Origin of the sequence: Qipengyuania sp. RANM35 (genome assembly GCF_041021145.2) — a bacterium.
Lineage (GTDB): Bacteria > Pseudomonadota > Alphaproteobacteria > Sphingomonadales > Sphingomonadaceae > Qipengyuania > Qipengyuania soli.
Map to the genome: position 1 here is coordinate 1810734 of NZ_CM196433.1, position 455527 is coordinate 2266260.

The 455527-nt window shown below is 62.8% G+C and carries 436 protein-coding genes, 11 tRNA genes, 3 rRNA genes and 2 pseudogenes (2 of these 452 only partly in view); 190 read left to right on the forward strand and 262 right to left on the reverse strand.

All coding sequences use genetic code 11. The annotated features are described in order from the left end of the window. Positions 1–80, reverse strand: a tRNA-Ser gene (locus RAM60_RS09060) (it extends 10 nt beyond the left edge of the window). A gap of 162 nt (positions 81–242) precedes the next feature. Here RAM60_RS09060 and hspQ point away from each other — a divergent pair. Beyond that, the gene (gene hspQ / locus RAM60_RS09065) at positions 243–623 is read left to right on the forward strand and encodes a heat shock protein HspQ (protein ID WP_369027039.1); all 381 of its coding nucleotides are present in this window, start codon (positions 243–245) and stop codon (positions 621–623) included. A 9-nt stretch (positions 624–632) separates the two neighbouring features. On the opposite strand, the gene RAM60_RS09070 is transcribed toward hspQ, so the two are convergent. Next, entirely contained in the window at positions 633–1532 is a 900-nt protein-coding gene (locus tag RAM60_RS09070; RefSeq protein WP_369027038.1) for an ABC transporter permease, read from the reverse strand. Positions 1533–1603: 71 nt separating this feature from the next. Between RAM60_RS09070 and RAM60_RS09075 the strand changes: the two genes are divergently transcribed. Further along, a complete protein-coding gene (locus tag RAM60_RS09075) occupies positions 1604–2287 on the forward strand; it encodes a GcrA family cell cycle regulator (RefSeq protein ID WP_369027037.1) in 684 nt (227 codons plus the stop codon). A gap of 68 nt (positions 2288–2355) precedes the next feature. Then, positions 2356–2883 (forward strand): DUF1993 domain-containing protein, encoded by a 528-nt coding sequence (locus tag RAM60_RS09080; RefSeq protein ID WP_369027036.1) that lies wholly within the window; start codon positions 2356–2358, stop codon positions 2881–2883. Here the strand turns inward: RAM60_RS09080 and RAM60_RS09085 are convergent. From RAM60_RS09085 to RAM60_RS09110, 6 genes are all read right to left on the reverse strand, one after another. Then, entirely contained in the window at positions 2880–3560 is a 681-nt protein-coding gene (locus RAM60_RS09085) for a spermidine synthase family protein (RefSeq protein WP_369027035.1), read from the reverse strand. The two genes, RAM60_RS09080 and RAM60_RS09085, sit on opposite strands and share 4 nt — an antisense overlap. A 67-nt stretch (positions 3561–3627) precedes the next feature. Continuing rightward, a complete protein-coding gene (gene pnp / locus RAM60_RS09090) occupies positions 3628–5904 on the reverse strand; it encodes a polyribonucleotide nucleotidyltransferase (protein WP_369027034.1) in 2277 nt (758 codons plus the stop codon). A 230-nt stretch (positions 5905–6134) separates the two neighbouring features. Then, a complete protein-coding gene (gene rpsO, locus RAM60_RS09095; protein ID WP_200981071.1) occupies positions 6135–6404 on the reverse strand; it encodes a 30S ribosomal protein S15 in 270 nt (89 codons plus the stop codon). A gap of 5 nt (positions 6405–6409) precedes the next feature. Continuing rightward, positions 6410–7330: a tRNA pseudouridine(55) synthase TruB gene (gene truB, locus RAM60_RS09100; RefSeq protein WP_369027033.1), complete on the reverse strand. Its 921-nt coding sequence runs from the start codon at positions 7328–7330 to the stop codon at positions 6410–6412. Beyond that, a complete protein-coding gene (locus RAM60_RS09105) occupies positions 7327–8010 on the reverse strand; it encodes a site-2 protease family protein (protein WP_200981073.1) in 684 nt (227 codons plus the stop codon). Before RAM60_RS09105 ends, truB begins: the two co-directional genes overlap by 4 nt. Positions 8011–8035: 25 nt before the next feature. Next, complete coding sequence (locus RAM60_RS09110) at positions 8036–8611, reverse strand: thymidine kinase (protein ID WP_200981074.1); 576 nt, start codon at positions 8609–8611, stop codon at positions 8036–8038. A 125-nt stretch (positions 8612–8736) separates the two neighbouring features. Here RAM60_RS09110 and RAM60_RS09115 point away from each other — a divergent pair, with 125 nt between their 5' ends. After that, complete coding sequence (locus RAM60_RS09115; RefSeq protein ID WP_510639634.1) at positions 8737–9291, forward strand: YceI family protein; 555 nt, start codon at positions 8737–8739, stop codon at positions 9289–9291. On the opposite strand, the gene RAM60_RS09120 is transcribed toward RAM60_RS09115, so the two are convergent. The 11 genes from RAM60_RS09120 to pspF form a co-directional block, all read right to left on the reverse strand. Then, on the reverse strand, positions 9266–9787 hold the full coding sequence (locus RAM60_RS09120; protein WP_369027031.1) for a GNAT family N-acetyltransferase: 522 nt from the start codon (positions 9785–9787) through the stop codon (positions 9266–9268). The two genes, RAM60_RS09115 and RAM60_RS09120, sit on opposite strands and share 26 nt — an antisense overlap. A gap of 2 nt (positions 9788–9789) precedes the next feature. Next, positions 9790–10629: an enoyl-CoA hydratase gene (locus RAM60_RS09125; protein ID WP_369027030.1), complete on the reverse strand. Its 840-nt coding sequence runs from the start codon at positions 10627–10629 to the stop codon at positions 9790–9792. A 36-nt stretch (positions 10630–10665) separates the two neighbouring features. Next, positions 10666–11067: a 30S ribosome-binding factor RbfA gene (rbfA, locus tag RAM60_RS09130; protein WP_200981078.1), complete on the reverse strand. Its 402-nt coding sequence runs from the start codon at positions 11065–11067 to the stop codon at positions 10666–10668. Next, a complete protein-coding gene (locus RAM60_RS09135) occupies positions 11067–11624 on the reverse strand; it encodes a DUF1697 domain-containing protein (RefSeq protein WP_369027029.1) in 558 nt (185 codons plus the stop codon). The genes rbfA and RAM60_RS09135 overlap by 1 nt, the downstream gene beginning before the upstream one ends. Then, a complete protein-coding gene (locus RAM60_RS09140) occupies positions 11624–12040 on the reverse strand; it encodes a PaaI family thioesterase (RefSeq protein WP_343072233.1) in 417 nt (138 codons plus the stop codon). The genes RAM60_RS09135 and RAM60_RS09140 overlap by 1 nt, the downstream gene beginning before the upstream one ends. Then, complete coding sequence (gene infB / locus RAM60_RS09145) at positions 12037–14532, reverse strand: translation initiation factor IF-2 (RefSeq protein WP_369027028.1); 2496 nt, start codon at positions 14530–14532, stop codon at positions 12037–12039. The genes RAM60_RS09140 and infB overlap by 4 nt, the downstream gene beginning before the upstream one ends. A 36-nt stretch (positions 14533–14568) precedes the next feature. Beyond that, positions 14569–15282 (reverse strand): DUF448 domain-containing protein, encoded by a 714-nt coding sequence (locus tag RAM60_RS09150; protein WP_369027027.1) that lies wholly within the window; start codon positions 15280–15282, stop codon positions 14569–14571. Continuing rightward, the gene (gene nusA / locus RAM60_RS09155) at positions 15263–16909 is read right to left on the reverse strand and encodes a transcription termination factor NusA (protein ID WP_369027026.1); all 1647 of its coding nucleotides are present in this window, start codon (positions 16907–16909) and stop codon (positions 15263–15265) included. Before nusA ends, RAM60_RS09150 begins: the two co-directional genes overlap by 20 nt. After that, the gene (gene rimP, locus RAM60_RS09160) at positions 16909–17484 is read right to left on the reverse strand and encodes a ribosome maturation protein RimP (protein WP_369027025.1); all 576 of its coding nucleotides are present in this window, start codon (positions 17482–17484) and stop codon (positions 16909–16911) included. Before rimP ends, nusA begins: the two co-directional genes overlap by 1 nt. Before the next feature lie 189 nt (positions 17485–17673). Then, on the reverse strand, positions 17674–18504 hold the full coding sequence (locus tag RAM60_RS09165; RefSeq protein WP_369027024.1) for a hypothetical protein: 831 nt from the start codon (positions 18502–18504) through the stop codon (positions 17674–17676). A 110-nt stretch (positions 18505–18614) separates the two neighbouring features. Then, a complete protein-coding gene (gene pspF / locus RAM60_RS09170) occupies positions 18615–19637 on the reverse strand; it encodes a phage shock protein operon transcriptional activator (RefSeq protein ID WP_369027023.1) in 1023 nt (340 codons plus the stop codon). A gap of 180 nt (positions 19638–19817) precedes the next feature. On the opposite strand from pspF, the gene RAM60_RS09175 reads away from it, so the two are divergent. The 13 genes from RAM60_RS09175 to RAM60_RS09235 are packed head-to-tail and all read left to right on the forward strand — an operon-like array spanning position 19818 to position 24386. After that, positions 19818–19970, forward strand: a complete 153-nt coding sequence (locus tag RAM60_RS09175) for a hypothetical protein (RefSeq protein ID WP_200981086.1) — start codon at positions 19818–19820, stop codon at positions 19968–19970. Between the two features lie 2 nt (positions 19971–19972). Next, a complete protein-coding gene (gene pspA, locus RAM60_RS09180; RefSeq protein ID WP_425504521.1) occupies positions 19973–20863 on the forward strand; it encodes a phage shock protein PspA in 891 nt (296 codons plus the stop codon). 3 nt (positions 20864–20866) lie between these two features. After that, positions 20867–21175 (forward strand): envelope stress response membrane protein PspB, encoded by a 309-nt coding sequence (pspB, locus tag RAM60_RS09185; protein WP_281388102.1) that lies wholly within the window; start codon positions 20867–20869, stop codon positions 21173–21175. Then, entirely contained in the window at positions 21172–21549 is a 378-nt protein-coding gene (gene pspC, locus RAM60_RS09190) for an envelope stress response membrane protein PspC (RefSeq protein ID WP_200981087.1), read from the forward strand. The genes pspB and pspC overlap by 4 nt, the downstream gene beginning before the upstream one ends. 34 nt (positions 21550–21583) lie before the next feature. Then, the gene (locus tag RAM60_RS09195) at positions 21584–21883 is read left to right on the forward strand and encodes a hypothetical protein (protein WP_200981088.1); all 300 of its coding nucleotides are present in this window, start codon (positions 21584–21586) and stop codon (positions 21881–21883) included. Then, entirely contained in the window at positions 21883–22230 is a 348-nt protein-coding gene (locus tag RAM60_RS09200; protein ID WP_369027021.1) for a hypothetical protein, read from the forward strand. The genes RAM60_RS09195 and RAM60_RS09200 overlap by 1 nt, the downstream gene beginning before the upstream one ends. Before the next feature lie 32 nt (positions 22231–22262). After that, positions 22263–22550 carry a hypothetical protein gene (locus tag RAM60_RS09205; protein ID WP_369027353.1) on the forward strand — a complete coding sequence of 96 codons (288 nt, stop codon included), beginning with the start codon at positions 22263–22265 and terminating at the stop codon, positions 22548–22550. Further along, the gene (locus tag RAM60_RS09210) at positions 22550–22864 is read left to right on the forward strand and encodes a hypothetical protein (RefSeq protein ID WP_200981091.1); all 315 of its coding nucleotides are present in this window, start codon (positions 22550–22552) and stop codon (positions 22862–22864) included. Before RAM60_RS09205 ends, RAM60_RS09210 begins: the two co-directional genes overlap by 1 nt. Beyond that, entirely contained in the window at positions 22861–23136 is a 276-nt protein-coding gene (locus RAM60_RS09215; protein ID WP_200981092.1) for a hypothetical protein, read from the forward strand. The genes RAM60_RS09210 and RAM60_RS09215 overlap by 4 nt, the downstream gene beginning before the upstream one ends. A gap of 32 nt (positions 23137–23168) precedes the next feature. Then, a complete protein-coding gene (locus tag RAM60_RS09220) occupies positions 23169–23405 on the forward strand; it encodes a hypothetical protein (RefSeq protein ID WP_200981093.1) in 237 nt (78 codons plus the stop codon). Further along, positions 23402–23578, forward strand: coding sequence for a hypothetical protein (locus tag RAM60_RS09225; protein WP_200981094.1), 177 nt, complete (start codon positions 23402–23404; stop codon positions 23576–23578). Before RAM60_RS09220 ends, RAM60_RS09225 begins: the two co-directional genes overlap by 4 nt. Positions 23579–23626: 48 nt before the next feature. Then, positions 23627–24034 carry a SufE family protein gene (locus tag RAM60_RS09230; RefSeq protein WP_369027019.1) on the forward strand — a complete coding sequence of 136 codons (408 nt, stop codon included), beginning with the start codon at positions 23627–23629 and terminating at the stop codon, positions 24032–24034. 1 nt (position 24035) lies between these two features. Continuing rightward, positions 24036–24386 carry a YbaN family protein gene (locus RAM60_RS09235; protein ID WP_200981096.1) on the forward strand — a complete coding sequence of 117 codons (351 nt, stop codon included), beginning with the start codon at positions 24036–24038 and terminating at the stop codon, positions 24384–24386. A gap of 13 nt (positions 24387–24399) precedes the next feature. Here the strand turns inward: RAM60_RS09235 and RAM60_RS09240 are convergent, their stop codons facing one another. The 3 genes from RAM60_RS09240 to RAM60_RS09250 all read right to left on the reverse strand — a co-directional run bounded on the left by RAM60_RS09240 (position 24400) and on the right by RAM60_RS09250 (position 26508). Beyond that, on the reverse strand, positions 24400–25494 hold the full coding sequence (locus tag RAM60_RS09240) for a DUF3500 domain-containing protein (protein WP_369027018.1): 1095 nt from the start codon (positions 25492–25494) through the stop codon (positions 24400–24402). A gap of 75 nt (positions 25495–25569) precedes the next feature. Further along, positions 25570–26088, reverse strand: coding sequence for a sterol desaturase family protein (locus tag RAM60_RS09245; protein ID WP_369027017.1), 519 nt, complete (start codon positions 26086–26088; stop codon positions 25570–25572). An 18-nt stretch (positions 26089–26106) separates the two neighbouring features. Beyond that, complete coding sequence (locus tag RAM60_RS09250; RefSeq protein ID WP_369027016.1) at positions 26107–26508, reverse strand: acyl-CoA thioesterase; 402 nt, start codon at positions 26506–26508, stop codon at positions 26107–26109. 89 nt (positions 26509–26597) lie between these two features. Here RAM60_RS09250 and leuC point away from each other — a divergent pair, with 89 nt between their 5' ends. The 9 genes from leuC (at position 26598) to RAM60_RS09295 (ending at position 32787) form a co-directional block, all read left to right on the forward strand. Then, complete coding sequence (gene leuC, locus RAM60_RS09255; protein ID WP_369027015.1) at positions 26598–28055, forward strand: 3-isopropylmalate dehydratase large subunit; 1458 nt, start codon at positions 26598–26600, stop codon at positions 28053–28055. A 7-nt stretch (positions 28056–28062) separates the two neighbouring features. Next, positions 28063–28221 (forward strand): isopropylmalate isomerase, encoded by a 159-nt coding sequence (locus RAM60_RS09260; protein WP_200981101.1) that lies wholly within the window; start codon positions 28063–28065, stop codon positions 28219–28221. 26 nt (positions 28222–28247) lie between these two features. Continuing rightward, positions 28248–29084: an N-acyl homoserine lactonase family protein gene (locus tag RAM60_RS09265; RefSeq protein ID WP_369027014.1), complete on the forward strand. Its 837-nt coding sequence runs from the start codon at positions 28248–28250 to the stop codon at positions 29082–29084. After that, on the forward strand, positions 29084–29695 hold the full coding sequence (gene leuD / locus RAM60_RS09270; RefSeq protein ID WP_369027013.1) for a 3-isopropylmalate dehydratase small subunit: 612 nt from the start codon (positions 29084–29086) through the stop codon (positions 29693–29695). The genes RAM60_RS09265 and leuD overlap by 1 nt, the downstream gene beginning before the upstream one ends. Further along, positions 29692–30690 carry an NADPH:quinone oxidoreductase family protein gene (locus tag RAM60_RS09275; protein ID WP_369027012.1) on the forward strand — a complete coding sequence of 333 codons (999 nt, stop codon included), beginning with the start codon at positions 29692–29694 and terminating at the stop codon, positions 30688–30690. Before leuD ends, RAM60_RS09275 begins: the two co-directional genes overlap by 4 nt. A 93-nt stretch (positions 30691–30783) precedes the next feature. After that, positions 30784–31110 (forward strand): DUF1476 domain-containing protein, encoded by a 327-nt coding sequence (locus RAM60_RS09280; RefSeq protein ID WP_200981105.1) that lies wholly within the window; start codon positions 30784–30786, stop codon positions 31108–31110. A gap of 4 nt (positions 31111–31114) precedes the next feature. Continuing rightward, positions 31115–31348: a BolA/IbaG family iron-sulfur metabolism protein gene (locus RAM60_RS09285; protein ID WP_200981106.1), complete on the forward strand. Its 234-nt coding sequence runs from the start codon at positions 31115–31117 to the stop codon at positions 31346–31348. Positions 31349–31388: 40 nt separating this feature from the next. Then, a complete protein-coding gene (gene grxD / locus RAM60_RS09290; RefSeq protein ID WP_200981107.1) occupies positions 31389–31721 on the forward strand; it encodes a Grx4 family monothiol glutaredoxin in 333 nt (110 codons plus the stop codon). A 283-nt stretch (positions 31722–32004) separates the two neighbouring features. Continuing rightward, the gene (locus tag RAM60_RS09295) at positions 32005–32787 is read left to right on the forward strand and encodes an NUDIX hydrolase (RefSeq protein ID WP_369027011.1); all 783 of its coding nucleotides are present in this window, start codon (positions 32005–32007) and stop codon (positions 32785–32787) included. Between the two features lie 23 nt (positions 32788–32810). On the opposite strand, the gene RAM60_RS09300 is transcribed toward RAM60_RS09295, so the two are convergent. Beyond that, positions 32811–32887 (reverse strand) — tRNA-Arg (locus RAM60_RS09300). A gap of 61 nt (positions 32888–32948) precedes the next feature. Here RAM60_RS09300 and RAM60_RS09305 point away from each other — a divergent pair. Further along, complete coding sequence (locus tag RAM60_RS09305; protein ID WP_200981109.1) at positions 32949–33689, forward strand: queuosine precursor transporter; 741 nt, start codon at positions 32949–32951, stop codon at positions 33687–33689. 75 nt (positions 33690–33764) lie between these two features. Here RAM60_RS09305 and RAM60_RS09310 read toward each other — a convergent pair whose 3' ends face one another. The 10 genes from RAM60_RS09310 to RAM60_RS09355 form a co-directional block, all read right to left on the reverse strand. Continuing rightward, positions 33765–36617, reverse strand: coding sequence for a TonB-dependent receptor (locus RAM60_RS09310; protein WP_369027010.1), 2853 nt, complete (start codon positions 36615–36617; stop codon positions 33765–33767). A 245-nt stretch (positions 36618–36862) separates the two neighbouring features. Continuing rightward, entirely contained in the window at positions 36863–37888 is a 1026-nt protein-coding gene (gene virB11, locus RAM60_RS09315; RefSeq protein WP_200981111.1) for a P-type DNA transfer ATPase VirB11, read from the reverse strand. Between the two features lie 13 nt (positions 37889–37901). Further along, entirely contained in the window at positions 37902–39017 is a 1116-nt protein-coding gene (locus tag RAM60_RS09320; RefSeq protein WP_510640405.1) for a TrbI/VirB10 family protein, read from the reverse strand. Between the two features lie 11 nt (positions 39018–39028). Continuing rightward, positions 39029–39808 carry a TrbG/VirB9 family P-type conjugative transfer protein gene (locus RAM60_RS09325; RefSeq protein WP_369027008.1) on the reverse strand — a complete coding sequence of 260 codons (780 nt, stop codon included), beginning with the start codon at positions 39806–39808 and terminating at the stop codon, positions 39029–39031. Next, a complete protein-coding gene (locus tag RAM60_RS09330; RefSeq protein WP_369027007.1) occupies positions 39808–40977 on the reverse strand; it encodes a TrbL/VirB6 family protein in 1170 nt (389 codons plus the stop codon). Before RAM60_RS09330 ends, RAM60_RS09325 begins: the two co-directional genes overlap by 1 nt. Next, on the reverse strand, positions 40974–43403 hold the full coding sequence (locus tag RAM60_RS09335) for a VirB4 family type IV secretion/conjugal transfer ATPase (RefSeq protein WP_369027006.1): 2430 nt from the start codon (positions 43401–43403) through the stop codon (positions 40974–40976). Before RAM60_RS09335 ends, RAM60_RS09330 begins: the two co-directional genes overlap by 4 nt. An 18-nt stretch (positions 43404–43421) precedes the next feature. Beyond that, a complete protein-coding gene (locus RAM60_RS09340) occupies positions 43422–43706 on the reverse strand; it encodes a VirB3 family type IV secretion system protein (RefSeq protein ID WP_369027005.1) in 285 nt (94 codons plus the stop codon). A 2-nt stretch (positions 43707–43708) separates the two neighbouring features. Further along, positions 43709–44011: a TrbC/VirB2 family protein gene (locus tag RAM60_RS09345; RefSeq protein WP_200981116.1), complete on the reverse strand. Its 303-nt coding sequence runs from the start codon at positions 44009–44011 to the stop codon at positions 43709–43711. 6 nt (positions 44012–44017) lie between these two features. Continuing rightward, positions 44018–44647 (reverse strand): lytic transglycosylase domain-containing protein, encoded by a 630-nt coding sequence (locus RAM60_RS09350; protein ID WP_369027004.1) that lies wholly within the window; start codon positions 44645–44647, stop codon positions 44018–44020. Between the two features lie 166 nt (positions 44648–44813). Next, positions 44814–45197, reverse strand: coding sequence for a hypothetical protein (locus RAM60_RS09355; protein WP_200981117.1), 384 nt, complete (start codon positions 45195–45197; stop codon positions 44814–44816). 269 nt (positions 45198–45466) lie between these two features. Between RAM60_RS09355 and RAM60_RS09360 the strand changes: the two genes are divergently transcribed. From RAM60_RS09360 to RAM60_RS09370, 3 genes are all read left to right on the forward strand, one after another. Then, positions 45467–47035, forward strand: coding sequence for a beta-helix domain-containing protein (locus tag RAM60_RS09360; RefSeq protein ID WP_369027003.1), 1569 nt, complete (start codon positions 45467–45469; stop codon positions 47033–47035). Positions 47036–47153: 118 nt separating this feature from the next. Further along, positions 47154–49904 carry a TonB-dependent receptor domain-containing protein gene (locus RAM60_RS09365; RefSeq protein WP_369027002.1) on the forward strand — a complete coding sequence of 917 codons (2751 nt, stop codon included), beginning with the start codon at positions 47154–47156 and terminating at the stop codon, positions 49902–49904. A gap of 182 nt (positions 49905–50086) precedes the next feature. Next, on the forward strand, positions 50087–51868 hold the full coding sequence (locus RAM60_RS09370) for a tetratricopeptide repeat protein (protein ID WP_369027001.1): 1782 nt from the start codon (positions 50087–50089) through the stop codon (positions 51866–51868). Positions 51869–51952: 84 nt separating this feature from the next. Here the strand turns inward: RAM60_RS09370 and RAM60_RS09375 are convergent, their stop codons facing one another. The 7 genes from RAM60_RS09375 to RAM60_RS09405 form a co-directional block, all read right to left on the reverse strand. After that, positions 51953–52627, reverse strand: coding sequence for a response regulator transcription factor (locus RAM60_RS09375; RefSeq protein ID WP_425504491.1), 675 nt, complete (start codon positions 52625–52627; stop codon positions 51953–51955). A 104-nt stretch (positions 52628–52731) separates the two neighbouring features. Next, positions 52732–53754 carry an aldo/keto reductase gene (locus tag RAM60_RS09380; protein WP_369027000.1) on the reverse strand — a complete coding sequence of 341 codons (1023 nt, stop codon included), beginning with the start codon at positions 53752–53754 and terminating at the stop codon, positions 52732–52734. Positions 53755–53764: 10 nt separating this feature from the next. Then, positions 53765–54502 carry an SDR family NAD(P)-dependent oxidoreductase gene (locus tag RAM60_RS09385; protein ID WP_369026999.1) on the reverse strand — a complete coding sequence of 246 codons (738 nt, stop codon included), beginning with the start codon at positions 54500–54502 and terminating at the stop codon, positions 53765–53767. Positions 54503–54513: 11 nt separating this feature from the next. Then, positions 54514–55656, reverse strand: coding sequence for an acyl-CoA dehydrogenase family protein (locus RAM60_RS09390; protein ID WP_200981123.1), 1143 nt, complete (start codon positions 55654–55656; stop codon positions 54514–54516). A gap of 14 nt (positions 55657–55670) precedes the next feature. Continuing rightward, the gene (locus tag RAM60_RS09395) at positions 55671–56774 is read right to left on the reverse strand and encodes an NAD(P)H-dependent flavin oxidoreductase (protein WP_369026998.1); all 1104 of its coding nucleotides are present in this window, start codon (positions 56772–56774) and stop codon (positions 55671–55673) included. Next, positions 56704–57294, reverse strand: coding sequence for a flavin reductase family protein (locus RAM60_RS09400; RefSeq protein WP_369026997.1), 591 nt, complete (start codon positions 57292–57294; stop codon positions 56704–56706). The genes RAM60_RS09395 and RAM60_RS09400 overlap by 71 nt, the downstream gene beginning before the upstream one ends. 39 nt (positions 57295–57333) lie before the next feature. Beyond that, entirely contained in the window at positions 57334–58842 is a 1509-nt protein-coding gene (locus tag RAM60_RS09405; protein WP_369026996.1) for a tryptophan halogenase family protein, read from the reverse strand. 156 nt (positions 58843–58998) lie between these two features. Between RAM60_RS09405 and RAM60_RS09410 the strand changes: the two genes are divergently transcribed. From RAM60_RS09410 to RAM60_RS09445, 8 genes are all read left to right on the forward strand, one after another. Next, positions 58999–62337 (forward strand): TonB-dependent receptor, encoded by a 3339-nt coding sequence (locus RAM60_RS09410; RefSeq protein WP_369026995.1) that lies wholly within the window; start codon positions 58999–59001, stop codon positions 62335–62337. Positions 62338–62530: 193 nt separating this feature from the next. Continuing rightward, a complete protein-coding gene (locus tag RAM60_RS09415) occupies positions 62531–63583 on the forward strand; it encodes a LacI family DNA-binding transcriptional regulator (protein ID WP_369026994.1) in 1053 nt (350 codons plus the stop codon). Positions 63584–63714: 131 nt separating this feature from the next. After that, positions 63715–66165 (forward strand): glycoside hydrolase family 3 protein, encoded by a 2451-nt coding sequence (locus tag RAM60_RS09420; RefSeq protein ID WP_369026993.1) that lies wholly within the window; start codon positions 63715–63717, stop codon positions 66163–66165. 24 nt (positions 66166–66189) lie between these two features. Beyond that, positions 66190–67482, forward strand: a complete 1293-nt coding sequence (locus RAM60_RS09425) for a sugar MFS transporter (RefSeq protein WP_369026992.1) — start codon at positions 66190–66192, stop codon at positions 67480–67482. A gap of 82 nt (positions 67483–67564) precedes the next feature. Further along, positions 67565–68299 carry a 3'(2'),5'-bisphosphate nucleotidase CysQ gene (locus RAM60_RS09430; RefSeq protein ID WP_369026991.1) on the forward strand — a complete coding sequence of 245 codons (735 nt, stop codon included), beginning with the start codon at positions 67565–67567 and terminating at the stop codon, positions 68297–68299. 91 nt (positions 68300–68390) lie between these two features. After that, positions 68391–69602, forward strand: a complete 1212-nt coding sequence (locus RAM60_RS09435; protein ID WP_369026990.1) for an acyl-CoA dehydrogenase family protein — start codon at positions 68391–68393, stop codon at positions 69600–69602. A gap of 18 nt (positions 69603–69620) precedes the next feature. After that, positions 69621–70691, forward strand: a complete 1071-nt coding sequence (locus RAM60_RS09440; protein ID WP_369026989.1) for an acyl-CoA dehydrogenase family protein — start codon at positions 69621–69623, stop codon at positions 70689–70691. Continuing rightward, the gene (locus tag RAM60_RS09445; RefSeq protein ID WP_369026988.1) at positions 70688–71992 is read left to right on the forward strand and encodes an MFS transporter; all 1305 of its coding nucleotides are present in this window, start codon (positions 70688–70690) and stop codon (positions 71990–71992) included. Before RAM60_RS09440 ends, RAM60_RS09445 begins: the two co-directional genes overlap by 4 nt. Here the strand turns inward: RAM60_RS09445 and RAM60_RS09450 are convergent. Further along, the gene (locus RAM60_RS09450) at positions 71984–73210 is read right to left on the reverse strand and encodes a TetR/AcrR family transcriptional regulator (RefSeq protein ID WP_369026987.1); all 1227 of its coding nucleotides are present in this window, start codon (positions 73208–73210) and stop codon (positions 71984–71986) included. The genes RAM60_RS09445 and RAM60_RS09450 overlap by 9 nt on opposite strands. Next, entirely contained in the window at positions 73207–74943 is a 1737-nt protein-coding gene (locus RAM60_RS09455) for a class I adenylate-forming enzyme family protein (protein ID WP_369026986.1), read from the reverse strand. The genes RAM60_RS09450 and RAM60_RS09455 overlap by 4 nt, the downstream gene beginning before the upstream one ends. Before the next feature lie 178 nt (positions 74944–75121). On the opposite strand from RAM60_RS09455, the gene RAM60_RS09460 reads away from it, so the two are divergent. The 4 genes from RAM60_RS09460 to RAM60_RS09475 all read left to right on the forward strand — a co-directional run bounded on the left by RAM60_RS09460 (position 75122) and on the right by RAM60_RS09475 (position 82354). After that, complete coding sequence (locus RAM60_RS09460; protein ID WP_369026985.1) at positions 75122–76357, forward strand: serine hydrolase domain-containing protein; 1236 nt, start codon at positions 75122–75124, stop codon at positions 76355–76357. Between the two features lie 10 nt (positions 76358–76367). After that, positions 76368–78401 (forward strand): 3-hydroxyacyl-CoA dehydrogenase NAD-binding domain-containing protein, encoded by a 2034-nt coding sequence (locus tag RAM60_RS09465; protein ID WP_369026984.1) that lies wholly within the window; start codon positions 76368–76370, stop codon positions 78399–78401. A 161-nt stretch (positions 78402–78562) separates the two neighbouring features. After that, on the forward strand, positions 78563–81511 hold the full coding sequence (locus RAM60_RS09470) for a TonB-dependent receptor (protein ID WP_369026983.1): 2949 nt from the start codon (positions 78563–78565) through the stop codon (positions 81509–81511). Positions 81512–81589: 78 nt separating this feature from the next. Beyond that, entirely contained in the window at positions 81590–82354 is a 765-nt protein-coding gene (locus tag RAM60_RS09475; RefSeq protein ID WP_369026982.1) for an SDR family NAD(P)-dependent oxidoreductase, read from the forward strand. On the opposite strand, the gene RAM60_RS09480 is transcribed toward RAM60_RS09475, so the two are convergent. From RAM60_RS09480 to RAM60_RS09495, 4 genes are all read right to left on the reverse strand, one after another. Next, entirely contained in the window at positions 82351–83568 is a 1218-nt protein-coding gene (locus RAM60_RS09480; RefSeq protein WP_369026981.1) for a M14 family metallopeptidase, read from the reverse strand. The two genes, RAM60_RS09475 and RAM60_RS09480, sit on opposite strands and share 4 nt — an antisense overlap. Further along, a complete protein-coding gene (locus tag RAM60_RS09485; protein ID WP_369026980.1) occupies positions 83543–86581 on the reverse strand; it encodes a TonB-dependent receptor domain-containing protein in 3039 nt (1012 codons plus the stop codon). Before RAM60_RS09485 ends, RAM60_RS09480 begins: the two co-directional genes overlap by 26 nt. Continuing rightward, complete coding sequence (locus RAM60_RS09490; RefSeq protein ID WP_369027352.1) at positions 86578–87330, reverse strand: alpha/beta hydrolase; 753 nt, start codon at positions 87328–87330, stop codon at positions 86578–86580. The genes RAM60_RS09485 and RAM60_RS09490 overlap by 4 nt, the downstream gene beginning before the upstream one ends. 209 nt (positions 87331–87539) lie before the next feature. Further along, positions 87540–88892 carry a dicarboxylate/amino acid:cation symporter gene (locus RAM60_RS09495; protein ID WP_369027351.1) on the reverse strand — a complete coding sequence of 451 codons (1353 nt, stop codon included), beginning with the start codon at positions 88890–88892 and terminating at the stop codon, positions 87540–87542. Between the two features lie 349 nt (positions 88893–89241). Here RAM60_RS09495 and RAM60_RS09500 point away from each other — a divergent pair, with 349 nt between their 5' ends. Both RAM60_RS09500 and RAM60_RS09505 read left to right on the forward strand, forming a co-directional pair. Beyond that, positions 89242–90810, forward strand: a complete 1569-nt coding sequence (locus RAM60_RS09500) for a sensor histidine kinase (RefSeq protein ID WP_369026979.1) — start codon at positions 89242–89244, stop codon at positions 90808–90810. Beyond that, positions 90807–92117 (forward strand): sigma-54-dependent transcriptional regulator, encoded by a 1311-nt coding sequence (locus RAM60_RS09505; RefSeq protein ID WP_369026978.1) that lies wholly within the window; start codon positions 90807–90809, stop codon positions 92115–92117. The genes RAM60_RS09500 and RAM60_RS09505 overlap by 4 nt, the downstream gene beginning before the upstream one ends. Positions 92118–92184: 67 nt before the next feature. Here RAM60_RS09505 and RAM60_RS09510 read toward each other — a convergent pair whose 3' ends face one another. From RAM60_RS09510 to RAM60_RS09545, 8 genes are all read right to left on the reverse strand, one after another. After that, positions 92185–93327, reverse strand: coding sequence for a DSD1 family PLP-dependent enzyme (locus tag RAM60_RS09510; RefSeq protein ID WP_369026977.1), 1143 nt, complete (start codon positions 93325–93327; stop codon positions 92185–92187). After that, on the reverse strand, positions 93327–94553 hold the full coding sequence (locus RAM60_RS09515; RefSeq protein ID WP_510639659.1) for an FAD-linked oxidoreductase, L-gulonolactone oxidase family: 1227 nt from the start codon (positions 94551–94553) through the stop codon (positions 93327–93329). Before RAM60_RS09515 ends, RAM60_RS09510 begins: the two co-directional genes overlap by 1 nt. A gap of 404 nt (positions 94554–94957) precedes the next feature. Beyond that, positions 94958–95034 (reverse strand) — tRNA-Met (locus RAM60_RS09520). A gap of 113 nt (positions 95035–95147) precedes the next feature. Beyond that, positions 95148–95262 (reverse strand): 5S ribosomal RNA (rrf, locus tag RAM60_RS09525). A gap of 108 nt (positions 95263–95370) precedes the next feature. Then, a 23S ribosomal RNA gene (locus tag RAM60_RS09530) occupies positions 95371–98160 on the reverse strand. A 261-nt stretch (positions 98161–98421) separates the two neighbouring features. Next, positions 98422–98497, reverse strand: a tRNA-Ala gene (locus tag RAM60_RS09535). 15 nt (positions 98498–98512) lie between these two features. Then, positions 98513–98589, reverse strand: a tRNA-Ile gene (locus RAM60_RS09540). Between the two features lie 178 nt (positions 98590–98767). Beyond that, a 16S ribosomal RNA gene (locus RAM60_RS09545) occupies positions 98768–100253 on the reverse strand. Together the 16S, 23S and 5S rRNA genes with 3 tRNA genes alongside form the textbook arrangement of a ribosomal RNA operon. A 704-nt stretch (positions 100254–100957) precedes the next feature. On the opposite strand from RAM60_RS09545, the gene RAM60_RS09550 reads away from it, so the two are divergent. The 6 genes from RAM60_RS09550 to RAM60_RS09575 all read left to right on the forward strand — a co-directional run bounded on the left by RAM60_RS09550 (position 100958) and on the right by RAM60_RS09575 (position 108303). Next, positions 100958–101986 (forward strand): glycosyltransferase family A protein, encoded by a 1029-nt coding sequence (locus RAM60_RS09550; protein WP_369026975.1) that lies wholly within the window; start codon positions 100958–100960, stop codon positions 101984–101986. Then, positions 101983–103440 carry a lipopolysaccharide biosynthesis protein gene (locus tag RAM60_RS09555; RefSeq protein WP_369026974.1) on the forward strand — a complete coding sequence of 486 codons (1458 nt, stop codon included), beginning with the start codon at positions 101983–101985 and terminating at the stop codon, positions 103438–103440. Before RAM60_RS09550 ends, RAM60_RS09555 begins: the two co-directional genes overlap by 4 nt. A gap of 102 nt (positions 103441–103542) precedes the next feature. Beyond that, positions 103543–104481 (forward strand): retroviral-like aspartic protease family protein, encoded by a 939-nt coding sequence (locus RAM60_RS09560; RefSeq protein WP_369026973.1) that lies wholly within the window; start codon positions 103543–103545, stop codon positions 104479–104481. Positions 104482–104532: 51 nt separating this feature from the next. Further along, positions 104533–106350: an ABCB family ABC transporter ATP-binding protein/permease gene (locus RAM60_RS09565; RefSeq protein ID WP_369026972.1), complete on the forward strand. Its 1818-nt coding sequence runs from the start codon at positions 104533–104535 to the stop codon at positions 106348–106350. After that, positions 106347–107405 (forward strand): AraC family transcriptional regulator, encoded by a 1059-nt coding sequence (locus tag RAM60_RS09570; protein WP_369026971.1) that lies wholly within the window; start codon positions 106347–106349, stop codon positions 107403–107405. The genes RAM60_RS09565 and RAM60_RS09570 overlap by 4 nt, the downstream gene beginning before the upstream one ends. Before the next feature lie 82 nt (positions 107406–107487). Further along, on the forward strand, positions 107488–108303 hold the full coding sequence (locus RAM60_RS09575; protein WP_369026970.1) for a sterol desaturase family protein: 816 nt from the start codon (positions 107488–107490) through the stop codon (positions 108301–108303). Here the strand turns inward: RAM60_RS09575 and RAM60_RS09580 are convergent. The 4 genes from RAM60_RS09580 to RAM60_RS09595 are packed head-to-tail and all read right to left on the reverse strand — an operon-like array spanning position 108300 to position 111105. Continuing rightward, entirely contained in the window at positions 108300–108707 is a 408-nt protein-coding gene (locus tag RAM60_RS09580) for an ACT domain-containing protein (protein WP_369026969.1), read from the reverse strand. The two genes, RAM60_RS09575 and RAM60_RS09580, sit on opposite strands and share 4 nt — an antisense overlap. Beyond that, positions 108707–110008, reverse strand: a complete 1302-nt coding sequence (hslU, locus tag RAM60_RS09585) for an ATP-dependent protease ATPase subunit HslU (protein WP_369026968.1) — start codon at positions 110006–110008, stop codon at positions 108707–108709. Before hslU ends, RAM60_RS09580 begins: the two co-directional genes overlap by 1 nt. A gap of 14 nt (positions 110009–110022) precedes the next feature. Beyond that, the gene (gene hslV / locus RAM60_RS09590) at positions 110023–110583 is read right to left on the reverse strand and encodes an ATP-dependent protease subunit HslV (protein WP_200981187.1); all 561 of its coding nucleotides are present in this window, start codon (positions 110581–110583) and stop codon (positions 110023–110025) included. A 48-nt stretch (positions 110584–110631) separates the two neighbouring features. Further along, positions 110632–111105, reverse strand: a complete 474-nt coding sequence (locus RAM60_RS09595) for an outer membrane protein assembly factor BamE (protein ID WP_200981188.1) — start codon at positions 111103–111105, stop codon at positions 110632–110634. Positions 111106–111261: 156 nt separating this feature from the next. On the opposite strand from RAM60_RS09595, the gene RAM60_RS09600 reads away from it, so the two are divergent. The 3 genes from RAM60_RS09600 (at position 111262) to RAM60_RS09610 (ending at position 113192) form a co-directional block, all read left to right on the forward strand. Then, the gene (locus RAM60_RS09600; protein WP_369026967.1) at positions 111262–111777 is read left to right on the forward strand and encodes a ubiquinol-cytochrome C chaperone family protein; all 516 of its coding nucleotides are present in this window, start codon (positions 111262–111264) and stop codon (positions 111775–111777) included. Then, the gene (locus RAM60_RS09605) at positions 111774–112301 is read left to right on the forward strand and encodes a YceD family protein (protein ID WP_369026966.1); all 528 of its coding nucleotides are present in this window, start codon (positions 111774–111776) and stop codon (positions 112299–112301) included. Before RAM60_RS09600 ends, RAM60_RS09605 begins: the two co-directional genes overlap by 4 nt. A 66-nt stretch (positions 112302–112367) precedes the next feature. Then, positions 112368–113192: a hypothetical protein gene (locus RAM60_RS09610; protein WP_369026965.1), complete on the forward strand. Its 825-nt coding sequence runs from the start codon at positions 112368–112370 to the stop codon at positions 113190–113192. Between the two features lie 7 nt (positions 113193–113199). Here RAM60_RS09610 and ssb read toward each other — a convergent pair whose 3' ends face one another. The 5 genes from ssb to RAM60_RS09635 form a co-directional block, all read right to left on the reverse strand. Further along, positions 113200–113730: a single-stranded DNA-binding protein gene (gene ssb, locus RAM60_RS09615; RefSeq protein WP_369026964.1), complete on the reverse strand. Its 531-nt coding sequence runs from the start codon at positions 113728–113730 to the stop codon at positions 113200–113202. Between the two features lie 16 nt (positions 113731–113746). Next, on the reverse strand, positions 113747–115594 hold the full coding sequence (feoB, locus tag RAM60_RS09620; RefSeq protein WP_369026963.1) for a ferrous iron transporter B: 1848 nt from the start codon (positions 115592–115594) through the stop codon (positions 113747–113749). Then, positions 115591–115830 (reverse strand): FeoA family protein, encoded by a 240-nt coding sequence (locus RAM60_RS09625; RefSeq protein ID WP_369026962.1) that lies wholly within the window; start codon positions 115828–115830, stop codon positions 115591–115593. Before RAM60_RS09625 ends, feoB begins: the two co-directional genes overlap by 4 nt. Positions 115831–115951: 121 nt before the next feature. Continuing rightward, the gene (locus tag RAM60_RS09630; protein WP_369026961.1) at positions 115952–116611 is read right to left on the reverse strand and encodes a COQ9 family protein; all 660 of its coding nucleotides are present in this window, start codon (positions 116609–116611) and stop codon (positions 115952–115954) included. A gap of 2 nt (positions 116612–116613) precedes the next feature. After that, positions 116614–117219: an ankyrin repeat domain-containing protein gene (locus RAM60_RS09635; RefSeq protein WP_200981196.1), complete on the reverse strand. Its 606-nt coding sequence runs from the start codon at positions 117217–117219 to the stop codon at positions 116614–116616. A 71-nt stretch (positions 117220–117290) separates the two neighbouring features. On the opposite strand from RAM60_RS09635, the gene RAM60_RS09640 reads away from it, so the two are divergent. From RAM60_RS09640 to RAM60_RS09665, 6 genes are read left to right on the forward strand one after another with little or no spacing between them, the layout of a single operon-like run. Beyond that, on the forward strand, positions 117291–117905 hold the full coding sequence (locus RAM60_RS09640) for an SCO family protein (RefSeq protein ID WP_510639666.1): 615 nt from the start codon (positions 117291–117293) through the stop codon (positions 117903–117905). After that, positions 117893–118387 carry a YcgN family cysteine cluster protein gene (locus tag RAM60_RS09645; protein ID WP_369026959.1) on the forward strand — a complete coding sequence of 165 codons (495 nt, stop codon included), beginning with the start codon at positions 117893–117895 and terminating at the stop codon, positions 118385–118387. The genes RAM60_RS09640 and RAM60_RS09645 overlap by 13 nt, the downstream gene beginning before the upstream one ends. Then, positions 118384–119106 carry a M48 family metallopeptidase gene (locus RAM60_RS09650; protein WP_369026958.1) on the forward strand — a complete coding sequence of 241 codons (723 nt, stop codon included), beginning with the start codon at positions 118384–118386 and terminating at the stop codon, positions 119104–119106. The genes RAM60_RS09645 and RAM60_RS09650 overlap by 4 nt, the downstream gene beginning before the upstream one ends. A 50-nt stretch (positions 119107–119156) precedes the next feature. Next, the gene (locus RAM60_RS09655) at positions 119157–119606 is read left to right on the forward strand and encodes a hypothetical protein (RefSeq protein ID WP_510639668.1); all 450 of its coding nucleotides are present in this window, start codon (positions 119157–119159) and stop codon (positions 119604–119606) included. Then, entirely contained in the window at positions 119587–120561 is a 975-nt protein-coding gene (gene ribD / locus RAM60_RS09660; RefSeq protein ID WP_369026956.1) for a bifunctional diaminohydroxyphosphoribosylaminopyrimidine deaminase/5-amino-6-(5-phosphoribosylamino)uracil reductase RibD, read from the forward strand. Before RAM60_RS09655 ends, ribD begins: the two co-directional genes overlap by 20 nt. A 17-nt stretch (positions 120562–120578) precedes the next feature. Then, a complete protein-coding gene (locus RAM60_RS09665) occupies positions 120579–121196 on the forward strand; it encodes a riboflavin synthase (protein ID WP_369026955.1) in 618 nt (205 codons plus the stop codon). Here the strand turns inward: RAM60_RS09665 and RAM60_RS09670 are convergent. The 5 genes from RAM60_RS09670 to RAM60_RS09690 all read right to left on the reverse strand — a co-directional run bounded on the left by RAM60_RS09670 (position 121193) and on the right by RAM60_RS09690 (position 126571). Next, positions 121193–123217 carry a TIR domain-containing protein gene (locus RAM60_RS09670; RefSeq protein ID WP_369026954.1) on the reverse strand — a complete coding sequence of 675 codons (2025 nt, stop codon included), beginning with the start codon at positions 123215–123217 and terminating at the stop codon, positions 121193–121195. The genes RAM60_RS09665 and RAM60_RS09670 overlap by 4 nt on opposite strands. A 36-nt stretch (positions 123218–123253) precedes the next feature. Then, complete coding sequence (locus RAM60_RS09675) at positions 123254–123709, reverse strand: hypothetical protein (protein WP_200981204.1); 456 nt, start codon at positions 123707–123709, stop codon at positions 123254–123256. A gap of 243 nt (positions 123710–123952) precedes the next feature. Then, positions 123953–124498 carry a GNAT family N-acetyltransferase gene (locus RAM60_RS09680; protein WP_369026953.1) on the reverse strand — a complete coding sequence of 182 codons (546 nt, stop codon included), beginning with the start codon at positions 124496–124498 and terminating at the stop codon, positions 123953–123955. Between the two features lie 6 nt (positions 124499–124504). Continuing rightward, positions 124505–125686 carry an amino acid aminotransferase gene (locus RAM60_RS09685; protein WP_369026952.1) on the reverse strand — a complete coding sequence of 394 codons (1182 nt, stop codon included), beginning with the start codon at positions 125684–125686 and terminating at the stop codon, positions 124505–124507. 108 nt (positions 125687–125794) lie between these two features. Beyond that, on the reverse strand, positions 125795–126571 hold the full coding sequence (locus RAM60_RS09690) for a DUF1134 domain-containing protein (RefSeq protein ID WP_369026951.1): 777 nt from the start codon (positions 126569–126571) through the stop codon (positions 125795–125797). Positions 126572–126789: 218 nt separating this feature from the next. On the opposite strand from RAM60_RS09690, the gene RAM60_RS09695 reads away from it, so the two are divergent. After that, positions 126790–126880 (forward strand) — tRNA-Ser (locus tag RAM60_RS09695). A 237-nt stretch (positions 126881–127117) separates the two neighbouring features. On the opposite strand, the gene RAM60_RS09700 is transcribed toward RAM60_RS09695, so the two are convergent. The 3 genes from RAM60_RS09700 to RAM60_RS09710 are packed head-to-tail and all read right to left on the reverse strand — an operon-like array spanning position 127118 to position 129437. Beyond that, a complete protein-coding gene (locus RAM60_RS09700; RefSeq protein WP_369026950.1) occupies positions 127118–128782 on the reverse strand; it encodes a recombinase family protein in 1665 nt (554 codons plus the stop codon). Continuing rightward, entirely contained in the window at positions 128779–129195 is a 417-nt protein-coding gene (locus RAM60_RS09705; protein WP_369026949.1) for a DUF2924 domain-containing protein, read from the reverse strand. The genes RAM60_RS09700 and RAM60_RS09705 overlap by 4 nt, the downstream gene beginning before the upstream one ends. Positions 129196–129197: 2 nt before the next feature. After that, complete coding sequence (locus RAM60_RS09710; protein WP_369026948.1) at positions 129198–129437, reverse strand: DUF3489 domain-containing protein; 240 nt, start codon at positions 129435–129437, stop codon at positions 129198–129200. Between the two features lie 427 nt (positions 129438–129864). Between RAM60_RS09710 and RAM60_RS09715 the strand changes: the two genes are divergently transcribed. Continuing rightward, positions 129865–131412: a tryptophan halogenase family protein gene (locus tag RAM60_RS09715; RefSeq protein WP_369026947.1), complete on the forward strand. Its 1548-nt coding sequence runs from the start codon at positions 129865–129867 to the stop codon at positions 131410–131412. Positions 131413–131510: 98 nt separating this feature from the next. Here the strand turns inward: RAM60_RS09715 and RAM60_RS09720 are convergent, their stop codons facing one another. Then, a complete protein-coding gene (locus RAM60_RS09720) occupies positions 131511–133982 on the reverse strand; it encodes a TonB-dependent siderophore receptor (RefSeq protein ID WP_369026946.1) in 2472 nt (823 codons plus the stop codon). 182 nt (positions 133983–134164) lie between these two features. On the opposite strand from RAM60_RS09720, the gene RAM60_RS09725 reads away from it, so the two are divergent. After that, the gene (locus tag RAM60_RS09725; protein ID WP_369026945.1) at positions 134165–135178 is read left to right on the forward strand and encodes a LacI family DNA-binding transcriptional regulator; all 1014 of its coding nucleotides are present in this window, start codon (positions 134165–134167) and stop codon (positions 135176–135178) included. Here the strand turns inward: RAM60_RS09725 and RAM60_RS09730 are convergent. From RAM60_RS09730 to RAM60_RS09775, 10 genes are all read right to left on the reverse strand, one after another. Next, entirely contained in the window at positions 135175–136047 is an 873-nt protein-coding gene (locus RAM60_RS09730) for an ROK family protein (protein ID WP_369026944.1), read from the reverse strand. The genes RAM60_RS09725 and RAM60_RS09730 overlap by 4 nt on opposite strands. Then, a complete protein-coding gene (locus RAM60_RS09735) occupies positions 136044–137126 on the reverse strand; it encodes a glycoside hydrolase family 68 protein (protein WP_369026943.1) in 1083 nt (360 codons plus the stop codon). The genes RAM60_RS09730 and RAM60_RS09735 overlap by 4 nt, the downstream gene beginning before the upstream one ends. Continuing rightward, positions 137029–138633, reverse strand: coding sequence for an MFS transporter (locus tag RAM60_RS09740; protein WP_369026942.1), 1605 nt, complete (start codon positions 138631–138633; stop codon positions 137029–137031). The genes RAM60_RS09735 and RAM60_RS09740 overlap by 98 nt, the downstream gene beginning before the upstream one ends. A gap of 424 nt (positions 138634–139057) precedes the next feature. Next, positions 139058–139684 carry a DUF305 domain-containing protein gene (locus tag RAM60_RS09745; protein WP_369026941.1) on the reverse strand — a complete coding sequence of 209 codons (627 nt, stop codon included), beginning with the start codon at positions 139682–139684 and terminating at the stop codon, positions 139058–139060. Further along, the gene (locus tag RAM60_RS09750) at positions 139685–139915 is read right to left on the reverse strand and encodes an ion channel (RefSeq protein WP_510639673.1); all 231 of its coding nucleotides are present in this window, start codon (positions 139913–139915) and stop codon (positions 139685–139687) included. 182 nt (positions 139916–140097) lie between these two features. Continuing rightward, positions 140098–142464: a heavy metal translocating P-type ATPase gene (locus RAM60_RS09755; protein ID WP_369026939.1), complete on the reverse strand. Its 2367-nt coding sequence runs from the start codon at positions 142462–142464 to the stop codon at positions 140098–140100. Positions 142465–142503: 39 nt separating this feature from the next. Then, a complete protein-coding gene (locus tag RAM60_RS09760; protein WP_369026938.1) occupies positions 142504–142968 on the reverse strand; it encodes a DUF411 domain-containing protein in 465 nt (154 codons plus the stop codon). Next, a complete protein-coding gene (locus tag RAM60_RS09765; protein ID WP_369026937.1) occupies positions 142968–143339 on the reverse strand; it encodes a hypothetical protein in 372 nt (123 codons plus the stop codon). Before RAM60_RS09765 ends, RAM60_RS09760 begins: the two co-directional genes overlap by 1 nt. An 11-nt stretch (positions 143340–143350) precedes the next feature. Next, positions 143351–143980 carry a DUF2231 domain-containing protein gene (locus RAM60_RS09770; protein WP_510639676.1) on the reverse strand — a complete coding sequence of 210 codons (630 nt, stop codon included), beginning with the start codon at positions 143978–143980 and terminating at the stop codon, positions 143351–143353. Beyond that, positions 143977–144252 (reverse strand): metal-sensitive transcriptional regulator, encoded by a 276-nt coding sequence (locus RAM60_RS09775; protein ID WP_039388532.1) that lies wholly within the window; start codon positions 144250–144252, stop codon positions 143977–143979. Before RAM60_RS09775 ends, RAM60_RS09770 begins: the two co-directional genes overlap by 4 nt. Positions 144253–144345: 93 nt before the next feature. Between RAM60_RS09775 and RAM60_RS09780 the strand changes: the two genes are divergently transcribed. The 5 genes from RAM60_RS09780 to RAM60_RS09800 all read left to right on the forward strand — a co-directional run bounded on the left by RAM60_RS09780 (position 144346) and on the right by RAM60_RS09800 (position 149204). Then, positions 144346–146163 carry a copper resistance system multicopper oxidase gene (locus RAM60_RS09780; protein ID WP_369026936.1) on the forward strand — a complete coding sequence of 606 codons (1818 nt, stop codon included), beginning with the start codon at positions 144346–144348 and terminating at the stop codon, positions 146161–146163. Then, positions 146163–147314: a copper resistance protein B gene (locus tag RAM60_RS09785; protein ID WP_369026935.1), complete on the forward strand. Its 1152-nt coding sequence runs from the start codon at positions 146163–146165 to the stop codon at positions 147312–147314. The genes RAM60_RS09780 and RAM60_RS09785 overlap by 1 nt, the downstream gene beginning before the upstream one ends. Before the next feature lie 13 nt (positions 147315–147327). After that, a complete protein-coding gene (locus RAM60_RS09790) occupies positions 147328–147843 on the forward strand; it encodes a YybH family protein (RefSeq protein WP_369026934.1) in 516 nt (171 codons plus the stop codon). Between the two features lie 19 nt (positions 147844–147862). Beyond that, positions 147863–148591 (forward strand): PepSY domain-containing protein, encoded by a 729-nt coding sequence (locus tag RAM60_RS09795; protein ID WP_369026933.1) that lies wholly within the window; start codon positions 147863–147865, stop codon positions 148589–148591. Positions 148592–148892: 301 nt separating this feature from the next. Then, positions 148893–149204 (forward strand): DUF7668 domain-containing protein, encoded by a 312-nt coding sequence (locus RAM60_RS09800; RefSeq protein ID WP_510639678.1) that lies wholly within the window; start codon positions 148893–148895, stop codon positions 149202–149204. A 149-nt stretch (positions 149205–149353) separates the two neighbouring features. On the opposite strand, the gene RAM60_RS09805 is transcribed toward RAM60_RS09800, so the two are convergent. Then, positions 149354–150010, reverse strand: a complete 657-nt coding sequence (locus RAM60_RS09805; protein WP_369026931.1) for a hypothetical protein — start codon at positions 150008–150010, stop codon at positions 149354–149356. A gap of 206 nt (positions 150011–150216) precedes the next feature. Then, complete coding sequence (locus tag RAM60_RS09810; RefSeq protein WP_369026930.1) at positions 150217–151098, reverse strand: amidohydrolase family protein; 882 nt, start codon at positions 151096–151098, stop codon at positions 150217–150219. A 696-nt stretch (positions 151099–151794) separates the two neighbouring features. Here RAM60_RS09810 and RAM60_RS09815 point away from each other — a divergent pair. Next, complete coding sequence (locus RAM60_RS09815) at positions 151795–152232, forward strand: hypothetical protein (RefSeq protein WP_510639679.1); 438 nt, start codon at positions 151795–151797, stop codon at positions 152230–152232. A gap of 830 nt (positions 152233–153062) precedes the next feature. Here the strand turns inward: RAM60_RS09815 and RAM60_RS09820 are convergent. The 4 genes from RAM60_RS09820 to RAM60_RS09835 all read right to left on the reverse strand — a co-directional run bounded on the left by RAM60_RS09820 (position 153063) and on the right by RAM60_RS09835 (position 155532). After that, positions 153063–153590: a winged helix DNA-binding protein gene (locus RAM60_RS09820; RefSeq protein WP_369026928.1), complete on the reverse strand. Its 528-nt coding sequence runs from the start codon at positions 153588–153590 to the stop codon at positions 153063–153065. Beyond that, a complete protein-coding gene (locus RAM60_RS09825) occupies positions 153587–154159 on the reverse strand; it encodes a JAB domain-containing protein (protein WP_369026927.1) in 573 nt (190 codons plus the stop codon). Before RAM60_RS09825 ends, RAM60_RS09820 begins: the two co-directional genes overlap by 4 nt. Before the next feature lie 475 nt (positions 154160–154634). Continuing rightward, positions 154635–154976, reverse strand: coding sequence for a hypothetical protein (locus RAM60_RS09830; protein ID WP_369026926.1), 342 nt, complete (start codon positions 154974–154976; stop codon positions 154635–154637). Positions 154977–155013: 37 nt separating this feature from the next. Further along, positions 155014–155532 carry a helix-turn-helix domain-containing protein gene (locus RAM60_RS09835; protein WP_369026925.1) on the reverse strand — a complete coding sequence of 173 codons (519 nt, stop codon included), beginning with the start codon at positions 155530–155532 and terminating at the stop codon, positions 155014–155016. Between the two features lie 766 nt (positions 155533–156298). Here RAM60_RS09835 and RAM60_RS09840 point away from each other — a divergent pair. From RAM60_RS09840 to RAM60_RS09850, 3 genes are all read left to right on the forward strand, one after another. Further along, a complete protein-coding gene (locus tag RAM60_RS09840) occupies positions 156299–156829 on the forward strand; it encodes a PilZ domain-containing protein (RefSeq protein ID WP_510640407.1) in 531 nt (176 codons plus the stop codon). 282 nt (positions 156830–157111) lie between these two features. Next, complete coding sequence (locus RAM60_RS09845) at positions 157112–157807, forward strand: response regulator transcription factor (protein ID WP_369026923.1); 696 nt, start codon at positions 157112–157114, stop codon at positions 157805–157807. 234 nt (positions 157808–158041) lie between these two features. Next, positions 158042–159274, forward strand: a complete 1233-nt coding sequence (locus RAM60_RS09850; protein WP_369026922.1) for an MFS transporter — start codon at positions 158042–158044, stop codon at positions 159272–159274. 207 nt (positions 159275–159481) lie between these two features. Here the strand turns inward: RAM60_RS09850 and RAM60_RS09855 are convergent, their stop codons facing one another. From RAM60_RS09855 to RAM60_RS09870, 4 genes are read right to left on the reverse strand one after another with little or no spacing between them, the layout of a single operon-like run. Beyond that, a complete protein-coding gene (locus RAM60_RS09855; protein ID WP_369026921.1) occupies positions 159482–159934 on the reverse strand; it encodes a hypothetical protein in 453 nt (150 codons plus the stop codon). Beyond that, positions 159934–160770, reverse strand: coding sequence for an FAD:protein FMN transferase (locus tag RAM60_RS09860; protein WP_369026920.1), 837 nt, complete (start codon positions 160768–160770; stop codon positions 159934–159936). Before RAM60_RS09860 ends, RAM60_RS09855 begins: the two co-directional genes overlap by 1 nt. Then, complete coding sequence (locus RAM60_RS09865; RefSeq protein ID WP_369026919.1) at positions 160760–161311, reverse strand: FMN-binding protein; 552 nt, start codon at positions 161309–161311, stop codon at positions 160760–160762. The genes RAM60_RS09860 and RAM60_RS09865 overlap by 11 nt, the downstream gene beginning before the upstream one ends. 15 nt (positions 161312–161326) lie before the next feature. Further along, a complete protein-coding gene (locus tag RAM60_RS09870; protein WP_369026918.1) occupies positions 161327–162217 on the reverse strand; it encodes a DUF6662 family protein in 891 nt (296 codons plus the stop codon). A gap of 407 nt (positions 162218–162624) precedes the next feature. Between RAM60_RS09870 and RAM60_RS09875 the strand changes: the two genes are divergently transcribed. Continuing rightward, complete coding sequence (locus tag RAM60_RS09875) at positions 162625–163092, forward strand: ferritin-like domain-containing protein (RefSeq protein WP_369026917.1); 468 nt, start codon at positions 162625–162627, stop codon at positions 163090–163092. 303 nt (positions 163093–163395) lie between these two features. Here the strand turns inward: RAM60_RS09875 and RAM60_RS09880 are convergent, their stop codons facing one another. The 9 genes from RAM60_RS09880 to RAM60_RS09920 all read right to left on the reverse strand — a co-directional run bounded on the left by RAM60_RS09880 (position 163396) and on the right by RAM60_RS09920 (position 173607). Next, positions 163396–164238, reverse strand: coding sequence for a DUF5681 domain-containing protein (locus RAM60_RS09880; protein ID WP_369026916.1), 843 nt, complete (start codon positions 164236–164238; stop codon positions 163396–163398). Next, positions 164235–165566: a site-specific DNA-methyltransferase gene (locus RAM60_RS09885; protein ID WP_369026915.1), complete on the reverse strand. Its 1332-nt coding sequence runs from the start codon at positions 165564–165566 to the stop codon at positions 164235–164237. The genes RAM60_RS09880 and RAM60_RS09885 overlap by 4 nt, the downstream gene beginning before the upstream one ends. 365 nt (positions 165567–165931) lie before the next feature. Continuing rightward, positions 165932–166531, reverse strand: a complete 600-nt coding sequence (locus RAM60_RS09890; protein ID WP_369026914.1) for a 3,4-dihydroxy-2-butanone-4-phosphate synthase — start codon at positions 166529–166531, stop codon at positions 165932–165934. Further along, on the reverse strand, positions 166528–167100 hold the full coding sequence (locus RAM60_RS09895) for an NADPH-dependent FMN reductase (RefSeq protein WP_369026913.1): 573 nt from the start codon (positions 167098–167100) through the stop codon (positions 166528–166530). Before RAM60_RS09895 ends, RAM60_RS09890 begins: the two co-directional genes overlap by 4 nt. Continuing rightward, positions 167097–168596 (reverse strand): glycerol-3-phosphate dehydrogenase, encoded by a 1500-nt coding sequence (gene glpD / locus RAM60_RS09900; RefSeq protein WP_369026912.1) that lies wholly within the window; start codon positions 168594–168596, stop codon positions 167097–167099. Before glpD ends, RAM60_RS09895 begins: the two co-directional genes overlap by 4 nt. 1 nt (position 168597) lies before the next feature. Continuing rightward, on the reverse strand, positions 168598–169683 hold the full coding sequence (locus RAM60_RS09905) for an LLM class flavin-dependent oxidoreductase (RefSeq protein ID WP_369026911.1): 1086 nt from the start codon (positions 169681–169683) through the stop codon (positions 168598–168600). Then, positions 169680–170594, reverse strand: coding sequence for an aldo/keto reductase (locus tag RAM60_RS09910; protein ID WP_369026910.1), 915 nt, complete (start codon positions 170592–170594; stop codon positions 169680–169682). The genes RAM60_RS09905 and RAM60_RS09910 overlap by 4 nt, the downstream gene beginning before the upstream one ends. After that, the gene (locus RAM60_RS09915) at positions 170591–171601 is read right to left on the reverse strand and encodes a LacI family DNA-binding transcriptional regulator (RefSeq protein WP_369026909.1); all 1011 of its coding nucleotides are present in this window, start codon (positions 171599–171601) and stop codon (positions 170591–170593) included. Before RAM60_RS09915 ends, RAM60_RS09910 begins: the two co-directional genes overlap by 4 nt. Next, on the reverse strand, positions 171598–173607 hold the full coding sequence (locus RAM60_RS09920; RefSeq protein ID WP_369026908.1) for an alpha-glucosidase: 2010 nt from the start codon (positions 173605–173607) through the stop codon (positions 171598–171600). Before RAM60_RS09920 ends, RAM60_RS09915 begins: the two co-directional genes overlap by 4 nt. 175 nt (positions 173608–173782) lie before the next feature. Here RAM60_RS09920 and RAM60_RS09925 point away from each other — a divergent pair, with 175 nt between their 5' ends. Together RAM60_RS09925 and RAM60_RS09930 are read left to right on the forward strand one after the other, a co-directional pair. Beyond that, complete coding sequence (locus RAM60_RS09925) at positions 173783–176125, forward strand: TonB-dependent receptor (RefSeq protein ID WP_369026906.1); 2343 nt, start codon at positions 173783–173785, stop codon at positions 176123–176125. A gap of 169 nt (positions 176126–176294) precedes the next feature. Beyond that, on the forward strand, positions 176295–177533 hold the full coding sequence (locus RAM60_RS09930) for an MFS transporter (RefSeq protein ID WP_369026905.1): 1239 nt from the start codon (positions 176295–176297) through the stop codon (positions 177531–177533). A gap of 82 nt (positions 177534–177615) precedes the next feature. Here RAM60_RS09930 and RAM60_RS09935 read toward each other — a convergent pair whose 3' ends face one another. Next, positions 177616–179037 (reverse strand): aldehyde dehydrogenase family protein, encoded by a 1422-nt coding sequence (locus RAM60_RS09935; RefSeq protein WP_369026904.1) that lies wholly within the window; start codon positions 179035–179037, stop codon positions 177616–177618. Positions 179038–179162: 125 nt separating this feature from the next. Between RAM60_RS09935 and RAM60_RS09940 the strand changes: the two genes are divergently transcribed. The 4 genes from RAM60_RS09940 (at position 179163) to cysN (ending at position 183963) form a co-directional block, all read left to right on the forward strand. Further along, positions 179163–180299: an acyl-CoA dehydrogenase family protein gene (locus RAM60_RS09940; protein ID WP_369026903.1), complete on the forward strand. Its 1137-nt coding sequence runs from the start codon at positions 179163–179165 to the stop codon at positions 180297–180299. Then, entirely contained in the window at positions 180296–181036 is a 741-nt protein-coding gene (locus RAM60_RS09945) for an acyl-CoA dehydrogenase family protein (protein ID WP_369026902.1), read from the forward strand. Before RAM60_RS09940 ends, RAM60_RS09945 begins: the two co-directional genes overlap by 4 nt. A 96-nt stretch (positions 181037–181132) precedes the next feature. After that, a complete protein-coding gene (gene cysD, locus RAM60_RS09950; RefSeq protein WP_510639683.1) occupies positions 181133–182053 on the forward strand; it encodes a sulfate adenylyltransferase subunit CysD in 921 nt (306 codons plus the stop codon). Continuing rightward, a complete protein-coding gene (cysN, locus tag RAM60_RS09955; RefSeq protein WP_369026901.1) occupies positions 182053–183963 on the forward strand; it encodes a sulfate adenylyltransferase subunit CysN in 1911 nt (636 codons plus the stop codon). Before cysD ends, cysN begins: the two co-directional genes overlap by 1 nt. A 15-nt stretch (positions 183964–183978) precedes the next feature. Here the strand turns inward: cysN and RAM60_RS09960 are convergent, their stop codons facing one another. The 4 genes from RAM60_RS09960 to RAM60_RS09975 form a co-directional block, all read right to left on the reverse strand. After that, positions 183979–184401: a hypothetical protein gene (locus tag RAM60_RS09960; protein ID WP_369026900.1), complete on the reverse strand. Its 423-nt coding sequence runs from the start codon at positions 184399–184401 to the stop codon at positions 183979–183981. A gap of 75 nt (positions 184402–184476) precedes the next feature. Beyond that, positions 184477–185733, reverse strand: coding sequence for an acyl-CoA dehydrogenase family protein (locus tag RAM60_RS09965; RefSeq protein ID WP_369026899.1), 1257 nt, complete (start codon positions 185731–185733; stop codon positions 184477–184479). Positions 185734–185749: 16 nt separating this feature from the next. Beyond that, positions 185750–186871 carry an acyl-CoA dehydrogenase family protein gene (locus RAM60_RS09970; RefSeq protein ID WP_369026898.1) on the reverse strand — a complete coding sequence of 374 codons (1122 nt, stop codon included), beginning with the start codon at positions 186869–186871 and terminating at the stop codon, positions 185750–185752. Positions 186872–186890: 19 nt separating this feature from the next. Next, complete coding sequence (locus RAM60_RS09975; RefSeq protein WP_369026897.1) at positions 186891–188621, reverse strand: N-acyl-D-amino-acid deacylase family protein; 1731 nt, start codon at positions 188619–188621, stop codon at positions 186891–186893. 200 nt (positions 188622–188821) lie between these two features. Between RAM60_RS09975 and RAM60_RS09980 the strand changes: the two genes are divergently transcribed. Next, the gene (locus RAM60_RS09980; RefSeq protein WP_369026896.1) at positions 188822–189634 is read left to right on the forward strand and encodes an enoyl-CoA hydratase/isomerase family protein; all 813 of its coding nucleotides are present in this window, start codon (positions 188822–188824) and stop codon (positions 189632–189634) included. Positions 189635–189969: 335 nt separating this feature from the next. Here RAM60_RS09980 and RAM60_RS09985 read toward each other — a convergent pair whose 3' ends face one another. Beyond that, positions 189970–193911, reverse strand: coding sequence for an autotransporter outer membrane beta-barrel domain-containing protein (locus tag RAM60_RS09985; RefSeq protein WP_369026895.1), 3942 nt, complete (start codon positions 193909–193911; stop codon positions 189970–189972). A 7-nt stretch (positions 193912–193918) separates the two neighbouring features. On the opposite strand from RAM60_RS09985, the gene RAM60_RS09990 reads away from it, so the two are divergent. Further along, positions 193919–194059: a hypothetical protein gene (locus RAM60_RS09990; protein WP_369026894.1), complete on the forward strand. Its 141-nt coding sequence runs from the start codon at positions 193919–193921 to the stop codon at positions 194057–194059. Positions 194060–194125: 66 nt separating this feature from the next. On the opposite strand, the gene RAM60_RS09995 is transcribed toward RAM60_RS09990, so the two are convergent. Further along, entirely contained in the window at positions 194126–194809 is a 684-nt protein-coding gene (locus RAM60_RS09995) for a hypothetical protein (protein WP_510639684.1), read from the reverse strand. A 157-nt stretch (positions 194810–194966) separates the two neighbouring features. Here RAM60_RS09995 and RAM60_RS10000 point away from each other — a divergent pair, with 157 nt between their 5' ends. Then, complete coding sequence (locus RAM60_RS10000) at positions 194967–195905, forward strand: LCCL domain-containing protein (protein WP_369026892.1); 939 nt, start codon at positions 194967–194969, stop codon at positions 195903–195905. Between the two features lie 11 nt (positions 195906–195916). Continuing rightward, positions 195917–196402, forward strand: coding sequence for a hypothetical protein (locus RAM60_RS10005; protein WP_369026891.1), 486 nt, complete (start codon positions 195917–195919; stop codon positions 196400–196402). Positions 196403–196405: 3 nt separating this feature from the next. Here RAM60_RS10005 and RAM60_RS10010 read toward each other — a convergent pair whose 3' ends face one another. The 3 genes from RAM60_RS10010 to RAM60_RS10020 all read right to left on the reverse strand — a co-directional run bounded on the left by RAM60_RS10010 (position 196406) and on the right by RAM60_RS10020 (position 200599). Beyond that, positions 196406–198877 (reverse strand): protein kinase domain-containing protein, encoded by a 2472-nt coding sequence (locus RAM60_RS10010; RefSeq protein WP_369026889.1) that lies wholly within the window; start codon positions 198875–198877, stop codon positions 196406–196408. A gap of 81 nt (positions 198878–198958) precedes the next feature. Next, complete coding sequence (locus RAM60_RS10015) at positions 198959–199507, reverse strand: ECF-type sigma factor (protein ID WP_369026888.1); 549 nt, start codon at positions 199505–199507, stop codon at positions 198959–198961. 627 nt (positions 199508–200134) lie between these two features. After that, on the reverse strand, positions 200135–200599 hold the full coding sequence (locus RAM60_RS10020; RefSeq protein WP_369026887.1) for a hypothetical protein: 465 nt from the start codon (positions 200597–200599) through the stop codon (positions 200135–200137). Between the two features lie 140 nt (positions 200600–200739). On the opposite strand from RAM60_RS10020, the gene RAM60_RS10025 reads away from it, so the two are divergent. Genes RAM60_RS10025 through RAM60_RS10045 form a run of 5 tightly spaced genes read left to right on the forward strand, consistent with a single transcriptional unit; the run spans position 200740 to position 205855 of the window. Then, entirely contained in the window at positions 200740–202245 is a 1506-nt protein-coding gene (locus tag RAM60_RS10025) for a hypothetical protein (protein WP_369026886.1), read from the forward strand. A gap of 54 nt (positions 202246–202299) precedes the next feature. After that, a complete protein-coding gene (locus RAM60_RS10030; protein WP_369026885.1) occupies positions 202300–202686 on the forward strand; it encodes a hypothetical protein in 387 nt (128 codons plus the stop codon). Further along, positions 202686–203111: a hypothetical protein gene (locus tag RAM60_RS10035; RefSeq protein ID WP_369026884.1), complete on the forward strand. Its 426-nt coding sequence runs from the start codon at positions 202686–202688 to the stop codon at positions 203109–203111. Before RAM60_RS10030 ends, RAM60_RS10035 begins: the two co-directional genes overlap by 1 nt. Positions 203112–203134: 23 nt before the next feature. Next, entirely contained in the window at positions 203135–204475 is a 1341-nt protein-coding gene (locus RAM60_RS10040) for a serine hydrolase domain-containing protein (protein ID WP_510639687.1), read from the forward strand. A gap of 3 nt (positions 204476–204478) precedes the next feature. Then, positions 204479–205855: a mechanosensitive ion channel family protein gene (locus RAM60_RS10045; RefSeq protein WP_369026882.1), complete on the forward strand. Its 1377-nt coding sequence runs from the start codon at positions 204479–204481 to the stop codon at positions 205853–205855. A 127-nt stretch (positions 205856–205982) separates the two neighbouring features. Here the strand turns inward: RAM60_RS10045 and RAM60_RS10050 are convergent. Together RAM60_RS10050 and RAM60_RS10055 are read right to left on the reverse strand one after the other, a co-directional pair. After that, positions 205983–206058: transfer RNA gene (locus RAM60_RS10050), tRNA-Thr, on the reverse strand. Between the two features lie 58 nt (positions 206059–206116). Then, positions 206117–206190: transfer RNA gene (locus tag RAM60_RS10055), tRNA-Cys, on the reverse strand. A 122-nt stretch (positions 206191–206312) separates the two neighbouring features. Here RAM60_RS10055 and RAM60_RS10060 point away from each other — a divergent pair. Continuing rightward, positions 206313–207092, forward strand: a complete 780-nt coding sequence (locus tag RAM60_RS10060) for an acyl-CoA thioesterase (protein WP_369026881.1) — start codon at positions 206313–206315, stop codon at positions 207090–207092. A gap of 238 nt (positions 207093–207330) precedes the next feature. Beyond that, positions 207331–207762 carry a hypothetical protein gene (locus tag RAM60_RS10065; protein WP_369026880.1) on the forward strand — a complete coding sequence of 144 codons (432 nt, stop codon included), beginning with the start codon at positions 207331–207333 and terminating at the stop codon, positions 207760–207762. Positions 207763–207774: 12 nt separating this feature from the next. Here the strand turns inward: RAM60_RS10065 and RAM60_RS10070 are convergent, their stop codons facing one another. The 3 genes from RAM60_RS10070 to RAM60_RS10080 all read right to left on the reverse strand — a co-directional run bounded on the left by RAM60_RS10070 (position 207775) and on the right by RAM60_RS10080 (position 210609). Further along, complete coding sequence (locus tag RAM60_RS10070; protein WP_369026879.1) at positions 207775–208575, reverse strand: crotonase/enoyl-CoA hydratase family protein; 801 nt, start codon at positions 208573–208575, stop codon at positions 207775–207777. After that, on the reverse strand, positions 208547–209098 hold the full coding sequence (locus RAM60_RS10075; protein ID WP_510639688.1) for a winged helix-turn-helix domain-containing protein: 552 nt from the start codon (positions 209096–209098) through the stop codon (positions 208547–208549). The genes RAM60_RS10070 and RAM60_RS10075 overlap by 29 nt, the downstream gene beginning before the upstream one ends. A 326-nt stretch (positions 209099–209424) precedes the next feature. Next, positions 209425–210609, reverse strand: a complete 1185-nt coding sequence (locus RAM60_RS10080) for an LL-diaminopimelate aminotransferase (RefSeq protein ID WP_369026877.1) — start codon at positions 210607–210609, stop codon at positions 209425–209427. A gap of 134 nt (positions 210610–210743) precedes the next feature. Between RAM60_RS10080 and RAM60_RS10085 the strand changes: the two genes are divergently transcribed. The 7 genes from RAM60_RS10085 to RAM60_RS10115 all read left to right on the forward strand — a co-directional run bounded on the left by RAM60_RS10085 (position 210744) and on the right by RAM60_RS10115 (position 217366). Then, on the forward strand, positions 210744–212603 hold the full coding sequence (locus RAM60_RS10085; RefSeq protein ID WP_369026876.1) for a PHA/PHB synthase family protein: 1860 nt from the start codon (positions 210744–210746) through the stop codon (positions 212601–212603). 107 nt (positions 212604–212710) lie between these two features. Further along, the gene (locus tag RAM60_RS10090) at positions 212711–213535 is read left to right on the forward strand and encodes a phasin family protein (RefSeq protein ID WP_369026874.1); all 825 of its coding nucleotides are present in this window, start codon (positions 212711–212713) and stop codon (positions 213533–213535) included. A gap of 210 nt (positions 213536–213745) precedes the next feature. Continuing rightward, positions 213746–214105, forward strand: a complete 360-nt coding sequence (clpS, locus tag RAM60_RS10095; RefSeq protein WP_510639690.1) for an ATP-dependent Clp protease adapter ClpS — start codon at positions 213746–213748, stop codon at positions 214103–214105. A gap of 95 nt (positions 214106–214200) precedes the next feature. Further along, a complete protein-coding gene (locus RAM60_RS10100; RefSeq protein WP_369026873.1) occupies positions 214201–215412 on the forward strand; it encodes an LptF/LptG family permease in 1212 nt (403 codons plus the stop codon). A 6-nt stretch (positions 215413–215418) separates the two neighbouring features. Then, entirely contained in the window at positions 215419–216516 is a 1098-nt protein-coding gene (gene lptG / locus RAM60_RS10105; RefSeq protein WP_200981256.1) for an LPS export ABC transporter permease LptG, read from the forward strand. After that, positions 216513–217031: a GNAT family N-acetyltransferase gene (locus RAM60_RS10110; protein ID WP_369026872.1), complete on the forward strand. Its 519-nt coding sequence runs from the start codon at positions 216513–216515 to the stop codon at positions 217029–217031. Before lptG ends, RAM60_RS10110 begins: the two co-directional genes overlap by 4 nt. A 62-nt stretch (positions 217032–217093) precedes the next feature. Further along, a complete protein-coding gene (locus RAM60_RS10115; protein ID WP_369026871.1) occupies positions 217094–217366 on the forward strand; it encodes a hypothetical protein in 273 nt (90 codons plus the stop codon). A gap of 95 nt (positions 217367–217461) precedes the next feature. Here the strand turns inward: RAM60_RS10115 and RAM60_RS10120 are convergent, their stop codons facing one another. Next, complete coding sequence (locus RAM60_RS10120; protein ID WP_369026870.1) at positions 217462–218556, reverse strand: fatty acid desaturase family protein; 1095 nt, start codon at positions 218554–218556, stop codon at positions 217462–217464. 164 nt (positions 218557–218720) lie between these two features. Here RAM60_RS10120 and RAM60_RS10125 point away from each other — a divergent pair, with 164 nt between their 5' ends. After that, complete coding sequence (locus RAM60_RS10125) at positions 218721–219878, forward strand: N-acetyltransferase (protein WP_369026869.1); 1158 nt, start codon at positions 218721–218723, stop codon at positions 219876–219878. Between the two features lie 127 nt (positions 219879–220005). Further along, positions 220006–220437, forward strand: a complete 432-nt coding sequence (locus RAM60_RS10130; protein ID WP_369026868.1) for a response regulator — start codon at positions 220006–220008, stop codon at positions 220435–220437. 258 nt (positions 220438–220695) lie between these two features. Here RAM60_RS10130 and RAM60_RS10135 read toward each other — a convergent pair whose 3' ends face one another. After that, a complete protein-coding gene (locus RAM60_RS10135) occupies positions 220696–221442 on the reverse strand; it encodes a Crp/Fnr family transcriptional regulator (RefSeq protein WP_200981262.1) in 747 nt (248 codons plus the stop codon). 137 nt (positions 221443–221579) lie between these two features. On the opposite strand from RAM60_RS10135, the gene RAM60_RS10140 reads away from it, so the two are divergent. Continuing rightward, positions 221580–222371 (forward strand): response regulator, encoded by a 792-nt coding sequence (locus RAM60_RS10140; protein ID WP_200981263.1) that lies wholly within the window; start codon positions 221580–221582, stop codon positions 222369–222371. 58 nt (positions 222372–222429) lie between these two features. On the opposite strand, the gene RAM60_RS10145 is transcribed toward RAM60_RS10140, so the two are convergent. Continuing rightward, complete coding sequence (locus RAM60_RS10145; RefSeq protein WP_369026867.1) at positions 222430–224031, reverse strand: CHASE domain-containing protein; 1602 nt, start codon at positions 224029–224031, stop codon at positions 222430–222432. Between the two features lie 283 nt (positions 224032–224314). Between RAM60_RS10145 and RAM60_RS10150 the strand changes: the two genes are divergently transcribed. Genes RAM60_RS10150 through RAM60_RS10160 form a run of 3 tightly spaced genes read left to right on the forward strand, consistent with a single transcriptional unit; the run spans position 224315 to position 226319 of the window. Then, positions 224315–224491: a NepR family anti-sigma factor gene (locus RAM60_RS10150; RefSeq protein ID WP_200981265.1), complete on the forward strand. Its 177-nt coding sequence runs from the start codon at positions 224315–224317 to the stop codon at positions 224489–224491. Beyond that, a complete protein-coding gene (locus tag RAM60_RS10155; protein WP_369026866.1) occupies positions 224491–225099 on the forward strand; it encodes a sigma-70 family RNA polymerase sigma factor in 609 nt (202 codons plus the stop codon). The genes RAM60_RS10150 and RAM60_RS10155 overlap by 1 nt, the downstream gene beginning before the upstream one ends. A gap of 59 nt (positions 225100–225158) precedes the next feature. After that, entirely contained in the window at positions 225159–226319 is a 1161-nt protein-coding gene (locus RAM60_RS10160; RefSeq protein WP_369026865.1) for an AI-2E family transporter, read from the forward strand. A gap of 57 nt (positions 226320–226376) precedes the next feature. Here the strand turns inward: RAM60_RS10160 and RAM60_RS10165 are convergent, their stop codons facing one another. Then, positions 226377–226988, reverse strand: a complete 612-nt coding sequence (locus tag RAM60_RS10165) for a superoxide dismutase (protein ID WP_200981268.1) — start codon at positions 226986–226988, stop codon at positions 226377–226379. Between the two features lie 62 nt (positions 226989–227050). Further along, positions 227051–228322: a dicarboxylate/amino acid:cation symporter gene (locus RAM60_RS10170; protein WP_369026864.1), complete on the reverse strand. Its 1272-nt coding sequence runs from the start codon at positions 228320–228322 to the stop codon at positions 227051–227053. 116 nt (positions 228323–228438) lie between these two features. Between RAM60_RS10170 and glmM the strand changes: the two genes are divergently transcribed. Genes glmM through thiD form a run of 3 tightly spaced genes read left to right on the forward strand, consistent with a single transcriptional unit; the run spans position 228439 to position 230808 of the window. Further along, positions 228439–229776: a phosphoglucosamine mutase gene (glmM, locus tag RAM60_RS10175; protein ID WP_369026863.1), complete on the forward strand. Its 1338-nt coding sequence runs from the start codon at positions 228439–228441 to the stop codon at positions 229774–229776. Further along, complete coding sequence (locus RAM60_RS10180; protein ID WP_369026862.1) at positions 229776–230000, forward strand: DUF1272 domain-containing protein; 225 nt, start codon at positions 229776–229778, stop codon at positions 229998–230000. The genes glmM and RAM60_RS10180 overlap by 1 nt, the downstream gene beginning before the upstream one ends. A gap of 7 nt (positions 230001–230007) precedes the next feature. Continuing rightward, positions 230008–230808: a bifunctional hydroxymethylpyrimidine kinase/phosphomethylpyrimidine kinase gene (gene thiD, locus RAM60_RS10185; RefSeq protein ID WP_369026861.1), complete on the forward strand. Its 801-nt coding sequence runs from the start codon at positions 230008–230010 to the stop codon at positions 230806–230808. Here the strand turns inward: thiD and RAM60_RS10190 are convergent. Together RAM60_RS10190 and RAM60_RS10195 are read right to left on the reverse strand one after the other, a co-directional pair. Continuing rightward, positions 230805–231692 carry an LOG family protein gene (locus RAM60_RS10190; protein WP_200981273.1) on the reverse strand — a complete coding sequence of 296 codons (888 nt, stop codon included), beginning with the start codon at positions 231690–231692 and terminating at the stop codon, positions 230805–230807. The two genes, thiD and RAM60_RS10190, sit on opposite strands and share 4 nt — an antisense overlap. Before the next feature lie 52 nt (positions 231693–231744). Continuing rightward, positions 231745–231820 (reverse strand) — tRNA-Trp (locus RAM60_RS10195). Between the two features lie 83 nt (positions 231821–231903). Here RAM60_RS10195 and aat point away from each other — a divergent pair. After that, the gene (aat, locus tag RAM60_RS10200; RefSeq protein WP_369026860.1) at positions 231904–232623 is read left to right on the forward strand and encodes a leucyl/phenylalanyl-tRNA--protein transferase; all 720 of its coding nucleotides are present in this window, start codon (positions 231904–231906) and stop codon (positions 232621–232623) included. A 35-nt stretch (positions 232624–232658) separates the two neighbouring features. Here aat and RAM60_RS10205 read toward each other — a convergent pair. The 4 genes and pseudogenes from RAM60_RS10205 to RAM60_RS10220 all read right to left on the reverse strand — a co-directional run. After that, a pseudogene (locus RAM60_RS10205) lies at positions 232659–233060 on the reverse strand (DUF2155 domain-containing protein); the annotation flags it as partial. A 2-nt stretch (positions 233061–233062) separates the two neighbouring features. After that, positions 233063–233461 carry an NADH:ubiquinone oxidoreductase subunit NDUFA12 gene (locus RAM60_RS10210; protein WP_200981275.1) on the reverse strand — a complete coding sequence of 133 codons (399 nt, stop codon included), beginning with the start codon at positions 233459–233461 and terminating at the stop codon, positions 233063–233065. Positions 233462–233509: 48 nt separating this feature from the next. Continuing rightward, the gene (locus tag RAM60_RS10215) at positions 233510–234025 is read right to left on the reverse strand and encodes a DUF192 domain-containing protein (RefSeq protein WP_369026859.1); all 516 of its coding nucleotides are present in this window, start codon (positions 234023–234025) and stop codon (positions 233510–233512) included. Then, positions 233995–234393, reverse strand: a complete 399-nt coding sequence (locus RAM60_RS10220; protein WP_425504494.1) for a RecX family transcriptional regulator — start codon at positions 234391–234393, stop codon at positions 233995–233997. Before RAM60_RS10220 ends, RAM60_RS10215 begins: the two co-directional genes overlap by 31 nt. A 314-nt stretch (positions 234394–234707) precedes the next feature. Here RAM60_RS10220 and RAM60_RS10225 point away from each other — a divergent pair, with 314 nt between their 5' ends. Both RAM60_RS10225 and RAM60_RS10230 read left to right on the forward strand, forming a co-directional pair. Next, positions 234708–236441 (forward strand): fatty acyl-AMP ligase, encoded by a 1734-nt coding sequence (locus RAM60_RS10225; RefSeq protein WP_369026857.1) that lies wholly within the window; start codon positions 234708–234710, stop codon positions 236439–236441. Positions 236442–236598: 157 nt separating this feature from the next. Then, a complete protein-coding gene (locus tag RAM60_RS10230; RefSeq protein ID WP_369026856.1) occupies positions 236599–236973 on the forward strand; it encodes a response regulator in 375 nt (124 codons plus the stop codon). Between the two features lie 8 nt (positions 236974–236981). On the opposite strand, the gene RAM60_RS10235 is transcribed toward RAM60_RS10230, so the two are convergent. Then, on the reverse strand, positions 236982–238001 hold the full coding sequence (locus tag RAM60_RS10235; RefSeq protein WP_369026855.1) for a PAS domain-containing protein: 1020 nt from the start codon (positions 237999–238001) through the stop codon (positions 236982–236984). Positions 238002–238205: 204 nt separating this feature from the next. Between RAM60_RS10235 and RAM60_RS10240 the strand changes: the two genes are divergently transcribed. The 5 genes from RAM60_RS10240 to RAM60_RS10260 all read left to right on the forward strand — a co-directional run bounded on the left by RAM60_RS10240 (position 238206) and on the right by RAM60_RS10260 (position 243759). Then, entirely contained in the window at positions 238206–239414 is a 1209-nt protein-coding gene (locus RAM60_RS10240) for a toxic anion resistance protein (protein WP_369026854.1), read from the forward strand. A gap of 10 nt (positions 239415–239424) precedes the next feature. After that, positions 239425–240183, forward strand: coding sequence for a hypothetical protein (locus RAM60_RS10245; protein ID WP_369026853.1), 759 nt, complete (start codon positions 239425–239427; stop codon positions 240181–240183). After that, complete coding sequence (locus RAM60_RS10250; RefSeq protein ID WP_200981283.1) at positions 240183–240494, forward strand: polyhydroxyalkanoic acid system family protein; 312 nt, start codon at positions 240183–240185, stop codon at positions 240492–240494. The genes RAM60_RS10245 and RAM60_RS10250 overlap by 1 nt, the downstream gene beginning before the upstream one ends. A 185-nt stretch (positions 240495–240679) precedes the next feature. Continuing rightward, positions 240680–241192: a biliverdin-producing heme oxygenase gene (locus RAM60_RS10255; protein WP_510639696.1), complete on the forward strand. Its 513-nt coding sequence runs from the start codon at positions 240680–240682 to the stop codon at positions 241190–241192. Continuing rightward, positions 241189–243759, forward strand: coding sequence for an HWE histidine kinase domain-containing protein (locus tag RAM60_RS10260; RefSeq protein WP_369026851.1), 2571 nt, complete (start codon positions 241189–241191; stop codon positions 243757–243759). The genes RAM60_RS10255 and RAM60_RS10260 overlap by 4 nt, the downstream gene beginning before the upstream one ends. Here RAM60_RS10260 and RAM60_RS10265 read toward each other — a convergent pair. Beyond that, positions 243756–244376 carry a TonB family protein gene (locus RAM60_RS10265; protein ID WP_369026850.1) on the reverse strand — a complete coding sequence of 207 codons (621 nt, stop codon included), beginning with the start codon at positions 244374–244376 and terminating at the stop codon, positions 243756–243758. The two genes, RAM60_RS10260 and RAM60_RS10265, sit on opposite strands and share 4 nt — an antisense overlap. Positions 244377–244550: 174 nt before the next feature. Between RAM60_RS10265 and RAM60_RS10270 the strand changes: the two genes are divergently transcribed. Beyond that, on the forward strand, positions 244551–247337 hold the full coding sequence (locus tag RAM60_RS10270; protein WP_369026849.1) for an MASE1 domain-containing protein: 2787 nt from the start codon (positions 244551–244553) through the stop codon (positions 247335–247337). Between the two features lie 89 nt (positions 247338–247426). Here RAM60_RS10270 and RAM60_RS10275 read toward each other — a convergent pair whose 3' ends face one another. The 3 genes from RAM60_RS10275 to RAM60_RS10285 form a co-directional block, all read right to left on the reverse strand. Then, a complete protein-coding gene (locus RAM60_RS10275; RefSeq protein ID WP_369026848.1) occupies positions 247427–249907 on the reverse strand; it encodes a TonB-dependent receptor in 2481 nt (826 codons plus the stop codon). A gap of 254 nt (positions 249908–250161) precedes the next feature. After that, positions 250162–251103 (reverse strand): isopenicillin N synthase family dioxygenase, encoded by a 942-nt coding sequence (locus tag RAM60_RS10280; RefSeq protein ID WP_369026847.1) that lies wholly within the window; start codon positions 251101–251103, stop codon positions 250162–250164. 13 nt (positions 251104–251116) lie between these two features. Further along, on the reverse strand, positions 251117–252445 hold the full coding sequence (locus tag RAM60_RS10285; RefSeq protein ID WP_369026846.1) for a NupC/NupG family nucleoside CNT transporter: 1329 nt from the start codon (positions 252443–252445) through the stop codon (positions 251117–251119). 129 nt (positions 252446–252574) lie between these two features. On the opposite strand from RAM60_RS10285, the gene RAM60_RS10290 reads away from it, so the two are divergent. Continuing rightward, a complete protein-coding gene (locus RAM60_RS10290; protein ID WP_369026845.1) occupies positions 252575–253252 on the forward strand; it encodes a queuosine precursor transporter in 678 nt (225 codons plus the stop codon). Here RAM60_RS10290 and RAM60_RS10295 read toward each other — a convergent pair. Together RAM60_RS10295 and RAM60_RS10300 are read right to left on the reverse strand one after the other, a co-directional pair. Further along, a complete protein-coding gene (locus RAM60_RS10295) occupies positions 253249–254223 on the reverse strand; it encodes a radical SAM protein (protein ID WP_369026843.1) in 975 nt (324 codons plus the stop codon). The genes RAM60_RS10290 and RAM60_RS10295 overlap by 4 nt on opposite strands. Next, positions 254223–255641, reverse strand: coding sequence for a dihydrolipoyl dehydrogenase family protein (locus tag RAM60_RS10300; RefSeq protein ID WP_369026841.1), 1419 nt, complete (start codon positions 255639–255641; stop codon positions 254223–254225). The genes RAM60_RS10295 and RAM60_RS10300 overlap by 1 nt, the downstream gene beginning before the upstream one ends. Before the next feature lie 4 nt (positions 255642–255645). Here RAM60_RS10300 and RAM60_RS10305 point away from each other — a divergent pair, with 4 nt between their 5' ends. After that, the gene (locus RAM60_RS10305) at positions 255646–256728 is read left to right on the forward strand and encodes an SDR family oxidoreductase (protein ID WP_369027346.1); all 1083 of its coding nucleotides are present in this window, start codon (positions 255646–255648) and stop codon (positions 256726–256728) included. On the opposite strand, the gene RAM60_RS10310 is transcribed toward RAM60_RS10305, so the two are convergent. From RAM60_RS10310 to RAM60_RS10340, 7 genes are all read right to left on the reverse strand, one after another. Further along, the gene (locus tag RAM60_RS10310; RefSeq protein ID WP_369026840.1) at positions 256725–257447 is read right to left on the reverse strand and encodes a glycosyltransferase; all 723 of its coding nucleotides are present in this window, start codon (positions 257445–257447) and stop codon (positions 256725–256727) included. The two genes, RAM60_RS10305 and RAM60_RS10310, sit on opposite strands and share 4 nt — an antisense overlap. Then, positions 257444–258019, reverse strand: coding sequence for a TIGR04282 family arsenosugar biosynthesis glycosyltransferase (locus tag RAM60_RS10315; protein ID WP_369026839.1), 576 nt, complete (start codon positions 258017–258019; stop codon positions 257444–257446). Before RAM60_RS10315 ends, RAM60_RS10310 begins: the two co-directional genes overlap by 4 nt. Positions 258020–258025: 6 nt before the next feature. Continuing rightward, entirely contained in the window at positions 258026–258403 is a 378-nt protein-coding gene (locus RAM60_RS10320) for a hypothetical protein (protein ID WP_369026838.1), read from the reverse strand. A gap of 73 nt (positions 258404–258476) precedes the next feature. Then, positions 258477–259814: an HlyD family type I secretion periplasmic adaptor subunit gene (locus RAM60_RS10325; protein WP_369026837.1), complete on the reverse strand. Its 1338-nt coding sequence runs from the start codon at positions 259812–259814 to the stop codon at positions 258477–258479. Then, on the reverse strand, positions 259814–261571 hold the full coding sequence (locus tag RAM60_RS10330) for a type I secretion system permease/ATPase (RefSeq protein ID WP_369026836.1): 1758 nt from the start codon (positions 261569–261571) through the stop codon (positions 259814–259816). The genes RAM60_RS10325 and RAM60_RS10330 overlap by 1 nt, the downstream gene beginning before the upstream one ends. Next, positions 261571–262959, reverse strand: a complete 1389-nt coding sequence (locus RAM60_RS10335) for a TolC family protein (RefSeq protein ID WP_369026835.1) — start codon at positions 262957–262959, stop codon at positions 261571–261573. The genes RAM60_RS10330 and RAM60_RS10335 overlap by 1 nt, the downstream gene beginning before the upstream one ends. A 100-nt stretch (positions 262960–263059) precedes the next feature. Beyond that, positions 263060–263135: transfer RNA gene (locus tag RAM60_RS10340), tRNA-Lys, on the reverse strand. Between the two features lie 124 nt (positions 263136–263259). On the opposite strand from RAM60_RS10340, the gene RAM60_RS10345 reads away from it, so the two are divergent. Then, entirely contained in the window at positions 263260–263823 is a 564-nt protein-coding gene (locus RAM60_RS10345; protein WP_369026834.1) for an LbetaH domain-containing protein, read from the forward strand. Here RAM60_RS10345 and folK read toward each other — a convergent pair. Further along, the gene (gene folK / locus RAM60_RS10350; RefSeq protein WP_369026833.1) at positions 263789–264274 is read right to left on the reverse strand and encodes a 2-amino-4-hydroxy-6-hydroxymethyldihydropteridine diphosphokinase; all 486 of its coding nucleotides are present in this window, start codon (positions 264272–264274) and stop codon (positions 263789–263791) included. The genes RAM60_RS10345 and folK overlap by 35 nt on opposite strands. Positions 264275–264329: 55 nt before the next feature. On the opposite strand from folK, the gene RAM60_RS10355 reads away from it, so the two are divergent. Further along, the gene (locus RAM60_RS10355) at positions 264330–265745 is read left to right on the forward strand and encodes a M20/M25/M40 family metallo-hydrolase (protein ID WP_369026832.1); all 1416 of its coding nucleotides are present in this window, start codon (positions 264330–264332) and stop codon (positions 265743–265745) included. Here RAM60_RS10355 and RAM60_RS10360 read toward each other — a convergent pair. The 4 genes from RAM60_RS10360 to RAM60_RS10375 form a co-directional block, all read right to left on the reverse strand. After that, positions 265742–266164 carry a hypothetical protein gene (locus RAM60_RS10360; protein WP_369026831.1) on the reverse strand — a complete coding sequence of 141 codons (423 nt, stop codon included), beginning with the start codon at positions 266162–266164 and terminating at the stop codon, positions 265742–265744. The genes RAM60_RS10355 and RAM60_RS10360 overlap by 4 nt on opposite strands. A gap of 4 nt (positions 266165–266168) precedes the next feature. Continuing rightward, positions 266169–267032, reverse strand: a complete 864-nt coding sequence (gene aguB, locus RAM60_RS10365; protein WP_369026830.1) for an N-carbamoylputrescine amidase — start codon at positions 267030–267032, stop codon at positions 266169–266171. A gap of 10 nt (positions 267033–267042) precedes the next feature. Further along, positions 267043–267801: an SIMPL domain-containing protein gene (locus RAM60_RS10370; protein ID WP_369026829.1), complete on the reverse strand. Its 759-nt coding sequence runs from the start codon at positions 267799–267801 to the stop codon at positions 267043–267045. A gap of 68 nt (positions 267802–267869) precedes the next feature. Continuing rightward, on the reverse strand, positions 267870–268703 hold the full coding sequence (locus RAM60_RS10375) for a class I SAM-dependent methyltransferase (RefSeq protein WP_369026828.1): 834 nt from the start codon (positions 268701–268703) through the stop codon (positions 267870–267872). Between the two features lie 106 nt (positions 268704–268809). On the opposite strand from RAM60_RS10375, the gene msrA reads away from it, so the two are divergent. The 3 genes from msrA to RAM60_RS10390 all read left to right on the forward strand — a co-directional run bounded on the left by msrA (position 268810) and on the right by RAM60_RS10390 (position 271124). Next, complete coding sequence (gene msrA / locus RAM60_RS10380) at positions 268810–269346, forward strand: peptide-methionine (S)-S-oxide reductase MsrA (RefSeq protein WP_369027345.1); 537 nt, start codon at positions 268810–268812, stop codon at positions 269344–269346. 46 nt (positions 269347–269392) lie between these two features. Continuing rightward, a complete protein-coding gene (locus RAM60_RS10385) occupies positions 269393–270223 on the forward strand; it encodes a hypothetical protein (RefSeq protein ID WP_369026827.1) in 831 nt (276 codons plus the stop codon). 76 nt (positions 270224–270299) lie between these two features. Continuing rightward, positions 270300–271124, forward strand: coding sequence for a hypothetical protein (locus RAM60_RS10390; protein ID WP_369026826.1), 825 nt, complete (start codon positions 270300–270302; stop codon positions 271122–271124). Between the two features lie 12 nt (positions 271125–271136). Here the strand turns inward: RAM60_RS10390 and RAM60_RS10395 are convergent, their stop codons facing one another. Continuing rightward, positions 271137–271874, reverse strand: a complete 738-nt coding sequence (locus RAM60_RS10395; RefSeq protein WP_369026825.1) for a hypothetical protein — start codon at positions 271872–271874, stop codon at positions 271137–271139. A gap of 64 nt (positions 271875–271938) precedes the next feature. Beyond that, a complete protein-coding gene (locus RAM60_RS10400; protein ID WP_369026824.1) occupies positions 271939–273171 on the reverse strand; it encodes an RsmB/NOP family class I SAM-dependent RNA methyltransferase in 1233 nt (410 codons plus the stop codon). Here RAM60_RS10400 and RAM60_RS10405 point away from each other — a divergent pair. Continuing rightward, complete coding sequence (locus tag RAM60_RS10405; RefSeq protein ID WP_510639702.1) at positions 273171–273386, forward strand: DUF1674 domain-containing protein; 216 nt, start codon at positions 273171–273173, stop codon at positions 273384–273386. The genes RAM60_RS10400 and RAM60_RS10405 overlap by 1 nt on opposite strands. 117 nt (positions 273387–273503) lie before the next feature. On the opposite strand, the gene RAM60_RS10410 is transcribed toward RAM60_RS10405, so the two are convergent. From RAM60_RS10410 to RAM60_RS10425, 4 genes are read right to left on the reverse strand one after another with little or no spacing between them, the layout of a single operon-like run. Further along, positions 273504–274895: a cytochrome P450 gene (locus tag RAM60_RS10410; RefSeq protein WP_369026823.1), complete on the reverse strand. Its 1392-nt coding sequence runs from the start codon at positions 274893–274895 to the stop codon at positions 273504–273506. Between the two features lie 39 nt (positions 274896–274934). After that, on the reverse strand, positions 274935–275963 hold the full coding sequence (hemH, locus tag RAM60_RS10415) for a ferrochelatase (protein ID WP_369026822.1): 1029 nt from the start codon (positions 275961–275963) through the stop codon (positions 274935–274937). Positions 275964–275973: 10 nt separating this feature from the next. Then, a complete protein-coding gene (locus RAM60_RS10420) occupies positions 275974–278277 on the reverse strand; it encodes a xanthine dehydrogenase family protein molybdopterin-binding subunit (protein WP_369026821.1) in 2304 nt (767 codons plus the stop codon). After that, positions 278256–279218 carry an Mrp/NBP35 family ATP-binding protein gene (locus RAM60_RS10425; RefSeq protein WP_369026820.1) on the reverse strand — a complete coding sequence of 321 codons (963 nt, stop codon included), beginning with the start codon at positions 279216–279218 and terminating at the stop codon, positions 278256–278258. The genes RAM60_RS10420 and RAM60_RS10425 overlap by 22 nt, the downstream gene beginning before the upstream one ends. Before the next feature lie 117 nt (positions 279219–279335). On the opposite strand from RAM60_RS10425, the gene hflK reads away from it, so the two are divergent. The 3 genes from hflK (at position 279336) to RAM60_RS10440 (ending at position 282987) form a co-directional block, all read left to right on the forward strand. Continuing rightward, a complete protein-coding gene (hflK, locus tag RAM60_RS10430; RefSeq protein ID WP_200981314.1) occupies positions 279336–280460 on the forward strand; it encodes a protease modulator HflK in 1125 nt (374 codons plus the stop codon). Position 280461: 1 nt separating this feature from the next. After that, a complete protein-coding gene (gene hflC, locus RAM60_RS10435) occupies positions 280462–281307 on the forward strand; it encodes a protease modulator HflC (RefSeq protein ID WP_200981315.1) in 846 nt (281 codons plus the stop codon). Positions 281308–281457: 150 nt separating this feature from the next. Further along, on the forward strand, positions 281458–282987 hold the full coding sequence (locus tag RAM60_RS10440) for a Do family serine endopeptidase (protein ID WP_369027344.1): 1530 nt from the start codon (positions 281458–281460) through the stop codon (positions 282985–282987). 80 nt (positions 282988–283067) lie between these two features. Here RAM60_RS10440 and RAM60_RS10445 read toward each other — a convergent pair whose 3' ends face one another. Continuing rightward, positions 283068–285224 carry a transglycosylase domain-containing protein gene (locus RAM60_RS10445; RefSeq protein ID WP_510639705.1) on the reverse strand — a complete coding sequence of 719 codons (2157 nt, stop codon included), beginning with the start codon at positions 285222–285224 and terminating at the stop codon, positions 283068–283070. 98 nt (positions 285225–285322) lie between these two features. Continuing rightward, the gene (gene msrB / locus RAM60_RS10450; RefSeq protein ID WP_369026819.1) at positions 285323–285736 is read right to left on the reverse strand and encodes a peptide-methionine (R)-S-oxide reductase MsrB; all 414 of its coding nucleotides are present in this window, start codon (positions 285734–285736) and stop codon (positions 285323–285325) included. A 211-nt stretch (positions 285737–285947) separates the two neighbouring features. Between msrB and rpsT the strand changes: the two genes are divergently transcribed. The 5 genes from rpsT (at position 285948) to RAM60_RS10475 (ending at position 289575) form a co-directional block, all read left to right on the forward strand. Further along, complete coding sequence (gene rpsT, locus RAM60_RS10455; protein WP_200981318.1) at positions 285948–286208, forward strand: 30S ribosomal protein S20; 261 nt, start codon at positions 285948–285950, stop codon at positions 286206–286208. Positions 286209–286736: 528 nt separating this feature from the next. Continuing rightward, entirely contained in the window at positions 286737–288149 is a 1413-nt protein-coding gene (gene dnaA / locus RAM60_RS10460; RefSeq protein WP_510639707.1) for a chromosomal replication initiator protein DnaA, read from the forward strand. A gap of 5 nt (positions 288150–288154) precedes the next feature. Then, the gene (locus RAM60_RS10465) at positions 288155–288334 is read left to right on the forward strand and encodes a KOW motif-containing protein (RefSeq protein WP_369026818.1); all 180 of its coding nucleotides are present in this window, start codon (positions 288155–288157) and stop codon (positions 288332–288334) included. Positions 288335–288376: 42 nt separating this feature from the next. Beyond that, on the forward strand, positions 288377–288805 hold the full coding sequence (locus tag RAM60_RS10470; protein WP_369026817.1) for a DUF983 domain-containing protein: 429 nt from the start codon (positions 288377–288379) through the stop codon (positions 288803–288805). Continuing rightward, positions 288802–289575: a HesA/MoeB/ThiF family protein gene (locus RAM60_RS10475; RefSeq protein ID WP_369026816.1), complete on the forward strand. Its 774-nt coding sequence runs from the start codon at positions 288802–288804 to the stop codon at positions 289573–289575. Before RAM60_RS10470 ends, RAM60_RS10475 begins: the two co-directional genes overlap by 4 nt. Here RAM60_RS10475 and RAM60_RS10480 read toward each other — a convergent pair. After that, positions 289564–290265, reverse strand: coding sequence for an NAD-dependent deacylase (locus tag RAM60_RS10480; RefSeq protein ID WP_369026815.1), 702 nt, complete (start codon positions 290263–290265; stop codon positions 289564–289566). The genes RAM60_RS10475 and RAM60_RS10480 overlap by 12 nt on opposite strands. 34 nt (positions 290266–290299) lie before the next feature. Between RAM60_RS10480 and dapB the strand changes: the two genes are divergently transcribed. From dapB to RAM60_RS10505, 5 genes are all read left to right on the forward strand, one after another. Then, entirely contained in the window at positions 290300–291028 is a 729-nt protein-coding gene (gene dapB, locus RAM60_RS10485; protein ID WP_200984287.1) for a 4-hydroxy-tetrahydrodipicolinate reductase, read from the forward strand. A gap of 24 nt (positions 291029–291052) precedes the next feature. Beyond that, positions 291053–291916, forward strand: a complete 864-nt coding sequence (locus tag RAM60_RS10490) for an ion transporter (protein ID WP_369026814.1) — start codon at positions 291053–291055, stop codon at positions 291914–291916. 55 nt (positions 291917–291971) lie between these two features. After that, the gene (gene nth / locus RAM60_RS10495) at positions 291972–292640 is read left to right on the forward strand and encodes an endonuclease III (RefSeq protein ID WP_369026813.1); all 669 of its coding nucleotides are present in this window, start codon (positions 291972–291974) and stop codon (positions 292638–292640) included. Between the two features lie 46 nt (positions 292641–292686). After that, the gene (locus RAM60_RS10500; RefSeq protein WP_369026812.1) at positions 292687–293454 is read left to right on the forward strand and encodes a DUF2189 domain-containing protein; all 768 of its coding nucleotides are present in this window, start codon (positions 292687–292689) and stop codon (positions 293452–293454) included. A gap of 67 nt (positions 293455–293521) precedes the next feature. Beyond that, complete coding sequence (locus RAM60_RS10505) at positions 293522–293935, forward strand: hypothetical protein (protein ID WP_369026811.1); 414 nt, start codon at positions 293522–293524, stop codon at positions 293933–293935. Positions 293936–293957: 22 nt separating this feature from the next. On the opposite strand, the gene RAM60_RS10510 is transcribed toward RAM60_RS10505, so the two are convergent. The 3 genes from RAM60_RS10510 to dapE are packed head-to-tail and all read right to left on the reverse strand — an operon-like array spanning position 293958 to position 297725. Then, positions 293958–295283, reverse strand: a complete 1326-nt coding sequence (locus RAM60_RS10510) for a dicarboxylate/amino acid:cation symporter (protein WP_369026810.1) — start codon at positions 295281–295283, stop codon at positions 293958–293960. A gap of 42 nt (positions 295284–295325) precedes the next feature. Beyond that, entirely contained in the window at positions 295326–296564 is a 1239-nt protein-coding gene (locus RAM60_RS10515) for a dicarboxylate/amino acid:cation symporter (RefSeq protein ID WP_369026809.1), read from the reverse strand. Between the two features lie 24 nt (positions 296565–296588). Continuing rightward, on the reverse strand, positions 296589–297725 hold the full coding sequence (gene dapE / locus RAM60_RS10520) for a succinyl-diaminopimelate desuccinylase (protein WP_369026808.1): 1137 nt from the start codon (positions 297723–297725) through the stop codon (positions 296589–296591). Between the two features lie 29 nt (positions 297726–297754). Here dapE and RAM60_RS10525 point away from each other — a divergent pair, with 29 nt between their 5' ends. Next, on the forward strand, positions 297755–298219 hold the full coding sequence (locus RAM60_RS10525) for a cupin domain-containing protein (RefSeq protein WP_369026807.1): 465 nt from the start codon (positions 297755–297757) through the stop codon (positions 298217–298219). Here the strand turns inward: RAM60_RS10525 and RAM60_RS10530 are convergent. After that, positions 298216–299109, reverse strand: a complete 894-nt coding sequence (locus RAM60_RS10530) for a S1/P1 nuclease (protein WP_369026806.1) — start codon at positions 299107–299109, stop codon at positions 298216–298218. The two genes, RAM60_RS10525 and RAM60_RS10530, sit on opposite strands and share 4 nt — an antisense overlap. Beyond that, complete coding sequence (locus RAM60_RS10535) at positions 299076–299735, reverse strand: glutathione S-transferase family protein (protein ID WP_200981332.1); 660 nt, start codon at positions 299733–299735, stop codon at positions 299076–299078. Before RAM60_RS10535 ends, RAM60_RS10530 begins: the two co-directional genes overlap by 34 nt. 105 nt (positions 299736–299840) lie before the next feature. On the opposite strand from RAM60_RS10535, the gene RAM60_RS10540 reads away from it, so the two are divergent. Further along, a complete protein-coding gene (locus tag RAM60_RS10540) occupies positions 299841–300260 on the forward strand; it encodes a VOC family protein (RefSeq protein WP_369026805.1) in 420 nt (139 codons plus the stop codon). Positions 300261–300403: 143 nt separating this feature from the next. Here RAM60_RS10540 and RAM60_RS10545 read toward each other — a convergent pair whose 3' ends face one another. The 8 genes from RAM60_RS10545 to RAM60_RS10580 form a co-directional block, all read right to left on the reverse strand. Next, entirely contained in the window at positions 300404–301234 is an 831-nt protein-coding gene (locus RAM60_RS10545; protein WP_369026804.1) for a 23S rRNA (adenine(2030)-N(6))-methyltransferase RlmJ, read from the reverse strand. 37 nt (positions 301235–301271) lie between these two features. Next, positions 301272–301820 carry a pseudouridine synthase gene (locus RAM60_RS10550; protein ID WP_369026803.1) on the reverse strand — a complete coding sequence of 183 codons (549 nt, stop codon included), beginning with the start codon at positions 301818–301820 and terminating at the stop codon, positions 301272–301274. 34 nt (positions 301821–301854) lie between these two features. Next, the gene (yihA, locus tag RAM60_RS10555) at positions 301855–302499 is read right to left on the reverse strand and encodes a ribosome biogenesis GTP-binding protein YihA/YsxC (RefSeq protein ID WP_200981336.1); all 645 of its coding nucleotides are present in this window, start codon (positions 302497–302499) and stop codon (positions 301855–301857) included. Next, the gene (gene yidC / locus RAM60_RS10560; RefSeq protein WP_369026802.1) at positions 302499–304274 is read right to left on the reverse strand and encodes a membrane protein insertase YidC; all 1776 of its coding nucleotides are present in this window, start codon (positions 304272–304274) and stop codon (positions 302499–302501) included. Before yidC ends, yihA begins: the two co-directional genes overlap by 1 nt. Before the next feature lie 70 nt (positions 304275–304344). Continuing rightward, positions 304345–304554, reverse strand: a complete 210-nt coding sequence (gene yidD, locus RAM60_RS10565) for a membrane protein insertion efficiency factor YidD (RefSeq protein WP_369026801.1) — start codon at positions 304552–304554, stop codon at positions 304345–304347. After that, positions 304551–304934: a ribonuclease P protein component gene (gene rnpA, locus RAM60_RS10570; RefSeq protein ID WP_369026800.1), complete on the reverse strand. Its 384-nt coding sequence runs from the start codon at positions 304932–304934 to the stop codon at positions 304551–304553. Before rnpA ends, yidD begins: the two co-directional genes overlap by 4 nt. Before the next feature lie 86 nt (positions 304935–305020). Beyond that, positions 305021–305155 (reverse strand): 50S ribosomal protein L34, encoded by a 135-nt coding sequence (gene rpmH / locus RAM60_RS10575; RefSeq protein ID WP_200981340.1) that lies wholly within the window; start codon positions 305153–305155, stop codon positions 305021–305023. Between the two features lie 119 nt (positions 305156–305274). Further along, positions 305275–306144 carry an alpha/beta hydrolase gene (locus RAM60_RS10580; RefSeq protein WP_369026799.1) on the reverse strand — a complete coding sequence of 290 codons (870 nt, stop codon included), beginning with the start codon at positions 306142–306144 and terminating at the stop codon, positions 305275–305277. 159 nt (positions 306145–306303) lie between these two features. On the opposite strand from RAM60_RS10580, the gene RAM60_RS10585 reads away from it, so the two are divergent. Next, positions 306304–307812, forward strand: a complete 1509-nt coding sequence (locus RAM60_RS10585) for a YifB family Mg chelatase-like AAA ATPase (RefSeq protein ID WP_369027341.1) — start codon at positions 306304–306306, stop codon at positions 307810–307812. Positions 307813–307814: 2 nt separating this feature from the next. On the opposite strand, the gene RAM60_RS10590 is transcribed toward RAM60_RS10585, so the two are convergent. Further along, positions 307815–308165: a hypothetical protein gene (locus RAM60_RS10590; RefSeq protein WP_369026798.1), complete on the reverse strand. Its 351-nt coding sequence runs from the start codon at positions 308163–308165 to the stop codon at positions 307815–307817. Between the two features lie 189 nt (positions 308166–308354). Here RAM60_RS10590 and RAM60_RS10595 point away from each other — a divergent pair, with 189 nt between their 5' ends. Next, positions 308355–309143, forward strand: a complete 789-nt coding sequence (locus RAM60_RS10595) for an NADH-quinone oxidoreductase subunit E (protein ID WP_510639713.1) — start codon at positions 308355–308357, stop codon at positions 309141–309143. Here RAM60_RS10595 and RAM60_RS10600 read toward each other — a convergent pair whose 3' ends face one another. Further along, positions 309144–309698: a winged helix-turn-helix transcriptional regulator gene (locus tag RAM60_RS10600; protein WP_369026796.1), complete on the reverse strand. Its 555-nt coding sequence runs from the start codon at positions 309696–309698 to the stop codon at positions 309144–309146. A gap of 187 nt (positions 309699–309885) precedes the next feature. Here RAM60_RS10600 and RAM60_RS10605 point away from each other — a divergent pair, with 187 nt between their 5' ends. After that, the gene (locus tag RAM60_RS10605) at positions 309886–310230 is read left to right on the forward strand and encodes a DUF8200 family protein (RefSeq protein ID WP_369026795.1); all 345 of its coding nucleotides are present in this window, start codon (positions 309886–309888) and stop codon (positions 310228–310230) included. Between the two features lie 92 nt (positions 310231–310322). On the opposite strand, the gene RAM60_RS10610 is transcribed toward RAM60_RS10605, so the two are convergent. The 3 genes from RAM60_RS10610 to galE form a co-directional block, all read right to left on the reverse strand. Continuing rightward, positions 310323–310928 carry an HAD family hydrolase gene (locus tag RAM60_RS10610; RefSeq protein ID WP_369026794.1) on the reverse strand — a complete coding sequence of 202 codons (606 nt, stop codon included), beginning with the start codon at positions 310926–310928 and terminating at the stop codon, positions 310323–310325. Positions 310929–311018: 90 nt separating this feature from the next. After that, positions 311019–311144 carry a type B 50S ribosomal protein L36 gene (gene ykgO, locus RAM60_RS10615; RefSeq protein ID WP_029941846.1) on the reverse strand — a complete coding sequence of 42 codons (126 nt, stop codon included), beginning with the start codon at positions 311142–311144 and terminating at the stop codon, positions 311019–311021. Between the two features lie 89 nt (positions 311145–311233). Continuing rightward, the gene (gene galE / locus RAM60_RS10620; RefSeq protein ID WP_369026793.1) at positions 311234–312247 is read right to left on the reverse strand and encodes a UDP-glucose 4-epimerase GalE; all 1014 of its coding nucleotides are present in this window, start codon (positions 312245–312247) and stop codon (positions 311234–311236) included. 135 nt (positions 312248–312382) lie between these two features. On the opposite strand from galE, the gene RAM60_RS10625 reads away from it, so the two are divergent. Beyond that, positions 312383–312988, forward strand: coding sequence for a DUF4136 domain-containing protein (locus RAM60_RS10625; RefSeq protein ID WP_369026792.1), 606 nt, complete (start codon positions 312383–312385; stop codon positions 312986–312988). Beyond that, entirely contained in the window at positions 312985–314124 is a 1140-nt protein-coding gene (locus RAM60_RS10630) for a M14 family metallopeptidase (RefSeq protein WP_369026791.1), read from the forward strand. Before RAM60_RS10625 ends, RAM60_RS10630 begins: the two co-directional genes overlap by 4 nt. 34 nt (positions 314125–314158) lie before the next feature. On the opposite strand, the gene RAM60_RS10635 is transcribed toward RAM60_RS10630, so the two are convergent. The 5 genes from RAM60_RS10635 to RAM60_RS10655 all read right to left on the reverse strand — a co-directional run bounded on the left by RAM60_RS10635 (position 314159) and on the right by RAM60_RS10655 (position 317100). After that, a complete protein-coding gene (locus tag RAM60_RS10635; RefSeq protein WP_200981349.1) occupies positions 314159–314332 on the reverse strand; it encodes a hypothetical protein in 174 nt (57 codons plus the stop codon). A 76-nt stretch (positions 314333–314408) separates the two neighbouring features. Then, positions 314409–315428 carry a S66 peptidase family protein gene (locus tag RAM60_RS10640; protein WP_369026790.1) on the reverse strand — a complete coding sequence of 340 codons (1020 nt, stop codon included), beginning with the start codon at positions 315426–315428 and terminating at the stop codon, positions 314409–314411. Further along, positions 315425–315829, reverse strand: coding sequence for a cytidine deaminase (gene cdd, locus RAM60_RS10645; protein WP_369026789.1), 405 nt, complete (start codon positions 315827–315829; stop codon positions 315425–315427). Before cdd ends, RAM60_RS10640 begins: the two co-directional genes overlap by 4 nt. A gap of 22 nt (positions 315830–315851) precedes the next feature. Beyond that, positions 315852–316583: a glycoside hydrolase family 25 protein gene (locus tag RAM60_RS10650; protein WP_369026788.1), complete on the reverse strand. Its 732-nt coding sequence runs from the start codon at positions 316581–316583 to the stop codon at positions 315852–315854. A gap of 13 nt (positions 316584–316596) precedes the next feature. Next, a complete protein-coding gene (locus RAM60_RS10655; protein WP_369026787.1) occupies positions 316597–317100 on the reverse strand; it encodes a UPF0262 family protein in 504 nt (167 codons plus the stop codon). 128 nt (positions 317101–317228) lie between these two features. On the opposite strand from RAM60_RS10655, the gene RAM60_RS10660 reads away from it, so the two are divergent. Then, positions 317229–318749: a replicative DNA helicase gene (locus RAM60_RS10660; protein ID WP_200981354.1), complete on the forward strand. Its 1521-nt coding sequence runs from the start codon at positions 317229–317231 to the stop codon at positions 318747–318749. Between the two features lies 1 nt (position 318750). Here the strand turns inward: RAM60_RS10660 and RAM60_RS10665 are convergent, their stop codons facing one another. Beyond that, complete coding sequence (locus tag RAM60_RS10665; protein WP_510639720.1) at positions 318751–319950, reverse strand: phospholipase D-like domain-containing protein; 1200 nt, start codon at positions 319948–319950, stop codon at positions 318751–318753. 98 nt (positions 319951–320048) lie between these two features. Here RAM60_RS10665 and rpoZ point away from each other — a divergent pair, with 98 nt between their 5' ends. Continuing rightward, on the forward strand, positions 320049–320393 hold the full coding sequence (gene rpoZ / locus RAM60_RS10670) for a DNA-directed RNA polymerase subunit omega (protein ID WP_200981356.1): 345 nt from the start codon (positions 320049–320051) through the stop codon (positions 320391–320393). A gap of 68 nt (positions 320394–320461) precedes the next feature. Here the strand turns inward: rpoZ and RAM60_RS10675 are convergent, their stop codons facing one another. Further along, complete coding sequence (locus tag RAM60_RS10675) at positions 320462–321253, reverse strand: sterol desaturase family protein (protein WP_369026785.1); 792 nt, start codon at positions 321251–321253, stop codon at positions 320462–320464. Between the two features lie 94 nt (positions 321254–321347). Here RAM60_RS10675 and RAM60_RS10680 point away from each other — a divergent pair, with 94 nt between their 5' ends. After that, positions 321348–322433 (forward strand): DUF3667 domain-containing protein, encoded by a 1086-nt coding sequence (locus tag RAM60_RS10680; RefSeq protein WP_369026784.1) that lies wholly within the window; start codon positions 321348–321350, stop codon positions 322431–322433. Between the two features lie 58 nt (positions 322434–322491). Here the strand turns inward: RAM60_RS10680 and ftsH are convergent, their stop codons facing one another. The 13 genes from ftsH to RAM60_RS10745 all read right to left on the reverse strand — a co-directional run bounded on the left by ftsH (position 322492) and on the right by RAM60_RS10745 (position 338440). Continuing rightward, complete coding sequence (ftsH, locus tag RAM60_RS10685) at positions 322492–324444, reverse strand: ATP-dependent zinc metalloprotease FtsH (protein ID WP_200981359.1); 1953 nt, start codon at positions 324442–324444, stop codon at positions 322492–322494. A gap of 81 nt (positions 324445–324525) precedes the next feature. Further along, positions 324526–325497 (reverse strand): HupE/UreJ family protein, encoded by a 972-nt coding sequence (locus tag RAM60_RS10690; RefSeq protein WP_369026783.1) that lies wholly within the window; start codon positions 325495–325497, stop codon positions 324526–324528. Next, positions 325497–326282 carry a peptidylprolyl isomerase gene (locus tag RAM60_RS10695; RefSeq protein ID WP_369026782.1) on the reverse strand — a complete coding sequence of 262 codons (786 nt, stop codon included), beginning with the start codon at positions 326280–326282 and terminating at the stop codon, positions 325497–325499. Before RAM60_RS10695 ends, RAM60_RS10690 begins: the two co-directional genes overlap by 1 nt. Beyond that, positions 326279–328216 carry a DUF3604 domain-containing protein gene (locus tag RAM60_RS10700; RefSeq protein WP_369026781.1) on the reverse strand — a complete coding sequence of 646 codons (1938 nt, stop codon included), beginning with the start codon at positions 328214–328216 and terminating at the stop codon, positions 326279–326281. Before RAM60_RS10700 ends, RAM60_RS10695 begins: the two co-directional genes overlap by 4 nt. A 54-nt stretch (positions 328217–328270) precedes the next feature. Continuing rightward, positions 328271–328888, reverse strand: coding sequence for an exopolysaccharide biosynthesis protein (locus RAM60_RS10705; protein ID WP_369026779.1), 618 nt, complete (start codon positions 328886–328888; stop codon positions 328271–328273). 52 nt (positions 328889–328940) lie between these two features. Next, a complete protein-coding gene (locus RAM60_RS10710; RefSeq protein WP_200981363.1) occupies positions 328941–329390 on the reverse strand; it encodes a MaoC family dehydratase in 450 nt (149 codons plus the stop codon). After that, on the reverse strand, positions 329390–330805 hold the full coding sequence (locus tag RAM60_RS10715; protein ID WP_369026778.1) for an aldehyde dehydrogenase family protein: 1416 nt from the start codon (positions 330803–330805) through the stop codon (positions 329390–329392). Before RAM60_RS10715 ends, RAM60_RS10710 begins: the two co-directional genes overlap by 1 nt. A 26-nt stretch (positions 330806–330831) precedes the next feature. Then, positions 330832–331920 (reverse strand): CaiB/BaiF CoA transferase family protein, encoded by a 1089-nt coding sequence (locus tag RAM60_RS10720; RefSeq protein ID WP_369026777.1) that lies wholly within the window; start codon positions 331918–331920, stop codon positions 330832–330834. A 79-nt stretch (positions 331921–331999) separates the two neighbouring features. Beyond that, complete coding sequence (locus tag RAM60_RS10725) at positions 332000–332869, reverse strand: HpcH/HpaI aldolase/citrate lyase family protein (protein ID WP_369026776.1); 870 nt, start codon at positions 332867–332869, stop codon at positions 332000–332002. 71 nt (positions 332870–332940) lie between these two features. Then, complete coding sequence (locus RAM60_RS10730) at positions 332941–334206, reverse strand: Xaa-Pro dipeptidase (RefSeq protein ID WP_369026775.1); 1266 nt, start codon at positions 334204–334206, stop codon at positions 332941–332943. Continuing rightward, positions 334203–335600, reverse strand: a complete 1398-nt coding sequence (locus tag RAM60_RS10735; protein WP_369026774.1) for a M20/M25/M40 family metallo-hydrolase — start codon at positions 335598–335600, stop codon at positions 334203–334205. Before RAM60_RS10735 ends, RAM60_RS10730 begins: the two co-directional genes overlap by 4 nt. 54 nt (positions 335601–335654) lie before the next feature. Beyond that, positions 335655–337277 carry a phytoene desaturase family protein gene (locus tag RAM60_RS10740; RefSeq protein WP_369026773.1) on the reverse strand — a complete coding sequence of 541 codons (1623 nt, stop codon included), beginning with the start codon at positions 337275–337277 and terminating at the stop codon, positions 335655–335657. After that, positions 337274–338440, reverse strand: a complete 1167-nt coding sequence (locus RAM60_RS10745) for an aromatic ring-hydroxylating oxygenase subunit alpha (protein WP_369026772.1) — start codon at positions 338438–338440, stop codon at positions 337274–337276. Before RAM60_RS10745 ends, RAM60_RS10740 begins: the two co-directional genes overlap by 4 nt. 39 nt (positions 338441–338479) lie before the next feature. On the opposite strand from RAM60_RS10745, the gene RAM60_RS10750 reads away from it, so the two are divergent. Then, on the forward strand, positions 338480–339076 hold the full coding sequence (locus RAM60_RS10750) for a TetR family transcriptional regulator C-terminal domain-containing protein (protein WP_369026771.1): 597 nt from the start codon (positions 338480–338482) through the stop codon (positions 339074–339076). Positions 339077–339133: 57 nt separating this feature from the next. Here the strand turns inward: RAM60_RS10750 and RAM60_RS10755 are convergent, their stop codons facing one another. Both RAM60_RS10755 and RAM60_RS10760 read right to left on the reverse strand, forming a co-directional pair. Continuing rightward, the gene (locus tag RAM60_RS10755; RefSeq protein WP_369026770.1) at positions 339134–341530 is read right to left on the reverse strand and encodes a TonB-dependent receptor; all 2397 of its coding nucleotides are present in this window, start codon (positions 341528–341530) and stop codon (positions 339134–339136) included. Positions 341531–341684: 154 nt separating this feature from the next. Further along, on the reverse strand, positions 341685–343463 hold the full coding sequence (locus RAM60_RS10760) for a tetratricopeptide repeat-containing sulfotransferase family protein (RefSeq protein WP_369026769.1): 1779 nt from the start codon (positions 343461–343463) through the stop codon (positions 341685–341687). 91 nt (positions 343464–343554) lie between these two features. Between RAM60_RS10760 and moaC the strand changes: the two genes are divergently transcribed. Beyond that, the gene (gene moaC / locus RAM60_RS10765) at positions 343555–344034 is read left to right on the forward strand and encodes a cyclic pyranopterin monophosphate synthase MoaC (protein WP_369026768.1); all 480 of its coding nucleotides are present in this window, start codon (positions 343555–343557) and stop codon (positions 344032–344034) included. Here moaC and RAM60_RS10770 read toward each other — a convergent pair. The 3 genes from RAM60_RS10770 to RAM60_RS10780 form a co-directional block, all read right to left on the reverse strand. Beyond that, positions 344031–345167, reverse strand: a complete 1137-nt coding sequence (locus RAM60_RS10770; RefSeq protein WP_369026767.1) for a trans-sulfuration enzyme family protein — start codon at positions 345165–345167, stop codon at positions 344031–344033. The genes moaC and RAM60_RS10770 overlap by 4 nt on opposite strands. A gap of 80 nt (positions 345168–345247) precedes the next feature. After that, entirely contained in the window at positions 345248–346513 is a 1266-nt protein-coding gene (locus RAM60_RS10775; protein ID WP_369026766.1) for a TolC family protein, read from the reverse strand. Beyond that, the gene (locus RAM60_RS10780; RefSeq protein ID WP_369026765.1) at positions 346513–347793 is read right to left on the reverse strand and encodes an NAD(P)/FAD-dependent oxidoreductase; all 1281 of its coding nucleotides are present in this window, start codon (positions 347791–347793) and stop codon (positions 346513–346515) included. The genes RAM60_RS10775 and RAM60_RS10780 overlap by 1 nt, the downstream gene beginning before the upstream one ends. A 120-nt stretch (positions 347794–347913) precedes the next feature. On the opposite strand from RAM60_RS10780, the gene RAM60_RS10785 reads away from it, so the two are divergent. The 4 genes from RAM60_RS10785 to trxC are packed head-to-tail and all read left to right on the forward strand — an operon-like array spanning position 347914 to position 352938. After that, entirely contained in the window at positions 347914–348207 is a 294-nt protein-coding gene (locus RAM60_RS10785) for a rhodanese-like domain-containing protein (RefSeq protein WP_369026763.1), read from the forward strand. After that, positions 348207–349247: an efflux RND transporter periplasmic adaptor subunit gene (locus RAM60_RS10790; RefSeq protein ID WP_369026762.1), complete on the forward strand. Its 1041-nt coding sequence runs from the start codon at positions 348207–348209 to the stop codon at positions 349245–349247. Before RAM60_RS10785 ends, RAM60_RS10790 begins: the two co-directional genes overlap by 1 nt. After that, positions 349244–352504 carry an efflux RND transporter permease subunit gene (locus RAM60_RS10795; RefSeq protein WP_369026760.1) on the forward strand — a complete coding sequence of 1087 codons (3261 nt, stop codon included), beginning with the start codon at positions 349244–349246 and terminating at the stop codon, positions 352502–352504. Before RAM60_RS10790 ends, RAM60_RS10795 begins: the two co-directional genes overlap by 4 nt. Continuing rightward, complete coding sequence (gene trxC, locus RAM60_RS10800; protein WP_369026759.1) at positions 352501–352938, forward strand: thioredoxin TrxC; 438 nt, start codon at positions 352501–352503, stop codon at positions 352936–352938. Before RAM60_RS10795 ends, trxC begins: the two co-directional genes overlap by 4 nt. Here trxC and RAM60_RS10805 read toward each other — a convergent pair. The 10 genes from RAM60_RS10805 to dsrE2 form a co-directional block, all read right to left on the reverse strand. Beyond that, complete coding sequence (locus RAM60_RS10805) at positions 352935–353294, reverse strand: ArsR/SmtB family transcription factor (RefSeq protein ID WP_200981382.1); 360 nt, start codon at positions 353292–353294, stop codon at positions 352935–352937. The two genes, trxC and RAM60_RS10805, sit on opposite strands and share 4 nt — an antisense overlap. Positions 353295–353299: 5 nt before the next feature. Then, positions 353300–353938 carry a peroxiredoxin gene (locus tag RAM60_RS10810; RefSeq protein WP_369026757.1) on the reverse strand — a complete coding sequence of 213 codons (639 nt, stop codon included), beginning with the start codon at positions 353936–353938 and terminating at the stop codon, positions 353300–353302. 138 nt (positions 353939–354076) lie between these two features. Then, on the reverse strand, positions 354077–354685 hold the full coding sequence (mobA, locus tag RAM60_RS10815; RefSeq protein ID WP_369026756.1) for a molybdenum cofactor guanylyltransferase: 609 nt from the start codon (positions 354683–354685) through the stop codon (positions 354077–354079). After that, positions 354682–355788, reverse strand: a complete 1107-nt coding sequence (locus tag RAM60_RS10820) for an Mrp/NBP35 family ATP-binding protein (protein ID WP_369026754.1) — start codon at positions 355786–355788, stop codon at positions 354682–354684. Before RAM60_RS10820 ends, mobA begins: the two co-directional genes overlap by 4 nt. Before the next feature lies 1 nt (position 355789). Next, entirely contained in the window at positions 355790–356746 is a 957-nt protein-coding gene (locus tag RAM60_RS10825; protein ID WP_369026753.1) for a dimethyl sulfoxide reductase anchor subunit family protein, read from the reverse strand. Between the two features lies 1 nt (position 356747). Further along, a complete protein-coding gene (locus tag RAM60_RS10830) occupies positions 356748–357494 on the reverse strand; it encodes a 4Fe-4S dicluster domain-containing protein (protein WP_200981387.1) in 747 nt (248 codons plus the stop codon). Next, a complete protein-coding gene (locus tag RAM60_RS10835; protein WP_369026752.1) occupies positions 357491–360460 on the reverse strand; it encodes a molybdopterin oxidoreductase family protein in 2970 nt (989 codons plus the stop codon). Before RAM60_RS10835 ends, RAM60_RS10830 begins: the two co-directional genes overlap by 4 nt. Before the next feature lie 172 nt (positions 360461–360632). After that, entirely contained in the window at positions 360633–361925 is a 1293-nt protein-coding gene (locus tag RAM60_RS10840; RefSeq protein ID WP_369026751.1) for an OmpP1/FadL family transporter, read from the reverse strand. A gap of 80 nt (positions 361926–362005) precedes the next feature. Beyond that, positions 362006–362233, reverse strand: coding sequence for a sulfurtransferase TusA family protein (locus tag RAM60_RS10845; protein WP_200981390.1), 228 nt, complete (start codon positions 362231–362233; stop codon positions 362006–362008). A 15-nt stretch (positions 362234–362248) separates the two neighbouring features. Then, a complete protein-coding gene (gene dsrE2 / locus RAM60_RS10850) occupies positions 362249–362758 on the reverse strand; it encodes a sulfur carrier protein DsrE2 (RefSeq protein WP_246449709.1) in 510 nt (169 codons plus the stop codon). A 178-nt stretch (positions 362759–362936) separates the two neighbouring features. Between dsrE2 and RAM60_RS10855 the strand changes: the two genes are divergently transcribed. The 16 genes and pseudogenes from RAM60_RS10855 (at position 362937) to RAM60_RS10930 (ending at position 375715) form a co-directional block, all read left to right on the forward strand. After that, a complete protein-coding gene (locus RAM60_RS10855) occupies positions 362937–364034 on the forward strand; it encodes an arginase family protein (protein ID WP_369026750.1) in 1098 nt (365 codons plus the stop codon). Between the two features lie 84 nt (positions 364035–364118). Beyond that, complete coding sequence (locus RAM60_RS10860) at positions 364119–365147, forward strand: radical SAM protein (protein WP_369027340.1); 1029 nt, start codon at positions 364119–364121, stop codon at positions 365145–365147. Positions 365148–365172: 25 nt separating this feature from the next. After that, positions 365173–366465 (forward strand): radical SAM protein, encoded by a 1293-nt coding sequence (locus RAM60_RS10865; RefSeq protein WP_369026749.1) that lies wholly within the window; start codon positions 365173–365175, stop codon positions 366463–366465. Next, positions 366465–367526 (forward strand): lipoate--protein ligase family protein, encoded by a 1062-nt coding sequence (locus RAM60_RS10870; protein ID WP_369026748.1) that lies wholly within the window; start codon positions 366465–366467, stop codon positions 367524–367526. Before RAM60_RS10865 ends, RAM60_RS10870 begins: the two co-directional genes overlap by 1 nt. After that, positions 367523–368221, forward strand: coding sequence for a hypothetical protein (locus tag RAM60_RS10875; RefSeq protein WP_369026747.1), 699 nt, complete (start codon positions 367523–367525; stop codon positions 368219–368221). The genes RAM60_RS10870 and RAM60_RS10875 overlap by 4 nt, the downstream gene beginning before the upstream one ends. Positions 368222–368316: 95 nt before the next feature. After that, complete coding sequence (locus RAM60_RS10880; RefSeq protein WP_200981396.1) at positions 368317–368697, forward strand: DsrE family protein; 381 nt, start codon at positions 368317–368319, stop codon at positions 368695–368697. 10 nt (positions 368698–368707) lie between these two features. Further along, a complete protein-coding gene (locus tag RAM60_RS10885; RefSeq protein WP_200981397.1) occupies positions 368708–369472 on the forward strand; it encodes a 4Fe-4S dicluster domain-containing protein in 765 nt (254 codons plus the stop codon). Positions 369473–370194: 722 nt separating this feature from the next. Further along, positions 370195–370872, forward strand: a complete 678-nt coding sequence (locus RAM60_RS10890) for a heterodisulfide reductase-related iron-sulfur binding cluster (protein ID WP_281388138.1) — start codon at positions 370195–370197, stop codon at positions 370870–370872. After that, a pseudogene (locus RAM60_RS10895) lies at positions 370788–371009 on the forward strand (FAD-dependent oxidoreductase); the annotation flags it as partial. The gene RAM60_RS10890 and the pseudogene RAM60_RS10895, both read left to right, overlap by 85 nt. A gap of 48 nt (positions 371010–371057) precedes the next feature. After that, a complete protein-coding gene (locus RAM60_RS10900; protein WP_510640408.1) occupies positions 371058–371918 on the forward strand; it encodes an FAD-dependent oxidoreductase in 861 nt (286 codons plus the stop codon). A gap of 4 nt (positions 371919–371922) precedes the next feature. Next, a complete protein-coding gene (locus RAM60_RS10905; protein ID WP_369026746.1) occupies positions 371923–372789 on the forward strand; it encodes a hypothetical protein in 867 nt (288 codons plus the stop codon). 1 nt (position 372790) lies between these two features. Next, entirely contained in the window at positions 372791–373531 is a 741-nt protein-coding gene (locus RAM60_RS10910; protein ID WP_369026745.1) for a 4Fe-4S dicluster domain-containing protein, read from the forward strand. A gap of 9 nt (positions 373532–373540) precedes the next feature. Next, complete coding sequence (locus RAM60_RS10915; protein WP_369026744.1) at positions 373541–374479, forward strand: CoB--CoM heterodisulfide reductase iron-sulfur subunit B family protein; 939 nt, start codon at positions 373541–373543, stop codon at positions 374477–374479. Positions 374480–374481: 2 nt separating this feature from the next. Beyond that, a complete protein-coding gene (locus RAM60_RS10920; RefSeq protein ID WP_369026743.1) occupies positions 374482–374922 on the forward strand; it encodes a hypothetical protein in 441 nt (146 codons plus the stop codon). A 1-nt stretch (position 374923) separates the two neighbouring features. Next, entirely contained in the window at positions 374924–375361 is a 438-nt protein-coding gene (locus tag RAM60_RS10925) for a glycine cleavage system protein H (protein WP_200981404.1), read from the forward strand. A gap of 24 nt (positions 375362–375385) precedes the next feature. Beyond that, positions 375386–375715, forward strand: coding sequence for an ArsR/SmtB family transcription factor (locus tag RAM60_RS10930; RefSeq protein WP_246449712.1), 330 nt, complete (start codon positions 375386–375388; stop codon positions 375713–375715). A 12-nt stretch (positions 375716–375727) separates the two neighbouring features. Here RAM60_RS10930 and RAM60_RS10935 read toward each other — a convergent pair whose 3' ends face one another. The 5 genes from RAM60_RS10935 to RAM60_RS10955 all read right to left on the reverse strand — a co-directional run bounded on the left by RAM60_RS10935 (position 375728) and on the right by RAM60_RS10955 (position 379534). Continuing rightward, positions 375728–376066, reverse strand: a complete 339-nt coding sequence (locus RAM60_RS10935) for a hypothetical protein (RefSeq protein WP_369026742.1) — start codon at positions 376064–376066, stop codon at positions 375728–375730. Further along, positions 376063–377880, reverse strand: a complete 1818-nt coding sequence (locus RAM60_RS10940; RefSeq protein ID WP_369026741.1) for a SulP family inorganic anion transporter — start codon at positions 377878–377880, stop codon at positions 376063–376065. The genes RAM60_RS10935 and RAM60_RS10940 overlap by 4 nt, the downstream gene beginning before the upstream one ends. A 16-nt stretch (positions 377881–377896) precedes the next feature. Further along, a complete protein-coding gene (locus tag RAM60_RS10945; protein ID WP_369026740.1) occupies positions 377897–378304 on the reverse strand; it encodes a protein tyrosine phosphatase family protein in 408 nt (135 codons plus the stop codon). A 69-nt stretch (positions 378305–378373) separates the two neighbouring features. Then, positions 378374–378574: a YgaP family membrane protein gene (locus tag RAM60_RS10950; protein WP_200981408.1), complete on the reverse strand. Its 201-nt coding sequence runs from the start codon at positions 378572–378574 to the stop codon at positions 378374–378376. Between the two features lie 24 nt (positions 378575–378598). Then, a complete protein-coding gene (locus RAM60_RS10955) occupies positions 378599–379534 on the reverse strand; it encodes an MBL fold metallo-hydrolase (RefSeq protein WP_510639734.1) in 936 nt (311 codons plus the stop codon). A gap of 119 nt (positions 379535–379653) precedes the next feature. Here RAM60_RS10955 and moaA point away from each other — a divergent pair, with 119 nt between their 5' ends. Together moaA and RAM60_RS10965 are read left to right on the forward strand one after the other, a co-directional pair. Then, the gene (moaA, locus tag RAM60_RS10960) at positions 379654–380691 is read left to right on the forward strand and encodes a GTP 3',8-cyclase MoaA (protein WP_369026738.1); all 1038 of its coding nucleotides are present in this window, start codon (positions 379654–379656) and stop codon (positions 380689–380691) included. A 10-nt stretch (positions 380692–380701) separates the two neighbouring features. Then, on the forward strand, positions 380702–381886 hold the full coding sequence (locus RAM60_RS10965) for a molybdopterin molybdotransferase MoeA (protein WP_369026737.1): 1185 nt from the start codon (positions 380702–380704) through the stop codon (positions 381884–381886). Here RAM60_RS10965 and speB read toward each other — a convergent pair. The 9 genes from speB to RAM60_RS11010 form a co-directional block, all read right to left on the reverse strand. Continuing rightward, positions 381883–382836 carry an agmatinase gene (gene speB, locus RAM60_RS10970; RefSeq protein ID WP_369026736.1) on the reverse strand — a complete coding sequence of 318 codons (954 nt, stop codon included), beginning with the start codon at positions 382834–382836 and terminating at the stop codon, positions 381883–381885. The two genes, RAM60_RS10965 and speB, sit on opposite strands and share 4 nt — an antisense overlap. 4 nt (positions 382837–382840) lie before the next feature. After that, positions 382841–384283 (reverse strand): NADP-dependent succinate-semialdehyde dehydrogenase, encoded by a 1443-nt coding sequence (gabD, locus tag RAM60_RS10975; RefSeq protein WP_369026735.1) that lies wholly within the window; start codon positions 384281–384283, stop codon positions 382841–382843. An 8-nt stretch (positions 384284–384291) separates the two neighbouring features. Next, positions 384292–385668, reverse strand: a complete 1377-nt coding sequence (locus tag RAM60_RS10980) for an aspartate aminotransferase family protein (protein ID WP_200981413.1) — start codon at positions 385666–385668, stop codon at positions 384292–384294. 141 nt (positions 385669–385809) lie between these two features. Then, positions 385810–386541, reverse strand: coding sequence for a gamma-glutamyl-gamma-aminobutyrate hydrolase family protein (locus tag RAM60_RS10985; RefSeq protein ID WP_369026734.1), 732 nt, complete (start codon positions 386539–386541; stop codon positions 385810–385812). A 4-nt stretch (positions 386542–386545) separates the two neighbouring features. Next, positions 386546–387976 (reverse strand): gamma-aminobutyraldehyde dehydrogenase, encoded by a 1431-nt coding sequence (locus tag RAM60_RS10990; protein ID WP_369026733.1) that lies wholly within the window; start codon positions 387974–387976, stop codon positions 386546–386548. A gap of 19 nt (positions 387977–387995) precedes the next feature. Then, positions 387996–389123, reverse strand: coding sequence for an ABC transporter ATP-binding protein (locus RAM60_RS10995; protein ID WP_369026732.1), 1128 nt, complete (start codon positions 389121–389123; stop codon positions 387996–387998). A gap of 1 nt (position 389124) precedes the next feature. Then, a complete protein-coding gene (locus tag RAM60_RS11000; RefSeq protein ID WP_369026731.1) occupies positions 389125–389964 on the reverse strand; it encodes an ABC transporter permease in 840 nt (279 codons plus the stop codon). Then, positions 389964–390872, reverse strand: coding sequence for an ABC transporter permease (locus tag RAM60_RS11005; protein WP_369026730.1), 909 nt, complete (start codon positions 390870–390872; stop codon positions 389964–389966). Before RAM60_RS11005 ends, RAM60_RS11000 begins: the two co-directional genes overlap by 1 nt. A gap of 83 nt (positions 390873–390955) precedes the next feature. Beyond that, positions 390956–392062 carry an ABC transporter substrate-binding protein gene (locus RAM60_RS11010; RefSeq protein ID WP_369026729.1) on the reverse strand — a complete coding sequence of 369 codons (1107 nt, stop codon included), beginning with the start codon at positions 392060–392062 and terminating at the stop codon, positions 390956–390958. A 141-nt stretch (positions 392063–392203) separates the two neighbouring features. On the opposite strand from RAM60_RS11010, the gene RAM60_RS11015 reads away from it, so the two are divergent. Further along, positions 392204–393100, forward strand: coding sequence for a LysR family transcriptional regulator (locus RAM60_RS11015; protein WP_200981420.1), 897 nt, complete (start codon positions 392204–392206; stop codon positions 393098–393100). A 22-nt stretch (positions 393101–393122) separates the two neighbouring features. On the opposite strand, the gene RAM60_RS11020 is transcribed toward RAM60_RS11015, so the two are convergent. From RAM60_RS11020 to RAM60_RS11045, 6 genes are all read right to left on the reverse strand, one after another. Continuing rightward, on the reverse strand, positions 393123–393632 hold the full coding sequence (locus RAM60_RS11020) for a YybH family protein (protein WP_369026728.1): 510 nt from the start codon (positions 393630–393632) through the stop codon (positions 393123–393125). 111 nt (positions 393633–393743) lie between these two features. Further along, complete coding sequence (locus RAM60_RS11025) at positions 393744–395144, reverse strand: glutamine synthetase family protein (RefSeq protein WP_369026727.1); 1401 nt, start codon at positions 395142–395144, stop codon at positions 393744–393746. Next, a complete protein-coding gene (locus tag RAM60_RS11030) occupies positions 395141–396487 on the reverse strand; it encodes an aspartate aminotransferase family protein (RefSeq protein WP_369026726.1) in 1347 nt (448 codons plus the stop codon). Before RAM60_RS11030 ends, RAM60_RS11025 begins: the two co-directional genes overlap by 4 nt. Further along, entirely contained in the window at positions 396484–397755 is a 1272-nt protein-coding gene (locus tag RAM60_RS11035; protein WP_369026725.1) for an NAD(P)/FAD-dependent oxidoreductase, read from the reverse strand. The genes RAM60_RS11030 and RAM60_RS11035 overlap by 4 nt, the downstream gene beginning before the upstream one ends. 2 nt (positions 397756–397757) lie before the next feature. Beyond that, positions 397758–399107 (reverse strand): glutamine synthetase family protein, encoded by a 1350-nt coding sequence (locus RAM60_RS11040; RefSeq protein WP_369026724.1) that lies wholly within the window; start codon positions 399105–399107, stop codon positions 397758–397760. A 60-nt stretch (positions 399108–399167) separates the two neighbouring features. Continuing rightward, positions 399168–399872, reverse strand: a complete 705-nt coding sequence (locus RAM60_RS11045; protein WP_369026723.1) for a TorF family putative porin — start codon at positions 399870–399872, stop codon at positions 399168–399170. Positions 399873–400074: 202 nt separating this feature from the next. Here RAM60_RS11045 and aptA point away from each other — a divergent pair, with 202 nt between their 5' ends. Next, the gene (gene aptA / locus RAM60_RS11050) at positions 400075–401415 is read left to right on the forward strand and encodes an omega-aminotransferase AptA (RefSeq protein WP_369026722.1); all 1341 of its coding nucleotides are present in this window, start codon (positions 400075–400077) and stop codon (positions 401413–401415) included. Between the two features lie 73 nt (positions 401416–401488). Then, entirely contained in the window at positions 401489–402691 is a 1203-nt protein-coding gene (locus RAM60_RS11055) for an MFS transporter (protein WP_369026721.1), read from the forward strand. A gap of 45 nt (positions 402692–402736) precedes the next feature. On the opposite strand, the gene RAM60_RS11060 is transcribed toward RAM60_RS11055, so the two are convergent. After that, positions 402737–402823, reverse strand: a tRNA-Leu gene (locus RAM60_RS11060). 171 nt (positions 402824–402994) lie between these two features. On the opposite strand from RAM60_RS11060, the gene RAM60_RS11065 reads away from it, so the two are divergent. Next, positions 402995–403945 (forward strand): complex I NDUFA9 subunit family protein, encoded by a 951-nt coding sequence (locus RAM60_RS11065; protein WP_369026720.1) that lies wholly within the window; start codon positions 402995–402997, stop codon positions 403943–403945. A 111-nt stretch (positions 403946–404056) separates the two neighbouring features. On the opposite strand, the gene RAM60_RS11070 is transcribed toward RAM60_RS11065, so the two are convergent. The 4 genes from RAM60_RS11070 to RAM60_RS11085 all read right to left on the reverse strand — a co-directional run bounded on the left by RAM60_RS11070 (position 404057) and on the right by RAM60_RS11085 (position 408788). Continuing rightward, complete coding sequence (locus RAM60_RS11070; protein WP_369026719.1) at positions 404057–405715, reverse strand: YadA C-terminal domain-containing protein; 1659 nt, start codon at positions 405713–405715, stop codon at positions 404057–404059. A gap of 650 nt (positions 405716–406365) precedes the next feature. Beyond that, a complete protein-coding gene (locus tag RAM60_RS11075) occupies positions 406366–406833 on the reverse strand; it encodes an NfeD family protein (RefSeq protein WP_369026717.1) in 468 nt (155 codons plus the stop codon). Positions 406834–406838: 5 nt separating this feature from the next. Beyond that, positions 406839–407855 carry an SPFH domain-containing protein gene (locus RAM60_RS11080; protein ID WP_200981431.1) on the reverse strand — a complete coding sequence of 339 codons (1017 nt, stop codon included), beginning with the start codon at positions 407853–407855 and terminating at the stop codon, positions 406839–406841. Positions 407856–407927: 72 nt separating this feature from the next. Further along, complete coding sequence (locus tag RAM60_RS11085; protein WP_369026716.1) at positions 407928–408788, reverse strand: dienelactone hydrolase family protein; 861 nt, start codon at positions 408786–408788, stop codon at positions 407928–407930. A gap of 128 nt (positions 408789–408916) precedes the next feature. Between RAM60_RS11085 and RAM60_RS11090 the strand changes: the two genes are divergently transcribed. Together RAM60_RS11090 and RAM60_RS11095 are read left to right on the forward strand one after the other, a co-directional pair. Further along, on the forward strand, positions 408917–411022 hold the full coding sequence (locus RAM60_RS11090; RefSeq protein ID WP_369026714.1) for a PQQ-dependent dehydrogenase, methanol/ethanol family: 2106 nt from the start codon (positions 408917–408919) through the stop codon (positions 411020–411022). Then, the gene (locus RAM60_RS11095; protein WP_369026713.1) at positions 411019–411480 is read left to right on the forward strand and encodes a protein tyrosine phosphatase family protein; all 462 of its coding nucleotides are present in this window, start codon (positions 411019–411021) and stop codon (positions 411478–411480) included. Before RAM60_RS11090 ends, RAM60_RS11095 begins: the two co-directional genes overlap by 4 nt. On the opposite strand, the gene purU is transcribed toward RAM60_RS11095, so the two are convergent. The 6 genes from purU to RAM60_RS11125 form a co-directional block, all read right to left on the reverse strand. Continuing rightward, complete coding sequence (gene purU / locus RAM60_RS11100; protein WP_369026712.1) at positions 411470–412324, reverse strand: formyltetrahydrofolate deformylase; 855 nt, start codon at positions 412322–412324, stop codon at positions 411470–411472. The genes RAM60_RS11095 and purU overlap by 11 nt on opposite strands. 68 nt (positions 412325–412392) lie before the next feature. After that, entirely contained in the window at positions 412393–412710 is a 318-nt protein-coding gene (locus RAM60_RS11105) for a hypothetical protein (RefSeq protein ID WP_369026711.1), read from the reverse strand. A 1-nt stretch (position 412711) separates the two neighbouring features. Continuing rightward, a complete protein-coding gene (locus RAM60_RS11110) occupies positions 412712–413722 on the reverse strand; it encodes an NAD(P)H-dependent flavin oxidoreductase (protein WP_369026710.1) in 1011 nt (336 codons plus the stop codon). Between the two features lie 39 nt (positions 413723–413761). Then, entirely contained in the window at positions 413762–414934 is a 1173-nt protein-coding gene (gene purT / locus RAM60_RS11115) for a formate-dependent phosphoribosylglycinamide formyltransferase (RefSeq protein WP_369026709.1), read from the reverse strand. 3 nt (positions 414935–414937) lie between these two features. Further along, the gene (locus RAM60_RS11120; RefSeq protein ID WP_369026708.1) at positions 414938–415237 is read right to left on the reverse strand and encodes a hypothetical protein; all 300 of its coding nucleotides are present in this window, start codon (positions 415235–415237) and stop codon (positions 414938–414940) included. Continuing rightward, the gene (locus RAM60_RS11125; protein ID WP_246449726.1) at positions 415234–416514 is read right to left on the reverse strand and encodes an aspartate kinase; all 1281 of its coding nucleotides are present in this window, start codon (positions 416512–416514) and stop codon (positions 415234–415236) included. Before RAM60_RS11125 ends, RAM60_RS11120 begins: the two co-directional genes overlap by 4 nt. Before the next feature lie 53 nt (positions 416515–416567). Here RAM60_RS11125 and ubiG point away from each other — a divergent pair, with 53 nt between their 5' ends. Then, entirely contained in the window at positions 416568–417329 is a 762-nt protein-coding gene (ubiG, locus tag RAM60_RS11130) for a bifunctional 2-polyprenyl-6-hydroxyphenol methylase/3-demethylubiquinol 3-O-methyltransferase UbiG (RefSeq protein WP_369026707.1), read from the forward strand. On the opposite strand, the gene RAM60_RS11135 is transcribed toward ubiG, so the two are convergent. Further along, the gene (locus RAM60_RS11135) at positions 417326–417817 is read right to left on the reverse strand and encodes a nucleoside deaminase (RefSeq protein ID WP_369026706.1); all 492 of its coding nucleotides are present in this window, start codon (positions 417815–417817) and stop codon (positions 417326–417328) included. The genes ubiG and RAM60_RS11135 overlap by 4 nt on opposite strands. 25 nt (positions 417818–417842) lie before the next feature. Beyond that, on the reverse strand, positions 417843–418898 hold the full coding sequence (locus RAM60_RS11140; RefSeq protein WP_369026705.1) for a glycerophosphodiester phosphodiesterase: 1056 nt from the start codon (positions 418896–418898) through the stop codon (positions 417843–417845). Here RAM60_RS11140 and RAM60_RS11145 point away from each other — a divergent pair. Then, positions 418897–419064 carry a hypothetical protein gene (locus RAM60_RS11145; RefSeq protein WP_200981441.1) on the forward strand — a complete coding sequence of 56 codons (168 nt, stop codon included), beginning with the start codon at positions 418897–418899 and terminating at the stop codon, positions 419062–419064. The two genes, RAM60_RS11140 and RAM60_RS11145, sit on opposite strands and share 2 nt — an antisense overlap. On the opposite strand, the gene RAM60_RS11150 is transcribed toward RAM60_RS11145, so the two are convergent. The 4 genes from RAM60_RS11150 to RAM60_RS11165 are packed head-to-tail and all read right to left on the reverse strand — an operon-like array spanning position 419058 to position 421276. Next, the gene (locus RAM60_RS11150) at positions 419058–420041 is read right to left on the reverse strand and encodes an AAA family ATPase (protein WP_369026704.1); all 984 of its coding nucleotides are present in this window, start codon (positions 420039–420041) and stop codon (positions 419058–419060) included. The two genes, RAM60_RS11145 and RAM60_RS11150, sit on opposite strands and share 7 nt — an antisense overlap. Then, entirely contained in the window at positions 420038–420610 is a 573-nt protein-coding gene (gene pnuC, locus RAM60_RS11155; RefSeq protein ID WP_369026703.1) for a nicotinamide riboside transporter PnuC, read from the reverse strand. The genes RAM60_RS11150 and pnuC overlap by 4 nt, the downstream gene beginning before the upstream one ends. Before the next feature lie 10 nt (positions 420611–420620). Then, entirely contained in the window at positions 420621–420968 is a 348-nt protein-coding gene (locus RAM60_RS11160; protein ID WP_369026702.1) for an ArsC family reductase, read from the reverse strand. Further along, on the reverse strand, positions 420965–421276 hold the full coding sequence (locus RAM60_RS11165; RefSeq protein ID WP_369027338.1) for an antibiotic biosynthesis monooxygenase family protein: 312 nt from the start codon (positions 421274–421276) through the stop codon (positions 420965–420967). The genes RAM60_RS11160 and RAM60_RS11165 overlap by 4 nt, the downstream gene beginning before the upstream one ends. Positions 421277–421582: 306 nt before the next feature. Between RAM60_RS11165 and RAM60_RS11170 the strand changes: the two genes are divergently transcribed. Then, a complete protein-coding gene (locus RAM60_RS11170; RefSeq protein WP_369026701.1) occupies positions 421583–422614 on the forward strand; it encodes a hypothetical protein in 1032 nt (343 codons plus the stop codon). Here RAM60_RS11170 and ruvC read toward each other — a convergent pair. From ruvC to RAM60_RS11185, 3 genes are read right to left on the reverse strand one after another with little or no spacing between them, the layout of a single operon-like run. Then, on the reverse strand, positions 422611–423078 hold the full coding sequence (ruvC, locus tag RAM60_RS11175) for a crossover junction endodeoxyribonuclease RuvC (RefSeq protein ID WP_369026700.1): 468 nt from the start codon (positions 423076–423078) through the stop codon (positions 422611–422613). The two genes, RAM60_RS11170 and ruvC, sit on opposite strands and share 4 nt — an antisense overlap. Then, on the reverse strand, positions 423075–423425 hold the full coding sequence (locus RAM60_RS11180; protein ID WP_369026699.1) for a DUF3147 family protein: 351 nt from the start codon (positions 423423–423425) through the stop codon (positions 423075–423077). Before RAM60_RS11180 ends, ruvC begins: the two co-directional genes overlap by 4 nt. After that, positions 423425–424168: a YebC/PmpR family DNA-binding transcriptional regulator gene (locus RAM60_RS11185; protein ID WP_200981447.1), complete on the reverse strand. Its 744-nt coding sequence runs from the start codon at positions 424166–424168 to the stop codon at positions 423425–423427. The genes RAM60_RS11180 and RAM60_RS11185 overlap by 1 nt, the downstream gene beginning before the upstream one ends. Positions 424169–424238: 70 nt before the next feature. Between RAM60_RS11185 and RAM60_RS11190 the strand changes: the two genes are divergently transcribed. After that, positions 424239–425000 carry a CPBP family glutamic-type intramembrane protease gene (locus RAM60_RS11190; protein WP_369026698.1) on the forward strand — a complete coding sequence of 254 codons (762 nt, stop codon included), beginning with the start codon at positions 424239–424241 and terminating at the stop codon, positions 424998–425000. On the opposite strand, the gene RAM60_RS11195 is transcribed toward RAM60_RS11190, so the two are convergent. The 3 genes from RAM60_RS11195 to RAM60_RS11205 all read right to left on the reverse strand — a co-directional run bounded on the left by RAM60_RS11195 (position 425001) and on the right by RAM60_RS11205 (position 426016). Then, complete coding sequence (locus tag RAM60_RS11195; protein WP_246449731.1) at positions 425001–425348, reverse strand: YbjQ family protein; 348 nt, start codon at positions 425346–425348, stop codon at positions 425001–425003. A 27-nt stretch (positions 425349–425375) separates the two neighbouring features. After that, a complete protein-coding gene (locus RAM60_RS11200) occupies positions 425376–425612 on the reverse strand; it encodes a DUF2312 domain-containing protein (protein ID WP_200981449.1) in 237 nt (78 codons plus the stop codon). A gap of 92 nt (positions 425613–425704) precedes the next feature. Continuing rightward, positions 425705–426016, reverse strand: a complete 312-nt coding sequence (locus RAM60_RS11205) for a DUF1244 domain-containing protein (protein WP_369026697.1) — start codon at positions 426014–426016, stop codon at positions 425705–425707. A 49-nt stretch (positions 426017–426065) separates the two neighbouring features. Here RAM60_RS11205 and pyk point away from each other — a divergent pair, with 49 nt between their 5' ends. Then, complete coding sequence (gene pyk, locus RAM60_RS11210; RefSeq protein ID WP_369026696.1) at positions 426066–427535, forward strand: pyruvate kinase; 1470 nt, start codon at positions 426066–426068, stop codon at positions 427533–427535. 5 nt (positions 427536–427540) lie between these two features. After that, positions 427541–428197, forward strand: a complete 657-nt coding sequence (locus RAM60_RS11215; protein ID WP_369026695.1) for a hypothetical protein — start codon at positions 427541–427543, stop codon at positions 428195–428197. A 16-nt stretch (positions 428198–428213) separates the two neighbouring features. Here the strand turns inward: RAM60_RS11215 and RAM60_RS11220 are convergent, their stop codons facing one another. The 6 genes from RAM60_RS11220 to rpoB all read right to left on the reverse strand — a co-directional run bounded on the left by RAM60_RS11220 (position 428214) and on the right by rpoB (position 442479). Next, on the reverse strand, positions 428214–429512 hold the full coding sequence (locus tag RAM60_RS11220) for an NADH:flavin oxidoreductase/NADH oxidase family protein (RefSeq protein WP_369026694.1): 1299 nt from the start codon (positions 429510–429512) through the stop codon (positions 428214–428216). Between the two features lie 11 nt (positions 429513–429523). Beyond that, positions 429524–430873: a glutamate--tRNA ligase gene (gene gltX, locus RAM60_RS11225; RefSeq protein WP_369026693.1), complete on the reverse strand. Its 1350-nt coding sequence runs from the start codon at positions 430871–430873 to the stop codon at positions 429524–429526. Positions 430874–430900: 27 nt separating this feature from the next. Then, positions 430901–431383 carry a hypothetical protein gene (locus RAM60_RS11230; RefSeq protein ID WP_369026692.1) on the reverse strand — a complete coding sequence of 161 codons (483 nt, stop codon included), beginning with the start codon at positions 431381–431383 and terminating at the stop codon, positions 430901–430903. Next, positions 431380–433716, reverse strand: coding sequence for a putative bifunctional diguanylate cyclase/phosphodiesterase (locus RAM60_RS11235; RefSeq protein WP_369026691.1), 2337 nt, complete (start codon positions 433714–433716; stop codon positions 431380–431382). Before RAM60_RS11235 ends, RAM60_RS11230 begins: the two co-directional genes overlap by 4 nt. Positions 433717–433894: 178 nt before the next feature. Continuing rightward, positions 433895–438220: a DNA-directed RNA polymerase subunit beta' gene (gene rpoC, locus RAM60_RS11240; protein ID WP_369026690.1), complete on the reverse strand. Its 4326-nt coding sequence runs from the start codon at positions 438218–438220 to the stop codon at positions 433895–433897. A 65-nt stretch (positions 438221–438285) separates the two neighbouring features. Then, positions 438286–442479: a DNA-directed RNA polymerase subunit beta gene (gene rpoB, locus RAM60_RS11245; RefSeq protein WP_369026689.1), complete on the reverse strand. Its 4194-nt coding sequence runs from the start codon at positions 442477–442479 to the stop codon at positions 438286–438288. Positions 442480–442815: 336 nt separating this feature from the next. Between rpoB and RAM60_RS11250 the strand changes: the two genes are divergently transcribed. Both RAM60_RS11250 and RAM60_RS11255 read left to right on the forward strand, forming a co-directional pair. Beyond that, complete coding sequence (locus RAM60_RS11250) at positions 442816–443877, forward strand: metallophosphoesterase (protein WP_369026688.1); 1062 nt, start codon at positions 442816–442818, stop codon at positions 443875–443877. Further along, on the forward strand, positions 443877–444914 hold the full coding sequence (locus RAM60_RS11255) for a hypothetical protein (RefSeq protein WP_369026687.1): 1038 nt from the start codon (positions 443877–443879) through the stop codon (positions 444912–444914). The genes RAM60_RS11250 and RAM60_RS11255 overlap by 1 nt, the downstream gene beginning before the upstream one ends. On the opposite strand, the gene RAM60_RS11260 is transcribed toward RAM60_RS11255, so the two are convergent. Next, positions 444911–445576, reverse strand: coding sequence for a DUF4956 domain-containing protein (locus RAM60_RS11260; protein ID WP_369026686.1), 666 nt, complete (start codon positions 445574–445576; stop codon positions 444911–444913). The genes RAM60_RS11255 and RAM60_RS11260 overlap by 4 nt on opposite strands. 156 nt (positions 445577–445732) lie before the next feature. Between RAM60_RS11260 and RAM60_RS11265 the strand changes: the two genes are divergently transcribed. The 7 genes from RAM60_RS11265 to RAM60_RS11295 all read left to right on the forward strand — a co-directional run bounded on the left by RAM60_RS11265 (position 445733) and on the right by RAM60_RS11295 (position 450556). After that, entirely contained in the window at positions 445733–446239 is a 507-nt protein-coding gene (locus RAM60_RS11265; protein ID WP_369026685.1) for a DUF2975 domain-containing protein, read from the forward strand. Beyond that, on the forward strand, positions 446239–446469 hold the full coding sequence (locus RAM60_RS11270; RefSeq protein WP_369026684.1) for a helix-turn-helix domain-containing protein: 231 nt from the start codon (positions 446239–446241) through the stop codon (positions 446467–446469). Before RAM60_RS11265 ends, RAM60_RS11270 begins: the two co-directional genes overlap by 1 nt. Beyond that, positions 446466–447233, forward strand: a complete 768-nt coding sequence (locus RAM60_RS11275) for a hypothetical protein (RefSeq protein ID WP_369026683.1) — start codon at positions 446466–446468, stop codon at positions 447231–447233. The genes RAM60_RS11270 and RAM60_RS11275 overlap by 4 nt, the downstream gene beginning before the upstream one ends. 122 nt (positions 447234–447355) lie before the next feature. Continuing rightward, positions 447356–447595, forward strand: coding sequence for a hypothetical protein (locus tag RAM60_RS11280; RefSeq protein WP_369026682.1), 240 nt, complete (start codon positions 447356–447358; stop codon positions 447593–447595). A gap of 390 nt (positions 447596–447985) precedes the next feature. Next, positions 447986–448501 carry a 50S ribosomal protein L10 gene (gene rplJ, locus RAM60_RS11285; RefSeq protein ID WP_200981465.1) on the forward strand — a complete coding sequence of 172 codons (516 nt, stop codon included), beginning with the start codon at positions 447986–447988 and terminating at the stop codon, positions 448499–448501. An 80-nt stretch (positions 448502–448581) separates the two neighbouring features. Continuing rightward, positions 448582–448959 carry a 50S ribosomal protein L7/L12 gene (gene rplL, locus RAM60_RS11290; RefSeq protein ID WP_200981466.1) on the forward strand — a complete coding sequence of 126 codons (378 nt, stop codon included), beginning with the start codon at positions 448582–448584 and terminating at the stop codon, positions 448957–448959. A 610-nt stretch (positions 448960–449569) separates the two neighbouring features. Continuing rightward, positions 449570–450556, forward strand: a complete 987-nt coding sequence (locus RAM60_RS11295; protein ID WP_369026681.1) for a transglutaminase-like cysteine peptidase — start codon at positions 449570–449572, stop codon at positions 450554–450556. A 3-nt stretch (positions 450557–450559) separates the two neighbouring features. Here the strand turns inward: RAM60_RS11295 and RAM60_RS11300 are convergent, their stop codons facing one another. The 4 genes in view from RAM60_RS11300 to RAM60_RS11315 are tightly spaced (at most 19 nt apart) and all read right to left on the reverse strand, a layout consistent with a single transcriptional unit that may run on beyond the window. Further along, the gene (locus tag RAM60_RS11300; protein WP_369026680.1) at positions 450560–451828 is read right to left on the reverse strand and encodes an HlyD family type I secretion periplasmic adaptor subunit; all 1269 of its coding nucleotides are present in this window, start codon (positions 451826–451828) and stop codon (positions 450560–450562) included. Further along, positions 451825–452835 carry a cell wall hydrolase gene (locus tag RAM60_RS11305; protein ID WP_369027337.1) on the reverse strand — a complete coding sequence of 337 codons (1011 nt, stop codon included), beginning with the start codon at positions 452833–452835 and terminating at the stop codon, positions 451825–451827. The genes RAM60_RS11300 and RAM60_RS11305 overlap by 4 nt, the downstream gene beginning before the upstream one ends. 2 nt (positions 452836–452837) lie before the next feature. Beyond that, on the reverse strand, positions 452838–454979 hold the full coding sequence (locus RAM60_RS11310) for an ABC transporter transmembrane domain-containing protein (protein ID WP_369026679.1): 2142 nt from the start codon (positions 454977–454979) through the stop codon (positions 452838–452840). Between the two features lie 19 nt (positions 454980–454998). After that, a protein-coding gene (locus tag RAM60_RS11315) for a TolC family protein (RefSeq protein WP_200981469.1) crosses the window boundary here: on the reverse strand, positions 454999–455527 show its 3' portion. 875 nt of this gene lie beyond the right edge of the window; only the last 529 of its 1404 coding nucleotides appear in the window; the start codon falls outside the window, past its right edge — the gene reads right to left on this strand; the stop codon is at positions 454999–455001.

Sequence of the window (455527 nt, forward strand, 5' to 3'; positions counted from 1 at the left end):
GGAGGGATTCGAACCCTCGATACGGTTGCCCGTATACCGCATTTCGAGTGCGGCGCATTCGACCACTCTGCCACCTCTCCGCTCAAGTAGGGTGCGCTTGCGGGCCGTGGCCCCGGTCGAAGCGAGGGCGCCGATTAGCCGAGCCCCCTGCCCTTGCCAAGCCCTTTTGCATGCGAAATCGGGGGATGGCCGAAAGGTCACGGCTTGTTTCCTTGCCGCAGCGCACCATATTCTACCCAATCATGGAAAGAGCCCTGTTTTTCTCCGCCCAGGCGGGTCGCACCATCGAGGCGCCGCGCCGCGTAAAGTCACGCTTTGCGATTGGCGACGTCGTCAAACACAAGGTGTTCGATTTCCGCGGGGTCATCTTCGATATCGACCCGGTCTTCGCCAACAGCGAAGAATGGTACAACTCGATCCCGGAGGATATCCGGCCGGATCGAAACCAGCCGTTCTACCACCTCCTCGCCGAGAGCGACGACAACACTTATGTCGCCTACGTCAGCCAGCAGAACCTGCTCAACGACTCGCTTGGCGGTCCGGTCGAACATCCGGACGTCCATGCCTATTTCCAGCAGTTCGAGAACGGGCGCTATCGCATGCGCCGCAGCCTGACGCACTGAACTCGGGCGTCAGCTCTTTATCTTCCAGCCCGACTTCAACAGGCGGTAGGCGATCGCTGCCAGCAGGGCGTTGAATGCCAGAAGGCCAAGGGCCGCCCAGGCAACATGCGTGGCATCACCGATGTCGCTCTGGCCAAGGAAGCCATAGCGGAAGCCGGAAATGACGTAGAAGAACGGGTTCGCGCGGCTGATCACTTGGAAGACGCCGTGGAGGTTCTCGATTACGTAGAATGTGCCCGAGAGCATCGAAAGCGGCGCGATGACGAAATTTGTCACGGCCGCGTTGTGGTCGAATTTCTCCGCCCAGATCGACGCCATGAGGCCGAGAATCGCCAGCATGCCGGCGCCCATCAACCCGAACCAGGCGACCGCCCACGGGTGCGCCATCGCCAGGCTCACGCCGGGATAGAGCAACATGGCGAGCGCCACCACGAAGCCGACTGCAAGCGAGCGGGTCACCGCCGCACCGACGATGCCGGTCATCAGTTCGCCTTCGGAGAGCGGGGGCATCAGAAGGTCGATGATCGTCCCCTGGATCTTGCCCGAGAGCAGCGAAAAGGAAGAATTGGCGAAGCCGTTCTGCATCATTGCCATGGCAATCAGGCCAGGCGCGACGAATGTCGGGAAGTTCACTCCCAGCACTTCGCGATCGCCGCGTCCCAGCGCGACAGAGAAAATCACAAGAAACAGCAGCGTGGTGACCGCCGGAGCCCAGATTGTCTGCGTCTGGACCTTGAGAAAACGGCGGACCTCCTTAATATAGAGGCTCCACAGGCCGATCCGGTTGATCCCATTGATCACCGGACGTCCCCGCGGCGGAAATCGCCCTCCCCCTCCGGCATCCACCTCAGTGAACGAGGCGTCCGGTCGTTCGCCGCTTGGCGGCAGGGTCGGGGCTTGATCGGCCATGGAGGCGCGACTACGGCCAAGCGCTCCGGCTGGCAAGCCGCGGCGTCACGAATCGAGATACAGGATTGCTGATGAGCTGGACCGACGAACGGATCGCAACACTCAAGAAGATGTGGGAGAGCGGGTCGACCGCCAGCCAGATCGCCGACGAACTCGGCGGGGTCAGCCGCAATGCGGTGATCGGCAAGGCGCACCGGCTGGGCCTCAAGTCGCGCCCTTCGCCGGTGAAGGCAAACGAGACGAAGGCGGCCAAGCCCAAGCCCGCCGCCAAACCGGTGGCCAAGGCGCCTGCGGCAAAGCCCGCGCCGCGGCCCTCGGCTGCCTCTGCCGCTGCACCGGCCAAACCGGTCGCGAAGCAGCCCGCGCGCGCGGATGCCGCGGTTCCCTCACAGCCGCTCCCAAACAAGACCCCTGACCTGCCGAAAATCGTTTCGGTCGGACCGGGCGGCTTCCTGCGCCAGGGTCCGGGCGACCAGCAGGCCCCGATCCCGCCCGCACCGCCGCGGCGACTGGTTCCGGCCAAGCCCGACCCGTCGATTGCCGACAAGACCAGCCTGCTCGACCTCAGTGACAAGGTCTGCCGCTGGCCGATGGGCCATCCGGGCGAACCTGATTTCCACTTCTGCGGTGAACAGGTGAACCCTGGCTTCCCCTATTGTGTCGAACATTGCGGCCGTGCCTACCAGGCACAGCTCCCGCGTGGCGCACGCCGTCCACCTCCGCCGCTGCCCTTCGGCGGACCGCGGGTTCGCTAAATCGATTTCGAGAAAGCCCGGCGGTCGCGAGATTGCCGGGCTTTTTCTTGCCCCCAAAGGAGAGAGACATGGCCCTGAGTTTGTACGAAGCCTTCGTTCCCAACTGCCAGCAGGCGATCGGCGCACTGCCCGGCATGATCGACAAGGGCGAGGCCTTCGCCAAGGACAATGGCATCTCCGAAGAAGAGATGATGGGTTGTCGCCTGATCGACGACATGTGGAACTTGCCGTGGCACATCCGCAGCTGCTGGGTGCATTCGGCCTACGTCATCAGCCTCTTGCCGACTGGCGAATTCTCGCCCGATTTCACCGAGTTGCCGCAAAGCTGGGATGCAATGCGGGCGATGGTCAAGAAGACACTCGACGAATTGGCAGCGGTGACACCGGAACAGCTCGAGACCGTGGCGGACTCAACCATCGGCTTTGTGCTCGGCGGCAAAAGGCTCATGGACTTCACCGGCCAGAACTTCCTGATGAGCTTCAGCCAGCCGAACGTCTATTTCCACGCGACGACATTCTACGACATCCTGCGCATGAAAGGCGTGCCCCTGGGCAAGCGCGACTTCATGGGCATGCCGCGGATCAAGGTCGGCTAGCCCTTCCTGGCAAACCAGATAGTGTGGCGCGGTCCCTTGTTGTTGGGCCGCGCGCGCACTTCGCGCACTTCGACGTCGAAGCCGCTCTCCTTGAGACGGACAGTGAACTTGTGGTCTGGGGCAGCCGACCAAACGGCAAGGATGCCGCCGGGACGCAGTGCGTCGCGTGCCTTGCCCAGCCCGGTTTTGCTGTAGATGCGATAGTTGGCATCGCGCACGATGCCATCGGGGCCGTTATCGACGTCGAGCAGAATGGCGTCGTACTTTTCGGTCGTGCCGTCGTTCGCGTCGTCGATCAGGGCGGCGACATCGCAGATTACCACTTCGCCGCGAGGATCATCGAGCGTGTCGCCGGTGAGATGCGCCAGCGGCCCCCTCGCCCACTCGAGAATCTCGGGCACGATCTCGGCCACCGTCACCGAACCGCCCTCGGGCAGCTTGTCGAGTGCGGCGCGGAAGGTGAAGCCCATGCCATAACCGCCGATGAGGACGCGCGGCTTTTTGGTCTCGAGCTCCGCCAGGGTGAGGATCGCGAGCTGCTCCTCGGAAAACTGCATACGCGTGCCCATCAGCTCGTCACGGCCGAGCATGATGATGAAGTCGCGTCCATGGCTGATCAGGGTCAGCGTCTCCCCATCGGGAATCTGGGCAGTGGCGAGGGTCTCGCGCGGAAGCATCTGCAATCTCCAAAGAAAAGGGGCCGCAGGCGAACCCGCGGCCCCTCTCTATAACCTCAGAAGGGGCTTAGTCCTTCAGGAAGTCGGGAACGTGGGCTTCGCCACCGCTGTCGCGGTCACGACGGGGGCCACGGTCACCGCGGTCGCCACGGGGCCCGCGACCACCACGACGGTCGCCGCCACGGTCGCCACGAGGACCACGATCGCCACGGGGCTCACGGGGTTCGCGCGGGGGACGGGTGTCCTCCAGCTCTTCGCCGGTTTCCTGGTCGACGACGCGCATCGACAGGCGAACCTTGCCACGGTTGTCGATCTCAAGGACCTTGACCTTAACTTCCTGGCCTTCCGACACGACGTCGGTCGGCTTCTCGACGCGCTCGTTCTTCATTTCGCTGACGTGGACGAGGCCGTCCTTGCCGCCCATGAAGTTCACGAAGGCACCGAAGTCGACGATGTTGACGACCTTGCCGTTGTAGATCTTGCCGACTTCCGGCTCTTCCACGATGCCCTGGATCCAGGCCTTGGCAGCCTCGATCTGCGACAGGTCGGACGAGCTGATCTTGATCAGGCCTTCGTCGTCGATGTCGACCTTGGCGCCGGTCTCGGCGACGATCTCGCGGATCACCTTGCCGCCGGTACCGATGACGTCGCGAATCTTCGACTTGTCGATCTGCATCGTTTCGATGCGCGGTGCGTGAGCCGAAAGCTCGGTACGAGCCGAACCAAGGGCCTTGGTCATTTCGCCGAGGATGTGCGCGCGGCCACCCTTCGCCTGCTCCAGAGCAGCCTGGAAGATCTCGCGCGTGATGCCCGCGACCTTGATGTCCATCTGCATCGTGGTGATGCCTTCGCTGGTCCCGGCCACCTTGAAGTCCATGTCGCCCAGGTGATCTTCGTCACCCAGGATGTCGGACAGCACGGTGAAGTCGTCGCCTTCGAGGATCAGGCCCATCGCGATGCCGGAGACCGGACGGGTGATCGGAACGCCTGCATCCATCATCGACAGCGCGCCACCGCAGACGGTGGCCATCGAGGAAGAACCGTTGGACTCGGTGATGTCCGAGACCACGCGGATGGTGTAGGGGAAGTCTTCCTTGCTCGGCAGAACAGCCTGCAGCGCACGCCAGGCAAGCTTGCCGTGGCCCGTGTCGCGACGCGAAGGAGCGCCGAAACGGCCCACTTCACCGACCGAATAGGGCGGGAAGTTGTAGTGCAGCATGAAGTTCGAGTAGCTCAGGCCTTCGAGGCCGTCGATCATCTGCTCGGAATCCTTGGTGCCCAGCGTGGTGGTGCAGATCGACTGCGTTTCACCGCGGGTGAACAGGGCCGAACCGTGGGTACGCGGGAGGAAGCCGACCATGGCTTCGATCGGGCGGACCTGATCGACCTTGCGGCCGTCGATGCGAGTGCCGTCCTTGAGGATCGCACCGCGCACGATATCGGCTTCGACCTTCTTCATGGTCTTGATGGCGACCATCTGGGTCTGGGCGTCTTCGCCGGCGAAAGCTTCCTTGGCCTTGTCGCGAGCCGCATTGAGGGCGGCCGAGCGGGCCGACTTGTCGGTCAGCTTGTAGGCAGCGGCAACGTCGTCACCGATGAGCTTCTTGAGCTGGTCCTTGATCGCCGAATTGTCGTTGACCGCGACTTCCCAAGGTTCCTTGGCAGCCTTCTCGGCCAGGTCGACGATCAGGTTGACGACCTTCTTGCACTCTTCGTGCGCGAAGATGACCGCGCCGAGCATGACCTCTTCCGAAAGCTCCTTGGCTTCGGATTCAACCATCATCACGGCATTGCCGGTGGCGGCAACGACGAGATCGAGTTCGCCTTCGGCGATTGCGACGTCCTGCTTCGGGTTCAGCGTGTATTCGCCGTCCTTGTAGCCAACGCGGCAGGCGCCGATCGGGCCCATGAAGGGCACACCCGAGATCGTCAGGGCAGCCGAGGCGGCGATCATCGCCAGCACATCGGGTTCGCACTCGCCGTCGAACGACAGGACCTGTGCAATGACGTTGATTTCGTTGTAGAAACCTTCGGGGAACAGCGGGCGGACCGGACGGTCGATAAGGCGGGAAACCAGCGTTTCCTTTTCCGTCGCGCCGCGCTCACGCTTGAAGAAGCCACCGGGGATGCGGCCCGAGGCAAAGAACTTTTCCTGATAGTGAACGGTGAGCGGGAAGAAGTCCTGCCCTTCCTTCACGTTCTTGGCGGCGGTCACGGCGCACAGCACCACGGTTTCGCCATAGGTGGCCAGAACAGCGCCGTCGGCCTGACGGGCAATGCGGCCGGTTTCGAGGGTGAGGGTTTTTCCGCCCCACTCCATCGATACGGTTTTCGTGTCGAACATTGATTTTCCTTTTCGAACCCACGCGCCACATTGCGTCGTGGGGCCTGCAGTGCCGGGTATGCCGTCCCGGTCCGGTGCGGGGCTATCTGCGCCCCTTGGTCCGCTCCCAGCCGGATTGCACGGGAGCGGATTTGTGGTCGGATCGCGAACCCGAAAACCGGGTCCACTTTTCGTGCGATCCTCCCGGATAGACGAAGGGGCGGCCTTGTGAGCCGCCCCTCCGGAAACTCTTACTTGCGAAGACCCAGCTTCGCGATCAGCGCATTGTACCGCTCAACATCCTTCTTCTTCAGGTATGCGAGCAGGTTGCGGCGCTTGTTGACCATCATCAGGAGGCCACGGCGCGAGTGGTTGTCCTTGTGGTGATCCTTGAAGTGGCCCGTGAGGTTACGGATGCGTTCGGTGAGGATCGCGACCTGGACTTCCGGCGAACCGGTGTCGCCCTTGGCGACGGCGTTGTCCTTGATGATCTCTTGTTTCTTTTCGGCGGTAACCGACATTCAATTCACTCCGCGACATCTGGGATATTGAAGCCCCGCACGACCTTGGCCGAGCCACCGCTGAGTTCCATCAACGCCACCGGGGTCTGGCCCAGCCTCGCAAGATAGAGCCCGTCGGTATGGGGCAGTTCCGACAATACCCGGCCCTGGCGGACCGCCTGCGCGCTGTCGGGATCGAGTTGCAAGGCCGGGATGTCGTCCAGCCCCGCCTCGAGCGGCAGGAGTAGGTATTCAATCGGCGCGCCCTTAGCGACTTCCTCCAGTTTGTCCAGCGGAATCGCCCCATTTTCGAGGAAGGGACCGGCCTTTATGCGCCTGAGATAGGTGACGTGTCCGAGGCTTCCAACCGCATGTGCGATATCCCGTGCCAGCGAACGGATGTACGTGCCCTTCGAGACATGGGCGCGCAGGGTCGTCTCGCCGGGGGTGGAGTCGTCGACGACATCGAGCGCATGGATCGTGACCGGCCGCAATTTCATCTCCACCTCCTCGCCAGCCCGCGCGCGGTCATAGGCACGTTTCCCATCGATCTTGATCGCCGAATAGACCGGCGGCGCCTGCTCGATAGGCCCCGTGAACTGCGAGAGGATGGCCACAACTTCGGCAGGAGACGGCAGTTTTTCCGACCGCCCGACGACTTCGCCCTCGGTGTCGAGCGTGTCGGTCTCCTCGCCGAAGCGGATCGTGAAGTCGTAGATCTTGTCGGAATCGAGCATCCGCCCGGCCAGCTTGGTCGCCTCTCCCAACGCGATCGGCAGGACGCCCTCGGCCAGCGGATCGAGCGTACCGCCGTGGCCGACCTTGGACTTTGCGTAGCCGCCCTGTCGCAAGACGCGCTTGACCATGCCGACGGCCTGTGTCGAGCCAAGCCCGCGCGGCTTGTCGAGGATCAGCCAGCCGTGGGGTGCAGGTTTCGCGTCGCTCATCCGCGGATGGCGTTGGCGATGCCGTCGGCAAGACCGAAGAACCGTTCGACGATCCACTGCACCGGCGGCAAGACCACGTGCTCGATAATCCCACTATTCGGAAAAGCCCAAGTGGCGGCGATCAGGACGATGATCAGCAGCATGCCCAGTTGCTGCAGCTTCTGCCATTGCACGGCCATGCTGCGAGGCAGCAGCCCGCCCACGATGTGCGACCCGTCGAACGGCGGGAGCGGCAACAGGTTGAAGAACGCGAGGAAGGCGTTGATCATGATGAAGCTGGCGAATGCGGTCATCGCCCAGTCGGGCAGGTCCGAGCCGCTGACGCCCCATGCTACGCCGGTGATTACGGCCCCGATGAAGGCCAGCAGGATATTCGTCGCGGGCCCCGCTGCGGCCACAACCATCATTCCGTAACGCGGGTTGTTGAGGCGCCGCGCATTGACCGGCACAGGCTTGGCCCAGCCGAAAACCGGCCCGCCGAACAGTGCCAGCGCACCGGGTACCAGCAGCGTGCCAACCGGGTCGACATGACGGAGCGGGTTCAGCGACAAGCGCCGCTGTTCCTTGGCAGTCGGGTCGCCAAGCGCGAGAGCGGTCCAGCCGTGCGCGACCTCGTGGAAGACTATGGCAATGATCAGGCACGGAATGAGGATCAGTGCCATGAGGATGGTATCGGTCATGTGGCGCTAGATAGGGTGCCGAGGGCTAACCCGCCAGCGCTTCCACGAAATGCTTGCGGCATAGGGCTACGTATCGGTCGTTACCGCCGATTTCAGTCTGCTCGCCGGCCTTCACAGCCTTGCCATCGGCATCGACGCGCAGGTTCATCGTCGCCTTCCGTCCGCAGTGGCACACGCCTTTCAGTTCAACGAGCTTGTCCGCAATTCCCAGCAGCGCCGCCGAACCGGGAAAAAGCTCGCCCTGGAAATCGGTTCTCAGGCCATAACACACAACGGGGATCCCTGCCTCGTCCGATAGCCGTGCAAGCTGCCAGACTTGCGCCTTGGTAAGGAATTGCGCCTCATCCACCAGCACGCAGTCGATAGGCTGGACTCTGTTTGCGGCGGCAACCTCCGCCCATAGGTCGGTTTCCGGAACGTAGCGGTGAGAATCCGCCTCCAGCCCAATGCGACTGCGGACCATTCCCTCGCTTCTGGTATCGAGCTTCGCAGTCCAGAGCATGGTTCGCATCCCACGCTCGCGATAGTTGAAATCCGCCTGCAACAGGGTCGAAGATTTACCGGCATTCATGCTGGCGTAGTAGAAGTAGAGCTTGGCCATGAGCATGAGCCTAGCGGCCAGCGCAAAGCTTCGGGAGGGTGACGTGATCGGCAATCCCAAGGTTTGACGCGCCGCTGAAAAAGGCCGACAATCGCTTCGGGGCACGGAGAGAGAAAATGCGCTTAATGCCGGTCGCAGCCCTCGCCCTCGCTTGCCTCGCCGCAGCTCCTGCAACGCAGCGTTATTCGCTGCAGAGCGATGCCAGCGATGTCTCTGCAAAGGTCGCGTTCTTCGGCCTCGCCAGCAAGACAGCCAAGTTTCCCAAGGTCAGCGGCACCGCCCTGCTGCCCGCAGGCGATCCGGCGGATATGTCGCTCGAAGTAACGCTCGACGCTCGTGCGCTCGAGGCTCCAGACAAGGTGACCCTTTCGCGCCTCCGGGGGCCGAAGTTCTTCTGGGTAGAGAAGTACCCGACCGTGCAGTTCAGCGGCAAGGGCATGGCGATGAAGGACGAACGCAATGGACGCGTGTCCGGCAATCTCACCGCGCGCGGGCTCACCAAGCCGGTGACACTGGACGTCGCATTCGATACACCGCCCTCGAAAGCCGGGGCCGGCGAAGCGCTTGCGCTGACGGCAACGACCACCATCGACCGCCGTGATTTCGGCATGACCTCCTATTCGCTGATTGTCGGCCGCAAGGTCGACATCAGGATCAGGACGCGGATGACACCGGGCTGAGCTTTGCGAGGTCAAGCAGCCAGGTCTCGCTGACTTCTGGCCTGCCGAATTCCTCCTGGGTTTCCGAAGCGATGATCCGATACCCCTCGGCGGCGTAGATGCGGCGTGCGCTTTCGAGCACGGCATGGGTCCACAGCACGATCCGATTGTAGCCAGACTCGCGCGCGAACCTTGTGCACTCGGCAACCAGCGCATTGCCGATACCCAGCCCCCTCGCCTCGGGTTCGACATAAAGGAGACGCAACCGCGCGGTTTCCGGTTCGCCGGGCTCCTTCACCATGAAGACCGATCCCAGGATGCGCCCGTCACGCTCGGCGACCCAGCATTGCTCTTTCGCAGGATCGAACTCGCGCAGGAAGCGCGCAGCGATGTCGAGAATGATCGCCTCGAGCCTCGTCCCCCAACCATTCTCCTGTTCGTAGAGGATCGCCTGCCGCGCAGCGATGATGCCCATGTCGCCGGTACGGAAGGGCCGCATAACCCAGTCGCCTGCCAAGCTCAGCCCTCCCCCTTGGCTTCACGCCGGATCGTTTCGGCCCCGCTGGGGTGGACGGGCATTCCATGGACCAGCCGCGCATTCGCATGGCCGACCTGCTGCCAGCCCATCGCCGCCTGCAAGGCGGTGGAATAGCCTTGCGCGTCGAGGCTCTGGTTGCAGGCCAGCTTGGCAAGCCGCAGGCCGATGAGCGGGCGGCGCGCAATACGAGCAGCCATGTCGAGCGTGAAATCCTCAAGCCTCGCGCGCTGGACCACGTGGTTGACCATGCCGAGTTGGCGGCACTCCTCCGCCGTCATCTCACCGCCGACGAAAAGTAACTCGCGCGCCTTGCGGTGGCCGAGCTCCCAGACGTGGGCGAAGTATTCGACCCCGTTGACGCCGAAGGCCACGGTAGGGTCGGAAAAGCGCGCATCGTCGCTGGCGATGATGATGTCGAAGGGCCAGACCAGCATCAACCCGCCGGCCATGCACTTGCCCTGGACCTGAACGACCACGGGCTTCGGCAGGTCGCGCCAGCGACGGCACAGGCCGAGGTACATCTCGTGCTCCGAAGCCATCTGCCCGGCCTGCCCGGCGTCGTCGAAACCGCTCCACAGGGTTACCGGATCATGATCCGACAGCGAGGAATCGTCGCGCAGGTCGTGGCCGGACGAAAAGTGGTCTCCCTCAGCAGCAAGCACGATACAGCGCACACCATCGTCGCGCGCAGCCTGCGCCAGCGCATGGTCGAGCTGGTAGAGCATCGCCTTGTCTTGCGCATTCGCCTTGTCGGGCCGGGCAAGCGTGATCCGGGCCACGCCATCGCGCGGCCGGTCGCAGGCAATCCGAGAATAGTCCATCCGCCCCTCCCCGCTTCTTGCGGGAAGGCTAGCAGATCATTCCTCTTCGTCGAGGTCCCGCGTGACCTTGGGATCGGACAATAGCCGTTCGATCCGGTCGGCCTCGTCGAAGCTTTCGTCGGGCTGGAAATTCAGCTTGGGGGCGAACTTCAGGCCGAGGCGCTGGGCGACTTCCTTCTGGAAGAAAGCCGTATTGGTCCGCAGCGCCTTGAGAACCACCGCCTCGTCCTTGCCGAGAAGCGGCTTCACATAGGCTTTCGCATTGCGCAGGTCCGGCGTCATGCGAACCTCAGTCACCGAGATATGATGCGCGCGCAGGATATCGTCGTGCGCCTCGCCGCGGGCCAGCAGTTCGGACAGAATGTGGCGCACCCGCTCGCCCACCTTGAGGACGCGGACCGATTGCTGTTCGGGGGTGGAGTGCTGGTGACGGGCCATCAGGCGGGTTCTTCCATCTTTGCGAGTATGCGTTTGAGCGAGGTCATGTTGCGTGCGCTGCCCTTGCACCCCAGTCGTCGCTCGAGAAGCTTGTTCGACAGGTCCGATACACCCACTCCGTGCACATAGTCGAGGAAGAGCACGCGATTGCTGCCAAGGGCCAGCCGCTCGCTGCCTTTCGTCCGGTGCTCCTCGATTAATGCGTCGACCGCCGACGGGTCGGGCTGCTGACTAAGGAAGATGGAATGGACCATCTTGTCCGAACCGTGTTGCGGACCGGTACCGTGAAAGGGATTGTCGAGGATCGCGGACCGGATTTCGTCCGCGCTGCGGACCATGGCGCAGGATTTGAACCCGAAGCGTTGCTGGACCACGCTTTCGAGACGCATTTCCAACATTGCGGGATCGTGCAGGTCAGGCAGGATCACATTGCCGCTGGCGGCGACGGTCGAGACGTCTTCGAACCCGGCATCGTTCAGTGCGGCGACGAGATCGACCATCTTGATCCGGTTTCCGCCGACATTGATGCTGCCGAGGAAAGCTACCACGCGCCCCATCAGCGCGGCTCGACGACCGGCCTTGGTGTGGGGATAGCGGTGCTGGTCGACCTGGCGAGCAGGTTGCCCGCCTCGTCGAAAAGTTCGCCTTCGAGGAAAATGACCTTGCGACCGCGCCGGACGACGCGGCCCTTGCCGACGATCGGGCCCTTGAGGACCGGCTTCAGCAGGCTCATCGAAATCTCTAGATTGAGCGGTGCTTCTTCCTGGTCGGTCGCCCAGACATGCGCCCAGCCCATCACCTCGTCGAGAAAGCCCGCGACGAGGCCGCCCTGCACGGACCCGCGCGGGGTGATAAAGCTGTCAGGGGCGTGGAAGCGCAAGGTAATTTCCTCGCGCTCCCTGTCGAAGCTGACGAACTGCACGCCCATCAGTTCGGCATGGGCGTGCCCCAGGGCGTGCTCGGTCGCGCTCAAAGGGTGCGCTCACGCTCCTCGACCTCGAAGACTTCGAGCTGGTCGCCCGGCTGGATGTCGTTCGTGTCGGCGAGGACCACACCACATTCGAGGCCCGCGCGAACTTCGTCGACGTCGTCCTTGAAGCGGCGCAGCGAGGCGATGGTCGTCGCCGAGACGATGACGTCGTCGCGCGTGAGACGGGCATGGAGGCCCTTGCGGATGACGCCTTCCTCGACCAGCAGGCCGGCGGCCTTGTCGCGCTTGCCCGAACGGAAGACTTCCTTGACCTGGGCGCGGCCGACCACGTGCTCGATCCGCTCGGGACCCAGCTCGCCTGCCATCTCCTTCGCGATTTCCTCGGTCAGGTGATAGATGACATCGTAGTACTTCATCTCGACGCCGTCGCGCTTCACCAGCTCGCGAGCCTTGGCGTTGGGACGGACGTTGAAGCCGATGATCGGGGCCTTGGAAGCCGAAGCGAGAGTAACGTCGCTTTCGGTAATCGCACCGACACCGGCGTGCAGCACACGCACCTTGATCTCGTCGTTCGAGAGGTTGTGGAGCGCAGTCACGATCGCCTCGACCGAACCCTGGACGTCGGCCTTCACCACGACCGGGAATTCGATCACGTTGGATGCGAGGTTATTGAACATCGTGTCGAAGCTGGTCGGGGCGAGCGCCGTGCGCTTTTCGGTCGCCTTTTCCTGGCGATAGGCAGCGACTTCGCGTGCACGCTGCTCGTTCTCGACGACGGTCAGCTGGTCACCGGCGCGCGGCACGCCGCCGAGGCCGAGGACCTCGACCGGCATGGAGGGGCCAGCTTCCTTGATCTGCTTGCCCTTGTCGTCGATGATCGCACGCACGCGACCGCTCTCGGTGCCGACGACGAAGGTGTCGCCACGCTTCAGCGTACCACGGGTGATCAGCACGGTAGCAACCGGTCCGCGGCCCTTGTCGAGCTGCGCCTCGATCACGGTCGCCTCGGCCATGCGGTCGGGGCGAGCTTTGAGTTCCAGCAGCTCGGCCTGCAGGGCAATCTTCTCGAGCAGTTCGTCGAGCCCGGTCTTGGCCTTGGCCGAGATCTCCACGTCCTGCACATCGCCCGACATCGATTCCACGATGACCTCGTGCTCGAGCAGGCGGGTGCGGATGTTGTTCGGATCGGCTTCCGGCTTGTCCATCTTGTTGATGGCCACGATCATCGGGACGCCAGCAGCCTTGGTATGATTGATGGCCTCGATCGTCTGCGGCATGATGCCGTCGTCTGCGGCCACCACAAGCACCACGATATCGGTCACGTTGGCACCGCGCTGGCGCATTTCGGTAAACGCGGCGTGGCCCGGCGTGTCGAGGAAGGTGATGGTGTCACCGCCCTTGGTCTTAACCTGGTAGCTTCCGATGTGTTGGGTAATGCCACCAGCCTCGCCCTTGACCACGTTCGCACCGCGAAGAGCGTCGAGCAGCGAGGTCTTGCCGTGGTCGACGTGGCCCATGATGGTCACGACCGGCGGACGCGGCTTCAGCGTTTCTTCCGGATCCTGGTCCTCGGTCGTGTCGATGTCGACGTCGGCTTCGGAAACCTTCTGGATGTTGTGGCCGAACTGCTCGACGAGCAGCTCTGCAGTGTCCTGATCGATGGTCTGGTTAACGGTGACCATCATGTCGAGGTTGAAGAGCTCCTTCACCAGGTCAGCGCCCTTCTCGCCCATGCGCTTGGCCAGCTCGCCGACGGTGATCGCCTCCGGGACGACAACGTCGCGAACCTGCTTTTCGCGCGCCTTCTGAGGACCGCCCTGCATACGGCGTTCCTTCTCACGTGCGCGCTTGAGCGCGGCGAGCGAACGGGCACGACGACCTTCGTCCTCGTTGAGGGCACGATTGACGGTCAGCTTGCCCGAACGACGCTTGTCGGCGCGCTCGTCCGACTCCGGAGCGGGGCGCTTTTCGTCCTTCTTCTTCTTTTCGGGCTTCTTGGGTTCCGGCCGGGCGACCGGCGTGAAGCGGCGCGGTGCGGGCGTGGGAGTGCCGTCTTCGGAGACTTCCTGCTCGCCTTCGGGCTCCTCTGCCGGCGCGGCCTTGGCCTCTTCGGCAGCGCGCTTGGCGGCTTCTTCCTCAGCCTTGCGATTTTCCTCTGCGCGCTTCTTCTCGTCTTCGGCAGCAAGGCGAGCTTCTTCGGCTTCGCGAGCGGTCTGCTCGGCGAGGGTCGCGAGGCGAGCTTCTTCGGCTTCGCGCTGGAGGCGAGCGACGCGCTCCTGCGGCGTTTCACCCGAAGGAGCGGCCTTCTTCGGGGCAGGCTTTGCAGCTGCCGGAGGCGGCGGGGGCGGCGGAGGCGGCGGAGGCGGCGGGGGCGCGACCTCACCGGGCTTGCCGACCAGGCGACGGCGCTGCTTCACCTCGACCACCACCTTGTTGGTGCGGCCGTGGCTGAAGGTCTGCTTGACCTCGCCAGCATCCACCGACCTCTTGAGGCCGAGGGGCTTGCGGGCAGGTTTGTTTTCGTCGTCGCTCATTATCGCTCGTTTCTCTTCTTCGTATCGTTCAAATCGTCATTCGGCGCGCGCGATTGCGCGCCCATCTGCGGCGGGCAGGTCCTGCCCGAGAAAATGCATGAGGCGCGTCAAGGGCTTGAGCACCCGATCAGCCGCGGCATCATCGGCAAGCGCCAGATGGACGACATTGTCGCGGCCCAATGCCACAGACAAAGCGTTCCGGTCCAGAGGCAGTTCGAGCCCCCGCTCGCCCGAACCTTCGGTCTCGCGCCCGACGCGCCAGGCCTGGTCGAGCTTCTTGCGTCCGTCCTCGCTCGCGTCACTAGCATGGCACAGCAAAGCCAGAGCGCCGCCACGGGCATGTTCGGCAATCCGCTGGGTCCCCAAGATAAGGTGGCCAACGCGCATTTCGAGACCAAGGCGGTCAAGAAACACGCGGGTCAGCGCATCCTCGACCAGCTGGGGTAGGTTCTCCGGGATGTCGAGCTCGCCCGTCTTGAAGGCACGCGACAGTCCGCCCTTGAGCTTGCCGCTGGCAATCGCCTGCTCCAGCCCGGCACGGTCAACACCGATCCACGCGCCGCGTCCGGGTGCCTTCTCCTGCGCATCGGGCAGCACGAGGCCATCCGGCGAGACCGCCAGCCGGACGAGTATCTCGCGCGGGGCAGTCTCTCCCGAGATGACGCAGCGCCGTTCGGGCTCGGAAGCAGTCCGTGCCCGTGGTGTGTCAGCGATGTCCGGCGTCAGGCGCTCATTGGGTGGAGTCCGCATCGGCGGCCTCCTGGGTGTCAGGCCCGGAGACGTCTTCGTCTTCGAACCAGTGCGCACGGGCTGCCATGATGATCTCGTTGCCCTGCTCTTCGCTCAGGCCATATTCGCCGAGAACGCCGCCCTTGTCCTGCTCGCGCACCGAGGGACGCCGCATCGGCGGGCCATCGGTGTTGTTGCGACGACGCGGGGCTTCGCGCTTCTTGGCGATGAGTTCGTCGGTCGCCAGGTCGGCAAGATCGTCGAGGGTCTTGATGCCTGCCTTGCCCAGGGTGACCAGCATGGCCTCCGTAAGATGCGGCAGTTCGGCGAGGTCATCCTCGACACCAAGTTCGCGGCGGGCCTCGCGATGCGCGGCCTCCTGGCGCTCAATGGCTTCGAGCGCACGGCTCTGGAGTTCCTGCGCCAGTTCCTCGTCGAAACCTTCGATGCCGGCCAGTTCGTCGAGTTCGACATAGGCGACCTCTTCCAGCTCGGCGAAGCCTTCGGCGACGAGCAGCTGAGAAAGCGTTTCGTCGACATCGAGCTCTTCCTCGAACATCTTGGAGCGCTCGGCGAATTCCTTCTGGCGCTTCTCCGAGGCTTCTTCCTCGGTCATGATGTCGATCTGGTTGGCAGTGAGCTGGCTCGCGAGGCGCACGTTCTGGCCGCGACGGCCGATGGCGAGCGACAGCTGGTCGTCGGGAACGACGACTTCGATGCGACCATCTTCCTCGTCGAGGACGACGCGGCTGACGGTGGCGGGCTGGAGCGCGTTGACGATGAAGGTCGCCTGATCTTCCGACCAGGGGATGATGTCGATCTTCTCGCCCTGCAGTTCCTGAACGACGGCCTGGACGCGGCTGCCCTTCATGCCGACGCAGGCGCCGACCGGGTCGATGCTGCTGTCGTGGCTGATGACGCCGATCTTGGCACGGCTGCCCGGGTCGCGGGCGGCTGCCTTGATCTCGATGATGCCGTCGTAAATTTCGGGCACTTCCTGCGCGAACAGCTTCTTCATGAAGTCGGGGTGTGCGCGGCTGAGGAAGATCTGCGGGCCACGGTTGTTGCGCTCGACCTTGGTGATCAGCGCGCGAACACGCTCGCCGGTCCGGGCGGCTTCGCGCGGGATCTGCTGGTCGCGGCGAATGACGCCTTCGGCGCGGCCGAGGTTGACGATCACGTGGCCGAATTCGACCGACTTGATCACGCCGGTGATGACTTCGCCCGCGCGGTCCTTGAATTCCTCGTACTGGCGCTCGCGTTCGGCATCGCGGACCTTCTGGAAGATCACCTGCTTGGCCGACTGCGCGTCGATGCGGCCGAGATCGACCGGGGGCAGCGGGTCGACGATGAAGTCACCCAGCTTGGCATCCTTGTCGAGCTTGGCAGCCTGCTTGAGGTCGACCTGCTTGAAGTAGTCCTCGACGTCCTCGACGACCTCGACGACGCGCCACAGGCGCAGGTCACCGGTCTGCGGGTCCAGCTTGGCGCGAATGTCGTTCTCGGCACCGTAGCGGGCGCGCGCGGCCTTCTGGATCGCCTCTTCCATCGCCTCGATGACGATGGACTTGTCGATCATCTTTTCCGACGCGACCGAATTGGCGATCGCGAGGAGTTCGGCCTTGTTGGCGGAAATGGCACTGGCCATCAGTCGTCTGCCTCTTCTTCAGTTTCGACGAAATCGTCGGCACCGCTCGTGTCGAGCGGCTGGGTGGCGGCGATCAGCGCGTCGGTCAAGACGAGCTGGGCCGAATGGATCATTTCGCGGGGGACGGACACTTTGCCCGCCTTGCGATCGGTGATGGTGACGGTGTCGCCCCCAGGACCATTGGCGATGCCCTCAAGGGTCCCGCGCAAGTTGCGCTGGCCATCCCAGGACTTGTCCATCGCAATCTTGGTCTCGTGCCCTGCCCAGTTGGCGAAATCCTTCGCGCGGGTCAGCGGACGGTCGATGCCGGGGCTCGAAACTTCGAGGTGGTAGGCGCCTTCGATCAGCATCTCACCCGCTTCCTCGAGCGCGTCGATCCGGTCGGAGACGCGGCGCGAGAGTGCGGCACACTGGTCGATGATCAGCTGGCCCGTCGCCGGGTCCTCGGCCATGATCTGGAGCGCCTGCCCGCCATCGCCGGCTTCGGACGGCATCATTTTCACGCGCACGAGGTCGAAACCCAGCGCATTGGCTTCGGGCTCGATCACTTCGGTCAGGCGTGCGATATCGCTCATTCGATCTCCGGTCGGGTCGACATTGCAGCAACGGGGTTTGGTGCCGGCCCCTTGCGGCGCCAGCCCCTCCTTTGTCGCGACAATGTCGGGATGGCGGTCAGATAGGCGCGAGTCCCCGAATTTGCAACCGCAAAAGGAAAGGGGCCCGGTTCGCACCGGCCCCCTCGTTTTCCAAAGTCGAAGTTCGGCCTAATCGCGTGCTGCCGGCACCTTAACGTGCGGAGCCCACGTGACATGGGTAATGACAGTGTAGCCGTTGAAATTGCGCACGAACTCGTTGGGCCGCCCTGCCGCATCCTTGCCGATGGCTTTCCCCCACTGGGCAGGACTATCGCCAGGCTCGATACCAAGGGGCTTGCCCTTGCCGCCGCCTTTGCCCGGACCACCGCTGCTTCCGCCACTCGACGAAGTCGAACCACCACCTTCGGAGTGACTATAGATCAGTGCGAGTTGATCGTAGTCATGCTTGTCAGGGTGTTCGTTACCGCTCGGATTGCTGGTGTATTCCATGCACGACGTCGTCAGATCGGTGGAGAAATCCTCGTTCTGGTGGCCGAGGCCGTAATCGTGGCCGATCTCCTGACAGGTCACGAGCTGCTTCCAGGTTTCCGTGTTGTACTGCGGATAAGAGAAATAGGTGTCGTTCAGCTTGGTCGAGCCGGCGACAATGTGGCCGCCCGAAAGACTGATCGAGGCAATACCCAGCCAGCCCGTCTGGCCATATGCCGAATTGCATACCTGGATTGTCCCCGAAGCCATGGGGCAGCGCTTGGCGTTTGCCGTACCGGCTGACGTGCCGCTCTCGATATGTGCGGAGCTGTTCCAGTCACCCATGGCGATGGCAACACGCGCAGGCCAGGACCCGACCGTGTTGTCGACCACGTCGGGCCGCGCAACGCCATCGGTCGTCGACCAGTGGTAGTTGCTCCACGAATGGTTAGCGAGGCTCGGCCCTGCAAAAACTGCGGCAACCGCTGCAGTTGCGGTCCCGGCGGCGATAAACAACTTGTTCGGTTTCATCCCAGACCCTCCATATGAGACGGCCGGATCATGCTCGGATTGGCCAACGATAGCAAGTTGCCTGTTCCGTAAGGGAAAGTCCCGTTTCGGGACATCCAAAACGGCAGATCTCATTCGCCGTCGGTCAGGCCATGTTTCTTGATGCAGTGACGCAGCTGGTCATAGCTGAGTCCGAGAGCCTTGGCGGTCTGGCGCTGGTTCCAGCGATGCTTACCCAATGCGTGCTCGACGATTGCGCGCTCATGTGCATCGACTGCCGTCCGCAGGTCATCGATGGCCTCGAAATCGGTCGACGGGACGCTGGCCCTGGGAACGGGTGAAGCGGCGCCCTGCGCAGCCGCAGGCGCATTGACCGGCTTCCATGGGCTTTCGAACGGATCGAACTGGACATGTCCGATCGGCTGTTCCCAGTCGTCCCAGCGATAGACCGCGCGTTCAACGACATTGCGCAATTCGCGGACGTTACCGGGCCAGTCATGTTTTTCCATCTGGTCCGCGACATGAGCGGCAAAACCCGGCCAGCCTTCCCAACCCAACTCCGCCGCCATCCTGCGTCCGAAGTAATCGGCAAGCACTTCGACATCGCCTTCGCGAACGCGCAATGGTGGCAGGGTAATGACCTCGAAGCTCAGCCGGTCGAGCAGGTCGGCACGAAATTCGCCTCGTGCGGCCTTGGCGGGCAGGTCTTCGTTTGTCGCCGCCACGATGCGGACATCGACCCGTATCGGCCTGCTCGATCCAATGCGCGTGACTTCGCCATATTCGACGGCACGCAACAATCGTTCCTGGGCTCCCATGGAAAGAGTGCCCAGTTCGTCGAGAAACAAAGTGCCCTTGTCGGCTTCCTCGAACCTCCCGGCGCGCTGTCTGGTAGCACCGGTGAAGGCCCCCGCCTCATGCCCGAACAGCTCGGCCTCGATCAGCGTTTCGGGCAGCGCGGCGCAGTTCAATGTGACGAGCGGTTCGTCCCAACGGGTAGACAAGCGATGCAGGCGTTCAGCGATCAGTTCCTTGCCGGTGCCACGCTCTCCGATAACCAGAACCGGGCGGCGCATCGGAGCCGCGCGACTGGCGCGCTCCACCGCGTCGAAGAACTCGGCCGACTGCCCGATAAACTGACCTTCCCGATCCATGCCCAAGAGATAGTGAAAATTACCAAGGGTTGGCAATCGGAACCAATATGCTGTTTGTCGAATAATTTCCGGAGTGGCGGAATTGCGTTGTTTTGAGAGTTTGGCACGCCCTTTGCTGAATATCCCACAACAGCAAATTCGCCCTCCGGTTCATCGGCGGGCATCAGGGAGGACCCCAAGATGTACAACCGCAGCTTCTTCCGCAGCCAGCTCGGACAAGCCGCAATTGCCAGCATCGCCGCGATGATCACTTTCGCGGTTCTGAGCTCGCAGATCGCCGTGACCGCGCCGAACCCGGCGCTGGCCGCCTACGAACAGGTCGAGATCGCATGACCCTGCCTCCCGACCATGATCCCCTTGGGCCGGAGCGCCGCTCCCCCGACAGTCCCCGCGGCTTTGATGCCGATGGCGCTTCGGCCCGCCCCCGCTTGTCGCGGATCGAGGAAGAGGTAGAACGGTTGCGCCGCTCGCCGACTCCGACCCGCGACGGTGGGCGCAGCGCAGGATCGGACTTTTTCTCCAGTGGAGCACCTTTGATGGGCATTTTCAGCCGTACCCGCGATATCATCGCCGCCAACTTCAACGACATGCTCGACAAGGCGGACGACCCCCAGAAGATGATCCGCATGATCATCCTCGAAATGGAGGAGACGCTGGTCGAGGTCCGCGCCAGTGCCGCTCGCACGATCGCCGACCAGAAGGAAATGCACCGCCACACGGTCAAGCTCGACAAGCTCCAGGCCGACTGGTCGGAGAAGGCCCAGCTGGCCCTTTCGAAGGACCGCGAGGACCTGGCCCGCGCCGCCCTGGTCGAGCGCAAGAAGGCTGCCGACATGTCGGAACAGCTGAAGCAGGAAATCGCCGTGCTCGACGATGCACTGCGCGCCTATGAGCAGGACATCCAGAAGCTGCAGAACCGCCTGCGCGAAGCCCGCAGCCGCCAGACGGCGATCGCTGCCCGCCTCGAAAGCGCCGAGAACCGCGTCAAGCTGCGCAGCCTGATGACCAACGAGCGCGTGGACGAGGCGCTAAGCCGCTTCGACCAGCTCGAACGCCGCGTCGACTACGCCGAAGGCCGTGCCGACGCCCTCAAGATTGCCGATGGCAGTGGCCAGCCGAGCCTCGCGGACGAAATCGCCGCGCTCGAAGGCCAGGATGCGATCGACGACGAACTCGAACAGATGAAAAAGGCGCTCGGAATGGGCAGCGCCGACAAGGAGGACTGACCCGTGAGCGATTTTCCGAGCGAAATCATTATCGTCCCGATACTCTTTATCGCGCTGCCGTGGCTCATCATGCACTACGTCACGAAGTGGAAATCTGCAGCGACCATTACCACCGACGACGAAGTGCTGCTCGAGGAACTCTACAACCTCGCCAAGCGCCTTGATGATCGCATGGACACGGTCGAGCGCCTGGTCGCCAGCGACAACCCCGAGTTCCGTCCGGCGCGCCTCGTCCATGACAGCGAAGCCGACAACCAGCAGCTGCGCGAACTCGAGCAGATGATGGCCGAGAAGAAAGGAGCCATGAAGTGAACAGCCCCCGCACCACGCTTTATCGCGACAAGCAGAATGCAAAGCTCATGGGCGTTTGCTCGGGCATCGCGGACTACACCGGGGTCAATGTCTTCTGGATCCGCCTTGGGCTAATCGGCCTGACCTTCATGTCCGGTGGTTCGACAATTCCCTTCTACTTCCTGTCCGGCCTGTTGCTGAGCAAGAAGCCGCCGCACCTCTACGTCGACCATGACGAGAGCAAGTACTGGCAGCGCGTGCGCCAGAACCCGAAGCGCACCGCCCGGGAAATACGCGGCAAGATGAAGGACGTCGATCGCCGCCTGGCCGAAGTCGAAACCTTCTACGTCAGCAGCAACCCGCGACTGACCGCCGAAATCGAACGCCTGCGCTGAGCGACATCGCACAGCGCCTGGGGAGGACTGAGAAATGGGTGAACTGATACCGATCGTGGCACTGATGATCCCGATCGTCGCGATCTGGGCCAAGCACCAGCAGAAAATCGCCGAGATGAACGTCAACAGCACGGCCGAAGCCACTGCCGAAAAGGCGGCGCAGTATTCGAGCCGTGTCAGCGAACTCGAAGACCGCGTCCGTGTCCTTGAACGCATCGTGACCGACCGCGGCTATGACATCGCCACGCAGATCGAGGCCCTGCGCGACCAGCGCCGGGTGGACGAACAGGACGCTGGCGTGCCGCTGTCCATGTCGCGCCGGGAAAACGTGTGATGGACTTCGGCGGACCCTTTTTCGTCCTTTCCATCATCGCGATCAGCACCTTCGGCTGGCTTGCGAACAATTGGATCCGAGCGCGTCACGGCTATTCGCTGGAAGACGAGTGGGGCGGCAAGACCGAGCGCAAGGACAGCGACGAGGCCAAGCAACTTCGCGCGGAGAACGGCGAATTGCGTGCCCTGCTGGGCAAGGTCGACAAGCGCATGCAGGTGCTCGAACGCATCGTCACAGACAAGGGCTACTCGGTTGCGGCCGAGATCGAGGCTCTGCGCGACGAGCGCAGCAATGCCGACAGTGACGCGGGCGTACCGCTGGATGTCGCGCGCAAGGAGAAGGTGTGATGGATCTCGCCACCCTCGAAATCCTTGCCCCGATGTTCGTCGGAGGAAGCCTGATTATGTCGGTAGCCTGGGTGGCGAACACCTGGATCCGGGTGAAGAACGGCTACCCCCTGGAGAACAGCTGGGGGAAAGCGATCTATCCCAAGACCACCGAGTCCGAGGAACGGGTCCGCCTGCTGACACAGGAGAATGCCCAGCTGCGGGCGGAACTCGGATCGCTCAAGGACCGGCTCGGCAATGTCGAACGCATTGTCACCGACAGCGGCTACCAGCTGACCCACGAAATCGATCGCCTGCGCGAACGTGAGGGAGTGAACTGATGGACCCCGACCTGCAGCTCATTTTCAGCTTCATCATCGTCATTACGGCCATGTCTTTCGGACTCGGTTACGTGATCATGAAGCGCGAACATGCGCACAAGGAGCGCAAGCTCGAACTTGAAGTGCGCAAGGAAGAGGCCAAGGCAGCCCAGTCGCTGCAGGCCAATGCAGACTATCGCAAGTTCGAGGAGCGTCTGCGCGTGCTCGAACGCATCGCGACCGACGGCAATCACATGCTCGCCTCGCAGATCGAGGAACTGCGCTCGCTCGACGCAATCGAGGACCGCAACGGCGGACGGGAGAAGGCACTGTGAGCTTCTGGACGGCAGTGGTCATCATGGTGGCGATCATCTCGTTCACCGAGATGGTGAAGTCGCGCCATCGCTCGCGCGCCGGGATCACCCGCGACCACCTGGGAAGCGAGACGATCGGCAGCAACTACGAGGCCCAGCGCGAGATCGAGGACCTGCGCGAACGCATCAAGGTGCTCGAACGGATCGCGACGGAAGGCAACACGCTCGACGCGCGCGAAACACAAAGGATTTCGGCCGAGATCGAGGCCCTGCGCGACAAGCAGGCGGATTGAGGCTCGAAGAGGTTCAAGGAGGACATGAGGATATGTTCGAACCAGTTTTCATCATCGCCGCAGCTTCGCTGATCGGCCTGGTCGTGGTGGCGGGCGCCCTGCTCCGCGCATGGGCAGGCTGGCTGGAACTCAAGCGCAGCGAACTCGATCGTGATGGCACTCCCGCCCGCGAGGAAGGCTCGCCCATGGGCGCCGCGCGTATCGAGATCGCGGACCTGAAGGAGCGCATCCGCAAGCTCGAAGCGATTGCCAGCGGGGTCGACCTGTGAGCGCCGCGAGGACCGATGCTGCGCGGGCGGGCATCGGGCTCGGCAGCGCGATCGCAGTGGCCATCAGCTGGAGCCTGCATCAGTCGATCATCTGGGCCATCATCCAGGGCTTCTTCGGCTGGTTCTACGTTATATATTACGCCTTCACCCGCCCCGGCGGCCTGTCGGGCTGACGCTTGCCCGATTTACCTTGCTCCGCGCGGGCGCTAGAGGCGGCGCCCATGCGCAGCCTTTCCGACATTGTTGAAGAATACGACTTTCTCGACGGCGATGAACGCTATCGCCTGTTGATCGAACTCGGCCGCGAGCTCGAAGCGATGCCCGACGCGCTCAAGACCGATGCCACGCTGGTGCGCGGATGCAGCGCGGCGGTCTGGGTCTATCCGACCGGCGATGCCGGGAAACTTCATTTCCTTGCCGACAGCAATGCCGCGATCACCAAGGGCATCGTCGCGCTGGTCATTGCCGCGGTCCAGGATCGCCCCGCAGCCGAAGTGGCCGATCTGGACATCACCGGCGCGCTCGAACCATTCGACCTCAAGAACCAGCTGTCGAGCAACCGGACGCAAGGTGTCCCGAACATGATTGCGCTGGTCAAGGAACACGCCGCACGGATTGCGGCCGGCTAGGATGAAGCGCCCGATCTATAGCGCATTGGGCATCATCAGCGTCGGGCTTGGCGCGATCGGCGCTTTCCTGCCCATCATGCCGACCGTCCCGTTCCTGCTCCTGGCGGTCTACTTCTTCGCTCGCAGTAATCCCGAGTGGGAACAGAAAATCCTCGATCACCCCCACTGGGGGCCACAGGTCCTTGACTGGCGCGAACGCCGCGCGATCAGCCGCAGGGCCAAGACCATGGCCATCGGGGCGATGACAACCGGCGTAGTCTTCACCTGGTACACGCTGGGCGCTCCCTGGTATTATATCTCACTGGCGGTGCTCGTGATCTGCGGCAGCTGGATCGCCACGCGCAACGAGTAGGCCCAGGTAAGGATCAGGGGTGCGGCGCCTCGGTGTAGTGCCGCCGCAACCAGTCCTCGCCATAGTCATTGCGTGGATCGCGCACGATCGCATGTACATGGTTGGAAGGCGAACCGTCCGGCTGGCCCTCGCGAGTGTACTCGATCAGAATCGAGGGGCTGGCGATGCGGTACATGAACCGTTTGCCTCGGTCGTCGGGCGATCCCCACCAAGCGAGGCGGATGTTGGCAGGACCATCGGCACGAACCGCCGCCAGCTGGGCCTTGGCAGCATCGTTATTGGCGAAACCCACGAAGTCCGCGATCAGCTCCATCAGGCGCTCGCGTTGGTCTGGCGTCATGTGATCTGCCGACAGTCCCAGCGCAGCCCGAGGCGCATCCTTGGCACCCTTGCCGGTGAAGATGTCGGCGGTCACTTCCGGACCGACCAGAGCGGTTGCACGCTGGACTGCGTCCAGCGAGGCAAACAGCGCGAACCCGTCGACCATTTCGTGATCAAGCACACGCCAACCTGCGTAGGGTCCGCTCTGAACGATCTGCGGGTTGGAACCGAGGAAGAGCGGCGTGAATGCGATGCGACCGTCGACCACGGTGAAGCTGGCAGCAAAATGGTGTCCATTGATCATCCACCCCCAACGCGCCGACGCCGGTTCGCCGAAAAACCTTAGCCAGTAATTGCCGGAACCGCGCGATTGCATGACCGCTTCCGCCTGGGCGCGCCGGTCCTCGGGCACTTCACCCTTGGCGAGCCGCTCGCTCTCTATCCCCCGGAGCAAATCGTCGATCCACATGATCGTGGTCGCCTCGGCGTAGCCCTGCCCGCTCATGGCAGCCGCCATCAGGTTGTGGAAGGCGATCCTCTGGCGGTCGTCGAGTGCGGACAGCGGCAGGCCGGTGCGCGGATACATTGAGGAGGGAAGATTGCTCCAGTCGGTGCGCGCGGCCTCGTCGTCTAGCGTGGTCACGAGCAGCTTGCGCTGGTCATCGTCGAGAGTGGCGAGAAAGGCGGTGGCCGCATCACCCATGGCATGATGCGCGGTGTGTTGTACCACCTTGTCGTCGGTCAGGCCGGGATGCGCGAGCGCGCATGTGGCGGCGAATCCCGCCACGCCCAACGTCAATACAAGTCTGCATGATGAGGTCATTGACGTCCCTCCCCAAGGGAAACGCGACCTTCGCGAGAGCTAGATCATCCCGCTTTCACGCACAACGGCAATCCCCGCCTCGCGCTGGCGCTTGAGTTCAGCCTTCAGCTTGGCCGGGTCACGGGCGAAGACGAAGCCGAAGCTCACCCCGCCTTCCTTGCCGATGGTCGCATGGTGCAGCTTGTGCGCCTGGACCAGCCGCTTGGCGTAGCCCTTCTTCGGGACCCAGCGGAAATAGCGCTGGTGGACCAGCCCGTCGTGAACGAGCGTGTAGATGATGCCGTAGAACAGGATGCCCAGACCGATCCACGTGCCTGGCCACCATGCGTCAGCACCCATGATCATCGGGCTGCCGACGGCGAACATGGAGATGCTCATCGCTGCACCGACGATCGCATAGAGGTCGTTCTTCTCGAGCAGCTTGTCGTGCGGCTCGTGATGGTCGCGGTGCCAGCCCCAGCCGAAGCCGTGCATGATGTACTTGTGCGAGCCCCACGCGACCCATTCCATCGCGAAGACGGTGGCAATGACGATGATGGCGGGCAGAACGGCGTCCATGACGCAACCGGGTATAGGCTATTCGCGGCCCGGGAAAAAGAACCGAGCCACTTCCTCGCTGATCCGTGCCGGACGCAGGGTCTCGGCATCTATGCAGCACCAGCGCGACTTGACCTCGGCCAGCACCTCGCCACCGCGCTCGATCACGGTCGAATAAAACGCGCTCGCACCCTGGATCTTTTCGAGCACCGTGTTGGCGATCACGTCGTCATCCAGGAAGGCCGGACGGCGATAGGTGATCTCGTGCTTGATCGCGACCCAGGCGCGCTCGGCGACAGCCTGTGGCGGGGCGAGCTTGCGCCAATGTGCCAGCACCGCGTCCTGCACCCAGTTCAGGTAGCGCGCGTTGTTCACGTGCCCCATGAAATCGATGTCGGAGGGAATCACTTTGATCGGAAAGGCGAAAGGCTTTGCTGACATTCATGTCAATAAAGCAGAGAAAGGTTAAGTTTGGAAGACTCTGGATTTGCCTTTTTGCGCGAGCGCAAATCGTGGCCCAACCTGCCCGCATGGCCAGCAAACCGCGCACGCTTTACGAGAAGATCTGGGATTCGCACGTGGTCGAGAGGCGCGACGATGGCACCTGCCTTGTCTACATCGACCGGCATCTCGTCCACGAAGTCACCAGCCCGCAGGCATTCGACGCCCTGCGCGCCGCGGGCCGCAAGGTGCGCCGCCCCGACCTGACGCTGGCGGTGCCCGACCACAACCTTCCGACCACGCCGCGCCTCGCGACCGACGGCTCGCGCCTGCCGATCGCCGATCCGCAGAGCGCTGAACAGCTCGCCGCGCTCGAACGCAACGCCCCCGCATTTGGCATCGAGTATATCGATGCGACCGCGCCCGAACAGGGAATCGTCCACGTCGTCGGCCCGGAACAGGGCTTCTCCCTTCCCGGCGCGACCATCGTCTGCGGCGACAGCCACACCGCCGCGCATGGCGGCATCGGCGCGCTCGCCTTCGGTATCGGCACCAGCGAGGTCGAGCACGTTCTCGCCACGCAAACGCTGCAATTGCGCCAGTCGAAAAGCATGGAGGTGCGCGTCGAGGGCGATCTCGGCCCCGGCGTCACGCCCAAGGATCTGATCCTCCACATCATCGGCGTCATCGGCACCGCGGGCGGTACCGGTCACGTCATCGAATACCGCGGCAAGGTATTCGAGGAGATGAGCGTCGAGGGCCGCTTGACCGTGTGCAACATGAGCATCGAAGGCGGTGCGCGCGCCGGCCTGATCGCGCCGGATGAGACCGTTTTCGCCTACCTCCGCGGCCGCCCCTATGCGCCGAAGGGCGAGGCCTGGGACCGCGCGGTTACGTGGTGGAAGACGCTGCACACAGACGACGGAGCGCAATTCGACAAGTCCGTCGTCATCGATGCAAGCACGGTGGAGCCGACGGTCAGCTGGGGCACCAGCCCCGAGGATGTCGTCGCCGTCGGCGGCAGTGTCCCCGCACCCGAGAGTTTTGCCAGCCCTTCGAAGCAGGACGCTGCACGCAAGAGCCTCGACTACATGGGTCTCGAACCGGGCACTCCGATCGAGGATATCGAGGTCCAGAACATCTTTATCGGCAGTTGCACCAACAGCCGGATCGAGGACCTGCGCTCTGCTGCCGAAGTGCTGCGCGGTCGGCGCAAGGCACCCAATGTGCGCTGGGCGATTGCCGTGCCCGGATCGGGCCTCGTCAAGCGACAGGCGGAGGAAGAGGGGCTCGACCGCATCTTCACCGAGGCCGGTTTCGAATGGCGCGAACCGGGATGTTCGGCCTGCCTTGCGATGAACCCCGACAAGGTTCCGCCGGGCGAACGCTGTGCATCGACCAGCAACCGCAACTTCGTCGGGCGGCAGGGCCCAGGCGCGCGGACCCATCTTGTCAGCCCGGCGATGGCCGCTGCGGCTGCTGTCACCGGGCGGCTCACCGATGTGCGCAAGCTCGCCCCTTGCAATGCGAAGAGCACGCCAGCATGAGGGTCGCATGACCAAGAAACTCACCGGCAAGGCCGCCATCGCGGGCGCCATCGGTTCCGCCGCTGTCGCCGCCGCTCTGCTCTACGCGAACAAACGCAAGGAAAAGAAGAAGGGACCGACCCAGCCCGGGCCGATACCTTCGGGGGAAAATCCCGAAACCGACTGAGGTTTCATGCCGCAGGGGAGAGACGCATGAGAAAATCGAGCGTGATCGCAGCCGGCTTGCTGGCCTGCACCGCCCTGCCCGCCTCGGCCAAGGATGTACCCGACATCGAAATGTGGCGGCTCGACTGCGGGAAGATCGAGCTGAGCGACGCGGGCCCCTTCTCCGACACGCATCTCTACGATGGCGAGAAGCGGACGCTGACGGACAGTTGCTACGTCATCCGCAATGGCAATCGCTACCTGCTCTGGGACACAGGCTTTCCCGCCGCCCTCAAGGGCAACAGCATGACCAATTGGGTCTTCACGGTAAGCCTGTCGGCGACCATTCCCGAGCAATTGGCGCGCGTCGGCATCAAGTCCAGCGACATCACATTCGTCGGTGTCAGCCATTATCATGACGACCATATCGGACAGGTGCAGGACTTCCCCGCTGCCGAATTGCTGATCGGCGCTGCCGATGCCGAGGCGATCACTTCGGGCAAGATGGATGCGACACGCGCACAGTTCGCCCCATTCCTCGGCGAAGGAGCGACAGGCAAGGTCCGGCGGATCGTGGCCGATCATGACGTCTTCGGCGACGGATCGGTGACCATCGTCGCGATGCCCGGCCACACTCCGGGCCACAAGTCGCTGGTGGTGAAGCTGCCCCGGTCGGGGCCGGTCATGCTGACCGGCGACCTCTACCATTTCGAAGAGCAGATCACGAACCGCGGAGTACCGCAGTTCAATACCGACCGCGCCGATACGCTCGCATCGTTCGAGCGCTTCAACCAGATGGCCGACAATCTTAATGCCACGATCGTCATCCAGCACGATCCGCGGCACCTCGTCCGCCTGCCAGAATTCCCGGAGTCAGCGAAGTAATGAAACCCGTCTCGACCGTCGAAGGCCGCGCCATCCCGCTCGGCCTCAAGAACATCGACACCGACGTGATCATCCCCGCGCACTGGCTCAAGACGGTCAGCCGTGAGGGGCTCGGCAGGGGTGCGTTCGAGAGCATCCGTCAGACACCCGGCAATCCCTTCGACGTGGAGGATTTCGCCGGCGCGCCGATCCTCATCGCGGGCGACAATTTCGGCTGCGGATCGAGCCGCGAACACGCCGCATGGGCCATGCTCGACCTTGGGATCACCGCAGTGATCGCGCCGAGCTTTTCGGACATCTTTTCGGGCAACGCCTTCAAGAACGGCATCCTCACGGTTGCCCTTCCGCAGGAACAGGTCGACCGCCTGCTTGAAGTTGCACAGGATCAACCGATCAGCATCGATCTTGAGAACCAGGTCGTCACCACGCCCTTCCAGGACCGGTTCACCTTCGAGATCGACCCGTTCCGCAAGCGGTGCCTAATCGAAGGCCTCGACGAGATCGGCCTGACGCTTGCCAGCGAGGGCGCAATCACGACACACGAAGAGACGCGCGGCCAGGCCCTGCCCTGGCTCGACAACCCCCAGAAGAGTGAGAGAGAAGCAGCATGAAGGCAGTCCTGTCGAAGGAAACCGGTGGCCCAGAAACCCTCGTCGTCGAGGACATTGCCGAACCCACCCCCGGCAAGGGCGAGGTGCTGGTCAAGGTCGCCGCCTGCGCGATCAACTTCCCCGACACGCTGATCATCCGCGACATGTACCAGTTCAAGCCGCCGCGTCCCTTCGCGCCGGGCGGCGAGATCTCGGGCACGATCGAGGCGCTGGGCGAAGGCGTGACCGGCTGGCAGGTCGGCGACAAGGTCATGTGCGGCGTCGGCAATGGCGGCCTGCAGGAGAAGGTTGCGGTCGCCGCGGCACGCCTGTTCAAGGTACCTGAAGGCGTCGACCTGGTGAAAGCCAGCGCGCTGCTGATGACCTACGGCACCAACATCCACGGTCTCAAGGATCGCGGCGACATCAAGGAAGGCGACACCGTCCTCGTGCTCGGCGCAGCGGGCGGCGTTGGTCTCTCGGCGGTCGAACTCGCCAAGGCCTGGGGCTGCCGCGTGGTTGCCGCCGTCTCGACCGAGGAAAAGGGCGAAGTCGCGAAGCAGCACGGCGCGGACGCAGTCGTGATCTACCCGCGCGCGCCGTTCGACAAGGATACGTCGAAAGATCTCGCCAACGCCTTCAAGGAGGCTGTCGGCCCCAATGGCGCTGACATCGTCTACGACATCGTCGGCGGCGACTATTCCGAACCCGCCCTGCGCGCAATCGCATGGGAAGGTCGCTTCCTGGTGGTCGGCTTCCCAGCCGGCATCGCGAAGATGCCGCTCAACCTCACCCTCCTCAAGAGTTGCGACATTCGCGGCGTCTTCTGGGGCGCGTTCACGGCCCGCGAGCCGGAGCGCAACCAGAAGAACATCGAGGAACTGTTCGACCTGTGGAAGGCCGGCAAGATCGACCCGCTCGTCAGCGAAACCTATCCGATCGAGCGCGCGCACGAAGCCATCGCCAAGCTCGAGAACCGCGGGGCGATCGGGAAACTCGTGGTGGTGATGGAATAACGCCCTTGCGGCGGTGAACGAACAAGCGCCCTTGCGGGCTTGGGGGGCCGCGCCTATTCCGGCCCCCGACATTCCCATCCCGAGAGGACAATCATGACCGATTTCAAGGATCGCGAGCGCGGCGAGGAAGCCAAGTTCGCCTTCGACGAGGAAAACGCCTTCAAGATCGCCGCACGCCGCAATCGCCTGGTCGGCGAATGGGCCGCAAGTCTGATGGGTCTCACCGAAGAAGAGACCGACGCCTACAAGAAGGCTGTCGTCCAGGCCGATTTCGAGGAAGCCGGTGACGAGGACGTCATCCGCAAGCTCCTCGGCGACCTGACCGCTGCCGACTGCGATGTCAGCGAGGAAGACATTCGCTCCAAACTGGAAGAGTGCGCCGTCGAGGCCCGCCGCCAGTTTATGACGGACCAGCGCTGAACCCATGCCGATGGCCGCAGCCGATATCGTCGCGCTGATCGAAACTGCGCTTCCCGGCGCGGTGGTCGAGATGCGCGACCTTGCGGGCGACAACGACCATTGGGCAGCCAAGGTCACCGCGCCGCAATTCGCGGGCAAGAGCCGCGTCCAGCAGCACAAGCTGGTTTATGACGCGCTGGGCGGACGCATGGGCGGCGAACTGCACGCCTTGCAACTGACCACCCAAGCCCCCACCTGATCTCTCGCAACGCAATTTCTTGACGAAGGACGGACCTCTTATGTCCGATACTAACCAGCGCATCGCCGATATCGTCGGCAGCAACGACGTGGTCCTGTTCATGAAGGGCACCCCGCTGTTCCCGCAGTGCGGCTTTTCCAGTCGGGCCGTGGCTATTCTCGACCATTGCGGCGTCGCCTATGACAGCGTCGACGTCCTGCAGGACATGGAAATCCGCCAAGGCATCAAGAGCTTTTCCGACTGGCCGACCATTCCCCAGCTCTACATCAAGGGCGAATTCGTCGGCGGCAGCGACATCATGATGGAAATGTTCGAAGCCGGCGAACTCCAGCAGATGATGGCTGACAAGCAGGTTGCAAAGGCCGAAGGCTGACGCCGCGCCAAAACTGAAACGGGAAAGGCCCGCCTGGTGGGACAACCAGGCGGGCCTTTTTGTACTCAAAGGGGCGCTGCCAAAACCAGGGACAGGCGCGCCCCGAGGAAGACTTCTTAGGGACACCGGCTAATATGCAGGCGCCGTGCCAAACTCTGCGAAGCACGGGCTAGCGGGCGATGCAGTGGTTAACGCCCGCTTCACGCCAAAGCTTCATGTAAAAAATCCCGACATGCCTCCGGTTTGCCTTGGCAAGCCGCCGCCCTCGGGTAACAAGTGAAGAATGAGCGACACCGTCAACACCTCGCCTGATGGCATTCCAGCCGCCACTGTCGTCATCTTTCGCAAGGGCGAGGTCGATGGGCCGCCGGAAATCCTCATGACCATCCGCTCGCGCAACATGGTCTTCGCCGGCGGCATGGCGGTCTTCCCCGGCGGCCGTGTCGATCCGGCCGATTTCGAGCTCGGCGCCATGATCGGCGGACCGCTCGACCCCGACGAGGCCGCGCACCAGGTTGCGGTGGTGCGCGAGACGCTTGAGGAAACCGGGCTGGCCATCGGGCTCAAGGGCGACATCGATGCCGCCAAGGCACGCGCCGCGCGCGAGTTCCTGCAACAGACCGGCCAGCTTGCTCCCGTCCTCGACCATTTCGGCTGGGAACTCGATCTCGACCAGCTCACGCCTTTCGCCCGCTGGTTTCCCAAGAACGAACGCATTCCCCGCGTCTACGATACACGCTTTTACCTTGCCGATCTCGGCACCGGGGCGGTCGAGATCGAAGCCGATTTGTCGGAGAACACACATCTCTTCTGGACGACCGCGCAGGGTGCACTCGACGCCGCCGAGCGGGAGGAGATCAAGGTCATCTTCCCGACCCGCCGCAACCTCGAGCGACTGGCGCTCTTCGGGAGCTTCGAGGAAGCCAGGGCCCAGGCCGAGGCGATCCCTGTGCGTACCATCACGCCCTTCATCGGAGAGACCGACGGGAAGTCGTGGCTGCATATCGGCGAGGAGCATGGCTATCCCGTCACCGGCGAACCGCTGGAGTCGGTAGCGCGGGGCTGACTTACCGCGCGCTTGGGGGGAATTGGCGCGCCCGGCAGGACTCGAACCTGCAACTCCAAGCTTAGAAGGCTCGTGCTCTATCCAGTTGAACTACGGGCGCGCGCTGCGGCTGCCATAACGCCGCTTTCGCGCGGGGCCAATCGGCTCTAATCACCTTTGCCATGGAAAACAGCCCCACGCCCCGCCCCGCCTCGGAAGCTCCGCGGTTCCGCTATTACGACCTCGTCATGGCGGCATTCGTCACGATCCTGCTGCTGTCGAACCTCATCGGGGCATCCAAGCCAAGCTACGTCAACCTGCCGGGCATCGGTGAATGGTCGTTCGGCGCGGGCGTATTGTTCTTCCCGGTGAGCTACATCATCGGCGACGTGCTGACCGAGGTTTACGGCTATGCCCGCGCGCGGCGGGTGATCTGGGCCGGTTTCGCGGCACTCGCCTTCATGGCCTTCATGGCGTGGGTGGTGGTCAAGCTGCCGCCGGCAGCGGGGTGGCCGGGGCAGGAGTCTTACGAGTTCGTGTTCGGCAACAGCTGGCGCATCGTGCTTGCCTCGATGACCGCCTTCTGGGTCGGCGAGTTCGCCAACAGCTTCGTGCTCGCCAAGATGAAGGTGTGGAGCCAGGGGCGCCACCTGTGGATGCGCACTATCGGTTCGACGATCGTGGGCCAGGGTCTCGACAGCCTGATCTTCTATCCGCTCGCCTTCTATGGGCTGGCCGGCTGGCCAATCGAGCAGCTGTGGCAGGTCGTCCTGTCGCAATGGGTCATCAAGACCGCATGGGAAGCGCTGCTGACGCCGGTTACCTATGCCGTAGTGGGCGGACTGAAGAAGGCCGAAGGCGTGGAGGTGTTCGATACCGACACCGACTTCTCGCCCTTCGCCAGCACCGACACGCGCGACTGAGTTTCTCACGTATCGAGGACATAGAAAAAGGGGCGACCCGCAGGCCGCCCCTCCTCCCCCTTTGTCCGGGTCAGATCAGAACTTCGCACCCACCGCGATGCCGTAGCGACGCGGGTCGAGAGTGAAGACGTTGGTGAACAGGCCCGACGATGCGTCAGTGACGTAGAGACCGGTTACCGAGTCATCGTTGAAGATGTTCTGGACGAAGCCGCGGACGAACCAGCGGTCATCCGAACCGTTTAGCTGGATCGAGGCGTTCGCCTGGAAGAACGGTTCGATGCGGTTGACGCGGCCGTTGAAGACGTTGCCATACTGCTCGCCGGTGAAGGCGACGTCCACGCGCGGTACCAGGGTCATGCCATTATCGAAGTGGGCCGTGTACTGGACGCCGGCCGAAGCCTTCATCTCCGGAGCCTGCGGCAGCTTGTTGCCCTTCAGGTTGACTTCGACACCCGGGCTCAGCACCTGGATACCGCCGAAGGCCGCACCAATTGCTGCAGCCTGTGCGGTCAGCACGTTGCAGATGCTGAAGGCCCCTGCAGACGCGATGTTGCCGTCCGCAGCGAACTCTTCGACACCCTGGAGGCCAAGTGCCGGGTTAACGGCATTGACGAAGGCATCCGGACCACCCGGAGCACCACCGGTGACTGCGCAGAGTGCGCCGTTGGTGATGTCCTTGATGATCACTGCATTTGCATCGCCGCCACCCGGATCACGCGGGTTGGAGAAGTACTGATCCCCTGCAACCTCGGCGTTGAGGTAGCTGAAGTTCATGTTCACCAGCCAGTCCGGCGAAGGCGCCATGATGCTTTCGAGCTCGATACCCCAGACCTTGGCATCGATCTGGTCGTTGACCGAGGTACGGGCGATAATGCGGCTTAGCTGGAGACCGGTGTAGTCGTAGTAGAAAGCGGTAGCGTTGAGCTGGAAAGCGCCGTTGGCAAAGGTATTCTTGATACCGATTTCGTAGGCATTGATGTTTTCCGGACCGAAGCTTTCGCTAACGGCGAACACCGGCGACAGCGGCGGGTTGATACCGCCCGACTTGTAGCCACGCGAGTACGACGCATAGATGAGGCTGTCCGGCGAGATCTTCCAGTCGATCACGAAGCGACCGGTGATTTCGTCGAAGCCGACCTTGCGCGACTGCAGGAGCTGGTTACCCGCGAGACCCGGGTCGGCGTCGAAGCTCCCGACATACGGCGAATCGAACGGATCGCCATTGTTGCTGTACGGATTGAGGAAGGAGGCAAGCGTAGTGCGTGCATCCAGACTCTTCTTGTCGTTGTTGTAACGCAGACCAGCAGTGATCTTGATGCTGTCCGACAGATCGAAGTAGGCCTCGCCGAAGATGCCGTAGCTCTTCAGCTCGAAGTTCTTGGTATTGTTGCGATAGTACGACGTCGCGAGGTAGCTCGGCGGAAGACCGCGGCCCAGCGAAGTGAACGAACCAAGGACACTGGTGATATAGTCGATCGCGAAAGCATTGACGTAATAGTCGGTGTCATAGGCCTTGGCATTGGCGTAGATGCCGCCGAGGAGGAAGTTGAACGGTCCGTCGAAATCCGACGAAATGATCGCTTCCACCGACCACGACTTGCCATTGGACGACGAGCGGTCAAACTGCGTTCCGCTTGGCGTACAAATCCTGGCCCCTTCGAAAGCACCCAAACCATCGTCACGCGTATCCGATACGCACAGATTGGAGCCGTCGAACAAAGCGTCCACGATTGGCTGGAAGTAAGACGCCACCGTCGCACCGACAGCCAGGGGGTTGGCAAAGGTGTTCAGCGTGGCGAAGGCAGTCGCTGCCTGCGGGATTACGCCGACGCCGTTGTTGTAGTCCTGCCGCGAGTTAACGGAGGTTTCCTGGTAAACACCGGTAAGGCCGAGGTTGATGGAGCCGAGGCCCTGTTCGAGATGCGCCTGAACCTGCAATTCATCAGCGAAATATTCCGGCGTGAACTGCGTATTGACCTGGCGATAGCTGGCCGGTTCGACGAAATTCGCATAAGCATCCGGGCCATACAGGCTGTTGAGGCCGAAGCTGCCCGGAATGCCGTTGATTGCCAGAAATTCCGACGATCCCAAAGTACCGGTAAAGGTCGAGTTCGAGTTGGTCTTGTCGAAGTCGCGCCGGTTGTTGAGACAGCCGAGAATGCCGGTTTCGTCGCGTTGGCATAGCTGCTTCTGGATGCGCATGCGATTGTCGTCTTCACGGAAATAATATCCCATGAGATCGAAAGTCGTGTCCGGACCCGGTTCGAAACGCAGCGAGCCGCGCACAGCATACATCTCGCGACCGTCGATATCTTCGTTGTTGAACAGGTTGGTCGTGTAGCCGTCACGCTTCAGGTAGAAGCCGGCGACCCGGGCAGCGATGGTATCGCCGACAGGAACGTTGACCATCCCCTTGGCCTTGATGCCATTGTAGTTGCCGTATTCGAACTCGCCGGAAGCGCCGAATTCGCCGAGTTCAGGCTTGTGGGTGACGACGTTGACAACGCCCGAGGTTGCGTTGCGGCCGAACAGGGTGCCCTGGGGACCACGCAGAACTTCGACGCGTTCAAGGTCGAAATACTCGGTTTCGAACAGGCGCGTGCCGAACAGAGGGGAGCCATTTGCGTGGATAGCGGTGGCGCTATCGCAAGAGGTACCGACGCAAAGGTCGCCGATGCCGCGGATAGTGAAGGAGGAGCTGGTGAAGTTGCTCTTCGTGAACGAGACGTTCGGCAGGGTCAGCTGAAGGTCGCTGGCGTTTTCGATCTGCTGCGCTTCGAGAGCGGCAGAGTCGAACGCGCTAACGGCGATCGGAACTTCCTGCAGGCTCTGGTTCTGACGCTGAGCGGTAACGATGATGACGTTTTGATTGACGGTGGGCGTATCTTCATCGCCACCGGTATCCTGAGCATAAGCAGGGAACGACATTGCGCTCGCGCAAATCCCCGCAAGCAAGGCAGCCCTCACTCTCATAAACCCTCTCCTCTCCACTGGCCGTCTGTGCAGCCTAGGGGACGAAAGCTATCATACATTCGTATGCACGCAAGTGTGTGCGCAGGATAATTGCGCGAAACCCCTATAGTTTTTTGCGAGTGTTATCCAAAGTCCCCACTTGGAAACCTGCCTGACGTTACGGCATGGCCGCACGCAGTCCCGGAAACGGGGACGATGGTTCAGACCAGGGAACTGCTCAACGCGATCTGGGAAATGCCGCGTTTGCCGTTTCCGTCGCGCCCCAACTGCACAAGAACGTCGATGACGCTTGCCGCATAAGCGATTGTATCGCTGCGGGTGAGACCGATTCCGGTCTGCATGACCATGAGCGAAAGCTGCTCGAGCGCGCCGCGCAGGCTGTTGGCGTGGATGGTCGAGAAACTGCCCGGGTGGCCGGTATTGATGGCGCGCAGGAAGCTGACGCTTTCCGCGCCGCGCAGCTCGCCCAGCACGATACGATCGGGCCGCAGGCGCAGGGCCGCCTGCAACAGTTCGTTGGCCGTGACCTTGGCCTCGCCCAGCTCGCCCTTCACCGCGACCAGACCGACGCCGTTTTCGCCCGGCAGCTTCAATTCTGGCGTATCCTCGACCAGCACGACGCGCTCGTGCCGCGGGATCTCTCCCAGCATGGCGTTGAGGAAGGTGGTCTTGCCGGTGCTGGTACCGCCGGAAACGAGGATGGTGCGGCGCTGGCGGATCGCCTCGCGCAGGAAAGCGACAGGCTGGGCCTGCGGATCGGGCATGTCGCCCTGCTGCAGCGGCGCCAGCGGGCCGGTGTCATAGGCGTCGAGCGGCAGGTCGAGGCGGCGATGGCGACGGATCGCCATGGCCCAGTGCTTGCGCGCGGCAGGCGGTCCGCAGAACTGGACGCGCGCGCCGTCGGGCAGCGTGGCGCCGAGCAGCGGGTGTTCGCGGTTGATACCCTGGTGGCTGACCCGCGCGACCTGTTCGGCGAGGCGCTGGACCAGCCGGTCGTCGATCTCGGGCCGCAGGACTTTTTGCATTCCCGGATGTGCCGCATCCTCGACCCATACCTCACCCGGCCGGTTGACCAGGATTTCGGTGACCGTGTCGCGCTCCAGCCATTCGCGGAAAGGCGCGAGATAGGCGTCGAGATAAACGCTACGCTCCCCATGGAGGTCGACCGGCGGCGCGTCGTCGTCCGGATGCTCGTCCGGGAGGAAGGGATGGATATCTGCGCTCACGCGGTGTCGCGCCTCAGCTGACCGAGGAGAAGTCGAGATCGCGCGCGGTGAAGATGCGGATCGGCTCACCCTGGCGGACGCGCACGGTCGGGCTGCGTTGCCCGTCTTGCTGTGCCGCGGTCGAGGCCGCCGACTGGCTGGCACCGCCGACAAGGACGCCGCCCGCCCCGCCGCTGATGACGGAACCGAGGCCGCCGACGACCGACAGCAACATGGCCGAACCGAAGCGCTTGAAGAAGCCGGCGCCCGAAACCTTGCCTTCGAGGCCGGTCGTGCCGTCGAACCCGATAGCGGGCGAGGCAAGGTTCACCGACGCGCCATCCGGGCGGATCAGGCGGGTCCAGATGACATAGGCGCGGCGCTGGCCGTTCTGCATGCCCGACTGGTACTGGCCGATCAGGCGGCTCGAACGCGGGACAAGCACCTTCGTACCGTCGAAACTGCGCACGTCCTGGCTCACTACCGCGCGGACGAAGCCCGGTACGTTGGTGTCGATCGCGGTTTCGAGGATCGCGGGAATCAGCGTGCCCTGGGTGACCGTGGTCGAGGGATTGACCATGGCGCGGGCCTGCGCGGGCGCGCCGCCCACTCCGCCGACGCGGCTGGCAAAGTCGCTGGCCGAATTGCCGGTGGCGGCCACTGCCTCACCGCCCGCAGCGGGCTGGGCCAGGGCAACGGTCGCAGGACCATTGGTGGAATCGAAGACGACCGTCGGGCTCGCATAGCGATTGGCCATCGGCTGCGGCTGCGCGGCATAGACAGCCTGCGGAGCCGGGTCCGGGAGGACTGCGGGCGGCGCCTGCGGAACCGGAACCTGGCCGACCTGGGTGATCGCCTCTGCGGGGACCATGGGGACGGTTTCGACCGGCTGCTGGACCTGCTGACCGCCGACACCCTGCGGCGGGGCGACACGGGCGGCATTCATGCTCCACAGCGTCACCGCGCCAAGGCCGGCCACGATCGCGATGCCCGCGACGAGGCCCATGGCATCCGACTTGCCGCCCGGACGCGCGACCGCCGGGAAGGCGTTGCGCTGGGCAAGGTCGATCACCTCGGCATCGGCCTCGTCACGCGGGTCGATATCGTTGGCGACTTGGGTCTGGCCCGACTTCTTTTCGAGCAGGCGCATGGCGAGACGCATCAGTTACCTCCTCGTGAGGCGAGCGCGGCAGACCCGCGCGATTGGGACGGCGCGGCAGCCCGCTCCGGCCCGGTGTTGACGAGCAGTGCGCGATCCTTGCCGGACCGCAGCACGATGGTCCGCGGAACGCCATCGACCACGATGGTATCGCCGCGCACGGTGAAGTTGACGGGGCCTTCGACCCCGTCGGAATTGGTGACGAGGATCGCGGGCACTTCCTTGCCTTCCGGCCAGGTCAGGAAGGTCGCAGTGCCGTCGTCGAAGGTATTTTCCGGCAGCAGGCCGGGATCGCCCGAGGCATTCCAGGCAAAGTTGAGGTCCGACGGGTCGACCGTCATGATCTGCTGGGCAGGTGCATCGGGCTGGCTTGCCGGCGCATTGGCCGCGAGCTGTTCCTTGGGCTTTTCGGGCTCCGGCGGATAGTTGAAGCGCAGCACGTAGAGCGGCTTCGCGGTCGGACTGGCGATCAGGTCGAACAGGTAGGTGTGCTTGTTGGTGATGACCGTCATGTTGGTCGCAGCACGCGCTTCCAGCGGCTTCACGAACAGGATGTTGGCGCGCTTGTTCGGCGTCACCTGCCATGCCTGGCTGTCACCGATGGCGACGTTCTCGATCGACTCGTCCTCGCCGAACACGATCGAGGCCTGCACGGCCACCTTCCCGTCGACGCGCACGATGCGCATGTCGTCGTACATCACCTCGACGAGGCGGGGGTCCTTGGCCAGCGCCGGCGTCGCCAGCAGCCCAAGGGCGAGCGCGGATATGATCGCGCGGTTCATCAGCGTTTCTCCACAGTACGGTCGAGGGCCTTGGGCGGGGCGGGCTTGAAGCGGCTGCCGATCCCCATTGCCCGCGACGGGCCCGAATTGAGCGGTGTCACCTGACCGCTGCCTGAAGCGGTGGCGAAAACCTTGGTGGTGCGCGTCGTCGAACCGCCCGCGCCGTCATTGGCGGCGGCGGCGGTCGGGATGGCGGATACGTCGATCCGGCGCGCGGCGGAACTGGCCTGGTTGGCGGCCTGGGCCTGGGCCAGCGCGGCGGAAGGGGCCGCGGTGGCCACGGCCGGGGCCGAAGAGCCGGACTTCTCTTCCTTGCTCGATGTGAGGCCGAAGACGGTCCATCCCGACACCATGGCACCGGCAACCTTGAGCACCAGCACCATCAGCGCGACATGCACCGCGCCGACCATGAAGAAGCCCATCGCCGCCTGCGGGTTCACCTGCCCCGGCGTGGCGGTCAGCTGGCCGAGGATCGGCACGGCCAGTTCGAGCATCACGCTGCCGCCGAGTACCGCGAAAAGCGGCGCCAGAGCACACATGACGAGGCCCTTCACCCAGCCGGTGAACAGGCCGCGCGTGCCGTTGAACAGCGCCATCACGACGAAGATCGGACCCAGCGCGACCAGCACGCCCAGGGCGATCTTGGTCGTTACCAGCAGGCCGACGGTGCCGAGCATGAACAGCATGGCACCGAGCCACATCATCCCTTCGGGCGAGAAGGCGGAAAACTCCTCGTTCCCCCCGCTCGCTTCCTGGATCGCGAGGAAGACGACGTCGATCTTCTGCGCGAAGACCTGCGTCGCGCTGCCGCGCGTTCCGGTGAGGATGCCCGCGAGGTAGTCGGGCGTGCCGATGGCGAGGTTCCACACGAAGCTCTGGTAGGCGAGCCAGCTGGTCGCGAACATCAGCACGATGCCCAGCGTCGCCATGCGCGGCACCAGCGAACGGACGCCGACATTGGTGCGGCCGGTCAGCAACGCGAAGCCGAACATTGCGACATAGAGCGTGAGGACGATGGTCAGCACCGTGCCGAGCTGACCGCCGGGGGCGAACAGGCGACCGAAGGCGGCGGCCGAAGCCTCGCCCGCGACGCAATCCACGCCCTTCAGCGCGGCAGCGACGCCGTTGCCGACCTCCTGGGCCGCCTGCTGGCAGTTGGCGCTGGTCATTCTGCGGCAAGGCCGAGGGTTTCGACCCCCGCCTCCTCGATGTCGTTCGCCCCGCCCGGCCATGCGGTGCCGGTAAGCGCGGGGAACCAGTCGGCAGGCGCATCGCCCAGCGCATCGCGCAGCAGGTCGAGGCGGCGCACCGTGCTCTCGCGGCCCGACAGCAGCGTCAGGACCTCGGGCGCACCCGAGAGATCGAGGCGCACCACGACGCTCGCATCGGGCTGGCGGACGAGGAAGCAGCGGCTGTGCGCAGGCAGCGTGCGGATCAGCGCAAGCTCGTGCTCGGTGAGGCCGAAGCCATCGCAGTAATCCTCAGGGCGCGCGCGGGAGTTGGGCATGAAGACCATGGTCGCAGTCTGCTCGACCAGCGCGGTCGAGATGCGGCTTTCCAGCGCGTCACGGGCGCTCTGCGTCGCGAAGCCGACCAGCGCATTGCGCTTTCTCAGCGTCTTGAGCCAGTCGCGGATGCGTGCGGCGAAGACCTCGTCGTCCAGTGCCTTCCAGCCTTCGTCGATCAGGATCATCGTCGGCTTGCCGTCGAGACGCTCCTCGATGCGGTGGAAGAGGTACATCATCGTCGGCGTGCGCAGGCGCGGGTTCTCGAGCAGCGCGGTCATGTCGAAGCCGAGCACGCGCGCGGTCAGGTCGAGCCGGTCCTCGGCATTGTCGAACATCCACGCATGCTCGCCCTCACCGATCCACGCGCCGAGGCGGTCGGACAAATCGCCCGGCTGCGGGCGGCGGCTACCGGACAGGAGTTCGCGGAAATTGCGCAGGCGGCGCAGCGACGGGTCGTTGGCATAGGCCGCGTCGACCGCACCCGCGATGGTCTGCTCTTCCTCGGGACCGTTGGCCTTGAGCAGCACGCCCAGCCAGTCGCGCAGGAAGGCGCGGTTGGTCGGGGTGTCGGGCAGCGCGAGCGGGTTGAAGCCGGTCGGCTCGCCCGCGCGGATGCTGTCATAGCGCCCACCGATGCCGCGCACGAACAGCTCGGCGCCGCGATCCTTGTCGAACAGGATGGTGCGGGGGCTGAACTTCTGCGCCTGCGCGGCGAGGAAGTTCATCACCACGGTCTTGCCCGAGCCCGAGGGTCCGATGACCGAGAAATTGCCCAGGTCGCCGTGGTGGAAGTTGAAGAAGAACGGGGTCGCGCTGGTGGTTTCAAGCAGCGTCACCGCCTCGCCCCAATGGTTGCCCTGCGCCTGGCCGAGCGCGAAGCCGTGGAGCGAACCGAAGCTCGCCATGTTGGCGCTGGAAATCAGCGCGCGGCGGACGAGGTAGCCCTCGTTGCCGGGGAACTGGCCCCAGAAGGCGGGTTCGAGATTGGTGTCCTCGCGCACCGCGATCGCGCCGGTATCGGCGAGCGCGGCGGCGCATGCGGCCATGGCATCGTCGAGCCGGCCGAGGTCGCGTTCCTTGACCATTACGGTCAGGTGGTGGTCGCCGAAACCGACGGCCCCGTTACCCAGCGCATCGCGCGCGGCCATCATGTCGGCACGTTCTGCAGCAGCTTCCTCGTCGGCGGACTTGAGACGGCGGATCGCAAGATCCATCCGCTCGCGCGCGGTCTGGCGCTCGGTCGGGGCGTAGCTTTCGCTCACCACCATTTCGAACGGCAGGCGCAGCAGGCTGTCGAGCAGGCCGGGCGAGGTCGCTTCGGGATAATCCTTGAGGCCGAGGATGGCGGCGAAATCGGGCGAGCCCGAACCGCGCAGCTCGATCGCGTCGAGGCCGAAGCTGACCCGGCGATAGGGCAGCATGTGGCCCACATCGACATCGTCGGCGGGCTTGCGCACCGGACGCATCTCGCCATTGTAGAGCGCCGAGAGCAGTTCGAGCATTTCCGAATTGGTATTGCCCTGCGGTCCGACATAGTCGGTCAGCGGCGTGGCGCCATAGGCCTGCAGCGCGGCGACCAGCCCTTGCGAGGCGGCGCGCAAGGAGCGCAGGTCCTTGGGATCAGCCTCCAGCTGCGGGCGGCCCTTCTTCTTCCAGCCCTTGCTGACACGCTCGACCAGGCCCGCCTTGCCGCGTGCGGGACGACGAATCAGGGTAATGAACTGGTCGTTGACGAAGAGCTGGCCAGAGCCCAGCCGCTCGCGCCAGCGCGCGTCGATGTGGCGGCTGATGGGATCGGGGAACTGAGATTCCAGCTCCACCGAAACGCGGCGACGGATGACGTGGTGGTAGAGCACGAAACGCGCGTCGAGCGTGGAGCGCAGCACCACCTCGCGCGTCGCCGCGTGGGCGTTCAGCGCCTCGCTGTCCTCGGTCTCGAACAACAGCCCGGGGACCTGGATCGCGGTCATCACCGACCCGTCGCGCAGCAGCAGCGTGCTCTCGTCGACCAGGCGCGCATAGGGCAGCCGGTCGCCCGCGCGCGCTTCTTTCGCGCTCCAGGCCGCTGCTCCCTTCCACTTGCTCATTACAAAGACCCTTCCCGCTCAGGCTGCATAGGAATTGCACCCCCAGCGCTTGTAGTTCGCGACGCGCGGGCACTTCGAAACCTTGGTGATCCAGAGGTCGAAGATGCGCGGTTCGCGCAGGCAGGCGAAATAGCCGATGCCATGCATCACACCGGCCGCCAGCAAGGCGAGCCAGCTGCCGGTGATCAGGAATATCTCGGTCGTCACCATCCCGTTGATGATGAAATAGTTATATGTCACCCCCGCGAACATCTGCGGGCGGGTGAGTGCACGGTGGACGGGATGGCGGACGAGGTTCGTCATGGTCAGCCCGCCGCGACGCCCTGGATACCGGCGACGATCGAGGCTGCACCGAACAGGATGAAGACGCCGATGATCACGGTCGCGCCGAAGCGCCAGTTGAGGCGGCCGGTCAGCATCATGAAGCCGACGGCGGCGACCGCCATCACTGCAACCGCGGTGGCGACATTGCCCAGCAGCGTGCCCTGCAACCAGCCGAGCGCGGCAACGATCGGGCCCGAACCGGCGGGATCGGCGGCCTGCGCGAAAGCGGCAGACGGGGTTGCAAGCAGGGCCATCACGGCCGGAATCGAAATCGAACGCTTCAAGTGAATTTACTCCCGTGAGTGGTCGGCAAGGCGGCCCATGATCGAGGCCACGTAAAGCTGTGTTTCGCGGATGCGCGGAATGCCGCCGGCCTTTTCGACACGGCCGGGTCCGGCATTGTAGGCGGCGAGCGCCTTTTCGAGATCGCCGTCGAACCGGTCGAGCTGTTCGCGCAGATAGCGCGCCCCGCCTTCCAGGTTGGCGAAAGGATCGTCTGCATTGACGCCGAGGTCGCGCGCCGTGCCTGGCATGAGCTGGGCAAGTCCGCGTGCGCCCACCGGCGAGACGGCCGAAGCGCGCCAGCGGCTCTCCTGCCAGACCAGCGCCTCGATCAGTGTCGGGCTGAGGTCGAAGCGGGCAGAAAGTTCGGCGACCTTGGCCTGGTAGGCAGCGGGAACCATGCGCGACTGGATCGCCGGGTCGGCAACCGCGAAGTCGGGGACGAAGACGTCTGCCGGTACCTCGCCAAAGGCCTCGGATTCGATAGCTGTCATGTCGACGTGCGTCGTCGCGGGGCTCCCGCCGGCTATCCAGCGTGCTCCGTCAGCATCTATCTCCATGACATCCGCCTTTGCAGGAAAGGCGGCCAGCGTTGCACAGGACAGACCCATAGCGAACGCCAAGCGTGCGAGAATCATTGCACCCTCCGTCCGGTCCCGTTGGCCATACTACATGACAAGCGAGTGACAGGAAGCTGAATATGCCGGAAATCCGCATTTACGGGGAATCCGGGCGAATACGAAAAAGCCCGCGTTTCCAGATAGAAACGCGGGCCATCGGTGAACCCTCGGCAAATAATCAGGTTTAGCGCATGGAGAGCGCGTAATAGGTGGCGAAATCACCGCTATCGAGCATGGCCAGCGCGCGGCGGGCCAGATGGCGCGAATCCCTGAATTCGCCGTTGGCGGTTTCGAGTTCCACGCTGTTGCTGGCCGTCGCAGCCGCCTCGAAATCGGCTCGTGCTTCATCGTAGCGACCCAGCCGGGCGAGCGCGATGCCGTGGTTGATGAGGCGGGCAGGATCGTCCTGGGCCAGTTCCTTGCAATTCTCGATCGCATCGACAGCCTCATGGTCGCGGCCTGCGACGAGCTGCTCGAAACCGACGTCATAGGTCGTTTCCGGAGCGACGACTGCGTCGACCGGACCCTGTGCCATCAGCGCCATCGCCAGTGTTGCAACGATTGCCATCAGAACTCTCCCTTTGTTCGTTGAGGAGAGGAATATCGGTCGCCACCAGCAACTGCAACAAAACCGTAACATTGTCATATTTCTGAAACGTGGGGCCTCGTCGAACGGGTCAAGCGGGCATTTTTGCAGCTTGCCGGGGAATCCTGTTGAAACTGCAACATAACGGTCACGAACCGACAAAAACTGTCACGAACGGAGCCTAGCGGGCGAGTCGCGATCAACGAATTCGCGCTTCCGATTCACCCGGTTTTTTGAGGGGACCGTTACCCGTGACCAATCTTCATCGTTCGCTCGTTCTTGGCTGCAGCGCACTGGCCCTTGCCAGCTGTGGCGCCGACGAAATCGTTTCGCCGGGCACCGGCGGCAACATCACCATCAACAACCCGCCGGCCACGCCAACCCCCACGCCGACCCCGACGCCGACTTCGGCCCTGGTGACCCCGGCAGCCGGTTGTCCGACCATCTCGGACCCGCAGGGCCTGACCGATGGTGGCACTATTTCCGGTCCGACTGGCGAATACCGCATCTGCACCATGCCCGCGCGTTTCAACGCCAGCTCGACCCTGCCCTACATCAAGGGCGTACTTTATCGCATGAACGGCCGCGTCGACGTGGGCACCGATGGTGGCCCTACCGCCACTGCGGCCGACACCAAGGTCAAGCTGACGATCGAGCCGGGCGCAATCATCTACGCCTCGGGTTCGAGCTTCCTCAACGTCAACCGCGGCAACACGATCGCGGCTAATGGCACTGCCAGCCGTCCGATCATCTTCACCAGCCGCGACAACGTGCAGGGTCTCAACACCAGCAACTCGTCGGGCCAGTGGGGCGGCGTCGTCCTCTCGGGCCGCGCTCCGGTCACCGATTGTATCGCCCCGGGCGCGACGCCGGGCACCACGGCCTGCGAACGCCAGGTCGAAGGCGCGGCGCAGCCGGCCCTGTTCGGCGGCGCGACGGCGAACGACAACTCGGGCAGCATGTCCTATGTCCAGATCCGCTACTCGGGCTTCGTCCTTTCGGGCGACAGCGAGCTCCAGTCGCTGACCACCGGCGGCGTCGGATCGGGCACCACCCTGCACCACATCATGAGCTACAACAGCTCGGATGACGGCGTCGAATTCTTCGGCGGCCAGTTCAACGTTGCCAACCTCATCGTGGTCGGCGCGGAAGACGACGGTCTCGACACCGACACCGGCGTGAAGACCAACATGCAGTTCGTCCTCGTGGTCCAGCGTCCGAACACCGGCGACACGATGATCGAGGCAGACTCGACCAACGCCCTCGAAGAAAACACGCCGCGCCAGAACACGCGCATCTCGAACGCGACCTTCATCGCCAACAGCGGCGTGAAGGACCAGGCAATCCGCCTGCGCGGTTCGACCGACTATCGCATCATGAACTCGATCATTGTCGACAAGTCGGGTGCAACCCCGTGCCTGCGCGTCGATGGCACCAACACGCTGAGCCGTGCGGCCGATGCCGGCCTCGACGAGGCCGGTCCGGTCCAGTTCGACAGCTTCGTGATGGATTGCGCGACCGACTTCCGCGACAGCTCGGGCGGCGTCACCGCCGCGGCGATCCAGACCCGCTATGAAGCCGGCACCAACAACAATGCCAACTTCACCAACACGCTGACCATGACCTACCTCAACGGCGCCAACGAAACCGCCGTTCCGGTGTTCGATCCCACCTCGCTCTCCAGCTTCTTCGTGCTCCCGACCTCGATCGGTGCCGTCTACGCCGGCAACGCGACCTGGGTCGAAGGTTGGACCTGCAACTCGCCCACCGCCGGCTTCGGCTCGGTGACCGAGTGCACCACCCTGCCGGTCTACTCCTGACCTGCATGAAGGCTGCGGGGCGCGCTCCACGGACGCGTCCCGCAGCCTCATTCCATTTTAAGCGGGCCTAGCGCCCGACCCGAGTTTCACAGACCTGATCATGAGGGGGTCTTTCGACATGTCGACCGGCAAGCGGCTCTCCGCGCTGCTCCTGTTCACCACCGCGCTTTGCGCTCCCGGCATCGCCTTTGCACAGGACGCCGCACCCGACACCGGCGCCGAAGGCGTTCCGCCCGAGGAAGACGCCGCGACCGACGCCGCGCTTGCGGACCAGGCCGAAGGTGTCGAGGACACCGCGCAGGACGAGGAAGCCTACGAGCAGCCTGAAGTCTCGGTCCCGGGCGGCGCCATCGTCGTCACCGGCCGCCGCCGGCAGGACATCACCCGCGCCTCGACGCAGGTCGTCTCGGTACTCGACACCGCCGCCATCGCGCGGACCGGTGAAGGCGACATCGCCGGCGCGCTGACCCGCGTCACCGGCCTGTCCACCGTCGGCAACGGCCTCGTCTACGTCCGCGGTCTCGGCGATCGCTACTCGCTGGCGCTGCTCAACGGCCTGCCGCTACCCTCGCCCGAGCCGCTCAGCCGCGTGGTCCCGCTCGACATCTTCCCGACCAGCATCGTGGCCTCGAGCCTCGTGCAGAAGACCTATTCGGCAAACTTCCCGGGCGAGTTCGGCGGCGGCGTGATCAACCTCACGACCCGCGCGGTGCCCGACGAGGCTTTCGTCAAGATCAGCGCCGGCATCAGCGGCGACGGCGAGACGACCTTCGGCCCCGGCTACACCTATTTCGGTTCGGACTACGACTGGTTCGGCTTCGACGACGGCAGCCGCGACGTGCGCCCTGCCCTCCAGAGTTTCCTCGACAGCGGCCTCAACATCGAGGACCCCGATGTCGACAAGCAGGCGATCCTCAAGGAACTGGGCGATCCCAACCTCGTCCTCTTGCAGAAGATCAGCGACCTGCCGGTCAACTTCTCCGGCGGCATCACTGCCGGCACCGCGTTCGACGTGTTCGGCGACGGCCGCCTGGGGGTCATCGCCACCGCCTCGATCAGCAACAAGTGGCGCAACCGCTACATCACGCAGCAGACCGCCGCGAGCACCGACCTGTCGCTCGACACCGATGCGCGCGATTTCGTCACCGACAACCGCGTGCTGGTCAACGCCATGCTCGGCTTCGGTCTCGAGGTCGGCGAGCACCGCTTCCGCCTGACCAACCTCTACATCCGCGACTCGCTCAAGCAGGCCTCGCTCGAACAGAGCGAGGACTTCCAGAACGGCGATACCGACCTGACGCAGAACACCGCATGGTACGAGCGCCAGCTGATCGACACGCAGTTCACCGGCGAAATGAAGTTCGGCGACCTCTCGGTCGACCTGCGCGGCGGCTATGCCCAGACGCAGCGCGAGGCGCCTTACGAGTGGACCTTCCGCTACTCGCGCTCGAACAATGCCGCCGATCCCTATGGCGACCTGTTCCTCAATACGCTCGATCCGCAGCGCGGCGGCGCGATCGTCGCCTTCTCGGACCTGACCGAAGACCTCTATTACGGCGGTCTTGACCTCAGCTACCAGGCGACCGACTGGCTCGGCGTCACGGTCGGCGGTGCCTATACCGACACCAGCCGCCTTTCCGAACGCCGCGAGTTCGACATTCGCGCTACCGGTGCCTATCCCGACGTCTTCGGCGCTTTCCGCCCCGATGCACTCCTCGGTGGTGCACTGATCGACCTCGGCTTCGATCCTTCAGCACAGCAGGCTGCCGGCCTCGGACCGTTCAGCTACACGATCTTCGACACCACCGGTTCGGACCCCGCGTTCGAGGCGGGGCTGGAGATCAAGGCCGGTTACGTGAAGGCGCAGGTCGCGCCGATCGAAGGGCTCTCGCTCGACGTCGGCGTGCGTTACGAGGACGCGACGCAGGAAGTCGTCCCGCTCGGCCTCGACGGCAACCCCAGCGGTTCGTCGAACAACACGCTGCTGGCCAACGACTACTGGCTGCCCGCGGCGACCCTCACCTGGGAAATCGCCGACAGCCTGCAGGCGCGTTTCAACGCGTCGAAGACCATCGCCCGTCCGCAGTTCCGCGAGCTGATCTTCCAGACCTATTACGATCCGGAAACCAACCGCCGCTTCAACGGCAACCCGCTGCTGGTCGATAGCCGCCTGACCAATTACGAGGCACGCCTCGAATACTACTGGGGTTCGGGCAGCCGCGTCAGCCTTGCCGGGTTCTACAAGGACATCAGCAAGCCGATCGAGGTCTTCTCGAGCTTCTCGGACAACGAGCAGGCCTCGGGCTTCGCCAACGCCCCTGCCGCACAGCTCTACGGCACCGAGTTCGAGATGCAGTGGAACAAGGACCTGTTCGACCTTGGTGACTGGTGGGAGAGCAAGCGCTTCGTCGCCGTGCTCAACTACACCTACACCCAGTCGAAGCTGAAGGTGACGGCGAACGACACTGCTTTCGTCTTCCCCTCGGCCCCGCAGCCGGCGACGAACTACTTCCGCGACGGCGTGCCGCTCACGGGACAGTCGGATCACCTGGTCAACGTCCAGCTGGGCATCGAGGATCTCGACAAGGTCAGCCAGGCAACCTTCCTCGTCAGCTATGCGAGCAAGCGCGTGACCAGCCGCGGCACCTCGGGCCTGCCGGACATCCTCGAGGATCCGGGCCTGCGCCTCGACTTCGTCTACCGCCAGGGCGTCGAACTTTTCGGGACCGATGTGGAACTGAAGTTCGAAGCCCGCAACCTCACCGGTCGCGACCACTTCGAATACCAGGACAACGGCGACAACCGGATCGAGATCAACAGCTACGACGTCGGCCGCAGCGTCAGCGCATCGGTTTCGATCGAGTTCTGATCCCACCAGGCTTCATGAGAGAAGGGCCGTCCGCAAGGGCGGCCCTTCGTTGTTACGCTTTCCCTTGCACGTAGTCCTGCTGTTTGATCCGCCCCAAATCTGCTGCGGAAGAATCTGGATTCGAACGCCACCGCATGGTAGGATTTTGGCCTGGTCGCCTTCTGCGTTGAGGGAGACTCGCGATGCAGCACACCTCCAGACTTTTCGCCGTCTTGCTTGCCACTCTTGCCTCTGGCGGAGCGTCGGCGACAATTGCGGAGACCGCACTATCACGGGAGGCTTTCGCCGCCCTCGATCCCACCGCGCCCGGCAGGAACGCCTGCAGGGCTGGAAACGGATCCAGTGAGGTTCTCGATGCGCGGCTTCGCCTGGCCCAATCGCTGGCCGAAGAGCGTGGTTTTGGCACCGCATCGATAGGATTGTATTCGGGGATCGGCCGCTCGGATTTTCCCGCCTCGAAGATGGACCCACAGGCCCGACGCTATTTCGATCAGGGCCTCGCCTTTGCTTATGGCTTCAATCACGAAGCCGCCATCCGTTCGTTCAAACGTGCCCAGGAGCTGGCTCCGGATTGCGCGGAATGCTGGTGGGGCGAAGCCATGGCAAACGGTCCCAATATCAATGCCGCTATGAGCGATGCGCAAAACTCCTCTGCCCTCGCCGCCCTCGCCAGGGCTCAGCAACTGTCTGCCTCGTCCAACGACTTCACGAAGGCTCTGATTGAGGCGCAGGCGGTGCGATATTCGGCGGCCCCCGATGCCGATCGCGGCGCACTCGACCGGGGGTATGCGCAAGCCATGCTGCGGATTGCCGCAAATTACCCAGAAAGCGACGACCTCGCCGTACTTGCTGCGGAAGCGGCGATGAATACCAGCCCTTGGAACTACTGGAGCGACGAAGGCCAGCCCGTCCAGTTCATCGCCGAAGCGGTCGGACTGATCGAAAAGGTCATGGCACGCAATCCGAAGCATCCCCAGGCATCGCATCTGTACATCCACCTGCTTGAACTGCCACAGCCGGCAAAGGCGGAGGCAGCTGCAGATAGATTGCGGGCGAACAGTCCGAAGGCGCTCGGTCACCTGGTGCACATGCCGGCCCACATCTATTACCGCCTCGGCCGATACCAGGATTCAATAGAGGCCAACATCAAGGCAGCCGCAGCGGACGAAGCTTACCTTCGCGAAGTCGGCGACGATGGCCTCGTGCGCTTCGGATACTATCCACACAACGTGCACTTCTTGCTGACCTCGGCCCAGGCCATGGGCGACGTTCCGACGGTCGTGAACCAGACCGCAAAGCTTCAAAGCATTCTCGATGTCGAGACAGGGCGAGAGCTCTATTGGGTCCAGGCGATCTACGCCGCGCCATATTTCGCCTTTGCGCAATATTCCTCGCCGGAAGCGGTGATCGCTCTCACGCGCAAGCCGCATCCACTCGAATACGTCGAGGCCATGCGCCATTATGCTCGTGCAGTTGCTATCGCGCTCAAGCCCGGGCTCGGCGATTTCACTGCAGAGCTCGATGCCATGCAGCAACTGGCGCGTTCAGACAGCGCGAAGACGATGGAAGCAAACGGCTTTCCCGCTCCGCTGATCATCGACCTCGCGATGGAAGTGGCGAAAGGGCGAAAGGCACTCGCACAATCGCAATTCGAACAAGCGATCGCGCATTTCTCCAAGGCTCGAGAAATGCAGAAGCAAATCCCCTACAATGAGCCTCCGTTCTGGTATTATCCGGTCGATCAGTCGCTCGGCGCAGCATTCTACAAGGCGGGCCGCTTTGCCGAGGCGAAGAGCGCCTTCCGTGCTGCGCTCTTCGACGCCCCCAACAGCGCCCTGGCTCTCTATGGCCTCGCCCAGACCGAAGGAAAACTTCGAAACCGTCTGGAACAGATGGCGGCAGAACGGGCCTTCAGATCAGTGTGGCGAGGCGATACCGACTGGCCCGATCTAGGTCGGATTTGACCAATCGAGGCGCGCCCCTTCCCCCTCTAACGCCGGGCCTCAATGGCAGGGGCCACGAGGTTCTGACGAATCAAGTCGCGCTCCTCAATGCGAGTCGTAGACGTATCCCAGCGACCGCACCGTGCGCACGCGGTCGCCCGCGCCCATCGCCCTTAGCGCCCTGCGCAGGCGGCCGATCCACACGTCGACCGTGCGCTCGTCGATCGGCGGCTCCTGCTTGCCGAGGGCGGCGATGAGGTCGGCGCGGGTCAGCACGCGGTCGGGGTTCTGGGCGAAGAAGCGCAGCAGGCGGAATTCGTTGGGCCTCAAATCCAGCGCCCGCCCCGCCCAGCGCGCCTGGAGCGCGGCAGCGTCGATGGTGAGTTCGCCCAGCTCGAGGATTTCCGAAACGCTCGTCTGCGCCCCGCCCCATTGCAGCGCCATCACGCGGTCGAGCACGGCAGTGCGGTCGATGGGGCCAAGGATGTAGTCGTCCGCCCCGGCCTTCAATGCCCGACGCTTGTCCTCGGCATCGTCCTCGTCGAGCACGATGGTGATATGCGCCTCTGCAGTGCGCTTGTCGGCACGCAGGCGGCGACACATCTCGAGGCCGGAGAGGTCCTCCATCACCCAGTCGACGAAGGCACAGACCGGCCCTTCGACCAGCCGGTGCGGACCGTCGGGGTACAGCCGCGCAAAGGCATAGCGCGTCTCGCCATGCATGAAGTCGGTGATCTCTTCACCGAGGCGGTCAGTCAGGAAAATGTTTATGGCTTGCACGCGGTTCGTATCCCACCCTGTCGGGTGAGCGATGGCGCAGTCATGTGACTCGTTTGTGACCCGTTTGCCCGGATTGTAACACTCGGGCCGAATTGGGCGATTTTCTATTCGTGGACGCGGCTGAGCGTCCAGTTGCGCGGTGCTGTCGAGGCGATGCCTACCGGGTTCTTCGGCACATATGGCGCCTCGAGCCTCGCGACTTCCTCGTCCGTCAGGCCGAGGTCCATGGCGGCGACTGCGGCAGCGATATGCCCTTCCTTGGTCGCGCCGATGATCGGGGCGGTGATGCCCTTGGCGAAATGCCACGCCAGCCCCACCGTTGCGCGCGATACCCCGCGTTCCGCAGCGATCGCACCGACCGCATCGATGATGGCGCGATCGGCATCTTCCTGCTGGCGATAGAGCAGCTTGCCGAAGCCGTCGGTCTCGCTGCGCACCGTCGTCTCGTCCCAGCCCCGCGCGAGCTTGCCGCGGGCGAGTGGGCTCCACGGGATCAGGCCTACGCCCTGGTCATGGCAGAGGGGGATCATCTCGCGCTCTTCCTCGCGATAGAGCAGGTTGACGTGGTTCTGCATCGATATGAAGCGGGTCCAGCCGTTCGCGCGTGCGACCTCCTGTGCCTTGGCGAATTGCCATGCGGCCATCGACGACGCGCCGATGTAGCGCGCCTTGCCCGCCTTCACGATGTCGTGCAGCGCCTCCATCGTTTCCTCGATCGGCGTCGCATCGTCCCAGCGGTGGATCTGGAACAGGTCGACGTAGTCCATCTCCAGCCTCGCAAGGCTGTCGTCGATCGCCTGGAACAGGCTCTTGCGGGAATTGCCGCCGGTGTTCGGCGCCTGCCGCCAGGGGAGGAAGGCCTTGGTCGCCAGCACGATCTCGTCACGCCTGGCGAACTCGGGGAGGAGCTTGCCCATGACCTCTTCCGATGCGCCCATCGAATACATGTTGGCGGTGTCGAAGAAGTTGATCCCGGCCTCGACCGCCTCGCGGATGAAGGGGCGCGACTGCCCCTCGTCGAGCACCCAGTCGCCGTGCCAGCCACGCGTAGTGTCGCCATAGCTCATGCAGCCGAGGCACAGGCGCGAGACCTTGAGGCCGCTGGGGCCTAGATTGACGTATTCCATCAGTCTTCTCCTAAGAGAGCGTCATGCCACCATCAACGCGGATGGTCTGGCCGACGACGTAATCCGCCAGCGGCGAAGCGAGGAACAGCGCCGCGCCCGCCATGTCCGCCGGCGTGCCCATGCGCCCCGCCGGGATGCGCGCCACCGCACCGGCGGCACGCTGCTCGTTCTCGGTCGTGACTTTGGTGAGCTTGGTCGGGACGAGGCCCGGGGCGATGCCGTTGACACGGATGCCCTCGCCCGCCCACGCCTGCGCAAGGCTGCCCACCAGGCTGACCGCGCCCGCCTTGCTCGCAGCATAGGCGGGGTTGCCGATCATGGCATGATAAGCCCCGACCGAACTGACGATGATCAGCGAACCGCCATTCTCGGCCAGCTTGGGGCGCACGGCACGGGAACAATCCATCAGCGAGTTGAGGTTGACCTCCATGACCGCGTCCCAACCCGCCCGCTCGAATTCCTCGCGGCGATAGCGGACGGTGCCCTGGCACAGCACGACCACATCCAGGGTTTCGGGCAGGGCGAGCTTTTCGAATGCGCCAGGCTGCGAAACGTCCACATTATGGAAGACAAGGTCTACAAGATCGCTACCTTCATCTACACTGTAGTCGTTCGCTGAAGCGCGCGTTCCGGTGACGTGAACCTTGGCGCCGTGTTGGCGAAAGCCGTGGGCGATCCCATTGCCGATGCCGCTCGTGCCCCCGACAACGAGGACGGTCTTGCCGGAATAGTCGAGCGGATCGGACAATCGGATTCTCCTCAGATCGAGCGGCTGATCACTTCCTTCATGATCTCATTCGTACCGCCGAAAATGCGCGTCACGCGCGCGTCGCGCCACAGGCGGGCGATGGCGTATTCGTTCATGTAGCCCGCCCCGCCATGCAGCTGGAGCGCCTTGTCGCACGCCTCCCACTGGAGGTCGGTGTGCCACAGCTTGGCCGCGCTCGCCTCGTCGGTGGTGAGCTCGCCTGCGAGGTGCTTCTTGATCGCCCAGTCTAAGTGCGCCCAGCCGACCTGGAGCTTCGCCTTGAGATCGGCGAGGACGAACTTGGTGTTCTGGAATTCGAACACCGTCTTGCCGAACGCCTTGCGATCCTTGGTGAACTTCACCGCCTCGTCGAAGGCGCGCTGCGCGGCGGCCTGCGCGCCCACGGCGATGCCGAGGCGTTCCTGAGGCAGTTCCTCCATCAGGTGGATGAAGCCCCGTCCTTCACCGCCGAGGATGTTGGTCATCGGGACGCGGCACTCGTTGAAGAACAGTTCCGAGGTATCGGCCGAATGCTGCCCGATCTTGTCGAGGTTGCGCCCGCGCTCGAAGCCAGGCGTGTCGGCATCAACCAGCACCAGCGTCGTGCCCTTGGCGCCCTGTGTCGGGTCGGTCTTGGCGACGACGATGATGACGTCGGCGTTCTGGCCATTGGTGATGTAGGTCTTCGACCCGTTCACCACCAAGTGGTTGCCGTCCTTCACCGCCGTGGTGCGAATGCCCTGCAAGTCACTGCCCGCGCCCGGCTCGGTCATGGCGATGGCCGAGATGACGTCGCCCGAGACCATGCCCGGAAGATATTTCGCGCGCTGCTCGTCGGTGCCGAGGCGCTCGATGTAATTGGCGGTGATGTCGTTCTGCAGCGTGAAGCCGGCCGAACTGCCGAGGTAGGAGAGCTCCTCGCACAGGACGCAGTTGAAGCCGAAATCGAGGCCAAGGCCGCCGTTCTCTTCCTTGACGGTGGGGCACAGCATCCCCGCCTCGCCCAACGCCTTCCACGCCGAGCGCGGCACGATGCCGTCGGCTTCGTGCTGGTCGAGATAGGGTGTCATGTGTTCGGCAAAGACCTTGCGCACGGTGTCGCGGAAGGCCTCGTGATCCTCGTTGTAGGCGAAGCGCTGGCTGGTATCGAGCATGGTCAGGTCAGTCCTCAGTTCAGGAGACCGGTGAGGCGGCCGCGGATGATTTCCTCGGCTTCGCTTATGATCCGGTCGATCAGTTCCTTGCAGGTGGGAATGTCATGGATGAGGCCGGCAACCATGCCGCAGGACCAGGCGCCTGCGTCCATGTCGCCTTCCATCATGATACGGGGATAGACGCCTGCGACCTCCTCGATGATATCCTCGAACTTGAGGTTGGGGCCGAGGGCTCGTTCCTTTTCGAGCAGGCGTTCGACCGCGGCATTGGTCATGACGCGCTCGGTATTGCGCAGCGGGCGCATGACGAGGCGGGTGTCGAGTTCGGAAGCGGCGACGATCGCCTTCTTCACGTTCTCGTGCACCGGCGCTTCCTTGGTGGCGATGAAGCGGGTGCCCATGTTCATCCCGTCCGCACCCATGGCGAGGCTGGCGACGAGGCTGCGGGCATCGGCCATGCCGCCACTGGCGACGAAGGGAATTTCGAGTTCATCCGCCGCGCGGGGCAGCAGGATCATGTTCGGGATATCGTCCTCTCCCGGATGGCCGCCACATTCGAAACCGTCCACGCTTACGGCATCGCAGCCGATCGACTGCGCCTTCAGCGAGTGGCGGACACTGGTGCACTTGTGGATCACCTTGACCCCTGCATCCTTGAAATAGGGCAGCACCTGCGCCGGGTTGTTGCCTGCCGTCTCGACCGCCTTGACCCCGCTTTCGATGATCACGCGCACCAGCCCCGGATAGTCGGGCGCATTGACGGTCGGCAGGAATGTCAGGTTCACGCCGAAGGGCTTGTCGGTCATGTCCTTGCAGCGCGCGATCTCGTTGGCGAGCTTTTCGGGGGTGCCCTGGGTGAGGCCGGTGATGATGCCGAGGCCGCCGGCATTGGACACTGCGGCCGCCATCTCGGCAAAGCCGACATAATGCATGCCGCCCTGGATGATGGGATGCTCGATGCCGAAAAGTTCGGTGATGCGGGTCTTCATGGCAGCCTCTCTCCCTTGGTTGCGTTTCGCAACCGGTATCGAGAGGCTTGAAGAGAGTCTAGCGCTTCGCGACCTGTTCGAGCGCGGCGAGCAGCTCGGCGCCGCTCGCCGTAAGGGAAAGCCTGTCATCGATCCGTTCGGCAAGGCCTTCGCGTTCCAGATCTTCGCCGGTTGGCGCTCGCATAACGCGGCCATAGCGTCCGCCATGGTAGATCAGCGGTTCGGCGTCCCGGCGGTCGAAATCGACCACCTCGCCAAGAAATATGGCGTGGTCCCCGCCCTCGTATTCGAAGCGCGCGCGGCAGCCAAAGCGCGCGGCATAGCCCTCGATCAGCGGAGCCCCCTCTGCACCATCGGCAACGTCGAGACTTTCGAACTTGTCGGCGCCCGCCCGCGCAAAACGGTCGGACATGGCCTGCTGGTCTGCAGCCAGCACATGGACTGCCCAGCTCTCGGCATCTCGGAAGACAGGCAGGGTCCCGGACTTGAGCGACAAGCTCCACAGAACCATCGGCGGATCGAGGCTGACCGAATTGAAGCTGTTGGCCGTAAGTCCGAACGGTTTTCCTTCCGCATCGCGCGCGGTCACGATCGTCACACCGGTGACGAAACTGCCCAGGGCATCGCGAAAGGAGGTGGCATCGAACATTGCCGCCTCGCTAGGTGAGCAAGACTACCGCGGCAAGGGTCAAGCAGCGGCTGGCGCGGGGCAATAGCGCGAAACGTATTGCCCGTGGCCCGGCATCCGATCGACCAGCCAGCGGATGGACTTTTCCATCTCGTCCATTTCCTTGGCAACGCCGTTGGCGACACCTTCCGCCATCGGACTGGTGCCACCCATGGAAATGCCCTGCCCCATCATCACCGCCGCCCAGCTGGTGGTGGTGAACAGCTCGTCCTCTTCGCGGAAGATCTGCCCGTTCGACTTGAAGACCTCGATCTTCTCGGTGAGCGTATCGGGTACAGCCATGGTGCGGCAGTAGTTCCAGAACTCGGAGTCGTCGCGCCTCGTCGCCTTGTAGTGGAGGATGAGGAAGTCGCGGATCCTCTCGTATTCCTTTGTGGCGAGGCGGTTGTAGGTGCTCCTCTGCGCCTCCGTTATGCCTTCAAGCGAAAGGATCGCGATCAGCTTGTTCACCCCGGTGTTGATGAGGTGGATGGAAGTCGATTCCAGCGGCTCCATGAAACCCGACGCAAGGCCGAGCGCAACCACGTTCCGGTTCCAGAACTTCTTCCGCCGTCCCGTCACGAAGCGGAGGAAATTGGGGTCGGCCGTCGGCTTTCCGGCCATGTTCCGGACCAGTATGTCGTGCGCCTCGTCGGCCTCCATGTACTGGCTGCAATAGACGTGGCCGTTGCCGTTACGATGCTGCAGCGGGACCTGCCACTGCCAGCCGGCCGAGTGCGCAGTCGCCTTGGTGAAGGGCGGCGGCGGCGATCCATCGTCACGATTGCAGGGCAGCGCCACTGCGCGGTCGCACGGAAGGTAATGCGTCCAGTCCTCGTAACCCGTCCCGAGGGCCTGTTCGATGAGGACGCCGCGAAAGCCGGTGCAGTCGATGAAGAGATCGCCCTCAATCGTTTCCCCGCTGTGTAGCGTAAAGCCGGTGACGTCGCCGCTCTCGGGATCGAGCGCGACATCCTGCACCTTGCCTTCCTTACGCACCACACCGCGCATCTCGGCATATTTGCGCAGGAAGCGCGCATAGGCGGTGGCGTCGATGTGGTAGGCGTAATTCATCGGCGGCAGGTCGTCGCGATTGTAGTCCTCGGTCCGCGAGAACTTGCCGAAATAGGCCGCCATGGTTTCGAGATTGAAGGCCTGCAGCGGTCGCCTGTCGCCGCGCTGGCGCATCGTGTGCCAGACCTGGTGGAAGTTGATGCCGCCCAGCTCGTATCCGTAATTGCCGAAAGGGTGGAGATAGCTTTCGCCGACCTGGCCCCAGTTGGAGAACTGGATTCCCAGTTTGAATGTCGCCTGGGTGGCCGCCATCATCTCCCGTTCGTCGATCTCGAGCGCACGCTGGAATTCGACGAAAGGCGGAATCGTCGCCTCGCCGACGCCGACCGTCCCGATTTCCTCCGATTCGACGAGCTTGATATCGACATTGCGCCCGTCCCGGATCCGCGACAGCGCTGCGGCCGCCATCCATCCGGCAGTCCCTCCGCCGAGTATGACAATACGTTCAATAGTCATGCATCTCTCCATGGCACCGATCGCCATATGTTGCCAGTCGGCAACGGTCGTTGTGAACGTTCATATTCGGTCTTGTGAACGCTCACAACCCTCGGTATGTAACAATCAAGGCACAGGATTCGTCCTGATGTTGCGTCTTGGGACCAGGGAGGAAACATGTCTCGGAAAGCTCTTGGAGTTGCCGCGCGCTCGCGCCGCATCGCCGCACTCACCACTGCATCGGGCCTTGCGCTAGTCGCGGCCCAGCCCGCGTTTGCCCAACAGGCGGACGATACGGATGAGGAAACCACGACCGAGGCGCCGGCTGATGGCAATGTGATCGTCGTCAGCGGCTATCGCCAGTCGCTGCTGACTGCGCAGAGCATCAAGGAAAAGGCCGACACGGTCGTCGACGTCATCACGGCAGAAGACATCGGCGCTCTTCCCGACCGTTCGGTCGCCGAAACGCTGCAACGCGTTCCGGGCGTCAACATCGGTCGCTTCGAGAAGACGTCCGACCCGACGCGTTTCTCGGTCGAAGGCACGGGCGTGATCATCCGCGGCCTTCCCTACACCCGTTCCGAACTCAACGGTCGCGACATTTTCTCCGCAAACGGCGGCCGCGTCCTGAGCTTCGAAGACGTCTCGCCCGAACTGGTCGGCCGCGTCGAAGTCTACAAGAACAGCACGGCGGATATGATCGAAGGTCATATCGCGGGCATGGTGAACCTCGTCACCCGCAAGCCGCTCGACAACCCCGGCTTCCACGTCGCAGGTTCGGTCGAAGCCAACTATGGTGACCTGCGCGAAAAGTGGTCGCCGACCTTCAACATCCTCGGTTCGGACACGTTCGAGACCGGCGCCGGTACCTTCGGCCTCCAATTCAGCTACTCGAACTCGAAGCTCAAGAGCCGCACCGATGCTACGCAGGTGATCGATTCGTGCTATCGCCCGGCCGACCTCAGCGGGGGTTGCTATCGCGTCTATCCGATCAACTCGGGCGGCTTCAACGACGAGCCCAACTTCACGCCGGACGAGTTCCCGCCGGCAAACTCGGTTCTGGTCCCGCAGTACGCGGGCGTCCGCTCGACCACGCTCGACCGCGATCGCGAGGCATTCTCGGGCGTCGCCCAGTTCGAAACGCTGGATGGCGGTCTGAAGATGACCCTCGAATACCTGCGTTCGAAGACGAGCTTCTTCACCGAAGAATTCGCTCTGATCGGCCGCATCGACGACGGCGTGTCCACCAACACCCCTCGTCCCGGTACCGAGTACCAGTTCGACAGCAACGGCCACTTCCAGAGCGGCATCCTGACCCAGAACGTCGGCAACGCCTATGCAACGCCGTTCGGTCTCGGCGGCATCCCGATGGATTCGCTGCGCTTCCTGCGTGACACCGATTCTGTCACTCAGGACATCTCGCTCGACACGGAAATGGAATTCACCGACCGCTTCCGCGGCAAGGTCGAGATGCAGTACGTCAACTCGAAGCTCAACCGCGACTCCGTCTTTGGCGCGATGAGCACCTGGGCCGACATCGGCATCGACCTCACCGGCGATACGCCGGAGGTCCAGTTCCTCGCTCCGGTCGGCGCGCCCGCAGATTATTTCTCGAGCGGGTACTACACCTACTACTGGTTCGGCCTCGACAGCCGCGAGAAGAACAATGGCGAGCTGTTCAGCCTCGCGGGCGATTTCGAATACGACGTCAGCGACGACGGCTTCTTCCGCAAGGCGGCCTTCGGTGCCCGTTGGGCCGCCCGCGACCGCGTCAACCGCAACACCAACTTCAGCACTTGGGGCAACCTTTCGGCTCCCTGGGCCGGTCGCGGCGGATGCTTGCCCTGGGGTGAAGGCCCGGGCTGCTTCTCGGGCCCCGGTCCCTATGTGCCCGATTGGTCGGGCTTCACTCCGGGCCGCTTCTACACCGGTCTGCCTGGCCAGGAATTCGCCATCGCCGGCGGCGCGTTCACCGACGAGTTCCCGAACTATTCGCAGCTGCGTTCGCCGTTCGGCGACAACTTCCAGCGCGGCCAGGCGGCGACCCCGATCCAGGATGGTGCAGCCTACTTCTACGGCGGCGACGATTTCCTGCAGGATTACCTCGATGGCGTGACGGACCAGGAGTGGGAGCAAATCACCAACTTCGCCCTGTCGCCCGAGCGTTTCAACCTGGGTGTCAATGGCCGTACCCGCACGCTGCTCGACGGCACGACCGTCCAGTGCGATCCGTTCTGCCCGGCCGAAATCTCCGATGTGACCGAAATTACTTCGGCGGCCTATGCTCGTCTCGACTACGGTCTCGACATGGACAACGGCTGGTCGATCGCGGGTAACATCGGCCTGCGTTATGTCCGGACCAAGGTCGGTAACAACTCGCTGCTCGCCTTCCCCGACCCCGGCCAGTTCGACTCGATCGCGAACGGCGGCAACGGCGATGGCGTCGTGCAGGTATCGGAAATCGATGCCCTGTGTGCATCGCCGCTCCCGCCGGGACAGCAGCGCCTGTATTGCGGCCTCACCGGGGCACGTCAGGCCGAGTTCGCTTCGCTGCATACGGGCGAACTGATCCGCGACACCCGCGATATCAAGTTCGACCACTGGCTCCCGGCCTTCAACATCCGTCTCGACACCGGCAAGGGCCTGGTGCTTCGCGGCGCCGTGTCGAAGGGCATCTCGCGTCCGGACCTGAACCTGTTCAACGCCGGTGGCGTGCTGGGCTTCAGTGGTCGCGTGGATAGCGGTCCGCTGCTCTCCGTCTCGACCGGTAACCGCGGCCTGCGACCGATCGAGTCGTGGAACTACGATGTGAGCGCGGAATGGTATTTCTCCGCCGTCGGCTCGCTTACCGCAGCATTCTTCGTCAAGGACATCACCGGGATCATCCAGACCGGTACCGGCCTGGTGAACTACACCTCGCCGAGCGGCCTGTCGCAGGACGTGATCATCTCGGGTCCGGCGAACGACCTGTCGGGCACGCTGAAGGGTGTCGAGCTGGCCTACCAGCAGACCTACGACTTCCTGCCGGGCCTGCTGAGCGGTCTGGGCGCACAGCTGTCGTATACCTATGTCGATGCTTCGGACTTCATCACTCCGAACATCTCCAGCATCGGTTCGCCTTCGGTGAACTCGAGTGGCGGCCCGCTGAACGGCGGTGCCTTCGTGGGAGAAACGCCGAACTCGGGTACTTCGAAGCACACCGTCAACGCGACTGTGTTCTACGAAAAGGGTCCGATCTCGGCTCGCGCCGCCTACAACTGGCGCAGTGCCTTCCTGGTGACGCCACGCGATGACCTCTTCCCGTTCTCGCCGACATTCCAGGAAGCCGGCGGCCAGCTGGATGCCTCGCTGTTCTATAGCGTCAACGAGAACATCAAGCTCGGCGTCCAGGGCGTGAACCTGCTCGACGAGGTGACCAAGCTGTCGACCCTGGTCGATTACAACGGCACTAGGGTGCTCAGCGCCGCGTTCCGCAACGACCGTCGCTATACCTTCATCGCACGCTTCTCCTTCTAAAAGAGCTGCGAGAGGGATCGAAAGAATGCGGGCCCCGTCATCTTGGCGGGGCCCGCTTTTCATTGGAACAACTGGCGTCGACAGTTCCGGTCCTTGGTGGTGCCGCGTTGATTTCGCTTTGCCCCTTGGCCAAGATGTGTATCTCGCAACTGCGAAATAAGGGCCGACACTTGGCTAGGGGGGTTTGATTTCGATGGCACGGCGTCGCCAGGCGGTCACCATCAAGCACGTAGCAGCCGATGCAGGCGTGTCCCTGCAGACGGTAAGCCGCGTCATCAACAACGAACCCAACGTCCGCCCCGAGATGAAAGAGCGGGTGCAGGCCAGCATCGACAAGCTTGGCTATGTCCCGTCGATCGCCGCCCAACGGATGAGCGGGTCGCGATCATACCTAATCCTCGCCATCAATGACCGCGAGCGCACCATCGCCGACTGGCAATCCCGTCAGGGAACCGACTGGGTCGACCAGATGCTGCTGGGCGGAATGCTGACCTGTGCCGAGCGCGGCTATCGCATGTTGGTGGAGTTGATCGACACCCATTCCGACCATGTCGAACGCGAGCTCGGCGCGGCCATCGCGGCGCTTCAACCGGACGGCGTGATCGTTACTCCGCCCCACTCGGAGAACCCGCTCATCACCGGCTTGCTCGCGAAGAAGCACATCCCCTTCGCGCGGATCGGCTCCAAGGAACCGGGACACGGAATAGCCTTGACCATGGGTGATGAACACCTGGCAAAACTCGCGACCGAGCACCTCGCCGGTCTCGGTCACAGGCGTATCGGGTTCATCGCTGGATCCGAGGAATACAGCCTCGCGGATTGGCGTATCGACGGTTGGCGCGAAGCGATGGAGAATGCCGGACTGGAACACGAAGGACTCTGCCAGCGGGGCGACTTCGGGTTCGAGAGCGGGGTTCGCGCGGCCCGTGCACTCCTGGACCTGCCCGATCCGCCGACAGCCATTATCGCCAGCAGCGACCAGATGACCCTGGCGGCGCTCGAGGTTGCCAAGGAACGCGGCTTGACCGTCCCCGACGACCTATCGTTGATCAGCTTCGACAACACGCCGCTTGTCCGCTTCACCAGCCCGCCCCTGACCGCACTCGACCAGCCCATCGCGGCCACCGCTGCACGCGCAGTGGAGTTGCTGATCGACGAAGGTCGGGACTATGTTTCGGACACTCCGGTCGTCATCGAAGGCGACCTTGTCATCCGCGGATCGACTGCTGCGCCGAAACGCGGGTAGATCCCGGCGGTCTTCCGTCCCAAATCGCTGAGCAATCACGCAATCTCGCCGCTTGACCTCGGCGCTTTCGCATGTCACCTCTCTTTGAGAACGTTCCCAACGGTGAATCGGGAGCGCGGAGGGGAAGTGTGATGAAGGTTTGGCTGTTGGCATCTGCGGCAGGTCTGGCAGTGGCCGGATGCAGTCCGGTTCCGACCACCATTGCGAGTGCCCCGCCCCCTGCGGAAAACCACACTCCGGTCGCCTATGCGGCCAATTGGCCAGAGGCGCGCAGCCCCGCCGCGATCACCGACGCAGCTACCGAGACGGCCATCGACGCATTGATCGCGAAGATGACGCTGGCACAGAAGGTCGGACAGGTCATCCAGGCCGACATCTCAGCGATCCAGCCGCACGATTTGCGGAAATACCCGCTTGGTTCGATACTCGCGGGCGGCAACAGCGGTCCGAACGGCAACGATCGGGCTTCGGCTGCGGAATGGGACGCGCTAGTCCGCGCATTTCGCAAGGTTTCGATGGAGCCGCGTACGGACGGCGTGGCGATCCCGATCCTGTTCGGCGTCGACGCAGTCCACGGTCACAACAATATCCCCGGCGCGACGGTCTTCCCCCACAATGTCGGCCTTGGCGCCACGCACGATCCCGAACTGATCGGCCGCATCGGTGCGGTAACCGCTGCCGAAATCGCCGGTTCGGGCATCGAATGGACATTCGCTCCCACCCTCGCCGTGCCGCAGGACGGGCGCTGGGGGCGTGCCTATGAAGGCTACAGCTCGAATCCGGCCATCGTCGCGGCATACAGTGCGGAGATGGTCCGCAACCTCCAGGGACCGCTGGCCGCGGGCAAGCCGCTGGCTGACGACAAGGTTGCCGCGACAGCCAAGCACTTCCTCGCCGACGGGGGGACCGAAAAGGGCCAGGACCAGGGCGACGCGCGGATTTCGGAAGAGGAACTCGTTCGCATTCACAATGCCGGCTATCCTCCGGCAATCGATGCCGGCACGCTGACAGTCATGGCCAGCTTCTCGAGCTGGAATGGCGCCAAGCACCACGGCAACAAGTCCCTGCTGACCGACGCACTCAAGGGCCGGATGGGGTTTGAGGGCCTCGTTGTGGGTGACTGGAACGCGCACGGCCAGGTACCGGGGTGCGAACCGACGGACTGCCCGCAGGCGCTCGAAGCCGGCCTCGATCTTTACATGGCACCCGACAGCTGGAAGGGCCTGTACGAGAACACGCTGAAGCGCGCCGAGGCGGGCGAGATCCCGATGGATCGGCTCGAGGACGCCATCCGCCGCATCCTGCGCGTCAAGTTCAAGCTCGGCCTGATGGACGGCCAGCCCGACACCCGCGGCAATCTGTCGGTCATCGGTTCGCCTGCGCACCTCGCCGTTGCCCGTGAAGCAGTGGCAAAATCGCTGGTCCTGCTGAAGAACGAAGGTTCTGCGCTTCCGGTCAAGCCAGGCGCCAAGGTACTGGTTACCGGCCCTGGTGCCGATGACATGGCCATGCAGTCGGGTGGGTGGACCATCGGCTGGCAGGGCACCGACGTCACCAAGGCGGATTTTCCCAACGGACAAACCATCTGGGAAGGCCTTTCGCAGGCGGTCAGGGACGCTGGCGGACAAGCTGCGCTGTCGAAGGACGGGAGCTATTCGCAAAAGCCGGACGTCGCCATCGTCGTCTTCGGCGAGACTCCCTATGCCGAATTCCAGGGCGATCGCCCGCATCTCGACTTCACCGGCGAAGGCCTCGCCACGATCGAGGCGCTGAAGGCCAAGGGTATTCCGGTGGTCTCGGTCTTCCTCTCCGGACGCCCCCTGTTCGTCGGCCCGGAGATGGACGCATCAGACGCCTTCGTCGCCGCGTGGCTTCCCGGATCGCAGGCCGGTAGCGGCATAGCGGAAGTGCTCGTCGCCGATAGGAATGGCCGCACCAAGCGCGATTTCACTGGCACGCTATCCTTTGCCTGGCCCGCCGGATGCGAGCCCGGGGCAGAAACACTATTCCCGCTCGGCTTCGGCGGCTCCTACACCGCCAAGCCCACCGTCCCCGCGCTTGCCACCACTTGCTCTCTCTCCGGTGGTTCTCGCGGGGACGGTTTCGCTGTCTACGATCGCGGGTTGCAGTCGGGCATCTGGGCATTCACTGGCGATACGGGTCTCGTGAACCTTGTCGGCTCGGGACCGGGTTTCAAGGCGACAGCCTTCGACATCGCGGCCCAGGAAGACGCCCGCCGCCTGACCTGGACGGCTCCGGCATCGCTGCAACTGCGTTGGGATGCACAGGAATTGCCCCAGACCGCCGCACTCACGATGCGCGTCTCGGTCGCCAAGGCACCTGCCTCAGCAATCACGCTGAAGGCGCTGGGCGACAAGGCCAAGGGACCGCTCGACCTCACACCGACCATGAAACTGGTCGAGGGCAAGGGTATGCGCGATGTCGAGATTCCGCTGGCCTGCATCGCCGACGGCGCGATATCCGGTGTCGAAATCGCCAGCGCAGGCGCATTCGTATTCGAACTGGAAACGATCGGCGTCGTGCCGCAGGCTGCGCAAATGGACTGCACCGGACCGTTCTAAGGCCGGGCTTGGGAGGATAATAACATGGCAATTGCACCAGGGGTCGCGACCAGCACCGATTCCAACCCGATCGAGGACGAGGGCGCGCAGATCAACGCGCCCGGCCTCAACTATTTCGTCTTCGCGCTGTTCTTCATCTTCGGCGGTATCACCTCGCTCAATGACGTCATCCTGCCTAAGCTGAAGGAGCTCTTCACGCTCAACTACACGCAGGCGATGCTTATCCAGTTCTGCTTCTTCACCGCCTATCTGGTGATCGGCATCCCGGGTGCACAGCTGGTCAAGCGGATCGGCTACATGCGTGGCGCAGTGGTCGGCTTGCTGACCATGATGGCCGGCTGCCTGCTATTCATCCCGGCAAGCCAGACCGCGACCTACGGCCTTTTCCTCTTTGCCCTGTTCGTGCTCGCCAGCGGCGTGGTCGTGGTGCAGGTCGTCACCAACCCGCTGATCAGCCTGCTCGGACCGCAGAAGACGGTGCACAGCCGCCTGACCTTCGCGCAGGCGTTCAACAGCCTCGGCACAACCATCTTCCCGCGCGTCGGCTCGACCCTGATCCTCGGCGGACTCGCTGGCGTGACTGCGGCCGAGCTCTCGGGCGCCGAGCTCGATGCCTATCGCACCGCCGAAAGCCAGGCGATCGTCAACACCTACATCGGCCTCGCCATTGCGCTCGCCGTAATCGCTGCAGTGGTCTGGAGCTTCCGCAATCGCCTGCAGGGCGAGAAGCATGAGCAGAGCTCGCTCTCCGGCGGCTTCGCCCTGCTGAAGCGTCCGCGCTTCGGTTACGGCGCACTCTGCATCTTCCTCTACGTCGGTGCGGAAGTCGCCATTGGCTCGCTCATCGTGAACTACCTCATGCAGGAAGGGGTGATGGGCCTCGAAGAGCAGGCCGCAGGCAAGATGATCGCCTACTACTGGGGCGGCGCACTCGTCGGGCGCCTCATCGGTTCGGGCCTGCTGCGTGTCTTCAGCCCCGGCCTGATCCTTGCGACGGTGGCGGCTGGCGCAATCACGCTCCTCGCCATTTCGACCAACACCACCGGCGCGACTTCGGGCTACTGCCTGTTGGCGATCGGCCTGATGAACTCGATCATGTTCCCGACCATCTTCTCGCTCGCCTGCGAGAAGCTGGGAACCAAGGCTGCCGACGGTTCGGGCATCATCAACATCGCCATCTTCGGTGGTGCAGTGATTCCGCTGTTCACCGGCATGCTGGCCGATGCCAGCGGCAGCCTGGCCACGGCCATGATCCTGCCGGCCATCTGCTATGCCATCATCGCAGGTTTCGGTATCTTCGCCCGCAATCCCGCTTAATTCCAGGCTGGCGAAAATTCGGGGGTTCGCAAGGCGGCTTCAGCCTGCCATGCGGACCCCCGATGCTTTTGCTGGACTCACGATGACCGACGCCGAACTCGCTGCGCACCTGGCAGAGGTGGCAGGCCGCATCCTCATCGAGGTGCGTGCCAGCGGGATGTTCCACGGCAAGGCGCTGGGCCGGGCGGGCGACCAGACGGCCAACGAGTTCCTCTGCCATGCCCTGCGCGAACAGCGCCCCGAGGACGGTCTGCTCTCGGAAGAGAGCAAGGACACCGAGGAGCGCCTGTCGTGCAGTCGCGTGTGGATTGTCGATCCGGTCGACGGCACGAGGGAGTACGGTGAGGAACGGACCGACTGGGCGGTCCATGTCGCGCTCTGCGTCGATGGCAAGCCCGAGGTCGGGGCCGTCGCCCTGCCAGGCCTTGATTGCGTCCTGCGCAGCGACACACGTGGCACATTGCCCCCGGCAGCCGAACACCCGCGAATGGTCGTCAGCCGCACACGTCCGGCCAGGGAAGCGCTCGCGGTCGCAGAAGCAATCGGAGGCCAGATCGTCGAGATGGGCTCGGCCGGGGCCAAGGCGATGGCGGTTGTGCGCGGTGAGGCTGAAATATACCTCCACACTGGTGGCCAGTACGAATGGGACAGCGCCGCGCCGGTTGCCGTCGCCCTCGCCCACGGTCTCCACGCCAGCCGCGTCGATGGCAGCCCGCTGGTCTACAATCAGGCCGACACCTACATGCCGGACTTGCTCATCTGCCGTCCCGAATGGGCCGAGCGAGTCCTTGCCGAGGTGGCCAAACTGGACGCTTGAGGACGCTTCCGAAGCCGCCCTTCCCTAGCGTATTTCAGTCCCTCCAAAAATTGCGGTATGGGAGTCGCCGCAAAGAGGAGAGACCTGAGCCATGGCCACCCAGCTCGAAGCCGAAACCCGGAGCGACAATGATGCATTCCGCGAGGAAGTGCGCCAGTTCATCGCCGACAATTTCCCCGCCGAACTGAAGGGCAAGGCGAACGCGCTTGCCGGTGTCGACGGCCCCACCGACGAAAATGCCGCGCAGAAAGCATGGCGCGAGGCGATGGGTGCCAAGGGATGGGGCACGCCCACCTGGCCCAAGGAATATGGCGGGGGCGGCCTCGACAAGAAGCAGGCGCGTATCATCGACGAGGAACTCGCGCGTGCGGGTGCCTACAACCCCATCGGCGGCATGGGCGTGATGATGTTCGGTCCCACCCTGCTCGAATACGGCAACGAGGCGCAGAAGCGCGAGCACATCCCGCCGATCTGTCGCGGCGAGATCCGCTGGTGCCAGGGCTATTCGGAACCCAATGCCGGGTCCGACCTCGCCAACCTGCAGACCTTCGCCGAGGACAAAGGCGACCACTATCTCGTCAACGGCCAGAAGACCTGGACCAGCGGCGGCCAGTGGGCGGACAAATGCTTCGCGATCGTCCGTACCGACAAGAGCGACAAGCACCACGGCATCAGCTTCATGCTGATCGACATGGACTCGCCGGGCGTGGAAGTCCGTCCGATCCAGATGATCAGCGGCATGAGCCCGTTCTGCGAGACCTTCTTCACCGACGTGAAGGTGCCGAAGGAGAACCTCGTCGGCGAGGAAGGACAGGGCTGGACCATCGGCAAGCGCCTGCTTCAGCACGAGCGCACGAATATCTCGGGTGGCGGACGCCTTGCCGGGATGATGGGTGCGAGCCTTGGCGACATTGCCAAGAAGTATTGCGCCACCGACGCCGACGGCGAACTGGAGGACAAGGTGTTGCGCGACAAGATCGCCGACTTCGAAATCCGCTGGAACAGCTTCCTCCTCACCGCGCGCCGCGCGATGGAGGAAAGCAAGGCAGCCGGCGGGGTCTCCGAGATCAGCTCGGTGCTCAAGAAGGTCGGCACCAAGCTCAGCCAGGAACGCAGCGAGCTGCTGATCGACATTCGCGGCCTGCAAGGTCTTGGTTGGGAAGGCGACGGCTTCTCGACCGGCGAGCTCGAAACGGTCCGCGCCTGGCTCTTCGGCAAGGCGACGACGATCTACGGCGGCTCGACCGAAATCCAGAACAACATCATCGCCAAGCGCGTGCTCGGCATGCTCGACCACCAGTAAGAGAGGGGAGCACGGACAATGGCAGTTCTCAACGAAGAACAGGAAATGCTGCGCGACATGGCGCGCGAATGGGCCGTCAACGAAAGCCCGGTTACCGAATTCCGCAAGGTCCGCGCCAGTGGCGCCCCGGAAGCCTTCGATCGCAACGCATGGTCGACGATGGGCCAGATGGGCTGGACCGGGGTGATCATCCCCGAAGAGCACGGCGGTTCGGACTTCGGCTTCATGTCGGCCGGCCTCGTGATCGAGGAACTCGGCAAGACGCTGACCGCCAGCCCGCTGCTGATGAGCACGATCGCGGCGACCGCGATCGTCCTTGGCGGCAATGACGAGCAGAAAGCCAAGTGGCTGCCCCGGCTTGCCAGCGGCGAGGCGATTGCAACGCTCGCGGTCGACGAGGGCGCTACGCACGATCCGGCGAAGATCGAGACCGCCGTTTCGGGCGGCAAGATCAGCGGCACCAAGGCTTTCGTGCACGAGGCCCACGGCGCCGACCTCTTCGTGGTCGCGGCGAAGGACGGGCTCTACCTTGTCGAAAAGGGCGATGGCGTTTCGTTGACGACGCGCAAGCTCACCGACCAGCGCAGCCACGCCGACGTGACCTTCGCCGGTGCGACGGCCGACAAGCTCGCTGGAGGCGGCGACAACCTGCTCGACGACGTCCTTGATCGCGCTCGCGTACTCACTGCGGCGGAAATGCTCGGCATGGCACAACAGGTCTTCGACGTGACGCTCGACTACCTGAAGCAGCGCGTCCAGTTCAACCAGGTGCTCGCCAGCTTCCAGGCGCTGCAGCATCGCATGGCCGACCTCTTCGCCGACCTTGCGCAGATGCGCAGCGCGGTCGAAGCGGGCCTGCAGGCAGTCGACAGCGGCTTTGGTGTGGCCCGCGCGGCGACCATCGCCAAGGCCGAGGCCAACCGGGTCCTGCACACCATGAGCAACCAGGGCATCCAGCTGCACGGCGGCATCGGCATGACCGACGAATACGACGTCGGCTTCTATCTGAAGCGCGCTCGCGTGCTCGAGGCGAGCTTCGGCTCGACCAGCTGGCTCAAGGACCGCTTCGCGACGCTGGGCGGCTATTGAGCGACGCGCTCGCCCCCGCGGGCGAGGAACTTGAGGCGCTCTCCGGTGGCGATGCCGCCTGGGAGCGCCATCATCGTTACGTGGAGAAGCACCTCAGGCGGAACTATTCCGCCACGCTGACGCACGGCGTCTTCGGCATGACGGGCTTTCGCCTGATCTATGCTCCCACGATCATACCTGCCTATCTCTATCTTTTGACCGGAAGCCCCGCAGCGGTTGGGCTGGGAACCGCCCTACTCCAGCTTGGCGGAACGATTTCGCCGATCCTGTCGGGCGCTCGGGTGGAGAGCCGCAGCCGCATCCTGCCCTATGCCATCGGGGTGGGTTCGCTCATGCGGGTGATGATCCTCGTGCTGGCGATTGCCGCCTGGACGCTTCAGGGAACGACGCTGCTGGCCGTCACCCTGCTTTCATTCCTGCTGCTTGGCTTCTTCTCGGGCGCGCAGCGCGTGGCCTTCCAGATGCTCATGGCGAAGGTCATCCCGATCGCGCGGCGCGGCCGCCTGCAGGGAATCCGCAACATGATCGGCGGGCTGATTGCCGCAGGTCTCGCCTGGCTCGCCGGCCACTATTTCATCGAGCAGCGCTGGCTCGGCAACGGATACGCCACCACCTTCCTGCTCGCCTTCCTGCTGACTTCGGTCGGGCTGGTCGCGTTAAAGTTCGGCATTCGCGAACCCGATGCTCCTCGCCTGCGCCCGGTAATGCCCTTGCGCGAAAGGCTGGGGCAGTTCGGGGAACTCCTCACACACAAGGGCTTTCGCGGTTTCCTCGTCGCACATGCCCTCGCCGCTATCGCGCGGGTCGGCCTGCCTTTCTGGACGCTCTATGTCGGCGACCGCCTCGGCCTCAGCGGTGCGCTGATCGGATCGCTTTCGCTGGCCTTCCTGGCTGCGGACACACTCTCGAACCTTGCCTGGGGCGCGCTGGGCGACCGCTATGGCTTCCGCATCGTCTACGTAGGAGCGTTGATTGCAAGTATAACCGGCATGATGTTGCTGGTGCTCGGCGACGGCTGGATCCTTCATGGGGCGTTCGTCATGCTCGGCATCGGTTTCTCCGGCTGGATGATGGCGGCGATAACCCTGGTGCTCGAGTTCGGTGAGCACGAAGACGTGCCGATGCGGCTCGCCCTGCTCACCACGGTCGAAGGGGGTGTTTCGTCAATCGGGCCGGTCCTTGCCGGCCTCGCGATCGCGGCGATGGGCTATGCTCCGCTGATCGTGGCAGCTTCGGCATCGCTCGTCGCTTCACTGGCGATCATGCTGCTGCGCGTGAAGGAGCCGCGCGAGCTAGCGTGAAGGCGCGAGCATCCCTTCCGACAAAGCCGACAAGTATGTCCTGATCGCGACTTCGGGTTCACCGAAACGTTCCGCCCAGTGCCGCGCCTCATACGCCGAGTTCACCGTCGACATGATCACCTGACCTGCCACCAATGGATCGATTGGCCTGACCGAACCGTCGGCGATGCCGTCGATGAGCATACCGGCAAAGCGGCGTGCCAGCCGGTTCGAGCGGGTCACCACATCCACCTTGTGATCTGCGTCGAGCGCCTGCAGCGCGGTTGTCCGTAACAGTGGTGTAGGGTCGAAGAACTGCAGGTCGACCAGCTCCGCCAGCACGCTTGAAAGTCTGGTCCAGTAATCGGTTCCGATCCCCAGACCCCCGATCTGTACGGCGGACATGCGATCGTAGCTCTTCTGGAAGCAGGCGAGGACTAGGTCATCCTTGGCATCGTGGTGGTGGTAAAAGCTGCCCTTCGTGACGTTAAGGCTTTCGGCGATGCGATTGACCGAGGCCCCGCGATAGCCCAGCTTGTTGATCATCACTGTCGCTGCCCGCAGGAAGGCTTCGTTCTGGCCGGCATCGGCATCGTCGTGCGTGCGCCAGTTGCCGATGAGTTGCTGCGGTTCGAACCTGCCTTTTTCGGCAGGAAGGCCGTTTGCAAGGATATCAAAGAAGCGTGATTCAATCCGCTTGAAGTCGAGCACCGAGTAGCGCAGCGACCAGATCGGCCACCACATTACGGCCTCCAGCAGTATGTGCGCGCGTGCAGAGAAAAGGGCGCGCTCGTCGCTGTCGCGCCATGCGCCGAAGAAACGGCGGACGATGTCCACCACGCGCAGGTAATGCGCCATCAGCGGTTCCTGCACATCTGCATCGAGCGTGCGGATTTCCGACAACGCGGTCGTCAGCCCCCTCTCGCCCGCCCGAATGCGCTTTCGCAAGGCGACGTGCGAGGCGATGAAATGCTTTAGGCGCGACGACGGGTCCGGCTGCGCCAGCGCGTCGTTCGCCATCTGCTCCATCAATGAAAGCGTCTGTTCGTAAACAGCAACGACCAATCCTTCCTTGCGCGGGAAGTAATAGGTGACGCTGGTGGCATTCAGACCGATGGCCTTGGCAACTTCCGCAAGTGTGGTTGCCTGCACCCCCACTTCGTTGATCTGCACGGCGGCCGCATGAATTATCGCCTCGCGTTTTTCACCGAACTTCCGGGTTGCTGCGGGTTTACTCATGGGAAGAAGGACCCCAGATCCTTCTTGAGGATCTTGCCGTTTGCGTTTCGCGGAAGCGTGTCCTCGACGAAGGCGATTTTCACCGGCACCTTGAACCTTGCCAGTCGCTCGGCGACCCAGGCGCGCAGTTCCTCCTCGCTTGCCGAGGTACCGGGTGCGAGGTGAACGACAGCCGCCGGTTCCTCTCCCAAAGTCGGATGGGGTATGCCGATAAGCGCCGCATCGGTGACGGCCGGGTGATCGTAGAGCACGTTCTCGACCTCGGAGGAGTAGATATTCTCACCCCCGCGGATGATCATGTCCTTGGCCCGGTCGACGATGTAGCAGAAGCCCTCCTCGTCCAGCCGCGCGAGGTCGCCGGTGCGGACCCAGCCGTCGATGAATGTTTCGGCCGTCGCTTCGGGACGGTTCCAGTATCCCTTCACGATCATCGGGCCTCGCGCCCAGAGTTCGCCCACTTCGCCGACGGGCATTTCGGTCGAGCCGTCCTCGGACATGATCTTGAGGTCGGCCACGGCGACCGGCGGGCCGCAACTCGTCGGGCGATTGAAATAGTCCTCGGAATTGTTGCCGGTGACCGTCGCCATGGTCTCGGTCATACCCCAGCCATTGCCGGGCAGCGCACCGAAGGTCTCGTAGATCTTGCGTACCAGTTCGGGGGCCGAAGGCGCGCCGCCGTAGGATATCGCCTCGAGGCTCGAGAGGTCGTAATTCTTGCGTTCGGGATGTTCGATCAGCTGCCAGGCGATCGTCGGAACCCCGCCGGTCGAGTTGATCTTCTCGCGCTCGATGAGCTGGAATGCCTTAACCGGGTCCCACTTGTGCATGAAAACCATGGTGTGGCCGGCTGCGATCGAGCCCATCAGGCCAGCCGAGCATGCGGTGACGTGGAACAGGGGGATAACCGTCAGGCCCACTCTCTGGACCGGTGCGGGCGGTTCCTCGCCGCGGCGTAGCGCTGCCACTGCAATGCTCCAGCCGCTGGAGAGGATATTGGTAGCGAGATTGCGATGGGTCCCCAGCGCTCCCTTGGGCTGCCCGGTGGTGCCGCTGGTGTAAAAGATCGTGACCTCGTCGTCGGGCGCGATATCGACATCCGGCAGTTCTGCTTCGGTCAATGCAGAGTAGTCGTTGGGCCTGCCGATGACGTCCTCGAGCCTCTCCGTCCCCTCAGGGGCCGTGGTTGCGCGAGATACGAAGGTGATTTCGAGGTCCGGAAGCTCGCTTTTATGCGGGGCGATACGCTCCCACCGCTCTTCATCGCAGACAAGGAGCTTCGCGCCCGAATTTGCCAGGCCAAAAGCGAGCTCCGGCCCCGTCCACCAGGCATTGAGGGGCACGCAGATCGCCCCGATGACCGCAGCGGCAAAGAAAGCCACGGGCCATTCGGGCAGGTTGCGCATGGCAAGTGCAACCCGGTCGCCCTTCGCCACACCCCGGGACTGGAATTCAGCGGCGAGCCTGGCGACAGCGCGGAACCACGCGTCGTAGGTTACGCGTTCATCCTCGTAGATCGTGAACAGTCTCTCGCCATGCGCCCGGCCCGCCATGGCGATGACGCGCAGGTTGGCAGGGGCATTCTTCCATACGCGCGTTGGCACGCCGCGAATGTCGATCGTTTCCATTTCGAAGCGTGCGCCGGGGGCGGTTAGCCGGGCATGGCATTCATCGCGGGTCATGGCCGGCCAGCCTTCGGGCGGCGTCCAGCCGATCGCGCGTGCGAGGTCGTTCATCAATAATCCTCTTTGGCCGCCGTCTGCGCGGCGACTCCCTCTCCAATGCTCGGTCTAACCTTCAACCGGCATTCTGCGCAAGCGGGCTTCGAAGGTAAGGTATGAGGGTGGCAAGAACAGATGAAATCGCTATTCGTGCAAAACCGAAGCATAGGTATGCGCGGAGAGGGAGATACTGATGTTCGAGCTGGCAGGTGCGGAAACGCTGGGATTCGACGGTGCACGACTGGCGCGAATCCCCGAATTCCTGGCCAGCACCTATATCGAATCGGGTCGCCTGCCCAATGCCCAGCTGGTCGTGGCGCGCAATGGAGTTCCGGTGCACTACACCCGCCTTGGTACCATGGGCGACGACAAGCGCGAACTTCGCGATGACGCGCTGTTCCGCATCGCGAGCATGACCAAGCCGATTACTTCGGTCGCCTTCATGCAGTTGGTCGAACAGTGCAAGGTGGCCCTGGAAGAGCCGGTGACGCGCGTGTTTCCTGAATTCGCCGACCTCAAGATCTATGCAGGTGGCGGCGGCTCCATCCCCTTCGCTCCGGGTGCGCCGGCCCACCCGATCCGCTTCGTCGACCTCCTGACCCACATGTCGGGCCTCACCTACGGACTGCAGAACCGCAACAACATCGATGCGGTCTACCGCGAGATCAATTTCGACTTCGCCCGCGATCACCTCGACAGCGACGGCTTCATCGACAAGCTGTCGAAGCTGCCGCTCGAGTTCGCCCCCGGACAGGGATGGAACTACTCGGTTTCGACCGACGTGCTGGGCATTGCTGTCGAGCGCATCAGCGGGATGCGCCTGGGCGAGTATTTCGAAAAGAACATCTTCGCACCACTTGGCATGAACGACACGCGCTTCGGTGTGAATTCGGACGACATCGAGCGTCTCGTCGATGCCTATGCCTACCGCCCGGGCCAGTCGCCTCGCATGATCAGCGCGGGCGCCACCAGCAAGCTGGTCAATCCCGCAACTTTCGACAGCGGCGGCGGCGGCCTCATCGGCACGATCGCCGACTATCACCGCTTCTCGGCCATGCTCCTGAACGGTGGCGAGCTCGACGGCGCACGAATTCTCAGCCCCAAGACCGTGCGCCTGATGCGCACCAACCACCTGCCGAACAATGCCGACCTTACCGAGATGTCGAGCAGCCTGTTCTCCGAAGCGAACAATGCCGGGACCGGCTTCGGACTCGGTTTCGCCATGGTGATCGACCCGGCGAAGACGCTGATGCCGTCCAGCATGGGCGAGTTCTATTGGGGCGGTGCCTATTCGACCGCCTTCTTCGTCGATCCTGTCGAGCGTATCACGATGGTTTTCATGACGCAGGTCTACCCCTCGTCCACCTATCCCATCCGCCGTCAGCTCAAGACGCTGATCTATTCCGCCCTCACCGACAGCTACGCCTGAGGAGAACGCAATGACCTCGCCCATCCGCACCGAACGCCACGACGATGTGCTTGTCGTCATTTCCGACAATCCGCCGGTAAACGCACTGGGCCAGGCGGTGCGCGCCGGGCTCAAGGATGCCATCGGCGAGGCACTTGCCGACGACAGCATCAAGGCCGTCGTCATTCGCTGCGACGGGCAGACCTTCTTCGCGGGCGCCGACATCACCGAATTCGGCAAGCCGCCGGTCGGACCGAACCTTCCCGAAACGCTCGACGCGATGGAAGCCAGCGACAAGCCTGTGGTCGCTGCGATTCACGGCACCGCGCTTGGCGGCGGGTGCGAGGTTGCCCTCGCCTGCCATTACCGCGTCGCCGTGCCCTCCGCGAAAATGGGTCTCCCCGAAGTCAAGCTTGGCCTTATTCCCGGCGCGGCAGGAACCCAGCGCCTGCCGCGGCTAGTCGGCGCCGAGGCTGCTCTGCCGATGGTCGTCGGCGGCAATCCCATCTCGGCGAAGAAGGCCAAGGAGATAGGCCTGCTCGACGAAATCGTTGGGGAAGGCACGCTGGAATCCGACGCGATCGCGTTCGCACGGTCGAAGATCGGCCAGCCGGTCCCGCGCGCCTCGGAAGGTACGGCCAATGAAGACGGTGTCCGCGACCCCGACCTGTTCGACCGCTTCCGCGCCTCGCAGGCCCGCCAGATCCGCGGCTTCGACGCGCCCAATGCCGCGATCGAGGCGGTCAAGGCCGCGGGGCAGCTGCCCTACGCCGATGGGGTAAAGAAGGAACGCGAGCTGTTCATGAAGCTCATGACCGGCACGCAGAGCGCGGCAATGCGTCATTATTTCTTCGCCGAGCGTGCCGCCAACAAGATCGACGATGTGCCCAGGGACACGCCGCTGATCCCGATCAGGAAGGTCGGCGTCATCGGGGCCGGCACCATGGGTGGCGGCATATCGATGAATTTCCTTTCCGCAGGTATCCCGGTGACGATCCTCGAAATGGCCCAGGATGCGCTTGAGCGCGGCACCGGGACAATGCGCAGGAACTATGAGAACACCGCCAAGCGCGGGCGCATGACCACCGAACAGGTCGAAAACGCCATGGGCCTGCTGACACCGACGCTTTCCTACGACGATCTTGCCGATTGCGACCTCGTGATCGAGGCGGTCTACGAGAACATGGACGTCAAGAAGCAGGTCTTCGCCAAGCTCGACGAAGTGGTGAAGCAGGGCGCCATCCTGGCGTCGAACACCAGCTACCTCGACGTCGACGAGATCGCCACCGCAACCAAGCGGCCGGGCTACGTGCTCGGCATGCACTTTTTCTCGCCCGCCAATGTCATGAAGCTGCTGGAGGTCGTGCGCGGCAAGGAGACCCGGCACGATGTCCTGGCGACGGTGATGAAGCTTGCCAAGACCATCGGCAAGGTCGCCGCCGTGTCGGGCGTCTGCCCCGGCTTTATCGGCAACCGCATGCTCTCGAAGCGCCAGGAACAGGCTAATGCGTTGATCATGGAAGGCGCCAACTATTGGGACGTCGACGACGTGCTGCTGGAATTCGGCTTTCCGATGGGTCCGTTCCAGATGGGCGATCTCGCCGGCATCGATATCGGCTGGCACCGTGATCCGACCAAGGTCACCACAATCCGCGAGGCACTCTGCGCGGCGGGCCGCTTCGGCCAGAAGAACGGCAAGGGATTCTACGACTATGACGAGTCCCGCAACCGGACCCCGTCGGACGAGGTGAAGGCGATCATCGCCGATTTCGCCACCAAGGAAGGCAAGGCGCAGCGCGAGATCAGCAAGGATGAAATCCGGGAACGACTGCTCTACCCCATGGTCAACGAAGGCGCGAAAATCCTTGAGGAAGGAATGGCCCAGCGTTCGAGCGACATCGATGTCGTCTGGATCAACGGCTACGGCTGGCCCCTTTACACGGGCGGCCCGATGCACTGGGCCGAAACCATCGGCCTCGATACAGTCGTCGCCGGTCTGGAAAAGTACGGCCTGCCGGTCAGCGATTATCTGAAAGGCAGGGCCGAAGGCGGGGGCAAGTTCTAGAACTTGCCCCAAGTGCGACATTTTCGAAACGACGGTACGGCAATCGACGTTTTGAAGGGTACATTTATCCGTTATCCCTTGACATAAAACAAGGACACCAGTTCAATTTCGACGAGAGGGTATGTGCTCAGAAGGGCAAGCCCGGAGGAGAGGAGATACTGATGAGGAAGTTTGGATTGCGTCACACCTGCGCCATCGGTGCGCTGGCCGTTTCCACGCTGCTGGCGTCGCCGGCCTTTGCACAGGACCAGGGCGGAGAAGACGAGGATACCGCAGCCACCGAAGACCGCATCGTCGTCACCGGTTCCTATATCCGCGGCACACCCGAAGATGCTGCTCTTCCGGTTGACGTGCTGTCCAACGAAGAGCTCCAGAACAAGGGCATCTCCTCGCCGCTCGAACTGATCAAGGAATTGCCGTCGGTAGGCTCCGTCCTCGGCGATACCAACCAGTTCTCGACCGCTGCACAGGGGTTCCAGGGCAATGGCTCGATCAACCTTCGCGGCCTTGGCGCAACGCGCACCCTCGTCCTCGTCAACGGCAAGCGTACGATCCAGGCTCCGGGCGACGGTTTCAGCGACACGAACTTCATTCCGATGTTCGCCCTGCAGCAGGTCGAAATCCTCAAGGACGGCGCAGCAGCCACCTATGGCTCCGACGCGATTGCCGGTGTTGCCAACTTCATCACCCGCAAGAACTTCGACGGTGTGGAAGTTGCCGGTGACTGGACCTTCATCGACGGTTCCGACGGCAACTATAACATCAGCGCGCTGGTCGGTAAGAACTTCGGCGATGTGAACCTGCTCGTCGGTGCCGGCTGGCAGCACAGGTCCGAACTCTCGACCACGGCTCGTTCCTATACCAGCCAGCCGTATGACCAGAACGCGTCCGGCTATTCGGCACTTGCCACCCCGGGCCTGTTTGCCGTGACGTATATCGGTTCTACCGGCGTCAACACGATCCTCTCGCAGGACAAGGGCTGTAACGAGCTCGGCGGCTTCAACACCCCGCCGGTCTGTCGCTTCACCTATATTCCGTTCGACAACATCACCGAAGACGAGGACCGCTACCAGGTCTACGCGCAGGCCGATGCGGACCTGTCCGACAAGGCGCGCTGGCATGCTAGCGCCCTCTGGGCCAAGACCGATCTCGAGAGCCTGAACTATTCGCCGGCTTTCCCGCCGACGCAGGGTCCGAACGGTTCCGGCTTCGTCAGTGCCTTCACGACCTCGGTCAACAACCCGGCGGTAGCCGCATTCCTGACGCAGCAGGGCCTGCCGCAGTCGGGTGGTGCCAATGGCACGCTCTTCCGCGTGACCAACGTCTACTACCGCCCGTTCGGCTTCATCGGCAATCCGCGTGATGAAGAACGCGGCGCTGGCCAGGGTCTTGCAAAGAACAACGCATGGCGCGTCAACACCGGTTTCGAATTCGACATCGGCGACAACCTGGTGCTCGACCTCGACGGCACCTACTGGCGCTCGGCCCGTACGGCCTATGCCCCGGGCATCATCGGTTCGCGCCTGCAGGCCGCGCTCAACGGTTTCGGCGGTGCAGATTGTACCGGCACCACCGCAGGGGCCAACGGCTGCCAGTGGTTCAACCCGTTCGTCCTTGCCGGACCTTCGAACCCGACGCTGGATATCGCCAACCCCTACTACCAGCCCGGTTTCGAGAACGATCCCGACCTGGTCGCATGGCTGCAGGTTCCGAACGGCACCTTCCAGCGTGAAGAACAGTGGATTGCCGATGCCGTCCTTTCTGGTGGCACGGGCTTCGAACTGCCCGGCGGTGAAGTCGCCTTCGCAGTCGGTGCCCAGTACCGTAAGAACAACTTCATCAGCCGTCCGCTCGACGACACGTCGAACCTCAACATCAACCCCTGCTTCCGTGAAGGCGATACGAGCTGCGTCGGCACACCGACTGAAGGCGTGGGTCCGTTCATCTTCCTCGGCGGCACCCGCCCGACGAAGCTGGACCAGAGTGTCTACGCACTCTTCACCGAGTTGCAGTTGCCCATTCTCGACAATCTCGAGCTGACTGCAGCCATCCGCTACGAAGATTACGGCGATCCCATCGGCTCGACGATCAATCCGAAGGCGGCTGTCCGTTTCGAGGCAACCGACTGGCTGACGCTGCGCGGCTCGATCGGCACCACCTTCCGCGGCCCTCTGGCCAGCAACGTCGATCCGAACTTCGTGACGGCGCTGCAGGGACTGACCGCGACCGGCGGCAACTACAAGTCGGTCGACATTTACGGTAATCCCGATCTCAAGCCGGAGACCGCGCTTACCTACAACCTCGGCTTTATCGTCAACACCGGTGGGCTGACCTTCAGCGCCGACTTCTGGACCTATGACTTCAAGGACCAGATCGTCATTACCCCGGCCGATGCCATTGCCAGCTACGTAGGCAACGGACAGACCAGCGGTACCGCAGCGGTCGATTGTTCGAGCGAACTGGTCGACCTGATCACCTTCTCGGGCAACGCCTGTACCCAGGGGACGACTACGGGGCTCGATATCGCTCGCGTTCGCACCCAGTACGTCAATGGTCCGGACGTGAAGGTTCGTGGCATCGACTTTGCTGCCAATTACGACATAGATGCCGGCTTCGGCGTCATCTCGATCGGCGGCAACGCGACCTGGAACATCGAGTACACGACCGACGACTTCTTCGTGAACGACATCCTCGTCACACCGTCATACGACGCCGTCGGTTTCGGCAACTACTTCCGCGACCCTGGCACGCTGCCGGAATGGCGTGGCAACGGTTACGTCAACCTCAACACCAGCGGGCTGAACCTGCGCTACTCGGTGAACTATATCGACAGCGTGTTCGACGAACGCTGCAAGGCCGACCCCTGCTTCGCCATCTCCGGTGTCCCGGCTGGCAGCAACTACGGCAAGAACAGCGGGAGCTATACGCAGCATGACCTGGTGGCGAACTACACGCTCCCCATCACCTTCGCTGAAGTGCAGCTGACCGCAGCGGTCCTCAACATCTTCGATGAAGAGCCGGCTCAGGCTTACCTGCCGCTCGGCTACAACCCCTTCATCGGTAACGGGATCGGACGCAACTATCGCATCGGCCTTCGCACGAAGTTCTGATCGACGCGATCCAGGTAAGAAAGGGCCCGGAGTTCACGCTTCGGGCCCTTTTCCTTTGCCCTCAATAGGAGAAGCACGATGTCATCATTCGATCTCACAGGCAAAATCGCCGTTGTCACCGGGTCGAGCCGCGGTATCGGCCGCGCAATCGCCGAAGGTCTCGCCGCACAGGGCGCGCGGGTCGTCATCTCGAGCCGCAAGCAGGACGCCTGCGAAGAAGTGGCCGCTGCAATCAATTCGGTTCATGGTGATGGCACTGCTGTCGCCATTGCTGCCAGTATCTCGGAGAAAGCCCAGCTCGAGGACCTTTTCGCACAGACGAAGGCAGCACTCGGGCCGGTCGATATCCTCGTCTGCAATGCCGCCAGCAATCCCTACTATGGTTCGATGGACGGAATTGCCGACGAACAGTTCCGCAAGATCCTCGACAACAATGTCATCTCGAACCACTGGCTCATCCAGCTTGCCCTGCCCGACATGCGCACCAAGGGAGACGGCGCGATCGTAGTGATCAGTTCGATCGGCGGGCTGCGCGCATCGACGACCATTGGGGCCTACTGCATATCGAAGGCGGCCGACTTCCAACTGGTTCGCAATTACGCCGCAGAGAACGGGAAGCATGGCATCCGCGTCAACGGGATCGCCCCCGGCCTGGTGAAGACCGATTTCGCCAAGGCCCTGTGGGATAATCCGGAGGCCCTGGCGGCGACTGAGCGGGCGCTCGCGATGCGCCGCATCGGGGAACCCGATGATATTGCGGGCGCTGCGGTCTACCTTGCGTCGCCAGCAGCCCGCTGGACTACCGGCCAGACCATCGTGGTCGACGGTGGAGCGACGATCTAGCGCGCGGCCGCGAGTTCCTCGAGAGCTGGAACCAGCCCTCGAGCGAGCTCTCTCGCCGCCTGGGACGTAGCAGTGCTGTCGGTCTCGTCGCCGACTTCATACGTGTAGGCCGGAATGTCGTAGGTCTCATGGAACCAGTTTTTCGATGTTCCAGAGCCCGGATTGGCGTTCCTTCGCTCGATGGTGAACGGGTAGCCTGCGATGCTTTCCGTTCGTGACCCGAGCCATGCTGAGAGGAAACGCTCCTCTGCGGCATCGGTCTCGTCCTCGCCCTGGACGTAGAACAGGTTTTCCCTGGTTGAATGGAAGTCGACCATCAGCACCGGGCTGCGGCCTTCGCCAAGTCCGTTCAGCAGATCGCCTACCGAACGGGTTTCGGGCTGGGTAAAATCTCCCCAATCGCGATTGAGGTCACGCCCCCCCAGATTTGCCCGCCAATGCCCCCGCGCAACACCATCCGGATTGAGCAACGGGATGACGATGAACTGGAAACGCGCTCCATCGATACTTCCGTTCGCGAAAAGACTGCCGATCTCCTCGACGAAGGCCTCCATTGCAACGGCGCCACTGACCTCGGGAGGATGGGCTCGCCCGAGGAGCAGGACTACGCGGGCGGCGTTTTCATCGCCCAGACGGATCGCCTCTACTGGCCGACCATCGCGACTAAGACCGATAGCCTCGCTGTGCGCCACTCCGGTGGCGGCGAGCCTGGACGCAAGGCCGGCATACCGGGATGAAGTGAAAAGCTCCTGGCCGCTTACGGTACCGACACCGGCGGGCAGTTCGAAGGTGGCGCTCTTCCCATCGGCAGAAACCGCGGGCTCAATCACCACGGAACCCTCCGAACTTGCGACCTTTGGGCGATAGCGGTGCTTGCCTTCAAGGTAATCCAGCCGGACCGTCACCGGGTCGCCTGCCTTCGCTTCGTAGCGGAAGGCATACCAGGGACTGGGATTGATCGGGGGGGCGTGTTCGGGGCTCACCAGTACCGCGAAGGATCGCTCTCCTTCGATTACGCAGCGCGATTGCGATGCTCCCTCGAAATCGAAAGCAATCGTAACCGATGCGGTTGCGCAGGCATCGCGCGCCACCGGCAGTCCCTCGGGAGCAACAAGCGATGGCGCGCAACCGCCGATGGCAAGAGCGAGCGCTACCCCCAGCAGCGCCCGCCCTGCCCTGTCGTCCCGATCAGAACTCCTTGCGCAATTCGACATGGAATACCCGTCCGCGTGCACTGTGCAGTTCGCTGTAATAGCCGAACTGCTCATCTGCCAGCGGCGGATCCTTGTCGAAGAGATTGTTGATCGCGAACCGCAGCCTCGTTCCATCGAGGGGCGTGTCGTTCTTGATCGAATAGGAGATCGAAAGGTTGAACGTGATCTGGTCGTCGACGCGGTAGAAGTTGCCGTTCGGATCGTCGGTATCGAGCAGCACGTCACGCGTCACACTCGTATCCCAGACTTCACCGACATAGTTGGCGAAGAGACCCACATCGACTGGGCCCCTGTCCCAGTTGATCGAACCGCTGAAGCGCCACTTCGGACGACCCTCGATCTCGAGCAGTTCGCCGAGACCGCCAACCGTAACGTCTGCCGGCAAGCTGCCATCTGCGATGCCGGCAAGGAGCTCCTGGCTGTCGGGGCCTGCCGACTGCACGAAGCTTTCCAGCCGCGCGGCATTGAAACGCAGACGGAACTTGCCGAGACCGAAGTCCGGCACGCGGTAGAAGAGACCGAAGTCCCATCCCTTCGAAACGCGGCTGTCGAGGTTGAGATAGGGGTCGAGAACGCGGATGATCTCGCCGGCCGGGGCAAGGCTGGTCCCGTTGAACAGCGCGACGTCCTCGGCCGTCGGCGTTTCGCGGATGACATTGGGATTGGTGCTGCCATTGAGGCGGCGCAAGAGATCGAGCGCGATCGCATTGTCGTCGCCAAAGGTACCGACCAGTCCACGTTGCTCGACACGCCAGTAATCGGCAGTGAGAGTCAGGCCGGGAAGGAAACCCGGCTCGAGCACGACACCGAGATTGATGCTCTCGCTATCTTCGGGAACGAGGTTTTCGGTGCCCGAACGGAAGCTGACCGTGCTGGCGCCCGGGCATGCACCAAGGTTCGTCAGCGTCCCCTTCTCGACCTGCGCCTGGCAGAAGACGAGATCGTCGCGCGTATTGACGCGCGTAGTGCCCTCGTCGTTCACCTGCACGAGGTTCGGCGCACGGAACCCTTCCGACCATGCGCCGCGGAAAGTGACCCCGGGCACGGTAGTCCACGATGCCGCAATACGCGGGACCATCGCGGTTTCCTTGATGTCGGTGAACCGCTCGATGCGACCGGCCACCTGGACGTTAAGTTCCTCGACCAGCGGAATGTTCATGTCTGGTCCGACCAGCGGAACGAACACCTCGGCATAGGCCGAATAGACATTGCGCTTGCCGCTGGTGTCCGGCGACGGACTGGTACCCACGACGTCGCTGCCGATGAACTCGCCCGTGATGCTGTCGGTAAAGGTAATGGTGCCGTCGAGACGCGGATCGCGATCGTCGTAGAACGTCTCGCGACGCCATTCGACGCCTGCGGCAACGCCGAGATTGCCGCCGGGCAGCGAGAACAGGTCATCGCGGCTGACCTTGAAGTCCGCAAGGGCAAGGCTAGTGCCGCCCTTGCGGAAGACGTCGATACGCATCGAGTCCATGGTCGCCTGCGAGTTGGGCGTGCAATCGCCTTCACCCGGATCGCCCAGGCAACCGCCGTTGAAGGGATTGTAGGCGTCCGGTGTGGTGCGATTGATCGCCGCCTGGGCCAACGTCATGGACACACGGTTACGCGCAAGGTCGACTACGTCCGCCTCCGAGTAGAGGAAGCCGGTGTCAAAGTCCCACGACCCGAAATTCCCGCGGAACCCGCCGACGAGGCGAAAGACATCCTTGTCCACCGTGACATCACGACTGCCGATATCGACGAAACGATAACGCTCGAGGTCGATGTCGGCCCCGCCCGCGGCGATGGTAATACGGGGATCGGTAAGGCGATTGGGGCTGCCGACCGGGCCGAAGGGGTTCCAGTAGGCATTCCGCGAAATGCGAAACGGCGTGGCGCCCAGGATGGCGGAGGCCTCGTTGTTGCGCCGGCTTTCCGAGCGGTAGTAGCTGCCCTCGAAATAGGCTTCGATGTTATCGGTGAGGTCGTAGCTCAGCAGCGCCATCGCGTTGTAGCGCTTCTTTTCGCTGATCAGCGTGCCATCATAATTCTGGTTGTAGCGTACGTCGGACGTGGGCGTCGTCCCGTTGCGGGCGCAAATGCCATTGCCGAAATCGAGCCTGCAATTGGGGAAGTAATCGGGTTGCAGGTAGAAATCGTCGTCCCCAATCGGAGTGCGGCTGGACGGTGCCTGGATATCGAACTGACCGAACGGGCCGAACGTGTTGCGATTGTTGAACGAGGCGTCGCCTTCGAAGTCGGTGCCCACCACCAGGGGTAGGCGGTTCTCGTCCGCAGCGTAATACCGTTCCGAGGTCGGCATGCCGTTTTCGTAGAAATAGCCGCCATAGACGGTGATATTGCCCCGACCGCCGCCGAAATCGAACCCATAGCCACCGCTCAGCCGATAGCTGTAGAGGCTGGTGCCGTCGGACATGCGGTAGTCGCCCTCGACAAAACCACCGGTCATGTCGCCCTTGAGCACGGTGTTGACCACACCCGCGACCGCGTCGGCACCATAAATGGCGGATGCACCATCGCGGAGGACCTCGATCCGCCTCACGCTACCGGGCGCGATCTCATTGGTGTCGGAGCTGACGACAGGCACGAGCAACTCGGTCTGGAAGCCCGGGTGCAGTGTCATGCGCCGCCCGTTGATGAGGAGGAGCGTGTTTCCGGTCCCCAGATCACGCAGGTTGATCGAGCCGACGTCGCCGCGTGCGCTGTTCTGGGTGGTTGCGTTCTGCTCGTTGAAGGCCACCGTACCCGCCTGCGGGATGGCCCGGAACAGCTCGTCACCCGATGACGCGCCGGTGTTCGCGATCGCTTCTTCGTCGAGTACGGTCACGGGCAGGACGTCGTTTATCTGCGCGCCCTGGATGCGCGTGCCGGTAACGAGGATCGTGGGTTCTTCCGTTTCATCCGCTGCCGCTGCCGGTGCCGGCACTTCCTGCGCACTGGCGATCGTTGCCGATGCCAGCAGGCTGGTGCCCGACAACAGGACGAGTTTCCTCATGGTCGCGATGTTCATTGTTCTTCCTCCCGAACATTCTTTCTCAGTTGCGTTTCAAGCCACGCGGCGAACAGTTCGGGCCACTGGCTCAATGTCTGATCCGGCGTTCCCAGGCCCCAACCGTGACCTCCCTCGCCGAAGATATGAAGTTCCGCTGGCGCCCCCTTGGCGCGCAATGCCTGGAACAGGGAAATGCCGTGTGCGGGCGGCGTGATCGGGTCGTCGGCCGCCGAAAAAATGATGGTCGGCGGCGCATCCTTGGTCGCGTAGGTATCGAGCGACCAGGCGTCTTCGGCCTCGCGCGTCGGCTTCTCGCCGATGATCTCCTTGCGTGTCCGCGTGGTGTCGAACGGCTTGCGAAGCGAGACGACAGGAAAAAGCAGGGCGGCAAAGTCCGGACGTGCGCTTGCCTGCTCGAATCGATCAGCTCCAGAATATAGCGCGCGCGAAGGCTGGAGGGCGGTGAAGCCTGCGAGGTGACCTCCAGCGGAAAAGCCCATGATACCGATCGCGTCGGGTCGAATGCCGAAGTCCGCGGCGCGCGCGCGGATGATCTTCATTGCGCGCTGGGCATCCGCAAACGGGGCCGATGCTTCCCAGCCGTCGTTGGGAAGGCGGTAAAGGAGCTCGAACACTGTGTAGCCGCGGTTCTGCAGCCAGAGCGCGATCGGCGTGCTTTCCTTCCACAATTGGATGCGGAAATAGCCTCCACCGCCACAAACGAGCACGGCTCGGCCGTTGGAATGGTTCGGACGGTAAACTCTCATCCGTGGGGTCGAAATGTTGGAGACCGCACCGTATCCGGCACCCTCACCACCGATCTTCTCGGGTCCCCTCACCTGACCCCGCCCCGGAGGCGAGCCGGGCCAGAGAGGGATGTCCTCGACTTCGTGCGCGAAGATGCGGGCGGGGGTCAGAGCTACCCCCGCCACGCACCCTGCGACGGTGACGCCAGAGAGGAATTGGCGCCTTCCGATCACGCGAGCCCCCCGAGCTTGGCGTCGATCGCTTCGCTATGCGGTCCGCTCCGCTCGTGCCTTTCGATATCCTGTTCCGGGAGAGGCATCGGATTGCCGGCCAAGGCCGCGACGAGTCTTTCGCGATCCAGCGCGTTTTCCCAGCGCGCGACGACAATGGTGGCCACTGCGTTTCCGATGAAATTCGTGAGGGCCCGACACTCGCTCATGAAGCGGTCGATGCCGAGGATGAGGGCCATGCCCGCCACCGGAACCGAGGGCACGACCGAAAGGGTAGCGGCGAGGATGACAAAACCAGCGCCTGTCACACCGGCCGCTCCCTTCGAACTGATCATCGCGACGAGAACCAGTGCGACCTGTTCGCCCAGCGACAGGTCGATGCCCACCGCCTGCGCAATGAACAGCGCTGCAAGAGTCATGTAGATGTTCGTGCCGTCGAGATTGAAGGAATACCCCGTGGGCACCACCAAACCGACCACCGTCTTCCGACAACCGGCAATCTCCATCTTCTCCATCAGGCTCGGCAATGCCGCTTCCGACGACGAGGTACCCAGAACGAGCAGCAGCTCTTCGCGCAGATATTTGATCAGTGCGAAAATGGAGAAGCCTGTCGCCCACGCCATGGTGCCCAGCACGACGAGTACGAAGACAAGCGAAGTCAGGTAGAAAGTGCCCACGAGCGCGGCGAGGCTTGCAAGCGAGCCGATGCCGAACTCGCCGATGGTGAACGCAATGGCACCGAAGGCCCCGATCGGCGCCAGCTTCATGAGCATGTGCACCAGCTTGAAGATGACCTGGCTGAACGAGCCCAGCACGTCGTACACCAGGTCGCTGTGCGGGCGCGTCGCGGCGATGGCAACGCCGCTGAGTATGGCGACCAGGAGCACCTGGAGGATCGACCCGCTGGTGACGGCGCTGAAAAAGGTCGTGGGTATGATGCCGAGCAGAAAGCCCGAGATCGTCGTCTCCTCGGCCGTGCTCGCGTAGTTCGCGACGGCCTCCGTATCGAGCGTTGCGGGATCGATGTTCAGTCCTGCGCCCGGCTGCACCACGTTCGCAACGACAAGGCCCACGATCAGCGCGAGGGTCGAGAAAAACAGGAAATAGGCGAACGCCTTCCACGCAACGCTGCCGACCGAGGACATGTCCTTCATGCCCGCGATGCCGGTTGCGACGGTGACGAAAATGACGGGCGCGATGATCATCTTCACGAGATTGATGAAAGCATCACCAAGCGGTTTCAGGGATGCGCCGAACTCCGGGAAGAAATGCCCAGCAAGCGCGCCGACGATGATCGCCGCAACGACCTGGGCATAGAGACGCTTGTAAATTGGCGTGCGACCTTGCGGCATTTGCGCAGCTGCCGCTGCACCGTGGCTTGCGACCAAGTTTCCCTCCCTGTGTTCGCGTCTGGGCGCGTTCTCGGGAAGATTGTGCAATGCTGGCAGAGGAATCGGCAACCTTGCCGAGGCCGAACTATCATCAACGTATTTTCAGATACTTATGCTGACCAATCGAGCTGTCTGTGCGGAAAACCGCACATGACGATTGCTAATTGTGCGGATTTCCGCACATTGCATATCCATGGGGGGCAAGACGAAACTCATCCAGGTCACGCGTTGGGCGGCACTCTTGGCCGGAGTCGCGACTGTCATTTGGGGTGGCCTCTGGGTCACGGACTCGGCGATGCGGAGCCGGGCTGTGGGCGAAGAAGCGAACGCGGCGCGCAACGAAGCCGCGATCCTTGCTGCCAGCCTCAACAGCGAACTCGATAAATTCAGCCTGCTGCCTATGGCTCTTACGAGAGACCCGCAGGTGAAGGCCCTCGTGGAAGGCGACCTTGGCGAGGCGGCATCGCTCAACCGAAGGCTGGAAACCCTGGCGACCCAGTCCGATGCCGCAGCAATCTATGTCATGGAGCGCGACGGACGTACGCTTGCCGCGAGCAATTGGAATCTTCCGACCAGCTTCGTAGGTTCCAACTACGCGTTCCGCGACTATTTCAAGCGGGCGATCGAACGCGGGTCGGCGACCCAATTCGCCTTGGGCACCGTGAGCCGAAAGCCGGGTCTCTATATCGCCAGCCGCATCGGTCCGGCCGGAAAACCCTCGGGCATTGTCGCCGTTAAGGTCGAATTCGATGCCACGGAAGACAGTTGGCGGCGCACGACACGCGGCGTCTACGTGACCGACGCCGATGGCGTCGTCCTTCTTGCAAGCGATCCGTCTTGGCGGTTCCATATCCTTCCCGGTAATGAGGCCAAGGAACGCGACCTCGATCTCGATCTCAAGCAATTCGGGCTGAGCAAGCTACCAGCTCTGGAAATCGACCGGCGCGACCGCGGCGGGGAGATTGTCCAAGTCCCCCTGGTCGAAGCACAGCAGACAATTTCTCCCGCGGGTTGGGACCTCCACCTTTTCGTCGACCCAAGCCCACGCATCGCTGCGGCCGTGGCGACCGGGAGATTGGCCTTCGTCCTTGCACTGGCTGCGCTTGGTGCCCTTGCCATTGCCGCCTTGCTTGTCCGGCGTCGTCACCGGACGAGGGAGGCGGCAGTGGTCGCAGAAAGGACGGCCATCCTGCGCGACCAGCTCTCGCAAGCGAACCGGCTGGCGACGCTGGGTCAGATATCCGCCGGTGTGAACCATGAGATCGGGCAGCCCGTTGCAGCGCTCCGCCTTTTCGCCGAAACCGGAGAAAAGCTCGTCACCTCCGGTCGCTCTGAAGAGGCTGCGGCAAACTTTCGCGAGATTACCCGGCTTGCTGACCGGATTGGGCGGATTACGGGCGAGTTGCGAAGATTCAGCCGGCGGAATCCCGCCGAGCCGCGCGTCGCTGCGATCCGCGAGATCATCGAAGGGGCTTTGCTGCTGCTACATGATCGCATTGTTTCGCGTGAGGCGGGAATATTGCTCCCCCCTGCGGAACTTCTTGACGTCGAAGTGGCCGCCGAACACGTCCGGCTGGAGCAGGTCCTGGTCAACCTGCTCCAGAATGCACTCGATGCGAGCGGCCCCGAGGCACGGGTATCTATCGAACTCACTATTGCCGAGCGTGATGTGCGCCTCCACGTCCTGGATGAAGGCAGTGGGATCGACGAGCGGCAGAAGGAAAAGCTCTTCCACCCCTTTGCTACGACGAAACAAGATGGTCTTGGCTTGGGCCTGGTCATTTCGCGCGACATCATGCGTGATCTCGGCGGAGACCTGATTTTTGCTCCGCGCGCCAACAGAACCTGCTTCACCATGATCATACCGAGGTCGCTGTGACAGACCTGCTGATACAGGTGCTCCTGGTGGAGGATGATGACGCGCTGCGCGCAAGCGCCACTCAGGCACTCGAGCTCGAAGGGTTTGCGGTTGTCGCCTTCGCGGAAGCGGAAACACCGTTGCGATTGCTCACTCCTGACTTTCCCGGCGTGGTCGTCAGCGACGTCAGGCTTCCCAAGCTTGATGGGCTTGAGTTCTTTCAACGACTGCGGGCGATCGATTCCGGACTGCAAGTCATCTTCACGACGGCGCACGGCGACATCGAGATGGCCGTCGGCGCCATGCGCGACGGTGCTGCAGACTTTTTTACCAAGCCTTACTCGATCGCCCGTCTTGCCCATGCGGTCAGGCAGGCGCTGCGACAGCGTGCCCTGGTCCTCGAGAACCGCAAGTTGCGTGCCCAGCTGGACGGAGAAACCAGCAGGGCGACTTCGGTGCAATCCGCTGCAGCACGGCGGCTTGAAGCAATCACGGATGAAGTGGCACGAACCGACGCGGACCTTTTGCTGCGGGGTGGTCCCGGGTCAGGCAAGAGCCATAGAGCCCGGCAAATCCATGAACGAAGCGCCCGTTCTGGGCGCGCCTTCGTAACCGTCGACCCCGGCTTGTTCGCTAACGCCGAGGCAGACTTGCTGCTATATGGTCGAGACCCCTCTGTGGCGCTTTCGCGATCGGGGATGATTGAACGTGCCAACGGGGGCACCCTTGTCTTGGAAGACATCGACCAGATCCCGTTCGCCGCGCAGGCACGTCTCGCCGGCCTCGTCGACAATCGAAGTTTTCTGGCCCTGGGCGCGGCCAATCCGCGCAGTGTCGACCTTCGCATTATCGCTACGGCCCGTGACGGATCAGTATTGGCGGGCAACCCTCTCGCGGAAAGGCTGACGGGCATCACCATCGCATTGCCCTCCCTTGGCGAAATGCGAGAAGATATCCCATCCACGTTTCGCCGCTTTGTCTCGGAATTCGAACGTGAGTTCGAGCGCGAAGCCGAAGCGGTGACAGAAGCGGAGTGGCATCACCTGCTGACACACTCGTGGCCTGGCAATTTTCGCGAACTGCGCATGTACGCGCAAAACCTCGTACTCGGTCTGACTCGAATGGCGGACACCGGGGAAGCGCAAGCAACGGGCTCCAGCCTCCGGGACATGCTAGCCGCCTTTGAAAGGACGGTTCTCGAGGATGCCCTCGCAAAAACCGGAGGCAACGTTGGTGAAGTGCAACGTGCGCTCTCGATCCCGCGCAAAACGCTTTACGACAAACTAGGAAAGCACGGCATCCTGCCCGCCGCGTTTCGCGACAACTGAGCACGCAAAGAATCAACGGAAACGACCAAACCCCGCCGAGACAGCGGAGTCTGATCGGGCTCGAAGACTAGCGCGCCCGTCCGCGCGCGCTGACCGGCCAGATGTCGACGAGCGTGTCGCCTTGGACCACGTGGTAGTGGTCGTAGAGATTCACGGTCGGGTCGCAGTGGGGCACCACCAGGCTGACAGGATCCCCCGGGCGAAGGCGAGTGCCGATATCCGGGCCCACCAGCGCGCCATGTTCGTCGCCCATGAAGGCGAAGACCGTATCGGGCGACGCACCCTTGCCGACCCGCGGCGATCCGCCGTCGGTCGACAGCGACTTGAAGCCGGAATCGATCGTGACCAGGGCGCTGTGATTGGCGCTGACCACGCGCGCGTCGACCGCAAGCGAGGTCTCGAAGGGAGCCTTCCCGCTGCCGTCGAGGTCGCAGTCGAGATACTGCGTATCCATGAAGACATAGGATCCGGTCTGGAGTTCGGTGAACACCCCCAGCGCAAGGTCGATGGCGTGGGTACCGGTGCCGGAACCGGTGACGATCTCGGGCGGAAAGCCAGCTTCGGACAGCGCACCCAAGACGCCTTGGAGGTAACTCGTGCGCTCCTCGATGGCGGCCCGGCGGGCAGGAAAATCCTCGATATGCTGCTGCATGCCACAATAGAACTGCACGCCGCGCAGGCGCAGCCGCCCGCAATCGGCGATCGTTCGCGCCAATTCGACGGCCGCTTCGACCGATGCGACGCCGGTGCGGCGAATACCGGGATCGATATCGATCACCACATCGAGACTCGCATCGCTGCGGGCCAGTGCCTCGTCGATAGCCCAGGCGACCTGCGGGTGGTCGACTGTCGCCATCAGTCCTTCTGAGTGGATGGCAAGGTTCGCCAGACGTTCGATTGCGGCAGGCGCAGCCACGGGTGAGGTGATCAGCACGCCTGCCACCCCCGCGTCGACCATCACCTCGGCCTCGCCGATCTTGGCGCAGCACACCCCCACCGCGCCGGCGGCAATCTGCCGGTGCGCGATGTCGACGCTCTTGTGCGTCTTGGCATGCGGGCGCAGCGCCACTCCCTTGTCCGTCGCCTTTGCCTGCATCGCGGCGATGTTGCGCTCGAGCAGGTCGAGATCGAGCACCAGCACAGGCGTGTTGAGCGCGGCCCGCGATCCCTGCTGGCCTATCAGGTGCTCATGCAGTTCGCGGTCGTCCATCAGCCGAACAATTCTTCGAGGTGCGGGTTGAGAAACTTGCCGTCAGGATCGACCGTCCGGCGCACCTCGCGGTAGCGCTCTGCCATGGGATAGAGCGCACCGACTTCGTCACGCCTCAGCGTATGGCGCTTTGCCCAGTGCGGCCTTCCTCCATGGGCGCGGAAGATTGCCTCTGCATCCGCAAACAGATTGCGCCATGGCATCTTGGCATACTGGTGCATCGATATCGCCGCGACCGGACCCGCATTCATCGGGCTCATCCAGATGTCATCGGCAGCGACGATGCGAAACTCGAAGGGGAATGAAACCGGCAGCCGCTTCTTGCGGATCCAGATGACAACTTCTTCCAGCGTTTCCAGCCCGACCGCCTGGGGCATCTCGTACTCCATTTCCTCGAAGGGAATTGTGCGGTCGGAAGGAAAGATCGTGTGCGCGGGTCCTCTGCGCCGCCCGTTCATGTTCGATCGCATGATCAGGCGTTGCAGGGTGGGCACAAGCGGGGGAACAATCGCGCCGATGTTGAGCAGGCGACGGAAACTGTCCTCTTCCATGTCCGTCGTCGTCGGCGGCGGGTCGCAGGGATCACATGGCTCCAGCGTCTTGAGGATGACCGTGTCGGCATGCGGAAAGAGCCAGAACTCGACATGGCGCAGTTCGGTTGCCAGCTCGAAATACTTCTCGCGCACCTCGCCCCAAGGTAGCTTCTCGATCCGTTCGGCCAGGTGATAGGCTGGGACCACGTCGCACTCGATTTCCGTCGCAATGCCGAACATCCCCAGCGATAGGCGCTGGGCTTCGAACAGGTCACTCTCTGTATTCGCATCGCACCAGGTTACGGTGCCGTCCGCCCTGACAAGACGGAAGCCGCGGGCAAATGTGGCGAGATTGCCCAGTTCCCTGCCCGTTCCGTGGGTTCCAGTTGCCATCGCACCGGCAAGCGACTGCGGATTGACGTCGCCCTGGTTTGCCAGCGCCAGCCCATCGTTCCAGAGCTCCTGCGTCAGGCGCTTGATGCTCCAGCCTGCGGGGATCCGGGCGGTCTTCCTGTCGGAGGCGATGGTCAGGCGAGATTCCAGCTGGGCGAGGCTGACGATGACGTCGTCACTGGCGCAAAGCGGCATGAATGAATGTCCCGCACCGGTGGGCCTGACGGTTCGCGCCGTCCGCACCAGCGCGCCGAGCTCTTCCTCGGTCCGTGGGAAGTGGACCTCCCCATCTGCGTTCACGCTGCCTGACCAGTTGGACCAACCCATCACGGGTGAGCCTATCACGCGCCAAAACCGATGCCAGTTATTTCGCTAGGTAAGACATGGCAGCAATTGCCCACCAGTAATTCGGGCAATTGCGGGCACTCTTGTGTCAACGGAATACCAGGCGGGGGACAGTGATCAATCGCTTGTGGGCAGGTCACGCAACAGACAGCCGATGGTGGGCTTTCCATTAGACTCTACCGTTCCGCCCGCTCCGGACTGTCCATCTTGTTCTGATCGATACCTCGTTTGCGGCTAAAAAAGGCCGACCAAATCGCCAGACAAAGTCACGGCATGAAAAAACATGCCTCAGGAAAAGCACGACAAAACCCCACTGAAGACAGTGGGGTAGATTAGGCCTGAAATTTTCAGGGAGACGGTGGTTGCGGGGGTTGGATTTGAACCAACGACCTTCAGGTTATGAGCCTGACGAGCTACCGGGCTGCTCCACCCCGCGGCACCGTTGTGTCGAGGCCTCACGGCCAGAGACACAAAAGCCGCCGCGCGGTTTGCACCGGCAGCGGCTTTTGAAACATGTGAATGGGTTTTTACCTACCCGCCTGCTGTAATGCCTGGCGACGACCTACTCTTCCAGTGCTTAGGCACTAGTACCATCGGCGCTGTCCGGTTTCACGGCCGAGTTCGAGATGGGATCGGGTGGGTCACAGACGCTATAGCCACCAAGCAATAAAGCAGGCGGACGGGTTTAAATCGATGCCCCTTTCGGGCGTATCCGGCCGAAGTTTCCTCCAGATCGCGGACAGCTCAGGGCTGTCGTTGATGGTATGGATCCTACAAGCGCGAAAAGAACTATTAGGACTGGTTAGCTCCACGCATTACTGCGCTTCCACACCCAGCCTATCAACGTCGTGGTCTACGACGGTTCGAAGATTGCTTATCTTAAGGGAGGCTTCCCGCTTAGATGCTTTCAGCGGTTATCCCGTCCGTACATAGCTACCCTGCGGCACCCTTGGCAGGATGACAGGTACACCAGAGGTACGTTCACCCCGGTCCTCTCGTACTAGGGGCAACTCCTTTCAACAATCGACGCCCACGGCAGATAGGGACCAAACTGTCTCGCGACGTTCTGAACCCAGCTCACGTACCACTTTAATTGGCGAACAGCCAAACCCTTGGGACCTGCTCCAGCCCCAGGATGTGATGAGCCGACATCGAGGTGCCAAACGATTCCGTCGATATGAGCTCTTGGGAATCATCAGCCTGTTATCCCCGGCGTACCTTTTATCCGTTGAGCGATGGCCCTTCCACGAGGGACCACCGGATCACTATGACCGACTTTCGTCTCTGCTCGACTCGTCAGTCTCGCAGTCAGGCAGGCTTATGCCATTGCACTCTTGCAGACGGTTTCCAACCGTCCTGAGCCTACCATCGCGCGCCTCCGTTACTCTTTAGGAGGCGACCGCCCCAGTCAAACTACCCGCCACAGAGGGTCCCTACACCGGCTAACGGTGCGAGGTTAGACATCAGAAAACAGCAGGGTGGTATTTCACCTATGGCTCCACATCGGCTGGCGCCAATGCTTCAAAGCCTCCCACCTATGCTACACAACTCTTTCCTAATGCCACTCTGAAGCTGCAGTAAAGGTGCACGGGGTCTTTCCGTCTAACCGCGGGTACTCCGCATCTTCACGGAGAATTCAATTTCGCTGAGCATATCCTGGAGACAGTGGGGAAGTCGTTACGCCATTCGTGCAGGTCGGAACTTACCCGACAAGGAATTTCGCTACCTTAGGACCGTTATAGTTACGGCCGCCGTTTACTCGGGCTTCAATTCGGAGCTTGCACTCCTCCTCTTAACCTTCGAGCACCGGGCAGGCGTCACACCCTATACGTCGTCTTGAAGCCGACTTAGCAGAGTGCTGTGTTTTTGCTAAACAGTCGCTACCCCCTGGCCTGTGCCCCCTCCAACTGCTTGCGCAGAAAGAGGGCCTCCTTCTTCCGAAGGTACGGAGGCAATTTGCCGAGTTCCTTCAGGATACTTCTCTCAAGCGCCTTGGTATACTCTACCTGACCACCTGTGTCGGTTTCGGGTACGGTCTATACGGAGAGGCTATTTCCTGGAACCACTTGGCTGCCCTCTCAATCCAATAAGAGAGAACAACTTCCGCGATCCGTCACACATCTCCAGGCCCACGAATATTAACGTGGTTCCCATCGACTACCCCCTTCGGGCTCGTCTTAGGGGCCGGCTCACCCTACGCTGATTAGCATTGCGTAGGAACCCTTGGTCTTTCGGCGACAGGGTATCTCACCCTGTTTGTCGCTACTCATGTCAGCATTCGCACTTCCGATACGTCCACGGTCGGTTACCCTCCCGCTTCACTCGCTTACGGAACGCTCCGCTACCGCTGCAGTAAACTGCAACCCTAAGCTTCGGTGCATATCTTTAGCCCCGTTACATCTTCGCCGCAGGAACCCTTATTTAGACCAGTGAGCTGTTACGCTTTCTTTAAAGGATGGCTGCTTCTAAGCCAACCTCCTGGTTGTTTTGGGATTCCCACATGCTTTCCCACTTAGATATGACTTGGGGACCTTAGCTGTAGGTTAGGGCTGTTTCCCTTTTGACGACGGACCTTAGCACCCGCCGTCTGTCTGCCGGATAAGACTCGATGGTATTCGGAGTTTGGTTAGGTTTGGTACCGCTCGCGCAGCCCTAGCCCATCCAGTGCTCTACCCCCATCGGCATACGTCCGACGCTCTACCTCAATAGATTTCGCGGAGAACCAGCTATTTCCCGGCTTGATTGGCCTTTCACCCCTAAACACAGCTCATCCGAGAATTTTTCAACATTCACCGGTTCGGTCCTCCAGTGCGTGTTACCGCACCTTCAACCTGGCCATGCCTAGATCGCCGGGGTTCGGGTCTAATTCATCGAACTCAGTCGCCCTATTCAGACTCGCTTTCGCTGCGCCTACACCTAACGGCTTAAGCTTGCTCGATAAATTAAGTCACTGACCCATTATGCAAGAGGTACGCTGTCACCCCCTATGGGGCTCCAACTGCTTGTAAGCATCCGGTTTCAGGTACTGTTTCACTCCCCTAATCGGGGTGCTTTTCACCTTTCCCTCACGGTACTGTGTTCGCTATCGGTCATGTGCGAGTATTTAGGCTTGGAGGGTGGTCCCCCCATGTTCAGACAGGATTTCACGTGTCCCGCCCTACTCGAATCTTCTTCGATCATTTTTACGTACGGGGCTGTCACCCGCTATGGCCACTCTTTCCAAAGTGTTCCGCTAATTAACGAAGAAGCATTGGCCTGGTCCCGGTTCGCTCGCCACTACTACGGGAATCTCTGTTGATGTCTTTTCCTCCAGGTACTGAGATGTTTCAGTTCCCTGGGTTCGCTTCACCAAACCTATATATTCAGTTCGGTGATACCCTATCCACCTCTTTCCGAGCCAGCCGAAGCTAGATCGAAAGGAAATGGTGAGGGTGGGTTTCCCCATTCGGAAATCGCCGGATCAAAGTTTGCTCACAACTCCCCGACGCTTATCGCAGCGTGCCACGTCCTTCATCGCCTGCACATGCCAAGGCATCCACCAAATGCTCTTACCTCACGCTTGAGAATCCACACCATCAACGACAGACCTGCATAAAAGTCAGTCGCTTGAAGATGATGCGGAGGAATATCTCAGCCAGATAAATCAATTTGATTGATCTTGTTTGTGATGCATCGATTGCCCGATCGGCAGAAGCCTCCCGATACAATCCATGCGCCACGGCATCGATTTAAAAACCCATTCACAATGTCAAAGACGGCGACCAATGTCGCCTACTCGCCGGAGCGAGATCCGCTTTCGTTTCATCTATCGGATTGAAATGCCTGGTGGAGCCTATCGGGATCGAACCGATGACCTGATGCTTGCAAAGCAACCGCTCTCCCAGCTGAGCTAAGGCCCCTTAACCTGGCAAATATGGTGGGCCTGAGAGGATTTGAACCTCTGACCTCACCCTTATCAGGGGTGCGCTCTAACCAACTGAGCTACAGGCCCATGCCAGCCACGCTGGCCAAATGGCCGCGGGCGGCAAAGCCAGCTCAGGCAAACAGCAGCAGGCAGGACCTGTTGCTGTATCCGATTGATGAAAGGACATGAGGACGACGGCAATGTTCTTTGGAAGTCGCGAAGCTCTTCCCGGCTCAAGGCCAGGCGCTTTCGAGACAATCCTTAGAAAGGAGGTGATCCAGCCGCAGGTTCCCCTACGGCTACCTTGTTACGACTTCACCCCAGTCGCTGAACCCACCGTGGTCGGCTGCCTCCTAAAAGGTTAGCGCACCGCCTTCGGGTGAATCCAACTCCCATGGTGTGACGGGCGGTGTGTACAAGGCCTGGGAACGTATTCACCGCGGCATGCTGATCCGCGATTACTAGCGATTCCGCCTTCATGCTCTCGAGTTGCAGAGAACAATCCGAACTGAGACATCTTTTGGAGATTAGCTCACCCTCGCGGGATAGCTGCCCACTGTAGATGCCATTGTAGCACGTGTGTAGCCCAGCCTGTAAGGGCCATGAGGACTTGACGTCATCCCCACCTTCCTCCGGCTTATCACCGGCAGTTTCCTTAAAGTGCCCAACTAAATGATGGCAACTAAGGACGAGGGTTGCGCTCGTTGCGGGACTTAACCCAACATCTCACGACACGAGCTGACGACAGCCATGCAGCACCTGTCACTAGGTCCCCGAAGGGAAGAAATCTGTCTCCAGAAGTCGTCCTAGGATGTCAAAGGCTGGTAAGGTTCTGCGCGTTGCTTCGAATTAAACCACATGCTCCACCGCTTGTGCAGGCCCCCGTCAATTCCTTTGAGTTTTAATCTTGCGACCGTACTCCCCAGGCGGATAACTTAATGCGTTAGCTGCGCCACCCAAGTTCCATGAACCCGGACAGCTAGTTATCATCGTTTACGGCGTGGACTACCAGGGTATCTAATCCTGTTTGCTCCCCACGCTTTCGCACCTCAGCGTCAATACCTGTCCAGTTAGTCGCCTTCGCCACTGGTGTTCTTCCGAATATCTACGAATTTCACCTCTACACTCGGAATTCCACTAACCTCTCCAGGATTCTAGCTCTCCAGTTTCAAAGGCAGTTCCGGGGTTGAGCCCCGGGATTTCACCCCTGACTTAAAAAGCCGCCTACGTGCGCTTTACGCCCAGTAATTCCGAACAACGCTAGCTCCCTCCGTATTACCGCGGCTGCTGGCACGGAGTTAGCCGGAGCTTATTCTCCAGGTACTGTCATTATCATCCCTGGTAAAAGAGCTTTACAACCCTAAGGCCTTCATCACTCACGCGGCATTGCTGGATCAGGCTTTCGCCCATTGTCCAATATTCCCCACTGCTGCCTCCCGTAGGAGTCTGGGCCGTGTCTCAGTCCCAGTGTGGCTGATCATCCTCTCAGACCAGCTAAAGATCGTCGGCTTGGTAGGCCTTTACCCCACCAACTACCTAATCTTACGCGGGCCCATCCAAAGGCGATAAATCTTTGGTCCGAAGACATTATCCGGTATTAGCAGTCATTTCTAACTGTTATTCCGAACCTAAGGGCAGGTTCCCACGCGTTACGCACCCGTGCGCCACTAAGGCCGAAGCCTTCGTTCGACTTGCATGTGTTAGGCATGCCGCCAGCGTTCGTTCTGAGCCAGGATCAAACTCTCAAGTTTGTGAAACTAACCAATCAAGCACGGGATAACCCGCCAGCCCGACTAGCCAGAGTATCAAGGAGCCGATACCTGCACTGTCAAACGTAATGGATACGAATGAACATGCTTGCCATCCGGGCAGGCGTGGAGCCCGCGATCGGATGTGGCGATCGGCTTGAGTTAACCGGTTACCGGAGCCTTGAGGTCCCCGGACCGGGCGCCGTCGCCCACATGTCCCTTCATCAAAAACCAACAATGTCAAAGAGCCGCCGAAGACAGTCATAGCGGACAGCGATTGGTTCCCCGATTTACACCGGGGGAGCCGGCTATCCGTTAGTGCTTGGCGACCGATGCAGTGGGCGGTGGAAGCCGCCAGCGCCGCGTCGGTGGAGGCCATCTAGGCGCGGGTCGGGATTCGGTCAACACACTTTTGCAATTTTATTGCGCCTTTTTTCAAAAACCGCAGATTTCTGCGGGTTTCAGAGCCCGCATATATGCTCCAGAGGCTGGTGACTGCGGTAACGTTCAACCGCAGCCCCCGACGATGTCGCCCACGCACCGCGATTCACCCCCTCGAAGACCCGATTCACGCGCTCGAATCCGCTGCGAATCTGCGAGTGCAGGTTGCGCCAGCTGATTCTCGTCACCGATTCCCGACCTACACATCGACCAGCCGGCCAAAAGCTAGTGCGATATTTAGAATCGTGCGCGTATACGCGTGCGCAATGATGACGAGCCCATCGCCCCTCCCCGCCCGCGTGGCGGTGATCGTGCCTGCCTATGGCGTTGCGCACCTGTTGCACGAGGCGCTGGATTCGCTCCTCGCCCAGTCGCTCGCCGATTGGGAGTGTGTCGTTATCGATGACGGCGCACCTGACGATGTCGCGGGCGCAGTAGCCCCCTATCTTGCGGATCCCCGGATTCGTTTCCTCGCCACAGACAATCGCGGCGTGTCCGCGGCTCGTAACCGCGCGGTCGCACAGACAAGCGCACCCTATATAGCGCTGCTCGACGGCGACGATCGTTTCACTCCCGAGTATCTTTCCCGGACCCTCGCCGTACTCGATGGCGACCCGGATGCCCGGTTGGTCACCTGCAACGCACTCATCTTCGGGGCGGTGGCCAAGCCGCGGCTATGCTTTACCTCGAAACAAGGTTCGCTCGATGGCACGCGCGGCTCCCTGGCCGACGTTCTCGACCGGAGCTTCGGCATATATATAGGCACGACCTTTCGCCGTGCGGACTTCGAGACCGTCGGCGGCTTCGATGAAGACATGACCCATGCCGAAGACCTCGACCTGTGGGTCCGGCTCATGCTGCTCGGTGGTCATGCGCATTACGTCGACGAAGTCCTGGGCGAATACCGCGTGCGCGCCAGTTCGGCCTCGGCCAGTGCCGAGCGAATGCTGCTTGGCAACATCCGCGTCTATGAGAAAGCCCTGACCCAGTTGGCAGGTCGCGGTGAGGCCGGCGTCGCCCACAACATGATTGACCGCAATCGTCGCGCACTCGCCTTCGAACATGCGGTGGACCAGGTGATCGATGGCGACACGCAGGGAGGTATCGCCGGGATCAACGAACACGGCGACCTCAACGGACCCATGTGGATGGTGATCAAGCGGGTTTGGTCGATCTGGCCCGGGCTCGCACGCCCCACCCTCCAATGGCGTCGCCGATCGCATAGCCGTGGGAATACCGAAAGCTTCGCCAGCTTCCTGCGTACTCTGGCGCGCGGCAGTAACGGGCCGGGATGAGCGCGACGCAGACCCATGGCGCCGGTTTTCGAGCGCTGGTACGAAACGCCGTCATCTGGCGGTCGGGCTCGCAGATTCTCGGCCAGGTCATTTCCTGGGCCTCGACTTTCCTTGTCCTGCGCCTGCTCGATCCGGCTGACTATGGCCTCTATGCGATGGCCGCGGCAGTCCTTGCCCTGCTTACCCTGCTCAACGGCTACGGGCTGGCCAATGCGCTGGTGCAGAGAGAAGGAGTGAGCCGGTACGAGCTGCGCCAGCTCTTCGGCATGCTGCTGATAGTGAACCTCGCGCTTGCCGCCATCCAGTTCCTGGCCGCGCCCTTGGTCGCCGATTATTATGGCCAGCCGAAAGTGACGGACATCCTGAGAGCGCTGTCGCTGGTCTTCCTCACCAACCCGTTCCTGGCGCTGGGCTATGCCGTCCTCTCACGCGAGATGGATTTCAAGAAGCAGGCGCAGGTCAATCTTTTCGCGGCACTGGTCGGGGCGCTCGTCGCGCTTGGCGGGGCACTTGCCGGCCTCGGCGTATGGACGCTCGTCATCGCGCCGCTCGCCAGCTTCACCTGCCGCGGGCTCGGCATGGCAATCGCTGCCCGGGCACTCATGTGGCCGAGCTTCGATTTTCGCGGGGCGGGTGCCATGGCCGGGTATGGCGGTGCGATCGCGCTATCGAGCCTGTTCTACTTCTTCCAGACACAGTCCGACGTCGTGATCGTGGGTCGCGCTTTCGACGCGCACACGGTTGGCCTCTACAGCACCTCGCTGTTCCTCTCGCAGATCTTCGTCAACAAGGTCGTCCCGCCCCTCAACGAAGTCGCCTTTTCTGCCTTCGCCCGCATCCAGCAGGACAGCGACGCCCTGGCAGGTGGGTTCCTGACCTCGGTGCGCGCGATCATGCTGCTCTCGATCCCCTTCTGCCTTGGACTCGCTTCGACGGCAGAGCCGCTCGTCGAAGTGCTGCTGGGCGAGAAATGGCTCGGCGTGGCGCCGATCCTGCAAGTCCTCGGCTTCGCCATCCCATGGATGACGTTACAGGTCCTCTTCGCCCCCGCGACGAATGCCGTCGGGCGACCCGGAATAGCTCTGCGCAACTCGGCCATCGGCGCATTTCTGATGCCGATCGCCTTCCTGATTGGCGTGCAAGGGGGCATCCTCGGAATCGCGACCGCCTGGCTGGTCGCTTACCCAATGATGACTGCGATTACTGCGGCGAGCTCGGCCAGCGCGATCGGAGTAACTCTTGGTCAGATAGCGCGCGCTGTACTGCCGACTGCGCTGGCGGGCGTGGCGATGGTGCTGGCGGTAACGATCTTCGACCGGAACCTCGCCATCGAAGTGCCCGTCGCCCGGCTTGCTTTGCTCGTCGCCGTGGGTGGTGCTGTATATATAGGGTGGCTCCTGCTTTTCTCGCGCGAGCGTTTGACGGAACTTGTCGCGCTGGTCCGCAGTCGTTGAGCGCACGGGACGTCAGCGCCCGCCGAATTGCCCGCCCATCGCCACCGTGGTAGACTTGCCTCTTGCCGGCAATTGACCGGCAGCTTCGCAATCGAGTGTGCCATGGTTCCGCTCAAAGCCGGTCTCGTCCTTGCCTTGTTCGCCGCACTACCGGCGGCGGCGCAGGACCGTGCAGCGCCCGCTCCCACGGTCGACGAGGCGGCACTCCAGAAAGATCGATACGAACGCATGACGGTGCCTGTCACCGTCGATGGCGCAGGCCCCTATCGCTTCCTTATCGATACAGGTGCGCAGGCCACGGTTGTCACGCACGAAATGGTCGACGACCTCGCCCTGCGGCGCAGCGGCACGGCAACGCTCGTGGCCATGGGCGGATCGCAAGAAGTCGAGACGATAGAGCTCGACGATCTCGAATTCGCCAACCGTTCGGTCAGCGGTCTGGTCGCCCCGCTGCTCCACGCCAGCCATATCGGTGCCGACGGCATACTCGGGCTCGACAGCCTGCAGGACATGCGCGTGCTGATCGATTTCCGCGAACGACGGATGCAGGTCGCTGACGCCGACAGCCTGGGCGGGAACTACGGCTACGAAATCGTCGTGCGGGCGCGGCCGAAACTTGGCCAGATGATCATCACCGACGCCCGCGTGAACGGGGTCAAGACATCGGTCATCATCGACACCGGCGCGCAGAACACGATCGCCAATCCGGCGCTGATGGCGCGCCTGCGCGGTCGCAAGGGCGAGGATGTGAAAACGATCGACGTGCTGGGCACCGAACTCTCGAGCAAATCCGTGCTGGTGCGCACCCTGCAGATCTCCGATGTCGTACTGACCGAAGTCCCGATCGCGATTACCGACAGCCCCATCTTCGCCGCGCTTGGGTTGGAGGACAAGCCGGCACTGGTGCTGGGCGTCAACAACCTCAGCGTATTCAATCGCGTGGCCATCGATTTCCCGACCCGGCGCATCCTGTTCGACATTCCCAGCGATTCTGCCAATGGCCGTGCTGCGATCACTTCGATCAGGCGGTTCGGCACCTGAATTCATCGCTTTGCTTGCCTAGCGCGCTCGCACGCCCCAGATGGGTGCGCGATGCCGCCTGAGACCGACACAGAAGAAAAGCCGATCGAGGGCGAAGGCTGGCCGGTAATCCGCCGCTTCCTGCCCTACCTTTGGCCGGAAGATAATGCCCAGCTGAAGCGCCGCATCGTCGGGGCCATGTTGCTGGTGATCGCGGCCAAGGCCACCACCCTTACCCTGCCCTATGTCTACAAGCGCGCGGTCGATGCCATGACCACGCCCGCCAACGAGGCGGCCATGGTCGCGATGGCCTTCGTCATTGCCTATGCCGGTGGCCGCTTTGCCGGTGTGCTGTTCGACAACCTCCGCAACATCGCTTTCGAGCGTGTGGGACAGGAAGCGACGCGGCAACTGGCCGAGGACACCTTCGCCCGGCTCCACCAGCTATCACTTCGCTTCCATCTTTCCCGCCGGACCGGCGAGGTGACCAAGACGATCGAGCGCGGGACGAAGAGCATCGACGTGATGCTCTATTTCCTGCTCTTCAATATCGCCCCGACCGCCATCGAACTGATTGCGGTCGGCGTGATCTTCTACCTCAACTTCGGCTGGGAACTGGTTGCAGCCACCGGCGTGACCGTGGCCGCCTATATTTTCATCACCCGCACGATAACCGAATGGCGCAACGAATTGCGGCGCAGGATGAACGACCTCGACGGGACCGCCCTCGCCCGTTCGGTCGACAGCCTGCTCAATTACGAGACCGTGAAGTACTTCTCGGCCGAAGACCGCGAGCGTGCGCGCTATGGCGAGGCAGCGCGCGAATTTGCCGAAGCGGCGATCAAGTCCGAGAACTCGCTCGGCTTGCTCAACATCAGCCAAGCACTGATCATGAACCTGCTGATGGGCGGCGCCATGGCCTTCACCGTCTGGGGCTGGAGCAAGGGCCAGCTGACGACCGGCGATCTCGTCTTCGTGAACACCTACCTCACCCAGCTCTTCCGCCCGCTCGACATGCTCGGCATGGTCTATCGTACGGTGCGCCAGGGCATGATCGACATGGGCGCGATGTTCCGCCTTATCGACACCGAAGCGGAAGTTAAGGATGTGCCCGGTGCGCCGGCGCTGGTGATCAATCGCCCGACCCTGGCCTTCGAGGATGTCGTCTTCGGTTACGAGCCCGAACGTACCATCCTCCATGGCCTCAGCTTCGAAGTCCCGGCCGGAAACCACGTCGCCATCGTCGGACCCTCCGGTGCTGGCAAGAGCACGATCGGACGGTTGCTGTTCCGCTTCTATGACCCTCGGTCGGGCCGTATCCTGATCGACGGGCAGGATATCGCCAGAGTCACCCAGGCATCCTTGCGCGACAAGATCGGCATCGTTCCGCAGGACAGCGTGCTGTTCAACGACACTATCGGCTACAATATCGCCTACGGCCGCGACGACGCCACGCGCGAAGATATCGAGATTGCCGCGAAGGCGGCGGCGATCATGCCGCTGATCGAGCGTCTTCCCGAGGGCTTTGACACCGAGGTCGGCGAGCGCGGACTGAAACTCTCGGGCGGCGAGAAGCAGCGCGTTGCAATCGCCCGGACACTTGTGAAGGATCCGCCGATCCTGTTGCTTGATGAGGCAACCAGCGCGCTCGACAGCCGCACCGAGCAGGAAATCCTGCGCACGCTGCGGCGCGTGTCCGAGCACCGCACCACGCTGGCGATTGCGCACCGACTATCGACCATAGCCGATGCCGACCGCATCCTCGTGCTCGATCACGGTCGGTTGGCGGAAAGCGGCAGCCACCTCGAACTCCTGCGCCGCGATGGCCTTTATGCGGAGATGTGGGCGCGCCAGCAGGCCGAGGCTGAACAGGGCGAAGAAGCAGCATGACCCTGTTCGCCAGCTTCGACCTGATGTTCCGGGGCGCGGCGATCGCATTGTTCGTTCTGTGGACCTGGTTGCTGGTCCGCGACCAGCGCAAGGTCCTGGCAGCGCGCATTGCCGTGGTGATGAACGTCACCATCGTCGCTCATATCCTCGCCACGGTGCCCATGGCGGTCGTGCCCCAGCCGCTACGCATGATGCTCGACATCGCCTCGGTCACGGCGACCGGCTGGTTCTGGCTATTCACGCGTGCCTGGTTCGACGACGAAAAGCGCATCGGCCCCACAAGCTGGGCGGCCCTGGCAATACCGGTAGTTTGCGTCTCGATCCTCTATGCAGCCGGCTTCGACTGGACCCCGCCCGTCATGGCAGCGGCCATCTTGCTCCGGTTGAGCATGATTGGCTTTGGCCTCGCCGGACTATGGGTAGCGTGGAAAGGGCGCTCGGATGACCTCGTCGAAGCGCGACGCCGCATCCGCTGGCGGCTCGTGGCCACGGTCGGTGCGTTCATGCTGGTCGTGAACGTGATCGAGGTGCTGGTACAACAGGAGGTCCTTGTGCAGAGCGCGCGATCGGTCATCGAGATGTTGATCGCCCTCATTACCATTCTCTTTTGTGCAGCGATGTTCGGGTTTGATCGGGACGACCTCTTCGGACCGCCCGCGCGTACCGCTCCTCACGCGGCAGAGGTGGATCTTGCAGAGAGAGATCTGGTCGCAAAGCTGCGCGAGCATATGGAGCGGGAAAAGGCCCACCGGCTCGACGGGCTGACTATCGCCTCGCTCGCCGCGCAAGTTGGAGAACCCGAATATCGCCTGCGCCGGGCAATCAACGGAACGCTCGGTCACCGCAATTTCGCGCAGTTCCTGAACGGCTACCGCCTCGCCGAAGTGCGGGAGGCGCTGGCGGACCCCGCTCAGCGTGAAGTTCCGATCATTACAATAGCCTTGGACGCGGGGTTCGGATCGCTTGGGCCATTCAACCGCGCTTTCCGCGAGGCGGAAGGGGTCACGCCGAGCGAATGGCGCAAAACGGCACTCGCCGATTCCGGAATCGGCTAGCCAGTTTCAGTAATCGGGAGGAAGGTTCCGGCGAACAGCGCCACTGGTTGGTCATTCAAAGGCCAACCGTAAAGGACACGCCATGCATACCGGGATCAAGCCGCTCGATATCCTGCTGGAACGCGGCTTCCAGTTCTTTCTCTTCGACTTCAACCGCTACCTTGTCGCTGCTCTCTTGGTGAGTGCGATCGTATGGGGCATGCGTCGCACGACGCTCGCCTCGCGCCGGATCCAGCAACGCGAGGCGACATGGGGCGATCGCCGACGCGAGTTCCTGCAGTCGGTCCAGTCGGTGATGGTCTATTCGGTAGTCGGGGCATTTGTGCTGTGGGGTGTCGAAAGCGGCGTCCTTCACCGTTTCGAGCGCGCCGACAGCTGGCTGCAATATCTCGGACTGACGGCGGCGATGGTTCTTGCCCACGACACCTATTTTTATTGGGCCCACCGCACGATGCACCATCGCAAGCTGTTCCGGGTCTTCCACCGCGCGCACCACCGCTCGATCACGCCTACGCCGTGGGCGGCCTATAGCTTCGCCATTCCCGAGGCACTCGTCATGGCGCTGTTCGTGCCGCTGTGGCTGGCAATCGTCCCGACCCCGGGCAGCGTCATGCTGACCTGGCTGCTGTTCCAGATCACCCGCAACGCCATGGGCCATGCGGGGTTCGAGCTGCACCCGCGCTGGTGGCTGTCCACGCCGTTCACGAGCTGGATCAACACGACGACCCACCACGACCTGCATCACGCCGGTGGCTTCAACACCAATTACGGCCTCTATTTCACCTGGTGGGACAAGCTCATGGGCACCGAGCACCCCAAATATGCCGAAACCTTTGCCAGGGTGACCGGCGGAAAAGGTTCGAGCGAGGCTGCGCTGGCAGAACCCGCAACGGCCTAGGAGGACACTGACTGCTCCGAGAGGCGTTGGAGAATCTCCAGCGCCTCTTGCGCCCGATCAGCCGGAACGAACGCATGGTCGTGGTGAAAGGCGGCGACCATGTTGCAGGCGATCCCTGCTTTGGCGAGCGCACCGGCGACCGCTGCGGTGAGGCCGACGCCTTCGAGGTCCGAATGCACCAACAGGGTGATGCGGGCAAAATCGGGACCTTCGATCCCCAATTCAGAGGCAACCTCGGCCGCTACGATTGCGGTCACGCCTTCGTCCTCGCGAAACGTCGCGATTGCCGCGCCGAGCAATTGCGGCGCGGCATCGGGCGTGACGAGGACGAAACGATAGGTGCGGGGATCGAGGCGGGGCGCCATGCCGGCGATCATCGCCGCCGTATCGCGCACCCGCTCCATCAGAGAATGTACTTGCTGAGGTCGGTATCGCCCGCGAGGTCGGACAGGCGCTCGCGCACGTAGGCTGCATCGACCTTCACGGTCTCGCCCGTGTGCTCTTCGGCCTCGAAGCTGATGTCCTCGAGCAGGCGCTCCATCACCGTCTGCAGGCGACGGGCGCCGATGTTCTCGACACTTTCGTTCACCTGCGCGGCGATGCGCGCCACTTCGGCGATTGCATCCTCGGTGATGTCGAGCGTGACGTCCTCGGTCCCGATCAGGGCCTTGTACTGGTCCACCAGATTGGCCCGGGTTTCCTTGAGGATCCGAACGAAGTCCTCCTCCGTCAGTGCGCGCAGTTCAACGCGGATCGGCAGGCGGCCCTGGAGTTCGGGCAGCATGTCCGAAGGCTTGGCGACGTGGAACGCGCCCGAAGCAATGAAAAGCACGTGGTCGGTCTTCATCGGGCCGTACTTGGTTGCCACCGTGGTGCCCTCGATCAGCGGCAGCAGGTCACGCTGGACACCTTCACGGCTGACCGATCCGCCACGCACGTCGCTGACCGCGATCTTGTCGATCTCGTCGAGGAAGACGATCCCGTTGGTCTCGGCATTCTCCAGGGCGACGCGGGCAACGTCTTCCTGGTCCATGCGCTTCTCGGCCTCTTCCTCGACCAGCCGGTCCCACGCGTCGGGCACCTTGAGCTTGCGCCGCTTCATGTTGGAACGGCCCATCGCCTTGCCGAGCATGTCTGACAGGTCGATCATCCCAACATTGCCAGGCATGCCGGGGATCTCCATCGCGTTCGATGGCTGATCCTTGATCTCGACCTCGACCTCGGTCTCGTTCATCGCGTTCTCGACGATGCGCTGGCGGAAGGCCTCGCGCGTCGCCTCGCTGGCATTCTCGCCGACGAGGGCGTTGAGCAGGCGTTCCATAGCGGCCTGGCTTGCGGCTTCGCGCACGGCGTCGCGGCGGCGTTCCTTTTCCAGCCGGATAGCTTCTTCGGCGAGGTCGCGGGCGATCTGCTCGACATCGCGGCCGACGTAGCCCACTTCGGTGAACTTGGTCGCCTCGACCTTTACGAAAGGAGCTTCGGCCAGCTTGGCAAGGCGGCGACTGATCTCGGTCTTGCCGCAGCCGGTGGGGCCGATCATCAGGATGTTCTTAGGCGTCACCTCGTCTCGCAATTCGGCACCGAGGCGCTGGCGGCGCCAGCGATTGCGCAGTGCGACGGCGACCGCGCGCTTGGCGTCCTTCTGGCCGATGATGTGCTCGTCGAGCGCGGCGACGATCGCCTTGGGGGTAAGATTGTCGATCATGGGATTCCGGAAGGTCAGACCGTCTCGACGGTCAGATTGTTGTTCGTGAAGACGCAGACGTCGGCGGCAACGGCCATGGCCTTGCGCGCGATGGTCTCAGGGTCGGTTTCGTAGTCGACCAGCGCCCGGGCGGCGGAGAGGGCGTACATCCCGCCGCTGCCGATCGCGGCGATGCCGCCCTCGGGTTCGAGCACGTCGCCATTTCCAGTGAGGACGAGAAGGTTCTCCTTGTCCGCGACGATCATCAGCGCCTCGAGATTGCGCAGGTACTTGTCCATGCGCCAGTCCTTCGTCAGCTCGACCGCGGCACGCAGTAGCTGGCCGTTGTACTGCTCGAGCTTCTTCTCCAGCCGCTCGAACAGGGTGAAGGCGTCGGCGGTGGCCCCGGCGAACCCGGCGACAACCTTGCCGCCTTCGCCGATGCGGCGGACCTTCTTCGCATTGGGCTTCATCACCGTGTTGCCCATCGACACCTGACCGTCACCTGCGATGACAGTGGTATCGCCGCGCTTGACGCCGATGATGGTGGTGGAATGCCACTGCACCAGGCCGTGGCTCTCGTTGTTCGATGTCATGCCGCGCGATATGGGGACCGCACGGCAGGGGTCAAGCAAGGGGCGCGATTACTGGCCCGGCTGGCCACCAGCGCCCGGAGCTCCGGGAGCGCCGACCGCACCGATATTGCCGAACAGGTCTTCGAGGAAGCCACGCTCGCGACCCAGGGTCGGCGTCTTGTCGCCGTCGGGCGAGATATTCGCGACCTGTTCGATACCGGTGCGCTCAGCCGCGATGACATTGCCCGCACCGTCGAACTTCACGGCGAGCACCTGGTGCTGCTTGATCCGGGGACGGACGAAGGGCTTGCGACCGGTTGTGCTCGACACATAGTACCACGTCGGTTCGCCGAACTGACTGGTGAAGGTCGGGCGCCCGAGAGTGCCGGTTACCGAAGCCTCGTTGTCGATGCCGGGCTGGATCGAAGCATAGAGAACGGGATCGACGACGTAGCCGCGGGTTTCGCGGATTGAACTGCAGCCGGTGGTCGCGACGCCGGCCAGCGCTATGGCCGCGATCCCGAGAATTTTCGTCCTGTTCATGGGAACAGCAAGTCTCCGTTTTCCGGGCGCTTGGCCGCAGGCGGCCATCTCCCTATATGCTCGGGCCACGCCTTAGTCCGAAAGCGGATGTGCATGCAACGTGCCTGTGCCTCTCGCTTGGGGATCGCGGTTGAATTGCCGCTGAACGGAGAAACTATGTCCTTCCTTTCCCGCCTGCTGAACCTCGGCCCCGACCCGCGCGAGGAGTGGCGCAAGCTGTGGCACCGCACCGTAGCCGAGGCCCGCGATCCCGACTGGTACCGCATGTGCGGCGTCGCCGATTCGGTGGAGGGGCGTTACGACATGATCACCCTCGTGCTCGCCCTGGTCATGCTGCGGCTGGAGAACGAAGGCGACCACGGTCCAGCCACTGCCCGCCTGACCGAGCTCTTCGTCGAAGACATGGAAGGCCAACTGCGCGAGGCGGGCATCGGCGATCCCACCGTCGGCAAGAAGATATCCACGCTGATGGCCAGCATGAACGGCCGCATCGGCGCCTATCGCGAAGGACTGCGCGCCGATCCCAAGGTGCTGGTCGATGCGGTGCGCCGCAACGTGACCATGGCCCAGCCGGACGAGGCCGAGGCGCTGGTCCAGCGCATGGCCGCATTGCATGCCCGCCTTGCCCGCACGAGCGTGGAGCAATTGCAGGCCGGGGAGATTGCCCAATGAGCGAACTCGAACTTTCGCGACTGGTGAAGCCACGGGCCCTTCCCGGTGGGGAACAGGTTATCGAAGCCAATGAGGCCGAGCGCGCCGCTCTGGCCCGGCGCTTTGGCGTGACCTCGATCAAGGCACTGACCGCAACGGTAGGTTTTGACACCAAGGAGGGTGCCGTGCTGGCGAACGGCAGGCTCAAGGCGGTTATCGAGCAGCCCTGTGCGATCACGCGGGACGATTTCACCTATGAAGTCGAAGAGCCGCTCGCCTTGCGCTTCGTGCCCGCCGGCTCGACACCGGACTACGCACCCGACGAGGAAATCGAGCTCGACAGCGAAGACCTCGACGAGATCGAATACGAGGGCGAGACCTTCGACCTTGGCGAAGCCATCGCCCAGACGCTGGCGCTGGCCATCGACCCCTATCGTGAAGGCCCCGGCGCGGACGAGGCACGCGAATCCGCCGGAATCGTCAGCGACGAGGACACGCCAAGCGGCCCGCTGGCCGAGGCGCTGGCGGCGCTCCGCAAGGACTAGGTCTTTGTAGAAGCCCTGTCGGATGGTAATGTGACAGTTATCGGGTCGCCCTTGGGGGAGGGACCAATGGCTACTGCACATCCGATATCAGCAGAAAATGGATCGGTCGCGCCGACAGCAAGTGATTGGAAGGCGGCCGTTGACCGCTGGATTTATGTCTTCACTGCCGGGCTGATGTTCACACTGGTATTGGTCGGCTTCATTCCCGACTCGATACGAAGGATCGCCGCAGTCAATGCTGGCGAATTGCCACCGTTCCCACCAATCCTTCACGCCCATGCCGTGTTGATGGGATCTTGGATCACCCTGTTGCTCGTCCAGTCGACACTGATGGCCACGGGCAGGCGGAAATGGCACATGCAGACTGGCGTAGCAGGTCTCTTCCTGCTGCCATCGATGGTCATCGCCGGATTCCTCTTGGTACCGGTGAGGCGAAGCCAGCTGGCGGAAATGATTGCCAATGCTCCGGCCAATGTCGCCGCGCAGCTTCAGTCCGATCTCGTGCCCGTGGTCAACAACATCATGCTGCTCCAGATCCGCGCGGGCATACTTTTCGCGATCCTCGCCAGTCTTGGCCTTTGGTTCCGCAAGCGTGATTCAGGGATGCACAAGCGCCTGATGTTCCTTGCGACACTGGTCCCGATGCCCGCAGCGCTCGATCGAATGGAGTTTCTGCCCCAATCCATGCCGGAAGGCACGATGACCGTCGAACTCTATCCGCTCGCGGTCATAGCGCCGATGTTCATCTGGGATCTTTTCCGTCTTGGACGAATCCACAGGGCATACTGGATCTGGATTGCTCTGGCTGTTCCCGCAGCCTTGATAACAGATCACCTGTGGAGTTCGCCCGAGTGGTTCTCGATCGCGGCGAGAGTTGGCGGCCTGGGCTAGCTGGACCTCAGAACGGAATGTCGTCGTCGAGATCGTCGTAGTTCGAGCCGCCGCCCGAGCCACCCGAACCTTGGCCGCCACCGCTGCGCCAGTTGTCGCTGCCGCCGCTCTGCTGCGAGCCGCCGCCCTGGTCCCACGAGCCGCCGCCACGCTGGCCGCCGCCCGAACCGCCCCCTGAACCGCCTTGGGGCCCATCGAGCATGGTCAGCGTGCCGTTCATGCCGCGAATGACGACCTCGGTCGAATAGCGGTCCTGGCCGTTCTGGTCCTGCCACTTGCGGGTCTGGAGCGAGCCTTCGATGTAGACCTTGGAGCCCTTGCGCAGGAAGCGTTCGACCACGCCGACGAGCCCTTCGGAGAAGATCGCCACCGTGTGCCACTCGGTCCGTTCCTGGCGCTCCCCGGTGTTGCGATCCTTCCACGTCTCGCTGGTCGCGATGCGCAGGTTGGCGACCTTGCCACCATTCTGGAAGCTGCGGATTTCCGGATCGGCGCCGAGGTTCCCGATCAGCATTACCTTGTTGAGTGACCCGGCCATCCTTCTTCCCTTCGCATTAAAGTCCGAGCGCTGTGGCGCTCCAGTAAGTGATTCCCGCGAAGAGGTAGGCGAGCAGGAAAAGATAGCCAACCATGAAGGCGGGCCATTTCCACCCGTTTGTCTCGCGCCGGGCGACCGCGATGGTCGAGATGCACTGCGGGGCGAAGACGAACCAGGCGAGGAAGGCAAGCGCTGTCGGAAGGCTCCACAAGGCGGCGATCTTGTCCGTCACGCCGGCCGCAGCAACATCCTCGTCCTCGGCGTCGACCGCGTAGGTCGTCGCAAGGGCAGAAACGGCGACTTCGCGCGCCGCCATGGCGGGGATGAGCGCCAGGCTGATCTCGCGATTGAAGCCGATCGGCTCCAGCACCGGATACATCACATCGGCAATCTTGCCCGCAATGCTGGCATCCATCTGGCTCTCTCCCGGCGCGGCCTTGGGGAAGCTCAGCATCAGCCAAAGGACGATGGTCACCGTAAAGATGATCGTGCCCGCGCGACGCAGGAAAACCCAGGCGCGCTGCCACAGGCCGATCGCAAGGTCCTTGATCCGCGGCATCTGGTAGCGCGGCATTTCCATGATGAAACCGCTTGCTGCGCCTCTTGTCACCGTGCTGCGAAGTACCAGCGCCACGACCATCGCGCCGACTATCCCGGCAAGATAGAGTGCGAATAATACGAGGCCCTGCAGACCGATGCCCGGCCCGACGCGGGTATCGGGAATGACGGCGGCAATGATCACGGCATAGACCGGGAGGCGCGCCGAGCAGGTCATCAGCGGCGCCACCAGGATGGTCGTCAGCCGGTCCTTCGCATCGGGAATGCTGCGGGTCGCCATGATTCCCGGGATGGCGCAGGCGAAGCTGGATAGCAGCGGGATGAAGCTCTTCCCCGACAGGCCCACCCCAGCCATGAGACGGTCCATCAGGAACGCCGCGCGGGCCATATAGCCGCTCGCTTCCATCACCAGGATGAAGAAGAACAGGATCACGATCTGCGGCAGGAAGACGACCACCGAGCCGACCCCTGCCAGGACACCTTCGGTAAGGAAATCGCGCAGGAAACCGGAAGGCACGCTGTCGGACACTCCCTGCGAAAGGCTCGCGACACCAGCCTCGAGTGCATCCGCGAATGGCGTCGCCCAGGCAAACACCGCCTGGAAGATCACGAACAGTAACGCAAACAGGATGACCGGCCCGATCCAGGGATTGAGCAGGACCCGGTCGACACCGTTCTCGATCGTGTGCCGGGTCGACTTCGAAAGGATAGCGGCACGCGCCATGTGCTTTGCCGACAGTCGGCGTTCGGGCAGCGTCAGGTGCCACTGGCGATGCGCTTCCTCGTCGGCATGGGTTTCCGCTTCGGCGATTGCGGCGGCCAGTTCCGCGAGGCCGCGGCGGCGTACCGCCACGGTGGAGACGACCGGCACGCCAAGTGCTGCGGAAAGCGCCGCGGGATCGAGCGTCAGCCCGTCGCGCTCCGCGAGGTCGATCATGTTGAGCGCGACGACAGTCGGGCGGCCGAGTTCGAGCACTTCCTGCGCAAAGACGAGGTGCTGCTCGAGATTGGCCGCATCGACGACGAGGATGATGACATCCGGCTGCGCCTCACCCTCGAACTCTCCGTGGACGACCTTGCGCGTGACCTCCTCGTCGGGACTCGCGGCATCGAAGCTGTAGGAGCCCGGCAGATCGATGAGTTCAACCGGCTCGCCGCTCGGCAACATCACGCGGCCGGCCTTCCGCTCGACGGTGACGCCGGGGTAGTTGGCGATCTTCTGGCGTGCGCCGGTCAGCGCGTTGAACAGCGCGCTCTTGCCCGCGTTGGGGTTGCCCACGAGGGCAGCGGTCCGCTTGCGGGTCATACCGGCTCCACCTCGATCGCAAGCGCATGGCTGCGGCGCAGGGCGATGGTCATGCGCCCGATGCGGATGGCGAGAGGATCACGCGTGCCGAAAATCCCGCGATGGATGACGGCTATCTCGGCCCCTTCGTCGACGCCGAGCGCCTTGAGTCGTTTGCCTTCATCGGAAGCAAGCGCGTCCCAGTCGACGGAGACGATCCGGGCAGATTTCTCGTGTTCGCAGGAGTCGAGCGTCATGTACCTGCCGCTGCCAGAAGCGAGGCGTTGTTGCAACCGATTATCAATAGCGGGTGGCGTCATGCGGTCGCACTAGACACAGCGCGTCCGCTAGTCCTTGATGCCTGTCAAAGTGGGCGGATCAGCGAGCAGGATAGCGCAAACGGCCGAGAAAGCGCGACATGCTGAAATGCTCGCGCTCAGGGTTGAGCCACTTGGCCTTCACCTTCTCGAACTTCATCACGCCTTCAATCCGGCGATCGAGAAAGGCGCGAGTCTCTGCCTTGTCCTCGCTTTCGTCGTCGACGAACACGGCCAGGGTCGCCCCGTATATCGAGGCGAGGATCGCGCGCTTGGTGTAGTGGTTGTAGTCGGTCGCCGTGTCGCCTGCGAGGCGCCACATGATGTCGGCGCTATTCCATCCGGTTTTCAGCGATTTCGCTGCATTCTGCGGCATGGCCATGATGGCGAGTGCACGTCGCAACGCTTCCTCGCGACCGGCCACGGCATCAAGACGGAATTGCACTAGGTTGCGGATGCGCTCACGGATTTTCATTTGCGCGAGCCGGGTGGCCGGCAATTCCACCTCCATTGCCAGGTCGATCGTGTCGATCCAGGCGGTGATCATGCCCAAGGCACCATCGTCCTTGAACGCGAGCCGCGCCACGTCATGATCGGCGCCGACCTGATTTGCAGCTGCCTCGAGCGCCGCGTCGCTCCAACCGTCGAAAATGGCCGCATCGGCAATTGCCGGCGCAAGAACGAGGCGCAGTTCGTCGAGGGTCAGGTCGGCAACTTCCATGGCTATTTCGGACCGTAGGTCTGGGCCGGGGCACCACGTTCGCTTACGGCCTTTTCGATTTCGTCGAGCACCTGCGAGCGATTCCCCATCAGCTTGGCATAGTCGCTGGCCGAGCGCCCGGAATTGTCGGGCCGCGAGGGATCGGCGCCTTTGGCGATAAGCATACGGATCATGGCCGTATCGCGGCGGTGCACTGCGGAAATCAGCGGGGTCTCCCCCGCACTGTTCGTCGGATCGACGTGCGCACCCTTGTCGAGCAGGATCTCGATCCCCTCGGTAAAACCGAGCTGGGCGGCGACTTCGAGCGGACTCGTGCCGTCCCTGGACTCGATGTTCGGATTTGCGCCCTTGCCCAGCAGGAAACGCAGCCACACCGGATCGCGACGCTGGGTGACGATGTGCAGCGCAGTCTCGCCACTGGTGATGTCGCGGGTATTCACCAGCACGTTGCCGGGCTGGTTGAGCATTTCGAGCGCCTTGTCGCCATCGCGATCCTTTACCGCTTCGAGGAACTCATACCCCTCGCGCTTGGATTGTGCGAAGACCGGCGAGGCCACCAGAGCCAGTGCCGCAATGCCGAAAGCTGCCTGAAGTGCGCGCCGTACCACGTATCGAATCCCTGTCGTTTTTCCGCAATCCTGTAGGGGAGCCACCCTTGAAGAGTGGCGGTTAGCAGACCATGAACCGCTATGCCATGCCTCGTCTGAAAAGCCTGAGTTTCGCCCTGCCACTCGCTGCAATCACCATGCTGGGTGGGTGCGGCGACAAGGTTCCCGCCGAACGCCCTCCATTGGAAGGCGCGGCGCTTGGCGGTGATTTCACGCTGACCGCCGAGGATGGAAAGCCTCTCAGCTGGAACGATTTCCAGGGCAAGTACCGGACGATCTACTTCGGCTATACGTTCTGTCCCGATGTCTGTCCGGTCGATACCCAACGCGCCATGGCGGGCCTCAAGCAATTCGAGAAGGCGCACCCCGACCTCGGCGCCAGGGTCCAGCCATTCTTCGTCGGCGTCGACACCCAACGCGACACGCCTGAGGTGCTGCGCGAATTTACGGACAACTTTCACCCGCGTCTGATCGGGCTGACGGGTGACGAGAAGACATTGACCGAGGTTGCCGCGAAGTTCGCCGCAAGCTTCTCGAAGGGCGAACCCGCACCTGGCGGCGGCTATCTCGTGAACCACACCAATGTCACCCTTCTGTTCGGACCCAAGGGCGAACCGATTGCGACTCTGCCGACCGATGAAGGCGCCGAAGCGGTCGCAGCGGAACTGGAAAAATGGGTGCATTAAGGGAACGTTTCTGGGAGCTGCCGCTCTCGGCGCTCAACAATGACGAATGGGAAGCGCTGTGTGACGGATGCGGGCGATGCTGCCTGCACAAGGTCGAATACGAGGACACCGGCGAGATCGAGCAAACGAATGTCGCCTGCAAGCTGCTCGACACGCAGACTGCCCGCTGCACCGACTACAAGCACCGCAAGGCCTTCGTCCCCGACTGCCTCCGCCTGACGCTCAAGATCGTCGACAGCGTCTCTTGGCTGCCGCCGACCTGCGCCTATCGCCTGCGCGCAGATGGCGACCTGCTGCCGCGCTGGCACTACCTGATTTCGGGTGACCGCGAGGACGTGGTGCGTGCCGGCGTATCGGTCGCCGGCCGGGTTATAGCGGAAGACATGGCCGGCCCGCTCGAACACCATATCGTCGAATGGGAAGACCCCGAGGATTGGGACGAAGAGGACGATTGTGGCGAGCACGGCGAGGCGCCGGCATGATCGACTGGATGCGCCGCGAGCCCGAAGACCCGGTGGTCGAGATCGCGGGCAAGCTCCTGCCGGTCGAACTCACACGCAACCGGCGCGCCAAGCGACTGACCCTGCGCCTCGCACCCGACGGCAGCGCGATCCGGATTACCCTGCCCCATTGGTGTCGCTCCGCCGAGGCGGTTGCGTTCGCTCGCTCACGCGCGGCATGGCTCGAACAGCAATTGGCCAAAGTGCCCGCAAAACGCGATCCGGTAAACGAAGGCAGGCTGCTGCACCGCGGCCGCGAGATCGTCATCGACTGGCGCAGCGACGCACCTCGCAGGCCGGTGCTGACGGACGAGGCATTGGTGGTGGGCGGCCCGCAGGAAACCCTCTCGAAGCGCCTCCACCGCTGGCTGGAGAGCGAAGCCCTGCGGCTCTTCGCCGAGGATGCGAGGCATTATTGTGCGAGGGCCGACCTCGACACTGCCCAAGTACGCCTGACCCGGGCAAAGCGACGCTGGGGAAGTTGTTCGAGCGAAGGCATCCTTCGACTCAACTGGCGGCTGGTACAGGCCCCCGACGCGGTGCGCCGCTCCGTGGTCGCGCACGAGGTCGCCCACCTCGTCCATTTCGACCATTCCCCCGCCTTCCACGCCCTGCTCGACCGACTGTTCGAAGGCGACATCGATCTTGCCAATGGCTGGCTAAGCCGCAACGGCCGCACGCTCTACGCCAGCTTCGACTGAGCGCCCCACTGGCGCGAACGGGCAAAGCGCCCTATCTAGCCCCCATGCGCATGGTCAGCAGATTCAATGTGAAGTCGGGTGCATCCGACTTGTGGGAATACATCCGCGAACCACGGCCTTACCGCTGGACGTTCCTCTTTATGTCGTTTGCACTGACCTTCGGCCTGCTCTGGTCGTTCATGCAGGAATCGGTTTTCGTCCCGCCGGACAAGCCGAGGGTGGTCTTCATTTCGACCTTCGCGGAAGGACGAAGTGACGAGGAAATCCGCCGCACCAACCTCGAAAACCAGAAGCGCAAGGATGCCAGAGAGGCCGAACTCGCAAAGCTGCGCGAGAAGAAGGTCGATGCATACAAGGCGCTCGGCCGGGCGACCGGCGTCGATGTCGACTCCATGGCCGCGCAAGCCAAGGTCGACAATGCTCGAGAGGCCGCAGCTGCCGAAGCCCGGCAGAAGGAACTTTATCAGGCGAGCAGGACGGTTGGCGACAAGCCTGAGTGACGCGCGCTGGCTGGCTGCGGCAGCAAGGCTGGCTGCACGCGCTCGCCCGCTCAGCCGCCCCAACCCGGCAGTCGGATGCATCATAGTCAGCGGTGACAAGGTCGTTGGCAGGGGATGGACCGGTGACGGTGGCCGCCCGCATGCCGAAGCAGTCGCCTTGGGACAGGCAGGCGAATCCGCACGGGGGGCAACTGCCTATGTCACGCTCGAGCCGTGCGCCCATCAATCGCAACGTGGACCCGCGTGCTCGCACCTTCTCGCACAATCCGGTCTCGCACGTGTTGTTGCCGGGGTCGAAGACCCTGATCCACGAACGGCAGGCAGCGGCTTTGCTCACCTTCGTGCGGCAGGCATTGTCGCCGAGGTGCATCCCTGCGACGAGGCTCGCGCCAGCCTTGCAGGTTATCTCACCCGCGCTGAATTTGGCCGTCCGCATGTCACGCTTAAGCTCGCCACATCGCTCGACGGCTGCATCGCGACCACTTCGGGCGAGAGCCAGTGGATCACCGGCGAAGGGGCCCGCGCCCATGTCCACTCGCGCCGCGCCATGACCGATGCCATACTCGTCGGGGGAGGCACCTGGCGTTCGGACAAGCCCCGCCTCGACGTGCGACTGCCAGGCATCGAGAGCCGCAGTCCCCAGCGGGTCTTGCTAACCCGTGGCGTACCGCCTGACGGGGTAAAGGTAATCAATGCTCCGGGCCAGATCACCGAACTGGAAGGGGTTCAGTATCTCTACCTCGAAGGCGGCGGCATGACTGCCGCGAGTTTTCTCGCTGAGGATCTCGTCGATCGCATAGAGCTCTACCGCGCACCCATCGTCATCGGCCATGGTCGGCAAGCCCTGGGCGAGATCGGTCTCGACCGGCTGGCAGACGCGCATGGCCGCTGGACCCTTGTCGAACGCCGCCAGCTTGGCAGCGACACATACGAAGCCTACAGCCGCACGCGCTGACAGGAGAGAAGACCCGCATGTTCACCGGTATCGTCACCGCCATCGGAACCATCGAAAGCGCCGAGCAGCGCGGCGACCTGCGCGTCACCGTCGCCTGCCCTTTCGATCCCGACGCGATCGATATCGGCGCTTCGATTGCCTGCTCGGGCGTCTGCCTGACGGTCGTCGCATTGGGAGGCACGAAAGGTGACGCCCGCGTCGTCTTCGATGTGTCCGGCGAAACGGTCAGCTGCACGCGCCCCGGCATGTGGAGCGAAGGGGCGAAGCTCAATCTAGAGACCGCATTGAAGCTCGGCGACGAACTCGGCGGGCACCTTGTCACAGGGCACGTCGACGGCGTCGGGCAGGTTGTTCTGGCGCGCGACGAGGGAGGATCGAGAAAGCTCGCCTTCCGCATCAGCCGCGAGCTTGCGCCTTTCGTGGCACCAAAGGGATCGATCACCGTCGATGGCGTTTCGCTGACCGTGAACGATGTGCGCGACCGCAGCGACGGCACTTGCGACTTCGCGGTGAACATCATCCCGCACACTGCCGAGGTGACGACCCTTGGCCAGCTGGCAGAAGGTGACCGGGTCAACCTCGAGATCGACGTGCTGGCGCGCTACCTCAAGCGGATGCAGGCGCTGGCCGGCTAGGCGATTATCTCGAAATCGTCGTCGCCAACGGGGCGGGCGAAATCGCCCCATTCGCCGGTCCTGCGCCAGTAGTCGTAGTAGCCGAATTTGCGGACGAGTTCCTTGAAACGCGGGTCCTTGCGGGTCCCGCGGTGGCTCGACCACCAGACGGCGTAGTCCATCGCCGCATCGATTGACAGCCCGCGTTCCAGACCCTGCAATGCGAGGTCGGTCGCGCCGAAATCGCCTGCATGGTAGCTCAGCAGGAAGGAAACCGTGCTGCTATGCGAAGCGGGCTCGGCCATCGCCGTCCTCAGAATATCGAGCGTCTTTTCACGGTCATCGAGGACCTCATACAGCGCAACGCGATACGGAACGGCGACCATGGCATACTTCAGATGCCGCTGCGCCTGAGCGAGTAGCGCCTCCTTGTCGGCATGGCCCCACATGCGGAACAGGGCGGCATGTTCGCAAACAGCACGATTGACGGGGAATGTCTTTGACCTCTCATATTCCGCGTCACCTTCCGCCCTGCGCCCCGAGACGAGGTAGAGCATCTGGAGCAGGAGCGAGTTGTAGCCCGCCATCGGGTCGGCCCGCCTCGCTGCCTCGGCCACCTCGATTGCTTCCGCAACCCGTCCGACACAGAACAGGCACGTGCCCTTGAGTGAGGCGATTTCCGACGAATAGACCGGAGCGGTTGCGAGCGCCTGGTCGAACTCCTCCAGGGCAAGCTCCCACTTGCGCTGCCAACGATAGTGAACCGCGCGGATCAGGTGTGCTTCACTCGAATCCGCCGGCAGGTTCTCCGCCATCGCGACGAATTGCTCGATCTGGAAATTGCTCCGGACCTCGGGGGTCAGTGCGAAGACCGATGTTTGCTGCAGCATCAGGGTAAGCCCCCCAAGCGCAGGATAGAAATTGGGATCCTTGGCGAGCACTTCGCGATACATTTCCAGAGCCGCCACATACTGCGCCCCGGATATGGCCGCATTACCTGCCGCCCTCGCCCGCATGTAGAGATCATACAGTTCGACATTCTGCGTCGCGCGTTCACTGATGGCATCGCGTTCGCCAGGCTGGAACTGGACCTTGAGCGCGCTGACGATTGCCTGCGAAAGTTCGTCCTGCAGTTCGAAGATGTCGTCGAGATCGCGGTCATAGCGTTCGGACCAGACCTGTGCCCCGCTCGCCCCGTCGATCAGCTGGACATTGACCCGCACGCGATTTCCCGCCTTGCGCACGCTCCCCTCGAGCACATGGGTCACATTCAGTTGCCGTGCAACCTGCGCCACATCGACCGTTTGCCCCTTGAAGGTAAAGGCGGTGCTCCGCGCGATGACCGAGAGTGCCGAAACCTTGCCGAGGTCGTTGATGATGTCCTCGGCTATGCCGTCGGCGAAGTACTCCTGCTCCTGGTCGCGGCTGACGTTGTTGAACGGCAGCACCACGATCGACTGTCGGTCGAGCTGCGGGTCAGCCAGCTTTGGTGAGGATGAAGGCGCGTGGCGATCCGTGCCGATAAAGTCGCGAACCTGTCGCACCAGGCCTTGCCAGCGCGCATCGTGCCTGGTCCCGCGCCAACCGATCAAGTCGGCCGTCTGGACGAGCTCGAAGATGATCGGCCGCTCGCAAGCCTCGATGAGGACGGGGACAAGAGTACCCTTGCGATCCGCCAATGTTGCCTCGGCCCTCACCCAGCGGGAGGAAACCGAGAGCGGCGACCAGAGCACGACAACAGCCTTCGCTGCACGCAGGGCCGTTTCGATCCGTTCATCGAAGACTTCGCCGGCCTGCAAGGCATCGTCCCACCAGACATCGAGACCTTCGGCGACGAGAGCGTCCGCGAACTGCCGTGCGATCGGGGCATCGCCGCGCGCGTAGGAGATGAAGATTTCAGGCGTAGGAAGAAGCCCCCGACTGCATTCGGAAGCGACCCGCAAGTCGTATTCCGCAATGGCGTGGGCTTGGCAAGTATCGAGGCCGACAAAGCTTCTTCCCTGCTTTTCGTGTACTTGGAATTCGGGGAGCACGCGCCGCATTGGCGCATGCTCCCCGCGGATTGGTCGAAGAACGACCTATTTCTTGGGCAGGAAGGTCACTTCGCGCACCATGTACTCACCGACGATGGAGCGGATGTTCGGATAAACAGTGGTGGTCACCTGCCGGTTGTTCGCCTCGTTGGCGGCACCCCATGCCTTCATGAAGGCTTCATACCGTGCCTTGTTTGGCGCCAGATCGGCAGTGTTTGCGAAACGGGTCACGAGGATCACGTTGAAGTCGCCGCTGCTCGGCAGGTCGCTGACGTAGACCGCGTAGCTTTCCAACTGCCCCAGCTTCTTCGCGACTTCGTTGCTGGCAACCCAGGTATCGCGGATACCCTGGAGGTAATCCTCGATCATGTTCTCCTTCACCTTGACGGTGGCCACGGTCGAGACGCTGTCGCTGACCGTATAGTCCTCGTAGGGTGTGAGTTGGGCTGCTGCGGGTGTCGAAATGGCCAGTGCGAGGCCGAATACGAGATGCTTCTTCATGGGTCTCCCCCTTCCGTAGCGACCCTGCTTCCCCGCTGACCGACGGCCAGAGGGAGTGTTCAACCACGAGAGCGACCCCTGATTTCCCCGGGGTAAAGCACACGGCGTAAGGACAGCATTTCCCGGCAGGGTGCAAGGCATGCACCCACTAAGCACCGGGCTACCTCTTTCGAATAGGCGACAACTATACCTTCGGGTGGGTTCGGTAGACGGACCAAGGGCGCGGAGCGCGGAAACCCCAGCTCAGCTGCGCATCAGCGGCCCGTTTTCGAAGTCATCGCGCGAAATCTCGTAAACGAGGTGGACGATGCGCTTGCCCTGGTACTTGGCCAGTTCGTAGCGTTCGGTCCGCACGGCCCCGATGGCCTCGAGAGCATTGCGCGATCGGTAGTTGGTGTCGCCGACACGGAAGCGGACGGTGGCAAGGTCCTGAAAGGCGTGCGCCAGCATCGCCCGCTTCATTTCGGGATTGATGCCCTTCCCCCAGCAGGAACGATCGAGATAGGTCCAGCCGACCTCGATCGAACCGCCGTCATCGGGATCGAAACCCTTGTACTGTGACGATCCGAGGATTTGCCCGTCACTCTTGCGCACGATTGCCAGCGCGCCGCCGCTCTCCATCCCCTCGTCGAAGAAGGCGTCGAACACCTCACGCTTCCAGCGGTCGTGGATGGGATGTTGCTCCCAGATCATCGGGTCGGACGCGATGGCGTAGAGCGGTTCGCGATCCGCCTCGGTCATCGGGCGGATCGTCAGCCGTTCTGTCTCGAGCGTCGGCTGGCGATCCATCGCGGCCTAGCCCTTCGTCACATCCGCCAGCGCGGCGATGAACTTCTCGGTGTTGCCCGCGTGAAGCCCGGCCACGTTGATGCGCCCGGACCCGGCCATGTAGATGCCGTGATCCTCGCGCAGCCTGGCGATCTGGTCCTTGTCGAGCGGCAGCATGGCAAAGAGGCCGTTCTGATCGCCGAGCGCGGCAAGGTTAAGGCCGGGAGCCTCATTGTCGGCGGCAGCAAGGCGAGCGCGGACACGGCGCATGCGGGCGCGCATGTCGTCGAGTTCCTCGAGCCACTCCTTGGTCATTGCCGGATCGCGCAGCACGTTGCGCACTGCCGCGCCACCGTGGTCGGGCGGCATGGACCAGTTCGCGCGGGCAAGGGCGTTGGCGTTGGAGACGATGGCCGGAAGCTGGGAGGCATCCTTCGCCATCATGTAGAACGCGCCCACACGGTCGCGGTACAGGCCGAAGTTCTTGTCGCAGCTATAGGCGATCAGGGCCTCTGGCACGGCAGCCAGCACCTTGCGGATACCAGCGACGTCCTCGTCGAGACCTTGGCCCAGCCCGTGGTAGGCGATGTCGAGTAGCGGCAGCACGCCGGTCTCGGCGAAGGCGGCCGCGATCGCGTCCCACTGGTCGAGCGTGTAGTCGACACCCGTCGGGTTGTGGCAGCAGCCGTGGAGCAGGACGGCATCGTTCGGCCCGGCGCCATGGATCGCCGCCAGCACTGCCTCGAGATCGGCCGAACCGTCGGACTTCGCATGGGTGAAGGGCACGGTCTCGACGCCGACATCGGCAAGGATCTGCGCATGGTTGGGCCAGCTCGGCACGCCCATGTGGACGCGGGTCACTCCGGCAGCCTTGGCCAGCGCCACCGCCAGGCGGACGGCGCCGGTCCCGCCGGGGGTCTGCATCCCTTCGATGCGCCCGCCCATCGTGGCGTCCTCACCGAAAATGTACGGCATCAGCGCGGCGGTAAAGCCGGTGTCGCCTTCAGGCCCGAGGTAGGATTTGGAATCCTGCTCGTCGATCAGCTTCTGCTCCGCCTTCTTGATCGAGCGGAAGACAGGGGTCGCGCCCTCGTTGGTACGATAGACGCCCACGCCGAGGTCGATCTTGTCCTCGCGCGGGTCCTGCGCATGCATCTTGATGAGCGCGAGAAGCGCGTCGGGGGCCTGGGCTTGAAGTCGGTCGAGCATGCGCGCCTCATTGCCCGATATGGTTGGGGCCGCAACAGGAAATCCCGTCGCGGCCCCGGAGCCTTCGTGAATTTTGATTATACGACCCGAAGGGCTCCTTTCTCGTCCTCAGAACGGCAGCCAGCGCTGCTTCTTGGAAAACTTCATGTAACCGGCATTTACGCCGAGGCGCAGGCCCGCCCCAACGCGGATCGGGATGAGCACCACATCGCCCTTGCGCAGGTAGCTGGCGGTAAGGCCGCCGACGAAATAGGCCTGACCCTCGCCCGCCGGGAAGCGCTCGTAGAGTTCCTCGCTGTCCCACAGGTTATAGACGAGGACGAAAGTGCTGCCGGCATTGGCCCCGGCATCGAAGCCGATCGACGGGCCGGTCCAGTAAACGGGACGCTCGCCTTCGACCTTGTGGAACAGCGTGCCCGAACCGTATCGCGCACCGACGATGAAGGCGCCGCTTGCTTCGCGTCCGACGATGTAGGCGTTGGGTTCGCCCTGATCCTTGAGCAGCTTCTGGATCATGTCTGCGACGCCCTTGGCGCCCTTGCCGAACACACCCTCGGCGGCACCGATAAGGTCATCTTCCTTGTAGGTGGTCGCGCTGTTTTCGACCGGAGGGGTTTCCACCGCAGTGGTTGCAGCAGCTTCCGCGCCCTGCTCGCTCCATGTCGGCTGCTCGGGATAGCTGTCGGTGGGAGCCGCCGGATCGGGCTCGGCAGTGTAAGTGACGCCTGCATCGGCTCCGGTCGCGGCAGGCTGCTTGACCAGATCGGCATCGATGGCGGTATCGGGATCGATCGTCTCGACCTGTGCGGCGAGCGGCGAAGCGGCCATGCCGAGCGCTGCGAAAGCGATGGCAAGACGGCGAGTAACGGTAACGGCTTTTTTCATGGTTCCCTCCCTGCCCGCGCCGAAGCGCAGGCAGCTGCGCGACAAGAAGAATCCTCTTTCAGCAGCGCGGCAATGAAACGGCGATGAACCGAATCGAAATTGCGTCGAAGCGAGTCCTTCGTGCGATGCGCAGATCGCCGCAATCAGGCCTTGAAGCGGGCCGGAGCCGTGGCTATAGCGCGCCCCTCGCACACGGCCCGGCGCCGCTGCGAAGTTCCGGAGACGTGGGTGAGTGGCTGAAACCAGTTCCCTGCTAAGGAACCGTACTCGAACTGGGTACCGAGGGTTCGAATCCCTCCGTCTCCGCCACGCATAAGTCACTGTCAGAGATAGATTTTTCTGTTTCACGGTAGTGGCCCGGTTCTGCGCCTTTCTGCCTCCAATATGGTCTTCCGGAGACAGGCGCGTCATCGACAAAGGCGCAATTCTCGCCAACATTCTCTGCTACGCCGTTCCGGGGTACCGGATTGGCGAGGGCTGGTCGCGTGCCGGAACGGGTGTGGGCGCCAGTTTCCTAGCGCCCACTGGAAGCATATCCGACCGAATCTATCGACCGAGCAGCAGTTTTGTCTGCGCCTCCCAGCACAGTGGCAGGTCGCTAAGCCCGAGCAGCTTCTTGGCATCAAGATCGACCGGCTGGTGGCCCGTTACGATCGCCTCGACGATCTTTGGTGCGAGGAAGTTAAGCCTGCACACACGCGAAGCGTAAGAGCTGGTCACCTCGTGCTCTTGCGCAAGTGCCGACACCGACAGCCGTCGATCTGACATCTCTTGCCACCAGCTGCGAGCGCGATGGATCAGCTTGAGCAGATGCTCTTGCGGTTCGCCAGCGGTCGATGCAATCAAGCCGTCCTGGACTAGGCGCACTGCGCGACCGCTGCGTTTGAGGGTGGCCTCGATTGCAATGGCAGGATTGCGTCGCTGATCGGGACGATGATTGATCGCCAACAAATCGGTCACCCCGATCAGCGATATTTCCACCGTGAGCTGAGTCGGCCCAACGCGAACCATCGCGATGCAGCGTCCTACGGCATTGCGCTCGCGCTTCCTTAGGCTCTCCGCGAGCTTGGCAGCTCTCTCACCAAGGCCGCCAAAAGTATCGGCAGCCAGTTCGATGCCTGTTCGCGCGAGCAGTCCCAGTGGTCGTTCGATCTCCTCCGCAAGGCCTTCGCACACGACCTTCTCCAACTCGACCGCAGGGATCCGGAGGTTGGGTGTCCCGCTATCCCGATCTGCTTCTCCGTCTTGACCGATATAATAGCGATAGCGCGTCTTTCCCTTGGTCGCGTGGCTCGCGACCAGCGGCGCGCCGGAGTGGTCGAACACCTTGCCGGCCAGCAGACTTGGCGCTCTTGCTGATCGCACCTGCCGGTGTCCTTGCGTGTTTGCCGCGAGCTTCTGCTGCACTGCTTCCCATGTCTCCATATCAATGATGGCCTCGTGCTGGCCCTCATAGATCTCGCCCTTGTGGCCGATCTTGCCGATATAGATGGGGTTGGAGAGGATCTTGTAGATCTGGCCCCTGGTAAATGGACGGCCTCCCAACCTCCGGCCGGTGGCGGTCACGCGTTCTGGCACAAGGGTAGCTTCCTCAGCCAGTTGCTGGGTAAGCTGTCGCACATTGCCCATGTCGAGATAGCGGGTGAAGATGCTCCGGATCAGCCGGACATGGTCCTCATCAATCGCCAGCGTTCTGCCGCTTGCCTTGTAGCCCAGCGGGACGACCCCGCCCATCCACATGCCCTTGGCCTTCGATGCGGTGATCTTGTCGCGAATGCGCTCGGCGGTGACCTCGCGCTCGAACTGCGCGAACGACAGCAGCATGTTGAGCGTCAACCGTCCCATGCTGCTGGTCGTGTTGAACGACTGGGTCACCGAGACGAAGCTGACCTCGGCTGTATCCATTGCTTCCACCAGCTTGGCAAAGTCGAGCAGCGAGCGTGTCAGCCGGTCAACCTTGTAGACGACGACGATGTCGATCTTGCCAGCGTCGATATCTGCCAGCAGCCGCTGAAGTGCGGGACGATCCAATGTTCCGCCCGAGATGCCTCCATCATCGTAAACCTCGGGAAGCTGCGACCAACCTTCCGAGGCCTGGCTGATGATGTAGGCGGCGCAGGCCTCGCGTTGCGCGTCGAGCGAGTTGAAGTCCTGCTCCAGCCCCTCCTCGCTCGACTTGCGGGTGTAGATTGCGCAGCGGACCTTGGTCATGCGGCCTTGGCCTTCTTCCTCAGGCCGAAGAAGGCCGGACCCGACCAGCGCGTTCCCGTTATAGCGCGGGCGACCTCGCTCAGGGATCGCCATTGCCGCTCGTTCCAGATGATCTCTCCGTTCTCGCCGATCACGACCAAGTGGAGCTTGCCGCCGTACTCGCGGGCGAGGCGCATACCAGGCCGGATATTCTGCGTGCTGGACTTGCCAGCAGCAGCTTGGTCGAGGCGCTGCCGCAGCTTGCGTGACAGCCCTTTCCCCTTCTTTGCCTGCAACTCATAGGCCAGCGCGAGCCGCAGCATCTTCGCGCTCGCCTTTGGAGCGGGGCGACCGGTGAGCTTTACCCACCGGTCGCCAAGGAGGACCTTGGGCAGGGTCGCGAGAGCAGCAAGGTCGTCTGCCAGTTCCGCCATGATCACGCGCCCGTCATGATGCGATAGCAGGATACCTCGCCGCGCTTATCGCGTTCGATCGAGTAGCCCTTCTTCTTGAGGCCAGTCAGTGCCGCCCGAGCCGAGTGCGGCAGCCAGGCGGTCGCCTTCACCATCTCGTCGAGCGTTGCGCCCTGCTTGCGCTTCAGCAGCGCAATAACTGTATCGATCTTGGTCTCGCGCTTCGCAGGCGCGATCTTATTGGCCTGCTCCTGGTTGGTCATGGGTGGTTCTCCTTGGTTAGAGCAGCACCATGCCGCTCCCACCACCCAAGGCCCCGGCTCGCGTACTGCGTCGGGGCGGCGGCCTCTGGCGGCCGCGACTCACGGGCAGAACCAATGCTTCCTTTGTGGGCGAAGTCGAATGGAATTTGGCCAGAGAATGAAGGTCGGCTTTGCGCCCCGTAACCGGTCATTTGATCCATTGTGTTTCTCGCGCAACAGCTGCCGTTCGCTTGGCGGCACGTCCATAATGGAAATGGACAGCCCACCTAATCGGCAATGCAAAATGAAGCTTGAAGCCGGAGGGTCGGTCGCCGAAAGTCCCCCCGTCGATTGAGCAAGAGGATGTAGTTCCTCGCCGGCGTCATATCTGACAAAGCCGAGCACTGTGCAATCAGGCCGAACTTGGTCGAGAGAGGTTGGTGAATGAATGAACGGAGTTGAACCAACTTCAGAGGTTGCGATCGTCATCGTCGGCGGGGGCACCGCTGGATGGCTAACGGCCGCCTTCTTGCAGAACCAGTTGCCCCATACACTGAACCGCCCCGTAGCGATTTCCGTGATCGAGGCGGAGGACATACCAACTGTCGGCGTGGGCGAGGCCACCATTCCTTCCATCCGCCAGACTTTGGCGGCGTGCGGAATTGAAGAGCATGTCTTCCTGAAAAACTGCAATGCTACCTTCAAGCAGGGTATCGAGTTCATCAATTGGCGCGATGATCCGAAGATTGCGGGTGGCAGTAGTTATTTCCATCCCTTTGGGGACCAGGTCATGGTCGCGGGCAAGGACGCGACCTGGCAATGGCTGCAATTGCCGGAGGAACAGCGCACCGCCTACGCTGAGCAGTTTTCAGTACAGTCCGAGATTTCAAAAAGCGGACGAGCCCCAAAGGGTTTCGCCGACAAGCCATATGACGGTGCGCTTGCTTACGCTTACCATCTCGATGCGGGAATGCTGGCGCAGTTCCTGAAGGACCTTTGCAAGCAACGCGGCGTTCGCCACGTCGTACAGAAGGTCGTCGAGGTCGAACGAAACGAAAAGGGTATCGCTGCCGTCCATCTCGACAACGAGAAACGGATTCCAGCGGACATTTTTGTTGATTGCACCGGCTTTGCAGCCCGGCTGATCAATTCGGACAAGTCGAACCGGTTCAATAGCCTGTCAGACGTACTGTTCGTTGATCGCGCCGTTGTGACACGGGTGGAGAACGAAAGCCTCCGTGATGTTCTGGGCTACACCAAATCGACCGCGCAAAGTGCGGGCTGGATCTGGGATATCGCACTGCAGGACCGCCGCGGGATCGGTCATGTCTATAGCTCGCGCTACATTGATGACGATGCCGCGAGAGCGGAACTGGCTGCCTATGTCGGCCGGCCGACGGAAACTCTCGAGACGCGTAGGCTCGATATGCGCATCGGCTACCATGACCAGCAATGGCGCGGGAACACCGTTGCCATTGGGCTGTCGAGTGGTTTCCTGGAGCCGCTGGAATCGACCGGTATCTACCTGATCGAAATGGCCAATTGGGCGATGCTGGAATTCATCCCTCGCTATCTCGCCGGGGCGCAAGTGCAAGGGCACTACAACCGGGTCCTGCACAATCACTACGACAATATCGCTGATTTTCTGAAGCTGCATTACTGCCTGTCGAACCGCCGCGACACGGCGTTCTGGCGCGACAATTGCGATCCCAAGACGATCTCGCGGTCCTTGCTGGCAAACCTGGATGCTTGGAAGGCGGCAGTGCCGAGTATTTACGATTTCGACCGCACGACCCAATGCTTCTCGGCGACCAACTACAAATTCGTGTTGTATGGCATGGGCTGGAATGGTGGCGGTGAGCCGATTTCTGGACCGGCGGACTATGCAACGGGTATGATGGCCGAGCTTTCGCAGCGGAGGTCGAAGCTGCGCGACTTCGTTCTGCGCGATACGGTTCCGACCGTTGCCTATTTCGAGGCACTACAGAAGCTATGAACCTGGTTTCGACACTGGTGCGGCGACACGCAACACGCACAAAAGAAGAGGGGCGCCCGCACCAAGCGGGCGCCCCCTATTGTCCGGTCCGGTTCCGCTTAGAATTCGAACCGAACACCAGCGGAGATCGTGCGACCCTGGATGGAGCGACCGATCGTTACGGTGTTGGGAGCAGCACCATATAGAGACTCGCGTCCATCATTCGCCGATTCCGTGATCCCGGCCTTGTCGAACAGATTGTTCACGTTGAGCGAGAACTCCAGATTGTCGGTCAGGTTCACCGCGCCGGTCAGATGGACCACCGAATAGCCCTTCTGCGTGAGGGTATTGGCATCATTGGCAAAGCTGTCCGACGTACCGATCCAGCTGGCAGAAAGCCGGAAGCGGTCAAAGTCGAGGCTAGGCGTTACTGCCCAGATAAGCTTGGCCTGACGCTGCGGCCTGTTTCCGACCAGCGCCGCATTGACTACGCCGGCGGAGTCACGAGCATCGGTTATTTGCGCATCGGTATAGGTCGCCGTCGCGTACAAGTTGAACGCTCCGTTCCTGTAGTAGGTCTCGAGTTCGAGGCCCTTCGCATCATACTTGCGGATCTGACCCGTCGGCGGCGTAATGGTGATGTTCGATTCTTCGGTCTTGGACAGGAATGCCGTCCCGTAGAAGTCGAGGTCGCCACCGCCCACATCGAGGCCTTGTGCCTTGAAGCCGACTTCGTACTGCTTGACCTTGTCGACATAGGCACCTTCAGCTCCCGGGAGCAAGGCACCGCTGGCGTCGCGGACACCGAAGTCGAGAGCACGATCGAAGTTGAACGACGCACCGCTCGAGGCCCGGCCGAATACCGAGAAACTGTCGCCGATCAGGTAGTTCGCACCCAGCGACCAGGCGAAGTTGTCAGCTTTCAGGTCAGCGCGGGCATCGACAGTCCCGTTGTTCTGGGAAACGGTGGCTTCCGTGCCGGTAATGACCCCGTCGCCATTCACGTCGAAAGGCGCGCCGGAAGCCGAAGTGCGGATTCCGTTCTGGCGCATGCTGTCGTAGCGAACGCTCGCATCGAGGCTCAGGTCGCCGGTCTTGAACGCCAATGCCGCGAACGGCGAGCTCGTTTCCGCTTCGAGATCGTAGTTGCGGTTGGAGCCGTCCCAGCCGAAGGCCTGGTTGACACCAGCAATCCCGTCGATCGAGCCCGGCGTTGCGATGAGCGCCGCGTCGTTCTCGGTCGTGGTCACGATCCGCGACCAGTGCCAATCCTGAACGAAGTTCTGGTGCATGAAGAAGTGACCAACGGCCAGATCGAGCGTGGAATCGCCGCCCATCTCAAGGGTCTTGGACAAGCGGACATCGTTGGCGAAATTGCTCAGGTCGTCGATGTTGACATCGAACACGGCGACGTCGGACGCGAGACCGTTGGGCAAGTTGGCAGCAGTGACCGCCTGTCCTGCATTGGGGCCATTGTAGTAGGTCGAACCCGCAAGAGCCGCCGCATCGAGCGCGCCGTAGGTGAAGAAACCGAGGAACTTGCCGGAGATATCCTGATACCGCGACTTGGTCGCGAGGGTGATGCCGCCGCCGAGCTCGAAGTTCGTTTCGAGGCCTATCGACTTCACCTTGTTGTGGAGGCCATCGGCAGAATCATAGGGCTCAAGCTGATTGCGACCATCGACGGCAAGACCGTTGCGCGTAAGGTTGCTGTAGAGGCTGTTGTTGGCGGCATCGAAATTGCCCAGGTTGGTGCCAACCACGCCGCTGTTCGCATCGCCAGTCCGCGAAACCAGCTGCGGGAAGTAGGCCTGATCTTTCTTGTCGATGATCTTGCCGGTCAGCCGGACGTAGCCGGCATCGAATTCCTTGGTAAGGCTCAGACGGACCTGCCCACCTGAAACCGGATCATAGCCAGTGTCACGGTAGTCGCCGCCCTGCTGGAAATGCCCACCGACGTGGAAGTAGAGATCGTCTGCGAGATCGGCACCATATTCCACGTCGACGCGGTAATCGCGATGGTCGACACCGATGCCAAAGGCGACCGAACCGCCGCCCTCACGACCAGTCTTACCGATCAGGTTGATGATACCACCAGGGCCGTTGGTGGTGAGCGTCGAGGCTGTACCGCCACGGACGGATTCGACGCGGGCCAACGTGCTGTCGGCCTTGAAGAAGCCGTCAGCCGGGGCGAACAGGAGATCGCCGAAAAGGACGATCGGAAGCCCGTCTTCCTGCATCGAGAGGAATTTCGCACCTCCCGTCGAGATGGGAATGCCTCGGACGTTGATGTTGGAGTTGCCGCCGCCCGACGAACTTTCCGAACGGATGCCAGGAAGCTGCCGGAACACTTCTGCGAGGTTCGCAGGATTGGCGTCTTCGATTGCCTGCGTGCCAAGTGACGATACAGAGATCGAGGTGTCGATCTTGTTCTTGCCGGCCGACGAGATCACGCCGGTAACGACGATGACATTTTCGTCTGCTGCATCGCTTTCGGCAGCCGCCTCGTCCTGGGCAAAGGCGACGCCAGACACCGGCGCGAGAGCGAGAGCCAAAACGGACGCGCAACCCCTGAGAGTGGATTTCTTCATTTTTCCTCTTCCTTGAACCATCCATTGTTTTCAGGCGAGCGCCCCCGCCTCATGGTTGCCGATACCAGCCCAACAATCGATTGCAAGAAAAAATTGCAATCGATTGTAATTTGGCAAAGATGGGCTAGCATCGTAGCGTATTTTTGTTGCACTAATGTCACTTCTCGGCGAGGCAGCCACGCATGAATGCAGAACCCAAGGTCAGGAACATCAGCGACCTCGCCCGGCTTGCGGGTGTTTCCGCGGGCACGGTTTCGCGCGCGCTGGCCGATAGCGACCTTGTCAACGAGAAGACCCGAGCGAGGATCAAGGCACTCGCACGTCAACATGGCTTTCGCCCGAACGTCATGGCGCGCAACCTTCGCATCCAGAAGACCGGTGCTATCGGCGTGGTCATTCCTCTTGGCCACGATACCGGCCAGCATATTTCCGATCCGTTCTTCATCACGATGCTCGGCCTGCTCGCGGATGCCCTGACCGAGCGCGGCTACGACCTCATGCTGTCGCGGGTCATTCCGACCGACGAGGATTGGCTCGACCGTTTCACCGACTCAGGGCGCGTCGATGGCATGATCGTCATCGGCCAGTCGGACCAGGCGGCAGCACTGGACAAAGTCGCCGAGCGCTATCGACCGCTTGTGGTCTGGGGTGGCCACGAACTAGGACAGGTGCATTGCTCGGTCGGTTCGGACAATGTTGCCGGCGGCGATCTTGCGGCAAGCCACCTGATTGCGCGCGGGTGCAAGCGGATCGCGTTCTTCGGAGATCCCACCGCACGCGAAATCAAGCAGCGCCTTCAGGGCTGTCGCAGGGCCTTGGCCAGAGCTGGCCTCGGCGATGACCCAAGCGTGTTTCCCGTCCACTTGGCAGCGGGTGTTGATGATGCGAACATCAGTGAGTTCCTCGCCGACGAACTTCAGCGTCCTGACGGTATCGTCGCAGCTTCGGATGTGATCGCCATGTCCGCTCTGCGCGCCCTGTCGGAAATGGGCATTGCAGTACCCGGCGACGTCAAGGTAATCGGCTATGACGACCTTCCCATCGCGGAACACACCGTACCCCGCCTTTCCACCGTCAAGCAGGATCTGACTGCGGGAGCCAATACTCTGGTGGAACTGCTGATGCGGCGCATCGCAGGCGAGGAGACGGGCTCGGCGATCATGGCGCCCAAACTCGTCGTCAGGACCTCGACCTAGCTTTCTGCGCCCATCGCTAGTGCCAGCGCACCGAGCAAACCGGATCGATCGCCCAGGCCGGGCAATGTAACGATGTCCTCTGCACAGCTCTTGAAATAGCCTGCCCCGAGCCGAGCTGCCATGTTGTGTACGCGATCGATCAGTCCCGCAGTCCCCATGACGCCGCCGCCAAGGCTGATCCGTCCGGGCTCAAACACTGCCTGCATCGAGACAACCAGCTGAGCCAGATAATGCGCAATTATGTCATGCGCTTCATGATCGGCAGGAAGGTCGGACAACGACTTGCCCCAGCGCGCAATGATAGCGGGACCGCTTGCAAGTCCTTCGAGGCAATCGCCGTGAAACGGGCAAGTGCCAGCGAACTCTAGATCGTTCGGATGACGCGTCAGCCTGATATGACCCATCTCCGGATGGCTGAGTCCGCGAAGCGTTTTGCCCTCGATCACTGCGCCGCCACCGATCCCGGTGCCGATGGTGAAGTAGAGCGAGGTGCGGCACCCTTGCGCAACGCCCCAGAGGTATTCGGCGAGTGCTGCGGCGTTCACGTCCGTATCGAGCGCTACCGGGCATTTCAGCCCCACTTTTAGGGGACCAACCAGATCGGTGCCGCTCCAATGCGGCTTGGGTGTTTCGGTGATGTACCCATATCGGGCAGAAGCCGGATCCAGGTCGATCGGACCGAAGCTCGCGACGCCCACAGCCGCCAACGGACCACGCGCAGAAAACCAGTCCACCATCGCACCGATTGTCTCGTCGGGGGTTGTCGTTGGAATGCGAACGGTTTCGTGCACATCATCCTTGCCAGAGGCGATCCCAAGCACGAACTTCGTTCCGCCCGCCTCGACCAATCCATACATGGGAATCGTCATAGCGGCCTAATCTCACTCTTCTCGCCGTCCAGCTGCAAGCGGAAGCGGGGGGTAGGCGTCCCGCCGAACTGACTGCTCACCAGTTCCGGTTGGTCTTCCAGGCTGCGCCCCTCGAGGCCCCAATTGTCGACGAAGCCGATGACTTCCAGATTCTTCGTGACCCACCAGCTGTAGGCCTGGAACGGCTCCGCTACCGGATTGCAGGCGACGAGTCCCGTTCCATTGATTGGGCGGTAGGGCCCGAACAGCGATTCCGCGACCATGCCGTAAAGCCCGTTCGGACCGCTCGGCCCATCAGGCGCAAAGACGCGGCGCTGGGTCGACCAGAAAACATAGTAGTGGCCGTCAACGAACCGCATGACGGGCCTTTCAAGCTCGTTGTTGAGGCCGTCCGCGGAAATCAGGGGGGGCAACAATTCCCACGACCGCAGGTCCGGCTCGCTCGCCCTGGCGATCCCGATGGCGCCATTGAAATCGCTCGCCGACTGCTTGAGCGACGCGGTGAACAGCAAATAGGACGCTCCGTCCGCCGGATCTCGGAAATGTGCCGGGTCGCGGAAGGCCTTGATGAAGCCCGGCTTGCCGTCGGCCTGTTTAGCCACGACATAGTTCAGGTCATCACTGATGATGTTCTCGAACGGTGTCGTCCAGTCGCCCGTTCGGACGGCACCGCTCTCCACGATCAAGCGACCTTCAACCTGGAACAGCCGCTGCTCGTAGCTCGTCCTGGTGTCGCCCTGCCGGCCCGCTGCAGTGTAGAAGAGGATCAGCCTGCCGGTCTCGGGATCGTAAATGGTCGATCCCGCCCATTCACGCGCGCCAGGGTTCACGCCTTCCGGCAACAGGTCACCCAAATCGCTCCAGCCATCCTTGCCAATCTTCGTGAGCCGCAAGCGTGCGACATGGTGGCGGTCGTCCGGATGGAGCGATCTGGGCGCTGACATTATGACCCACAGTTCCGCGCCATCGACACGCACGATACTACCGTCGAAGGTTTCGATCGGCCAAAGGTCCCACAGGTGCAGGTGGTCGATGGCAGGCCTCGCATCGGCTCGCCCGATCACAGGTATCTCCGGCATCGGCCGGCTGCCGATTGCTGCGACGTGGTCGGCCTGCCAATGGCCTGATGCACGTCCATTGTGGTTGGTTTCGGTCACGCGACAATGGCTTTCCATGGGAGTCTTGGCTCGATCTTTTGGTTGGATTCCGGAACGAACGCGTCTGCTCGGATCTTCTGCAGCGCCTCGCGATCAGATAGCGGTTGCAGGGGTTGCAGGCGTCGCTCGGCCCTCTTTGATGCGATAGACGGCAAGCGCGGCCAGGATCAGGCACACGCCTGACATCGTAATGACATTGCGTGCATCGCCCCCGAGGACCGGCTCGTAGAAAAAGCCGACAGTGAATGCGAAAAGCAGCATGGGTGCAGTGATGAACATGTTGAAAATGCCCATGTAGACTCCTGTGCGCTCGGGGGGGGATCGTATCCGCCAGGATGATGTACGGGTTGCCCATGATGCTTCCCCAGGCGAGGCCGACACCTACCGCGGCGACGAACAGCCAGGTCTTGTCACCGATTTGCGGGATTGCGAGCATGGCAATGCCGCCCACCACAAGCGCTAGTGCATGCAGACGGCCTGCACCTATTTTCCGCGCGTAACGCGCCATTACCAGTGCCGAGAGAAAAGCGATCAGGTTGTAGAATGCGCCGATCTGACCGTTGGTGAGCACTGCGGAGTTGTAAGCCGCTGTATTCGCATCCGCCGTGCCGTAAACCGAGCGACTGATCGAGTTGGTAATGTAGTTCCAGTACCCCCACATGCCGTACCACTGGAATAGACTCATCAGCATGAGGCCCTTCATTGCCGCAGGCATTTCACGCATGGCCGAGAAGATCTCTCCGAAGGTGGACGCGACAGTCTTCGGTTTCGCGGCGATCCGAGCCCTCTCTTCTTCCGTCAACGGTAATTCCGGGACGCGCGTGATCGACCACAAGATCGTCGAAATTGAGAGGAATGCTCCGATCCAGAACGACACCAACGTAAACGTCGGTATCTGACCGTTACCAGCTGCTGCGCGGCTTAGTCCAAACAGCGCCACGAGAATGGTGGGGCTCAAATAGGCAAGGAATTGCGCGAGCCCGGTGAAGGCGCTCTGGCTCAAAAAGCCAAAACTGCGCTGTTCGGGGTTAAGCCTGTCATTCACATAAGCGCGATAGGGTTCCATGGTCACGTTGTTGCCAACGTCGAGGATCATCAGCAGCGAGAAGGCCATCACAATGCTTGCCGAAAGGGGCAGGAAAAACAGCCCGAAACAGCACAGCACTGCGCCGATGAGAAAGTAGGGAGTGCGCCTGCCCCAACGCGAATTGGTCCGATCGCTCATCGAGCCGATAATGGGCTGGATCAGGAATCCGGCCAGCGGGCCCGCAATGCTCAGGAAGGCGAAATTCTTCTCTTCCGCGCCGAGATAGGCCCAGATCGGCGCCATGTTCGCCTGCTGTAACCCGAAGCTGAATTGCAGCCCGAGGAAGCCCAGGTTCATCTGCAATATCTGCGCGACGCTCAGCCGTGGTTTTGCTGCTGCCATGATCGCCTGTCTCCCTTTCAACAGATCGCCTAGTGGATACTGCAATCGATTGCAATAATGCATTGGGGTGGTCACACAAACAGGCTCCATTGCTGGGCTGTTGGTCCGCAATCGACCTAATCCGAGCGTGCCGGCGCCTGGTTTTGCAAGCCGTGAAACGGAGGACGCAATATTTTGAAAGCAGGTTCCTCCCCATTCAATGCGACTGCGAGCTCAACTTTCGCAGGTTGGGTCGAGCAATTGAAGGGGGTCCGCTTCTAATGCGCGGACGCTAAAAAGAAGACAGTCAGCTACCGGCCCAAAATCGGTCGGTCGGCAATGCGCGCCCCCATATCGGTCATTCACGAACCTGCGGATTGCCTCCAAAAGCTGCCGGTCGTCGGGATGACGGTCACTGATCTGTCCAGCCCGGGCTAGAAGAGTGTTATTCCCCCAAAGTGACCTCGTCACGAATACCAGGCTCAACCGGTCGCTCGAGCGCTTTTTCGGCCTCTTCCAAAATTTCCGGGGTCAGGTCGGTAGTCCGTGCAGGGAGAGGGGTGCCATCGCCCATCTCACCATTTGTCTCGATGTCTTCGATCAGCATCTTCATCTCGGCGATTTCCTTGACCTGCGCTTCGATGATTGAATCTGCGAGCTTGCGAACACGCGGATCGGTGATCTCTGCTCGCGAACTGGTCAGAACGGCGATGGAATGATGCGGGATCATCGCTGCCATATATTCTTCATCGTTGACGGCCGCCTGACTGCGAACGAGCCAGAGTGCCACCGCGAAGGTCAACGCGCCGACGCCCAGTATGATGAAGTTCTTGGTCTTGTCCTTGTACATGCCCCACATGAAGAGAAGCATGACGATCATCATCATGCCACCCATTACGAAGGTCATCCAGAAGCGCGTCTCACTCCAGAATACGTGATCGAGCTCGTACGTGTTGAGATACATCAGGCCAAACATGAGCGCGGTCGAAGTCGCCACCATCGCCATGAAGCGCCAGTAATTGCCCCCACCGCCGTGGTGCTGCTGGTGATCCGGGTGCTGGTTATGGGCCATTCAATCCTCCTGGTGGCTCATCGTTTTATATACGTACTGGGCAGTGCAGCTGATCAGGATGAAACCTGTGAGCGACGCAATGCCCGCAATCACCCTCAGGTGATCGGTCGGATAGATGTCGCCCAAGCCCACCGTCGTCACGGTGATCAGGGCGAAGTAATAGTAATCCATGGCCGACATGGCCGGTTCCTTGGCGAACCCGCCAAGACCAAGCCGACGCCGCCCTGGCAAATCCAACTGCAAACAGCACACCAACCAGCAGGTGGCTGATGAGAACGAGTGGAGATCCTCCGGTCAGTCTCAAGCCAGCTGGGTCATACCCGGAGGCGACACCCTCTTCGCAACTCGCAAGATGGCCAAGTGCAAGGTCAGTGACACCAGGAAAATTGCTATTCCGATTGCCGTTGCCGCGATCATTTCTGACCTTCGGATAATATCGGAAGCTTTAGCCCACGCAGCCGCAAGGCATTGGCTATGACCGAGACCGATGAGAGGCTCATCGCCGCGGCCGCGATCATCGGATTGAGAAGGAGGCCGAAGGCGGGGAACAGCACGCCAGCTGCCACAGGGATACCCAGCGTGTTGTATCCAAAGGCGAACACCAGGTTCTGGCGGATGTTGCGCATAGTGGCGCGCGACAGGACGATGGCTTGGAGCACACCGGTGAGGTCGCCGCGGACCAGAGTCACACCGGCACTCTCGATTGCGACATCGGTACCGGTGCCCATCGCGATGCCGACGTCCGCAGCCGCCAGCGCAGGTGCGTCGTTGATGCCATCCCCAGCCATCGCAACGCGCTTGCCTGAAGCCTTAAGAGCCTCAATCTTGCGATGCTTGTCTTCCGGCGAAACGTTGGCCTCGACCTCGTCGATACCGATCTGGCGTGCGACAGCTTCGGCAGTGGCGCGGCTATCACCTGTGAGCATAACTACGTCGATTTCGCGCTCGTGCAGCGCCCGGATGGCGGCAGCGCTGGTTGACTTGATCGGGTCGGCGACCGCGATAAGTCCCGCCGGGGCGCCATCAATGGCGACGAACATCACCGTCTGGCCTTGTGCGCGGCCGGCCTCTGCCGAGCCGAGCCATTCCAGATCCTCGATACCCAGCCGATGCATGAGTTTCTCGTTGCCGATAGCGACCTTGCGAGATCCAACACGCGCCTCGACTCCCTCACCGGTGGTGGAAGAGAGATCCGACGCAGCCTGAAATGTCGCTCCTCGTGCCTTCGCTCCCTCAACGATGGCGTGGGCGAGAGGATGTTCGCTTCCTGCTTCGACCGCTGCGACGGCCGCAAGGAAATCCGTTTCATCAAGACCATCGCGAGGCGTCACCGCGACTAGATCGGGCTTGCCCATGGTTAGCGTGCCGGTCTTGTCGACCACTAGCGTGTCGATCTTCTCAAGCGTCTCGAGCGCCTCAGCGTTGCGAATGAGGATGCCGTGCTGGGCGCCCTTGCCGGTGCCGGTCATGATCGACATCGGCGTGGCTAGTCCTAGCGCGCAAGGACAGGCGATGATGAGCACCGCAATCGCGTTGACCAGTGCATAGGCCAGCGCCGGAAAAGGCCCCCAGATTGCCCAGACAATGAAAGTAATAACCGCTATGACGACCACTGCAGGCACGAACCAGGCCGCGACCTGGTCGGCCAAGCGCTGGATCGGTGCCCGGCTGCGCTGCGCCTCAGCGACCATCTGGACGATCTTGGATAGCATCGTGTCCTTACCAACTGCGCCCGCGCGCATCACGAAGCCACCAGTCTGGTTGACCGTTCCGCCGATCACCTGGTCGCCGACTTTCTTGGAAACCGGCAAGGGCTCACCACTGATCATGGATTCGTCGATTGTGCTCGCGCCCTCGGCCACCTCGCCATCGACCGGTACCTTATCACCCGGGCGGACGCGGAGCAGGTCACCGCTCGCCAAATGGTCGAGCGACACTTCGCGCTCGTCGCCGGTCCCGAATATCTTGACCGCTGTTGGCGGCGCGAGTTCAAGGAGCGCACGCAGCGCGCTCGATGTCGAGCCGCGCGCCCTGAGTTCAAGCACCTGGCCGAGTAGTACAAGTGTGGTGATGACCGCCGCCGCCTCGTAATAGACGCCGACGTGGCCAGAGTGATCGCGGAAGGCGGGCGGGAATATGTGGGGCAGGAGCGTCGCGACGAGGCTGAAAAGGTACGCAATCGCCACACCGAAACCGATCAGTGTGAACATGTTGAGATTGCGGGTCTTGATGGATTGCCAAGCCCGCACGAAGAAAGGCCAGCCACCCCACAGCACGACCGGTGTAGCGAGAAACAGTTGGGCCCATTGCGCACTTGCCGGCCCAATTAGCCGGTCGAAGCTGATCCCGGATACCATATCGCTCATCGCGTAGATGAACAACGGCAAGGTGAAGAGCGTGCTGACCCAAAAGCGGCGCGTCATGTCGACGAGTTCGGGATCGGGTCCATCCTCCAGGCTGACCGTCTCCGGCTCCAGCGCCATACCGCAGATGGGGCAGTTTCCCGGCCCCACCTGGCGGATCTCGGGATGCATGGGACAGGTGTAGATCGTCCCTTCGGGAACGTCCTCGACCTGCGTGAGATGCGCGCCCGACAGATAGTGCTGCGGGTCGGCTACGAACTTGTCCTTGCACCGCGCCGAACAGAAGTAGTGGGTCGCACCATCGTGCTCGGCGACATGTGTGGCGCCCTCGATCGTAACACTCATGCCGCAGACGGGATCGATCGCGCTGCCTTCCCCTCTCGCATCCTCCGTGTGGTGCGTATCGCAACAGCTCATAGTCGGCCTCCTCTGCGTGGCAGGAGTGTGTGATCGAGATCAGGGATAGGACGCGAAAACCTCACGGCGGCCATTGCCGAAAGCGATGACCTCATAAGGCTGGGTCCTTCCCCCGGCTTCCATACCTGGCGAACCAAGCGGCATACCTGCGACCGCCAGACCTTCGACCCAGTCGGGCCTTTCCGCGAGCAAGCGCTCGACGGCGGCAGCAGGCACGTGTCCTTCTATCACATAGCCGTCCGCGGTCATCGTATGACACGAACGCAAGTCATCTGGCACGCCGTGTTCAGCCTTCACCGACGCCATGTCGGGGTGATCGACCGTCTCGACCTCGTGCTTTTCACCGTGGCGGATATGCGCTGCCCAGGCTTCGCAGCATCCGCAACTGGGATCGCGGTACATGGTGAAGTTCGCAGCCTGAGCTGCGCCTGTGCATGCTACGAGAAGGGCAGTGCCGAACACGGGCAGAAAGGGGCGGCGGGTCTTGTTTCCATTCGAGCTCATCAGTCGTGTCCCATGGCTTTCATGTCCTCTTCCGACATGTTCGACATGTCGTGCCCGGCATGCGGATCCGCAGCGGCCGTCGCTGTCGGGGTAGGTGCAGGTGTCGCCGCAGGGGCAGGGCTAGCCTTGCGGGCTGAAGCAGTGGGCGCAGAACTTGGCGAAGCAGTTTGGGTAGGAGCGGCAACCGGCTCATCAATTTCGGCCGTACCTGCAACTTCGTGCTCGGTCGCAGCGGGAGAAGCGATCGCCGTCTCAGCCGCCGGTGCTACATCGTCGACCGCCGTGGCGGGGTCACCGCATCCCGCGAGCGTCAAAAGGCAGGTAGGCACAACAAGCAACTTTCCAGCGAATGCGATGGTAACGGGACGCATGAGAGGTTCCTTTAGAGCTTAAGATGGTTGAGTCCGTGGGCGAGCTCACCACCCATGAAGCCTTGAACAATGAGCAATGCGGAAATCGAGAACAGCAAAAAGCGAAGAGCAGCGCGCGAACCTGAAGCGCGGTAAGCAATCCAGGCTGCTGCAATGCCTAGGACGGCGATCAGCATGCCGTTCCAGCGGTGGGCTTGCATGACGGTATCGCCGCCGAACCACAGGCCGGTGTGTATCCACCCGAACAGGGCGGCGACAACACCCCCCGCAGCGCCGCCAAAGATCATGATCCTTACGGCCGCTTCACGTTCGGGCGTGCGGTGGGACATGACGAACAGCTCGGTAAGTGCGGCCATCAGGAAGAGCGCTATCGGAAAGTGGACCGTTGCCGGATGAAGGCTCTTGAGAACGCCGATGATCCCTTCGCTCTGAACCTGCTCGTCATCGTGGCTTTCGACGGTTTCATTCGAAGTCGCGGCGCTTCCCATTGCCTCCATATCGTGCCCGGGCTGAGCATGGGCGGCCTCGCTTGCCGTTGGACGCGTCTCTTCCCCGCCGTGCTTTTCGTCACCGTGTGAGAACGCAACCGTTGCCGAGAGGAAGAAGGCCAGACTGGTGAAAAGGCGGAGAATGGAAGTCACCGCTTTGCCTTCTCGAACAGGTCGACCAATTCGCCGAACTTCTGCTTCTGCTCGTCAGCGTCACCGCTGGCTATTGCTTCAGCCACACAGCACGCAGCATGGCGCTTGAGAATCTCGCTCTCGGCCCGGCCCAGTGCAGCCTTTACTGCCTGAACCTGATTGAGGACGTCGATACAGTAGCGATCGTCTTCGATCATCTGCGCGACGCCGCGCACCTGGCCTTCGATCCTGCGAAGACGATTGACGATGCGGGAACCATCGGTTGCTGACACGTTTAGCACTCCATCTGCCGCAATACCCCGCGGGGTATCTTGCAATACTCCTGGGGGGTATATATGACAAGGGCTGAAGGAGTTGCAAGACCCATGCCCGAATTGCTGGTTTCACGTCGACGACTGTTAGGGGCTGGAGCGCTGGGCGCAGGTGTATTGGCCCTGCCTGCGTGGGCCCGCGGCACCGATCTGCACGGAGGTGGATCAATCCGCCCCGGTTTCGACGAGGTGTCGGGCCGGGACATCGCTCTGACAATCGGCGAAGGGCCTCGCGTCGTGCAGGGGCGTCGCGGACACGCGATCGCAGTCAACGGCAGCGTGCCGGGTCCGCTGGTTCGCCTCAAGGAAGGTCAGCCGGTTCGGCTCGCGGTCACGAACACGCTCGATGAAGATAGCTCGGTCCACTGGCACGGCCTGCTGCTTCCGTTCCAGTTCGACGGCGTACCCGGCGTCAGCTTCCCCGGGATCAAGCCGGGTGAGACATTTGTCTATGACATTCCCGCGCTGCGACAGAGCGGCACCTATTGGTGGCACAGTCACTCTGGGCTGCAGGAGCAGGCGGGGCACTACGGGCCGATCGTGGTCGAACCCGCCGGAGCCGATCCGGTCCAGGCCGACCGCGATTACGTGCTGTTGCTGAGCGAATTCACCCCTCTCCATCCGCATACGATCATGGACAAGCTGAAGAAGGGCGAAGGCTACTTCAATTACCAGCAGAATACCTGGACCGACGACTATCCGCTGTCGGGCGAGGACCGCCGGATGTGGGCGCGCATGCGCATGATGGCGACCGATATCCTGGACGTAACGGGCTCGACCTACACCTATCTCGCCAACGGGCGGGGACCGGAAGAAGGTTTGGAGTTTCTCTTCAATCCCGGCGAACGGGTGCGGCTGCGCATCATCAACGGCAGCGCCATGACGTTCTTCAACGTTCGTATTCCCGGGGTTAAGTTCTGGATAGTCGGCGCCGACGGTCAGAACGTGCGCCCGGTCGAAGTTGAAGAATTTCAGATCGGCACCGCAGAGACCTACGACATCGTTGTCGAGCCGACTGGGGAAGCCCGGACGATCGTCGCCGAGAGCATGGACCGATCAGGCATGGCTGTGGCCACTTTGGCATCCCGCCCCGGTGCGCGGGCAAGTGTACCGCCCCTGCGCGATCCGCCGCTGCTGACGATGGCGGACATGGGCATGAACCACGGCGCGGGCGGCATGGACCACGGCGGAGATATGGCAGGCATGGATCATTCAGCCATGGGCCACGACATGTCATCGCAAGGTGCCGCTGCCGAACCGATGGGCGGGATGGACATGAGCGGTATGAACATGCGTGACACGTCCAAGTTGCCCCCGGACGTAAAGGTCGGCCCCGGCATCGATATGGTGTCGATGAACCCGGTCGATCGCATGGGTGATCCCGGTCTTGGCCTCGACAAGGTTCCCCACAAGGTCCTGACCTACAAGGATCTCGTTGCGCTCGAACCCAATGACGATTTGCGCCGCCCCTCCAGGCAGATGGAAATCCATCTGACCGGCAACATGGAGCGCTACATGTGGTCGTTCGACGGGAAAAAGTTCAGTGCCGTTAGCGACGATCCGATCCGCTTCGCCTACAATGAGCGTGTCCGGGTGAAGCTGGTCAATGACACCATGATGGCGCACCCGATCCATTTGCACGGGCACTTCTTCGAACTGGTCAACGGTGCGCCTGCCGACCGCCAGCCGCAGAAGCATACCGTTATCGTGCAGCCCGGTGGCAGCGCCACCTTTGACCTGACCGCCGACGAGGAGGGCGACTGGGCCTTCCACTGCCACCTGCTCTATCACATGCACTCTGGCATGTTTCAGATCGTGACCGTCGCGCCGCGGGGCAACCAGTCCGATGTGAAGCGGGTGGGAGAAGACTGATGCGCCTGCTCGTCATCATGCTCGTCGCGAGCGCCGCCGTCCCCGCTATCGCACAAGATCACTCGGGCCACGCGATGCCTGTCGAGCAATCACCTGCCCAGACCGAATGCGAAAAAGAGGCCGCACGCCACCGCGCCATGGGCCATCCGGTACCTGAGGGAGCGTGCGCGCCCAAAGCGCAAACGGCTGAACCTGCTCAGGACGGTCACGCCGACGGCCACACCGGTATGGACCATTCTCAGATGGACCATGGCCAGAAGCAGGGTATGGACCACTCGACCATGGATCATTCCAAGATGGAAGGCATGGACCATTCCACGATGGGCCACGAAATGACGCAGCTGCCCGAGCAGGCGCCCATGGACCACAGTGCGATGGGGCACGGTGAGATGGACATGACACCCATTCCGGAAGGGGCGCGTCCGGCTGCGGCAGGATCGGGTCCGCCTCGCGCTGCCGATGCGATCTGGGGTGTCGATGCCATGCGAGCCTCTCGCAATGCCCTCCGCACCGAGAACGGCGGCAAGAAAGTGTTCTGGTTTCAGGGCGACCGCGCTGAATATCGCGCGCGAGAAGATAGCGATGGCTATCTTTGGGACGTGCAGGGCTATTACGGCGGTGATACCGACAAATTCTGGTTCAAGAGCGAGGGTGAAGGCACCTTCGGGGAACAGGTGGAGTCCGCCGAGATACAGGGACTTTGGAGCCACGCGATTGGACCGTGGTGGGATCTTCAGGTTGGCGTTCGGCAGGATCTTACTGGTCCCGAGCGCACCCATGCCGTCATCGGTGTCCAGGGTTTGGCACCCTATACCTTTGAAGTCGATGCAGCCGCCTTCCTGTCGAACAAGGGCGACCTGACTGCAAGCATCGAAGCCGAGCTTGACCAGCGCATTACGCAGCGCCTTCTCCTCCAACCGCGGGCTGAGGTAAGCCTTTCTGCACAGGATATTCCAGAACTCGGCATTGGGGCTGGTCTGGATTCTGTCGAACTGGGGCTGCGCCTGCGTTACGAAATCGCTCGTGAGTTCGCCCCTTACATTGGGGTGGAGCAGGAATGGAAAGTTGGCCAGAGCGCCGACTATGCGCGCCTCGCAGGGGAAGATCCCAGCGTGACGAACTACGTCGTCGGCGTCCGATTCTGGTTCTAAAGAGGGGATTACAATGAAGTTTGTTTATTTTGCGGCTTCGGCTGCAGCTGCACTCGCTGCAGTGCCTGTTGCGGCTCAAGCTCAGCACGCCGATCACGCTGATCATGCGGCACACGACACACACGGCGATGTCCAGGACGCGCTTGAGCAAGATGCGGAAGCCACGCTCGTCGCTTACCGAGGTGCCCTGGTCGCGCGAGACGAGGCCGCCATGAGAGCGCTGTTCGCAGACGATTCCATGGTGTTCGAGAACGGCAAAGCTGAGGGCTCCTTTGCGCAGTACATGGAGCATCATCTCGGCCCCGAACTGGGCGAAATCACCGAGTTCACATTCACCAATCCGACGGTGAGTGTCCGGGTGATCGGTCATGCAGCGTTTGGCCATGAAACCTATCGATACAGGATTGCCCTAAAGGACGGCCGCGTGATCGAGCGTGACGGGGTCGCCACGTCGGTCCTGACCCACAAGGATGGGGCTTGGAAAATCGTCCAGTATCACTCCTCGTCTCGTGCACTCCGCCCGAACTGATCAGGCAGTCGATTTCAACATGGCAATTCAACGATCGCGTAAGCTTCGACTGCATATCTTTGGTAGCAAAGTCCACAAATGGCTAGCCGTCTTCGTAGGCGTGCAAGCTCTGTTGTGGATGGCCACCGGCACGCTCATGTCGTATCTGAAGCTCGAACACGTACGCTCCGAGCATGTCATCTCGCGCGAGCCTGCGCCATTGAGCTCTGACGCGGCACTGCCTGCATGGGCGTCGAATGGCGGAGATCTGGTCTCGGTCACGACAAAAATGGTCAATGCTAGACCGATGGTGGAGCTGCGCCGCTCGGATGGCAGCACAAGCCTTCATGACCCTTCCACCGGACGGGTCCTCTCTCCCCTACCGCGCGAGACTGCAGAGGCAATTGCCTTGAATGCCTGGTCAGGGCCGAAGACTGGCATTGAGGCGGCGACACCGGTCGGCAAGCCTGTCGGCACCGAATTCAGCGGTCCTTTCCCGGCGTGGCAAGTGCAATTCGGTGACCCGGATGCAACGCGCCTCTATATTGACGCCTCTAATGGCGCCCTACTGGCTGCGAGAAGCGACACCTGGCGCTTCTTCGATTTCATCTGGGGGCTCCACATTATGGACTGGAACGAGAGGCATCGGATCAATAGCTGGTGGTTGCTATTGTTCGGCATTGGCGGGACCATCATTGCGGTCTCCGGCTTCGTGCTTCTTGCCAATCGCTTTCCCAAACTACGTCGACCTCGCGCAAAACGCACTTAATTCGATGCGTTCGGCTCACCTTTATCACCCACCTCTCCAGTCTGCTTAGCTGGGTTAGTTGTACAAAAGCCGACGGTCTGCTTCCGGCCCACTTTCAGACGTCGAACGATGCCTGGGCTGTACGGCAGTTTTCGGGTCGTTAGCCTAATTTCGGCTCTAACTCTTGTGGCACCCGCAAGCGGACTGACAGCTATCGACCCGATTGCGGACATCGAAGGGCAAATGTAGTCATGCGCGTATGAGATCGATTTCTCTCGCAAAGGACGATGCTGAGCATCTTGTCCCTGAGCCGTGGCGGTCAATGTTTCGTCAGATCGCAAACTCCTTCGCGGAAGGTGATTTTCAACTGTGCGACAATGCGATTGAGGGTGTTGCGCCAGTCGACGTAACTTTGGCTGATTTCTTTCGGGAAAGCGTCCGCTCCTACGGGGATGACCTAGCACCATTGAATGACGCAACTTGGGAGCGCTCGTTCTATCGCTGGATGGACGGATATTGGCAATTTCTTGTGGACCTAACAACCGAGCAAGAGCCTGTGAGCGACCTCGCCCTCCACGCAAAGCTAGACGAGAAAACTGGCCAATTGCAGTTGGCGTCAGTGCATGTGCCCTGAGAGTTCCGGCTAGAGAGTAGACGTCCGCTCATCACCCAGTTCGTGACCGATTTGCCGCTCTAACGATGTGCCAGGAGCGGATGGGCTGCTAACGACCCGAAAGCGGACCAATAGCAGGATGTCTCGGCAGCCACCTCGCCACGTAAAAGTCAGGTTGCTGACGCTTTTGCAGCAGCTGCGCGGGCAGCCTGCGGAGTGAAAACGTAATATACCAGCGGGACGACAAGGAACGACCCGAAGACGATGGCAGGAACAGGTAGTCCAAGTTCATTTGCAAATGTGATCAGGGGCGCGCTGACCGTGAAGGACAGGGTCAGAGACATGTTCAGTGAATGTCTTCGCAGCCTCTGAAAACGCGAAACACGTTCGAGGCGAAAGTAGCGCCAATCCAGCACCAGGAAGAAGAGGAAGATTGCGGCCATGAAAAGTGGAGCGACAAAGGGCACCGGTCCACCAACGCGAATCAGATTGACCGAGGTCGCGATCATTCCGGCAATTACGACTATCAGCAGCACAAACAACGCCCATTCGTAGACTCTCGCCCCTCGCCATTGAGGATTGACTGCGAGCAGCGCCATCCCGAGACCATAGAAAGTCAACGTGGCTTGCACCATGGCCAAGGGCAGGGGACGTGCGATCATAAACGTCCATGCGGTTGAAGCGGCGACTGTCATGGCAATTGCAAACGTCCATCCTGCGTAACGATGCGCTCGGCCGCCCTTGCTGGCGGCCAACGCAATCACCGCCCCTCCGGCAGCACCGAATCCTAAGATAAGGTGTAGAATATGGGTGAGTTGATCGATCAAACTGACTGGCAATATTCTAGCCCCCGAGTGAATCCTAGACATGTTCTAGAACACGTCATTCATTTCGCTTTCCGGTAGCCTAAACTCAAATCAAAGTCAGTATCGCCCAAATTCTGTGTGCTTGGGTCCAAATCACTTCGTGTCAACATTGCTGAGCTAGAGCTGTGCTGCGAGCAGGCCGAAATTCAACCACACGGTTGATAAATTTACATTTTTATCCGGAAGAATCTTTCGGCATTCTCACGTAGCATCGAGTTTTTTTGCTTTTCGTCTAGCCAATCGAAGCTATCGAGCCTTGCGAGAATGGGCTGGATTGGAAGGTTGTCGCTCCCGAACATGATCCTGTCACCAAAGCCCGCTCTAATCAGCGTTTTCAGCGCTTCCTCGTACTGTTCCACCGGCATTGCGCCATTGGTGATGGATAGATCGACGTAAACGTTCGGGTAATCGCGCAAGAGAGCGAGTGTCTCAGGCCAGAACGTGCCGTAATCCGCACTCCCTGAACCTACGTGCTGCAGCCAGATCCTGAGGTTTGGATGCCTGGTAAGTACCGGTCGCAAGAGCTCAGGGTTGCCCATCTCAGGATCGAAGTCCGGACAACAATTTGGGTCCGATCGCGTACTAAAGCGACCGCCAGGCCGTGGTCCGCGCTGGGTGTGAATGCCGACCGGAATGTCGAACTTTTCCGCCAGTAACCAATATGGTTCGAGACGCGGATTGGCCGGAGAGATTCCGTAGTAGCTTGGACCGAGCTCGTGCAGCGCACGGACCTTGCCCGAGGAAATCTGCTCTTCCAGCCAAGCCACATCAGCCCAGCCCTCGGTCCTTGGAAAGCACTTGTAACGGGGTTCTGAGAGGTTGCGAGGACAGGCGAGGGAAACCCCAACGATTACGCTGGGCTTCTGCCAGCGATCGACTTCTTCTGGAGTAGTCACTGCAACAACGGCCGAAGTCACTTTGCTCGTTGCCATCTCCTCCAGCTGCTTATCGCGAACTTCGTTGTGATCGTCTTCAGGCCAGGCTGCATGCCGATGGACATCTACCAGCCCGACAGACGCGAGAAGCGATAATGCAAGCGCTATTAACACGTAGTCTCCTTCCCCGACCAAGACTGCTCATACAGAGTACCATAGCCCTCGGCCGAAGTCTGCTTTTCGTCCCATGCGTAACAGCTTCGTCGAGCTATCAATGTGCTACGAGCAGACTGGCGACTAACGACCCGATTGGAGACGATGGCGCTTGCTAACTTTTGCGCCTTATTTCCCTTCGTTGGAAAAGTTCGACGTGATGCATAAGTGCATGCCGTCTGATAGCTTTGCCTGGCTCGCGACGCTGATAGCAGGTTCACCAACAGAACCGCATCTTCGAAGCTCTGATCCGCGAGGCGTTCTTAAGTCAGTTAGAATTACTCAACTTGCTTCTGCTCCAAGCAACTCGGAAATCGAAGGCACCAAAGCGCGAAGGCAGCGGCCAGACACCAATATGCATAGAGGAATCCGAGCAAGTCTAACTCATCAGACATATCTGCCAAACCTACTTTGATTTCGTTGAGCGCGAGATCCCAAGGAACGGCAATCCCGCGCCCATTCAGAACGTACTAGCTGGCTGGTAATCCACAATCCGGAAGAGTGCGCACAGGTGCATTAACGATACGAGAAGCCCTGGTCCTCGGGTTTAGGTAGGATGGAAAAATCCTGGTTCTTATTCATTGAAAAACTTGAGTTTTTCCACTCACTCTCATATGCGCAATTTGGCGTTAGTCAGTGTCCAGCCTGGAGAGAATTTTGTCGAAGTCGCTTGTCTGGAGCCTAATCCTTCCCGCGATGGCAGCAATCGGTGTGGGAGCCTACGGATTTCTGTTCGGCGATGAGGTTAGCGCTGCCCGTGACGGCACTATTAGTTCATCAACAGAAGGCGCCTTAGACCCTCCCGAGCTGTGGACCTGCGAACGCATTTACCCGGAATACAAAGCTCATCTTGATGCGGGTAATGCTCCTGAGGCCTGGATACATGTAGGCAAGGTCTACAGGGATGCCAAAAGCGGGAAAATCTACACTTGGCGAAATTGGATCGACTGGGCCAACGTGAACAATTGTGGTGGTGACGCACTGCTGGCCAAGCCTGAAATGTCTTCGAGTGAATGGTTAGGTTTGGCGATCCCGCAGTTTGGTGTGGGCCTAGTCGCCGCGGAAAGAGGGAGCGGCCCCAAGAGTCCGGGGTGATTGGCGAGGAATCGCGGCGCGCAGGCGTTCACCCAAGCGACCGTTAAATCCCACGGCCAGTCCAAACTTGCCTAACCTTCCGCTGTGCACGCCTACAGCTTGGAGCTCGCCATCAATTCGGACCAACAGTGGGGCACCGCTCCAGCCCCCTTTTGTAGGACAACTGTGTTGCAGGACTATCGATCTATCCGCCTGCGGCCATGCCAAGCAACTTCGAGTATTTTTGTTGGCCCTTCGCCCTGACTTCGACGAAGCTACTATCATGACTTCGCTCCTGCTCGGAAAATCAGGGGCAGTCGCGACCTGCAATGGAGTGACGGCCTCAGGTGCGGAGTGATCAAGTGTGAGGACTGCCCAGTCGGTTGCATTGGACAAATGTCTGGTCTGGGGAGAGCCGCCCCTTTGTACGAGTTCAAACCTCGAGCTAAAAGATTGGACTCCGTAGCTGTCGTAGAGAGTAAAACGGCAATCGCGTAGGTCCTTGGCAACATCAACGTTGCGCCTGCGGAAAGTGTCAAAATGAGCTACCGTGAGGACAGTCTTCTGGTCGCCGACCAGAGTTCCAGTCGTGTACCATCTTGTAAGCCCGGAGCGGCAGTTAATCGCGCCGATAGGCGAGACCGCAAAATCTTGATTAGCTCGCAAGGGTAGCGGTTGTGGCAAGCCCCAAAGCGCCATCATCAAAACTAGCGCTGAACTCCATCGCTTCATAATCGTGCCAACCTTTTTCAAAGGTTTGGCAGAATTGTATGTGTACGAAGGCCCGTTGGCACTCAGGGGAACTACCTAGGTTCCAGCCGTCGAAAGCGGCATCAAACGCCTCTCCGTGACTAGCCGCGCAAGTGGTTCTCCTTGAGGCCCTCCTCGTCGATCCTTCGCTCGACCTCGATCTGGCGCTGCAACGTGTGCTTCACTGCGGCATCCCCTTGGCGGGTCAGCCTAACATGAACCCGTCGCGCGTCACTCGGGTCATTGAGCCTTTCGACGAGGCCCATGGTGAACAAGAGACCTAGGTATCTAAGCGCGGTGGTGGTGGGAACCATCGCCGCTGAGCAAACGCTCGTGATGCTAACTTGCTTCTGTCGTCGCTCGTTGTCGAACAGGTCGAGCAGCATCGTCCAACAGGCTCCCGTCGACATTTCTGCAGGCAAGAATTCCGCCCGCGCTTTCTTTCGAGCCAGCGCCTTTCTCGCCGCACGCCAAAGCTCATCGTGCCCTATCAAATCGGTTGAATATTCGAAGGTTTGGATAGGTTTGGCATCTTGCCTGTAGAGTTCGATGGTAGCGCCTTGCTCCTCTGTCAGGCCCAGTATTCGAGTTGCAAGGTCCCGAAGCTCGGCAACATTCTCCTTCTTCACAGAATCCCCCGATCGGCCATGCTGCAGACGTTTGCATCAGCCAGAATGATGTGGTCACGAATTTCAATCCCCAATGGCCGAGCCAAACTCTGGAGATTGATGGTCGAGCGAATGTCGTCTTCGCTTGCGCTTGCGTTCCCGGAAGGATGATTATGGGCCAAGATGACAGACCTCGCCTTCAGGTCGAAGGCGGACTGGATGATCGTCCGAGCCGATGCTTGCACCATGGATTCGCCGCCCAGGGCCAGCCACTTGTAGGCTATAAAGCGCCCTGCACCGTCACCGAAGACGCCCAGCAGTCGCTCTTCGGAGAGGCCTGTAAACTGTGATCTGAGCCAAAGCCTGAATCTCGCATCACTACTATCCAGGTTCGAGCGGGACACTCCTGCCTCAAGGCCCATGAGAAACAAGGCTCGGGTCGATATCAGGCTCTCGTGCCACGTCTCACCAGGCTCGGCGCACTCAGATATGGCAAGTGACGGAGCCGCCATCACCCCACCTATAGAACCGAAACGAAGAAGTAGGCGCTCGGCAATTTTGGTCGCGCTTCCGCCCGCGATCGGCTTCAACTGCGTCGAGAGGTACTCGATCTGGCTTCCGCAGGAGTTCGCGTAATTGTCCCGTACCCGGCCAGAAGGATCACCAGCCAGAAAGGGAGACGCTCCATAATCGCATAGGTGATCGGGAACATCGCGTCGTCGATTGCGCGAAGGATGTGCCCGAGGACCGCTAGGAATTGTGCCGAACCAGCCCAAATCACCCACCACCGGTCAGCCTTTAGCGCGGCCGTCAATATGACGGCGAAAAGCGCCAGATCCAGCGGGAAGTGCCAGAGGTGCAAGCCCCAATAGGACCCCCTCGCCCCCAACGCGATATGCAGAAGCTGGTCGACGACAAGTTGGGCTGACAGCGCGGTGGTAACGAGCCTTTCGGACCATCCCCCGCGCCGCCATGCGAGCCAGCACACTACCAAGAGAAGCGCGCATTGGATTGCAAATCGAACCATGCACGGTTCCGCTGCCAGATCGCAGAGTCATCTGCAATTCAAGCTGCACGAAATTCTTCGTCAAGCTCTGCACCAGTGAAAACCTGCTCGTCAGGGCACCATGGTTCTTCAGGGCCCATCATTTCCCGTCCAATTTCCCGGAGCTTGGCGTGAGCGCGCAGAACGTCTGCCTGCGCGTCCATCAGCCTGGAAGTAGCGCGCTGCAAATGCCGCAAGGCAACTTGGGCTTCGCCCTTCGGCGCACCGCTGACCTCGACACTGGCAGTTGATACGGTGGCGATGGTATTCGCGGTCGCGGTGGTGGCCTCGGCGAAAGCAACCTCCGTGGCAACAATTTCACGCGCGATGCGAGCGCTCGCAGCTGAGAGAGTAAGGGACATCAAATTTCTCCGGCTCAAAGTGGGCCGAAGATCTGGACTACGAGACGATCATCTCATTCAGCCCATTGGCTACCCCGATGAGAACCAGGAGGACCACGGCAATGAGTAGAGCCCCTCCACCCATCATCGCCAGTCGCGCGCCGATTCCAAATCGAGCCAACTCAAACTTCGGCACCGGAGAGACGTTTGGGTAATCCCAAGGCGCAGCTTCGAAGAACTCTGCATGGGAACCGACATCTGCGAATGAGAAGACCTCTGCGTCCTCGCGGCTCGCATCGAGTGCATCCAATCCTTCAGGACGCGTTAGGGGGATTGCTCCACCGGGGGAATTATCCCCCTCACTGTAGTTGGCTCGGTATATGCGAGCAGCCTCGCCGCGACTGACGCCGCCGAGTTTCTGACGAACTGCATCAATGCGGCGGTCAACCATCTTGGGAGAGATAGAGAGGATCCGCGCCACTTCCTTTGAAGTGTAACCCTCCGCAACTAGTTGAATTGCCTCGCACTGCTTTTCAGTGAGAGCAACATTCCCAGAGCTTCTGCGATATCTCTGCATCCGTTCTCACTATACGAAATTCGCTAACTCAGAAAGGTCTGGATAGCTGAATGCGACGGTATGGTGCGAAGAGCTATTGCGATGCGCACCCAATTTTCTCGCGCAACCGTTCGCGAGCATGAGACAGGTCGATTGCGACCAAGTGGAGCGAGAGGGCATCGGCCTTTTCCAACGCAGCCTCGACCTCGGTCAAAAGCGTGACCAGTTCGGCTGGATTCTGCGCAGGCGGACCCTCATTCATCGCCGAAAAGCCATAACCGAAGTTTGATGAAAATCTAGTCAACATCAGACCACCGCCTCGCGAGCTAGTGAGCGCGATCCGAGCCGCGAGCATGCAAATTCCCGAACATCAAGATTTGCTCGATTTCCAGGCAAAGGCTTTCGGGAACAATCCGCACGGGTGGGCCTAAGGGGCCTCCGGAATGGCACGAACGCAAGTTGTCCAGCACGGCCTCTTTGATTTCATCGTCCGTGAAAGGAATTTGCGCTTCGCTCAGTTGCATGTCCCGACCTATCGCCAAAAGCTGTGTTCTGCCGGTTGCCAAGCAATGCGACTCGTTGTCGAGGGAACCAGAGGCCAATTGAAGCCTCGCCATACCAGCACACATCGCCGTAAGCCTAGTACGGGATTCCACTCACGCCGTCTCTTATCCTGAAAAGATGGGTCATCTGGCGGCAGCAAGGCCAAGGAGACGTAACACTACGTAGGATCACGTTGTCCAACTGGAATCCGAGATTCACCATGGTCCGATATCACGCGACCATGATGGACGCTTCCCAATCGAGACGGGCACACGTGCGAAGGAACCTCTTCGTGGTAGCGTCCATCGCATCTCCCGGTGTCTCAGCCCCTGTTCGGGTCCGTAATCTCTCAGATCTTGGCGCCTTGGTGGAGGGGCCTGAGCTTCCGGGGATAGGTGAGCGGATAACACTTCGAAGGGGCGACCTTACTGCAAGCGGAAAAGTCGTCCGAAAAATCGCTGACAGGGCCGGACTTCAGTTTGACCGTCCAATTCAGGTGGCTGCTTGGTTGCCTTCTGGAGTGCGTGACCAAGCAGCGGTGAATGCCCAGGTTGCGGAAGCACGTGCTTCGTCCACCGGCGGACATCAGGGCGCGTGCCCGAATCCAGTCCCACAGACGGTTCCCATGCGAGAAGAACTCGAGAGCGTCGCTGATATGCTAGTCGCATTGGCAGACGCCTTCAGCGAAGATCCAGCCATTGTCGAGAGGTACCTAACCCGCCTGCAAGTCCTCGATGTCGCGGCACAGAAAATTCGCTATTTTGCCCGGCGATAGCTTCGCCGCCCCATCGTGAATCTCTCCCTAGTCCCTCGCCATGAAAATGACGATGAGCGTGATTAGGCTCCAGGAACAACGTGGGCTGGGTCACGCCCTCCTCACGTTTGATTGATGGCATGTCGACGGTCGACTGATCCGCCCTTTTGATGGTCATTTTTGCTAGCACCTTGGTGGTCCGAACTCACGTCACGCAGGTACCGGTAGTAGCAAGTTCGCAGACAGACCGATTTGGTTCAAATTGGATGCAATTCCGGCGTGGGAATGGGATTTCGGCTGCCTATGCATCCAATCTGGAAGCAGTTGCGATACCTCCACGAGGCTATTTGCGTCACCTTCCCGATTATGGAGAAAAAACAAGAGCTACATGTGGTTGGCGGAACCAGCCGATCGAGAGCTGAGCAGGCAACTCTTGCCTTCGATCTGGGCTACCATTGCGAGGTCTATTCTGACGAAACAGAATTCCTTTTATACAATCCACGAGATGGAATTGTGCTCGCATACGATAACCCGGATCGCGGAGGCGTGGCGCGTTTTCTCCGGGTTCTCGCCCAACGAGGCATCTGGCTCCCGGTGATTGGCACCTACCCTTCCCCGCGTCCTAGAAACGTCGTGGATGCGGTCAAGGCGGGAGCCCTGGATTATCTCAGTCTGCCCCTGCGAAAGGAACGGTTAGGCGACGCTATCGTGCGTATCAACAGTGAGGCAGGCGCTTTTGCCGATGCCCGCCGCAGGATGATCGAGGCCCGCAACCGCATTGCGGTCCTTTCGACCCGCGAGCGAGAGGTGCTCGATTGGCTAGCTGAGGGTTGCAGCAACAAGCTTATCGCGAGCGAGATGTCCATCAGTCCGCGGACGGTCGAAATCCATCGCGCGAAGATGATGAGCAAGCTGGGTGCGGACCACGTCAGCCAGGCCGTGAGATTGCGCATGGAAGCCAATCTGGAAGGCAGCGTGAGCAGCAAGCTGAGTGCATGACATAGATCCTGCGTGAAGACCTCCTAGTGGGATGACCCGTGCCGCCGTCCTTCAAATCTTTGAGTTCACTTAGCGGACGATCCGTAAGCAACCCAATTATGGAAAACAGGGCAACCTGTCCGAGCTACTGCTTTCCACCCAATTCGTGACAGCTTCACCGAGCTAGCGCTGTGCCAGGAGGGGACCGACGGACGGACATTCGACAGCCTCTCCGAAATGGTAGATGCTAACTGCATGCTTGACGAGGCGGCACCAAGATTGGGCCTGCGGGCGAATATACCGCAATTCCTGCTGCTCATCTTGGTGAATGCCTTTGTTGGCGGCATGGTCGGCATTGAGAGAAGCATTCTGCCTGAGCTTGCCCAAAAGGAGTTTGGGCTCGCCGAGCGCACTGCGATATTGTTGTTTATCGCAGTTTTCGGTGTGACCAAGGCAGCCGCCAATTATTTCGCGGGAAGACTAGGAGATCGTTGGGGGCGCAAGCCCGTGCTTGTCGCCGGGTGGATCGTCGCCGCCCCCGTTCCATTCCTTTTGATGTGGGCACCGAATTGGGGCTGGGTCATCGTCACAAACGTCTTTCTCGGCGTCAGCCAAGGACTGACATGGTCGACCGCAGTTATCATGAAAATCGACCTTGCAGGTCCGCGTAACCGTGGTCTAGCTATGGGTCTCAACGAGTTTGCCGGCTACCTCTCAGTGGCCATTGCGGCATGGGCGACCGGCTACATAGCGGCTCGTCATGGTTTGCGTCCGGAGCCCTTCTATCTCGGTGTCGTCTTTCTCGTTTTTGGCCTTCTGCTGTCGGCATTCGTGGTCAAGGAAACCAAAGGCCATGCTTCACACGAGGCAGCTACGAGAAATTCACCCACTGAAGCCCTTTCCAATGGGGCGATCTTCAAGCTGGCCACTTGGAAGGACCGGAACTTATCCTCTGCGACACAGGCCGGGTTCGTCAACAATTTAAATGATGGTTTAGCCTGGGGACTATTCCCAATTATTTTCGCGGCTGCGGGACTCGGTCTTGATGCGATCGGTGTTTTGGCGGGTCTCTATCCGGCGGTCTGGGGAATAAGCCAACTCGTTACGGGGGGCCTATCGGATCGGTGGGGGCGTAAGTGGCTTATTGCTAGCGGGATGTGGGTTCAATCAGCCGGCATCCTCGCAATCGCCCTTTGGTGGTCTTATGCTGGGTTCGCGACGGGGGCCGTCTTGCTCGGCGTAGGAACGGCAATGGTATATCCGACGCTCATCGCATCGATTGGCGATGTCGCCCACCCATCCTGGAGAGCTTCGGCAGTGGGCGTCTATCGGCTCTGGCGCGATCTTGGTTACGCAGCGGGGGCTATCATTGCGGGAGTGGTGGCAGATCTTTTTGGACTTGGAAATGCAGCGCTTGTCATCGCAGTTCTGACATTTCTATCAGGTATCTTCGTAGCAATCCGAATGTCGGAAACCCACCCGCGCTGATGTCCGCTTCCCACCCATCTGACGACGCTTTGACCGCGCTGCCGTAGTGCCAGGAACGGAAGGGCAGCCAATGGGTCGGAAGGCAGAGAGCCCTACCTTCGACTTTGTCGACCGGTATTTCCAGCACTGTCGCAAGTTCGCATGGTAGCAGCGCGATTCATGACAGCGCGACGTGTTGCGCGCTGGCAAATTGCAACTGCGTTCGAACTAGCGCTTCCCATTCCGGAGGCGGCTCCCATTCCAGTAGTGCCAAGCAAAGATGGCTGGGAGGATGAGGCCTATCATCCAATGGATTACGCTCGTCCAGGCGCGAAGACTTTCACCGCCCGCATAATAGAGGAGATATCCCGAGCTAATCAGGAAGAGCAAGGCCATACCGAGCAGGATGCCGAGAACACGTTGATCCTTGTGATTCCAGCCCTTGGGAATGTGCGCAACGAACATGGCGCCAATGCCGAGCAGTGCCGGGATGAGAAACAGGCCGTGAAGTCTCAGAGCCCAGGGCTCAACTGGACTCATTTCTGGACCGAACTCTCCCTCAACCTGACCGAAGTAGTGCAGCAGCAGCCAAGCAACACCCGTCAGGAACAGGCCCGCGCCGCTCCAGCACAGCAGATGAATTTGCCAGCTCGCGAGCTTTGCCGTGCGGCGATGCAGCATCAGGCTGCCGCTCTCGACATATCAGATTCGAGAATAATTCCTCCATGAGCCGCGAGGAGGTCTTTGGCGAGTTGTCGATCCACTAGCGCCACCTTCGTCATTGCATCGGCAATCACGCAGCGAGGTGCGATCACCGTCACTCGTTCATTGGACAGGATCGACCTTCCATGCGGACCTCGATGCGGAGAACGCGAGATTCCCCATCGGCGGCGGCGATTGTGCAAGTTTGAGGAACTGGCCATGGCGGAGTTCACCAACGGGACTATTTCGCCGAGAGTTCCATCGGCGTTGCGCATGGTGATTGCGGCGGCTTGATCGCCAAAGGTCCGCAGGTCGCCGCCCGCATTGACTATGCCCTGATTGCATCCGGCCGCTTGCATCGCCGCGACAGCTCTATCGACGGCAAAGCCCTTCGCGATGCCGCCAAGATCGATCAGGAGCGGGCGACGGAGCACCACCGAGCATTCATCGAGGATCTCGAGATCTGGCAGTTCGCCCACCGCATGCTTCCATCCACACTTGGTCATTGGCAAAAATCTGTCGCGAACTAACTCGCGACCAACTGAGACATCGAACAGACCGTCGCTCATCCGATAGAGATCAAGTGCTATCGTCAATGTCTCCACCGTCAGTCGAGAGACGTGTACGATCGAGCCAATCGGCGTATCACGCATTCGGGCCAAATCGCTCGTCTGCTCATGAAATGACATCCGCCGATGCACTTCCGCGATGGCCTCGAACCCGGCATCGATGACCGAAGCATCGCCTTCTGCTTCGATTTCGACGTAGGTCCCGAGCAGAGGCCGACACCGCCTCGCTTTTGCGTCAGGAAGCATGAGGCAGTGCAACTTCGTGTATCGCCAACAGACGCTTGACCCCGTCAGTTAAATTTCGACAGGACAACGTCGCGCCCGATATGTTCGGAATATCCTTATTGAGCTTGAACTGATCCTCGACGGTCTTGCCTTTGAAGAGCGCGCGCCATTTCTGGTTGCGCACCTGCCCGCCCTTGCTTTCGCGATAAGACAGGATTTCCATGCCGAGGACTTTGCCGTCCGGTGAGATCGCCGTCGCATAGGTGATGTATTCGTGTTTGCCGATGACCTCATCGACAAGCACCCACCCCAAATGACGTGACCCAGCCATCGCCTTCCAGACCTGGGGGCTGGCGGTACGCTGCGGCACACCGGCGATGGCTTTGATACGCTTGAGCTGACCTGCGTCCAAGACGATCTTGTAGGGCAGGAATGACTGAGCCTGCGGGACCAGCACGCGCTGTGCCTCCGCTACGCTCAGATAGTCCGTTCCAAGGGCTGGATAGGGTGCCGCCGCGATCACCGGGATCATAAACAATTGGCGCCAGAGCGGAGAAGTCATTGCTGCCTCTTCAGATCAGAAGTTGTAACCGAGCTTCAACCGGAACTCGTCCTTGGTTTTCTCGATCAGGTGAAGGTTGCCGGTTTGGCCCGGATAGCGCTCGCCGCCCCCGGCGAGCTGCGGGAACCAGGTCAGGGTGGCCCAGACCTTCTTGCCACCGTAGTGGATTGTAGGTCCGGCAAACAGCGACCACCGCTCCTGTCCGACCTCTGTCTCGAACTCGGTTGCGTAATGGGTTTCAGCGCCGAGATACCAGTTGGGTGCGACGCGATAGGTAATGCCCGTGCCCGCCGTAAGTTCTATCTCTGCCTCGGGCGTTGTCGGCCAGTCGAAGTCTGGTGGTAAATCGGCAATCGGCGCACGATCCGCTACACCGGCTTTCATGCCAAGATTGCCGACCCATACGATCTGACCCTGTCGGAAATATTTCTGAGCTGCGAGGACCACCTTACCTTCGAACTCGGTCTTGTCCTGCCCACTGTGCGGGTCAAGGCGCTTCCATTCCGCAGCGGTGATGATTGCTAGACCGAAGTCGTCCAGGGCAGGACTGAGGATATTGAACTTCCCCTTGACTTCGAGGCCAGCGAAGCGCGGCCCTTTGTCGATTTCCTTGGGAAGGTATCCATCGATCAGCAAGCCACTGGAATCGATGGTCAGGAACTGTGCGGCGACAGCGAGCGAAACTCTGTCGGTCACGCCGACCTCACCCTCGATCTCGGTATCGACCGCGTCGTATTCGCCCCGCCCCTTGCCGCTCCGCAGGGTGTTGACGACATAGATCTCTCCTGACCCCTTGGGCAGCGTTTCAGCCCCGGCATTGTAGCCGAGGAGATTTTCGTCTGCGTGGGCAACCGTTGGCAGGCCAATCGCAAGTGCCGCAGATGCGGCGCACAGTCTAAGTTTCAAGATTCTTACCCCTTCGATCGCGAGTCGAAGAGACCCCTACCTTTCCTGCTATTGCGAAGCAATCGCAATATAGAAAAACCCCTGCTTGGGGCATTGAGGTAACGAGGATCGGTGGCCGCTGGGCTGCGACCCTGCGGGACAAATCGGTCAAGAGTTGGTTGCAAGCTGCCTGCCCTTAAATCCTATCGGGTGGGCCTTTGCCCTTGCGCCCTTGCATTCGAATCGTTGGCGGATCTTCGGGTCCATTTTCGATTGGAGGCACAGCCGTTATGAGTTCCCTCCAATCTTCATTGAGGTGATAAGAGGCCGGGCTTGTGTCGAGCCTTGGGACAAATATTCGGGTCCCGGCCGGCTACTTGTGTTAGATTGCCCCTTGATCTGGGCGCGAGCAGAGAGAGGGATATCCAATGGAGCACATCGATAAGTCCCGCATCGTCGGTTTGTTGAACCAAATACTTGAACAGGAGTTAGCGGGCGTTGTTCGGTATACCCATTACTCGCTACTGGTATTTGGTTATAATCGCATACCCATTGTCGCCTGGTTGCGAAGTCAAGCCGATGAATCTCTTCAGCACGCTCATGAAGCAGGTGAAATGATCACTCTCTTGGGCGAACATCCTTCGCTCAAGATTGGATCCTTACTGGAGAGCCACAACCACGACATTGGGGCAATACTGAGGGAGTCCCTCGAAGCGGAGGCACTTGCCTTGGATCTCTATCGGCAACTCCTCAGTGCGGTTGAGGGGCGATCAGTCACTCTTGAAGAATATGCCCGCAAGATGATCTACACCGAAGAGATGCATGCTAGCGAGGTGGACAAGATGTTGCGAAAGCCTGGCGAGATTTCTGCCTTCTCTGAGTTCAAGCCAGCATGAGCAATCTTTGGTCGCTTTCCGCAAACGGCTAGCCCTCGCCAGCCTTCCAAGGGAAAAACGGACTATTCTGAGTGCAGACGTCGCCGGCTAGTCGATCGGGTTCATGCCTTAAGTTGCCGCCAACCGTTGCGCCCTTGCATTCCACTCATAAGTGGGGACAAAACGCGCGAAGTTGGATACGGAATGAAAAGAACCTACTCCGGTATCCTGAAACCCGAACTTCAGGCTCCAAGAGCCATGTTCAACGTCGACATCAGACTACTGCCCGCATTGGGGCGCAAAGCGGTCGCCCAGACGCTGGCTTCATTCTCCCACGTAATCTCCCCACTGCCTCTCCTCGCGCGGCTTTCGGCGATCGGCTGCGAACTCGGTCAGGGTCTCACCTGAACGTGAGGCGCCTTCCTTGTAGGAACGGTTCTGCAATTGGATCTTGTGCCGCGTCGGGAGCAGGTCATTGAGCAGGTCGAACATGCGCTGCTCCCAATGCCAGTTATCGAGGTAGATGGCCCTCATCTTGTCGCTTCTTGCGCGTCCGTATTTTTCTGAGAAGTAGGTTACTTCATCCTGGGCTTCGGCTCTTCGCCTCACACACTCATTGAACCTCTCGCGCTGTTCCTCGGTCTGCGGTCCCACGATACGAACGCCTCCGCTGTTCGGATCAAGGATTATGTCATCAGGATGCGGCAGTGGCTCGGGGATGGGCAGGCCTCGCTCCTTGCAATGCTCGATCCGCTCGGTCCACTCCCGCTTGTAGTCGAGTGCCTTGCCGAACAGTTCCATGCGGCTGTCATGCTCGCGCTGCTCAAGCCCGGTAACAAGCTCGGCCATGGTCTTCTGCGCGAACCGGTTGCCCTTCATCGCAGCGACACCCATGGCGCGGAACACCGCCTGGATCGCAGGCAGTTCCACCAGCTTTTCGCCATCGCGGATCGTCACCGGACGGTAGGCTTCCTGGCGAAGATACTCTTCCGCCCCCTTCATTCCGAACGAGGTATCGACCTTGGGCTTGTTGGCCACGCCCTTGGGCCGCCCGGCGGGATTGCCGGACTTGCCCTTGCGGAACCTGTGTTCAACCGGAGGGCGCATATAACCCACCCGATAGGGCTCGGGCAGGGTCGACGATTGCTTCTTGTCCGAGCTGCTCATCGGGTGACCTCCACATCCGACCCAAGCCGCGTTTCAGCTATGTCCTCAAAGAACTCGCCAGTGTCAGCCAACCTGGCTCGCTTTCCGGTGTAGGCCTCCCAGCGCCGGATAATCGTATCGCAGTAGAGCGGATCATATTCGATAAGGCGCGCTGAGCGGCCCGTCTTCTCAGCCGCGATCAAAGTGCTGCCCGAACCGCCAAAGCCGTCGAGCACGATTTGCCCACGCTTCGAGCAGTCCATGATCGCGTCCGCGATCATGGCGACCGGCTTGACCGTGGGATGCATGGCAAGCTCATTGGAGCGAGAGGCCCCGATCGAACTGATCCCGGCATGGTCCCAGACGTTCGTGCGATAGCGGCCGGTCTCGCCAAGGCCGAAGCTGTTCGTATGGGTTGTGGTACCCTGCTTGAACACGAAGACCAGCTCGTGCTTCGACCGGTAGAAGGCACCCATCCCGCCGTTGGTCTTGTTCCAGACCACGAGGTTCTTCAGCTCGGTAAACGCTTCGGACCCCGCAGCGAGAAGCTCGCCCATGTGGCGCCAGTCCATGCAGACAAAGGCTATCGCACCATCGCGCATGACGCGGCTCATGTTGCCAAGCGTCTCACCAAGGAAGCGGGTAAACTGGCTTTCGTTCATCTCGCCCGATGCAAAGGCGAACTCGCGGTGCTTGATCGAGCCAAGGCCGCACACGTTACCGTCGATCGCAACATTGTACGGCGGATCGGTGAACACGAGATCGGCGCTCTTACCATCCATCAGCCTGTCCATGGCCTCACGATCGCGGGTATCGCCGCACAGCAGCCGGTGGCGGCCCAGCTCCCAGATCTCGTCGGCTCGCGTGACCGGATGGTCTTGCTGCTCCGGCACCGCATCCTCCGGGGCATCGCCAGCGTCGGGATCGGCTTCGCGTGCATCGACCAGCGCAAAGTCCACCTCGGCGAGGCTGAACCCGGTCACCTCTATATCGAAGTCGCAGTCGACAAGCGCTTGCAGCTCGATCGCCAGGATTTCCTTGTCCCACCCTGCATTGAGCGCGAGCTTGTTATCCGCCAGCACATATGCGCGGCGCTCGTCTTCGCTCAGGTGCGATAGCGCCAAAGTGGGTACTGCCGTCCAGCCCAACAGTTTGGCTGCCTCAACCCGGCCGTGGCCAGCAATGATCTCGTCATTGCCCGAGATGAGAACCGGGTTGGTAAACCCGAACCGCTCGATCGAGACTGCGATCTGCTTGATCTGCTTTTTGGAATGGGTGCGCGCATTTCGCGCATATGGTCGAAGGCCCGCGATATCGCGTTCGACCACGTTCAACGTCGTCTTTTTCATGCTTTATGTCCCGTCAGCTATCCAGCGATGGAGATTGCGCCATACCAGTAGAAACTCAAAATGTCGAGAACACACAGGGAACATATCCCCAAGAGCGTGGTGCGATGCTTAGCCATCCGCTTCCCTGCCGTGGGGTATTTCATTCGCTGCTCGCCGCGAAAGCTTCGCTGTTCGGGCGGGATGAATTCCCTGTTATCGCCTTAGGGAATTTCGTCCGAGAAATGGCGGAATTCTGGGACTTTCAGACGCTTCAACCGGGTTGCGGAGGCCTCCAAAGTACCGCTTTCCCTGTATATTCCCTGTAGAACAGCGAATTCAGGGTGGAGAGCGGTTCGCAGATGACTGCCTGCTCCGCCACTAGGCCTCTATGCCGCCCCTTCGCCAAGTTGCGAGATGTCGCAGACCTTGAGGTTGAACTTCTCGATCAGCGGCTGGACATCGCGCAGGCGGGCCATTTCGCCGTCGTCGCGCATGATCGAGCAAATCACCCCGGCATCACCCACCCCGGCAAGGCTGCATAGCCGCACCGAGCCTTCGGCTGCCGACATGCGCGCATCGACGCCGCCGCTGCGGGTGATGAGGGGGAATACGTGGCCGGGACTGACGAGGTCGCTGCTGGTGGCGCCCGGAGCAACGGCTGTACGGATGGTATGCGCCCGGTCGGCGGCGGAGATGCCGGTCGTCACGCCTTCGCGCGCCTCGATGGAATTGCCGAAGGGGCGGCCCGTCTGGCGTTCGGTAGAGGGATTGATGAGCCGGATGCCCAGCCCCATTGCGCGCTCGCTGGGCAGCGTCAGGCAGATGAGACCACGCCCATGCGTTGCCATGAAGGTAATGTGCTCGGTCGTGACGAGGCTCGCGGCGGCGCAAAAGTCGATATCACCACCGCGCAGCCGGTCGCCGGTGAGAATGACGATCTCGCCGCGCGCGATCGCGTCGATGGCTTCCTGAACACCGGTGCTCATGCCGCGTCCACCTGGCTCCACACCGTCGCCCCGCGTAGGACCTGCTGCCCGACCAGAGTGAGTTGCAGGCGGATGCGATCGTCCAGGCACTCGCCTTCGGGCGAGAACATGCCCTCGTAAGTGCGGGCAGTCACGCCCATGGGCGTGGGCCAGCCGCGCAGGGCGTGGATGATGTTGCGCAGCGTCAGCAGCGTTCCCATGGCCGCCTGGTCGCCATAGGCTGTGGCGATGAGGCCGACAGCGCGCCCGTCGAGATAGGGGCGACGATCCTTGGCGAGATCCTCGAGGTAATCGAGCGCGTTCTTGACGAGTCCCGACACGGTCCCGTGGTAGCCCGGCGCAGCGACCAGTATGCCGTCGGCCTGGCGGACCGCCTCGACCAGTTCGCGCCCGCTGCCTTCCTTGTAGTCCCTGCCGCGGTAGTGTGGCAGGCCCGCAAGGTAGTCGCCGCCGAACACGCTGACCTCGGCCCCCGCCTCGATCAGGGGCTTGCAGGCATAGCGCAGCGCCATCTCGGTGGTGCTGCCGGGATTGACCGTCCCGCCGATGGCTACGATCCGAAGTGTCATGCTGCTTCCCTTTCAAGGCAGTAATTGCCGAGTGTGGCCTGCTGTCCGGGAGACAGCCTGAGGCCGAGTTTGGTTCGCCGCCAGAGGATATCCTCGGCTGTCCGGGCCCATTCGCGGGCCCGCAGATAGTCGACCTCGCGCTGGGTCAGGCCATGTCCGAAATCGATTCCGCAGTCGGACATGGCGTTGGCTTCGGCGAATATTTCGAAAGCCAGCCTGCCATAGGACTTGGCGATGCGGCGGATCGTCATGGGGTCGAAGAACGGATATCGGCCTGCCAGCTTCGCACACAGGTCGTCTGCGCCGTCGGTCGGGAAATCGCCTCCCGGCAAAGCCTCATGCCCGGTCCAGCCGGAACGGTCGGCGAGCGGAAGTCGCGTCCCCAGCCGGTCGACCGCCTCCTGCGCCAGGTGGCGGTAGACGGTGAGCTTGCCGCCGAAGACGTTCAGCAACGGAGCGCCCTCGTCGACTTCGCTCAATTCCAGGCGATAGCCGCGCGTCGCCGCTTCGGGCGTGCCCGATCCGTCATCGATCAGCGGGCGGACACCGGCGTAGCTCCAAACGACATCGGCGGGGGCAATTTGCCGGCGGAAGAACCGGTTTGCGCCTTCGCAGAGATAGGCGATTTCCTCCGCGCTTGCCTCGACATGGTCGAGCGGCCCCTGGTGATCGGCATCGGTCGTCCCGACGAGGGTGAAGTCCTCTTCATACGGGATGGCGAAGAAGATCCGCCCATCGGGCAGCTGGAAGAAATAGGCGAAATCGTGGTCGAACAGCTTGCGCACGACGATGTGCGAGCCGCGCACGAGCCGCATGCGATTCCCGTCCGGAACATGACCCGCTTCCAGCACGCGGAGCACACCCGGGCCACCGGCGTTGACGATTGCGCGGGCATGGAAGGTCTCGCCCCCTGCCTCGATACGCCAATTGTTGCCCTCTCGCGCAAAACCTGTGACGCGGCAGCGCGTGCGGACATCGGCACCCTTGTCGGCAGCATCGCGGGCATTGAGCACCACCAGCCGCGCGTCATCGGCCCAGCAGTCGGAATAGACGAAACCATTGGTGAATTCGGGTTTCAACGGGGCACCGGCGAGATGGCCGGTAAGGGCCACGGTCTGCGTAGCACGCAGTTTCTTGCGTCCGCCGATGTGGTCGTAGAGGAACAGCCCGAGCCGCAGCAGCCAGCGCGGGCGCAGGCCCTTCACGTGGGGAAGGACGAAGCGCATCGGCCAGATGATATGCGGGGCGATCGCCCACAGCCGCTCGCGTTCGGACAGGGACTCGCGCACGAGACCGAACTCGTAGTGCTCGAGATAGCGCAAGCCGCCGTGGATCAGCTTCGACGAGGCGGAGGACGTTCCTTGTGCGAGGTCCCCGGCTTCGAGCAGGAGGACCTTGGCGCCCCGACCGGCGGCATCGCGGGCAATGCCGCAGCCATTGATGCCGCCGCCGATGACGGCGACATCGTAAAGGGTCGGGGCAGCGGATTCGTCCACGTCAGAACTTCAGCGGGCCATGCTCGATATGCGGCAGGACATGGCGGGCAAACAGGTCCGCCTCGGTCGTGTGCGGGTACCCGGAGAGGATGAAGGCTTCGATCCCCTCGGCCTGGTAGGCGCGAAGCTTGGCCAGGACCTGGTCGGGATTGCCGACGATCGCTGCGCCGCAACCCGATCGCGCGCGACCGATGCCCGTCCACAAATTCTCTTCGACGAAGCCGTCGCCGTCCGCTGCGCCGCGCAGTTCCTGCTGCCGCTGGACGCCGTAGTTCTTGGCATCGAGCGACTTCTCGCGGATCGCCTTGCCGGTCTCGTCGTCGAGCTTCGAGAGCAGGCGGTCGGCATAGGCGCGGGCCTCGTCCTCGGTTTCACGCACGATGACGTGGACACGATAGCCAAACTTCAGCTCGCGCCCGAACTTCGCCGCGCGCTCCTTGAGGTCGGCGATGTTGGCGCGGACCTTGTCCATCGTGTCCGGCCACATCAGGTAGACGTCCGCCGCCTCGGCCGCGCATTCGCGCGCCTCGTGGCTGAGACCGCCGAAGTAAAACGGCGGACACTTGCCGCTGAGCGTGGAGATGCGCGCCGGGTCGAGGTCGAACTGGTAGAACTCACCGTCGAACTTGCAATGCTCGCCGTTGAGCAGCGTGCGGACGATCTTCATGATTTCGGTCCCGCGGCGATAGCGCGGTCCGCTTTCCATCGCCTGCCCAGGCATGTCGGAGGAGATGATGTTGACGTTGAGGCGCCCGCCGGTGCCGTCGGCATTGGGGCCGAGGATGCGGTCGAGCGTCGCGATGCGGCGCGCCAGCTGCGGTGGCCAGTCTTCGCCCATGCGCGTCGCCCACAGCAGCTTCATGCGGCTGAGATAGGGCGCGACCGCTGCGGCGAAGACCGTGGTGTCAACGCCGAGCTGGTAGCCCGAGGGAAGCAGGATATTGTCGAACCCGCCCTCTTCGGCCCGCAGCACGAGATTGCGGCAATGCTCCCAGCTCGAGGCAAGCTGCGGATCGGGCACGCCGAGGAATTCGTAGTCGTCGTCGCACAGCGCGGAAAACCACGCGATTTCGCACTGTTGGGTCATGGTAGTCTCACTCCTCGCGCGGCGACCAGCACCGCGTACCAATCCTGTCGTGTCCAGCTCATGCCGAGCGCCTGTGCGCTCTCGGCGATCCGTTCCGCGCTCTGCGAACCGATGATCGGGACGATGCCCGCCGGATGCGCCATCAGCCAGCCATAGGCGGCGACCGAGCGACTGACGCCCTGCTCGCCCGCAATCCGGTCGAGTTCGCTTGCCACCGCCTTGTCGCGCTCGCTTTCGGGCGCAAGCAGGCGCCCCCCACCCAGCGGCGACCATGCGAGCGGCGTCAGGCCGAGGCGCATGGCCTGGTCGAGCTCGCCGTTTTCGAAGCAGTCGATCCGCAGCGGGCTGATCTCGGGCTGCGTCGCCACCAACGGGGTGCCGAGGAAATGCGCCAGCGCCTCGATCTGCGCTTGCGTGAAGTTCGACACGCCAAGCGAGCGGATCTTGCCCGCCGCCAGAGCGTCTTCCAGCGTCCGCGCGACTTCCTGCGGGTGGGTCAGGATGTCGGGGCGATGAATCTGGTAGAGGTCGATCGTGTCGACTTTCATCCGCCGCAGCGAAGCATCAATGGCACCCGACAGGTATTCCGCCGACTGGTCGTAGGGCAGCGGCGGCATGATCCCGCCCTTGCTGGCCAGCACCATGCGGCTGCGCAAGCCGGGTTCCGCAGCGAGCACCTCGCCCAGCAAGGCTTCTGCATCGCCGAAGCCGCCACTGCCGTCGAAGCCGTAGATGTCTGCCGTATCGAGCAGCGTGATCCCTGCATCGAGCGCGGCATGGACCAGCGCGGCCGCTTCGGGCGCAGTGCGGCCGTTTTCGGCGAGACGCCACATGCCCCAGGCAAGCGGCGAAATCGCAATATCGCTGGAGCCCAGGCGGCGCGCGGCAGGCGGTGGAGGCAGTGTGGTCATTCGTATCCCTTCGGCGGCGCGACGGAGGCGCGTTCGATCAATTGGTGCGGCAGTCGCTGGTGGGTGATGTCCCCACCGGTGACGAGAATTTCGGTCGCGGTGCGGGCGAGGTCGGCCATCGGCTGATGGATGGTCGTCAGAGGCGGATAGACTGTGCGCGCAAGCGGCGTGTCGTCGAATCCGACCACCGACAGGTCGCGCGGCACGTCGATGTCGCGCTCGTGTGCCACGGCCAGCACGCCTGCCGCCATGTCGTCGTTCGACGCGAAGATCGCGGTCGGCGGATTGGGCAGGTCGAGCAATTCGCCCCCTGCCCGGATGCCGCTTTCGACGTCGAACTCGCCATCGTGGACCAGGCCCGGCTCGAAAGCGATGCCCGCCCGGTCGAGCGCGCGGCGATAGCCGAACAGGCGTTCGTCGCTGGCCATGTGGTTGGGGTGACCCTTGATGAAGCCGATCCTGCGATGTCCCTTGTTGATCAGCAGGCTGGTCAGGTCGTCCGCCGCCTGCGCATCGTCCATGAACACCGAACTGGTCAGCGCATGGTTGGTCCCCGGCGAGATCCGCACGAAGGGTATGTTGAGCGTGTCGAGCGTCGCCAGGACCGCCTCGCAATCGGTCACGGGCGAGGATAGGATGATCCCGTCGACATGCGTTTCCATGACCAGGCCGCGCACCTGTTCCCCGACATCGGGGTCCTCGACGTCGACGGGCTGCGCAATCAGGCGGATGCCCTGTGCCTTGCACGCGTCCCAGCAGCCGGTCTGGATCTGGAACATGTAATAGGGGCTGTGATTGTCGTAGATCAGCGCAACCTGGTTCGACTTCGCGCCCGAGAGGATGCGCGCGGCGACGCTGGGGCGGAAATCGAGTTCCTTCATCGCCCGCTCGATCTTCTCGCGGGTCTCGGCGCGGACATAGGGATGACCGTTGAGCAGGCGACTGACGGTCTTCACCGCCACCCCCGCGCGTTCGGCGACATCGCGGATGTTCGATCTCTCGCTCATTGGCTCAGCACTCCGGCAAGCCCGGCGAACAGCGGCGCGTGCCGCGCTTCCGGGCGATAGAACACGGGCGGCGCACCTATCGGAGCGGCAACCGAATGCGTTCCTGGCGCGAAATCCTCGCCGCTCCAGCAATGGCGCCATGGGCCCTCGCCTGGCAGGACGACGTCGCGCCGGTCCGCACCTTCCTCGATCACGGGCGCAACCAGCAGGTCGGAGCCGTAAAGATACTGGTCCTGCACTGCAAACAGCTTGGGGTCGTCCGGATATTCGAGGAACAGCGGGCGCTGCAGCGGCAGCCCGCTGCGTATTGCCTCGCCGCACAGCTCACGCACATAGGGCGCGAGATAGGCATGGACGCGGCTCCAGCGCGCGAAGCAATCGAGCAGTCCGGGCGAGCTGTCGTACTGGAGGTTGTCGTCGGGCCGGTTGCCCTCGTGACTGCGCATGACCGGGGCGAAGGCAGCCAGTTCGCACCAGCGCCTGAGCAGTTCCTCGGACCTGACATTGCCATGAAGCGATGTGTAGCCGCCGCAATCGGAATGGCTGTAGGCATTGCCCAGCAGGCCGGCGGAAAGCGCCGCGGTAATCACCGTGCCGATCCCGTCGTGGCGAGTGAAATCGACACACTGGTCGCCTGCCCAAAGCAACGGGCAATGCGCCTGCACCCCGGAAAATCCCGCGCGCATGAAGAAGACTGCATCGCCGGTCTTGCCGCGACTGGCGACGGCCTGCGCATTCACTTGCGCCCACAGGACCGGATAGAGATTGTGCGCCTCCATCGGGTCGGAGCCATCGGCGAGCCGCAGGTCGGTCGGCAGGTACTCGCCGAAATCGGCCATCCACCCGGCAATGCCCCGGTCGAGCATCTCGCGCCCTATGATGCGCTCGGCAAACCAGCTGCGGGTTTCCTCGCGGGTGAAATCGAGCACACCGCAGTCGAATTCGCCGAAGTCGACGAGATGGGGCTCGTCGCTGTCGAGCTTCAGGCAGAAATGCCCGCCCGCCGCCGCGTCGGCGAAGAGATCGCCATCCTCTGCGAGATAGGGGTTCACATAGGCGAGGAACTTGATGCCGCGCCTGGCCAGGTCGACAATCCTGCCCTCGAGGCCGGGGAAACGTTCCTCGCTTCGCTCGCCCAGGTGCCAGTCCCAGAACAACCGGCGCCCGAAACTCGTCTGGCGGATTCCTGCCCAGTCTTCGCACCACAGGCCCGACACGGCCGAGCCGGCGTCAATGAATTTCTCCAGCCGGTCGAAACTGCTCGCACCCGACTTGAGGCCGACGATCGCCCCCGAGATGGCCCAGTCGGGAAGAGCAGGCTGGCGACCGAAGCGGTCCGACAACAGGCCGACAAGCGCTTTGGGCCCATCGGCGCCGAAGAACTCGAACCGCGCGCTTCTGCTCCATACTTCGACGCGGTGCGTATTGGCGTCGGTGAAATCGAGCACCGAGTAACAGGTCTCTGCGCAATGAACCGCCAGCCAGCGCGAAGACAGGAACGTCGGTTGGGGATAATTGGTGTTCCAATAGTCGCCACCCGCCATGCCCTCGGCATCCATGATGCGCGTCAGTTCGGTCGACTTGTCGCGACCGACACCGGGCTCGCTGGTCCACATCGGGAGGCGTCGACCGTTGAGCGCAAGGTAGCTCATCTGTTCCCCACCACCCCAGACGACCTCGCCCGCTTCGGCATGGAAGTGGAGATGGATACGATCGAACGACGGATCGAGCGCATCCACCTGCAGCGCCGAACCAGCCAGCGACAGGCGCACGACTTCGACACCGTCGCTCAGCAGGACAGCGCCGTCGCCTTCGAGACTGAAGCTGTCGGGACGCACCGACTCGCCTGGAGCATCCTCGATGCGGAAATTGCCGCGATACATTTCGACGCTGGGGTTGCCCCGGGCAATGACCACCGCAGGACATGAATTTGCGTGACGCAGCAGCAATTTGCCATCAAGCCGAAGCTCGAAAGCGTCCTCACTGGCGGAAAAGCGCAATTCCACGGCTGTTTTCCCTCTCCTTGGCGCCATCCATGCACCAGAGGGCTGTCCAGTTCAAGGCTTGTATGACAACGCTTGACATACGGGACAGCGATTGCCATCCCTCGGGCAATCAGGGAGGTTGGAGAGCGGCTGTTTGCGCGCCGGAACTTCGCCCCCGCTTGAGAGGGAGAAGGAAATGAAAGCTTTCGGCAAAAGCTCGATTCGTGTGCTCGGCTGGTCGGCCAGCGCGCTTGGCCTGATGGTCGGCAGCGCAGCTCACGCACAGGATGCAGCGGGCGAGGACGACGATTCCAGCGGCGGCGTGGACGTCATCATCGTGACCGCCCAGAAGGTGGAACAGAACGTCCAGGACGTTCCCATCGCAGTCACTGCCCTTTCGGGCGAGACTCTCGAGGCCAAGGGCGTCGACAGCATCGAGGATCTCTCGGTCGTCGCTCCCTCGGTGAGCTTCCGCAAGGGCACCACCAGCGCCAACAGCGCCATCGTCATGCGCGGCGTCGGCACGATCACTTTCTCGGTTGCTGCAGAACCGAGCGTTTCGACCGTCGTCGACGGCATCGTGCTCTCGCGTTCGGGACAGGCCTTCATGGACCTCGTCGACCTCGAACGGCTCGAAGTCCTGCGCGGTCCGCAGGGCACGCTGTTCGGCAAGAATGCCTCCGCCGGTCTCGTCAACGTCGTTTCGCGCGGCGGTACGGACAGCTTCGAAGGCGAGGTCAAGGCCGAGGCCTATGACGACAACGAGTACCGCCTGCGTGCCTCGCTAGCTGGTCCGCTCGCAACCGATCTCAGCGCCCGCGTGACCGGCTTCTACGGCACCTATGATGGGAACATCACCAACGTCTACACCGGCGGCAAGGTCAACGGGTACGAGCACTACGGTGTGCGCGGCATCCTCGACTATTCGGGCAGCATTGCCGACGTCCGCTTCATCGCCGACTACTTCAAGGCCAATGACGACTGCTGCGCCGACGTGCGCGGCGTCAGCGGCGGTGCAGTCGTCGATGCAGAACTCAACCTGCCCGACGGTTCCGCGCAGGGCGAAGACCAACGTTACGTAAATCACAATCTCGTCACCCAGACGAAGGACAAGCAGTGGAGCCTGACGCTCAGCGGCGATATCCAGCTATCGGACACCCACACCCTCAGCGTCGTCACCGGCTATCGCAACTGGTTCAACGAGGAAATCCGCGAAGGCGACTTCCTCCCGCGGCCACTGACGACTGCAGGCGAACTGCACGACAATGGCGTTGTTACGACCGAGCAGATGTCGTTCGAAGCACGCATCGCGTCCGATCCCACCGCACCGTTCTTCTACCAGGTCGGCGGCTTCCTGTGGCACTCGGACAACAAGCAGGACTTCACCCGCCGCGACATCACCTGCAGCACTTCCACCCTGCCGGTCGATCCGGTGACAGGCGGTCGTCCCTGCAACCTCAATGACCCGGTCAACACGATCTATCCGACCGCGACCTCGTTCAGCGATGTCAACTCGAGCAACTACGCGCTGTTCGGCCAGGCGACCTGGAACATCACCGAACAGCTCGGCCTGACGGGCGGCCTGCGCTATACCTGGGACGACCTGTCCTACACCCACATCCGCGCACCTGGCGTCAATGCGACCACCGGTCTCCCCGCGACCGGCCCGGGCGTCAGTGGCAACCCTGCAGGCGGAACCATCGCCGGCGGCGGCAATGGCACCAACGTGTCGCGCGGCTCGCAGAAGAACGGCAATATTTCGGGCAAGGCGGTGCTCACCTTCAAGCCCACCGACGACGTGATGCTCTACGGCAGCTATACAAGGGGCTACAAGGGGCCGGCCTACAATGTCTTCTTCAACCACACGGCGCCAAACAACGCGGTGCCGATCGACGAGGAAACTTCGGATGCCTTCGAAGTCGGCCTGAAGTCGCTGTTCTGGGATCGCAAGGTCCAGCTGAACCTTGCCGCTTTCACCGTCCAGTATGACGGGTTCCAGGCGAACAACTTCGTCAATCTCAACGGCACCATCATCACCAACCTGACCAACGCGGGCACAGTGAAAAGCGAAGGTTTCGAGGCAGACCTGGTCTTCGCCCCGGTCGACGGCCTGACCTTCAACGCAAGCGCAGCCTATGCCGATGCGCGAGTGAAGGAGTTCAACCCGAACCCTGCCACGAACGCACCTGACGCACGTAACGGTACGCAGCTGCCGCTGGCGCCGAAGTTCAGCTACACGCTGGGAGCCGATTACGAGGCCGACTTCGGCGGGTTCATCGGCTATTTCGGCACCAACTACCGACACATGAGCAGGCAGTATTCCGACCTCGGGGAACAGGGTCCGATCGACGCTTATGGCCTGCTCAACGCCTCGATCGGGTTCTCCGATCCTGAAGACCGCTATCGCATCACTTTCCACGCGCGGAACCTGCTCGACGACAGCTACGTGCTGCTCAACGTCGGCAATGGCTCTCGCCTGCAGATCCCGCGTGATGCAGATCGCTATTTCGGTGTGACCGCCCGCGTCCGCTTCGACTAAGGCGAAGCGAGGAAATGCGTCAATCAAGGGGCCTTCGGCGCGAGTCGGAGGCCTTTTGCTTTGAAGTCGAAACAGGATCGCAGGTGGTTGTCCTGTGTCTTACGGTGTCATAAGCATTCGACACAAAGAGTGTCCGAGTACAGGACTCCAAGGGAGGAGAAGAAAGAACATGACAACCGGTCAGGGCACTGCCGCGCCTGGGAGCAGGAATCTTCGCCTCCTTCTCGTCGGCCTCATCTTCTTCGCAACCGCGCTCAACTATGTCGACCGGCAGGTTCTCGCACTGCTCAAGCCGACGCTCGAGGCAGAGTTCGGCTGGACCGACCAGGAATTCGCGCACCTCGGTTCATCCTTCCAGCTGGCGGCTGCGGCAGCGCTCCTGGGCGTGGGGTGGTTCGTCGATCGCTTCGGGGTGAAATTCGCCTACGGCCTCGCGGTTGCGATCTGGAGCATCGCCGGCATGGCCCATGCCCTCGCCATGACCGTACAGCAATTCGTGGCGGCCCGCGTGGTCCTTGCCGGGGCAGAAGCGGTCAACACACCAGCTGCCATGAAGGCGGCTGCAGTCTACATGCCCCTGCGCGAACGATCCATCGCCATCGGCACGATCAATACGGCACCCAATATAGGCGCCATCGTGACCCCCCTCCTGATCCCGCCCTTTGCCGTCGCCTTCGGGTGGAAGGCCGCATTCATCGTAACCGGCGCACTTGGATTCCTGTGGCTGGCGCTGTGGATCCCGGCCACGCGAAACGTGCAGCCGGTGACTAAGCTGCCCGAACGCGCACCCGTTGCCTGGGGCGAATTGCTCAGCGACCGTCGTACTTGGGCAGTAGCTGGGGCCAAGGCCCTGACTGACTGTGTCTGGTGGTTCGTCCTGTTCTGGATGCCTGATTTCTTCAATCGGGTGTTCAGCATGGGCCAGGCCGATCTGGGCTGGCCTGTGGCGATCATCTTCACGCTCGCCGCCATCGGCGCGATCAGTTCGGGTGCGCTTTATCCGATCCTGTTGAGCCGCGGATGCTCGGTGAACCGCGCGCGCAAGCTGTCGATGTTCATCTTCGCGGTTTCCGTATTGCTCATGCCTATCGCGCTGGCGACCGGGAGCCCGTGGCTGGCCGCGATCTTCATCGGACTGGGCCTGTTCGCTCACCAGGGCTTCTCGACCAACATCTTCGGCATGACGACCGACATCGTCCCGGCCGTCCGCGTCGCAAGCGTGATCGCGGTGGGGGCGATTGCGGGCAACATCTCGGGTACGGCGATGATCGAATTTGCCGGTTGGTCGCTGACCAATGGCCATGGCTACGCGCCGATGTTCGTCTTCTGCGGCGGGGCCTATCTCGCGGCGCTGGGCCTCATCCACCTCATCCTGCCAAAACTGGAACTCGCCGAACAGGAGGACTGAGCGCCACCGGCACCATGGATGACAGGTACAAAAGAGCCGCCGCGGATACTCTCCACGGCGGCTCGCTTGTTTCCGGCCTCAATCAGACCTCAGCGTTGCGCTTCACCGTGATGACCTGGGCGTAAGTGAATTCCTTCAGGCCCTCGATCCCGTATTCGGAACCGAAGCCCGATTGCTTGTGGCCTCCGAAGGGCGCGAGCGGGTTGATGTGGAGGAACTCGTTGATCCACACCGTGCCGGTTTCGAGCTGTTCGGCGATCTCGACGCCCTTGTCGACGTCCTTGGTCCAGACCGCGCCGGCAAGCCCATAATCCGAGTTGTTGGCGCGCTCGATCACCTCGTCGACGGTCGAGAACTTCATCAGCGGCATGACCGGACCGAACTGTTCCTCGGCTACGATGCGCGCATCCTCGGGCGGGTTGTCGAGAATGGTGATCGGCACATAGTAGCCGGTGCCCGAAGGATCCTTGTCCCCTCCGGTGAGGAACTTGTAGCCATTGTCCTTGGCATCCTGGATCAGTTCGAGCACGCGCTCGTACTGCTTCCTGTTCTGGATCGGACCCACGCCGGTGCCCTGCTGCGATCCATCGCCAACGGTCACGCCCTTGGCATATTCGGCGATGGCCTGGCTGAGGTCATCGTAGATGTCCTCGTGGATGTAGATGCGCTTGGCCGCGACGCAGATCTGGCCGGCGTTCGAGAAGCTCGACCAGAACAGCTGTTCGGCGACCTTCGACACGTCTGCATCCGGCAGGACAATCGAGGCGTCGTTGCCGCCGAGTTCCAGGGTAATGCGCTTGAGGTCCTTGGAGGCACCTTCCATGATCTTCTTGCCGGTCGCGGTCGAGCCGGTGAAGGTCACCTTGTCGATGTCCGGATGTTCGGTGATCATCGGCCCGAGGCTGTCCTCGCCGGTAATGATGTTGACCGTCCCTGCCGGCACTATGTCCTTGATCAGTTCGGCGATGCGCAGCGTGGTCAGCGGGGTGAATGGCGACGGCTTGAGCACGATGGTGCAGCCCGAAATGAGGGCCGGAACGATCTTCTGGATCGCCATCATCACCGGGAAGTTCCACGGCACGATGCCACCGACCACACCCACTGGAACGCGGCGGGTGCGGCTGAGGCGCTCTTCATCGTCCTGGTTCACAACGTCATCGAGCGTCAGCTGCGACTGAGCGGCGGCAAGTCCGGCGGCGCCGTAGATTTCCATCTGCGCCTGTGCATGCGGCTTGCCCTGTTCGCTGGTCAGCAGGCGATAGAGTTCTTCGGCGTTGCCCTGGATGGCGGCGGCGATGCCCTGCACGACCTTCTGGCGCTCCTCCGCGCTGGTCTTGCGCCAGGTCTTGAAGGCACGACGCGCAGCGGCGACGGCGCGGTCGAGCTCGTCCTTGCCGCATGAAGGCACGCGGGCGATGACTTCCTCGTTCGCCGGATTGACCACGTCCATCCAGCGGCCGTTGTCGACCATCTCGCCATCGATCAGGTTCTTGTAGTCGGTCATCGCTTCTCTCCTTGCGAACTTGGGAATCGTCTCTCTTTCCACAGACTGTCGGGATTCGTTGCTGGTTGCAACGGGTCTTGCGATGTGACGGCAAATTGGTGAGAGAGGGCGAGAGAGGAGAGAGCGTGCAGACCTTCGTCACCGAAGCGATCGAATGGCCCGAAAGCGCACCCGCATTGCGACGCAAGGTTCGCGATCTCGTCGATGCACATGGCGAGAAGGACCCCGTCAGGCGCGCCAATTGCTGGACCAAGGCGGATCCTGAATTCAGCCGCAAGCTGGGCGACGCGGGCCTGCTCGGCATGACCTGGCCGAAAGAATACGGCGGCCACGAGATGAGCCAGCTCGAACGCTATGTGGTGATCGAGGAACTGCTTGCCGCGGGCGCTCCGGTGGGTGCCCACTGGATCGCCGACCGGCAGAGCGGCCCCCTGCTGCTGCGCCTTGGTAATGAGGAGCTGAAGCGTCGCTGGGTGCCCGGAATGGCCCGCGGCGAAATCTTCGCCTGCATCGGCCTCAGCGAACCCAATTCCGGGTCCGACCTCGCCTCGGTCCGCACTTCCGCCCGGCGCGACGGCGATGAATGGGTCATCAACGGCCAGAAGGTCTGGACCACCGGCGCGCATGTCGCGCACATGATGATCGCGCTGGTCAGGTCAGAAGCCGGGTCGGAGCGACAGGCGGGCCTGTCCCAATTCGTCATCCCGATGGATGCGCCCGGCGTCACCATCAAGCCGATCATCGACCTCACCGGCGCACACGAGTTCAACGAGGTGTTCTTCGAGGATGTCCGCCTGCCCGCTTCGGCACTCTTGGGCGAGGAAGGCAACGGGTGGAAGCAGGCGACTGCCGAACTGTCGCTCGAGCGCTCGGGACCCGAGCGTTACCTCTCCTCGATGGTGCTGTTCCTGGAACTGGTCCGGTACGCGGGACAACATCCGGACCCTGCCGTGACGCAGCTTGTCGGTCGCCTTGCAGCCGAAGCCTGGACACTGCGGCTCATGAGTGCCTCCGTCGCGGCCAAGCTGGCGCGCGGCGAGGATCCGGCGCTGGAGGCGACCATCGTCAAGGACCTCGGCAACAGTTACGAGCAGGCCATTCCCGAACTCGTGCAGGCCTTGGTCGAGATGGACATGGCGAGCGACGATGCTCTCGCGGCCGTCACCGGATACCTGCTGCAGGTCTCGCCCAGCTTCTCGCTGCGCGGCGGGACACGCGAAATCCTTAAGGGCATCATTGCAAGGGGGCTGGGCCTGAGATGACCGACACCCGCCGCATGCTGGCCGAGATGGCCGATCCGCTGTTCGCCGAACTGGGGGCAAGCGCGACGCTGGAACGCGATTGGTCGCGCGTCGAGGAACTGGGTTTGCCGCAGCTTCTCGTGCCCGAAGCCGAGGGAGGCTTCGGCGGCAACTGGGAGGACGCCTTGGTCGTCTTCCGCCTCACCGGTTTCCACGCACTTTCCCTTCCCCTTCCCGAGGCAATCGTCGCGACGCGGGCGGAGGCGGGCAGCGAAGAGCATTACCTGATCGGGGCATTCATGCGTACCGCGCAGATCGCAGGTGCACTCGACGCGGCATTGGGATTGTCGGTCAGCTATGTGAATGAGCGCCAGCAGTTCGGCAGGCAGCTGGGCAAGTTTCAGGCAGTGCAGCAGAGCCTGGCAAGTTTTGCCTGCGAAGCGGCAGCAGCGAATTGCGCCGCGGTAGGTGCGGCGCAGGCGCTCGACCGGGGTGGCGCTCGGTTCGAAGTTGCGGCCGCGAAACTGCGCGCAAATCGTGCGGTTGGCGTCGGGGCGACTGTCGCGCACCAAGTGCATGGCGCAATCGGCTTCACGCACGAATACCCGCTGCACCACCTGACCCGCTCGCTATGGAAATGGCGCAGCGACTTCGGGAATGATTCCCACTGGTCAGCCGTGTTGGGAGAGGCCGTGATCGCTCAAGGGGCCGATGCATTCTGGCCTGCACTCGTCGAACGCAACGATCAGGCGGCCTGATCAGCACTGGAGACAAACTCCCGGAAGCAGGGTGAGAAGAACTTCTGTCCTCCCTCGGATTGGGCTTTGCGGTGATTTCTTCGTAATAGACGCCAGATGAGCGACATGCCGAACCTGACCCATCTTCAGCGCCTCGAGGCCGAAGCCATCCACATCATGCGCGAAGTGGTTGCCGAAACCGAGCGTCCGGTCATGCTCTATTCGATCGGCAAGGACAGCGCAGTCATGCTGCACCTGGCACGCAAGGCCTTCTACCCCTCGCCTCCGCCCTTCCCGCTGCTCCATGTCGACACGACATGGAAGTTCAAGGACATGTATGCCCTGCGCGAAAAGGCAGCGCGCGAGGCCGGGATGGAATTGCTGGTCTACCAGAACCCGGAGGCCAAGGAGCGCGGGATCAACCCCTTCGACCACGGCCCGCTCCACACCGACATGTGGAAGACGGAAGGACTGAAACAGGCGCTCGACAAGTACGGCTTCGACGCCGCCTTCGGTGGCGCCCGCCGGGACGAGGAGAAGAGCCGGGCGAAGGAGCGCATCTTCTCATTCCGCACCGCCAGCCACGGCTGGGATCCCAAGAACCAGCGCCCCGAGCTGTGGAACCTCTACAACGCCCGCAAGAAGAAGGGCGAGAGCATCCGCGTCTTCCCGATCTCCAACTGGACCGAGCTCGACATCTGGCAATACATCATGGCCGAGAACATCGAGATCGTGCCGCTCTACTTCAGCGCCAAGCGACCCACTTACGAGCACGACGGCGGCCTGTTCATGGCCGACGATATCGAGCGAATGGAAAAAGTGCTCGGTCGCGTTCCGGAGATAGTCGAGCGCTCGGTTCGCTTCCGCACGCTCGGATGCTTCCCGCTGACAGGGGCGGTGGAGAGCGAGGCGGCGACGCTCAGCGAAGTGGTTCAGGAGATGCTCCTAACCACGACAAGCGAGCGCCAGGGCCGCGTCATCGACAAGGACGCAGGTGATGCTTCGATGGAGAAGAAGAAGCAGGAGGGCTATTTCTGATGCCCACCGACACCAGCTATCGCACCGACGCCCTGATCGCCGAGGACATCGACGCCTATCTCGCGCAGCACCAGAACAAGTCGATGCTGCGCTTCATCACGTGCGGCAGTGTCGACGACGGCAAGTCCACCCTGATCGGGCGGCTGCTCTACGATTCCAAGATGATTTTCGAGGACCAGCTTGCCGCACTCGAAAGCGACAGCAAGCGCGTCGGCACGCAGGGGCAGGAAATCGATTTCGCACTCCTCGTCGATGGCCTCGCGGCGGAACGCGAACAGGGCATCACCATCGACGTCGCCTATCGCTTTTTCGCGACCGAGAAGCGCAAGTTCATCGTTGCCGACTGCCCGGGTCACGAACAATACACGCGCAACATGGTGACCGGCGCGTCGACCGCCGACCTGGCCGTGATCCTGATCGATGCACGAAAGGGTGTGCTGATGCAGACCCGCCGCCACAGCTTCCTTTGTCACAAGCTCGGCATCAGGAACCTCGTCCTTGCCGTAAACAAGATGGATCTCGTCGGTTACGACCAGGCGCAGTTTGACGCGATCGTCGCCGACTACGCCCATTTCGCTGAAAGCATCGGTATCGCAGGTTTCACCGCGATCCCGATCTCGGGATTCAAGGGCGACAATATCACCGTCCTCTCGACGGACACGCCATGGTATTCCGGGCCGACACTGGTCGACCATCTGGAGACAGTCGAAATCAGTGCGACGGGCGATGCCGACGGGCCGTTCCGCATGCCGGTCCAGTGGGTCAATCGCCCAAACCTCGACTTCCGTGGCTTCAGCGGGCTGATCGCAGCCGGATCGCTAAGGCCCGGCGACAGCTTGCGCTCGCTCCCCTCCGGCAAGACGAGCAAGGTGAAGTCGATCGTGACGATGGATGGCAATCTGGACCATGCCATCGCAGGTCAGTCCGTGACCGTGTGCCTCGAAGACGAGATCGATTGTTCGCGCGGTGACGTCCTCGCTACTGCCGATGCCCCGCCCGAAGTTGCCGACCAATTCGAAAGCACCATCGTCTGGATGGACGACGAACCGATGGTCGTCGGTCGCGCGTACTGGCTCAAGCTCGGTTCGCAAACGGTCAGCGTGACCGTGGCCGAACCGAAATACGAGATCGACGTCAATTCGATGGAACATCTTGCAGCCAAGACGCTCCACCTAAACCAGATCGGGGTCGCCGAAATCACGACCGACCGGCGCGTGGTCTTCGAGCCCTATGCGGAGAACCGGGCGCTCGGCGGGTTCATCCTGGTCGACAAGATTACGAACCACACCGTCGGCGCGGGCATGATCCATTTCAGCCTGCGTCGCAGCCAGAACGTCCACTGGCAGGCGACGGACATTACCCGGGCGCACCATGCGGCGCTCAAGAACCAGACCCCGCGTGTGCTCTGGTTCACCGGCCTGTCGGGCTCGGGCAAGTCGACCATCGCCAACGAGGTCGAAAAGAAGCTGGCACTGATGAACCGCCACACCTTCCTGCTCGACGGCGACAACGTCCGGCACGGGCTGAACAAGGACCTAGGCTTTACCGAAAGCGACCGGATCGAAAATATCCGCCGCATCGGCGAGGTTGCCAAGTTGATGACCGATGCAGGCCTCATCGTCCTGACCGCCTTCATCAGCCCCTTCCGTGCCGACCGCCAGTTAGTGCGGGACATGATGGACGATGGCGAGTTCATAGAAATTCACGTCGACACTCCGCTGGAGGTTGCAGAGGCTCGCGACGTGAAGGGTCTTTACAAGAAGGCCCGCGAAGGGAAGCTCAAGAACTTCACCGGGATCGACAGTCCCTACGAAGCACCTGAGGACCCGGAAATTCGCGTAAACACGGTCGAGATGACCCCCGAAGAGGCCGCAGACTTCATAATCTCGGAGATCCTGCCACTGAAATAGGCAGGAATGCCGATGTCAGCCGGGGCTCTTCGGCCCGGAACCGCTCTGGATGGCAATCAGGCCCGCACCGAAGAAAGTCAGGGCACCGCCGATGAAGACATTGGGCGACGCCACGCCTTCGGGAGCATAGCCTGCAAAGCAGCCGGCGCCCTCGGCCCAGTCGAGCCAGTCCTGCCAAGTGTACAATTTGTCCGTTTGGCTGTCGCGATAGGTCTTGCCGAAATGGCGCCAGCTATCGGGCGAATGCCCCGTGTCGAGCCAGTCGGTGTATTCCGGTTTGATACGGCTGCAATTCCATGTGCCCGGCTCATCGAGTGCGCCCGGTGTGTCGGAGGCAATCACGCCAGCGGCGGTGGCGCCGCTTTCCTGCGCCGATCCCGAAACCGCGCAGAGCATTCCTGCCGCCGCAGCGATAATGATGGGTTTTGTTACGCGCATGGAAGCCCTCCGCTCCGCGCAGGATAACCTCTTGGAGGTTAAAGGGCAATGACCGCAGCGGCTACGGTATCTTGGTCAGGCTGCGCTTCCCTTGGTCGGGATGTCCTTGAAGGGAACATCCTTGTCGACCCGGATATCACCGGGAAGACCGAGCACGCGCTCGCCGATGATGTTGCGCAGGATCTCGTCCGACCCGCCTTCGATGCGTGTCGCCGGTGAGCGCATCAGCATGGCCTGGAAACGCCCGTTCTGGGGGCTGTCCTCGTCCCAGACGACGCCAGCCTCGCCCTGGAGGTCCAGTGCGAACATGGCGAGTTCCTGCAGGGTGGAGCCTGCTACCAGCTTGCCGATCGAGTTCTCCGGCCCGGGTGTTTCTCCCTTCGACAGCGCCGATATCGCCCGCATGCCGGTATACTTGAGACCACTTTGCCTGACCGCAAACTGTGCGAGCCTGGAGCGCACAGCCGGATCGGCAACTGCAGGCTTGCCGTCGATCTCTGCGTCCATGCAGTATTTGAACAGGTCGGGGAATCCCGCCGACATGCCCGATCCGATGGAGAGGCGTTCGTTCATCAAGGTCGTCAGTGAAACCTTCCAGCCCTCACCGACCCCGCCGAGCCGCTGCGAATCCGGAATGCGTACATCGGTGAAATAGACCTCGTTGAAGCCGGACGCTCCATTGGCCTGCTTGATCGGCACGACCTTCACGCCGGGTGAATCCATGCGCAGAAAGAACATGGTCAGTCCCTTGTGCTTGGCCACGTTCGGATCGGTGCGGGTGATGAGGAGGCCCCAGTCCGAAATATGAGCCCCACTGGTCCAGATCTTCTGGCCATTGATGATCCAGTCGCCGGAGCCATCCTCGGCCCTGGTCGCGCGAGTGCGAAGCCCGGCAAGGTCGGAACCGCTGGCCGGTTCCGAAAAGAGCTGGCACCAGATCTCCTCTCCACTGGCAAGCGGCGGAAGCAGCTTCTCCTTCCACTCCTCGCTGGCCCAGGCCATCACCGTCGGCCCGCACATGCCCTGTCCGATAATGAAGGTCCCGGACAGGGTGCCGTAGACGCCCTCTTCCTGCCCCCAGATGACCCTCTCGATCGGAGTACGGGCACCGCCGCCGTATTCCTTTGGCCAGTGGAGGCAGGCCCAGCCTGCATCGGCCTTCTTCTTCTGCCACGCCTTGGCCGCCGCGACCGGATCGATGCTCTTCAGGCCGCTCGAGCCGAAGCTGGCCTGCTTGAGTTCGTCCTCTAGGTGCTTGGGCGCATTCGCGTCGATCCAGGCGCGCACTTCCTTGCGGAACGCGGCTTCCTGCGGGGTGTCGTCGAAATCCATTTCCCGGGCCTTTCGTTCAAGCCGCAGCTTCGAGATTGCCTGCGCTCATCCGTTCGATGAGCAGGCTCTCCCAAGTGGAGAGCGAACCGAGTGCAAGCGCGAGCGCGTTGGAGCGGCGGTAGTAGAAGTGGCAATCGAACTCCCAGGTGAAGCCCATGCCGCCATGCGTCTGGATGTTGTTCTTTGCGCAGTGCTGGAAGGCATTGGTCGCGGATACGCGTACCGTGGCCGCAGCAATCGGCAATTCTGCTGCGCTGGTGGCCAGCGCCCATGCTCCGTAATAACAGTTCGACCGCGCGAGCGTGGCCGAGACGTACATGTCGGCCAGCATGTGCTTGATCGCCTGGAACGACCCTATCTGGCGTCCGAAAGCCATGCGCTCGAGGGCGTAGTCGCGGGCCATCTCGAGCGCGCGGTCGGCACCGCCCAGCTGTTCGAATCCGATCAGGATGGCCGCACGGTCCATGACCTGCGTCGCGATATGCCACCCGTCGCCTGCACTGCCGATCAAGGTGGCCGGTGCGCCGTCGAACGCGAGACGCGCCTGGCCGCGCGTGGGATCGATCGTGCTGAGAACTTCGCGACTGACGCCATCCGACGCAAGATCAACCAGATAGAGCGAGAGCCCATGGCCATCGTTCGCCAGCACGATCGCGAAATCGGCGATCGCGCCGTCCGCTACGGGCGACTTCGTCCCGTTGAGCCTGCCGCCTTCGACTGTCGCGCCTACCTTTTCGGGGCCCATCCGGCCGGTGCCTTCGTTGATCGCCCAGCAGCCTATCGCCTCGCCTGCCGCAATCTTGGGGAGCCAGCGGGCCTTCTGCTCCTCGGTTCCCGCCTGCAGCAGGCATTCGGCAGCGAGATATACAGATGACGCAACCGGGACTGGCGCTAAAACACGTCCCAGTTCCTCGGCGACCACGCACAGTTCGAGATGGCCGAGACCGACACCGCCATATTCCTCCGGAATTGCCGCGCCCAGAACCCCGAGCTCTGCCAGTCCGGCGTAGAGGTCGCTGTCGTACTGTGCATCGGATTCAAGGACCCTTCTTACGCCAGACGGAGGGCAGTGATCCGCGAGGAATCGCCTGACCTGTTGCCGCAATTCGTTCTGTTCGGCGGAGAAATCGAGATTCATTGGTGTCCTGCCCTCTCGTTCACGCAGCTTCCGCCAAGTCGCGACGTCGCACCAGGCGCCCTGGAAGAGCACCGGTATGTACGCCGTCTCGATAGGTCACCTTGCCTGAAACGACGGTCGCGACGATCCCCTCTGCCCGCTGGTGCATGCGCTTTCCGCCCGCAGGCAGGTCGTATTCGATCGTTGGCACATGGAGGGTCAGGTGGTCGAGGTCGATCACGTTGAGGTCGGCCTTCATGCCCGGCGCGATCCGCCCGCGATCGGTCAGCCCCACAAGTGCCGCAGGACGGCTGGTCAGCTCGGCGATCGCGTCCGGAAGGTCGATGCGTTCTTCAGGTGTTGCATCGCGCGCCCAGCGCTGGAGGTAGAAGGTCGGAAAGCTGGCATCGCAGATCAGGCCATAATGCGCTCCCCCATCGGCCAGTGCCATGACGGTGTGCGGGCTGCCCAGCATTTCGCGAACGTTCTTCAGATCACCATCGGTGTAGTTGGCCGCAGGGAGGTAAAAGACTGCGCGCCCGCCATCTTCGAGCAGGGCGTCGTAGGCATATTCATCGAGCGACAGATTGGCCGCCTCGGCCCGTGCATCGACGCGGTCTTTCGATTCCGGCTCGTAATTCGGCTCGCCTTCCCACTGATAGGTGGCGCGAAATGCCGCAATCAGCATCAGTGTGGTGGGATTGGAATCTTCCGGTGCTTCACTGAGCAATCTCTCGCGGAAGTTCCTATCGCGCATGATCGCGACGCGTTCCGCCAGCGGCAGGTGCGCTATCGCTTTGTAGCTGGGGTGGCTGCTGAAGTGGTGCAGCGACAGATCGAGCCCGAAGAACATGCCGACCGGTCGCGGCGCGACTTGCCCGCGGATTTTCAGGCCGTCTGCAGCCGCCTGCTCGAGCCCCGCCATATGGTACCTCCAGCCGTCACCGGGCTGGTTCGGCACGTCGAGAAGGGTAAAAGAAACGGGTCGACCCGATTGCTCGGCAACCTGGCGCAGGATCGGAAACTCGACCTCGGCAGGCTCCATCGGCGCAGGAATGATCTGGAAGACGCCGCCATCGGCATCGGTCAGTCCGCCGGCAAGGGCGCAAAGCTCGTCGACATCCGAATAGAGGCTGGGCGCAAGATCGCCCGCCTTAGTGCGGTGCATGACATTGCGCGATGTCGTCACGCCAAAGGCACCCGCTGCGATCCCCTCCGCCACCAGGCTGCGCATGGCTGCAAGGTCCTCGGCAGTCGGCGCTTCCTTCCTCGCGGCACGTTCGCCCATCACGTACACTCGCAGCGCAGAATGCGGGATCTGGGCGGCAATATCGATATCGAGTTCGCGCTTGTCGAGTGCATCGAGATACTCGGGAAAGGTCTCCCAATTCCATGGAAGTCCCTCGACCATGACCACCTCGGGGATATCCTCGATCCCCTCCATCAGCTTGACCAGTGTGTCACGCTCTCCCGGGCGGCAGGGGGCAAAACCGACGCCGCAATTGCCCATCACCGCTGTCGTCACCCCATGCCCGGAAGACGGAGAAAGGCGGTCTTCCCACGTTACCTGGCCGTCGAAATGGGTGTGCACGTCCACGAAACCGGGCGTGACGATCTTTCCCGTGGCATCGATGACCTCGCCTGCATCGCCCTCTATATCGCCCACCGCGGCGATGACACCGCCGGCAATAGCCACGTCGCATATCCGCGCGGGAGCGCCCGTGCCGTCGTGGATGGTCCCGCCCCGGATAATGAGGTCGTAGTGAGCCATGGCTGTTCTCTCCCTTCTTCCAGGCAAGCCGGAATCAGTCCCTATTCGCAATTGATTCCACAGGGGGACCACGGGAGCAAAGGGTTTCTGACGGTGTCCGGGGCGCAGCGGTTCTGAACGTCGCCAGCGCGAGGTCGACCTGTTTGGTTTGACAGCACCCCATACAAGCGCTCCAAACTTGACCGGAGAGAGGACCTTGCATGACCGACGACGCTGGCCACCCACAGCCGGAAGTTCTCTACGAGGTGTCGGACCACGTAGCCACCATCACGCTGAATCGCCCGGAACGGCGCAACGCGCTGAACTGGAACGCCTATGCCTTGCTGGAGCAGGCACTGCGCGATGCTTCGGCGGACAACGACGTGCGCTGTGTTGTCCTCACTGGGAGCGATCCTGCCTTCTGTTCCGGCGATGACGTGATGGAGATAATGGCTGGCCCGAAGAAGTTCGCGAGCCCGAAAGACCAGATGACCGTAAGTCACAAACCTACACCCGCTGCCATGGCTGCACTGGAATGCGAAAAGCCCATGATTGCCGCCGTGAACGGGGCGGCTATCGGCTGGGGGATGGAGCTTGCCCTCTACGCCGACATCAGAATCGCTTCCGCAAATGCCAGGTTCTCGGAAATGTTCATCAAGCGCGGGCTGGTTTGCGACGTCGGCGGCTTTTATCGTCTTCCTGCAATCGTGGGGCCGGCGAAGGCAGCCGAGTTGCTGTTCACCGGCGACATCATCGACGCTTCCGAAGCGGAACGGATAGGCCTGGTCAGCAACGTCGTGGCGCACGACGCGCTTCTTGGCGAAGCCTACGCGTTGGCCCGGCGCATCGCCGTGAACCCGCCGCTCGCGCTGCGGTTCATGAAGGAAGGTCTCTCACGCAGTGCATACGGTGATCCGCAGGAAATAGGCGCATGGGCCATCGCCACGATCAGGCGACTGATGGAAACCGAGGACCACAAGGAAGGCGTCGCCAGCTTCCTCGAGAAGCGCGAGCCTGTCTTCAGAGGTCTGTAGGCACCCAGGGAAGCGGCGCGCAGCCGGACGCGTCTCCGACAGCCCAATCCGGACATAGGGCTAATTGCCTAAAATCGGCTCAGGTTCGCCTTTACCCAAAGACACGCTAAGTCTGGACGCATGACCGAACGGCGCAGCCTTCGGAAATAATTTTCCTCAGAGCAGGTTTGGAGAGTGAGCGCCGCCATGCCCACATCAGAGGCAGGTTAGCGGCTTCGAAGAGCATCACGCAGTGTCTCAGATTGGGTGGAACGAAGCTATTTACTCAGTCGAATGACGGGTTGTTCAGCCACTCGCAGCAACAGGGTAGAAATTGATCTGGTCCTTCCGCAAAATCAAAGCTGCAAGGAAACTGCGGCGGACAGTGCATGGCTGTCGCTGCTATTCGCGATCAACCCACGGTAGTGCACGCTTATCTCTGTCGAGCCGGAAACGCCGAGAATGGCCGACAGGTCTAGTACTCCCGCGTCTCGCGAACCGTGTGCGCCCACGATTTCGAAAACTGGTCCGCTTTCGAAAGCCAGATTGGCTGAGCTTCGGTAGCCGCTGAACACGTGTTGCCAACCGATTTTGCCCTCGAAACGGAGGAGTTCTTCGCGCGAGGTGGCGAAATTTACGCCCGTTATGCTTTCGGCAGATGTTACCTTTCGGCTGGCGCCTGAAAGTGCCGCGACGCCGCCCATTTCGTCGAACCTGTCCACGTCGAGGCGCGCAAATGCGAAGCGGGCAAAAGGTTCGATACTGGCACCGGCTGCACGCAATTCGTGACCTACCTCCACGAAAGCGTGAAGCGTCTTGCCATCATATCCCGCCGTAAGCTGTTCACCGAAATCGCCGAAGGACGGTTTCCGCGACGTATTGACCGTGCTGTGCGCGTATCCCGCGCCGGCTCGCATTCGTGTATCGCCCGCGCCCATGCCGACGTAGCCTGTCAGATGGAATGAATGCAGGTCGGCCCTCGACAGGCGCTGGTCCAGCTTCACCTTGCTGTCGGTGTAGGCAGCCGCGACCCCGACCACGACACCATTTGTCAGCACAAATTGCGCTCCGCCCACGACACCGACCAACTCCTTGTCGACCGACGCCGTGTCCTTAACTTCGTCGAAGCTGCTCCAACTGCCGATCATCTCTGCCCAGACCGATGCCGCATTCTCGCTGTGGATAGCATGTTCAAGAACGGTCTGGCGTATCAGCCTCACATCATCGGCCAAGGCTGTCTGCGCGCTCGCATGGACTTCTCCGGAGAGGACGTCGAAAGCCGTTCGCGCGTCATCTTCACCCAGGAGAAGGATCGATTCCACGACAGGGTTTCCAAACCCCAGATCTTCCACGGCACCTGCGACCTGCTGCTGGTTGTAGGTCTGGGCGATGTCAGTGAAGGCGATCTCGTTACGGCGTAGCGTCAGGGTGACTGCATTCGGCAGATATTCGAGCACAGGGAAGAGGAAGGCGAAATCCGAAGTCGCCCCGTCGAACTGCCCAGTGACCCCGCCCGTGGCCGTAAGGATCGTGTAGGCGGTCGACGGATTGAAATCGCCATCGGGTCCGACATGAGCGACTGTGCCCCCCTGGAGTAACGCCGAGCCCGTCACAGAAATCAGGTCGCTTGAGGTCCCGCTTGGATCGACCTCCACCTCGTAAACCGAGCCGGCGGCAAAGGTCATGTTCCCGGTGACATTGAGCGTGCCGATGGAATTGCCAGGCGCGACCACTCCACCCGATCCGATGGAAAGCGTGCCAGTGGTCCCGGTGCCCACCAATCTGCCGCTGCCTGACACACTCATGGCTCCGCCGATTGCGCCAGCCATGTCGAGCGTCCCGCCGACAAGATCTACTGCTCCGCCGAAACCGGAGCTGTCGGCCAGAAATCGGGTGTATCCGGCAAGGTGGCGGACCAACCCTTCACCCGACAACACGGGCTCGAAGGCGTAATCGGTAGCCGTATGGTTGAGCACGAGGGTTCCGGCTCCCTCGCCAAAGGCCACCGTGGGTACTTCGAGCACACCTGGGATAGTTGGCGATTCACTAGCCCCTCCACCAATATTGACGGTTCCCGCGGCTCCCGCTTCCCGCGCAACTGTTAACGACGGGGACGACAGCGTCCCGCCATCGCTAAGGGTCAGATTACCGACTCCGTTCAAGCCCAGGATAATCTCGTCGGAATTGGTCCAGCGCGATCCCGCACCATCGATGGTGATGGTTCCTGATCCGCTGCCTCCTCCTCCGACTGCTGTGTAACCAGTGACGAGGTTGCCGCCATTCACTATGACAAGGTTGGCGTTGCCAAGACTCCCGAAGTCTAGCCCGACCTCACTTGCCCAAAGCGAGCTGGTCCCATCTATCGTGATCGAGGCCGAGGAACCTGAGTAGGAGGAGACATAGGCGACATCGTTCCTCACGGTGCCCCCGTTGGTGATTGCCAAGGAAGCATGCCCATGTTGCGCAACGAAGACGTTGTCACCGATGTTCCATGCCGATCCGGAACCGTCGACAGTTACCAACCCATCAGAACCGCTTTCCCACCCGACGTAGCCGAACAGGCTGTTGACTGATCCGCCATCAGCAATTGCGAGGCTGCCTTCCCCTTCAAAGCCGATGTAAAGCGGATCTGCGATCGTCAGGTTCGACCCGGGACCAACGACCCTCACTTCGCCTAGCGCTTCGGATCCCGCCCCGATCACGCCTGCGGCTGCCGTCACGCTCCCGCCCCTTGTGATTGCAAGCGTAGCGGCCTCGAAGTCGCCGACGAATAGAATACCGCCACTTTCCAGCAAGGAACCGGCGCCATCGACGTTGACCTCGCCTAGCGCATCCGATCCGATGACGGTGTCAAACCCGTTGGTGACGCGGCCGCCGTTGGTGATCGACAGATTGCCGTCGCCCCGCCACCCGACAAAGAGGTTGCCCCTGTTCGTCCATGACGACCCCACGCCATCGACCGAGACCGAACCGTCCGAACCGACGCCGGCACCGAGGTATCCAAAGAGGTCCGAGACAGTGCCGCCGTTGGAGATCGACAGCTCCCCCGATCCCCTTGCCCCGACGTAGAGATAACCTGAGTCGTCGCCCGAATTGAGATCACCATCGAGGTAAACTTCGCTTCCGTCGCGCACTACCAAGGTCGCTTCGTCGCCGGGATCGGCTGCGATGACGATCTCGTAAGTTCCATAAATGGCTCCACCATCGCCGACCACCAGGGTCCCGCCATGCAGCATCGACGATCCAGAATAGTCGCTCTGACCGGCGAGGATGGTTTGACCGGCATAATGGTCGAGCGCACCCGCGCCAGTGACCGAAGGAGCAAAAACGTAACCCGTGTCGGTGTGGTTGAAGACCAGCCTTCCAGTCCCTTGGCCAAAAGACACAACGGGGGCGTCGATCAGCCCCGCACCGGCAGCGGCATCACCGGCCGCTGCGCCGATGTTGACGGTTCCGACCGAACCGGCCTGCTGGGCAACAACTACGGAGCCAGCCGAGACCCGCCCGCCGTTCGCGAGGGTCAGACTTCCTGTGCCAACCCTTCCGACGATGACCTCACCGGTATTTTCCCACGCCGAACCGGCTCCATCGATCACGACATCGCCATCGGAATCGGCCCCATATCCGATGATCCCAACCGTGCTGCGAACAAAGCCACCATTGGTTATTGCCATCGTACCCGAGTTGAAGACGCCCACATAAAGGTTCTGGCTATTCGTCCAGGACGAACCAGCCCCGTCGATCGTGACGGAGCCGAACCCATTCGAGACGCGCGCGACGTAGCCATTCCTGCTGCTGACGGTTGCTCCGTCTGATATCGTCAGGCTTCCGGTGCCGTTGTAGCCGATCGCCAGGTCACCGCTGTTTGCCCAAGCCGAACCCGCTCCATCGACGGTGACCGTGCCAACCGCGTCTCGCCCGCTGCCGACGAACGCGAAATTGTTGCTGACTTCTCCTCCGCCGGTGATGGTCAGGTTCCCCACGCCAGCGTTGCCGACAGTGAGGGTTCCGGTAGTGGCCAGGTTCGAGTTTGCCCCATCTACGGTGACTGTTCCTTCCGAACCTGCGTAGCCTCCCATCTGGACTTGCAGACTGCTCACCACCCCGCCGTCAGTAATCACGAGACTGCCAGTGCCGGTGTTGCCTACAACCAGGCCATCGCCGATGTTCCACGGGCTCGCTTGCGTTCCGCTCCCGTCGCCTCTGACGGTCTCCGTATCATCATTGTCGATCACCACCTGCGCGAGAGCGGGGGACGAATGGGTGAGAACTGCGAGGGCCGACCCCGTCAGGAGCATCCTCGCGATGATCCCTCTTTCCGACCGGATTGCGGCAGGGGACGAGACGCGACAGGCGAATACGGGGCGAGATTTCATGGGTATCTCCGATGCGATCGATGGTCCGGCACGGAGTCCGGACGAAGAGGCTGTCGAATTGGTAGTGTGAGGCTTGGAAGGGCCATTTCCGGCTCGCCGGCGTCAGCGCAGCACTCCATGGGGGCATCGATCATCCTCAGATCGATCTGATGAAAAAGCCTCCGCCCGACGGGGCGCCCGTGCTGCCAGCAGGGAAAGCGGCGATCAGCATTCCCGAGCCGCCCTGGGCGAAGCCAATTGCGCGTTCGCCCAGCTGGTCCTGCAGGCTGGTCCTCGTTCTTCCGATGGTCGCGGCGCTACCGCTCTTGGGAAGCTGGGTTGGATAGCCGCTGCCCGCGGAAGGTGCCGTGCGCGAACCGGTTGCCCAATTGCCGCGATAGTCAGTCAGGAAGGTATCACCAGGCAGGAATGTATCGCCCGGCAGAAAGGTGTCGCCGGGCAAAAACGTGTCGCCCGGCAACGCCGAGCGTGCCGGAGGCCTAGTGCGGTGCCGTGCCAGCGCTTCAGCGGAGAGAACACGCTTCTCGGTCCCGGCGAGCCTGCCTTGCACAACCTTTACGAAATAGACTTCGACTCCTTTTCGCGCAGCGGCTTCATCGGCGGAAATGTAGAGCGAGCGGGCCAGCAGCGAGACATATTGCTCGCCGTCCGTACCGTTGATCTCCCGCTGGTTGGCTAGGACTGCCCTTACAGATGGGCCGCCTGCAGACGAACCTACGCTGAAGTCGACGGTAGGGGTCCCATGGACTGCAACCGCCGCCTGCGGTAGCGCAACCATCAGAACCAAAGAGCCGTACAACGCCATTTTCTTCAACCGCATATCCGTCCTCCCAAAACCTGCGTGGTGATTGCAAAACGCAAGTCGGGGGCCTTTCCCGCCAAGCCATTGGCCGAATTTGCGAGTGGCGGGTTTGCACCCGCATTTGCGTGTTCCCCTTCGAAACCGGCCTTGGGGCCATGATCGAGGGGAAGGTGAGATGGAGATCAAGCATGGTGTGATGCTGGGAGGCGCAGCCGCGCTGGCATTAATGGCGGCGGGGACAGTGACGGCGCAGGGTAACCTGCCCCAAGTCGATGTGACGCCCAAGGACATAGGCGTGTGCAAGGCGCCGACCAGCTATCAGGGGACCGACGAGGTACTGGCCTGTTATTGTCCGGAAAGCGCCAACGATCCCAATCATTCGAGTGCTGTCTGGGGCAGCGACATCTACACGGCCGATTCCTACACCTGCAAGGCTGCCCGCCATGCCGGCGTAATCGGCAATGCAGGCGGTCATGTGATCTTGCAAATGCTGCCCGGCCAGTCGAGCTACCGCGGCAGCACGCGCAATGGTGAGCAGACCCGCAGCTACGGACGCTATCGCGCCAGCTATCGGTTCGTGGAGACTGCCCCACCGATGCAGGCCGATGCAGACGATCCCTCGACCGAGCGGCTCGTTTCGGACCTTCCCGACTTCGACATGTCGATGATCTTTTCACCGAAGAAGAAGCAGTCGGGCCTTGGCAGCGTGCTCGGCGCCATCGGCCGCAGGGCCAGCAGCGGGACGGTTCGTGATGCAGCCAACGTGGGTGCGGAGCTCGCCAACATGCCGGGAGGCGGAAAGGGCGCGGAGGACATCGGCAAGTGCACCAGCCTACCGCCCAAGTACCGAACGGAGGCCTTCAAGCTCCTGAGCTGTACCTGTGATGCGAACTTCAGCGTCAAGTCGCCGATCTGGGGCACGGGTCTCTATTCGGGTGACAGCCATGTCTGCAAGGCGGCCCTTCACGCCGGAGCGATCGGACTCGAAGGCGGGCGTGTCGCCTTCCAGACGCTGGTCGACCAGCCTTCCTACACCGGTAGCGCGCGCAACGGTGTCGAAAGCATGTCCTACGGCGAGACCAACCGTCTCGGCGCCTACCGGTTCGTGGAATAGGGAATTTCGTGATGAGGAATTTGAAGATTGCCTCGGGCATTGCCGCCACCCTGCTGATCGTAGGGTGCGGCGACGATGCCTCGGACACGCTCGAGTATGATGGAGAGTCCGGCTCTGTATCGGCAGACCTCTCCTACGAGGACGGAGACGGACTAGGTTCGGTCAACCTGCCTCGGCCCGATTGGATGCCTGCTTCGCTGCCCTTGCCGAAGGATGCTCACATCTACGTTACGACCGAGAACAAGCTCGACGTGAGGCCGATCCGGATGCTTCAGGCCCGCAGCATGGAAGAGCCGGAGAAAATCGCTGGGAGCTTCATGGAGTGGGCCAAGGCCAATGGGTTGGACCCGAAGGACCAGAGCTCCCCATCGGTGCCCCACCTGACCAACATCTCTTTCAATGACAGCAGCGGGCATCCGAGCACGTTTCAGGTGATGCGAAACGAAGGAGAGCCTAACAACATCGTGATCGCGATCGTGGGCGACCTGCCCGGCTGACGGTCAGAGCCGTCTGGCTGCGTCCCGGCACGGATCTACCAACCGCGCCGGGACGGATGCCCCGCCCGCCTCCAGTGCTTTCAGTGCCGGCCCAATATGCCCGGCCGCCTCAGCACGCCTTCCTTGTCCTGCCAATGCCATCCCGACACGGCAACGTGCCGTTTCGGTGGCGAAATGCCCTGGAGGCATTGTCGTTGAGAGATGCGCGAGAGCCGCCCGAGCATCACCTTCTGCCTCCTTGTTACGACCGAGCGCCAGCGAGAGTTCGGACCGCGTCAGAGCAGGAAAAGCCCGCCGCGGGTGCGTCTCGGGCAGAAACTCGCGGAACGAGGCGTCCGCAATCGCAAGCGGTTGCTCTGCTGCCGAGTACTGCTTCGCCTGGACCAGAGCAGCACCGAGATTCTGCGCCACTTCACCTCGTGCCAGCCCTGCAGGCTGTGCATCGAGCAGCAGGCGATATTCGCCAATGGCTCTCTCGACCTGACCCGCGGACATCAGCGCAAGCGCCAGGTTGTTGCGGTGGGCCAGCGTAGAAGAATGGGCCGCGCCGAAAGCGGCTTCACTTATGGCCAGGGCCTCGCGATGACGCTCAATAGCTGCGGCCGTGTTGCCAGCTTTCTCCTCCAGACGCGCGTAATCCGACAAAGGCAAGGCGAGGCGCGGGTGGCGATCACCGTAATACGTCTTCACCAGCTCAAGCGCTCGCTCGATCTCTTTTCTCGCGGGATCGAGTTCGCCCAGCCCTGCCAATGCGCGCGACAGACCGGACCGGATCTCGATTTGCCTCGGTTCGGAGGCGTTCGCCCCGGCCTGCGCGAGAGCCGTCTCGAATAGGGTCTTCTGGGCCATCCAGTCTCCCTCTTTCGACCAAGCGACCGAGACGAGTGCATCGACAGCCCGCGGGTCATTCCCGCTGGCCTTTGACAGTAGGATCGTAGCTTCGTCTGCCAGTTTGGCGGCCGTCTCGGCATCGCCAGCCTTGGCGGAAATATCGGCAAGAAACGCCTTGGCCTCGGCTTCGCGCACCGAACCGGAAAGACCCGCGGCGGCAACAGCGTCCAAGCTGTCCTTTGCAAGCGCTGCAGCCTTTTCCGTATCGCCTGCACGCAAGTGAGCCCGTGCAGTCCAGTTCATCAAGTCGGCCAGCATGGCCGGATCGTCGGCAATCGTGTCGCGTGCCGTCGCAAGCGTTTCGTCCAGCATCTTCGCTGCTGCATCAGGTTCAAGCCCGAGGCTGTCTGCCTCCAGCAAATCCGCTCGGCGGAACAGCTCCAGCAAGACATCTTTCCCCCGCTCCTCCCGGTCGGCCGCTGCAAGCGCGGCCTGACGCTCTCGATCAATTGCGGCAGCCGAAAGAGTTGCTGTGACGGCCCAGCCTGCCGACCCCGCGACAATCAAGAGCCCCAGTGCAGCTGCAAGGCGGTTGTGACGGACCAGCCGCATCGCTGCCTGCCATGGAGTATCGGGCAAGGCGACTACCGGCCGGTCCGCGATTACCGCGCGCAGATCTGCTGCGAGCTCAGAAATGGCATGGTACCGGTTCTCGGGTTCCACCAAGGTAGCGCGCGCGATTACGGCATTCAGCGGCCTCGCCTGATCTTCCGCATCGACAACCTGATCTATCAGTCGACCGAACTGGTAGATGTCGCTGGCAGCTGTCAGTGCCTGGCCCTGAGACTGTTCAGGGCTGGCGTATCCGGGCGAGAACCCCTCTGCCGCCCCAGCCCGCCCGAAATCGTCCAATGCCTGTGCGATACCGAAGTCCAGCAGCCGCACACGACCTTGCTCGTCGATCAACAAGTGTTCGGCTTTCAAATCTCCATGGATGACGAGGTTTGCATGGGCCTTCCCGATGATCTCCGCGGCAGTGGCCAAAAATTCAAGGCGCTCTTCGACAGGCAGCCCTCGCTTCGCACAGTAGGAGTCGATCGGTTCTCCGGCGACCAGCTCCATGACCAGCCACGGCGAGCCAGTCGCCGTTTCGCCACCATCAATTATTCGTACGATGCCCGGATCGTCGAGGTTGGCGAGCAGTTGCCGCTCGCGCTTGAAGAGTTCCCGCGCTGCTGACCCCAAGATGCCACCGCGCAGTATCTTCAGCGCGGCGCGCTGCTCATACCGCCCGTCCGCGCGGCACGCCTCATAGACCTCGGCCAATCCGCCACTGCCGATGTGCGAGACGATCTTCCAGTGCCCGAAGGCCCGACCAATGCGGGGATCTGCGCCACCACCCGCCGCTTCTTCCCCCAGAATTCCTTCGAGCGTCGCTTTGCGCTGACCCTCAAGCTGCTCGAACAAGGAACGGCTGCGCTCTTCCTTTTGCAGCAGTCGGGTGATTTTGCCGAGGATGTCGGGTTGTGCCGCGAACTGGTTTTGCAGCCACGCTGCCCTTTCTTCGGGGGGTAGATCGAGCGCCGCATCGAAGGCCGCATCCACGACCTGGCGGTCGTTTCCTGATTCAGGAGGTGTGGCCATCCGATTCTTCCGCTTCTTTGCGTAATGCCTTCACCCGCGAATAACGCAGTCGCACTCCATCGCCCGCCACACGCAGCAACCCTAGCTATCCAATTCATCTGCGAGATAAGCGCGCGCGCGCGCCCATTGTCGCTCCACCGTGCGAAGAGACCGCCCAAGAGCAGCAGCCGTCTCCTCAACTGTCAGTCCCGCAAAGAACCGGCACTCGACGACACCCTCGAGTTCGGGCGCCGTCGCGGCCAACGCTTTGAGTGCATCGTCGAGCGCAACGAAGCGGGCATCGAGGATACCCATCGCTTCGCGTCGCTCGTCGAGCTCCAAGTGAACTGCGCCCCCACCACGCTTGGCGGCAAGTTTCCTGCGTGCATGGTCAATGAGTATCTGCCGCATGGCACGTGCTGCGGTGGCGAGGTAGTGGTCGTGATCACTAAATTCGGCAGTGCCCGATTGCGAAAGCTTGAGCCAAGCCTCGTGGACTACCAGCGTCGTATTGAGCGAGGGCGTACTGGCCTGACGATTCAATTGGCGCGATGCGATGCGGCGCAGAGTATCGTACGTTTCAGCGAATAATTCGCTTTCGTAATCCGAATTTCGCTGGCCTGCCCCATTCCGCGTCGCGTGCGAATCCATACGTCGTCCCCAACCGACCCGCTAAAACGGCTATCGAATTTTCTCCGCCATGCAAACCACCAGCTGGCGGAGTTGGAGAGCAGCGTGGACGCAGACGAAATCGCGCCAACAAGGACCTGATTGAGGTGGATCGGAAGTAGGATCCGCCCAATTACCTTCCCAAAGCGCCCCAATCTGGGCCCAAACGCGCGACCAGCCGGACGGGCATTCCAGCGGAAATTTCACGCTTACCTATGGAGGGAGGTGGTGCCGCTTACAGGACTTGAACCTGTGGCCCCATCATTACGCATTTTTCGGAGTGTCTTCGATTTGACTATTCCGATGATCGACAGAAATGCGCGCCGCGGGCCCAAATTCGACTTGCCCTAAAGACTACCCACAGCCTGTTCACGTTGATGGGCGAACACTGCCAATTGAAGGTGTCTTACTCCGGAACAGGTCACCAACGTAACCGCCGCTAGACCCACTTGCGCAGCAGATTTCGAGGCTCGGCGCGGCAGCAGCATAACATCTGCAATCGGATGGAAGGCAGCCCTCCGCGCGAAACTTTCTCGGGTCATCTCGCGTTCCGTTCCCAACAGGAAGGCTTGGACTATCGTCAAACGATTGGAACAAATCTGACCCGATCTAGCCCGCCCCACGCACAGGAGGTTTTCTTCCCTTCGCAATCTCGATCGCCTCGGCGATACCTGAGAGATACGCGAGCGACAGGTCGGTCATCGGTTGTAGGTCGCTTGGTCCGTTCGGGCCGATTTCCCAGTATCCGTCAGGTCCGCGTTGTATCCACTGCCTGGCCTCCATGGCCTTGAGTTTTCGGCGAACACTCTCGCGAGGTATGCCGGTAATCTCAGCCACAGAATTCGTGTTCAGCGGCGACCTGAAGCGATCCCGATCTCCACCGTCGACGAATTCTTCGTATGAAAGTCCGGGAGGGAGTTTCAGCCTGGGCAAGGCTGCCGACCCGATCACTGCAAGGATCAGGACAGAGTCCAGGTCTCCACCAAACGCCTTCCGCAAGCTGGTCAACAACGTGATAAATCCGTCCACGTGACGTGGCCAGATCAGGCCGAAATTCTCCGACGCGAAGTTCATTTCACCCGCTTTCGAGTTGGAATGCAGGGACTGAATAGATCGTGCGCCCAAAATGGGCAATCGGCACGTTGCCGACTCAATCAATCAATGAGATTTCAGGAATGTAACGTACTCGAGGGTCGCGCCTTGGGAGGAAAGTCTTGCGCAAGACACGTGTTTCGGAAGACCGCAAATTCGGCTTCGCGTTACGACCTGGGGGCAGTCGTTCCAGCGACCTGGTGCGCTTGACCTTCATCGTATCGACCCTTGGCTTGATATCAGCCACCCCTGCGACCGCTCAGCAATCCAATCCTCTCGCGATTCATGCGGATGACGATACGCGCGTAACCGCAACCCTCGATGGTGGCGTAAACGCCGTGGCGGAAGAGAACCTCTACTGGAACCTGGCGGACAGATTCGCGCCAAGCGCCAACTTCGACTCCGACGCGGAGTGGCTCGAGGTCTACGTAAAGCCGGGCATCAACTTCGAGCACGACGCGGGGGAAAGCACCCAGCTCTATGGTCGCGTGTCAGGCGTCGCCTCTGCCACCTTGGGTACAGACGGTTTCGCGCAGGGCGATACCGGGCGAGTGACGCTTGAGGAAGCATATCTCGGATTCAGGACCGGTACTCGGGAGTCGGGCCAATTCGACATCTCGGTAGGCGCCCGCGAACTGAAACTCGGAACCGGCATGCTGATTTCGAACGGCGCGTCAAACGGCTTCGAACGCGGCGCGGTGAAGCTGGGGCCGCGCAAGGCCTGGGAGCGTTCAGTAATCGCGACCTACCGGAAGAACGGTTTTGCGCTCACCGGCTTTTTCATCGACCCCAATGAGCTTGCGTCAAACAATACCGGCACACGCATTGCGGGGGCCGATGCGCGCATCGATCGCAAAGGGGGTGACTACGCCGGGGTCAGCTATATCAATGTCCTGAAGTCGGGCGCTCCCTATCCGCAGGCGGCCCCGGGCGGTTCCGGTCCGCCTGCCTTTCTTGATGGCGGAAGGGACGGCCTCAACGCGATCACGTTCTACACGAAGTTCCATCCGGTCAGCGAAGGCGCACCGGGTCTCTACGTGGCGCTCGACGGAGCCTACGAATGGAATGACCGCATCCGCCTGCGGGCTTGGGGCGGCAGATTTCAGTTGGGGCACCTTTGGGCGCAATCGAAGTGGCGGCCGGAGCTATTCTACAGCTACCAGAGGTTTTCCGGGGACGATCCCGACACGGATAAGCTGGAGCGCTTTGACCCGCTGAACTACGAAGGTTCGCCGGCCAGCTGGGCGACCGGCTCCAAGTCCGCGCTCGTGTTCATCAATTCCAACGTGCAGTCGCACCAGCTGACCCTTAAGCTGATGCCGAGCCCGAAAGACTTCCTGACATTCCGGACGGCACATATCCGCGTCGATGAACTTCGCAGTCCGATTCAGTTCGGGCAGGCGACGCGCCTTGAGATCACGGACGGTCTGGGAAGCGTCATATCCGGTGTCACCAACGGCCACCTCGCTGACGATTTCTTCGTCGAATACACCCACCTGCTCAACCGGAACATCTTCGTCACTGCGGGTGTCAGCGTGTCCACGCCGGGCAAGGGAATAAAGGTCGCAGCAGGCGGGGATGTGCCCGTCTGGACAGGCGGGTTCGTCAATCTCGTCGTCAAGTACTGACCAACTTCAGGTTCCAGGACGGAGCCTCGCGCAACTGGGAAAGGAAGACTAAACATGGCAAATTTCTTGCGGCATAAAATGCTGGTCGCTGGCCTTGCGGCTGTCTTGCTGGCAAGTTCACCTGTCTGGGCGCAGGCCACCGACGAGCCTGCGGAAGAGCAGACCGAAGAAGCCTTCGACGAAGCCTTGAACCAGTTCGGCTATGCCGCCGGGGTCACGCACCAGTGTAGCGATGCTGATGCCAAGGCCCAGACACTGTATCGAGTGCAGCAGGTTTTCAATCGCCTGACGCAACTGTTCGGCAGCGATCGCGCCTTTTACTTCGCGGCGGCTTTCGGCGCCGGCAGCGTCGACAAGATCGAGGAAGGCAGCTGCGATTCCTACAAGCGCGCGTTCTGGGATGCTCTGAAGGCCCGGAACCTCGCCGATGGAGAGCGCTGATGAGCAGGTGGCGACAAGCAGGCTCCGCCGCGCTGGCCGCAGCATTGCTCGCTGGCTCTTTCCAGCCCGCCCAGGCAGCTTCCCCGCGCAAGGAATACTGGGAAGGGCAGCGCGAAATTGCCCGCGAACGGGCCGAGATGCGGCGCGACATCCTGAACTCGAAATCCAAGGAGGAGGCTCGAAGAGCCTATAACGAAGGAATGCGCGAGATTCGCCGCGAGCAGCGCGAAATGCGCCGCGAGATCCGGCAAGCCGTCCACCAGCGCTACATCGGACGCCTGATCGCGGGTGTAATTCTCGGTGAAATCATCGGCGTGCCGGTGATCGGCCGTCCTCCTGTCAGGCCCCCGCGATCCGACCTTTGCTGGTTCTGGTCCAATACCCGCCGCGACCGTGGGTACTGGTATTACTGCACGGGCTACTGACCACTTTTCTTCCGGAGGCGAACATGCGTTCTTTGAAATCCACCCTTGCCCTCGGGCTTGCCTGCACTGGCCTTACTTTGATGGGATCGCATGCCGCGCATGCCCAACAGGCTCCGCTGTCCGCTCAGGATTCGGATCCCCGGGTGCTGGGCTGGATGCAGGGTTTCCCGCCTCCGGAAGACAAAATCATCACCCAACCGGACTCGGTCTATTTCAGCTTTCCCCGCCTTCGCTGGAGCGTGTGCCATCTGCGCGAATTCCTGCCGACAGAAGAGATCAGCAAGGGGTTGGGCGCGCCTGTCCCCCTGCCCTATCTCACACCTGACGAAATCGGCCAGTACGCCAAGGAAATCGATGCCCTGACGTTCATGCCCATCGATGGGAAGGAGCAGATGACCTGGGCGCAGTCGCTGGACGCGAACTACACCGACGGCCTGCTGATCATTCACAAGGGCAAGGTAGTGTACGAGAAGTACTCCGGCTGCCTTACGGAGGACGGCAAGCACGCCGCCATGTCGATGACCAAATCGGTCACGGGACTGCTGGCCCAAATCCTCGTCGCCGAAGGCAAGCTCGACGAAACCAAGCTGGTTCGAGACATCATCCCGGAAATCGGAAAAAGCGCCTTCGCCACAGCAACCGTACGCCAGGTCATGGATATGACCACCGGGGTAAAATATTCCGAAAATTACGCCGACCCCAAGGCGGACATCTGGGTCTACTCGGCGGCTGCCAGCCCGCTGCCCAAGGCTAAGGATTACAAGGGACCCAATGGCTATTGGGAATACCTCCAGCAGGTGCCAGCAGACGGCAAGCACGGCGATGCCTTTCACTACAAGACGATCAATTCCGACATGCTCGGGTGGATCATCTCGCGTGTCTCCGGAAAGTCTGTGACCGAACTCGCTTCCGAACGCCTTTGGCGCAAGATGGGCGCCGAGCAGGACGCCTATCAGACCGTTGACGGCAAGGGCGTGCCCTTTGCTGGCGGAGGTATTACGGCGGGTCTTCGTGACCTCGGGCGGCTCGGCCTGCTGATGCTCAATGAAGGCACGATCAATGGCAAGCGGCTGTTCCCGGCCGAGGTTTCGCAAAGGATCCGGGCAGGAGGCGATCCCTCGAAGTTTGCGGGATTCCCGACCATCCCCAACGGCAGCTACACCAGCCAGTGGTGGGTCTTTCACAACAAACATGGTGCCTATGCAGCACGGGGAGTTCACGGCCAGACAATCTACGTCGATCCGACCGCGGAAATGGTTCTCGTTCGCTTCGCATCGTTCCCGACCGCAGCCAACGGAAGGATCGATCCCACCTCGCTCCCCGCTTATCAGGCCGTAGCCGAGTACCTGATGACCAAGGAGTGAGGCATGGCGGGACCGGTGTATTTCGGAGCCGCCTTGGTGCCAGGCAGGTGGTCGGGATTTCTCGTCGCCTGTCTGGCGCTGTTCTTTTCCGTTCCGGTTCTCGCGGCGACTGTGGGAGACACAGCGTTACCTCAGGCCGTCGCCTCGGATGGAGCTGAGCTTCCGGCAGCAACCGCTCAACCTTCGCCATATGGGCGAGTGACCGACCCCGATGTTTCCGCCACCGAACTTGCCTATCTCCTCGTGCCCCTGACGAAGCAGGAGCTCGAAAACACCGCCCGAAGGTGGCAGGAAATAGTGCGGACGAAGACCCAGGAGATATCAGAACTGCAAGTCAACCGGGCCCAACGCGGCGGCAAAGCGGATCAAGCACAGCTCGCAACGCTGATCACGCTCATCGAAGAACGCGCGCGTCTGCTCGAACGTTTTGCTCTCGTCATCGACTCGCTCGAACGGAAGGATGGAAATCCTGACCTCGTCAGCGAAATGCGCGCATACCGCAAAGCCATCCTCTATGAGGAAACTTCGCAGGCAAGCTTCAAGGCCTTGGCCGGGTCGCTGTGGGAATGGCTCGGGCGAACCGATGGCGGGTTAGCCGTACTCCTGAGAATTGCGATAGCGGGTCTCGCGCTGTTGGCGATCGTATTCGTGGCGCGCTTCCTCCGCTCGCTGGCGCGCTTCTGGATTGGGCGGTTCACCCGCATTTCCAGACTGCTCCAAGGCTTCATAGTCGGGGCCCTGTATTGGGTTTTTATCATCATAGGGCTCGCCATCGTCCTCTCGTCGGTCGATGTGGACATAACGCCGATGTTTGCCGTCATCGGCGGTGCCTCGTTCATTCTTGCCTTTGCCTTCCAGGACACACTCGGCAACCTTGCCAGCGGCCTGATGATCATGATCAACCAGCCGTTCGATGAAGGTGACTTCATCGAGGTCGGCGGCGTTGGCGGCACGGTGAAGAAGGTCACGATGGTGGGAACGACGGTTGCCACTCCTGACAATCGTATCGTCATCGTTCCTAACAAAAGCGTCTGGGGCAACGTGATCATCAACGCATCGGCAAGCGACATCAGGCGTGTCGATCTCTCCTTTTCCGCATCATACGGTGATCCGATTCAGAAGGTCCTGGAAGTCATATCCGAATGTGTGGAAGCCCACCCTAAGGTTCTCTCCGACCCTCCAGTAGAAATTCGACCCAGCGACCTTGGTGCCAGTGCCGTGATTTACGTCTGCCGACCTTGGGCTAAGGCAGAAGATTATTGGGACGTCCACTGCGACCTGACGCAGGGCGTCAAGGAAGCATTCGAATCCAATGGGCTGTCCATGCCCTTCCCCCAACACGACGTCCATGTGAGATCAAGGGCTCAGGCTGCGGCCTGATTATCGGTTTCCCGCGTACGATCCGATCGCTGTCGGACTAGCGGTTAGGGCCCCAAACTGGACCCAAACGCGCGACCAGCCGCACGGACATTCCGTCGGAAGTTTCGCGTTTGCCTATGGAGGGAGGTGGTGCCGCTTACAGGACTCGAACCTGTGGCCCCATCATTACGAATGATGTGCTCTACCAACTGAGCTAAAGCGGCGCCTCTTGCGGCCCATAACGACACCGACAAGCGGTCGCAATATGCCCAAGCTATGAAGTGGAGGCCCGAGCCGGAATCGAACCGGCGTGCAAGGATTTGCAGTCCTCTGCGTAACCACTCCGCCATCGGGCCTCGCCCACCCTCTCGGGAAGGAAGCGGCGCACTAGCGATTCTGCAGGCTGAACGCAATCGGCTTGATGCGCTTTACGTAACGTCAGTCTGGACGTGGGCTTTGGCGCAGGCAAAGAAGCGGGATGAGCGTTGCAAATCTCCTCGATCCCATAACCGCCGAAGGCGGTACCACTCGCTTCGAAAATCTCGACAATTGGCTGCAAGGGCGCACCCTCTATGGCGGTGCCTCTGCCCTGATCGCCTATACCGCCGCCGTGCGAGCTTTTTCCGACCTGCCACCCTTGCGTGCGGCGCAGATCGCGTTCGTCGCTCCGATGACCGAGGACGCCGAGCTTCGCCGGGAGATCGTGCGGCAGGGGCGCAACGTAGCGCAGGTGCGCAGCGAAATCTGGTGCGAAGGGAAGTGCGCCCTCACCGCCTTCTGGCTTTTCGGAACGGGTCGCGAGGCGAATGCAGTCCACCCCGCAGCCCCGGTGGCAGACTGGCCTGGTTCGCCCGACGAAGCGGAACTCGCGATGACCGGCAAGGGCCCGACATTCATCCAGAACAATTTCGAGATAAAGCGGGCGCAGGACATGCGCGGTCCCGGCGATCCCGTGGTCCGGCGCTGGGCGCGCCTTACGCAGCGCGACAGTCTCGACCCGGTCAGTGAGCTTATCCTTCTCGGCGACGTGCTGCCCCCGGGCGCAATGCGGGCAATGAGACGCCAGGGCCCGATCAGTTCGATCAACTGGTCCTTCAATCTTCTGGAAACCGCCCCGACGACACGCGATGGCTGGTGGCTGTCGGAAAATGCCAGCCAGCATGCCGATGACGGATATTCGTCCGAACGGCTCCGCCTCTGGAACGCGGACGGCAAGCAGGTCCTCGACGGCATGCAGTGCGTGGCGGTGTTCGGCTGAAGGCAAGCGCCACGCCGGAACCAAGAGCTTGAGTCCGGCACAATGCGCCGGTAAACCCGCTCCATGCTCCGCGTGACGACCACCGACAAGCAACAAGCCCGCCCATTTCCGGCGGCGTTTTTGCGCGCGTCTGTTCGCTAGGACGCCTCGCCAGAGCATCCGCGACATTCGCGAACCACAACCCCGCCCGATCGGCGGGGTTTTTCATTCCGGTCGGGCACGTGCAAAGGAAAGACCTGTGATACCGACCAATGACAAAGCGATCGAGCGCATAGCGCTCGGCCTGATCGATACGAGCCTACCCAAGGCGGATTGGACTCATGCAGCCCATTTCGCCGCGGCATTGTGGATTCTGCGACATCGGCCCGATCTGGCGCCACCCGAAGAATTCAAGCGCCTGATTTGGCGCTACAACGAGGCGACCGGCACACCGAACACCGATACTTCGGGCTATCATCATACCATCACCGTCGCTTCACTACGTGCGTCGCGACACGTTCTGGAAAGCGCAAGCGGCAAGACACCGTTATATGTGGTACTCAATCGCCTGCTCGAATCCGCTTACGGATCGCGCAACTGGATCCTGGCCTACTGGGAAGAGGACACCCTGTTTTCCGTCGAGGCGCGCAAGGGATGGGTCGAGCCCGATAGGGCTCACCTGCCTTTCTGAAGCAGTTCCCGGTCAGACGTCGGTGAAGTTGGGCGCGCGCTTCTGCATTTCGGCCATGACCGCCTCGACCTGATTGGGTTTGCGGATCACGCCATCCTGTTCGACGCTCTCGGCCATCAGGATGGCGTCTTCGCCCTCTTCGCGCATCACGTGGAACAGGCGCTTCGCTCCGCGAATGGCCTCGGGGTTCTTGTTCGCAATGATCGTTGCGAGTTCGGTCGCACGGGCCAGGGGATCCTCGGATACTTCGGTCGCAAGGCCCAGTTCCCTAGCCTCTGCTCCGGTAAACTCGCGGTTGGTATAGGTCAGCTCGCGCAGGACATCGTCGCGGACCAGTCCCCGCCACAAGGCATAGCCGGCCATGTCGGGGACAAGACCCCACTTCATTTCCATGACCGCCATACGCGTGGCGGGATGGACTATCCGAATATCTGCGCCACTGGCGATCTGCAGGCCGCCGCCGAAACAGACACCATGAACAGCCGCTATAACCGGCACCGGACACTTACGCCAGGTCATCGCAGCTTCCTGGGCACGGTTGGCATTACCGTGCGTCCTGGTGGCAAGATCCGCCGTCGGGTTCGACCCGCCCGAAGTCATGCTGCCAAGGTCGAGACCTGCGCAAAATGCGCGGCCGTCTCCCGATAGAACCACCGACCGCAATCCCTTCATCGATCGCAGTTCCTCGCCTGCCTCAAGGATGGCCTCGAATTGTGCCGGATCCAGTGCATTCATCTTGTCGGCACGGGTAAAGCGAACTTGCGCGACCCCGTTGTCGCCCAGATCAATCGAAACGCGGTCGCTGGATGGCATGCTGGATTCCTTCTTGCGCAGAGCCTTTCAAGCCACCGTTGCCCAAGGTGGCGGCGCTGTCCAGCATTTCGCGCCGCGCACCGGCGAAGGCCCGGAAGCTACCATGGCGATCTCCACCAAGCTGGTAACCGCCATCGGGGTGTGTCTCTACCAGCCAGCCGCAGCGACTGATGGCCAGTTTTGCTCGGAGCCGCGATACGTGGACCTCAAGCGAGTTGGTTTCCGGGAGATGATCCATACGCCAGACGTCTGCGAGTAGCTGGCGGCGCGAAACGCGGGTGTAGGGTGTTTCTGCAAGACGCCAGAGGAGGGCGAATTCGCGCGGGTGGAGACCCAGCCAGCTGCCATCGACATGACCGTCACGATAGAAAATATCGAGCGACACCGGCCCTGCCTTGCGTCTGCGCGGCATGGTCTTGGCAAAGGCTTCCAGTTTGACGAGGCGAGCGGCAAGTTCGACCAGCGCGACCTGTGTTCCAAGAGCGTCGCCAAAGCCGGCATCGAGCAGGCTGGCGCGCGCCAACGGGTCCTCGACGCCGACCGCGACAACCGTTTCAGGTCTGCGAAGAGAGGTCCATTCAAGCGGTCGGGTCTCGTCCCTCCAATCCAGCAAAACGGGTGAGCGTCCGTCCGCCGCGTCGCACGAACGCTCACTTCCCAAGGTCCAACCGAGATGGCGCAAATCCCAGCGTGCGGGCGGAATCGACGCATCCGATAGCCAACAAAAACCTGGCAGGCTCATAGCGATCTCCTGCCCCTCCCGAGCCATTGGTCATGAAGGCAGGGAGTTAATAGTGGAATCCGGTTCATCCCCTATGGAATTAGGGAAGGTAGCGGGTTTGGAAAGCCTCAGCTGCCGTGTTCGGCAAGGAAACGCTTGATATTGCGGGCTGCCTGCCGGATTCGCTGCTCGTTCTCGACCATGGCAATTCGCACGTAACCTTCGCCTTCTTCGCCATAACCCACACCCGCCGCAACGGCGACGCCTGCATGCTGGAGGAGCTGCTTCGAGAACTCGAGACTGCCGACATTGTGGAAGCCCTTGGGCAGGGGAGCCCAAGCGAACATGCTTGCCGGCGGCGAAGGAATTTCCCAGCCGGCGCGTCCGAAGCTTTCGACCATGACGTCGCGGCGGCGCTGGTAACGTTGGCGGTTTTCCTCGACGATATCCTGCGGTCCGTTGAGCGCCGCACAGGCGGCAGCCTGGATCGGCGTGAACGCACCGTAGTCGAGGTAACTCTTCACACGGGTCAGGGCCGCAATCAGCGTTGGGTTGCCAACCGCGAAACCCATCCGCCATCCGGCCATCGAATAGGTCTTGGACATGGATGTGAATTCGACCGCCACGTCCTTCGCGCCGGGGACCTCGAGGATCGATCGGGTCGGCTTCCCGTCGTAATAGAGCTCCGAATACGCGAGGTCTGAGAGTACCCAGACCTTGTTCTCGCGTGCCCACGCGACCAGCCTCTCGTAGAACGCGAGATCGACCGTCTCTGCTGTGGGATTGCTCGGATAATTGACGATCAGGACGGTCGGGCGCGGTGCGGTAAAGGCCATCGCATTGTCGAGCGACTTCCAATATCGCTCGTCGGGTGTCGTCGGGACCGAGCGGATCGTGGCCCCTGCGATGATGAAACCGAAGGTGTGGATCGGATAGCTGGGGCTCGGTGCAAGTACCACGTCGCCGGGCGCGACGATGGCGGTCGCCATGGAGGATAGGCCCTCTTTCGAGCCCATAGTAACGACGACTTCCCGCTCCGGGTCGAGATCGACGTTGAAGCGCCGGCCGTAGTAGTTCGCTTGGGCGCGACGCAGGCCCGGGATGCCCTTCGACTGCGAATAACCGTGCGCGTTGGGCTTGTTCGCCACTTCGCATAGCTTGTCGATGACATGCTGCGGCGGCGGGCGGTCGGGATTGCCCATTCCCAGGTCGATGATGTCCTGGCCCGCCTGACGCGCGGCATGCCGCATCGCGTTCACTTCCGCGATGACATAGGGCGGCAGGCGCTTGATGCGGTAGAATTCTTCGGACATTCGGGCTCCAGTTGGCGTTGGTTTCGTCATACTGATTACCTATTCATCCTGCAGGCGCAATCGAGCAGGGTGCAACTGCCTGCGGAATAACCTATCGCGGAAGAAACCCGCGCTTGCCCGAACGAGGAACGAAGATGACCGACGACGGCCCCGATCCCTTCACCAACATGTTCGAGGCGCCCGCCAAATTCGCACAGGCACTGATGGCGCCGCTCAAGGAGGGTGCCGGCCAGTTCACGATGTCGCCGGAAGACGCGCAGCAGTGGGCCAATGTCGGAACCCGGCTGCAGCAGATGTGGATGCAGTACCAGTCGGAACAACTCGCGAGCCCGCAGGAACTCGTCCCGTATTTCAACCCCACCCGCTGGATGACCATGGCGCAGGACTGGTTCCGGCAGATGCCGATCGCCGACCCTACGCAGCAACAAAAGCTGATGCAGGAAGGCATGGCGCTTTGGCGGCAGGTGCTCGGCCAATATGGTCTCGGCGGCGAACCGAAGACCGAGGGTGAACCCGAGATGCCGATCAAGGATCGCCGCTTCTCGGATCCGCGCTGGCGCTCGCACCCGGCCTTTGCACTGATCCATCAGACCTATCTCTTCCTCGCACAGCGCGTGGCAGAGATGATCGACACGATGGAAGGCCTGCCCGAAGACAAGCGCGAGCAGCTGCGCTTCACCACGCGCACGATCACCGAGGCTGCCAGCCCGGCAAACTTCCCGCTGCTCAACCCAGTGGTGATGGAAAAGACGCTGGAGACCAAGGGTGAGAATCTGGTCAAGGGCATGCAGCACCTGCTGGCCGACCTGCGGCGTGGTCAGCTTAGCCACACCGACGCGAGCGCCTTCAAGCTGGGTGAGAATATCGCGGTTACGCCGGGCAAGGTCGTGCACGAGACGCCCCTTTACCAGCTGATCCAGTATTCGCCCTCGACCGAAGAGGTGATGGAAACGCCGCTGGTGATTTTCCCACCATGGATCAACCGCTTCTACATTCTCGACCTCAACCCCAAGAAGAGCTTCGTGAGGTGGGCGGTCGAGCAGGGCCTGACCGTCTTCATGGTCAGCTGGAAGTCGGCCGATGCAAGCATGAAGGACGTGATCTGGGACGATTATGTCCGCGCACAGATGGACGCAATCGACCACATCCGCGAACGGCTTGGCGTCGAGAGCGTGCACACGATCGGTTATTGCGTTGCGGGCACTACCCTCGCCGCGACCTTGTCGGTGCTCCATCGCCGCGGCCAGCAGGACAAAGTCAAAAGTGCGACATTCTTCACCGCACAGGTCGATTTCGAGAAAGCGGGCGAGCTTCTCAATCTGGTCGAGGACCCGAGCCTCGGCGCTATCAAGGCGCTTTCGGCTGACGGCTATCTCGACGGGCGGTTCATGGCCGCGACCTTCAACATGCTCCGCGGGACCGACCTGATCTGGAACTACGTCGTCAACAACTACCTGCTTGGCGAGGACTATCCAGCCTTCGACCTGCTCCACTGGAACGGCGACGTCACCAACCTCCCCGCCAAGTGGCACCAGCAGTACCTGCGCGACCTCTACCGCGACAACCGCCTGGTCGATGCCGACGCGCTCAGCGTCGACAACACGCCAATCGATCTCGGCAGGGTCGAGACTCCCACCTATGTGCAGGCGGGCAAGGAAGACCATATCGCCCCGGCAGAGAGCGTGTGGAAGATCACCGAGCACTTCAAGGGGCCGATCAAGTTCGTGCTCGCAGGATCGGGTCACATCGCTGGCGTGGTCAACCCGCCCGATGCGAACAAGTACCAGTACTGGCTCAACGACGGCAGCCCCCGCAGCCTTGCGGAATTCCGGGAAGGCGCAGTCGAACACCCCGGCAGCTGGTGGCCTGACTGGATCGACTGGATGCGTTCGCACGGGGACAAGATGGTACCCGCCAAGGGCGCGCGCGTGCCCGGCGGCAAGGGCGACAAGGTCATCGAAGATGCGCCGGGACGCTACGTCGCAGCTCGATAAAGCACTGAAATAATTGTCGGTTGCGGATTATTGTGCACTGCACAAAAAATCCTTGACTTCGCAGGTGCAATGCCTATTTTGTGCAGTGCAACAAAAGCGAGGTTCCCATGGCTGACAGCCAGAGCAAGATCGATGCCGCTGCCGAGAAGGCTTTCGCCGAAGCCGCGGAAAAGAAGACCGCGGAAGCGGTGAAGACCGAAGTGAGCGCGAAGACCGTCGCCAAGGCGGTCGAAGCTGACAAGCCTGCTCCGATCAAGGCCGAGAAGGTTGCCGAAGCGGTGGCCGCTCCGGCTCCGGCCCCCGCCGCCAAGAAGATTGCACCGAAGAAGAAGGCAGTGGCCAAGAAGGTCGTCGCCAAGAAGGCTCCGGTGAAGAAGGTCGCCGCCAAGAAGGCGCCGGCTCTCGTGAAGAAGACCAAGGCTGCCCCCAAGAAGGCGACCCCCACCAAGAACACCCCCATTTCCAAGATGAAGGAAACCATCATGGCCACTGCCAAGACCGCAAAGACCACCGACTACACCGCCAAGGCGAAGGAACTGGCTGCCGACGTGCAGACCCGCGCCAAGGCCGCTTACGACAAGGGTGCCGAGCTGACCAAGGAAGCCGCTGAATTCCAGAAGGGCAACCTTGAAGCTCTCGTCGCTTCGGGCAAGATCCTCGCCGCCGGCATGCAGGACATGGGCCGCACCTATGTCGAAGAAGCCAAGGGCGCCGTTGAAACCGTCCAGGCCGACGTCAAGAAGATGGCTGCCGTGAAGTCGCCGACCGAGCTGTTCCAGCTTCAGGGCGAAATCGCCCGTCGCAACTTCGACGCAGCCGTTGCCGGCGCTTCGAAGAACACCGAAGCCATGCTGAAGCTCGCGAACGAAGCTTTCGCTCCGCTCTCGACCCGCTTCAGCCTGGCCGCCGAGAAGTTCTCGAAGGCCGCCTAAGCGAAAAGGACTTCAATCCGCCGGGCTCTCTCCTCTCTCTCCCTTGACCCGGCGATTGGACAGGACGGGTCGGATGACGTTCGCGTCGTCCGGCCCGTTTCCTTTTGCGTGCCTTGCTTGTCGCAGATCAGAGCTTTCTTAACCCGGACACGCTTTAGGGTGCTGCACACCGCTTGCGATTTGGCGAAGCGATACGATAATGGCCCTGCAATGACCTATGAAATGCCCCTCCTGACCCCGCGCGCCGCCGGTGACGATGATTCGCGCGATGGCGAGGGGCAGGTCGGCATTGCTACCAAGACCCGTGCGAAGCCCAAGAAACCCAGCCAGTACAAGGTGCTGTTGCTCAACGACGACTACACCCCGATGGAATTCGTGGTGATCGTGTTGAAGCGCTTCTTCCGCATGGACATGGAAGAAGCGACGCGGGTCATGCTGCACGTCCACCAGAAGGGTGTCGGCGTCTGCGGCATCTTTCCCTACGAAGTCGCCGAGACCAAGGTTAACCAGGTCATGGACTTCGCCCGGCAGAACCAGCACCCGCTGCAATGCACCCTCGAAAAGGCCTGATCGCAGCGCAATTCGACAAGGGGCATGACCTCCCCGGCAATTCGCGCTAGGGGCCGCGTCTGAAGCAAACGACCGGCGGCACCTTGTTCAAATTCATGCCCAGCATAGACCGCTACATTTTCCGGCTCGTAGTCGTGCCGATGCTCGGCGTGTTCGCGATTGCGGCTTCGCTCCTCCTGCTCGAAAAGATGGGCCGTCTGATGGATTTCGTCGCGGTCGAGGGCGGACCGGTTGGCGTCGTGTTCAAGATGCTTGCGGCGCTGGTGCCCGAATACGCCAGCCTGGCCATTCCGCTCGGGCTGATGCTGGGCATCCTTCTCGCGTTTCGTAAGCTCGCCACGACCAGCGAACTCGACGTCTTTCGCGCGGTCGGACTAAGCTATGGTCGCCTGCTGCGTGTGCCTTACATCATCACTGCGATGGTCATGGCGGTGAACGTCGCGCTGGTATTCTACGTCCAGCCGATCAGCCGGTACTATTACGAGCAACTCGACTACGAGCTGCGCTCGGGCGCGCTCGGCGCATCGATCAAGGTTGGCGAATTCACCACCCTTGCCGATCGCATGGCCTTGCGGATCGAAGAAAGCGAGGACGAGGGTCGCAAGCTGAAGGGCATCTTCGCCCGTGTGGCCAATTCCAAGGGACAGGTCCTGTCGATATCGGCCAAGGAGGGCGCGTTCCTCGCCACCAAGGACAATCCCGACACCATCATCCTGCGCCTGACGCAGGGAACCATCGTGCAGGATACCGGGGGGCAAACTCCCCGTGTCCTGACCTTTACCCGCCACGACTTGCCCATCGACCTTCCGGCGATTGAAAAATTCCGCGCCCGCGGCGATGCCGAGCGCGAATACATCCTGCCCGAGCTCCTGCGCATCGGCTGGAGCAAGGACGAGACCGCAACCAAGCGCGACGCCAGTCAGGCGAGCTTCAATTTCCGTCTTGTCGAGGTCGTCATGATGGCCTTGCTGCCTCTGCTGGCGGTGGCGCTGGGCATCCCGCCGAAGCGATCGACCAGTGCGCTCGGCGTCTTCCTGTCGATCATCATGGTGGTCGCGTACCACAAGGTGAACCAGTATGGGGAAGACATCGCGGCACTTGGCCGCGTTGATCCCATCCTTGCGCTTTGGGGGCCTTTCGCGCTGTTTTCGGCGCTCATCATCTGGATGTACTGGCGGGTCGCATACGTGCCGGGCGGACAGGCAATCGGCGCCCTCGAGGTGTGGTTCGCCAAACTTTCAAAGCGCGTTTCCAAGCTGTTCAGCAGGCGCAATCGGGCTTCCCTGCGCGTGGCGCCTGCGGAATAGGACTGTATGCAGCTCGACTTCTTCCCCTCGCGCACGCTCACGCTCTATCTCGCGAAGCTGTTCATCTTCCGCATTCTCGCGATGCTGGTCATGTTGGTGCTGGTGCTGATGATGCTCGACCTGCTCTCGAACAGCGGGAAAATCCTTGCAGTCCCGGGCAATGGCCAAGGTGAGCTGCTGACCTACGTCGGATATCGCATACCACAGCTGATCCAGAGCTTCCTACCTTACAGCGTGTTGCTGGCGACCCTCATTACCCTCGTCACGCTGAACCAGAACAGCGAGGTCATCGCAATGAAGGCTGCGGGCCTTTCGGCGCATCAGGTCCTTGCCCCCCTGTTGCTGACAGCAGGCCTCGTTTCGCTTGCCAGCTTCGGATTCAACGAGCGCGTCGTCACCCGCTCAACGGCTTCGCTCAAGGCATGGCAAGCCATCGACTACGGTGCCGAAGTCCCGGAATCGGGCGCGAAGTCGAACATCTACCTGACCGACGGCGCCAATGTCCTGACGGCCGCAGCGATCACCGGTTCTGGTGACACAACATCGATGCGTAACGTCACCTTCTATCGTCGCAATTCCGACGGTACGATTATCGAGCAACTGGTCGCGCCCACTGCGACATTTGCCGGACCGGGCTGGACGCTGGAAGACCCCACGCGCTTTCGCATCCAGAACGCCGTGACCGACAAGCCAGGCCCCGTGACTGTGGCCGAAGGAGTGACGCCCAGCCAAATCGAACTGGCCAAAGTGGATCCGGAGACCCAGCCTTTCTGGACGCTATCAAGCTCAATCGAAGCGTACGACAAGGCCGGCCGCCGGACCGATGAGCTCAAGGCCAAGTGGTGGCACAAGATTTCGGGGCCCCTTTCGGCCTTCCTCATGCCTCTGCTCGGTGCTGTAGCGGCATTCGGTCTCGCGCGATCTGGCCAGCTGTTCTTGCGCGCCATCATAGGCATGGCCATGGGGTTTGCCTTCTTCGTGGTCGATAACGCAGCCCTGGCAATGGGAAGCTTCGGCGGCTACCCGCCCTTCCTTGCCGCATGGGCACCAGTCCTGCTCTTCATCCTGATCGGCGAGACGGTGCTCATCCGGACCGAAGAGTGATCGACTGGCGTATCCGGCTCGCGCGTTCCGGGGATGGCGCTGCCATGTCGGAGATCGAGGCCAGTGCTGCACATCTCTTCGAACAGTACGAGGAATTCGATGACTTGGTCATCGGCGCGGCGCGGACGCCGCAGCAGTTCGAAAGCATCATCCGCAAGGGACGCTCGCTCGTCGCGGAACTCGATGGGCGGATCATCGGCCTGGCAGCCGCAGTGCCATTTAGTCGCGAACTGCACCTTGAAGAGCTCAGCGTCGGATGCGACTGGCAAGGCCAAGGCGCCGGTGCCTTGCTCCTGTCGGCATTGTGTATCGATGCGAGAGCTTCGGGATTCCAGGCAGTCACTCTCGAGACTTTCTGCGAGGTGCCTTGGAACCGCCCGTTCTATGGCCGACGGGGGTTCGAAGTTGTCGAGGATCTCGCCGCGCATCCCCGCTTGAAGGAAGATCTTGATCGCAAGATCTCCGCTGGCATGCCCGCACACGTCCGTTGCGCAATGATCAAATTCCTCGCCTGATCGGGAACCCTCGCCAGCCATCGAGCATTGATGCCACAATGTTGCCACAAAGGAGACATGGCATGAAGAAGTTCGCTCTACCCGCCCTCGCCGCCGCGCTTGCCCTTGCGGCGTGCGATAGCGCCGATGCGCCCGCGACCGACGATACCGCAGCGACCACCGAGGCCGGTGACACCACTGTGATCACTCCGACCGCGACCGAAACCGTCGTCGCAGATCCCGGCACCAGCGCCACCGTGAACACCACGGATGGCACCAGCGTGACGGTCGATGGCAAGGATGTCGACGCGACCGTCAGCGAAGACGGCGTGCAGGCCAAGATCAACGTCGACTAAGACGCTCGCGGACTGTCGTTCCGCGCAAAAATTCAGGGCCGCTCCCGCATCTCGCCGGGAGCGGCCCTTTTGCTTTGTTCGAGTGTTTCCTTGGCTCAGCCGCGCGGGCGCATCGTGCTCCGCGCGATCCGGGCGACCAGGACCCCCATGCCCTTGTGGTTCGCCCCGTCATAGGTCGAACCAGCCCCCAGTTCCCTCACCAGGCGACGATGCGCCTCGGGCAGCGAGTGATAGGGCATGGACGGCATGAGGTGGTGCAAAGCGTGATAACGCAGGCCGACCGGCGCCCAGAGCTCTGCAATCGCGCCAGGCGGCGGGACATTGACGGAATCCAGGAACTGCGCCGTCACGGTCATCGCCTCGCCCTCGTTCTCCCACAAATGCGCGACAAGTGTGCGCAGCTGGTTGAGGACCGCAGTGACCGAAACGACGGACAGCGTGACCAGCAGCGGACGCCAGCCCCACAGGAAAACGCTGCCGATGAGCAGCCACGACCAGATGAAGCTCGCCAGCTCGAGCCGCAGGACATAGGCACGGAATCCGCCATCAGCAGCCTTGCGGCGGAAGTCGGGGTTGATCGCGAGCGCGGAAAAGCGTTCCCACGTCAGGCGGCGGATCGGCGGAATTACCAGACCCAGCGGCAGCAGGACCGCGCAGCGGAACAGCAGCGCGACGGGAGCAAGCAGCGCGACCAGCACGAATAGCGGCAGGCTCCACGGCTTCATCAGCGCGAGCGGAAGGTACTCCGGATCCTCGATCGTGCCGTACTGGGTACGCTTGTGGTGCAGGGTGTGCACGTTCTCGTACATGAAAGATGGCATCAGCATGGGAATGCCGACCATCAGGTTCCACGCGGTCCGGAAGCCGGGCAGCGGATTGCCGCGAAAATGCGAGATTTCGTGGATGAACAGCAGCGCGCGGTAGAGCGTCAGCGAGGAAATCAGGCCGAGCAGGAGCGCAAGTGGCGTACTGTCGACCAGGATCGACCCGGCAAGAGAAGCATAGCCGACCAGCGCCGAGCCGATCATGTCGGGCCAATAGACAGCCGCGCGATGGTTCTCGATGTCCTTGGTGAGGTCGCGCGCGGCGCGGAGCATCGCCTTGTCATCGGGCATTTGCGCGTGCCAGTTCGCCCCGGCCTCGCGGCGGGCGACAAAGTCGTCGGATGGCATCGTCGGATGAGCGGTCATTGCAAATTTTCCTTGGGGGTGGCCCTAACGCATTCGGGGCCGGGAATACAGCGCGCGGTGTCGATCATAGTGATCGCCCTGACCCGAGCCGCCGGGTGTTTCCTTGACAAAGATCATTATGCGCACAACGGGCTAACCCAGGCTGAACAGGAAAGGCGCACCGCGTGGCTGGCAACGAGATAAGTATCGAGCCCATCGGCAGCAAGAAGGACCGTGCGCGTTTCGTGGACCTGGGTCGCGCCTTCGCAGCGCGTGAACCGCATTCGGTACCCCAGCTACGCTCCGAGCAGCTCGAACTGGTCGACCCCGATCGCAATCCGTTCTTCGGGCACGCCAGTCACCAGTTCTTCATCGCCACACGCGGCGGGAAGGATGTTGGCAGGATCTCGGCCCATATCGATCACCTGGCGCTTGAACTGCCTCCCGAACAAGGCATGGGCCCCGGAACCGGAATGTTCGGCTATTTCGACGCCGAAGACGAAGAGGTTGCCAAGGCCCTGCTTGCCGCCGCCGAGGAATGGCTCCGCGGTCAGGGCATGACCCATGTGCTTGGCCCGATCTCAATGTCGATCTGGGAAGAGCCGGGCCTGCTGGTCAAAGGCCAGGACCACCCGCCGACGATCATGATGGGACATCATCCCGCTCATTACCAGGGGTGGATCGAAGGCGCCGGCTACGAACCGGCGAAGACCTTGCTCACCTACGATCTCGATATCCAGAAGGGATTCCCGCCGCTGATCCAGCGGATCGTCCAGTCGGGTGAGCGCAATGCGCGCATCAACGTGCGCCATGTCGATCTCAAGCGCTGGGACGAGGAGGTCGCAGTCGTGCTCGGCATCCTCAACGATGCCTGGTCCTCGAACTGGGGTTTTGTACCCTTCACTCCCGAAGAGATCGCATACGCGGGGAAGAAGCTGAAACCACTGATCCATCGCAGGCTCAACATGATCGCCGAGGTCGATGGCCGGCCGGTGGCTTTCATGCTGACCTTTCCCGACGTCAACGGCGTGTTGAGGAAGATCGACGGCAAGATGTTCCCCTTTGGCTGGATTTCGCTTCTCAAGTGGATGCGCAAGCCGTCGGGCACGATCATGCGCGTACCGTTGATGGGCGTGCTCAAGGAGCTGCACAATTCGCGCCTCGCAAGCCAACTTGCCTTCATGATGATCGAGAAAATCCGCCAGAATGCCGTCGAATGGCTGGGTTCGACCCGTGGCGAGATCGGCTGGATCCTGGACGACAACCAGGGAATGAACGCGATCGCGGATGCCATCGAAAGCAAGGTGAACCGCGAGTACATCATCTATCGCAGGCAGCTCTAAGCAGGTTTGGACCTGGCGCTGTGGCGCCGGGGCAACTGCGCGGAAAATTGCAGTGCTGATTGGAACCGGCTGACTCGATGAACCGTTGGACTGGCCGAGGACACCCGCTCCTCGGTCATTGGACGCCATGAACAAGACACGCTCGAAATCGAAGTTGGATCCCCTACCGCAACGCGTTCTCATCGTAGAGGACGATGCGGTGCTCGGGCTCTCGATCGAACAGGCGCTTGAAGACGCAGGTGTCTCTGATGTGCGGATCTGCCCGACCACCGATGCAGCGCTTGCAGCCTTGCGCAATCAGGCACCCGACGCGATCGTGCTGGATGTGCATCTGGCAGATCGTGACGATGGCTGGGCCATCGCAGAACTTGTCCAAACCCTTGGCCCGCAGGCACCGCGGATCATTTTTTCGACCGGTATGCCGCAAGACATCCCGACCGACATCGCTGCGCAGGGTTGTGTGCTTGTGAAGCCATACGATGCCATAACGCTCGTGGACTTGTTGCGTGAACCCAAGCGGCGCGGGATAATCTCGCGCCTTCGTGGCGCCCTTAGCTAAGCCACCCGGAGTTCTAGTCGATGCTGCCAGCGGTTCCATGCCGTTGGCGCTCCAACCCTGATGTAATTGCTCCTCGCCATGTCGAGAAAAAAGGCCTCCATCGGTATTCCGATGGAGGCCTTTCGGGATCGTATCACCAGCCGCTTGGACGGGAGGGGGGGTCTCGGCGGTGACATAGGATAAATGCTCGTCCTGAATGGCGGTTCCCACCCTTGCCAAAAATATTTCGATTGCCCCGGAGAGACCGGAATTATCCTGTTAAATGAAAGGCCTGAGCTTTTCGAGATGCCTGTCGAACTGGGCAAATTCACATGCCTTGTCCATGTCGGGGACCGTAATCTCGCGGTTCTTCCAGATGACCAGACCTTCTCGTTCCAATTGCCGCACGGTTCGGTTGGTGTGGACCAGCGAGAGGCCAAGCATGTCGGCAATCTGGTTCTGCGTGATCGACAGATGGAGTATGTTGTCGTTGGAGGACACCCCTGTGGCCAAGGCCCGGTCCAGCAGCCAAACGGCCAGATAAGTCAGGCGCTCGCGCGCGCTGCGCTGGCCAAGCGCGACAATGTGTTCCTCAAGCGCACGTTCCTCCTTCGCGGCCAGCCACACGAGGTCATAGCCCAGTCGCGGGTGTTCCCCGATCAATGTCGCAAATTCGCCGCGCTTGAAGACACAGAGCCGGGAATCGAGCAGCGTCTCGATCGTATGGCTTGCAGGCTCCTCGAACGCGCCCTGAAGCCCTGCCAGATCACCGGGGAACATGAAGTTGACGATCTGGCGCCTTCCGTCCTCCAGGGTCCGATAGCGCATCAGAACGCCGTCCAGGACAGTGTATAGATGCTTCGACTCGGTTTCCTGCTCGATCAATACTTCCGACCGGTCCAGCCTGACCTCTCCCGCCTTGAATTCCTCCATGTAGGCGAGCTGCCGCGAATCCAGCGGTCGTAAGCCTGGACAGTTCTGTAACGGGCATTGTCGGCAGGGTACGGGATCGGCCACCGTGTGCATGCGAAGTCTCCCCTCTTCACCCCGCGACCGTCGGGCGGATGGTAACATTTGTCAAACGCCCAATTTTCACATCGTATCCTGCGGAACCAACCGGCAAGCGATACGTTCAATGCGCGCACCTAATGGAAGGGGTCAGAATGTCGCTTGGTGACCAGATAGCCAAAAATCTCCCGTATCTCCGTCGTTACGCCCGCGCGCTTACCGGTTCGCAGGCAACAGGGGACGCATTTGTTCGGGCCACGCTTGAGGCGGCCTTGGCGGACGAACAGCTGAAGAAATCGCTCGAAGGTGGCCGCGTGCCCTTATATCGCGCCTTCAACAAGGTTTGGTCGAGCGCTTATCTCGATGTGCCAGAGACGGTTGGCGGGCTCGATCACGAGACTGCCGCACAGGACCGCCTCAAGTCCATTACACCGCTTAACCGGCAGGCTCTGCTGCTGACCACGCTCGAGGATTTCTCGGTCGAACAGGCAGCGGACATCATGGATATGGCCCCCGACGATATCGAACGGCTGGTGCAGGAGGCCGTGACCGAGATTGATCGCGAGTCAGCAACGAGCGTCCTGATCATCGAGGACGAACCGCTTATTTCCATGCAGCTGGAAGACCTAGTCTCTTCGCTGGGCCACGAAGTCTGCGGCACTGCGGCGACGCGGACCCAAGCGCAGGAAGTCGTCGCCGAGAAGACGCCTGGCCTTGTGCTTGCTGATATCCAGCTGGCCGATGGCTCTTCGGGGCTTGATGCCGTGGATGACATCCTCGCGATCAGCAGCGTACCGGTGATCTTCATTACGGCCTATCCAGAGCGACTGCTTACTGGCGATCGTCCGGAACCGACCTACCTCGTGACCAAGCCGTTCCAGGAACAGACTGTAAGGGCAGCGATCAGCCAGGCACTGTTCTTCGGTTCAAGCCGACCGCTGGGTTGATCTAGGAAAAGCAAATAAGGCGGGGCCTGCCGGAGACGGCGGGCCCTTTTTTTGTCGCCTAGTGTCCCCGACCGCTCGGGCGGTTCTGGCGCAGGGCAAATTCGTTCGGTTCGCGCACGGGGGTCAACAGTACACAGCGAACGCCGCTTTCGGCAAATGTCAGTTCGACCGGATGGCGCAGTTCGTGGGCAACGATCTTTTCGATAAGTTCCGTCCCGAAGCCGCGACGCATGGGACGAACCACCAAGGGGCCATTGCTTTCTACCCACTCGATGCGGGCAAGCGTGTCGTTGACCGAACTCCAAGTGATCGAAACATTGCCACCAGGAACGCTCAGTGCACCATACTTGGCAGCATTGGTGGCAAGCTCATGGATCGCCAGCCCCAGCGAGAGCGCATCATTGGGTGCGAGTTCGACGTCCGGACCCTCGAGGGTAATGGTGTGATCCGCATCGCTTGAATAAGGCGCGAGCTCCACGCCCACGACCGACTTGATCGGCGTGGTGCCCCATTCCGATTGCGTGAGCAGATCGTGCGTTGCCGACAATGCCCTGATCCGTCCGTCGATGCCTTCCGCAAACTCGTCGAGACTCTTCGAGCGACGGCGGGTTAGCGAGACGATAGAAAGCACATTTGCCAGCGTGTTCTTGACGCGGTGGTTGAGCTCGCGGGTCAATGAGTCTCTGATCGAATTTTGCTGGGCAAACCAGTCGATCGAACGACCGTCTTCAAGCGCCTGCTGCGTCAGGAGTCGGGCGACGAGCATGAGCAGGCTGGCTACCGCCAACCCGAACAGCAAGGTGATCATGGACATCGAAGACAGTGTTTCGTCCCGGGCCGACTGCACCGATATTAGCATTTTCCGGTTTGCGAGGATCACTTCGCGTTCGACCGTCGTGCCGGTCTCCCGCCATCCGGGAAGCTCCGCGATAAGCTCACGCTTACCGTCCCCGATATCGTACATCCGGGCTCCCACTCCATCGTAGCTCACCAGATCCGCCGCCGATTCCAGGAATTGGCGTGCATTGAAGGGACTGTAGACGAAACCCTTCAGGTCGCGCCCCTGCTCGGCAGGGGTGAAAACCGGCATGTAGATCAGGAATCCAGCATCCGATCCGCGACCTTCCTGGACTAACACGATCGGGCCGCTGGCCGTGGGTCGGCCGGTCTCGACCGCCTCATCCATCGCCGCCCGTCTTACCTGCTCGGAATACATGTCGAAGCCCAACGCCCGCCGGTTTCTGAGCGTATCCGGTTGCAGATATAGAATCGGGACCATAACGGCACGCGGCTGCGCATCGAAACTCGGACGCATGACCAGTCGCGAGGTCCTTCCCCGCGACAATTGTTCCTCGAATTCGTCGATTTCGCCGGGACCTATGGCAGGGGCCCAACCGATACCCTCCGCACCCCGGTAGTCGGCGTCCATCCTGAGCTCAGACACGAACCGGCGGAAGAGCTCGGGCGATACCTCGTCCTGCGTGGTCAACAGTGCAGAGCCCGCACGAAGATAGGACGAGCCCGTGAAAGCACGGCGTTCGATCGCGGAAGTCATTGCCTGCGCACGCCGGTTGATGTCCGCCGCGTCGCGTTCGATCTCCCCCTTTTCGATCGCAAAGACGCTCAACACGGTCATCGCCATGACCATGATGAAGATCATGACGGGTATCGCGCGCGGATACTCGACGAGCCAACGGCGTCGGTTGCCTTTGCGTTGGATGTCGTCGGTAGCCAGCGGCCTGCCCCTTATCGGTCCCTGTCGTTCGGATTATATACTATGATGTATTGGCGATTTCGTTCCACACATGGGATTTGCGGGAACCATTTTACCCAAGGCCCGTTACGCGAACACTTGAGGGATCTCGCGACACCACCCGCCTGACCGCTTCCGTAACGCCGAGCAGGGTGCGGGGTGTCCAAAACAGGGACCATACTGGACAGACATGAGCGCCGACAGCACTAGTGCGAGCGGAAAGGATGGCGGCAAGCTTCCGCCGAAGCGGCCTGCCGAGAAGCCGGATTGGAGCAATGGCCTCCGCCAGCTCTATGATTCGGTTCTCGACGAGCCGCTGCCCGATGCTTTCAAGGACCTACTCTCGAAGCTGGACGACAAGGACTAATGGGGGCCGATAGCCGTACGGCCTCGGAAAAGGCCGATTTCAAACGCGAGTTGACCGAAGTGGTCCCTCATCTGCGTGCATTCGCGCGCGGCCTATGCGGCCGCGCCGACATGGCGGACGATCTCGTCCAGGAAGCCCTGCTGAAGGCATGGGCTGCACAGGACCGTTTCCAGCCTGGCACAAGCATGCGCGCCTGGACCTTCGTTATCCTGCGCAATGCCTACCTCACCGACATGCGCCGCAACCGGTTCCGCGGCGAGTATGACGAGACCGTCGCCGAGCGGGTACTCACTGCTCCCGCCGGTCAGGAAGAACCCATCCACCTGTCGGACATGCATCGCGCATTACTTACGCTCCCTCCAGAGAGGCGCGAGGCGCTGCTTCTGGTCGGCGCAGGAGGTTTTTCGTATGAGGAAGCCGCAACGATCTGCGGCTGCGCGGTGGGTACGATCAAGAGCAGGGTCGGTCGTGCACGCGCGGCACTGACGACCATGCTGAGCGAAGGCTCCATCCCCCGGCGTTCGATCGATGACGAGATCGCGCACAGGGCGATTCTCGAGGAACTCGACGACGTTGCGGCGGGCAACGGGGTTGCCTCTCGCAGCTGATGGTTGCTCCCTTCGTGCTTTGCTTGTCACGACGTCTGCTGCGCGGCAAATAGCGGATCATGGACGAGGTCGACCCCACGCCTGAGGAACCAAGGCGCGCAGAGCGCACCCGCACGCTCGGTTTTGCGGAACAGGAACTGCGCCTGATTTCGTCGCTCGTCGTGCTGATCGGGATCGGGCTATTCCTGGCGCTGCCCTTCGTCTTGTCCATCGGTTCGGTGGTGTTCCTGCCGGTCGTCACCGCGCTTGTTCTCACCGTCATTCTGTCCCCGCTTGCCGACAAGCTAAACGGCTGGGGCCTGCCCAATGCGCTGGCATCGCTGGTCTCATTGCTCGTGCTCTTTGCGATTCTCCTCCTTGCCTTGGCGCTGATCCTGCAGCCGGCGATCGCACTGTTCGATGACATCCCGGCGATGGCGCAGCAGGTGATCAACCGTTTCGGCGAATTGCAGCGACAGTTCGCCTGGGTCGGAAGGATCAACGACCAGCTCGCCGCGCTGGTAAGCCGGGAAGAGGGACGCGAGGTCGTGCTCGCTTCGCCCAGCCTGCTCGAAGAGGTAGCCTTCGCTACGCCGAGTATCGTTCTCGAGACGGTACTCACCCTGCTTATGACCTATTTCATGGTCGAAGCACGCGTGCGCCTGCGCCAGCGCCTGCTGTTCGGCCGCACCAGTTTCGGCACCAGCATCAAGGCGGCACGCGTGATGCGAGAGGTTCAGGACCGCGTCGCCTCCTACATCCTCACCGTTGGATGGATCAACGCCTGCGTCGGCGTGATCGTTGCAGTGGGCGCTTGGTCCATGGGGGTCGACGCTCCGATCATGTGGGGTGGGCTGGCCGCTTTGCTCAACTTCCTGCCCTACGTCGGGCCGATCATCATGATCACCCTGCTCGGCCTATTCGGTATCGGGACGACAGAAACCGTGTTCGTGGGCATCCTGCCTGCCCTCGCCTATCTGGGACTGCACACGATCGAGGCGAATATCGTTACCCCGTCGATCCTCGGGGCGCGGTTCACAATGAATCCCGTCCTCATTCTTATTGCCCTGTCTTACTTTTCCTGGGTTTGGGGCGTGTTTGGTGCCCTGCTGTCGGTGCCCATCCTGCTGATGCTCACCGCGCTGTTCGACCACGTGGGACGACCGAACTTGGTCGGGTTCATATTTGGCGAACCGCTGTTCGGTGCCGAGATCCTGACCGACACCGAGCAGGAGGCATAAGAAAGGCCCGCCAAGCAGAGGGCTCGGCGGGCCTTTGCTAATTCATGCGAGGCTGTATCAGCCGGGGTATTTCCAAGTAGTGCCACGGGCGAGATTCTCGCTCGCGAAGCTCCAGTTGAGCTTGCCGTTAACCGCATCCAGGTAGGCCGGGCGCGCATTCTGGTGGTCGAGGTAGTAGGCGTGTTCCCACAGGTCGATCACAAGCAGCGGGTTGGTGCCCGACTGGTCCGCCAGCGTGTCACCGTCATGCGTTTCCTCGATGGTCAGCGCACCGTCCTTGACCGCCAGCCAGACCCAGCCGCTGGCGAAGTGGCCTGCACCACGCTCCGCGAGCTTTTTCTTGAGGTCGTCGACCGAACCGAAGGCGTCGTTGATCATGCTCTTGAGCTCGTCGGAAGCCGACGTTTCTTCAGCCGCCATGGAGTGCCAGTAGAAACCGTGGTTCCAGCTCTGCGCTGCATTGTTGAACAGGCCGGCGTTGCTGCCGCGCGCGGCTGCAACCACGTCTTCGAGTGACTTGTCGGCAAGATCGGTGCCCTCGATCGCGGCGTTGGTCTTGTCGATGTAAGCCTTGTGATGCTTGCCGTGGTGGAACGACAGCGTCTTGGCCGAAACCGCAGGCTCCAGCGCGGTGTCGTCGTAAGGCAGGTCGATAAGGGTAAAGGCCATGGGTTTCTCCAATCCTTGGTGGCGCGAAATTCGGTTGTCCCTACACCAATGCGCGGGACGCCCTAGGGTTGCACGGGCTCTTCGCCCAGGTCGCCGCTGTGGTCAACGGCAGTCGTAACGGCGACATCCATCGTCACATTGCCCAGCGTGCGCATGATGTCAGGCAGCATCTCCACCGCCACCAGCAAGGCTAGCGGTTCGATGGGCACGCCCATTGCCAGAGCGATGGGGCCGACCGAGATCACGAAGCTGATCGAACCCGGAAGGCTGACCGATCCCACGCTGATGATCAGTGCGACAAGGGCGCCGGTCGCCAGAGTAACCGGGTCGAGCGAAACGCCAGCGAGATGCGCGACATAGATCGCGACAGCCATGTTCATGGCCGGACTTGTCGCACGAAAAATCGCCACCGACAGCGGGAGCACGAAATCCGCCGTCGCCTCCTTTACCTCGAGGCGACGGGCACTGACGAGCATTGCAGGAAGGCTGGCAAGGGAGCTCTGTGTCGACAATGCCACCGCTTGCGATGGCAGCATCGCCCGGATGAATGCAAGCGGACTGCGCTTGCCGCCAACCATTGCGACGACATAGCCGCCGACGAGAACGATCGCTCCCATCGCCGATACAGTGAGGATGTAGTGCGCGAGAGTGACGAAGGCGCCTCCGCCGCCCGCGGCGGCCACGCCAATCGCCAGCGCGAACACGCCTACGGGAGCCACTGCCAGCACCCATCCGATGATCACCAGCATCGCATTGCCGAGTGCGCGGAAGAAGGCGAGCAGAGTTTCCGCCTGACTCTCCGGAAGGCGCACAATGGCCAGCGCGAAAAGAGCGAAGAAGATTGTCAGCGGCAGCATGGTAGTCTGTGCCGCAGCCGCGATGACGTTCGGGGCCACCAGAGAGGTGATGAAAGCAGCAATTCCGGGCACCTCGCCCGCGCCCGCATCTCCGTCGGCCATCAGGAAGCCCGCAGCGCCGGAAGGAATCGGGAAGGCGTCGAGGAGGAGCGGCATGAAGATGCAAGTGGATATCGCGCTCAGCGCCAAGATGCCGAGAATGTAGCTTATCGTTGTGCGCGCAACCCGTCCCGCCGAAGCGGCACGCGCCATCTGCGAGATGCCCAGCACCAATAGCGAAGCAACCAGCGGTATGATCGTCATCTGCAGGGCATTGAGCCAGATCGTGCCGACCGGAGCAGCCACGGTTTCGAGGAGAGCGAAGCCAGGCGTCCCGTGCAACAGCATCCCGAGCAGCAGGCCTGCGACGAGGCCTGCCAGGGTCCAGCCAGCCGGTATCCTCACTTCGACCAGCCCGTTTTCCTTCGCAACCGTCATGCAATCTCCCCGAAATCCGTTGGACAGGCCTTAGCGCGTTTTGCCCAATGTGCCAGTTACCCGTGACAAGAGCGCCGCTTCGCGCCATGGAACCGGCGAAGACCAAGGGAGCACAAATGGCACGCAAGTTCTTCGGCACGGACGGGATTCGCGGTCGCACCAACGAAGGCGTCATGACGGCGGCCACCGCGATGCGCGTGGGTCAGGCGGCAGGTACGCATTTCCTGCGCGGTGGGCACCGTCACAGAGTGGTGATCGGCAAGGACACCCGCCTGTCTGGCTACATGATGGAGAGCGCGCTGGTGGCGGGTTTCACCAGCGTCGGCATGGATGTCGTAATGACCGGCCCGCTTCCTACCCCGGCGATCGCCATGCTCACCCGCGAGATGCGTGCCGACCTCGGCGTGATGATTTCCGCAAGCCATAATCCGTACGAGGACAACGGCATCAAGCTGTTCGGACCCGACGGGTTCAAGCTGTCGGACGATGCCGAAGCCTCGATCGAACGGCTGCTCGAACAGGAACCGCTGCTGGTGGAGCCTCACCGTATCGGCAGGGCGCGCCGCATTGACGACGCACGTGGCCGATACATCCATGCCGTGAAGCAGTCGGTCGCCAGCGACATCCGCTTCGACGGGCTCAAGGTCGTGGTTGATTGCGCCAACGGTGCAGCCTACCAAGTTGCTCCCTCGGCGATCTGGGAGCTGGGTGCCGAAGTCATCGCCATGGGCGTCGAACCCGATGGCACCAACATCAACAAGGGCGTCGGCTCGACCTCGCTCGATGCCATCAAGGCACGCGTGGTCGCGGAAGGCGCCGATATCGGCATCGCGCTCGACGGGGATGCGGACCGCCTGATCGTCATCGACGAGAAGGGCCAGACTGTCGACGGCGACCAGATCATGGCGGTCATCGCCGATCGCCTGCATGCCCGCGGCGACCTTCGCGGCGGCGGGATCGTCGCCACCGTCATGTCCAACCTCGGTCTCGAGCGCTTCCTTGCGGGCAAGGGCCTGACGCTCGAGCGCGCCAAGGTTGGCGATCGCTACGTGCTCGAGAAGATGAAGCAGGGCGGTTTCAACGTCGGCGGAGAGCAGTCGGGGCACATGATCCTGCTCGACCATGGCACGACCGGCGACGGCACCGTCGCTGCGCTGCGTGTGCTGGCCAGCCTCGTGCGCTCGGGCAAGCCGGCGAGCGAACTGCTCCATGCCTTCGACCCGGTTCCGCAATTGCTGAAGAACGTTCGCTACTCCGGCGGCAAGCCGCTCGAGGATGCCACGGTGAAGCAGGTCATTGCCGACGCCGAAGCCGAACTGGAAGGCAAGGGCCGCCTCGTCATTCGACCTTCGGGCACTGAATCCGTCATCCGCGTCATGGCGGAAGGCGACGATGCCGCCCAGGTCGAAGTGGTGGTCGACCGGATTTGCGACGCCGTGAAGGGAGCCGCCTGATGCTCGAAATGCGCCCTGATTGCGAACGCTGCGGCACGGACCTCCCGGCCGAGGCCCCCGGCGCCTTCATCTGCAGCTTTGAATGCACGTTCTGCACCGATTGTGCCGACGACCTCGATGACGTCTGCCCCAATTGTGGCGGCGAGCTGATGGACCGGCCGACGCGCGCCAAGAAGCTGCAGGACAAATATCCTCCGTCCACCGAACGCAAGTTCAAGGGCTGAGAACACCTTGGTCGCCCCTCCCCCCAGAATCCTTTCCATTGCCGGATCGGACAGTTCCGGCGGTGCCGGCATCCAAGCCGACATCAAGACGATCACCATGCTCGGCGGCTATGCCATGACCGCCATCACGGCTGTCACAGCGCAGAACACACGCGGCGTGCAGGGGGTCGAGGCCTTGCCACCAGATTTCGTTCTCGCCCAGGTCGACAGCTGCCTCGACGACATCGGGGCCGATGCGATCAAGATCGGCATGCTCGGGTCGCCCGAGGTTGCCATGCGCCTGGCAGAAAGGCTCGATACCTTCTCCGGCACTATCGTGTTCGACCCGGTGATGGTTGCGACCAGCGGCTCTTCGCTGGCCAGCGAAGCGACTATCGCCGCCTTCGGTGCATTGATGGACATTGCGACAATCGTCACGCCTAACTTGCCTGAACTGGCAGCACTGACCGGGCGCGATCAGGTCGCGGAAGAGGACATCTACAATGTCGCGGGCGAACTCGCCGAACGCCATGACACGATCATCCTCGCCAAGGGTGGCCATGGCGAGGGTCACGAGGTCATTGACCGGATCGTCTCTTCGAGCGGGAAAATCGCCAGCTTCGGCCACGCGCGGATCGACACGCGGCACACGCACGGGACAGGCTGCACGCTGTCAGCAGCGCTGGCGACCTTCCTCGGCTATCGCCAGCCATTGACCAACGCTGTCAGGCTGGCGCGCAGCTTTACCTTCGCAGCCATCGAGAATGCTCCGGGCTTTGGCGAAGGCAGCGGCCCTCTGGGCCATGAGGCGGTGCGAAAGCTGGACTAGCGATCGAGCTTGTAGAACGCGCTGATATGTTCCCACGCCTCTTCGGCAGTTTCGCACCAGCGGAACAGGTCGAGATCCTTGCGCGAAATCGTACCCTCTTCGGCGATGGCGTCGAAATCGACAACGCGGGTCCAGAAATCCTTGCCGAACAGAAGGATCGGGATCGGCTTCATCTTGCCGGTCTGGATGAGGGTGAGGAGCTCGAAGAATTCGTCGAACGTGCCGAAACCGCCCGGGAACACCGCAACCGCACGCGCACGCAGCAGGAAGTGCATCTTGCGTAGGGCAAAATAGTGGAAATTGAGCGCGAGATAGGGCGTCACGTACTGGTTGGGCGCCTGTTCGTGCGGGAGAATGATGTTGAGACCGATCGATTCGGCGCCGGCATCGCTCGCCCCCTTGTTGGCAGCTTCCATGATCGAAGGGCCGCCGCCTGAGCAGACGACGAACTGGCGCTTGCCGTCTTCGACAATCGATTTGTCGCTCGCAATGCGCGCGAGGCGATACGCTTCAGTGTAATACTTGGCTTTTGCGACGAGGCTTTCGACGATGCGCTTTTCGTCATCCGGCAAGTCTTTTGCCGCTTCGAGCGCAGCTTCGCATTGGTCGGGCGCGGGAATGCGCGCGGATCCGTACATCACCAGCGTCGATCCGACACCGGCCTCTTCGAGAAGCATTTCGGGTTTCAGGAGTTCGAGCTGGAAGCGAACGGGGCGCAATTCCTCGCGCAGCAGGAAATCGGGATCCTGGAACGCCAGGCGGTAGGCCGGGTGGGCCGTCTGCGGCGTCTGCTTCTTGTGGCTCTTGTCGAATTCGGCCTCTTTTTCGGCCGGATAGAATTTGCGAGCGGCGAGGTCGCGCTCTTTCTTTTCTTCTTCTGTCATGGCTCGCCCGATAGGGCCGCGAAGCCCATCGGACAAGCGATGAAGAAGGAAATGGCAGGGGTGACAGGATTCGAACCCGTGGCCCTCGGTTTTGGAGACCGATGCTCTACCAGCTGAGCTACACCCCTGCAGGAGCCGCGCGCATTAGTATGGGCGCGCATGCTTGGCAAGGCGCATATCGCGCCATCGTCGTTGGTGCTAGGATAATGCGATGCACGCCCCCGCCGCCCATACGATTCCGGTCGACCTGCTGCTACGAGCCTATCGTGCGGGCGTCTTCCCCATGGCGGACCATCGCAACGACGAGGAAGTGTACTGGGTCGAGCCGCGCGAACGGGCGATCTTCCCGCTCGACGGCCTGCACATCTCGCAGAGCCTGAGGAAGACAATCCGCCAGAACCGCTTCCAGGTGACCTGTGACCGAGACTTCGCGAGCGTTATCGCCGCCTGCGCCGAACCGCGCGAGGAGCACGCCGAAAGCTGGATCAGCAATCGGATCGAGGCGAGCTACAACGCGCTCCACCGCGCCGGCCATGCGCACTCGATCGAATGCTGGGAAGGCGGGCGTCTCGTCGGAGGTCTTTACGGTGCCGCATTCGACCGGGTGTTCTGCGGGGAAAGCATGTTCAGCCGCACGAAGGATGCAAGCAAGGTCGCGCTGGTGTGGCTGGTCGCGGCAATGCGTGATGCCGGATACGAGGTGCTAGACTGCCAGTTCATGACCGACCACCTTGCCAGCCTCGGCGCGGTGGCAATGCCCCAATCGGCTTATGTGTCGTTGCTCGCTTCGGCGACAGGCTCCGGAGTTGGCTCGGGCGCTGCCTGGGGTTCGCGCGGCGTGGTCGGTTCCTTGCCCGCATCGGTCTCGCGATTCGCTTCAGCGGAATCACCCGGGAAGTCCATTTTGCAGTCCTTGACCCAGACATCATAGATCGGGTGTTCGACCACGTTGAGGCTGGGTGAATTCTTGAACAGCCAACCGGAAAAGACCTTGCGAAACTGATCCTCGGTCCCGCGTTCGAGCACCAAGACCTGAACGAACGCCCCGGTTTCCTTGGGCATCTCCCACGGCGCGGTCCGTTCGCATGCCTGCAAGCGGATGATGACATTGCCCATGCGCCGCTGTTCGCCCGGCTTCATCTCGATGTCCTGGCTGACATTGTTGCGCTTGTTGAGGAGGCCGATCGTGGCCACCCGGTCTTCCATCGGCGTCCCGATCCCGGCTTCGGCAGCGGGCTGCTTCGGCACCGGCGCAAGCTTCAGATCGTCGGGAATCTCGGTTTCGACGGCCTTCGGGTCTTCCGGCTTGTCGCGGTTGCAGCCGGCCAGCGCAGCGAGCGCGAGAGTCAGGGCCAGCGCCCGGCGCATCGTCACGCGTCCGGCGACCAGGCTTCGTAGTCGCCGGTGGCGCGGGCACGCTGCCCGCCACGCTCAAGCGCGCCGGCAGGGCGATAGGCCGCAGCGGTGCCGGTGGCATTGGGAGTGTAGTCAGCTTCCCAGATGCGTGGAGGAGGCAGATGGCTTTCGGGCACATCGTCAAAAGAGCCGTGCAGCCAGCCATGCCATTCGGCAGGAACGCGGCTGGCATCGTTGGCGCCTTCGTAGATCACCCAGCGACGCTCGCGACCGTCGCCGGTCTTCTTCTTCGAGCGGTAATACTTGTTGCCCTGCGCGTCGGTGCCGACGTGGACGCCATTGCGCGAGGACCACAGGAGCGTGCCGATCGTGGCGCCGTCCCACCAGGTGAAAATCTTGCCGAGGATACCCATGGCGGCGCGACTAGCCGATTCGTGCGCGCGGGCCAAGCCATTCGGCGCCTACCATGCGACCTTGTCGCCCGGTTCTATGCCCAGTTCGGCGGATCGCCCGCCCGCGAGCTCGAGCACGCCCAGCACAGGCCCCACCGAATAGACCGGTTCGAGCGAATAGGGAGTGGCGTTGGCGGCGATGTTGGAGATCCGCCCGCCGGGCCCGACAAAGATGATATCGAGCGGGAGCGGGGTGTTCTTCATCCAGAAGCTTTGCGCAGTCTTGCCGTCGTAGGGAAAGATCATTCCCTCGTCGGGACCGAGTTCGGTGCGGAACATCAGGCCCTTGCGCTGCGCTTCGGGCGTATCCGCAACCTCGACTGCGAAGCGATGCTTGCCCGCCGCGCTTTCGACGGTGAGGGGAATGACCTGGAGGCCCGAGACGGGGTGGACGGTCGGCGCAGCGGTTTCCGCATTAGTACCGGCCTCGGCCGACACCTGCGGCGAACATGCGGCGATGCCAAGCAGGGCACCTGCCGCCAGAATTCCCGCGGTCAGTCCGCGTCCCGTGCTTCTGCGACCCATTCTTCGAGCTCCTCGATCGTGGCCGCTTCCAGGACATGGCGCGCGGCGTCGAAATCATGGCCCGCGCGCACCATGGCTGCAAGCCGCTTTTCGCGCAGCTTGTGCGCTTCCTCGGGAGTGCGAGGAGGCGAAGTGTCGAAAGGGCCGAAGCGACGACGACGGGCGAGAACCACGGCCGATTCGCGCCGTGCCGCCTCATCCGGTCCGAGGGCTTCGCGCAGGGGTTCGGCGATGTCCGCTGCCCTGAGGTCCTGGTCGATCCGCCGCGCGCCGTATCCTCGCGAGAGCAGGCCGCTTGCTCGCGCCTTGCCGTAGATTTCGTCGTCGACGTACCCTTTGTCCACGAACCGCGCGACGAGTCCTTCCACGTCCGGTTGGCTCTCTTCGGCCCATCCTCGTTCGCGCAATTTGCGCGTGAGGTAAGCTTTTAGCTTCCCCGCGCTTGTTGCAAATCGGGCAACATAAGCAAGCGCAAGTTCCTCTAGTCGTTGGCTTTCAAGCGGCCTGACCGTGCGTTGCTTGCGACGAGATGTTGCGTGGCGATGGTCCATCGGCCATAATCGTGCCACAGTCATTACCGATTGGGAAACGTTGAACAGGCGCCCGCACGCAGACGGGCACCGATTGGGACCACTGAGGGTTGCCTTCGGGCATAACTATCCACGGGTATCGCTACACAATTATGACCGACGCCGTTTTGACGCCGACGCCGAACGATTGCGACCTGCCGCGTCGCCGGTCGGACTTCGCGACATTCACCGAGGCGGTGGATTACGCTGCTCGCAGCGCCAAGGGCCTCAATTTCCACGACATGCGCGGGACGCTGGAACGGGTGTATCCGTTTGCCCAGATGCGCGAGGACGCGCTGAAATTCGCGCGTCAGCTCGTCGCCGCGGGCATCGGCAAGGACGACCGCGTCGCCCTTGTCGCCGAGACCAGTCCCGAATTCGCGGCGCTGTTCTGCGCCTGCGTCTATGCCGGTGCCTGGCCGGTCCCGCTGCCGTTGCCAACCACCTTTGGCGGCAAGGACAGCTACATCGACCAGCTTTCGGTCCAGCTTGAAAGCAGCGATCCGAAAATCCTCATCTACCCCGGCGAAATCGGCGAGATGGCGTTTGCCGCTGCCGAACGTCAGGGTTGTGCGGGCGAAAGCTGGGAAGATTTCGCCCAGCGGCCCGACCCCGAGTGCGAGCTGCCCGAGGCGCAGCCGGACGATATCTGCTATCTCCAGTATTCAAGCGGCTCGACCCGCTTCCCGACCGGCGTGGCGGTGACCCACAAGGCACTGCTCCACAACCTCTACGGCCACGCGACCGGGGTGAACCTGGGCGAGAACGACCGGGTCATCAGCTGGCTGCCGTGGTACCACGACATGGGCCTTGTCGGATGCTTCCTCTCGCCGATCGCCAACCAGGCTAGCTGCGATTACATTAAGACCGAGCATTTCGCTCGCCGCCCGCTGGCCTGGCTCGAACTGATCAGCCGCAACCCGGGCAACAGTCTCTCCTATTCGCCGACCTTCGGCTACGACATCTGCGCCCGCCGCATCTCGAGCCAGAGCCATGTCGGCGACCGCTTCGACCTCTCGCGGTGGCGCACTGCGGGCAATGGTGCGGACATGATCCGTCCCGACGTCATGCAAAGTTTCGTCAATGCATTCGCCGAAGCCGGGTTCAAGGCCAGTGCCTTCACTCCCAGCTACGGATTGGCCGAAGCGACGCTCGCCGTGACCGTCATGCCTCCGGGCGAGGGCATCCGCGTGGAACTGGTCGAGGAAGAACGTCTTTCGGGACGCCCGCGCGACCTCAGCCACCCGGCCCGCTATCGTGCCATCGTCAATTGCGGCAAGGCGCTGCCGGGCATGGAAGTCGAAATCCGCGGCGAGAACGGCGACGTGCGCGGCGACCACCAGATCGGCAAGGTCTGGTGCCGTGGCGACAGCGTCATGCACTCCTATTTCCGCAACGAGGAAGCGACCAACGACTGTCTCGTCGATGGCTGGCTCGACACGGGCGACATGGGCTACCTTGCCGATGGCTACCTGTTCATCGTCGGCCGAGCGAAGGACATGATCATCATCAACGGCAAGAACCTCTGGCCGCAAGATATCGAATGGGCGGTCGAGCAACTGCCGGGCTTCAACCACGGCGATATCGCGGCCTTCTCGATCGATACCGAGGCTGGTGAAGAGGCGCCCGCCGTTCTCGTCCATTGCCGCGTCTCCGACCCTGACGAGCGGATCAAGCTGCGCGACCAGATCGCCGACAAGGTTCGCGGCGTCACCGGCATGAGCTGTGTTGTCGAACTGGTTCCGCCGCGCACGCTGCCGCGCACGAGCTCGGGTAAGCTCAGCCGCGCCAAGGCCAAGCGGCTTTACCTCGCCGGCGAGATCCAGCCGCTGGACCTCGCCGCCTGACGCGTGGTTGTGGCGTGTTCGCCACAGCCACGTCCAAGCAAATCAAGCGCTTCACGGTTCATCGCATTTTGGCGAAGGAATCGCGTGGATGGCGGAACTCTGCCGTTTTTCATCCGTTTTTCGGCAGGAACCCGGGTCGCACCGGCCGAGTTCGAACATGCAACACAACCTGCCAGGCAAGCGCGTATTGATCGTCGAAGACAATCCGCTGCTGGCCCATGACATCAAGGACCTGATGGAGGAGCTGGGGGCATTGCCCATCGGCCCGGCGCTCGACTTGCAGGCCGGGTTCTCGCTGCTCAACGACAACGAACCCGATGCCGCGCTGCTCGACGTGGACCTTGCTGGCGAGCTGGTCTGGCCATTGGCCGAAGCCTTGAGCGCCCGCCGTGTGCCCTTCGCCTTCATCAGCGCCGATTGCACGCAGGAGTACCTCCCCGATCGCTATCGCCGGATGGTCTGTCTCGAGAAGCCCGCGACCAAGGAGGAAATCGTGGGGGTTATCAGTGAGCTTGCCTCGGGCGAATGCTGACGGGCGGCTCAGTTCGGCATGACGCGGACGTGAAAGTCCACAGCCGGACCTGTGCCGTGCCAGTTCACCCCAGCGGACATTCCCGAAGTCGATCCCAGCCTTGTAAGCAACATATGCCCGGAGCCCTGGTAATCGGGCTTGGTGACTGGTCGCCCGCAATCCTCGTGCCAGTGCAGAGTGAGGATATCCCGGCCCAATGAGCCGGTAAGGGTGATCTTTCCGGAACCATTTCCGAGCGCACCGTATTTCAGCGAGTTGGTCTGCAATTCGCCGAGTATCAGCGCCAACTGCTGGACCGCATCGTCGCCAAGGCGTGCGTCAGGCAGGGTGCTGACCTCGATAAGGTTGCCTGCCCCACTCGCTTCGAGCACCTGTTCGATAGCGAGCTTGGCAGTGACCGGCCGGTCGCGGTGGACTGTGAGGAGGTCCTGCGCCCGCGCCAGCGCCTGCAGCTTGTTCTCCAGCCGATCGATAAGATCGCTTGGACCCTCCGAATGGCGGGCCAGCAGCTTTGCAACCGAACTAACGACTGCAAGCTGGTTCTTCAGCCGGTGCCGCATCTCGCGGGCGATGCTGTCCGAGCGCTCCGCCGCGAGCATCGCACGTTCGCGCATCCGGCGCTCGTTGAGGCTTTCCTGGACCTTTTCGGTGACGTCGCGTGAGGTGGCGAGCAGGTGGCTGATCTCTCCATCGGCTCGCATGATCGGGGAAACGCTGACGTCCCACCAGCGTGGTAGCCCGGTAGCAATCGGGCAATAGGCCTCGAAGCGGTCATTCTGCCCCCGGCCCGCACGATTGACGGCCTCGATGACCCGCGCCCTTCCGTCCACCGGCCAGATTTCGTCCCAGCGTTTCCCGACGATTTGGTCGCTGCTGGACAGGCCGAGTGCCCTGAGGCCGTTGCGGTTCACATACTCGATGTCACCTTCAACGCTGAGGAGCTTGATGCAGTCGGCCGTCTGATCAAGGATAGCGCCCAACACATCGTCTGCCTCTTGGGCAAACTGCGCCATGAATGTCTCGCTCATCCTGCAACCCCTCCCGAGTCCCGTCTACTATCACAATTCCAGCTACTTAGCGAATCTCGTCCTTTCGCGCGCGCACGGGAAAACACTTGCACAGCAAAGGTCTTCGCAGGCACAAACTCGCGACCTGTCTTGAAGATCGTGTCTTATGATCCTAATACAGAGCGACGAAGTTCAATTCGCCGATAATCGGAGACCCGCGCCACCATGAGCGAGAGCAAGACGCAGACCGCAACCGCCACCGAGTTCGACCTCAGCCCGCCCGATCCGGTGCCGGCCGTCGCACCGGAAAAGGCGGCGGGCCTGGTGCCCGTTACCGACGAGGTGAAGAGCAAGCTGGAGACCAAGGTTGACGGCTTCGTCGCCGACCTCATCGCATCCGATGCCAATTCACCTGAATTCGGCAAGAAGGTCGACCAGCTGACCAACATGGGCCGCAAGGAAATCATGGCTGCCGCCGGCATGTCCAACCGGTTCCTCGATCGACCCATCCGGGCAATGGACAAGGATGAGGGCGTCGGTGCCAACCTCGCCGAATTGCGCCGCGTCGTCGAAGATCTGGACCCGGGCAAGCGCGGCAAGCTCTCGGGCACGCGCAAGTTCCTCGGCATCATTCCCTTCGGCAACAAGCTGACCAACTACTTCCGCAGCTACCAGAGTGCTCAGACCCACATCCAGTCGATCCTCGGCAACCTCGCCAGCGGCAAGGACGAGCTGATCATGGACAATGCCGCGATCGACGTCGAACGGCAGAAGCTGTGGGAAGCGATGGGCAATCTCGAGCAGATGATCCATATCTCCAAGACGCTCGATGAAAAGCTCGAAGAGAAGGCGCTCGAACTCGACGCGACCGATCCGGCGAAAGCCAAGGCGGTCCGCGAAACCGCGCTGTTCTACGTCCGCCAGCGCACGCAGGACCTTCTGACCCAGATGGCGGTCAGCGTGCAGGGCTATCTCGCGCTCGACCTCGTGAAGAAAAACAATGTCGAGCTGGTCAAGGGCGTCGACCGGGCCAGCACCACCACCGTCGGCGCACTGCGCACTGCAGTGACCGTGGCGGAGGCGATGACCAACCAGCGGCTCGTGCTCGGGCAGATCACCGCTCTCAACGAGACCACAGCGGGCATCATCGACAGCACCAGCACCATGCTGCGCGACCAGACCGGCAAGATCCACGAACAGGCTGCTGCCAGCACCATTCCGCTCGAGACCCTGCAGCGCGCCTTCCAGAACATATACGACACGATGGACGAGGTCGACGCGTTCAAGCTGCGCGCGCTCGACAGCATGAAGCAGACCGTGACCCTGCTTTCGAGCGAGGTCGAAAAGTCGAAAGGCTACATCGCCCGCGCCGAAGGTCAGAACCAGGCGCAGCGCCAGGTGGCGGAATCGGGCCTGCTGAGCATCGAGGGCTGAGGGCACGCCAATGGGTGACCTGACCCGCGAAAGTGACCGCCTGATCCGCGAGGCGCGCATCGTGCGCGACGACAATCGCGCCGGCGGGCGGCACCGGCGTGTCGCCTCCATCGGCGAGGGCTCGGCCAAGGTGAAGCGCGATCACCTGAAGAAGAAGCTGCGCAATGTCGCCATCGCGCTGTTCGCGCTGTGGGTCGGCATGGGCGTGCTGGGGCTGATCATCGACGGGCTCGGCTTTGCGGGCGTCATGGCGCTCGTAGTGGCAAGCGTCGTCGCGGTCGCCGTGCTCGGCAACTACCCCAGGCTCAAGACGCCCAAGCTGCCAGAGATCAACAAGGGCAACGTCCAGCAGATGGTCAGCCGTACCGAGCTGTGGCTTGAGGCGCAGCGCCCCGCCCTGCCCCCGCCGGCCGTCACGCTGGTCGACCAGATCGGCGTACAGCTCGACGGGCTCGGCTACCAGCTCGACGGGCTCGACCAGAACCACCCGAAGGCACGCGAAGTGCGCAGCCTGGTGGGCGAGCAACTGCCGCAGATGGTCGAAAGCTACCGCAAGATCCCGGCTCACCTGCGAACCGAGAAGCGCGGCGGATCTACCCCCGACGAACAGCTGACCGACAGCCTCTCCAAGATCAGCGGCGAAATCGATTCGATCACCCGGCAACTGGCCGAAGGTTCGCTCGACGATCTCGCCATCAAGCACCGCTACCTCGACTACAAGTTCGGCGAAGGTGCCGAAACCAGTCCGCAACTGGAGCACAAACCCTGATGCGCGTTCCCATTCCCCACCAGCTCGGCAAGGACGAAGTCCGTCGGCGGTTGCAGTCGCGCAGCCACGAGATCGCCAACTACGTGCCGGGCGGAATGGCCGATGTCACGACCGGATGGCCGGACGAGGACACGATGAACTTGTCCGTCAAGACCATGGGCCAGGGCGTGAACGGACGGGTTCTCATCGAGGATACCCAGGTGATTTTCGAAATCGACCTGCCTGCAGCACTGTCGTTTGTCGAACCGATGGTCGCCAATGCGATTCGCAGCAAAGGGCAGAAAATGCTGGAGGCCAAGCCGGCCGACTGACCCTTTGACCGGGGCCAATCCCGGTGATTTGAAAAACCTAAAAACTATCAGGAATTTCGGGAACGAACCGCCGTCCCGTGCGCTTCAACCTATCAACGTATTGCGTTAGCCGGTGTGGAAGCTATCGCGACCGTCATAGGGGGGGCGGGAGTGTTATGGTTCGGGTCGATTCCCTGAGAGAAGTGTTGCGAGATTCAACGCGTGAGCTGCACGACGCGCTTGATGGCATGCTTGCGCCGCTTGCGGATGGCGATCGCTACAGCGAGTTCCTTGCAATCCAGCATGCTGCGCGATTGCCTATCGAAGATTGGTTTGATGCCGAGAACGATGTTCTAAGCCCACCCTCCCAGACCGGATTGATCGCGACCGATCTCGCAACGCTCCGAGTGGGACCGTCCCGGAATTCGCCGCGTTTTTGTCCGCAATCGAGCGCAGAAGCGATCGGGATCGCCTGGGTCCTGGCCGGATCCTCGCTCGGCAACCGGGTGATCCTGCGGCGGCGCAAGGCATTCGACGGAGGCACGGCCACATGCTTCCTTGCGGATGATGCCATGCCCAGCTTCTGGAACGCGCTGCGTCCCCGTCTGGAACGGCCGGCCAATGAGCGGGACGCCGAATGTGCGCTTGCCGGCGCTCGCCGCACCTTCGAGCATTTCCTCTCTGTCGCTGGCGACAATACTTCGAAGCTTGCTGCATGAGCGAGGTTCAGGAACCACTTTCGCTCGCAAACTGTGATCGCGAACCGATCCACCAGCTTGGCAAGATCCAGGATTTCGGTGCGCTCGTGGCGGTCAATTCCGATTGGTTCATTGCCCATCGCTCTGCCAATCTCGAGAGCATGCTCGGCCTCGACAAGACTGTCGAAATCGGAGCCCGGCTGACTTCGATAATCGGAACCAATGCGGAAACCAGGATCCGCTCTTCCGCGTCGATCCTCGGCGACAAGGATCATGTCGAACGCCTCTTCGGCATCGACCTGGCCGGTAACGGAAACCTGTTCGATTGTGCGGTCCACACGTCAGGTGCCTTTACCATTATCGAGATCGAGCCGCATACGGCAGGCGACCTCGAACGCCAGATCGCCACGCTGCGTCCGATCATGGCGAGGCTCGACAAATTCGACCGTCCCGAGACGCTGGCGGGTGAAGCCGCGCGGCAGTTGCGCATGGTTCTCGGCATCGACCGGGTCATGGTCTACCGTTTCCGCGACGACCTTTCGGGCGAAGTCATTGCCGAAGCTAAGAGCGACGACATCGAGGCTTTCTATGGCCTTCGCTACCCGAAGTCCGACATTCCCGCCCAGGCGCGCGCGCTTTACGTTCGCAATCGCTTCCGCATCATCAGCGACGTCGAGGCGGAGCCGGTCCCGATCCTTCCCGAGTTCTCACTCGAGGGCGAACCACTCGATCTCAGCATGAGCACGCTGCGCGCGGTCTCGCCGATCCATATCGAATACCTCCACAACATGGGTGTCGGCGCCTCGCTTTCGATTTCGATCATTATCGACGGCAAGCTGTGGGGCCTGTTCGCCTGCCACCATTACGGCCCCAAGCTGCTGCCCTATTCACAGCGCACCGCGGCTGAGCTGTTCTCCGAGCTCTTCTCGCTGGTCATGGAGCGCGTGCTGGCGCGCGAACTGTCGCACCTGCAGGATGAGGGGCGCGCGGTTCACGACCGCCTCATGCGGGACATTGCCGCTGGCACGCCGCTGACCAAGAGCCTGCCGATGATCGACCCGATCATCGAACGGATAATTCCGCACGACGGTGCCAGCGTGTTCGTGGACGATATTTATGATTCGCGCGGTGCTGCACCGAGCGAGGAAGAGTTTCGTGCGATCGCACCCATCCTCAACGCCGCAGCCACAAGCCGCCTGCTGGCGACCGAGGAACTTGTCGAACGCATCCCACGTGCGGCGAGCTTCGCCGACCGTGCCGTGGGCGCGCTGGTCATTCCGATCTCGCGCAGCCCACGCGACTACCTCGTGCTCTGGCGCAAGCCGCTGAAGCAGGTAGTGAACTGGGCTGGCAATCCCGAAAAGCCGATCGAATACGGACCCAACGGTGCCCGCCTGACCCCGCGCAAGAGCTTCGAGGCGTGGCAGGAAACGGTCGAAGGTCGGGCGGAGCCGTGGACCCCCGCCGAACAGAAGATCGCCGAGGGCCTGCGCGTCACCCTGCTCGAAATCATCCTGCGGCTCACCGACGAGGCCGTGCAGGAGCGAGCCAAGGCGCAGCAGCAGCAGGAACTGCTGATCGCGGAACTCAATCACCGCGTCCGCAACATTCTCAACCTCATTCGCGGACTCGTGAACCAGTCGAAGGCGGAGGCGAGAGATATCGAAGCGTTCGTCGAAATCATCAGCGGCCGCATCGGCTCGCTCGCCATGGCGCACGACAACATCACCAAGGGAAACTGGTCGTCTGCCCCGTTGAAAGATCTCATCGACAGCGAAGCCAAGGCATACCTCAGCGGCCAGCTGACCGAGCGGGTCGTCGTCACGGGCCCCGATGTCGAAGTCTCGCCGGAAGCCTACACCGTTTTGGCGCTGGTGCTCCACGAGATGATCACCAATTCGGCGAAATACGGTGCGCTGAGCGACAACTCCGGCACTGTAACCGTCGCCATCGAACGGGACGCGGAGAGCGATCTGCGGATTTCCTGGCGCGAGACTGGCGGACCGCCGGTCAAACCGCCCAAGCGGCGCGGGTTCGGCAGCACCATCATCGAACGCTCGATCCCGTTCGAACTGAACGGCAAGTCCTCTGTCGACTACAAGCTCGCCGGGATTGAAGCGGAATTCTGCATTCCCGCTCGTTTCGTCGAGTCGAAGTCCAGCGATACCACAGGGAAGAGCGAGGCTCGTCAGAAAGCCGTGAATCCCGAGATCGGCACAATCCCGGAAACCGTCCTGCTGGTCGAAGACAGCATGATCATCGCCCTCGATACCGAGGATTGCCTGCGCGAACTGGGTGTCGGTGATGTGCCGGTTGCAAGTTCCGTGGCGGGTGCCCTCAGCATCCTTTCGAAGTCGGCGCCCGACATCGCCATTCTCGACTACAATCTCGGTCAGGAGAACAGCGAGGAAGTTGCCGCAGAACTGTCGCGCCGCGGCATCCCGTTCTGGCTCGCCACCGGATACGGCGAGATGCGCGATCGGCTGGACGAAATCGGCGCCAGCGGCCTGCTGGTCAAACCGTATGGTCGTGACGAACTCGTTTCGATCCTCGCCAGCTTCAAGCCGGACGAACCCGCCGACGCCTAATTGAAGAATCGCTGCTGGTAATAGAACGGCGCGGCAATGGCTTCGCCGGCATCGTTGGTTGCTGGCTTGAAGCGTAACTTCTCCATCACCAGCCGGCAGGTCGCCTGATCCGTGTCCGGGAACGGGCTGGGCCGGTAGACCGAGCAATTGGTGGCGCGGCCGTTGGGCTGCACGGTCACCTTGACGATGACCGATGTGCCGATCCGCGCCTCGCGACCTCCGGGCGGTACAGGGAAGTCGCGCGCCGAGTTGAGCTGTCCCGAAATTATCTCGGGCTTGGTCGCCATGCCTCCGCCGCGCCCGTTGCCACCATTACCGCTTCCCTTTCCGCTGCCCGAGCCGGCCGACCCGGTTCCCGAACCGCTGTCCGTAGCTCCGGACGTGTCGGCCGCCCCGGTTGAGGACGCGCGCGGGGCGGGCTTGTCTTCCTTCATCCGTACCTTGGGCGTGGGCGCGGTGTTCGGCTTGGGAACGGCATCCTTGCCAGGATCGCCCTGCGCGCCTTCGGGTTCGGGAGCTTCCGGTTCCTCTGGTGCGGTCACCGTGACAGTGAATGCCGACACGACGGTCCGCTCCACCGTAGCCACTGCCCCAGGAGCGAAGCTACGTATCAGCACGTAGAAGATTCCCAAATGAATCAACACTATGAGGAAGATAACCCAGACATTGGGCCGCTTCCTGATTGCTGTGTAACGGGTTACCTCTTCCTGCATCCAGCAATAACGACAAACGCCGCCTCCGTGTTCCTATGCGGGTCGATCAAGTGCGATCGCGGCCCGGAGGAGAATTGAATGACGGTATCGACCGGATTGCAACCCACCCTCCCTGCCAAGCGCAGCCAGGACCTGCGGCAAATCGCGATAGCGGGAGTTGCCTGCATCGGTTTCACGGCTTTCGCCTATTTCAGCATCGACCTGACGCGCAGCGGTGGGCGGATCGCGTCGATCTGGTTGCCGAATGCCCTCGCAGTTGCCTTCCTCCTGCGGTTTCGGATGAGAACGGAGTGGGCGATATTGGTTGCGATGGGAGCAGGGAATGTCGCTGCCAATCTGCTGCAAGGTGACGACCTTGGTCACGCGCTGATGCTGTCGAGTGCCAACCTGCTTGAGATCGTGATAGCGACGCGCCTGTCGCGCCATTGGTGCAAGGGGGCACCACAAATGGACGACACCGGGGACCTGCTCAGGTTCAGCCTGGCTGCCGGTCTCGTCGCGCCTGTATCGTCGGCACTTGTCGCCTCTCTCGCGCTTGCGGAAAGCGTGGCGGAACTGGAGGCCATCTACCTGAAATGGGCCATCGCCGATGCCCTGAGCCTGCTGATCCTTGCGCCAAGTTGCATGATCGCAATCGATGCCATCCGGAACCGGCGGCGGCCGACGCGACAGGAACTTGCCGAATGGCTGGTGCTGTCGGTGTTCGGCACGAGTGTGACCTTGGTCATCTTCCTGCAGAACGCTTACCCTCTGCTGTTCCTCGTGCCCCCCGTGGTCGTGGCGCACGCCTTCCGGCTTGGTCTCCTGGGAACCGCATTTTCGACGATGAAGGTTGCCATCATCGCGATGGTCTGCACGGAATTGGGCAACGGTCCGATCAATCTGCTCGCCTATGATAGGAGCGAGCAGCTGTTGGTGCTGGAAGCCTTCCTCGCCTCGGCAATCGTTGTCGGCCTCCCGGTTGCCGCAATCCTGGCGACTAGGAAGAGGATGACCGACGCTCTGATTACGCAAAGGTCCGAACTGGCTCTGCTTGCCGAAAACGTCACCGACGCCATCCTGAGATACGACGAGCACGGGCTTTGCACCTATGCTTCGCCCTCGACCCTCAACGTGCTGGGAATGCCACCCGAAAAGTTCGTCGGCCTTTCTCCGAGCGAGCGGCTGCACCCGGATTCGTACGACAGCATACGTGCGGTCGAGGAGCGGTTGCTTTCTGGAGCCAGTCCCAAGGAGCGTTTCACATACCGCCGCTATCTCGATGCGCCAGACGGCTCGCCCGTCTTCATCGAAGCCGACTGCGCCGTCGCGACCAATGCGCGTACGGGCGCTCGCGACGGAATCGTCGTCTCGGCTCGCGATGTCACGGCCAGGGTCGAGCTCGAGCAACGTTTGAAACGCGCCATGCGCCACGCCGAAAACGCGGCGCGTGCCAAGGCCCAGTTCCTTGCCAACATGAGCCACGAGATCCGCACGCCGATGAACGGTGTGCTGGGCTTTGCGGAACTGCTGCAGCGGCAGGGCCTTGAAGGCGATGCCGGACGCTATGCCAGACTCATCGAACGGTCGGGTCGTTCGATGATGATGCTGCTGAACGACATCCTCGACATCTCGAAGATCGAATCGGGGAAACTGGTCGTTTCGTCAGAACCGATACTTCTGAGCCAACTGGCGGCGGACTGTGTCGAGCTCCATGCTACGCAAGCCGAACGCAAGGGGATCAATCTCGACCTCGTCTTCGACGAGGATCTCCCGCGCCACATCGAAAGCGATCCCCTTCGCCTGCGCCAGATCCTCCTCAACCTGATCGGCAATGCGATCAAGTTTACGGAGACCGGAACGATCATCGTTTCCGTCATGCGAGAAGGGAAACGGTTGTCCCTTTCCGTGGAAGACAGCGGGATCGGGATCGACGAAGCACGGCTGGAGACAATCTTCGATCCGTTCGTCCAGGCCGAGGGTGACACGACACGCCGGTTCGGAGGCACGGGCCTCGGGCTCAGCATCTCGCGCCAGCTTGCGCAGCTGCTAGGCGGCACCCTCACCGTCGATTCCATGCCCGGAGTCGGATCCCGCTTCGCCTTGCGCATCCCCATCGTGGAACCCGACATTGCCGCGGCCTCGCCTGAGGAAAGCGGGCAATCGAAGGTGAGTGCTCCCCCGGGCGGACGCGTACTCCTGGCCGAGGATCACGACGTGAACCGCATGCTCGTGACCGCGATGCTCGAGGAGCTCGGTCAGGAAGTGGAAGTGGTACACGATGGGGTTTCTGCCATCGAGGCCATCTTCGACGCCCAGGCCGGCGGGCGCATGTACGACCTCGTGCTGATGGATATCCAAATGCCGGGCTGCGACGGCTATGCCGCAACGAGAACGGTGCGGGCCGGGGGAATTGGTCCAGACCAGCTCCCGATCGTGGCACTGACAGCCAATGCCTATCCCGAGGATATCGCCGCTGCCCAGGACGCGGGAATGCAGGCACATCTTGCAAAACCCCTGGTGTTCGAGGACCTGGCGGCTGCGTTGGCGCGATGGCTGCCGGTGCGGATTATCGACGATGCGCGCGAGCCACCCCGCATACCGGCACGCAAGCCGGCTTCCACCGCCCCTGAACTCAACGATCGCTGGGCCCTTCGACGCAGCGAGGCCATCGAGGCAGTGTCCAATGCAGTCCGCTGCGGGACAATGGATGGTGAGGGGATCGAGGACCTGGCGCGCACGGTCCACAAGCTTGCCGGGACTGCGGGCATGTTCGGTGAGGAAGAATTGGGCGTCCGTGCCGCAGCGCTGGAGCGTGCCCTGCGCTCGAGCGTCGAACCCGAAGTCCGTCAGCGCCTCGCCGAGGAGTTGCTGCAGGCGGCCTAGGACCGGCGCATGAAAAAGGGCGGCCATTCCGAAGGATGACCGCCCCTAGTCTTGTCCGGCCCGGAGTAAGCCCCCGGTGCCTTATTGTCTTAGAAGCCCCAGATGAGCGACGCGGTGAATGCGCGCGGCGGGCCGATGTTCACGAACGCACCCGAAGTCGTCAGGCCGGTCGAAGCCGAACCGATGTAGACTTCATCGAGCAGGTTGGTGACGTTGATCTGGACGTACGCCTTTTCGAGGTCTTCGTTGAAGTGACCCAGCGAGAGGCGCATGTCGAGATCGGCCACGGTGTAACCCGGAAGCTCGACGGTGTTGATGTCGTTCAGATAGCGGACGCCGGTGCGCTTGATCTGCGCGCCGAGTTCCACCGGACCAAGTTCGGCCTGGGCGCGAGCGCCGAGGGTGAACTTCGGAGCGCCGGCTTCACGCTTGCCGGCAGTTGCAGCGAACGAGTTGGCACCGGTCTGGACGTCGTCCTTGATGTCCGACTTCAGGTAGGAACCGAAGACATAGAGCAGGAACGGGTCCGAAGGCTTCCACGAGATGCTGCCGTCGATACCGTACTTGTCGACCGTGCCCAGGTTGCGGGTGATGGTACGGTCAAGAACCGGATCGTAGGCCGAGGCCAGTCGGTTGTTGTAGCGGTTGAACCAGCCCGAAACCTGAGCCTGGACGTTACCGGTCTGGTAGCGGAGGCCGAGGTCGAACGAGTCCGAGGTTTCCGGAACCGGTGCAACACCGACGAAGAGCGAGCCGTAGAGGCTGTCCGTGCCCGGGACCGACAGGTTCTTCGCGTAGCTTGCGAAGACGCTGAAGGCGTCGGTGAAGTTGTAGGTAAGGCCTACGTTCGGGAGCAGCTTGTCGTACTTGTACTTCGCCGAAACCGGCGCGACGTAGCTCGGGTTGGCTGCCACGTAAGCTGCGATGTCGGCGTCGCCGTTGATGCAGTTCACGTTGCCCGATGCGTCGGTCGTAACGCAGTACTGGTTCAGGTCACGCGAGAAGAACGGTGCACGCACACCCACCTGGGCAACGAGGTTACCGAACTCGCCACGATACTCGGCCGAAACCTGGTTCAGCGTAGCATACGAAAGGCGGTTACGCTTCTGGGGCGCAACGCCATCGTTGTCGAGCAGCGGATCGTTGATCGGGAAGACGTCTACCGGCTCGCCGTTCGGCAGCAGCGAACCTGCGGTGCCGGTCTGACGGTGACGCGCGCGGTCGAAGGTGTAGGCCAGACGAACGCGGTTGTTGGCGTCGATGTCGTAGATCAGGTTGGCGATCACGCCATAACGACGGGTCTGCGTGTGGCTGGGCGACAGGATCGTCACGTAGTCCAGCGTATCGCCGTCACCGTTCAGGTCGGTGCCGCCGAAGTAGTAGTACTGCGTCGAACGGTTGTTGCGCTGCGGGTTACGCGCATCGGTCCGGAAGATGCCGCCGGTGAAACCGTCGGGCGAGAAGCCTTCGTAACCGATCGAGGTGCCACCGCCGTTCGCCTTCACGTACTGGAAGCTCGGGTCGACCGTGAGGGTCAGCGAGTCGCCGATCGAGAAGCGCGAGTTGCCGCGGATGTTGCCCGTGTTCGAGGGGTTGTAACGACGCTCGAAGGGAGTGCCGCACGAGTTGTAGCGGTCCTGAACGCCATTGACGCCGTCGACAAGGGTACAGGGCGTGCCGTCCGACAGGTCGTAGAAGCGGTCTTCCGGATCCTGGATGGCGTAGGTTTCGATACCGCTGAAGTTCGACGGCGAACCGTTGAAGTTGTTGCGGTTCTGGTTGTAGTGGCCAGCGATCGAGATGAAGTCGCCATTGTCGCCCAGCGGCTGGAACAGCTTGGCGTTGTACTGCTGCTTGTCGACGCCGCCGTAGTTCGAGAAGGTCGAGTCATTCTCGGTACGCGAAGCGCTGATGTAGGCCTTGAGGCCACCGGCGGTCAGTTCACCGGTCTCGATCTTGCCGAAGAAGCGGTACATCATGCGGTCGCCCGGGTCGCCGCGCGAAATGATGTTGCCGTAGGTGATGCTGGTCAGGACGCCGAACTCGTCGTCGGGAACCTTTGAGCGGATGTTGATCGTACCGCCGGCTGCCGAAGCGGTCGGGCTGTCGACGTCGGTCGAACCGAGGCTGACGGTCGCATACTCGATGATTTCGGGGTCGAGCATCTGGTTGGTGTAGAGCGCATAGTTACCCGAGTCGTTCAGCGGAACGCCGTCGAAGGTCTGCGAGATACGGTCCGACGAGAAGCCGCGGATGGTGAAGCTGCCACCAAGCGAACCGAACGGGTCGTTGTTGGTGAAGCTGACGCCCGGGACGAGGTTCAGCGTGTCGTTGATCGTCTGGCCGGGGGTCTGGCGCCCGATCAGTTCGGAGTCGATCTGGACCTTCGCCTTGGGCGAATCCGGAATATCGACGCCACCGACATCGGTTGCGCGGGCGCCCGAAACGACGATGACGTTTTCGTCGTCGAAGTCGGCCGAACCGGTTGACTGGGCTGCTGCTGGCGAAGCGACCATTGCGCTTGCTGCAATGCCGACCGCCGAAGCAGTCAGGAGATATTTGAACTTCATTCTGAAGACCCCTTACGTGTCCGAAACTATGTGCTCAAAGGAAAGCGGTGCCCGGTTATTCCGGTGACGTTTCGGCAAAGCGGAGGATTTATGACAGAGTCAAGACAACCGTGGCCGCATTGACTCACGAGTACCGGAAATCCCGAATAAATCGCTTTAAACCAGATATTTAGATATGTTGCAGAAAGGCAACGCGGGATAACTTTTCCAGCTATCCCGCGAATTCCTGCCAATTATGCTGCAACGCAACGTCCCTAAACGAGATTGATCTCGCGCAGGCGCTGCAAGAGGAAATCATGACTCGAAATCGGTTCGGGATGATCCTCCGGCCGCTCGGGATCGATGCACGAGGGCAGCGTTTCGATGACGTAGTCCGGCCGGAAATGCAGGAAGAACGGCATCGAATAACGTGCCCGGTAAGCGGCCTCCCCGCGCGGGTTGACGACGCGGTGGGTGGTCGAACGCAGCCTGTTGTTGGTCAGGCGATCGAGCATGTCGCCGATATTGACCACCAGCGCACCTTCGGGCGGCGCGACAGCCTTCCACTCGCCCTGCGCAGTAAGTAGTTCAAGTCCGGCCTCTTCTGCTCCCAGCAAAAGCGTGATGGTGTTGATGTCGCCATGCGCCGCCGCGCGGATCGCGCCCTCGGCCTCGGCACCTTCCAGCGGCGGATAACGCAGCAGGCGCATCACCGAATTGCCGTCCTTGACGGTGGCGGCAAAATAGTCGCGCTCCAGGCCGAGGTGCAGTGCGATGCCCTCGAGCACGCGCGCGCCAGCCGCTTCGAACGCGGAATAGAGTTCGCTGAAGGTCTCGCGAAATCCTTCGACCTCTGACGGCCAGACGTTGTCGGCCATGTACTGGGCGAGCGGGTGACCTTCGGGAAGCTCGCGCCCGACGTGCCAGAATTCCTTGAGGTCGTGGACCTTGGCGTCCTTGGCCTTTTCGGTCCCGAACGGGGTGTAGCCGCGCGCGCCGCCGCCGCCGGGAATGTGATAGGCCCGCTTGGCCTCTTCGGGCAGCGCGAAGAAGGCCTTCGACATCGCTTCGGCGCGGTCGATCAGTTCCTGCGGGATGCCATGGTCGCGGATTACGGCGAAGCCATACTCCTCGAAGCTGCGTCCCAGGTCGTCGGCAATGGTTTCCAGCGGCTGTGCGAGTGACACAACCGCAATTTCGGTTTTCGAGTCGGTCATAATGTGTGCGCCCTTAATACGGGAGGAAGAGTCCCGCCAGCGCCGCGCTCATCAGGTTGGCGAGGCTGCCGGCGGCCAGAGCGCGCAATCCCAGCTTGGCGATGACCGGTCTTTGATTTGGCGCAAGCCCGCCAGTCACGGCCATCTGGATGGCGATCGAGCTGAAGTTGGCGAAACCGCACAGCGCGAAAGTGACGATGGCGCGACTGCGCTCTGGGAGGGCCGATCCGTCCATAGCGCCGAGCTCGATAAAAGCGACGAACTCGTTGAGCACGATCTTGGTACCGAACAGACCGCCAGCTGCGCCCGCTTGATCCCAAGGAATGCCAATTAAAAACATGACCGGCGCGAAAACGAAGCCGAGCAGCTGCTGGAAGCTGACGTCGGGATAGCCAAACCAGCCGCCGATCCCGCCAAGGATGCCGTTGGCGAGTGCCACCAGCGCAACGAAGACCATGACCATCGCGCCAACCGCGACCGCCAACTTGACACCGGTCTGGGTTCCCTGCGCCGCCGCTTCGATCAGGTTGGCAGGCTTGTGACCTTCCTCGAAGGTTTCGGCCACCTCGACTTCGTGCGGCTTGCCGCTCTCTGTGAGTGCTGCCGGACCTTCGGCGCTGATACGCGCATCGGGCAGCTTGACCTCGGCCATTTCGGCCGCGTCACGCGCAAGGTCGCTCTCGTCGTCGGGCATGATGATCTTGGCCATCAGGATGCCGCCGGGTGCGGACATGAACGCAGCAGCAAGGAGGAAGGGCACCGCTTCCGAGCCGATGAAGCTGGCATAGGCCGCAAGGATCGTGCCCGCGACACCAGCCATGCCAACAGCCATCAGCGTGAACAACCGGCTCGGCGTGAGCGCCGCGAGATAGGGGCGCACCACCAGCGGGCTTTCAGACTGACCGACGAAAATGTTGGCCGCGCTACCGAGCGCCTCGACCTTGCTAATTCCGGTAATCCAGCCGATCGCCCCGCCGACCCAGCGCACCAGTCTCTGCATGATGCCGAGGTGGTAGAGGATCGAGACGATCGCGGCGAAGAACACGATCACCGGCAGCGCGGCGATGACGAAGGTGTTGGCGAAAGGGTTTGTATCCATCGGACCGAATACGCTCGTAATGCCGACCTTGGAGAAGTCGAGCAGCGCGATCACCCCGTTCGAAAGGCCCTGGATCAGTTGCACGCCCCACGGGGTGCGCAATACCAGCAGTGCCATGAACGCCTGCAACGCAAACGCCGCCCCAACGACCCGCAGCTTGATGCGGCGCTTCCCAGTCGAAAGCAGGAAGGCGATCGCGAGGATCGCGACGATGCCGAGCAGATTGATGACGATAGGCGGCATGGTGCGAAATCCTCGAAGGGCGGACAAGTTGCGGATGAAATCAACGGCTGTCTTGCGCGTGGCGGGCCGTTAGTCAATTTTCGCGCCCTATCGCAGCATCGCCTGTGAACAGCTTGTGAAGGACCCCGAATGACCGACGCCATCGCCAACGAGAAGCAAATGGCCGCAGCCGCCATGCCGCGGGCCCTGTTCGTCTACACGCTTCTCTATGGCGGCATGACCGTGCTTGCAGGCGTCCTGGCGTTCAAGCAGGTGCGCCTTGTGCCGAGCGACCTGGCAGTCGAGGCGGGCATTTTCCCCTACCTGCTGCTGGTGGTGATCTCGAGCACGCTTGCCCAGCTTTACGGGCAGGCGCGCGCCAATCTGCTGGTGATCTGGGGCTTCGTTCCGCTCGCCATCTCGGCCTTGCTTATCTTCCTCGTGCTTGGCCTGCCGGCTTCGCCCGACATGGATGCGACCCGGCTTGGCGCTTTCGAGACCGTGCTTTCGAGCACCCCGCGCATCATGGCGGCAGGCCCCGCGGCGTATGGCGTATCGCTGCTGCTCAACGTCTGGATCTTCGCGCGCCTGCGCGGCACGGGCGATGGCGGCGGCACCGCATCGCTGATGATCCGCGGTGCGATCGCATCCGCCCTGAGCCAGGCGATCGATTCGGTGATCTTCATCACCCTCGCCTTCTACGGCGAGTTCCCGATCACCAATCTGCTGATCGGCCAGGTGATCGCCAAGGTCGTGCTCAGCATCGTCCTCGTGCCCTTCCTCATCACCGGCGGAGTGGCTTTCGCCCGCTGGCTGGACGCACGCTAGGCCGAACAGCTCGCCCCGCCGAGGACGCAGAAACGCGCGCAATGCGGGTGGTTGAGGGCGATATCGCCCGCAGCCTCCGCCAGTGTCGCACCCATGTCGAAGCCTGCCTCGTAGGGCAGCAGCGTGCAGGCGGCGACGCGCGGCGCACTCTCTCCCTTGCGGTGGACCACCATGCGGCTGGTGGCGCACATGACCTCTGCGGACGACTTGCCGAGGATGTCCCAGCAATCGGTCGTGATCTCGGCGATGTCCCGGGTCGCGTCCATCTCGGGGAACAGCACCAGCCGCGCCGGATCGCGGGCGTCGATGGCGATGCCCCGGTCGGCGAACAGCTTCGCATATCCATCGCGGGCGGTTTGCTCATCCTCGTGGGGGAGAAGACGCCCGGCGACGGCAATCGAGAAGCCATTTTCCGACAGCCACACGAGGCCTTCCATCGCCGGATCCCAGCTGCGCAAGCCCCGCTCGGCTTCGTGCATGGGTTTGGTATGATGGTCGAGGCTGACGCGCAGCGTGAGCCTGTCGCCATACGCCTCGCGCAGTGCCAGCAAGGCCTCCTCGTGCCGCCGCATCGGACGCATGGCATTGGTTAGCACCAACACCTCGAACCCGCGCGACAGGGCCGCATCGAGCATCGGCAGGATTTCGGGGTTCATGAAGGGCTCGCCGCCCGTGAACCCTATCTCGCGCGTGCCGAAGCCGTGGGCCTCGTCAAGGAAGGTGGTCGCATCCGCGAGAGTCAGATAGACCAGCGCATCATTGGTTGGGCTGCTCTCGATATAGCAGGTCGCGCAGGCGAGATTGCACAGCGTTCCGGTGTTGAGCCAGAGCGTTTCGAGCCTGACCAGCGGCACCGTAGCGCGCGCTTCCCCCTTCGCGGTGACATGCGGATCGACGAACTTTTCGCGCAGGAGAGGCGGTGCCTCCACCGCGAAGGGCGAGGGTCCGACAGGCGCGTTGCGGCTCGCCATCAGGACAAAGCCCGGCGCATTCTGGCCACCAGTGCGGCGTATTTCTTGGGCAGGCCGCCGAACACGGTCGGCTCCCACGCACTGAAGGCAGCCGCCTTGGAAATCTCGCTGCGGGTCGGATAGGCGATGATCGCACTGCCGAGCGCGAAGGTGCTGCTCTTGCCCGTGATCGACTGGGTGAAGGGCAGCAGCAGCTCGCCGGCATTCCTGCCGACGATACTCACACCGAGTACCTTCTTGCCCTTGAGCACCATCTTCATGTGGCCCTTGACGTAACCCTCGGCGACGGCGCGTTCGTTCTCGGAGAATTCCTCGCGGACGACCGTGATCTTTTCTCCATGCGCCTTGCGGGCATCGGCCTCGGTCATGCCGATCTGCGCGACTTCCGGTTCGGTATAGGTGCACCAGGGAAGCGCCTTATAGTCGACCTTGGTCGGCAGGCCGGTGACGATCTCTAGCGCGACGTTGGAGCCCTCGTATCCCGACACATGGGTCAGTCGTGGGCCCGCCCGGCAATCGCCGATCGCGTAAATGCCCTTCACCGAAGTGCGACGGCGGGCATCGACCCTGAAGCCGTTGCCGCCAAGGGCGATGCCCAGATCCTCCGCTCCGAACCCGCGGACCCGTGCCCTGCGTCCTACGGCGAGCAGCAGGTGCGTGCCTGAGAGGGTCTCACCGCCATCGGTATGGACCGTGGCTTGTCCGGCCTCGCCTTCAACCTTGTTCGCCGCCCCGCGCACGAAGCGCACGCCTTCGCCCTTCATCGTATCGACCACGACCGCCACCGATTCCGGATCGTCGCGGCCCATGAGGTCGTGAGGCTCAATCACCGTCACCTCGCTTCCGAGACGGCGAAAGCTCTGCGCCATCTCCATGCCGATCACCCCGCCCCCGATGATGACGAGATGCCCCGGCAATTCGTCGATTTCGAACAGGTTCTCGTTGGTGAGGTAAGGAACATCGTGGATGCCCTCGATCGGCGGGACGACCGGTTCGGAGCCGGTCGCGATCACGATGCGCGGAGCATGCAGGGTCCGGCCCGCGACCTCGACCGACTGCCGCCCGGTCAGCCGAGCATGGCCGAGCAGGACCTCGCAGCCCATTTCCTCGAAGGTCTCGACCGAATCGTGATGCTCGATCCCGGCGATGGCATCGCGGATATGGCCGCGCACGCCGGTCCAGTCGACCTGCGGAGCCGCCAGCGTAACTCCGAAGCGCTTCTCTTCGCGCGCTTCGGCAGCGCGTCTTGCCGCCGTGATCAGAGCCTTCGACGGGACGCAGCCGTTGTTGAGGCATTCGCCCCCCATCTTGTGGCCCTCGATCAGCGCCACCTTCAGGCCGAACAGCGCGCAGCCGCCCGCTGCGGTTAGCCCCGCGGCCCCGCCGCCGATCACGATTACGTCATGGGTGAATTTCATCGCCTTGCCCCGTAACCCGAAATCCCTAGGAAACGAAACGGGACTTCAACACCAAGAGGGTTTCGTCATTTCGAGGATACTGGTTACTGGTGCCGCGGGCCTGCTCGGCGGTGAGGTGTGCGCGCGGCTCGTCGCCCGTGGTCACAGCGTCACGGCGATGGTCCATCGTACGCCGGATATCCTCGCGAATGACGGGACCAAGGTTGCGGTTGGCGAGATCGTGGCGGGCGACGTGTCGCTGCCGCGTATGGGCTGGAGCGAGGAGGAATTTGCCCGCATAGCTGGCGGACACGATCTCCTCATCCACTGCGCTGCGAGTGTGCGCTTCGATCTCGAGGAGGCGGACTATGCCGCGGTGAATGTCGGCGGCACGGCCAATGCCATCGCCCTCGCCGAGGCAGGGGGTATGCGTTTCCTGCATGTCTCCACCGCCTATGTGTGCGGCGATCGAAACGGCCCGATCAGCGAAGACGATCACCTGCCCGAGAGCGGCTTTGCGAACGGCTATGAGGCGAGCAAGGCCGCGGGCGAGCGGCTTGTGCACAGCAGTGACCTGCACTGGGCCGTTGCTCGGCCCTCGATTGTAGTCGGAGAACACGCGAGCGGCGCGATCAGGCAGTTCGACACTACCTATGCCGCGTTCAAGCTGATTGCCGAAGGTCGGGTGCGCCACATGGCCGCAACTCCTGGGGCGACTCTCGATTTCGTGCCGATCGACCATGTCGCGGGCGGCATCGTGGCCATCGCCGAAAACATGGTCGAAGCGTCCGGTCGGACATTCCACCTCGTTGCGGGCCGAACACTGCCGATCGAGCGCTTCATTCACGCCATCGGCGCCTATCCGCAGTTCCACGAACCGGCGCTGGTCGAACCGGAGAGGTTCGATCCGGCGAGCCTGCCCGCGCTCGAACGCCGCCTCTACAAGCGGGTTGCTGGCCTTTACGCCGCCTACTTCCAGCGCGACCCCCAATTTGACGACAGTGCCTTTCGCGCCCTTACCGGAAGTGCATGCCCTCCGACCGGCGAACCCTACATCCGGCGCTTGATCGACCATTGCATTGCAGTCGGCTTCCTCTCCGCCGGCTAGCGGATATCGGGATAGTTCTCCGCCATCCGGTGGCGCAGGCCGATAGCCCACAGGATGCCGACCTTGAAATAGATCCAGTTGGCCTTGAGCGGACCCCATGCGGCGATCCTGCGGTCGGAAGTAATCACCCAGCGCGGCACCATGCGGGTTTTCCCGAGGCGCGCAAATTTCACGCACAGGTCCGCTTCCTCCATCACCGCATCACCCGGTGTGCAGCCTCCGATGGCGAGGAAATCCGCGCGGCGGAAGAACATGGCATGATCGCCGAACAGCAGCCTGACCCCTCGCACGAACAGGTGCGGACGAGTGATAAGCGGCGCGTACCAAGTCTTGATCCAGTTGTGTGCCGTTGTCCCCCACCGGGTCTTGTCCGGTCCCCGAATGAGCGGGGTGAAACTTGCCAGCGCAATCCGCTTGTCGGCCAGTGTCGCTTCGATCACGCAGACCATGTCGAAAGGTGGCAGGCTGTCGGCGTGAACGACGCACACCAGCTCTCCCTGCGCCTCGGCCACGCCGTGGTTGATCTGCAGCGCCCGGCCCTTTTCGCACTCGATCACCCTCCAGCCCGCCGCCTGGGCCAGCTCGGTCGTCGCATCGGTGCTGCCGCCATCGACCAACACGATTTCGTAAGGGCGCGGATCAAGCTTGGCCAGGTGCGCGGCTAGCACCGGGAGGGCCTTTGCCTCGTCGAGCGCCGGGATGACCAGGCTGACGCTCACTGGAGTTCCGGCCAGCTGGCGAGGTCTTCCGGCGTATCTATGTCAGCGAGTTCGGGAAGGATGGCAGGGCCGATGCCGCGCACAGCAAGGCGCGAGAGGGTTTCGGCGAAGACCGAAGGCGTGCTCCATGCCATGTTCTCGAACAGGAACGGCACCGGTTCCCTGTGGCCGATGAGGTAATATCCACCGTCGGTCGCCGGGCCCAGCACCACCGAACGCTCGACGAGGGCATCGGCTGCGGCGCGCAGGATCGGTGCTGAAATTCCCGGGCAATCGCTGCCGATGATGATTGCCGGAGTCGGGACCCGGTCAAGCCTCTCGCCAAGATCGCCCTCGCCCTGTTCTACAAGGTCGAAATCATCGCCGAAGATCTGCCTGAAATCCGCAATCTCGCCGCCGGTCACCCGCAGTTCGACCGGAAGGCCCGACGCACGAGCCTCCGCAAGCGTGTGGTCGAGTAAGCGCCGGTAGAGTTCTGCTGCGCCTGTTTCGCCCAATGCCGGGATCAGCCTTGTTTTCACCAATCCCGGCTGCGGCAGGCGCGCGAAGATGACGAGCCTCACCGCTTCCATGGGTCGTCAGGTGCTCTTGTCGGTCTTGCTTTGCGCGACCTGTGCCAGCGAGCCTCCGAAGTGGCGGAACGCAGTCTCGTTGAGCGTGGCATCGGAAATGTCGAGCGTAAGAGTGGCGACCTCCTGGCCATCGGCGTCGAGCAGCCGTCCATGCGCCTGTCGGTCCGAGACGATAGCGATGGCGATCCCCATCGCGTCACTGCCGCCAGCACTACGGAATTCCTGGCGGACGACGGAGCAGATCGTATCGTGATCGAGCCCGGCAAGCGATGCACCATCCACAATACAACGATCGGGCGTCTCGTTCACGGCAATCCCTTCTCCTGGAGTGGTGGTGCAGCTGGCGAGCATCAGCGCCATCGCAATCGTCACACCCTGGCTCATCGCATCACCTTTCGCAGCAGGTTTTCCATCGGGCGGGAGCTTCGTGCAAGCCCCTTGAACCGTAGCTGACCGCCTATTCGCGCAAGGCCGTGTCGCGGAAACGCAGCAGCGGGGTGAGGATGTACTGAAGCACGGTGCGCTTGTCGCCCAGGAGGCTGACGTCAGCGACCATGCCCGGGCCGATCGCAAGGTCACCCTTGTCCGATGGCAGCGCCTCGGCCTCGGTCCGTACGCGAACGAGGTAATAGACCTCGCCCCGCTTCTCGTCGACGATCGAGTCCGGGGAGATCGTCACGACCTTGCCTTCGAGCTTGCCGTAGACGGCCTGGTCGAAGGCGGTGATGCCGATGCGTGCCTGTTGTCCGATACGGACCGTGCCGATGTCCTGCGGGCGGATCCTGACTTCGACGAGCAGCGTGTCGTCCGAAGGAGCGATCTCCACCAGCGGCTGGCCGGTCGAGACCGCACTGCCGCGCGTGTTGACCAGCACCCGGTTGACCGTGCCGGCGACCGGCGAGCGCAATGTGGTCCGTGCGAGCCGCTCCTGCAGCGCCGGAATTGCCGCCGACCGTGATCCCAGCTCTGCCTGTGCGAGGGCGAGTTCGTTCGCCGCCTGCGCACGCCAGTCGCGCGCAACGCGGTCGAGATTGGCGCCAGCCTCTGTGACCTGGGCCTGAGCCCGGCCCACGGCCGCGCGCGCACCGGCCAGTTCGGCCTCTGCGCTCGCCGCCTGGCTTTCGGCCCGAACCAGCGACAGGCGCGGCTCGATCCCCTGCTCGACAAGGGGTCGCAAGAGATCGGCCTCCGAACGCGCGGCCGACGAGCGGCTGGCCACGGCATCGACCTGTCGCTCGGCCTCGGTGACCATCTGCCGCGAACGCGCCAGCTGCGCGCGCGAACTGGTGAGGGCGCTCTGGAGGTCGGCCTGGCGCGATGAATAGAGCGCCTGTTCAACCCGTAACTGCCGAGCGGCTTCTTCGTCCGCCGGAGCCGGAAAGCGTGGCGCACGGCCCGCAATTTCGGCCTCCAGCCTGGCGACTTTCATTTCCAGTGCACCTGCCGTCGCGGACGTGCTGCCAAGCGAGGAACCCGTTTCCGTGGGATCGAGACGAAGCAGCGGATCGTCCGCCTTCACGGCCTGCCCCGTCGTGACGAGGATTTCCTCCACCACGCCCCCTTCGAGACTGGAGATGACCTGCAATTCGCTGCTCGAAATGACACGCCCCATACCGCGCACGGTGCGGTCGACCTCGGCAAGCGATGCCCAGGCGAGGAAGATCACAAAGAAGCCGACGATGCCCCAGAACAGCCAGCGCGACGCGGTGCGCGGCTCGATCGCATTGACCATGCCCTCGAGGCGCCCCTCCGCATCGCCTTCGTGTTCGGCGAAAAGCTCCTCACGCTCGCTCACTAGCCTTTGACCTTCTGCGATATGACCGGTGTGCCGCGCGATGCTCGGGCCAGTTTCGACAGGACCTCGTCGCGCGGACCGTCAGCCATGATTTTTCCGTCATCGACAACCACGAGGCGATCGACGAGAGTAAGCAAGGGCTGGCGATGCGTAACGACGATTAGCGTGCGCTTCGCAAATTCGTCCTTCAGCCGCGCGATCAGGTCGGCTTCGGTTTGTGCATCCATGGCGCTGGTCGGTTCGTCCATGACGACGACCGGTGGCTTGCCAGCGAGGGCGCGGGCAATGGCGATCGATTGGCGCTGTCCGCCCGACAACCCCTCTCCCCGATCGACGAGGCGCAAATCGTACCCTCGCGGTATGCGACTGGCGAATGCGTCCGTACCCGACAGGCGCGCGACGCGGAGCATTTCCTCGTCATCGACCGCATTGCGACCGAGAACGATATTCTCGCGAATGGTGCCGGAAAACAGCGCCGGTTCCTGCAGCACCGAAGCTACCGAGTTTCGTAGCGATGCCGGGGCGAGCTGGGCAATATCGATCCCGTCGAACAGCACCATGCCTTCCTCCGGTGGGTAGAGGCCGAGGATCATGCGCGCGAGCGTGGACTTGCCCGAACCCACCCGACCGATCAGGCCGATCTTCTCACGGGGCGCGATCTTAAGGCTCACACCGTCGAGCGCCTTGTTCGCAGCGCCAGGGTACTGGAAAGCGACATTGCGTAACTCGATTTCGCCTCGCGGCTTATCGAGTTCGATAGCATCGGCACCGGGACCCTCGGGGGGGCGCTCCATCAAAGCCCGTACCTGACGATAGGCTGTGCGGGTGGCCGTGATGCGTGACACCAGTTGCGAGATTTGCGCCAGCGGCGCAATCGCCCTCCCCGCAAGGATCGAGCAGGCGATAAGCCCACCCATGGTGAGGCGATTGTCCGCGAGCGAGAAAACGCCGACAATGACGACGCCGGCATACGAAATCGTGCCTGCCGAGGTTGCGAAGGTCGTACCGATTGCCGCAATGAGGCGCTGCTTGAGCGAGACCGCCGCATGGCCTTCAACCGCCTTGCGCCAACGTTCTTCAAAAAGCTGACGCGCCCCTGCGGTCTTCACCGCCTCGATACTGCCGATAGTTTCAACGAGGACCGACTGCTTGTGCAGGCCTTCGTCCATGGCCTTGGCCGAAAGCCGCTGAAGCGCAGGGTGCGCTCCCCAGCCGACAAGGATGACAAGAGGGACTATCAGAGCCGGAACCAGCACGACCCAGCCCCCGATAATCGCGATGACGACCAGGGTGATTATGATGAACGGCACATCGACCACCGCGGCCAGGGTCGCCGAAGCGAAGAAGTCGCGCATGGTTTCCAGTTCGCGCATCAGGCCAGTCAATTGGCCGGTCGAACCCTTGCGCAATTCGAGCCGCATCTCGATCAGGCGCCCGAACACGGTCTCGCCGATTTCCCGGTCGATGTTCATGCCCGCATGATCGACGAAGTAGGCGCGCAGCAATTTCAGCGCGAAGTCGAAGACGATGATGATGCCGAGACCGATCGACAAGGCCGCCAGCGATCCGAAGGCGTTGTTCGGCACCACGCGGTCGTACACGGTCATCGTGAACAGCGACGACACCAGTGCGAAAATATTGATCAGCGTCGCGGCGATGACGACCTTGGAATAGGTCCGCCAATTGGCGCGGATCGGCTCGACCAGCCAGTCGGCCAGCCGCTTGCCCGGCACTTCGACGAGCGGTTCGGCGCTCATTACTCGGCATTCCCCCCTTCGCGCTCGAACAGGTCGAGCAGCCTGCCGGTCCTTGCCAGCAGGAGATAACGAGCCGCATCGAGCTCGGTCAGGCCCTCGATATAGGCGACCGCCGCGCCAAGATAGGCGCTTTGTGCTTCCGATACGTCGAACAGCGACCCGCGCAGCGCGGCGAACCGACGGAACACGACGTCCCGGGTTTGCCGGGCGGAACGATAGGAAGCCTCGAGTGCCACGAGCTGCTTCTCCAGAGCATCGACGTCGGCCCAGACGACCGCGGCATCGCGCTCGCTCTCCTGCTTCACCCGATCGGCAGTCGCTGTCGCGGCATCCGCCCGCGCCTGCGCCTGGTCGATGCGGGCACGCCCGCCTCCGCCGAAGAGGCGGTAACGCAGGTTGAGACTCGCACGGATGTCGTAATCTTCGCGATCCTCGAATACGCCATAGCGACCCGCGTCAATACGCGCAGCGACGCGCGGCGCCTGGCTCGCGCGCGAGTTGTTGACGTCGATCCTTGCGGCCTGCGCCAGCGCCTCGGCGCTCTGGACCTCTGGCGCGTCAGCCGCGGCAGCGACCACGAAATCGCGACTGAACCGCCCGGCCTCGAGCAAGGGCGCACGCCGCAGGAGCGGCGGCGGCTCCATCCCGGTCAGCTCCCGAAAGCGCGCCTCGGCACTGGCGAGACGGCGCTGGAACTGGGCAAGCCGGATCTCGCCGTCGGCACGCAGCGAAGCGACACGGGCCTTTTCGCTGGGTGCCGAAGCCCCCTGTGCAATCCGGTTGTCGACGGCCTTCTCGATATCGTCCTGTGCCGCGACGAAACCTTCCGCGAGGCGGGTCAGCGACTGGTAGGCGAAGACGGAATACCACGTGGTGACAACCTGCGTTACGATCTGTGTGGCGGCAGCATCCCGATCGTGGCCAGCGGCCTTCAGGCGCGCTTCGGCCGCTGCAATCGCGGCATTGATCGCGCCGAAATCGAACACCGTGTACTCGACTTCGGCAAGGGCATCGGTGCGCTTGCTCGGTCGCGAGCGTTCGAGGAGGTTGAAGGGATCGTTGCTGAAATCACGTGCAATCGTGCGAAAGGAATTCACCGAAAGGTCGACCCGCGGTTCGTATCCCGACTTGGCTTCCGCCACCTGTGCCTCGGCAAGGTCGATGCGCGCCTCGGCTTCGCGCCGCACGGCGTTTTCCTGGAGTGCCGCGGCTACGATCCTGCGAAATTCGTCAACGTCCGCGGCACCTTGCGCAAGGTTGAGGATCGGATCGCTCGCAAAGTCGATCGTCAGCGGGCTGCCTTCTGGCTCGGGCAGGTCTGTCGCCTCCTGCGAAGCGGGCAGTACGCTTTCCTGGGCCTGTGCGACAGCAGGGCTGCAAGCGCACAAATACGCTGCAACTACAAAGCAATAAGGCGATTGCTGGATGCGAACCCTGGAAACCACCACAACCCTCTAGCAGTCCGGGCAAGATTCGACAGATAATTCGTGGTGAGCCCTGCTGGGTTCGAACCAGCGACCTACTGATTAAAAGTCAGTTGCTCTACCGACTGAGCTAAGGGCCCGACCACGCGAGCGCCACTAGGCAGATGGCAGGGGATGGTCAAGCGGTCTGACCTTGTTGTTAACCCGCTGGGCCTATAGATTCCGGGTATGAAAACAACAAATGTCGCGCAATTCTGGAAACCCTTGGACGCAAGGGAATCCGCCAGTCGCACGGGTGGGCCTTCCTTCACCCTCGGCAACCGGCTCATGCGCGTCTTCTGGCGGACGAGCTGGCTGGTGCTGGCACGTTGGACACCTCCCCCACTGCATGCGTGGCGCGCCTTCGTTCTGCGCTCGTTCGGAGCGGTGGTCGGAGAAAGCTGCCGCGTCCATGCCAGCGTCAACATATGGCTGCCGGCCAACCTCACACTCAAGGACAATGTCCTGATTGGCCCCGGCGCGATCATCTATAACCAAGGTTACATCACGATCGGCAACGACACGGTCGTGTCGCAGCGTGCGCATCTTTGCGCCAGCACGCACGACGTGAACGATCCCGAGTTCCAGTTGATCCTGCGCCCTGTCGACCTCGGCAATCGTTGCTGGGTGGCTGCAGAGGCATTCGTCGGCCCGGGAGTGGCAATGAGCGACGGTTCGGTGCTCGCGGCACGCGGAGCGCTGTTCGAAGATACCGACCCCTGGACGATCTATCGCGGCAACCCTGCAGCGCCCTTCAAACGCCGCGAAAGGCGAGCTGGCGGAGCGTAAGACCCGTCACCGGGTCCTTCCATCCCGGCGCTACCTCCGCTGCGGGCCGTATTACGAATGGCCTTGTCCGGAAGTGCGGATGCGGGATGGCAAGTTCGGGTGATACCCAGATCCCCCCGCTCCACAGGACGAGGTCGAGGTCGAGCGGTCTGGCACGCCAAGGAAGCCCGCGATGCCGCCTGCCGAAGGCCGCTTCTATTTCCTTGAAAAGGTGGAGGACCTCAGGCGGATCAAGCTGCGTGAGCACGATTGCCGCCGCATTGGCATAGCTGCGCGAGGCAGGACCAACCGGACGGGTCTCGATCACCCGCGATACTGCCACAACATCCATTCCCAGCTCGGCCAGCGCGTCAACTGCGCGGATGATGACGGCACGCGGATTGCCGATGCCCGGCACCCGCATGTTGGAGCCGATCCCGATGAGGTAACAATGCTCGCTTGCCTCGACCATTCCCTCGCCCTAGCGTCCGCGCACCCACAGGGGAACAGGGAGAGAGTGGATGCGGATGAAGGCGATACTGCTGGCGGGTGCGCTGGCCATGGCAGGACAGGCATCGGCTCAGGACACCGCTCCGAGGAAGCTTACCGAACACCAGCAGCGCGTCCACGACATATATCGCGACATCATCGCTTTCCGCACCTCGCGCGGCAATGGCCAGGTCGACGACATGGTCGCCTACCTCTCCAAGCAGTTCCTCGATGCAGGCTTCTCCAAGGATGACATCATGGTCACCGACTATGATGCCAATGGCGACCCGACGCAGGGGTTGATCGTTCGATACAGTGCCAAGGGCAAGGCGAAAGCCAAGCCGATCGTGATGCTGGCGCACATGGACGTGGTCGATGCACGCCCCGAAGACTGGGTGCGCAACCCGTTCGAACTGACCGAGGCGGACGGCTATTTCTACGGCCGGGGCACGACCGACAACAAGTATGGCGTCGCCAATCTCAGCGGGACATTCATCCGGCTCAAGAAGGAAGGGTGGACGCCCAAGCGCGACCTCTACCTCGTCTTCTCGGGCGACGAGGAAAGCGGGATGATCTCGACCCGTGCGCAGGCGAAGTGGGTGGCGGAGAACGTCGATCCCGAATTCATCCTCAACTCCGATGCGGGCGGGATCGGATTGTCGGACGACTTCGCGCCGCTCGCGCAACTGGTGCAGGCCGGGGAGAAGACCTTCGTCTCGTTCCATCTCGTCGCGACCAACAAGGGCGGTCACTCTTCGCGTCCGCGCAAGGACAATGCGCTCTACGACATGTCGCGCGCCCTGCTGGCGATCGAGAACTACAGCTTCCCGGTTCGCGCGACGGAACTGACCCGCAGCTATCTCGGATCGCTCGGCCAGCGGATTCCCGGCGAGGCCGGAGCGGCCTTGCAGGCCTTCGCCAAGGACCCGACCGACGCAAAGGCCATCGCCGCCCTGCGCGCCAGCCCCGAATTCGTGGGCACGCTTGGCACCACCTGTGTCGCCACGATGATCGATGGCGGACACGCCGAGAACGCGCTGCCGCAGAAGGTCACGGCGACGGTCAATTGCCGTGTCTTCCCCGGTGAAGGCGTGGCGGCAACCAAGGCGACGCTGGAAAAGGTTGTCGCCAATCCCGACATCAAGTTCGAGACCATGGGCGACCCGGTCGAGGGCCCGGACAGCAAGTTGCCTGACGACGTTCGCAAGGCGATCGAGGTCTCGCTGACGAAGCGCTACGGCAAGGCGATACCCATCGTCCCCTACATGGAATCGGGCGGGACCGACGGGATGCATTACCGGCGCCTGGGCTACGACACGGTGGCGATCAGCGCTGCTGCCAGCAGGCCGCAGGACATGTATGCCCATGGGCTGGACGAGCGGCTCCTGGTCAAGTCGTTCTATGACGGGCTCGACCACTGGTACTGGATCCTGAAGGAACTGGCCGGGCGCTAATCCGCGGGAAAGACCTCGTTCTGCGCTTGGCGGGCCGAAAATTCGCCCAACGTCAGTTCACGCTTGCGGCGGAAGAAACCGCGTGTCGTAACCGTGAAGGGTACGATGATGTTGCTTGCGTAGTTGGGCGCACGCAGGTGGACTTCGACCTCGCTGCCACCGGATTCATGGCAGGCGATGGCCGCACCGCGGATGAGACCTTCCTCGCCTCTCTGGCGCAGGACATCGAACATGCGGATAACCGCGTCGCCCTCGACTGTGCCGGTCTCGAGCATGGCGATAGCCTGTATCGTGCCGTCAGTGCGCAGTTCGAAGATCAGCGGGAAGAAGTGGCCGTCCTTCTCGAGGCGGGCGACGGCCGCTTCCAGTGCGGCAGAAAAGAGCCGGTCGAGTTCACCTTGGCCGATCCCCCCGCCCACAGGCTCAGATATCCTCGCTGATCCGACCGTAAAGCTGCGGGCGCCGGTCGCGGAAGAATCCCATGCCCGCGCGGTGCTTCTTCGCCCGGTCGAGATCGAGCGTCGCAGCCAGCACGCCGGTTTCAGCCGCGCCGAATTCTTCCACCAGATCGCCCCATTCGTCCGAGATGAAGCTGTGCCCGTAAAAGCTCTGCGCGCGGTCGACGGGACCTTCGTGCCCGATGCGGTTGGCTGCGGCCACCGGCATGCAGTTCGACACCGCATGGCCGATCATCGCCCGGCGCCACATGCGGCTGGTGTCGAGATCGGCGTCATAGGGTTCCGACCCGATGGCAGTGGGATAAAGAAGCACTTCCGCGCCCTTCAATGCCATGACGCGCGCGCATTCGGGATACCACTGGTCCCAGCAGATGCCGACGCCGATGCGCGCTCCGAACACGTTCCACACCTTGAACTCGTCATTTCCCGGGCGGAAATAGTACTTTTCCTCGTAGCCCGGGCCATCGGGGATATGGCTCTTGCGATAGGTGCCCATGATCTCGCCATCGGGGCCGATCATGGCGAGCGTGTTGTAATAGTGGTGCCCGTCGCGCTCGAAGAAGCTGGTCGGGATGGCGACGCCATGCTTGCGCGCAAGTTCGCGCATCGCCGCGACGCTCGGGTCCTCGACGGTCGGATGGGCACGGGCGAACAGTGCCTCGTCCTCTTCGCGGCAGAAATAGTCGCCGGCGAAAAGTTCGGGCGGCAGGATGACCTGCGCGCCCTTGCCCGCAGCCTCTTCGACCAGCGCGGAGACGGCAGCGATATTGTCCGCCGCATCGGGCCGGGCGAGCGGAAGCTGGAGGACGGCAAGGGTCAGTTCTCTCATGCCGCCCGCACTATTTCTCCCGGAGGGCGAAGTCCACCTGGATATGGACACTGCTCCGCGTCGTGCCGATCATCATGCCGGGATTGGCGGTGCGCATGACCGGCGGCGGAGGAGCAACGGGCGGCGGCGGTGCGGCCTGCTCGACCTGGATCGCCATCGCATCCGCTCCGCGCAGCCAGGTATCACCCTGCTGCCCTCCGGCATCGCGGATGTAGAGCACGCGGCTCACCTCCATCCCTGCCGCCTCGGCATAGGCCTCGGCCCGCTTGCGCGCGGCCTTGTAGGCATCGGCATAGGCCAGATTGGCGGTCGCCTCCGGATCGGTCATCGACAGGTTGGGACCGGAAACGATATTGGCCCCAGCCTCGGTCACCGCGGTGACGGCATCGCCAACCCTTGCGGGATCGCGCATCGTCACCGAGACGATATTGTTTGCCTGGAACTGGCCCTTGCGGTCGCCCCAGTCGATCCGCTGGACGCTGACGGCGCGGGTCTGGATGTCCTTTTCCGCAATCCCGAGCTTCTGCAGCGCCGCGACGATCTCCGCGATCTTCTCGCCGTTCGCCTTGCTCGCGTCCCGTGCAGAGCGCGCCCAGGTCTGGATGCCCGCGTCGAACTGCGCGCGGTCGGGTGTGCTTTCCGCCTGCCCGCTGGCACTGACCGAGAGGAGCGTCTCCCCATGGTCCACGCCGCGGGTCTCGTCGGCCCGGTCGGAGCAGGCGGCCAGCACCAGCGGCAGCGCGGCGATCAGGCAAGTCTTGCGAATCATGTGACATTCTCCCAAAATGAGATAATGTCACATGAGTTGCGGTCCTGACCTGAACGCCGCCTGACGGTTCAGCGCTTGCGGAAGAGCAGCGTCATCCGGTCGCTTTCGCCGAGGTTCTTGAGTTCCTCTTTCTTGCTGCCCCAGACGGGCGGCATTTCCCACACGCCACGTTCGTGATTGGCGGGGTCGGCGGGATTGGCATTGATGTCACTCATCCCGACCAGTTCGAAACCGTGCGCCTCGACCAGTCCGATGACATCCTTCTGCCGCAGGTAGCCCTTGCTGCCGTCGGTATAGTCGCCGCTGGCGTCATCCTTGGCGCGATGCTGGACGATGCCGAGCATGCCGTCGCTCTTGAGCAGCGAGCGGGTGCGGGTGAGTTCCTGGTGCATCACTCCATTGCGCAGCAGATTGTGCATTTCGCGGAAGATCAGCACGCGATCGACCGTGCCCTTCATGTCGTCGGTGATCTCGTTCGAATTGATCACCGAAATCGGGGCGCCGGTAAGGTTCCAGCCGGGCCATGCTTCCTTGAAGCGCGGGGTCAGCTTGGCAGCGTAATCGACCCAGCCCGCGTTGTTCGCTGTCGAGCCATCAGGATTTAGGCCGATGTAATGCCCCGAAGTGCCGAGGTAGGGGACGAGGACCCGCGTGTACCAGCCGCTCGCGGGCATGTAGTCGACCACTGTCATGCCAGGTTCGACCTGGAAGAACGACAGCGTTTCCGCAGGATGGCGATACTGGTCGCGCGCCTTGTCGTCCTTGCGCGCGTCCGATGCCAGGGCCATCATCAGCGCGTGGTGCGACGGGCTGTGGGCGGCATGTTCCGCCGTCATGTGGTGGTCGGCAGCAGCAGGTGCTGCGAGGGCCATGGCAGCGGCAGCCGCCAGCAAGTAACGCATCAGGTCTCTCCTTCGTACTCCCCCGCGCGCCTACTGCCTGTGCAGTGGACGGATGACAAGTCGAAGTCCGCTTCCTATCTGGCGCGCGAAGGAGATTTTCATGGCTATGGAACAGGCGATCGTCGCGGGCGGATGCTTCTGGTGCACCGAAGCGGTGATGAAGGACGTGATCGGCGTGACCGAGGTCGAGAGCGGCTACATCGGCGGCAACGCGGCGCACCCGACCTACAAGGAGGTCTGCAGCGGCGTGACCGGCCACGCCGAGGCCGTGCGCGTGACCTATGATGCCGACCAGCTGTCCTATGCCGACCTGCTCGACGTGTTCATGGGCACGCACGATCCCAGCCAGCTCAACCGCCAGGGCAATGACGTCGGCACCCAGTATCGCAGCGCGATCTTCCCGCTCGACGACGATCAGCGCGCCGAGGCCGAGGCGGCCATCGCCCGCTGGGATGCCGAGCACGCCGGCCAGAAGGCGGTGACAACCATCGAGGGTCCGGCCGAATGGTATCCGGCGGAAGACTACCACCAGGAATACTGGGAAGGCGAAGGGCAGCGCAATCCGTACTGCCTCGCGGTCATTCCGCCCAAGCTGATGAAGCTACGCAAGAGCTTCCAGAAGTACCTCAAGACCGAGGCCTGAAGCGTAGCGGATTGTCGGACGGGCGAAGCTCTGCAATCCTGCGCGAATGCAGGGTTCGAAGACCAGCGCCTATACGCATGACCATGTCGTTCGCGCTGACGGCAGCGTCGCCTTCGCCTGTTCGCAGGACGGCAAGCGCTGGCCGTGGTCGTTGCTCCATCCGCACCACCCGGGCGCGATCCAGGCGCTGAGCTACTGGGTCAGCGTCGAAAGCGCGATGGCGCTGGGCAAATGGGATCCGGACAAATGGTCCGCGCTGACCTGGACGCGCTGGGAATGCGGTGACCCCGATGTCGGCCGGATTGCCCACGGCACTTACGAGCGCAGCACCATCGAGGGGAAGGAGAGCTTCTCGATCTACCTCTACGATGCTGACGACAGGCTCATCTGCCGACTGGACGGGCGCGGCGTGGTATTCCGCACCCGAGATTTCGAGAAGTGGCGCCAGCCGGACAAGGAAGCAGCGCCCAAGGCCTTGTCGGACACTTTCGCCTTTGCCGATGATCGCCTGCTCGGCATCGCTCCCGGCGAACGGCCTTTCCTCGCACCGCTGAATGGCGACACCTGCATTGCGCTGATCGACCGGGCCAACGGAATGCCGCCGGGCCACCCCTGGCTCGACGGATCGGGTGACCACGTGAACTCCGCCCACCTTGCCGAAGCGGCACGCCAGTTTGCCAGCCTGGTGAATGAAGGACAGGCGCTCCGTGTCGTGTGGGCGGAAATGGCCTTCCGCCATTACGTCGAATTGGGCAGCCCTTTCGAGATCTCGAGGATCGATGGACCTGATCCTGGCGAAATTGCCATGCAGGTCACGCAGGCAGGGCACGATTGCACTTCCATCCGGTATCGGGTCGAAACCGCCGAACCGGCATGATTCCCTTCGCGCCCGACCTATGGTAGGTCCCGCAAAACGATAGTCAGTGGTCGCGGCAAATGGGGAGGGGAATCTCATGCCGTATCGCTACGGACATTATTTCGTCGGCTTCGTGCTGGCCATCACCCTGGCGGGGTTCTGGGCCAGCTATTTCGCCATGGCCGAACCCATGCCGGCGGCGTTCCACATTCACGCCGTCACGGCACTGGCCTGGCTTGCCTTCCTCGTCGTCCAGAGCGTCGCCATTCACCGGAAGCACAATGCCTTGCATCGGTCCCTGGGACAGGCGAGCTTTCTTCTGTTCCCGTTGCTGATGGTCGGGTTCGTGGCGATCATCAACTTGTCGGCGGCGCGATATGTCGCGGCCGAGAGCGACTTCATCATGGTCGCAGGACCATCCTTCGGCATCGGCATGGTCATCGCACTCGCAGCGTATCTCACCCTTTTCTACAACGCTCTCAAGCACCGCAGGAAAATCAAGCTCCATGCGGGATACCTGCTGGCAACCCCGCTCATCCTGTTCGAATCTCCCTTCAGCCGGGTCATCGACCGGTTCATTCCCTGGCTCAACGTGATCGGTAGCGAAGGGCCACGCGCTGTCATGGACACTATCCTCATCAGCGATGTCCTGGTCGCCGCCTTTGCCTTCTCACTCTATCTTCGCGACCGCGCCAATGGGGCGCCTTGGATGGTGACGATCTTCTTCGTCCTGCTCCAGGCGGTCATCATGTGGTTCGCACCTGACATGCCGTTCCTGGGCCCATTGTTCGAAGCTTATGGCCGGATACCGGGCAGCGTGACGATGGCAGCAGGTGCCTTGGCCGGCATCGCCGTCACCTACTTTGGCTGGGTCGCGGGTTCGCATCCGAAGTCCAATCCTGCGGTGGCAGATGCCGGCTAGGCAGACGGGGGACTAGGCTCCCAGCAGGAGCGGGTCGAAGATGGCCGGAGCGACCGAGCGCCACCACTCGCCATAGGCGATGAAGGGGCTCGCCACATGCAATGGCACCAGAGCGGTGGCGGTCCACCATGTGGCCGGGTGGACCTTGCCGATCACACGCCGGTCATGCAGGGCGAGGACGATCAGCAAGGCGTCGAATCCGTATGTTATCAGGTCGGGCCAGGGCGCCACGAAGGGCAACTGCAGGGTCCAGCGGCTGAAAGCGGGAGAGAGAAGCGAAAGCGCCGCGCCGAAAATGAAGCGGCGGTGCCATTCGCGATGCCGCGTCACCGTGGCGATCGCCGCCACCATGAGTAGCGAGAAGAGCGCGATGTCGATAAGGTTGAAGAACGCAAAATCGTAGGGCGTCGCGTTCCCCTGCTTCATCCGTCCCGCAATTGCTCCGGCAGCGGTAAATATACCCATCGGCAGCATCATCGCGGAGATTGCGATACCAGCCATTCCGATCTCGCGATGACGCGCGACCTTGCCGGTGGCGACTAGGTGGGACTGCCACGCAAAAAGCGCGGCCCAAGCAAAGAAGATCGCGCCGTGAACATGGACCAGCGGGGTGAACTGCTTGGCACCGGTCGTCACGGGAATGAAATAGGTCATCGGGAAACTGGCCAGGATCAGGACCAGGATCACCAGGCTCCAGTTGGCATAGAAGCGGTCGCGCACGCTCCCCGCAGTTTCGCCGTCACCCCGCATGCCTCATCCCCCCGAATGAACGCGACTTGTGCTGCTTCTACATGGCGGTCGCCCCTTCCGCCAGTCAGCAGTTCCAGCGCGCGATGAAGAACCCGTCGAGACCGCCCGCCTCGGCCAGCATTCCGGGATCGGTGCGCAGCCAGCCGTCGGATGTGGCGGCAAGTTCCTCCGGTAACTCGTCTGCCGAGATCGGCTGGGGTGCGAGAGCTATGCGAACCGCTTGCTCCTCCCCTTCTTCGCGCTCAAGCGAGCAGGTGGCATAGATCAGCGTTCCGGTTGGCTTGAGCCAAGCCTGTGCCCGTTCGAGCAGTGCGGCCTGAAGCTCTGCCATCTCAGCGATCTGCCGCGAGCCAATGCGGTGGAGGACATCAGGGTGCCGGCGCGCGGTGCCGGTAGCGGTGCATGGCGCGTCGAGCAGGATCGCATCGAACTTGTGCTTCGGCTCCCACGCGAGCGCGTCGGCGCGGACGATCCCCGCCTTGAGGCCGGTGCGCTTGAGGTTCTCGCGCAGCAGTTCGAGGCGGCGTTTGGAGATATCGAGGCTGGTGACATTCCAGCCCTGCGCCGCGAGTTGCAGCGACTTGCCGCCGGGTGCGGCGCACAGGTCGAGAACATGGCGGCCCTTGCCCACGCCCAGCAGGCGCGCGGGCAAGGACGCAGCGAGGTCCTGCACCCACCAGGCGCCCTCCTTGAAACCAGGCAACTTCTCGACGTTCACTCCGCGGGGCAGGCGGACATGGCCGGGCATCAGGCTGTCGCCGGAGAGCTGGTTGGTCCAGTGCGCCGTCTCCGACCAGTCGCGCAATGTCAGGTCGAGCGGTGGCGGTTCGGCCAGCCCAGCCGCGATTGCGGAAGCCCGCTCGCCCCAGCGGGCGGCAACGTCGGCAGGCAGCGTCGGCACATCGGGCAGGCGCGCCTCCTGCTTGACGAGCGTGGAGAAAACCCCGTGAGCGAGGCGCCGAGGCCCTCCGGCGAGCAGGTCGAGCCCTGTGGCGATGACCGCATGGGGCGGCGTCTCCAGTCGCAGCCATTGCGCCAGCATCATCCGCAGGACCATTCGCGGCTTGGCATCATCGGGCAGGTTGTTCTTTGTCGCGCTGTCGATCAGGGCGTCGAGATCGGTCAGCCAGCGCAGGACTTCACCGGCAATGGCCCGGGCGAGCGCCTTGTCCTCGAACCGGCGGACGTCCTTGGTCGCGGCGGCAAAGGCGATGTCCATCGTTTCGCCCCGGCGCAATACGGCATCGAGCAGGCGAAGCGCGGCGCGGCGCGCGTGAATTCCGGTGGGGTCGGCCATTGGCTGGCCCCCTACCCGCCCTTGAAACCAAGCGCCAGTGGGCGCATTTCAACATCATGACCGATCGCGCCACCAAACGTCCCGCCGGCTTCGCCAAGCCCAAGCACTGGACCAACGATCCCCCGCCCGCACCCAGGCAGGCAAAGGTGGACGAGGAACTGAGCCCGACGCGCTACGGCGACTGGGTCAAGGACGGGATTGCAGTCGACTTTTGAAATATGCGCGATCCGGGCCGGCGGAGGCCCGGCAAGGGCGACCGCCCGCCCTCAGGTGCCCGTAGCGAAGCGAAGGAATAGCGCCGAGGACGCACCCGCGGAGGCGGGAGCGGAAAGCTAAAGCTTCTTGAGCACGATCTTGAGGCCATCCTTCGGCTTCGGGATCGGCCAGGCCTGCCAGTCGGGGTCGCCATTCTCCAGCGCAATCTCGTAGCGCGGCAGGAGCTGGGCCATGAGGATCTTCACTTGCATGTAGGCGAAGTGGAGGCCGAGGCACATGTGCGCGCCACCGCCAAAGGGGACCCAGGCATATTTGTGTCGCGCCTTCACCTTGTCGGGGGTGAAGCGCATCGGGTCGAACTTTTCCGGCTCGTCCCAGATCTCCGGATCGTGGTGTGTGTGGTAGATGTTGATCCCCACATGCGCGCCCGCCGGGATGCGATAACCGCCGAATTCGAAGCTCTTGAGGGCACGGCGCGGCATCGAGGGCACCGGCGGCACGAAGCGTAGCGCTTCCTTGAATGCCATTTCGGTCAGTTCGAGCTTGCCGAGGTCCTCGTACGCGAGGTCGCGTGGGCGGCCGTTGGCGTCGAGACCGCCGGTGACCGCGAGCACTTCCTGCCGCAGCTTTTCCTGCCACTCCGGGTTCTTGGCGAGCAGCCAGACCAGAGTGGTGGCTGAAGACGTGATAGTGTCATGCGCCGCCATCATCAGGAAGTTCATGTGGTCGACCACCTCGTCGACCGCCATCAGGCTGCCGTCCTCATGCGTGGCGGTGGCGAACTGGCTGAACATGTCCTGCCCGCCGCCTTCCTTGCGCCGACGGATGGTCTCGGCGGTGAAGAAGTCGACGAGGAATTTGCGCCCGTCGACGCCCTTCTTCATCTGGGTGAAGGGCAGCGGCACGCGTACCGGCGCGACCGAGGCCTGGACCATGTCGATGAAGGCTTGGTTGATCTTGTCCGCCTCGGGACCCCACTCGATCCCGATGAAGCTGTCCGCCGCAAGGTCGAGCGTGAGCTCCTTGATCGCGGGATAGAACTTCATCGGGCCTGCGCCCCATGCCTCGACCTGGCGGGCGATCCCACGATTGAGGGCGCCCGAATAGTGGCGCATCGGTTCGGGTTTGAAGGCGATCGACAGCGCGCGGCGATCGGCGCGGTGATGGTCGAAGTCCATCAGCATCAGCCCGCGCGGGAAGAGCTTGTCGAGGATCGGGCCCCAGCCCTGCTCCGAGGAGAAGATCTTGTCGCGGTCGAACAGCACCAGCTCGTTCGCTTCGGGTCCGATCAGCGCAATGTTCCAGCCGCCAAAGGCCTTGTTTTTGTAGACCCGGCCATACTGTTCGACATTGCGTCGTGCCATGCCATGCGGGTCGGCCAGCATCTTGAATGTATTGCCGACAATCGGCCAACCGCCCTCGCCAGGGATATGAGCCAGCTCGTCCGGCGTGGGGTTACCCTCGGTCCAGTGAGTGGGAGCGGTATCGGGTGCGGCTAGGGTGGCCATCAAGTCTCTCCAGGCAACTTACCCGAGTGTAAGTAATCGCTAATCGTTAATCCAGCCCGACAATTCGCGACGCAGCAGTTTTTCCAGCATCTCCAGTCCTGCTGCGGAGGTGTTGAGGCAGGACAAGGCGGCAAAATTGTCCCCGCCCTCCTCGATGAACTGGTCGCGGCCCTGCATGGCGAGCTCCTCCAGCGTCTCGAGGCAGTCCGCCGAAAAGCCCGGAGCGGCGATGACCATGCGCTTCGTACCAGCCTTGGCCTCGTCCGCAATTACCGCGTCCGTCGCCGGTTCGAGCCACTTGGCGCGGCCGAAACGCGACTGGAAGGTGGTACGGAACCGCAGCCCCGGGCGCGCCATGACCGCTTCGAGCAGACGCGCGGTCTTGCGGCAGTGGCAGTGGTAGGGATCGCCGAGTTCAAGCGTCCGTTGAGGCATGCCGTGAAAGCTCAGCAGCATCACCTCTGGCTGGAAATCGAGTCCGTCGAGCTGGCGATTGAGATCGCTCGAAAGCGCTTCGATGTAGGCGGGATCGTCGTGATAGGGCGGAAGCGTGCGCATGGCGGGTTGCCAACGCATTGTCCGCAGTTTTTCCGCTGCCTTGTCCACAACCGTCGCCGTCGTCGCGCCGCTGTACTGGGGGTAGAGCGGGGCCAGCAAGATGCGCTCGCATCCGGCCTTCATCAGCGTCTCGATGCGATCGCCGATCGATGGCGTTCCGTAACGCATGGCCCAGTCGACCGTGACCCCCGAACCGAGCGCGGCCTGCATCGCCTCGGCCTGTTTGCGCGTTATTACGGCGAGCGGCGACCCCTCGTCGGTCCAGACCTGCGCGTAGGCATGCGCGCTCTTCTTGGGCCGGGTGTTGAGGATGATCCCGCGCAGGATCGGCTGCCATGCAATCGGCGGAATCTCCACAACGCGACGATCGGAGAGAAATTCGGCGAGATAGCGGCGCACCGGCCCCGGTTCGGGCGCATCCGGCGTGCCGAGATTGACGATCAATACGCCGACCTTCCCCGACTGGACCTGCGGATGGTCGACGGGAAGCAGTTGCGGGCGCCAGGTCAATTTTCTCTCCTCACTGGGCTTCCGACAGCAGTGGCAAGCGGCGGAAACGCGTGCCGGTCGCCGAATACAATGCATTGGCAATGGCCGGCGGCGCAACCGCGACGCCCAGTTCGCCCGGGTCGAAGGCGGGTGCCTCGCTGGCGATGAACTCCACCGTGATTGCGGGACAGTCGGACAGTTTCGGGAGCCCTAGTCCGGAAAGCCGATTGGGAAGCGGCTTGCCCTGTTCGAAGACCACGCTCGAACCGGTTGCGAGCGAGAGGCCGTAGATCAGCCCTCCTTCGATCTGTTGTCGGGCGATATCGAGGTTCACGATGCGACCGATGTCGACAACCGCATGGAGGCTCGTCACGGTTACCCCGCCCTGTGCCAGAGAGGCATTCGCCACGCAGGCAATCCGCCCGCCGGTGTCGATACCGCCCATACGGACCATTGCCAGCCCCTGCCCGGTACCGCGCCGTCCGCCGTCCCAGCCGCCCAGCCGCGTCGCACGTCGGAGAACCTCTGCCATGCGCGCAGAATGCCCGAGCATTTCCATGCGATAGAGGAACGGGTCGCGTCCGGCCCTCTCGGCAAGTTCGTCGATGAAGCATTCGGTGAAGAATGACGTGTAGGCAGCCGAGTTCCCGCGCATCCGCCCGGTTGGCAACCCGATATCGAGCGGCAGATGGTCGACTGCCACATTGTCGATACCATAGGGTGGTACGGCGCCTTCACAGGCGAGTGCGTCGGCCTCGCCCGAGGCATGGGCCATGGCCGCTTCGGGCGTGTAATTGTCGAACAGGCGATGGCCGAATTCGCGGACCGTCGCCGGCATGGCAAGGCGGGCGCGCCAGGCGGCGATCCGCCCTCCGGTCGCCGGATGGAATGCGACCGACAGCTCCGCAGCAACGGGTGTGCGAACCGGCACGCTCTGGAATTCCTGCACTCGCGGCCAGGTCAGCTGGACCGGGCGCCCGATTGCCTGCGCAATGACCGCCGCCTCGATTGCGTGCCGATTTTCCAGCCGTGCGTCGAAGCTGCCTCCAGCAGCCGTGGGATAAAGGACGACCTCGCTCTCCGAGATACCGACCGCCTTGGCCACTGCCAGCCGGGTCTGTTCGGGCGCCTGCGATGCGACCCAGATCTCGAGTTTCCCGTCCTCGATCCGTGCCGTTGCCGATGCGGTTTCGATGGCGGCATGTACTGCGGGGGCCACCAAGTATTTTTGCGAGAGGTCGGCACGCGCCAGCAGGCCGTCGGCATCGCCGAGTTGGTAGATCCGCTCCACATCGGCATCGTCGTCCTGGAGGGCCTGCTCGAGGCGCGAGACCGACGCAGCGCTTTCGAGCGGGCGCGGCCCGGTGAAGACCGGCTTCATCGCCTTCAGCGCCTGTTCGGCGGTCCACCAGCTTTCAGCGACGGCGGCGAGATAGCGCTTTGACCTGACGACCCCGACGAGACCCTTGATGCCAGCCACCGCCCTTTCATTGAAACGCGAAAGGTCGCCTCCACCGATGGGTGCATGGCGGATCGAGGCAAAGACCAGGCCCGGCAGGCGGATGTCAGCTGCGAAGAGGAAGCTTCCGTCCACTTTCGATGGCAGGTCGAGCCGGGGATAGAGCGGATCGACCTCATCTTCACCGGGGACCGGTTCCTCGAACGCGGCAACGACGCGCAAGGGCGCAGGGTCGGGCGGATCGAGCCGCGCGGCATCGTCGACCAACTCGCCAAAGGTCGCGCTGTTCTCGCCATGCCGCACGAAGCCGCCGGCTATTTCGCATTGTTCCCAGTCGACATCCCAGCGATCGGCGGCTGCCATTGCCAGCAGTGCCCGCGCCGATGCCGCCGCTTCGCGCATGGGAGGTTCGTAGGCATCGAGCGAAAGGCCCTCGGCAGTGGCGGCAAAGGCACTGGACCGGGCAAAGTTTCGTGCCAGCCTGCTGTCGGGATCGCCAGCCAAATCCGAAAAGCGCGACCACAGCGGCGCCCATTTCGCAGCCAGCGGGACATTGGCATACAGCCCTGACGGCGGCGCCGGTTCGATGGCTACCTGGCGCCAGTCGGCACCGAGTTCCACCGCCACGACCTGCGCGAGGACCGAGGTAATCCCCTGCCCCATTTCCAGCTGCGGTACCGCCACGGTCACGACGCCATCGCGCCCGATGGTCAGCCAGCCGCCGAAATCGCGCTCGGTCGGACCGGGTGTAAGCGGGCTGGAGTAATGGCGCGGCCACAGCCACCACGCCACGGCTAGCCCGCCACCGACGGCGGACCCGGCGATGATCTGACGCCGGGTGACCGGAAGATCGTTCAGCTTCTCGCGGAAATCCATGCGTCGAGCCTGTCGGCAATCTCGAGGAAAGGTTGCGCCACCGCGGCATCGGACGCGGCGGGCGGATCGCCCCTGTCGCTGCCCTGGCGGATGGCAAGGTCGAGCGGGATGCGGCCGAGAAAAGGCAGTTCAAGCCGCTCTGCGGCCTGTTCGACGCCGCCCTGCCCGAACGGATCCGAATGCTCGCCGCAATGCGGGCAGGCATATCCGGACATGTTCTCGACCAGGCCGATGACGGGAACGCCTGCCTGGTCGAACAGCTGACCAGCGCGGGCAGCGTCGATCAGGGCGAGGTCCTGCGGGGTAGATACGATCACCGCGCCCGCCGGCTTGAACTTCTGCAGCATTGTCAGCTGGACGTCGCCCGTCCCCGGCGGAAGGTCGACGAGCAGCACCTCAGCATCGCCCCAATGCGCTTCGAACAGCTGGGTCAGCGCGCCCGCCGCCATCGGCCCGCGCCAGGCGATCGCACGCCCCAGTTCGACCAGATGGCCCATCGAGAGCACCGGCACCCCGAATCTGCTCGCGACAGGCACCAGCTTCTCGTCATGCGCGACCGGCTTGTCACCCTGGTTGCCGAGGATGACCGGTTGCGAGGGGCCATAGATATCGGCGTCGACAAGTCCGACCTTGCGGCCCTTGCGCGAGAGCGCGATGGCGAGATTGGCGGTCAGCGTCGACTTGCCCACGCCGCCCTTGCCGCTGCCGACCGCGATGATGGTCAGGCCCTTGCGCTCGGCCGTCATGGCGACGCGGACCTCGTCGACATCGTCGCGCTCGATCAGGATATCCCTGATCGTTTGCTCCAGCCCGGAACGCTCGCTTTCGCCCAGCCCGCTCGCGTCGACGACGGCGATGGCGCGGCGGTTGAGGAAGCTGAGGGATGATACGCGCTGTGCGATAGCGGCAGGCAACAGCGCTTTCGGGTCCGTGGAACTCATGGGCGAGGCTGCTGTAGCATCAAAAAGCGGCGTTCAACCCTGTTTTTCCGGCAAACCACACCTATAAGGGTCTGCATGAGAACATTGGACGGGTTCGGACAGAGGATCTGGCTGGCAATGGCCGGGAAGAAAAGCCCTTGGGGCGGCGGTTCGGGTAAAGGACCGGAAGGCGACGGAACGCCTGCGGGCGATGCCGGGAACGACGGCGGCAAGTCGAACGGGCCGCGCAATCCCTGGCTCCCGCCGCGAAGCGGTGATGCCGATGAAGGTCGCCGCGCGGCTAATATCGAGGACATTTTCCGCAATCGCGGCCCTGAAGGCCCTCGCAGAGGCGGTGGATCGGGCGGCCCGAACTTTCGCCTGCCCCCGCGTCCCGGCGGCAAGAGCTGGTTCCCGGTTGCCGTATTCGGCGTCGTTGCCCTGTGGTTTTTTGCCACCGCGGTGCACCAGGTTGCCCCGCGCGAGCAGGGAGTGGTCAGCTGGTTGGGCGGCAAGTATTCGCGCACGCTGACACCGGGCCTCAACTTCACTGCACCCTGGCCGATCCAGACAGTCGATATCGAGAACGTCAGCCAGATCCGTTCGGAAAGCATTCCTGGAACCGCTGAGCAGAAGCTGATCCTGACGGGGGACCAGAACCTCGTCGACCTGAGCTATCTCATTCGCTGGAACATCAAGGACCTGCGCCAGTTCCGGTTCCAGCTCGCCGAGCCGGAAGAGACCATTCGCGAAGTGGCCGAAGCTGCCATGCGCGCCTCGGTCGCCGAAAAGGATCTCGACAGCGTGCTCTCGGGCGCCGGCCGCGCCGACATCGAAGCTCGCGTACGCAGCCGCATGCAGGCAATCCTTGACGCCTACAAGGCAGGGGTCGCGGTTCAAGGCATCGAAATCGAGAAGACCGATCCGCCGAATGAGGTGGTCGAGGCGTTCAAGGATGTTTCCGCGGCGCAGCAGGATGCCGAGACCGCAGTCAACTCTGCCCGCGCCTATGCCCAGCGCGTGCTGGCCCGGGCACAGGGTGACGCAGCTGCGTTCGACAAGATCTACGCCGAGTACAAGCTGGCGCCCGAAGTGACCCGCCGCCGCCTTTATTACGAAACCATGGAAAGTGTGCTTGGAAGAACCGACAAGACCATCGTGGAGGCCAATGGGGTGACCCCTTACCTGCCGCTGCCCGAAGTGCGTCGCCGCGCGAAGGAGCAGGACGCTCCCACCGTCGTGACCGGACCGGAGGGCCGCTGACATGAACACCATCTGGCAGGACCACAAGCCGACCATCATCGCCGTCATCCTCGGCCTGCTCGTGCTTGCAAGCGCGACAGTGATCGTCCCGGAAACCAAGCAGGCGGTCATCATTCAGGCCGGTCGCCCCGACCGTGTCGCAAACCGGTTCGAACCCAACCGCGACTTCGGCCAGACCGGCGCGGGCCTCGTGCTGCGCATCCCCGGCTACGAGCGCGTGCAACTGGTCGACAAGCGAATCCTCGACCTCGACATGGAGCGGCAGCAGGTTCTGTCGAACGACCAGCAGCGCCTGCAGGTAGACGCCTATGCCAGGTTCCGCATCATCGACCCAGTCCTGATGGTTGAGAACGCAGGAACCGAAGACAACCTTCGCACCCAGCTTTCGCCGATTCTTACCTCGGTATTGCGCCAGGAACTGGGACGACGTCCCTTCTCCGCATTGCTCACTGCAGAGCGTGGAACGGCGATGACCAACATCACCAAGACGCTGGATACCCAGGCACGCAAATATGGGGCACAGGTCATCGACGTGCGCATCAAGCGCGCTGACCTGCCCGATGGTGCACCGCTCACAGCCGCATTCACCCGCATGCAGACCGACCGGCAGGAAGAAGCCGCGACAATTCGTGCGCAGGGTGAGAAGAATGCGCAGATCATCCGCGCCGAAGCCGAAGCCGAAGCCGCTCGCATCTATGCGACAGCATATGGCAAGGACGCGGAGTTCTACGACTTTTACCGCGCGATGGAGAGCTACCGCCGGACGTTCGAGCAAGGCAAGGGAGACACTTCGGTGATCCTGTCGCCAGACAACGAGTATCTGAGGCAGTTTCGCGGACGCCGTTGACGGTTTGTCGAAGTCGCAAGGCTTCGTTCAATCGGCATTCAGCGGGAAAGGCGAGATTTCGCCCGGAATTCGCGCCGCACGAGAGTCGGAAACCCCCGCCGTCCCGCGTGCGCCGCAAGCAATGAAGAGGATGAAAAGGACGTGAAGCCCGTGCGATATGCATATTCCGTAACGAGTGCGCTGCTGGTCGGTGGCGCTGCCATCTCTCTCGCCACCGGTTATCCCGCCGGGGCGCAAGTTGCCCAGAACGATGACTCCCACATGGCGCGTGTTGTCCCGCGCGCTGGGGCCCCCGAAAGCTTCGCCGATCTCACCGCGCAGCTGCAACCGGCGGTCGTAAACATCTCCACTCGCCAGAAGATCGAGGTCCAGCAGCAGGGCAACCCCTTCGCCGGCACGCCGTTCGAAGGCCTTTTCGGCAGTCGCCGCGGTCAGCAGCAGGAGCCGCAGTACCAGGAAGGCCAGTCGCTTGGTTCGGGCTTCATCATCTCGGCAGACGGCTATGTCGTGACGAACAACCACGTCGTCAGCCCGAGCGGCCGCGGCACGGTGGAGGAAATCACCGTGACCATGCCCGACGGCACTGAATACGAGGCCGAACTGGTCGGCAACGATGCCCAGTCGGACCTTGCCGTGCTCAAGATCAATCGCCGCGAACCCTTCCCCTTCGTCGAGTTCGGCGATTCCCGCCAGGCTCGTCCGGGCGACTGGGTCGTTGCGATCGGCAATCCCTTCGGCCTTGGCGGTACGGTTACCAGCGGTATCGTCTCGGCAATCCAGCGCACCACCGGTTCGGGCGGTGCCTATGACCGCTACATCCAGACCGATGCCAGCATCAACCGCGGCAACTCGGGCGGGCCGCTGTTCGACATGCAGGGCAATGTGATCGGCATCAATAACGCCATCTTCTCGCCCTCGGGTGGAAGCGTGGGTATCGGCTTCGCCATTCCTGCCGAAACCGCCGCGCCGATCGTCGAGAAGCTCCGCAAGGGTGTCGAGATCGAGCGCGGTTATCTTGGCGTCAGCATCCAGCCGGTGACCGAAGACCTCGCGGACTCGCTCGGTATCCCGCAGAACAAGGGCGAGTTCGTCCAATCGGTCCAGCCGGGCGAAGCGGCGGAAAAGGCCGGTATCCAGGCCGGTGACATCGTCCTTCGGGTCGACGGCAAGGAAGTGACGCCCGAACAGACCCTGTCCTACCTCGTCGCCAACATCCGCCCGGGCACGACCATCCCGATCGACATCATTCGCGACGGCCAGCGCCGCAAGCTCAATGCCACGGTAGGCAAGCGCCCGAGCGAAGAGCAACTCCGCCAGCAGCAGCAGTTCGATCCCGATGCAGACCAGGACGACGACATGCAGCCAGGCGACAACAAGACGATCGAAGATGGCCTCGGCCTCCAGGTCATGTCGCTCAACGCGCAGATCGCACGCCAACTGGGCGCCGGTGCGGATACACAGGGCCTCGTCATCGCTGGCGTCGACCCCAATTCCGACGCGGCGCGCAAGGGGCTGCAGCGCGGGGACATTATCCTCACCGCCAACTATCGTGCTGTGACCGGTCCCTCAGATCTTGAAGGTGCCATCACCACGGCCAAGCGCGATGGACGCGAAGCAGTGCTGTTGCGCATCCAGCGCCGCGGTCGGCCGCCGCAGTATGTGGCAGTCCGCCTCCGCTAGCATCAGCGCCTGACCAATAGCGAAGGGCCCCGTACCGATGCAGGTACGGGGCCCTTTCTGTATTTGCTCCCCGGTGCTTCCTAGCGCGGTCTAATGATTTCGATGCTCGGCTGGGGTGTCGGGGTTTGGCTCGGGCGCGGTCGCCTGTCACGACGCGCACCGGTTGCTTCGTCGAGGAAGTCGTCTCCGACCGCCTGCGGCGCGCCGTCCGCACCGCGTCCCGGCCTCTGCGCCTCGCCCGGTCCAGGCTGTGCGTCCCCGAAGGGATCATCGCGCGGTCCCTGCGGTTCGCCGGGCTCGATCAGGTTGCCCTGCTCGTCGACGAAATAATAATCGTCAGGATCGCCGAGCATGTATTCGTCGTCCGGTTCAAGCTGCCACTCGGGCAGCTTGAGGTCCGTATCGAACTCTTCGACCGGACGACCCTTCACTGCGTAGCGCATGTAAGCAGCGAAGGCCTTCGCCGGGGCCGTGCCTCCCTGCAATCCACCAACTTTCTTGCTGTCGTCGCGACCCATCCAGACCCCAGTGGTGATGCCACTGGAGAAGCCGACGAAGTAACCGTCCTTGTTCGAACTGGTGGTCCCGGTCTTGCCGGCGACCGGACGGCCGATCTGTGCCGCGCGCCCCGTGCCCGTGTTGACAGCAGTTTGCAAAAGGTCGGTCATGCCTGCTGCAACGTAGTCCGCGACCAGTTGCGAAGACCGCCGCCGCTCGTGCTGGTAGAGCAGCTTGCCGCCCGCCGTGGTGACTTTGACGATGCCATAGGGTTCGACCGATGCGCCCTTCGCCGACAGGACCGCAAAAGCCCTCGTCATGTCGATAAGGCGAACCTCGTTCGACCCCAGCACCATGGAGGGATAGGTCTTGATCGGCGTGGTGATGCCGAAGCGCTTTGCCATCGATGCAACCGTGCCGAAGCCAACCTCGTTACCCAGCTGTGCCGCAACCGTGTTGATGGAGTAGGCAAAGGCAGTGCGCACGTCGATTTCGCCGACATTGCGGCCCGATGAGTTGCGCGGACTCCATCCGTCGATCGTTACCGGTGTATCGACCACACGATCATCGGGCGTGTAGCCCGCTTCGAGCGCGGCAAGGTAGACGAACAGTTTCCAGCTCGATCCCGGCTGGCGCAAGGCATCTGTGGCGCGGTTATAGCTGGTCTCGACATAGTCGGTGCCCCCGACCAGCGCGAGAATGGCCCCATCCCGGTCGAGGCTGACGAGGGCGCCCTGGGCACCGCCCGGAACATTGCCCTTGATCGCGGCAGTGGCAGCACGCTGCATGCCGGTGTCGAGCGTGGTCCAGACTTCGATCGGCTCGAACGTCTCGGGCAGCAGCAGGTCAAGCTGCGGCAGTGCCCAATCGGTGAAGTAGCGGACCGAATTCTGCCCCTTCTCTTCTTTCAGGTTCACCGCCGAAGGATCGACTGTCACGTCGGGGGCAATCATCCCCTGTTCCTTCATCAGGCGCAGGACGACGCTGGCACGGCCCACGGCGGCATCGACGTCGGCGGTCGGGGAATAGCGGCTCGGCGCCTTCACGAGGCCGGCAATGATGGCGGCCTCGGCAGTCGAAAGTTCGGTCGCGGGATGGCTGAAGAAGTTCCGGCTGGCAGAATCGATGCCGTAGGCACCCCCGCCGAAATAGACCTTGTTGAGATAGAGCTCGAGGATCTGCTCTTTCGAGAACTTCGCCTCCAGCGCCATCGCCAGAATCATTTCCCGCGCCTTGCGGTCGAGCGAGCGGTTATTGTTGAGGAAGACGTTGCGAGCGAGCTGCTGGGTGATCGTCGAGGTGGCCGAAACGCGCTTGTCGCCCGTTATCGCCACATAGACCGCGCGAGCGAGACCGTAGGGGTCGACGCCGGGATGCATGTAGAAACGGCGATCCTCGACCGCGACCATCGCATTCTTCATCACCTGCGGGATCTGGTCGGACGAGAGCCACTTGCCGTAACTGGGCCCGATGGCGACGATTTCAGTTCCGTCGCGCGCACGGACCACGATGGTCTGGGCCGTCTGGGTGGCCTTGAGCTGGTAGAAGCTCGGCATCGAGCGCGCGGCGAAGGCCACCGCGAGGCCGAGAAACAAGGCGCCAAGCAGCGCCAGAGAGCCGCCCCAGATGACGATCTTGCGCAACCAGCGCCGCCAGCCACTTTGCGGGCGGTCGGCCTCGGCCCTACGGGCCATTTCGCTGCGCGCCGCCTTCTTGCGGCGACTCCCTCTCTTTTCCATCTTTAGCGGGATATCCCTTGTCTGCGCCTCGCCCTATATCGGCCACAATCTGCAAAGGCGAGGTCTAACCCCAAGTGAACGACACTTGGAGATTGAGACTATGCGGGTTTTTCATCCCCCGGCTCGAATTCCAGCGCCGCACTGTTGATGCAATAGCGCAGGCCGCCGCGGTCGCGCGGACCGTCAGGGAAGACATGACCTAGGTGACCGCCGCAATTGGAACAGGTCACTTCGGTGCGGATCATGCCATGCGACGTATCGCGATGTTCCTCGACCGCTTCGCCTTCCGCCGGCGCAGTGAATGCGGGCCAGCCACAGCCGCTGTTGTACTTGTCGTCGCTCTCGAACAGCTTCTGGCCGCAGCCGGCGCAATAATATTCGCCGGCATCGTAGTGCTTGTCGTACTTGCCGGTGAAGGCACGCTCCGTACCCGCCTCGCGCAGGACGTGGTACTGTTCGGGCGTCAGCTTTGCGCGCCACTCTTCATCACTGCAGATCGTCTTCTCGCTCACTGTGGGTGTTTCCTTTCCGGCTTGCTCACCTATGTAGGTGTACATCCGTCGCAATCCACCGTTCCGTTACGGCGAAACGGTCCAAGCATTCGCTTGACGATTCGCGGGTCGGTCGCTAAGTGCGCCGCTTTCCGGCGGTCCTGCCGCCGTTTTCGCACGCTTTTAAGAGATTATTCCGCCGCGTATCTCGCGCGGCCTGACGAGGACAAACATGGCCAATACGCCGCAAGCCAAGAAGCGCATCCGCCGCAACGACCGTCGCGCCGAAGTCAACGGTGCCCGCATGAGCCGCATCCGCAGCTTCGTGAAGAAGGTCGAAGCCGCGATCGAAGGTGGCGACAAGGACGCAGCCAAGGAAGCCCTGGCCAATGCGCAGCCCGAACTGGCTCGCGGCGTTGCCCGCGGCGTGCTCCACAAGAACACCGCTTCGCGCAAGATGAGCCGCCTGACCAAGCGCGTCAGCGCTCTCTGATTCGCGCTTTCGGAGTTCCTTGCGAGCTCCGCTTGTCACCCATTTGGGTATCGAATTCGACAAGGCCGTTGCCGTGGGCAGCGGCCTTTTGTCGTGTCTCGGACATGCTGCGTTGCGGTATCGTAACGCGGGCGCAATCAAACTCTAAGGATTCCAACGATTCGCGTCGGCGATATCGTGGTTCCTGTTTAATTTCAGCGTGTTGAACGCAACTCTGCGGCTTGCGGCGAGTCAACAACATTATTTCAGTTTTTTTGCAGTTATCCCCCTTGCGACTCAATCCGAGTGCGACTTACACCTGTGTTCACAGCCGGGAACGGGACAGTCCCGGCTTCACATGACCAGACAGCTTGGGGGATACTCCGGGAAAGGTGGATTCCGGAGAAGGGCTACGCTTTGCCCGAACGACACAACTGCGATTTGATGGATTGCTGCGTCACATGGTGATGCCAGCTCGGGGGATTTTTGACTACGATGGGTAAGGGATCAGAACACGCGGGTCACAAGCGGAAGGCAACAGACGATTTCATGGAAGACAGCGAAGCCGTTAACCTGGCCGCCGATTGGTCGGACATCAGCCAGGGCCTCCGCAAGGATTTGGGGCATCAACTTCACAGCCAGTGGATCAAACCGATCCAGGTCGGCGGCATCGACAAGGACACGGGAACGCTCGACCTTTTCCTGCCGACCGAATTCAGCGCCAACTGGGTAAAGGACCGCTTCGCCGACCGGCTGAGCCTGGCGTGGAAGATCGCGCGCAGCGAAGTGCGCCACGTCAACATCCAGGTGCATCCGGGTCGCCGCCAGGTCGCCGACCTGCGCCTGCATTCCGACGGCCGCCGCCCGGCAAACGACGGTGCCGACACCAGCATGATGGCGATCAGCGCCGACACGCTGGGCGACACCGGCTTCACCTCTTCGGTGGGCCTCGACCCGTCGCTTACCTTTGCCGCCTTCATCACCGGTGAAGCCAACGTGCTGGCCTTCAATGCGGCGCAGCGCATGTCGGCAACGGAAAAACCGCAGTTCAGCCCGCTCTACCTCAAGGCCGCGACCGGCCAGGGCAAGACGCACCTGCTGCACGCCATCGGCCACAGCTTCCTTCAGGCCCATCCGCGCAGCCGCATCTTTTACTGCAGCGCCGAACGCTTCATGGTCGAATTCGTCCAGGCGCTGAAGGCCAACCAGATGCTGGAATTCAAGGCCCGCCTGCGCAGCTTCGACCTGCTGCTGGTTGACGACATCCAGTTCATCATCGGCAAGGCATCGGCGCAGGAGGAACTGCTCTACACGATCGATGCGCTTCTGGCCGAGGGCAAGCGCCTGGTTTTCGCGGCCGATCGCGCGCCGCAGGCACTGGACGGTGTCGAACCCCGCCTGCTGTCGCGCCTGTCGATGGGCCTCGTGGCGGACATCGCCGCTGCCGATATCGAGCTGCGCAAGAAGATCCTCCATTCGAAGCTGTCGCGCTTCGCGCCTCTCTCGGTGCCGGAAGACGTGATCGACTTCCTTGCCCGAACCATCACGCGCAACGTGCGCGAGCTGGTCGGCGGCCTCAACAAGCTGATCGCCTATGCCCAGCTGACGGGGCAGGAAGTGTCACTCCAGCTGGCTGAAGAACAGCTGACCGACATCCTGTCGGCCAACCGCCGCCGGATCACCATCGACGAGATCCAGCGCACCGTGTGCCAGTTTTACCGCATCGACCGCGCGGAAATGTCGTCGAAGCGCCGTGCGCGTGCCGTCGTCCGCCCCCGCCAGGTCGCGATGTACCTCGCCAAGGTGCTGACCCCGCGCAGCTACCCGGAAATCGGGCGCAAGTTCGGCGGTCGTGACCACTCGACGGTGATTCACGCCGTGCGCCTGATCGAGGACCTGCGCCAACGCGATGCCGACATGGACGGCGATGTGCGCAGCCTGCTGAGGCAGCTCGAAAGCTAACGGCTTTGGCAGTCGATTCCATCATCAACGGGATCGACTGCCGCGTCATTGCGGGAACGCACAAGGGCAAGGTCGGCAAGGTCGAAGACCGCCACGTCAGCAAGACCGGCGCAGTGACGATTACAGTGCGCCAGGCCGACGGGAACAGGTTCAAGACGCTGGCCAAAAACGTCGATCCCATCTGAGACTTGTCGACAGGCCTTCCACGGCCTGCCAACAGGCATTCCATGACCGAAACACGCGAGCAAATCGCCGCCTATTCCCTTCCCACCACGATCTGGGCCGCCATCCTGCGCGGTGTACGGAGTCGCTGTCCCCGCTGCGGCGACGGAAAAATCTTCCGCAAGTGGCTGAAGCCGGTCGACAAATGCCCCCATTGCTCGCTCGATATCTCGGGCCAAAGGGCGGATGATTTTCCCGCCTATATCGCCATGTTCGCAACCGGGCACCTGCTCGCGCCAGTACTGATCCTGCTGGCGGGCGATTATGACCTTTCCCCGTTGGTCGTGGTCGCAATCATCATTCCATTGGCCATTGCCATGATGATCGCCCTGCTCCAGCCAGCGAAGGGCGCGGTGATCGCACTGCAATGGTGGAACGGCATGCATGGGTTCCGACGAGAGCGGCAGCCCGAGGTGGAAGACCAGGCGCCGTGAGCCTGCCTCCGGAACGCCTCGAACGGTTCGCCCGCCATATCGTGCTGCCCGAAATCGGCGGCGCAGGGCAAGTAGCCCTCGCCGGCAAGCATCTCGTGCTTGTCGGGCTCGGCGGCATCGGTTCGCCCGCGCTCCAGTATCTGGCCGCTGCCGGTATCGGGAAATTGACGTTGGTCGACGACGACAAGGTCGATGTCTCCAATCTTCAGCGCCAGACCCTCTACAACATGCGTGATATCGGCCACGGGAAGGCCGTTCTTGCCAAGCGCTGGGTGAGCACGTTCGATCCGGGACTGCAGGTTGGGATAAGCGACCGGCGTATCACGGTCGAGAATGCACCCGACCTCGTCATTGGAGCCGATCTCGTGCTCGACGGGACGGACAATTTCTCCACCCGCCTCGCCATTTCCGACGCCTGTGTGGCCGAGCGTGTGCCTCTGCTCTCTGCCGCTGTGGGTCGTTTCCAAGGACAGGTCGGTGCCTTTGCCGGTCACTTGCCTGGCCAGTCCTGCTACCGCTGTTTTGTGGGCGATGCCTTCGATGCTGAGGACTGCGACACCTGCGCCGACGATGGAATGCTCGGCGCCATGGCAGGCTGGGTGGCGACATTCGCGGCGATGCAGGCCGTCCGAATCCTTCTCGCAGGGGCAGGAAACATGGGCGAGATCGAATGGGGCAAGGTCCACCTGCTCGACGGGGCCGCGCCCGCAATGCGCAGCTTCATGATCGCCAAGGACCCTGCCTGCAAGGCTTGCGGTTCAGCCGCCTAGAACCTCGTTTACCCATTCGGGGACCAGCCTGCTGGCAGGCCCCTGTCGACTTTCGTGAAACCACTGCGAACCCTGGCTGCGCTCCAGATTGAGTTCGAGGGTCCGCACCCGCAGTTCGCGCGCATCGCGGACGAATCCGGCGGCGGGGTAGACCGCGCCGGAAGTGCCGATCGACACGAAGAGGTCAGCTTGCCTGATCGCGCCATAGATGCGGTCCATCTCGTAAGGCATCTCACCGAACCACACGACGTCCGGCCTCAGTGCACGCGCGCCGCAAGAAGGGCACGGAGGCCTGTCGATCATCGGCCCTGTCCAAGGTGACCGCGTGTCGCATGCAGTACACCAGGCATTGAGATGGGTACCGTGCATGTGCAGGACCCGCCTCGCTCCAGCGCGCTCGTGCAGGTCGTCGACGTTCTGAGTGACTATCAGCAGTTCGCCTTTCCAAGCGGCATCAAGTCGCGCCAGGGCCTGATGCGCGGGATTGGGAAGCTTGGTCTGGATCGCCTCGCGCCGCATGTCGTAGAAGCGCAGGACGAGATCGGGGTCGCGCGCGAAGCCTTCGGGCGTCGCCACATCCTCGACCCGGTGCTGTTCCCACAATCCGCCTTCGGAGCGGAATGTATCGATCCCGCTTTCGGCGGAAATCCCTGCGCCTGTCAGGACCACGATGTTGCGAATACCGGTCATCAAGGCCATGAACCACTTCGACAAAGGAGTGGCAATGGCGCGGATCGGAATAATCGGCAGCGAGGGAGCGATGGGTCATGCTCTTGCCATGGTGATTGCCGCGGCCGGGCACGAACTTTCGGGCGGAGTAGACAAGGGCGGCGACGCAGCTCGCCTCGCCGATGCCAGCGACGTTCTGGTAGATTTCTCCGCTCCGGGAGCACTCCAGCACAATCTCCATGCCGCGATCGGGGCCGGAATTCCGATCCTCGTCGGGACAACCGGCCTTGAAGACGTACATCACCTGGCGATCGACAACGCCGCACGAGCGGTGCCCGTCCTGCAGACGGGGAACACTTCGCTGGGCGTCACCCTCCTCGCTCATCTCGTGCGCGAGGCAGCATCCCGGCTAGGCCCGGACTGGGACATCGAAATTGTCGAGATGCACCATCGCCGGAAGGTAGACGCGCCGTCCGGGACCGCGCTCCTGCTGGGGCAGGCAGCAGCGGAGGGGCGCGGGATCGAACTCGCTTCGAACCGTGAGAGCGGTCGCGATGGCGTTTCCGGAGCACGCAACAGCGGTGCAATCGGTTTCGCCTCGCTACGCGGAGGCACCGTCGTTGGCGAACATGCAGTGATCCTGGCAGGCGAAGAGGAACGCCTCACTCTCTCTCACAGCGCAGAAAACCGCGCGATATTCGCACGCGGCGCAGTGAAGGCAGCCGAGTGGCTGATCGGACGTGAGGCCGGACGCTATCGGATGGAAGAGGTTCTTGGTATTTAGCTGAAGGGAACAGGAGGGGAGGACATGGCGGGCTTGCGGACGAAGCTGCACGAACAATTGTTCGTCGGGGCGCATCCGGACGGCCGCCTTACCATTCTCAACCGCCTGCTCATCATCACAATCGTCCTGGCTATTGTCGCAGCGGCCCTCTCGACCGAACCAACGATCCCACCCCATTGGCACCGCGCGCTACTGCTGAGCGAGTTCGTCTTCGGTACCGTCTTCTTGCTGGAATACCTCGCCCGCATTTTCGCGGCGGCCGAGGACGAAGGCGAGGGAAGTGCGTGGGACAAGCGGTGGCGCTTCATCCGCTCGCCACTGGGCATTATCGACTTGCTCGTGGTTCTTTCCACCTTGATGCCACTCATCGTCGCAGATGCCGCAATGCTTCGAATGTTGCGACTGATGCGCGTGATTGCGGTAATGAAGTTCGGCCGGTTTTCATATGCCATCACCGAGTTGTGGCGGGCGATATCCGACCGCATCGACGATCTCATCATCACCGCCGCAGTGGCATTCATCCTCGTCCTTTTTGGTGCCACCGCGCTTTACATGATCGAGGGGCACATCCAGCCTGAAGCATTCGGTTCAATCCCCCGCGCGCTGTATTGGGCGACCATCACCTTGACGACAGTCGGCTATGGCGACGTGGTGCCCATCACCCCTCTGGGAAAGGTCTTTGCGGCGGGGCTCGCCATGTCGGGCATCGCATTCGTTGCCATGCCGACCGGCATTATCGTCGCTGCATTCTCAGATGCCATGCAGCGTCGACGCGATCACCTCATCGATGACATGCGCAGGCACCTCGAAGCGCTGGATATCGAGGACGAGCATATCGAAGCCAAAATCGCCGCGCTCGAACGATCGCGTTCACGGCCACGCCAGTGACGTGGCGCACGTCAGGCTGGCATAACCCGGCCAAAGCTTTATCCGACTGCCTTCCATGACCCGCGACCAGATCTTCGAATTCTTCCGGCGGCTTGCCGAAGACAATCCTTCGCCTGAGACCGAGCTGGAGTACGGCAATTGCTATCAGCTGGTGGTCGCCGTGGCCCTGAGCGCACAGGCGACCGATGTCGGTGTCAACAAGGCGACGCGGGCTCTGTTTCGCGAGGTGAAAACTCCGCAGCAGATGCTCGAACTGGGCGAGGAGGGGCTGAAGGAGCACATCAAGACGATCGGCCTGTTCAACTCCAAGGCCAAGAACGTCATCGCGCTCTCGCAATTGCTCGTCGACGAATTCGGTGGCGAGGTGCCCGACCGGCGCGAAGACCTCGTCCGCCTTCCCGGTGTGGGACGCAAGACCGCGAACGTAGTGCTCAACTGCTGGTTCGGGCAGGAGACGTTTGCTGTCGACACCCACATCTTCCGCGTCGGCAATCGCACCGGCCTCGCCAAAGGCAAGACGCCGGAGCAGGTCGAGGCCAAGCTGGAAAAGCGCGTTCCGCAACCCTTCCGCCTGGGGGCGCACCACTGGCTGATCCTGCACGGCCGCTACGTTTGCAAGGCACGCACGCCGGAATGCTGGCGGTGCAAGGTTGCCGATCTTTGCAGCTTCAGGAAGAAGGTGCTGGAAAAGCCCCAGGGACGCAAGGAAACCACGGATACTTGAACCGGCGCCGCGGCTGCGGCATTTTCATGTCCGGGGAGAAGATGCGATGGATACTGACGTCGGCGGAATCCGGCCCACGGTGGCAAGCGACCTCAAGGTCTCGGACCTCGTCTCGGCGCTGGCAGCGGGATGGCGCGACTTTGCCGCGCGGCCGGTCTTTGGCCTGTTTTTCGCCTCGTTCTATGTCGCGATCGGCGTAACGCTCTACTATCTCTTCATGGTGAGCGGACAGGCGCGCTGGCTCATCGCCTCCATCGCCGGCTTTCCCTTGCTTGCCCCTTTCGCCGCAGTCGGACTCTATGAAGTCAGCCGCAGGCGTGAACTGGGCATGGCAATGGACTGGGGCGCAATACTGGGAGCCATGCGTGGTCACGGGGACCAGCAGTTGCTCCTGATGGGCGGCTTCATCTTCGTCGGCTTCAGCTTCTGGGTGATCATCGCGCACATGATCTTTGCGATCTTCGTGGCGTCCGCCGGATTGGGTGAAGGCATGGAGTTCCTCCGCTCCGGCACCGGGCTGACAATGCTGGCAGTGGGCGGAGCCGTTGGCGCGATCATCGCCTATCTGTTCTATGCCATCACCGTCATGAGCCTTCCGATGCTCGTCGATCGAGATGTCGATTTCATCACTGCCATCATCACGAGCGTGGCAGCCCTGCGAGCAAACACGGGGGTTCTCCTGTTGTGGGCGCTGTTCATTGCCCTAGTGCTCTTCGTCGCCATCCTGCCGCTGTTTCTTGGCCTGCTGGTGGCATTGCCCGTGCTCGGGCATGCGACCTGGCATCTCTATCGGCGAACCGTATCGGCGCCATGAGCCGCCCTGCTTGCCATCCACACTGCGAAGGCGCAGTCTCGGCCGACATGCAGGGAGGACCCTCGAAATGATCAAGCGTGGAGTTACGCCATTCGCCCTTGGCGCCATCGTCATCCTGTCCGCAGGCAGCGTTCAGGCCCAGGATGCGACCGAAACTGCGGTCATCCTGAGCGGCGCGCCTGCGCAACAAAGCGGCGCGAGGTCGCTGGGCGATGCGATTTCCGGCGCCATGGGCCAGGTGGGTGAAGAAATCCGCGCCTCGCGAACGAACGGCGGAACTCCTGCTTCCATCCCCACTCGCAGGGGTGGTGCTGGTTCGACCACAGCATACTTCCCCATGGGTGGCCCGGTCGAGGCCGATGCCCTCGCTCATGCGGAGGTCGCAACCTACCGCCTGGAGAACGGTGTGCGGATGCGGATCAGCGGGATCTTCCTGCCCGCGCCGGCTACAGTGTGCGAGGCCTTCTGCCCGCCAAGTTGATTGCACGCGCGGCCAACGCCCCTCAGTCCTTCGAGAAATTTTCGCTGTCGAGCTCGAGACCGGCCTTCCCGCCCGCTGCAGTATGCGACGGTGCGTGGGGGTGTTCGACGAATTCCGGCTCCTCGACCTCCAGCATACCTTCCCACTTGGTGATAACGCTCGTCGCCACTGCATTACCGACCACGTTCGTCGCCGTACGGCCCATGTCGAGGAATTGGTCTATGGCGAGGATGATTGCGACGCCTTCGACGGGGAGCCCGAACATGGCGAGTGTTCCCGTGATGACGACGAGGCTCGCGCGGGGGACGGCTGCGATACCCTTGGAACTGATCATCAGCGTCAGCATGATCATGATCTGTGCGCCGATGCTCAGGTCAATTCCGTAAGCTTGCGCGATAAAGATCGTCGCGAAGCTCATGTACATCATGCTGCCGTCAAGATTGAACGAGTATCCGAGCGGGAGCATGAAGCCGGAAATGCGACGTGGCACCCCGAACCTGTCCAACTGCTCGAACAGCTTGGGCAAGGCAGCCTCGCTGGAGGCTGTCGAAAAGGCGATCAGCAGCGGCTGGCGAATATAGCGAACCAGCGTGGTGATGCGGCGACCGAGGAACACTGCCCCAATGGTCAGCAGGATGATCCACAGGAGCACGAGACTGAAGTAGAACTCGAGCAGAAGCTCCAGATAAGTGCCAAGGATGTCGAGACCGCTCGCGGCGACGACGTTGGCCAAGGCACCGAACACCGCGATCGGAGCATAGCGCATGACGTAGCCGGTGATCTGCAGCATCATTTCGGCGAGCGAGTCTGCACCCTTCACCAGTGCCTCCCCGCGCTTTCCGATGGCCGAAAGGGCGACCCCGGCAAAGATCGAGAAGACCAGGATCTGGAGGATGTTGTTTGTCGCCAGTGCCTCAAACGCGTTCTTGGGGAAGATCGACAGAATGAACTCGGTAGCCTTCAGCTCCTTGACTTCGCCCACGGCTGCGGCGGCTTCTGCTGCATCGGGGATCGGCGCGCCGACGCCAGGCTGGAACAGATTGACCATCACAAGGCCAAGGCCGATCGAAATCAGCGACGCGGTGATGAACCATAGGAGCGCACGCACCCCGATGCGGCCCAGTGCTGCTGAGTCACCCATGTGAGCAATGCCCACGACGATTGTGGAAAGCACGAGCGGCGCGACCAGCATCTTGATAAGATTAAGGAATATGTCGCTGAGCAGCTTCAGCCATGGCGCGACCTGGTCTTTGACCACTGCCGCATCCATAGTGAGGTGCATGACTTGGCCGACGATCACGCCGAGGATCATGCCGATCAGGATGTAGAGTGTAAGCTTCCGGTCCATTGCGACCCCCAACTGTCCAGCGGGGTCTTGTCACTCGTCCCCTCAGACGTCGTCTGCGCTTACCATCTCGCCCCTGTCAATCTCGCCGGTCATCACAGCCACCGTTGTCGCAACGGCGGCATCGCCGCTGACGTTGGTGGTGGTGCGCATCATGTCCATGATCCGGTCGACACCCGCCACGAAGGCAATGGTCTCGAGCGGGACGCCGACGGCACCGAATACGAGCGCCATCATGATGAGACCCGCTCCCGGTATCCCTGCCGCACCGACAGCCCCCAGCGTCGCAAGGATGGAAATCAGGAAATAGTCGCCCATGGTCAGGTCGACCCCGAAGACCTGCGCTCCGAACAGCGTCGCAAGGCCCAGATACATGGCGGTGCCGTTCATGTTGATCGTCGCGCCGAGCGAGATGACGAAGCTGGCTACCGAGTTGGACACACCGAGGTTCCGCTCGGCGCAGCGCAGCGTAACCGGCAGGGTGGCATTGGAACTTGCCGTCGAGTAGCTCACTGCCATGGCATCGATTATGCCACGGAAGAAATCCCTGACCGGCAGCTTTGCCAGCAGTTTTATCATCGCCGAATAGAGACCGAAGATGATGATCAGGCAACCGAGGTAGTTCAGCGCCACAAGCTGTGCGAGCGCCTTCAGGGCATCGACGCCAAGCGTCCCGGCCACCCAGGCCATCAGCGCAAATACGCCGAAGGGAGTGAGCTCCATAACCACCATGGTGACCTTCTGCATAACGACAGCCCCGCTATCGAAGATCTTCTGGACCGGCTCCCCTTCTTCCTTGGCCATCAGGATGCCGACGCCCACGAGCAGGGAAAACACAATCAGGGGCAGAACGGCGACATCGGCCATGACCTGCACCGGACTTTCGGGCACGATTGAGAGGATCATGTCGACGGCTGTGGTCGGATTGGGTTCCGGCGTCGCGCCCTTGGCGATGGCTGCGGTGTCGACACCGCTACCCGGTGCGAAAAAAGTCCCGAGGCCAAGACCCAGCCAGACAGCAATCTGCCCGGTAATGACGAAGAGCAGCATGGCTCGCCCGCCGACGGCACCCAGCTTTCTCAAGTCGCCGATCGCCGCTACGCCCGAAACAAGGCTGAAGAAAATGAGCGGGACGACGAGCATCTTGATCGACTTGATGAAGAAGTCGCCAATCCACTTGATGCTTTCGGCTTCCGGCCCCCAGGCCCAACCGGTCAGAACACCCAGTAGCAAAGCGGTAATGACACGCTGCCACAGCGGAATCTCGAACCAGGTTTTCAGCACTACTATCCCCTCGGTAACTCCAAATTATTGGCCCAACGCGTGTTTTGCGATGCGCGTGTAGATCCGGCTTAGCGTGGAAAGGTCTGCAATGGCCACCGCTTCGTCCCTTTTGTGCATGGTGGCGTTGGTCAGGCCGAACTCTATCACCGGGCAGACGGCGCGCAGGAAACGCGCGTCGGAAGTGCCACCGGTGGTCGACGGCTCGGGGTCGATCCCGGTCTCCGCCCTCACGGCCTCGGCGACGATGGCGCTGAATTCGCCAAGCGGTGTGAGGAAGGGTTCGCCGGAAATGACGGGGCGCGCCGTGCCGCCATGTCGTTCCGCAACCTCGGTGACGAGTGCAGACAACTCCGCGCCGGTATGATGGTCGTTGAAGCGGATCGAGAGGCGCGCCCTGGCATGCGAGGGGATGACGTTGGTGGCAGGATTGCCGACCTCCATGTCGGTGATCTCGAGGTTCGACGGCTGGAACCAGTCGTTCCCCTCATCGAGTAGTAGTGCGTCGAGTTCAGCGAGCATCGCTACGAGCTTCGGGATCGGGTTGTCGGCGAGGTGGGGATAGGCGACATGCCCTTCCTTTCCCTCCACCTCGAGCCAAATGTTGAGCGACCCGCGCCGTCCGATCTTCATCATGTCGCCGAGGCGATGGACGCTGGTCGGTTCGCCGACGAGGCACAGGTCGGGCGTGTGACCTGCCGCGGCCATGAAGTCGATGAGCGCGCGCGTGCCGTGGAGTGCCGGACCTTCCTCATCCCCGGTGATGATGAAGCTGATCGTACCAGCGTCGGCAGGGATGTCGGCAACCGCATCCACCATGCAGGCGATAGAGCCCTTCATGTCGACCGCGCCGCGACCGTAGAGCAGGTCTCCGCGGACTTCGGGTTCGAAGGCGCCGGTGGTCCAGCCCTGGCCGGGAGGCACGACGTCGAGGTGCCCGGCAAAAGCGAAGTGCTTTGAACCCGGCGGGCCATGGCGGATCGCGAATAGGTTTTCGACGGGAGCATCGGGCGTCCCGGGTGCGCCGTCGCCACGAATGAAACGCTTTATTTCAAAGCCGAACGGAGCGAGCAGTACCTCGAACACATCGAACACTGCGCCTGTCGCAGGCGTTACGCTGGGCGCGGCAATCAGCTGCTTGGCGAAGTCGAGGACTTGGGTCATGAACGCCTCGCTAGCAGGAGTGCGCGCCCATGCCCAAGCTCGATCTCGATGCCATCCCCCAGACCAATGCGACGGGTTATCCCGCGCCATTCGATGCCGAGGTCCAGGGACGCTGGTATCGCCGCCTTGCTCCTGTCGCCGGGCTGACCCGACTGGGCGCGAGCCATGTCACGCTCGAGCCGGGCGCCTTTTCGTCGCAGCGACACTGGCACCGGCTCGAGGACGAGCTACTGGTCATGCTCGAGGGCGAAGCGGTGTTGATCGAGGACGACGGCGAAACCACGGTCCGGCCGGGCGACGTCCTGGCATGGGCAGCCGGGGTCGAGAACGGCCATCGCCTCCACAACCGCACCGACAAGCCTTGCGTCTTCGTCGCCATCAGCGCGGGGGATGAGGACGATTCGGGCGAGTACCCCGATATCGACATGGTCTTCGACGCCGAGGGATACGCCCGCAAGGACGGCACGCGCTACCCGACAAAACGACTGCCCTAGTTGCGCTGCGGTTCCGGCAAGGGGCCGGGCGCAAAGGCCGCATCGAGATATTCGGCCATGCGGATGCCTGCCTGCGTCACGCGGCGTTGCGAGATGGGAATGGCGCGCTCGATATCGTCCTGCGTGAGTGCCGTTTCCTTCGGCAATGCGCCTTCGCAAGGTTCGCAGTCGAAGGCCTCGGGATAGACAAACCCCTTGGCGATTTCCCAGCTTTCCCGCCCCCATATCGCCGCGTCGCCGCCGCCGAGCTCAGCCCGTTCGGTTTCCGAATAGCGCCGGACGAGCGAGGGTTGCGCACTGGTGATGGCACGCTCTGCCAGTGGGCCATCCCAGATCCAGTGGAGGTTTAGGCCTGGTACGATGCCGTAATCGGTCACCCGGTCGTTGCCGCCGCGATCCTCGAAATCACCCGAGTGCAGCGGCATGTGAATATCGCCGATGAAGTGGACGAGAAAGGCCAGCGCCTCCAGCCGGACATTGTCGGGCAGGCTCTCGCCGGCGAGGATGCGCTGGTTGCGTTCGATCTGAGCGGAGACGCAATTGCCGCCGCTGCAGTTCTTGCGCACGTCATAGTCCTGCGTAACCGGCTCGGTCTGGTAGTGCCAGGCGAAGGTATAACCCCAGCGCCAGCTCTCGCCGCGCAGGCAATCGGGCCAGGTCGAGGCATCGCCCAGCGTCCTGAGCGCGCACCCCGGCGTTCCCAGTTGCGGCGCCGCGCGCAGCAGCTTCGCGATCTTCACCCGCGTTTCGGGTTTCACATTCTCGAGCGCGACTTCGGCGGTGACGTTGTGCGCATAGAAACCCCAGGCCTGCGCCTGCGCGGGAAGAGCGAGCGCGGCGGCTGCCGCAAGGATGCTCAGCCCACGGTTTCGTATTGTTCGATGACCCATTCTTCGTCCTCGGCCGCGTTGATCCAGGCCTGCATCCATTCGTGTTCCCACACCGCTTCCATGTAGGAGATGGCAAAGCCCGGTACGGGGATCTGGTAGGTGATGAACCGCGACACGACGGGGGCAAAGAATACGTCGGCCGCGCCGAAAGTGCCGAACAGGAACGGCCCGCCGCTGCCGAAGCGGCTGCGAGCTTCTGCCCAGAGGCCGAGGATGCGCAGGATGTCTGCCTTGCAAGCCTCGCTCGGCTCGAACCCGTCGAAGCGCTTGCGTACGTTCATCGGGCACTCGCCGCGCAAATTGGCAAAGGAGGAGTGCATCTCCGCGACCATCGATCGCGCCATGCCGCGCGCCGTGTCATCCTTGGGCCAGAAGCGGTCCCGCCCGACCTTGTCGGCAAGGTATTCCATGATCGCGAGGCTGTCCCAGACAACGACCTCGCCGTCCCACAGCAGCGGCACCTTGCCGGACGAAGGCCGGATCTGGCCATCGTTGCGATCGGCTTCCCAATTCTCGCCGAACAGGGGGACGATGATTTCCTCGAACGACAGTCCCGACTGCTTGGCCGCCAGCCAGCCGCGCAGGCTCCAGCTGGAATAATTCTTGTTTCCGATCACCAGTTTCATGCGCGTCCCACCTTTCGCTGTCGGCGCGGTAGAGGTTCAGCTTCCGCCTGTCGAGAATGAACGTTGCGCCTTTGCGACCGGCGACTTCAGCGCTAGACGAGTGGCATGAGCCTGCGCCCCTTCCACCTCGCCTTCCCCGTCGACGACCTCGCCGCCGCACGCGCATTCTATGGCGAGGCCATGGGCTGTGCCGAGGGCCGCAGCAGCGACGAGTGGATCGACTTCGACTTCTACGGCCACCAGATCGTCGCGCACCTCGCGCCGGGTCAGGCAGGCGACCGCGCTGCCAACCACGTCGACGGCCACGGCGTGCCGGTGCCCCATTTCGGCATCGTCCTGAAGATGGAGGATTGGCAGGAACTCGCCGGGCGACTGACCGCCGCGGGCGTAAACTTCGCGATTGCCCCGACGATCCGCTTCAAGGGCCAGCCGGGCGAACAGGCGACAATGTTCTTCCGCGACCCGAGTGGAAATGCGCTGGAGATGAAGGCCTTCGCCAGCGACGATATGCTGTTCGCGACTTAGGCCCGCCCGAATGGCGACGTGCGGCTAACGAGCCGATTTCGGCAGCTGCCGCCTAACAAGTTTTGCCCCACATATCGGCGCAAGCACCTGGCCTGCCTGTCACTTCGGCGAGGAAGTGTCGCATCTCTGGTAGAGGCCTCGCCTCAATCGCCGAGCCACTCGACGCTGATCTCTCCCCTCTGCCCTTCCGGGGCAAGCGCGACGCGGAGGGCTTCCAGCAGAGGCGGCAGCGTCTGCGTGAAGGCGTAGGGCGGATTGACGATGAAGAGACCCGCGCCGTTATAAATGCCGGGCTGCTCCGCATCATACAGCCAATGCTCGATGCTCATGAATTTGGTTATGCTCAGCCGGCGCAGCTTCTGCTTCCACCGCACATGCGTGGCGCGATCCTTCAGCGGATACCAGATCACCGTCACCCCATGCGCCCATTTGCGCCGGGCTGCAGCTAGCGTGTCCGTGATCCGTGCGCGTTCGTCCGTCTGTTCGTACGGCGGGTCGACCACCACCACACCGCGCGCCGTCCGGGTCGGCAGCATTGCGAGCCACAGCTCATATGCGTCGCGCTGATGCACCGCGGCGGATGTGTCGCGCATTGCGGCGCGTAGTGCCTTGGCATCCTCCGGATGCTTCTCGTTGAGGATCAGGACATCCTGCTCACGCAACAGTTGCGCCAGAATGCACGGGCTACCGGGATAGAGCCGCGGCTCCGGCCCGAGGTTCACCGCCTGCACCGCAGCGCGATAGTCGTCGAGCAAGGGGCTCGCATCGGCAAAGGCTCGCAATACGCCTTGCGCCGCCTCACCGGTGCGTTGCGCCTGGTTGCCGTGAAGATCATAAATCCCGCAGCCCGCATGGGTATCTATGAGGGTCAGCGCACCCGGTTTTTGCTGCAGCGCCCGCACAAGGGCGATCAGCAGGCTGTGCTTCACGACATCGGCGCTGTTTCCGGCATGGAATGAGTGGCGGTAGTTCATGGGACGCCACCGCCTTTAGACGAGCCTGCGATTGCGCCTAGACGAAAATTTCCTCGAATTGTCCCGGCGCGATCCCTTCGACCGTCCAGTCACCGATCGACCAGCGCACCAGCCTCAGGGTGGGCAGGCCAACAGCCGCCGTCATGCGCCGCACCTGCCGGTTACGACCTTCGCGGATGGTGATCTTGACCCAGCTATCGGGAATGGACTTGCGCTGGCGTATCGGCGGATCGCGTGGCCACAGATCCGGTGCGTCGATGCATGCGACCTCAGCCGGCAGTGTCATGCCGTCCTTGAGCCGGACGCCTTGCCGCAAACGCTCCAGTTCCGGTTCCTGCGGATCGCCTTCGACCTGTACGAGGTAGGTCTTGGGCAGCTTGAACCGCGGATCGGCAATGCGCGCCTGCAGCCGTCCGTCGTCCGTAAGTAGCAGTAGTCCCTCGCTGTCACGATCGAGCCTCCCGGCGGGGTAGACGCCCTTCACCCCAATGAAGTCCGACAATGTCGCGCGCATTGTCGGCGATCCATGGTCGGTGAATTGGGACAGGACGCCGAAAGGTTTGTTGAACAGGAGCAGCCGGGACATCCTCGCTCCATATCGCTCGATTGAGACTATGTCTTCAGACCCCGGCGTCCGCCAGTACAGCCGCCCGCAAAGCCCCGATGCCCATGCCCTTCTCGCTCGAGGTGACGTGCACCTCGGGATAGGCGGCGACGTGCTTGCGCGCCTCGGCCTCGGTCGCAGCAACGACCTTTTCCAGCTCGCTCGCCTTCATCTTGTCGGCCTTGGTCAGCACGACGCGGTAGCCGACAGCCGCCTGGTCGAGCATCTTCATCATTTCGCGGTCGACGTCCTTGGGACCGTGACGCGCATCGACCAGCACCAGTGTGCGGGCAAGCGCAGGGCGACCTCGCAAGTAGGTGCGGACCAGTTCCTTCCACTTTTCGACCACTTTCACCGGTGCCTTGGCAAAGCCGTAGCCGGGCATGTCGACGAGGCGGAACAGGGTCGGGTCGCCGACCTCGAAAAAGTTCAGCTCCTGCGTGCGACCGGGCGTCACCGAGGCGCGTGCGATGGCCTTGCGTCCCGTGAGCGCATTGAGCAGCGAGCTCTTGCCGACGTTGGAGCGTCCGCAGAACGCGATTTCCGGCACGTCGGGCTCGGGGAGGAACTTGAGCTGCGGAGCCGAGAGAAGAAACTCCACCCGGCCCGAGAACAGCTTGTTCGCCCGCTTTTCGAGCGTGAGGAGTTCTTCCTCGTCCATCAGCCTGCCTTGGCCGCTTCCCTGGCCTTTGCAGCCTTTTCCTCTTCAGCTGCGGCCTTGAGCTGCGGATGCTTGGAATAGAGGTACTTCTGCTGTGCCAGCGTCAGGATGTTCGAGGTGACCCAGTAAAGAAGCAGGCCCGCAGCGAACGGCGCCATGACGAACATCAGCACCCAAGGCATGATGTTGAAGATCTGCTGCTGCACAGGGTCCATCGCACTGGGGTTGAGCTTGAAGGTCAGCCACATCGTCACCCCGAGCAGCACGCCGAGCACGCCGAGGCCGAAGATCATCATCAGCCAGCTCGGCACGGTGATCCCGCCCATCGAGAGCAGCGCGGCAAGGTTCGCCGGATCGGGTGCCGAAAGGTCGCTGATCCAGAGAAACTTCTGGTGGCGCATCTCAATGCCCAGCACGAGCACCTTGTAGAGCGCGAAGAAGACCGGGATCTGCAGCAGCATGGGAAGGCAGCCCGCGACCGGGTTTACCTTCTCGCGTTTGTAAAGCTCCATGATCTCCATCTGCTGCTTCTGCTTGTCGTCCTTGTACTTCTCCTGGATCGCCTTCATCTTCGGCTGGATGGCCTTCATCGAAGCCATCGAGGCGAAGCCCTTCTGGGCGATCGGGAACATCAGGCCGCGCACGATCACGGTCAGCAGGATGATGGCGATGCCGAAGTTGCCGACCGCTTCGAACAGCGTCCGCAACAGCCACAGCATCGGCTTTTCGAACCAGCGGAACCAGCCCCACTCGATGGCGAAGCCAAACTTCTCGATCCCCGCATTCTGATACTGGTCGAGCACCACGCTTTCCTTCGCACCGGCATAGAGCCGCGAGGTGGTGGTGAGCTTCTTGCCGGCAGGAACGGTGACCGGTTCGTAGATCATGTCGGCGCGATAGGTCTCGTTGCCCATGGCACGGAACGTGGTTTCGGGCGCAAGGTCGTCCTGCGGGACAAGCGCCGAAAGCCAGTAGATGTCGGTGAATCCCGCCCAGCGCGTCCGTCCTTCGGGAGTGACCTTCTTGTCCTCGTCGAGCGTGGAATAGTCGATGTCGTAATCGGCGGTGTCGCCGAACACGCCCATCGGGCCCGAATGCGCGATCCAGATATCCTGGCTGGCAGTCTTGCTGGTGCGGTTGACCAGGCCGAACGGCTGGACGACCACCGGATTGGTACCGCCGTTGGACACCGACTGCGCGGCGGTGAGCATGTAGTTGTCATCGATCGAATAGCGGATGGCGTAGGTCAGCCCCTCGCCATTGTCCCAGGTCAGGGTGACCGGCGCTTCCTTGGTCAGCACCTCGCTGTCGGCGGACCAGACGGTCTGGGGACCGGGTACCTTGAGGTTGGAGCCGACCCAGCCGAACTGGGCGAACTGCTGCGCGGGCGTGCCGTTGGGGGAGAAGATGCGAACCGGTTCGCTATCCTTGCCGGTTCCTTCCATGTGGTCCTTGAGCACGACGTCGTCGACAACGCCGCCCTTGAGGTTGATCGACCCGGCCACGCGCGGCCCATCGATCTTCACGCGGTCGGGCGAGGAAAGCGCGGTCTTGAGATCCGCCTTCTCGAGCGCCTGCAGCGTCGGGTCGACGAGCCCCCCGGTGCGGGTATGCTGAGTCTTGGCGGTGGCCGCCTGCTCGCTGGGAGTGTCGGCCTTGTCTTCTACCAGCGCCTGTTCGGGCTGTGGGTAGAAGTAGTTCATCGCATAGTCCCACCCGATGAGGAGCAGGAATGAAAGCGCGATGGCCAGGATCAGGTTGCGCTGGTTTTCCAAGGTCGGTCCCGTCTAGTTCAATCGAAAATCGTAATGTGGGAAGGTGTATCAGGCTTTCAATACACCGGCGCTATGGCACCGGGTCATGGCCGTGTCCGCCCCAAGGGTGGCAGCGCATTATACGCTTAGTGGCCAACCATCCACCCTTGATCGCGCCATATTTTCCCAGCGCCTCGATGGCGTACTGGCTGCAAGAGGGCGAATAGCGACAACTGGGCGGCAGGATCCGGCTGGGACCCCACTGCCACAGGCGGGCGATGAAGATGAAGACATGCTTCATGCGCGGCGGCTCCTTTGGTGGCGAGGCGGACGCGGGCGATCGCCCTTGCCTTCGCTCGCACGGGCGAGCGCTGCGGACAGTTCGTCCTTCAGCGTGGCGAAATCGCGTTCTACCCCGCCCTCGCGCCCGATCAGGATGTGATCGTGATCCGGCAACCCTTGCTCGGGCAGCGCTGCCCACAGCAATTCGCGGAAGCGACGCTTCATCCGGTTGCGCACGACGGCGTTGCCGATCTTCTTCGTCACAGTGATCCCGTAGCGCTTGCCCTTCCCGCCGTTCGGGTTGGCGAGCAGCACGAATCCCGGTCGCGCGACCCTGAGGCCCCGATTCGCGGCGAGGAAGTCGCTGCGCTTGCGGATCACGGATAGGCTCGGGTGCATGGATGCCAGATACGCAAAACGGGCCCCCGATGGGAGCCCGCTTGCATTCGTCCGTCGATCGCCGCGCACAAGCGCAGCGAATCAGCTCAGGCGCAAAGCTTCTTGCGGCCGCGAGCGCGACGGGCGCGAAGCACCTTGCGGCCACCCGGGGTCGCCTTGCGCGCGAAAAAACCGTGGCGACGCTGGCGCACGAGGTTCGAGGGCTGGAAAGTCCGCTTCATCGGAAGTGTCCTACAAAAATCTTCTGGTTCCGGCGGCGCGAGACGCCACCAACAAAAAGGGCCACCCGGGCGGGGTGACCGCTTGAATGGCGCGCGCATAAGGAAGCGCGCCCGCTACGTCAAGAGAAAGTCATGTCGGAATAGGCCAGTTTGGGTGCCTGCTGTGCGGGCGGTTCCACCACCGCCTGTGCTGGCGCGGGCGCGGCCCAGCGGCGCATGTCCTGCGCCTCGAGCCACAGTGCCTCGGCATGAGGCACCGAATTGGTAAAGGCATAGAATGCGCGCGCCTGCCGCTCGCCCATTCCCATCTCGCGATAATAGACGATGTACTTGAGGTTCTCCGGTGCATTCTCGCCGAAATCGCCAGCTTCGCGTCCGTATTCGTCCATCCAGCTGTGCACCGCGAACTCTGCACCATCGGCAATGTCGCGCTCAACACCGGCGAGGAACAACTCTACCGCGCCGGACCGGACCGAACCGATCGGCGGGACGTGCGTGACCATATGTGCGGCACGGATCATCCGTCCGAGTTCCATGTTGGCCTTGTCGTCGCGCGTACCCGGGCACTCGACCATGTCGACCTGGACCAGGTCGGGAAAGGCACGACGCATGGCGGCAAAGACGGCGGGCGTGTCGTGACCCGTCTCGTCCACCAGCGCGACTCGACGCGAATCGAGGACGAGAAAGGGACCGAAGCGGGCGATGCCCCGCCGATAATCGCGAAAACTGCGATCGACCGCCGGACGGGCGATGGCGGAAACAGGTGCGAACTCGCCTCGACCCGGAATGGTGAAGCGCAGGTTCGTGAAATCGGCACCCGCCGTATCGCGAACCACCCCGATCCGGCGCGCATCATCCACGGGCAACTGGGCTAGCGGTTGCGCAGCAAGTACCACCGGCACAGTCATGATGCTCAGCGACTGCGCGCTCGCCGGAGCGGCAAGCGCGAGGCCGAATACTGAACAGGCAAGAGCGGCTGGTCGAAGCATTCGGCAGGATTGCTCCCCGGCATCTTGCCAGCTTCCAAAGGCACGTGCCTAAAGCCGGGTTAACGGCATCCCTTCTCCACCGATGCGGAGACTGTTCCCCTCGACAAATCAGCAGTTTGCAGTCATCGCCACGTATGAATACGGGGTTGGGGGTTAACGCTGGTCGCACTCGTCAAAACGGTCGCTTACCTCGGGCTGGAAGCCCGCGGGGTAGAGGTACAATGCTCGGTCGCGCCGGGACTGCCCAACTTCAATATCGTCGGTCTGGCAGACAAGGCGGTGGGGGAGAGCAAGGAACGCGTCCGCGCCGCGCTGGCCGGAATGGGCCTCGCCCTGCCGCCCAAACGGATCACCATCAACCTGTCGCCCGCCGACCTGCCCAAGGAGGGTTCGCACTACGACCTGCCCATCGCACTCGCCCTGCTGGCCGCGATGGGGGTCACCGATGCCGAACAGTTGTGCGACTGGATTGCGGTGGGCGAACTCGCCCTCGATGCGCGGATTGTGCCGTCGCCCGGAGTACTGCTGGCCGCGATCCACGCGAGCGAGGCCGATGTCGGACTCATCTGCCCGCAGGGGCAAGGTTCCGAAGCGCGGTGGGCGAGCGACATTCCGGTCTGCGCCGCCCCCGACCTTGCGAGCCTGCTCAACCACCTCAAGGGCACGCAGCGCCTGCCCGATCCGGAGCCGGGCCTGGTGGACGAGCCGGGCATCGGGCCCGACCTGAAGCAGGTGAAAGGCCAGGAAACCGCCAAGCGTGCGCTCGAGATCGCTGCGGCTGGCGGACACAATCTGCTGATGGTCGGCCCTCCGGGTGCTGGCAAATCGCTGCTGGCCAGCTGCCTCCCGGGCATCCTCCCGCCACTAACCCCGCCCGAAGCACTCGAAGTCAGCATGGTCCAGTCGGTTGCCGGAACATTGGAGGAGGGGCGAATCAGCCGTGCGCGTCCCTTCCGCGCGCCGCATCATTCGGCGAGCATGGCCGCGCTGACCGGCGGCGGATTGCGAGTGAAGCCAGGAGAGGTAAGCCTCGCGCATCTCGGCGTGCTGTTCCTCGACGAACTGCCAGAATTCCAGCGCGCGGTACTCGATTCGCTGCGTCAGCCGCTCGAAACCGGGAAGGTCGACGTCGCTCGTGCCAATGCTCACGTGACATTCCCCGCCAACGTCCAGCTGGTCGCGGCGATGAACCCATGCCGTTGCGGACACCTGGGGGATGCGGCACTGGCGTGCAGCCGTGCGCCGCGATGCGCCGCCGACTACCAGAGCAAGGTGTCCGGCCCGATGCTCGACCGGATCGACCTTCATGTGGAGGTCGATCCGGTAAGCGCCATGGACCTCGCCCTACCCCCGCCTGCCGAAGGGAGCGCGGAGGTAGCCGCCCGGGTGCTCAAGGCGCGCGCCATTCAGACCGGGCGCGCGGAGCGAACCGGCGCGCGAACCAATGCCGACCTACAGGGCGATGCGCTCGAGATTTTCGCGACGCCCGACGAGCCGGGCCGCCAGCTACTGATGCAGGCGGCGAGCGCGATGCGCCTGTCGGCCCGCGGCTACACGCGGATGCTGCGCGTCGCGCGCACCATCGCCGACCTTGCGGGAATGGAACCGGTCGGCCGCATTCACATCGCCGAAGCACTCAGCTACCGCAGGCAGGCGCCGCGTGCCTGAAGTCAGTGATCCTCGGTCAGGTCGAGGTTGAGCTTGACCGTCTCGTGCTCGCGATCGCCCTCGAACTTCTTGAGGAATTCCTCGATCGGTATGGCCTGGCTGCGATCGACCATGGGATTCGACTTGGCCATCTCCACAGCCTTCAGCTCGTCGGGCGTCATGCGCACGTGGATATAGGGCATCCACACGTCGCCATAGTCAGCCTTTTGATACCAGACGTCGAGGATGTCGTAGGACGCCCAGGAACCGTTCGGTTCCTGCAGGCGGATACCTTCGCCAATGCGCGGCACCGTCACCACCTTGATACGGAAGACCGTCTGGTGCGTCTCGTTCTGGATTTCGATGTCGATCACGTGTCGCAGGGTCCGGCTGTACCAATGGGAATCGGGAATTCCCCCTCTGGTGGCAGCGACGTGTTGAGATCGCTTTAACGATGACGTCACGCAGCCATGGGCGATTGTGACGTCACTCTTGCGCGGCTATTTGAAGCGCGAATGCATTCCCCCCAATCCCGGAGTCGCGCCGACGACAGGCGTTTGCGCGTGCTCGGCCGGTTGCGCGGGCATTGGTCACGACTTGATCCGGAATGGCAACGCAAGGCGCTGGGCCTCGCTCTTGCTGTCGGGATCGAGGCACTCCTGGTTCTCCTGCTATTGTCGCTGGGCATCGTGAACCGCGAGCCGGTTCCGATGACCGATTCGCTGGTCACCGTGACCATGAGCGAGGAACCATCCGAAGAAGACAAGGACGAGCCGTCCCAAGCAGAGACCCAGCCCTCGGCAACTGCTCCCGCTACCCAGGCTTCGCAGCCCACGCCTGACGAGGAGCCTGTCCAGACTCCGCCGAATTCGCGCCAAACGCCCGTCCCGGCGCTGATCCCGGTTTCCCCCGACAGCATGCGATCGCTCGACATTTCGCGGGTGCAGCCCTCCAGGCCCATAGTCGGTGCCCAGCCATATGGCCCGGTCGACACACCGCGGCCAGGCGATTCGGAGCGCATTGCGGGCAGTGGACCCAATGGCGAGCCGCTCTACGCCGCGCGCTGGTATCGCGAACCGACCGACCAGGAATTGCAGGGCTACCTGTCGACGGCTTCAGGGCCCGGATTTGCCTTGATCAACTGCCAGACAGCGCCGCAGTATCGCGTGGAGAATTGCGTGCTGGTGGCCGAGGGGCCGCAAGGCTCGAACATGGGGCGGGCGGTTCTGGCCGCGGCCTGGCAATTCAAGGTGCGTCCGCCGCAGATAGGCGGGCGTCCCCAAGTCGGGGAATGGGTGCGGATCAGGATAACGTACGAGGTGAGACCGGCCGTCCCGCCCTATTCGCGCTGATCAGGCCGCGTCCTTGGCCTTGCGCACCGCACCGAGGTCAACGACATCGCCGTTCGCTAGCGAACCTTCTGCTGTCGCGCGGCTGCCATCGGCGCGGATACCGAGATTGTTCCGCTCGACGAGCCAGAGATCCTGAGGACCGAGGATCCGGCCATCGTGGCTCAGGATAGAGGTCGGTCCGATGGGCAGGCGGTCGCGTTCATCGACCAGAACCGGATTCTCGACAACTTCGGAACCATATTTCTGACCCCACTGGCGCAACGCAACCATGGCAGGGAGCAAATCGAAGCCCTTTTCGGTCAGGCGATATTCGATCTTGCGGCGATCTTCGGCGCAGGGATCGCGCTTGAGAATACCATGTTCGACCAGTTTGGCGAGCCGGTTGGAGAGAATGTTACGGGCGATTCCCAGTTCGGTGAGGAATTCCTCGAAGTGGTGCAAACCGTTGAAACTGGCGCGAAGGATCATGAAGCTCCATCGTTCGCCCATGACTTCAAGAGCTTGCGGCAAGCCGCATTCGGTGAGTTCACGCAAAGGTTCGCGAAGGTCGCCCATTATTTCAGTCCTCTTCCAGAAACCTATCTAGCGCGAAAATCGCCGATGCCAAAAAATTTTTCCACGAAAGGGTTGCAATGCGCAACTTAGTTTTATAGGTAGCGATTCGCAACTGGTTGCTATTTGAAACTCAATTGCACGAATGGCAAGCCTTGTTGAGAAAATTGCAAGCGTAAAGGACCTCCCCATGACCATCACTCTCCCCCGCTCGGTCAACATCGGCGCAATCGTCGCCGCATTCGCATACACCTCGCTGACCTTCGGCGCTGCCGTGGCACCGGCCCCGGCCGAAGCAGCCGGCAACCAGGTGTTCTACACTGCACAGCTCGCCAAGCCCGTCGAAAAGGCCACCACCACCGTCGCTGGCGGTGTCGTATGGAACTGCAAGGGCGATACCTGCATCGCTGCAAAGGGCGCTTCGCGTCCGCTGCGCGTGTGCCGCGAACTCCAGAAGGAACACGGCGAAATCGCCGGCTTCACCGCCAAGGGTGAAGAACTGGCCGCCGATAACCTTGCAAAGTGCAACGGCTGATCGATTCCTGACGAACTTACCCCCCACCCCTCTCCATCGGTGGGATTCCTCCAGGGCTCTGGCAGCAATGCCAGGGCCCATTTTTCATGCGTTTATAACAGCCCACGCGTCCCAAGGTCGGCTTCCAGCGTCTGCGCGTCGGCGAAATGATGTACCTGCCAGCCGCAGGCCTTGGCTGATTCCACATTGGCGAGGCTGTCATCGATGAAGAGCATGGCATTCGCGGGGTGGCCGAAACGCCGTTCTGCAAGTTTGAAGATTGCGGGATCCGGTTTCGCCAGCTTCTCTTCGCCAGAAACGACGATGTCGCGAAACACGTCGAAGACGGGTGCTGTCGGACGGAACTCGGCCCAGAACTCGGCACCGAAATTGGTGATCCCGAAAATCGGCACGCCACGGGCATCGAGCCTCGAAACAAGGTCATGGCTGCCGGGCACGGGTCCCGGAATCGTTTCGTTGAAACGCGTCGCATAGGCACGCAGCGCCTCTGCATGATGCGGATATTCGGCGATACGGGCCGGAACCATTTCCGCTAGCGGCACGCCGGCATCGTGCTGCGAGTGCCAGTCGACGGTAACGACCTCCTCGACCAGCTCGCGCAGTCGCTCCGGGTCGCTCTCGACCTTGCGCATCAGGAGCGAAAGGTCCCACTGATAGAGGACCTTGCCTACATCGAACACGACAGCCTGGATCGCCATTCCCGTCACCTCAAACGCGAACGGCCCGAACTCCCTTCGGAGCCGGGCCGGTCAGCAAGACATGCACCGCGCGGGACGCGGCGCGCCGAATCAGCCCTGGCGGGCCTTGAAGCGGCGGTTGGTCTTGTTGATGACGTAAGTGCGCCCGCGGCGACGGATCACGCGGCAATCCCGGTGGCGGTCCTTGAGCGACTTGAGGCTGTTGCGGATCTTCATAGGTCTTCTCGTCAAATAAATACGCGCCGGAGATGGGCCCCCGACGCGGCAAATTCAAGCGCGCCCGTTAGCGACGAGGGTGATTCCCGTCAACCGTCTCCGCGCATTTCGGCAAGTCGCCGTTCCCACTGCAGCGCGTGGCTGACGATGATGTCGAGATCGGCATAGCGCGGCTGCCACGGCAAGGTGCCTCGAATGCGCGAGGGATCGGAGATCAGCTGGCCCGGATCGCCCGCACGGCGCGGCTCCATCTTGCGCACGATCGTCTGGTTGGTCACTCGGTCGACCGCGTCGAGGACTTCGAGGACCGAGAAGCCGCGTCCGTAGCCGCAATTCATCGTCAACGAATGCTCCGGTTGCTCGATCAGTGCCTCGAGAGCGAGGACGTGTGCGGCCGCAAGATCGCTCACGTGGATATAATCGCGCACCCCGGTGCCGTCGCGCGTGTCGAAATCGGTGCCGAACACCGCCACGTGGTCGCGCTTGCCGGTCGCCGCCTCGCAGGCGACCTTGATAAGGTGCGTCGCCCCTGCGGTAGACTGGCCCGTGCGCCCCTCGGGATCGGCTCCGGCAACGTTGAAATAGCGCAGGGCGCAGAAGTTGAAGCCGTGCGCCGCGCTAGCATCGGCCAGCATCCGCTCGGTCATCAGCTTCGACCAGCCATAAGGGTTGATCGGCTCCTTGGGAGTATCCTCGGTCACAGCCTCGACTTGCGGAACGCCATATGTCGCCGCAGTCGAGCTGAAGATGAAGTGGTCCACCCCGCCCTTCACCGCCGCCTCGATCAGCGCGCGGCTCTTCACCGTGTTGTTTTCGTAGTACTTGAGCGGGTTCTCGACCGATTCCGGCACCACGATCGAACCGGCGAAATGCATGATCGCCTTGGTGCCCTGCTCGCGAAAGATGTGCGCCAACAGGTCGGCGTCGGCGATGTCGCCTTCATAGAGCGGGACGCCTTCGGGAATGGCGAAGGCGAAGCCGGTCGACAAGTTGTCGATCACTGCCACGCTCCAGCCGGCATCGCGCAGGGCGAGGACCGCGTGGCTGCCGATATACCCTGCCCCGCCGGTGACCAGCACCGGGACCTTGCTGTTTTCGTCCATGGCTCGCCGAGTAGCATACGATTTGGTAACGGCAAGTTGTCTAGGGGCGCCGCCAAGCGTCCCGGAGCGCAAAACGGTCGCCATGCGTTGCATGGATACCGTGGTGCGACGAGAGAGACGCGAAAGGATCGCAAGATGAGACATCCACTTCCCGCCGTGGCGCTGGCCGCCACCATTGCCCTTGGCGCCTGCGCTACACCGCCGGGCCCGGTCGAGGTCACGCGCTTCGTTGCGCCGGAACGTATCGCCCAGTTGGGCAAGGGAACGGTCTTCGTGGAAAGCCTTGCAGGTGCGCAAGGCGATACCCTTGCGCTGGCGCCCTACAAGGCCGCGGTGGCTGCGGAACTCAAGCGCCTTGGTTACATCGAGGCCGATAGTACGGGCGCCAGCCAGATTGCGCAGGTATCGGTCGAAAAATACACGCTGGCCGCAGGCGGCAAGCGCAGCCCGGTCAGCGTCGGAGTCGGCGGTTCCACCGGCAGCTACGGCTCGGGCGTGGGCCTTGGCATCGGCATCAACCTCGGCGGAGGAGAGAAGGATCGATTGGGTACCACGCTCACCGTGCGCATCATCGACAAGGCCACGCAGGCAAGCCTGTGGGAAGGTCGCGCCGATTTCCGGCCGCCGGAGAATTCACCCCTTGCACGCACGCAGGCGAACGCCCAGACGGTCGCCTCCGCTCTGTTCCGGGAGTTTCCGGGCAACAATGGCGAAACGATAGAAGTGAAGGTTAGCGAGTGAGCGATATCAGGATCGATACCCAGTTCGACAGCGGCAACATAGAAGTACTGTCGGCTTCGGGGGCAAAGGCGAAGCTGGCCGTACGCAAGGATCACATGAGCGAATTCGCGCAGTGGTTCCATTTCCGGGTCGCTGGCGCTGCCGGTCGCGAGCTCGAACTCAAGATCACCGGTCTCAACGAGAGCGCCTATCCCGGCGGCTGGCCCGACTACGATGCCTGCGTTTCGGAAGATCGCGACTACTGGGGCCGCGCCTCTTCGAGCTTCGACAAGGACGAGGACAATGGCACGCTGACGATCCGCTACGCGCCCGCCAGCGACATCGTCTGGTTCGCCTATTTCGCTCCTTATTCGATGGAGCGTCACCACGACCTCATCGCCGAGGCTGCCGCCTCGGAAGGCGTCGAGTACAAGCACCTCGGCACCACGCTCGACGGCCAGCCGATCGACTGCCTCGCCATGGGCGAAGGCGACTTCCAGGTCTGGCTCTATGCCCGCCAGCATCCGGGTGAGACGCAGGCCGAATGGTGGATGGAAGGCGCGCTCGAAGTGCTGACCGATCCCAGCGACAGCGTGGGCCGCGAACTGCGCCAGCGCTGCCGCATCCATGTCGTGCCGAACGCCAATCCCGACGGATCGCGCCGCGGTCACCTGCGCACCAATGCGGTGGGCGTGAACCTCAACCGCGAGTGGGCCAATCCGACCCCGGAGAAGAGCCCCGAAGTGCTCGCCATCCGCAATGCCATGGACAAGACCGGCGTGGATTTCGCGATCGACGTGCATGGCGACGAGGCGATCCCGGTCGCTTTCCTGGCAGGGTACGAAGGCATCCCGAGCTGGACCGAGGCGCAGGGCGAACGCTTCTACCTCTACGAACGCATCCTCGACCGCCGGACGCCCGACTTCCAGACCGAGCAGGGTTACACCAAGGCGGCCGCTGGCCAGGCCAACCTGACCATGAGCACCAACCAGGTCGCCGAACGCTTCGGCGCGACTGCGATGACGCTGGAAATGCCTTACAAGGACAATCCGGCCAAGCCCGAGCCCGAACAGGGCTGGAGCCCGGAGCGCTGCAAGATGCTGGCGCGCGATTGTCTCGCTGCTCTGCTCGAGTGGCTCGACGCCAAGGACAAGTAAGAGAGATGCCGGGGGCGACCCCGGCATTTTTCGTTTAGCCTTCGAGAATTTTCGCGGCGACTTCCTCGATCGAGCCGGTCACCAGCAGCGGCTGGCCGCCGACCATGCCGACATTGGTCTGTCCGTTCTCGGCGGTACGCAGCCAGGCGATGTTGCTGGCCACCACGAGATAATTGCCGCCACGCGATTCGAGCTTGATGAACTTCATTTCAAACCATCTCCTGAGCGCAGCCGCGATAGCCGACTAACGCTCGCAAAATGGTTAACGCGCGGCCCGAATGCCCTCAGGTGACGATGGGTTCGAGCAGGCGCAGAGTCCGCGCTCCAGCATCGAGTTCGACCGTGGCGCCATGCGGCAGGCATAGCTGGTTGCGGACGTGACCGATGTTGCCTCCGGTAAAAGCGGGGATGCCAAGCGGGCGCAGGTGGTGGTCGATCACGTCGTCGAGAGTGAAGCCGACGCTCTCGGGATCGTCCGGATTGCAGCGCGTACATTGGCCGAAAATCACGCCAGCCGAATGATCGAGGATGCCCGCAAGCTTCAGTTGCTGGAGCATGCGGTCGACACGGTAGATCGCCTCGTTGACGTCCTCGACGAACAGGATCGCACCATCGAAGTCCGGAACCCAGGGCGTTCCCAGCATGGTCGAAAGGATGGTGAGATTGCCGCCGAGCAGTCGCCCCCTGGCCGTCCCTCCCGTGATCGTCCGCCCGGCCCGCATGGTTTCCACCTCGACCGCTTTGCCCCCGAGCACCGGAGCCGCCCCGGCGAACCCGAGGTGCCAGAGGCTTTCCCAGCTCGCCTTTTCCCAGCGGCTCGCGGCGTTGGGACCGTGGATCGTCGGGAACCCTGCCCGCGCCGCGAAGGCGAGGTGCAGCGCACTGGTATCGCTATAGCCGACCAGCAGCTTGGGATTGGCGCGGATCGTCGCCCAGTCGAGCAGCGGCAGGATGCGCGCCCCGCCCCAACCGCCGCGAATGGCGAATATCGCGCGCACGTCGGGATCGGCGAACATCGCATTGAGGTCGGCGGCACGCGCTTCATCGGTCCCGGCCAGGTAGCCGTCCTGTTCGGTCACATGCGCACCGCGCTTGGGCAAGAGGCCCATGCCCCGCATCCAGTATTCCGCGCGGTCGAGTTCGTCGGGAAGCGTCAGCGCCGTCGCGGGCGCGACGAGGCCGACGGTATCGCCCTCTCGCAGGCGCGGCAGCTTGCGCGGCGCGCGCGTCGCAGCGGCGACGGGCATCGCCAGTCCCGCCAGCGCTCCGGCCATCGTCCCGAGCGCTGTGCGGCGGGCAATCATGCCAGGCTGGCTGGCCCGAAGGCGTGGGGAAGAAGTTCCGAAAGCCTGACCTTGGTCACGCTGTCCGGTCCGACACAAAGGATATCCGGGTCGGTGCCGCCCAGCTGCGCAAGCTCGTTGAGCACCTGGCGGCAGCGGCCACAGGGCGTGATCGGGTCGGCGCCGGGACCCGTCACGGCGACCTTTTCGAGACCGCCGACCCAGTCTTCGGAGAGGATCTTGGCCACGGCAACGGTCTCCGCGCACAGCGCGAGGCCATAGCTTGCGTTCTCGACATTGGTGCCCGTCACCACGCTGCCGTCCTGCAGCAGCAGCGCCGCGCCGACCGCGAAGTTCGAATAGGGCGAATAGGATTTGGCGGCGGCAGCGCGGGCGGCGGCGATCAGGTCTTCGTCGGTCATTTCGTCTTCGTCCCAGGAAACATCACAAGGGTCGCACCACCGCCCAACGCAGCGGGCGGTCTGCCGCCTCGCTCTTGTACCAGCGATTGGCGGTCCACATCAGCCACGGGCGCGAGGCATAGTCGGGTTCGAACCAGCTGCGCTCCAGCCATAGCTGGCGATCGATGCGGCGCGATACGCCATATTCGTCCTCGAAAGCCTCGCTCGGCGCAAGGATGACGGCTTTGCCCGCATGCGCCTCGATCTGGTTGACCAGCGTCATCAGTTCGCTCTGTACCGCAGCGTCGGACACCCGTTCAGGACAATCGGCGGCTGTCTGGTCGAGCAGGATCACGGGTGGCAGCAGGTCGCTGTCGCGCGGCACCATGGTCACGAAATTGGCCGACTGCCCATCCGCCACGGTGCAGGGATCGAAGACGTGGACCGCCCCGACCTCCAGCCCCGCATCACGCGCCCGGGAAAAGTTCTGCGCAAAGCCCGCATCCCTGCCCTTCGCGCCGCGACTGGCCTCCAGATAGGCAAAATGCGCGCCGAGCCCGGCAAGCGTGTCGAAGGACACCGGCCCGTCCGCCGCCCCGACCAGCGCACCCTGGTCCGGCCAGGTGGCCTCGTCGGGTCGCCAGCTGCGCCCCTGCGTCCAGGCATAGGCTGCTCCGACCAGCGCCACCAACAGCAGGAAGAACGCCATCAAGGCCGAGCGCGAGACTTGCCGTGGCCGCGTGGCCTTGCGCTTCCTCGTCGATTTGCGTGCCATGAAATGCGCCCCTTCAGCCCTTGATATGCAGGACGCAAATGAGTGTGAAAAGGCGACGCGCGGTTGCGAAGTCGGTTTCGACCTTGTCTTCGAGCCGCTCCAGCAGGAGTTCCGCGGCGCGGTTGTGGACCCCGCGGCGGGCCATGTCGATCGTCTCGATCTCCATCGGCGTCGCCTTGCGGATGGCCTGGTAATAGCTGTCGCAGATGGCGAAATATTCGCGGATCGGGCGTCGGAAACGGGCCAGGCCGAGGAGCAGTTCTTCCAGCAACCGGTCCTCGGTATCGGAAATCGTCATCAGCAGGCGGCCGTCGCGCACCGCCAGGCGAAGGTTATATGGCCCGGTCGTCCCGCGTTCGACCGAACGCAACGGCTTGAAGGTATTCTCCTCGATCAGGTCGAAAATGGCGATGCGCCGTTCCTGCTCGATATCGGCATTGCGCCAGATGATCGTCTCCTCATCGAGCTCGATATGTGCGATCCGATGGTCGCCGGAGGAGTTTGCTGAATCGGTCATGCCTTCAGGCTGCTTTCGCAAGATAGGCGGGGTGCGGCAAGGGCTTGGCGAAGTGTCCCCACTATCCACAGCCAAAGTGGCCCCATTGCAACTTGCCAGCAGACCGCACGGCCATGCATTGGAAGTGGATGGCCGACACCGATCTTCTCTTCCCCGCCGATGATTCGACAGCAGACAAGGCTGCGAAGGGCGTACAGCTGCCTGCCAACCTCGAGGCGGAAGCGGCCTATCTCGGTGCGGTGCTGATCGACAACCGGGTGATCGAGGAACTGACCACCCCGCTGATGGTCGAGCATTTCCACGAGCCGGTCCACCAGCGCATCTACGAGCGCATCCTCAAGCTGATCGAGCGCAATTCGGTGGCGACGCCGGTGACGCTCAAGCCCTATTTCGAGAGCGACGAGGCGCTCAAGCAGCTCGGAGGGACGACCTATCTCGCGCAGCTGACCGCCGACGGCCAGGGCCTGCTGCACCCGCGCGAACTGGCCGAACAGATCTACGACCTCGCCCTGCTGCGCCAGCTGGTGACGGTTGGCCGCAACCTCGTCGAGGGCGCGCTCGACACATCGGACGAGGTCGAACCGCTCAAGAAAATCGAGCAGGCCGAAGCCGATCTCTACCGCGTCGCCGAAGGGGCGACGACGGGCAGCGAGGCGCAGAGTTTCCGCACCGCAGCCTTCGGCGCGCTGCAGGTGGTCCAGGCGGCGATGAATTCGGGCGGGCGCTTTTCGGGCAAAACCACCGGCCTCGACACGATCAACGACAAGACCAGCGGCCTGCACAATTCCGACCTCGTGATCCTCGCGGGGCGTCCGGCGATGGGCAAGACCTCGCTGGCGACCAACATCGCCTTCAACGCTGCCTCACGCCTGATGCGCGACCTTCGCGACGGGATCGACCGCGCGGATTCGCCCGGGGCAGGCGTCGCTTTCTTCAGCCTCGAAATGAGCGCCGACCAGCTGGCAACACGTATCCTTGCCGAACAGGCGGAGATTTCGAGCGAGAAGCTGCGTTCGGGCAAGCTGTCGCGCGACGAATTCCAGCGCCTGTCCTTCGCCAGCCAGGAACTGACCGACCTCCCGCTTTACATCGACGACACGCCCGCTCTGACCATCGGCGCACTGCGCACCCGCGCGCGGCGGTTGAAGCGGCGGCATGATATCGGCCTCGTCGTGGTCGACTACCTTCAGCTGCTGCAGGGGTCGGGTCGCGCAAGCGACAATCGCGTCAACGAAATCTCCGAGATCAGCCGCGGTCTGAAAACGCTGGCCAAGGAACTTCATGTTCCGGTGATCGCGCTGTCCCAGCTGTCACGTCAGGTCGAGAGCCGCGAAGACAAGCGGCCCCAGCTTTCCGACCTGCGCGAATCCGGCTCGATCGAGCAGGACGCGGACATGGTATGGTTCATCTACCGGGCGGAATACTACCACAACGCGCTGAAGCCGGACACGCCGGACGAGACCTCCTCGGAAGATGTGCGGATGAAATATGCCGAGTGGGAGGCCAAGCATCTCGAACTGGTCAACAAGGCCACGCTGATTGTTGCCAAGCAGCGCCATGGTTCGACCGGCAACGTGCCCCTGCTGTTCCACAGCGAGTATACCAAGTTCAGCAGCCCCGATATCCGCTACACGGACGACTACGAATAGGTCAGATGCCCAGGTTCAGCCTGCGCGTCACAGTGTAGTCGATTACCGAGACCAGCACCCAGCCCATCCACCAGCGCACGCGGTTGAACACGGTGCGCCGCTGGCGATGCAGTTCGGGGGTGATCTCCTCCGACGCGGCAATCTGGCGTCCGATATACTCGCGTAACGTGTCGGCGAGCACGCGGTCCTCGATCCGCAGCATGATCTCGAGGTTGAGATAAAGGCTGCGCATGTCGAAGTTGGCGCTGCCCATGTAGACGGCGTCGTCGAGCACCAGCAGCTTCGTGTGCAGCTTGCACGGGCTGAACTCCCAGATCTTCGCCCCACGCTTGAGCAGGTAGGAGTAGAGCGAACGCGTCGCTCCAAGCGTTGCGCCATTGTCGCTCTTGGCCGCCATCAGCAGGCGGGTATGGCCCTTGCGTGCCACCCGCGCGATGCGCCGAAGGAGTGTGTAGGGCGGCGAAAAGTAGGCCATGAAGATGTCGAGCTTCTCGCTATCGACGAGATCACGGGTGACGCTGCGTGCCCAACTCGACAGACCTCGTGTCGGTCCACCGACCAGCCAGCGCGCATGGCCTTCGGGCGCGGTCCACTCCCACTTGCCGACCGTTTCGCGAATGGCGCGGAAATGGGCATCCTTGTCGTCGGTCCAGTCGGCGAGGCGCTCGAACCAGTCGGTAAGGCCTCCCACCGCATCGCCCTCGATCCCGATGGCGAGGTCGTTCCAGCCGTTCTCCTCCGGCGGAGCGAAATAGCTATCCTCGATGTTGAACCCGCCGAACAGCGCGCGCTTGCCGTCGGCGATGACCATCTTCTGGTGGTTGCGGATGAGGTACCTGAGGCCGATCCGCGGCGAGAAGCAGAAGAACCGCCCGCCTGCATCGACCAGCGGCTGGAGGAAGGCATCGGATGCGGAAGCCCCGAAACGGTCGATGATCAGCGTCACTGCGACGCCACGCCTCGCGGCTGCGGCCAGCGCATCACGCAGTTCCGCGCTCACCCGGTCCTCGGCGAAGATGTAGAAGCAGATGTCGAGCCGCTCCTTGGCTGAGGCGACGATTTCCATCAACGCTTCGCGCCGGTCCGCTCCTGCCGGATAGAAGGTGAGCGACTGGCCCTGCGCCTCGACCGCGAAGGGTGGCGGGTCGGCATAAGGTGCGATTGCGGGCGTGGTCTCGCTCTCTCCCATCGGTGCGAGCATTAGCGCCCCCGCGCTGCGGCGCAAATCCTTGACTGTCCGGCCCACAAAACCTATGTCGCCGCCTTTCCCGGATTCTCTAGAATATATCGGAGTGCCCAATGGCGCGCGTTACCGTCGAAGATTGCGTAGACAAGGTCCCCAACCGTTTCGATCTCGTGCTGCTGGCTGCCCAGCGCGCGCGTGAGATTTCGGGCGGTGCGGAACTGACCGTCGATCGCGACCGCGACAAGAACCCGGTCGTCGCGCTGCGCGAAATCGCCGAGCAGACGATCAAGCCCAAGGATCTTCAGGAAGCCGCCGTCACCAACCTGCAGAAGATCCTGCCGGACGATGACGACGAGATGGATGAAGTCGGCTCGCTGAGCCAGTCGGCCGAAGCCCTGCGCATTACCGCATCGGCTCCGACCCGTTCGACCTCGATCGGCGGCGACTACGACGGCTGATCCGTTTGCCATCGGCAGATCAATGAAGACCCGCCCCTCACCGGGCGGGTTTTTCATTTCCGGCCAGGCTATTTTCGAAACGGAAGCAACAGGGTCCAGCCAAGCCTGTGCGGCCGCACGTCCTGGTATTCGTCCAGTCCGATGGTGATCGCATCCGGTCCTGAAGCAGCGCGGTCGGTATAGGTCCCGAAGAGGCGATCCCAGCCAGACAGCAGTGTTCCATAATTGCTGTCGGTCTCGCGCTGGAGCGCCGAATGGTGGATGCGGTGCATTCCGGGTGTGACGAGAACTGTCCGAGCCGGACTTTCCACTGCCTTGGGCAGTGCGAAGTTCGCATGGGTGAACAGCGTCGCGATGTTGAACACCGTCTCGAAGACGAAGACCCCCAGCGCCGGCAAACCCAGCGCAACGACAACGGCCATCTTGTAGAGCATCGACGCGACGATCTCCAACGGGTGGAATCGTGCCGCCGTGGTGACATCGAATTGCGGATCGGAATGGTGGACCTTGTGCAGCCGCCACAACAGCGGGACGCGGTGGGTGGCGCGGTGCTGCCAGTAGAGCGCCATGTCCAGCGCGATGACGGCAATGGCGATGCCAGCCCATGTCGACACTTCGACAAGGTTCAGAAGACCCCAGTTCCGCTCTGCCGCAATAACAGCGGCACCGACCATCAGGAGCGGCACCAGCAATCTGACTGCAATCGTGTCGATGGCGAACAAGGCAAGGTTGGTGACCCAGCGATGCCCGCGAACTGCCGGGCGCGCCGGCGAAACGAATTCGATCGCGGCGAAGAGACCAAAAACGCCCGCCACTGCGAGGAACGCGAGCAATTGGGCTGTGTCGTCCGGCGCGGCCATGGCGCCTTGTCGCAAGCATGCGGAAGAACGGCAAGCTGGCGATTGCCTCCCAAATCGCGCATTCTATATGGCGGGGCCTCACACGGGGGACGCAATGAGCGATTTTGGCGAAGCACTGGGCACGGCGGTTGAAGGCGGGCTGTTTTCGAAAGCAGTCTCGCGAAAGGAGGGCGGTTCTCCCGGCGAACCCGTACTCGATAAGGGCCATTTTGCGGAGGGCAGCTGCCTCAATTGCGGGACTCAGCTGATCGGTGCGCATTGCCACGAATGCGGGCAGAAGGCCCACCTCCACCGCACCATGGGCGCCTTCATGCACGACCTGCTCCACGGAGCGCTGCATTTCGAAGGCAAGACCTGGAAGACGCTCCCCATGCTGTTCTTCAAGCCGGGCGAGCTTACGCGCCGTTATGTCGAAGGCGAGAGGGCGCGCTTCGTTTCACCGATGGCGTTGTTCCTCTTTTCGATCTTCCTTATGTTCGCCGTGTTCCAGGCAGTGGGCCTGTCCACTCCAACCGAAATTCACACGTCGGATGCGCTGAAGGCCGATCTCGAACACGTCTATACCGAAGCGAAGACAAAGACCGCCGAGCAGCGGGAGCGGGTGGCCAAGATGGCCCCGGACAACGAACGTTATGCCGACGCCAAGGCCCGCCTCGACAAGTACGAGGAAGAGCTGGCCGATCTGGAGAAAGCCCGGTCGCTGGTAGTCGATACGAAGGTCGCGTCCGGGGTAAAGGTCAACGGTATCGGCGTGCCGTGGATCGACAAGGGGCTGGAGAAATGGAAATCAAACCCCGGCCTCATGCTCTACAAACTGCAGAGCAACAGTTACAAATTCAGCTGGTTGCTGATCCCGCTATCCATCCCCTTCATGTCGCTGCTTTTCCTGTGGCGCCGCAAGTACCGCGCCTATGACCACGCGATTTTTGTGACCTATTCGATCGCGTTCATGTCTTTGCTCTTCATCATTATCTCGGTCCTGGTGAAGATGGGCGCACCTGAATGGACCTGGGGCATACTCGTTGGCTTTGTGCCGCCGCTGCACATCTACAAGCAGTTGCGCGGAGCCTACGGCCTCTCCCGCTTCTCGGCGTTCTGGCGCCTGTGCGTACTGAGCATATTCGTGATGATCGTGCTTTCGCTGTTCCTGCAGCTACTGCTGGTCATCGGAGTATTCTGAGCGGCAACGAAAAAGGGGCGCCCGCGAGGACGCCCCTTCCGATCATTTGGGTACTGGATCAGGCGCCCTGGGGTGTGCCCTCGCCACCGAATTTGCGCCCGGCCTTGGGTACCGCGACTGCCGATGCAGGCTTTACCGAAACCGGACCGCGTGGGGCGTCGGGTCGGTCGATCTTGCCGTCCTTCATCAACTGGTCGATTTCCTCGCCGGTCAGCGTCTCGTACTCGAGCAGCGCCTGGGCAAGCAGGTGGAGCTTGTCCTCCTGGCTCGACAGGATGTCCTGCGCGCGCTTGAGCCCGCCTTCCACCAGGTCCTTGATCTCGGAATCGATCAGCTTGTTGGTGTCTGCACCGGCCATGGTCCGCTGGGTCGAACCCATGCCGAGGTAGCCTTCCTGGCTCGCTTCGTACTGGAGCGGGCCGAGCTTGTCGGACATGCCCCACTTTGTGACCATGTTGCGCGCCAGATCGGTGGCGTACTGGATGTCGCCCGAGGCTCCGCTCGACACCTTGTCGTGCCCGAAGATGATTTCCTCGGCGACGCGTCCGCCCATGGCGACGGCCAGGTTCGCATGCATCTTGTCGCGGTGGTACGAGTAGTTGTCGCGTTCCGGCAGGCGCATCACCATGCCCAGCGCACGACCGCGCGGGATGATCGTCGCCTTGTGGATGGGGTCGGATGCGGGTTCGTTGATGCTGACGAGCGCGTGGCCGGCCTCGTGATAGGCGGTCATCTTCTTCTCGTCCTCGGTCATGACCATGGAGCGGCGTTCGGCACCCATCATGACCTTGTCCTTGGCGTCCTCGAATTCTTGCATCGCGACGAGGCGCTTGTTGCGGCGCGCGGCCAGCAGGGCAGCCTCGTTGACGAGGTTAGCAAGGTCCGCACCCGAGAAGCCCGGAGTGCCGCGCGCAATGGTGCGCGGGTTCACGTCCGGCGCCAGCGGCACCTTCTTCATGTGCACCGCGAGGATCTTCTCGCGCCCGTCGATGTCGGGAACCGGCACCACCACCTGGCGGTCGAAGCGGCCCGGGCGCAGCAGGGCAGGGTCCAGCACGTCGGGACGGTTGGTCGCGGCGATGATGATAATGCCCTCGTTCGCCTCAAAGCCGTCCATCTCGACCAGCAGTTGGTTCAGCGTCTGCTCGCGTTCGTCGTTCGAATTGCCGAGGCCGTGGCCACGGTGGCGGCCGACCGCGTCGATTTCGTCGATGAAGACGATGCACGGGGCGTTCTTCTTGGCCTGTTCGAACATGTCGCGCACGCGGGATGCGCCGACGCCGACAAACATCTCGACGAAGTCCGAGCCCGAAATGGTGAAGAACGGCACGCCCGCCTCGCCTGCAATCGCGCGGGCGAGCAGCGTCTTGCCGGTACCGGGCGAGCCAACCAGCAGCGCGCCCTTGGGGATCTGGCCGCCAAGCTTGGAGAAGCGATGCGGGTCCTTGAGGAACTCGACGATTTCCTCCAGCTCCTCGCGCGCCTCGTCGATGCCGGCGACATCGTCGAAGGTCACCTTGCCCTGCCGTTCGGTGAGCAGCTTGGCCTTGGACTTGCCGAAGCCCATCGCGCCTCCAGCACCGCCGCCCTTCTGGACCTGGCGCAGGGCGAAGAAGGCAATGCCGAGGATCAGCAGGAACGGCAGCGTTTGGACGAGGATGTAGAGCAGCATGTTGCCCTCATCCGCATTCTTGCCCGAATAGCTGACGCCATTGTCTTCGAGCAGCTGCGGCAGCGACACGTCATTGGCTACCGGAACGGTCGAGAAAGCCTCGCCGCTCTTCAGTTCGCCGACGATCTGCTTTTCGGAAATCTGGACCGACTTCACCGTTCCGGCGGCGACCTTGTCACGGAAATCGGAATAAAGGATCGGCGTGCCCGCAGACTGGCTGCCGCCGAAAACGGAGACGACCATCAGCAGGGCGAGGAAGATACCGCCCCAGATCATCAGGCTCTTCACCCATGGGTTGGGCCCGTTGTTCTCGGGTCCGGGCTGGTTTTCGTCGCTCATGCGCACAAATCCTTTCGTGCCGTCCAATGTAGGATAGCACCGGTGAATGGCAAGTTGACTGCGCCCGCGATATTTTCGCTCTCAGGCAGCGATACGTTCGATCAGCCAGAAGGCTCCGGTCACCCCTATCGCATAGGTTGCGATCCGCAGCATGGCTTGTTCGACAGTGGGAGCGAAGCGTTCGACGAGTGCCCTGAGGCAGAGGACGGCGGCTATGATGAGCAGCTGCCCTGCCTCGACACCGAGATTGAAGCTCACCAATGCTGCCGGCACCTCCCCCTCGGGCAGGCCGATTTCGCGCAGGGCGCCGGCGAAACCGAAACCATGGAGCAGGCCGAAAACGAAGGCCACTACCCAGGGCAGTCGCCGTGCGAGCGTCTCGCGCTCCCCTTTCGCCAGTTCGACGGCAAGGAACACGATCGACAGGGCGATCAGCACCTCGACCGGGCGCTGCGGCAGGCCCGTCACGCCAAGGGTCACGGCGGCGAGGGTCAGGGAATGCGCCACGGTGAAAGCGGTGGCGGCCTTCACCACCGGCCATGGCCGCGCGACCAGCAGGACCAGCGCGATGACGAACAGCAGGTGATCCCACCCTTCGAGGATGTGGATCACCCCGATACGAAAATAGCTGCGCCAAACCTGTAAGCTTTCCGGCTTCGCCGCGATCCGGGCGGTGGGCGCTTCGGTGGTGAGCCTGTAGACTTGGACCGGACGGCCCGCTGGCGCGATGCGCACGATAGCATCGGCGTTGCCGGCAAGCGCCGGCCAGCCGATCTCGCCACCCTCGACGCGCCCGGCACAGGCTACCTCCGCCCGACCGACCAGCGCGAGCGCCGCCAGGTCGCGGGCGGGCTGCCCTACCATGCGGCACCCTCGGGGAAGCGTCGGCACCAAAAGCTCGTCATCGGCTGGGCTGGAGAGCGGCTGCTTCCAGCTCAGGCGCCACTGCTGACCGGCAGCCTGTTCGAACTGGATCGACACCGGGCGCAACTCGTCCGCCGCGGCCGGACCTGCGAAGAGAAGCAGAACAAGCAGCGCCGCCAGCCAGCGCATCAGTCGACCCTTACGCGGTAGGCATCGCGGAGCACGCGGTAGGCCCGCTCGCGCCGCTCCGCGATGGTCGCGTTGCGCCAGTCCGCCTCGACCTTGTCCCTGACCTCCGCGAGCGGCGGCACCTTGCCGGTTTCACGCGCGCGCAGGCGAACGAGATGCCAGCCGAATCCCGAAGGAATGGGCCCCTGCCACGTCCCGCCCGGCGAAAGCTGCGCGAGTCCCTCGGCGAACTGCTGGCCGAAGATGTCGCGAACTTCGCGTCTGTCCTTGGCATTGACGCTCGCCGGAAGGCTTATCGGGAAGCCGCGCGGGTTAGAATGGGCTTTGGCATTACCTGCGGCTTCCTCGCTGGCGAAATAAAGCTGGTCGAAACTGACCGTGCCATCATCGACGAAGCGCTGTGGGTGATCCGCCAGCCACTTCTCCAGCGTCTTATCGCTCACGCTCTCTGTCTCGGCGCTGGCCGAGGCGAGTTCGTCCATCTTGGTCGAGAGGCGGCGCCGGACGACAGCGTCGTCGCGGTCGAGACCGAGCCGCAGAGCCTCGCGATAGAGTACTTCCTCGCGAACCCAGCGCTCGATCAGCCCGTCCATTTCCGCATCCGTCGGCGGGCGCCCGACTGTGCGCTCGAAGCCAAGGGCGATCCCCGCCCGCTCGTCATCGCTTAGCGAAATGGTGCGGGAGGCAGGGTCGACCGGGTTACCGAACCACGCAAGGCCGAGGTAGATGGCCGCTCCCGCCAGCAGGAAATGGACCAGCGGTTCGCGCAGCAGCCTTCGTATCACGTACCCTCCATGATCGGCGGCGCGTCACCGACCTGCTTCGGCGTTGCAGGGCGCAGCCAGACGGGCGAACTGTAGGCACGTTCCTGCGCGACCGCCGACGCCATCGCGTCCTTCGACAGCTTGATGCCGAAGCGCTTGGCATCGAACAGGATCCAGCGCGGCGTCGGGATTTCGAGGACGCGAACGTAGTAGAATGCCCGCTGCCCGCTGCGATAGTCCGGGTCGGTCCAGGTCGCACGCAGCTCGGCAGCACCAATCGTATTCTGGTAGCTCGCCTCGGCGCGATTGACCGTGTCGCCTACCAGCGGGATCTTGCCGCCGACCCTGGCGCGCTTGCCGTCCATGTCCGACCAGGCGACGTCGTAGATCTTCTCCTGCGCCTTGCCCGAAGCGTCCACCCAGCCCTTGACCACCTGCACGCGATCGAGGTTGGCCCCGTCGGGGTCCTTGAGGGCCGAGATCAGGAATACCGGCGGCTTGCCGCTGTCGACCAGTTCGCCGCCCATCGGCACGCCGCGCTTGTATCCCGCACGCACCCAGTCTCCGCCCCAGTCCTGCGCGGTGAAATCGAACCCGGCGAACAGCCGCAGGACCATGCGCGGTCCGGTCGTCGCATAGGTCTCCCGCCGTTTGAACGCATCGAAAATCTCGACCCGCGTATTCCCCCGCGCCCAGGCGGCGGCATAACCACCCGCGAGGTAGTTCCAGCCGAAGCGGCCGACGCGCGTACCTAGGTTCTGCGGCTCCATGGCGCGGCCCGGCCTCGGCTCGTTACCGGTATGCTTGCCGAAGAAATTGTTCTCGTCGCCGGTCGACAGTGCGGTGTGGCTGTCGGTCGAACCGATCAGGCCGAAGGCATAGGGATTGACCCCCAGTTGCGCCTCCAGCGTCAGGCCGCGCAAGAGCGCCGATCGCACATAGGACCCGGCAAACATGTCGGGCGTCGTCTTGTGCGTGAGCGGGAGGTTGCCGAGGTCCCAGCCGGTCACCCCGAAACCGGCGAACTCGTCGTTGGGCGAAAGGAAGGGATGGGTCTCGCTGTCGCCCTTGATCTGCGTAGCCTCGACGACAGGCTCATGCGCCGAACGGCGGCGCGCATACTCGGCCGTCATCGGTCCGCCGTCGGGTCCGACCAGTTCGAACATCATGCCGTTGGACAGGTTGGAATTGTGGGGGATCGCCAGGATCTGGCCGCCGGTGTCCTTCTCGTAGGCGTCCATGTAGTCCCACAGCTGCTCGACTTTCATGTCGAGGCCGGGGAACGGCACCACCTGCCCTGTCTTCGCCGCGCCGTCCCTGAACATGACCACGCGGTGGAGGTTGTTGCCGTCGGGCATCAGGCTCCATTCGAACCCGGCGAAGGAGGTGAACTTGCCCGGCTGGTTGTAGCGGTCGAGCAGGGCGACATGGCGCGACCAGAGATTTCGCGTTGCCTTGGCGGTCCTTTCCGGGTCGCGCATGGCAGAGGGGATTTCGTTATTGGCGGCCGCGGTAATCAATTGAGCCACGGCCCTTTGCGACTGCTCGGGGCTTTCGTGCATCATGTCGTACCAGCGGCGCAGGACCGGATCGCGCACGAGCATGCGCGGAGAATCGTACAGGCGCCTGGTTGCACCCATCGCGTCCGAGTGGTCCGAGATGACGAGGAAATCGAGCGGGCGCGCGAGTTGCGCCTTCATCCCGGTAGTCGCCGTGACCTCTTCACCACGGGCGAATTTCAGCGCGTCTTCGGGCCCGAGGCGAACGCCAAAACCGAAGGCATCGACCGAAATGTCGGTGTGGAGGTGGGTGTCGCCCCAGTAGGGCCGGTCCGGAAACTCCGCCAGCTTGATCGTGTCGGTTCCATCGCCGCTCTGCGCTTCATCGACGCCGCCCGGACCCATGTTGCAGCCCGCGAGCGTCAAACACGCCGCAGTCAACCACCATGCCTTCATTCCAGCTCTCCCCTGCCCTCTCGGACGGGAATGTGCGCGCAGGCCTGTGGCGCGTCAACCGGTCAGCTTCTCCGCGGCATCGAAGGTGACGAACATCCATCCGCCAACCGCGCTGGCAAAGAGGGTGAAGATCAGCGAAGCGAGCAACAAGGCGCCGTCGCGCACGGTCAACGCGAGCCCGAGGATCGCATTGGTCAGCATCGGGATCGAACTGGCGAAGGGCAGGAATTCCAGCGGCGGGACGGTGCAGCACAGGAGCAGGATGACGACCGCGACCAGCTTGGGCGCCAGGCCTTCCGTTAGCGCCTCCAGCCTGCCCTCGCTGTGGCGGTCGAGAAAGTCGGCGAACCCGCGCATCTTGCCCACCGCCCTGTGCAGCTGCTTGCCCGAAACCGAGCGCTGCTGGATGAAATCGGGCATCCAGACGTGTTCGCGTCCCATCAGTAGCTGGAGCGCAGTAAGCGCGATGACCAGCGCCAGGAACGTCGGCACCCCCGGAATGCCACCGATGGGCGTCATTTCCATCAGTGCGGGGAGCATGATGAAGGGGCCGAAGCTGCGCTCGCCGAAGTCGTCGAGCACGTCGCCGATGTAGACTTCGTCACGCGTCGCGGCGAGCTCGTCGAGTTCGCCGAGGACTTCGGTCACGCTTTCATGGGCATGCTGCGACAAGATGGTGCTCCTCGCGTGAGCCAACGCGCGAAGAGCCCTTCCAGCTCCCCGATCAGTTCCTCTTATTCAGCAAGGCTGCGCGTTCGCATCGGCAGACAACCTCGCCGCGCTGGTTGATCGCCTCATGGAGGAAGGTGACGATCCCGGCACCGGGCCGCGATTTGCTTTCCTTGAGGCCGATAACTTCGCTCGTCGCATGCAGCGTGTCACCGATGAACACCGGCTTGGGCATGACGAGCTTGTCATATCCGAGGTTCGCCACCAGCGTGCCGAGCGTGGTGTCGCCGACCGAAAGCCCCACCATCAGCGAGAAGGTGAAGGTGCCGTTGACCAGAATCTGGCCAAACTCGCTCGCCCGCGCCGCTTCCACGTCGAGGTGGAGCGGCTGCGGGTTGTGCGTCATGGTCGTGAACAGCAGGTTGTCGGTCTCAGTGACCGTGCGGCGGATCTCATGCGTGATCCGGTCGCCAACCTGCCATTCGTCAAAAAAGCGTCCTGCCATCAGGCAACCATAACCGACTTGACCTCGAGGAACTCGTGGAAGCCGAAGACGCCCCATTCGCGGCCGTTGCCCGACTTCTTGTAGCCCCCGAAGGAGGCGTTCATGTCGTAGCCGCCGTTGATCGCCACGCGTCCGGCACGGATGCGCTTGGCCAGTTCCTTGGCCTGCTCGGTATCCTCGCCCATGATGTGGGCGGCGAGGCCGTATTCGGTGTCGTTGCCGATGCGCACCGCATCATCGAGATCTTCGTAGCCGAGGATGCACAGCACCGGGCCGAAGATTTCCTCGCGCGCGATGGTCATGTCGTTGGTGACGTCGGCGAAAACGGTCGGCTTGACGTAGTGGCCGACCTCAAGGCCTTCCGGCTTGCCCGGGCCACCGGTGACCAGCGTCGCACCTTCCTCGATGCCCTTCTCTATCAGGCCCTGGATCTTGTTCCACTGCGCCTTGGAGACGACCGGGCCGATAGTGGCATTACCCTTCGGATCGCCGGGAATGACGCTCTCGGCGGCTTCCTTCGCCGCGACCTTGGCCTCTTCCATGCGCGCCTTGGGCACGAACATGCGGCTGGGCGCGGTGCAGGTCTGGCCCGAATTGCCCATCATGCCCGTAGTGCCCTTGGCCACCGAGCGGGCGAAGCTGGCATCGTCGAGGATGATGTTGGGGCTCTTGCCGCCCAGTTCCTGCGCCACGCGCTTGACCGTGCTGGCGGCATTGGCGGCGATGGCGATGCCGGCGCGGGTCGAGCCGGTGAAGGAAATCATGTCGATGTCCTCATGACCCGACATAGCGGTGCCGACGCCCGGGCCGTCACCGTTGATCATGTTGTAGACACCGGCCGGGGTTCCGGCGGCGTGCATGATCTCGGTAAAGATCGCGGCGTCGAAGGGCGCGATTTCGGACGGCTTGAGAATCATCGTGTTGCCGGTCGCCAGCGCGGGGAAGACCTTGCAGGCGATCTGGTTCAATGGCCAGTTCCACGGGGTGATCATGCCGACCACGCCGATCGGTTCGTAGAGGTGCGTGGTGTTGCCATTGGTCTTCTCGAACTCGAAGTTCTCGAGGATGCCGATGGCGGTCATCAGGTGGCCGGAGAGCAGGCCCGTGTGCGGACCACTGGCGAGGCTCATGGGCGCACCCATCTCGTCACTGACGGCGCGGGCGAGGTCTTCCTTGCGCTTGTCGATCTCAGCGAGGATCGAGCGCATCAGGTCGAGCCGTTCGGCGCGCGAGGAGAACTGCCAGCTTTCGAAGGCGCGGCGCGCGGCGGCAACGGCCTTGTCGACATCGGCCTTGGTGCCGAGTGAGATGTGACCGATCGTCTCTTCGGTGGCGGGGTTCTCGACCGGCACGGTATTCGGCGTAACCGGGTCGACCCACTGGCCGTCGATGTAGAACTGGGTGTATTCGTACATGGGGGGACTCTCCTTCGGGATGCGCTCTAGCCGTCTCGGCTCCAGCGCTCAACGACTGCTTCACCATCCTGCGCGCTGTCGCGGATCGTGTTCGGGGTACGGTCGAACCGGGGGGCCGGCGCAGTGTGCCAGCGGCCGCCATGTTCGATGAATGCGCCGCGTGCCTTCATGTGGGGATGGTCCTTCGCCTCGTCCAGCGGGACCACGGGGGCAAAGCAGGCATCGGTGCCTTCGAGCAACTCGCACCACTCGGCCTGGGTCCTGGTTGCGAACATGGCCGCGAGATCGTCGGCATAGTCGTCCCAGTTGGCCGGGTTCATCTGTCCTTCGCGCAGCTTTTCGGGAGCATCCGCGCGCTGGAGCAGCTCGGCATAGAACTGCGGCTCGATCGCGCCGACGCTGATCTCCTTGCCGTCCTTGCAGGTGTAGCAACGGTAGAAATGCGCCGCCCCGCCGAGCAGGCCCGCACCGCGCGTGGTGGTGCGCAGCGCGCTGTGCGGTTGGCCATAGAAGAAGCTCATCAGGCTGGTCACGCCATCGACGATCGCCGCGTCGACGACCTGCCCCTTGCCGCTGCGCTCGCGCTCCCACAGCGCGGCGAGGATGCCGAGCGCGCAGTACATCGAGCCGCCGCCGAAATCGCCAACCAGGTTCTGCGGCGGGATCGGCAAATCGTTGCGCTTGCCGATTGCATCGAGCGCGCCGGTAATGGCGATGTAATTGAGGTCATGGCCTGCAGCCATGGCGAGCGGCCCGTCCTGACCCCAGCCGGTCATGCGCGCGTAAACGAGGCGCGGATTGGCCGCGAGCATCTCGTCCGGCCCCAAGCCCAGTCGCTCCATCACGCCGGGGCGGAAACCCTCGATCAGCACGTCGGCCTTGGCCAGCGCAGACTTGACGAAGGCACGACCGTCATCGCTCTTGAGATCGACCGCGGCGCGATGGCGGGCGCGTTCGACCACGGTATTCATCGGGACATGGCCCTCACGCTCGATCCGGACCACTTCGGCGCCCATGTCGGCGAGCAGCATCGCGACGTGCGGCCCAGGGCCGATGCCCTGGAATTCGACCACCTTGAGGCCGGTCAGCGGACCCTTGCTTGCGGAATCGGTCATGCGTTCGTCTCTCCCAAAACTTTGCGACCTGCATGCCAAGCCGTGCGATGGGTTGCAAACGAGAACGCGTTTCGGGTGATCAATCCCAGTCGATTTGCGAGAGCAGCTGGCGCGCACGGGAAAGATGCGGCCGATCAAGCATGCCGCCTTTCCAGCCGATCGTGCCGGCACCGGGATTGGCCTCGAACAGGCCGACGATCTCGCGCGCTTCGGCGATTTCCTCGTCCCCCGGGGTGAAGGCCTCATTGATCACCTCGACTTGCGCCGGGTGGATGGCGAGCATGCCTCGGAAGCCCGCGCGGCGGACGTTTTCCGCACGCGTTTTGAGGCCTTCGGTGTCGCGGAAGTCGCCCTGGATCGTTTCGATGGCGGGGATACCTGCGGTCGCTGCACCGAGCAGGCACATGCTGCGTGCAAGCTCGTAGGTAAAGGTAAAGCTGCCGTCAGGATTGCGGTTGGTGCTTGCCCCGATCGAATCTGCCAGGTCCTCCGCCCCCCAGGTCAGCGCGACAAGCCGCGGCGCACCCTTGAAGTCGCCGGCATGGAACATGCATTCGGCAACCTCGGTCAAGAGCACGATGACCGGCGTCGAACCGTTCTCGATGCCGTTGGCGACTTCGAGCGCGGACAGGTACTTGTCGAGCGCTTCGACATCCTGCCGGCCATAGGCCTTGGGCAGCATTATGCCACCCGGCTTCCCGGGCATGATTGCGGCCAGATCATCGAGAGTATGCGGCCCGTCGAGCGGGTTGACGCGAACGAATATCCGTTCGCGCGCGTCCGGGTTGGCTTCAAGGAAGTCACGGACCATGCGGCGCGCCTGGGGCTTGTTCTCGATGGCGACGGCATCCTCGAGATCGAAGATCACGACATCCGCCGCGCCCTCGACCGCCTTTTCCATCTTCCGCTCGCTGTCGCCCGGGGCGAACAGCCATGACCGCATCTTCATCCGCGCTACCTCTCTAGCTCTCGCGCCATGCCTCACAGCTTTTGCGCTGCGATTGCAAGGGCGGGCGATGGCTACTTCACCAGCGCGCCGCCCTTCATCACGTGCGCCACCGTCTCGAGCGTGCGCACGTTGGCGAGCGGGTCACCGTCAACGGCGATCATGTCCGCGAACTTGCCGGGAGCGATCGATCCGAGTTCGTCCTGCTTCCCGACCACCGTTGCCGCGCTCAGCGTGGCAGCGCGGATGGCCTGCGCGGGCGTCATTCCGTTGGCGACCATGTAAGCGAACTGGCGCGCGTTGATGCCGTGCGGATAGACCCCGCTGTCGCTGCCGAAGGCGAGCGGTACGCCCATGGCCACGGCGCGGCGGAAATTCTCGCGCTGGATCTGCGTCGTCTCGCGGTTCTTGCGCAGATATTCCTCGGGCCAGCCCTCCTTGGTGCCGATCTCGTCGATGTAGTCGCCGTTGAAGACGTCCATGACCAGCCACACACCATGCGCCTTCGCCATCCGCAGCCCTTCCTCGTCGATCAGGCTGGCATGTTCGATGCTGCGGACCCCGGCGCGGATGGCGTTCTTGATGCCCTCGGCGCCATGGGCATGCGCGGTGGCATAGGTCCCGTGCGCCCTCGAGACTGCGATTGCGGCGCGCATTTCGTCCTCGGTCACCTCCGGTTCGCCCGGTTCGGTGCCGATGGCCAGCACCGCGCCTGTGGCGATTATCTTGAGGAAGTCGGCCCCGTGGCTGAGCAAGAATTCGGCCTTCTCGGCGGCTTCCTCAGGGCTGGTGAGCACGCCAAGGCGCAAGTCCGCAGGCAGTTGGTTGTTGGGCACCACGCCGTTGAGTTCGCCCCCGCCGCCGGGATGGGTCAGATAGGCCCCCGCGACGAACATGCGCGGACCCGGGACGAGACCGCGGTTTATCGCATCGCGCAGAGCCACATCGGTCAGCCCGCGATAAGTGCCGACATCGCGAACGGTGGTGAAACCGGCCTCGAGTGTCACCTTGGCATTGTGCGCCCCGATCAGCGCGGTCAGCTGCGGCGAGGTCTTGAGCGGCAATGCGACGTCCGCATCCTGCCCCGCATCGGCGAGATGGGTGTGGAGGTCGATCAGGCCGGGAAGGACGGTGTAGGCCGACCAGTCGACGCGCTCGGCACCTTCGGGCGTAGCAGCGCAGGGTTCGACCCGTGCGATCCGCTCGCCCTCGACCAGAATGCACTGGCCGCTCGCCTCGGTCCCGGTCCCCACGTCGAGGAGCTTGCCTGCCTCGACGTAGAGACTGCCCGCCGAAGCGGGCGTCGCAATCAACGCCGCAGCGAGTGCGAGTGCCTTCACTTGCTCGCCAGCTCGGTCAGCAGCACGTGGTAGTAGTCGATGCTCTTGCCGATATTGCCGATTGGCGTGCGCTCGTTGAGCCCATGCGAGTAGTCGTCGCTGTCCTTGGTGAAGGTGCCGCTGGCGCCATAGCTCGGCACACCAAGCGCGCGGTACCACATCGAATCCGACGCGCCGGAAGCCTGCGAAGCGATGATCGGGACATTGCCGAAGGCCGAATGGACGGCCTTGGTAGCCGCGTCGACAAATGCCTTGTCGTAGGGCGAGGCGTCGGCCTCGACGACATATTCGGGATTGATTTCCTCGATCGTCATCGCCGGCTCGCCAGCCACCTTCTTCAGCTCTTCGATGATCGAAGCCTTGGAGTGGCCGGGGAAAATGCGGCAGTTGACGTAGCCGGTGGCGCGCTGCGGCAGGGCATTGAGTGCATGTCCGCCCTCGACCATCGTCGGCACGCAGGTGGTGCCAATCTTGCCGATGTAGGAGGGATTGCCGCGCAGCACCGCAATCGCCGCCTTGTCGCTCGGGTCCTTGGCGAAGGCGCGCATCGCGGCTGCGAGCAGCGGATCGCCTTCGAACTGCGCGGCCTTGGTGAAGTAGTCGCGGGTGATGTCGTTCACCTCCGGCGTGAAGCGATAGGCCCCGATCTTCGCAAGCGCCGCACCCAGTTGCGCGATGGCGTTTTCGTCACGCGGGGTCGAGCTGTGACCGCCGGGGTTGGTGATTTCGAGCTTGAAGTCGCCATAAGTCTTTTCCGCCCCCTGCCAGCTCCAGTAGGCGGGCTTGCCGGTCGCCTCGTCGAGCGAGCCCGAAGCGCCGTCGACATTGAGCACCAGCTTGGCGTTCTTGAGCTTCTCTGCGATCATCTTGGAGGTGATCATCGTCGTCTCTTCATCGCCCGAATAGGCGATGACAATGCTGCGCCTGGGCTTGAAACCCTGCTGGCGCAGCGTAATTGCCGCGACCATCGCCTGCACCGCATCGAACTTGGTGTCGCTCGCCCCGCGGCCATAGAGCATGCCGTTCTCGACCACCGCAGTGAACGGATCGCGCTCCCAGTCCTCGGGCTTGGCCTCGACCACGTCCATGTGCGCCGACAGCACGATCGGGCCGAGCGTGGGGTCGCTGCCCGGCCAGGTGGCGATGAGGTAGGCGGTGTCATCGACCGGTACGAACTCGATATTGTTCGCGGCCCAGCCAGCCTCGAGCAGCGTGTCGCGGAACAGTTCGGCGACCTTGCCGGTCTGATTGCCCTCGCCGCGAACCGAGCGCATCCCGATTGCCTGCTTCGACAGGTCGATGACCTGCTGCACTGCTGCCGGGGTGCTCTTGGCAGAAGCGGGGGTGGTGGCGGCAAGCGCGAGCAGGCTCGCGGCGATCAGGCTGGCACGCATTTCAGGTGATTCCTCTCGTATTTCGGGACAGGCGTAGCACTGCCGTCCGACGCGTCAAACCGCAGAAAAGCGCCGCCAGTTGCCGCGATCGAAGATCACCTCGCGCGCGCAATTGTGGCCCGGCGCGCCGGTGACGCCGCCGCCCGGATGGGTGCCCGCACCGCACATGTAGAGGCCCTTCACCGGTCCGCGATAGGCGCCATTGCCGAGCACCGGACGCGCTGACCACAGCTGGTCGAGGCTCATGTGCCCGTGCATGATGTCTCCGCCGACGAGGCCGAACTTCTTGTAGAGCCCCTTGGGGCTGAGCACCTGCCGCCCGAGGATCGAGGCGCGGAAGCCGGGTGCCTGCGCCTCGACCGTGTCGATGATAGTGTCGGCGGCGGCGTTCTCCTCGTCGTCCCAGTCGCGGCCCGTTCCGTCTTCATTGGCAGGAAGCTCGGGCGCGAACTGCTGGCAGAACAGGCTGGCGACGTGCTGGCCCGGAGGGGCGAGGCTGTCGTCCACCGTGCTCGGGATCAGCATCTCGACGATCGGCTTCTTCGACCAGCCATGCGCCTTCGCATCGAGGAAGGCCTTGTCCATGTAGTCGAGCGTCGGGGCGAGGATGATGCCTGACTGGTGATGTTCGCCCGGCTCGGGAAGGCAGGTGAACTTCGGCAGTTCGGACAAGGCGACGTTCATGCGGAAGGTGCCGCCGCCAGCCTTGAAGCCCTTCATGCGACGGCGGAAATCCTCGGGCTGGTGGCTCGCGTCGAGCATCTTGCCGTAAAGCAGCTTCGGCCCGACATTGGCGATAACCCTCTTCGCCGCGATCTCCTCACCGCTTTCGAGGCGGACGCCGGCAACCGCATCGCCATCCACCAGAACTTCGGCGACCGGCGCTTCGAGGCTGATCTCGACCCCGCACTTGCGGCAGACATCGGCCATGATCTGCGTGATCGTGCCCATCCCGCCGATCGAGTGGCCCCAGGCGCCCTTCTTGCCGTTCACCTCGCCAAAGACGTGGTGTAGCAGGACATATGCGCTGCCCGGCGTGTCGGGGCTGGCATAATTGCCCACCACGGCGTCGAAGCCGAAAGCGGCCTTGACCGCCTCGCTCTCGAACCACTGGCCGAGGAAGCTGGTCGCCGACTTGGTGAAGAGGTCGAGGATGTCGCGCTTGGCCGCAAGGTCTAGGCGGGACATCCCCCAGCCCTGCGTCGCACCCGCGATGAGCGTGCGCAGGCCTTCCCCCACATTGGGCGGGCTCTTGAGCGCGAGGTCGCGCAGCACTTCAGCGACGCCTTCAAGCGCGTCGTAATAGGCTGGCAGCGCCTCGGCGTCGGCATTCGAGAACTTGCGGAATTCCGCCTGCGTCCGCTCGAGCCCGCCGCCGAGCTTGAGGTAGCCGCCGTCTTCCTGCGGCAGGAAGTTGGAGATCGGGCGTTCGATCACCCGATAGCCATGGTCGTGCAGCCGCATGTCACGAATGACCTTGGGCTGCAGCAAGCTTACTGTGTAGCTCGCCACCGAATTGCGGAAACCGGGGTGGAATTCCTCGGTGACCGCCGCGCCGCCGACGACATCACGCCGCTCGACGATGCGGACCTTGAGCCCGGCTTGCGCGAGATAGAAGGCGCAGACGAGCCCGTTGTGGCCCGCGCCGATGATCACGGCGTCGTATTGCTTGGTCATTTGTGGCTCCAGCCGGCAGGGGGTTGGCGTTCGAGGCGTGCCTCAGGAATGGTTTCGCGCATGCGCTTGCAGAAATGCTTGAGGCAGACTTCCTTGTCGCTCAGCGGCCCCATCGAGAAGCTGCGCGAGGCCATGCCTTCCTGCACACGGGTGATCAACATGGTGTCCTCGGCATTGACCTGCCGGTTGATCCGCCAGTTGAGATAGCGCGCGGCGCGCATCTCGCGCCTGTCATCTGGCAGGACATAGCTGATCTCGCGGATCAGGCAGGTGGTCGGGCCGGTCGGCAGCCACTGCATGAAGTCGACCTGGTCGGGGTAGATGTCGAAGGCGACGTTCGGCCACAGCTTGAAGTAGAGCCAGTGGCGCTGGCTCGCCTCGGGCAGGTGTGGCACCGGCGGCAGCAGCTTCTGGTACATGCGCTCGGACCAGTTGGCGCTCTCGCGGTCTTGCATATCGCCCCACATCCGGTCGACATTCGCTTCCGCCTCGACGCCGTAGCTCTTGCCGAACAGGCGGGTAAGGCCGGGGTGCGCGACGGGGATGTGGAGCCCGTCCGAGTAGTTGTCGCCGACGTTCTTCCAGTTCACCTCGCGCGGGCGCAGGGTCACACGACCCAGCGCGCCAAGTTCCTCGAAACGATAGGGTTCGACCATGGCTTCATAGGTCGCCATCATCTGCGCCACGGTTGGGCCACCATCGTCCTCCAGCCGGACGAAGATGAAACCGCGCCAGATTTCGAGTTCGACCGGCACCAGTCCGGCTCGGTCGCGGTCGAGCGTGGGATAGCTCGCGCTGTCGGGCACGCCCGTCAGGCGTCCATCGAGGTCGTAGGTCCACGCGTGATAGGGGCACACCAGCTTCTTCGCGCAACCGACCGCGCCGTCGACAAGGCGCGAGCCGCGATGGCGGCAGACATTGGTGAAGGCGCGCAGCACATCATCCTTGCCGCGCACCACGATCACGCTTTCCCCGCAATAGTCGAGCGTGTGCCAGTCGCCATGGCCGGGAATGTCGCTGACATGGCAGACGACCTGCCAGCTGGGGCGGAAGATGCGATCCAGTTCGAGGCGATGGAATTCCTCGTCGTGATAGGTCCACGCGGGCAGGCTCCACCCGTCGAGCGGGTCGCCCGCCGCCTCTACGATCCTCTGCGTTGCCATTGCGCGCTCCTTGCTATACACTCGTATAACAAGCTGCATATGAGCGCACAACCCGCCTTTACCCGCGCCGATCCCGACGAGCGCAGACAGAGCCTTATCGAAGCGACCGCGCGCGTCTTGGCAGAGAGGGGTGCAGCAGGAGTCTCGGTGCGGGCGATATGCGCCGAAGCAGGTGTCTCCCCCGGCCTGTTGCGGCATTATTTCGCCGGCGTGTCCGAAGCGATCGCCGAAACCTATCGCTGGATGGGAACTCGCATCGCGCAGGCGCTCGACGCAGCGGTCGCCGAAGCAGGGCCCGATCCGCGCGCGCGCGTGCTCGCCTATCTCACCGCCAGCTTCAGGCCGCCCATCGCGTCGCCCGACCTCCTCGCCAGCTATGTCGCGCTGTGGAGCCTCACTCGCAGCGACCCCTCGGTCGCCGGGGTCAGGGCGGAGGTGTATCGCGATTACCGTGCCGACCTCGAGAAACTGCTGGTCGAATGGCGGCCCGACCTCGCCGATCCGGCACTCGCGGCGATAGCCCTTACCGCACTCATCGACGGCCTGTGGCTCGAACTCTCGCTCGGCGACGCACCCTTCGCGCCAGAGCAGGCGAGCGAACTGGCCGAGGCATGGCTCGATCGCCTCGCGGGCTGAAACGAAAAAGGCCTGGCGCTTGGCCCGGCCTTTCCCGTCAAATACCGGTGGCTCCGATCAGAAATCGAAGCCGGTCTTGATACCGATCACGCGCGGCTTGATGACAGTGTCGTAGAAGACGCCGCCGGTGCTGCTGATCCCGTCGGGATCGCCGCAGGTGGTTTCGAGGCACTGGACGCCGGTGTTGATCACCCCGCGCTCGTCGAACAGGTTCGTCGCGAAGAGCTCGAAGCGCATCTTGTCGTTCTTCATCCCGATGCTCAGGTCGAGCGTGGTGTAGGCGGGGAAGGTACCCTTCAGCCCGTTCTCGAAGGTGCGAAGATCGCTCCGCCGGCTTCCTATATGGGCGAGAGCGCCCTGAACGTGACCGTCCCACGAACCCAACGGGAATTCGTAGCGCGCAATCGCGTTACCCTTGAACTTGGCCGTGATCGGCAGGCGCGTCCCGGCAGGGGCCAGCAGCGCGTTCACACGACCATCGCCAGGATCGAAGGTACAATCGAAGTCCGGATTGGCGATGCGGCAGAAGTCCTTGCGGATCGTCGCATCATTGTAGCTGCCCGAAAGCGAAAGCGTCAGGCCGTTCGCACGGTAGCTGAAGTCGGCTTCGAGACCGCGGATGCGAGCGATACCCGCATTGCGGATTTCGGTCAGGCCGTTCTCGCCAAGGAAGGACAACTGGATGTCGCTCCAGTCCTCCTGGTAAACAGCACCATTGAAGGTGACATCGCCGAAACGGGTCTTCCAGCCGAGCTCGTAATTGTCGAGCGAGTCCGGCTTGTAAGGAGGCAGTGTACCGCGACGGTTGATGCCGCCCGGACGGAAGCCTTGCGACCAGGTCGCATAGACAAGGACGTCCGGATTGATCTCGTAGGTCGCATTGAGCTTCCAGATCGCATCGGTGTCCGAGGTGACCTTGTCGAGGTTGGTACAGGGCGTGCCGTCCACGATCGGACCGGCGAAACATGCTGCCTCACCCGTGCGGCTCGAGAAGTTGGCGTTGTAGCCGAAGAACCCGATGAGCGAGTTCTTGTACTTGTAGAGGCGCGCACCACCGGTCAGCGTCAGCTGGTCGGTGACGTCGAAGCTCAGTTCCCCGAACGCAGCATAGTCGCGGTCGGTACGGGTCTGGCGGGTCAGCCAGACGTTGCTTTCCGTGCCGGTGACCGTGAACAAGTCGGTCAGATTATCGATGATGTAGTTCTGCGTGATCTCGTGGCGCTGGCGCTGGGCGAACAGGCCGCCGATGAAGCGGATCGGCGCTTCCTGCGGGCTGGCCACACGGATTTCGCCGAACATCCGGCGATATTTGTCGCCGCCCTGGATGTACTGGTTCGGGCTGATGAGATCGTAATTGTTGTCGTAGAAATACGCGCCGTAGCCGTAGAGTGCGTCATAGAAATACGCGTAGTCCGAATAGTCGGATTCGACGTGATCCTTGCGCCACAGGCCGCCACCGGTGGCCGTGAGGTCCCAGTTGCCCAGCTTGCCTTCGATGGTCAGGGCGGCCTGGAGCCACTTGTCCTTCGAATATTCGGGATTGTACTGGACTGTCTGGAGATCGCCGGTGACCGCGGTCGAGCGTTCCTGCGAGAAGCTGCCGTTGGCGGTCTGGACCTGGCCCATCACGGTCGGACGGACAGTCCAGTTGTCGTCCAATTCGATGCCCAGGGCGACACGCGCACCATAGGTCTCGACGTCGTTGTAATCTTCCTCGACCAGGGCAGCATTGTTCTGGGTAATGCCCGAGGTCGGGTAGGTCCGGCTACCCGCGACATTGTCGATGTAACCGGCATCCTTGCGATACCAGCCGACCACACGCAGCGCAGCGTTCGAGCCGAGGCTGGCGTTGTAGAAGCCTTCCGCCGTGCCGCCGATGCCGCCATGGGCGACCTGGTTCAGTTCGAGGTCGATGGCACCGTAGCTGTCGCCATAGTCGGGCGCATTGGTGACCATCTTGATCGTGCCGGCCATCGAGCTGGCGCCGTAGAGCGTGCCCTGCGGGCCTGCCAGCGCCTCGACACGCGCGAGGTCATAGGCATGGATGTCGAGCGCGCCCTGGATGGTCGTGATCGGCATTTCGTCGAGATAGGTGCCGACGGTGGGCAGCGAGGACGAGTGGTTCGCGTTCTCGCCGCTGGCGACGCCGCGGAAATAGACCTGGCTGAAGCCAGGCGCGGCCGTCTGGATCGTGACCGACGGCAGGAACTTCACCACGTCCTGCAGTTCGCTGACCTGAAGCTGGTCGAGCTTCTCGGTCCCGATGGCCGTGATCGCGACCGGCACGTCCTGCAGGTCCTGTGCGCGCTTCTGCGCGGTCACGATGATGACATCGGTGTCGGTCTCAGCGGCACCGGCATCCTGCGCAAGCGCAGGAGTCGTGGCGGTAAGCGCGGTCCCCGCGAGCAGGCTGGCCGCCATGCTAAGGCGACGGCGCTTGTGCTCGAATACCATAATTCCCTCCTTGAATGCGTCCCCACTTCATAACCGCCACAATTGTGCCGTTTTGCCAAGGCCAGACGGCTGGCCTGCGTCGACTCCCCACAGCTTTCCGTCGAATTCATGGCATTTTTGCAACGGCCTCAGCGACCGAGCGGCAAGGAAGTTGCTAGCGCGCGTATGTGGTCGGCAAATCGCCGAGCGCCTTTTCGAGCGGTCCGAGCCACTCCCGATAGGGCTCCCATTGCCCTACCCCGTCGCGATTGATCGGGCGGCGCACCTGCTCTGACGACGCGGTGCGGACTGCCCGTGTGTTGCGGTGAAATTCGAGACAAGCCTCTTCGAAAGGCAGGTCGAGATAGGCCAGCAACGCGCGGACCTCACCCTCGGGATCGTCGAGCAGGTGTTCGTGGATCACACGATGGATGCGGCCGGGAAGCACGGCGTCGTAATGGTCCATCGCGCGCACATAATCGGCATAGTAACGGCCGATGTGTTCCAGCGAGTAGGAAAAGCCCTGCCCCTTGGCGAAATGCTGGCGGAAATTGGAGAAGCAACAATCCATCGGATGGCGACGCGCATCGATGATCTTCGCATTCGGAAGGATCAGGTGGATGAAGCCGGCATAGCTCCAGTTGTTGGGCAATTTGTCGATGTAGAAGGGCTTGCCGCTCTTGCGCTGTACGCGGGTGCGCTCGAGGAACTCTGCGCCGAGTTCCGCGAACTGCGCCGCGTCCATCTCCGCCACGGCATCGGGCCAGTCGCGCAGGTCGCCGCCTGACTTGCGCGCCTCGCGCATGGCCATTGCCGGGATGTCGGGCAATTCCATCGTCCCTTCGACCTGGCTGTGGCTCGACAGGATCTGTTCGAGCAGGGTCGATCCGGCGCGCGGAAGGCCGAGAATGAAGATCGGGTCCGGCGTGGGATCGCCGACGTCCTTGTGCGCTGCGGCGAATTCGGGCGTCATCACTGCGATCATCCGGTCGACCTGGTCGGTTATCGCCTGCGGGTCGTAGGCCAATTCCTCGCTCCGCAAGGCGTTGCCGCGTTCGTAGTGACGGAAGGCCGCTTCCGCATTGCCACGGTCGGCATAGGCCTTGCCGAGGGCGAAATGGAGATGGAGCGCATCCTCGTGCGCGGGATTGCCTTCGAGGGCGGCTTCCATCGCCCCAACGTCCGCTTCGGTGAATTCGACCGTCTTGAGATTCGCCAGACTCCACCAGACCTCGCCGAGGTCGGGCTGCGCAGCGAGTGCGGCACGATAGGCGGCAATGCCCTCGTCCTGCCGCCCCACCGTCTTGAGCATGTGACCGTAGCTCATCTGCAGCTTGGCATGGTCGGGGAAGGTCTCGGTCAGTTCGCCGTAGAGCTTCAGTGCTTCCTCGTAGTCACCGATGCGGCCCAGCGTCGCGGCCATCAGATTGCGGTTGCCCGGATTGGCCGGGTCACGCTCCAGCACCTCGTCGAGGACCTTGGCGGCCTCTTCGTAACGGCTCTGCTTGTAGAGCACGTTGGCGAGGTTCGCGCGCGCTGCGGTAAAACCCGGCGCGATTTCGAGAGCGCGGCGCAGCAGCCGCTCTGAATCGGGCAGTCGCCCGAGACGCGCTGCGAGTTCGGCCATCAGGCGTATCGCGGCGGCATCGGTCGGCAGGCGGGTCAGTCGCTGGCGAAGCAGGCCCTCGGCCTGGGGCAGGTCTCCGTCCTGCAACGCGATGGCGATGGCCAGCATTTCGGGATCGGCGGCGGTCGCCCGGACCGCGGCCATGTCCGCCGCATCCGCCTCTGCCTCCTCGCCCAGCTTGCGCAGCGCACGCGCCAGCAGGCGATGTGCCGGTGCCAGTGCCGGATCGCGCGCAACCGCCGCCCGCAGGCGCGGCAGGGCAGCCGCAGGATCGCTCTCGACGAGGGCGGCCATCGAAATCGGCTTGTCTGTGGAAGGCGTGTCCATTGCCCTATCGCGTAACATGCCGCCGTGAGGACGCAAACCCGCCAGCGATTTGTCCTCGACAGGCGTGCATGGTCCTGCTGGAAGGGCGGACATGAGCGAGCTTACCCATCTGGATGATCAGGGCCGTGCGCACATGGTCGACATCTCCGGCAAGGAGGCCACCGCGCGCGTCGCGACGGCTCGGGGAAGATTGACCTGCGCAAGCGCCACGCTCGACGCGGTGCGCAAGGGCAAGACGCCGAAGGGCGCGGTGATCTCGACCGCGGAAATCGCCGGCATCATGGCGGCCAAGCGCACTGCCGATCTCATCCCGCTGTGCCATCCGCTCGCGCTCTCCAAGGTCAGCGTAACGATTGCGCCCGACGATGACTTGCCCGGCTTCGCGGTAGAAGCCGAGGTCCGCACCACCGGACCTACGGGTGTGGAAATGGAAGCGCTGACGGCAGTGTCCACCGCCTGCCTGACCCTGTTCGACATGCTCAAGGCGATCGACCGGACGATGGAGATTTCCGGCATCCGCGTGGTCACCAAGACCGGCGGCAAGTCCGGTGCCTGGGGCGCGGAAGCCTAGCCGAGCGCGGCGGCGAGGTCGTCGATCAGCGCCTGAGCCCCTTCCAGACCGACGGACAGGCGCAACAGCGATGCGGGCAATCGCGGTTCGGGGCCGCCTGCGGGATCAAACTTGTGGCCGGTCATCACCAGGCTCTCCGCCCCGCCCCAGCTCACGGCATTGCCAAACAGCTTGAGCCGGTTCGCGACTTCGACTGCGCGCTGGAAGCCGCCCTCACCCAGTTCGAACGAGAACAGGCCTGAGTGTGCGCCGGCATTGCCTTCCAGTTCGGGGTGGAAAACCCGCGCCACCGCCGGGTGCGCCTTGAGGTACCGCGCCACCTCCAGCCCGTCGGCCCGGTGCCGCTCCATCCGCGCGGGCAGGGTCATCAGGCCGCGCAGGAACAGCCAGGCTTCGAACGGCGGCATGCGCGCACCGAGCAACAGGTAGGCGTCGTAGAAAATGCGCTCGAGCAGGTCCGCCGGGCCGACCAGCGCGCCGCCGATGGCGTCGCTGTGCCCGCCGATGTATTTCGAGCAGCTGTGGATCACGAGGTCGACGCCCATCGTGATCGGCTTCTGCAGCAACGGCGTGGAGACGGTGTTGTCGATGGCCGAGAGTACCCCACGCGCCTTGGCAAGCGCAGCGATGCCTTCAACATCGACACGACCGAACAGCATCGATCCGGGGCTCTCCAGGTAGATCATCCGCGTTTCGTCGCGCAGCGCCGCGGCCACCTCCTCGACCGATCCGCCGAGGATGTGGTCGTGGGAGACTCCGAAATCCTCGAGCCTTTGCGCGAGTTGAAGCGTCGGGCCGTAGATATCGTTGACGAACAGCACATGGTCGCCCGCCTTGAGCAGTCCGAACAGCAACGCCCCGATCGCGCCCATGCCGGAGGCAAAGCACTTGCACGCCTCACCCCGCTCCAGCTCGGCAAGCGTCCGTTCGAGCACGCGCACGGTGGGGTTGGTTCCGCGCGAATAGACCGTCGCGAGGTGTTCCTGCCCGAGCTCGCGGTGAAGCTCTTCCATCGTCTCCTTGCGGAAGATCGATGCCTGCGCGATCGGCGGCAGGACCATGCCGCCGCTCTCCGACAGGTCGTCGCCAGCGCGCAGGCAGATCAGCTGGTCGCGCGGGTCGATGACGCTCATTTCAGGCACTCCCATGACCGGAGCGGTTACACCCGCTCACGCGCTTGGGAAAGGCGCAGCCGACCAAGCGTCCCCGTCATTCAGCCTTCGCTGTCCATCCCCGCTATCGCCCGCAGGGCATGCGCCGCGAGGATGCGTCTGCCCGCCGCATCGATCCTCGCGCTCTCGGCCTCGATCGCCTCACGCTCTGCATCGAGCAAGGCGACCTGCGGCTTGGCACCCGCCTTGACCTCGAGCCGAGTGCTACGAAGAGCTGCCTGGGTTGCCTCGGCGCGTTTCTCGGCTGCGAGGAGCATGGCGGTCGCGGTCTGAAAGTCGCTGTAGCGCTGGATTGCCGCAACCCTCAGCTGCTCCTCGTACTCCTGCACGTCGAGGCTGGCCGCCCGCGCTTCGGCGGCCGCGCGATCCACTTTCGAAGACACTCGACCGCCGCTGAAGAAAGTCCACTTCGCCCTCAGGCCAACGCTCGCGCTGTCCGCCTTGTAGCCGGGGAAGAACTGGTCGCGGACAGAGGAGGCATCGGCATAGGCAGCCACCGTCGGCAGGTATTCGGACCTTGCGGCCCTTTCGCCGGCGGAAGCGATCTTCGCAACGTAACGCGCCTGCTCGATCTCCGGATTGCCGGCGATGGCGGCATCCACCGCCGCCGCTGCAGTTTCGGGCGTTTCGGGCGGCGCGGGAAGATTGGGGAAGAGTTCTATGGGCTGGCCAGCGAGCTGCGTCAGCCGGGCGGTAGCAGCCGCCAATTCACCCTTGGCTGCAGCAAGTCCGACCTCTGCTTCGGCAAGCCTGGCCTCGGCCTCCGACACGTCGGTCGAAGTGGCGGCACCGACTTCAAACATGAGACGAGCCTGGCGCAGAAGTTCCTGCATGGAGCCGACCATCGTCTCGTAGGCCCGTGACCTCTCGCGAGCCGACAGGGCTGTCGTGTAGGTGGAAATCACCTCCGTGCGCAGATCGCGTGCCGCAATCCTGCGAGCCAGCCGGGCAGCTTCCAGCCCTCCTCTCGCCTGGTCCACCGCGGCACCGATCCGTCCGCCCGTGAATAGGGGCCACTGCGCACCGACCTGCGCGACTCGCGGGGTGACATTGTCGGCGGGCAAGGCGAAGAAGCCTTGCGGATCGATCCGGCCGACACCGATCTGACCCTGGAGGTCAGCCGTCGGATTGCGTTCTGCCCGCGCCTGTTCGACCGCAGCTGTGGCCCCGTCCTCACGCGCCATTGCCGCAGCGACCGCTGGCGAGCGCGCAAGAACCATGTCGATCGTCGCATCGAGGGACTGGGCTGCAGCAGGAGAGGCGACGAGCGCCGAGGCGCTCGCAAACAACTGGGCGGCGCGGGACATCAGTTCAGTTCGAGCTTCTTGATGCCCATCGCATGCAGCGCGAGCTTCTCGTAGAACGGCTCGCTCTGACCCTTGCGAACCTTGCGCAGGAAGTACTTTTCGAAGCCGATCTTGGCGAGGTGGACCCACTTGCCGTCGGACGACCAGTTGACATTGCGCGGGGGGATTTGCGGCTTGGCGACGAAGGCGACGCCGCCATCGCCGAAGTCGGCAAGGCAGACGGCGTTCCACGTCGCCTCGTGCGTCGGTTCCTGCCCGGAAAGGATTTCCTTCAGGTTCTGGGCAACCGCAGTCACCATGCTTTCGATCATGAACCCGGTCTTGGGCACGCCGACGGGCAGCGGTGTCGGACCTGTGGGCGGAATGGCGATGCAGACGCCGAGGCCGAAGATGTTGCTGTAGGCCGGATTGCGCTGGTGCTTGTCGACCAGCACGAAGCCGCGCGGGTTGACGAGGCCCTCGAGCCCCATGATTGCAGGGACCCCGCGGAACGGGGGCATGAGCATGGCCCAGCCGAAATCGAGGTCGTGCTTCTTCTTTTCCGATCCGTCCTCGTTGACTTCGGTCAGTTGCATCTTGCCTTCTTCGACACTGTCGACCTTGGCGTTGGTGATCCACTTGATGTTACGGTCGCGCATCTCGCTTTCGAGCAGGCTCTTGGTGTCGCCCACGCCGTCAAGACCGAGATGGCCGATGTAGGGTTCGGGCGTAACGAAGGTCATCGGGACCTTGTGGCGGATCTTGCGGCGCTTCAGTTCCGTGTCGATGATCATCGCCATTTCGTAGGCCGGGCCATAGCATGACGCGCCTTGGGCGGCGCCGACCACGATGGGGCGGGGATTGGCCGCCAGTTCCTCGAACTTCGCATGCGCTTTGGCCGCATGGGCGGTTTCGCAGATGGACACGGTGTTGTGTTCAGGGCCGAAGCCGTCGATCTCGTCGAAAGCGAGGTCCGGACCGGTCGCAATTACAAGATAGTCGTAATCGATGAAGCTTCCGTCGTTCAATTCGACTCGATTGGAAGCCGGGTCGACTCTCTTTGCGCCCACTCCGTTATAGCCGATCTTGTGCTTGGCCATGACGGGCGGGAGGTGAACCTTGAGCGCCTCCGGCTCGCGCCATCCGACGACAACCCAGGGATTGGAGGGCGCGAACCAGTAGTCGTCGCCCTTGTTGATCACGGTCACCCGCGCCTTGCCCTTGGTCGCCTCGTTGATCTCGTACGCAGCGATGGTGCCCCCCAGTCCAGCGCCCAGGACAACGATGTGCTTCTCACTCATGCGACTGCTCCTCTCCGGAAATCACTTGACCGCTATGACATCTACACGATATTTGCAAGTTACTAAATGAAAGGATCGAAAGTGTTTGGATTTGGCAATCGCAAACCCATCCGAGAAATCATGCCTGCCGAGCTGCACGACATGATCGTTGCCGGTACCGCGATCGTGGTCGACGTCCGCGAGCCGGGAGAATTCCAGGGCGGCCACGTTCCCGGTGCTATCAATCTCCCGCTGTCGCGCTTTGACCCCGGTCAACTTCCGCAGGCCGAAGGCAAGGAAATCGTCCTGAACTGCGCTGCGGGCATGCGATCGGCAAAGGCGCTGAAGATGTGCGGCGACCTGCCGGTCGACACGCACCTGCGCGGCGGCATGGGCATGTGGCTCCGTACCGGCCTGCCGGTGGAGCGCGGCTGATGCACCGCCCGGGGGCAAGATTGGCGGGTGTGCTCGCCCTGGCGTTGTCATTGGCGTCGTGCGGACGCGATACGGCTGACGAGAATCCCGCCCCTGCGGCTCAAGACGGTGCCGCCCCGATTGTCTTGCGCGAGTCCACCCTGCCCGGATGGCAATCGGTCAGTGCCGAAGTCTCCACCGTCGACCAGGCGGTTGCGGCAGCACGCATACCCGGCGTGCTGGTTTCGCTGAACGTCAGGGAAGGCGACTACGTCAAGCGCGGTCAGGTCATCGGCCGGATCGTCGACAGCCAGCTCGGTTACCAGAGCGGCGCCTATGGCGCTCAGGCCGCCGCCGCGCAGGCGCAGGCCGCGCAAGCCCAGGCCGAACTGCAACGCACGCGCTATCTCTACGAGAATGGCGTCTACGCCAAGGCGCGACTCGAACAGGCCCAGGCAGCGAGTTCGGCAGCGCAGGCACAGGTCCGCGCCGCGCGGCAGCAGCAGGCAGCGGTCAATGCTGTCGCGGGCCAGGGGGCGGTGGTGGCACCAACATCGGGTCGCGTCCTCGTGGCGGACATTCCTGCTGGGTCGGCAGTCGCACCGGGGATGCCGATCGCGACGATTACCTCGGGGCCCGTGGTCCTGCGCCTCGAACTGCCCGAAACACTTGCCGACAAGGTTCGCGCCGGAACTAAGGTCCGCGTGACCACAGAGGATGGCAGCGAGCTCACCGGCACACTCGCCCGTCTCTACCCTGCAGTCGCCGGAGGGCAGGTCCGCGCCGATGCCGAGGTTTCCGGTCTCGATGCGCGGCTGATCGGACGACGCCTGGCTGCGGCCATCGATGCTGGCGCCAAGTCTGCCCTTGTCGTGCCCGACAGCTACGTCACCACAAGATACGGTATCGACTACGTCACGGTTCGCGCGAAGGACGGCAGCACCGCCATCGTTCCGGTCCAGACTGCCCCTTCCGGCAAGGCCGACACTCTCGAAATCCTCTCGGGGGTCACTGCAGGTGATGTGCTGGTCAAGCCAGCCCCCGGCGGAGCGGTAGGATGAGCCTTGGGATTTCCGGTCGCCTGACACGGGCGACCATCAACTCCCCGCTTACCCCGCTGTTGCTGCTCGCAGCGATACTCGTCGGCGTGATCGCCACGATGACGATCGCACGCGAGGAAGAACCCCAGATCAGCGTGCCGGTGGTCGACATACAGGTGGCTGCACCCGGGCTTTCGGCAGAGGATGTCGCCGAGCTGGTGGCCAAGCCGCTCGAAACGATCGTCAAGTCGATCGATGCGGTAGAACACGTCTACACGCAGGCAGAAGACAACGGCGCAATGGTCACCGCACGCTTCGAGGTCGGTTCCGATCCCGAAGATGCTGCGACGCGCATCGATGCCAAGATCAATTCGAACATGGATCGGATCCCGGTCGGCATTCCCCCGCCGCATGTTACCGTGCGCGGGATCAGCGACGTGCCCATTGTCGTGCTGACGCTGAGCCCGAAGGCCGGAGCCCCCGGGCAGTGGACCGACCAGGCAGTTTACGAGATCGCCGACCGACTGAAGACCGAGGTCGCGAAAGTCGAGGATGTCGGTCTCACCTTTCTCGTCGGCGGGCAGCAGCAAGCGATCCGCATCGTGCCCGATCCTGCGAAGCTGGCCGTCCACCAGGTCCCGCTGGGTGCGGTGCTGGAGGCTGCGGGACAGGCCAACCGCGCCTTTCCTGCGGGGACCGTTCTCGAAGGCGGCACTGCCGCGACCGTGATCGCCGGCCAGAACCTGCGCAGCGCGGACGAGGTCGCCGACCTTCAGGTGCGCTCGGTCACCGGCGCCCCCGTCTACCTGCGCGACGTGGCGACGGTGAGCGAAGGGCCGACGCAGGACCAGTCGCGCGCATGGCGTTGGGCCCGTTCCGGTGGAGGCGAAGAGGGCCAGTGGACCATGGCTCCTGCGGTCAGCCTCGCGGTGGCCAAGCGTGCAGGTGCCAATGCGGTCGAGGTATCCGATGCGGTTGTCGCGCGGGTCGAGGCGCTCGAGGGCTCCCTGATACCCCAGGGCCTGTCGGTCGACGTCACGCGCAATTATGGCCAGACCGCGAACGAGAAGGCCAACGAACTCCTCTACCATCTCGCACTCGCCACGGTGTCGATCGTGGTCCTCATCGGTTTCTCGATCGGATGGCGCGAGGCGGGAGTGACCGCCATCGTTATTCCCACGACGATCCTGCTGACCATGTTCGCCAGCAAGATCATGGGCTTTACCATCAACCGCGTCAGCCTGTTCGCGCTGATCTTCTCCATCGGCATCCTCGTCGACGATGCCATCGTGATGATCGAGAACATCGCGCGCCACTGGGTCATGAACGACGGACGCGACCGCAAGACAGCAGCAATCGAGGCGGTGGCGGAGGTCGGCAATCCGACCATCGTGGCAACGCTGACCGTCGTGGCAGCGCTGTTGCCCATGCTGTTCGTATCGGGCCTGATGGGGCCGTACATGGCGCCCATCCCGATCAACGCCAGCGCGGCCATGGTCTTCAGTTTCTTTGTCGCGGTGATCATCGCGCCATGGCTGATGATCCGCTTTGCGCGGCAGACGCTGGCGGACGGTCACGGCCATGACGAGCATGGCGGCAAGCTCGGCGAACTCTATGGCAGGGTGGCCGCGCGAGTGATCGGCGAGCGCCGGACTGCGCGCAACTTCCTGATTGCCGTCGGGGTGGCAACGCTCGTCGCCTGTTCGATGTTCTACTTCAAGGCGGTGACGGTGAAGCTGCTGCCCTTCGACAACAAGTCGGAGGTCCAGCTGGTCGTCGACATGCCCGAAGGGACCAGCCTCGAAACGACCAGCCGGGTGCTGGAGCAGGCTGCCAGCGCAGCCCGGTCGGTGCCCGAAGTCGTCTCCATGGAGGCCTATGCCGGCACCTCGGCACCGTTCAATTTCAACGGCCTCGTGCGCCACTATTTCCTGCGCAACCGCCCGTGGATGGGCGACCTCATGGTAACCCTGTCGGAAAAGGGCGAACGTTCGCGATCCAGCCACGAGGTCGCGGTCGACCTGCGCGAACGGCTATCGGCGATCACCCTGCCGAAGGGCGGGTCGATCAAGGTCGTCGAGACGCCGCCCGGCCCGCCCGTCCTTTCAACCCTGCTTGCCGAAATCTACGGACCCGACGAACAGGCCCGGCGTGCGACTGCGGAGCAGGTCGAGAAGATCTTCCGGCAGGTTCCCTTCATCGTCGACGTCGACAACAGCTTCGGCCAGCCCGTACCGCAGCTGCGGCTCGTGCCGGACCGCGACAAGCTGGATTACTACGGTCTGTCCCAGCGCCAGGTCTACGATAGCATCGGTGCGCTGCTGAGCACGCAGACTGTCGGCTATGCGACGCAGGGCATGGGACGCCATCCGCTACCGATCCAGATCACTCTGGACCAGTCGCAACGCAGCTGGAGCCAGCAATTGGGGGCGACTCCGGTCGCTGCCATGCAAGGTCCGGGCGGCGGCAGGTTGATCCGGCTCGACCAGGTGGTGAAGGTCGAGAACACTGTCGGCGGTCAGTCGATCTTTCGCCGGGACGGTCGCGGCGCGACGATGGTCACCGCCGAACTGGCAGGGCGCTACGAAGCCCCCATCTACGGTATGCTCGAAGTCAATCGCGCCATCGACGACTTCGACTGGAAGGCTGCCGGCCTGGCCAAGCCCGATGTCCGGCTGAACGGCCAGCCGTCCGATGAAGAGCACACCACGGTCCTGTGGGACGGCGAATGGGAGATCACCTGGGTGACCTTCCGCGACATGGGTGCCGCCTTCATGGTCGCGCTCCTCGGCATCTACGTGCTGGTCGTCGGCCAGTTCGGTAACTTCAAGATCCCGCTCGTCATTCTGACCCCGATCCCGCTGACACTCGTCGGTATCGTGCTGGGCCACATGCTGTTCGGGGCGCCTTTCACCGCAACGAGCATGATCGGCTTCATCGCGCTTGCCGGCATCATCGTGCGCAATTCGATCCTGCTGGTCGATTTCATCCGCCATGCCCGCAGCGAGGAGAAGAGCCTGCGCGATACCCTGCTGGAAGCGGGCATGATCCGCTTCAAGCCGATCGTCCTGACAGCGGCGGCTGCCATGATCGGCGCTGCCGTGATCCTCACCGACCCGATCTTCCAGGGCCTCGCCATTTCGTTGCTGTTCGGGTTGGCCAGTTCGACCCTGCTGACCGTGCTGGTCATTCCGGCAATCTACGTGGTGTTGCGTGATGACGGCAAACCGATGACACTGGTGCGGCATGAACCCGATGAGGAGGCACCTGCGACATGAGCAACGACATCGCCGTCTGCGCCCATTGCGGCGGATTGAACCGTGTCCCGGCTGAAAGACTGGGTGACTATCCCAAATGCGGGAAGTGCGGCAAGGCTGTCTTCACGGGCAAGCCCGTGGACGCCGATGCCACCATGTTCGACCGCTTCGTGACCAAGGGCAGCCAGCCTGTCCTGGTCGACTTCTGGGCCAGCTGGTGCGGCCCCTGCCGGATGATGGCCCCGGCCTTCGCAAGCGCGGCTGCCAAGCTCGAACCGCAGATCCGCCTGCTCAAGGTGGACACCGAGGCACAACAGGCCATCGCCGGGCGCTACCAGATCCAGTCGATCCCCACGCTGATGCTGTTCAGGGGCGGTCGCGAAGTGGCCCGGCAGGCAGGTGCAATGCCGGAACAGGCGATTATCGGCTGGGCCCGCCAGGCCTCCGGTCTCTAACGGAAGACCCGCGCGAAAGTGGCCGCGCCACCGCCGCTGTGAATGCGCGAAGTGTGGCGGTCGATCCTGCGCTCCGTCGCCGTCCCTGCCAGCGCATCGAGCATCTCGCTCGCCCCGAGCAGTCGCTCGCTGTCGACCTGGTAGAATATCTGCTTGCCGTGGCGGCGGGTGATGACGAGGTCGGCCTTGCGCAGGATGGCCAGCTGTTGCGACAGGCCGGGCTGGGCAATGCCGGTGATATCCTCGATCTCGCTGACGGCGTGCTCGTCCTTGATCGCACAAAGGATCTGCAGCCGCACTGGATGCGCGATGGCGCGGAGCAGTTCCGCCGAACCTTCGAAGTCGCGGTCTTCCATCGTACCTACTCCCGGTCCTGCGTCTTGTTGAAGAACCAGCCCGACGCGTCTTTCGGTTTCAAGACATCGCTCACCGTCTCGCGCGGGGTCACCAGCAGCTCGTCACCAGGCTGCCAATCGGCAGGGGCGAGCACGTCCCCGCCATCGACACGCTGGAGCGCGATGAGAAGCCGGAGCATCTCGGGCACGGAACGTCCGACCGTGGGCGGATAGCAGGTTGTCGCGCGAAGGACGCCCTTGGGATCGATGAAGAAGGTCGATCGCACCGTCCCGGCGTCGAGCGCATCGGCGGAGATCATGCCGTATGCGCCGGCAATCTCCATCGTGGGGTCCTCGATGATCGGGAAATCGACCTCGAGCCCGGTCATATCGCGGATCATGCGTACCCAGGCGAGGTGCGAATAGAGACTGTCGATCGACAGCCCGATCAAGGCGCAATCCCGTTCCCCGAACTGGGCGGACGCGCGCGTGATCGCGATGAATTCGCTCGTGCAGACCGGCGTAAAGTCGGCCGGGTGGGAGAACAGGATTACCCATTTCCCCCGATAGGTCGAAAGGTCGATCGGTCCCTGCGTGCTGCGCGCAGCGAAGAGAGGGACGGTTTCACCGATGCGCAGCGGATGTTCGGTTATCGGGTCAATCACAGGCTCTCCACGTGTCCCGCATCGTCGCCGGCGGCACCATGCGAATAAGGCGTTCCATATACACGATTAGCGATATTGTGGAAATGATTGCGAAGCTGGAGCGGCATTTTTCAGCATGTCGCTCGAAAAGGCATTCGCTCAGGATTGGTCGAACATTTTTTCAGCGATAGCAAGGTCTTCCGCAGAATTGATGTTGAAGAACGGATCGATTTCGCCGCCGGTCGGCCATTCAACCCGGACGCAGCCCACGGTTTCGGCAAGTCGCATGAGAGAGTGGTTCTTGCCAGCTTTCACCGACTCAATGCCCGCTTGCGCTTCCGCCACCTGCCACAAGGAGCACGTTGGATGGTCGCGCCCGTTGCTTTGTGCGATTGCGCAGGCCGCGCTGGCGTCCGCGTCCAGCCTCTCGCGGAGCCGGTCGCAAAGGTCATGGGGCAGAAATGGAGCATCAACGGGGATCACGAGAAGAGTTTCGGCCCCCGACTGCGCAGCGCCAAGGAGTCCTGCCGCGAGACCCGCCAGCGGGCCTCCCATTCCCCCGGCATCCTCGACAAATACCGCGTCGTCGTGATCACCGCCGTCATGCCGCGTGCCGGCCACGATTGTCCGTCCGCCACTCCAGCGCCGCGCCATGCGCAACGCGTGATCGAGCAATGTCTGGCCAGCGAGCTTGCGCAGCGGCTTGCCGCCCCCGATGCGGCGGCCCTCGCCTCCTGCGAGGACCAGAACCATCGGTGTACGGCTCATTGGCCTGCCGGTGCTACAGCGAGGTCGGTCATGATCCTGTCGGCCATCGCCAGATAGGCCTGTGCGATGGCGCTATCCGGGGCTGCGAGCACGATCGGGAGTCCTTCCTCACCCTGGCGCATGATCGCCGGGTCCAGCGGGACCTGACCGAGGATGGCGATCCCCTTTTCCTTCGCAGCGGCAATCGCCCCGCCGTGGCCGAAGATGTCATGCGTGCTGCCGCAATCGGGGCAGGTGAACTGGCTCATGTTCTCGACCATGCCGAGCACGCGAATGCCGATCTGGTCGAACATGTCATAGGCTTTGCGCGCATCGATCAGGGCGATGTCCTGCGGCGTCGAGACCAGCACCGCGCCGTCGACAGGGACGGTCTGGACAAGGCTGAGTTGCGCATCGCCCGTCCCCGGCGGCAGGTCGACCACGAGCACGTCGACACCGCCGTCCTCGTCCCAAGCCACGCCGCCGAGCAATTGCTGGATCGCGCCGATGACCATCGGGCCACGCCAGATCGTCGCACGATCCTCTGGCACAAGGTGGCCCATCGAAATTGCCTTGAGGCCATGGCTGACCACCGGCCTGATGCGGTCATCCGGAGTGAAGTCGGGCCTCCCGCCAGCGCCGAGCATCTTCGGAACGCTGGGTCCGTAGATGTCGGCATCGAGGATTGCGACCTTGAGCCCGCGCTGTTTCAGCGCCAGCGCCAGATTGACCGATGTGGTCGACTTGCCGACCCCGCCCTTGCCGCTCGCGACGGCGACGATCTTCCTGACACCATTGAGGGGTTGTGGTGCCGGCGGCCTGGGCGGCGGTACGGCCCCGCGCGGCATCGATGGCTCTCGCGCAGGTTCGGCACGGTGCGCGGTCAGCGCGATACGCACCGACTTCACGCCGGAAAGCTTGGCGACGGCGCCTTCGCACTCCTTGCCAACAGCCTCCATCGCGTCGAGCGTCCGGGGATCGATGGCGAGGATGACAGTGACATCGCCGTCCCTGATCGCCACGCTCTCGACTATCCCGGAGGAGACCACGTCCCCGCCCGTGACCGGGTTCATGATCGTGCCCAGCGCATCGCGCACACGCTTCTCGGTCAGCGGTCGCAGCATGTCAGACAGCCTGCTCGCCATAGAACAGCGTCACGACATGCTTGGCTTCCGCGAAGAACAGCCAGCGTTCGGCGGTCAGGCCGATCTGGCAAGCAACGGCGGCCAGCAAGGCCAGGAGGATGGCCAGCGGACCCTCGGGAAAGACGAGGCCCATCGCAACGCACAGGATCGGCACGACGAAGCCGAGCAGCAGCGCGATGCGGCGCAGCTTGTCGGCGTGCTTGCGCGCGACGCGAAAACCCATTTCGCGCAGCAGGTAGTTCTCGGCATCGTGCGGGCTGGCGGTCATCTCGACCTTGCCGAGATGGCCGAGGCCGGTGGCCGTACCCGAAGTGCTGACGGGTCCGGCGCTGCCGATGTGCTGCCAGTAGAGCAGCTTGACTGCGAGCCCGGCGAACAGGGCTGCCAAGGCGATCACCCGCATCGCCTCCGCAGCTTCGGCAAAGCCGAACAGCTTCAGCAGGAGCGCAAGGATCACCGCACCGTTCATGGGGCCGAGGACGAGGTAGGCGGCGATCGTCCAGCCGTTGTGCCACGCGGGGATGGTCCGCAGCGAGGCGTAGATCATCGAGGTGCACCAGACCGTCGCGAGACTCATCAGCGCGCCGAGCAGGCCCAGCACCATCGAGGTCGAGGCAGGAGTGAGACCGAAGACCCAGGTCAGCGCGAACAGGCCCATCGGTACGAAGGCGAGGATCGCGGCCACGCCCTCCCTCGACAGCCAGCTGGAACGCCATTGCGAAAGCGCCCGCCATGCCCGCTCGGGATGGCCGAGATGGAACGTCGAGGACAGCAGGCCCGCGGTGATGAGGCCGAGCGCGAGACCGAAGGCGACCAGCCCGAAGACGAGGTCGCCCGGCAACAGGCCCAGCGCGGCCAGCACGGCCAGCCAGACCATCATGCCGTAGCCTGCGCCGCTCGCGGTGGTGAAGAAGATGACGGATTTGGCGGGGTGCATCCTACGAAAGTATCCTATCGACCCAGCGCGCGATCAGGCCGGCGCCATCGGTGCTGTCGTCCTTGTGATCGAGCATTCGTGGCGCTTTCTCGTCGTCGCCGCGCTGGCGTGGGCGGGGTGGCAAATACTTGTTGACCGGCTTCGTCGCCTGCTCCGGCATGAGGTCATAGCCGCCACGCGCAGCGACCAGTTTCGAGACTTCGCTTTCCGGATCGCCCAGGTCGCCGAAGCTGCGCGCGCCTGCGGGGCAGGTCGAGACGCAGGCCGGGACGCGGCTCTCGGCGGGCAGGTTCTCGTTGTAGATCTTGTCGACGCACAGCGTGCACTTCTTCATCACGCCTTCGTGCTCGTCGTATTCGCGCGCGCCATAGGGACAGGCCCAGCTGCACAGCTTGCAGCCGATGCAGATGTCCTCGTTGACCAGCACGATGCCGTCCTCAGTGCGCTTGTAGCTGGCGCCGGTCGGGCAAACGGTGACGCAGGGCGCGTCCTCGCAATGAAGGCAGCTGCGCGGGAAATGGACGGTTTGCCCGCGCCCTGCATCGTCGGTGGTTTCGTAGGTATGGATGCGGTTGAACCATACGCCGTCGGGCTTCTTGCCGTAGGGATCGTAGTCGGTCAGCGGCGCGCTTTTCGCGCCCGCATTCCATTCCTTGCAGTTCACCGCACAGGCATGGCAGCCGACGCAGATGTCGAGGTCGATGACGAGGCCGAGCTTTTTCGCCGTGCTGTCGGGAAGCGAGGTCATGAATCCTCCCTCACGCGGTTGCCGCGACCGTCACGGATGCCCGAAATCCACGAATGATTGGCCTGCCGCTGGCCGATGAAGTCCTTGAGCGGTTCCTTCCCGCCGGTGTCCTCGCCCTGCAGGTCCTTGCCGTATTCGAGTGGCCCTTGCGGTCCCGCCATGCGCTTCGCCAAAGGCTCGAACATCGGCCAGGTTTCGTCCGCCTCTTCCGCGCTGCATTTCTTCAGCCGCACGCGCAGGTCGTACCATGCCGCCTGCCCCGTGACCGGGTCGGAGTTCGAATATTCCTTGCCGCCTTTTTCCGGCAGCAGTTTTTCGGTGATGATGTGGTTCAACAGGAAGCCCTTGGTGAATTCGGGGCTGTCCTTCTCGAGGCCCCAGGCACCCTTGCGCTTGCCGATCGCGTTCCAGGTCCAGACGACCGAAGGGTTCACACCGGTGACGAGCCGCACCTGCGCCTTCACCCGCCCGCGTCCGTTCTCGATCCACACCCAGTCGTCATCGGCAAGGTCGTGCCTGGCGGCGAGATCGCGATGCATGTGGAGCTTGTTGGCATTGGTGATCTGCCGCAACCAGGCGTTCTGGCTGCCCCAGCTGTGATACATGTGCATGGGCCGCTGCGAGAGCGCGTGGACCGGGAACTCCTCGCCGCCCTCGTCGCGTTCGAGGAAAGGCTGGTACCAGATCGGCAGGGGGTCGAAATAGGTCTCGATCCTTGTCCGATGCTCGTCCGGCGGCTGGACCCGCCCATGCCCCTGCGCGGCGAGGCGGAATTTCTGCAGATCCTCGTTGTAGAGCTGGAATGTGATCGGGTCGGCATGGCCGATCCACTTCATCTTCGTGGCGTAGTCGAGATATTCGCGATTGGCGTATTTCATGAACTGCGCCGAAAGCGGCAGTTCCTCGTGCCAGAAGCAGCCATGCTCGATGTAGCGTTCGAGCTGATTGGGATTGACCGCACCCACACCCGACTTCGAGCCATCCTCGCCGCGCCAGCCCGATAGCGGGCCGACACCGGGCGAACGCTCGTGATTGACGATGTAATCCTCGTATCCGCCGGGATACTTCGGCGATCCGTCGGGATTGGTCATGCCCGGCAGCCCGAGCCGCGCGCCGAGGTCGAGCAGCACGGTCTGGAACGGCCGCACGTCGCGGTCGAGCGGAAGCACCGGCTGGCGGATCGCGTCGCCCCCGCCGTGCGCCGAGGAGATCGGCCGGTCGAGCATCGAAATGCAATCCCAGCGTTCGAGATAGGTCGTGTCGGGCAGGATCAGGTCGCAGTAAGGCACCGTCTCCGACCAGAAGGCATCGGAATAGATGATCTTCGGGATGACGTATTCGCCGCTCTCGTCCTTCTTGGTGAAGTACCCCAGCGTCTCGGGGATGTTCATCGAGCTGTTCCAGGCCATGTTGGCCATAAACATGAACAGCACGTCGATGCCGTAAGGGTCCTTGGTCGCCGCATTGTGCAGCACCATGTGCATGAGGCCATGGAGCGCGAGTGGGTGCTCCCAGCTATAGGCCTTGTCGATCCGCAACGGGTCGCCGTGCTGGTCGACGATCAGGTCCTCGGGCGAGCGCGGGAAGCCGAGCGGCGGGCCGTCGAGCGGGACGCCTGCCTCTGCCTTGGGCCATGCCGCCTTGACGCCGGGCGGGATCGGCTTGGGGAAAGGCGCCTTGTAGCGCCAGCCGCCGGGGCAATCGACCGAGCCCAGCAGTGCCTGGAGGATGTGGATCGCGCGGCAGGTATGGAAGCCGTTCGAATGCGCCGAGATGCCGCGCATGGCGTGGAACGAGACCGGACGCCCGACGAAGTTCTTGTGGCGGCGGCCCCAGGCATCCACCCAGGGCTCGTCGATCACGATTTCCTTCTCGAACGCGGTCTCGGCCAGCTCGGCAGCGATGCGGCGGGTGGTCGCTGCGGGCACGCCGGTCGTTTCCGCCACGGCCTCGGGCGAGAATTCGTCCGCGAGGTAGCGTTCTGCGAGGATCTGGAACGAAGGCACGACCCTGCGGCCATTGACGGTCCGCTCACCGGCAAAGGCGGGCTTGATGTGGACCGCATTGGCGTGGATCGCCTTGCCCTGCGCGAGGCACCAGGCAAGCGGCCCGCCATCCTCGTGGCGCAGGAACAGGCCGTCGTCTGCCGCGCCGGGCTCGCGAATGACGAGCCACGGCGCGTTGGAATAGCGGGCGAGGCTGGCGAAATCGATCTTCTCGGCGCGCAGCAGCTCGTGGATCAGGGCGAAGACGAAGAGCCCGTCAGTGCCCGGGCGGATGCCCACCCATTCATCGGCGATCGCGGAATAGCCGGTGCGCACCGGATTGACCGAGACGAACTTGGTCCCCAGCCGGGTCTTGAGATTGCCCAGCCCCAGCTTGATCGGATTGCTGTCATGGTCGTCGGCGACGCCGAACATCATGTGATAGAGCGTGCGCTCGTAATCGGGCTCGCCGAATTCCCAGAACGCGCCGCCCAACGTGTAGAGCCCACCGGCTGCCATGTTGACCGAGCAGAACCCGCCGTGCGCGGCGAAATTGTGGGTGCCGAACTGCGTCGCCCACCAGCCGGTCAGCGATTGCGATTGGTCGCGCCCGGTGAAGAAGGCGAGCTTGGCCGGGTCCTTGCGCCGCACTTCCCCGAGCCATTCGGTCGCCAGCCCCAGCGCCTCGTCCCATTCGATCTCGCGGAACTCGCCCGATCCGCGCTCGCCCGTGCGCAACAGCGGCTTGGTCAGCTTGGCGGGCGAATACTGGTGCATGATCCCGGCGCTGCCCTTGGCGCAGAGCACGCCCTTGTTGACCGGGTGATCGGGGTTACCCTCGATATAGCGGATCGCACCGTTCTTGAGGTGGACCTTGATGCCGCAGCGGCAGGCGCACATGTAGCATGTGCTCGTCTTCACCTCGTCCGAGACTTCGGGCGACAGGCCGACCTCTTCCCGGACGGTCTCGAACGGATTCACGAACTGACTCTCCCTCCGCAACGCGGTCCCGGACGGGCGTTACGCGTCCCCACCACACATGTCATGTGGCGCATGCTCTGCTGTATGTCCACCGTTGGACTTATGGTTTCTGCGCGGCCCGGGCGAAGCCTTGGCTTCGGGGCGGGCCGCGACCTGGCAAAAGCTGTCGACCTCAGAGCTTGAATTTGAGGCCCACCGTCAATTCGAGCTGGTTCATCTCGATCTTGATGTCGCGCCCGGGATTGGGTCCGAGCGGGGTTATCTCAATCCCGTTCACGCTTTCGTTGGGCGCGTACATCACCGCGAATTCGAGATCGGTGCTCGAGCCGAGGCCGAAGCTGGCGCCGGCGGTGAAGTGGTTCTGGACCACGCCCGGAGCGAGCACGTTGACCGTTACGTCGCCGCCGGAGATCGGCTGTGAATTGTGCGAGTAGCCGACACGGAAAGCGGTCCGGTCGTCGGGTCGGTATTCGGCACCGATCTTCCAGGCATCGACATCGTCCCAGCCGAAGCCGGGCCCGCCGTCCGAACCGAAAGGTTGCTGCACCGTCATCGGGTTATGCACCGCAGGAACGTCAGAATAGTTGATCCGGCGATAGTCGGCCATCAGCGTCAGTTGCGGCGTCGCGTCGACCGCCACGCCGACCTGCCAGCTGGACGGGATATCGAAGCTGCCCTGACCTTCGAACAGTCCGGCATATTCGTCGAACCTGCTCATATTGAACTTGGTCTGGTACGCCCCGCCGACGCGGAAGCCGGGGGCGGGTTCGACCTCAATGCCGATACGTCCGCCGAAACCGGTGGAGTAGGACTGGCCGTTGTCGGACAGGTTCGACGGATCCTGCGACACGCCGCCAAACGCCATGATGCCACGGCCGCGGAAACGCTGGAGCGCGAAGATCGGCGAAACACCGACCTTCACCGCGCCGAAATCGTGCGCATAGGCGGCAGCGAAGAACATCTGGATCAGGTTTACACCCGACTTGCCGCCGCAGAACACGCCGTTCGTCGCCGGAAACGGGGGCGATGCGCAAGCCGGATTGGCAACAGCACTATAGTTGGTGTTGAGGCCGCCATTGCCGCTCAACGAAAAGCCCAGCGTCCCCGCGTCGCCGACCTTGTAGGCCATGGCGAAGTTAGGGATGGGGAAGATATCCACATTGCTGTCGGTTTTGCCGTCGGGAAGGAATCCCGGCCCGCCGGTGACCACGAAGTCGCGGTTCGGGTTGAACAGTGAGATGGCGACGTCGATCTCGCTATGCTCGAGACCGGCAATGCCTGCAGGATTGAGGTTGATTGCCGTCGCATCGCGGGAGTCCGCGACGCCGGCACCGGCAACCGCCTTGCTGCGCGCGCCCACGCCATTGGAGAAATAGCCTTCGGTCGCGTGAGCCGAGGTGGCTCCGAGTGCCAGTGCGAGAAGCGCAGCGCAGCTCTTCGCTTGCGCCGAAATGGACATCCTCATCGTGTTCTCCCCGAATTACGTATGTTATTCCGTATTTTACCTCGTCATTTGTTCTTGCTGGCCGGTGTCCCGCTTGCGCGTCACACAACCCGTTCGATGATGAAGCGATAGACGCCGCCGTCCTCGCCGCTTTCGAGCAGCTTGTTGCCGGTCGTGCGCGAGAAGGCCTCGAAGTCCTTCACCGACCCCGGGTCGGTGGCGAGAATCTCGAGCGTTTGTCCGTTGCCGAGTTCCTTCAATGCCTTCTTGGCCTTGAGGATGGGGAGCGGGCAATTGAGACCCTTCGCGTCGAGCGTTGCGTCGGCCATGAATAATTCTCCGGATTACATGTACAGATTGATGTCGGACTGGAGCGCGGATTCCATCCAGGTCGCCGCGCCGCCGATCTCGATATCATCGATCATATCTTCCTTCTTCATTTCGAAGAGGTCGAGGGTCATCTGGCAAGCGATCATGCGCACGTCGGACAGGACGGCGGCTTCGCGCAGTTCTTCGATCGAGGCGACACCCTTCTTCTTGATCATGTTCTTCATCATGGCGGTGGCGCCGCTGGTGACGCCCGGCAGCATGCCGACCATGTTGGGCATGCCCATGTGCATTCCCATCATCGGCATTTCCATGGCTGGGTTGCCCAGCGGCGAGACCTTGAGGTCGAGCTTCTTGTTGAGCAGGCCGAGACCATAGAAGGTGAAGAACATCGTCACCTCGACGTCCATCGCCGCGGCCGTCGTGCCGAGGATGAACGGAGGATAGGCCCAGTCGAGCGTGCCCTTCGTGCAGATGATCGTCATCTTCTTGGTGTTGTTGAGGTCGATACCACCTTCGGCCATCATCTCTCTCCGATCCGGCGCCCCAAGGCGCCTGCCATTAGCTATTGCTACATTAGCAAATGCGAAACTATAGCAAGGATCGAGGCTTGTCCATAGAACGCCTCGCGACGGGAGAGGACGACTGCAAGCGACGGCTGATCACGTCCGAAAGCCAGCCTTTCCGCGGTTCGCGCGGTCCGCGGTGTTCATCGGCGGGGAAGTCTACACCCGCCCATCCTTCGGTTCGAACCACCCATTATCCTTCACGAGGCAGGGCGCCGTGGTCGCAATGTGCGACTCGCTGGGATGGCTCGAGGCGGACGCTTGCCGCGAGGCCCCGCAAGCTGCGCCCGATGTTCTGAGACGCCTGCATGATGCCGCCTACATCGGCGCCCTCAGGTCGGCGAGCGAACTGGGCCGGGTCTCGGCCGAACAGCGCGAGCGCTATCGTTTCGGGACAATGGAGAACCCGCTTTTCCCTGGCCTGTTCGAACGAGCGGCCTCGACAGTCGGCGGTTCGATCCTCGCCGCGCAATTGGCGCTGGAGGGCAAGGTCGCCTTCCATCCTGCCGGCGGCACGCATCACGGCAAGCGCGATCGCGCGAGCGGCTTCTGCTATTTCAACGACCCCGCCTTCGCGGTCCTGACGTTCCTCGATGCCGGACTCGAACGAGTGCTCTACGTCGACGTCGATGCCCATCATGGCGATGGGGTCTTCGAGGCCTTCGCAGGCGACGATCGTGTCGCCTGTGTTTCGATCCACGAGACTGACCGCTGGCCGAACACCGGCTCGGCTGGCGAGCAGGATCCGCGCACGCTCAATGTGCCCGTGCCCTGGGGCGTCACCGACGACGAGTACGATCTCGTCATGGCGCAGCTGGTGCTGCCCTTCACCACGCGCTTTGCCCCGCAAGCGCTTGTCGTGACCTGTGGTGCTGACGCATTGCATGGCGACCCGCTGTCGAAGATGAAACTGAGCAACGGCGCTCTTTGGCGCGCGGTCCTCCAGCTCGTCGAGGCCGTACCTGCGAGCGTCGTTGTCGGCGGAGGCGGTTACAATCCCTGGACCACGGTGCGTTGCTGGGCCGGGCTGTGGGGCCTGCTCTCGGGGCGTGAGTTCCCGTCGGAGTTGCCACAGCGCGCGCGGACCCTGCTCGAAGGGTTCGACTCGGACCTGGTCGACGAGGACGAGATGGAATCCTTCTGGCACGATTCGCTCGCCGACCCGCCGATGCCCGGCGGGACGCGACCGGAGGTCGTGGAACTGTGCAAGGAAATCGCGGGAGCTCATGGGCTGTGAACCGTGCAAAGGCAGCCCTATACATTAGCTTTATCTAATGTATAACGAGGCAGAGTTCGTAAGGAGAGACGGGCTTTGGACTGGATGGAAAGACTGGAAGCGATCGAGCCGCTCGAGGATGCGGAGTTCGATCCCTCGCTCGTTTACGCGATGGAGGCCAATGCCGCCAAAGCGCTGTCCCGGCCGATCCGCTTCTCCACTCCGACCTTCAAGGAATACCAGAGCGACGAGCTCAAGGGCTGCGGCAAGAACAGCTTCCCCGCCTTCTCGATCACGGCGGGTGGCTGTGCGCTCAACTGCGACCATTGCCAGAAGAAGATCCTCGAGCCGATGATACCGGCGACCAGTCCCGAGATGCTGGAGCAGAAGGTCCGCGACCTCATCATGCTCCAGAACCTGCAGGGCTTCCTGCTGTCGGGCGGGTCCAACCGCCGCAACGAGATCCGCTACGAACGCTACCTCCCGGTGGTCGAGAAGCTGAAGAACGAATTCCCGCACCTGCGGGTCGCCATCCACACCGCCCTGCTCGACGAGACACTGGCCAAGAGCATGGAAAGCGCAGGCGTAGACACGGCCATGATGGACGTCATCGGGGCGCAGGAAACCATCAACCAGGTCTACAAGCTCGACCGCCCGGTCGAGGATTTCGAGGCCACACTTGCCGCGCTGTGCTCGACCTCGATGGAAGTCACGCCGCATATCGTCGTCGGCCTGCACTATGGCCAGATCCTCGGCGAGGCGAACGCGCTCGATATCATTGCGCGGCACGATGTCGGCTCGCTGGTGCTGGTGGTGATCATGCCGTTCTACGCCAAGCCGGGCACCTTCACGACGCCCTCCACTTCGGACGTCGGGCGCATCTTCATGGAAGCGCGGCGGCGCCTGCCCGACAAGCCGGTGCTGCTTGGCTGTGCCCGCCCGCCGGGCATGCACAAGCGTGTGACCGATGCCTATGCGGTCATGGCCGGCCTCGACGGCATCGCCTTCCCCGCCGACGGGGCGGTCGCGGTGTCGCAGGCGATCGGGCGCAACTTCGAACAGGAACACGCCTGCTGCTCCATCAAGCTGGGGCAGGCCGGCGAGAAGGCGATCGGAGTCGCCTGCGCCGCATGAGAGAGAAAACGGGAGAGTATCGCCGATGAGTTGCCTGAAGAACGAAAGCGAGCGCACTTCGATTACGGGCACGGGCGGCGCGGACTTCAATGCCGCGGTCGCCATGCAGCCGCGCGTCCCCGATTTCATCGCGCCCGAATTCCGCAACGGCGGCCGGGTCAAGAGCAGCGCGGTCCCGCCGACCGGCGTCTATCGCCCGAACAACAACATCCAGACGCCCAACATGACCTCGCCCGAGTATGTGCAGATCAGCACGGCGGCGGCGATGACGCTGGGGCTGATGCCCGGCTCGATGCACGGCTGTTCGTGCACCCGCTGCCTCAACCTGCTGCTGACCTATCCCGAAGGGTGCCGCGCCAATTGCGCCTATTGCGGCCTGGCCCGCCACCGCGAGGCGGATCGCGATTATGCCGACCGTAACTTCATCCGCGTCGACTGGCCTGCCGTGCCGATGGCGCAGATCGCCGAGATCGTCGGGCGCGACGGGGCCAAGAGCCCGTTTCACCGCATGTGCATCTCGATGATCACCCACCCCAAGTCGGACCAGGACACCTTTGCCGTCCTCAAGACCTGGACCGACCACGTCTCGCCCGACGACATCCCGGTCTCGATCCTTTCGAACCCCACGACCATGCAGCGCGCGGACGTGAAGAAGCTGCACGAGATGGGGTCCGACATCTTCACCGTCGCGCTCGATGCGGCGACGCCGGATATCTTCGACCGCGTGCGCGGCAAGGGCGTGCAGAGCCCGCACAACTGGGCGAAGTACTGGGAAATCCTCGAAGATGCGCGCGACATCTTCGGGCCGAAGAAGTTCGGCGCGCACATCATCGTCGGCATGGGCGAGACCGAGAGCGAAATCCTGCATCTCGTCCAGAAGCTCGTCGACATGGGCGGTCACAGCCACATGTTCTGCTTCTTTCCCGAGAAGGGCAGCCTGATGGACCACCTGCCGGCGACCCCGCGCGACCAGTGGCGGCGGGTACAGCTGGCCCGTTACATGATCGACTATTGCGGCGTGCGCGTGGAGCAGATGAAGTTCGACGAGCATGGCCGCGTGGTCGACTTCGGCCTGCCTTCTGCCGAGGTCGACATGATCATCGACACCGGCATCGCCTTCCGCACCAGCGGTTGCCCGGGCAAGTTCGCCGAGGACATTTCCGCCTGCGACCGCCCCTATGGCGACAGCCCCGTCTCCGACATCGCCAGCTATCCCTTCCAGCCGGAAGGAGCACACATGAAGAAGATCCGCACCCAGCTGGGCCGGGTCCGTCCGGGCGAGGAATACGAGCCCGGCGAAGAATTCGAGGAACTGTGATGGGCGCGAAGTTCAGGATCGTCGACACCGGGGTCCGCACGGGCCGCGAGAACATCGCACTCGACAAGGCGCTGATCGAGGCGCGGCTGGCAGGCGACATCGGCGACACGATCCGCTTCATCCAGTTCGAACCCTGCGCGCTGGTCGGCCGTCACCAGGACCTGGCGCAGGAGCTCAACCTCGACGCGTGCGCCGCGCGCGGCGTGCAGACCGTTCGCAGGATGACCGGCGGCGGGGCGATCTTCATGGACGGCGGCCAGCTCGGCTGGGCGCTGGTTTGCGACAAGCGCGTGTTCGGGCAGGTCACCCTCCCCGATGTCACGAGGCTCATCTGCGAAGGCATTGCCGCAGGGCTGTCGAAGCTCGGTGTCGATGCCCGCTTCCGTCCGCGCAACGATATCGAGATCGAGGGACGCAAGGTTTCCGGCACCGGTGGCTTCTTCGACGGCAATATCCTCATCTTCCAGGGCACGGTCATCCTCGACCTCGACCCGGCTGCGATGATGGCGGTGCTGAACGTCCCGCAAGCGAAGCTTGAAAAGCGTCAGCTGGCCGATGCCGGCGCGCGCGTGACCTCTCTCAAGGCGGAACTGGGCGAGATGCCTTCGCTCGACCGGGTGAAGATGCTGCTCATCGAGGGGCTCGAGGAAACGCTCGGCATCGAGACTTTTGCCGAGGAACTGACCGAGGGCGAACAGACCCGCGCCGACATCGCCTATGCCGAGGAAATCGGGACGCAGGAGTTCGTCGAGGAAATCTGCAACCCTGCGCGCGAGAAGGACGTGCTCACCGGCCAGAATCCCGCGCGCAACCTGACCGCCTACGTGCGGGTCGACGGCAACCAGGACAGCCGCATCCGCGAGGTCCTGTTCGTCGGCGACGTCTTCGTCACCCCGCCCCGCGCCCTGCTCGACCTGGAATCGCACCTCCGCGGAACGCAGCTCGAAGATGTCGAGCGCAAGACCGCGGAATTCTTCGAGGGTTCGGGCATCTCCATGCTCGGGCTGGAACCGCGCGACTTCGCTGCCGCGGTGATGGACGCAGCCTGCCAGCCAGCGTGAAGCAGCTAACCGTCATCCAGCATACTTCGGCCGATTATCTCGGCCTGATCGAGGACCACCTCGAAGGGCGGCAGATCCGCTTCCATTACCATCGCCCATTCACCGAGGCGGGGAAGGTCCCGCAATTCGCGCAGGTCGGTGACGGGCTGATCCTGCTCGGCGGGGGTCCTTGGGGAAGCGCGGGGGTGCGCGACGTACCAACGCTAGCCGAAGAAGTCGCGCTTGCGCGGGCCTGCTACATGAGCGGCGTGCCGATGATCGGCATCGGCCTTGGCGCCCAGATCGTGTCGCTTGCCTGCGACGGATCGGTCGAGGAAGCGCCACTCACCCTTACTGCAGAAGAAGCCGTCCGGGTCGCGGATGACGCGCTGGCGGGATTCATGCCCGAACGCTGGCTCAACCCTGTCTACATGCGCGACCGTCCGGTACCGCCGCCCTTTGCGCAGACCTTGGCAATCGATCCGGAGGGGCGCCCTGCAGCCTTCCAGGTCGGCACGAACATTTTCGGCTTCACGGGCCACCCCGGCTTCAAGCGCGCCATGGCCGAAGACCTCATCATGGAGTTCGAGGAAGTCCCCGAAAAGCCCGGCGCGGCGCTCGATGCCCTGGGCATGCGCAAGAACGACATCGCCGACGCGCTGGTCCCGATGATGACGGGAATCGTGCAGCTGACCGGCTGGATGGATGCGGGTTGAAAAGAAGCGGGTCCCTGCCCTTGCTTAATTAGTATATTCTAATATGATTGAGTCGCACGACCCCGGAATACGGGGCGGCAATGTGGAGAGAGAACATGGCCGACAAGCTCGTCATCATCATGGCGAACACCGATCCCGCCAACGGCGAGGAGCTGGGTGCACCCATTTTCCAGGCCACCGTGGCCGCGGCCATGGAATACGAGGTCGAGGTCATCTGCACCGCCACCTCGGGCAAACTGATGAAAAAGGGCGTCGCCGAAAAGCTGGTCGTGAAGCCCGGTTCGCCGAAGACGGTCTACGACTTCATCAAGGATGCGCACGACGCGGGGGTGAAATTCATGTGCTGCTCCCCCAACCTCGACCTGTTCGACATGACCAAGGACGATCTTATCCCCGAATGTTCGGACATCGTCGGAGGCGCCTACCTGATCGAACAGATCATGGAGGAAGACGACACCAAGGTGCTGACCTACTGAGGACGGGACGATGGGCGCGATAGACACTTCCACCCGTGTCGAGAAATACATCGGCGACCCCGTAGAGGGAACGCAGGAAGTTCCCCGCGCCAAGCTCGAGAAGATCTTCAACGACATCCAGTCGGACCTGCGCTTCGACCACGAGCTCAACGGCTGCCTCAATTGCGGCATCTGCACCGCAACCTGCCCCGCCGCCCACTATTACGACTTCAGCCCGCGCGAGATCGTCCAGCTGCTGTGGACCGAGAATCTCGAGGGCATCTACGACGCGATGCAGGAGAAGATCTGGTCGTGCGCCCAGTGCTACACCTGTGCGGCGCGCTGCCCTTTCGGCAATTCGCCCGGAGGCCTGGTGATGCTGATGCGCGAGGCGGCGATCAAGCACGGCATGGAAAGCGCCAAGAGCGTGCTGCGCCCCTTCAGCCGCGTCATGCTCAAGCTGATCTCGACCGGCAACCAGCTGTCCCCCGACATGATCAACCCCGACCATTTCGGTGACTGGGGTCCGAACATCTCGAAGATCGATGCGCCGCTGCAAGTGCTGCGCCGGGCCATCCCGATGCCCACGCTCAACACCATCAAGACCGCGTGGGAGACCAATCTCAAGACCTCGGTCGAACTCTACACGATCTGGGAGGAGAGCGGCGTTCTCGACCAGCTGGAGACCATCGACGAGAACCTTTTCGACGTGATCGAGGACATCATGGACGAGAAGCGGGACGAGTGGGACGAGTTCCTCGAGGACATGGAAGACGACGATGACGACGATGATTGAGGACAGGGCCCATGTCTGACCCGACACCTACCGACGGCGAACGCTTCACCGGCCACGGCGCCGAATGGCGCGACAGCAATCTGTCCGCCGCCGATGCCGCGCAGGCGACCAGCTGGGTCGAACAGAAGATCGACAAGCGTTCGATGCTCACCAACAAGGACCGCGTCCACGACATCCGCGATGCCATGTGGGAGCTGGAGAAGGACGGCCAGATCAAGGTCCACCGCGTCGAGGACCAGCACGCCCCGCGTATCGCCAAGACGCTCTACGGCTGGGAGAAGAAGATCCCGACCCGCCAGCTGTGGCATCACAAGAGCTGCGGCCAGTGCGGCAACATCCCGGGCTATCCCACGGCGCTGCTGTGGATGATGAACGAGATGGACATCCCCTATCTCGACGAGACCGACCAGACGAGCTGCACCGCCTGGAACTACCATGGTTCGGGCATCGGCAACATCGTCAGCCTCGCCGCGGTATTCCTGCGCAATTTCCACCAGGCCTATGTCTCGGCCAAGGCAGAGGGGTTGCCCGAGGGTTACTACTACCCGCTGGTCCACTGCGGCACCTCCTTCGGCAATTACAAGGAAGTGCGCGAGTACCTGCTGCTTTCCGCATCGCTGCGCGAGAAGGTCACCAAGATCCTCGGCAAGCTCGACCGGCTGGTCGACGGCAAGCTGCTGATCCCCGAAGAAATCGTCCATTATTCCGAGTGGGTCCACGCCATGCGCAAGGACATCGCCGCGCGGCAGGTGTTCGACGTTTCGAACGTGCGAGCCACGATCCACCCGGCCTGCCACGTCTACAAGATGATCCCGCAGGACGTGATCTACGACGACGAGGTGCTCGACGGTAATCGCGTCGCGGTCTCGACCGGCATCATCCAGGACCTCGGCGCACAGGTGATCGACTATTCGACGTGGTACGACTGCTGCGGCTTCGGCTTCCGCCACATCATTTCCGAACGCGAGTTCACCCGCAGCTTTGCCATCGATCGCAAGATCAAGGTCGCGGTCGACGAAGCGCATTCGGACGTGATGATCGGCCATGACACCGGCTGCATCACTACGCTCGACAAGAACCAGTGGATCGCCAAGGCGGACGAGCGCAACGCGGGCAAGGATTACTCGCTGCCCGTGATCGCCGACATCCAGTTCGCCGCGCTCGCCTGCGGTGCGCATCCCTACAAGATCGTCCAGTCGCACTGGCACGCTTCGCCGATGGAGCGCCTGTTCGAGAAGATGGGCATCGACTGGCAGGCGCGCGAGGCCGAGTTCAAGGAATACCTGGAGCAGGTGAAGGCGGGCAAGCAGGACAACCTCTACGACCCGCGCCGCCGCATCACCGGCGGCCCCGGCTACATCCCGCCCGAGAAACGCAAAGCAATCGAGGCACGTCCGTAATGAGCAAGCCCATCCTCGTCGTCGGCGGTGGTCCCGCCGGTCTCGCAGCCGCCCATTCGCTCGCCATCGCCGGGCAGCAGGTGGTGATCGTCGACAAGGCCGACCGCCTTGGTGGCGCGCCGATCCTCTCGGGCTACGCCAAACTCGCGCCGACTTTCGAGTGGGCGACGGACGCCATCGGCCCGATGGTCACCCGCGTGGTCGAGAACCCGGCGGTGACGGTCCACGTCAATGCGACTGTCAGCGACTTCTCGGGCGAACCGGGCGCCTTCACCGCAAAGCTTTCATCCGGTGAGAACGTGGACTGCGCCGCAGCCATGCTGTGCACCGGCTTCACCCACTTCGACAGCATCAACAAGCCCGAATGGGGCTTCGGCACCTTCCCCGACGTGGTCACCACCACGCAGGTCGAACAGATGATCTCCTCGGGCAAGGGCATCCGCCGCCCCAGCAATGGCGAGCCGCCCAAGCGCGTGGCAATCCTGCTCTGCGTCGGCAGCCGCGACCGCCAGATCGGGCGCGAATGGTGCTCCAAGATCTGCTGCACGGTTTCGGCCAAGATGGGCATGGAAATCCGCGAGGAACTGCCCGACTGCCACGTCTACATCTACTACATGGATATCCGAACCTTCGGACTCTACGAGGAAATCTACTGGCGCAGCCAGGAAGAGCACAAGGTCAAGTACATCAAGGCGCGCATCGCAGAGGTCACCAGCGATGGCGACAAAGTCATCGTCAAGGGCGAGGACACTTTGGTCAAGCGCCCGATCACCATCCCCTTCGACATGGTCGTCCACGCCATCGGCATGGATCCCAATGTCGACAACATGCTGATTTCCAGCATTTTCGGGGTCGAACTGCATCACTGGGGCTACATCAAGCGGCAGAACAACTACGGGATCGTGGGCGCTACCAATCGCCCGGGAGTGTTCGTTGCGGGTGCGGCCACCGGGCCGGAGACGATCGACGATTCCATCGCCCAAGGTACCGCTGCGGCAATGTCGCTCCTGACCTCCCTCGCCCCCCAGATGGAGGCTGCTGAATAGGATCATGGGCGCGCGGGCCAACCCTTCTGCCTACTACCCCGGCGAGATCGACCTCGCCGTGCGGCTCGACCTCGATGGCGAGCGGCTGGGCCAGGCATTGTCGGGAATGCTCGCGTCTGCCGAAGCGCATGGCGGGATCGAGAAGATCGTCGAAGCGCTCAATCTCAAGACCGAACTTTTCGCCGATGCCTTCGCCGACGGCGCGAAGGACCTGACGCCGGAGAACTTCCTCAAACTGCTGATGTTCATGCCGACCGTGCGCCGGCGGGTGGGCGGCTACCTCGAGGGTGCCAACTTCCTGCACATGAAGCAGGCTATCGGAGAACTCCTTGCAGAAGGCGACACTGACGAGCGCATCGCGCGCTTCACCGCCGCCTTTCCCGCCAGCAAGCGCCACCGCTGGGTGCGCGACCTTGCCTGCGAGATCCTCCACAATTCGCGCCGTGAACTCTACCCGCTGATGACCCGCTGGGTCTGGGATCACAAGGCGAACTCGGGCGTGCTGCGCGAAATCTGGTTCGCCGACGATGTCGACAACATGCTGATCGACGCGGCCGACAATTACGCGACCTTCCTCAAGCTGCGCGAGGAACTGGCCGGCTACCTGACCGACAACGGCGTCTTTCGCGACGTGCCCTGTTACGTCGATCTGGTCTGCGCGCAGGTCTACGCCGGCTACATCGCCAGCCAGGGCGGAGCCTTCCTCAAGGCCGATTTCGCGTCCGAGCAGGACAGCTTCCTGTTCGTCCTGCGCCTGCTCGGCCTCGACGGAGTGCAGGCCAAGGCCGCCGATGCCTCGGCTCGCGAGGAAGACGATGCGATCGACCTGTCCGACATCATGACGACCTCCCGCCTGATGGGGAACGCCTGACATGCCCATCCACGAAAAGAGCCTGATCCGTCCCGAGAACCTCTCGACCCACGACAATCTCGTGATCGACGGCGTGGACGTGTCGGGCGATTTCTCGACCTTCATCCGCAGCCGCGTGGTCACCGACTACAACGAGAACCTGCAGGACGAAATCGCCGCCATGCCGGGCGGCGAGTACATCCACCGCTGCTGGCAATGCGGCTCCTGCACCAACAGCTGCACGGTCAATGCCGAGAACCCGGACTTCAACCCGCGCTACTGGATCTACCTCATCCGCATGGGGATGGAGAGCGAGCTGCTGCGCGACAAGGACATCATCTGGCAGTGCGTCAGCTGCAACAAGTGCACCAGCGCCTGCCCGCGCGATGTCGTGCCCGAAGGGGTGATGAAGGCGACCGCGCACTGGCTCGAAATGAAGGGGCACACGCCCAAGTCGAACTCGCTGATCTTCGACGAGATATTCACCGACCAGGTGGTCGAATATGGCCGTATCGAGGACGGCAGGGTCCTCATGGAATTCATGAAGAAGACCGACCAGCCGCTGCTGCAGGACTGGCTGGTCGATCTCGTGAAGAAGCTGGTCAGCGGCCTGCCGCTCAAGGCGCTCAGCAAGATGGGCTGGTCGACGCTGTTCCACCCCAAGACTTCAGACTGGTCGAAGGCGCGCGATGCCCTTCGCGAACACATTGCCGAAGAAAAGGCCAAGCAGCACGAAGCGCTGGGCATGGACCCGGCCGAGTAGGATCGAGAGATGCAGGACAACCGCAAGGAACGGTACAAGACGGTCGCTTACTACCCCGGCTGCGCGCTGGAGGGTACCGGCCAGCCCTATGACATCTCGACCCGCGCGGTCGGCAAGAAGCTCGGCCTCAAGCTCGAGGAAGTGAAGGACTGGAACTGCTGCGGCGCGATGGAGGTCAAGAACATCGACCTCGAGGTGCAGACCTATCTTTCCTCACGGGTGATGAGCCAGGCGGTACACAAGAACAAGGCCGAGGTCGTGATGGCGCCGTGCAACGGTTGCTACCACAACCTCAAGAAGGCCGAATACGACCTCAGCCACAAGGAAAAGTCCAAGGCCACGGTCGAGAAGATCAGCGCCAAGGCCGGGCATGAAGCCTATCATCCGGGCGAGATCGAGACGATCCACGCGCTCGACTGGATCAAGTTCGGCTATGGCGAGGAAGAGCTCAAGGCCAAGATCAAGGGTGGCCTCAAGGGGCTGAAGGTCGCGAACTACTACGGCTGCATGTACACGCGTCCGCGCCACATTTTCCCCGAGAAGGGCCACGGCGGCGACAGCGAGAGCTTGAAGGATCCGCACTACATGGACGACCTGCTCGCCATCGCGGGGGCGGAGAATGTCGAATTCCCGCTGAAGACCGCCTGCTGCGGCGGGGCGCACACGCTGTCGGACAGCGACATGTCGACCAAGCTCGTGCTCAACATCCTCGAGGCGGCGGAAGCCGCGGGGGCCGAGGTTATCGCCACCGAATGCCCGACCTGCCATTCGGGCCTCGAAATGCACCAGATCCGCGCACTCAAGAAGCTGTCGAAGGATACCAAGGTCAAGGTCGTCTACTTCACCCAGCTGCTCGGCCTCGCCATGGGCCTGTCCCCGCGCAAGGTCGGGCTTCACGCCAATGTCTCGCAGTCGATCCCGCTCCTCAAAGCGAAGGGCATCGCCTGACCATGCGCAGCATCGCCGAGATCGAGCAGTGGCTGGAGACGGGTGAACGCTCGCCCGACCCGCTCGACCATGCGGCAGAGCTGCTCGAGGCGAGCGAAGAGGTACTTGAGAACTGGATCGTCGCCCACGGCGGCACCCCTACCGACGAGATGCGCGAGGGGTTTCGTCTGCTTGCACTCCACCGCCAGGGTGCGAAGGGCGATCCGAGTTTCAACGCCTGCCGCGAGACCTGTCGCGAGGTCGCCTATCACTACAATCTCGTCAGTATGAACGCCGCCGACCCCGGTATCGCGAGCACTGTCGCCATGATGCGTCTGGTGACAAAGCACTTGGTGCTGTTTATCGGTGGGAAGCTTCAGGAAGCGGGTCTGGGGGACTTCTGCTGCTCCTCGCGCCCGATCAGATCCAAGCCCGACCGCAAAGTCGACTATCTGGGAGTGTAACATGCCAAGCGTACGCGGATGCAACCTGCCCGACGACCTGCTCTACGACGTCGACAACCACATCTGGATCAAGGAAGAAGGCGACGGCAACATCCGCATCGGGATGACCGCCGTGGCGGTCGCCCTCGCCGGCGAACTGGTCGCCTTCACGCCGAAGAAGCCGGGCAAGGAAATCAAGGCCGGGCGCTCCTGCGCGATCGTCGAAAGCGGCAAGTGGGTCGGTCCGGCCAAGACGCAGGCCGGCGGCGAAATCGTCGCCGTGAACGAAGACCTGGTGGCCAAGCCAAGCCTTGCCAACGAGGATCCCTACGCGAACTGGATGGTCATTCTTGCGCCGGAGGACTGGGACAGCGTAAAGGGCAGTCTCACGCCCGGTAGCGAAGTTGCCGGACCCTACGAAGCGAAGATGGATGAAGACGGGTTCGCCGGTTGCGGCTGATGCCCGCATTTGAAGGAACGGCAAGTGGAACTTCCACTGGAATTGATGAAGGAAAATGCCGGTCGCGCTTCGGCCTTGCTGAAGTCGATGGCCAATGAATCGCGCCTGATGATCCTGTGCCAGCTGTCGCAGCAGGAAATGACCGTCGGCGACCTGACCAAGAAGATCGAACTTTCGCAATCAGCCCTGTCGCAGCACCTTGGAATCCTTCGGCGGGAGAAGCTGGTGAAGACCCGGCGGGAATCGCAATACGTCTGGTATTCCATCGATAGCGAGGACGCGAAGGCCGTGATCGGTACGCTCTACGACCTGTTCTGCGCCGAGTGCGAGATCGACAACAAGGCTAATTGCTAGAACCAGCCCATTTCACAGGCAGTGGATCAGCACCCTGATCCTCGCCTCGTGAAATGCTTTCCAGCGATCCATGATCCGTTGCTCGACGACCTCGTCGGCAGGTGACGCGGCCGCTGCGTGGAACGCGTCGATAAGGGGAAGCAGCTGATCCTTGAGCTCGATTGTTCGCAAGTCCCCTGGCGTCCAGCCGATGTAGAGCGCATCGTGCCGCAGCTTCTCAGGGTCGCCGATCGCTGCCGCCATTTCCGCCAGCTTGCGGACACGAACGAGGTCTTCGCGCGCCAGATGTGCCTGGAAATAGCTGTCGGACCGATCGGCAATCCCGCGCAAATAGGTTTCGAGGAGCGTCACTTTGCACCTCCGGTCACGATATCGGGCTTCGACAGATGTCCCTCGCTGGCGGCAGCCGGCGCAAGTTTTTCGAACGCCTCGTTCTGCGACAGGAATATCTTCCCGCGCAGCTCGTCGAGCAGGTTCGATCGCGCGAGGCGATCCATCACCGGTCCCTTCACTTCGGACAGGTGCAGTATCACGCCCGAATCCGCGAGGCGGCGATTGAGCGCCTCGAGCATTTCGAGACCCGTTGCATCAACCCAGTTCACCGCCGAACACATCAGCACCAGCTCGCGCACTTCGGGGTTCTTGGCCACCTGGTCGAAAACGAAATCCTCGAACCAGCGCGAGTTGAGATAGGTCAGCGATTCATCGATCCGGATGGTCAGCAGGTGCGGAGCGACCAGCACCTCGTGCCGGCGCACATTGCGGAAATGCTCGGAATGGGGGATGCGTCCGACGACCGCGGCGTGCGGCCGCGAGGCGTGCCACACCAGCAGGGCGAGGCTTATCGCCACCCCCGCCAGAACACCCGTCTCGACGCCGTCGGCAAGGGTGATGGCGATCGTCGCTGCAATGCCGGCAAAATCGCGCTTCGAATAGCGCCAGAGCTCGCGCGGTTTGTCCAAGTCGACCAGCGAGAGGACGGCCACGATGATGGTCGCGGCCAGTGTCGCAAGCGGCAGGTAGAACAGGAACGGCGTCAGCAGGATCGAGGCAAGCGCCATGCCGATAGCGGTGTAGGCACCCGACGCCGGCGTTTCCGCGCCCGCATCGTAGTTTACGACCGAGCGCGAGAAACCACCCGTTACGGGAAATCCCCCCGACATCGACGAAAGCACGTTGGCCGAACCGAGAGCCACCAGTTCCTGGTCGGGGTCGATCCTGCGACGGCGTTTGGCCGCCAGCGTCTGCGCGACCGATATCGACTCGACGAAACCGATTATCGCGATGAACAGCGACCCGACGAGAAGCTTGGACCACAACACCGGATCCCACTGCGGGAACGCTAGATGAGGCAAGCCAACCGGAATATCTCCCACCGTCTTGACGCCCTTTGCAGGCAAGTCTGCCGCCGCGACGACAATGGTTGTCAGGAGGATGGCGACCGCGGGCGCCGCCTTGGCCATCAATCCCGCAGCCTGCCGGCGGATCCCCCGCCTGACGAGGAAAAGCTTCAGACTGCTCCGCGCCCATACGAGGAAGAGGATCGTGCCGAGACCGACGCCAAGAGTGTAAGGATTGGCATCTCCCGCATGCCTGAGCAGGGTGCTGCCGATCGCATAGAGATCCTCTCCTTCCGCCTTCACCCCAAGGATGTGCTTGAGCTGGCTGGCAGCGATCAGGATGCCGCTGGCGCTGATGAAGCCGCTCACCACCGGATGGGAGAGCAGGTTGGCGAGAAACCCCAGCCTGAAGATGCCCATAGCGAGCAACATCAGGCCTGAAATCATCGCCAGCGCGATTGCAGCGGCGAGATATTCGGGCGAACCGGCCGTCGCCACGCCGCCTGCCGCTGCGGCGGTCATCAGGGAAATGACGGCGACGGGCCCGACCGAGAGGACCCGGCTGGTCCCGAACACGGCATAGGCGAGGAGCGGCAAGAGCGAGGCGTAGAGACCGACGACCGGCGGCAACCCGGCGAGGAGGGCATAGGCCAGGCTCTGAGGAATGAGCATGACGGTGACGATCACCGCAGCGACCAGGTCACGCGATAGCGCCAGCCGGCTGTAGGTGCGGCTCCATTCTAGAATGGGAAAATAGCGCCGCAGCGACGCCAACCCGCCCACCGACGCGGAGGTCTTGGCGGCGGGAGGCGTATCCTGGAGCATCAGGCCCGTGGAGGTTTCACAGCCTGGGGCGAAGCATGGCGAGATCGTAGCCCGCGTCGGTGGCGCATTTGATCCGGTCGTCTGCGCTCAACCCGTGAGGATTGGCGACCATCCACAGCGCTGTGGCCCGCTGGCCGCTGCCGCAATAGGCGAGGACCGGACCGTCGGCCTCGGCAATCGCCTTGCGTTGGGCTTCGACCGCCTCGGGAGTAATGCCGCCCGGCACGATCGGGTTATGGACGAATTCCAGACCCGCGGCCTCGACCGCGGCGCGCACGTCATCTGCACAGGGCTGGTCGGGCTTTTCCCCATCGGGGCGATTGCAGATGATCCGCGCGAAGCCCTGCGCCTTGATCGCTTCGATGTCGGCGGGTGTTATCTGGCCGCGGACGCTAAGCCCTTCGGTAAGCTGCTTGCATTCCATGTAGGGGTTCCTTTGCGGGTTTTCCTGTCCGCCTGCTCGGCGGTCACCAACGGATTCTCGTCTGAAGCTTCAATTCCTGCAGGTACTGAGGCCGAGCGGCTTGTAGAGCGGACAAAAGCCGACAATGCTGGTAAGGACGAAGATTGCGGCGACTGCCCCGGCCACGATGGCAAGTGTCCCGGAGATTGTTCCGGTCAACAGTAGGTAGGCCAGCACGACTGCCACGATAAGACGCAGTGTCCGGTCGATCGAGCCCATGTTCTTGACCATAATCTCTCTCCTTCTCAGCCGGCCCTACACGGCGTTGACCGGTATCTTGATGTAGCTGACCCCATTGTCCTCGGGATCGGGGAGCCGCCCGCCGCGGATGTTCACCTGCACGCTGGGCATGATCAGCTTGGGCATGGCGAGCGTCTTGTCGCGTGCCGTCCGCATGGCGACGAACTCGTCCTCGCTCACGCCGTCCCTCACGTGGACGTTGCCGGTTCGCTGGAGACCGACGGTGGTCTCCCACGCGTACTCGTCGCGTCCCGGGGCCTTGTAGTCGTGGCACAGGAACAGGCGCGTATCCTCGGGCAAGGCGAGCAGCCGACGAATGGAGCGGAACAACTCTCGCGCATCGCCGCCAGGAAAGTCTGCGCGCGCGGTGCCGAAGTCCGGCATGAAGATGGTGTCGCCGACGAAAGCCGCGTCGCCAATGACGAAAGCCATGTCTGCAGGCGTGTGTCCCGGTACATGCAGGGCGATCGCATCGATCGTCCCGAGCTTGAATGTCTCGCCATCGTCGAACAGGCGGTCGAATTGCGAGCCGTCGCGCTGGAAGTCGGTGCCGGCATTGAACAACTTGCCGAATACGTCCTGCACCCGAATGATGTCGCGTCCGATAGCCAGCTTTCCGCCGAGTTCGCCCTGAAGATATGGGGCGGCAGAAATGTGGTCGGCATGGGCATGCGTCTCGATCAGCCATTCGACCTTGAGGTCGTTTTTGTGCACGTATTCGACGATCAGGTTCGCCGAGCCGTGCGAGGTTCGTCCCGCCGCCGCATCGTAGTCGAGAACCGAGTCGATGATCGCGGCGACATTGGTCGCCGGGTCATGGACGACATAGCTGACGGTATTGGTCGCCTCGTCGAAGAAACCCGCGATCGAAGGCCGCTTGGCCTTGTCGGCGTGCGCTTCTTCGATCTGCCTTGCGGCTGTCGCGAGGACGGTGTCGCTTGAAAAGTCCATCACTGCCTCTGTCATATTATGATTATCTAATATACGATCCATCCGAGTCAATGTCGGGCGGACTTTTGTAACTGGATGCACCCTCGCCACGAAGGCCCATAGTGTATAGGACAGCCGCGATGGCCCGCTTCGATCCCGATTTCCCACTGCCCAAGATCAGCTCCGGAACTGGGCCGGGGGGATTGCTGGACAATTTCGGCCGCCGCTTTGCCTATCTGCGCGTTTCGCTAACCGACCGCTGCAATTTCCGCTGCACGTACTGCCTTCCCAAGGGATACCAGAAACCGGCCGATGCGCCGAGCGAGCTCTCACGTGAAGAATTTCGTCGGGCGGTGGAAGCCTTTGCTCGGCTCGGCGTCTGGAAAGTGCGGCTGACGGGAGGCGAGCCGACCGTGCGCCGGGACTTTTCGGAAATCGCCAGGGACATGGCGAACATTGCAGGCGTGCGGCGCGTCGCGATGACGACAAACGGCTATCGCCTTGCGCGTGAGGCGCGGGACTGGCGCGCAGCAGGTGTCGGTGCCGTCAACGTCAGCGTGGACACGCTCGATCCCAAGGCCTTCGCGGCCATCACGGGACATGACCGGCTGACAGAGATCCTACGCGGCGTCGACGCCGCTATCGAGGCGCAGTTCGATGCGGTGAAGATCAACGCCGTACTAATGGACGGTACCGAGCCGGGCGATCTCGCTGACATTCTGGATTTCATTCGCGAGCGCGATGTCTCGTGGCGTTTCATCGAGCTGATGCGCACCAACGATAATGCGGCCTTCCATCTGCAGAATTCGCGTACAAGCGAGCGGCTGCGCGCGGCATTGGTTGCTGCCGGGTGGACCGTCCAGCCCAAGGCACCCGGCGCTGGCCCTTCGATCGACCTCTCGCATCCCGACTATCGCGGCACCATCGGCATCATCGCCCCCTATGCCTCGGGCTTCTGCGACAGCTGCAACCGCCTTCGCCTGTCGAGTCGCGGCAAGCTCCACCTGTGCCTGTTCGGCGAGGCGGGGATCGACCTGCGCGACCTGCTCCAGCACGACGGACAGATCGACGAACTAGTCGAACGCATCCGTTCGGCGATGCCACACAAGACGCTGGGGCACAGGCTGCACGATCAAGACAGCGGCCAGACTCCGCATCTCGCCTCCATCGGCGGGTGATCTTCCGGCCATGCTGACTTTCGACGAAGCGATTGCGCTGCTCGAAACCGTAGTCGCACCGCTCCGGTCCGAAACTTTGCCAATAGCGGCAGCCGCAGACCGCTTTCTTGCGAAGCCACTGGCAGCACGTTCGGCTTCTCCCGCCCGGACGGTGTCCGCGATGGATGGCTATGCGATCAGCGGCGGCACCGGGGCTGCGGGACGATGGTTCGACCTCGTCGGGGAAAATCGACCGGGTGCGGAAGACCCCGGTTCGATCGCTCAGGATCAGACCGTCCGGGTTCTGACAGGTGCTCCCGTGCCGCAAGGGACCGATTGCGTCGTCATGCAGGAATATGCCGAGCGCGACGGCTCGCGGGTGCGCTTTGCCGAGGGATACGGCCCCGCCACCCACATCCGCGCTGCGGGCAGCGATTTTGCAGCGGGCGACGTACTTGTCGCTGCGGGCGAAAGGCTGACGCCGCGCGCCATGATTGCTGCGGCCGCAGCTGACAGGGCCGACTGTACGGTCTCGGCTAGGCCGCGCGTGGCAGTCATCGCGACGGGAGACGAATTGGCGCCTCCCGGCACCTCGGCCGATCGTCCTGGCTCGGTCCCGGAATCCGCCAGCTACGGGGTCGCGGCGCTTTGCGAAGCCATGGGCGGTGACGTCCTTGGTCGTTTCCATGGCCGAGACACTATCGACGAACTAGAGAGGATTGCTGGCGAGGCACTGGCCATTTCCGACTGCATCATCGTCACCGGGGGCGCATCGGTCGGCGACTACGACCTCGCGCGCCCAATGTTCGAAAGACACGGGCTCGAGCTCGTCTTCGGGCGAATTGCGATCAAGCCCGGCAAACCTGTCTGGCTGGGTAAGGCGGGAAAGAAGCTCGTCCTCGGGCTGCCGGGAAATCCTACCTCGGCCATGGTGACGGCCCGCCTGTTCCTCCAGCCCTTGCTAGCGGCAATGCAGGGCGGCACGATTGCGCGGCAGTTGTGCTTCGTGCCGATGCCGCTCGGCGCATCGCTGCCCCGATCGGACTCGCGCGAAACCTTCGTGCGGGCGCGGAGCAGCGCCCAAGGCCTCGTGCCTGCGGAGAACCAGGAAAGCGGGGCGCAATCCCCGCTCGTTACTGCCGACTGGCTGATCCGCCGTCCTGCAAACTCGCCGCCCGCCGCGGCGGGCGATCTCGTCCTCGCCCTGCCCTTCTAGACCGCCATCAGCGCGACGCAGTGTAAGGCCACCGTTGCCGCCGCGAGCGCGGTAATGTCGCCTGAATCGTAAGCCGGTGCGACCTCGACCACATCCGCACCACGGATATCCAGTCCGCCCAGACGGCGCAGGATGGAAAAGGTCTTCGCCGTGCTTGGTCCTCCGGCAACCGGTGTTCCCGTGCCAGGGGCAAAGGCCGGATCGATGAAGTCGATATCGAAGGTCAGATAGGCAGGACGGTCGCCGACAGTGGCCTTCACATGCGCCGCGATCTCGTCCGCACTCATGCTCTCGACATCCTCGGCAGTGAGAACGTTGAAGCCGAGCGTGTCGCGATTGTTGGTCCTGATGCCGATCTGCACCGAGCGCGCCGGATCGACGATGTCCTGCTTCACCGCATGATAGAACATGGTGCCATGGTCGACCTCACCATCTTTGGCAGGCCAGGTGTCGGTATGGCTGTCGAAGTGGATCAGCGACAGCGGCTCCCCCACCTGCGCGGCCAGCGAGCGGATGACCGGCCAGGTGCAGAAGTGATCGCCGCCGAGCATCAGCGTACGCACGTCCTGCGCATGGATGGCGGCAAACTCTCGTTCGAGATCGTCGGCGACCTGCATCGGCGTGCCATAGGGCACCGAAAGGTCGCCATAATCGACCACTGCCAGCCGCTCGAACGGGTCGAAGTCCCAGCCCCAGACCGCATCCCAGGCGATCATCGCCGAACCCTGTCGCACGCTTCGCGGACCGTAGCGCGATCCGGGCCTGCCGGTCGTGGCAAGATCGAAGGGGATGCCCACCACGGCGACATCAGCCCCGGCGAGGTCCTTCGAGTAGCGGCGGCGCATGAAGCTCATCGCGCCCGAGAAGGTCGGCTCGATTACCGTTCCGTCCGCCCCACCCCTGCGGGTAAAAGCGAGGTCGGTCGGCAGCTTTGAATGCTCGTCGGCCATGGGATCAGATCGTCAGGCTGACGTACTTCATCTCGACATAGTCATCGATGCCGTACTTCGATCCCTCACGACCGAGACCCGATTGCTTGACCCCGCCGAAGGGCGCGACCTCGGTCGAGAGTATGCCCGAATTGACGCACACCATGCCGCTTTCGATCGCCTCCGCTACGCGCCAGACGCGCGAGAGGTTGGTCGAGTAGAAATAGGCGGCGAGGCCGAATTCGCTGTCGTTGGCCATGGCAATCGCCTCGTCCTCGGTCTCGAAGCGGATGACCGGAGCGAGCGGGCCGAAGGTTTCCTCGCTCGCGACCAGCATGTCCTGCGTCACGCCCGCGATCACGGTCGGCTCGAAAAACGTGCCGCCCAGGGGGTGCCGGTGTCCGCCCGCGAGCAGCGTGCCGCCCTTCGCGAGCGCGTCGGCGACGTGCTCTTCCACCTTGGCGATGGCATTGTCGTCGATCAGCGGGCCCTGCTCGGTCCCGTCGTCCATGCCGTTGCCGACCTTCAGCGCCTTGGCCCGCGCAGCAAGCTTTTCGACGAACTGGTCGTAGACGCCCGCCTGCACATAGAGGCGGTTGGTGCAGACGCAGGTCTGGCCCGAGTTGCGATATTTCGACGCCATGGCGCCATCGACCGCCGCATCGACATCGGCATCGTCGAACACGATGAAGGGCGCGTTCCCGCCGAGTTCGAGGCTGAGTTTCTTGATCGTGTCGGCGCTCTGGCGCATTAGCAGGCGACCGATCTCGGTCGATCCAGTGAAGGTCAGCTTGCGCACCAGCGGGTTCGAAGTCATCTCGCCACCGATATCGCGGGCGCTGCCGGTCACGACCGAGATGATCCCCTTGGGAATGCCCGCCTCTTCAGCCAGCACCGCCAGAGCGAGCGCCGAGTAAGGCGTCTGCGCCGCCGGCTTGATCACCATCGGACATCCGGCGGCAAGCGCCGGCCCTGCCTTGCGGGTGATCATGGCATTGGGGAAGTTCCACGGCGTGATGGCCGCCGTAACCCCGATCGGCTGTTTGAGAACGAGGATCCGCTTGTCCGCCATGTGGCCGGGAATGACGTCGCCGTAGAGGCGTTTTCCTTCCTCGGCGAACCACTCGATGAAGCTCGCCCCGTAGGCGATCTCACCGCGCGATTCCGCCAGGCTCTTGCCCTGCTCCATGGTCAGGAGGCGCGCGAGCTCCTCCTGGTTGTCGAGCATGAGCTGATACCAGCGGCGCAGGATCGCGGCGCGCTCCTTGGCAGTCTTGGCACGCCAAGCCGGGAACGCCGCCTGCGCCGCCTCGATCGCGCGGCGGGTCTCCGCGGCCCCGCAATTGGGGACCGTGCCAATCTTTTCGCCGGTAGCGGGATTGGTGACGTCAATGGTTTCGCCGCTATCGGCGGCGATCCATTCGCCGCCGATGTAGCAGGCCTCGCGCAGGAGCGGTGAGATGCTCATGGCGCGCCTCAGCCGATCGCCCGCAGGCGCGGAACGGCTTCGTCGAGCGCCTGGCGGATGATGCCGACGAGCTCGTCGATCTGCGCCGTGCTGATGACCAGCGGCGGGCACATGACGATGCTGTCGCGGATACCGCGGACCATGAGGCCGTTGGCAATGCACAGGTCGCGTACGATGGGGCCGGCCGTTCCTTCGGCACCACCGAAGCGCGCACCGGTTGCCTTGTCGGCGACGATCTCGACTGCGCCGAGCAAGCCGACTGAACGGGTCTGGCCGACCAGCGGATGGTCGTTGAGCGTGGCCAGCGCCTTGGCGAGGTAAGGTCCGGTCTCGTTGCCGGTCTTCTCGACCAGTCCTTCGCGCTGGATGATCTCGATATTGCGCAGGGCCACGGCGGCGGAGACCGGATGGCCCGAATAGGTAAAGCCGTGGACGAAATCGCCGCCGGTCTTCATCACCTCGATGATCTCCGCAGAGACAGCAGTCGCCGAGATCGGCAGGTAGCCCGACGAAAGTCCCTTCGCCATCGGCATGATGTCGGGCGAGACGCCGACGGTCTCGTGGCCCCACATCTTGCCCGTGCGGCCGAAGCCGGTGATGACCTCGTCGCAAATGAGCAGGATACCGTGCTTGCGGCAAATCGCCTCGACCTGCGGCCAGTAATTCTTCGGCGGAATAATGACCCCGCCCGCACCCTGGATCGGTTCGCCGATGAAGGCGGCCACGTTCTCCGGCCCGACCTCGAGAATGCGCTCCTCGATCGCCTGCGCACAGAGCGTGCCGAAGGCCTCCTCGTCCATGTCGCGGCCTTCGTTGAACCAATAGGGCTGGCGGACGTGTTCGATGCCCGGGATCGGCAGCCCGGGGGTGGCGTGCATCGCCTTCATCCCGCCCAGCGAAACGCCCGCGACGGTCGATCCGTGATAGGCATTCCAGCGACTGATGAAGATCTGGCGCTTGGGTTCGCCCTTCAGCTCCCAGTAGCGACGGACAAGGCGGAACACGGTGTCGTTCGCCTCACTGCCCGAGGAGTTGAAGAAGACGTGCGGCAGGCGGCCATTCGAGAGGCTGGCGATCTTGTCGGCCAGCAGCACCGTAGGCGGCGTCGCGGTCTTGAAGAAGGTATTGTAGAAGGGCAGCTCGCGCATCTGCTCGGCAGCAACTTCGACGAGCTCCTCGCGCCCATAACCGACGTTGACGCACCACAGGCCGGCCATGCCGTCGAGGATGCGGTTGCCGTCGCCATCATGGATGTAGCAGCCTTCGGCATGGGTGATGATGCGGCTGCCACCGAGATTCTCGATCTCCTTCCAGTCTGCCTGGGCAGGCAGGTGGTGTGCGACGTCGAGCCGGCGGAGTTCGGCGATATCGTAATTGCGGGGCATCGTGGTTCTTCCTTGGATATCTATGGGGTGCGCCGCTGGGCGCGAATGCTTGTGACAAAAAGGGGCGCCAAGGGCGCGCACGGCCTCAGGGCGTGAAGCAGAGCCTCGCCAGGTAGATGTCGTAGCGTCGAACGATCGCGTTCATGCTTCGCCTCTCGCGGCCTTTCCCAGCAGGCGGAAGAATGCCTGGCTGTCGGGGTTCTTACCAGTTTCCCATTCGGGGTGCCACTGCACAGCGAGGAGTGGCGCGCCATTGGGCCGCGCAGCATAGGCTTCGACGAGGCCGTCAGGCGCAAGCGCCTCCACATCCAGTCCATCGGCCAGCCGTCCTACTCCCTGGTAGTGGACCGAATTGACCGTGATCCGCTGCTTGCCGATTTCCGTCGCGAGCATCCCGCCGGCGGTGAGGTCGACCGGGTGGTGGTGGTCGAACATCACCGCGAGGTTGTCCGATTCCGGGGAATGGTGCCGCAGCAGGTCGTCATTGCTCGAGGTATCGCGCCGCAACGTCCCGCCCAGAGCGACATTGATCTCCTGAAACCCGCGGCACATGCCGAAGACCGGCTTGCCGTTGTCGATCATCCGGCGGACGACCCCCAGCGCGATTTCGTCACGTCCCGCATCGAACGGACCATCGCCGTCGCAATCGCCATAGCGCGCGGGTTCGACGTTGGAGGGTGAGCCGGTCAGCATCACCGCGTCGAGCCGCCCGACTACCTCCATCGCGTCCATCAGGTCGGGCAGTGCGGGGATCAGCAGCGCCGCGACGTCGGCATATTCCATCGCCGCGCGAACATAGCGGTTCATCACCGCCTGGGCGATCTCGCTGCCGACGGTTCGGTTGCAGGCGGTAATGCCGATGACGGGGCGCATGGTGTCAGTGCTTTATCATCACGTGGCGAGTGACGGTATAGTGCTCGAGGCAATAGACCGACAGGTCCGAGCCGTATCCCGACAGCTTGACCCCGCCATGCGGCATCTCGGTGACGTTGACGGAGTGCGTGTTGATCCAGGTGACCCCGTATTCGAGGCGCGAGGCGAATTCCGCCGCCTTGCCAACATCGCGGGTCCAGACAGAGGAGGCGAGGCCGTATTCGCAGTCGTTGGCCCAGTCGAGCACCTGGGAATCCTCGTCGAAGCGGGTGACCGAAACCACCGGTCCGAAGACTTCCTTCTGGACGATCTCGTCATGGTGGCGGGCGCCCGCGATCAGCGTGGGTTCGTAGAAGAAGCCCGAGCGATCGGGCGCACGGCCGCCGGTAACGATCTCGGCAGGGGTGTCGGCGAGCGCGCGGGCGACGAAGCCGTCGACGCGGTCTCGCTGGCGCGCGGTGATCAGCGGGCCGAGCGCAGTGCCCGGATCGGACGGATCGCCGAGCGCGATCTTGCCGACCGCATCCTGCAATTGCGCGACCAGCCGGTCATAGATCCTGGCATGCGCGTAGACGCGGCAGGCAGCCGTGCAGTCTTGTCCGGCGTTGTAATATCCGCCCTCCGCAATCGCCTCGACCGCCGCATCGATATCGGCATCCTCGAGCACGATGACAGGCGCCTTGCCGCCGAGTTCGAAATGGGTGCGCTTGATGGTCGGCGCGACCGCTTCCATGATCTTGCGGCCCGTGGATACGTCGCCGGTCAGCGAGACCATGCTGACATCGGGATGCGAGACCAGTCGCGCGCCGACATTGGGGCCGTTGCCGGTAACGACGTTGACCACGCCCTCGGGCAGAAATTCGGCGCAGACCTCGGCCAGCTTCAATGCCGTGAGCGGCGTGTGCTCCGAAGGCTTGAGCACGACGGTATTGCCTGCCGCGATCACCGGGGCGATCTTCCAGCTGGCCATCATCAGCGGATAGTTCCACGGGGCGATGCCGACGCACACGCCCAGAGGATCGCGGCGCAACATGGAAGTGAAGCCGGGGCGGTATTCGCCTGCCGGAATCCCGGCCACGGTGCGCGCGGCGCCAGCAAAGAAGCGGAACACGTCGACCGTATTGCCCACGTCCACTGCCTTGGCTGTGCCGATGGGCTTGCCGCAATTCTCCATCTCGAGCCGGGCAAACTCGTCGGCCATCTGCTCGACCTTGTCGGCGATGCGAAGCATGCGCTGCGAGCGTTCCTTAGGAGCCATGCGCGACCACGCGCCATAGGCCCCGCGCGCCGCTGCGACCGCGTCGTCGACCTGTTCGCGGCTCGCACTGGCGAGGCTCGTGAGCTCCTCTCCGGTGGTGGGATTGTAGGCGATCTCCGGCGCTTCGTCGCCATCGACCTCGCGGCCGCCGATGAACTGGCCCTTCACGTCGAGCATGTTTCCCCTCCGCTCCGCCTCAGTTCAGCAGCACCACGGGACTGTCGGCCCGCCAGTGCATCGAGACCTTGTCGTGCCAGTCGAACGTGTCTTGGTCACGGCGCGACAGGTTCGGGCGGGAAACACGGATCGTCGCCCCGCCTTCGAGTACGATGTCGTAAAGCGTGATGTCGCCAAGGTAACTGATGCCCTTGATCTCGCCACGAGCGAAATTGTGTCCTTCGGGCGCATCGATCGCCGCGCCGTGGACGGCCTTCCCTGTGCCGGGCGTGTGAAGGTAGATCTTCTCGGGCCGCAGTGCGACCCAGACGTCGGCGCCGTGCGGGCCGGTGACCCCGTGATTGAGGTAGACCTTGCCGAAACCCGGACAATCGACTGCTGCGCGATCCGGCTCGTCGAGCGTCAGCTTGCCTTCGAAGATATTCACCGAGCCGACGAAATCGGCGACAAAGCGGTTGGAGGGATATTCGTAGAGGTCTGACGGTGTCGCCAGCTGCGCAACGTCGCCCTTGTTCATCACCGCGATGCGGCAGGCCATCGACAGCGCCTCGTCCTGGTCATGGGTGACGGTGACGAAAGTGATCCCGACCTGCTCCTGCAGTTCGGCCAGTTCCATCTGCATCTGCGTGCGCAGCTTGGCGTCGAGCGCCGAGAGCGGCTCGTCGAGCAGGAGCACCTTGGGGCGCATCACCAGGCTGCGTGCAAGTGCGACGCGCTGGCGCTGGCCGCCCGACATCTGGTCGGGCATGCGGTCCTCGAACCCGCCGAGCTTGACCAGGTCGAGCGCCTCGCGGACACGGTCCTCGCGCTCGCCTCGGCCGACACCGGCAATCTTCAGGCCGTATCCGACATTGTCTGCCACCGACATGTGCGGGAAGACGGCATAGCTCTGGAACACCATGTTCACCGGGCGACGATTGGGCGGCACGTGCGCCATGTCCTGCCCGTCGATGAGGATCTGCCCCTCGGTCGGCAGTTCGAAACCGGCGATCATGCGCAGCAGCGTGGTCTTTCCGCAGCCCGAAGGTCCGAGGAGGACGAAAAACTCGCCCGGCAGGATGTCGAGGCTGACGTCGTCGACCGCGGTGACCTTGCCGAAGCGTTTCGAGACATTGCGGATCTGGATGATGGGCGTGGTGTCGGTCATCTTAGTGGCTCACGGCTATGTTCTTGCCCTGCAGGCGCAGGGCCACTGCGGTCAGCACCACCGTGAGGACGATCAGGATGGTGGATGCAGCGTTGACTTCGGGGGTCACGGAGAAGCGGACCATGGAATAGACCTTCACCGGGAAGGTGATGGTGTCTGGCCCGCTGGTGAAGAAGGTGATGACGAAATCGTCGAGGCTGAGCGTGAAGGCGAGCAGCGCGCCTGCCACCAGCGAGGGGCGCATGTGCGGCAGCAGCACGTCCTTGAACGCCTGCCAGTCGCTCGCACCCAGATCCTTCGCGGCTTCCTCCTCTTCCTTGTTGAAGCTCGCAAGGCGCGAGCGGACCACCATGGTCACGAAGGGGAAACAGAAGGTGATGTGGGCGATGGTGATCGCCCCGAGATTGAGCGGCCAGATGAGGTTGTTGGGCCATTCGATCCAGGCGAAGAAGATCAGCATGGCGACACCAAGGCAGATCTCCGGCACGATGATCGGCAACGAGATCGTCCCGTCGACAGCTCCCTTCCACGGGAAACGGAAGCGCCACAGCATGATCGCTGCCATCGCACCGATAACCAGGCTCGCCAGCGTGGCGAGGAAGGCGATGGTCAGCGAATTGAGAAGCGCCTCGACCAGCGTGTCGTTGGTCAGCGCCTTCTCGTAATACTTGGTCGTGAAGCCGCGCCACACGACGTTGCGCTTGGAATCGTTGAAGCTGAAGATCATCAGCACCAGCAGCGGCGCGTAGAGGAACACCATCACCGCACCCACCCAGGCGCGCATCCATAGCGTGCGGGTGTATTCGAGCGGGGCGCGGGGCGTGCGGGCGACGAGAGCCATCAGCGCGTCTCCCCGGCGTTCTTCTTGCGCAGACCTTGCAGCGCGATGAGGATGAACATGGCGTAGATCAGCAGGAAGGACAGCGCCGCGCCGAACGGCCAGTCATTGGCCCGCTTGAACTGTCGCTCGATGACATTGGCGATCATCTGGCTTTCGGTGCCGCCCATGAGGTCGGGGGTGAGGTAGGCGCCGAGCGCGGGAATGAGAGTGATCATCACGCCCGCGATCACGCCGGGCATGGCAAGCGGCACGACCACCTTGAGCAAGGTCCGCAAATGGCCGGCACCAAGGTCGAGGCTCGCCTCGATGAGGCTCTTGTCCAGCCGGTCGAGCGCCGAATAGAGCGGCAGCACCATGAAGGGCAGGTGGACGTAGACAAGCCCGATCACCACGGCGAAATTGTTGTAGAGAAGCTGCACCGGCTCCCACGTGGGCAGCGGTTGGAGCCCGACCAGCGTCTTAACCCAGCTCGCACTCTCCCAGAACCAGCCCAGCGTACGGTTGGCATAGCCTTGCGTGCCGAGCATGATCATCAGCGCATAGGTGCGAATGAGGAGGTTGGTCCAGAATGGCAGCATGATGCCGAGCAGCAGCCAGGGCCGCCATTTCTCGGACACGAAGGTCAGCGCCATCGCAACCGGGAAGCCGACCACCAGGCAGATTGCAGTGACCAGCGCGGCCACGCCGAAACTCTTCAGGAAAATCTCGAGATAGAGCCAGTCGGTGGCGCGCTTGTAATTGTCCAGCGTGCCCGAAATCTCGATATCGGTCAGGCCGACATTGCTACCGAAGCTGTAGAGCCACACGAAGCTCATCGGGACGATGAAGAACAGCAACGTCCATGCAAGCGGTGGTGCGGAGACCACCCAGAACGCCTTCTTGTCCGACTTCCAGTCCTGCTCTGCCACTTAGCCCTCCCGCAGGGGTCGACGTCCCGCAGAGCGGGAGGCCGGACCCCCGATAGTGAGAATGTCCTCTCCGCTCTTGCGGATCAGGACGCGCGAACCCGAGTGAAGGCCTCTTCGTAGAGGGGCTGGAGCTCAGGATTGAACTTTGCGTATTCGCATTTGGCCAGCACGTCGGCAGGCGGGAAGATGACCGGGTTGTTCTTGTAATCGTCGGGCATCAGCGCCTTCGCCGCGGCATTGGGCGTCGGGTAGAGGATGGTTTCGGTGATCTTCTTATCGACCTCGGCATCCATGATGTAGTTGATGAACGCATGCGCATTCTTCGGATGCGGCGCGCCCTTGGGGATGCACAGCGTGTCCGAATTGAGCTGGCTGCCCTCCTTGGGAATGATGAAGTCGATGTCGTCGTCCTCGACCATCGCCTGGGCAATGTCGCCGTTGTATTCGAGCACCAGGTCGACATCGCCCTTGAGCAGCAGGTCCTGGCCGTCGTCCTCGTGGAACTTCTTGATGAAGGGTTTCTGCTTGATCATCATCGCTTCGATTGTCTTGATGTCCGCAGGGGTCAGCTCGTTGACCGACTTGCCGATATACTTGCCGTAGAGACGGAACATGTCGCCCGCTTCGGAGAGCACGGCGATGCGGCCCTTGTACTCGTCGGAATCGAACAGGACCTTCCAGCTGTCCGGCTTCGCCTTCACCTTCGACTTGCGATAGCCGATGCCGAGCGTCAGCCAGGTGTAGGGCATCGAGTACTTGCGTCCGGGGTCGTACTCGACGTCGATGAAGGAGGGATCGATATTCTTCATGTTGGGCAGCTGGGCATGGTCCAGCTCCATCAGCATGTCGGCCTGGATCATGCGCTCGACGAAGTCGTTCGATGGCACGATCACGTCATAGCCGGGATTGCCCGCGCGGAATTTGGCGAACAGCACGTCATTGCTGTCGAACAGGTCCATCTTGACCGAGATACCCGCGGTATCCTTGAAATCGTCGAGCGTGGTCTCGCCGATGTAGGTGTCCCAGTTGTAGAAATTGAGCACGCCTTCCTCGCCGGTGGAGGCCTTCTCGGCGCCCTTCTTCGTGCATGCGCCAAGCCCGGTGACGGTGATGCCGATCGCCGCGACGCCCATGCCCTGCAGCAGCGAACGGCGACCGATCCTGCCACCCGAAAGGTCAAACTTGCTCATTGGAATCCCCCACTCTGGTTCGAGAATGGAACGGCTCCGCCCGCGGCCGCGAACGAATCCCCTCCGGCACATGTGCATCAAGCACTTCCTAACGGAAATCTACCAGTCTATATTTCGACCCGAGAGCTATCGGAAAAAGCGATGAACATCACCTTCCGGCAAATTCGCTACTTCATAGCCGTCGCCGAGGCGCGGTCGGTTTCGGCCGGGGCCAGCGCAGTGGGCATCTCGCAATCGGCAGTGACCGATGCGATCCGCCAGCTTGAACTCGAAACCGGGGTCACCCTGTTCTACCGCCATCCCAAGGGCGTCACACTGACGCGCGAGGGGCACAAGTTCCTGCGCCACTCGCGCTCGATCATCAATTCGGTGGCCGACCTTGCCGGCGGCGTGGGGCAGGAACCCATCGCGGCGACCGGCAGCGTCCGCATCGGCGTGACGCCGGTCGTCACCGGGTACTTCCTTTCCGACATCCTCTCGCGTTTCCGCCGCATGTTCCCCCAGATCACTGTCAACCTCGTCGAGGACAAGCGCGACTATATCGAGCATCTGCTGGTCAATGGCGAACTCGACTTCGGCCTGCTGATCGTCTCCAACTTGGAACAGCGCGCGGCGATCGACTACGAGACGCTGATCCGCTCCGAATGCCGCGCCTGGGTCGCCCCGTGGCATGCGCTGTCCGAAACCGACGTGCTGAGCCTGGCCGATCTGGAAAACGAGCCGCTCGTGGCGCTATCGCTCGACGAGATGGAGGGGCTGATCGAAGGCATCTGGTCCAAGTTCGACCACCCGCCCCATGTCACATACCGCACTAGTTCGATGGAAGGGGTTCGCAGCCTCGTCGGCACGGGCGCGGGCATCACCCTTCTGCCCGACCTCGTCTACCGCCCGTGGAGCCTCGACGGCGACCGCGTCATCGCCAAGCGCCTCCGCGAAAGCCTGCCCACCGTCGACATCGGCATCGCCTGGCGCCGCCTGACCCGCCACAGCGAACCCGCTGCGCTGTTCAAGGAAGCAGTCCACGAGCAGCGGCGCTGAGCACCAGGCAGGCTCTACCTGATCAGCCTCCGCCTGGTGGCAGGTCGCTGTTGATGATGTCTGCGGCGGCTTTCCACTCGCCTTCGACCTTCCGCCAGACGACGACGTATTTGCCGGTGTCGACCTGCTCCTTGCCATCGGGTGCCACTGTCAGGCGATAGGTTCCGCGATCGAGCGCCATGTCGCCAGACGATGAAACAATGATCGCCTCGGGGGCAAAATTGAGATCGAACCCTGGAGTGGCCATCATCCCCGCCCAGTTCTGCTCGATCGCCGCGTGCCCTTTCCCGATTGGGGCGTTGGGCGGCATGAAGGCGCCGTCCTCAGTGTACATCTGGGCAATCGCGGCTGCGTCCTTGGCCTTTATCAGGTCGAGCCATCGGGCGACCTGCCCGCGAATGGCCTCCTCGTCCCCGGCGCTGTCGGCGCTCGTTGCTGCTTCTGGAGAAACGGCGTTCGCATTTTCCTTGGCGGTGTCACAAGACGCGATCATCAAGCTGGTCGCGGCAAGCAGCATCAGGCGGATCTTCATAACATCCCTCCCCAACCGTATCGAGGCTGGGAAATTACCACGCAAAGCCACGTCCGGATAGACAACCTGACGGGGTAGTCCTCGTGGCTGGCTGCGAGGGAGCCTTCGCGCTTACGCGTTGTGCATGTACCAGCTGTAGTCGAGCTCGGTGACCTCGCCGAAGAAGCGGGCCATCTCGACTTCCTTGACCGTGCTGTAGTGCGTGACAAAGCGGTCGCCGAGGTAGTCTCGCATCCGCGGCGAAGTCTTGAACGCCTCGATTGCCGTCGGCCAGTGGTTGGGCAGGCGATAGTCCTCAGGTGCCTGTTCGTAGCCATTGCCGACGATTGCCGGGCCGGGATCGACCTGGTTGGTCATACCGTAATGCATCCCCGCCAGCACCGCCGCCACTGCGAGGTAGGGGTTGGCGTCAGCGCCGCAGATGCGGTGTTCGACGTGGCGCGAGGCGGGCGAGCCGGCGGGCACGCGCAAGGACACGGTGCGGTTGTTGACGCCCCAAGTAGGCGCGACCGGCGCGTAGCTGTTGGCCTTGAACCGGCGGAAGCTGTTGGCATTGGGGGCGAAGATCGCCATTGATTCCCCTAGGAAGTCCTTCATCCCGCCGATCGCGTGGCGCAGCAGCGGCGAACCTTCCGGGTCCTCGCTGGCGAAAGCGTTGTTGCCATCCTTGTCGTTCATCGAGACATGGAGGTGCATCCCGCTGCCCGCCTGCTCGACGAAGGGCTTGGCCATGAAGCTGGCGATCATGCCGTGCTGCGCGGCGACGCCCTTGACCAGCCGCTTGTACATCACCGCATCGTCGGTTGCGCCCAGCGCGTCGGGCTTGTGCCGAAGGGTCAGCTCGAACTGGCCGGGGGCATACTCGCTGATCCCGGATTCAAGCGGGATGCCTTGCACATCGCAAGCGGCGTAAAGGTCGTCGAAGAAGGGCTTGAAGTCCTCCATCTCGCGAAGGGAATAGACTTCGTTGAACTGCGGCTGGTCTCCGCTGTTGAGCCCGCGCGCAATCGCTGGGCGACCGCTGCCGTCTTGTTCGAGCAGGAAGAACTCCAGTTCCACTGCCACCACCGGGGTCAAGCCATCGGCGGCCAGACGGTCGATCACGCTGCCCAGCACGTGACGCGGGTCGAGGTCGTTGGGCGTTCCGTCGAGTTCATAGAAGCTGGTGGTGAACTGCGCCGCGCCCTCGCCCAGCCACGGCGCGCGGACGAGCGTCCCCGGCACCGGCCAGCAACGGCGGTCGGCATCGCCGTCGTCCCAGACGAGACCCGTTTCCTCGCAATCCTTGCCGGTGATGTCGATGACCAGCACCGATCCGGGCAGGAAGCGACCGTCTTCGTACACCGCCAGTGCCTCGTGCTGGCGCAACCGCTTGCCGCGCGGAACGCCGGACATGTTGGTGAACATGATGTCGATCGCGTCAATATCCGGATTTGCCTCGAAAAAGGCCTTGGCCTCCGCCGCATCGGCGATGCAGTTGGAACTGTGCGGCGGGTTCGAATTCTTGGTCATGCGGTCAATACCCCGAGGCAATCGTCCAGCGTCGCCGCCAGCCGGCCGACTTGTGCGTCGGTCGTGGCGGGGCTGACAAGCGTCATGTTGTGGAAGGGCGCGATCAGCACGCCCCGGTTGATGAAGAACAGGTGGATGGCGTGTTCGAGTGGCCCCTGCATCGCGGCGCGCGCTTCGCTGCCGTTGCGCGGTGCCTTCGGTGCGCAGATGAACTCGCCCCGGGCGCCGACATGGACGACCTGCCAGTCGAGACCGTGCGCGCCGATCACCGCGCGCAGTTCCTCTGCCAGCCGGCCGGCGAGCGGGAGCATGTGATCATAGGCCTCGGGCGTCATCACCTTGGTCAGGCAGGCGCGCATGGCAGCAAGCGCGAGCGCATTGGCAGACAGCGTGGTGCCAATGCCGGAATGCCCGCTCTCCCCCTCGGCGCGGACACGCTCCATGCGTTCGGCCACCTCGGCGGAAAAGCCGTAGACCGCACAAGGGACGCCGCCACCGACGGGTTTGCCGAGCACGAACATGTCGGGCATCGGACCATAGGTCGCAGTGTGCCCACCATAACCGCTCGAAATCGTGTGGGTTTCATCGAACACCAGCAGCGTGCCGTGACGGGTGCACAGGTCGCGCATTGCTTCGAGATAGCCGGGATCTGGCAGGACCATGCCGACATTGGTCAGTGCAGGCTCGGTCAGCACGGCGGCAACGTCACCGGTCGCAAGTGCAGCCTCGAGTGCTTCGAGGTCGTTGAACTCGACCACCCTGGTGTGTTCGCGGACATCGTAGACCTGCCCGACCAGCGACTTTCGCAGTTCGGGAACGCCGTTCCTGAGGTCGACGAACACATCATCGACCGCGCCGTGGTAGCAGCCGTTGAAAACGAGGATTTTGTCGCGCCCGGTTATGCCACGACACCAGCGAATGACTGCACGGTTGGCTTCGCTTGCGGTAGAGGTCACCTGCCAGAACGGCAGGCCGAAGCGCTTGGCCAGTTCATCTGCCACGACCGGCGCGTCGGCGGTTGAGAGCATGTAGGTGAGCCCGCGCGTCGCCTGTTCGCGCAGGGCCTTGGCAACCGGCGCGGGCGAATGGCCGAACATCGATCCGGTGTCGCCCAGGCAGAAGTCGTCATAGCGATGTTCGTCGACGTCCCACAGCTCCGCCCCTTGCGCACGCTCGGCGAAGAGCGGGAACGGCGTGCCCCAGTCGAGCATCCAGTGGAACGGGACCCCGCGATGCCAGTGCCGTGCGGCCTGCTTGCCGAGAGAAGCCGAGCGCGGATTGGCGGCAATGAAGCGCTCCTGCTCGGCAGCCAGCATCCGCGAAATAGCGTCAGGCGAGATCATAGCCGGTCCCTCAGCGCATAATAGAGCATGCCTGCTACATGTAGCGGATGACGTAGTAGTGGCCCGCCGGGAAATGGATGTGTCGGCAGGCTGGCGATGAGGTCGAAGCGCTCGGCGGTGCCGCGCAACGCCTCGACCACCAGTTCACCGGCGAGCGTCGTCAGAAGAACTCCATGGCCCGAATAGCCATGGGCGAAGAAGCTGTTCCCAATCCGCCCGAAGTGGGGGAGGCGGTTCATGGTGACGCCGATGGTTCCGCCCCAGGCATGATCGATCTCCACACCGCGCAATTGCGGGAAGACACCTTCCAGGTGCGGGCGGACGAAAGCGCGGACGTCGCGCGGCGGCTTGGGCGTGTACTTCTCGCCCCCGCCGAACATCAGCCGGTTGTCGGGCGTGCGGCGGTAGTAGTTGAGCACGAAGCGGCTCTCGGCGATCGAGGCGTTCGACGGGATCAGCGCCTCGGCCTCCGATGGCGTCAGCTGCCGGGTGACCACATTGTAGTTCACCACCGGCATCATCATCCGGCCGAGCCTGGGCTCGATCGAGCCGATGTCGGAATCGCATGCGAGGATGCCGTGCTTCGCCTCGACCCGCCCGTGGGGGGTGGTGACAATCACGGGGCTTCCATGATCGACGTCGAGCGCGGCCGTATCCTCGTGGATGACTACCCCTGCCGCCATCGCCGCACGGGCAAGGCCGAGGGCATAGTTGAGCGCGTGGAGGTGTCCGCCGTTGGCATCGTACATCCCGCCCGCGTAGGCATCGCTTGCGACGATCGAAGGTACCTCGGCCTTGTCGACCATCCGCGCGCCTTCGTAGCCGATGAGGCGCTCGAGAATTTCGAGCTCGTCGCGCATCTCGTCGAGGTGCGCGGCCTTCCATGCAGCGTGAAAATGCCCGTCGCGCAGTTCGCAGTCGATCGCGTGCTTGGCAATCCTGCGCCGGACCGAGGTATTCGCCGCCATACCAATCTCGACGAGGCGCTTGCCCTCGTCCGCACCGAAGCGCTCGACGAGTTCGGGCGCCGACCAGCGCATGCCCGGGATCATCTGCCCGCCATTGCGGCCCGAGGCTCCCCAACCGATGCGATGCGCCTCGAGCAGGATGACCGAGTAGCCGGCCTCGGCCGCGCTCAGTGCCGCCGAAAGGCCGGTGAAGCCCCCGCCGACCACCACGACGTCCGCCGTGGCAGTGCCCTCAAGCCGCGGCTGGCGGTCGAGTTGGGCTGCGGTCGCCGCATACCAGGAAGACGGATAGTCGGACATTGTCAGACACGGAGCAGCAGGTGCTCGCGTTCCCACGAGCTGATGACCGACTGGTAGGCGTAAAGCTCGGTTTCCTTGATCGCGTAGAAGACCTCGAAGAAGTCCTCCCCGAGATACTGGCGCACCTGCTTGCACTTGCTGAAGCGATCGAGCGCACCTTCGAGCGTGCGCGGCAGGGTCCGCGCGCGGTTGTAGGCATTGCCGGTCACGCTCTTGGGCGGCTGCATCCGTTCGACCATGCCGACGTAGCCGCAGATGAGCGACGCGGCGATGGCGAGATACGGATTGGAGTCTGCACCCGGCAGGCGGTTCTCGATCCGGCGATTTGCCGGGTCGGAGATCGGGATGCGCAAGCCGCAGGAGCGGTTGTCGCTGCCCCACTGGACATTGATCGGCGCCGCGCTGTCGGGCCGCATGCGGCGGAACGAGTTGACGTTGGGCGCGAACATCGGGGTGATCTGCGGCAGCAGCCGGGCAAGCCCAGCAATGTGGCTGCGGAAAAGGGCGCTGTCGCGACCGTTCTGCGTGGTGAAGACGTTCCGGCCAGTCTCTATGTCGAGGATCGACTGGTGGATGTGCATCGCACTGCCCGGCTGGTCGGACATGGGCTTGGCGAGGAAGGTCCCGTAAACGCCGTGCTCTAGCGCGACCTGCCGCACGATGCGCTTGAACAGCAGCACTTCGTCGGCCAACTCCAGCGGATCGCCATGGACGAAATTGACTTCGAGCTGGGCTGCGCCCGCCTCGTGGATCATCGTGTCGATGTTGAGGTCGGCCTTCTCGCAGAAATCGTAGATGTGCTCGATGATGTCCTCGAACTCGCCAAGCGCTTCGAGGCCGAAGGGCTGGCTCGCCGTTTCCGGTCGCCCCGAGCGGCCTGCTGGCGGGACCAGCGGGAAGTCGGAATCGAGGTTCTTGGAGACGAGGTAGAACTCGACCTCGGGCGCGATCACGGGCTTCCATCCGCGCTTCTCGTAGAGCGCCAGGACGCGCTTCAGGATGGCGCGGGGCGCGATTTCGACCGGCTGGTTCTTGCCCGTGTAGGCGTCGGCGATGACATAGGCAGTAGGGGTCTGGAACCCCGGTGCCTCGCGCAACGTGGTCGGGTCCGGCACCAGCGTCATGTCCGGATCGTAGGGCAGGACGATGTGGTCGACGTCGTCAGGGTATTCGCCCGTTACCGTGACCGAGAAGACGCTAACCGGAATGCGCAGCGTGCGATCTGTCAGCGATTTTAGAAACTTGTTGGCGGGCAAGACCTTGCCGCGCTGGATCCCGTTCATGTCGGGAACGATGCATTCGACTTCGCTGATCCCGCGTTCGCTGATCCAGCTGGCGATGTCGGTACTCATGATTGTCCTGTCTGGACCGGCCCGGGCCCTTCCTTTCGGAAGACCCGGGCCGTATCCGGGTTAGAATGCGAAGGACAGGCCCGCGACCACGGTCGCATCACCAAGGCTGGTGAAACTGTGGGCCGTATCCACATAATCGAGCGTCGCGGTGAAGCCGCTGCCCAGATCGTAGCTGGCGCCGATCAGCCAGTCCTTCTTGTTGTCGGCAAAGGCGCCGTCCTCGATACCGAAGGTACCGTGGACCGAAATCGGGGAATCGCCGATCGGCATTTCACCCGAGATGTAGACGTAGGTGTTGTCCTCGTCGCCGAGGTTTTCCTGGCTCGGCGCATAGGCGACACCAAGGGTCACCGTGCCCGGGCCTACCGCCGTCCCGATCGATCCGAGCAGTTCGACGTAATTGTAGTCGCTGAAGTCGGGATAGAGATAGTAGACCGCACCGACGTCGATGCTGATCGCGCCGACGTCGGCGGCATAACCGGCATAAAGGTCGAGTTCGAGATCGTCGGCACCATCGTCGAGTGCGACGTTCGAGGCCCACACCCCGGCGTAAAGGCCGGACTCATGCGAAACGCTGAGTTCCGCGGTAACTTCGGGATCCTTGTCCGACAGCGAAATGCCGCGAAAGCGATAGTCGGAGTTGATCCCGATTTCGCCGTCGACTTCCCAGGCGCCGGTCGCTTCCTCGGTATCTTCATCCTGTGCCATCGCCGCGGTCGACGCGAACATGAGCGGCAGTGCCGCCATTGCAATGATCTTGCGCATCCTCAACTTGCCCTCCTCAATATCGGGTAATTTTATCGAGCCGCGCGCAGTTTTCCCGCAGGCGGCCTCCCGTATCCTCGGATATTCACCAAATCCACCAATCCCGCCATCGAGATTAATCGGAGCTATTACTATCGGTTTTTCCGATGGGTGTCTCGCTGGCGATTCTGTTGGATGGCTACGGGGAGGCCAATTATCCAGCATGGGTCAAACGATTACCGGAGCCACCATGGCCGAGCGCAACGACCTGTCCGCCTTCTGGATGCCCTTCACCGACAACCGCGGCTTCAAGGCACATCCGCGCATGTTCGTCTCGGCCAAGGGGATGCATTACACTTCTGCCACCGGCCACCAGGTACTCGATGCCACAGGCGGGCTGTGGTGCGTCAATGCCGGACACGGACGGGAAAAGATCGTCGAGGCGATCCGTGCCTCTGCTGGCGAGCTCGACTTCGCCCCGACCTTCCAGCTGGCCCACCCGCTGGCGTTCGAGGCGGCATCCAAGCTGTCGATGATCATGCCCGAGGGACTGGATCGCATCTTCTTCGCCAACTCCGGCTCCGAGGCGGTCGACAGCGCGCTCAAGATCGCGCTCGCCTATCAGCGGGCCCGCGGCCAGGGCAGCCGCACGCGCCTGATCGGTCGCGAGCGCGGCTATCACGGCGTCGGCTTCGGCGGCATTTCGGTGGGTGGCATCGTCAACAACCGCCGACAGTTCGGCACACTCCTCAACGGCGTCGACCATATGCGCCACACGCATGACCTGGCACGCAATGCCTTCTCTCGAGGCCTCCCCGAACACGGCGCCGAGCTTGCAGACGACCTCGAGCGGATCGTGGCCCTGCACGGCGCAGACACCATTGCAGCCGTCATCGTCGAGCCGGTGGCAGGTTCGACCGGCGTGCTTGTTCCCCCGGTCGGATATCTCCAGCGCCTGCGCGATATCTGCGACCGCCATGACATCCTGCTGATCTTCGACGAGGTCATCACCGCCTTCGGACGGGTGGGCAAGGCGACCGCCGCCGAACGTTTCGGGGTTACTCCCGACATCATCACCATGGCCAAGGGCCTGACCAACGCCGCGGTCCCGATGGGCGCCGTCGCGGTTCGTCGCGAAGTTCACGACACGGTGGTCGACAATGCGCCGGCCGGAATCGAACTGTTCCACGGCTACACCTACAGCGCCCACCCGCTGGCTTCGACAGCAGCCATCGCCACGCTCGATCTCTACCGCGAGGAAGGCCTGTTCGAGCGGGCGATAGTGCTTGAGGAATACTGGGCCGATGCGATCCATTCGTTGAAGGGCGCCCCGCACGTCATCGATTGCCGCAACATCGGGCTCATCGGTGGCATCGAACTCGAACCGCGTCCCGGCGCTCCGACCAAGCGGGCGATGGAGATCTTCCACCGCGCTTTCGACGAGGGCCTGCTGATCCGCGTCACGGGGGACATCATCGCGCTCTCGCCCCCGCTCATCCTCGACAAGTCGCATATCGACGAGATTGTCGGGAAGCTGGCGAAACTGCTGCCTGCCATCGATTGATCCCGCTGGCTCGGGGACGGGGACGCCCGGAGATATTGGTCGCCGCAAGATAGGTCGCTAGTGTTCGGCCGGCATGCACACCTTCACGCCCGACCGACCGCACCACCAGCAGCAGTCGCTGCGCTTTCTCCTGCTCTACGCGCTGGCGGCGGCCGGTGGCTCGGCGGCCTATGCGCCTTTCCTCACGCTCCTGCTGCCGGTGCGGGTGACCGGGCAATGGGGCGCGCAGGGGCTCGAAATCCTTTCCTACACGGCATTTGCAGGCGCGGTCGCGGCGAGCATTGCCAACATCGTCTTCGGGTGGCTCAGCGACAGGACCCGGAATCGACGCGGCTGGATACTGGCCGGCGTGTTCGTCTCGGGCGTCCTGCTCGTCGCCATGCAGCATGTCGAGACGGTCGCCGGCCTCCTGGCGATGATCGTGCTGTGGCAGGTCGGGCTCAACATGATGCTCAACCCGCTCCTTGCCTGGGCCGGTGACTGCGTGCCCGACGAACAGAAGGGACTGCTGGGCGGGCTATTGTCGATCGCTCCCGCGCTGGGCGCTTTCACGGGCATGATCATCACCTATCCCGGCCTCGCGGGAGGCGATACGAGGCTGGTCCTCAATGCCGTCATCGTCGCGGCAATGATCCTGCCGGTGGTCTTCTTCGGTCGCCCGCGTCCGATGCCCCACCTCGTCACGGCCGTGCACGAGGAAGGCCGGCCCGTGGAGCATGCGAAGGACGAGCCTGTCCGGCGGATGTGGCTTGCGCGACTGCTCGTCCAGATTGCCGAGGCGGCCCTCTTCGCTTTCCTTCTCCTGTGGTTGCGCAGCATCGACGGGACAATGACCGACAATGACACCGCCCGGGTGTTCACGGCCGTCCTGATAGCATCGGTGCCGCTCGCACTCGTCATCGGGCGCTGGTCGGACAAGGTCGACCGCCCGCGCCTGCCCTTGACGGTGACAGCGGGAGGGGCGGCGCTTGGCCTCGTCGCACTGGCCGGGGCGCACACCGGCCCGACGGCCATGGCGGCCTATGTGCTCTTCGGGGTCATGGCAGGCATCTTCCTCGCCCTCCACTCGAGCCAGACCCTGCGCGTCCTGCCGCGCCCGGGAACGCGCGGCCGCGACCTCGGCATCTTCAACCTGACCAACACCGTGCCGTCGCTGGTAATGCCATGGATCGTGCTAGCGCTCATCCCAGCCTTCGGGTTCCAGGGACTCTTCCTGATGCTGGCAGGACTTTCGGCAGTTGCCTGCCTGCTACTCGCCACAATGCCACGCATCTGACGAAAGCGCCGCGCGTCCCCTGCCGGGTGTTCATTTCTCGGAAAGTGGTGCCCAGAAGAGGACTCGAACCTCCACGCCCTTGCGAGCGCCGCCACCTGAAGACGGTGCGTCTACCAATTCCGCCATCTGGGCACACATGCTGGCCGAGGATCATCGTCGTCCCGGCCGGGTAGGAGCGCGCCACTAGCGAAGGGGTGCGATTCTTGTCAACTGCAATCGGCGGGGCGGAACGCTTGCGAAGCCATGAGGGTTGTGGCTAGGGGCGCAGCGAAGATTCCCAGGGACTGGAAACGGACGATTTCGATGGCGAAGGTCAGTGCATTGAACGGCAAGCTGGTGGTGCTGATGGGCGGCAGCGGCTTCATCGGCAATTATGTGACGCAGGCCCTGCTCGAGCGCGGGGCGCGCGTGCGGATCGCCAGCCGCAACCCCGAGCGTGCTTTCCGCCTCAAGCCGCTCGCCAACCTTGGCCAGATCCAGTTCGCCCGATGCAATGCCTCAGACCGCAGGAGCGTGGAAGCCTGCGTGACTGGTGCAGACGCAGTCGTGAATCTGATCGGAACTTTCGATGGGAATCTGTCGCGTATCATGGGCGAGGCGCCGGGCTGGATGGCAAAGGCAGCGAAGGCGCAGGGTGCACAGGCCTTCGTCCACGTCAGCGCGATCGCCGACGAACCCGACGAGGACACGGTGATCGAATACGCCGCCGCCAAGAAGCTGGGCGAGGAAAGTGTGCGGGCAGCCTTCCCCGGGGCGACCATCCTGCGACCCTCGATCCTGTTCGGGAAGGACGACAACTTCCTCAACATGTTCGCTGGGCTGATTTCGAGCCTGCCGGTCCTTCCGGTCTTCGGTCCCGATGCGAAGATCCAGCCGGTCTATGTCGACGACGTCGCCGAAGCTGTGGCACGTGCGCTCGAGGATCCGGCGGCCCACGGAGGCAAGACCTACGAAATTGCTGGGCCCGAGGTCATGACCATGATGGACCTCAACCAGCGCATTGCGGCAGCCCAAAACCGCAAGCGCAGCTTCCTGCCCGTACCCGATGCGGGCTCGGCCCTGTTCGCCGCCCTGCCCGGTACGCCGATGTCGTCCGACCAGTGGAAGCTTCTGAAGCAGGGCAGCATCGCTTCAGGCGCACTGCCGGGGCTCGAGAAACTCGGCATTGCCGCCAAGCCACTCGGCCTGTTCCTCGATAAGTGGATGGTTCGCTACCGCAAGCACGGGCGTTTCGCCGACCGCCTGAGCGCATAATCCGCGAGCGGATCCTGGCTCTCGCGCGCATTTTGACAATGCACAAAAAAGTGGTCCGGCGCCTTGCGACACCGGACCACCAAGTATGCGGTCGAATTAACCGGACTGTGATTACCAGCCGAAAATCACACCGACGCGACCGCCGATCTTGCCATTCTTGTTCAGACCGCCACCGACACCGGCAGTCACAGCAACGTTGTCGCTGACGCGGAGGCCCATGTTGGCCGCGACTGCGTTCGCGCCCTCATAGAAGCCGCCAGTCACAGCGAGATTGAAGCGCATGTCGGGAAGGAAAGCCATGCCGCCGAGCGCGATGGCCGTAGCGGTCGAGCTCGAAATACGATCATCGAAGTCCGCGATACGAGTCTCGAGAACATCGACGCGGTTGGAAACGGTGTCGATACGGTTCGAGAGCGCGGTATCAGCAGCGATACGCGCATTGGTTTCGCTGGTGATGGTGTCGAGCAGAACGGTGTCGGCTGCCGCACGGGCATCAGCTTCGGCGACGATGGCTTCGCTGTTGGCGGTGATGCGGGCGTCATGCTCGATGAGGGTCGCTTCGTTCGCGGTCACGCGCTCGTCGAGAACGACGATCGCTTCTTCGTTCGCGGTGATGCGAGTCTCGTGGTCGACGAGAGTTGCTTCGTTGGCCGTGATGCGGTCCTCGTGGTCGACGAGCGCAGCGATCACTTCGACTTCCGAATTCGTCTCGGCCGCGCGCGGATCGCCGAGAAGGGCCTGCGAGGCCGCAGCAATCGCCGCGTTCTGGTTTTCGGCGGCACCGACCAGCACTTCCTGAGCGCGGATGAACGTGTTCGTGACATCGTCGAGGCCAGCAAACTGGGCTTCGGCGGCGGCGAGGTCCTGGTTCGCGGATGCCGCATCGGCGGTCAGGTTCTGCAAGCCATCGGCGCTGGCGGTATAGCCGGCATCGGTGATCGCATCGACGAAGTCGGTGTTCGAGGCAAGCGAGGTGTCGAGATCGCTGAGGGCCGTCGAAAGGTCATCAGCTGCGGCAACGCGGGTGTCGACAGCTGCGTCGAAAGCCACCTGGGCTGCGTCGAGCGCATCTGCGGCAGCAGTGGCATCCGCAAGCGCAACCGTACGGTCCGCCTCGGCTGCCGAAAGGTCCTGCTGCGCTTCGGCGCGAGCGACGAGCGCTGCGTTGAGAGCCGCAAGGTTCGCGGTGCTCTGGTCTGCGTCATAGGCAGCCTGTGCAGCGGCGACATCATCGCTTGCGGCGCTCAGCGCGATGTTGGCGTCGGTCACCGACTGGTTTGCTGCGGTCAGTGCGTCGGCCGCATCATTGTAGGCTGCATCGGCAACGGTGACGACGTCTGCGGCCGCGGCTTCGGCAGCCGTCGCTGCCGCGAGGTCTGCTTCGGCAGTGGTGACCGCAGCGAAGGCATCGAGATTGTCCTGGGTCAGCGAGGCAGTAACGGCTGCTTCAGCGCCGTTGAGCGCGGTCGCGGCATCCGTCGCTGCATCGACATCGGCCTGGGCGGCATCGATCTGGTCCTGCGTAGGCGCGGTCTGTTCGATCTTGCTGTCGAGATTGTCGTAGGCGCCGTCGGCAATGCCGCTGTAATCATAGGTGCTGAGGGCAACGTCGACATCGGTGGGCTCGGTACATTCGACGCCGAAGCCGGTGTAGACGGTGCAAGCTTCCTGTGCTGCGGCGGGTGTTGCGCCTACGAGGCCGATCGCGGCAGTGCTGGCAAGGAGGCCTGCAGCGACAGCGCTGCGGCCTGCGTTATTATGAGTACGCATATTAAATCCCTCATTGAATAAATAACAAATGTTAAACCAGACGTTCCTCTGGGCCCGGTTGTGTATTGGCTAAGGGATTTGGAATTTCATTGGTATCTGTTTTGCGTATTCAAATTATATGCACAAACGCATGTTTTTAAATATATCATTCTGCATTGCGTATTACTTTAACCATGGCTAACGCAGCGCATCCAGGGGATTTGGGGAAATCGCCTATTAGTATAATTCAGGGGCATCTAATTCCGTGCCGGATCTATGTAGTGAAGTATCGCAGCTCTCGACGGAGCTGGAAAAAGTTGGCGTCGACCTTTTTACAGTCGACGGAAAGATCATCTTCTATCTCATGAATAACGGTTCTTCGAGAATTAAGGAGATCATGCTTGCTACTGGTTCTTCATACCGCGGCTTCTACCTGGCGCTCGAGCGGCTCAAGAATAAGAAGCTGATCGATTCAGAAGTCGATCCAGTGGATCGCCGCGCACGTGTTATCCGACTGGCGACCCCTACACCTGCGCCGTCCGTCCATCGCGGGAACTAGCCTAATCCCCTGCCCAATCCATGGGGATTGCATCCGTTTCGGATCTGATTGCAGGCGGGGCAGCAGCCCTTCACCTGATCCGCGGGACTAAAGTCTGCGGAAGAGTTGCGGCCTAAGCCTCGTCAGGTGCTTCTGCTGTCAACCTGGCAATCGGTTCGACGAGCAGTTCGGCGCCGCTGTTGCCGGTGATGCGCACGCGCTCACCTGCGGCAGCGTCTGGTCCACGCGCAATCCATTCGCTGTCGCCGACACGCACCCGGCCCGATCCGCTTTCGATCGCTGCGGTGACCAGCGCGGTTTCGCCGACCAACCGTCCGCCCCTGTTGTTAAGCAAGGGATCCGTGCTTTCGATCGGCCGCTCACGCAGCCAGCGCTTGGCGGAAAAGGCGAAGACCAGCGCCAACGACACGAAGGCGATGACCTGCACGGCCAATGGCGGACCGGAAACGAAGGTGATGGCCGCAATCACGATGGCCGCAGCGGCGAGCCAGATCAGGTAGACGCCGGGTACCAGCATCTCCAGCACGGCCAAGGCAAGGCCGAGGATCAGCCAAATCCAGTAGTGTTCGATCCCGTCCATGTGCTTCAGCCCTGGTCGCCTGATCGCGGCACGGTCGGCCGCTGGACGGGCGCGCGCACGGCTTCACGCGGGCGCTGCTGCGGAATGGCGGTGCCTGCATCGACCGTGCCTTCAGGCTTGTCGAACGTGCTGCGGACAAGCTCCCCGATCCCGCCAAGAGAACCGATCAGCTGGGTCGCCTCAACAGGGAACAGGATGGTCTTGGCATTGGGGCTCTCGGCGAACTTGCCGACCGCCTTGGTGTATTCCTGGGCCACGAAATAGTTGATCGCCTGGCTGCCCGACGAAGCGATGGCGTTGGACACTAGCTCGGTCGCGCGGGCTTCGGCTTCTGCCGCACGCTCGCGCGCCTCGGCATCGCGGAATGCGGCTTCGCGCTTGCCCTCGGCCTCGAGGATGGCGGACTGCTTGCGGCCCTCGGCACGCAGGACAGAGCTGGTCTTGTCGCCCTCGGCCTCGAGGATTTCCGCGCGCTTGAGGCGTTCAGCCTTCATCTGCCGGGCCATGGCCTCCGAAATGTCGAGCGGCGGGCGGATGTCCTTGATCTCGACGCGGGTGATCTTCACGCCCCACGGCGAGGTCGCATGGTCGACCACGCTCAGCAGGCGGGCGTTGATCTCGTCACGCTTGGACAGCGTCTCGTCGAGGTCCATTGCGCCCATGACGGTGCGCAGGTTCGTCGTCGTGAGCGCCATGATCGCCTGGTAGAGGTTCGACACTTCATAGGCCGCCTTGCCCGCATCGAGCACCTGGAAGAACACCACGGCATCGACCCCGACCATGGCATTGTCGGCGGTAATGATTTCCTGGCCCGGGATATCGAGCACCTGCTCCATCATGTTCACCTTCTGCCCGACGCGGTCGATGAACGGGACGATCAGATGGAGGCCCGGGTCGGCCGACATGGTGAAACGTCCGAAGCGTTCGATCGTGTAGACGTAACCCTGCTTCACCACGCGCACGCCCATCATCAGGAAGACGAGCGTCAGCAGCACCAGCATGCCAAGGAAGATTTCAGCCATAATCAAAGACCCCTCTGTCTGACCGACATGGTAGCGACGGGGGACCGGGCCGCAAGGAAAACCGGACGACCGTCAGAGAGCCTGGCGATAGAGCGCAAGCAATCGCGACCACGCGCGTTCGGCCTGCATCTCGTCGTAGGAGGGGGAGTCCGGTACGCACCAGCCGTGATCGGCCGGGTAGACCTCGATTTCGGCGGTCGTCCCCGCCGCTGCTTCGCGCAGTGCGGTCTTGTCGCCGGGTGCCTTGGCATCGTCGTTCTGGGCGATGGCGATGAGGTAGTGAGCGTCGGCGCGCAGCAGCTTGTGCGGGCTGGGCCCCTCTGCCCGGACAAGGCCGCCGCCGTGGAAGCTCGCGCCGGCACGGATGTGATCGTCGGCGGACGGAGCGATGACGGCGAAGCTGCCGGTCATGCAATAACCTTGCGATCCGATGCCGCGATCCTTGGCGACCGGTGCCTGCTGCATCAACCAATCCGCGCATGCACGGGCATCGGTGGTGATGGTCGCTGCGGAGAATTTGGTGCGCCACGGCGTCACCTTGTCCCACCCCCCATTGCCGGCGAAATCGGCGAAATCGGCGAACTGCTGGCCGGCGACATCGCGATAGTAGGGATTGGCGAGGAGCACGACGTACCCCGCCTCGGCAAGGCGCCTCGCCATCTGCCTTTTCGCGGGACGGATGCCGGCGATATCGGGCCACAGGATCACGCCGGGACTGGTGCCAGACCCAGCGTGGAAGAACTCCCCGTCCATCGTGCCGTCAGGCGTCGGGAAACTCACCTCACTTTCGACCAATGCATTGTCGAGAGCATCCGCTGCGTCGCCCTGCACCGGCGCACAGGCAACCGCAGCCCCCGCCAGGGACATTGCCCCGAAACCGCGCCGGGAAAACTCCGAGTTGGCCCAGCGGGCGAGATCCTGCCTGTCGCACATACCTAAATCTCCTCTTCCCCGACCCGCGCATCCTATCGTGCAAGACGTGATGGACAAGCCTTCGTCGGCATTGCAGGATAGGTTGCAGAAGAGCGACGGATTCTTCCGTTGCCGGGGAGAGAACATCGATGGGATACGGCAGGCTTGCGATGCTTGCTGCGCTGGCTCTGGCCGGATGCAGCATGGGAGCGAAGGAACCGACGCTGGCGACCGATGGCGTGACCGACGCCATGCTCGCGGCCGGAAATGGCGACGAGTGGCTCACCTACGGCGGCGACTATAACGAGCAGCGCTTCTCCGCGCTCAACCAGATAACCGATGCCAATGTCGGCGAACTGGGCCTCGCTTGGTCTGCCGACCTCGACACCGCGCGCGGCCAGGAAGCGACGCCGCTGATGCACGACGGCATGCTCTACGTCACCACGGCATGGTCGATGGTGAAGGCCTATGATGCCAAGACCGGAGCCCTCAAGTGGTCCTACGATCCGGAAGTCCCGCGTTCGAAGCTGGTCGAGGTGTGCTGCGACGCGGTCAACCGCGGCGTCGCGCTCTACGGCGACAAGGTCTACGTCGCCACGCTCGACGGCAAGCTGGTGGCGCTCGACCAGAAGACCGGCAAGGTCGTGTGGTCGAAGCTGACGATTCCCGAAGGCTCGAAGATGGCCATCACGGGCGCGCCGCGCATCGTGAAGGGCCGCGTCCTGATCGGCTCGGCAGGCTCGGAATATTTCACCCGTGGCTACCTCGCTGCCTTCGATGCGCAGACCGGCAATGAATTGTGGCGCTTCCACACCGTCCCGGGAGACCCATCGAAGCCGCAGGATGGCAAGCACCTCGAGGCGGCAGCGAAGACGTGGAGCGGCGATTTCTGGAAGCGCGGCGGCGGCGGCACGGTGTGGGATTCGATTACCTATGATCCCAAGACCGACCTCGTCTATTTCGGCACGGCAAACGCCGAGCCGTGGAATCCGGCCTATCGCAACACCGACGGCGCGGGCGACAGCCTGTATACGGCCTCGATCGTGGCGGTTCATCCCGATACCGGCGAATATGCCTGGCACTTCCAGGAAACGCCGGAAGATCGCTGGGATTTCGACTCCAACCAGCAGATCACGGTCACAGACCTGACCATCGACGGCAAGACCCGCCATGTGGTGATGCATGCGCCGAAGAACGGGTTCTTCTACGTCCTCGATGCCGAGACCGGGAAGTTCATTTCGGGCAAGCCCTTCGTTGACGGGATCAACTGGGCCAGTGGTCTCGACCCGGTAACCGGCAAGCCCAGTGTCAATCCGGAAGCCAAGTACGAAATGACGGGCAAGGGTTTCCTCGGCGTGCCGGGCGCAGTGGGCGCGCATAGCTGGACGCCGATGAGCTACAGCCCGAAGACCGGCCTGGTTTACATCCCCACCAACAACACGCCGCAATTCTACGCCCATGACCCCGACTGGAAGCCGGGCGAAACGGGCTTCCAGCTCGGCATCGATGTCAGCGGCGGTGCGATCCCGGCCGACAAGGCCGTCCGGGAAGCGACCAAGGCCGCACTCAATGGCGCGCTGGTCGCCTTCGATCCTGTTGCGGGCGAGGTGAAGTGGAAGGTCCAGCAGACCAGTCCGACAAACGGCGGTACGCTGGCGACGGCGGGCAACCTCGTCTTCCAGGGGACGTCCACCGGTGAATTCCGCGCCTATGCCGCGGACACCGGCAAGCAACTATGGTCGTTCGAGACGCAGACGGGCGTGCTCGCAGCGCCCATGACCTATTCGATCGACGGCGAACAATATGTCGCAGTACTGGTCGGCTGGGGCGGCGTGTGGGACGTTTCGGCGGGCAAGCTGGGCGGCGGTATCACGCCCAACATCAGCCGACTGCTGGTGTTCAAGCTTGGCGCCAAGGGCACCCTGCCCCCGCTGAAGCCCACTCCAGCACTCGTGCTCGATCCGCCGGCAGCGACCGGAACCCCCGAACAGGTGGCTCTGGGCCTCAAGCTCTACAGCAACAGCTGCAGCGTGTGCCACGGCGTATCGGCGGTCGCAGGTAGCCTGAACCCCGACCTCAGGCATTCGGCAACCATCGGCAACAAGCAGCTGTGGCAGCAGGTCGTCCATGACGGGATTCTTGCCGACAACGGCATGGTCGCATGGAAGGACCAGTTCAGCCCCGACCAGATCGAGGCGATCCGGCTCTACGTCCTCAAGCGCGCCAACGAGGACAAGGCACTCGAAGGTACATGACCGAAAGGGCTGGCGACCCGTCGGACCTGCGCAACTGGCAGCGCAGGTCCGACGGCGTCACCACATCGGGCAGGCTCGAGCCGGGCGACCCGGCACGGCTCGCTGCGATAGGTGTAAGGCATGTCGTGAACCTCGCACTGGCCGACCATCCGGAGGCGCTGCCGGAAGAGGAGGCCGCCTTCGCCACGCAGGGCATCGGCTACACGCATATTCCCGTGCCGTTCGACGCGCCGACGCGGGATCATGTCGCGGCCCTGCGCAAGACCCTCGACGAAGTGGACGGACCGGTTCACGTCCATTGCATCATGAACTGGCGCGTGACCGCATTCTTCTACCTGCTCGACCGCGAGGCGGGCGTGCCTGAGGAAGTGGCGCTGGCAAGGATGACAGCCGTGTGGAATCCGCTGGCGAGCGACGATCCGCGCGCTGGGCCGTGGAAGGCTTTGCTCAGCCCCTGAACACCACTGTCCGCTTGCCGTTGAGCAATACGCGTTCCTCGAGGTGGAGGCGCACCGCTTCCGCCAGCACCCGGTTCTCGATCTCGCGACCCTTGCGGACGAGTTCCTCGGGTGTGTCGGCATGGCTGATCGGTTCTGCCGCCTGGTGAATGATCGGCCCCTCGTCGAGATCGGCCGTGACGTAATGCGCCGTGGCCCCGATCATCTTTACCCCACGCTCGTGCGCCTGGTGATACGGTTTGGCGCCCTTGAAGCCCGGCAGGAAGCTGTGGTGGATATTGATGCAACGGCCCGAGAAGTGCGCTGCCTGTTCGTCCGAAAGGATCTGCATGTAACGGGCAAGGACGACCAGTTCTGCGCCGGTATCCTCCGCAATTTTTCGGACCTGCGCCTCCTGTTCCAGCTTGGTCTCGCGGGTGACCGGCAGGTGATGGAAGGGAATTTCTCCAAGATGCGTGTGCTCGATCGCTTCGCGCGGATGGTTGGAGACGATCGCTACCGGGTCCATCGGCAATTCGCCGATGCGCCAGCGATAGAGCAGGTCGGCGAGGCAGTGATCGAATTTGCTGACCATCAGCAACACTCGGCGAGGCCGGTCGCGCAAGGATAGCTTCCAGTCCATCGCGTATTCGGCCGCGATGGATGCGAAACCTTCACGGATGGCCGCTCGGCCGACGTTAGCGGGGTCGAACTCGACGCGCATGAAAAAGGCGTCGGACGTGCGGTCGTTGAACTGCTGCGCTTCGAGAATGTTGCCACCGCGCTCGAACAGAAAGGAGGTCACACGGGCGGTAATGCCGGGACGGTCGGCACATGACAGGGTCAGGACTAGCGGTTCGGACATGGTGGCGATGTGACTGTGCGCGGGGAATGGAGCAAGCGCATTCGCGCTAGGGCCGCACCAACACTGGCTTAAAGGTCGAAGACGATCTCGCCCATGCCCGCTTCACGCAGACAGGTTTCGACCTGCATCTTTTGCGTGGGCGACAGGGGCAGTTCGGAGGCGATCACGTGGGCGATCGGGTGGCGGAGCGAAAAACCGCCTTCCAGCATCTGGCGGATCGCCTTGACCAGCGTGTCCTCGAGGAACCGCGGTTCGGCGATGATGTTCGCCGCGCTCGAGAAGGGATAATCGGCCCGCTGGTCGACGAACTTGCCGGTCACGCGGTCGGTCACCTGCACGCGGTCGCGATAGATCGCGACATCGAGGTCCAGCCGCCGGATTTCCATCCTACCGCCGCGCGAGCGCTTCCTCGCTCTGGGCCATCAGCTTGTCGATGATGACCGCCACCGGTTCTTCTTCCTTGAGCATGCCGACCGACTGGCCGGCCATCAGGCTTCCGTTCTCGACATCGCCGTCGATCACCGCACGGCGCAGTGCGCCTGCCCAATAGTGCTCGATCTGGAGCTGCGCCTCGTCCATCGCCACTTCCTCGCGGTCGAGCAGACCCGCGACCTCGATCTGCTTGGCGGTGAATTCCTCGGTGCCCTTGTTCTTGAGCGCGCGTACCGGGATCACGGGCAGGCGCGGGTCGACCTGCACGCTCGCCACCGCATCGCGGGCCGAGGCGCGGAAGAACGCCTTCTTGAAATCGGGATGCGCGATGCTCTCGCTGGCGCAGGCGAAGCGCGTGCCCAGCTGGACGCCTGCCGCGCCCATTTCGAGATAGCCGGCGATCGCCTGCCCGCGGCCGATACCTCCGGCGACGAAGATGAGGTGATCATCGGCCAGTTCGGGGAGCATTTCCTGCGCCAGCACGCTCGTCGATACGGGGCCGATGTGGCCGCCCGCTTCCATGCCCTCGATCACGAGTGCATCGGCGCCCGAACGCAGCAGCTTCTTGGCCAGCGCCAGTGTCGGCGCAAAGCAGATGACCTTGGCGCCATGGGCCTTGATTGCCTCGACGCTGCCTTTCGGCGGAATGCCGCCCGCAAGGACGACGTGGCCGACCCCGTGCCCGCCGCAGACCTCGATCAGGTCGAACAACTGCGGGTGCATGGTGATGAGGTTCACCCCGAAAGGCTTGCTTGTCAGCGCCTTGGTCGCCGCAATCTCGGCATCGAGCAGTTCCGGCGTCATCGCACCACAGGCAATCACGCCGAAGCCGCCTGCATTCGAGATCGCGGAGACGAGATTGCGCTCCGACACCCAGCTCATCGCGCCGCACAGGATGGCCGTTTCGCTGCCGAGGAATTCGGCACCGCGCTGCATGAGATGGGATGTCTTGGGATAGGTAGTCATGCGGAGGCGCTTAGGGCCAGCGCGACGTTACGGCAAGCGTCAGGAGCCGTAGACGATGTGGACCTTGTGTGCTGCCTCGCGCGCCTTGTCGCGCGCTTCGTCGGTCGTTCCCGCCGTAGCCAGCGCCACACCCATGCGGCGATAGGGACGGCTGGTGGGCTTGCCGAAGATGCGAATGTCGGCGCCGTCGGACATCGCGTCTGCCAGGCCATCATAGGCGAGCCGGTCGCAGTCGCGATCGGCGAGAATGACGGCGCTCGCCGCCGGCCGCGCGCGCAGGTCCGCCGGGACGGGTAGCCCCAGCACGGCGCGGGCATGGAGGTCGAACTCGGTCAGGTTCTGGCTGACCAGTGTGACCATGCCGGTGTCGTGCGGGCGCGGGCTCAGTTCGGAGAAGATCACCTCCTCGCCCTTGACGAAGAATTCCACCCCGAAGAGTCCGTATCCGCCAAGGTCGTCGACGACCTTGCGTGCCATCTCCTGCGCCTTGGTTATGGCGGCGTCGGACATTGGCGTGGGCTGCCAGCTTTCCTGGTAGTCGCCGCGCTCCTGTCGGTGGCCGATTGGCGGGCAGAAAGTGATGCCGTCCCCGCCCTTGGCCTTGTGGCGGACAGTCAGCAGGGTGATCTCGTAGTCGAAGTCGATGAACTGCTCGACAATCACGCGCTGGCGATCGCCGCGCATGTTGGCGCAGGCATAGTCCCATGCCTCCTCGAGCTTGGCCTCTTCGCGCACGGTCGACTGGCCCTTGCCGCTCGACGACATGACCGGCTTGATGACGCAGGGAAACCCGGTGTGCTCGGCCGCCGCACGAACCTCGTCGAGGTTCTTGGCATAGCGATAGCGCGAAGTGACGAGACCGAGCTCGTTGGCTGCGAGATCACGGATCGCGTCGCGGTTCATGGTCAGCTGGGCTGCGCGGGCGGAGGGGACGACGGTAAACCCCTCGCCTTCGAGTTCGGCCAGCACTTCGGTACGGATCGCCTCGATCTCGGGCACGATATAGTCGGGACGGTGCTTCTCGGCGACTGCCCGCAGCGCCTCGCCATCGAGCATCGAGAAAACCTCGCGCGCGTCGGCGAGCTGCATGGCAGGCGCATTGTCATATGCATCGCAGGCAATGACACAGGCACCGAGGCGCTTCGCCGAAATTACGAACTCGCGCCCTAGCTCACCCGATCCGAGAAGGAGGATTTTCGCAGTGTGTGCCATTGCCTATCGTCTCCTGGGGCCACCGCCGCCCGGCCAGTAGCGGTCGCGCCGGAGCGGACGATCGCAATTTCGCCAGACGCTCCAGTGGTAGAGGATTGCCGTGATGAATGATGCCAGGAACATCAGTGCCAGTCCGATGGCAATGTCGTCGACCACCTGATCGAACCGCAGTTCCTCGAAGGCACCGGTGTAGAGCTGATAGGCGGCGGCGACCAATATCAGGCTTCCGAACACCATGAAGGCGCGCCAGGTGCTGTGAACCAGGGATACCCAACCGTCGATCAGGGCCCTGACGAACTTCAAGCAGCCTCGTCCTTCGCGTCCAGCCCGTAGGCGGTGTGCAGGACCCGAACGGCGAGTTCGGTCTCGTCCTCGTCGACCATCACGCTGACCTTGATCTCGCTGGTCGAGATCGCCTGGATGTTGATCCCGCGGTCGGCCAGCGCCTTGAACATGGTTGCGGCGACGCCCGCGTGGCTCTTCATGCCGACGCCGACGACCGAGATCTTGGCGATCTTGCTATCGGTGATGATGCGGTTGAAGCCGATCTCGTCGCGCTTGTCCTCGAGCAATGCCTGCGCGCGGGCAAGATCGGCCTGCGGGACGGTGAAGGTCACGTCGGTCTCGCCCTTGTCGCGACCGACGTTCTGGATGATCATGTCGACGTTGATTGCGGCCTTGGCCAGCGGCTCGAAGATGTGGGCCACCGCACCCGGCTTGTCGGGTACGCGGGTCAGGATCACCTTGGCTTCGTTCTTGTCGTGCGCGATGCCGGTTACGTGCTGGCGTTCCATTTCGCCTTTCTCCACCAGTTCGTTCATTTCCTCTTCCGAGACGATCATCGTGCCCGGAAGGTCGTCTGCGGGGATGGCATCCTCGCCGACGAAGCTGGAGAGGACCTGCACCCGCACGCCCTCTTTCATTGCGAGCCCGACCGAGCGCGTCTGGAGCACCTTGGCCCCGACGCTCGCGAGCTCGAGCATTTCCTCGTAGGTCACCGCCTTCTGCTTCTTCGCCTTGGCGACGATGCGCGGGTCCGTCGTGTAGACCCCATCGACGTCTGTGTAGATGTCGCAGCGGTCCGCGTGCACGGCAGCGGCGACGGCAACGGCGGAGGTGTCCGATCCGCCGCGTCCGAGCGTGGTGACGCGATTGTCTTCGCTCAGCCCCTGGAAGCCGGGGATGACGGCGATTTCACCGCGCTGCATCGAAGCGATGAGTTCGTCGGCGTCGATGCTCTCGATGCGGGCCTTGGCGTGGGCCTCGATGGTGTGGATCGGCAACTGCCAGCCGAGCCAGCTGCGTGCCTTGCAACCGAGCGACTGAAGCGTCAGCGCGAGGAGGCCCGAAGTGACCTGTTCGCCGCTCGCCACCACCACGTCGTATTCGGCCGGATCGTAGAGCGCGTTCGCCTCGCGGCAGAAGTTGACGAGGCGATCGGTCTCGCCGGCCATGGCGGACACCACCACTGCGACCTCGTGGCCGCGCGCCTGTTGCTTGCGCACGATGTTGGCGACGCGGCGGATGCGCTCGGTCCCGGCCATCGAAGTGCCGCCGAATTTCATCACGATGCGTGCCAAGTGCCGACGTCTCCGTGCTGGAATGCTTGAGTGCTGGCTGCTAGCCATCGCGCATGAGCGATGCAACAACACACTCGCGTAGCAATTCTTCAGCAGGCCAAACGATCCGCCCCGAAGAAGCGGCGCATTTCGGAAAGCTGGCGAAGGACTGGTGGGATCCGAAAGGCTCCTCGGCCATGCTGCACAGGCTCAATCCGGTGCGCCTGGCGTTCCTGCGCGAGGCGATCGACCTGCACTGGGGCGGCGATGTGGCGGGGCGCAAGCCGCTGACCGGGAAGAGCGTGCTCGACGTCGGTTGCGGCGCGGGGCTGCTGTGCGAACCGCTGGCCCGGCTTGGAGCCGATGTGACAGGCGTCGATGCCGCGCCCGAGAATGTCGCCGCGGCAGCGGTTCATGCCGAGGGCGCCGGACTCGACATCCGCTACATGGCAGGCGAGATCGGTTCGCTCGACATCGGACAGTTCGATCTCGTCGCTGCGATGGAAGTTGTCGAGCACGTTGCCGACAAGCGCGCCTTCGTGGCCGAACTTGCCGCGCGCCTCGCACCGGGCGGACTGCTGGTCATGTCGACGCCCAATCGCACGCCCGCTTCGCGACTGCTGATGATCGGGGCGGCGGAAGGCTTCGGCCTGATCCCCAAGGGCACGCACCACTGGGAAGATTTCATCACGCCGGAAGATCTTGGCGACCTGTTGGCGGAAGCCGGACTTGAAATGTCGGAACCGCAGGGCATCGCCTATTCGCCTGCGAAGGGCCTGCACCTCTCGTCCGACCTCTCGCTCAACTACCTCGTGACCGCCCGCCGCAGCACCTAGTCGTTGGCCTGCTTTTCCTCCGGGACGTCGTCCCAGGGGCGATAGTAAAGATTTGCACATTCTTCCGAAAGCACTCCTCCGACCAACTCGAGGTCGTCCTTGTAGGCATCGGCAACGAAGTCGAGCGTGGAGAGGTGGCGGTCCTCGAAGTACATTTCGTGGACGTCCTTGCGACCCGCGCCATAGACGATGCGGCTGACCCCGGCCCAGATGCTGGCGAAGGTGCACATGCCGCAGGGCTGGAGGGTGGAATAGAGCGTCGCGCCTTCGATGCGCATGTCGCCGTGTTCGGCACCGCCCGCGCGCAAGGTCACCACTTCGGCATGGGCGGTGGCATCGCAGCATTCGGCAGTGCGGTTCACGCCGCGGGCGATTTCCTTCCCGTCGAGCACGAGTATCGCCGCAATCGGCGTGTCGGCAGGGTCGATGCCCTTCTCTGCAACGGCGAACTCGCGCGCGGCCCGCATCCAGGTTTCATCATCGCTCATGCAAGGCCCAACGCAGCGGGCGGGATTATTTTCCGAGCGCTTCGACGACGAGACCCGGGTCATCGGTGAAGACGCCGTCCACGCCCTGCACCTTGAGCAGGGTGACCATGCCGAGCACGTCACCCGTGCCATTCTCCGCCGTGCCGCGCTTCAGGACCGGCGGCAGGAAGGCATTCTCCTTCCGCAGCGTCCACGCATGCAGCTTCAGCCCTGCCTCGTGCACGTCGCTGACGAGTCCGGTGGGAATGCCATCGGGGCCAAACAGCAGGCGTATGTCCGCGCCGATACCGTCGGCATAGCTCGCAATTTCCTTCAGCCCGCTGGGCGTAAGCATGTCGAGGTAATAGAGGGCTGGCTCGTCAGCGGGTCCCCCTTCGCCCTTCACCAGAAGGATCAGTGGCACGTCGACCATCTTGTTCAATCGCCGCAGCGTTCCGACCTCGAAGCACTGGATGAAGACCGGATCGTCGGCATCGTCGAGGTCCGCCTGGCGCAGTGCCGTCACCAGGAGGTCGACGGTGTCGATCCCGGCTTCCTGCAACAGGAAGTTGGGGTGCTTCAGCTCGGGATAGATGCCGATCCTGCGCCCCGTCTCTGCCTCCTTGGCGCGGACAAGGGTCAGGATCTCCTCGAAGGTCGGCACGGTATAGAGCCCGTCGAAGCGCGCATTGGCCGTCCGCAAGGTCGGCAGGCGTTCCTTTGCGCGCAGGGTTCGCAGCTCGGCAATCGTGAAGTCCTCGGCGAACCAGCCACTGACGAGCTTGCCATCGATCGTCTTCGAACGGCGGCGGTCGGCGAACTCTTCAAGCGCGCCCACATCGGTCGTGTCGGACAATTCGTTTTCGTGCCGCGCGACGAGGACATTGTCCTTTGTCGCCACCAGATCGGGCTCGATGTAGTCCGCGCCCTGGTCGATGGCGCGTTCGTAGGCCGCCAGCGTGTGTTCGGGCCGTTCGCCGCTGGCGCCGCGATGGGCGATGACGAGCATGTCGCCCGCCGAGACCGGAATCGCGGTTACCGCCCCAATCAGCGCAACCGTTAATCGAATCTTGACGGTGATCTGCGAAATTCCACCAGTCATGTTCAAGAAGCTTCTCCTTGCGACGGCAATCGTGCTCGGCCTCATCTACGGGTCTGGCAGCGATCTCGCGTCGGTCAAGCGCTCGATCACCGGTGCCGCAAACGAAAATGCGCGTTCGTTCACCAATGGCGACAATGAAGGCTGGGGCAGCAACAGCGGCTACTGACGCCTGAGCGTCGCGATCGCCGATCTCGCCGCAGCGAGACGCACCTCACCCGTCCCCGAAATCCGCTCGAACGGCACGCCGGCATCGATGAGGACCGCCTCGACGATGGCGGCGAAGCGCGCATGTTCGGCCGGATCGGCAAAGAAGCGCGTCCCGTCATCGACCCATGGCAGGTCAGGTTCCATCAGCAGGTAGAGGTCCGCCTTTTCCTGCTCCATCAGTTCGGCGGGTCGGTCGCCGAGCAGCACTTCGCACCAGGCGGCGGTCACCAGCGCGTCGGTATCGACCAGCAGAACCGGTCCCGCCCAGCGCGCCGAGGCCTGTGTCATGGCCTGCTGTGCCCGGCCGATCAGCAGGAGGTCTGCCCGCGTAAGGGCCTCACGATGCACCTCGCAATGGCTGCGCCCGTATTCGGGCACCCAGATCGTGCCCAGTTCGGGTGCAAGCTGTGCTGCGAGTGTCGATTTGCCCGTGCTTTCCGCCCCGTGGAGGCAGACCGTCTTACGGTAGTGATCCCTCACCGGCTCCGGCAGGTAAGACCAATGCCCAGCCGGGTCCGCCCTGACCGCACTGGCGGAGAGCGACGATACTGCGTCCCTGGCCTCGAGTATCCGCCCACCCAGTGGCACGAAGAAGCCGCCGACCTGGGTCGCGAGTTCAAGCCCGTATTCCTCGCCCGCGAAGAGGTAGTCGATCGGCTCGGGATGGACAGTAGCGACAATGCCCGCCCAGATCGGCCAGAAATCGGGGCTTTCGGAGGGTTCCTGCGGCACCACGTCGCCGTGACCGACGACGCGGCAGGAGGGAAACATCCCGCGCATCCAGTCGAGCCGCCGTTCGCCCGGGATCGGGTCATCGGGCAGCCAGCAGACCAGCACCGTGAGCTCATCGACAAGCTTCGCCGCCGCCTCGACAAGGGCGACATGCCCCGCGTGCGGCGGCATGAACTTGCCGAGCAGGAAGCCGCGCGTGGTCAAGCGACGGCTTCGGAACTGCGCTCGGCGCGCATCCACTGGACGAGGCCCAGCGTGGCGAGCACGAGGAAGGCGACATAGAGGCCCGCAGTCAGGTGAAGGTCGCGGATGATGTAGAGAGCGACGGACCCGATATCGATGACGATCCACAGCACCCAGTTCTCGATCCGGCGATAGGACAGAAGGACCTGCGCAACCACGCTCGCCCCGGTGATCGCAGCATCGGCGAAGGGCATGACGGCATCGGTCAGCTTGTGCATCAGCGTGCCGAGCGACAGCGTGATCACCGCAACCAGCACGAGCGAGATGATGCGCGAAGGCCAGCCCATCCAGCGCACTGCGACCGGCTGGACCATGCCGCCTGCCCGCGCCCAGAGGTACCAGCCCCACGCCTGCACGAAGAAGAAGAAGACCTGCAGCCCGGCCTCGCCGTAGAGCTTGGCCTCGAAGAAGATTTCGGCATAAAGCGCGACCATCGCCATGCCGAAGGGGTAGTTCCAGATGCTCCGCCGCACGAGCAGGCCGACATTGGCCAGCCCCAGGGCGACGGCAACCAGTTCGAGAGTGTTCACCGGCCCTCGCTCAATCCAGCGCCGCAGCCCATGCCGCCGGATCGAAGCCGACCAGGACCTGGTCACCATGTTCGACCACGGGGCGCTTTATAATGCTCGGCTGCGCGACCATCAGGGCGATGGCCTTGTCCCGGTCGATCCCTTCGCGCGCCGCATCGGGCAGCTTGCGGAAGGTCGTTCCGCGGCGGTTGAGCAGGGCCTCCCATCCCACGACATCGGCCCATTCGCCGAGGCGGGCAGCGTTGGCCCCTTCCTTCTTGTAGTCATGGAAGGTGTAGTCGAACCCCTGCCCCTCGAGCCAGGTGCGCGCCTTCTTGACCGTGTCGCAGTTGGGAATGCCGTAGAACTGGATAGTCATGTCTCTCTTTCGCTGAAGCGGTGTATCCGTGGCTCGGGGCAGGCGAAAAGGGTGTATTCGGCGTAATACTCTTCACGTCCCTTGCGCTGGACCATCCGGTGCTCGGCAACGCGGCCCCAGGCACGGGCAGAGGCCTCATCGTCCCACTCGCTGATCGCGACGACTTCGCCATCGTCGGCGACGTAGGACTTGAACGAGCGGTAGCCCGGCTGTTCGCGTGCCATTTCCTCCATCGCATCGGCATCGGCGGAATAGGCGGCGGCATCCATGTCCGCACGCTTGCGATTGCGGAAGACGACAAGGAAAATCAGACCCTCCCCAGATGCGCATCGGCGATGCCGGCGCCCAAAAACCGGCAGCGGCCACATCGCCTGTACCGGTCGCTTGTAGTGCCCGGCGAGTGCCATGACCGCCTTGCGATTGGAATAGGCGTGTAGGTGGATCGCGCCGAAAAGCCTATCGCGCGAACCAGTTTTGACACAGTCCATGAATGCGCAAGCCACCACGACCGCTCAACCTTGAGGCGGACTACCCTGCAACCATCTTGGCAAAGCGGACGGGGCCGCGCTAGCGACGTGGCGGGCACGCGAAGAGATGGGGGTGGGATGATGTCCTTGGCACGGCACCGCGCTGTCAGCGCGATAATCTATTATTTTGCCATCGGGGCCGCCGTGCCGGTCATTGCACTGATCGCGCTCGCCGGCGGCTGGCTCATCGGCCCCCTTCTCCCGGAAGACTACGAGTTTTTCGCTGCGCTTGGCGTGCTGCTCCTCGCGTTCTGGGGGGCGCTGGTAATGTTCGGCAAGCTCCGTCGCTGGCGCGCAAACAGCTATTTCCGCAGCCAGTTCAGATCATTTCGCGGCGAGCGCGTCCCTGCCTACAGCCTCATCTCGGCCAAGACCGGTTGGTTCGACATCTCATGGAATGATGCGCGGACGACCCAGTTGGGCCTCTCAGACGAAGAAATGTTCTTCATTGAGGTGGCCGATACCAGCCCTGTCCATGCGGCCAACGGCGGGAAGATCCAGCGGCATCCGGGCCGCGAGGAAAACTGGCGCTTCAGCCGCGAAGGGCTGCACAGCATCGAGGTGATCGAACGAACCGACGAGGCGATCAAGGCGAATACTTCCGATCCCACCAGCTGGGGCGAGCGCGCGGTCGTCGGTGCGGTTGCACACGTCCTCGGCCGCAAGGTCAGTCACCGGGTCGTACCTAATGTCGCCTTTCTCGTCGTGACTTCGATGGAGCTTGCCGAGAATGGCGAGCGGACCGTGCGCGAACAGGCGACTTTCGCGATTCCCAGCGAAATCGATGACCAGGCATTCGAATTGATGGGAGTAAGGGACGGCAAGTTCGACCCGTCCGCCCTGCAGCAGGCAATGGACTTCGCGGTCGGGAAAGGGGTCGGTGAACTGACGAACGAAGGGAAGGAACTCCTGCGTACCATCGTGGGGAATTCGACCATGGATGTCGTCGACGGAATCCTGGATCTCAAATCCGATTTCGACTTCGTCGTCGGTCTCGGCAAGTCGACCATCGGCAGCCTCGAGGGAGCCCGTGGCAGGGCAATGGCCAGGCTCATTGCCGAACGCTTGCGCGCGTGGTCGGGGCTTTCCGCAGTCGGAGTGACCGCGATCAACGCCTAGCGGGTCAGATGCGCATCGGCGATGGCGACGGCGAGCGCGTCGGCGGCATCGGCGCCGGCAATCGTCGCGCCCGGCAGCAGCACTTTCAGCATGGCCTGGACCTGCTGCTTTTCCGCCCCGCCCGTTCCCACGACCGCCTTCTTCACCAGCCGTGCAGCGTGTTCGTTGACCGCAACCCCGGCCATTCCGCATGTCGCCAAAACCGCTCCGCGCGCCTGCGCCAGCTTGAGCGTCGACTGCGGGTTCTTGTTGAGATAGACCTCCTCCGCTGCCGCGCGATCGGGACGATAGGCGGCGATGACCTCGACCAGCGCCGCCTGCAGGGTCGCCAGGCGAACCGTCATCGGAGCACTGGCATCGGTCGGCACCTGCCCGTTGGCGACATGCGAGATGCGTGCGCCTTCGGCCCTGATCACGCCCCAGCCGGTGCAGCTGAGCGAGGGATCGAGGCCAAGGATGATCACAGCCTGATCCCAAGGCGCGGTCCCCACTGGACCATGCCGAGATAGAGCACGACCGTCAGCACGCAGCCGAGCACCAGCGCCGCCCAGAAGTTCACGCCGTTTCGCAGCATGACCGGGATGGCGAGGAACATCGGCAGGCTGGGCAGGACGAACCAGAAGGTCGCCTGTGCATGCTGCGCCATGTTCTCCGCATCCGGGCGGGCGAACCACAGGAATACCATGCCGAGGATCGAGATCAGCGGGAGGCTGGCGACCAGCGCCGCAGCAGCCGGCAACCTGCGCCCGATCTCCGCAATCGCCGCGATCATGACGCCGGCCAGCAGCGCCTTCGCGACGAAAGCGAGCATCAGCCCAGCTTCTCCATGATCTCGTCCGAGATCTCGTAATTGCCCCAGACGGTCTGCACGTCGTCGTCATCGTCAAGCGTGTCGACGAGCTTCAGCAGTGTCGCCGCGCCACCTTCGTCCATGTCGACGGTAATGGTGGGCTTCCACGCCAGCTTGACGTTCTCGGCCTCGCCCAGCGTCTTTTCCAGATTGCCTGCGACTTCGTGCAGCGCATCGGACGCGGTCCAGATGGTGTGGCCGTCTTCGGAACTCTCGACATCGTCCGCGCCGGCTTCGATCGCAGCTTCGAGGACTTTCTCCTCGTCGCCGACGCTCGCCGGGTATTCGATCAGGCCGAGGCGTTCGAAACCGTGGCTCACCGAACCTTCCGAACCGAGGTTGCCTCCGTTCTTACTGAAGGCGGTGCGAACGTTGGTTGCGGTGCGATTGCGGTTGTCGGTCAGCGCTTCGACGATCAGCGCAACGCCGCCCGGGCCATAGCCTTCGTAGCGAACCTCTTCGTAGTTCTCGCCGTCATTGGCAGATGCCTTGTCGATCGCGCGCTGGATATTGTCCTTCGGCATCGACTGGGCCTTGGCCGCATTGACCGCGAGGCGCAGGCGGGGGTTCATGTCCGGGTCGGGCATGCCCATCTTGGCGGCGACGGTGATCTCGCGGGAAAGCTTGGAAAACATCGCCGAGCGCTTCTTGTCCTGCGCGCCCTTGCGGTGCATGATGTTCTTGAATTTGGAATGGCCTGCCATGGTTTCGCTTTTGCGTTGGTCGTGGTTGGAAGTGTTCTCGTCAGAGATTCTCGGGGGTGGCCTTAGCCGCATGGAAGCAATTACCACAAGTGGTCAGGCGCACCTCGCGCCCGCCAATTCGCTACGCGGTGAATGGTCGCGCTTTTTCGCCTTCCTGAAACGGCCCACGCTCCCCGACGGGGCCGCGCCGATGCAACAGTCGAGCTTCATCGCGGTTGGGCGGATGCTGGTGCTCGACCTGATCATCATGGTCGTGCTGCTGGGGGCGGCATTTGGCGTGATGGCTCTGGGGGTGAACATCCCCAAGACCGCCATTTCGGGCATGGACATGACGCCGCAGCTTGCCTTTGCTGCCATCGTCTTTGCCCCCGTCGCGGAGGAGATTGCCTTCCGCAGCTGGCTTTCGGGACGCCCCGGCCACGTGCTCTTCATCATCCTGGCGCTTGTCGCCCTGGCAATCGTGGGTGCAAGCGGTGCGGCGAGCGCGCAACAGGTCAATCCCGTCACAGGCGGCATTGCGCTGGTGGTCTTCCTCGCCGGTCTGGTCGGCCTGTGGGTTCTGCGCGGCCGCGATGCCATGGGCTGGTTCCAGAAGCTCTTCCCGCTGTTCTTCTGGTTCAGCGCCATGGCCTTCGCCGGCATCCACCTGCTCAACTTCTCGGTCGAGAACATGGCGACGATCCTGCCGCTGGTCCTGCCGCAGTTCGTGATCGGGCTGGTGCTCGGCTATCTGCGCGTGAACTACGGCCTGTGGTCGAACATCATGCTCCACATGCTGCACAACGCGGCATTCATCACGCTGGTGGCGGTGGCCGGCAGCGCCGGGGCCTGATCAGATCCTGACCGCGGTCCCGGTCACCGAGACCATCAGCATCGAGCCCTTGGCCCCGACGACCTCGTAGTCGAGATCGACGCCGACCACGGCATTGCCGCCGCGCTGGTCGCACTGCGCCTGCAGCTGCTGGATCGCATCGGCGCGGGCACTCCCGAGAACGCGCTCATAGCTTCCCGCACGCCCGCCGAAGAAATCCCGGAATCCGGCGAACACATCGCGGAACACGTTGGCGCCGACGATCACTTCGCCGGTGACGAGGCCGAGATACTCCTGGATCGGATGGCCCTCGATCGTCGGCGTGGTGCTGACGAGGATCACCCGGCGGTGCGGCAATTGCGATGCCATGGCAGATTACTCCCCTCTTAATCCGGTTCAGCCGATGCCGAGCGCGGCCTTGTAGGTATCGAGAATTGTTTCCATCTCGCGGCGGTCGTCGGGCTTCATCTTACGCAGGCGGACGATCTGGCGCATGATCTTGGTGTCGTAACCGACAGCCTTGGATTCGGCATAGACGTCGCGGATGTCGTCGGCGATGCCCTTCTTCTCTTCCTCGAGGCGTTCGATGCGCTCGATGAGAAGGCGCAGGCGGTCGTCGGTGGCTTCGGCCATTTGGGAAATACTCCGGTGATGTGAGAATCGCCACGCGGGCGGATGGCAGGTTCGATAGCCAGAGCATGGCCCCGGGTGAAGGGTCCGAATCCCTAATCCTGTGCGTTTTTGGCGAGGCTCGCTTCCATGCGCGCCAACTGCTCCTCCGTCGCGGGTGACTGCCGCGTCGCCTTCCATTCGTCCTGCGGCATGCCGTGGATGAGCTCGCGTGCTGCCAGCTTGTCGCCCTCGAAGCCTGCATCGATGATCCAGTCGGCGAGGCAATTGCGGCAGAAGCCTGCGAGCCCCATCAGATCGATGTTCTGTGCATCGTGGCGATGGCGCAAATGGCGCACCAGCCGACGGAACGCCGCTGCCGCTACGGCATCGGGAAGATCGTCGAGCGCCTCTGTATTCGTATCCATTGCGTACTTGTCCTTGAGTTGCCGCAAGCCTGTGCCATAGGCGGTAGCCATGGAAAAGCTCGATCCCCGGCGCGTCGACCCGCGCGGTCGCAAGGTCAAGATCCTCGCCACCGTCGGTCCCGCCAGCCGTTCGCCCGAAATGCTCGCCCGCCTGTTCATGGCCGGCGTCGATGCCTTCCGGGTCAACATGAGCCACGGCGAACACGCCGATCACGAGGCGACGATCCGGGCGATCCGCGCGATGGAAAAGGAATTCCATCGCCCCATCGCGATCCTTGCCGACCTCCAGGGTCCCAAGCTGCGGGTGGGCAAGTTCAAGGACGGGCAGGCGGTCATCCGCCATTCGGGCCACTTCACGCTCGACCGCAATCCCGAACCGGGTGACGAAACCCGCGTCGAGCTGCCGCATCCCGAACTTTTCGGGCTGCTCGAAAAGGGTCAGCGCCTGCTGATCAACGACGGCAAGATCCGCCTGCGCGTGATCCGCGCCGACGAAAACGAGATCCTCTGTTCGGCCGAGGTCGGCGGGGTCATTTCCGACCGCAAGGGCGTAAACGTGCCCGATGCGGAAGTGCCGATACCGGCGCTGACCGACAAGGATCGCAAGGACCTTGCCTTCGCCATCCAGCAAGGGGTCGACTGGATCGGCCTCAGCTTCGTCCAGCGTCCCGAGGACTTGGCTGAAGCCCGCAAGCTCATGGGCGGCTACGGCGCACTGTGCGCCAAGATCGAAAAGCCGATGGCGGTGCGCCGGCTCGACGAAATCATCGAACAGTCGGACGGCATCATGGTTGCCCGCGGCGACTTGGGCGTCGAGCTGGAGCCGCAGGAAGTCCCGCCGCTGCAGAAGAAGATCGTCAACAAGGCGCGCATGGCGGGCAAGCCGGTGATCGTGGCGACGCAGATGCTCGAAAGCATGATCGAGAGCCCTGCCCCGACCCGCGCCGAGGTCTCCGACGTCGCCAATGCCGTCTATGACGGTGCCGACGCAGTCATGCTCTCGGCCGAGACCGCCGCCGGCGACTGGCCCGAAGAGGCGGTGACCATCATGCATCGCATCGCCCGTCAGGTGGAGCGTGACGAGAGCTACCTTTCGCGCGTGCGCTTCCTCGACACGCCGCCCGACAGCACCACGGCCGACGCGCTGGCCCACGCCTGCATGACCGTGGCCGACACGGTGAACATTTCGGCCATCACGGTCTTCACCGGCTCGGGCTCGACCGCGCGCCGCGTTGCCCGTGAACGGCCTTCGGTTCCGATGCTGGTGCTGACGCCGAGCATGAAGACCGCGCGCCGCCTCGGCCTGCTCTGGGGCGCCCACGCGGTCGCGACCAAGGACATCGGCAGCTTCGAGGAGATGATCGCCAAGGGCAAGCGCATGGCCCTGCGCCACGGTTTCGGCGAAGCTGGCAGCAAGCTCATCGCGCTCGCCGGCGTCCCCTTCGGCACGCCCGGTTCGACCAACCTCATGCACGTCGTCACGGTGTCCGGCGACGAGCTGGACAAATACGGCGACTGACGCGCTTGGGCTTGCTCAACGGACTGTTCGGCGCTGGCCGCAACGCCGAAAGGGTCCTGGCCGACTACGCGCCGCTGGAATGGCCCCATCCCCGCGAAGGTATCCACCTGTCCGCAGGAGAGCGCGCCGCGAACCTCGCCTACTTCCTGTTGGTCAAGGATGCACGCGTCGAGCTGGTGACGGGTGCGCTGGCAGACCTGGGCGTGGAGGTCCCTCCACCGTCACAAGCGGATGAGGCGTCGGGAACATCCGTCAGGCTTCACGACCTTGCCCACAGCACGCTCTGCAAGATCAAAGGCTTCGGGAAGATCTGTGCACCCGACTGGCGCGACAGGCCCGTATCCGGTCGTGAAGCACGGCTCCTGTCCTTCGCCTGCGATCTCGGAATCTATTGCGGCGAGGCCGCGGTGGAGACCCGGGACTTCGCGTGGACAATCGACGACACGAAGTACAAGCCCGGCAATGCCATGACGACGCAGGGCAATGTCGTGATTTGCAAGAAGGTGCCCTTCGATCCGAAGCCGATCGATCGCTTCATCGATATCATCGCCCACCCGGTCTACACCGTGCATGACGAGGACCGGATCCGCCAAGGCAAGGGCCTCGCCTGGGTCAACGGGTTCAGTTTCCTCGATGACCTGACCAGCGGCCGTCACGGCTGACTCCGGAACGCAAGGGTCAGGCAGCGCCCGCCGTACGTTCCTTCATGATCCGCTTGTTGCGCGCTTCAAGCGTGCGGAACGCCTTGAACATGGAAAGGTCGGGATCGGTCCGCCCCTGGTGACCGAGCAGCCAGAGCTGTTCGTAGAACCAGTAGATGCCGGCAAAACTGTTGATCGCCTTGACCATCTGGAAGCGCTTCAGAAAGGCGAGCCAGTCGGGCAGGAGGTCGAGCCTGTCCTCGTAGCGCGCGAGTTGCGTCTCGCCGGCCAGCAGCCGGGCAGCAGCATCGGTATCGACGCACATCGGACGCCCGATGCCGATGACATCGGCAGCGCCGCTGTCGAGCGCCTGCTCCATCGCCGCGCGCGTGCGGAAGCCGCCAGTCACCATCAGGGGCACCGAAACCTCGGCCTGCATCGCTTTTGCGAAGTCGACGAAATAGGCCTCGCGCGCCAGGGTCGAAGGCGCGACGTTCTGCTTTTCCTCGTCCTCCATGCCCGAAACGCCAAGCAGCTTGGGTTGCTCGTAGGTACCGCCGGAAATCTCGATCAGGTCGACCGAGGCCGCCTCGAGCCACTTCACCACCTGCAGGCTGTCGCCGAAGTCGAACCCGCCCTTCTGGAAGTCGGCGCTGTTGAGCTTGACCGAGATCGGGAACTCCGGTCCGACCGCAGCGCGCACCGCCGCGACGATCTCGAGCAGGAAGCGCGCGCGGTTTTCCAAACTGCCGCCATATTCGTCGCTGCGCAGGTTCACGCGCGGCGAGAGGAATTGCGAGATGAGGTAGCCATGTGCGCCGTGGATCTGCACGCCGGTGAAGCCTGCCTCCTTGAGCGCACGCGAGGCGATGGCCCAGCGATTGACGAGGTCGGCAATCTCCTCCCGCGTAAGCGGTGTCGGCCTGGCGAACTGCCCGCCGGGGAGCGCCAGCTGCACGTCGGACGACGACTTGGGATGCGGATTGACCAGCTTCTGGGTCTGGCGCCCGCCATGGCTGATCTGGGCCCAGAAGTGGTTGCCGCCGCGCGTTGCCCCCTTGGCCCAGCTGGCGAGGCGGCGTTTCATGTCCTCGTCCGGCTCGCGGTCGATGACGACGTTGCCGGGGCGTTCGAGATGATCCTTGTCGACGATGACATTGCCCGACAGCAGCATTCCCGCGCCGCCATCGGACCAGATGCCGTAGAGCCGCTCGAGCTCGTGGGTCGGGCGTCCGTCGGGAGTCGCCATCCCTTCGGTCATGGCGGCCTTTGCAATGCGGTTCGACAGCACTGCACCGCAGGGCAGCGTGAGTTCCGAAGCCAGTGTCACCGCCATGCAATCCTCCCCTATTGTGCGGCGGCGGCCTCCAGCCGTTCGCGCGCACGCTGTTCCCCGATGAGCGGCAACAGTTCGCCCATGTCGGGCCCGTGGTCCATACCCGTCAGCGCCTGGCGCAGCGGCAGGAATAGCTGCTTGCCCTTGCGTCCTGTCGCCTCCTTGAGCGCAGCCGTGAGGGCGTGCCACGGGTCGTCGCCCCAGCTGAGGGTCTGCGCCGCCAGAGAGAGGTAGTCACGATCCTCGTCCGGGAACGCGGGCTGGTCGATCGGACCGGTCACGATCCGCCACCATTCCGCTGCCTCGTCGATGTGGGCGAGATTGGGCCGGATCGCGTGCCAGCCGGCCTCGTCGATGCCTTCGGGCAGGCGATGCGCGATGCGGTCGAAATCCATGTGATGGACCAGCGCGGTATTGAGGCGTTCGAGCTCGGCATCGTCGAACCGGGCGGGGGCGCGGCCAAAGGTGGAGAGGTCGAAGGTATCGATCAGAACCTGCCGGTCGGCGATCGGTTCGACCGGTTGCGAAGTACCGAGCCGCGCCAGCAAAGCGACAATCGCTTCGGGCTCGATGCCGCGCTCGCGGAAAGCATCGCAGCCCAGCGAACCGAGCCGCTTCGACAGCTTGCCCTCACTCCCGACAAGCAATGCCTCGTGCGAAAAATGCGGAATTTGCTGCGCCGGATAGAGTGCAGCAATTAGTGCGGTAAACATCTGAATTTGAACCGCAGTATTGCTTACATGGTCTTCGCCGCGAAGGACATTCGTAACGCCCATGTCGCAATCATCGACCGCGCTCGGCAACATGTAGAGCCAGCTCCCATCGGCGCGCCGGATGACCGGGTCGGACAATTGGGCGGGGTCGAATTTCTGCGGACCGCGGACACCATCTTCCCACGCGATCGGCTCGGCATGATCGAGCTTGAAGCGCCAATGCGGGGCAATCCCTTCCGCCTCCTTGGCCGCGCGATCCGCGTCGGACATCGCCAGCGCCGCGCGGTCATAGATCGGGGGAAGGCCGCGACCGAGCTGGATCTTCCGCTTCAGCTCCAGTTCCTGCGCGGTCTCGTAACAGGCGTAGATGCGTCCGGCATCGCGCAGCGCAGCAAAGGCGCGCTCATATACCTCGAAGCGCTGCGACTGCCGCTCCTCGCCGTCAATAGCGATGCCCAGCCAGGCAAGATCCGCACGGATCGCCTCGACATATTCCTCGCGGCTGCGCTCGGCATCGGTGTCGTCGATGCGCAGCAGGAAACGCCCGCCATTCTTTCTCGCCAGCATCCAGTTGTGCAGCGCGGTGCGGATATTGCCGACATGGAGCCGTCCGGTCGGAGACGGGGCAAAGCGGGTTGTGAACGTCATGCGCCGCCCGATAGCCGAGCCTGCGGGCTATTGCGAGAACAGCGTTACGGAGTGACCGCCACCGCTGAATTCCAGAGCGTTGGCCGGCGTGCGACGCACTTTCTCGACGCTCGAGAACGCCTCCGAGAGACGCCCGTACTCGGGCGTCACAAGCGGAAGGCAGCTGACGATGCTACCGTCCTTGTTCTTCTGGGGTCCGTATCGCGGATCGCGCTCCAGCCTCAGGTCACCGTGCGAGAGGGTATAAGACCACACAGAACCGAGGCATTTGGGCTCGAAGGAGATGGTATCCTCGCCAATCGAGACGGCCATTCCGGTCGGGGAGTTCGGGTCCTCTCCGTCGATCCCGGCGAGGCGATATTCGCCGACGATGGTCTCGGGAATTTCTCCCGCCGGTTCGACTGCGACCTGTGTGATTTCCGGCTGCGCGACAGGGCCATGCGTTTGGCTATCGTCCGCCGGGGTGCAGGCACCGGAAACGAGCACACACGCCAACACAGCGCGCTTCATGCGACTTGCCCGCCGCGGCGCTGGTTCGCATTCCTGCGGGCCTTGCGATATTCGAGCACGACCGAGCCCTTGTCGGCGAGAGCGGCTTCCGCCGCCTCCGCCGTCGCGAAGGTTTCGCCCGGAGCCGGCTTGCAGATCAGGAAACCCTGGGCCTCATTACAGCCGAGCTTGCGCAACAGGTCGAGCTGGCGGCGGTTCTCGATCCCCTCGGCCGTGGTCGCGATGCCCATCGCTTCGGCCATGCGCGTGATGCTCGAGACGATTGCCTGGCTGTCGGCATCGTCTTCCAGCCGCTGGACGAAATTGCGGTCGATCTTGATGCGGTCGAAGCGGAACTGCTGGAGATAGCCGAGCGATGAATAGCCAACGCCGAAATCGTCGAGGGCAATCCGTGCGCCGAGCCCGCGCAGCTTGTTGAGCGTCGTCGTCGCTGCCTCGCCCTGCTGCATCAGGACATGCTCGGTGATTTCGAACTCGATCCTTTCCGCGGCAATCCCGCTGGTATGGATCGCCTGGGCGACCAGGGCCGCGAGATGCGGGCTGCGCACCTGTGTAGGCGAAAGGTTGATCGCGATGCGGAAATCGCCCTGCCATGCCGCGGTTTCTGCCAGCGTCTGGCGGATCACCCATTCGCCGACCGGAATGATGAGGCCACTGTTCTCAGCTATGTCGAGGAATTCGGCGGGACCGATGACGCCCCGGCGCGGGTGATGCCAGCGCAAAAGGGCCTCGTATCCCGTGGTCGCCCCCGTATCGAGGTCGATGGTGGGCTGGTAATGGATCCTCAGCTGGCCGCGCGCGATGGCTTCGCGCAGGTCGGTTTCGAGTTCGCGCCGGTCACGCGCTTCGCGGTCGAGAGCGGGCTCGAATATCGCCAACGTGTCCCGGCCCTTTTTCTTGGCTGCAAAGAGCGCGAGGTCGGCGCGGCGCATGAGTTCCTCTGCATCGCAATCGCCATCGAAACAGCGCGCCACCCCGATGCTGGTCGAAACGCGGTAATGGTGTCCCTCGATCTCGTAGGCTTCGCGCACGACCGAGAGGAAGCGGTGGGCACGTTCGATGAGCATGCCCATACCGGCGCGGGTTTCGATGAGGACCGCGAACTCGTCCCCGCCCAAGCGCGCCACGAGATCGTCGGCGCGCACTTCCTGTTCCAGCCGGGTGCCCACCTCGCGCAACAGCCGGTCACCGACGAGGTGCCCGCGGGTATCGTTGATCGACTTGAAATCGTCGAGATCAAGATAAAACAGCGCCACGTTCGCCCCCCGTCCTTCGCTGGCGCCAAGCATCACGCGCAACCGCTCGTTGAAGAGGTAGCGATTGGCGAGGCCCGTAAGGTTGTCGTAGTGCGCCATGAAGGCGACGCGCTCTTCGATCATGCGATCGTTGGTCACGTCGCGGGCGACGCCACCCATCCGGCCGTCGGGACGCGCGCGGGCCGAGAGCCTCCAGAACCGCGTTTCTCCGTCAATCCTCAGCTTGACCAGCAGGTCGCGGAACGGGCTCTGCTCGATCAGGTGGCGAGCCAGGCGATCACGCTCCTCCCCCTTCTGGAACAGCGACAGCAGGGACTTGCCTTCCATCCTGTCGATATCGCTGCCCGCCGCCGCGGCGAACCGCGCGCTGACGTCGCGCATGTTGCCTCGCGGACCCGTCGTCCAGAGCCAGTCGGACGACTGCTCCTCGTATTCGTGGAGCAGCATTGAGACCGTATCGGCTGTGGCCGCGTATTCGATCTCCGCACCTATCGAAGCGATGAACTGGCTCTCGATGCGCTGGACCGCCTGCCACAAGGTGAAGGCATAGACCACAAGCAAGGCAAGCAGCGGCCAGGCGGCGAGGCCGGCAACCATATAAGCGGTGCCCGCGAGGCCTGCACCAAGTGCCGCGATGTGGACGTAGGCAGCTACGGGAATGGCACGGTGCATCAGCAGCACCCCAACGAACATCGCTGTCCCCACACATGCCAGCGCCGCGACCGGTCCGCCCTGCCCGCTTGCGGCGAAGACCGGCAGGCCGATACCCCATGCGAGGCTGACCGCCGACATTGCCATCGCGGTCAGGCGCAGTCGCCGGGAGAGATAGGCCTCGTCAGTAGAGGTGAGGTCCGAAGTCATGGAAATGCCAAGGCGCAGCAGCACGGCAAGAATTAGTGCGGTCGCCCAGATCACCATCGCCACATTGCGGAAGCTGCCATGGAAAACGCCGAGAAGAACGGCCGCCGATGCAAGGCTTGACGCGACGGCTCCCGGTGCACCGGCACTGGCCGCCGTCAGCCGGCGGGAGAGGACCTTGAGGCGCATGGCCTCGGTTTGGGTGGCTGTTCCGTTCATTGCCCCTCGGCGCACAAGGCCAGCCTGGCCCGGTGCAGTCCAGATTATTGCGGCAATCGAAGCCGTTACGCAATCCTCAACCCTCGGCAGCACGGGTGAACCCCGGCCCTCATCCCAAGAAAAAGGGCCCCGCGGATTGCTCCGCGAGGCCCGATTCAACCCTTACGGTCGGGTCGGCTTATTCGCCGTCGCTCGCTTCGGGGTTCAGGTATTCGCCGGCATCTGCGTCGGTGCCGTGGGTTTCGCCTTCCATCACCGCCAGCGGATCGTCGCCGATGGCAGCTTCGGGACCCTGGGCGAGTTCGGCAGCATGCTCTTCCTCGGCAGTGTTGGCAGCAATGATGGCTTCCTGCGCCCGCTTCCAAGAGGCACGCAGCGCGGCGTCGCGGCTGGAGGCTGTGATGCGCATGCGGTTCATGCCCGCGCCGGTACCGGCGGGGATGAGACGGCCGACGATCACGTTCTCCTTGAGACCGATCAGCGTGTCCTTCTTGCCCTCGACTGCCGCCTGCGTGAGCACGCGGGTGGTTTCCTGGAAGGAAGCCGCCGAGATGAACGAACGCGTCTGGAGCGAAGCCTTGGTGATACCGAGGAGGATCGGCGTGCCGACGGCAGGCTGCTTGCCCTTGGCCAGCTTCGAGTTCACCTCGTTCAGTTCTTCCGCATCGACCTGCTCGCCCGGCAGCAGCACGGTATCGCCACCGTCGGTGATCTCGACCTTCTGCAGCATCTGGCGAACGATCACCTCGATGTGCTTGTCGTTGATCTTCACGCCCTGGAGTCGGTAGACTTCCTGGATCTCGTTCACGAGGTATTCGGCCAGAGCCTCCACCCCGAGGACTTCGAGGATGTCGTGCGGGTTGGGCGAGCCCGAGATGAGCGTGTCGCCCTTCTTCACGAAGTCGCCTTCCTGGACGTCGATCACCTTGGTCTTGGGGATCAGGTATTCCACCGGATCACCCTCTTCCGGGATAATCGCGATCTTGCGCTTGGCCTTGTACTCGCGAACGAATTCGATCTTGCCCGAAATCTTGGCGATGATCGAATTGTCCTTGGGCAGGCGGGCCTCGAAGAGTTCGGCAACACGCGGCAGACCGCCGGTGATGTCGCGGGTCTTCGCCGCTTCGCGCGAGGCACGGGCAAGGATGTCCCCCGCTTCGACCTGCTGGCCGTCCTCGACCGAGAGCACGGTGCCCGGCGCCAGCATGTAGCGCGAGGCTTCGCTCTCGTCCCCTGCATCGTTGAACAGGGTGAGGCGCGGACGAAGGTCGTCCTTCTTGCGGCCGCTGGCACGCATTTCGGTGACCACGCGCTGGGCGATGCCGGTGGCATCGTCGACGCGTTCTTCCATGGTCGTGCCGTCGACGAGGTCCTGGTACTTCACGACGCCCGAGGTTTCGGTGATGATCGGCAGCGAGAACGGGTCCCACTCTGCCAGACGCTCGCCGGTCTTCACCTTGTCGCCGTCCTTGTGCATCAGCACGGTACCGTAGGGCACCTTGTGGATCTCGCGCTCGCGACCTTCGGCGTCGATCACTGCCAGTTCGCCGTTGCGGGCGAGGGACAGGATGCGACCCTTCTTGTCGACGATGGTCGGCATGTCGCGATAGACGACCTTGCCGTCCGAGATCGCCTCGAGGTGGCTGGTCTCGTTGAGCTGCGCGGCACCGCCAATGTGGAAGGTACGCATGGTCAGCTGCGTGCCCGGCTCACCGATCGACTGTGCGGCGATGACGCCGACTGCTTCACCGATGTTCACCGGCGTACCGCGAGCAAGGTCACGACCGTAGCAGGTTGCGCAGACGCCCTGCTGGGCTTCGCAGACCAGCGGCGAGCGGATCTTGGCGACCTGCGTCTCGGCTTCCTCGATGGCCTTGACCATCGGTTCATCGAGCAGCGTGCCGGCCTTGACGATCACTTCGCCGGTCGAGGCATTGACGATGTCCTCGGCCACGGTGCGGCCAAGGATACGCTCGCCGAGCGACGCGATCACCGAACCACCCTGCACGATCGCACGCATTTCCAGCGCCCGTTCGGTCTTGCAGTCTTCCTCGATGATGACGCAGTCCTGCGACACGTCGACGAGGCGGCGGGTCAGGTAACCCGAGTTCGCCGTCTTCAGCGCCGTATCCGCGAGGCCCTTGCGGGCGCCGTGGGTCGAGTTGAAGTACTCGAGGACGTTCAGGCCTTCCTTGAAGTTCGAGATGATCGGGTTCTCGATGATCTCGCCCGACGGCTTGGCCATCAGGCCGCGCATGCCGGCCAGCTGCTTCATCTGTGCCGGGCTACCACGCGCACCGGAGTGCGACATCATGTAGATCGAGTTGATCTCGCCTTCCTTGCCATCCTTGTCGATCGGACGCGAGCGGATCTTGTCCATCATGGCATCGGCCACCTTGTCGCCGCACTGGCTCCAGGCGTCGATGACCTTGTTGTACTTTTCCTGCTGCGTGATCAGGCCGTCCTGGTACTGCTGCTCGTAATCGGCAACCAGCGCCTTGGTGGCTTCGACCAGACCTTCCTTCTCTTCCGGGATGATCATGTCATCCTTGCCGAAGGAGATGCCGGCCTTGAACGCGTGACGGAAGCCCAGCGCCATGATGGCGTCGGCGAACAGCACGGTGTCCTTCTGGCCGGTGTGGCGATAGACCTCGTCGATGACGTCGGCGATGTCCTTCTTGGTGAGAAGGCGGTTGACGATGTCGAAGGGAACCTTGTGGTTCTTCGGCAGGCATTCACCGATCAGCATGCGACCGGCGGTGGTTTCGAACCGCTGCATGCTGATGTTGCCCTGCTCGTCGGCCTGGGGCACGCGGGCAAGGATCTTGGTGTGCAGCGAGACCGCCTTGGTTTCCAGCGCCTGGTGGACTTCGGCCATGTCGGCGAACATCGGCAGCTTCTCGATCTTCTCGCCATTCGGCCCGTCGATGAACTCGGGGGTCTTCTCCTGGCGTTCCATCGACAGGTAGTAGAGGCCGAGGACCATGTCCTGCGAAGGAACGATGATCGGCTTGCCGTTGGCGGGCGAGAGGATGTTGTTGGTCGACATCATCAGGACGCGCGCTTCCAGCTGGGCCTCGAGGCTCAGCGGGACGTGCACGGCCATCTGGTCGCCGTCGAAGTCGGCGTTGAACGCGGCGCAGACCAGCGGGTGAAGCTGGATCGCCTTGCCCTCGATCAGCACCGGCTCGAAAGCCTGGATGCCGAGGCGGTGGAGCGTCGGCGCGCGGTTGAGGAGGACGGGGTGTTCGCGGATGACTTCATCCAGGATGTCCCAGACTTCCTTGCGCTCCTTCTCAACCCACTTCTTCGCCTGCTTGAGCGTCATGCTCAGGCCCTTGGCGTCGAGGCGGGCGTAGATGAACGGCTTGAACAGCTCGAGCGCCATCTTCTTGGGCAGGCCGCACTGGTGCAGCTTGAGCTCCGGACCGGTCACGATGACCGAACGGCCCGAATAGTCGACGCGCTTGCCGAGCAGGTTCTGACGGAAGCGGCCCTGCTTGCCCTTGAGCATGTCGGACAGCGACTTCAGCGGACGCTTGTTGGCACCGGTGATCACGCGGCCGCGACGGCCGTTGTCGAACAGTGCATCGACGGCTTCCTGCAGCATGCGCTTTTCGTTGCGGACGATGATGTCCGGCGCGCGCAGCTCCATGAGGCGCTTCAGGCGGTTGTTACGGTTGATCACGCGACGGTAGAGGTCGTTGAGGTCCGACGTCGCGAAGCGGCCACCGTCGAGCGGCACCAGCGGGCGCAGTTCGGGCGGGATGACCGGGATCACTTCGAGGATCATCCATTCCGGACGGTTGCCGGAATCGATGAAGCTTTCGACGACCTTCAGGCGCTTGATGATCTTGGCGGGCTTGAGCTTCGACTTGGTGGTCGCGAGCTCTTCCAGCAGGTCCTCGCGTTCCTGTTCGAGGTCGAGGTCCATGAGCATGGTCTTGACCGCCTCGGCACCGATGGCGGCGCTGAAGCTGTCTTCACCGTATTCGTCCTGCGCGTCGAGCAGTTCGTCCTCGGTCAGCAGCTGGAACTTCTCCAGCGCGGTAAGGCCCGGCTCGGTGACGATGTAGCTTTCGAAGTACAGTACGCGCTCGAGCTGCTTGAGCTGCATGTCGAGCAGCAGGCCGATGCGCGAAGGCAGCGACTTCAGGAACCAGATGTGCGCGACCGGAGCGGCGAGCTCGATGTGGCCCATGCGCTCGCGGCGGACCTTGGTCACGGTGACTTCGACGCCGCACTTTTCGCAGACGACGCCCTTGTACTTCATGCGCTTGTACTTGCCGCACAGGCACTCGTAATCCTTCACGGGGCCGAAGATGCGCGCGCAGAACAGGCCGTCACGCTCGGGCTTGAACGTGCGGTAGTTGATGGTTTCCGGCTTCTTGATCTCGCCGAAGGACCAGCTGCGAATACGCTCGGGCGACGCGATGCCGATCTGGATCTCGTCGAAGGTTTCCGGCTTGGCGAGCTGGTTGGTGAATTTGGTCAGTTCGTTCATGACTTAATTCCCTAAACGGGTGAATTCTCTGGGGGCGGTATGGAGGGGGCCGAAGCCCGCCTCCTTTATTCCGCCGCCTCCGGCCACTGGTCCTCGTCTTCCTCGTCGCCATGCGACTTGAGTTCGACATTGAGGCCGAGGCTGCGCATTTCCTTGACGAGAACGTTGAAGCTCTCCGGAATGCCGGCCTCGAAGGTGTCGTCGCCCTTGACGATCGCCTCGTAGACCTTGGTACGGCCGATCACGTCGTCCGACTTCACGGTGAGGATTTCCTGCAGCGTGTAGGCCGCACCGTAGGCCTGGAGTGCCCAGACCTCCATCTCACCGAAGCGCTGGCCGCCGAACTGCGCCTTACCGCCCAGCGGCTGCTGGGTGACGAGCGAGTAGGGACCAATCGAACGGGCGTGGATCTTGTCGTCGACGAGGTGGTGCAGCTTGAGCATGTAGATGATGCCCACGGTGACCTTGCGGTCGAAGGCATCGCCCGTGCGGCCGTCGAACAGGACCGACTGGCCCGAGCTGTCGAGACCGGCCTTGCCGAGCTGGATCGTCACGTCGCCTTCGCGGGCGCCATCGAACACCGGGGTGCCCATCGGGACACCGGTCTTCAGATTGGTCGCCAGCTCGACGATCTCGGCCGTCGAACGGGCCTCGATCTCCTCGTGGTACTGTTCGCCGTAGACATCCTTCAGGCGCTCTACCACCGCTTCGGGCGGCTTGGCCTTGGCGTAGTCTTCCGCGGCATTCGGGTTCGCCCGGCGCCATTCCTCGAGCTGCTCGCCGATCTGGTGACCCAGGTTGCGGGCCGCCATGCCGAGGTGCGTTTCGAAGATCTGCCCGACGTTCATGCGCGAAGGCACGCCCAGCGGGTTGAGCACGAGGTCGACGGGGGTACCGTCTTCGAGGAACGGCATGTCCTCGACCGGCAGGATGCGCGAAATCACACCCTTGTTACCGTGACGGCCGGCCATCTTGTCGCCCGGCTGCAGCTTGCGCTTTACCGCGACGAAGACCTTGACCATCTTGAGCACGCCCGGGGCGAGCTCGTCACCGCGCTCGAGCTTCTCCTTGCGGTCCTCGAACTTCTCTTCGATCGTCTTCACCGCTTCGTCGTACTGCGACTTGACGGCTTCGAGCTGGGCCTGGCGACCATCGTCGGCCACCGCGAACTTGAACCATTCGTGGCGGTCGATTTCCTCGAGCAGGCCTTCCGAGATCACCTCGCCCTTCTTCACGCCCTTCGGAGCCGCCGAAGCGGTCTGGCCGAGGAGCATGTCGCGAAGGCGGTTGTAGGTCGCACGGTTGAGGATCGCGCGTTCGTCGTTGGCGTCCTTGCGGAGGCGTTCGATTTCCTCGTTCTGGATCGCACGGGTACGGTCGTCGATCTCGATGCCGTGGCGGTTGAACACGCGTACCTCGACGATCGTGCCGGCAACGCCCGGCGGCAGGCGGAGCGAGGTGTCGCGCACGTCGCTGGCCTTTTCGCCGAAGATGGCGCGGAGGAGCTTTTCTTCCGGCGTCATCGGGCTTTCGCCCTTGGGCGTGATCTTGCCGACGAGGATGTCACCCGGGTGCACTTCGGCGCCGATGTAGACGATGCCCGCCTCGTCGAGGTTGCGCAGGGCTTCCTCGCCGACGTTGGGAATGTCGCGGGTGATGTCTTCGGGCCCGAGCTTGGTGTCGCGCGCCATGACTTCGAATTCCTCGATGTGGATCGAGGTGAACACGTCGTCCTTCACGATGCGCTCGGAGATGAGGATCGAGTCCTCGTAGTTGTAGCCGTTCCAGGGCATGAACGCGACGAGGCTGTTGCGGCCCAGCGCCAGCTCACCCAAGTCGGTCGACGGACCGTCGGCGATGATGTCGCCGGCTTCGATCGTGTCGCCCACCTTCACCAGCGGACGCTGGTTGATGCAGGTGTTCTGGTTCGAACGCTGGAACTTCTGCAGCGTGTAGATGTCGACGCCCGACTGGCCGGGTTCGACATCGCCGATTGCACGGATCACGATGCGGGTCGCGTCGACCTGGTCGACGATACCGCCGCGGGTGGCCGCGATGGCAGCACCCGAATCGCGCGCAACGGTTTCTTCCATGCCGGTGCCGACCCAAGGCGCTTCCGCCTTGACCAGCGGCACGGCCTGGCGCTGCATGTTCGAGCCCATGAGTGCACGGTTGGCGTCGTCGTTTTCCAGGAACGGAATGAGCGAGGCCGCGACCGAGACGAGCTGCTTGGGGCTGACGTCCATGAGCGTGATGTGCTCGCGCGGAGCCATCAGGTTGTCGCCGTCGTGACGGGCCGAGACGAGCTCCTCGACGAACGAGCCGTCGTCGTTGAGTTCGGCCGACGCCTGCGCGACGGTGTGCTTCTGCTCTTCCATGGCCGACAGGTAGATCACCTCGTCGGTCACCTTGCCGTCGATCACCTTGCGGTACGGCGTTTCGATGAAGCCGTACTTGTTGACGCGGGCGAAGGTCGAGAGCGAGTTGATCAGACCGATGTTTGGGCCTTCCGGCGTCTCGATCGGGCAGATGCGGCCATAGTGCGTCGGGTGGACGTCGCGGACTTCGAAGCCCGCGCGCTCACGGGTAAGGCCGCCCGGTCCGAGCGCCGAGACGCGGCGCTTGTGGGTGACTTCCGACAGCGGGTTGGTCTGGTCCATGAACTGCGAGAGCTGGCTGGAACCGAAGAACTCGCGCACTGCGGCGACCGCAGGCTTCGCGTTGATCAGGTCGTTCGGCATGACGGTCGACACGTCGACCGAGCTCATGCGCTCCTTCACCGCGCGCTCCATGCGGAGCAGGCCGACGCGGTACTGGTTTTCCAGCAGTTCGCCGACCGAGCGGACACGGCGGTTGCCGAGGTTGTCGATGTCGTCGACTTCGCCCTTGCCGTCCTTGAGGTCGACGAGCTCCTTCACCACCGCGAGGATGTCTTCCTTGCGCAGCGTGGTGACTGTGTCTTCGGCATCGAGGTCGAGTCGCATGTTGAGCTTGACGCGGCCCACGGCCGACAGGTCATAGCGCTCGCCGTCGAAGAACAGGCCTTCGAACAGGGCCTCGGCGGTTTCCTTCGTCGGCGGTTCACCCGGGCGCATGACCTTGTAGATCGCTTCCAGGCCTTCGTCGCGGTTCTCGGCCTTGTCGACCTTGAGCGTGTTGCGGATCCAGGGACCGGTGTTGACGTGGTCGATGTCGAGCAGGTCCATCGCGTCGATGCCGGCCTTGTCGAGCGCCTCGAGGTTCTCGGCGGCGACTTCGTCACCAGCCTCGATGTAGATGCGGCCGGTCTTCTCGTCGATCATGTCGCGGCTGGCGTAACGGCCGAAGATTTCCTCGGTCGGCAGCAGCAGGGTGGCAAGGCCGTCCTTGGCAGCCTTGTTCGCGGCACGGGGGCTGATCTTCTGGCCGGCGGGGAAGATTTCCTCGCCGGTCTTGGCATCGATCAACGGGAAAGCCGGCTTCTGGCCGCGCCACTGCTCGGCCACGAAGGGAATTTCCCAGCCGTCCTTTGCGCGCTTCCAGGTGACGGTGTTGTAGAAGTGCGAGAGGATGCCCTCGTCGTCGAGACCCAGCGCATAAAGCAGCGCGGTGACCGGTAGCTTGCGCTTGCGGTCGATACGGACGTTGACGATGTCCTTGGCGTCGAACTCGAAGTCGAGCCAGCTGCCGCGGTACGGAATGATGCGGGCGGCGAAGAGGAGCTTGCCCGAAGAGTGCGTCTTGCCGCGGTCATGGTCGAACAGCACACCAGGCGAACGGTGCATCTGCGACACGATCACGCGTTCGGTACCGTTGATGACGAAGGTGCCGTTCTCGGTCATGAGCGGCATGTCGCCCATGTAGACGTCCTGCTCCTTGATATCGAGCACGGAACGGGTCTCGGTCTCCTGGTCGACCTCGAAGACGATCAGGCGCAGCGTGACCTTCATCGGCGCAGCGTAGGTGATGCCACGCTGGCGGCACTCGACGATGTCGTACTTGGGCGGTTCGAGTTCGTAATGGACGAAGTCGAGTTCGGCGGTGCCGGCGAAGTCGCGGATCGGGAAAACCGAACGCAGGGTCTTCTCGAGGCCGGAAACGTAGCCCGTTTCCTTGTCCGAGCGCAGGAACTGTTCGTAGCTCTCGCGCTGGACCTCGATCAGGTTGGGCATCTGGACGACTTCGTGGATGTCGCCGAAGATCTTGCGGATGCGGCGCTTTGCCGTGCCCGATGCCTTCGCGCCCCGGGTCTTCTTCGGAGCCTTCGCCTTGGTAGCCATAAGGGGTGTGTACCTCTTCTCGTGTGCGCCGGAGGCTGCGCGGACAGCCCCGGAAATTCGTGTCTCATGCGCGTGAGAACCATGATCGGGACGCGAAAAGGCCGCAGCGTAGGCGCACCGATACCGGCGGCAAGCTGCAGCTTATCAAGCGTCGCGATTATGGAAGCGCCCCTTCCATCCTGAAGCCGATCCCCGCGCATGAATCGGCCCTGCTCGAAGCGGGCGGTCGAGGGGGCATGTAGGAAGAGTCCCCGCCCCTGTCAAACATGGAAATCCCGGATGCGGCGAAGGGTCGATAATGTGCTAGTGTCGCGCGAAGAACCACGGGGGAGAGCGATGCGCGGATTGCTGGCATCGGTGCGCAGGCTGGCGGCGATCCTGCTCCTTGCGAGCATGCCCGCGATCGGCATGGCCGAGGAGCAGCGTGTCGTCGCGGTGGGTGATCTCCACGGCGACTACGGCGCCTGGCTCGAAATAGCCCGGGCGTCGGGCGCCAGCACCGACGGGAAGCATTGGACCGGCGGGCGCTCCGTACTCGTCCAGATGGGCGACATTGTCGACCGGGGGCCGGATTCGCTGAAGATCATCCGCCACCTCCAGACGCTCGACAAAGAGGCCGCGATGGCGGGCGGTAGGGTTGTCGTCCTGCTCGGCAATCACGAGGCGATGAACGTCATCGGCGACCTGCGATACGTCGACCCGGGCGAATATGCGGCGTTCGTCACCCGCAAATCGGACCGGACCCGAAAGAAGGCCTGGCAAGCCATGGCGCCAACGCTGGTCGCGCGGGCCCGCACGACATCGCCCGATATATCGGAAGACGCGGTGCGCACCGCATGGCTGGCAGCAACCCCTCTCGGTCTTGTCGAGCATCGCCATGCGTGGGCGCCAGGAGGCGAGCTGGGAAAATGGGCGGCGGACCGACCGGCCACCTATCGGCTTGGCGATACGCTCTTCGTCCATGGCGGGATCAGCCTGGAGGCAAGCGTTGACCCGATTGAGAGGATCAACGCGCGATACGAAGCAGCATTGGAAGAGGGGGCACAGGTCGTTCGTCCGGTCCTCGAAGACCCGCTCGGGCCGCTGTGGTACCGCGGCAATGTCGCGGGCGCGCCCGATCAGGGCGTCCGACCAGCACCCGATGGCGAACTTGCGACGGTCCTTGCGCGGCTCGGTGCCGCCCGGCTCGTCGTCGGCCACACTCCGAACCCTAACGGCATAACCGAAGAGCAGGACGGACGGCTGATCCGGATCGATACCGGCATCTCGCGTGCCTACGGCGGGCCGGCCAGCTTTCTCGAGATCCTCGGCGGCCAGACCTGGGCGCACGAGCGGGGCAAGGACGGCCAATGGTCGCGTCGCGCCCTCCAGGGCGTATCCAAGGCGGGAGAACGATAATGAGACTGGCGAAGCTCTGCGTGCTTTCATTGGCACTCCTCGGCACCTCTGCCTCTGGCGAGGACACAGACGACGAGGTCACACCGCTTTTCGGCAGCGACGCGCTTCTCGATGTCACGATCGATGGACCGGTACGCGAAGTGGCGAGGCGTGCCGAAAGCTCCGACGAGGTCCGCCCGGCGACATTGACGGCGGCGGGCGAGAGCCATCCCATCGAAATGTCGGCGCGGGGCATCTCGCGGCGTCGCAAGGACAAGTGCAGTTTCCCGCCCCTGCGTATCGGCTTTCCCGACAAGCCCGATGCGACATCCCTCTTCCGCAAGCAAAAACGCATCAAGCTTGTCACGCATTGCAACGACAACGCGCGGTTCGAGCAAATCGTGCTGCGCGAATATGCCGCCTACCGGCTTTACAACATCCTGACGCCCGAGAGCTTCAAGGTCAGGCTGGCGCGGGTCACCTACCGCGATGGCGGCAAGGATGTGGCCACCCGCATCGGCTTCTTCATCGAGGACGGTGACGATGCGGCGAAGCGCGTCGGCCTGAAGGAAGTCGACACCGGCAACGTCCGGGTCGCAGCCCTCAACCGCGAGGACGGCGCGCGGTACTCGCTGTTCCAATACATGATCGGCAATACCGACTGGGCCATGGATGCCGGGCCCGACCCTGCCGACTGCTGCCACAATTCGCGCCTCTTCGGCGAGGCAAAGGACGCCGCCGCCAACCTCACGCCGGTCCCCTATGATTTCGACAATGCCGGGTTGGTCGATGCACCATATGCCGTCCCCAGCGAGAAGCTGCGAATCCCCAATGTGAGGTATCGCATCTATCGCGGGTATTGCGCCTTCAACGAAGCCTTGCCTGCCCAGCTCGAAAATTACCGCAACGCGCGCGGGGAGATCGAGGCCGAACTGGGCCGCATCCCGGGACTCGAAACGCGCAGCATCCAGTCCATGCGACAATATATTGCCGGGTTCTTCGAAGACATCGGCGACAGCGACAGGATCGCGAAGAAGCTGACCGGCGCCTGCCTCTAGGCCCCCTCGCCCGACTGGTCGACCTGATCGAGCCCGGTCTCCGCATCGTCGGGATCGGTCGGGCGCAAATAGCGATGCGCGCCCTGCAGGGCACCGTAGTCGACGAGCCACAGGAAGGCGAAAGTGAAGTTGAACATCACCGTCATGACCAGCGCAATCTCGAGCGCGCCGATCCCGGCCGCGAGCCCGATACCGATGGCGAGCAGGATGTAGATCGCGTCGCCCGAGCTCTTCAGGGTGTTGCGAAAGCGCACCCCGCCGACAATCCCGGCGAGTGAGAAGGCCAGCGCAAGGGAATCGTGGACCATGACCACGATCGACGTCACTGCGATCGGCAGGACGATCATCGTTTCGACCAACGCCTGATCGTATTCCTTGCGACTGCGGCTGGCCATGTACGTCCAGGTGACCGGGAAGGTGGTCAGCAAAGCCCCCATGACCGCGACCACCAGCCACACGACCGAACTGCCAAGATTGCCGACGCGGCGGGCCTCAATACCCACCCCATCGAGCGGATTGGCAGGTGGCGCGGTGAGGAGCGTCTGCGCACCGCCGATGGGCAGGAAATCGGCCAGTGGCGGGTACAAGGAAACCGCCAGGTAAACGGCAAGCGATACGAAGGCGTAGAACAGGACCAGCCTGACGAAGAGTTGCCGTGTCATTCCGCTTCCCATCCCCCTTGGCAGCGGAGGCAATCATAGCGCGAATGTGAGCAGGCACCAAATGCACTCGATCGAACCAGTCATATCGAAATTCGATATTATTGATTTACAATAAGAACAGAAACCGCCATATCGATTGTCGATAAGGAGGCTGGAATGCTGTCGATTCTCGTGCACACGTTGCGGATCGCGAACTGGCTGAACTGGGCCATGGCAGCGCTGTTTACCCTGCTGCTCGCCCTGCTCTTGGTCGAACCGGGGCTGTTCAAGGAAAGTTTCCGCAATGCCCTCGGCGTGCAGGGTGCCGACGAGGTGGTCTTCACCTGGCTCAAATGGACCTGCGCCATGGTGATCCCGATCGCCTATGCGGTCCACCTGATCCTGACGCGCCTCGCCGCCATGATCCGTGACACCCAGCGCGGTGAAGGCTTTTCCGAAACCAATGCGCAACGCCTGTCGGTCATTGCCTGGGCACTGCTGGCCATCAACGTGGCGGACCTGGCATTCGGACAACTGTCCATCTGGGCGAGCAAGGAGAGCGGCGAGTATTTCGGCTGGTCCCTGTCTTTGACCGGCTGGTTCGCTGTCCCGCTACTGTTCGTCCTGGCCCGGCTGCTGCGCGAAGGCGCCCAGATGCGCGACGACCTGGAAGGAACGGTCTGATGCCGGCCGAAGACGATCAGGCCATCGTCGTGAACCTCGATGAACTGCTGCAGGATCGCGGCATGACGCTCACCCAGCTCGCCGAGCGCATCGGCCTGACTCTTGCCAATGCGTCGATCCTGAAGACCGGCAAGGCGAAGGCTATCCGCTTCTCGACCCTCGCAGCCATCTGCCGCGAGCTCCACTGCCAACCCGGTGACCTGCTGGGATACCGGGAGAAGGACCAATGATCTGGCTCAAACGTTTCGCGTCCGACTTCGTCGGCACGCTGGCCGACTCCTTTCGCGCGTTCAGGGCCCTGCCCTGGTTGATGGCCGGGATCGTCTTGTGGGAGTTTGCCCAGCACGTGGTCGAAGTGCGGATCGGCATGTTCGAAAGCAAGGAAGCCACACGCGCGGTCGGCGAAGACGGCACGCGGATGATATTCGGCTGGATCAAGATGGCTCTGGTCTATGTCGGTGGGTTCTTCGTGATCCGCCATTTCGCTGGCAAGCGCGATGGTATTCGGATCGACCCTCTTACGGATGCGGTACCGCGATACCTGCCCTACATGGTCTATTCGCTCTCGATCTTTGCGGCGATCTTCTACACGAGAAGCTACGCGCACGAAGACCATGTCGATACGATCCGGATGGTGGTCGGCCTGAGCCAGCTCCTCATTGAGCCTCTGCTCATGGCGTGGATCGTGGCGGCAGCGACAGACGGTGAAATCGGCAATCCCCTGGCATCGGCGAAACGCACAGGACTGCTCTACTTCTATGCCCTGCCGCTGTATTTCACGACGCGAGTGCCGCCCAGCCTGGCCCACAACCAGTTGCACGAACTAGCATATGGCCAGGATCAAGCGCTGGTCTTTGCCCTGATGGCCGTAGATTCGCTTGTCGTCGGCTTGATCGTCGCCATTCCGGCCGCAGCCGCAGTGCGCGTCGGCAGGCTGGTCCGCAACAGGCTCGACGGCGAGATTTCGCCGGATGAAAGGCGGATCACCGCGTGAAAGCACGGAAATTGCAGCGGAATGGGAAAAATTCGCTCCTACGCAAAATGTGTCTTCTCCTTGGCGAAAATAAGGCTATTTTATGTCCACGCCAATCACGGCGTTACAGGAATTGAAGACCCATGAAGAAGATCGCACTCGTCGCCGCCCTTCCCTTCGCACTGACCCTCGCCGCTTGCGGTGAGCAGGCTGCTGAAGAAGCTGCTCCGGCTGAAGACACCGCCGCTGCTGAAGCCACCATGGAAGAAGCTGCTCCGGCCGCTGAAGCCACCGACGCTGCTGCTCCGGCTGCTGAAGCTACCGACGCTGCTGCTCCGGCTGCCGAAGCTACCGACGCTGCTGAAGCTCCGGCTGCTGAATAATCTTTCCGTCGTCCGCGCCTGACGCGCGGATCGGTTAGACTAGCGAGAGGCCTGTCCCTTCGGGGGCGGGCCTCTTTGCTATTGGGGCGTTCGTCTTGACTCCTTCGCGGATTCGACTAGATGCGCGCCCGACCGGCAGGTGCGCAAGCGCAGGCCGATCATCCGTCCGAGACAGTTGGTGACCGGAATTTGCCGGTCTTAATTTCCAGCCTAGACGGGGAACAGAGATTTCATGGCGGTCCGCCCGATACAGGGTTGTCCGTCGTTTCGCGCCAATGTGGCGCACTCCTTCCCCCTCAACGGACTCGCCCGTGTTGCATCTTGCAGCATGGACAAACGTAGCCGGCCGTCCGGGAGCCATCCCGTGCGGTCATAGTGAAGGAGTATGGCATGGATCGTTCGCAGAAAGCCGATTCGGTCGCCCAGCTCAGCGAAATCTTCGCCCAGTCCGGCGTGGTGGTCATCACCCGCAACCTGGGGCTCTCGGTTGCGCAGTCGACCGAACTGCGTTCGAAGATGCGCGATGCCGGTGCGTCCTACAAGGTTGCGAAGAACCGTCTCGCCAAGCTCGCCCTGAAGGACACCGACTACGCAGGTCTCGACGAGTACCTGACCGGTCCGACCGCCCTTGGTTATTCCGAGGATCCGGTTGCTGCGGCCAAGGCCGTGGTGGAGTTCGCCAAGACCACCGACAAGATCGAAATCGTCGGTGGTTCGATGGGCGCAACGAAGCTCGACGAAGCTGGGGTCAAGGCACTCGCCTCGATGCCGAGCCTCGACGAACTGCGTGGCAAGATCGTGGGTCTCGTCAACGCGCCGGCAACCAAGGTTGTCCAGCTCGTCAACGCCCCCGCGAGCAAGCTCGCTCGTGTCTTTGGCGCATATGCCGCCAAGGACGCAGCGTAAGCCTGGTTCATCGCAAATCGCGACTTATTCATTGGGGCAGTCCCGCAGGGTACCCCAGCCTAATTTTGGAGTGAAACATCATGGCCGATATCGCCAAGCTTGTTGAAGAACTGTCGAAGCTGACCGTCATGGAAGCCGCTGAGCTTGCCAAGGCGCTCGAAGAAGAGTGGGGCGTTAGCGCCGCCGCTGCTGTTGCCGTTGCCGCACCTGCTGGTGGTGGCGACGCTGGCGCCGCTGCTGAAGAGAAGGACGAATTCGACGTCATTCTCACCGGCGACGGTGGCAAGAAGATCCAGGTCATCAAGGAAGTCCGCGCCATCACCGGCCTGGGCCTGACCGAAGCCAAGGCTCTCGTCGAAGGCGCCCCGAAGGCGCTCAAGGAAGGCGTGAACAAGGCCGAAGCCGAAGACGTGAAGGCCAAGATCGAAGCAGCCGGCGGCACCGTCGAACTGAAGTAAGCTTCACGCTTACACTTCGAACAGCTTCTGCTGATCAAGGAGGGCGGTGCCGCAAGGCGCCGCCCTTTTCTTGTGACAGTTGATCCTTCGCGGGACGCGATGCCGGATCGCGAGCAATTGTCTGGAATTTCTATAGAAATCACTTGCTAGGTGTTTTCCCTGAACGCTAACAATGCAGCGGATCTTGGGGTGGCGATCTATGCAATCCGTGCTTTTACTGGCGATGTGTTACGTAAGCAGCTGCTTTGTCCTGTCTGCACTTGCCGTCCGACTGAAGCCTCGAAGCATGACCACCAGGATCTTGAGATCCAACCACTCCTTCTTCACGATACTGCCTGCCCTTGTCTTTCTCGAGGTATTCCTAGGTGTCGTTTCGCTCGCGCAATCGGCGGGCCGGATCTCCAGGTACCTGTTCGAGAAAATCTCCGGTCGTCCGCAGCTAAAGCGTATCAGCGCGTACTATCAGCATGGTCGGGAACTCCGGCGGGACCGGCGCTGAGCAGGTAACCATCGGCGCCTTTTCCGCGCCCTAGGCCAAGCGCAATCAAGAAGCACTCGTTAACCAAGCGCGGAAACTGCGCCTTGATATTGCCTGCGTATTCCGGGCCTCATGGTAAGGCCGGAACACTTCCGCAATTCACTGCGCAATGTCGCTGCAGCGTCCGTGCTCGCTGCAGGCGGGGTGGCTCTGCCCGCGCAGGCGCAGGGTGCCGCGCCGTTGTTGATGCCGGCTATGACGGCCGCACTCGCCAATGTTGCCTGCCCAGTGTCTGGCACACCGGTCATTCCGACACAGGACTTTGCCGCCGCAGGCAACCTTACGGCTTCAAAGGCCTCGGCCATCCTAGGCGGCGGGACCAGCGAGCTGGAACGCATTCGCGCGGAACAGGCTTCATTTGAGTCCTTGGGGTCGCTGATGCCCCAGGCAGGTCCGACGACCGAACCCGCCCCCGTCCCGATATTCCAGCCGCTTGCACCGGCATCGGCTGCCTTCGCCAAGGTAGTCCCCTGCTCTTCCGACTTCGGGGGTGGCACGTCCGGTCTTGTTTCGCTGAAGCGGATCGCACCCGCAGCAGGCCTCGGCCGTGACGACTTCCTGTCCAGCCGCAAGGTCGCGCTTGGCCGGACCAGCTTCGATAGCGCCTGGGCCCGCGTAAGCCGTGAAAAGGCACGCCTTTCCCAGGTCCCTGCTGATCTCGTATCCGGTTCCGGCGGAATTGAGCAACGCCTCGAAGCGGTGAACCGCTGGGTCAATCACAGGATTGCCTACACCGACGATCGCAAGCTGTTCGGAAAGGCCGACTTCTGGGCCGGGCCACGCAAGACGCTTCAGCTCGGCAAGGGCGACTGCGAGGACTATGCGCTACTGAAGATGCACCTGCTCGCCTCGGCGGGCGTGCGTCGCGAGGACATGTTCCTGACTATTGCGCGAGATCTGGTCCGACGTGCCGACCATGCCGTGCTGATCGTACGCACCGATGACGGCTACCGCATGCTCGACAACGCTACCGATCAGGTGCTCGATGCGACGCTGGCAAACGATTACCAGCCGGTGCTGAGCTTCAACGACCGCCGCACCTGGCTGCACGGGTCCTGACCATCAGCGTTCCGTCATGGCGCGACCGAGCGCCTTGTTTACCGGTTTGAAGAGATAGCTGAGAATGCTGTGGCGTCCGGTGATGATCTCGACATCGCAGATCATGCCGGGGACGATCGGCAGGCGCTTGCCGTTCTTCATGATGTATGAGCGGTCGGTTTCGACGACGACGGTGTAATAGGCCTGCCGTTCCGCCTCGTCGTAAATGCTGTCGGCAGAGACCTGCTGGACCTTGCCGCGCAAGCCTCCGTAAATCGAGAAGTCGTAGGCAGTAACCTTCACATTCGCTGGATCGCCGACCTTGATGAAGGCGCGATCCTTGGGCGCGATGCGCGCCTCGACCAGCAGTTTGTCGCCGACAGGCACGATCTGCATGATTTTCTCGCCTGCATTCACGAAGCCGCCGACTGTGGTGATCTGGACGTCGTTGACGACGCCATCGGACGGCGCACGCAATTCGTTGCGCTGCTGGCGGGCAGCGGCGCCGCGGATCGATTCCTCGTTCACGGCCAGTTTCGTGGTGACTTCGCTGCGCTCCGCCAGTGCCTGCTGGCGGAAATCGAGGCGGGCCTGGCTAAGATCTGCCTGTGCCTCGCGGATCGAGGCGGCAGCGCGTCCGGCGGCCTGGCGGGCAGCCGCGAGGCGGCCTTGCGTGTCGACGAGGTCGCGCTGGGCCTGGATCAACTCGGTCTGCGGTACGATGTTCTTGCGCGCCAGCGGTTCGAGCATGTTGACCTGCTCGCGCGCGAGCCGGACGCTGTTCTCCAGCGCGGCTACGGTGGCTTCGGCCTCCTGCTGATCGCGGCGACGCTGTTCGATGGCCGAGGACAGCGCGCTCTGTCGCGCCTGTGCGGTCGCGGCGCGAACCTGCTGGAGCCGCTGCTCTTCAGCGCAAACCTCGCCCTCGGCGCATCCGAGGCTGCCGCCCGATGCTTCATTCTCGAGGCGCTGTGCCCGCACGGCAAGGCGGCGGTTCTCCGCTTCCAGTTCGCCGAGGGCGGAGCTGGATTGCGCATCGTCGAGGCGAACCAGCAGGTCGCCTTTCTTTACGCTCTGGCCACCTCGGACAAGGATGTCTGCGATTACCGCGGGCTCGGACGGCTGGACCAGCTGCGCCTTGCTCGACGGGATAACCTTGCCGGTGCCGCGCGCAATCTGCTCGACCTGCGCGAAGGACGCCCAGATAAAGAGGGTGAGTATGCCGATCGCTGCGACCGCGATCAGCTTTTGTGGTGCGTCGAGCGAGGCGAACCTCTCGCGCAAGAAATTCATTCGGAAGCTCCTGCCGGCTCAGCCGGTTCTGCAATCTTCTCGCCCTGTCCGGCCAAAGTGGCCTTGTAGGTGGCACTGAGCTGGACCGGGTCGGGGATCGACAGACGCCAGGTCGTCGTCGTGTCGAGACGTCCGCCGACGTCGGCCTCTGCATGGCGATCCTTGACGTCGGCGACGACGGTCGTACCAGGGACGAATGCGGCGACCGGTGAAAGCTCCTCCGCCTCGTTCGCTGCCAGCTTCACGCGCAGGCGCTCGAAATCGATCTGCGGGATGTGCTCGAGACCCGACCAGCGCTGGATGAAACTGGCGCCCGATCCGGCGCGCCCGGGGAAACGGTAGAAGATATGGCGGCCGATCTGGGTAATCTTGCCGAGCGTGTAAGCCCAGCGGGGCACGACATAGTCCGCGTGGTAGTGCGTTGCAGTGCCGACTTCGGGCGCGCTGCCGCCATTCATCATCTCATGAGCAATGCGCTTGGCGCGGTCCCAGTAGCCTGCCGAGGGAGCCCGTAGTAGCGAACCGTCGCAGGTGAAGCTGAACTGGCAAACCGGGCGGTCGACACCTTCGTAGACAACACCGCAGACCGTATTCGGGTAAGCGGGGTGGCGGACGCGGTTGAGCACGACCTGCGCGACGGCGCGCTGCCCGCTCTCGGGCTCGAGGGCCGCCTCGTAGTATATCGCCTGGGCAAGGCACTTCTCCGCCGTCGCTTGCGAGGTAGCGGACATTTCGCGCCGCCCGAACAGGCCGGGTGTCTCGATACGGGCCTTGGAAACCGGGATGAGAGCGTTGCGTGCTTCGGCACTCTCGCCGGTGAGGGCGAGCACCTGGTCCTCACCTGTCGACATGGTGCTGATCTGCGAGGCAAGCTCGCGCCCCAGCACGGGCATGGCATTCGCCGGTTCGGGCGATGTGAGGATCGAAGAAGTTCCCGCAGCCAGTGTCGCGCCAACGACCAGCGCGACGACGGCGATACGCTTTGCAAGAGTGGACTGGATAAACATCGTCACTGCCCCTGCGCCAGTGCGGAACCGGCCTGGGCCAGCACCTGCTTGACCGGACCATCGGCAACCACGCGGCCGCGATCGATGACGATCAGGCGGTCGCAGATCGAAAACAGCGCCGGGCGGTGGGTCGCAATGACCAGTGTCTGGTTCGGTGCCATGGCGGCGCCGAGACGGTCGACGAAGAGCTTTTCGGTCTGGCTGTCCATGGCGCCGGTAGGCTCGTCGAGGAACAGGAGCTCGCAAGGCTCGACCATGGCGCGGGTCAGAGCGAGGAAGCTGCGTTGTCCGCCCGAAAGGCGGCGGCCATCCTCGCCCACCGGACGGTCGAACCCGCCGGCATCGCGGGACAGGAATTCATCGGCCCCCGTCATCCGCATCGCCTCGAGCAGGCGCTCGTCCGAAATGCCCGGCGAGGAGAGCGAGAGGTTGTCCTTGATCGAACCGGTGAACAGCGCCGCATCCTGGCCGACAAAGCGGAATGCGCGACGCAGCTGCTGCGGACGGAACTGGCGGCTGTCGATGCCATTCACCAGCATCGTTCCGCCGGTCGGCGCATAGAGACCGCAAAGCACCCGGCCGAGTGTCGACTTGCCCGATGCGACACGGCCGACGATCGCGATCTTCTCGCCCGGCTGGATGGTCAGGTCGATGTCGGCCAGCGCATCCTGCGAGGTCTCGGCATAGGCGAAGCCGAGCTTTTCCATCCGGATCGTGGGATTCTCGATGGCCGAGAGCGTCAGGCTGCTGCCCTGGCGACGCTCGTCCCCGCCTTCGAACAGGCGCTCGATACTGTCGAGCGTCTCCTGCGCCTGACGACCGCGCGTCAGCAGGAAGGCGATCTGCCCGGCTGGCGAGAGCGAGCGCGACGACAGCATGACGATCGCGATGATAGCGCCCATCGAGATCTCGCCCGCGGCGAAGAGATAATAGCCCCCGATGATCAGCGAGACGGTCGAAATCTGCTGGAAGGTCTGGGCAAGTCCGACCGCATAGGAGTTCACATCGCGCAGGCGCTGCTGCGAATGCGTGCCGATATCGGCGAGGCGATGCCAGCGCGACAGCATCGCGCCCTCGCCCGAGAGGCTCTTCAGCGTCTCGATACCGGTAAGCGATTCGACCAGCATCGTCTGCTGTAGTCCATGGTCGGCCTGCGCATCGCGCGCCGCGTTCACCACGCGCTTCTGCAGCACGTAGCCTGCGAACAGCATGGCGCTGATGATCGCCAGCGGGACCAGCGCAAGCCATCCACCGATGACCGCGATCACGATCACGAAGACGAAGAGGAACAGCACGTCGATCGCCATCACCAGGCTGGTCGAAGCGAAGAAGTCGCGCACTGTGGTGTATTCAGAGACGCGCGCGGCGAGCGAGCCAGTGTGGCCCTTGCGCTCCTCCAGCGGTGAGGCGAGCAGGCGCCCGAAAATCTTCTGCGACAGCTTGAGGTCGAGCCGCCGCGTGATCTGGTCCACCACCGCCGTGCGCGCGCGGCGCAGTGCGAACTCGAGCGCAAAGGCGAGGACCACGCCGATACCGAGCACCCACAGCGTCTCGGACGCCTTGTTCGGGATGACTCGGTCGTAGACGTTCATCGTGAAGATCGGCAGCGAGATCGCCAGCAGGTTGATGATGAAGCTGGCGACGAACACCGGCATGAACGAGCGGCGTTCCTTGCGCAGCTCGCTCCAGAACCAGTGGCCGCGCGCCTTGGCGTGCCACGGCGCCTCGTTCTCGCGCAGTTCGTCGGGATCGGCGAAAACCTGGATGAACTGGCCGGAATAGCTCTCGGCCAGCTCCGCGTTGGACACCCATTGTTCGATGCCGCTGTCGGGACGCCAGACGAGCAAGTCGCCCTCACGCGCTTCGAGCGCGACCAGCGCCCGCCCGCCTTCGAGGCCGACGAGCGCGGGATAGTGCTTCTGCGTGCGCGGCAGCTTGCGCGGATCGGCCGGGTCGTAGTTCAGCCGCGCGAGCTCGAGCGCGGGTCCTGCCTGATGCCAGGGAAGGAACCCGCGCCCGTCACGCGGAAGCTGCGCAAGCAGCGACGTGTCGAAGGCAGGACCGTAGCGCCGCGCCAGTTCGGCGACGCTTTCGGTCAGCGTATCGAGTTCCACGCCCTCGATTGCCTCATCGAACTGCGACACTACTCACCACCCGTTCTCCCTACTTGGGATAGACGCGGCGCTGAAGCTCTGCCGGGGTCGGTGGGCCGTAGTTGAAGCGTTCACGCTCGTTCGAACCCGCACCAGCTCCGGGGGCAATGCTCAGCGCCTCCAGGAAGTTGTTTGTAGCAGCGAGCGTCTGGTATTGCGCGAACAATTGACTGAAGCGTGCCGTTTCAAGACGCACCTGAGTATTGAACCTGGTATTCTGTGCATCGAGCACGTCGAGCAGCGAACGGCGACCGACGTTGAACTGGCTGCGGTAGGACAGCAGCAGGTCGTCGCTCACCTGGCTCTGGCGGTCGAGAGCAGTGACGATGCGTCCCTGCGTTTCGAGTGCCTGCCACGCGAGTCGCACGTCTTCTTCGGCTTCACGCTGGCGATCGTGCAGGGCGTAGCGCGCAAGGCTCGCCTGGCGGACCGTCTCCTGGATGCGGGCTTCCTTGATCCCGCCGTCGAAGATGTTCCAGCGCAGCACCACACGGCCGAGAACGTCGGCCGTCTGGCCGCGGAAGCCGTCGATATCCTCA

Bases quoted from the DNA above. Each gene is read 5' to 3' on its own strand.
- dnaA (WP_510639707.1), top strand. From the start codon at position 286,737: ATGGAAGACAGCGAAGCCGTTAACCTGGCCGCCGATTGGTCGGACATC.
- RAM60_RS11070 (WP_369026719.1), bottom strand. From the start codon at position 405,715: ATGCGTACTCATAATAACGCAGGCCGCAGCGCTGTCGCTGCAGGCCTC.
- dapE (WP_369026808.1), bottom strand. From the start codon at position 297,725: ATGACCCAAGTCCTCGACTTCGCCAAGCAGCTGATTGCCGCGCCCAGC.
- RAM60_RS09380 (WP_369027000.1), bottom strand. From the start codon at position 53,754: ATGGAATACGTCAATCTAGGCCCCAGCGGCCTCAAGGTCTCGCGCCTG.
- RAM60_RS10275 (WP_369026848.1), bottom strand. From the start codon at position 249,907: ATGAAGTTCAAATATCTCCTGACTGCTTCGGCGGTCGGCATTGCAGCA.
- RAM60_RS10385 (WP_369026827.1), top strand. From the start codon at position 269,393: ATGCAGGGTTCGAAGACCAGCGCCTATACGCATGACCATGTCGTTCGC.
- RAM60_RS11205 (WP_369026697.1), bottom strand. From the start codon at position 426,016: ATGGATACGAATACAGAGGCGCTCGACGATCTTCCCGATGCCGTAGCG.
- RAM60_RS10710 (WP_200981363.1), bottom strand. From the start codon at position 329,390: ATGGCAGGACGCTTTTTTGACGAATGGCAGGTTGGCGACCGGATCACG.
- RAM60_RS09685 (WP_369026952.1), bottom strand. From the start codon at position 125,686: ATGCTCGACCGACTTCAAGCCCAGGCCCCCGACGCGCTTCTCGCGCTC.
- RAM60_RS10995 (WP_369026732.1), bottom strand. From the start codon at position 389,123: ATGACCGACACCACGCCCATCATCCAGATCCGCAATGTCTCGAAACGC.
- ykgO (WP_029941846.1), bottom strand. From the start codon at position 311,144: ATGAAGATCCGCAACAGCCTCAAGTCGCTCAAGGACCGCCACCGGGAT.
- leuD (WP_369027013.1), top strand. From the start codon at position 29,084: ATGAAACCCGTCTCGACCGTCGAAGGCCGCGCCATCCCGCTCGGCCTC.
- RAM60_RS11160 (WP_369026702.1), bottom strand. From the start codon at position 420,968: ATGACTATCCAGTTCTACGGCATTCCCAACTGCGACACGGTCAAGAAG.
- RAM60_RS10600 (WP_369026796.1), bottom strand. From the start codon at position 309,698: ATGGGCGACCTTCGCGAACCTTTGCGTGAACTCACCGAATGCGGCTTG.
- RAM60_RS10580 (WP_369026799.1), bottom strand. From the start codon at position 306,144: ATGCTTCGACCAGCCGCTCTTGCCTGTTCAGTATTCGGCCTCGCGCTT.
- RAM60_RS10755 (WP_369026770.1), bottom strand. From the start codon at position 341,530: ATGGTATTCGAGCACAAGCGCCGTCGCCTTAGCATGGCGGCCAGCCTG.
- RAM60_RS09960 (WP_369026900.1), bottom strand. From the start codon at position 184,401: ATGCGCGTAACAAAACCCATCATTATCGCTGCGGCGGCAGGAATGCTC.
- RAM60_RS11250 (WP_369026688.1), top strand. From the start codon at position 442,816: ATGCGCGGATTGCTGGCATCGGTGCGCAGGCTGGCGGCGATCCTGCTC.
- RAM60_RS09490 (WP_369027352.1), bottom strand. From the start codon at position 87,330: ATGAGAGTTTACCGTCCGAACCATTCCAACGGCCGAGCCGTGCTCGTT.
- RAM60_RS10890 (WP_281388138.1), top strand. From the start codon at position 370,195: ATGCGCAAGGACATCGCCGCGCGGCAGGTGTTCGACGTTTCGAACGTG.
- lptG (WP_200981256.1), top strand. From the start codon at position 215,419: ATGCAGCTCGACTTCTTCCCCTCGCGCACGCTCACGCTCTATCTCGCG.
- RAM60_RS09435 (WP_369026990.1), top strand. From the start codon at position 68,391: ATGGCCACCCAGCTCGAAGCCGAAACCCGGAGCGACAATGATGCATTC.
- RAM60_RS11025 (WP_369026727.1), bottom strand. From the start codon at position 395,144: ATGACCAAGAATTCGAACCCGCCGCACAGTTCCAACTGCATCGCCGAT.
- RAM60_RS09735 (WP_369026943.1), bottom strand. From the start codon at position 137,126: ATGCCGGAGATACCTGTGATCGGGCGAGCCGATGCGAGGCCTGCCATC.
- RAM60_RS10260 (WP_369026851.1), top strand. From the start codon at position 241,189: ATGAGCGAGGTTCAGGAACCACTTTCGCTCGCAAACTGTGATCGCGAA.
- nth (WP_369026813.1), top strand. From the start codon at position 291,972: ATGACCCGCGACCAGATCTTCGAATTCTTCCGGCGGCTTGCCGAAGAC.
- RAM60_RS09715 (WP_369026947.1), top strand. From the start codon at position 129,865: ATGAACGGAGTTGAACCAACTTCAGAGGTTGCGATCGTCATCGTCGGC.
- RAM60_RS09720 (WP_369026946.1), bottom strand. From the start codon at position 133,982: ATGAAGAAATCCACTCTCAGGGGTTGCGCGTCCGTTTTGGCTCTCGCT.
- RAM60_RS11180 (WP_369026699.1), bottom strand. From the start codon at position 423,425: ATGCTCGCTTTCGTCGCGAAGGCGCTGCTGGCCGGCGTCATGATCGCG.
- RAM60_RS09910 (WP_369026910.1), bottom strand. From the start codon at position 170,594: ATGACCACACTGCCTCCACCGCCTGCCGCGCGCCGCCTGGGCTCCAGC.
- RAM60_RS09690 (WP_369026951.1), bottom strand. From the start codon at position 126,571: ATGAAAAAAGCCGTTACCGTTACTCGCCGTCTTGCCATCGCTTTCGCA.
- RAM60_RS10535 (WP_200981332.1), bottom strand. From the start codon at position 299,735: ATGAAACTGGTGATCGGAAACAAGAATTATTCCAGCTGGAGCCTGCGC.
- RAM60_RS09560 (WP_369026973.1), top strand. From the start codon at position 103,543: ATGGTTCCGCTCAAAGCCGGTCTCGTCCTTGCCTTGTTCGCCGCACTA.
- RAM60_RS11280 (WP_369026682.1), top strand. From the start codon at position 447,356: ATGAAGAAGATCGCACTCGTCGCCGCCCTTCCCTTCGCACTGACCCTC.
- RAM60_RS09565 (WP_369026972.1), top strand. From the start codon at position 104,533: ATGCCGCCTGAGACCGACACAGAAGAAAAGCCGATCGAGGGCGAAGGC.
- RAM60_RS10155 (WP_369026866.1), top strand. From the start codon at position 224,491: ATGGGGGCCGATAGCCGTACGGCCTCGGAAAAGGCCGATTTCAAACGC.
- RAM60_RS09570 (WP_369026971.1), top strand. From the start codon at position 106,347: ATGACCCTGTTCGCCAGCTTCGACCTGATGTTCCGGGGCGCGGCGATC.
- rnpA (WP_369026800.1), bottom strand. From the start codon at position 304,934: ATGCACCCGAGCCTATCCGTGATCCGCAAGCGCAGCGACTTCCTCGCC.
- RAM60_RS10355 (WP_369026832.1), top strand. From the start codon at position 264,330: ATGAAGGCGATACTGCTGGCGGGTGCGCTGGCCATGGCAGGACAGGCA.
- rpsT (WP_200981318.1), top strand. From the start codon at position 285,948: ATGGCCAATACGCCGCAAGCCAAGAAGCGCATCCGCCGCAACGACCGT.
- RAM60_RS10820 (WP_369026754.1), bottom strand. From the start codon at position 355,788: ATGCTGCGACCGCTGACCGAGAAGCGTGTGCGCGATGCGCTGGGCACG.
- RAM60_RS11015 (WP_200981420.1), top strand. From the start codon at position 392,204: ATGAACATCACCTTCCGGCAAATTCGCTACTTCATAGCCGTCGCCGAG.
- RAM60_RS09250 (WP_369027016.1), bottom strand. From the start codon at position 26,508: ATGTCAGCAAAGCCTTTCGCCTTTCCGATCAAAGTGATTCCCTCCGAC.
- RAM60_RS09830 (WP_369026926.1), bottom strand. From the start codon at position 154,976: ATGTCCCTTACTCTCTCAGCTGCGAGCGCTCGCATCGCGCGTGAAATT.
- RAM60_RS09730 (WP_369026944.1), bottom strand. From the start codon at position 136,047: ATGACGATTCCCATGTATGGATTGGTCGAGGCGGGCGGAACGAAGTTC.
- RAM60_RS10625 (WP_369026792.1), top strand. From the start codon at position 312,383: ATGAGACATCCACTTCCCGCCGTGGCGCTGGCCGCCACCATTGCCCTT.
- RAM60_RS11040 (WP_369026724.1), bottom strand. From the start codon at position 399,107: ATGAGTACCGACATCGCCAGCTGGATCAGCGAACGCGGGATCAGCGAA.
- RAM60_RS09485 (WP_369026980.1), bottom strand. From the start codon at position 86,581: ATGAACATCGCGACCATGAGGAAACTCGTCCTGTTGTCGGGCACCAGC.
- RAM60_RS10130 (WP_369026868.1), top strand. From the start codon at position 220,006: ATGAACAAGACACGCTCGAAATCGAAGTTGGATCCCCTACCGCAACGC.
- RAM60_RS10530 (WP_369026806.1), bottom strand. From the start codon at position 299,109: ATGGGTCATCGAACAATACGAAACCGTGGGCTGAGCATCCTTGCGGCA.
- RAM60_RS10190 (WP_200981273.1), bottom strand. From the start codon at position 231,692: ATGACAGAAGAAGAAAAGAAAGAGCGCGACCTCGCCGCTCGCAAATTC.
- RAM60_RS09430 (WP_369026991.1), top strand. From the start codon at position 67,565: ATGACCGACGCCGAACTCGCTGCGCACCTGGCAGAGGTGGCAGGCCGC.
- RAM60_RS10940 (WP_369026741.1), bottom strand. From the start codon at position 377,880: ATGCTCCAGGATACGCCTCCCGCCGCCAAGACCTCCGCGTCGGTGGGC.
- RAM60_RS11265 (WP_369026685.1), top strand. From the start codon at position 445,733: ATGCTGTCGATTCTCGTGCACACGTTGCGGATCGCGAACTGGCTGAAC.
- RAM60_RS09075 (WP_369027037.1), top strand. From the start codon at position 1,604: ATGAGCTGGACCGACGAACGGATCGCAACACTCAAGAAGATGTGGGAG.
- RAM60_RS11000 (WP_369026731.1), bottom strand. From the start codon at position 389,964: ATGGCTCTCGTCGCCCGCACGCCCCGCGCCCCGCTCGAATACACCCGC.
- RAM60_RS10910 (WP_369026745.1), top strand. From the start codon at position 372,791: ATGCCCATCCACGAAAAGAGCCTGATCCGTCCCGAGAACCTCTCGACC.
- RAM60_RS10735 (WP_369026774.1), bottom strand. From the start codon at position 335,600: ATGCGTGCCAGCCTGATCGCCGCGAGCCTGCTCGCGCTTGCCGCCACC.
- RAM60_RS09650 (WP_369026958.1), top strand. From the start codon at position 118,384: ATGATCGACTGGATGCGCCGCGAGCCCGAAGACCCGGTGGTCGAGATC.
- RAM60_RS09115 (WP_510639634.1), top strand. From the start codon at position 8,737: ATGCCGGTCGCAGCCCTCGCCCTCGCTTGCCTCGCCGCAGCTCCTGCA.
- RAM60_RS11030 (WP_369026726.1), bottom strand. From the start codon at position 396,487: ATGATCTCGCCTGACGCTATTTCGCGGATGCTGGCTGCCGAGCAGGAG.
- RAM60_RS10780 (WP_369026765.1), bottom strand. From the start codon at position 347,793: ATGAGTGAGAAGCACATCGTTGTCCTGGGCGCTGGACTGGGGGGCACC.
- RAM60_RS10410 (WP_369026823.1), bottom strand. From the start codon at position 274,895: ATGGCCACCCTAGCCGCACCCGATACCGCTCCCACTCACTGGACCGAG.
- RAM60_RS09475 (WP_369026982.1), top strand. From the start codon at position 81,590: ATGTCATCATTCGATCTCACAGGCAAAATCGCCGTTGTCACCGGGTCG.
- gltX (WP_369026693.1), bottom strand. From the start codon at position 430,873: ATGACGTTCACAACCCGCTTTGCCCCGTCTCCGACCGGACGGCTCCAT.
- RAM60_RS09935 (WP_369026904.1), bottom strand. From the start codon at position 179,037: ATGACCGACTACAAGAACCTGATCGATGGCGAGATGGTCGACAACGGC.
- RAM60_RS09790 (WP_369026934.1), top strand. From the start codon at position 147,328: ATGAAGTTTGTTTATTTTGCGGCTTCGGCTGCAGCTGCACTCGCTGCA.
- rimP (WP_369027025.1), bottom strand. From the start codon at position 17,484: ATGAGCGATATCGCACGCCTGACCGAAGTGATCGAGCCCGAAGCCAAT.
- RAM60_RS10135 (WP_200981262.1), bottom strand. From the start codon at position 221,442: ATGCACACGGTGGCCGATCCCGTACCCTGCCGACAATGCCCGTTACAG.
- RAM60_RS11235 (WP_369026691.1), bottom strand. From the start codon at position 433,716: ATGAACGGAACAGCCACCCAAACCGAGGCCATGCGCCTCAAGGTCCTC.
- clpS (WP_510639690.1), top strand. From the start codon at position 213,746: ATGACCTATGAAATGCCCCTCCTGACCCCGCGCGCCGCCGGTGACGAT.
- RAM60_RS09320 (WP_510640405.1), bottom strand. From the start codon at position 39,017: ATGCGCCTGCTCGAAAAGAAGTCGGGCCAGACCCAAGTCGCCAACGAT.
- RAM60_RS11020 (WP_369026728.1), bottom strand. From the start codon at position 393,632: ATGAAGATCCGCCTGATGCTGCTTGCCGCGACCAGCTTGATGATCGCG.
- RAM60_RS09550 (WP_369026975.1), top strand. From the start codon at position 100,958: ATGATGACGAGCCCATCGCCCCTCCCCGCCCGCGTGGCGGTGATCGTG.
- RAM60_RS10170 (WP_369026864.1), bottom strand. From the start codon at position 228,322: ATGACGGTTGCGAAGGAAAACGGGCTGGTCGAAGTGAGGATACCGGCT.
- RAM60_RS09840 (WP_510640407.1), top strand. From the start codon at position 156,299: ATGGACGCTTCCCAATCGAGACGGGCACACGTGCGAAGGAACCTCTTC.
- RAM60_RS09405 (WP_369026996.1), bottom strand. From the start codon at position 58,842: ATGACTATTGAACGTATTGTCATACTCGGCGGAGGGACTGCCGGATGG.
- RAM60_RS09725 (WP_369026945.1), top strand. From the start codon at position 134,165: ATGAATGCAGAACCCAAGGTCAGGAACATCAGCGACCTCGCCCGGCTT.
- feoB (WP_369026963.1), bottom strand. From the start codon at position 115,594: ATGACCCGCAAGCGGACCGCTGCCCTCGTGGGCAACCCCAACGCGGGC.
- ubiG (WP_369026707.1), top strand. From the start codon at position 416,568: ATGAGCGATGCAACAACACACTCGCGTAGCAATTCTTCAGCAGGCCAA.
- RAM60_RS10690 (WP_369026783.1), bottom strand. From the start codon at position 325,497: ATGCGCTGGCTGGCGGCGCTGCTTGTTCTGCTTCTCTTCGCAGGTCCG.
- RAM60_RS09245 (WP_369027017.1), bottom strand. From the start codon at position 26,088: ATGGACGCCGTTCTGCCCGCCATCATCGTCATTGCCACCGTCTTCGCG.
- RAM60_RS10070 (WP_369026879.1), bottom strand. From the start codon at position 208,575: ATGCCATCCAGCGACCGCGTTTCGATTGATCTGGGCGACAACGGGGTC.
- RAM60_RS09210 (WP_200981091.1), top strand. From the start codon at position 22,550: ATGGACCCCGACCTGCAGCTCATTTTCAGCTTCATCATCGTCATTACG.
- glmM (WP_369026863.1), top strand. From the start codon at position 228,439: ATGGCACGCAAGTTCTTCGGCACGGACGGGATTCGCGGTCGCACCAAC.
- RAM60_RS09260 (WP_200981101.1), top strand. From the start codon at position 28,063: ATGACCAAGAAACTCACCGGCAAGGCCGCCATCGCGGGCGCCATCGGT.
- RAM60_RS10230 (WP_369026856.1), top strand. From the start codon at position 236,599: ATGCAACACAACCTGCCAGGCAAGCGCGTATTGATCGTCGAAGACAAT.
- RAM60_RS10760 (WP_369026769.1), bottom strand. From the start codon at position 343,463: ATGGACACGCCTTCCACAGACAAGCCGATTTCGATGGCCGCCCTCGTC.
- RAM60_RS10865 (WP_369026749.1), top strand. From the start codon at position 365,173: ATGAGTTGCCTGAAGAACGAAAGCGAGCGCACTTCGATTACGGGCACG.
- RAM60_RS10785 (WP_369026763.1), top strand. From the start codon at position 347,914: ATGCCTGCCGAGCTGCACGACATGATCGTTGCCGGTACCGCGATCGTG.
- RAM60_RS11195 (WP_246449731.1), bottom strand. From the start codon at position 425,348: ATGGCATCGCAATTGCCGCACCGCCGGGTGATCCTCGTCAGCACCACG.
- RAM60_RS11185 (WP_200981447.1), bottom strand. From the start codon at position 424,168: ATGGCAGGCCATTCCAAATTCAAGAACATCATGCACCGCAAGGGCGCG.
- RAM60_RS09440 (WP_369026989.1), top strand. From the start codon at position 69,621: ATGGCAGTTCTCAACGAAGAACAGGAAATGCTGCGCGACATGGCGCGC.
- RAM60_RS09460 (WP_369026985.1), top strand. From the start codon at position 75,122: ATGTTCGAGCTGGCAGGTGCGGAAACGCTGGGATTCGACGGTGCACGA.
- nusA (WP_369027026.1), bottom strand. From the start codon at position 16,909: ATGGCCAGTGCCATTTCCGCCAACAAGGCCGAACTCCTCGCGATCGCC.
- RAM60_RS10605 (WP_369026795.1), top strand. From the start codon at position 309,886: ATGACCATCACTCTCCCCCGCTCGGTCAACATCGGCGCAATCGTCGCC.
- RAM60_RS09875 (WP_369026917.1), top strand. From the start codon at position 162,625: ATGGAGCACATCGATAAGTCCCGCATCGTCGGTTTGTTGAACCAAATA.
- RAM60_RS10640 (WP_369026790.1), bottom strand. From the start codon at position 315,428: ATGATTGCCCGCCGCACAGCGCTCGGGACGATGGCCGGAGCGCTGGCG.
- RAM60_RS10080 (WP_369026877.1), bottom strand. From the start codon at position 210,609: ATGTCCGAAGAATTCTACCGCATCAAGCGCCTGCCGCCCTATGTCATC.
- RAM60_RS09495 (WP_369027351.1), bottom strand. From the start codon at position 88,892: ATGCCGCAAGGTCGCACGCCAATTTACAAGCGTCTCTATGCCCAGGTC.
- RAM60_RS09845 (WP_369026923.1), top strand. From the start codon at position 157,112: ATGCATCCAATCTGGAAGCAGTTGCGATACCTCCACGAGGCTATTTGC.
- purT (WP_369026709.1), bottom strand. From the start codon at position 414,934: ATGGCACACACTGCGAAAATCCTCCTTCTCGGATCGGGTGAGCTAGGG.
- mobA (WP_369026756.1), bottom strand. From the start codon at position 354,685: ATGAGCCGTACACCGATGGTTCTGGTCCTCGCAGGAGGCGAGGGCCGC.
- RAM60_RS09980 (WP_369026896.1), top strand. From the start codon at position 188,822: ATGACCGACGACGCTGGCCACCCACAGCCGGAAGTTCTCTACGAGGTG.
- aat (WP_369026860.1), top strand. From the start codon at position 231,904: ATGCACGCCCCCGCCGCCCATACGATTCCGGTCGACCTGCTGCTACGA.
- infB (WP_369027028.1), bottom strand. From the start codon at position 14,532: ATGAGCGACGACGAAAACAAACCTGCCCGCAAGCCCCTCGGCCTCAAG.
- RAM60_RS10395 (WP_369026825.1), bottom strand. From the start codon at position 271,874: ATGCGGGGTGACGGCGAAACTGCGGGGAGCGTGCGCGACCGCTTCTAT.
- RAM60_RS10700 (WP_369026781.1), bottom strand. From the start codon at position 328,216: ATGAAGGCATGGTGGTTGACTGCGGCGTGTTTGACGCTCGCGGGCTGC.
- rpoZ (WP_200981356.1), top strand. From the start codon at position 320,049: ATGGCGCGCGTTACCGTCGAAGATTGCGTAGACAAGGTCCCCAACCGT.
- aguB (WP_369026830.1), bottom strand. From the start codon at position 267,032: ATGAGAGAACTGACCCTTGCCGTCCTCCAGCTTCCGCTCGCCCGGCCC.
- hspQ (WP_369027039.1), top strand. From the start codon at position 243: ATGGAAAGAGCCCTGTTTTTCTCCGCCCAGGCGGGTCGCACCATCGAG.
- RAM60_RS11105 (WP_369026711.1), bottom strand. From the start codon at position 412,710: ATGGAAATCCGGCGGCTGGACCTCGATGTCGCGATCTATCGCGACCGC.
- RAM60_RS09230 (WP_369027019.1), top strand. From the start codon at position 23,627: ATGCGCAGCCTTTCCGACATTGTTGAAGAATACGACTTTCTCGACGGC.
- RAM60_RS10825 (WP_369026753.1), bottom strand. From the start codon at position 356,746: ATGCACCCCGCCAAATCCGTCATCTTCTTCACCACCGCGAGCGGCGCA.
- RAM60_RS10650 (WP_369026788.1), bottom strand. From the start codon at position 316,583: ATGGCACGCAAATCGACGAGGAAGCGCAAGGCCACGCGGCCACGGCAA.
- RAM60_RS09945 (WP_369026902.1), top strand. From the start codon at position 180,296: ATGACCGACACCCGCCGCATGCTGGCCGAGATGGCCGATCCGCTGTTC.
- RAM60_RS10990 (WP_369026733.1), bottom strand. From the start codon at position 387,976: ATGCTCGACGTGAAGGGCCAGTTCATCGGCGGCCGCGAGGTCGATGGC.
- RAM60_RS11145 (WP_200981441.1), top strand. From the start codon at position 418,897: ATGTTCAAGAAGCTTCTCCTTGCGACGGCAATCGTGCTCGGCCTCATC.
- RAM60_RS10100 (WP_369026873.1), top strand. From the start codon at position 214,201: ATGCCCAGCATAGACCGCTACATTTTCCGGCTCGTAGTCGTGCCGATG.
- RAM60_RS09610 (WP_369026965.1), top strand. From the start codon at position 112,368: ATGGCTACTGCACATCCGATATCAGCAGAAAATGGATCGGTCGCGCCG.
- cysN (WP_369026901.1), top strand. From the start codon at position 182,053: ATGCCCACCGACACCAGCTATCGCACCGACGCCCTGATCGCCGAGGAC.
- RAM60_RS11045 (WP_369026723.1), bottom strand. From the start codon at position 399,872: ATGCGCAAGATCATTGCAATGGCGGCACTGCCGCTCATGTTCGCGTCG.
- hflK (WP_200981314.1), top strand. From the start codon at position 279,336: ATGGCCGGGAAGAAAAGCCCTTGGGGCGGCGGTTCGGGTAAAGGACCG.
- RAM60_RS10725 (WP_369026776.1), bottom strand. From the start codon at position 332,869: ATGAAGATGCGGTCATGGCTGTTCGCCCCGGGCGACAGCGAGCGGAAG.
- RAM60_RS10150 (WP_200981265.1), top strand. From the start codon at position 224,315: ATGAGCGCCGACAGCACTAGTGCGAGCGGAAAGGATGGCGGCAAGCTT.
- RAM60_RS09070 (WP_369027038.1), bottom strand. From the start codon at position 1,532: ATGGCCGATCAAGCCCCGACCCTGCCGCCAAGCGGCGAACGACCGGAC.
- RAM60_RS10790 (WP_369026762.1), top strand. From the start codon at position 348,207: ATGCACCGCCCGGGGGCAAGATTGGCGGGTGTGCTCGCCCTGGCGTTG.
- RAM60_RS09390 (WP_200981123.1), bottom strand. From the start codon at position 55,656: ATGCTCGATACCAGCCAGCGCTTCGCCTACAACGAGGATCACGAGGCC.
- RAM60_RS11095 (WP_369026713.1), top strand. From the start codon at position 411,019: ATGACCGAAAGGGCTGGCGACCCGTCGGACCTGCGCAACTGGCAGCGC.
- RAM60_RS09710 (WP_369026948.1), bottom strand. From the start codon at position 129,437: ATGACCAACCAGGAGCAGGCCAATAAGATCGCGCCTGCGAAGCGCGAG.
- RAM60_RS10045 (WP_369026882.1), top strand. From the start codon at position 204,479: ATGGCGGGACCGGTGTATTTCGGAGCCGCCTTGGTGCCAGGCAGGTGG.
- RAM60_RS11135 (WP_369026706.1), bottom strand. From the start codon at position 417,817: ATGAGCGATGATGAAACCTGGATGCGGGCCGCGCGCGAGTTCGCCGTT.
- RAM60_RS09195 (WP_200981088.1), top strand. From the start codon at position 21,584: ATGGGTGAACTGATACCGATCGTGGCACTGATGATCCCGATCGTCGCG.
- RAM60_RS10545 (WP_369026804.1), bottom strand. From the start codon at position 301,234: ATGAACTACCGCCACTCATTCCATGCCGGAAACAGCGCCGATGTCGTG.
- RAM60_RS10280 (WP_369026847.1), bottom strand. From the start codon at position 251,103: ATGACCGACTCGAAAACCGAAATTGCGGTTGTGTCACTCGCACAGCCG.
- RAM60_RS11075 (WP_369026717.1), bottom strand. From the start codon at position 406,833: ATGGACGGGATCGAACACTACTGGATTTGGCTGATCCTCGGCCTTGCC.
- RAM60_RS09410 (WP_369026995.1), top strand. From the start codon at position 58,999: ATGTCTCGGAAAGCTCTTGGAGTTGCCGCGCGCTCGCGCCGCATCGCC.
- RAM60_RS10470 (WP_369026817.1), top strand. From the start codon at position 288,377: ATGACCGAAACACGCGAGCAAATCGCCGCCTATTCCCTTCCCACCACG.
- RAM60_RS09865 (WP_369026919.1), bottom strand. From the start codon at position 161,311: ATGACTTCTCCGCTCTGGCGCCAATTGTTTATGATCCCGGTGATCGCG.
- RAM60_RS09655 (WP_510639668.1), top strand. From the start codon at position 119,157: ATGGTCAGCAGATTCAATGTGAAGTCGGGTGCATCCGACTTGTGGGAA.
- RAM60_RS10140 (WP_200981263.1), top strand. From the start codon at position 221,580: ATGTCGCTTGGTGACCAGATAGCCAAAAATCTCCCGTATCTCCGTCGT.
- RAM60_RS09110 (WP_200981074.1), bottom strand. From the start codon at position 8,611: ATGGCCAAGCTCTACTTCTACTACGCCAGCATGAATGCCGGTAAATCT.
- RAM60_RS09295 (WP_369027011.1), top strand. From the start codon at position 32,005: ATGAGCGACACCGTCAACACCTCGCCTGATGGCATTCCAGCCGCCACT.
- RAM60_RS10030 (WP_369026885.1), top strand. From the start codon at position 202,300: ATGGCAAATTTCTTGCGGCATAAAATGCTGGTCGCTGGCCTTGCGGCT.
- RAM60_RS09165 (WP_369027024.1), bottom strand. From the start codon at position 18,504: ATGAAACCGAACAAGTTGTTTATCGCCGCCGGGACCGCAACTGCAGCG.
- RAM60_RS09670 (WP_369026954.1), bottom strand. From the start codon at position 123,217: ATGCGGCGCGTGCTCCCCGAATTCCAAGTACACGAAAAGCAGGGAAGA.
- RAM60_RS10805 (WP_200981382.1), bottom strand. From the start codon at position 353,294: ATGGAAGACCGCGACTTCGAAGGTTCGGCGGAACTGCTCCGCGCCATC.
- rpoC (WP_369026690.1), bottom strand. From the start codon at position 438,220: ATGAACGAACTGACCAAATTCACCAACCAGCTCGCCAAGCCGGAAACC.
- RAM60_RS09465 (WP_369026984.1), top strand. From the start codon at position 76,368: ATGACCTCGCCCATCCGCACCGAACGCCACGACGATGTGCTTGTCGTC.
- RAM60_RS11035 (WP_369026725.1), bottom strand. From the start codon at position 397,755: ATGTCCGACTATCCGTCTTCCTGGTATGCGGCGACCGCAGCCCAACTC.
- RAM60_RS10660 (WP_200981354.1), top strand. From the start codon at position 317,229: ATGGCCGACACCGATCTTCTCTTCCCCGCCGATGATTCGACAGCAGAC.
- RAM60_RS10300 (WP_369026841.1), bottom strand. From the start codon at position 255,641: ATGAAATTCACCCATGACGTAATCGTGATCGGCGGCGGGGCCGCGGGG.
- RAM60_RS10745 (WP_369026772.1), bottom strand. From the start codon at position 338,440: ATGGCAACGCAGAGGATCGTAGAGGCGGCGGGCGACCCGCTCGACGGG.
- RAM60_RS11220 (WP_369026694.1), bottom strand. From the start codon at position 429,512: ATGGCGGTGACACTGGCTTCGGAACTCACGCTGCCCTGCGGTGCAGTG.
- RAM60_RS10775 (WP_369026766.1), bottom strand. From the start codon at position 346,513: ATGTCCCGCGCCGCCCAGTTGTTTGCGAGCGCCTCGGCGCTCGTCGCC.
- RAM60_RS10315 (WP_369026839.1), bottom strand. From the start codon at position 258,019: ATGGAAGCGGTGAGGCTCGTCATCTTCGCGCGCCTGCCGCAGCCGGGA.
- RAM60_RS10900 (WP_510640408.1), top strand. From the start codon at position 371,058: ATGGTCACCCGCGTGGTCGAGAACCCGGCGGTGACGGTCCACGTCAAT.
- aptA (WP_369026722.1), top strand. From the start codon at position 400,075: ATGGGTCAAACGATTACCGGAGCCACCATGGCCGAGCGCAACGACCTG.
- rpoB (WP_369026689.1), bottom strand. From the start codon at position 442,479: ATGGCTACCAAGGCGAAGGCTCCGAAGAAGACCCGGGGCGCGAAGGCA.
- RAM60_RS10180 (WP_369026862.1), top strand. From the start codon at position 229,776: ATGCTCGAAATGCGCCCTGATTGCGAACGCTGCGGCACGGACCTCCCG.
- RAM60_RS10015 (WP_369026888.1), bottom strand. From the start codon at position 199,507: ATGGATTCGCACGCGACGCGGAATGGGGCAGGCCAGCGAAATTCGGAT.
- RAM60_RS11065 (WP_369026720.1), top strand. From the start codon at position 402,995: ATGGCGAAGGTCAGTGCATTGAACGGCAAGCTGGTGGTGCTGATGGGC.
- RAM60_RS09625 (WP_369026962.1), bottom strand. From the start codon at position 115,830: ATGACGCTCGACTCCTGCGAACACGAGAAATCTGCCCGGATCGTCTCC.
- moaC (WP_369026768.1), top strand. From the start codon at position 343,555: ATGAGCGAGCTTACCCATCTGGATGATCAGGGCCGTGCGCACATGGTC.
- RAM60_RS09860 (WP_369026920.1), bottom strand. From the start codon at position 160,770: ATGCTTCCTGACGCAAAAGCGAGGCGGTGTCGGCCTCTGCTCGGGACC.
- RAM60_RS11295 (WP_369026681.1), top strand. From the start codon at position 449,570: ATGGTAAGGCCGGAACACTTCCGCAATTCACTGCGCAATGTCGCTGCA.
- RAM60_RS10005 (WP_369026891.1), top strand. From the start codon at position 195,917: ATGAGGAATTTGAAGATTGCCTCGGGCATTGCCGCCACCCTGCTGATC.
- RAM60_RS09265 (WP_369027014.1), top strand. From the start codon at position 28,248: ATGAGAAAATCGAGCGTGATCGCAGCCGGCTTGCTGGCCTGCACCGCC.
- RAM60_RS09455 (WP_369026986.1), bottom strand. From the start codon at position 74,943: ATGAACGACCTCGCACGCGCGATCGGCTGGACGCCGCCCGAAGGCTGG.
- RAM60_RS09740 (WP_369026942.1), bottom strand. From the start codon at position 138,633: ATGGCAGCAGCAAAACCACGGCTGAGCGTCGCGCAGATATTGCAGATG.
- RAM60_RS09925 (WP_369026906.1), top strand. From the start codon at position 173,783: ATGAAAGCTTTCGGCAAAAGCTCGATTCGTGTGCTCGGCTGGTCGGCC.
- RAM60_RS09420 (WP_369026993.1), top strand. From the start codon at position 63,715: ATGAAGGTTTGGCTGTTGGCATCTGCGGCAGGTCTGGCAGTGGCCGGA.
- ftsH (WP_200981359.1), bottom strand. From the start codon at position 324,444: ATGAGCGACGAAAACCAGCCCGGACCCGAGAACAACGGGCCCAACCCA.
- RAM60_RS11090 (WP_369026714.1), top strand. From the start codon at position 408,917: ATGGGATACGGCAGGCTTGCGATGCTTGCTGCGCTGGCTCTGGCCGGA.
- RAM60_RS10510 (WP_369026810.1), bottom strand. From the start codon at position 295,283: ATGGACCGGAAGCTTACACTCTACATCCTGATCGGCATGATCCTCGGC.
- RAM60_RS09555 (WP_369026974.1), top strand. From the start codon at position 101,983: ATGAGCGCGACGCAGACCCATGGCGCCGGTTTTCGAGCGCTGGTACGA.
- RAM60_RS10830 (WP_200981387.1), bottom strand. From the start codon at position 357,494: ATGACCTCGCTTCCCGACAGCACGGCGAAAAAGCTCGGCCTCGTCATC.
- folK (WP_369026833.1), bottom strand. From the start codon at position 264,274: ATGGTCGAGGCAAGCGAGCATTGTTACCTCATCGGGATCGGCTCCAAC.
- RAM60_RS10085 (WP_369026876.1), top strand. From the start codon at position 210,744: ATGACCGACGACGGCCCCGATCCCTTCACCAACATGTTCGAGGCGCCC.
- RAM60_RS10295 (WP_369026843.1), bottom strand. From the start codon at position 254,223: ATGGCGAGCCGCAACGCGCCTGTCGGACCCTCGCCCTTCGCGGTGGAG.
- RAM60_RS09915 (WP_369026909.1), bottom strand. From the start codon at position 171,601: ATGAGCGAGAGATCGAACATCCGCGATGTCGCCGAACGCGCGGGGGTG.
- rpmH (WP_200981340.1), bottom strand. From the start codon at position 305,155: ATGAAGCGGACTTTCCAGCCCTCGAACCTCGTGCGCCAGCGTCGCCAC.
- hslU (WP_369026968.1), bottom strand. From the start codon at position 110,008: ATGATCGACAATCTTACCCCCAAGGCGATCGTCGCCGCGCTCGACGAG.
- RAM60_RS09335 (WP_369027006.1), bottom strand. From the start codon at position 43,403: ATGAGCAAGTGGAAGGGAGCAGCGGCCTGGAGCGCGAAAGAAGCGCGC.
- dsrE2 (WP_246449709.1), bottom strand. From the start codon at position 362,758: ATGATGGCCGAAGGTGGTATCGACCTCAACAACACCAAGAAGATGACG.
- RAM60_RS09580 (WP_369026969.1), bottom strand. From the start codon at position 108,707: ATGGAGCGGGTGCGCGATACGGCGGCGATGATCGCCGGCATGGCGCCC.
- RAM60_RS09470 (WP_369026983.1), top strand. From the start codon at position 78,563: ATGAGGAAGTTTGGATTGCGTCACACCTGCGCCATCGGTGCGCTGGCC.
- RAM60_RS09480 (WP_369026981.1), bottom strand. From the start codon at position 83,568: ATGTCGAATTGCGCAAGGAGTTCTGATCGGGACGACAGGGCAGGGCGG.
- RAM60_RS11260 (WP_369026686.1), bottom strand. From the start codon at position 445,576: ATGACACGGCAACTCTTCGTCAGGCTGGTCCTGTTCTACGCCTTCGTA.
- RAM60_RS09175 (WP_200981086.1), top strand. From the start codon at position 19,818: ATGTACAACCGCAGCTTCTTCCGCAGCCAGCTCGGACAAGCCGCAATT.
- rbfA (WP_200981078.1), bottom strand. From the start codon at position 11,067: ATGGCCCGTCACCAGCACTCCACCCCCGAACAGCAATCGGTCCGCGTC.
- RAM60_RS09365 (WP_369027002.1), top strand. From the start codon at position 47,154: ATGTCGACCGGCAAGCGGCTCTCCGCGCTGCTCCTGTTCACCACCGCG.
- RAM60_RS09995 (WP_510639684.1), bottom strand. From the start codon at position 194,809: ATGCGGTTGAAGAAAATGGCGTTGTACGGCTCTTTGGTTCTGATGGTT.
- RAM60_RS09680 (WP_369026953.1), bottom strand. From the start codon at position 124,498: ATGGATCGCCAGCCGACGCTCGAGACAGAACGGCTGACGATCCGCCCG.
- RAM60_RS09105 (WP_200981073.1), bottom strand. From the start codon at position 8,010: ATGACCGATACCATCCTCATGGCACTGATCCTCATTCCGTGCCTGATC.
- RAM60_RS10285 (WP_369026846.1), bottom strand. From the start codon at position 252,445: ATGCCGCCTATCGTCATCAATCTGCTCGGCATCGTCGCGATCCTCGCG.
- RAM60_RS11305 (WP_369027337.1), bottom strand. From the start codon at position 452,835: ATGTTTATCCAGTCCACTCTTGCAAAGCGTATCGCCGTCGTCGCGCTG.
- RAM60_RS10010 (WP_369026889.1), bottom strand. From the start codon at position 198,877: ATGGCCACACCTCCTGAATCAGGAAACGACCGCCAGGTCGTGGATGCG.
- yihA (WP_200981336.1), bottom strand. From the start codon at position 302,499: ATGGACGAGGAAGAACTCCTCACGCTCGAAAAGCGGGCGAACAAGCTG.
- pyk (WP_369026696.1), top strand. From the start codon at position 426,066: ATGGAAAAGCTCGATCCCCGGCGCGTCGACCCGCGCGGTCGCAAGGTC.
- RAM60_RS11190 (WP_369026698.1), top strand. From the start codon at position 424,239: ATGGAAGCAATTACCACAAGTGGTCAGGCGCACCTCGCGCCCGCCAAT.
- RAM60_RS09645 (WP_369026959.1), top strand. From the start codon at position 117,893: ATGGGTGCATTAAGGGAACGTTTCTGGGAGCTGCCGCTCTCGGCGCTC.
- RAM60_RS09905 (WP_369026911.1), bottom strand. From the start codon at position 169,683: ATGACCCAACAGTGCGAAATCGCGTGGTTTTCCGCGCTGTGCGACGAC.
- RAM60_RS10665 (WP_510639720.1), bottom strand. From the start codon at position 319,950: ATGCTCGCACCGATGGGAGAGAGCGAGACCACGCCCGCAATCGCACCT.
- RAM60_RS09285 (WP_200981106.1), top strand. From the start codon at position 31,115: ATGCCGATGGCCGCAGCCGATATCGTCGCGCTGATCGAAACTGCGCTT.
- RAM60_RS10925 (WP_200981404.1), top strand. From the start codon at position 374,924: ATGCCAAGCGTACGCGGATGCAACCTGCCCGACGACCTGCTCTACGAC.
- RAM60_RS10750 (WP_369026771.1), top strand. From the start codon at position 338,480: ATGAGCGCACAACCCGCCTTTACCCGCGCCGATCCCGACGAGCGCAGA.
- RAM60_RS10955 (WP_510639734.1), bottom strand. From the start codon at position 379,534: ATGGACTTTTCAAGCGACACCGTCCTCGCGACAGCCGCAAGGCAGATC.
- RAM60_RS09890 (WP_369026914.1), bottom strand. From the start codon at position 166,531: ATGAGCACCGGTGTTCAGGAAGCCATCGACGCGATCGCGCGCGGCGAG.
- RAM60_RS10020 (WP_369026887.1), bottom strand. From the start codon at position 200,599: ATGAACTTCGCGTCGGAGAATTTCGGCCTGATCTGGCCACGTCACGTG.
- RAM60_RS10235 (WP_369026855.1), bottom strand. From the start codon at position 238,001: ATGAGCGAGACATTCATGGCGCAGTTTGCCCAAGAGGCAGACGATGTG.
- speB (WP_369026736.1), bottom strand. From the start codon at position 382,836: ATGGCCGACGAGCATTCAAAGCTGCCGACCGACCTCGCTTTTACCCGC.
- RAM60_RS09575 (WP_369026970.1), top strand. From the start codon at position 107,488: ATGCATACCGGGATCAAGCCGCTCGATATCCTGCTGGAACGCGGCTTC.
- yidD (WP_369026801.1), bottom strand. From the start codon at position 304,554: ATGAAGCATGTCTTCATCTTCATCGCCCGCCTGTGGCAGTGGGGTCCC.
- RAM60_RS11200 (WP_200981449.1), bottom strand. From the start codon at position 425,612: ATGGCCGAAGCCACCGACGACCGCCTGCGCCTTCTCATCGAGCGCATC.
- RAM60_RS09080 (WP_369027036.1), top strand. From the start codon at position 2,356: ATGGCCCTGAGTTTGTACGAAGCCTTCGTTCCCAACTGCCAGCAGGCG.
- RAM60_RS10420 (WP_369026821.1), bottom strand. From the start codon at position 278,277: ATGGATTTCCGCGAGAAGCTGAACGATCTTCCGGTCACCCGGCGTCAG.
- RAM60_RS09280 (WP_200981105.1), top strand. From the start codon at position 30,784: ATGACCGATTTCAAGGATCGCGAGCGCGGCGAGGAAGCCAAGTTCGCC.
- RAM60_RS10915 (WP_369026744.1), top strand. From the start codon at position 373,541: ATGCAGGACAACCGCAAGGAACGGTACAAGACGGTCGCTTACTACCCC.
- RAM60_RS09885 (WP_369026915.1), bottom strand. From the start codon at position 165,566: ATGAAAAAGACGACGTTGAACGTGGTCGAACGCGATATCGCGGGCCTT.
- RAM60_RS10505 (WP_369026811.1), top strand. From the start codon at position 293,522: ATGATCAAGCGTGGAGTTACGCCATTCGCCCTTGGCGCCATCGTCATC.
- RAM60_RS09310 (WP_369027010.1), bottom strand. From the start codon at position 36,617: ATGTCGTTCCCTGCTTATGCTCAGGATACCGGTGGCGATGAAGATACG.
- RAM60_RS09425 (WP_369026992.1), top strand. From the start codon at position 66,190: ATGGCAATTGCACCAGGGGTCGCGACCAGCACCGATTCCAACCCGATC.
- RAM60_RS09600 (WP_369026967.1), top strand. From the start codon at position 111,262: ATGTCCTTCCTTTCCCGCCTGCTGAACCTCGGCCCCGACCCGCGCGAG.
- RAM60_RS10250 (WP_200981283.1), top strand. From the start codon at position 240,183: ATGCGCGTTCCCATTCCCCACCAGCTCGGCAAGGACGAAGTCCGTCGG.
- RAM60_RS10225 (WP_369026857.1), top strand. From the start codon at position 234,708: ATGACCGACGCCGTTTTGACGCCGACGCCGAACGATTGCGACCTGCCG.
- grxD (WP_200981107.1), top strand. From the start codon at position 31,389: ATGTCCGATACTAACCAGCGCATCGCCGATATCGTCGGCAGCAACGAC.
- RAM60_RS10870 (WP_369026748.1), top strand. From the start codon at position 366,465: ATGGGCGCGAAGTTCAGGATCGTCGACACCGGGGTCCGCACGGGCCGC.
- RAM60_RS10885 (WP_200981397.1), top strand. From the start codon at position 368,708: ATGGGCGCGATAGACACTTCCACCCGTGTCGAGAAATACATCGGCGAC.
- RAM60_RS09665 (WP_369026955.1), top strand. From the start codon at position 120,579: ATGTTCACCGGTATCGTCACCGCCATCGGAACCATCGAAAGCGCCGAG.
- RAM60_RS09745 (WP_369026941.1), bottom strand. From the start codon at position 139,684: ATGGCCCATAACCAGCACCCGGATCACCAGCAGCACCACGGCGGTGGG.
- pspF (WP_369027023.1), bottom strand. From the start codon at position 19,637: ATGGATCGGGAAGGTCAGTTTATCGGGCAGTCGGCCGAGTTCTTCGAC.
- RAM60_RS09415 (WP_369026994.1), top strand. From the start codon at position 62,531: ATGGCACGGCGTCGCCAGGCGGTCACCATCAAGCACGTAGCAGCCGAT.
- RAM60_RS10145 (WP_369026867.1), bottom strand. From the start codon at position 224,031: ATGATCTTCATCATGGTCATGGCGATGACCGTGTTGAGCGTCTTTGCG.
- moaA (WP_369026738.1), top strand. From the start codon at position 379,654: ATGGCCCGCTTCGATCCCGATTTCCCACTGCCCAAGATCAGCTCCGGA.
- RAM60_RS10880 (WP_200981396.1), top strand. From the start codon at position 368,317: ATGGCCGACAAGCTCGTCATCATCATGGCGAACACCGATCCCGCCAAC.
- RAM60_RS09340 (WP_369027005.1), bottom strand. From the start codon at position 43,706: ATGACGAACCTCGTCCGCCATCCCGTCCACCGTGCACTCACCCGCCCG.
- RAM60_RS10445 (WP_510639705.1), bottom strand. From the start codon at position 285,224: ATGGAAAAGAGAGGGAGTCGCCGCAAGAAGGCGGCGCGCAGCGAAATG.
- RAM60_RS09705 (WP_369026949.1), bottom strand. From the start codon at position 129,195: ATGGCGGAACTGGCAGACGACCTTGCTGCTCTCGCGACCCTGCCCAAG.
- RAM60_RS10400 (WP_369026824.1), bottom strand. From the start codon at position 273,171: ATGGCCGACCCCACCGGAATTCACGCGCGCCGCGCCGCGCTTCGCCTG.
- RAM60_RS10270 (WP_369026849.1), top strand. From the start codon at position 244,551: ATGACGGTATCGACCGGATTGCAACCCACCCTCCCTGCCAAGCGCAGC.
- msrA (WP_369027345.1), top strand. From the start codon at position 268,810: ATGGAACAGGCGATCGTCGCGGGCGGATGCTTCTGGTGCACCGAAGCG.
- RAM60_RS09205 (WP_369027353.1), top strand. From the start codon at position 22,263: ATGTTCGTCGGAGGAAGCCTGATTATGTCGGTAGCCTGGGTGGCGAAC.
- RAM60_RS10950 (WP_200981408.1), bottom strand. From the start codon at position 378,574: ATGGTCAAGAACATGGGCTCGATCGACCGGACACTGCGTCTTATCGTG.
- RAM60_RS10290 (WP_369026845.1), top strand. From the start codon at position 252,575: ATGACCGACGCCATCGCCAACGAGAAGCAAATGGCCGCAGCCGCCATG.
- RAM60_RS09780 (WP_369026936.1), top strand. From the start codon at position 144,346: ATGCCCGAATTGCTGGTTTCACGTCGACGACTGTTAGGGGCTGGAGCG.
- RAM60_RS10165 (WP_200981268.1), bottom strand. From the start codon at position 226,988: ATGGCCTTTACCCTTATCGACCTGCCTTACGACGACACCGCGCTGGAG.
- RAM60_RS10500 (WP_369026812.1), top strand. From the start codon at position 292,687: ATGGATACTGACGTCGGCGGAATCCGGCCCACGGTGGCAAGCGACCTC.
- RAM60_RS10920 (WP_369026743.1), top strand. From the start codon at position 374,482: ATGCGCAGCATCGCCGAGATCGAGCAGTGGCTGGAGACGGGTGAACGC.
- RAM60_RS10370 (WP_369026829.1), bottom strand. From the start codon at position 267,801: ATGATTCGCAAGACTTGCCTGATCGCCGCGCTGCCGCTGGTGCTGGCC.
- RAM60_RS10375 (WP_369026828.1), bottom strand. From the start codon at position 268,703: ATGCGTTACTTGCTGGCGGCTGCCGCTGCCATGGCCCTCGCAGCACCT.
- RAM60_RS09150 (WP_369027027.1), bottom strand. From the start codon at position 15,282: ATGCGGACTCCACCCAATGAGCGCCTGACGCCGGACATCGCTGACACA.
- RAM60_RS10245 (WP_369026853.1), top strand. From the start codon at position 239,425: ATGGGTGACCTGACCCGCGAAAGTGACCGCCTGATCCGCGAGGCGCGC.
- RAM60_RS10675 (WP_369026785.1), bottom strand. From the start codon at position 321,253: ATGGCCGCGCCGGACGACACAGCCCAATTGCTCGCGTTCCTCGCAGTG.
- RAM60_RS11230 (WP_369026692.1), bottom strand. From the start codon at position 431,383: ATGAAGCGCGCTGTGTTGGCGTGTGTGCTCGTTTCCGGTGCCTGCACC.
- RAM60_RS09350 (WP_369027004.1), bottom strand. From the start codon at position 44,647: ATGATTCTCGCACGCTTGGCGTTCGCTATGGGTCTGTCCTGTGCAACG.
- RAM60_RS09835 (WP_369026925.1), bottom strand. From the start codon at position 155,532: ATGCAGAGATATCGCAGAAGCTCTGGGAATGTTGCTCTCACTGAAAAG.
- RAM60_RS10985 (WP_369026734.1), bottom strand. From the start codon at position 386,541: ATGCGCCCCGTCATCGGCATTACCGCCTGCAACCGAACCGTCGGCAGC.
- RAM60_RS09220 (WP_200981093.1), top strand. From the start codon at position 23,169: ATGTTCGAACCAGTTTTCATCATCGCCGCAGCTTCGCTGATCGGCCTG.
- RAM60_RS10525 (WP_369026807.1), top strand. From the start codon at position 297,755: ATGCCCAAGCTCGATCTCGATGCCATCCCCCAGACCAATGCGACGGGT.
- RAM60_RS09800 (WP_510639678.1), top strand. From the start codon at position 148,893: ATGTTTCGTCAGATCGCAAACTCCTTCGCGGAAGGTGATTTTCAACTG.
- RAM60_RS10845 (WP_200981390.1), bottom strand. From the start codon at position 362,233: ATGGCCGACGCAACGCTCGACGCGAAGGGTCTCAATTGCCCGCTCCCC.
- RAM60_RS09990 (WP_369026894.1), top strand. From the start codon at position 193,919: ATGATCCCTCTTTCCGACCGGATTGCGGCAGGGGACGAGACGCGACAG.
- RAM60_RS10740 (WP_369026773.1), bottom strand. From the start codon at position 337,277: ATGACCAAGCAATACGACGCCGTGATCATCGGCGCGGGCCACAACGGG.
- RAM60_RS09795 (WP_369026933.1), top strand. From the start codon at position 147,863: ATGGCAATTCAACGATCGCGTAAGCTTCGACTGCATATCTTTGGTAGC.
- RAM60_RS11140 (WP_369026705.1), bottom strand. From the start codon at position 418,898: ATGACTGGTGGAATTTCGCAGATCACCGTCAAGATTCGATTAACGGTT.
- hflC (WP_200981315.1), top strand. From the start codon at position 280,462: ATGAACACCATCTGGCAGGACCACAAGCCGACCATCATCGCCGTCATC.
- RAM60_RS10965 (WP_369026737.1), top strand. From the start codon at position 380,702: ATGCTGACTTTCGACGAAGCGATTGCGCTGCTCGAAACCGTAGTCGCA.
- RAM60_RS10490 (WP_369026814.1), top strand. From the start codon at position 291,053: ATGGCGGGCTTGCGGACGAAGCTGCACGAACAATTGTTCGTCGGGGCG.
- RAM60_RS10035 (WP_369026884.1), top strand. From the start codon at position 202,686: ATGAGCAGGTGGCGACAAGCAGGCTCCGCCGCGCTGGCCGCAGCATTG.
- RAM60_RS10655 (WP_369026787.1), bottom strand. From the start codon at position 317,100: ATGACCGATTCAGCAAACTCCTCCGGCGACCATCGGATCGCACATATC.
- RAM60_RS11110 (WP_369026710.1), bottom strand. From the start codon at position 413,722: ATGACTACCTATCCCAAGACATCCCATCTCATGCAGCGCGGTGCCGAA.
- dapB (WP_200984287.1), top strand. From the start codon at position 290,300: ATGGCGCGGATCGGAATAATCGGCAGCGAGGGAGCGATGGGTCATGCT.
- RAM60_RS11270 (WP_369026684.1), top strand. From the start codon at position 446,239: ATGCCGGCCGAAGACGATCAGGCCATCGTCGTGAACCTCGATGAACTG.
- RAM60_RS09675 (WP_200981204.1), bottom strand. From the start codon at position 123,709: ATGAAGAAGCATCTCGTATTCGGCCTCGCACTGGCCATTTCGACACCC.
- RAM60_RS09785 (WP_369026935.1), top strand. From the start codon at position 146,163: ATGCGCCTGCTCGTCATCATGCTCGTCGCGAGCGCCGCCGTCCCCGCT.
- RAM60_RS10060 (WP_369026881.1), top strand. From the start codon at position 206,313: ATGAGCGTTGCAAATCTCCTCGATCCCATAACCGCCGAAGGCGGTACC.
- RAM60_RS09085 (WP_369027035.1), bottom strand. From the start codon at position 3,560: ATGCTTCCGCGCGAGACCCTCGCCACTGCCCAGATTCCCGATGGGGAG.
- ssb (WP_369026964.1), bottom strand. From the start codon at position 113,730: ATGGCCGGGTCACTCAACAAGGTAATGCTGATCGGGAACCTCGGCGCC.
- RAM60_RS09985 (WP_369026895.1), bottom strand. From the start codon at position 193,911: ATGCTCCTGACGGGGTCGGCCCTCGCAGTTCTCACCCATTCGTCCCCC.
- RAM60_RS11275 (WP_369026683.1), top strand. From the start codon at position 446,466: ATGATCTGGCTCAAACGTTTCGCGTCCGACTTCGTCGGCACGCTGGCC.
- RAM60_RS10240 (WP_369026854.1), top strand. From the start codon at position 238,206: ATGAGCGAGAGCAAGACGCAGACCGCAACCGCCACCGAGTTCGACCTC.
- RAM60_RS10680 (WP_369026784.1), top strand. From the start codon at position 321,348: ATGAGCGATTTTGGCGAAGCACTGGGCACGGCGGTTGAAGGCGGGCTG.
- rplJ (WP_200981465.1), top strand. From the start codon at position 447,986: ATGGATCGTTCGCAGAAAGCCGATTCGGTCGCCCAGCTCAGCGAAATC.
- RAM60_RS10795 (WP_369026760.1), top strand. From the start codon at position 349,244: ATGAGCCTTGGGATTTCCGGTCGCCTGACACGGGCGACCATCAACTCC.
- leuC (WP_369027015.1), top strand. From the start codon at position 26,598: ATGGCCAGCAAACCGCGCACGCTTTACGAGAAGATCTGGGATTCGCAC.
- RAM60_RS11300 (WP_369026680.1), bottom strand. From the start codon at position 451,828: ATGAATTTCTTGCGCGAGAGGTTCGCCTCGCTCGACGCACCACAAAAG.
- RAM60_RS09400 (WP_369026997.1), bottom strand. From the start codon at position 57,294: ATGTTCGATGCCACCTCCTTTCGCGATGCCCTGGGCAGTTTCGTCACC.
- RAM60_RS09630 (WP_369026961.1), bottom strand. From the start codon at position 116,611: ATGGAAGTTGCCGACCTGACCCTCGACGAACTGCGCCTCGTTCTTGCG.
- gabD (WP_369026735.1), bottom strand. From the start codon at position 384,283: ATGAGCATCTCACCGCTCCTGCGCGAGGCCTGCTACATCGGCGGCGAA.
- RAM60_RS10860 (WP_369027340.1), top strand. From the start codon at position 364,119: ATGGAAAGACTGGAAGCGATCGAGCCGCTCGAGGATGCGGAGTTCGAT.
- RAM60_RS09305 (WP_200981109.1), top strand. From the start codon at position 32,949: ATGGAAAACAGCCCCACGCCCCGCCCCGCCTCGGAAGCTCCGCGGTTC.
- cysD (WP_510639683.1), top strand. From the start codon at position 181,133: ATGAGCGACATGCCGAACCTGACCCATCTTCAGCGCCTCGAGGCCGAA.
- RAM60_RS09765 (WP_369026937.1), bottom strand. From the start codon at position 143,339: ATGCGTCCCGTTACCATCGCATTCGCTGGAAAGTTGCTTGTTGTGCCT.
- RAM60_RS10120 (WP_369026870.1), bottom strand. From the start codon at position 218,556: ATGACCGCTCATCCGACGATGCCATCCGACGACTTTGTCGCCCGCCGC.
- RAM60_RS11055 (WP_369026721.1), top strand. From the start codon at position 401,489: ATGCACACCTTCACGCCCGACCGACCGCACCACCAGCAGCAGTCGCTG.
- RAM60_RS10635 (WP_200981349.1), bottom strand. From the start codon at position 314,332: ATGAAGTTCATCAAGCTCGAATCGCGTGGCGGCAATTATCTCGTGGTG.
- RAM60_RS10980 (WP_200981413.1), bottom strand. From the start codon at position 385,668: ATGCCCCGCAATTACGATATCGCCGAACTCCGCCGGCTCGACGTCGCA.
- RAM60_RS10905 (WP_369026746.1), top strand. From the start codon at position 371,923: ATGGGCGCGCGGGCCAACCCTTCTGCCTACTACCCCGGCGAGATCGAC.
- RAM60_RS10115 (WP_369026871.1), top strand. From the start codon at position 217,094: ATGAAGAAGTTCGCTCTACCCGCCCTCGCCGCCGCGCTTGCCCTTGCG.
- purU (WP_369026712.1), bottom strand. From the start codon at position 412,324: ATGTCCGAACCGCTAGTCCTGACCCTGTCATGTGCCGACCGTCCCGGC.
- RAM60_RS10160 (WP_369026865.1), top strand. From the start codon at position 225,159: ATGGACGAGGTCGACCCCACGCCTGAGGAACCAAGGCGCGCAGAGCGC.
- RAM60_RS10720 (WP_369026777.1), bottom strand. From the start codon at position 331,920: ATGACCGATTCCGCAAGCAAGGGTCCGCTGACCGGCCTCAAGGTGGTC.
- RAM60_RS09850 (WP_369026922.1), top strand. From the start codon at position 158,042: ATGCTTGACGAGGCGGCACCAAGATTGGGCCTGCGGGCGAATATACCG.
- RAM60_RS10090 (WP_369026874.1), top strand. From the start codon at position 212,711: ATGGCTGACAGCCAGAGCAAGATCGATGCCGCTGCCGAGAAGGCTTTC.
- RAM60_RS09640 (WP_510639666.1), top strand. From the start codon at position 117,291: ATGAACCGCTATGCCATGCCTCGTCTGAAAAGCCTGAGTTTCGCCCTG.
- RAM60_RS09325 (WP_369027008.1), bottom strand. From the start codon at position 39,808: ATGAACCGCGCGATCATATCCGCGCTCGCCCTTGGGCTGCTGGCGACG.
- RAM60_RS09605 (WP_369026966.1), top strand. From the start codon at position 111,774: ATGAGCGAACTCGAACTTTCGCGACTGGTGAAGCCACGGGCCCTTCCC.
- RAM60_RS09760 (WP_369026938.1), bottom strand. From the start codon at position 142,968: ATGAGCTCGAATGGAAACAAGACCCGCCGCCCCTTTCTGCCCGTGTTC.
- RAM60_RS09395 (WP_369026998.1), bottom strand. From the start codon at position 56,774: ATGACAGGCTTTCCCTTACGGCGAGCGGCGCCGAGCTGCTCGCCGCGC.
- RAM60_RS10480 (WP_369026815.1), bottom strand. From the start codon at position 290,265: ATGACCGGTATTCGCAACATCGTGGTCCTGACAGGCGCAGGGATTTCC.
- RAM60_RS09930 (WP_369026905.1), top strand. From the start codon at position 176,295: ATGACAACCGGTCAGGGCACTGCCGCGCCTGGGAGCAGGAATCTTCGC.
- RAM60_RS10610 (WP_369026794.1), bottom strand. From the start codon at position 310,928: ATGGCGATCCAGGCTGTCGTGTTCGATGTAGGCAAGGTCCTCTATCAG.
- RAM60_RS09125 (WP_369027030.1), bottom strand. From the start codon at position 10,629: ATGGACTATTCTCGGATTGCCTGCGACCGGCCGCGCGATGGCGTGGCC.
- RAM60_RS09855 (WP_369026921.1), bottom strand. From the start codon at position 159,934: ATGCTGCATCGCCGCACGGCAAAGCTCGCGAGCTGGCAAATTCATCTG.
- RAM60_RS11010 (WP_369026729.1), bottom strand. From the start codon at position 392,062: ATGAGCAAGTTTGACCTTTCGGGTGGCAGGATCGGTCGCCGTTCGCTG.
- pnp (WP_369027034.1), bottom strand. From the start codon at position 5,904: ATGTTCGACACGAAAACCGTATCGATGGAGTGGGGCGGAAAAACCCTC.
- RAM60_RS09450 (WP_369026987.1), bottom strand. From the start codon at position 73,210: ATGAGTAAACCCGCAGCAACCCGGAAGTTCGGTGAAAAACGCGAGGCG.
- RAM60_RS09975 (WP_369026897.1), bottom strand. From the start codon at position 188,621: ATGGCTCACTACGACCTCATTATCCGGGGCGGGACCATCCACGACGGC.
- RAM60_RS09235 (WP_200981096.1), top strand. From the start codon at position 24,036: ATGAAGCGCCCGATCTATAGCGCATTGGGCATCATCAGCGTCGGGCTT.
- hslV (WP_200981187.1), bottom strand. From the start codon at position 110,583: ATGACATCGAACAACGAGAGCCACGGCCTGGTGCAGTGGCATTCCACC.
- RAM60_RS10840 (WP_369026751.1), bottom strand. From the start codon at position 361,925: ATGAGGATGTCCATTTCGGCGCAAGCGAAGAGCTGCGCTGCGCTTCTC.
- RAM60_RS09330 (WP_369027007.1), bottom strand. From the start codon at position 40,977: ATGACCAGCGCCAACTGCCAGCAGGCGGCCCAGGAGGTCGGCAACGGC.
- RAM60_RS10390 (WP_369026826.1), top strand. From the start codon at position 270,300: ATGCCGTATCGCTACGGACATTATTTCGTCGGCTTCGTGCTGGCCATC.
- RAM60_RS10425 (WP_369026820.1), bottom strand. From the start codon at position 279,218: ATGAGTTCCACGGACCCGAAAGCGCTGTTGCCTGCCGCTATCGCACAG.
- RAM60_RS11085 (WP_369026716.1), bottom strand. From the start codon at position 408,788: ATGTGCGACAGGCAGGATCTCGCCCGCTGGGCCAACTCGGAGTTTTCC.
- RAM60_RS09135 (WP_369027029.1), bottom strand. From the start codon at position 11,624: ATGGGGCGCGTGGTAGCTTTCCTCGGCAGCATCAATGTCGGCGGAAAC.
- RAM60_RS09880 (WP_369026916.1), bottom strand. From the start codon at position 164,238: ATGAGCAGCTCGGACAAGAAGCAATCGTCGACCCTGCCCGAGCCCTAT.
- trxC (WP_369026759.1), top strand. From the start codon at position 352,501: ATGAGCAACGACATCGCCGTCTGCGCCCATTGCGGCGGATTGAACCGT.
- cdd (WP_369026789.1), bottom strand. From the start codon at position 315,829: ATGACCGACGAAGACCTGATCGCCGCCGCCCGCGCTGCCGCCGCCAAA.
- RAM60_RS10210 (WP_200981275.1), bottom strand. From the start codon at position 233,461: ATGGGTATCCTCGGCAAGATTTTCACCTGGTGGGACGGCGCCACGATC.
- RAM60_RS10000 (WP_369026892.1), top strand. From the start codon at position 194,967: ATGGAGATCAAGCATGGTGTGATGCTGGGAGGCGCAGCCGCGCTGGCA.
- RAM60_RS10040 (WP_510639687.1), top strand. From the start codon at position 203,135: ATGCGTTCTTTGAAATCCACCCTTGCCCTCGGGCTTGCCTGCACTGGC.
- RAM60_RS10945 (WP_369026740.1), bottom strand. From the start codon at position 378,304: ATGGAATGCAAGCAGCTTACCGAAGGGCTTAGCGTCCGCGGCCAGATA.
- RAM60_RS09355 (WP_200981117.1), bottom strand. From the start codon at position 45,197: ATGGCAATCGTTGCAACACTGGCGATGGCGCTGATGGCACAGGGTCCG.
- RAM60_RS09755 (WP_369026939.1), bottom strand. From the start codon at position 142,464: ATGAGCTGTTGCGATACGCACCACACGGAGGATGCGAGAGGGGAAGGC.
- RAM60_RS09895 (WP_369026913.1), bottom strand. From the start codon at position 167,100: ATGACACTTCGGATCGTAGCCATCGGCGGGACGGTCAATCCCGGCAGC.
- RAM60_RS10320 (WP_369026838.1), bottom strand. From the start codon at position 258,403: ATGAGCCAGGGTGTGACGATTGCGATGGCGCTGATGCTCGCCAGCTGC.
- RAM60_RS10330 (WP_369026836.1), bottom strand. From the start codon at position 261,571: ATGAGCGCCGAACCGCTCGTCGAAGTGCCGGGCAAGCGGCTGGCCGAC.
- RAM60_RS10540 (WP_369026805.1), top strand. From the start codon at position 299,841: ATGAGCCTGCGCCCCTTCCACCTCGCCTTCCCCGTCGACGACCTCGCC.
- rpsO (WP_200981071.1), bottom strand. From the start codon at position 6,404: ATGTCGGTTACCGCCGAAAAGAAACAAGAGATCATCAAGGACAACGCC.
- RAM60_RS11080 (WP_200981431.1), bottom strand. From the start codon at position 407,855: ATGGCTGAAATCTTCCTTGGCATGCTGGTGCTGCTGACGCTCGTCTTC.
- RAM60_RS10215 (WP_369026859.1), bottom strand. From the start codon at position 234,025: ATGGGTCGCAGAAGCACGGGACGCGGACTGACCGCGGGAATTCTGGCG.
- RAM60_RS09595 (WP_200981188.1), bottom strand. From the start codon at position 111,105: ATGAACAGGACGAAAATTCTCGGGATCGCGGCCATAGCGCTGGCCGGC.
- RAM60_RS10770 (WP_369026767.1), bottom strand. From the start codon at position 345,167: ATGAGCGTCATCGACCCGCGCGACCAGCTGATCTGCCTGCGCGCTGGC.
- RAM60_RS09965 (WP_369026899.1), bottom strand. From the start codon at position 185,733: ATGGATTTCGACGACACCCCGCAGGAAGCCGCGTTCCGCAAGGAAGTG.
- RAM60_RS10715 (WP_369026778.1), bottom strand. From the start codon at position 330,805: ATGTACGAATACACCCAGTTCTACATCGACGGCCAGTGGGTCGACCCG.
- RAM60_RS09510 (WP_369026977.1), bottom strand. From the start codon at position 93,327: ATGGACGACCGCGAACTGCATGAGCACCTGATAGGCCAGCAGGGATCG.
- truB (WP_369027033.1), bottom strand. From the start codon at position 7,330: ATGAGCGACGCGAAACCTGCACCCCACGGCTGGCTGATCCTCGACAAG.
- RAM60_RS09970 (WP_369026898.1), bottom strand. From the start codon at position 186,871: ATGAATCTCGATTTCTCCGCCGAACAGAACGAATTGCGGCAACAGGTC.
- rplL (WP_200981466.1), top strand. From the start codon at position 448,582: ATGGCCGATATCGCCAAGCTTGTTGAAGAACTGTCGAAGCTGACCGTC.
- RAM60_RS11255 (WP_369026687.1), top strand. From the start codon at position 443,877: ATGAGACTGGCGAAGCTCTGCGTGCTTTCATTGGCACTCCTCGGCACC.
- RAM60_RS09700 (WP_369026950.1), bottom strand. From the start codon at position 128,782: ATGACCAAGGTCCGCTGCGCAATCTACACCCGCAAGTCGAGCGAGGAG.
- RAM60_RS09370 (WP_369027001.1), top strand. From the start codon at position 50,087: ATGCAGCACACCTCCAGACTTTTCGCCGTCTTGCTTGCCACTCTTGCC.
- RAM60_RS10550 (WP_369026803.1), bottom strand. From the start codon at position 301,820: ATGTCCCGGCTGCTCCTGTTCAACAAACCTTTCGGCGTCCTGTCCCAA.
- RAM60_RS09275 (WP_369027012.1), top strand. From the start codon at position 29,692: ATGAAGGCAGTCCTGTCGAAGGAAACCGGTGGCCCAGAAACCCTCGTC.
- RAM60_RS09200 (WP_369027021.1), top strand. From the start codon at position 21,883: ATGGACTTCGGCGGACCCTTTTTCGTCCTTTCCATCATCGCGATCAGC.
- galE (WP_369026793.1), bottom strand. From the start codon at position 312,247: ATGGACGAAAACAGCAAGGTCCCGGTGCTGGTCACCGGCGGGGCAGGG.